General features: G+C 46.1%; 421 protein-coding genes, 4 tRNA genes, 3 pseudogenes and 1 riboswitch (2 of these 429 running past the window's edge). Of the genes and pseudogenes, 194 read left to right on the top strand and 234 right to left on the bottom strand.

Annotated features, from left to right (window positions below):
* Window positions 1-512, top strand: partial view of a galactokinase gene (gene galK, locus QU605_RS02305; RefSeq protein WP_289723642.1) — the 3' end only. Its footprint begins 613 nt before the window's first position; only the last 512 of its 1,125 coding nucleotides appear in the window; its start codon lies beyond the left edge, outside the window; it ends in the stop codon at window positions 510-512.
* Here the strand turns inward: galK and QU605_RS02300 are convergent.
* The 9 genes from QU605_RS02300 to QU605_RS02270 form a co-directional block, all read right to left on the bottom strand.
* Window positions 446-3,505, bottom strand: coding sequence for a DNA polymerase III subunit alpha (locus tag QU605_RS02300; RefSeq protein ID WP_289723641.1), 3,060 nt, complete (start codon window positions 3,503-3,505; stop codon window positions 446-448). The two genes, galK and QU605_RS02300, sit on opposite strands and share 67 nt — an antisense overlap.
* Before the next feature lie 281 nt (window positions 3,506-3,786).
* Complete coding sequence (dinB, locus tag QU605_RS02295) at window positions 3,787-5,001, bottom strand: DNA polymerase IV (RefSeq protein WP_289723640.1); 1,215 nt, start codon at window positions 4,999-5,001, stop codon at window positions 3,787-3,789.
* Window positions 5,002-5,125: 124 nt separating this feature from the next.
* Window positions 5,126-5,296, bottom strand: coding sequence for a DUF6747 family protein (locus tag QU605_RS15435; RefSeq protein WP_353655870.1), 171 nt, complete (start codon window positions 5,294-5,296; stop codon window positions 5,126-5,128).
* A 229-nt stretch (window positions 5,297-5,525) separates the two neighbouring features.
* Window positions 5,526-6,146: a class I SAM-dependent methyltransferase gene (locus tag QU605_RS02290; RefSeq protein ID WP_289723639.1), complete on the bottom strand. Its 621-nt coding sequence runs from the start codon at window positions 6,144-6,146 to the stop codon at window positions 5,526-5,528.
* 24 nt (window positions 6,147-6,170) lie between these two features.
* Window positions 6,171-6,704, bottom strand: a complete 534-nt coding sequence (locus QU605_RS02285) for a YybH family protein (RefSeq protein ID WP_289723638.1) — start codon at window positions 6,702-6,704, stop codon at window positions 6,171-6,173.
* A gap of 276 nt (window positions 6,705-6,980) precedes the next feature.
* Entirely contained in the window at window positions 6,981-7,151 is a 171-nt protein-coding gene (locus QU605_RS15430; RefSeq protein ID WP_353655869.1) for a DUF6747 family protein, read from the bottom strand.
* Window positions 7,152-7,367: 216 nt separating this feature from the next.
* The gene (locus QU605_RS02280; RefSeq protein ID WP_289723637.1) at window positions 7,368-7,991 is read right to left on the bottom strand and encodes a hypothetical protein; all 624 of its coding nucleotides are present in this window, start codon (window positions 7,989-7,991) and stop codon (window positions 7,368-7,370) included.
* Window positions 7,992-8,138: 147 nt separating this feature from the next.
* A complete protein-coding gene (locus tag QU605_RS02275; protein WP_289723636.1) occupies window positions 8,139-9,935 on the bottom strand; it encodes a ribonucleoside-diphosphate reductase subunit alpha in 1,797 nt (598 codons plus the stop codon).
* 2 nt (window positions 9,936-9,937) lie between these two features.
* Window positions 9,938-11,212, bottom strand: a complete 1,275-nt coding sequence (locus QU605_RS02270; protein ID WP_289723635.1) for a ribonucleotide-diphosphate reductase subunit beta — start codon at window positions 11,210-11,212, stop codon at window positions 9,938-9,940.
* Between the two features lie 652 nt (window positions 11,213-11,864).
* Here QU605_RS02270 and QU605_RS02265 point away from each other — a divergent pair.
* The gene (locus QU605_RS02265) at window positions 11,865-12,080 is read left to right on the top strand and encodes a hypothetical protein (RefSeq protein WP_289723634.1); all 216 of its coding nucleotides are present in this window, start codon (window positions 11,865-11,867) and stop codon (window positions 12,078-12,080) included.
* A gap of 224 nt (window positions 12,081-12,304) precedes the next feature.
* Here QU605_RS02265 and QU605_RS02260 read toward each other — a convergent pair whose 3' ends face one another.
* On the bottom strand, window positions 12,305-12,595 hold the full coding sequence (locus tag QU605_RS02260; RefSeq protein ID WP_289723633.1) for a hypothetical protein: 291 nt from the start codon (window positions 12,593-12,595) through the stop codon (window positions 12,305-12,307).
* Window positions 12,596-12,907: 312 nt separating this feature from the next.
* Here QU605_RS02260 and QU605_RS02255 point away from each other — a divergent pair, with 312 nt between their 5' ends.
* On the top strand, window positions 12,908-13,831 hold the full coding sequence (locus QU605_RS02255) for a transporter (protein WP_289723632.1): 924 nt from the start codon (window positions 12,908-12,910) through the stop codon (window positions 13,829-13,831).
* A gap of 60 nt (window positions 13,832-13,891) precedes the next feature.
* Here QU605_RS02255 and QU605_RS02250 read toward each other — a convergent pair whose 3' ends face one another.
* Window positions 13,892-15,733, bottom strand: a complete 1,842-nt coding sequence (locus tag QU605_RS02250; protein ID WP_289723631.1) for a TPR end-of-group domain-containing protein — start codon at window positions 15,731-15,733, stop codon at window positions 13,892-13,894.
* 192 nt (window positions 15,734-15,925) lie between these two features.
* On the opposite strand from QU605_RS02250, the gene QU605_RS02245 reads away from it, so the two are divergent.
* Window positions 15,926-16,657: a DUF6090 family protein gene (locus QU605_RS02245; RefSeq protein WP_289723630.1), complete on the top strand. Its 732-nt coding sequence runs from the start codon at window positions 15,926-15,928 to the stop codon at window positions 16,655-16,657.
* Window positions 16,654-17,406, top strand: coding sequence for a DUF6090 family protein (locus tag QU605_RS02240; protein ID WP_289723629.1), 753 nt, complete (start codon window positions 16,654-16,656; stop codon window positions 17,404-17,406). The genes QU605_RS02245 and QU605_RS02240 overlap by 4 nt, the downstream gene beginning before the upstream one ends.
* Window positions 17,407-17,455: 49 nt before the next feature.
* Here the strand turns inward: QU605_RS02240 and QU605_RS02235 are convergent, their stop codons facing one another.
* From QU605_RS02235 to QU605_RS02220, 4 genes are all read right to left on the bottom strand, one after another.
* A complete protein-coding gene (locus tag QU605_RS02235) occupies window positions 17,456-17,875 on the bottom strand; it encodes a hypothetical protein (protein ID WP_289723628.1) in 420 nt (139 codons plus the stop codon).
* Window positions 17,872-18,255, bottom strand: coding sequence for a hypothetical protein (locus QU605_RS02230; RefSeq protein ID WP_289723627.1), 384 nt, complete (start codon window positions 18,253-18,255; stop codon window positions 17,872-17,874). Before QU605_RS02230 ends, QU605_RS02235 begins: the two co-directional genes overlap by 4 nt.
* Before the next feature lie 288 nt (window positions 18,256-18,543).
* A complete protein-coding gene (locus tag QU605_RS02225) occupies window positions 18,544-20,244 on the bottom strand; it encodes a sodium:solute symporter family protein (protein WP_289723887.1) in 1,701 nt (566 codons plus the stop codon).
* A gap of 16 nt (window positions 20,245-20,260) precedes the next feature.
* A complete protein-coding gene (locus tag QU605_RS02220) occupies window positions 20,261-20,512 on the bottom strand; it encodes a DUF4212 domain-containing protein (RefSeq protein WP_289723626.1) in 252 nt (83 codons plus the stop codon).
* A gap of 224 nt (window positions 20,513-20,736) precedes the next feature.
* Between QU605_RS02220 and QU605_RS02215 the strand changes: the two genes are divergently transcribed.
* The 7 genes from QU605_RS02215 to QU605_RS02190 all read left to right on the top strand — a co-directional run bounded on the left by QU605_RS02215 (window position 20,737) and on the right by QU605_RS02190 (window position 25,383).
* The gene (locus tag QU605_RS02215) at window positions 20,737-21,471 is read left to right on the top strand and encodes a DUF6090 family protein (RefSeq protein ID WP_289723625.1); all 735 of its coding nucleotides are present in this window, start codon (window positions 20,737-20,739) and stop codon (window positions 21,469-21,471) included.
* On the top strand, window positions 21,472-22,179 hold the full coding sequence (locus QU605_RS02210) for a DUF6090 family protein (protein WP_289723624.1): 708 nt from the start codon (window positions 21,472-21,474) through the stop codon (window positions 22,177-22,179).
* A gap of 1 nt (window position 22,180) precedes the next feature.
* Window positions 22,181-23,185 (top strand): DUF6090 family protein, encoded by a 1,005-nt coding sequence (locus tag QU605_RS02205; protein WP_289723623.1) that lies wholly within the window; start codon window positions 22,181-22,183, stop codon window positions 23,183-23,185.
* 21 nt (window positions 23,186-23,206) lie between these two features.
* Window positions 23,207-23,920: a DUF6090 family protein gene (locus QU605_RS02200; protein ID WP_289723622.1), complete on the top strand. Its 714-nt coding sequence runs from the start codon at window positions 23,207-23,209 to the stop codon at window positions 23,918-23,920.
* Complete coding sequence (locus tag QU605_RS15425; protein ID WP_353655872.1) at window positions 23,902-24,243, top strand: thermonuclease family protein; 342 nt, start codon at window positions 23,902-23,904, stop codon at window positions 24,241-24,243. The genes QU605_RS02200 and QU605_RS15425 overlap by 19 nt, the downstream gene beginning before the upstream one ends.
* Window positions 24,244-24,613: 370 nt before the next feature.
* A complete protein-coding gene (locus tag QU605_RS02195; RefSeq protein WP_289723621.1) occupies window positions 24,614-25,009 on the top strand; it encodes a hypothetical protein in 396 nt (131 codons plus the stop codon).
* Between the two features lie 23 nt (window positions 25,010-25,032).
* Window positions 25,033-25,383 carry a hypothetical protein gene (locus QU605_RS02190; RefSeq protein WP_289723620.1) on the top strand — a complete coding sequence of 117 codons (351 nt, stop codon included), beginning with the start codon at window positions 25,033-25,035 and terminating at the stop codon, window positions 25,381-25,383.
* A 263-nt stretch (window positions 25,384-25,646) separates the two neighbouring features.
* Here the strand turns inward: QU605_RS02190 and QU605_RS02185 are convergent, their stop codons facing one another.
* Window positions 25,647-25,820, bottom strand: coding sequence for a hypothetical protein (locus QU605_RS02185; protein WP_289723619.1), 174 nt, complete (start codon window positions 25,818-25,820; stop codon window positions 25,647-25,649).
* 468 nt (window positions 25,821-26,288) lie between these two features.
* Here QU605_RS02185 and QU605_RS02180 point away from each other — a divergent pair, with 468 nt between their 5' ends.
* From QU605_RS02180 to QU605_RS02155, 6 genes are all read left to right on the top strand, one after another.
* A complete protein-coding gene (locus tag QU605_RS02180; RefSeq protein WP_289723618.1) occupies window positions 26,289-27,335 on the top strand; it encodes a site-specific integrase in 1,047 nt (348 codons plus the stop codon).
* A gap of 5 nt (window positions 27,336-27,340) precedes the next feature.
* Complete coding sequence (locus tag QU605_RS02175) at window positions 27,341-28,075, top strand: hypothetical protein (RefSeq protein ID WP_289723617.1); 735 nt, start codon at window positions 27,341-27,343, stop codon at window positions 28,073-28,075.
* 159 nt (window positions 28,076-28,234) lie between these two features.
* Window positions 28,235-28,468, top strand: a complete 234-nt coding sequence (locus QU605_RS02170) for a helix-turn-helix transcriptional regulator (RefSeq protein ID WP_289723616.1) — start codon at window positions 28,235-28,237, stop codon at window positions 28,466-28,468.
* A gap of 75 nt (window positions 28,469-28,543) precedes the next feature.
* A complete protein-coding gene (locus tag QU605_RS02165) occupies window positions 28,544-29,815 on the top strand; it encodes a DUF3987 domain-containing protein (RefSeq protein WP_289723615.1) in 1,272 nt (423 codons plus the stop codon).
* Between the two features lie 194 nt (window positions 29,816-30,009).
* On the top strand, window positions 30,010-31,068 hold the full coding sequence (locus QU605_RS02160; RefSeq protein ID WP_289723614.1) for a DUF6371 domain-containing protein: 1,059 nt from the start codon (window positions 30,010-30,012) through the stop codon (window positions 31,066-31,068).
* A gap of 249 nt (window positions 31,069-31,317) precedes the next feature.
* Window positions 31,318-32,142 (top strand): DUF6090 family protein, encoded by an 825-nt coding sequence (locus QU605_RS02155; protein ID WP_289723613.1) that lies wholly within the window; start codon window positions 31,318-31,320, stop codon window positions 32,140-32,142.
* A 424-nt stretch (window positions 32,143-32,566) separates the two neighbouring features.
* Here the strand turns inward: QU605_RS02155 and QU605_RS02150 are convergent, their stop codons facing one another.
* Together QU605_RS02150 and QU605_RS02145 are read right to left on the bottom strand one after the other, a co-directional pair.
* A complete protein-coding gene (locus QU605_RS02150) occupies window positions 32,567-33,271 on the bottom strand; it encodes a hypothetical protein (protein ID WP_289723612.1) in 705 nt (234 codons plus the stop codon).
* Between the two features lie 15 nt (window positions 33,272-33,286).
* Window positions 33,287-34,249: a helix-turn-helix transcriptional regulator gene (locus QU605_RS02145; protein WP_289723611.1), complete on the bottom strand. Its 963-nt coding sequence runs from the start codon at window positions 34,247-34,249 to the stop codon at window positions 33,287-33,289.
* 71 nt (window positions 34,250-34,320) lie between these two features.
* Here QU605_RS02145 and QU605_RS02140 point away from each other — a divergent pair, with 71 nt between their 5' ends.
* The 10 genes from QU605_RS02140 to QU605_RS02095 all read left to right on the top strand — a co-directional run bounded on the left by QU605_RS02140 (window position 34,321) and on the right by QU605_RS02095 (window position 40,177).
* Window positions 34,321-34,779 carry an HAD family hydrolase gene (locus QU605_RS02140; RefSeq protein ID WP_289723610.1) on the top strand — a complete coding sequence of 153 codons (459 nt, stop codon included), beginning with the start codon at window positions 34,321-34,323 and terminating at the stop codon, window positions 34,777-34,779.
* 71 nt (window positions 34,780-34,850) lie between these two features.
* On the top strand, window positions 34,851-35,306 hold the full coding sequence (locus QU605_RS02135; RefSeq protein WP_289723609.1) for a 5' nucleotidase, NT5C type: 456 nt from the start codon (window positions 34,851-34,853) through the stop codon (window positions 35,304-35,306).
* A 71-nt stretch (window positions 35,307-35,377) separates the two neighbouring features.
* Window positions 35,378-35,572 (top strand): hypothetical protein, encoded by a 195-nt coding sequence (locus QU605_RS02130; protein WP_289723608.1) that lies wholly within the window; start codon window positions 35,378-35,380, stop codon window positions 35,570-35,572.
* A 10-nt stretch (window positions 35,573-35,582) separates the two neighbouring features.
* The gene (locus QU605_RS02125) at window positions 35,583-36,062 is read left to right on the top strand and encodes a hypothetical protein (RefSeq protein ID WP_289723607.1); all 480 of its coding nucleotides are present in this window, start codon (window positions 35,583-35,585) and stop codon (window positions 36,060-36,062) included.
* A 61-nt stretch (window positions 36,063-36,123) separates the two neighbouring features.
* Window positions 36,124-36,663, top strand: a complete 540-nt coding sequence (locus QU605_RS02120; protein ID WP_289723606.1) for a hypothetical protein — start codon at window positions 36,124-36,126, stop codon at window positions 36,661-36,663.
* A gap of 47 nt (window positions 36,664-36,710) precedes the next feature.
* Window positions 36,711-37,217: a hypothetical protein gene (locus QU605_RS02115; RefSeq protein ID WP_289723605.1), complete on the top strand. Its 507-nt coding sequence runs from the start codon at window positions 36,711-36,713 to the stop codon at window positions 37,215-37,217.
* Window positions 37,218-37,330: 113 nt separating this feature from the next.
* Window positions 37,331-38,017 (top strand): hypothetical protein, encoded by a 687-nt coding sequence (locus tag QU605_RS02110; protein WP_289723604.1) that lies wholly within the window; start codon window positions 37,331-37,333, stop codon window positions 38,015-38,017.
* A gap of 4 nt (window positions 38,018-38,021) precedes the next feature.
* Window positions 38,022-38,618 carry an NADAR family protein gene (locus QU605_RS02105; RefSeq protein ID WP_289723603.1) on the top strand — a complete coding sequence of 199 codons (597 nt, stop codon included), beginning with the start codon at window positions 38,022-38,024 and terminating at the stop codon, window positions 38,616-38,618.
* Between the two features lie 28 nt (window positions 38,619-38,646).
* Entirely contained in the window at window positions 38,647-39,435 is a 789-nt protein-coding gene (locus QU605_RS02100; RefSeq protein WP_289723602.1) for a hypothetical protein, read from the top strand.
* Between the two features lies 1 nt (window position 39,436).
* Window positions 39,437-40,177 carry a PD-(D/E)XK nuclease family protein gene (locus tag QU605_RS02095; protein ID WP_289723601.1) on the top strand — a complete coding sequence of 247 codons (741 nt, stop codon included), beginning with the start codon at window positions 39,437-39,439 and terminating at the stop codon, window positions 40,175-40,177.
* 18 nt (window positions 40,178-40,195) lie between these two features.
* Here QU605_RS02095 and QU605_RS02090 read toward each other — a convergent pair whose 3' ends face one another.
* From QU605_RS02090 to QU605_RS02035, 12 genes are all read right to left on the bottom strand, one after another.
* Complete coding sequence (locus tag QU605_RS02090) at window positions 40,196-43,543, bottom strand: TM0106 family RecB-like putative nuclease (protein ID WP_289723600.1); 3,348 nt, start codon at window positions 43,541-43,543, stop codon at window positions 40,196-40,198.
* Between the two features lie 92 nt (window positions 43,544-43,635).
* Window positions 43,636-44,289, bottom strand: coding sequence for a GIY-YIG nuclease family protein (locus QU605_RS02085; RefSeq protein WP_289723599.1), 654 nt, complete (start codon window positions 44,287-44,289; stop codon window positions 43,636-43,638).
* A gap of 569 nt (window positions 44,290-44,858) precedes the next feature.
* Window positions 44,859-45,050, bottom strand: coding sequence for a hypothetical protein (locus tag QU605_RS02080; protein ID WP_289723598.1), 192 nt, complete (start codon window positions 45,048-45,050; stop codon window positions 44,859-44,861).
* A gap of 287 nt (window positions 45,051-45,337) precedes the next feature.
* On the bottom strand, window positions 45,338-45,568 hold the full coding sequence (locus QU605_RS02075; RefSeq protein ID WP_289723597.1) for a hypothetical protein: 231 nt from the start codon (window positions 45,566-45,568) through the stop codon (window positions 45,338-45,340).
* Between the two features lie 21 nt (window positions 45,569-45,589).
* Window positions 45,590-46,057, bottom strand: a complete 468-nt coding sequence (locus QU605_RS02070; RefSeq protein WP_289723596.1) for a hypothetical protein — start codon at window positions 46,055-46,057, stop codon at window positions 45,590-45,592.
* A gap of 41 nt (window positions 46,058-46,098) precedes the next feature.
* Window positions 46,099-46,749 carry an HNH endonuclease gene (locus QU605_RS02065; RefSeq protein ID WP_289723595.1) on the bottom strand — a complete coding sequence of 217 codons (651 nt, stop codon included), beginning with the start codon at window positions 46,747-46,749 and terminating at the stop codon, window positions 46,099-46,101.
* Window positions 46,750-46,794: 45 nt separating this feature from the next.
* A complete protein-coding gene (locus tag QU605_RS02060) occupies window positions 46,795-47,466 on the bottom strand; it encodes a hypothetical protein (RefSeq protein WP_289723594.1) in 672 nt (223 codons plus the stop codon).
* Window positions 47,467-47,596: 130 nt separating this feature from the next.
* Window positions 47,597-47,860, bottom strand: a complete 264-nt coding sequence (locus tag QU605_RS02055; RefSeq protein ID WP_289723593.1) for a hypothetical protein — start codon at window positions 47,858-47,860, stop codon at window positions 47,597-47,599.
* A gap of 50 nt (window positions 47,861-47,910) precedes the next feature.
* Window positions 47,911-48,003: riboswitch (SAM-I-IV-variant riboswitch) on the bottom strand.
* A gap of 259 nt (window positions 48,004-48,262) precedes the next feature.
* A complete protein-coding gene (locus QU605_RS02050) occupies window positions 48,263-50,320 on the bottom strand; it encodes a hypothetical protein (RefSeq protein WP_289723592.1) in 2,058 nt (685 codons plus the stop codon).
* Window positions 50,321-50,329: 9 nt separating this feature from the next.
* Window positions 50,330-51,406: a 3'-5' exonuclease gene (locus QU605_RS02045; protein ID WP_289723591.1), complete on the bottom strand. Its 1,077-nt coding sequence runs from the start codon at window positions 51,404-51,406 to the stop codon at window positions 50,330-50,332.
* 157 nt (window positions 51,407-51,563) lie between these two features.
* A complete protein-coding gene (locus QU605_RS02040) occupies window positions 51,564-52,766 on the bottom strand; it encodes a coiled-coil domain-containing protein (protein ID WP_289723590.1) in 1,203 nt (400 codons plus the stop codon).
* 58 nt (window positions 52,767-52,824) lie between these two features.
* On the bottom strand, window positions 52,825-53,562 hold the full coding sequence (locus tag QU605_RS02035) for a hypothetical protein (protein ID WP_289723589.1): 738 nt from the start codon (window positions 53,560-53,562) through the stop codon (window positions 52,825-52,827).
* 181 nt (window positions 53,563-53,743) lie between these two features.
* Between QU605_RS02035 and dcm the strand changes: the two genes are divergently transcribed.
* On the top strand, window positions 53,744-55,060 hold the full coding sequence (gene dcm, locus QU605_RS02030) for a DNA (cytosine-5-)-methyltransferase (RefSeq protein ID WP_289723588.1): 1,317 nt from the start codon (window positions 53,744-53,746) through the stop codon (window positions 55,058-55,060).
* Here the strand turns inward: dcm and QU605_RS02025 are convergent.
* Window positions 55,037-55,471, bottom strand: a complete 435-nt coding sequence (locus tag QU605_RS02025) for a very short patch repair endonuclease (RefSeq protein WP_289723587.1) — start codon at window positions 55,469-55,471, stop codon at window positions 55,037-55,039. The two genes, dcm and QU605_RS02025, sit on opposite strands and share 24 nt — an antisense overlap.
* Window positions 55,472-55,552: 81 nt before the next feature.
* Between QU605_RS02025 and QU605_RS02020 the strand changes: the two genes are divergently transcribed.
* Window positions 55,553-56,725, top strand: a complete 1,173-nt coding sequence (locus QU605_RS02020; RefSeq protein ID WP_289723586.1) for a type II restriction endonuclease — start codon at window positions 55,553-55,555, stop codon at window positions 56,723-56,725.
* A 122-nt stretch (window positions 56,726-56,847) separates the two neighbouring features.
* On the opposite strand, the gene QU605_RS02015 is transcribed toward QU605_RS02020, so the two are convergent.
* Genes QU605_RS02015 through QU605_RS02000 form a run of 4 tightly spaced genes read right to left on the bottom strand, consistent with a single transcriptional unit; the run spans window position 56,848 to window position 60,709 of the window.
* The gene (locus QU605_RS02015) at window positions 56,848-57,663 is read right to left on the bottom strand and encodes a DUF6339 family protein (protein WP_289723585.1); all 816 of its coding nucleotides are present in this window, start codon (window positions 57,661-57,663) and stop codon (window positions 56,848-56,850) included.
* Window positions 57,664-57,668: 5 nt separating this feature from the next.
* Window positions 57,669-58,535, bottom strand: a complete 867-nt coding sequence (locus QU605_RS02010; protein WP_289723584.1) for a hypothetical protein — start codon at window positions 58,533-58,535, stop codon at window positions 57,669-57,671.
* Complete coding sequence (locus tag QU605_RS02005) at window positions 58,532-60,475, bottom strand: hypothetical protein (protein ID WP_289723583.1); 1,944 nt, start codon at window positions 60,473-60,475, stop codon at window positions 58,532-58,534. Before QU605_RS02005 ends, QU605_RS02010 begins: the two co-directional genes overlap by 4 nt.
* 9 nt (window positions 60,476-60,484) lie before the next feature.
* On the bottom strand, window positions 60,485-60,709 hold the full coding sequence (locus tag QU605_RS02000; RefSeq protein ID WP_289723582.1) for a hypothetical protein: 225 nt from the start codon (window positions 60,707-60,709) through the stop codon (window positions 60,485-60,487).
* 290 nt (window positions 60,710-60,999) lie between these two features.
* On the opposite strand from QU605_RS02000, the gene QU605_RS01995 reads away from it, so the two are divergent.
* From QU605_RS01995 to QU605_RS01965, 7 genes are all read left to right on the top strand, one after another.
* A complete protein-coding gene (locus tag QU605_RS01995; protein ID WP_289723581.1) occupies window positions 61,000-61,470 on the top strand; it encodes a hypothetical protein in 471 nt (156 codons plus the stop codon).
* Between the two features lie 9 nt (window positions 61,471-61,479).
* Complete coding sequence (locus QU605_RS01990) at window positions 61,480-62,493, top strand: HNH endonuclease (protein ID WP_289723580.1); 1,014 nt, start codon at window positions 61,480-61,482, stop codon at window positions 62,491-62,493.
* Window positions 62,490-62,855 (top strand): HIT family protein, encoded by a 366-nt coding sequence (locus QU605_RS01985; protein WP_289723579.1) that lies wholly within the window; start codon window positions 62,490-62,492, stop codon window positions 62,853-62,855. The genes QU605_RS01990 and QU605_RS01985 overlap by 4 nt, the downstream gene beginning before the upstream one ends.
* A gap of 99 nt (window positions 62,856-62,954) precedes the next feature.
* The gene (locus tag QU605_RS01980; protein ID WP_289723578.1) at window positions 62,955-63,296 is read left to right on the top strand and encodes a nucleotide pyrophosphohydrolase; all 342 of its coding nucleotides are present in this window, start codon (window positions 62,955-62,957) and stop codon (window positions 63,294-63,296) included.
* On the top strand, window positions 63,293-64,981 hold the full coding sequence (locus QU605_RS01975) for a DUF2075 domain-containing protein (RefSeq protein WP_289723577.1): 1,689 nt from the start codon (window positions 63,293-63,295) through the stop codon (window positions 64,979-64,981). The genes QU605_RS01980 and QU605_RS01975 overlap by 4 nt, the downstream gene beginning before the upstream one ends.
* Before the next feature lie 172 nt (window positions 64,982-65,153).
* A complete protein-coding gene (locus QU605_RS01970) occupies window positions 65,154-65,804 on the top strand; it encodes a hypothetical protein (protein WP_289723576.1) in 651 nt (216 codons plus the stop codon).
* Window positions 65,805-65,846: 42 nt separating this feature from the next.
* Complete coding sequence (locus tag QU605_RS01965; protein ID WP_289723575.1) at window positions 65,847-66,161, top strand: hypothetical protein; 315 nt, start codon at window positions 65,847-65,849, stop codon at window positions 66,159-66,161.
* A gap of 108 nt (window positions 66,162-66,269) precedes the next feature.
* On the opposite strand, the gene QU605_RS01960 is transcribed toward QU605_RS01965, so the two are convergent.
* Window positions 66,270-66,353, bottom strand: a tRNA-Leu gene (locus QU605_RS01960).
* Window positions 66,354-66,498: 145 nt separating this feature from the next.
* On the opposite strand from QU605_RS01960, the gene QU605_RS01955 reads away from it, so the two are divergent.
* The 3 genes from QU605_RS01955 (at window position 66,499) to pth (ending at window position 68,812) form a co-directional block, all read left to right on the top strand.
* Window positions 66,499-67,440, top strand: a complete 942-nt coding sequence (locus QU605_RS01955; protein ID WP_289723574.1) for a ribose-phosphate pyrophosphokinase — start codon at window positions 66,499-66,501, stop codon at window positions 67,438-67,440.
* A 20-nt stretch (window positions 67,441-67,460) separates the two neighbouring features.
* A complete protein-coding gene (locus QU605_RS01950) occupies window positions 67,461-68,102 on the top strand; it encodes a 50S ribosomal protein L25/general stress protein Ctc (protein ID WP_289723573.1) in 642 nt (213 codons plus the stop codon).
* Window positions 68,103-68,245: 143 nt separating this feature from the next.
* On the top strand, window positions 68,246-68,812 hold the full coding sequence (pth, locus tag QU605_RS01945) for an aminoacyl-tRNA hydrolase (protein ID WP_289723572.1): 567 nt from the start codon (window positions 68,246-68,248) through the stop codon (window positions 68,810-68,812).
* On the opposite strand, the gene QU605_RS01940 is transcribed toward pth, so the two are convergent.
* Window positions 68,813-69,499 carry a hypothetical protein gene (locus QU605_RS01940; RefSeq protein ID WP_289723571.1) on the bottom strand — a complete coding sequence of 229 codons (687 nt, stop codon included), beginning with the start codon at window positions 69,497-69,499 and terminating at the stop codon, window positions 68,813-68,815. It abuts the gene before it with no gap.
* Window positions 69,496-73,281, bottom strand: a complete 3,786-nt coding sequence (locus QU605_RS01935; RefSeq protein ID WP_289723570.1) for a zinc-dependent metalloprotease — start codon at window positions 73,279-73,281, stop codon at window positions 69,496-69,498. Before QU605_RS01935 ends, QU605_RS01940 begins: the two co-directional genes overlap by 4 nt.
* A gap of 48 nt (window positions 73,282-73,329) precedes the next feature.
* Here QU605_RS01935 and QU605_RS01930 point away from each other — a divergent pair, with 48 nt between their 5' ends.
* The 12 genes from QU605_RS01930 to QU605_RS01875 all read left to right on the top strand — a co-directional run bounded on the left by QU605_RS01930 (window position 73,330) and on the right by QU605_RS01875 (window position 84,898).
* The gene (locus QU605_RS01930) at window positions 73,330-74,259 is read left to right on the top strand and encodes a bifunctional riboflavin kinase/FAD synthetase (RefSeq protein ID WP_289723569.1); all 930 of its coding nucleotides are present in this window, start codon (window positions 73,330-73,332) and stop codon (window positions 74,257-74,259) included.
* Window positions 74,256-75,575: an HTTM domain-containing protein gene (locus tag QU605_RS01925; protein ID WP_289723568.1), complete on the top strand. Its 1,320-nt coding sequence runs from the start codon at window positions 74,256-74,258 to the stop codon at window positions 75,573-75,575. The genes QU605_RS01930 and QU605_RS01925 overlap by 4 nt, the downstream gene beginning before the upstream one ends.
* A gap of 86 nt (window positions 75,576-75,661) precedes the next feature.
* Complete coding sequence (gene serS / locus QU605_RS01920) at window positions 75,662-76,933, top strand: serine--tRNA ligase (RefSeq protein WP_289723567.1); 1,272 nt, start codon at window positions 75,662-75,664, stop codon at window positions 76,931-76,933.
* 100 nt (window positions 76,934-77,033) lie between these two features.
* Window positions 77,034-78,821 (top strand): tetratricopeptide repeat protein, encoded by a 1,788-nt coding sequence (locus QU605_RS01915; protein ID WP_353655868.1) that lies wholly within the window; start codon window positions 77,034-77,036, stop codon window positions 78,819-78,821.
* Between the two features lie 18 nt (window positions 78,822-78,839).
* Window positions 78,840-79,154: a DUF4286 family protein gene (locus QU605_RS01910; RefSeq protein WP_289723566.1), complete on the top strand. Its 315-nt coding sequence runs from the start codon at window positions 78,840-78,842 to the stop codon at window positions 79,152-79,154.
* A complete protein-coding gene (gene rsmA / locus QU605_RS01905; RefSeq protein ID WP_289723565.1) occupies window positions 79,151-80,011 on the top strand; it encodes a 16S rRNA (adenine(1518)-N(6)/adenine(1519)-N(6))-dimethyltransferase RsmA in 861 nt (286 codons plus the stop codon). Before QU605_RS01910 ends, rsmA begins: the two co-directional genes overlap by 4 nt.
* On the top strand, window positions 79,998-81,350 hold the full coding sequence (mgtE, locus tag QU605_RS01900; protein WP_289723564.1) for a magnesium transporter: 1,353 nt from the start codon (window positions 79,998-80,000) through the stop codon (window positions 81,348-81,350). Before rsmA ends, mgtE begins: the two co-directional genes overlap by 14 nt.
* Before the next feature lie 41 nt (window positions 81,351-81,391).
* A complete protein-coding gene (locus QU605_RS01895; RefSeq protein ID WP_289723563.1) occupies window positions 81,392-82,345 on the top strand; it encodes a 2-hydroxyacid dehydrogenase in 954 nt (317 codons plus the stop codon).
* A 27-nt stretch (window positions 82,346-82,372) separates the two neighbouring features.
* Window positions 82,373-82,828, top strand: a complete 456-nt coding sequence (locus QU605_RS01890) for a DUF1801 domain-containing protein (RefSeq protein ID WP_289723562.1) — start codon at window positions 82,373-82,375, stop codon at window positions 82,826-82,828.
* Window positions 82,806-83,786: a phospholipase A gene (locus tag QU605_RS01885; RefSeq protein WP_289723561.1), complete on the top strand. Its 981-nt coding sequence runs from the start codon at window positions 82,806-82,808 to the stop codon at window positions 83,784-83,786. Before QU605_RS01890 ends, QU605_RS01885 begins: the two co-directional genes overlap by 23 nt.
* Before the next feature lie 50 nt (window positions 83,787-83,836).
* Window positions 83,837-84,220: a VOC family protein gene (locus tag QU605_RS01880; protein ID WP_289723560.1), complete on the top strand. Its 384-nt coding sequence runs from the start codon at window positions 83,837-83,839 to the stop codon at window positions 84,218-84,220.
* A gap of 54 nt (window positions 84,221-84,274) precedes the next feature.
* A complete protein-coding gene (locus QU605_RS01875; RefSeq protein ID WP_353655867.1) occupies window positions 84,275-84,898 on the top strand; it encodes a TM2 domain-containing protein in 624 nt (207 codons plus the stop codon).
* A 20-nt stretch (window positions 84,899-84,918) separates the two neighbouring features.
* On the opposite strand, the gene QU605_RS01870 is transcribed toward QU605_RS01875, so the two are convergent.
* The 3 genes from QU605_RS01870 to QU605_RS01860 are packed head-to-tail and all read right to left on the bottom strand — an operon-like array spanning window position 84,919 to window position 88,509.
* Window positions 84,919-86,730 (bottom strand): GNAT family N-acyltransferase, encoded by a 1,812-nt coding sequence (locus QU605_RS01870; protein WP_289723559.1) that lies wholly within the window; start codon window positions 86,728-86,730, stop codon window positions 84,919-84,921.
* A gap of 47 nt (window positions 86,731-86,777) precedes the next feature.
* The gene (locus QU605_RS01865) at window positions 86,778-88,031 is read right to left on the bottom strand and encodes an aspartate kinase (protein WP_289723558.1); all 1,254 of its coding nucleotides are present in this window, start codon (window positions 88,029-88,031) and stop codon (window positions 86,778-86,780) included.
* Window positions 88,018-88,509 (bottom strand): GNAT family N-acetyltransferase, encoded by a 492-nt coding sequence (locus QU605_RS01860; protein ID WP_289723557.1) that lies wholly within the window; start codon window positions 88,507-88,509, stop codon window positions 88,018-88,020. The genes QU605_RS01865 and QU605_RS01860 overlap by 14 nt, the downstream gene beginning before the upstream one ends.
* Before the next feature lie 112 nt (window positions 88,510-88,621).
* Here QU605_RS01860 and fbp point away from each other — a divergent pair, with 112 nt between their 5' ends.
* Window positions 88,622-89,629: a class 1 fructose-bisphosphatase gene (gene fbp / locus QU605_RS01855; RefSeq protein ID WP_289723556.1), complete on the top strand. Its 1,008-nt coding sequence runs from the start codon at window positions 88,622-88,624 to the stop codon at window positions 89,627-89,629.
* Here fbp and QU605_RS01850 read toward each other — a convergent pair whose 3' ends face one another.
* On the bottom strand, window positions 89,630-90,052 hold the full coding sequence (locus QU605_RS01850) for a tellurite resistance TerB family protein (protein ID WP_289723555.1): 423 nt from the start codon (window positions 90,050-90,052) through the stop codon (window positions 89,630-89,632). It lies immediately after the preceding gene.
* A 128-nt stretch (window positions 90,053-90,180) separates the two neighbouring features.
* On the opposite strand from QU605_RS01850, the gene QU605_RS01845 reads away from it, so the two are divergent.
* The 6 genes from QU605_RS01845 (at window position 90,181) to QU605_RS01820 (ending at window position 101,489) form a co-directional block, all read left to right on the top strand.
* Complete coding sequence (locus QU605_RS01845) at window positions 90,181-91,188, top strand: ligase-associated DNA damage response exonuclease (RefSeq protein WP_289723554.1); 1,008 nt, start codon at window positions 90,181-90,183, stop codon at window positions 91,186-91,188.
* Between the two features lie 10 nt (window positions 91,189-91,198).
* Window positions 91,199-92,812 (top strand): ATP-dependent DNA ligase, encoded by a 1,614-nt coding sequence (locus tag QU605_RS01840; RefSeq protein ID WP_289723553.1) that lies wholly within the window; start codon window positions 91,199-91,201, stop codon window positions 92,810-92,812.
* A gap of 2 nt (window positions 92,813-92,814) precedes the next feature.
* A complete protein-coding gene (locus QU605_RS01835; RefSeq protein ID WP_289723552.1) occupies window positions 92,815-95,289 on the top strand; it encodes a ligase-associated DNA damage response DEXH box helicase in 2,475 nt (824 codons plus the stop codon).
* A 50-nt stretch (window positions 95,290-95,339) separates the two neighbouring features.
* Window positions 95,340-95,996, top strand: coding sequence for a ligase-associated DNA damage response endonuclease PdeM (gene pdeM / locus QU605_RS01830; RefSeq protein WP_289723551.1), 657 nt, complete (start codon window positions 95,340-95,342; stop codon window positions 95,994-95,996).
* A gap of 91 nt (window positions 95,997-96,087) precedes the next feature.
* Entirely contained in the window at window positions 96,088-99,456 is a 3,369-nt protein-coding gene (gene mfd / locus QU605_RS01825; protein WP_289723550.1) for a transcription-repair coupling factor, read from the top strand.
* 116 nt (window positions 99,457-99,572) lie between these two features.
* On the top strand, window positions 99,573-101,489 hold the full coding sequence (locus QU605_RS01820; protein ID WP_434967909.1) for a CocE/NonD family hydrolase: 1,917 nt from the start codon (window positions 99,573-99,575) through the stop codon (window positions 101,487-101,489).
* Between the two features lie 35 nt (window positions 101,490-101,524).
* On the opposite strand, the gene QU605_RS01815 is transcribed toward QU605_RS01820, so the two are convergent.
* Both QU605_RS01815 and QU605_RS01810 read right to left on the bottom strand, forming a co-directional pair.
* Window positions 101,525-102,184, bottom strand: a complete 660-nt coding sequence (locus QU605_RS01815; protein WP_289723549.1) for an aspartate kinase — start codon at window positions 102,182-102,184, stop codon at window positions 101,525-101,527.
* A gap of 44 nt (window positions 102,185-102,228) precedes the next feature.
* Window positions 102,229-102,609, bottom strand: a complete 381-nt coding sequence (locus QU605_RS01810) for a YraN family protein (RefSeq protein ID WP_289723548.1) — start codon at window positions 102,607-102,609, stop codon at window positions 102,229-102,231.
* A 19-nt stretch (window positions 102,610-102,628) separates the two neighbouring features.
* Here QU605_RS01810 and QU605_RS01805 point away from each other — a divergent pair, with 19 nt between their 5' ends.
* From QU605_RS01805 to QU605_RS01785, 5 genes are all read left to right on the top strand, one after another.
* Window positions 102,629-104,311, top strand: coding sequence for a DUF1800 domain-containing protein (locus QU605_RS01805; RefSeq protein ID WP_353655866.1), 1,683 nt, complete (start codon window positions 102,629-102,631; stop codon window positions 104,309-104,311).
* 10 nt (window positions 104,312-104,321) lie between these two features.
* A complete protein-coding gene (locus tag QU605_RS01800; protein WP_289723547.1) occupies window positions 104,322-106,025 on the top strand; it encodes a DUF1501 domain-containing protein in 1,704 nt (567 codons plus the stop codon).
* 145 nt (window positions 106,026-106,170) lie between these two features.
* Window positions 106,171-108,249: a methionine--tRNA ligase gene (gene metG, locus QU605_RS01795; RefSeq protein ID WP_289723546.1), complete on the top strand. Its 2,079-nt coding sequence runs from the start codon at window positions 106,171-106,173 to the stop codon at window positions 108,247-108,249.
* A gap of 161 nt (window positions 108,250-108,410) precedes the next feature.
* Complete coding sequence (locus QU605_RS01790; protein WP_289723545.1) at window positions 108,411-109,313, top strand: histone deacetylase family protein; 903 nt, start codon at window positions 108,411-108,413, stop codon at window positions 109,311-109,313.
* A gap of 159 nt (window positions 109,314-109,472) precedes the next feature.
* Window positions 109,473-109,991 carry a ferritin gene (locus tag QU605_RS01785; protein ID WP_289723544.1) on the top strand — a complete coding sequence of 173 codons (519 nt, stop codon included), beginning with the start codon at window positions 109,473-109,475 and terminating at the stop codon, window positions 109,989-109,991.
* Window positions 109,992-110,286: 295 nt separating this feature from the next.
* Here the strand turns inward: QU605_RS01785 and QU605_RS01780 are convergent, their stop codons facing one another.
* Together QU605_RS01780 and QU605_RS01775 are read right to left on the bottom strand one after the other, a co-directional pair.
* Entirely contained in the window at window positions 110,287-110,754 is a 468-nt protein-coding gene (locus tag QU605_RS01780) for a hypothetical protein (RefSeq protein ID WP_289723543.1), read from the bottom strand.
* Between the two features lie 115 nt (window positions 110,755-110,869).
* Window positions 110,870-111,202: a single-stranded DNA-binding protein gene (locus tag QU605_RS01775; RefSeq protein WP_289723542.1), complete on the bottom strand. Its 333-nt coding sequence runs from the start codon at window positions 111,200-111,202 to the stop codon at window positions 110,870-110,872.
* A 121-nt stretch (window positions 111,203-111,323) separates the two neighbouring features.
* Between QU605_RS01775 and QU605_RS01770 the strand changes: the two genes are divergently transcribed.
* From QU605_RS01770 to QU605_RS01760, 3 genes are read left to right on the top strand one after another with little or no spacing between them, the layout of a single operon-like run.
* Window positions 111,324-112,874: a M20/M25/M40 family metallo-hydrolase gene (locus QU605_RS01770; RefSeq protein ID WP_289723541.1), complete on the top strand. Its 1,551-nt coding sequence runs from the start codon at window positions 111,324-111,326 to the stop codon at window positions 112,872-112,874.
* Window positions 112,875-112,919: 45 nt separating this feature from the next.
* The gene (locus QU605_RS01765) at window positions 112,920-114,209 is read left to right on the top strand and encodes a serine hydrolase domain-containing protein (protein WP_289723540.1); all 1,290 of its coding nucleotides are present in this window, start codon (window positions 112,920-112,922) and stop codon (window positions 114,207-114,209) included.
* 36 nt (window positions 114,210-114,245) lie between these two features.
* Window positions 114,246-117,389 (top strand): VPS10 domain-containing protein, encoded by a 3,144-nt coding sequence (locus QU605_RS01760; RefSeq protein WP_289723539.1) that lies wholly within the window; start codon window positions 114,246-114,248, stop codon window positions 117,387-117,389.
* A 92-nt stretch (window positions 117,390-117,481) separates the two neighbouring features.
* Here the strand turns inward: QU605_RS01760 and QU605_RS01755 are convergent, their stop codons facing one another.
* Complete coding sequence (locus tag QU605_RS01755; RefSeq protein WP_289723538.1) at window positions 117,482-117,952, bottom strand: CBS domain-containing protein; 471 nt, start codon at window positions 117,950-117,952, stop codon at window positions 117,482-117,484.
* A 121-nt stretch (window positions 117,953-118,073) separates the two neighbouring features.
* Here QU605_RS01755 and QU605_RS01750 point away from each other — a divergent pair, with 121 nt between their 5' ends.
* From QU605_RS01750 to QU605_RS01740, 3 genes are all read left to right on the top strand, one after another.
* Window positions 118,074-120,359 (top strand): M20/M25/M40 family metallo-hydrolase, encoded by a 2,286-nt coding sequence (locus QU605_RS01750; protein WP_289723537.1) that lies wholly within the window; start codon window positions 118,074-118,076, stop codon window positions 120,357-120,359.
* On the top strand, window positions 120,352-121,206 hold the full coding sequence (locus QU605_RS01745; RefSeq protein WP_289723536.1) for an NAD(P)-binding domain-containing protein: 855 nt from the start codon (window positions 120,352-120,354) through the stop codon (window positions 121,204-121,206). The genes QU605_RS01750 and QU605_RS01745 overlap by 8 nt, the downstream gene beginning before the upstream one ends.
* A gap of 94 nt (window positions 121,207-121,300) precedes the next feature.
* Window positions 121,301-121,987, top strand: a complete 687-nt coding sequence (locus QU605_RS01740) for a tetratricopeptide repeat protein (protein ID WP_289723535.1) — start codon at window positions 121,301-121,303, stop codon at window positions 121,985-121,987.
* 37 nt (window positions 121,988-122,024) lie between these two features.
* Here the strand turns inward: QU605_RS01740 and treF are convergent, their stop codons facing one another.
* From treF to QU605_RS01725, 3 genes are read right to left on the bottom strand one after another with little or no spacing between them, the layout of a single operon-like run.
* Window positions 122,025-123,611 (bottom strand): alpha,alpha-trehalase TreF, encoded by a 1,587-nt coding sequence (gene treF, locus QU605_RS01735; protein WP_289723534.1) that lies wholly within the window; start codon window positions 123,609-123,611, stop codon window positions 122,025-122,027.
* A 13-nt stretch (window positions 123,612-123,624) separates the two neighbouring features.
* On the bottom strand, window positions 123,625-124,128 hold the full coding sequence (locus QU605_RS01730; RefSeq protein WP_289723533.1) for a nuclear transport factor 2 family protein: 504 nt from the start codon (window positions 124,126-124,128) through the stop codon (window positions 123,625-123,627).
* Complete coding sequence (locus QU605_RS01725) at window positions 124,121-124,615, bottom strand: hypothetical protein (RefSeq protein ID WP_289723532.1); 495 nt, start codon at window positions 124,613-124,615, stop codon at window positions 124,121-124,123. Before QU605_RS01725 ends, QU605_RS01730 begins: the two co-directional genes overlap by 8 nt.
* Window positions 124,616-124,680: 65 nt before the next feature.
* Here QU605_RS01725 and QU605_RS01720 point away from each other — a divergent pair, with 65 nt between their 5' ends.
* Complete coding sequence (locus tag QU605_RS01720; RefSeq protein ID WP_289723531.1) at window positions 124,681-125,628, top strand: NAD-dependent epimerase/dehydratase family protein; 948 nt, start codon at window positions 124,681-124,683, stop codon at window positions 125,626-125,628.
* A 216-nt stretch (window positions 125,629-125,844) separates the two neighbouring features.
* On the opposite strand, the gene QU605_RS01715 is transcribed toward QU605_RS01720, so the two are convergent.
* Genes QU605_RS01715 through QU605_RS01700 form a run of 4 tightly spaced genes read right to left on the bottom strand, consistent with a single transcriptional unit; the run spans window position 125,845 to window position 129,527 of the window.
* Window positions 125,845-126,147 (bottom strand): hypothetical protein, encoded by a 303-nt coding sequence (locus QU605_RS01715; protein WP_289723530.1) that lies wholly within the window; start codon window positions 126,145-126,147, stop codon window positions 125,845-125,847.
* 2 nt (window positions 126,148-126,149) lie between these two features.
* The gene (locus QU605_RS01710) at window positions 126,150-127,124 is read right to left on the bottom strand and encodes a deoxyhypusine synthase family protein (protein ID WP_289723529.1); all 975 of its coding nucleotides are present in this window, start codon (window positions 127,122-127,124) and stop codon (window positions 126,150-126,152) included.
* Window positions 127,114-128,061, bottom strand: a complete 948-nt coding sequence (gene speB, locus QU605_RS01705) for an agmatinase (RefSeq protein ID WP_289723528.1) — start codon at window positions 128,059-128,061, stop codon at window positions 127,114-127,116. Before speB ends, QU605_RS01710 begins: the two co-directional genes overlap by 11 nt.
* Window positions 128,058-129,527, bottom strand: coding sequence for a type III PLP-dependent enzyme domain-containing protein (locus tag QU605_RS01700; protein ID WP_289723527.1), 1,470 nt, complete (start codon window positions 129,525-129,527; stop codon window positions 128,058-128,060). Before QU605_RS01700 ends, speB begins: the two co-directional genes overlap by 4 nt.
* A 441-nt stretch (window positions 129,528-129,968) precedes the next feature.
* Between QU605_RS01700 and QU605_RS01695 the strand changes: the two genes are divergently transcribed.
* The gene (locus QU605_RS01695; RefSeq protein ID WP_289723526.1) at window positions 129,969-130,673 is read left to right on the top strand and encodes a hypothetical protein; all 705 of its coding nucleotides are present in this window, start codon (window positions 129,969-129,971) and stop codon (window positions 130,671-130,673) included.
* A 21-nt stretch (window positions 130,674-130,694) separates the two neighbouring features.
* On the opposite strand, the gene moaC is transcribed toward QU605_RS01695, so the two are convergent.
* Window positions 130,695-131,123: a cyclic pyranopterin monophosphate synthase MoaC gene (gene moaC / locus QU605_RS01690; RefSeq protein ID WP_289723525.1), complete on the bottom strand. Its 429-nt coding sequence runs from the start codon at window positions 131,121-131,123 to the stop codon at window positions 130,695-130,697.
* A gap of 2 nt (window positions 131,124-131,125) precedes the next feature.
* Window positions 131,126-131,569, bottom strand: coding sequence for a molybdenum cofactor biosynthesis protein MoaE (locus QU605_RS01685; protein WP_289723524.1), 444 nt, complete (start codon window positions 131,567-131,569; stop codon window positions 131,126-131,128).
* Between the two features lie 69 nt (window positions 131,570-131,638).
* Between QU605_RS01685 and QU605_RS01680 the strand changes: the two genes are divergently transcribed.
* Both QU605_RS01680 and QU605_RS01675 read left to right on the top strand, forming a co-directional pair.
* Window positions 131,639-131,710: transfer RNA gene (locus QU605_RS01680), tRNA-Arg, on the top strand.
* Window positions 131,711-131,857: 147 nt separating this feature from the next.
* Window positions 131,858-131,929: transfer RNA gene (locus QU605_RS01675), tRNA-Arg, on the top strand.
* A gap of 64 nt (window positions 131,930-131,993) precedes the next feature.
* Here QU605_RS01675 and QU605_RS01670 read toward each other — a convergent pair.
* The 6 genes from QU605_RS01670 to hypA all read right to left on the bottom strand — a co-directional run bounded on the left by QU605_RS01670 (window position 131,994) and on the right by hypA (window position 136,665).
* Window positions 131,994-132,557 carry a RidA family protein gene (locus QU605_RS01670; protein WP_289723523.1) on the bottom strand — a complete coding sequence of 188 codons (564 nt, stop codon included), beginning with the start codon at window positions 132,555-132,557 and terminating at the stop codon, window positions 131,994-131,996.
* A 118-nt stretch (window positions 132,558-132,675) separates the two neighbouring features.
* Window positions 132,676-134,427 carry a tetratricopeptide repeat protein gene (locus QU605_RS01665; RefSeq protein WP_289723522.1) on the bottom strand — a complete coding sequence of 584 codons (1,752 nt, stop codon included), beginning with the start codon at window positions 134,425-134,427 and terminating at the stop codon, window positions 132,676-132,678.
* Window positions 134,424-135,104 carry a GNAT family protein gene (locus tag QU605_RS01660; RefSeq protein WP_289723521.1) on the bottom strand — a complete coding sequence of 227 codons (681 nt, stop codon included), beginning with the start codon at window positions 135,102-135,104 and terminating at the stop codon, window positions 134,424-134,426. Before QU605_RS01660 ends, QU605_RS01665 begins: the two co-directional genes overlap by 4 nt.
* An 11-nt stretch (window positions 135,105-135,115) precedes the next feature.
* Complete coding sequence (locus tag QU605_RS01655) at window positions 135,116-135,379, bottom strand: HypC/HybG/HupF family hydrogenase formation chaperone (RefSeq protein WP_289723520.1); 264 nt, start codon at window positions 135,377-135,379, stop codon at window positions 135,116-135,118.
* 4 nt (window positions 135,380-135,383) lie between these two features.
* Complete coding sequence (gene hypB, locus QU605_RS01650) at window positions 135,384-136,301, bottom strand: hydrogenase nickel incorporation protein HypB (protein WP_289723519.1); 918 nt, start codon at window positions 136,299-136,301, stop codon at window positions 135,384-135,386.
* A 22-nt stretch (window positions 136,302-136,323) separates the two neighbouring features.
* Window positions 136,324-136,665 (bottom strand): hydrogenase maturation nickel metallochaperone HypA, encoded by a 342-nt coding sequence (gene hypA / locus QU605_RS01645; RefSeq protein WP_289723518.1) that lies wholly within the window; start codon window positions 136,663-136,665, stop codon window positions 136,324-136,326.
* Between the two features lie 147 nt (window positions 136,666-136,812).
* Between hypA and QU605_RS01640 the strand changes: the two genes are divergently transcribed.
* Genes QU605_RS01640 through hypE form a run of 7 tightly spaced genes read left to right on the top strand, consistent with a single transcriptional unit; the run spans window position 136,813 to window position 145,414 of the window.
* Entirely contained in the window at window positions 136,813-137,937 is a 1,125-nt protein-coding gene (locus tag QU605_RS01640) for a hydrogenase small subunit (protein ID WP_289723517.1), read from the top strand.
* Between the two features lie 21 nt (window positions 137,938-137,958).
* On the top strand, window positions 137,959-139,692 hold the full coding sequence (locus tag QU605_RS01635; RefSeq protein ID WP_289723516.1) for a nickel-dependent hydrogenase large subunit: 1,734 nt from the start codon (window positions 137,959-137,961) through the stop codon (window positions 139,690-139,692).
* 12 nt (window positions 139,693-139,704) lie between these two features.
* Window positions 139,705-140,469, top strand: coding sequence for a Ni/Fe-hydrogenase, b-type cytochrome subunit (cybH, locus tag QU605_RS01630; RefSeq protein WP_289723515.1), 765 nt, complete (start codon window positions 139,705-139,707; stop codon window positions 140,467-140,469).
* Window positions 140,470-140,494: 25 nt separating this feature from the next.
* A complete protein-coding gene (locus tag QU605_RS01625) occupies window positions 140,495-141,046 on the top strand; it encodes a hydrogenase maturation protease (RefSeq protein WP_289723514.1) in 552 nt (183 codons plus the stop codon).
* Window positions 141,030-143,294 (top strand): carbamoyltransferase HypF, encoded by a 2,265-nt coding sequence (gene hypF, locus QU605_RS01620; protein WP_289723513.1) that lies wholly within the window; start codon window positions 141,030-141,032, stop codon window positions 143,292-143,294. The genes QU605_RS01625 and hypF overlap by 17 nt, the downstream gene beginning before the upstream one ends.
* Window positions 143,291-144,376, top strand: coding sequence for a hydrogenase formation protein HypD (gene hypD, locus QU605_RS01615; protein WP_289723512.1), 1,086 nt, complete (start codon window positions 143,291-143,293; stop codon window positions 144,374-144,376). Before hypF ends, hypD begins: the two co-directional genes overlap by 4 nt.
* Window positions 144,377-144,388: 12 nt before the next feature.
* Window positions 144,389-145,414, top strand: a complete 1,026-nt coding sequence (hypE, locus tag QU605_RS01610) for a hydrogenase expression/formation protein HypE (protein ID WP_289723511.1) — start codon at window positions 144,389-144,391, stop codon at window positions 145,412-145,414.
* Here hypE and QU605_RS01605 read toward each other — a convergent pair.
* The 5 genes from QU605_RS01605 to QU605_RS01585 all read right to left on the bottom strand — a co-directional run bounded on the left by QU605_RS01605 (window position 145,411) and on the right by QU605_RS01585 (window position 151,264).
* Window positions 145,411-146,109 carry an urease accessory protein UreH domain-containing protein gene (locus QU605_RS01605; protein WP_289723510.1) on the bottom strand — a complete coding sequence of 233 codons (699 nt, stop codon included), beginning with the start codon at window positions 146,107-146,109 and terminating at the stop codon, window positions 145,411-145,413. The two genes, hypE and QU605_RS01605, sit on opposite strands and share 4 nt — an antisense overlap.
* A 206-nt stretch (window positions 146,110-146,315) precedes the next feature.
* Window positions 146,316-146,519, bottom strand: coding sequence for a helix-turn-helix transcriptional regulator (locus QU605_RS01600; RefSeq protein WP_289723509.1), 204 nt, complete (start codon window positions 146,517-146,519; stop codon window positions 146,316-146,318).
* Between the two features lie 19 nt (window positions 146,520-146,538).
* Complete coding sequence (locus tag QU605_RS01595) at window positions 146,539-146,937, bottom strand: hypothetical protein (RefSeq protein WP_289723508.1); 399 nt, start codon at window positions 146,935-146,937, stop codon at window positions 146,539-146,541.
* 414 nt (window positions 146,938-147,351) lie between these two features.
* Window positions 147,352-148,002 carry a hypothetical protein gene (locus QU605_RS01590; RefSeq protein ID WP_289723507.1) on the bottom strand — a complete coding sequence of 217 codons (651 nt, stop codon included), beginning with the start codon at window positions 148,000-148,002 and terminating at the stop codon, window positions 147,352-147,354.
* A gap of 130 nt (window positions 148,003-148,132) precedes the next feature.
* Window positions 148,133-151,264 (bottom strand): WD40/YVTN/BNR-like repeat-containing protein, encoded by a 3,132-nt coding sequence (locus QU605_RS01585; RefSeq protein WP_289723506.1) that lies wholly within the window; start codon window positions 151,262-151,264, stop codon window positions 148,133-148,135.
* Window positions 151,265-151,394: 130 nt separating this feature from the next.
* On the opposite strand from QU605_RS01585, the gene QU605_RS01580 reads away from it, so the two are divergent.
* A complete protein-coding gene (locus QU605_RS01580) occupies window positions 151,395-152,939 on the top strand; it encodes a serine hydrolase (protein WP_289723505.1) in 1,545 nt (514 codons plus the stop codon).
* A 10-nt stretch (window positions 152,940-152,949) separates the two neighbouring features.
* Entirely contained in the window at window positions 152,950-153,858 is a 909-nt protein-coding gene (locus QU605_RS01575) for a DUF4350 domain-containing protein (protein ID WP_289723504.1), read from the top strand.
* 57 nt (window positions 153,859-153,915) lie between these two features.
* On the opposite strand, the gene QU605_RS01570 is transcribed toward QU605_RS01575, so the two are convergent.
* Window positions 153,916-154,866, bottom strand: coding sequence for a 3-keto-disaccharide hydrolase (locus QU605_RS01570; protein ID WP_289723503.1), 951 nt, complete (start codon window positions 154,864-154,866; stop codon window positions 153,916-153,918).
* Between the two features lie 114 nt (window positions 154,867-154,980).
* Between QU605_RS01570 and QU605_RS01565 the strand changes: the two genes are divergently transcribed.
* The gene (locus tag QU605_RS01565; RefSeq protein WP_289723502.1) at window positions 154,981-155,481 is read left to right on the top strand and encodes a GNAT family N-acetyltransferase; all 501 of its coding nucleotides are present in this window, start codon (window positions 154,981-154,983) and stop codon (window positions 155,479-155,481) included.
* A 7-nt stretch (window positions 155,482-155,488) separates the two neighbouring features.
* On the opposite strand, the gene QU605_RS01560 is transcribed toward QU605_RS01565, so the two are convergent.
* On the bottom strand, window positions 155,489-156,124 hold the full coding sequence (locus QU605_RS01560; RefSeq protein ID WP_289723501.1) for a hypothetical protein: 636 nt from the start codon (window positions 156,122-156,124) through the stop codon (window positions 155,489-155,491).
* Between the two features lie 145 nt (window positions 156,125-156,269).
* Here QU605_RS01560 and QU605_RS01555 point away from each other — a divergent pair, with 145 nt between their 5' ends.
* Window positions 156,270-157,334, top strand: a complete 1,065-nt coding sequence (locus tag QU605_RS01555) for a hypothetical protein (RefSeq protein WP_289723500.1) — start codon at window positions 156,270-156,272, stop codon at window positions 157,332-157,334.
* Between the two features lie 32 nt (window positions 157,335-157,366).
* Here QU605_RS01555 and QU605_RS01550 read toward each other — a convergent pair whose 3' ends face one another.
* On the bottom strand, window positions 157,367-159,043 hold the full coding sequence (locus tag QU605_RS01550) for an alkaline phosphatase family protein (RefSeq protein WP_289723499.1): 1,677 nt from the start codon (window positions 159,041-159,043) through the stop codon (window positions 157,367-157,369).
* Between the two features lie 169 nt (window positions 159,044-159,212).
* Here QU605_RS01550 and QU605_RS01545 point away from each other — a divergent pair, with 169 nt between their 5' ends.
* Together QU605_RS01545 and QU605_RS01540 are read left to right on the top strand one after the other, a co-directional pair.
* A complete protein-coding gene (locus QU605_RS01545; protein ID WP_289723498.1) occupies window positions 159,213-159,395 on the top strand; it encodes a hypothetical protein in 183 nt (60 codons plus the stop codon).
* Between the two features lie 39 nt (window positions 159,396-159,434).
* Complete coding sequence (locus tag QU605_RS01540; protein WP_289723497.1) at window positions 159,435-160,124, top strand: DUF6090 family protein; 690 nt, start codon at window positions 159,435-159,437, stop codon at window positions 160,122-160,124.
* 9 nt (window positions 160,125-160,133) lie between these two features.
* Here QU605_RS01540 and QU605_RS01535 read toward each other — a convergent pair whose 3' ends face one another.
* The gene (locus tag QU605_RS01535; protein WP_289723496.1) at window positions 160,134-161,738 is read right to left on the bottom strand and encodes an amidohydrolase; all 1,605 of its coding nucleotides are present in this window, start codon (window positions 161,736-161,738) and stop codon (window positions 160,134-160,136) included.
* A 189-nt stretch (window positions 161,739-161,927) separates the two neighbouring features.
* Here QU605_RS01535 and QU605_RS01530 point away from each other — a divergent pair, with 189 nt between their 5' ends.
* The 12 genes from QU605_RS01530 to QU605_RS01475 all read left to right on the top strand — a co-directional run bounded on the left by QU605_RS01530 (window position 161,928) and on the right by QU605_RS01475 (window position 179,297).
* A complete protein-coding gene (locus QU605_RS01530) occupies window positions 161,928-162,329 on the top strand; it encodes a hypothetical protein (protein WP_289723495.1) in 402 nt (133 codons plus the stop codon).
* A 73-nt stretch (window positions 162,330-162,402) separates the two neighbouring features.
* Window positions 162,403-166,734, top strand: coding sequence for a CusA/CzcA family heavy metal efflux RND transporter (locus QU605_RS01525; protein WP_289723494.1), 4,332 nt, complete (start codon window positions 162,403-162,405; stop codon window positions 166,732-166,734).
* Between the two features lie 9 nt (window positions 166,735-166,743).
* Complete coding sequence (locus tag QU605_RS01520) at window positions 166,744-167,910, top strand: efflux RND transporter periplasmic adaptor subunit (protein WP_289723493.1); 1,167 nt, start codon at window positions 166,744-166,746, stop codon at window positions 167,908-167,910.
* Window positions 167,911-168,005: 95 nt separating this feature from the next.
* Window positions 168,006-168,857 carry a peptidyl-prolyl cis-trans isomerase gene (locus tag QU605_RS01515; protein WP_289723492.1) on the top strand — a complete coding sequence of 284 codons (852 nt, stop codon included), beginning with the start codon at window positions 168,006-168,008 and terminating at the stop codon, window positions 168,855-168,857.
* Window positions 168,850-170,994 carry a hypothetical protein gene (locus QU605_RS01510; protein WP_289723491.1) on the top strand — a complete coding sequence of 715 codons (2,145 nt, stop codon included), beginning with the start codon at window positions 168,850-168,852 and terminating at the stop codon, window positions 170,992-170,994. The genes QU605_RS01515 and QU605_RS01510 overlap by 8 nt, the downstream gene beginning before the upstream one ends.
* The gene (locus tag QU605_RS01505) at window positions 170,928-171,665 is read left to right on the top strand and encodes an ABC transporter ATP-binding protein (RefSeq protein WP_289723490.1); all 738 of its coding nucleotides are present in this window, start codon (window positions 170,928-170,930) and stop codon (window positions 171,663-171,665) included. Before QU605_RS01510 ends, QU605_RS01505 begins: the two co-directional genes overlap by 67 nt.
* Window positions 171,662-172,840, top strand: a complete 1,179-nt coding sequence (locus QU605_RS01500) for an ABC transporter permease family protein (protein ID WP_289723489.1) — start codon at window positions 171,662-171,664, stop codon at window positions 172,838-172,840. The genes QU605_RS01505 and QU605_RS01500 overlap by 4 nt, the downstream gene beginning before the upstream one ends.
* A 1-nt stretch (window position 172,841) precedes the next feature.
* Window positions 172,842-173,771, top strand: coding sequence for a metal ABC transporter solute-binding protein, Zn/Mn family (locus QU605_RS01495; RefSeq protein WP_289723488.1), 930 nt, complete (start codon window positions 172,842-172,844; stop codon window positions 173,769-173,771).
* A gap of 158 nt (window positions 173,772-173,929) precedes the next feature.
* Window positions 173,930-175,882 (top strand): DUF3604 domain-containing protein, encoded by a 1,953-nt coding sequence (locus tag QU605_RS01490; protein ID WP_289723487.1) that lies wholly within the window; start codon window positions 173,930-173,932, stop codon window positions 175,880-175,882.
* Between the two features lie 147 nt (window positions 175,883-176,029).
* Window positions 176,030-177,802, top strand: coding sequence for a DUF3604 domain-containing protein (locus QU605_RS01485; RefSeq protein WP_289723486.1), 1,773 nt, complete (start codon window positions 176,030-176,032; stop codon window positions 177,800-177,802).
* A 16-nt stretch (window positions 177,803-177,818) separates the two neighbouring features.
* A complete protein-coding gene (locus QU605_RS01480; protein ID WP_289723485.1) occupies window positions 177,819-178,817 on the top strand; it encodes a transporter in 999 nt (332 codons plus the stop codon).
* 102 nt (window positions 178,818-178,919) lie between these two features.
* Window positions 178,920-179,297 carry a hypothetical protein gene (locus QU605_RS01475; protein ID WP_289723484.1) on the top strand — a complete coding sequence of 126 codons (378 nt, stop codon included), beginning with the start codon at window positions 178,920-178,922 and terminating at the stop codon, window positions 179,295-179,297.
* A gap of 299 nt (window positions 179,298-179,596) precedes the next feature.
* Here QU605_RS01475 and QU605_RS01470 read toward each other — a convergent pair whose 3' ends face one another.
* Window positions 179,597-180,766 carry an alpha/beta hydrolase gene (locus tag QU605_RS01470; protein WP_289723483.1) on the bottom strand — a complete coding sequence of 390 codons (1,170 nt, stop codon included), beginning with the start codon at window positions 180,764-180,766 and terminating at the stop codon, window positions 179,597-179,599.
* A 34-nt stretch (window positions 180,767-180,800) separates the two neighbouring features.
* A complete protein-coding gene (locus tag QU605_RS01465) occupies window positions 180,801-183,119 on the bottom strand; it encodes a glycoside hydrolase family 3 protein (RefSeq protein ID WP_289723482.1) in 2,319 nt (772 codons plus the stop codon).
* A 113-nt stretch (window positions 183,120-183,232) separates the two neighbouring features.
* Between QU605_RS01465 and QU605_RS01460 the strand changes: the two genes are divergently transcribed.
* Window positions 183,233-183,814, top strand: coding sequence for a Crp/Fnr family transcriptional regulator (locus tag QU605_RS01460; RefSeq protein WP_289723481.1), 582 nt, complete (start codon window positions 183,233-183,235; stop codon window positions 183,812-183,814).
* Window positions 183,815-183,828: 14 nt separating this feature from the next.
* Here the strand turns inward: QU605_RS01460 and QU605_RS01455 are convergent, their stop codons facing one another.
* From QU605_RS01455 to QU605_RS01440, 4 genes are all read right to left on the bottom strand, one after another.
* Entirely contained in the window at window positions 183,829-186,207 is a 2,379-nt protein-coding gene (locus QU605_RS01455) for a penicillin acylase family protein (protein WP_289723480.1), read from the bottom strand.
* 165 nt (window positions 186,208-186,372) lie between these two features.
* Window positions 186,373-187,137: a hypothetical protein gene (locus tag QU605_RS01450; RefSeq protein WP_289723479.1), complete on the bottom strand. Its 765-nt coding sequence runs from the start codon at window positions 187,135-187,137 to the stop codon at window positions 186,373-186,375.
* A 23-nt stretch (window positions 187,138-187,160) separates the two neighbouring features.
* Window positions 187,161-188,000: an MBL fold metallo-hydrolase gene (locus QU605_RS01445; RefSeq protein ID WP_289723478.1), complete on the bottom strand. Its 840-nt coding sequence runs from the start codon at window positions 187,998-188,000 to the stop codon at window positions 187,161-187,163.
* Window positions 187,997-188,395 carry a PAS domain-containing protein gene (locus QU605_RS01440; protein WP_289723477.1) on the bottom strand — a complete coding sequence of 133 codons (399 nt, stop codon included), beginning with the start codon at window positions 188,393-188,395 and terminating at the stop codon, window positions 187,997-187,999. The genes QU605_RS01445 and QU605_RS01440 overlap by 4 nt, the downstream gene beginning before the upstream one ends.
* A 330-nt stretch (window positions 188,396-188,725) precedes the next feature.
* On the opposite strand from QU605_RS01440, the gene QU605_RS01435 reads away from it, so the two are divergent.
* From QU605_RS01435 to QU605_RS01425, 3 genes are all read left to right on the top strand, one after another.
* Window positions 188,726-188,908 (top strand): CDGSH iron-sulfur domain-containing protein, encoded by a 183-nt coding sequence (locus QU605_RS01435; protein WP_289723476.1) that lies wholly within the window; start codon window positions 188,726-188,728, stop codon window positions 188,906-188,908.
* A 242-nt stretch (window positions 188,909-189,150) separates the two neighbouring features.
* Complete coding sequence (locus QU605_RS01430; protein WP_289723475.1) at window positions 189,151-189,354, top strand: hypothetical protein; 204 nt, start codon at window positions 189,151-189,153, stop codon at window positions 189,352-189,354.
* Window positions 189,355-189,487: 133 nt separating this feature from the next.
* Entirely contained in the window at window positions 189,488-189,847 is a 360-nt protein-coding gene (locus tag QU605_RS01425) for a hypothetical protein (protein WP_289723474.1), read from the top strand.
* Between the two features lie 213 nt (window positions 189,848-190,060).
* Here QU605_RS01425 and QU605_RS01420 read toward each other — a convergent pair whose 3' ends face one another.
* The 8 genes from QU605_RS01420 to QU605_RS01385 form a co-directional block, all read right to left on the bottom strand.
* Window positions 190,061-190,516, bottom strand: a complete 456-nt coding sequence (locus QU605_RS01420; RefSeq protein WP_289723473.1) for a hypothetical protein — start codon at window positions 190,514-190,516, stop codon at window positions 190,061-190,063.
* A 111-nt stretch (window positions 190,517-190,627) separates the two neighbouring features.
* Complete coding sequence (locus tag QU605_RS01415; protein WP_289723472.1) at window positions 190,628-192,388, bottom strand: efflux RND transporter periplasmic adaptor subunit; 1,761 nt, start codon at window positions 192,386-192,388, stop codon at window positions 190,628-190,630.
* A 19-nt stretch (window positions 192,389-192,407) separates the two neighbouring features.
* Window positions 192,408-193,142: a hypothetical protein gene (locus tag QU605_RS01410; RefSeq protein WP_289723471.1), complete on the bottom strand. Its 735-nt coding sequence runs from the start codon at window positions 193,140-193,142 to the stop codon at window positions 192,408-192,410.
* Window positions 193,143-193,148: 6 nt separating this feature from the next.
* Window positions 193,149-195,650: a heavy metal translocating P-type ATPase gene (locus QU605_RS01405; RefSeq protein WP_289723470.1), complete on the bottom strand. Its 2,502-nt coding sequence runs from the start codon at window positions 195,648-195,650 to the stop codon at window positions 193,149-193,151.
* 70 nt (window positions 195,651-195,720) lie between these two features.
* The gene (locus QU605_RS01400; RefSeq protein ID WP_289723469.1) at window positions 195,721-196,935 is read right to left on the bottom strand and encodes a TolC family protein; all 1,215 of its coding nucleotides are present in this window, start codon (window positions 196,933-196,935) and stop codon (window positions 195,721-195,723) included.
* Window positions 196,932-200,699 carry an efflux RND transporter permease subunit gene (locus QU605_RS01395; RefSeq protein WP_289723468.1) on the bottom strand — a complete coding sequence of 1,256 codons (3,768 nt, stop codon included), beginning with the start codon at window positions 200,697-200,699 and terminating at the stop codon, window positions 196,932-196,934. The genes QU605_RS01400 and QU605_RS01395 overlap by 4 nt, the downstream gene beginning before the upstream one ends.
* A 107-nt stretch (window positions 200,700-200,806) precedes the next feature.
* Window positions 200,807-201,229 (bottom strand): HYC_CC_PP family protein, encoded by a 423-nt coding sequence (locus QU605_RS01390; RefSeq protein ID WP_289723467.1) that lies wholly within the window; start codon window positions 201,227-201,229, stop codon window positions 200,807-200,809.
* 268 nt (window positions 201,230-201,497) lie between these two features.
* Window positions 201,498-204,755: a WD40/YVTN/BNR-like repeat-containing protein gene (locus QU605_RS01385; RefSeq protein ID WP_289723466.1), complete on the bottom strand. Its 3,258-nt coding sequence runs from the start codon at window positions 204,753-204,755 to the stop codon at window positions 201,498-201,500.
* Between the two features lie 183 nt (window positions 204,756-204,938).
* Between QU605_RS01385 and QU605_RS01380 the strand changes: the two genes are divergently transcribed.
* The 3 genes from QU605_RS01380 to arsB all read left to right on the top strand — a co-directional run bounded on the left by QU605_RS01380 (window position 204,939) and on the right by arsB (window position 207,022).
* The gene (locus tag QU605_RS01380; RefSeq protein ID WP_289723465.1) at window positions 204,939-205,271 is read left to right on the top strand and encodes an ArsR/SmtB family transcription factor; all 333 of its coding nucleotides are present in this window, start codon (window positions 204,939-204,941) and stop codon (window positions 205,269-205,271) included.
* Between the two features lie 81 nt (window positions 205,272-205,352).
* Window positions 205,353-205,982 (top strand): arsenate-mycothiol transferase ArsC, encoded by a 630-nt coding sequence (locus QU605_RS01375; RefSeq protein ID WP_434967908.1) that lies wholly within the window; start codon window positions 205,353-205,355, stop codon window positions 205,980-205,982.
* A gap of 2 nt (window positions 205,983-205,984) precedes the next feature.
* Window positions 205,985-207,022, top strand: coding sequence for an ACR3 family arsenite efflux transporter (arsB, locus tag QU605_RS01370; protein WP_289723463.1), 1,038 nt, complete (start codon window positions 205,985-205,987; stop codon window positions 207,020-207,022).
* A 70-nt stretch (window positions 207,023-207,092) separates the two neighbouring features.
* Here arsB and QU605_RS01365 read toward each other — a convergent pair whose 3' ends face one another.
* The 7 genes from QU605_RS01365 to QU605_RS01340 all read right to left on the bottom strand — a co-directional run bounded on the left by QU605_RS01365 (window position 207,093) and on the right by QU605_RS01340 (window position 214,142).
* Window positions 207,093-208,088 (bottom strand): acyloxyacyl hydrolase, encoded by a 996-nt coding sequence (locus QU605_RS01365; protein ID WP_289723462.1) that lies wholly within the window; start codon window positions 208,086-208,088, stop codon window positions 207,093-207,095.
* Window positions 208,089-208,335: 247 nt separating this feature from the next.
* Entirely contained in the window at window positions 208,336-208,698 is a 363-nt protein-coding gene (gene trxA, locus QU605_RS01360; protein ID WP_289723461.1) for a thioredoxin, read from the bottom strand.
* A 90-nt stretch (window positions 208,699-208,788) separates the two neighbouring features.
* Window positions 208,789-210,309, bottom strand: a complete 1,521-nt coding sequence (locus QU605_RS01355; RefSeq protein WP_289723460.1) for an MltF family protein — start codon at window positions 210,307-210,309, stop codon at window positions 208,789-208,791.
* Between the two features lie 118 nt (window positions 210,310-210,427).
* The gene (locus QU605_RS15420; protein WP_353655871.1) at window positions 210,428-210,664 is read right to left on the bottom strand and encodes a DUF3604 domain-containing protein; all 237 of its coding nucleotides are present in this window, start codon (window positions 210,662-210,664) and stop codon (window positions 210,428-210,430) included.
* Window positions 210,665-211,035: 371 nt separating this feature from the next.
* Window positions 211,036-211,986, bottom strand: coding sequence for a DUF2268 domain-containing putative Zn-dependent protease (locus tag QU605_RS01350; protein ID WP_289723459.1), 951 nt, complete (start codon window positions 211,984-211,986; stop codon window positions 211,036-211,038).
* Window positions 211,987-212,242: 256 nt separating this feature from the next.
* Window positions 212,243-212,638 (bottom strand): VOC family protein, encoded by a 396-nt coding sequence (locus QU605_RS01345; protein WP_289723458.1) that lies wholly within the window; start codon window positions 212,636-212,638, stop codon window positions 212,243-212,245.
* 106 nt (window positions 212,639-212,744) lie between these two features.
* Entirely contained in the window at window positions 212,745-214,142 is a 1,398-nt protein-coding gene (locus QU605_RS01340; RefSeq protein ID WP_289723457.1) for a DUF4932 domain-containing protein, read from the bottom strand.
* A gap of 226 nt (window positions 214,143-214,368) precedes the next feature.
* Between QU605_RS01340 and QU605_RS01335 the strand changes: the two genes are divergently transcribed.
* On the top strand, window positions 214,369-215,526 hold the full coding sequence (locus QU605_RS01335; RefSeq protein ID WP_289723456.1) for a porin: 1,158 nt from the start codon (window positions 214,369-214,371) through the stop codon (window positions 215,524-215,526).
* An 84-nt stretch (window positions 215,527-215,610) separates the two neighbouring features.
* Here the strand turns inward: QU605_RS01335 and QU605_RS01330 are convergent, their stop codons facing one another.
* Entirely contained in the window at window positions 215,611-216,078 is a 468-nt protein-coding gene (locus tag QU605_RS01330; protein WP_289723455.1) for a cupin domain-containing protein, read from the bottom strand.
* 188 nt (window positions 216,079-216,266) lie between these two features.
* Between QU605_RS01330 and QU605_RS01325 the strand changes: the two genes are divergently transcribed.
* Complete coding sequence (locus tag QU605_RS01325) at window positions 216,267-217,835, top strand: L-serine ammonia-lyase, iron-sulfur-dependent, subunit alpha (protein WP_289723454.1); 1,569 nt, start codon at window positions 216,267-216,269, stop codon at window positions 217,833-217,835.
* 326 nt (window positions 217,836-218,161) lie between these two features.
* A complete protein-coding gene (locus QU605_RS01320; RefSeq protein ID WP_289723453.1) occupies window positions 218,162-219,385 on the top strand; it encodes a site-specific integrase in 1,224 nt (407 codons plus the stop codon).
* A gap of 160 nt (window positions 219,386-219,545) precedes the next feature.
* Here the strand turns inward: QU605_RS01320 and QU605_RS01315 are convergent, their stop codons facing one another.
* The 5 genes from QU605_RS01315 to rseP form a co-directional block, all read right to left on the bottom strand.
* Window positions 219,546-220,400 (bottom strand): CPBP family intramembrane glutamic endopeptidase, encoded by an 855-nt coding sequence (locus QU605_RS01315; RefSeq protein WP_289723452.1) that lies wholly within the window; start codon window positions 220,398-220,400, stop codon window positions 219,546-219,548.
* A gap of 147 nt (window positions 220,401-220,547) precedes the next feature.
* Window positions 220,548-222,035 carry an amidohydrolase family protein gene (locus QU605_RS01310; RefSeq protein WP_289723451.1) on the bottom strand — a complete coding sequence of 496 codons (1,488 nt, stop codon included), beginning with the start codon at window positions 222,033-222,035 and terminating at the stop codon, window positions 220,548-220,550.
* 65 nt (window positions 222,036-222,100) lie between these two features.
* Window positions 222,101-223,225, bottom strand: coding sequence for a site-specific tyrosine recombinase/integron integrase (gene xerA, locus QU605_RS01305; RefSeq protein WP_289723450.1), 1,125 nt, complete (start codon window positions 223,223-223,225; stop codon window positions 222,101-222,103).
* A 485-nt stretch (window positions 223,226-223,710) separates the two neighbouring features.
* A tRNA-Asn gene (locus tag QU605_RS01300) sits at window positions 223,711-223,784 on the bottom strand.
* A 68-nt stretch (window positions 223,785-223,852) separates the two neighbouring features.
* Window positions 223,853-225,196: an RIP metalloprotease RseP gene (gene rseP, locus QU605_RS01295; protein ID WP_289723449.1), complete on the bottom strand. Its 1,344-nt coding sequence runs from the start codon at window positions 225,194-225,196 to the stop codon at window positions 223,853-223,855.
* 168 nt (window positions 225,197-225,364) lie between these two features.
* Between rseP and QU605_RS01290 the strand changes: the two genes are divergently transcribed.
* The 3 genes from QU605_RS01290 to feoB all read left to right on the top strand — a co-directional run bounded on the left by QU605_RS01290 (window position 225,365) and on the right by feoB (window position 228,592).
* The gene (locus tag QU605_RS01290; protein ID WP_289723448.1) at window positions 225,365-226,036 is read left to right on the top strand and encodes an SCO family protein; all 672 of its coding nucleotides are present in this window, start codon (window positions 225,365-225,367) and stop codon (window positions 226,034-226,036) included.
* Window positions 226,037-226,125: 89 nt separating this feature from the next.
* Window positions 226,126-226,365 (top strand): FeoA family protein, encoded by a 240-nt coding sequence (locus QU605_RS01285; protein WP_289723447.1) that lies wholly within the window; start codon window positions 226,126-226,128, stop codon window positions 226,363-226,365.
* Window positions 226,358-228,592 carry a ferrous iron transport protein B gene (feoB, locus tag QU605_RS01280; protein ID WP_289723446.1) on the top strand — a complete coding sequence of 745 codons (2,235 nt, stop codon included), beginning with the start codon at window positions 226,358-226,360 and terminating at the stop codon, window positions 228,590-228,592. Before QU605_RS01285 ends, feoB begins: the two co-directional genes overlap by 8 nt.
* Window positions 228,593-228,763: 171 nt before the next feature.
* Here the strand turns inward: feoB and QU605_RS01275 are convergent, their stop codons facing one another.
* Window positions 228,764-229,156: a DUF423 domain-containing protein gene (locus tag QU605_RS01275; protein WP_289723445.1), complete on the bottom strand. Its 393-nt coding sequence runs from the start codon at window positions 229,154-229,156 to the stop codon at window positions 228,764-228,766.
* Between the two features lie 103 nt (window positions 229,157-229,259).
* On the opposite strand from QU605_RS01275, the gene QU605_RS01270 reads away from it, so the two are divergent.
* Window positions 229,260-229,667: a TonB-dependent receptor plug domain-containing protein gene (locus QU605_RS01270; protein ID WP_289723444.1), complete on the top strand. Its 408-nt coding sequence runs from the start codon at window positions 229,260-229,262 to the stop codon at window positions 229,665-229,667.
* A gap of 38 nt (window positions 229,668-229,705) precedes the next feature.
* On the opposite strand, the gene QU605_RS01265 is transcribed toward QU605_RS01270, so the two are convergent.
* Complete coding sequence (locus QU605_RS01265) at window positions 229,706-230,071, bottom strand: nuclear transport factor 2 family protein (RefSeq protein WP_289723443.1); 366 nt, start codon at window positions 230,069-230,071, stop codon at window positions 229,706-229,708.
* 154 nt (window positions 230,072-230,225) lie between these two features.
* Between QU605_RS01265 and QU605_RS01260 the strand changes: the two genes are divergently transcribed.
* A complete protein-coding gene (locus QU605_RS01260) occupies window positions 230,226-233,498 on the top strand; it encodes a S41 family peptidase (RefSeq protein ID WP_289723442.1) in 3,273 nt (1,090 codons plus the stop codon).
* A gap of 8 nt (window positions 233,499-233,506) precedes the next feature.
* Here QU605_RS01260 and QU605_RS01255 read toward each other — a convergent pair whose 3' ends face one another.
* From QU605_RS01255 to QU605_RS01245, 3 genes are all read right to left on the bottom strand, one after another.
* Entirely contained in the window at window positions 233,507-233,923 is a 417-nt protein-coding gene (locus QU605_RS01255) for a DUF2141 domain-containing protein (protein ID WP_289723441.1), read from the bottom strand.
* A 72-nt stretch (window positions 233,924-233,995) separates the two neighbouring features.
* Entirely contained in the window at window positions 233,996-234,433 is a 438-nt protein-coding gene (locus QU605_RS01250) for a hypothetical protein (protein WP_289723440.1), read from the bottom strand.
* The gene (locus QU605_RS01245; RefSeq protein WP_289723439.1) at window positions 234,433-236,478 is read right to left on the bottom strand and encodes a S9 family peptidase; all 2,046 of its coding nucleotides are present in this window, start codon (window positions 236,476-236,478) and stop codon (window positions 234,433-234,435) included. The genes QU605_RS01250 and QU605_RS01245 overlap by 1 nt, the downstream gene beginning before the upstream one ends.
* Before the next feature lie 189 nt (window positions 236,479-236,667).
* Between QU605_RS01245 and QU605_RS01240 the strand changes: the two genes are divergently transcribed.
* Window positions 236,668-237,195 carry a DinB family protein gene (locus QU605_RS01240; protein WP_289723438.1) on the top strand — a complete coding sequence of 176 codons (528 nt, stop codon included), beginning with the start codon at window positions 236,668-236,670 and terminating at the stop codon, window positions 237,193-237,195.
* A gap of 38 nt (window positions 237,196-237,233) precedes the next feature.
* On the opposite strand, the gene QU605_RS01235 is transcribed toward QU605_RS01240, so the two are convergent.
* Window positions 237,234-238,049: a ZIP family metal transporter gene (locus tag QU605_RS01235; protein ID WP_289723437.1), complete on the bottom strand. Its 816-nt coding sequence runs from the start codon at window positions 238,047-238,049 to the stop codon at window positions 237,234-237,236.
* Complete coding sequence (locus QU605_RS01230; RefSeq protein WP_289723436.1) at window positions 238,049-238,708, bottom strand: metal-dependent transcriptional regulator; 660 nt, start codon at window positions 238,706-238,708, stop codon at window positions 238,049-238,051. Before QU605_RS01230 ends, QU605_RS01235 begins: the two co-directional genes overlap by 1 nt.
* 86 nt (window positions 238,709-238,794) lie before the next feature.
* Between QU605_RS01230 and QU605_RS01225 the strand changes: the two genes are divergently transcribed.
* The 3 genes from QU605_RS01225 (at window position 238,795) to QU605_RS01215 (ending at window position 243,053) form a co-directional block, all read left to right on the top strand.
* Window positions 238,795-241,164, top strand: a complete 2,370-nt coding sequence (locus QU605_RS01225; protein ID WP_289723435.1) for a TonB-dependent receptor — start codon at window positions 238,795-238,797, stop codon at window positions 241,162-241,164.
* Between the two features lie 85 nt (window positions 241,165-241,249).
* Entirely contained in the window at window positions 241,250-241,729 is a 480-nt protein-coding gene (locus QU605_RS01220; protein ID WP_289723434.1) for a thioredoxin family protein, read from the top strand.
* A gap of 172 nt (window positions 241,730-241,901) precedes the next feature.
* Complete coding sequence (locus tag QU605_RS01215) at window positions 241,902-243,053, top strand: lycopene cyclase family protein (protein WP_289723433.1); 1,152 nt, start codon at window positions 241,902-241,904, stop codon at window positions 243,051-243,053.
* Here QU605_RS01215 and QU605_RS01210 read toward each other — a convergent pair.
* Window positions 243,037-244,014 carry a polyprenyl synthetase family protein gene (locus QU605_RS01210; protein WP_289723432.1) on the bottom strand — a complete coding sequence of 326 codons (978 nt, stop codon included), beginning with the start codon at window positions 244,012-244,014 and terminating at the stop codon, window positions 243,037-243,039. The genes QU605_RS01215 and QU605_RS01210 overlap by 17 nt on opposite strands.
* A 139-nt stretch (window positions 244,015-244,153) precedes the next feature.
* On the opposite strand from QU605_RS01210, the gene QU605_RS01205 reads away from it, so the two are divergent.
* The 8 genes from QU605_RS01205 to QU605_RS01170 all read left to right on the top strand — a co-directional run bounded on the left by QU605_RS01205 (window position 244,154) and on the right by QU605_RS01170 (window position 255,052).
* Window positions 244,154-244,759, top strand: a complete 606-nt coding sequence (locus tag QU605_RS01205) for a TetR/AcrR family transcriptional regulator (RefSeq protein WP_289723431.1) — start codon at window positions 244,154-244,156, stop codon at window positions 244,757-244,759.
* Complete coding sequence (locus tag QU605_RS01200; RefSeq protein WP_289723430.1) at window positions 244,760-246,115, top strand: TolC family protein; 1,356 nt, start codon at window positions 244,760-244,762, stop codon at window positions 246,113-246,115. It begins immediately after the preceding gene.
* Window positions 246,116-246,151: 36 nt separating this feature from the next.
* Window positions 246,152-247,327, top strand: a complete 1,176-nt coding sequence (locus QU605_RS01195; RefSeq protein ID WP_289723429.1) for an efflux RND transporter periplasmic adaptor subunit — start codon at window positions 246,152-246,154, stop codon at window positions 247,325-247,327.
* Window positions 247,324-250,830 (top strand): efflux RND transporter permease subunit, encoded by a 3,507-nt coding sequence (locus QU605_RS01190; RefSeq protein ID WP_289723428.1) that lies wholly within the window; start codon window positions 247,324-247,326, stop codon window positions 250,828-250,830. Before QU605_RS01195 ends, QU605_RS01190 begins: the two co-directional genes overlap by 4 nt.
* A gap of 100 nt (window positions 250,831-250,930) precedes the next feature.
* Entirely contained in the window at window positions 250,931-252,679 is a 1,749-nt protein-coding gene (gene aspS, locus QU605_RS01185; RefSeq protein ID WP_289723427.1) for an aspartate--tRNA ligase, read from the top strand.
* 57 nt (window positions 252,680-252,736) lie between these two features.
* Complete coding sequence (locus QU605_RS01180; RefSeq protein ID WP_434967907.1) at window positions 252,737-254,527, top strand: chloride channel protein; 1,791 nt, start codon at window positions 252,737-252,739, stop codon at window positions 254,525-254,527.
* Between the two features lie 26 nt (window positions 254,528-254,553).
* Entirely contained in the window at window positions 254,554-254,781 is a 228-nt protein-coding gene (locus QU605_RS01175; protein ID WP_289723425.1) for a hypothetical protein, read from the top strand.
* Between the two features lie 76 nt (window positions 254,782-254,857).
* On the top strand, window positions 254,858-255,052 hold the full coding sequence (locus QU605_RS01170) for a cold-shock protein (RefSeq protein ID WP_289723424.1): 195 nt from the start codon (window positions 254,858-254,860) through the stop codon (window positions 255,050-255,052).
* A gap of 76 nt (window positions 255,053-255,128) precedes the next feature.
* On the opposite strand, the gene QU605_RS01165 is transcribed toward QU605_RS01170, so the two are convergent.
* A complete protein-coding gene (locus QU605_RS01165) occupies window positions 255,129-255,578 on the bottom strand; it encodes a nucleoside deaminase (RefSeq protein ID WP_289723882.1) in 450 nt (149 codons plus the stop codon).
* 77 nt (window positions 255,579-255,655) lie between these two features.
* On the opposite strand from QU605_RS01165, the gene QU605_RS01160 reads away from it, so the two are divergent.
* Complete coding sequence (locus QU605_RS01160; RefSeq protein WP_289723423.1) at window positions 255,656-257,419, top strand: 1-deoxy-D-xylulose-5-phosphate synthase; 1,764 nt, start codon at window positions 255,656-255,658, stop codon at window positions 257,417-257,419.
* Window position 257,420: 1 nt separating this feature from the next.
* On the top strand, window positions 257,421-258,530 hold the full coding sequence (locus QU605_RS01155) for a DUF3078 domain-containing protein (protein WP_289723422.1): 1,110 nt from the start codon (window positions 257,421-257,423) through the stop codon (window positions 258,528-258,530).
* On the opposite strand, the gene dgt is transcribed toward QU605_RS01155, so the two are convergent.
* Window positions 258,518-259,879, bottom strand: coding sequence for a dGTP triphosphohydrolase (gene dgt / locus QU605_RS01150; protein ID WP_289723881.1), 1,362 nt, complete (start codon window positions 259,877-259,879; stop codon window positions 258,518-258,520). The genes QU605_RS01155 and dgt overlap by 13 nt on opposite strands.
* Window positions 259,880-260,068: 189 nt before the next feature.
* Between dgt and QU605_RS01145 the strand changes: the two genes are divergently transcribed.
* Window positions 260,069-262,891: a TonB-dependent receptor gene (locus QU605_RS01145; protein WP_289723421.1), complete on the top strand. Its 2,823-nt coding sequence runs from the start codon at window positions 260,069-260,071 to the stop codon at window positions 262,889-262,891.
* Window positions 262,892-262,911: 20 nt separating this feature from the next.
* Entirely contained in the window at window positions 262,912-264,111 is a 1,200-nt protein-coding gene (locus QU605_RS01140) for a beta-helix domain-containing protein (RefSeq protein ID WP_289723420.1), read from the top strand.
* Window positions 264,112-264,173: 62 nt separating this feature from the next.
* On the opposite strand, the gene QU605_RS01135 is transcribed toward QU605_RS01140, so the two are convergent.
* A complete protein-coding gene (locus QU605_RS01135) occupies window positions 264,174-264,530 on the bottom strand; it encodes a toxin-antitoxin system YwqK family antitoxin (protein ID WP_289723419.1) in 357 nt (118 codons plus the stop codon).
* A 391-nt stretch (window positions 264,531-264,921) separates the two neighbouring features.
* On the opposite strand from QU605_RS01135, the gene QU605_RS01130 reads away from it, so the two are divergent.
* Together QU605_RS01130 and QU605_RS01125 are read left to right on the top strand one after the other, a co-directional pair.
* The gene (locus tag QU605_RS01130; protein WP_289723418.1) at window positions 264,922-266,133 is read left to right on the top strand and encodes a porin; all 1,212 of its coding nucleotides are present in this window, start codon (window positions 264,922-264,924) and stop codon (window positions 266,131-266,133) included.
* A gap of 68 nt (window positions 266,134-266,201) precedes the next feature.
* Complete coding sequence (locus tag QU605_RS01125; protein WP_289723417.1) at window positions 266,202-268,508, top strand: inorganic phosphate transporter; 2,307 nt, start codon at window positions 266,202-266,204, stop codon at window positions 268,506-268,508.
* Window positions 268,509-268,526: 18 nt separating this feature from the next.
* Here the strand turns inward: QU605_RS01125 and QU605_RS01120 are convergent, their stop codons facing one another.
* Window positions 268,527-270,308, bottom strand: a complete 1,782-nt coding sequence (locus tag QU605_RS01120; protein ID WP_289723416.1) for a Na/Pi cotransporter family protein — start codon at window positions 270,306-270,308, stop codon at window positions 268,527-268,529.
* Window positions 270,309-270,411: 103 nt separating this feature from the next.
* Between QU605_RS01120 and QU605_RS01115 the strand changes: the two genes are divergently transcribed.
* Both QU605_RS01115 and QU605_RS01110 read left to right on the top strand, forming a co-directional pair.
* Window positions 270,412-271,134 (top strand): DUF6503 family protein, encoded by a 723-nt coding sequence (locus QU605_RS01115; protein WP_289723415.1) that lies wholly within the window; start codon window positions 270,412-270,414, stop codon window positions 271,132-271,134.
* A gap of 245 nt (window positions 271,135-271,379) precedes the next feature.
* Window positions 271,380-271,790, top strand: a complete 411-nt coding sequence (locus tag QU605_RS01110; RefSeq protein ID WP_289723414.1) for a hypothetical protein — start codon at window positions 271,380-271,382, stop codon at window positions 271,788-271,790.
* 20 nt (window positions 271,791-271,810) lie between these two features.
* On the opposite strand, the gene QU605_RS01105 is transcribed toward QU605_RS01110, so the two are convergent.
* From QU605_RS01105 to QU605_RS01060, 10 genes are all read right to left on the bottom strand, one after another.
* Window positions 271,811-274,606: an alpha/beta hydrolase family protein gene (locus QU605_RS01105; protein ID WP_289723413.1), complete on the bottom strand. Its 2,796-nt coding sequence runs from the start codon at window positions 274,604-274,606 to the stop codon at window positions 271,811-271,813.
* Window positions 274,607-274,685: 79 nt separating this feature from the next.
* Entirely contained in the window at window positions 274,686-275,270 is a 585-nt protein-coding gene (nadD, locus tag QU605_RS01100) for a nicotinate (nicotinamide) nucleotide adenylyltransferase (protein WP_289723412.1), read from the bottom strand.
* A 16-nt stretch (window positions 275,271-275,286) separates the two neighbouring features.
* Entirely contained in the window at window positions 275,287-275,895 is a 609-nt protein-coding gene (gene gmk, locus QU605_RS01095) for a guanylate kinase (RefSeq protein WP_289723411.1), read from the bottom strand.
* On the bottom strand, window positions 275,892-276,749 hold the full coding sequence (locus tag QU605_RS01090; RefSeq protein ID WP_289723410.1) for a YicC/YloC family endoribonuclease: 858 nt from the start codon (window positions 276,747-276,749) through the stop codon (window positions 275,892-275,894). Before QU605_RS01090 ends, gmk begins: the two co-directional genes overlap by 4 nt.
* A 129-nt stretch (window positions 276,750-276,878) precedes the next feature.
* On the bottom strand, window positions 276,879-277,619 hold the full coding sequence (locus tag QU605_RS01085; protein WP_289723409.1) for a hypothetical protein: 741 nt from the start codon (window positions 277,617-277,619) through the stop codon (window positions 276,879-276,881).
* A 26-nt stretch (window positions 277,620-277,645) separates the two neighbouring features.
* Window positions 277,646-278,377 carry a hypothetical protein gene (locus QU605_RS01080; protein WP_289723408.1) on the bottom strand — a complete coding sequence of 244 codons (732 nt, stop codon included), beginning with the start codon at window positions 278,375-278,377 and terminating at the stop codon, window positions 277,646-277,648.
* 22 nt (window positions 278,378-278,399) lie between these two features.
* On the bottom strand, window positions 278,400-279,254 hold the full coding sequence (locus QU605_RS01075) for a DUF4412 domain-containing protein (protein ID WP_289723407.1): 855 nt from the start codon (window positions 279,252-279,254) through the stop codon (window positions 278,400-278,402).
* A 314-nt stretch (window positions 279,255-279,568) separates the two neighbouring features.
* Window positions 279,569-280,366, bottom strand: coding sequence for a 3-keto-disaccharide hydrolase (locus QU605_RS01070; RefSeq protein WP_289723406.1), 798 nt, complete (start codon window positions 280,364-280,366; stop codon window positions 279,569-279,571).
* A gap of 4 nt (window positions 280,367-280,370) precedes the next feature.
* Window positions 280,371-281,120: a 3-keto-disaccharide hydrolase gene (locus QU605_RS01065; RefSeq protein WP_289723405.1), complete on the bottom strand. Its 750-nt coding sequence runs from the start codon at window positions 281,118-281,120 to the stop codon at window positions 280,371-280,373.
* A complete protein-coding gene (locus tag QU605_RS01060) occupies window positions 281,117-282,181 on the bottom strand; it encodes a sugar phosphate isomerase/epimerase family protein (protein ID WP_289723404.1) in 1,065 nt (354 codons plus the stop codon). Before QU605_RS01060 ends, QU605_RS01065 begins: the two co-directional genes overlap by 4 nt.
* 132 nt (window positions 282,182-282,313) lie before the next feature.
* Here QU605_RS01060 and QU605_RS01055 point away from each other — a divergent pair, with 132 nt between their 5' ends.
* Window positions 282,314-284,029 (top strand): GMC oxidoreductase, encoded by a 1,716-nt coding sequence (locus QU605_RS01055; RefSeq protein WP_289723403.1) that lies wholly within the window; start codon window positions 282,314-282,316, stop codon window positions 284,027-284,029.
* Between the two features lie 14 nt (window positions 284,030-284,043).
* A complete protein-coding gene (locus QU605_RS01050) occupies window positions 284,044-284,511 on the top strand; it encodes an ASCH domain-containing protein (RefSeq protein ID WP_289723402.1) in 468 nt (155 codons plus the stop codon).
* Between the two features lie 50 nt (window positions 284,512-284,561).
* Here QU605_RS01050 and QU605_RS01045 read toward each other — a convergent pair whose 3' ends face one another.
* The 4 genes from QU605_RS01045 to QU605_RS01030 are packed head-to-tail and all read right to left on the bottom strand — an operon-like array spanning window position 284,562 to window position 288,416.
* Window positions 284,562-285,698, bottom strand: coding sequence for a Gfo/Idh/MocA family protein (locus tag QU605_RS01045; RefSeq protein ID WP_289723401.1), 1,137 nt, complete (start codon window positions 285,696-285,698; stop codon window positions 284,562-284,564).
* Window positions 285,699-285,715: 17 nt separating this feature from the next.
* Entirely contained in the window at window positions 285,716-286,945 is a 1,230-nt protein-coding gene (locus QU605_RS01040; protein ID WP_289723400.1) for a nucleoside permease, read from the bottom strand.
* Between the two features lie 12 nt (window positions 286,946-286,957).
* Window positions 286,958-287,401 (bottom strand): DinB family protein, encoded by a 444-nt coding sequence (locus tag QU605_RS01035; RefSeq protein ID WP_289723399.1) that lies wholly within the window; start codon window positions 287,399-287,401, stop codon window positions 286,958-286,960.
* A 13-nt stretch (window positions 287,402-287,414) separates the two neighbouring features.
* Complete coding sequence (locus QU605_RS01030) at window positions 287,415-288,416, bottom strand: sugar phosphate isomerase/epimerase family protein (RefSeq protein WP_289723398.1); 1,002 nt, start codon at window positions 288,414-288,416, stop codon at window positions 287,415-287,417.
* A 201-nt stretch (window positions 288,417-288,617) separates the two neighbouring features.
* Here QU605_RS01030 and QU605_RS01025 point away from each other — a divergent pair, with 201 nt between their 5' ends.
* The 3 genes from QU605_RS01025 to QU605_RS01015 are packed head-to-tail and all read left to right on the top strand — an operon-like array spanning window position 288,618 to window position 291,908.
* On the top strand, window positions 288,618-290,336 hold the full coding sequence (locus QU605_RS01025; protein ID WP_289723397.1) for a GMC oxidoreductase: 1,719 nt from the start codon (window positions 288,618-288,620) through the stop codon (window positions 290,334-290,336).
* The gene (locus QU605_RS01020; RefSeq protein ID WP_289723396.1) at window positions 290,336-290,986 is read left to right on the top strand and encodes a gluconate 2-dehydrogenase subunit 3 family protein; all 651 of its coding nucleotides are present in this window, start codon (window positions 290,336-290,338) and stop codon (window positions 290,984-290,986) included. The genes QU605_RS01025 and QU605_RS01020 overlap by 1 nt, the downstream gene beginning before the upstream one ends.
* A gap of 13 nt (window positions 290,987-290,999) precedes the next feature.
* Window positions 291,000-291,908: a hydroxypyruvate isomerase family protein gene (locus QU605_RS01015; RefSeq protein WP_289723395.1), complete on the top strand. Its 909-nt coding sequence runs from the start codon at window positions 291,000-291,002 to the stop codon at window positions 291,906-291,908.
* Between the two features lie 377 nt (window positions 291,909-292,285).
* On the opposite strand, the gene QU605_RS01010 is transcribed toward QU605_RS01015, so the two are convergent.
* Both QU605_RS01010 and QU605_RS01005 read right to left on the bottom strand, forming a co-directional pair.
* A complete protein-coding gene (locus tag QU605_RS01010; RefSeq protein ID WP_289723394.1) occupies window positions 292,286-292,855 on the bottom strand; it encodes a hypothetical protein in 570 nt (189 codons plus the stop codon).
* Between the two features lie 2 nt (window positions 292,856-292,857).
* Window positions 292,858-293,061 (bottom strand): hypothetical protein, encoded by a 204-nt coding sequence (locus QU605_RS01005; protein WP_289723393.1) that lies wholly within the window; start codon window positions 293,059-293,061, stop codon window positions 292,858-292,860.
* Between the two features lie 341 nt (window positions 293,062-293,402).
* On the opposite strand from QU605_RS01005, the gene QU605_RS01000 reads away from it, so the two are divergent.
* Window positions 293,403-294,131 carry a LytR/AlgR family response regulator transcription factor gene (locus QU605_RS01000; protein WP_289723392.1) on the top strand — a complete coding sequence of 243 codons (729 nt, stop codon included), beginning with the start codon at window positions 293,403-293,405 and terminating at the stop codon, window positions 294,129-294,131.
* 13 nt (window positions 294,132-294,144) lie between these two features.
* Window positions 294,145-296,076: a tetratricopeptide repeat-containing sensor histidine kinase gene (locus QU605_RS00995; protein ID WP_289723391.1), complete on the top strand. Its 1,932-nt coding sequence runs from the start codon at window positions 294,145-294,147 to the stop codon at window positions 296,074-296,076.
* Here the strand turns inward: QU605_RS00995 and QU605_RS00990 are convergent.
* Complete coding sequence (locus QU605_RS00990; RefSeq protein ID WP_289723390.1) at window positions 296,056-296,634, bottom strand: DUF3109 family protein; 579 nt, start codon at window positions 296,632-296,634, stop codon at window positions 296,056-296,058. The genes QU605_RS00995 and QU605_RS00990 overlap by 21 nt on opposite strands.
* A gap of 320 nt (window positions 296,635-296,954) precedes the next feature.
* Between QU605_RS00990 and QU605_RS00985 the strand changes: the two genes are divergently transcribed.
* The gene (locus QU605_RS00985; protein ID WP_289723389.1) at window positions 296,955-297,161 is read left to right on the top strand and encodes a hypothetical protein; all 207 of its coding nucleotides are present in this window, start codon (window positions 296,955-296,957) and stop codon (window positions 297,159-297,161) included.
* An 18-nt stretch (window positions 297,162-297,179) separates the two neighbouring features.
* On the opposite strand, the gene QU605_RS00980 is transcribed toward QU605_RS00985, so the two are convergent.
* The 4 genes from QU605_RS00980 to QU605_RS00965 form a co-directional block, all read right to left on the bottom strand.
* Window positions 297,180-298,775 carry a S41 family peptidase gene (locus QU605_RS00980; protein WP_434967906.1) on the bottom strand — a complete coding sequence of 532 codons (1,596 nt, stop codon included), beginning with the start codon at window positions 298,773-298,775 and terminating at the stop codon, window positions 297,180-297,182.
* 1 nt (window position 298,776) lies between these two features.
* Window positions 298,777-299,229, bottom strand: coding sequence for a deoxycytidylate deaminase (locus QU605_RS00975; RefSeq protein ID WP_289723388.1), 453 nt, complete (start codon window positions 299,227-299,229; stop codon window positions 298,777-298,779).
* A gap of 115 nt (window positions 299,230-299,344) precedes the next feature.
* Window positions 299,345-299,920, bottom strand: coding sequence for a HupE/UreJ family protein (locus QU605_RS00970; RefSeq protein ID WP_289723387.1), 576 nt, complete (start codon window positions 299,918-299,920; stop codon window positions 299,345-299,347).
* A gap of 25 nt (window positions 299,921-299,945) precedes the next feature.
* Complete coding sequence (locus tag QU605_RS00965; protein WP_289723386.1) at window positions 299,946-300,671, bottom strand: TerB family tellurite resistance protein; 726 nt, start codon at window positions 300,669-300,671, stop codon at window positions 299,946-299,948.
* Window positions 300,672-300,794: 123 nt separating this feature from the next.
* Between QU605_RS00965 and QU605_RS00960 the strand changes: the two genes are divergently transcribed.
* From QU605_RS00960 to QU605_RS00945, 4 genes are all read left to right on the top strand, one after another.
* On the top strand, window positions 300,795-301,205 hold the full coding sequence (locus tag QU605_RS00960) for a BrxA/BrxB family bacilliredoxin (RefSeq protein WP_289723385.1): 411 nt from the start codon (window positions 300,795-300,797) through the stop codon (window positions 301,203-301,205).
* Window positions 301,206-301,274: 69 nt separating this feature from the next.
* The gene (locus QU605_RS00955) at window positions 301,275-302,012 is read left to right on the top strand and encodes a lysophospholipid acyltransferase family protein (RefSeq protein WP_289723384.1); all 738 of its coding nucleotides are present in this window, start codon (window positions 301,275-301,277) and stop codon (window positions 302,010-302,012) included.
* Window positions 302,009-302,668: an HD domain-containing protein gene (locus tag QU605_RS00950; RefSeq protein ID WP_289723383.1), complete on the top strand. Its 660-nt coding sequence runs from the start codon at window positions 302,009-302,011 to the stop codon at window positions 302,666-302,668. Before QU605_RS00955 ends, QU605_RS00950 begins: the two co-directional genes overlap by 4 nt.
* A gap of 54 nt (window positions 302,669-302,722) precedes the next feature.
* Window positions 302,723-304,147 carry a Gfo/Idh/MocA family protein gene (locus QU605_RS00945; RefSeq protein WP_289723382.1) on the top strand — a complete coding sequence of 475 codons (1,425 nt, stop codon included), beginning with the start codon at window positions 302,723-302,725 and terminating at the stop codon, window positions 304,145-304,147.
* Between the two features lie 14 nt (window positions 304,148-304,161).
* Here the strand turns inward: QU605_RS00945 and QU605_RS00940 are convergent, their stop codons facing one another.
* The 6 genes from QU605_RS00940 to brnQ all read right to left on the bottom strand — a co-directional run bounded on the left by QU605_RS00940 (window position 304,162) and on the right by brnQ (window position 311,184).
* Window positions 304,162-305,250: a PA0069 family radical SAM protein gene (locus QU605_RS00940; protein WP_289723381.1), complete on the bottom strand. Its 1,089-nt coding sequence runs from the start codon at window positions 305,248-305,250 to the stop codon at window positions 304,162-304,164.
* A gap of 81 nt (window positions 305,251-305,331) precedes the next feature.
* Window positions 305,332-306,885 (bottom strand): hypothetical protein, encoded by a 1,554-nt coding sequence (locus QU605_RS00935; RefSeq protein WP_289723380.1) that lies wholly within the window; start codon window positions 306,883-306,885, stop codon window positions 305,332-305,334.
* Between the two features lie 16 nt (window positions 306,886-306,901).
* The gene (locus tag QU605_RS00930; protein ID WP_289723379.1) at window positions 306,902-307,684 is read right to left on the bottom strand and encodes an enoyl-CoA hydratase/isomerase family protein; all 783 of its coding nucleotides are present in this window, start codon (window positions 307,682-307,684) and stop codon (window positions 306,902-306,904) included.
* Window positions 307,681-309,111: a sensor histidine kinase gene (locus QU605_RS00925; RefSeq protein WP_289723879.1), complete on the bottom strand. Its 1,431-nt coding sequence runs from the start codon at window positions 309,109-309,111 to the stop codon at window positions 307,681-307,683. The genes QU605_RS00930 and QU605_RS00925 overlap by 4 nt, the downstream gene beginning before the upstream one ends.
* Before the next feature lie 151 nt (window positions 309,112-309,262).
* Window positions 309,263-309,802 carry a CopD family protein gene (locus QU605_RS00920; RefSeq protein WP_289723378.1) on the bottom strand — a complete coding sequence of 180 codons (540 nt, stop codon included), beginning with the start codon at window positions 309,800-309,802 and terminating at the stop codon, window positions 309,263-309,265.
* A 95-nt stretch (window positions 309,803-309,897) separates the two neighbouring features.
* A complete protein-coding gene (gene brnQ, locus QU605_RS00915; RefSeq protein WP_289723377.1) occupies window positions 309,898-311,184 on the bottom strand; it encodes a branched-chain amino acid transport system II carrier protein in 1,287 nt (428 codons plus the stop codon).
* Window positions 311,185-311,422: 238 nt separating this feature from the next.
* Here brnQ and QU605_RS00910 point away from each other — a divergent pair, with 238 nt between their 5' ends.
* Window positions 311,423-311,644 (top strand): DUF1660 family phage protein, encoded by a 222-nt coding sequence (locus tag QU605_RS00910; RefSeq protein ID WP_289723376.1) that lies wholly within the window; start codon window positions 311,423-311,425, stop codon window positions 311,642-311,644.
* On the opposite strand, the gene thiL is transcribed toward QU605_RS00910, so the two are convergent.
* Window positions 311,632-312,699, bottom strand: coding sequence for a thiamine-phosphate kinase (gene thiL / locus QU605_RS00905; protein ID WP_289723375.1), 1,068 nt, complete (start codon window positions 312,697-312,699; stop codon window positions 311,632-311,634). The two genes, QU605_RS00910 and thiL, sit on opposite strands and share 13 nt — an antisense overlap.
* Window positions 312,700-312,903: 204 nt before the next feature.
* Between thiL and QU605_RS00900 the strand changes: the two genes are divergently transcribed.
* From QU605_RS00900 to QU605_RS00850, 11 genes are all read left to right on the top strand, one after another.
* The gene (locus QU605_RS00900) at window positions 312,904-313,233 is read left to right on the top strand and encodes a HesB/IscA family protein (protein WP_289723374.1); all 330 of its coding nucleotides are present in this window, start codon (window positions 312,904-312,906) and stop codon (window positions 313,231-313,233) included.
* Between the two features lie 64 nt (window positions 313,234-313,297).
* Window positions 313,298-314,743: a Fe-S cluster assembly protein SufB gene (sufB, locus tag QU605_RS00895; protein ID WP_289723373.1), complete on the top strand. Its 1,446-nt coding sequence runs from the start codon at window positions 313,298-313,300 to the stop codon at window positions 314,741-314,743.
* Between the two features lie 10 nt (window positions 314,744-314,753).
* A complete protein-coding gene (locus QU605_RS00890) occupies window positions 314,754-315,638 on the top strand; it encodes an N-acyl homoserine lactonase family protein (RefSeq protein WP_289723372.1) in 885 nt (294 codons plus the stop codon).
* A 5-nt stretch (window positions 315,639-315,643) separates the two neighbouring features.
* Window positions 315,644-316,396 carry a Fe-S cluster assembly ATPase SufC gene (sufC, locus tag QU605_RS00885; RefSeq protein ID WP_289723371.1) on the top strand — a complete coding sequence of 251 codons (753 nt, stop codon included), beginning with the start codon at window positions 315,644-315,646 and terminating at the stop codon, window positions 316,394-316,396.
* A gap of 37 nt (window positions 316,397-316,433) precedes the next feature.
* Window positions 316,434-317,750 carry a Fe-S cluster assembly protein SufD gene (sufD, locus tag QU605_RS00880; RefSeq protein WP_289723370.1) on the top strand — a complete coding sequence of 439 codons (1,317 nt, stop codon included), beginning with the start codon at window positions 316,434-316,436 and terminating at the stop codon, window positions 317,748-317,750.
* Between the two features lie 130 nt (window positions 317,751-317,880).
* Window positions 317,881-319,095: an aminotransferase class V-fold PLP-dependent enzyme gene (locus tag QU605_RS00875; protein ID WP_289723369.1), complete on the top strand. Its 1,215-nt coding sequence runs from the start codon at window positions 317,881-317,883 to the stop codon at window positions 319,093-319,095.
* 78 nt (window positions 319,096-319,173) lie between these two features.
* On the top strand, window positions 319,174-319,599 hold the full coding sequence (locus QU605_RS00870) for a SufE family protein (protein ID WP_289723368.1): 426 nt from the start codon (window positions 319,174-319,176) through the stop codon (window positions 319,597-319,599).
* Window positions 319,600-319,627: 28 nt separating this feature from the next.
* On the top strand, window positions 319,628-319,957 hold the full coding sequence (locus tag QU605_RS00865) for an iron-sulfur cluster assembly protein (protein WP_289723367.1): 330 nt from the start codon (window positions 319,628-319,630) through the stop codon (window positions 319,955-319,957).
* Window positions 319,958-319,968: 11 nt separating this feature from the next.
* A complete protein-coding gene (locus QU605_RS00860) occupies window positions 319,969-320,475 on the top strand; it encodes a DUF2480 family protein (protein WP_289723366.1) in 507 nt (168 codons plus the stop codon).
* Window positions 320,476-320,535: 60 nt separating this feature from the next.
* The gene (locus QU605_RS00855) at window positions 320,536-321,462 is read left to right on the top strand and encodes a DUF3078 domain-containing protein (RefSeq protein WP_289723365.1); all 927 of its coding nucleotides are present in this window, start codon (window positions 320,536-320,538) and stop codon (window positions 321,460-321,462) included.
* A 356-nt stretch (window positions 321,463-321,818) separates the two neighbouring features.
* Window positions 321,819-322,202 carry a hypothetical protein gene (locus tag QU605_RS00850; RefSeq protein WP_289723364.1) on the top strand — a complete coding sequence of 128 codons (384 nt, stop codon included), beginning with the start codon at window positions 321,819-321,821 and terminating at the stop codon, window positions 322,200-322,202.
* Window positions 322,203-322,250: 48 nt separating this feature from the next.
* Here the strand turns inward: QU605_RS00850 and hflX are convergent, their stop codons facing one another.
* The gene (gene hflX, locus QU605_RS00845) at window positions 322,251-323,477 is read right to left on the bottom strand and encodes a GTPase HflX (protein ID WP_289723363.1); all 1,227 of its coding nucleotides are present in this window, start codon (window positions 323,475-323,477) and stop codon (window positions 322,251-322,253) included.
* Between the two features lie 83 nt (window positions 323,478-323,560).
* Between hflX and QU605_RS00840 the strand changes: the two genes are divergently transcribed.
* Entirely contained in the window at window positions 323,561-324,523 is a 963-nt protein-coding gene (locus QU605_RS00840; RefSeq protein WP_289723362.1) for an endonuclease/exonuclease/phosphatase family protein, read from the top strand.
* 344 nt (window positions 324,524-324,867) lie between these two features.
* Here the strand turns inward: QU605_RS00840 and QU605_RS00835 are convergent, their stop codons facing one another.
* The 22 genes and pseudogenes from QU605_RS00835 to hemA form a co-directional block, all read right to left on the bottom strand.
* The gene (locus QU605_RS00835) at window positions 324,868-326,763 is read right to left on the bottom strand and encodes an alkyl sulfatase dimerization domain-containing protein (RefSeq protein WP_289723361.1); all 1,896 of its coding nucleotides are present in this window, start codon (window positions 326,761-326,763) and stop codon (window positions 324,868-324,870) included.
* A 164-nt stretch (window positions 326,764-326,927) separates the two neighbouring features.
* Window positions 326,928-327,176, bottom strand: a pseudogene (locus QU605_RS00830) (3'-5' exonuclease); the annotation flags it as partial.
* 142 nt (window positions 327,177-327,318) lie between these two features.
* Window positions 327,319-327,972 carry a DUF805 domain-containing protein gene (locus tag QU605_RS00825; RefSeq protein ID WP_289723360.1) on the bottom strand — a complete coding sequence of 218 codons (654 nt, stop codon included), beginning with the start codon at window positions 327,970-327,972 and terminating at the stop codon, window positions 327,319-327,321.
* Window positions 327,973-328,410: 438 nt separating this feature from the next.
* Complete coding sequence (locus tag QU605_RS00820; RefSeq protein ID WP_289723359.1) at window positions 328,411-329,484, bottom strand: hypothetical protein; 1,074 nt, start codon at window positions 329,482-329,484, stop codon at window positions 328,411-328,413.
* Window positions 329,485-329,555: 71 nt separating this feature from the next.
* A pseudogene (locus QU605_RS00815) lies at window positions 329,556-329,801 on the bottom strand (ribonuclease H-like domain-containing protein); the annotation flags it as partial.
* A gap of 130 nt (window positions 329,802-329,931) precedes the next feature.
* Window positions 329,932-330,615 (bottom strand): DUF4386 domain-containing protein, encoded by a 684-nt coding sequence (locus QU605_RS00810; protein WP_289723358.1) that lies wholly within the window; start codon window positions 330,613-330,615, stop codon window positions 329,932-329,934.
* A 51-nt stretch (window positions 330,616-330,666) separates the two neighbouring features.
* Entirely contained in the window at window positions 330,667-331,113 is a 447-nt protein-coding gene (locus tag QU605_RS00805) for a DUF6326 family protein (RefSeq protein ID WP_289723357.1), read from the bottom strand.
* A gap of 387 nt (window positions 331,114-331,500) precedes the next feature.
* Window positions 331,501-332,601 (bottom strand): S41 family peptidase, encoded by a 1,101-nt coding sequence (locus QU605_RS00800; protein ID WP_289723356.1) that lies wholly within the window; start codon window positions 332,599-332,601, stop codon window positions 331,501-331,503.
* Window positions 332,602-332,955: 354 nt separating this feature from the next.
* Window positions 332,956-333,192 (bottom strand): annotated as a pseudogene (locus QU605_RS00795) (3'-5' exonuclease); the annotation flags it as partial.
* Window positions 333,193-333,309: 117 nt separating this feature from the next.
* The gene (locus QU605_RS00790; RefSeq protein ID WP_289723355.1) at window positions 333,310-333,885 is read right to left on the bottom strand and encodes a nuclear transport factor 2 family protein; all 576 of its coding nucleotides are present in this window, start codon (window positions 333,883-333,885) and stop codon (window positions 333,310-333,312) included.
* 93 nt (window positions 333,886-333,978) lie between these two features.
* Window positions 333,979-334,920 (bottom strand): helix-turn-helix domain-containing protein, encoded by a 942-nt coding sequence (locus tag QU605_RS00785; protein WP_289723354.1) that lies wholly within the window; start codon window positions 334,918-334,920, stop codon window positions 333,979-333,981.
* An 81-nt stretch (window positions 334,921-335,001) separates the two neighbouring features.
* Window positions 335,002-335,715, bottom strand: coding sequence for a 3'-5' exonuclease (locus QU605_RS00780; RefSeq protein ID WP_289723353.1), 714 nt, complete (start codon window positions 335,713-335,715; stop codon window positions 335,002-335,004).
* A 250-nt stretch (window positions 335,716-335,965) separates the two neighbouring features.
* On the bottom strand, window positions 335,966-336,439 hold the full coding sequence (locus tag QU605_RS00775) for a methylated-DNA--[protein]-cysteine S-methyltransferase (protein WP_289723352.1): 474 nt from the start codon (window positions 336,437-336,439) through the stop codon (window positions 335,966-335,968).
* A gap of 6 nt (window positions 336,440-336,445) precedes the next feature.
* A complete protein-coding gene (locus tag QU605_RS00770) occupies window positions 336,446-337,546 on the bottom strand; it encodes a CNNM domain-containing protein (protein ID WP_289723351.1) in 1,101 nt (366 codons plus the stop codon).
* Between the two features lie 198 nt (window positions 337,547-337,744).
* Window positions 337,745-338,737 carry a porphobilinogen synthase gene (gene hemB / locus QU605_RS00765; RefSeq protein ID WP_289723350.1) on the bottom strand — a complete coding sequence of 331 codons (993 nt, stop codon included), beginning with the start codon at window positions 338,735-338,737 and terminating at the stop codon, window positions 337,745-337,747.
* 12 nt (window positions 338,738-338,749) lie between these two features.
* Window positions 338,750-339,553 (bottom strand): PhzF family phenazine biosynthesis protein, encoded by an 804-nt coding sequence (locus QU605_RS00760; protein ID WP_289723349.1) that lies wholly within the window; start codon window positions 339,551-339,553, stop codon window positions 338,750-338,752.
* A 70-nt stretch (window positions 339,554-339,623) separates the two neighbouring features.
* A complete protein-coding gene (hemF, locus tag QU605_RS00755; protein WP_289723348.1) occupies window positions 339,624-340,532 on the bottom strand; it encodes an oxygen-dependent coproporphyrinogen oxidase in 909 nt (302 codons plus the stop codon).
* 13 nt (window positions 340,533-340,545) lie between these two features.
* Window positions 340,546-341,550: a DUF4421 family protein gene (locus QU605_RS00750; RefSeq protein ID WP_289723347.1), complete on the bottom strand. Its 1,005-nt coding sequence runs from the start codon at window positions 341,548-341,550 to the stop codon at window positions 340,546-340,548.
* An 81-nt stretch (window positions 341,551-341,631) separates the two neighbouring features.
* Window positions 341,632-342,666 carry a uroporphyrinogen decarboxylase gene (gene hemE, locus QU605_RS00745; protein WP_289723346.1) on the bottom strand — a complete coding sequence of 345 codons (1,035 nt, stop codon included), beginning with the start codon at window positions 342,664-342,666 and terminating at the stop codon, window positions 341,632-341,634.
* 6 nt (window positions 342,667-342,672) lie between these two features.
* Window positions 342,673-343,341 (bottom strand): uroporphyrinogen-III synthase, encoded by a 669-nt coding sequence (locus tag QU605_RS00740; RefSeq protein ID WP_289723345.1) that lies wholly within the window; start codon window positions 343,339-343,341, stop codon window positions 342,673-342,675.
* Window positions 343,338-344,252 (bottom strand): hydroxymethylbilane synthase, encoded by a 915-nt coding sequence (gene hemC / locus QU605_RS00735; RefSeq protein WP_289723344.1) that lies wholly within the window; start codon window positions 344,250-344,252, stop codon window positions 343,338-343,340. Before hemC ends, QU605_RS00740 begins: the two co-directional genes overlap by 4 nt.
* Window positions 344,249-345,505: a glutamyl-tRNA reductase gene (hemA, locus tag QU605_RS00730; RefSeq protein ID WP_289723343.1), complete on the bottom strand. Its 1,257-nt coding sequence runs from the start codon at window positions 345,503-345,505 to the stop codon at window positions 344,249-344,251. Before hemA ends, hemC begins: the two co-directional genes overlap by 4 nt.
* A 186-nt stretch (window positions 345,506-345,691) precedes the next feature.
* On the opposite strand from hemA, the gene QU605_RS00725 reads away from it, so the two are divergent.
* Window positions 345,692-346,594: a helix-turn-helix transcriptional regulator gene (locus tag QU605_RS00725; RefSeq protein WP_289723342.1), complete on the top strand. Its 903-nt coding sequence runs from the start codon at window positions 345,692-345,694 to the stop codon at window positions 346,592-346,594.
* A 42-nt stretch (window positions 346,595-346,636) separates the two neighbouring features.
* On the top strand, window positions 346,637-347,401 hold the full coding sequence (locus tag QU605_RS00720; RefSeq protein WP_289723341.1) for a ThuA domain-containing protein: 765 nt from the start codon (window positions 346,637-346,639) through the stop codon (window positions 347,399-347,401).
* A 3-nt stretch (window positions 347,402-347,404) separates the two neighbouring features.
* Here QU605_RS00720 and QU605_RS00715 read toward each other — a convergent pair whose 3' ends face one another.
* Genes QU605_RS00715 through QU605_RS00705 form a run of 3 tightly spaced genes read right to left on the bottom strand, consistent with a single transcriptional unit; the run spans window position 347,405 to window position 350,183 of the window.
* On the bottom strand, window positions 347,405-348,181 hold the full coding sequence (locus QU605_RS00715; RefSeq protein WP_289723340.1) for a sulfite exporter TauE/SafE family protein: 777 nt from the start codon (window positions 348,179-348,181) through the stop codon (window positions 347,405-347,407).
* 21 nt (window positions 348,182-348,202) lie between these two features.
* Window positions 348,203-349,093 (bottom strand): N-acetylmuramoyl-L-alanine amidase-like domain-containing protein, encoded by an 891-nt coding sequence (locus tag QU605_RS00710; RefSeq protein ID WP_289723339.1) that lies wholly within the window; start codon window positions 349,091-349,093, stop codon window positions 348,203-348,205.
* A gap of 16 nt (window positions 349,094-349,109) precedes the next feature.
* A complete protein-coding gene (locus QU605_RS00705) occupies window positions 349,110-350,183 on the bottom strand; it encodes a mechanosensitive ion channel family protein (protein WP_289723338.1) in 1,074 nt (357 codons plus the stop codon).
* 186 nt (window positions 350,184-350,369) lie between these two features.
* Here QU605_RS00705 and hemH point away from each other — a divergent pair, with 186 nt between their 5' ends.
* From hemH to QU605_RS00690, 3 genes are all read left to right on the top strand, one after another.
* Window positions 350,370-351,401 (top strand): ferrochelatase, encoded by a 1,032-nt coding sequence (gene hemH, locus QU605_RS00700; RefSeq protein ID WP_289723337.1) that lies wholly within the window; start codon window positions 350,370-350,372, stop codon window positions 351,399-351,401.
* Window positions 351,402-351,568: 167 nt separating this feature from the next.
* A complete protein-coding gene (gene ggt, locus QU605_RS00695; protein WP_289723336.1) occupies window positions 351,569-353,260 on the top strand; it encodes a gamma-glutamyltransferase in 1,692 nt (563 codons plus the stop codon).
* An 84-nt stretch (window positions 353,261-353,344) separates the two neighbouring features.
* On the top strand, window positions 353,345-354,730 hold the full coding sequence (locus QU605_RS00690) for an MATE family efflux transporter (RefSeq protein WP_289723335.1): 1,386 nt from the start codon (window positions 353,345-353,347) through the stop codon (window positions 354,728-354,730).
* A 51-nt stretch (window positions 354,731-354,781) separates the two neighbouring features.
* On the opposite strand, the gene QU605_RS00685 is transcribed toward QU605_RS00690, so the two are convergent.
* The 4 genes from QU605_RS00685 to QU605_RS00670 form a co-directional block, all read right to left on the bottom strand.
* A complete protein-coding gene (locus QU605_RS00685; protein WP_289723334.1) occupies window positions 354,782-355,855 on the bottom strand; it encodes a DmpA family aminopeptidase in 1,074 nt (357 codons plus the stop codon).
* Window positions 355,856-356,031: 176 nt separating this feature from the next.
* Window positions 356,032-356,391, bottom strand: a complete 360-nt coding sequence (locus QU605_RS00680; protein WP_289723333.1) for a hypothetical protein — start codon at window positions 356,389-356,391, stop codon at window positions 356,032-356,034.
* 29 nt (window positions 356,392-356,420) lie between these two features.
* Window positions 356,421-356,891 (bottom strand): RidA family protein, encoded by a 471-nt coding sequence (locus QU605_RS00675; protein ID WP_289723332.1) that lies wholly within the window; start codon window positions 356,889-356,891, stop codon window positions 356,421-356,423.
* 223 nt (window positions 356,892-357,114) lie between these two features.
* Entirely contained in the window at window positions 357,115-358,068 is a 954-nt protein-coding gene (locus tag QU605_RS00670) for an Ig-like domain-containing protein (RefSeq protein WP_289723331.1), read from the bottom strand.
* 269 nt (window positions 358,069-358,337) lie between these two features.
* On the opposite strand from QU605_RS00670, the gene QU605_RS00665 reads away from it, so the two are divergent.
* Window positions 358,338-361,472: a WD40/YVTN/BNR-like repeat-containing protein gene (locus QU605_RS00665; RefSeq protein WP_289723330.1), complete on the top strand. Its 3,135-nt coding sequence runs from the start codon at window positions 358,338-358,340 to the stop codon at window positions 361,470-361,472.
* Window positions 361,473-361,575: 103 nt separating this feature from the next.
* Here the strand turns inward: QU605_RS00665 and QU605_RS00660 are convergent, their stop codons facing one another.
* Window positions 361,576-362,868, bottom strand: a complete 1,293-nt coding sequence (locus QU605_RS00660) for an aminopeptidase P family protein (protein ID WP_289723329.1) — start codon at window positions 362,866-362,868, stop codon at window positions 361,576-361,578.
* A gap of 97 nt (window positions 362,869-362,965) precedes the next feature.
* Window positions 362,966-363,244, bottom strand: coding sequence for a hypothetical protein (locus tag QU605_RS00655; protein ID WP_289723328.1), 279 nt, complete (start codon window positions 363,242-363,244; stop codon window positions 362,966-362,968).
* A gap of 104 nt (window positions 363,245-363,348) precedes the next feature.
* On the opposite strand from QU605_RS00655, the gene QU605_RS00650 reads away from it, so the two are divergent.
* The 6 genes from QU605_RS00650 to QU605_RS00625 all read left to right on the top strand — a co-directional run bounded on the left by QU605_RS00650 (window position 363,349) and on the right by QU605_RS00625 (window position 371,458).
* Window positions 363,349-366,204: a VPS10 domain-containing protein gene (locus tag QU605_RS00650; RefSeq protein ID WP_289723327.1), complete on the top strand. Its 2,856-nt coding sequence runs from the start codon at window positions 363,349-363,351 to the stop codon at window positions 366,202-366,204.
* 37 nt (window positions 366,205-366,241) lie between these two features.
* The gene (locus QU605_RS00645) at window positions 366,242-366,655 is read left to right on the top strand and encodes a DUF2721 domain-containing protein (RefSeq protein ID WP_289723326.1); all 414 of its coding nucleotides are present in this window, start codon (window positions 366,242-366,244) and stop codon (window positions 366,653-366,655) included.
* 104 nt (window positions 366,656-366,759) lie between these two features.
* Window positions 366,760-367,428: a succinate dehydrogenase cytochrome b subunit gene (locus QU605_RS00640; RefSeq protein WP_289723325.1), complete on the top strand. Its 669-nt coding sequence runs from the start codon at window positions 366,760-366,762 to the stop codon at window positions 367,426-367,428.
* Window positions 367,429-367,430: 2 nt separating this feature from the next.
* The gene (locus QU605_RS00635) at window positions 367,431-369,434 is read left to right on the top strand and encodes a fumarate reductase/succinate dehydrogenase flavoprotein subunit (protein WP_289723324.1); all 2,004 of its coding nucleotides are present in this window, start codon (window positions 367,431-367,433) and stop codon (window positions 369,432-369,434) included.
* A gap of 54 nt (window positions 369,435-369,488) precedes the next feature.
* Window positions 369,489-370,235 (top strand): succinate dehydrogenase/fumarate reductase iron-sulfur subunit, encoded by a 747-nt coding sequence (locus QU605_RS00630; RefSeq protein WP_289723323.1) that lies wholly within the window; start codon window positions 369,489-369,491, stop codon window positions 370,233-370,235.
* 77 nt (window positions 370,236-370,312) lie between these two features.
* Window positions 370,313-371,458 carry a methionine aminotransferase gene (locus QU605_RS00625; protein ID WP_289723322.1) on the top strand — a complete coding sequence of 382 codons (1,146 nt, stop codon included), beginning with the start codon at window positions 370,313-370,315 and terminating at the stop codon, window positions 371,456-371,458.
* Here the strand turns inward: QU605_RS00625 and QU605_RS00620 are convergent.
* From QU605_RS00620 to trhO, 8 genes are all read right to left on the bottom strand, one after another.
* Complete coding sequence (locus QU605_RS00620; protein WP_289723321.1) at window positions 371,455-372,612, bottom strand: serine hydrolase domain-containing protein; 1,158 nt, start codon at window positions 372,610-372,612, stop codon at window positions 371,455-371,457. The two genes, QU605_RS00625 and QU605_RS00620, sit on opposite strands and share 4 nt — an antisense overlap.
* Window positions 372,613-372,628: 16 nt before the next feature.
* On the bottom strand, window positions 372,629-373,168 hold the full coding sequence (locus tag QU605_RS00615) for a GNAT family N-acetyltransferase (RefSeq protein ID WP_289723320.1): 540 nt from the start codon (window positions 373,166-373,168) through the stop codon (window positions 372,629-372,631).
* Between the two features lie 353 nt (window positions 373,169-373,521).
* Window positions 373,522-374,175 carry a CoA transferase subunit B gene (locus tag QU605_RS00610; protein WP_289723319.1) on the bottom strand — a complete coding sequence of 218 codons (654 nt, stop codon included), beginning with the start codon at window positions 374,173-374,175 and terminating at the stop codon, window positions 373,522-373,524.
* Between the two features lie 2 nt (window positions 374,176-374,177).
* The gene (locus tag QU605_RS00605; RefSeq protein ID WP_289723318.1) at window positions 374,178-374,876 is read right to left on the bottom strand and encodes a CoA transferase subunit A; all 699 of its coding nucleotides are present in this window, start codon (window positions 374,874-374,876) and stop codon (window positions 374,178-374,180) included.
* A 47-nt stretch (window positions 374,877-374,923) separates the two neighbouring features.
* On the bottom strand, window positions 374,924-377,263 hold the full coding sequence (locus tag QU605_RS00600; protein WP_289723317.1) for a penicillin-binding protein 1A: 2,340 nt from the start codon (window positions 377,261-377,263) through the stop codon (window positions 374,924-374,926).
* A 3-nt stretch (window positions 377,264-377,266) separates the two neighbouring features.
* The gene (locus tag QU605_RS00595; protein WP_289723316.1) at window positions 377,267-377,749 is read right to left on the bottom strand and encodes a gliding motility lipoprotein GldH; all 483 of its coding nucleotides are present in this window, start codon (window positions 377,747-377,749) and stop codon (window positions 377,267-377,269) included.
* Window positions 377,742-378,902: a PSP1 domain-containing protein gene (locus QU605_RS00590; protein ID WP_289723315.1), complete on the bottom strand. Its 1,161-nt coding sequence runs from the start codon at window positions 378,900-378,902 to the stop codon at window positions 377,742-377,744. The genes QU605_RS00595 and QU605_RS00590 overlap by 8 nt, the downstream gene beginning before the upstream one ends.
* Before the next feature lie 240 nt (window positions 378,903-379,142).
* Window positions 379,143-380,201: an oxygen-dependent tRNA uridine(34) hydroxylase TrhO gene (gene trhO, locus QU605_RS00585; RefSeq protein WP_289723314.1), complete on the bottom strand. Its 1,059-nt coding sequence runs from the start codon at window positions 380,199-380,201 to the stop codon at window positions 379,143-379,145.
* Window positions 380,202-380,493: 292 nt separating this feature from the next.
* Between trhO and recA the strand changes: the two genes are divergently transcribed.
* From recA to QU605_RS00565, 4 genes are all read left to right on the top strand, one after another.
* Window positions 380,494-381,501: a recombinase RecA gene (gene recA, locus QU605_RS00580; RefSeq protein ID WP_289723313.1), complete on the top strand. Its 1,008-nt coding sequence runs from the start codon at window positions 380,494-380,496 to the stop codon at window positions 381,499-381,501.
* An 81-nt stretch (window positions 381,502-381,582) separates the two neighbouring features.
* Window positions 381,583-382,008 (top strand): hypothetical protein, encoded by a 426-nt coding sequence (locus QU605_RS00575; protein WP_289723312.1) that lies wholly within the window; start codon window positions 381,583-381,585, stop codon window positions 382,006-382,008.
* A 34-nt stretch (window positions 382,009-382,042) separates the two neighbouring features.
* Entirely contained in the window at window positions 382,043-382,573 is a 531-nt protein-coding gene (locus tag QU605_RS00570; protein WP_289723311.1) for an RNA polymerase sigma factor, read from the top strand.
* Between the two features lie 10 nt (window positions 382,574-382,583).
* Window positions 382,584-384,056 carry a porin family protein gene (locus QU605_RS00565; protein WP_289723310.1) on the top strand — a complete coding sequence of 491 codons (1,473 nt, stop codon included), beginning with the start codon at window positions 382,584-382,586 and terminating at the stop codon, window positions 384,054-384,056.
* Between the two features lie 62 nt (window positions 384,057-384,118).
* On the opposite strand, the gene QU605_RS00560 is transcribed toward QU605_RS00565, so the two are convergent.
* Complete coding sequence (locus tag QU605_RS00560) at window positions 384,119-384,880, bottom strand: lysophospholipid acyltransferase family protein (RefSeq protein ID WP_289723309.1); 762 nt, start codon at window positions 384,878-384,880, stop codon at window positions 384,119-384,121.
* Window positions 384,881-384,954: 74 nt separating this feature from the next.
* Here QU605_RS00560 and trpS point away from each other — a divergent pair, with 74 nt between their 5' ends.
* A complete protein-coding gene (gene trpS / locus QU605_RS00555) occupies window positions 384,955-385,923 on the top strand; it encodes a tryptophan--tRNA ligase (RefSeq protein ID WP_289723308.1) in 969 nt (322 codons plus the stop codon).
* Window positions 385,924-386,067: 144 nt separating this feature from the next.
* On the opposite strand, the gene dprA is transcribed toward trpS, so the two are convergent.
* Window positions 386,068-387,198: a DNA-processing protein DprA gene (dprA, locus tag QU605_RS00550; RefSeq protein ID WP_289723307.1), complete on the bottom strand. Its 1,131-nt coding sequence runs from the start codon at window positions 387,196-387,198 to the stop codon at window positions 386,068-386,070.
* A 96-nt stretch (window positions 387,199-387,294) separates the two neighbouring features.
* Here dprA and QU605_RS00545 point away from each other — a divergent pair, with 96 nt between their 5' ends.
* Window positions 387,295-388,239 (top strand): HU domain-containing protein, encoded by a 945-nt coding sequence (locus tag QU605_RS00545; RefSeq protein WP_289723306.1) that lies wholly within the window; start codon window positions 387,295-387,297, stop codon window positions 388,237-388,239.
* A gap of 60 nt (window positions 388,240-388,299) precedes the next feature.
* Window positions 388,300-388,815: an acyl-CoA thioesterase gene (locus QU605_RS00540; RefSeq protein WP_289723305.1), complete on the top strand. Its 516-nt coding sequence runs from the start codon at window positions 388,300-388,302 to the stop codon at window positions 388,813-388,815.
* A gap of 10 nt (window positions 388,816-388,825) precedes the next feature.
* Here the strand turns inward: QU605_RS00540 and QU605_RS00535 are convergent, their stop codons facing one another.
* From QU605_RS00535 to QU605_RS00450, 18 genes are all read right to left on the bottom strand, one after another.
* Window positions 388,826-390,055, bottom strand: a complete 1,230-nt coding sequence (locus QU605_RS00535) for a murein hydrolase activator EnvC family protein (protein ID WP_434967913.1) — start codon at window positions 390,053-390,055, stop codon at window positions 388,826-388,828.
* A gap of 2 nt (window positions 390,056-390,057) precedes the next feature.
* Window positions 390,058-390,831, bottom strand: a complete 774-nt coding sequence (gene lolB1, locus QU605_RS00530; protein WP_289723303.1) for a lipoprotein insertase outer membrane protein LolB1 — start codon at window positions 390,829-390,831, stop codon at window positions 390,058-390,060.
* On the bottom strand, window positions 390,828-391,718 hold the full coding sequence (locus tag QU605_RS00525) for a tetratricopeptide repeat protein (protein ID WP_289723302.1): 891 nt from the start codon (window positions 391,716-391,718) through the stop codon (window positions 390,828-390,830). The genes lolB1 and QU605_RS00525 overlap by 4 nt, the downstream gene beginning before the upstream one ends.
* Window positions 391,719-391,761: 43 nt before the next feature.
* Window positions 391,762-392,196 carry a dUTP diphosphatase gene (gene dut, locus QU605_RS00520; protein WP_289723301.1) on the bottom strand — a complete coding sequence of 145 codons (435 nt, stop codon included), beginning with the start codon at window positions 392,194-392,196 and terminating at the stop codon, window positions 391,762-391,764.
* Window positions 392,193-393,653, bottom strand: coding sequence for a lipopolysaccharide biosynthesis protein (locus tag QU605_RS00515; protein WP_289723300.1), 1,461 nt, complete (start codon window positions 393,651-393,653; stop codon window positions 392,193-392,195). Before QU605_RS00515 ends, dut begins: the two co-directional genes overlap by 4 nt.
* A gap of 55 nt (window positions 393,654-393,708) precedes the next feature.
* Window positions 393,709-394,227: a hypothetical protein gene (locus tag QU605_RS00510; RefSeq protein ID WP_289723299.1), complete on the bottom strand. Its 519-nt coding sequence runs from the start codon at window positions 394,225-394,227 to the stop codon at window positions 393,709-393,711.
* Window positions 394,228-394,384: 157 nt separating this feature from the next.
* Window positions 394,385-395,248 carry an ATP synthase F1 subunit gamma gene (gene atpG / locus QU605_RS00505; protein ID WP_289723298.1) on the bottom strand — a complete coding sequence of 288 codons (864 nt, stop codon included), beginning with the start codon at window positions 395,246-395,248 and terminating at the stop codon, window positions 394,385-394,387.
* Between the two features lie 18 nt (window positions 395,249-395,266).
* The gene (gene atpA, locus QU605_RS00500; RefSeq protein WP_289723297.1) at window positions 395,267-396,847 is read right to left on the bottom strand and encodes a F0F1 ATP synthase subunit alpha; all 1,581 of its coding nucleotides are present in this window, start codon (window positions 396,845-396,847) and stop codon (window positions 395,267-395,269) included.
* A gap of 51 nt (window positions 396,848-396,898) precedes the next feature.
* Window positions 396,899-397,435: an ATP synthase F1 subunit delta gene (atpH, locus tag QU605_RS00495; RefSeq protein ID WP_289723296.1), complete on the bottom strand. Its 537-nt coding sequence runs from the start codon at window positions 397,433-397,435 to the stop codon at window positions 396,899-396,901.
* Window positions 397,436-397,439: 4 nt separating this feature from the next.
* Entirely contained in the window at window positions 397,440-397,940 is a 501-nt protein-coding gene (locus QU605_RS00490; RefSeq protein WP_289723295.1) for a F0F1 ATP synthase subunit B, read from the bottom strand.
* An 80-nt stretch (window positions 397,941-398,020) separates the two neighbouring features.
* Window positions 398,021-398,212 carry an ATP synthase F0 subunit C gene (gene atpE / locus QU605_RS00485; protein ID WP_092981331.1) on the bottom strand — a complete coding sequence of 64 codons (192 nt, stop codon included), beginning with the start codon at window positions 398,210-398,212 and terminating at the stop codon, window positions 398,021-398,023.
* A 40-nt stretch (window positions 398,213-398,252) separates the two neighbouring features.
* On the bottom strand, window positions 398,253-399,389 hold the full coding sequence (gene atpB / locus QU605_RS00480) for a F0F1 ATP synthase subunit A (RefSeq protein ID WP_289723294.1): 1,137 nt from the start codon (window positions 399,387-399,389) through the stop codon (window positions 398,253-398,255).
* A 102-nt stretch (window positions 399,390-399,491) separates the two neighbouring features.
* Window positions 399,492-399,899: a DUF6168 family protein gene (locus QU605_RS00475; protein WP_289723293.1), complete on the bottom strand. Its 408-nt coding sequence runs from the start codon at window positions 399,897-399,899 to the stop codon at window positions 399,492-399,494.
* Complete coding sequence (locus QU605_RS00470; RefSeq protein WP_289723292.1) at window positions 399,896-400,165, bottom strand: AtpZ/AtpI family protein; 270 nt, start codon at window positions 400,163-400,165, stop codon at window positions 399,896-399,898. The genes QU605_RS00475 and QU605_RS00470 overlap by 4 nt, the downstream gene beginning before the upstream one ends.
* Complete coding sequence (locus QU605_RS00465; protein WP_289723291.1) at window positions 400,113-400,568, bottom strand: bactofilin family protein; 456 nt, start codon at window positions 400,566-400,568, stop codon at window positions 400,113-400,115. The genes QU605_RS00470 and QU605_RS00465 overlap by 53 nt, the downstream gene beginning before the upstream one ends.
* Window positions 400,569-400,574: 6 nt before the next feature.
* Window positions 400,575-403,127, bottom strand: coding sequence for a type IX secretion system periplasmic lipoprotein PorW/SprE (gene porW / locus QU605_RS00460; RefSeq protein ID WP_289723290.1), 2,553 nt, complete (start codon window positions 403,125-403,127; stop codon window positions 400,575-400,577).
* A 157-nt stretch (window positions 403,128-403,284) separates the two neighbouring features.
* Window positions 403,285-403,980: an ABC transporter ATP-binding protein gene (locus tag QU605_RS00455; protein ID WP_289723289.1), complete on the bottom strand. Its 696-nt coding sequence runs from the start codon at window positions 403,978-403,980 to the stop codon at window positions 403,285-403,287.
* A 13-nt stretch (window positions 403,981-403,993) separates the two neighbouring features.
* The gene (locus tag QU605_RS00450; protein ID WP_289723288.1) at window positions 403,994-405,463 is read right to left on the bottom strand and encodes a DUF5687 family protein; all 1,470 of its coding nucleotides are present in this window, start codon (window positions 405,461-405,463) and stop codon (window positions 403,994-403,996) included.
* Window positions 405,464-405,589: 126 nt separating this feature from the next.
* Between QU605_RS00450 and QU605_RS00445 the strand changes: the two genes are divergently transcribed.
* On the top strand, window positions 405,590-406,639 hold the full coding sequence (locus tag QU605_RS00445) for a ferredoxin--NADP reductase (protein WP_289723287.1): 1,050 nt from the start codon (window positions 405,590-405,592) through the stop codon (window positions 406,637-406,639).
* On the opposite strand, the gene QU605_RS00440 is transcribed toward QU605_RS00445, so the two are convergent.
* On the bottom strand, window positions 406,624-407,409 hold the full coding sequence (locus tag QU605_RS00440) for a patatin-like phospholipase family protein (protein WP_289723286.1): 786 nt from the start codon (window positions 407,407-407,409) through the stop codon (window positions 406,624-406,626). The two genes, QU605_RS00445 and QU605_RS00440, sit on opposite strands and share 16 nt — an antisense overlap.
* A gap of 223 nt (window positions 407,410-407,632) precedes the next feature.
* On the opposite strand from QU605_RS00440, the gene QU605_RS00435 reads away from it, so the two are divergent.
* From QU605_RS00435 to QU605_RS00420, 4 genes are all read left to right on the top strand, one after another.
* Window positions 407,633-408,307, top strand: a complete 675-nt coding sequence (locus QU605_RS00435; protein ID WP_289723285.1) for a TIGR04282 family arsenosugar biosynthesis glycosyltransferase — start codon at window positions 407,633-407,635, stop codon at window positions 408,305-408,307.
* A 109-nt stretch (window positions 408,308-408,416) separates the two neighbouring features.
* Window positions 408,417-408,752: an arsenosugar biosynthesis-associated peroxidase-like protein gene (locus QU605_RS00430; RefSeq protein WP_289723284.1), complete on the top strand. Its 336-nt coding sequence runs from the start codon at window positions 408,417-408,419 to the stop codon at window positions 408,750-408,752.
* 41 nt (window positions 408,753-408,793) lie between these two features.
* The gene (arsS, locus tag QU605_RS00425) at window positions 408,794-409,849 is read left to right on the top strand and encodes an arsenosugar biosynthesis radical SAM (seleno)protein ArsS (RefSeq protein ID WP_289723283.1); all 1,056 of its coding nucleotides are present in this window, start codon (window positions 408,794-408,796) and stop codon (window positions 409,847-409,849) included.
* 223 nt (window positions 409,850-410,072) lie between these two features.
* Window positions 410,073-410,687 (top strand): TetR/AcrR family transcriptional regulator, encoded by a 615-nt coding sequence (locus QU605_RS00420; protein WP_289723282.1) that lies wholly within the window; start codon window positions 410,073-410,075, stop codon window positions 410,685-410,687.
* Here the strand turns inward: QU605_RS00420 and QU605_RS00415 are convergent.
* Genes QU605_RS00415 through QU605_RS00405 form a run of 3 tightly spaced genes read right to left on the bottom strand, consistent with a single transcriptional unit; the run spans window position 410,677 to window position 413,294 of the window.
* A complete protein-coding gene (locus tag QU605_RS00415; protein WP_289723281.1) occupies window positions 410,677-411,738 on the bottom strand; it encodes a glycosyltransferase family 9 protein in 1,062 nt (353 codons plus the stop codon). The genes QU605_RS00420 and QU605_RS00415 overlap by 11 nt on opposite strands.
* The gene (locus QU605_RS00410; RefSeq protein ID WP_289723280.1) at window positions 411,725-412,327 is read right to left on the bottom strand and encodes a DUF4254 domain-containing protein; all 603 of its coding nucleotides are present in this window, start codon (window positions 412,325-412,327) and stop codon (window positions 411,725-411,727) included. Before QU605_RS00410 ends, QU605_RS00415 begins: the two co-directional genes overlap by 14 nt.
* Window positions 412,328-412,355: 28 nt before the next feature.
* Window positions 412,356-413,294, bottom strand: a complete 939-nt coding sequence (locus QU605_RS00405; protein WP_289723279.1) for a DUF6427 family protein — start codon at window positions 413,292-413,294, stop codon at window positions 412,356-412,358.
* A gap of 39 nt (window positions 413,295-413,333) precedes the next feature.
* Here QU605_RS00405 and QU605_RS00400 point away from each other — a divergent pair, with 39 nt between their 5' ends.
* Window positions 413,334-413,555, top strand: coding sequence for a DUF6341 family protein (locus QU605_RS00400; RefSeq protein WP_289723278.1), 222 nt, complete (start codon window positions 413,334-413,336; stop codon window positions 413,553-413,555).
* Between the two features lie 25 nt (window positions 413,556-413,580).
* Here QU605_RS00400 and purD read toward each other — a convergent pair whose 3' ends face one another.
* The 21 genes from purD to QU605_RS00295 all read right to left on the bottom strand — a co-directional run bounded on the left by purD (window position 413,581) and on the right by QU605_RS00295 (window position 437,636).
* Window positions 413,581-414,855, bottom strand: a complete 1,275-nt coding sequence (purD, locus tag QU605_RS00395; protein ID WP_289723277.1) for a phosphoribosylamine--glycine ligase — start codon at window positions 414,853-414,855, stop codon at window positions 413,581-413,583.
* 65 nt (window positions 414,856-414,920) lie between these two features.
* Window positions 414,921-415,907, bottom strand: coding sequence for a UDP-glucuronic acid decarboxylase family protein (locus tag QU605_RS00390; protein WP_289723276.1), 987 nt, complete (start codon window positions 415,905-415,907; stop codon window positions 414,921-414,923).
* A 3-nt stretch (window positions 415,908-415,910) separates the two neighbouring features.
* Entirely contained in the window at window positions 415,911-417,239 is a 1,329-nt protein-coding gene (locus QU605_RS00385) for a UDP-glucose dehydrogenase family protein (RefSeq protein ID WP_289723275.1), read from the bottom strand.
* A gap of 102 nt (window positions 417,240-417,341) precedes the next feature.
* On the bottom strand, window positions 417,342-418,694 hold the full coding sequence (locus QU605_RS00380; protein ID WP_289723274.1) for an exopolysaccharide biosynthesis polyprenyl glycosylphosphotransferase: 1,353 nt from the start codon (window positions 418,692-418,694) through the stop codon (window positions 417,342-417,344).
* Between the two features lie 12 nt (window positions 418,695-418,706).
* Window positions 418,707-419,444: a WecB/TagA/CpsF family glycosyltransferase gene (locus QU605_RS00375; protein ID WP_289723273.1), complete on the bottom strand. Its 738-nt coding sequence runs from the start codon at window positions 419,442-419,444 to the stop codon at window positions 418,707-418,709.
* On the bottom strand, window positions 419,441-420,424 hold the full coding sequence (locus tag QU605_RS00370) for a polysaccharide deacetylase family protein (protein WP_289723272.1): 984 nt from the start codon (window positions 420,422-420,424) through the stop codon (window positions 419,441-419,443). The genes QU605_RS00375 and QU605_RS00370 overlap by 4 nt, the downstream gene beginning before the upstream one ends.
* Window positions 420,402-421,595, bottom strand: a complete 1,194-nt coding sequence (locus QU605_RS00365; RefSeq protein WP_289723271.1) for an O-antigen ligase family protein — start codon at window positions 421,593-421,595, stop codon at window positions 420,402-420,404. The genes QU605_RS00370 and QU605_RS00365 overlap by 23 nt, the downstream gene beginning before the upstream one ends.
* Window positions 421,596-421,600: 5 nt before the next feature.
* Window positions 421,601-422,449: a sulfotransferase gene (locus QU605_RS00360; protein ID WP_289723270.1), complete on the bottom strand. Its 849-nt coding sequence runs from the start codon at window positions 422,447-422,449 to the stop codon at window positions 421,601-421,603.
* A gap of 77 nt (window positions 422,450-422,526) precedes the next feature.
* Window positions 422,527-423,048: an acyltransferase gene (locus QU605_RS00355; protein ID WP_289723269.1), complete on the bottom strand. Its 522-nt coding sequence runs from the start codon at window positions 423,046-423,048 to the stop codon at window positions 422,527-422,529.
* Complete coding sequence (locus QU605_RS00350; RefSeq protein ID WP_289723268.1) at window positions 423,045-424,082, bottom strand: glycosyltransferase family 4 protein; 1,038 nt, start codon at window positions 424,080-424,082, stop codon at window positions 423,045-423,047. The genes QU605_RS00355 and QU605_RS00350 overlap by 4 nt, the downstream gene beginning before the upstream one ends.
* Before the next feature lie 24 nt (window positions 424,083-424,106).
* Window positions 424,107-425,378: an O-antigen ligase family protein gene (locus QU605_RS00345; protein WP_289723267.1), complete on the bottom strand. Its 1,272-nt coding sequence runs from the start codon at window positions 425,376-425,378 to the stop codon at window positions 424,107-424,109.
* A 10-nt stretch (window positions 425,379-425,388) separates the two neighbouring features.
* Entirely contained in the window at window positions 425,389-426,384 is a 996-nt protein-coding gene (locus QU605_RS00340; RefSeq protein ID WP_353655865.1) for a polysaccharide pyruvyl transferase family protein, read from the bottom strand.
* Window positions 426,381-427,703 (bottom strand): lipopolysaccharide biosynthesis protein, encoded by a 1,323-nt coding sequence (locus QU605_RS00335; RefSeq protein WP_289723266.1) that lies wholly within the window; start codon window positions 427,701-427,703, stop codon window positions 426,381-426,383. The genes QU605_RS00340 and QU605_RS00335 overlap by 4 nt, the downstream gene beginning before the upstream one ends.
* Window positions 427,704-427,769: 66 nt before the next feature.
* Window positions 427,770-428,915: a non-hydrolyzing UDP-N-acetylglucosamine 2-epimerase gene (gene wecB, locus QU605_RS00330; protein ID WP_289723265.1), complete on the bottom strand. Its 1,146-nt coding sequence runs from the start codon at window positions 428,913-428,915 to the stop codon at window positions 427,770-427,772.
* A 13-nt stretch (window positions 428,916-428,928) separates the two neighbouring features.
* A complete protein-coding gene (rfbD, locus tag QU605_RS00325) occupies window positions 428,929-429,726 on the bottom strand; it encodes a dTDP-4-dehydrorhamnose reductase (RefSeq protein WP_289723264.1) in 798 nt (265 codons plus the stop codon).
* Between the two features lie 22 nt (window positions 429,727-429,748).
* Window positions 429,749-431,902 (bottom strand): bi-domain-containing oxidoreductase, encoded by a 2,154-nt coding sequence (locus QU605_RS00320; RefSeq protein WP_289723263.1) that lies wholly within the window; start codon window positions 431,900-431,902, stop codon window positions 429,749-429,751.
* Entirely contained in the window at window positions 431,899-432,444 is a 546-nt protein-coding gene (gene rfbC, locus QU605_RS00315; RefSeq protein WP_289723262.1) for a dTDP-4-dehydrorhamnose 3,5-epimerase, read from the bottom strand. Before rfbC ends, QU605_RS00320 begins: the two co-directional genes overlap by 4 nt.
* Window positions 432,445-432,473: 29 nt before the next feature.
* The gene (locus QU605_RS00310; RefSeq protein ID WP_289723261.1) at window positions 432,474-433,490 is read right to left on the bottom strand and encodes a hypothetical protein; all 1,017 of its coding nucleotides are present in this window, start codon (window positions 433,488-433,490) and stop codon (window positions 432,474-432,476) included.
* A gap of 2 nt (window positions 433,491-433,492) precedes the next feature.
* Complete coding sequence (locus QU605_RS00305; protein ID WP_289723260.1) at window positions 433,493-435,163, bottom strand: DUF6909 family protein; 1,671 nt, start codon at window positions 435,161-435,163, stop codon at window positions 433,493-433,495.
* A gap of 104 nt (window positions 435,164-435,267) precedes the next feature.
* Entirely contained in the window at window positions 435,268-436,764 is a 1,497-nt protein-coding gene (locus QU605_RS00300) for a GH3 auxin-responsive promoter family protein (RefSeq protein WP_289723877.1), read from the bottom strand.
* Window positions 436,765-436,769: 5 nt separating this feature from the next.
* On the bottom strand, window positions 436,770-437,636 hold the full coding sequence (locus tag QU605_RS00295) for a M23 family metallopeptidase (RefSeq protein ID WP_289723259.1): 867 nt from the start codon (window positions 437,634-437,636) through the stop codon (window positions 436,770-436,772).
* Window positions 437,637-437,815: 179 nt separating this feature from the next.
* Here QU605_RS00295 and QU605_RS00290 point away from each other — a divergent pair, with 179 nt between their 5' ends.
* The 3 genes from QU605_RS00290 to QU605_RS00280 all read left to right on the top strand — a co-directional run bounded on the left by QU605_RS00290 (window position 437,816) and on the right by QU605_RS00280 (window position 441,060).
* Window positions 437,816-437,998: a Sec-independent protein translocase subunit TatA/TatB gene (locus QU605_RS00290; protein WP_289723258.1), complete on the top strand. Its 183-nt coding sequence runs from the start codon at window positions 437,816-437,818 to the stop codon at window positions 437,996-437,998.
* Window positions 437,999-438,237: 239 nt separating this feature from the next.
* Window positions 438,238-440,730 (top strand): OmpA family protein, encoded by a 2,493-nt coding sequence (locus QU605_RS00285; protein WP_289723257.1) that lies wholly within the window; start codon window positions 438,238-438,240, stop codon window positions 440,728-440,730.
* Between the two features lie 159 nt (window positions 440,731-440,889).
* Window positions 440,890-441,060, top strand: coding sequence for a DUF6747 family protein (locus tag QU605_RS00280; RefSeq protein WP_289723256.1), 171 nt, complete (start codon window positions 440,890-440,892; stop codon window positions 441,058-441,060).
* Between the two features lie 66 nt (window positions 441,061-441,126).
* Here QU605_RS00280 and QU605_RS00275 read toward each other — a convergent pair whose 3' ends face one another.
* The 3 genes from QU605_RS00275 to QU605_RS00265 all read right to left on the bottom strand — a co-directional run bounded on the left by QU605_RS00275 (window position 441,127) and on the right by QU605_RS00265 (window position 444,990).
* Window positions 441,127-442,107: a DUF4837 family protein gene (locus QU605_RS00275; protein WP_289723255.1), complete on the bottom strand. Its 981-nt coding sequence runs from the start codon at window positions 442,105-442,107 to the stop codon at window positions 441,127-441,129.
* A gap of 11 nt (window positions 442,108-442,118) precedes the next feature.
* Window positions 442,119-443,693: a LysM peptidoglycan-binding domain-containing protein gene (locus tag QU605_RS00270; RefSeq protein WP_289723254.1), complete on the bottom strand. Its 1,575-nt coding sequence runs from the start codon at window positions 443,691-443,693 to the stop codon at window positions 442,119-442,121.
* Between the two features lie 106 nt (window positions 443,694-443,799).
* Window positions 443,800-444,990, bottom strand: a complete 1,191-nt coding sequence (locus tag QU605_RS00265; protein ID WP_289723253.1) for a phosphoglycerate kinase — start codon at window positions 444,988-444,990, stop codon at window positions 443,800-443,802.
* Between the two features lie 106 nt (window positions 444,991-445,096).
* On the opposite strand from QU605_RS00265, the gene QU605_RS00260 reads away from it, so the two are divergent.
* Both QU605_RS00260 and QU605_RS00255 read left to right on the top strand, forming a co-directional pair.
* A complete protein-coding gene (locus QU605_RS00260; protein WP_289723252.1) occupies window positions 445,097-446,263 on the top strand; it encodes a DNA polymerase III subunit in 1,167 nt (388 codons plus the stop codon).
* Window positions 446,260-446,655 (top strand): DoxX family protein, encoded by a 396-nt coding sequence (locus tag QU605_RS00255; protein WP_289723251.1) that lies wholly within the window; start codon window positions 446,260-446,262, stop codon window positions 446,653-446,655. The genes QU605_RS00260 and QU605_RS00255 overlap by 4 nt, the downstream gene beginning before the upstream one ends.
* A gap of 50 nt (window positions 446,656-446,705) precedes the next feature.
* Here QU605_RS00255 and QU605_RS00250 read toward each other — a convergent pair whose 3' ends face one another.
* Entirely contained in the window at window positions 446,706-447,215 is a 510-nt protein-coding gene (locus QU605_RS00250) for an OmpH/Skp family outer membrane protein (RefSeq protein ID WP_289723250.1), read from the bottom strand.
* Between the two features lie 17 nt (window positions 447,216-447,232).
* Here QU605_RS00250 and QU605_RS00245 point away from each other — a divergent pair, with 17 nt between their 5' ends.
* Window positions 447,233-447,451, top strand: a complete 219-nt coding sequence (locus QU605_RS00245) for a hypothetical protein (RefSeq protein WP_289723249.1) — start codon at window positions 447,233-447,235, stop codon at window positions 447,449-447,451.
* On the opposite strand, the gene QU605_RS00240 is transcribed toward QU605_RS00245, so the two are convergent.
* The 4 genes from QU605_RS00240 to QU605_RS00225 form a co-directional block, all read right to left on the bottom strand.
* Window positions 447,448-448,293, bottom strand: a complete 846-nt coding sequence (locus QU605_RS00240; protein ID WP_289723248.1) for a class I SAM-dependent methyltransferase — start codon at window positions 448,291-448,293, stop codon at window positions 447,448-447,450. The genes QU605_RS00245 and QU605_RS00240 overlap by 4 nt on opposite strands.
* A gap of 94 nt (window positions 448,294-448,387) precedes the next feature.
* Window positions 448,388-450,256, bottom strand: a complete 1,869-nt coding sequence (mnmG, locus tag QU605_RS00235) for a tRNA uridine-5-carboxymethylaminomethyl(34) synthesis enzyme MnmG (protein WP_289723247.1) — start codon at window positions 450,254-450,256, stop codon at window positions 448,388-448,390.
* A complete protein-coding gene (gene ybeY / locus QU605_RS00230; RefSeq protein WP_289723246.1) occupies window positions 450,249-450,686 on the bottom strand; it encodes an rRNA maturation RNase YbeY in 438 nt (145 codons plus the stop codon). Before ybeY ends, mnmG begins: the two co-directional genes overlap by 8 nt.
* Complete coding sequence (locus QU605_RS00225; RefSeq protein ID WP_289723245.1) at window positions 450,637-454,140, bottom strand: hypothetical protein; 3,504 nt, start codon at window positions 454,138-454,140, stop codon at window positions 450,637-450,639. The genes ybeY and QU605_RS00225 overlap by 50 nt, the downstream gene beginning before the upstream one ends.
* A gap of 70 nt (window positions 454,141-454,210) precedes the next feature.
* Here QU605_RS00225 and QU605_RS00220 point away from each other — a divergent pair, with 70 nt between their 5' ends.
* The 3 genes from QU605_RS00220 to QU605_RS00210 all read left to right on the top strand — a co-directional run bounded on the left by QU605_RS00220 (window position 454,211) and on the right by QU605_RS00210 (window position 457,838).
* Complete coding sequence (locus QU605_RS00220) at window positions 454,211-455,254, top strand: alkane 1-monooxygenase (RefSeq protein ID WP_289723244.1); 1,044 nt, start codon at window positions 454,211-454,213, stop codon at window positions 455,252-455,254.
* Window positions 455,255-455,308: 54 nt separating this feature from the next.
* Window positions 455,309-456,826, top strand: a complete 1,518-nt coding sequence (gene gltX / locus QU605_RS00215) for a glutamate--tRNA ligase (RefSeq protein WP_289723243.1) — start codon at window positions 455,309-455,311, stop codon at window positions 456,824-456,826.
* An 82-nt stretch (window positions 456,827-456,908) separates the two neighbouring features.
* Window positions 456,909-457,838, top strand: a complete 930-nt coding sequence (locus QU605_RS00210) for an SPFH domain-containing protein (RefSeq protein ID WP_289723242.1) — start codon at window positions 456,909-456,911, stop codon at window positions 457,836-457,838.
* 252 nt (window positions 457,839-458,090) lie between these two features.
* Here QU605_RS00210 and QU605_RS00205 read toward each other — a convergent pair whose 3' ends face one another.
* The 3 genes from QU605_RS00205 to QU605_RS00195 all read right to left on the bottom strand — a co-directional run bounded on the left by QU605_RS00205 (window position 458,091) and on the right by QU605_RS00195 (window position 460,746).
* On the bottom strand, window positions 458,091-458,441 hold the full coding sequence (locus QU605_RS00205; protein ID WP_289723241.1) for a hypothetical protein: 351 nt from the start codon (window positions 458,439-458,441) through the stop codon (window positions 458,091-458,093).
* A 2-nt stretch (window positions 458,442-458,443) separates the two neighbouring features.
* A complete protein-coding gene (locus QU605_RS00200) occupies window positions 458,444-458,773 on the bottom strand; it encodes a YtxH domain-containing protein (RefSeq protein ID WP_289723240.1) in 330 nt (109 codons plus the stop codon).
* 287 nt (window positions 458,774-459,060) lie between these two features.
* Window positions 459,061-460,746: a glutamine--tRNA ligase/YqeY domain fusion protein gene (locus QU605_RS00195; protein WP_289723239.1), complete on the bottom strand. Its 1,686-nt coding sequence runs from the start codon at window positions 460,744-460,746 to the stop codon at window positions 459,061-459,063.
* A 272-nt stretch (window positions 460,747-461,018) separates the two neighbouring features.
* Between QU605_RS00195 and QU605_RS00190 the strand changes: the two genes are divergently transcribed.
* A protein-coding gene (locus QU605_RS00190; protein ID WP_289723238.1) for an immunoglobulin domain-containing protein crosses the window boundary here: on the top strand, window positions 461,019-461,373 show its start. The gene runs 1,898 nt beyond the window's last position; 355 of the gene's 2,253 nt are visible here — the first part of the coding sequence; its start codon is at window positions 461,019-461,021; its stop codon lies off the right edge, out of view.

Here is a 461,373-nt window from a genome sequence, read left to right as displayed (position 1 = left end):
CCCTGGCAGATAGTGCATATAACGAGCGCCGCGCCGAATGCCTTAAAGGAGTGGCTCATTTACAAAAAACGTATCCGAAGATTGAATCTCTCAGGGATGCATCCCTGGAACATCTGGAATGCCTCCGGCATACGGTGTCGGATACTGTATCCCAACGGTGTCGTTTTGTTATTGAAGAAAATGCGAGGGTCCTGAAGGCGGCGGAAGCCCTGGAGCATTCCGACATGGAAACCCTGGGCGCATTGTTATCCGATTCCCACAAGGGGTTGCGGGACGACTATCAGGTGAGTTGCCGGGAGGTAGATTTTCTGGTGGATACCGCCCTATCCTTTCCAGAGGTTCTGGGAGCGCGGATTATGGGTGGGGGTTTTGGAGGCTGCAGCCTTAACCTGGTCCGTACGGATGCGGTTGAAAGGGTCAGTGAGCAGCTGTGTATGGCCTATCGTCAATCCTTTGGGAGGGAGGCGGAACCCCTGGAGGTCCGGATCTCAGACGGGGTGCGTTTGCTCTGATGACGCTGCCCGAGCAGACGCGTGCTGGTTTTGATTTCGGCATACCGCGGATCGGAAATGTATTCCTGTTTTTCCATCTTCACCACTTCGAGACTCAGAAACCCAAACTCGCTGACTACCTTCCCGAAGAGCCGGTAAATACCTTTCCCCCGAAAAGGATATTTGGCAGCGACCGGAGGAAAATGCACGGTGTCAAAGACCGCTCCCTGCTGGTCGATAAAGGTGGCGAAATACATCTTCTTCCCGCTATGCGTGCTGGTATTTTTTACCGTTACCAAATAACCGTACATATCGATTATCCTTCCGAGAAAACCAGGCAGATCCCGACTGCCATGGGAATTCACTGCCTTATCGGCCAGGAGCTCAAAGGGGCTGCAAAGACAAAAACCCAGTAACTCAAGCTCGGTAAAGGCATCTTCAAGGGAAGTGGCGTGCAGGCGAGGTAGTTCATAACGGGAATGCTGAGGCGGGAAAAGCCTTGGGTGCTCCCGGATCGTTCCTTTGGAAAGGATCATATGGGCCCGCCAGAGTAACTGGTGCTTTTCACTCCCCGTGCTTCGGAAGGCATCTATCCGGATCAGAATACTCAGCTGTTCAATGGAGATGGGCACCCGATCCAGGAAATCTTCCAGGCTGGTAAAGCTCCCCCCTGCCATGCGGGCAGCGATCAGCCTCTCGATAACCCGGGACTCCAGATCCTTCAAAAACATCAGTCCGAGGTAAATCTCCACCCCTTCGATACGGGTTAGCCCCACAGAGCGGTTAATACAGGGCGCATGAATAGTTGCCCCCAGCATCCGGGCCTCGTGAATGTAGTGTTCTGCCCGATAAAACCCGCCCCCGTTATTGAGGACTGCAACCATATATTCCAACGGATGATACGCCCTGAGAAACAGGCTCTGATAGCTCTCTACTGCATAGGAAGCCGAATGCCCCTTGGCAAAGGCATATCCCGCAAAACTGGCCACTTGTTGCCATATTTCTGAAATCAGGGACTCGGCATATCCCTTTTTGCGGCAGTTGGCGATAAATGTCGCTTTGACGCGTTCAAATTCCTCCCGGGAGCGGAACTTCCCGCTCATCCCCCTGCGAAGCACATCGGCTTCCCCAAGGCTGAGCCCGGCAAAATAATGGGCGACTTTTATGACATCCTCCTGATACACCATCACCCCGTAGGTATCCGGCATAATCTCCAGCAGTACCGGGTGGGCCTGCCTGATCCGCTCCGGATTTCGGTGGCGCATGATGTACTCCCGCATCATCCCGCTTTTAGCTACTCCCGGGCGTATGATGGAACTGGCCGCTACAAGGCCCAGATAATTGTCTACCTCCAGCTTGCGCAAAAGCATCCGCATGGCCGGGGATTCCACATAAAAACACCCCATACACTGAGCGGATTTAATCATTTGATTGATCCGGGAATCCCGTTTGATGGTGGGAATGTCGTGGATATCAATCCGCTGGAAGGCATCGGGTTGGTTCTCGCGGATAATTTCCAGCGCTTCTTCAATTTTGGCAAGCCCGCGCTGACCCAGGATATCAAATTTGTACAACCCCACATCCTCGGCAATCACCATGTCGAACTGAGTAGTCGGAAACCCCTTGGGAGGCAAATGGGTAGCCGAAAAATAATGGATGGGCTTCTCGCTGATCAGAATCCCGCCGGCATGGATGCTCAGGTAGTTTGGCATCCCCCTGATGAGTTCGCCGTAGCGGAGCACCAGACGGGCTACCTCATCGAGGCGGGAATCCGGATACTGTCCCTGGCACAATAAATCGATCTCCGCCTTGGGAAGCCCGAAAACCTTTCCCAACTCCCGGATGATCCCGCGTTGGCGGAAGGTAACATAGGTTCCCAGGAGTGTGACGTGTTTAAAGCGTTCAAAAATATACCGGGTAATGGCCTCCCGGTCCTTCCAGGAAAAATCGATATCAAAATCTGGTGGGTTGGCCCGGAACAGGTTGATAAACCGCTCAAAATACAGGTCGAGCTCAATGGGATCCACATCGGTAATGCGAAGCAGATAGGCCACAATACTGTTTGCACCACTGCCGCGCCCCACATAGAAAAAACCCCTGCGACGGGCCTCACTGACAATATCCCAGTTGATCAGAAAATAGGAAACAAACCCTTTTTTAATGATCAGGTCCAGCTCCTTTTCAAGGCGGGCGCGTACCTCCGGCCCCGGATTTTTATACCGGTACGGCATCCCCTCCTGGCACAACCGCTCCAACAGACGGATATCTGAAGTTTCACTCCCCGTATAGGTCTGGAGGTTCTGAGGCCGGCGCTGGCTGGAAAAATCAAATCGAATCTCGCAGGCCTGCATCAGCCGTTCTGTATTTTCGAGAATAAAGGAAAAATCGGAGAATGCAGCTGCAAGGTTCTCCAGGGGGTACATACAATCTTCAGGGGAGGCCTGTTCGGTTTCCGGGAGCTTGCTCAGCAACACATTGTTGTCTATTGCCCTGAGCAGCCGATGAGCGTTGAAGTCGCGTTTGTTTCGGAACGTTACCGGCTGCAAAACCACCAGTTTTTCACGGTATTCTATAAGACGGCTGAAAGGGAGGCGGCGTAAGTCCCGAAGGGAAATCCCTATAAATTCATGGGGGGCAAAAGTCTTGATCTCTTCCAGCAAGACCTTTTCAAAAGGATAGATCACATAAGCGTTTGAAAAGGCCGGAGCCCGTTCCGGAAAGGGGCGTTTCCCGTGAAGGTGGTGGGAGAGAAACCGGTTTAATTCCAGATAGCCCTCATTGTTTCGGGCAATAGCCACAAAACAGCAGGAGGTTCCGTTTCTGAAATCGATCCCCAACAGGGGGTGTATATTAAACTCCGAAGCCCGGCGTACAAAATTCAACCCCGCCGAAGTATTGTTGATATCGGTCAGGGCCAGGCGGGTAATCCCGTTTTCCCGGGCCATACTGAGCAGGGCTTCCTCGGAATACGTCCCGTAGCGAAGACTGTAATAGGTATGACAGTTGAGGTACATCTGACTGGGTTTATACTGAGTTTTAACCGATTTTAACTGAGGTAACTACCTGTGTTATTCTTTGCTTTTCCTTACCTGCGCGATTGTATTGCTGCGCGAGTACCTGAAAATAAATCCCTCCCGCCGCAGCAACCGATCATCTGCCAAATTCCGTTTATCCGTGCATTGTGGGCTGTGCTTAAATAAGCATTCCGCAGACGGGAAACCCGGCTCCAAACTACTCCTGCAACCTCAGCTCAAATCTCAAAACACACTGAAAAAACAACCGCTTAACGTTGCTCCTACTGCTTGCGGTGCGCCAGCACAACAGGGGGGTCCCCGTTAAATGGGTTATGCATACGACCAATGGTGCGGGCCCCCAGGCCAGAGGCCCGGATCACACTCTTATCGCCGTAACGCTCACGCATCCGGTCCATCGCAGCATAGAGGTTCAGGATTTCCTCCTGATCGTCAAAAAGGTCAATTTGGTAATTGCCCGGCACCAGGTGGGTGAAGCGCACCCCGATAAGCCGAACCAGCAAACGCCGGCCGTACAATTTTTTAAAAAGGCCCTGCACCATAGGAATTAGCTTGTGGTCTGCACTCGTATAGGGGATGCGCACCTGCTTGGAATAGGTATTGAAATCTGAATATCGGATTCTGACAGCGACACATCCGGTGAGTTTTCCACCGCGCCTAAGCTGGAAAGAAAGGTTTTCCGTCATGGCGGTAAGGATTCCCCGAAGTCGGTGTACATCGATGGTATCCCGGTCAAAAGTGCGTTCGGTGGAAATAGATTTACGTTCGCAAAAAGGGACTACCGGCCGGTTGTCAATGCCATTGGCCCGCTTCCAGATTACGGTCCCGTTGGCTCCGAGTACGCGCTGCATAACATCCATGGGCATCTGCTGTATGGTACTGACCTGCCTCAGGCCGAGATTGCGCAGGGTCTGATAGGTCTTATCCCCCACCATGGGGATTTTCTTGATGGAAAGGGGGGCTAGAAATGGTTTTTCATATCCGGAGTCGACCAGGAGTTGATTATTTGGTTTGGCCTCCCCCGTAGCTACCTTGGAAACCACCTTATTTACCGAAAGGCCAAAAGAAATCGGCAGGCCGGTATCCCGGATAATCCGCTGGCGGAGTTCGGTAGCATAGCGGTAACAGCCAAAAAACCGGTCCATCCCTGAAAGATCTGCATAGAATTCATCGATGCTCGCCTTTTCAAACAAAGGGGTTTGCTCCTTGATAATGGAAGTCACCTCATCTGAATGTGAGCTGTAGGTTCCGGCATTTCCGCGAATCACGACAGCTTCCGGACAGAGTTCCCTGGCCATACGCATGGGCATCCCTGAATGGATGCCATATCCCCTGGCTTCATAACTGCAGGCTGCGACTACCCCCCGGTCACTGAGCCCACCCACCAAAATAGGTCGGTTTTTCAGTCGACTGTCCAGTTTTCGCTCCACAGAGACGAAAAACGTGTCGAGGTCCAGATGAAGAATGGTCTTTTGCATCTCAGGTTTAAAAAAACAAGGGATGCTAATTTATGGATTATTTCCTTTTTTTTGGATTTATTCCTTATTCTGTTTTGTTAAAATTTGACCTTGTGAAGGCAGGCCCCTGAAAAGGAGGGTATTGCTACACAAACGCAAAACCAGTCAGCATTCTGAAAAAGAACGCATACAAAACGATAAGTATGAGGGTAAAACTAAACCAGGCAAACAGCTTCAAAGAATGTCTGATCAGGTAATTCCCCAAATTCCGGAAAGCCTCCGAATAAATTTCTCTAAGTATGTATATTGTTTTCATAACATCTGCTTTAATATACAGATGTGCAGAAGGCATGCCAGGGCTGGGAATCGCCCTTTATTTTGGATCAAATTCAGGTAATATCAGTTGAATGACAGCATATTAGACCGGATTCCGCACAAAAAGCATGTCCGCTTACCGGCAGCTGTATTATCCCGAAACCATACCGGCACTTATGCCACTTTCAAAATTGCTTATCGAAAAGGGAGCTCAGCCTGAGTAAGGTTAATCAGGACCTGGCAAAGGCGCAAAAGGTGAAATCCTGTACCGACCCCGAAGGTGTGCTGTGCCCCACATTCAAACACCGCAACGGTTTAAAGAAAGGACTCATTTGATGCTGCAATTCAGCAATGGAATACCGTTGCACTTCCAGTCCACTGCATTTTAAAGGGCCTTGATCCGAGAAGGTCCCGACAACCAGATGCCCTTCGTCCTGAATTCCGGATACCGCATTCCGGATATAGGCAGTCCGCTGTTCGGGCTCTGTGAGAAAATGAAAAACTGCCCGGTCGTGCCACAAGGCATATGGGCGTTCCGGGATAAACGAGGTGGCATCAGCCTCAATCCAGTGAATCCTCTGAGCCCGTTCCCCCAAACGCTTTTTAGCGCGATCTATGGCCGCGCCCGAAATATCGAGCACGGTAATATCCGTATACCCAAGATCCAGTAAATGATCTGCAAGCAGACTATCACCTCCCCCCACATCGATCACAGGGGCCTCCCTTGAAATTTGCAAAATGGAAAATAGTTCCAGTGAAACCTCGGGTACCGGCTGGTACCAACTAACTGTCTCCAGCGGCTTGGTGTTGTAAATCTCCTCCCAGTGCCGCTTGCGCTCCTGCTTATTCATATACACATTGGTATGGCCGTGGATTTAAGGCAATTCGCTTTCGGCAGTTTCCTGTTCAGGAGCCTGGACAACCACGTAATCGTACTGTATTTTCCAGCCCTCAGGGTACTTTTTCCAGAACACCAGGTAATCCCCCACCAACTGCATGGAAGGTATCGGGCTTTGCGAATTCGCTTCAAAAGTTTGGACTCCCCTGCCCCGCTCTACGGCGTGGTCACCCAAAAATTGAAAATCGAGAATTTCCAGTTCCAGATTCCAGTCCCCGAGCTCCGCAGCATCCTTTTGGGCCTGAACCCAGGCATCTCGTCCTATTATGGGGGGTTGGCCAGAAATCAATTGTACGACATCTTCAGCAAAGTAATTACCAGCTTCCTTGAACTTTCCCTGTCGCGTAAGTAGGGGGACCAATTTATTAGCCTCTTCAATGGCTGCAAGGGCTTCTTTTTCTGCCCGTTGCATTTCTATGGCTTTCTTTTCAGCTTCAAAGTTCGCCTGTTCTTCATTTTTACATCCGAGTAATAGCATAGCCACCAGGGCAATTCCAATTATATTTTTCATATCAGCATTTGTTGGACGATCATCGCATGGTTTTGCGAAGACCTGTTGTTTCCTTCTCCCAATGTATGTAAATCCCGGAAACCAACCAAGTCAATCTGTTCCAGAACAGGTCTTTGGATGACCCTTCGAGAATGACAGCTTTTGCATTTGGCGTCCTGTGGTATGGTGAGAGAGCGTATTGGAAATAAAAAAAGGGATAACCAAAAAGGCCATCCCTGCAGATTTACTGTTGCACTTTATGTTAGGTTTTGAAGTGAATCTTCACTCCTTTATCCATTATTGAAAAGGAAACCCAGTGTATACACGGTATATAAATGCGTACAAGACGATCAGGAACATGATAAAACTGAATATGGCAAAGACTTTGAAATAGCGCTTTACAATATAGTTGCTTATGTTCCGGAACGCATTGATGTAAATTTCTTTTATAAGCGATAACGTATTCATGATTTTTGATTTGGATTCACCCCAAAACTATGGCGAACCCCAAAATCACACCTGGGAAGTCGATGAGTAACCTGGATTACAGGCCAGTTGACCAGGACCGTGCATTTCGTCGATGAAGTCCTTCAAAACATAGGGGTGTAGGAGTTTCCTTTCAATCGGTAAACGGGTAGTTCCCCCGCCCAACAACCCCAAGACATCCTTATTTTGACCCGGATATCAATAAGGTCCATTCAAAATCCCGTTGAGAAAAGCCGGGTATCCCATGGAAATCTCTTCTGTAAATCCTTCTGGCATTACCCATTTTCGCAAAAGAGGCTCCGGGAGGCTCAAAGGCTGCCTCCTGGGCCACTCAAAGCCCAAAGTAAACCACTGCCTTCCCTCCAGGCCAAGTTGTGTATATTCCACCTGTACCGACTCCGCGCGTGGCGAACCTGGGGGTTCATAGTGTATTTCGCCATCCGTTACTCCCGCCATAGTTACCCATCGCTTTTTGGCTACGGATATCCATGAGGCTTCGGAATGTTCTGGTAAATGAGGGAACATCCTTTCCTGCCCCAGTTCAAATCCGAGCTTTTCCCAGCATTCTATATTCCCGTGTATTCCAGAAATCGCCCCTGTTTCTGAACCTTTGCTTCGGAATTTGATCTCCAATCGCCCCTGGCGTAATTTTATTCCCAAATCTTCCCTGCCGGGCAGGAGCAGGTAAGTATCCGTTCTGGATTCCACAGCGTATTGCTCAGGTTGCAGTCCCTGGAATATGGCCTTTAAACCTGGGCGATCCTCCTCAAAAAACCATCGGATTTCGAGGGTTTGTACATTTGGGATTCCTGTTCTGTACATTTGATTCTGACGTGTGGTTGAATTTGTATGAATGTACTGATAACGTAAGATAATAACCCCTGATCAAACTCTTTAGCTGCATCAGGCACTTAAAAAGAAAAAACCGGACCTCAACAGATCCGGTTTTTTTTCAAAACACTTAAAACATTAAGCTTCGCAACTCACGCAGTCTTTCTTCTGCCGAAATTTCTGTGCGGCATTCATACTGTGTTGATAGTACAGCGATTTCAGACCGAGTTTCCATGCAGACACATGAATTTTATTGATCTCTTTGACCGGAGTATCGGGGTGTACAAGAATATTGACCGACTGTCCCTGGTCGATATGGTTCTGACGGTTGGCAGCCTGATAAATAATAGCCAGCTGATCGATTTCGGCATAGGTACGGAATACATCTTTTTCCTCCTGAGTCAGAAAATCGAGATGTTGAACAGATCCGTCCTGATCTCGGATACTTCTCCAGACTTCAGTCGTATTCCTTCCCTTTTCCTCCAGCAGATCCATCAGGAATGGATTCTTAATCGTCGTTTTGATCTTTGCAATGTCCTTGACATAGATGTTGGACCAGATCGGCTCAATTCCCTGGGATACCTGTCCAAGGATAAACGCAGACGAAGTGGTCGGGGCTATCGCATTGAGCGTAGCATTCCTTCTTCCGTATCCTTTAAGTACCGCCGGTTCTCCAAGAAGTTCTGCCAGGTCTTTTGAGGCCTTGTACGAACGCTCTTTAATGGTACGGAAAACTTCACTGTTCAGGTCATATGCCTCCTGGCTGTCAAAAGAAAATCTTTTGGACTGCAACAGAGAGTGCCATCCCAGAGCTCCAAGGCCCAATGCCCGGTTCTCTTTGGAAAAGTTATACGCCCGCTCCATAAACAGGAAGGTCTGGCGATCTTCCAGATCTTCTGAATCCCTGTAGCTCTCAAGCTTCTCAATGAACTCGCTCAAAACAGCATCCAGGAAGCACACCATAGTCTCAACAGCATCTGTATTCTTCCATTTGTCGTAATACAGCAGGTTTATGGATGAAAGGACACATACGAAAGACCATTTTTCGTTGGAAGGAAGCATGATCTCTGTACACAGGTTACTGGCGTAAATCTCATGATTTTTTTCCTGGTAGACTTCCGGGGCTCCATTATTGGCATGATCCCGGAAAAAGATATATGGGTATCCCATTTCACCCCGACGTTGGAGGACTTTCGCCCAGATCGAACGCTTATCGGTATCCCCGTCAATCATTTCCTGCATCCACTCATCACCCACGGTTACCCCGTGTGTCAGTTGCTGAATGCTGTTTCCTTCAGTCCCGATTTCCAAAAATTCGTGAATGTCCGGGTGCTCTATTGGCAAATATGGCGAGAAACGACCCCTGCGAACAGAACCCTGGCTTACCACATCCACCATTTTGTCAAAAAGCTGCATGATATGCACAGCTCCTGAAGCGTATCCGTTGTTTTTTACGGGTGCCCCGCGATGGCGGATCTTTCCAAAATATCCGGAAGTCCCCCCTCCGAGTTTGGACATCATCCCCACCTCGGACTGGGTGTACAGGATGTTACCCATATCGTCATCAATGTGCGATCCAAAACAACTGATAGGAAGGCCGCGGCGTTTTCCAAAATTAGACCAGACCGGTGAGGCCAGGGAAAAATACCCCTCACCCATGTACTTGTAAAATTTATCCGAAAAACCGGGGATCTGTAAAATTTCCTCAGCCCGGTCTGCAATCTCCCGAATACGCGTTTCTGCCGATACACCTTCCGGCAAGTACCCGGAGGCCAGAAATTGACGGCTGTGATCTGTCAGCCAATTAAAAGCAGGTTCCTCGGAATTCCGAACCTCCTGCAGGGATTCCTTTCGAGCGTGGATTAATTCTTCAACCACGGGGGTTTTCGTTTTCTTTAAGTCTTCAGATACGTTGGATTGAGTGTTCTCGCTCATAGTTAAAATAAGTCTTCGCTGGTTATACTTTGTGTTCTCTTGCTATAGTTGATGGATCGCTTCACGAAGAAATCTCCGTGCTTGGTACCTATGATTTCATCGTCGAACCACTCAGTTTCCTGTAGTAGATTCTCGTCGACTTCGAATACCTTATCAATACCGATACTCTCCAGGGATTGGTTGAAACGGTTTTTGATAAACTCTTCGATGACGGCTTTTGGGAGGAATTCGAGCTCACCGGCCTCGAAAATCCATTCGACCACCTTGCTCTCTGCCTCGTAGGCATCTTCGCAAACTTCCCGGATCATCTGCTTGTAGTCATCGCTGAACCATTCCGGATTCTCATCCTGGAAGATCTTGATCAGATCAATGCCAAAATCGCCGTGAATCTGCTCTTCCTTGGATGTGGCCTCAACGGCATTTGAAATCCCTTTAAGCATGTTCCGGTGCTTGTTAAAAGCCATGATGATCAGGAACTGGGAAAAGAGCGACACGTGTTCTATAAACAGGGAGAAGAGGAGGATAGATTCCGCGTAATCCTGTTTTTCTTCGCTCTTTGCATTTTTAAGGGCCGTCTCAAGATAGTGGACCCGCTTCATGATTACCGGCTTTTTCTTCAGCGTATTGAATTCGTGGTTTAGCCCAAGGATTTCGAGCAGGTGGGAATACGCATCGTGGTGCCTGACTTCACTCTCGGCAAAAGTTGCCCCCACAGCCCCGATTTCCGGTTTTGGCATGCGGTGGTAGATATCGCCCCAAAAGGTCTTTACGGCAACCTCAATCTGAGAAATGGCCAGTAAGGTGTTTTTGATAGCACTGCGTTCCACATCGCTGAGCCGGGTTTTGAAATCCTGGATATCGCTGGTGAAATTAAATTCGGTGTGAATCCAGTACGAGTGGCGAATGGCGTCGACGTATTGGTACAAATGCGGGTATTCATACGGCTTGAGATTGATGCGTTTCTCAAAAACGTCTGACTTGCGTTTGCGCGTTTGTTCATTTCTGTAGATAATGTAAGCCTTAGCCACATCGTGGAACGTACTACCCATCAGTTTGTCCTCCACAATGTCCTGAACCTGTTCAACCGTCGGAGTGTAGTCAGGATCTTCTTCCTTCCTCAACAACAGGCTCTCATACACTTGCATGGAAATGATTTCGGCATCTTTTCGGGAACCATTCCCGACTGCCTCCATCGCCTTTTCGATGGCGTTCGTGATTTTTTCAAGCACGAATGGGCTTGTACTGTAATCGCGTTTGATAACTTGGGTAATCTGCATCGTTTAAGCTTTAATAAATTGATTTTCAGTTACTTATACAAAATGTGCTTTCTAAAAAACAGCGCAAAAAAATTTCCGATCTACATGTGAATGCAATTAGGAAATCTAAATGAAAGATGGGATGTGCTAATCTTCAGTGTAAAGTTCAAATTTTGTTCAGTAAAAATTGCAACCCTTCCTAAGAACTATTCAACAGTTTTATTAACGATTCAAATTCTACTTTAAATGCAGGGCGAAAACCACTGATAACAAGTGGTTACAGGTTGATAAAATCTTAAATTATCGGGCTTTGAAATGGAGTTTCTTAACAATAATCTGACATAAACCTTTCAATTTCGTCATCGAGACGTGTCCAAAAATGTCAATTTCATAACGATCTCCTTAAAAAACTAAGGGCGATCTCCCCAGGACGATCAATTCGGTGGTAAGACAGGCGTTAGTTATGACCGAAATCCCTGAAATAAAAGGTTATTCGAAACATTTACACCGCAATTTCTACTTTCCAAAAGCAGTATTATTCAGGAATCAAATTTTAAAATTTCTTTAAAGTCAGGACTCAGAATGTTAAACTGTTGCTAAGAACTGAAACATCCGCCAAAGTTGGTCGTCTATTAAAGTGACATCAATCATCAATCAAAAAACAATCTGAATCATGTTTAACAAGGTAAGTCACATCTTGTTCCCGGCAATCAAAATTTATGGATTGAGCGCCAATCTCCACGAGGCTCTTTTCAGTTTGATTACCACCATGGAAATCAATGCGGTTGCGCTGACCTACACAATTGCTGTTGAAGGGCTTTTCATTTTCCTGAAGACTTCCAATTTCGACGTCCCTGAGTGGATGGAGGCAATGGAAGAACTTTTTTAAAGGGTCTTCCCGGAGTTATGACACTGAAATTGAAGCTACTTCACAGCCCGGTTCGGGCTCAGGTTTCCTGCAGGCGGCCTGCCAGGCGATTGACACGCAGGTATTTTTACGCTGCGAACAGGCCTATCCATGGTAAAATCTTCAATGGTCTCGCTTTGAACCTTTCGGGAATTAACGCAAATTCCGAACGTCTGTAAACACCATTTACAGTTATGTAGAGTGGATTAACTTCCCGCCTTTTGTCGATTGAGGCGTTCCATTTCTTTTCTGAATCGAAGGATCATAAAACTATCCAATTCCTGCCCGATACTGTCGCGCATGGTCTGCCAGTTTGTTCCGTCCATCTCAGAGGTATGGGAGCGAATTCTCTCGAACCTTTCCAGATTGGCTCGATTTGCCTGCCACGCCGCTTCTGTACTCTCGCGATGTTTCAGATCCTGCAGATATATTCCAATGCCAAAACCGGCTATAACCAGGATCAGAATACCAATAAATTGCTTTTTAGTACTAATCAAAACCAAGATTTCTTATTGCTCAATAAACCTTAATATCAAATGAAAGGTAATTACAAATTAGTGAATTACCACACGGGCTGTAAGAAATTACGACGAAGTGAGGTAAAATAAAGACATACGTTCAACCCAAACAGCCCTATAAACCATCCCACAGCTTTGAACATGGTCCGAATCCAGAAAAAGATGTACCTTGAATTAAGAATAGCATAAGAAATAATGGCTTTAAAGATTTTGATACCTGTGAAACAGTAACCGGATCAATAGCCAACCCAATACAATTTTTGTATGACCCATTGCTTACCGCTTTGCCAAATGAAATTGGAAATTGCAAAGCCCTTCCTCTTACTTACCATCGTATTTCTAATGTATCAAAATGCCTGTTCCCAGGATTTGGAACCCAGGCGCTGGACCCCGATCCCCCTGGGCACTCATGTACTGGGGGCTGGGTATTCCTACAGCTCGGGAGATGTGTTCTTTGATCCGCTATTAGAAATTGAAGATGTTAAAGTCAGGGCCCATTCTGTGGTCGCCAAATTTGTACAGCCCATTAAAATTGCCAACAAATTGGGAACTGTCAGCCTACTGGTCCCTTTTAGCACCGCAGATTGGACTGGTTTATTAAGCGGGGATCCCGCCGCAGTAAGCCGAACGGGATTTGCAGACCCGAGAATCAGAGCTTCGCTGATCTTAACGGGGCCTCCAGCAGGTAACGCCGCTGAAATACAAAAATTCCGACTTGAAAATACGGTGTATACCAGTTTTGGCGTATCTCTGGCGGTATCGGTCCCGATAGGGGAATACTTTGAAGATAAATTGATAAACCTCGGCGGTAATCGATTTGTATTCAGACCCCAGGCCGGAATGATACATACCTGGGGCGAATGGTCATTTGAATTAACAGGTTCTGTTTTTATGTACACACGGAACCCTGATTTTTTTAATAATTCAGAGCGCAGGCAGCGGCCTACATATACACTTCAGTCCCATTTGGTAAAACAATTTAAAAAGGGTGCCTGGCTGTCGCTTAGTGCGGGATATGGTTTCGGGGGCGAATCCATTATCAATGGACAAGCTGCCGGGGATTTCCGATCCAATTTATTGGTTTCTGCCTCCTATAGTTTCTTAATCGCAAAAAGGCAGGGCCTGAAGCTGACCTACGTACACACAGAAGCCCTCGAAAACATAGGTGCAGATACCGACAACTTCATACTGGCCTGGTTTATCAGCTTGAATTAAGCGTGCGGCCAAAAATGAATTTCCGGACCTTTTTTGTGTTTTGATCAGGGAATCGGATAGTTACTGAATCGTTCTTGACACATCCTCTGGGAAGACTTCAGGCGGAACAGGAAATCCAACATTTTTGTAAATCTCCAGATACCTGGGATCCTTTCTTATGGGGGCAAAAAGCGGCTCTGTCCTCAACCAGATCATTTCAACATCATAGCGTTCGAAAGACCGTTGGAGCCACGTTATGGAATTTTCGTATTCCCCTGTGTGAGCATAATATTTAGCCAAATTCCAGGCCGGTGATCCGGAATTCTGATTACGATATTGTTCAAGCAGGCTATCAAGAATTTCCTTTTCAGCATTTGTATCTCCACTTACATTATAATTGACTGCCATCAGAAACAAGATGGTAGGGGAATTGTCATTATAAATAAACCTAATGCGCTTTAATGCTTCCTGCGATTTGCTGTAGTCACCTAAATAATAATATGTAATGGCAGCCTCTCTTAGAAAAGTATAGTTGTCATTAAATAGATCAAAATTTTGATCCAATACCCTGGTAGATTCATTTAACCTGCCTAGAAAAAATAACGCGTTAGCCAAATATGCCTGGCAGACACCACAAGCCGGATAGCGATCCGCCCGAAGTTCAGCGGTTTGCAAGGCTTCTTCAAACCTGCCCGTATTGAACTCATAGAGGGTTTTCATCAGATAGCTATTGTCATCAAAGCCTTCCAGGTATTCTTTTTCCATTAAATCGAAATCCCATTCAAAGAAGTAGGAATTCGTCCGCATTCTTTGTTTTGCCCATCTGAGATCGCCCTCATCTTTAGACATTTCCAAGACTTTTTCAACATATTTTTTAGAAGATCTCCAGGAATACCTTTGCTCATTAACCCCATTGAAAACCCCGCCGTACATATAACTATTAGAAAGGGACTTGTAAGCCTGAATGAACGTCGAATCCAGTTCAATAGCCTTGCTGAAAAACTCAATAGAACGGGCAATACCTTGTTGAGATCCTTTTCTTTCCTGATACAAACCTTTCAAATAATATTCATAGGCCTCTGTGCTTTCTGTTGGTAATTGTTTTTCAAAGAGTACGGTATCCACGCCCACTTCCTTATCCATTTTTTCGACAACTCTTCGAGTAACCTCGTTTTGGAGTGTGAATATTTCCTCGGTATCCCAGTTGGTCGTAAAAACTTCTTTCCAGTAATATTCATTGGTTTGGCAATCAAGCAATTGAACCTTCACGCGTATTTTGTCGCCAGACAATTGTATGCTCCCATCCAATATGAACCTAACATCCAGAGAATCCGAAATCTGTTTAAGGTCAAGATCCGAATATTTATATTTTAGCGTCTGACGAAAAGCGATCACTTTATCCAGCTCTTCTATATCCTCGAGATTGGTGGTGATTTCATCTGCAATCCCGTCACTGACGTATTCCAAACTGGAATCCCCGCTCCAATTTTTAAATGGCAATACTGCTACAGATCTCTCGATAGAATCCTCCTTTGCAACTAACGTTAGAATTTCAGAATTTCCCCTTTCCGATATAGTGAATTGATCGTAAATCATTATGAGCACTGCAATTGAAAGCAGCGAAATAATCGCTGCATTTAACCTGCGGGTCTTTTTGCGTCTTTCCGTTAAGGGATTTTGGACCCTTTCAGTTTTTCTGATCCCCTCAGGAGTGACATCGTAGATCCAGGCAAAAATGAGGATAGCCGGAAAACCGACGATTAAAATAATGAGGATGACCTTTTGAATGAAAGGGGGAATTTCAAAAATGGGCAAAAGGTCAGCGGTTATCTGGGCAATAATCCATGCCGCTGCGATATAGGCAATGGCGGTCTTAAAGACTTTTCGCCTTTTTAACTCTTCAAAGTAGTTCTTGAAGTCCATATCCTATTGAATTGGCGGTCGGATTCAAATGATAAATAATAACCTATCAATGTAATGAAGACCTGAGAAACTTAAAATGATAAATATCAATGACCTAGGTAATGACAAATATTCCTGACATTTGAGGAAATCTCCCGGCCTAGTGATCAAAATCAATAATTTCTGTAACTTGATAAGTATAGCAGTAAACCCATGCTCCGTTTTTTTCGCCAAATTCGTCAAAGACTCCTGAATGACCACAAATTCAGTAAGTATATACTGTATGCCGTTGGGGAGATTTTACTGGTGGTGATTGGTATTTTGATTGCGCTGCAGGTAAATAATTGGAACGAACATCGGAAGCTAACCGAACAGAAATATTCCATGCTTGCGGAATTGAAATCCGATCTGGAAGAAACATTAAGTGACCTTCAAATTGGCAAATCCCTGAATGAAAGCACTATAGAGAATTATCGGATTATTCTTGCCGCCATAGACAATAACGAACCCCATTCGGATAAAATTGACAGGGCGAGCTTTTTCATCAACGCTTTTCATGTGCCCCGATTCAGGCGAACCACCTACGAAAGCCTCAAAAGCAATACCGAAATCTTATCCAATGACTCCCTGAAAAAAACAATTTCTGATCTGTATGACCGAAGATTCACATATTTGACTGAGGATCATCTGAAAATAGAATGGGCCATCTTTAATCAGCAAACACTGCTTTATGGAAATAAATACCTCAGGTATAAAGACAGTGATGTTCCCATGGTTTATCCGGTTGATTTAGAAAAAATGAAATCTGATACGGGTTTTATCAACTATCTCTACGGATTGATAGGTTTACGCAAATACGGCATAGGGATTTATATTAGTACCATAAACGGGATAGAAGAAGTGATCACAGCTATAGAAAAAGAGATGAAAAACCTCGAAAAATGATTCGCTTCTTCCGCCAAATACGTCAAAGTCTTCTGAGTGATCACAAGTTCAGCAAGTATGTATTGTATGCCGTTGGGGAGATATTGTTAGTGGTGATTGGCATATTGATAGCGCTCTGGGTGAACGACTGGAATGAAGGGCGCAAAGACCAGGATAAAAGAACCGCTTTGCTCGCCTCGCTTTCGGTTGAATTCAATGCAAATTTGAAGCAATTGGATAGCGTGATGTACTACAATAGCCGCGTCATCGAAGCCGCGAATAAAATTGTTACCCTAAGGCCCGACCAGGCAATTCCCCCAGTGTACGATACCCTCCGCGAATGGGTCGCGAATACCACCTGGCTCTGGACCTATAACCCCCAAAACGGGGCACTTAGGTCTGGGATTTCCTCCGGAGATGTGCATCTTATTAAAAACGATTCCCTAATCAACTTGTTATTCAGTTGGGAGGATGTGGTTGCCGACGCAGGTGAAAATGAAAAAAGGCATATAGAAGTTCAGCTCAGGGCCGGCTCCATTGTTAATCCTTATGTCAGGAGCCTCAGTTCCTCTGGACTTAGCTATTATGATCTCCCCGAAAGCGATTTTCCTTCCGATTTCCATGGCCTGATGCTGGATCCATTGTTTGAGGATTACATCGCAGAAGTATACATCCATACTTTTGATGCACAAGATGAACTCAAGCTGGTTCGGCAACAAAATGTCAAAATCATTCAGATCCTTGAACGAGAACTTAACCGCTTCAAATGAAGCCCTTCTTTCGCCAAATCCGACAAAGACTCCTGACTCATTTGAGAAGTCATTCCGGAGTGTTCTCAATTTGGGATAAGGTGGTTACTTCATATTGATCCCCCAATTCATAGCGGCGAAGACTGATGATGAAATAGGGTTTTATGTAATATTTGGTTTCAGGCTTTAGTCCAATAACCATGAAATCGTAGGTAAGGGACGATCTGCCATAATCAATTCCGTCCCCGAGGTTCGGGTCCGGCTCTGTGGAGAGCACGATCCCGGTGCCAAACCCTACATTCAGTCGTTCACAGGGTGGTGGTGTAACCACTCCATAGGCATTGAATGAGGTAGAAGTTACTTCTGACACTTCCAAAACAGAAAATTTTGAAGCTTCATCACCGCAATCATCCTCATTGGTACATGAAATACCTGAGCCCAATATAAAGATAAGGAGTGCCGAAACTTGAAGGGTTCTATGAAATTTCATCGATCAACATAAAGCATTAGGTTCGCGTACGTTTTACCCGGATTCAGCCGGTTGCATTCAGGAGTACAGTCGTTCATAATGCCTATCCTTCCTTCACCCCATACCTGAATACTGTAATACCTGTCTTCAGAGGAGGTGTCCTGGATTGAAAAAGTGCCCTCTGAACCTACTGCGGAAGTCCTCCTTACGATGAGTTCACATCCCAAAATCTCACATTTCCTATGACCATATAAAATGACAGTCAGGTCATCAAAGGACTGATTATCGCCTGTTAAAAAAACCACACCTTCAAAGATGGTGGTCTGGGCTTCGTCTTCCTTGGAACATCCTGAAAATATAAAGGACAGGAGTGCTATAATTATTATTGAGATTTGCTTCATGGCTTAAATGATCTGCGACCAAAAGTATAGCTTCCAACCTCATGGACTGTCCGGAATTATCATCCGAGCAATATACAGGACAAATGTTGAAACAAGTAGCTTCCCAAGACTTGATCAGCCCCTCATTTCAAAAGGCATGCTTCGGATGAAAAACGTCTGGCTAAGTGCAAGAACCGCTACAGGCAGGAAGGGTGGTTTGAACAACCTTTTTCGAAGGCAGCACTGATTGGGAAATACAACTATACCGGAATTCCGTGTACATGCACCAGGCTTTGTCCAAATCCTCCATTAATGAGGACTGGCCGGACCGCTTCCTTGAGGGATTCGTATGTTTTCAACAATTTCCTGTACTTCCCCTGGGGGTGCAGGAGTGAGTTTCGAGATAATAATTGAAACCACAAAATTGACAAGCATTGCCACGCTGCCAAAACCTTCGGGTGAAATCCCGAACCACCATTGGTCCTTACCGGGCAGAACCTCATCAAACCAGCCCAGTCTGTATTTTATCATATACAGCATCATTAAGGTAATCCCCACGACCATGCCGGCAATGGCTCCCTCTTTATTCATCCTTTTATAAAAGATGCCCAAAATGATCGCGGGAAAGAAGGAGGCTGCCGCCAACCCAAAGGCCAGGGCTACGGTTGCAGCGACAAATCCGGGAGGGTTGATGCCAAAGTAACCAGCCACGCAAACCGCCACTATTGCCGAAATCCGGGCGGCGATCAATTCGCCATTCTCTGATATGTTCGGATTGATTATTTTCTTGATCAAATCGTGAGAAATGGAGGAAGAAATAACCAACAAAAGTCCGGCAGCTGTTGATAATGCAGCGGCCAGAGCACCGGCGGCTACCAAAGCGACAATCCAGTCTGGCAGGCGGGCAATTTCCGGATTTGCCAGAACCATTATATCGTTATCCACAACCAATTCATTTTTTGATACATCGGCCACATAATTGATTATCCCGTCCTCATTTTTATCGTCAAAGACAATTAACCCTGTGGTTTCCCATTTTTTGAACCATTCCGGAACCGAGCTATAAGGTTGCCTGGAAACGGTTTCAATCATATTTGTTCTCGCAAAAACAGCCACGGCAGGAGCCGTAGAATATAGGATAACGATCAGAAGCAAGGCGATTCCTGCAGATTTCCGGGCGTCCTTCACTCGCTTAACCGTGAAGAACCGAACGATCACATGGGGCAGTCCGGCCGTACCCACCATGAGCGCCAAGGTGATTGCAAAGACATCTGTCACCGATTTTGACCCTTCAGTATACTCGGCAAAACCCAGATCTGTACTCAAACCATCCAATTTATCCAACAAATACGCGCCGGACCCATCGGCCATTTGGCTTCCAAATCCAAGTTGCGGAATGGGGTTGCCCGTCATCTGAATCGAGATAAAAATAGCAGGCACCATAAATGCGAAAATGAGCACACAATACTGGGCCACCTGGGTATAGGTAATCCCCTTCATACCTCCCAAAACGGCATAGAACAAGACAATGAGCATTCCTATGATGACGCCTGTGTTAATGTCAACTTCTAAAAAACGGGAAAAAACAAGGCCAACGCCGCGCATTTGCCCGGCTACATAGGTAAAAGAAACCAGCAAAGCGCACAGTACACCTACAATACGAGCGATGTCCGAATAATAGCGCTCACCAATAAAGTCAGGCACCGTAAATTTGCCAAATTTGCGCAGGTAGGGCGCTAAAAGCAGTGCCAGGAGCACATAACCGCCCGTCCATCCCATTAAATACACCGCCCCATCATATCCTGCAAAAGAAATAATACCTGCCATCGAAATAAAGGATGCGGCACTCATCCAATCAGCTGCCGTAGCCATTCCATTGGCCAATGGGGATACCCCGGATCCTGCCACGTAAAACTCTTTGGTAGAGCCTGCTCTCGACCAAATAGCGATACTTATATACAAGGCAAAAGTTACTCCCACCAGAATGTACGTCCAATTCTGAACCCCAATCCCTTCGACCATCAGGCTATGAATCATACCCATATTTTTTGTCGAGTTTGTTCATCAGGCGTACATAGATAAATATCAAAATCACAAAGACATACATAGAGCCTTGCTGGGCAAACCAAAAGCCCAGTTTAAACCCCCCAATTTTTATGTCGTCCAGAACATCTTTAAACAAGATACCCGCACCAAAGGAAACCCCAAACCATATGGTTAACAGGATGAAGAGATACCTGAGGTTTTCTTTCCAATATGCCTTTGCCTTTTTAGCCATTAAATAAATTCTATAATTTAAGTCCAAGCTTTAATGCTAAGACCTATTCCCGAATCTCTGATAGGCGCTTGGGTGTTCTTTTTTTCTCAGCTCAAAAGATAGTAAAATCAACTTAGTCCAATCATTTTCATGTAACTTTAAAGGACTGGATCCAATGATATATGAAAAGACAGGATGGATGATACCCAGAGTTCGGTTCCACGCTACTTAAATGAACTACACTAATGCTCCGCTTCTTCCGCCAAATACGTCAAAGACTTATTACAGATAACAAATTCAGCAAATACCTGCTGTATGCTGTTGGGGAGATTTTACTTGTGGTGATTGGGATACTGATTGCTTTTCAGGTTGACAACTGGAACGAGCAAAGGAAGATTCGTCTGGAGGGAATTTCCCTTCTGGAGGACCTTAAATCTGATTTGGAATTTTCCCGTACAGAACTAGAATATACCATAAATACAAATCAGCAATATCTTGATGGTTATCGTCGCATTCATTATTATCTGGAAAATGACCTTGCCTATAATACAGAACTGGATTCGGCTTTCGGCAACTTAGATGTGTGGAGTATACCCCTGTTTTCCACAACAACCTATGAGACCCTCAAAACAAAAGGAATAGATATTATCGCAAACGACAGTCTTAAACAACAGATCATCGAAGTCCATAATTTTAATATACAATCACTTTTGGACGATACAGGCCTTTGGGAATGGTCTTTTAGCCAGAATACCACCCAAAGAATCATGGTTGGTAATGTTCGGAGGAGTATTGACTCTGATATCGCAAGGCCAAATGATTTTGAACGCCTTCGAACAAATGAGGAATTTATGAATTTCCTCAGCATCCTGATTAATATCAGAGAAGACCATATTGACTATGCAAAGATGACCCATTCCGCTATTAAAGACCTTATAGATCATATTGAAGAAGAACTCCAAACTAACAAACTCGAATAAATGCTCCGCTTCTTCCGCCAAATACGACATCGCCTCCTTACTGACAATAAGTTCAGTAAATACCTGCTTTATGCAGTTGGGGAGATTTTGTTGGTGGTGATTGGGATCCTGATTGCCTTGCAGATCAATACCTGGAATGACAACCGTATGCAGGAAAAAGAGGCGAAGACCTTTTATCAGAATATCATTCAGCAACTGCTCGAAGACCGTCAGAATATCGAAGGACAAATCGCCTACAATAACAAGAACAAGTCGCAGTTCCACTATGCCATAACACTAATCGGGGAAAATAACCGAAGTGGCCGGGACAGCCTCTGTATAATAACCGAAAAGCTCGTAGATTACTCTGATTTTGACCGAAAGGGCAACATTTATGAAACTATGGTAAACAGTGGGGATGTTAAGCTGCTGAAGAACGAGGAGATCAAAAAACGTCTTCGCAGGTTGGAAGAAACCTATCTGTACGTCAACCGGATGGAAACGATCCATTACGATGCCATTATGCAGATGATCCCGGAAATATCCAGTGTCGTTAATATTTCATCCAAAGAAATAATCGACGAGAACAGGTTGTACAACCCTAGGCTTCAAAATCAGTTTGCATTATCACTACGGGTAATCAATGAGAAAGAGCAGGTGTACCTCCGTGCTCTTGATGAAATACATGACCTGGTTTCAATGATCGGGGAAGAACTAGAACACTATTGACATGATCCGCTTCTTCCGCCAAATACGCCAAAGACTAATTACTGATAACAAGTTCAGTAAGTACCTGCTCTATGCCATTGGGGAGATCCTGTTGGTGGTAATTGGGATTTTGATTGCTTTGCAGGTGGATAATTGGAATGAAGAAAGAAAAAATGATGAAAAAATCACGACTATTCTATCAGACATCATGGACGAGCTAATCTTAGACATCAATAGTAGTACTGACCTGATGAAATATTATGCCTTAAGGGATTCTACTATTTTTTTAGTGCTAACTAATCAATTAACAATGGATGATTATGAGGCAAATAAAATCCCTCATTTATACAATGCTTCTAGAACTCTCACAAGCTTCACTCCAAGAAAGGATACTTATCTTGTATTGAACCAGAATTTAGATATTGTTCCTGACAGTTATAAGGATTTACTAGGGGAACTAAGTGAATTGTATAATAGGTATTATAGGATCGTCGAAGATCAGAACCAAGTATTACAGGACTTATTAGCGGAGACCACCCGTATAAGAAGTCAATATTATGCTTGGCATTCCAGTAATAGTCCAGATAGCCAAAAAAGTCGCATTGAATTTATGCTCAATGATTTTAGGTACAAAAATGAAGTTATGGATTATCGGGATATCGCAATATATAATCAGTTAAATTGGACTATCCGATATAGGCAAAAAGCGATAGAGTGCTTCAAAAATATAGCTAAAGCACTCGATAATTCAGGCTACGACGATAGCTTTGTGTTCAACCAAGAAGTTTCAAAAATTCTAATTGGTGACTGGAAGGTAGTTGGGGAGCCTGAAACCATTATATCTTTTTTTGATGATGATAAACGACTTTATTATAAGGATAATATTAACTCTGGCAGACACGAAGTCTTTTGGCTACCCCCCTACAAAATATTGAGTGACGATCTTCTCTATGGTAGTATAATAAAAGATGGTAATAAACACTTCTTAATGTTCAATAGTTTTGATTTGCAGAAAGTGGATGAGTAACATTGAACAACTAACCAACCTATGCTCCGCTTCTTCCGCCAAATACGACAACGACTTCTCACTGACAATAAGTTCAGCAAATACCTGCTGTATGCGGTTGGGGAGATCTTGCTGGTGGTGATTGGAATTTTGATTGCGTTGCAGGTCGACAGGTGGAATGAACTTAGAAAAGATCGTGAACTTGAAAGCAACCTTTTAATCGGACTAAGAGATGACCTTTCAAATGATATTGAACAAATTCAGGGCAGGGTAAATGAGTCACATCTCGACTTACTGCGGACTATTGGTCGATTCGATTCTGTGACTCAATTAGAAGATCTAGACTTACACTATATGGATTCTTTGTTTTATAGTCGCTGTATTCGGCCCAGGAATACTTTTTTTCCACAAAATGGTACCTACCAATCAATCATTAACAACGGTAATTCAAACATCATTCGAAACAATGAATTGTTAAAGGGGATACAGATAATCTATGACCGACTGTATGTAGCTCTAATATCACATGGAGATCGATTGGATATGTTCAATGATCAATTCCGCTATAACATGGTAAAGTCACGGGCCTTAGATTCTATGAATAGAATTCTATTCTTTAAGCAGCCATCAACATTAAATGAATTAAGACATTGGCTAGAGAGGAATGTACACTACAACCGCAATGTTAACGATGATTCCAGATATATTGCGAATATCATTGAAGAGATAGATAGAGAATTAGGGACGATCAACTAGCCAGCATTGATTGTCCTCAGCGTAAACAGCCTTTCTCAGCCGTAGCCACCAAGTTTATATCCGATGCCATATTCAGCCGTCAGGTAAGTGTTGTAGTGGATTCTAAGGACAGATATGGCCGTTCTATTGGTTGGGTGTACTATGATGATAAATGCCTTAACGAAGAGCTTCTAAAGGCTGGATTAGCATGGCATTTCAGAAGGTATTCAAAGGATGAGAAATTACAAGCTCTGGAAGATGAAGCTAGAGCAAATAAGGTTGGTCTTTGGCAGGATAGTAAGCCTATTCCTCCTTGGGACTGGAGACGGGGTGTTCGAGAATGACCTCCTCATTATTATCACATACTTTAGGAAAAGGCCTTAAAAAGACAACCCCGACACCTCAACGGGGGAAGTCTATGAAAACAATCAAATACTTCAAAGGAATGGCTGAAGACTGCAATTTCATTTCATAAATATCCAACAGCTTCATCCATACTGTATCTGTTGAACGGAGTTATCGGTTTTATGTCTATTGTAATACATTTTCACACAAAATGGTGTTATCCCCTGTAATCCGAAAAAGCCTTCGTTTAAACGTATATAATTATGTTACAGGACGTTAAATGATGTTAAACATGATTTTTGTCACATTTCCTAATTACTGGTAATAATATTTTTGTCGCTGATAAATTTTGAATTTAAAAAGTCGCTGATGAATAATGTATATAGATTTTTTGCAATAGGATTAATTTCCATATTAACGATTTTTACTCTTTCTTCCTGTTCTAAAGAGGAAATGGAGGTTGATGAACCAATAGTGAGCGATAGTTACTATGTTAAATATACCATATCTGGTAGTGGCATCTATGGCCGTTTTAGTAATTGGTCAGCCACCACCCCAGATGGCGGCTATTATAATAGTGGTTATCAAACAAGAAGTTGGAATGAAACATTCGGGCCTGTGGATAAGGGGTTCAATTGTTCAGTAGGGATAGGCTATTATCAAGGTGGGACCCCCACGATTAAAATTTATGTTTCAAAGAATAATGAACCCTTTGCCTTAAAAGCAAACGTTACTGGTGCATCAGCATCGTATGAGATAAACTAAGCCCTATTATAGATCTAAATAAGATGTTTAAACTTAGGAAATCATTAGAAATACTACTGCTGGTATTGATGGCTACGTTTTCTAACGAAATATTGGCTCAGGACCAAGAATATGAATATGCTGTTGTTTATGCCGAGGAAAGAGATTTTGCGAATGGCTACAGAGTGACAGTGGACTTAGGAGAAACACCTGAACAAATAAAACTTGGAGAGGAGTATTCTGAAATTTTAGACAAAAAGAAATCACTTGCAGCTGTTATCAATTTCATGGCGCATCATAGATTTGATTTTGTCCAGGCGGTAACTACAAGTTCGTCTTATCAAGGTACCGGAAGTACTGATGGCCCTGTATTCTTCTTTAGAAGGAAATTGTAGACATTTCCTTCATTAACATTCTTGTAAACAATAATAAATCGCCTTCTACATGGGCTACTATTGCTTTAATAGGTGTTCCAGTTCTTGCATTAGCAATTTTAGATGGTTTCGTTAGAAACAATGTGGGTGATGGGGGCTTTGGTCTTAATTCTTAAGTCTGATAAAATCAAAATCCGTATGGTATTTTAATCGCCCTGGATGATATTAAATATCGGTTGGATGTCCTGCTCCACCTGGATCTCCTTATTCTCTTTGGGTTTACCCTATCGGTAATTAAAGTATAAGCGCACTGCCCAAGGCTTACCGTCCTCCAAACCTTCCTTTAGCGCTTCAAAGGCTGTCGGCTCAAGTGGGGTTAGCTTTTCAATAAGTTCCTGCTCCTCTGCTTTGGGCTTTCTTCCAGCACCTTTTCTATGTCCTCCGTGTCTTGTACTCATTTGAAATAAATTGATTAATCTATTCTAAAAACAATAAAACCTTAGGAGTGTTTAAAATGGATTTTAGCCGATTATTTATTTCATATCATATGGTCTAATTGATTATACTCTTAGGTACTGAAAATAGGGGGATAAACGTAAAATGGCTTGATACCTCCTTAGAAAAGCACTCTGGCCGAATCTACCATTCTGGGTTCAGAATTTTAGGAGGGAATTATCAAGGTCGTGGTCACTCAGCGGTCACTCACTAAAATAAAAACCCCTAACAATTAGCATGTTAAGGGCTTTATAGTGTACCTCGGGTGGGAACACAACTATGATAAAATAAGAAAACAAAAGAAAGTTAACAGTTTGTTTTTTAGTTATTTAACTGTTTTATGATTCTTATTCTATCTTATATTTTCCTATTTTAGTACAAAGTTTTTGTACTATGCTTGTACTGGAATTCAATCCTAATTTATCACATAAATGGCCGTATATCTGAAGGAGCGAAAGCTTGCCAATGGCAGAAAGAGATATTTTTTGCACATAGTGAATAATGGAGAGCATTCGTATGAATGGTTATTCACAGTGGATCAAAATGATGACAAGATTCAAAAGAGAAGGTTAGCCCAAACCATCAAGGCACAAAGGGAACTGGAAATTGAATCTCAGGGGACTAATTTTAGGCCCAAACACAGAAAGAAGATCTTTTTGTACAAGTACTTGGACAAATATTTGGAAGAATACAAAAAGGCTGACAAAAGAATAATTGCCGGGACTATTAATAAATTCAAAGAATTCATTGGAAACCGCAATCAGAAACTAAGTGGGTTAACAGAAAGGCAAATGGAAGGCTATAAACACTTCCTTCTTCACGATGCAGGTTTGTCGGGAGAAACACCGTACAACTACTGGAATAGGATTAAGAAAATACTAAGAAGGGCTTCTCGGGAACACTATCTGGATGATTCTATCTTCAGAAATATTCGGTGGGAAAAGAAAAAGAGTAATGACACTTTAACGAAAGAAATTCTAACCGAATCAGAAATTGAGACCCTTAAGAATACGCCTTGTGGAAACGAGATTGTAAAAAGGGCTTTTCTTTTCTCATGCTACACTGGACTCGGTTATGCTGAAATCAAAAATCTTTCCTGGGAAAAAATAAAAAATGGAAGGCTCCGCTTATTCAGGGAGAAATCAGAGAAAGCCATAAATATTAAGTTGTCACCTTCTGCACTCGAATTGGCTGGAAAACCATCACAGGGACTGGTTTTTGATTTAAGACGTAATGGTAAGTTTTTAAGTGAAACGGCAATCAAAAAAAACCTCATCAGCTGGATGAAAAAGGCTGAAATCGATAAAAACATTACCTTTTATTGTGCGAGGCATACCTTCGCCATTCGATTGCTTAATAATGGCGCAAACCTTAAGACTGTGGCAGATGCATTAGGCCATAGTAATACTCGCCTAACAGTCAAGTATTTGAATTACACCGACAAGCAAAAAGATAGCATTACTGCAAATCTCAATTAATAACTATGAGCATACTTGGGGAAGCTTATCTTGATCTGAGCAATTTAGTAGACAACTACTTCAACGATCTTGATCGATTTAGTGTATCACAACCGAATAAAACGGAGCGCGATTATTTAATCCTTCTAAGAAGCAGGTATGAAATGCAATTGGATTTTCTACAAATGATCAAACCTAACCCCTTTGTAATCCATCAAGATTTCAATTTCAGCCTTCTCTTATTAAGAATACAGATGAAATATTATGAACATAAAAACGTATTTCCAAAAAATCAACGAGATGATATATTGAATATTTGTTTTGGGGATTTAAAGAATCCAAATTTTAATGACATAGAATATAATGAGCTTATCTCAAAGACAAAGGATATAATTGAATCTATCGAGGAGAAATTAGCCAGAACAACATTGAATGCAGGTGGCTACGATAAATACTTGTTGGACAAATACATTTGGGAAGACAAGCAGAAAAAATTTATTGACCTAGATCGAAAGTTTCGTGATCGTTGGAACAGAGATAATAAAAGTAAGAAGTATCTGATCCATTACCTTCATCACCTTATAAACAACGGCTTTTTTCAAGAAAAAATTAATGGTAGTAAAGCAAAAGCATTTCAGTATAAACAATTCCTTAGCCTCCTCTACTTCAATAATAAAACGGCATTAAGTGATGCCTACAAGAAGTATTTCAAAAACATTACAAAAACAAACAACGAGGTGAGCTCCTTTTTGGGTCTTTAACACCCCTTTTCATACACTCATTTTAGTGTATGTTTCTGATTATCTTTCTGTTGTAATCCCCCGATTTCTTTCCTCTTCTCTTTCTTTCTTATTTCGTCCTAACCTTTCTTATCCGGAATGTGAATCTAATCCGGATCCGAAAACAAAATTGAAAACAGGATGGAAAAAGAAATTTTAACGGTAGATGAAGCAGCTTCATTTACCGGATTTAGTAAAAGTCATATTTACAAACTAGTCCATTATAGAAGGATCGACCATTACAAGCCTAATGGAAAGAATATCTTCTTCCGAAAAGAGGACTTGGAAGCTTACCTACTCCAAGGCAAAAGAGAGGCCAAATCCAAAGAGGAAATACAATCTATTGCGGCTAACTGGTCCTTCGAAAATGAATAAAGAATCAATCAGAAATATCTGACAAAGATTTTGATAATGGGGTTGTCTGAACTAAGCAAATCAATAGATAAGGAAATGAGTGGAATTATATCTGGATTTCCAACAAATATTTTTCCTGATGAAATACAAGCATTAATTGAAAATGCCAGTAAAACGGTTGGCTTTAACCCTGACTTTTTGAGTGCAGGAATCTTATCCGTGGTTGCTACTGCCACTGGCAATACCCTATCAATCTTTAATGGCAGTTATTATGCGAAACCAATTCTATGGCTATCAATTATCGGAAGACCTGGCACAGGTAAAAGTCATCCATTACAATTTGCTAAAAAACCAATTGAAAAAATGGATAGCAAGTCATTTCGAGAATACCAAGCCGAACTTAAGGAATATGAAAAGCAAGAAAAGGACAAAAGCAAAAGGAAACCTTATTATTCAAAATTTATCCTCAAGGACTTTACACCTGAAAAGCTGGCGGAGGCTTTACAATACAATGATAAGGGTATCCTGATTTTTCAGGATGAGCTTATGCGATGGATCAATTCCTTCGATAGATACAAAAAAGGTGGTGATCAACAAATGTATTTAGATATGTTTAATGGTTCTGAACTAACCGTAGACCGTGTAACTAAAGAGCCTATTCGAATAGAAGAGACTAATGTTAATATTCTAGGCGGTATGCAACCTGAAATACTTAAGTCTTTTGTTGGAAATAACAGAAGGGTTGATGGCTTTTTGGACAGGTTTCTATTTGTATATCCGGATAATCTCAAGCCCATCTTATTTACAGGAAATGATATCGCATCCGAGCATGTGGAGAACTATTTTAGGCTTATTGACAATATAATGACATTTACAAAGAGTGTTGTCCATGTAAATTCTGAGACTATTAAAGTCTTTACAGACTGGCAACATACCAAGGCCAAGGAAGCTTTTAATGATCACATTGAGAGAGCCATCCAGTCCAAGCTTGAAACATATTTATGGAGACTTGCTTTAATAATAGAAGTAATGAGCTGTGCTAATGAATGCAAAGACCCCGAAATTCTTAGTCAAAACAGCCTTGAAAAGGCTATACAGTTGGTTGAATATTTTAGACATAATACTTTGAAAGTCCATGATCGTATTATGACCCTAAATCCTCTTGAAGGTCTTACAAGGAAACAATTAGACATATATGAAAAACTTCCTCAAAACTTTAAGAGGTCGGACGTCCTAGAGCTTTTTGAGTCAAATGGTTTTTCAATAAGCTCAGCTGATAGGTTTCTGAAGAAGGATGAATTATTCTTCAATCGAAATACAAAGCTTGAGCTTAATCAGGGCGAATATCAAAAAAAGATAAAGACCTAACGCAAGAGTGATAATTATGACAAAAAGAAATCAAAGCGTTAAGAGACAATATTTTATGAGCTCATTTTTTTTCATGAGGAATGTAACATTTGTCAATTTTTTCATGAGTTATAATCGTTTAATTTTCTTCAAGACCGTTGGACTATTGGGTGTTTGTCAGGATTGTCAGGATTACAAACATTAAAACTCAAAAAATGTATCCCGAACTAAAATTCGATCGAAATAGAAAGAGAGTTAAGTTTTGTCCTTGTGGTAAGCATAATCGAGATGGAAAGTTTTCACCTTATTTTGGATATGATAACAAAGGATATTGCTTTTCATGTGGAGAAACTTTCTTGCCTAACCAAAACACCTCCTATTCTAAACCCAAAGAAATAGTATTTGCAAAACCTAGACATATTGATTATCACGACCGTGAATTAATATCCAAGTATGGCCGAAACTTTAAGAAGAATAACTTCATTCAATTCTTAAAAACTGTCTTTTCTGTAGACCAGGTAAGCAATCTAATACAGATGTACTGCTTGGGTACAATTGACAAGTGGGATGGGGCCAACATTTTTTGGCAAATAGATAATTATAATCATGTGAGGCATGGTAAAGTCATGCTTTATGATCACGTATCTGGAAAACGTAAAAAGACCAATGAAGGAAGAGCATATATCACCAGTATTCGTAGCCTTTTAGAGTTGCATGATTTTAACCTTGAACAATGTTTGTTTGGCCTTCATTTAGTTAATGAAACCAAAGCCGATAGAATTGCTTTAGTAGAAGGAGAGAAAACAGCTTGTATAATGAGCGTATTCAAACCTGATTATTTATGGCTGGCAACCGGGAGTAAACAGGGTTTTAAATATAAAATGCTTAAATCCATCAAAGACTGGGATATTGTCGCATTCCCTGACAAGGGTGAGTATCATGTCTGGGTTGATATAGCATCAGAGCTCAATTCTAAAGGATTTAATATTAAAGTGAGTAAATGGTTGGAGGATCAACACTACTACCCAAAAGGAACTGATTTGGCAGATGTTTATTTAGATGAGGTAATAAAAACTGATAAATCTAGACCAACTGTATCTTTCAAAGAAGTTGAAAAAAATAACGAGGAGAGCATAAAACTTATACCTACAAAAACAGAAAGTGACGTGTGGAAATTGGCTGCTAAAAACCCTAATATCTTGAATTTAATTTCAGCATTTGATCTCACAGACCCTAACGGAAGAGAAATTAGAGAATCTTTAGAAGATGTTTGAAAAATATATATTTAGAATATACCCTTCCAAAAGTGTAGCAACTCCAAAATTGGCCCAAAGTTTTTTCTGACTTACCCTTTACGGAATCCGAAATTAAAGGAACAAAAAAAAGAGGGTTCCTTAAATTTTCGACCAAGGTGAATGCTTTCATAGCGACCTCTCATCTTGCATTGAAACAACGGCTTAGGTGATAAATATCATAATATTTGAATTGGCACTATCTTACCTTGAAAGGTCAATTCAATAGTTATGTTCCACTTCATGCATAAAATTCGTCAAGGTCTTTTGACTGAAAATAGATTCACCAAATACCTTTTATATGCCATTGTGGAGATTCTCATTGTAATCATAGGTATTCTGATTGCCATTGAATTGGATAACTGGAATGAAGCTCGACAATCAAGAATTGACGAAATTGAAGTCTACAAAGAAATAAGGCAGGATTTACAATTATCCTTAAAGGAATTGGAGTTGGGGATGAACAGTCACCTAGTTGGTATGATGGTAACCATTGATCTTATAGATTACCTAAAAAGCGGAAAATCTGAACATCCAATAAGTTCAACTAGAATACAGTTCTACCCTAAGATCGATAAGGATCATCAATTCTTTCCGGGAGTTTCGGGTTTTGAAGCCCTAAATTCTGTTGGTTTAAAAACACTGACCAATGACAAATTAAGGCGCGATATTACAAATCTTTACCAATTGGATTTTAGGAAAATAGTAGCAATGGGCAGAGATAATAGTTCTGCGAGGAGTTTTGAGTTCCTTACACCGCTTATTCAACAATATATTGACCTTTCAGATTCTGCAATTAATATAACCCCCCCAGTTATTAATGAATTGGATTTCCCTCCGGATAGTATCATGATACATGAGATAAAATTGGTCAAGTTGGATGAAATGCGACGAGATCGAGAGTTGCTTCTCGGTTTACAGAATGCAGTTGAGTTCAGGCAATTAAAAGCCGGAAGCTACCTGGTGATTATTGAAAAGGTTAGGACCTTAATTGAAGCTATTGATATTGAAGTGGATAAATTGGAGGATCAGAAGTCTTTTGGTCATTCTTCATAACTCTAAATTGTTCAAATTGTCTGGAGTGCACCCGTAAATTTATTAGCCTGTACCATCGAATTTCATTAAATCTTGTTGCATTATTCGCAGCGTATTACGGATTTTAACACAAATAGTGTAATCTCAAACAACTGCTAATTCCAAGGAGTTTGATTATCAATCAGTTATGTTTTTATTTGACATAATAAAGATTATGTTTCAACGATTTCAATTAGAAAATCCTGGCCCTGCGTCCATAGTTTTTCTATTGTTATTCAATTGCTTTATGATAATTCCAGGTTGGTTTTTCATAGAATCAAAAAATTTCTAAAAACCATCTTTTTCAAGAGCAACCGGCCCTACCCCTGGTTAAAAGCATTAGCAATAATTACTGATTTCATTAAAAGTAACCCAAAAGAGAAGCCATAATTCTTCATTAGTATTACTAATTATCCAATTTTTTTCTCTCATAGATTGCCACATCACGTCTGGAATCATATTTAAGCATATAAGCATATTCCTCCCAACCAGGCTCAAAATAGTCGGAGACAATGAATTCCGGAATGCCAGATTTATTTTGAAGTACAACCCAGGCCAATGGTCCGTCTCCTTCCCTAAAGTCAGTCCAGTTGAACCCAAATCCTGTCCCGGGTTGAATGATAGCCAGGGCTTTAGGGTGTTTGTTGTTTGTCCAATATAGTGCCTGAGATGTAGCCACCCCCTCTCCACCAATATAAATTATACTAAATTGCTTTGCGCCATGGTCCTCATCATATTCAGGCAATCTTTCATATACTGCCCAATGAGCAAACGGGTCTTTGATAACAGATTTATGCCGGTAATAATCACTCATATCAAATCCCGGGGGAAGTTCCATTTGCCATCCCGATGGAATGAGCTCAGACATCCTTAAATCCCGACTGGCCAAAAGCTCATATCCTTTGAAACCCTTATTTAATTCCTCCAATAAGGCCGCCTTACCAGTTGCATAATCACAATAAATGAAACTATTTATCTTCTTTGAAAAATGTTTGACAACACCTCCATCAAAAGCCGAAGCTGGATAGTATAGAGAGCCATCTAACAATTCAGCAATGGGAACAGGCTGATTTAAGATTCCTTGTTTGGTTAGTCTTGCGATATTATTCATAATCTCGATTTTACCTTAATCCATTTTAGTATATGTATGCTTGCCAGATATGTGTGTAATCAGATTATGGAATTTATCATTGACGTATTTCTTTAATTTTCCAGGGTTCTCAATAGTTACATCTCCGAGTTGTGACATTATGAACTTTACCAGATCATAATTTGGCACCAAATAGTATTTTACTAAAGTAAAGCCCATTGCTTCTTTAGTATCCAGTTTCTTCAGATGGATTACATCGTCCTCTATAATTTCCTGAGAGGAATGCATGGGTTTTGACTTGAGATAATTAAGATAGAAATCTGAAACCCTGAGTTGGATAATTTCTGGTTGTATGTCTCCTTTCTTAAAATATCCGGGCAATGGCATAGCTGCCCCAAGGCGACTTTTAAAAAATGAAATTTCCTTTTCTAAATCGGGAAGCAAATTCCAGTCATATTTATCAAGTTGCTTAAGATCTCTAATACGATCTATACCATAGGTTCTGTATTTTTTTCGATGGATGTCATAACCGTGCAGGTGCCATTTTCCCTGATATTCCTTTAGTATAACTGGACAGACTTCCTTTTTTGATGGATCAGATGTATAGGGATGATGCTCGAACTCAATTGTTCTGCAATTATTAATACTCTCGAGAAGTAATGGAACCCATTGAATTCCTCTTTGGACAGGGGCACTAGCCACAATTTCAGAATTGGCTAATTCTGGCGTTTCCGAGATCCGAAGGTGATTCTCTATTTTTTCCAGGATCTCATTTTCATAATCATCTATGATTCGATAGATGCGCTTTCTATTGTCAAAACCACGCATGACTTCATAACCTAGCCTTTCCATGAATTCCACATTCCTGTCAACTGTTTTTTCATCTATTCCAGAATCATTACGGTCCTGCCAGAGCTCTACAAGTTCCTGCTTTGTGTGCGCTTTTAAGGCCAGGCGATTTTTCAGGAATAAAAGAAGCTCAACATTCGGGTTTCTCATAAAAAGGAGTTAGTCGTTTTGTTGTCCAAGGTGCAGTCTAGATTTGTACCTGTATTCTACAACGAAAAACCATGAAGAAGATTGTTTATGTAAGCATTGATAGAATTATTGCTGAGATAGAGCATAAATTGATGTTACAGGTTTGTGAGTGTCTGCAAATGCAACCTACCAAAAACGATATAAGTGTATATGATATAGTACCACCTGTCAGTGGAGGACTGGAGGCGGTCCACTCCTTACTAAAGATACCTCAGTTTGATGTGTATTTTATTTCGACGCCATACTGGCCAGATGATGTTGCCTGGGGCGATCGAAAATTTTGGGCAGAAAGGTTGTTCGATAAACAGGATATTGAAAAAAGGTTGATCCTTTGTCACGAAAAGCAATTGCTTATTGGCGATTACCTGATCGATGATAGCTGGATGAATGGATCCATTAAATTTATGGGACAGTGGATTGCAATCGGAGTGGATTCCAAATTTCCTACATGGGATGAGGTGTTGCTACATTTAATCAAAGATCAAGTTTAAGAAATTTCATTTTATTAGACACTTGTTGTCTAACCTGGCGATTATGTTTGCAACGCACAAAAACGAATAATATGGCTAAAATTATTTACATCGATTTGGATGGAGTTATTGCTGATTTTGAAAAAGGTAAGGAGAGTCACCCACTATCAGGACAGACCCCATTTATAGGAAGGCCTGATAGGCTTCCGGGGCTCTATGAAAATCTTCCTCCCATTGATGGGGCTATTGAAGCTGTGAATACATTATTAGATACGGATCACTTTGATGTGTATTTTCTTTCTACCGCCCCCTGGGACAACCCAGAGGCATGGATGCACAAGAGATTATGGATAGACAAGCATTTTGAAACCAAAAAGATTCGAAAACGTTTGATTCTATCCCATCATAAACAGTTGCTCATTGGAGATTATCTAATTGATGATCGAAGATTTAACGGGGCTCAAGAGTTTACGGGTGAGTGGATTCATTTCGGGAGTGATAAGTACTCCGGATGGGAGGCTGTGATCGAATACTTAATAAATGAATGATATCAAACTATGATTATGCGCTTATGTACTGCCTTATCATATGATTGGAACAAAATTTAAAACAGGTTATTATGGAAATTATGCTTGGGATTGTTCTTTATATAAGTCTTGGAATGTTATGGCTGAAAGTAATATTTCGGTTAGATGATATTTTAGAGGTAGAAGAGGCTGAGTGGTGTCTCACCACAAAAATTACCACAGTTGTACTCTGGCCCATTCTCGTGGTGACTTTTGTCAAGGGATTTATTGAAAACCACTATCTATAAAAAAGAGTGTATGGAAATCACTGGGAAAATGTTTCTGGAATATAAATCTACAACGGAGGGACCTTTAGATAAAGTTGTAGACCTCCCACAAGGAGTATTCGTTGATGAGGATTATGGAGAAGAATATATTCAGTACCAAGTCTTTACTAAGCAGCGGTATGAAGTGACTATAAAACTGAAAAATACCCAGAAAGGCTTAGTTGTTTCATTCGATTTTTTCTATCCCAATTTTCCGGTGCAAGATGGTATTTCATATTACATCAACGGCCCGTTTGATGGAGAAGAGTTAGTTGTGCAATCTGGTAATGATATCTATTCTATGAATACTCGAAATCTACTCTTGAATAAAAATGAATTGATTCTTAAAGGAGGGTTTATTGTTTTTGAATGGGCTAAGAATATCTTTCATGAATGGAGATTTCTGATGGTATTTGAAGATGAAGCATTACATGAACATTTCAGCAATGAAAATGTGGAATGGGTGATTTAATGTTATTTAATCCCTCAACGTTTAATAAGAAACTTGACAAAGTAATTAAAGACTAAATACGATGCCATTAGAACAAACCTTAGAAAATTTTTATCCCGGACAAATTATCTCACCCAATAGTTTGGATGAAATTCCTGAAAACAATTACATGGTATACATTCTTGTGTTGGATGATACTCCGATCGTTTTAGGACTTGGAAAGCGAAACAGAGCAAGAATAATTTTTGATAACTCGAATAATACCACGCTACATAATTTTAAATCAATGCTTGTTAGGCTTTATCATCTTTACGGTGGTGGACCTTTTAGTAGATATATAATTGTTTTTGACAATAGAAATGAAGCAGCACAGGCAGAGAACCATTTACATTATCTGGTTGGAGGGAACAACATAAACCTCCCTCAAGATATTATGGATCATTTATTTCAGGGGCTACCTGAAGAAGCAACATCTAAATTGTTGTTGAAACTTGCATTAGCGTCCAGTTACAGCGGTCTATCAGATTTATATAAGTGGAGACAGAAAAGCCTCATAAATGATTTCGATTGGAACGAAATTTCTAACAGATTGCCTCTTGACTTACTTAATTGGAATGTGTAGAACAACCAAAACAGTAGGCTTTCCTGTACCATCCAAATACATTTGTAATGCAATTCCCATTCACCTTTTTTCTTACTGAAATCTCTAAGCCTAAAGATCTGAGAAAGGGCTTCACTCGAAAACGAAAAAACCCCTTTTCCATCTCTGATGCCCGCATCAATGATTTATATGATAAGTACTTTTCTACGCTATCTCCCAATAATGAATCACTCCGTTTTGAAGTAGAAAGTACAGACTTTGAGCAAATAGTATACCTCCTACGGGTACACTTTCAACTCTGGATTGAAATTGATGGTTACCAAATAACCATCTACCAGGATTTCCCGGAACGGTTCAGGATCATCAAAGACGTCGATACAGAAAACCATCCCCATACGCCTATATCGATCCCAAAAGGGACCATTATGGAACTTTCAGAAAACGCGTATGGTGTGGTAAATTACAGCAATGGGATTCCCCTGACAGGGAAGATCTTAACAGAAGCTGAAGGTGTTACAATCGCCCAAAATCCCTTTCTGCAGATCAACTATCCTTTTATTGAAGGCCTGCATTAACCACTAAGCCCTTACTCTTAAACTTTAGAATAGCCTTTCTCTGAAATCGAATTTCAGGTGGACATTTAATGTCTAACCTCGCCCGTAGGTTTGCAAGACTAAAATCCACTTATATGAGAAATAGTTTAGAGTTTAATAAGTATGAGTATCAAGATTCTATTCATGAATTGGTGATTAAGAAGATGAGGGGGATTGATGAGAATGGGAATTTGTTTGATAGGTATTTGAAGTCTAATTATATCGATGGTGTATTAAAAGAAGGAAAAAAATATAGTGATTATTTGATTCTTCGTTCTACCGGGATTTTTATGGTTGATGGGGGAGCAGTTGAGGAGATATTTAATATGGATATTCCATATTGGGAGAAGAAGGTGAGAACGTTGATTCATGGGTATAAAGAATTGTGCTTAGGTGTTTTAGGAGGTATTGCTATGCGAAGTATTTTTTGGGATTTGTGTGTGGCCAATTTTATTCGAAGGGAATTTGATTTAAATAGAAGTGTGGTAGAAGGTACTGTTGGATATGATAAGTTTTTGGAATATGTGGAATCCACAGAAGATTGGGATCAGTATAAAGAGTATGATATTCTTCCGAATGGGTATGAAGAAACGGTAGTGGGTGCCATACATCTCCTGAGAATTCAGAAAAGTCAATCCTGGATGGCGGTAGTTATAGCCAGTAGTTTGAAGATGCTCATTCAAAATATTCTGGAGGAAACTCGTTATTATAAAGAGGATGCTTCCTGGATATTTGATTATAAGAAGTTTAAAGAAGAATTAAAGGATGAAGATTATTGGTAATTGTATGGAGTATAATTTAAATGAAGTAGTCTGGTTTCAAAAAACAGACACAGAGTATGGAGGATTGTCCAATATGAAGGGAAAGATCTTCCCTATGAATGTCAATGGGCACCTGTTTCACACCTCGGAGGCCTTGTATCAAGCCTGCCGCTTCCCAGATTATCCGGAGATTCAGAGAGAGATCATGGGCCATCCGAGTCCTATGACGGCAAAGATGAAATCTAAAAAGTATCGGAACACCCATACCCGTAATGATTTTGAAGAAGTCAAAGAAGATATCATGTGGTGGTGTTTACGGGTTAAGATGGCCCACCATCCCGTTGCAATGGGGGCCCTTTTAAGAAGGTCGGGAAGCAAGCCTATTGTGGAGGTTAGTCACAAGGATCGATTTTGGGGTACCGTGAGATCTAAGGAGAATGAAAATCTGGTTGTGGGAGATAATGTACTAGGTAAATTACTAATAAGATTAAGAGCTTATTATTTCCAAAACCAGGGATCTTCAAAATTGCTCAGGGTGCCTCCCCTTGAAATATCAAATTTTAAATTGCTGGGGCAACCTATTGAAGAGGTAGATTGTTTTAGAGGGCTGCGTAGAGAGTAAAACCGGTTCAATAATAAAAAAAGAAAACATGATATATACATTAAATGACCCTATGATTTCCTCTCTTAAAAGAGGTGAATTTGCAATACCTGATTTGAATTGGGATACTGAATTGCCCTTGATTGTTGGAGGCGATGGTTCTGTTCAGGCTATGGCGACTAATATGGAAGCAAATGGTTATGCCATTCTCATTGATGAAGTAAGACAAAATGTTGGTTATCAGTTTGGGCCGAATGAGGTAATCCGGTTGATTCAAGAAGAAATACAAAACAATGATGTTGAATCATTGACAGATGATCAGTTGGAAAAAATCTTTCATTTGATTCAGCTGTGGGGTGGAAAAAGTGCCCGACAGTTTTACTTTCAAAACACAATTTTAAATGTGGATGCATACAGGGACTTTATACGTTCCATCATCATTGATTCTGAAGAAAATGATCCAGAGGAAACATTGGATTGTATTATGAACAGTCTTGAAACGCTCATTTCAGCCACGGATCAATTTAATATTTCATTCGCCACAAAACATGTGAACCTATGGCAGTATTATGGAGGCTCTCACATGGTTCTGCCCATCTATGACAATATAATGGCCTTAAATGTGATGGGTAGATTCTCAATAAATAAAAAGGATCGAAAACTAGTTCCACTTACTACCAACAGGTTCAAAGATTTAAGGCATTATTGGACAAATATGAAGCTGGCAGCAGATGAATTAGGTATAGATATATCCACATTAGAACGTAATTTATTTAACTTTTTCAGATCTGGAACCCCCGAAAGTTGGCCAAGATTTGTAAACATCAAATTTGACTGATATGAGTTTGAAACCTTACCAAGGAAAATATATCATTGGAAACGAAAGACCCTATAAAATTAGTAGATCTAAGATTGAGAATTTTATAAAGTGTCCAAGATGTTTCTATCTGGATCGGCGTTTGAAGATTGGGCAACCTTCAGGGCCACCTTTCACCATAAATTCAGCAGTGGACAATTTGCTGAAAAACGAATTTGATCGCTATAGGGCTATACAAGAACCTCATCCTTATATGATTCGGCTTGGCCTGAACGCAGTTCCTTTTCAGCACGAAAAATTAGATGACTGGCGTGAGAACTTTAAAGGTGTTAGTTATATTGATATGAATCATAACTTTCACTTGCACGGAGCCGTGGATGATATTTGGCAGGATACCAAGACGGGTGAATTAATTGTAGTAGAATACAAGGCAACTAGTAAAAGTGCTGAGATCACGCTTGATGCGGATTGGCAGTTCAGCTACAAAAGGCAAATTGAAATTTATCAATTTTTGCTCCGCCAAAATGGATTTGAGGTTTCAAATACTAGCTATTTTGTTTATTGTAATGGGATAAGGGATAAATCTGCCTTTGATGAATGCATGGAATTTCAAGTCTCCCTGATTCCCTATGTTGGGGATGATTCCTGGTTACAGGATGCCCTGAGTAATATTTATGACACGTTGAACCAAGATAAAATTCCAGGGTATACAGAAGAATGTGCATATTGTGAATATCAGCGGAAACTGGATACCCTCATATAAAAATCATTTATTCTATCTCTATAGAATATGTGCCATCTCCCGAAATCTGCAATAGGCATTTGCCAACTTCATTTCTCTTGGACTCTTACAATCAGCTTCAAATATTTTAGGGCTAGCTACCATTATGAAAAGTACTTTGGCGCGGGAAATCGCAACATTTAAACGATTTGGGCTATATAGAAATTCCATGCCTCGAGGAGCCTCTAATGGGCTTGAACTTGCAACTGAATAAATTACTATAGGAGCTTCTTGCCCTTGAAATTTATCCACCGTTCCAATTTCGACATTAGGAATCTCTTTTTTTAGAAGATTTACTTGAGCATTGTATGGACTGATAATCTTCAGGTCTTCTTTGGAAATTGTTTTTTCATTTTCCTCTACAGAAACATAACCTATGGATCCGCTACACAATTGATTTACTAATTCTGTGATAAGCCTTACCTCTTCAGAAGATGAGGATGAGTTTCCTTCGTGATCTACCTCCAAAAGACTCAATCCAACCTTATATTTTAGATTACCTGATAAGCTTTGTTCTCCTAAATGAGGTTCAGTAATTAAGCGGTTTTGATAAAAGAGCTCAGAAACGATATCATTTATTGCCGGGTGCATCCGCCAGGTGGTTTCTAAAAATATTCCTTGATCCATTTGGATAGTTTGATTTCCATCGAGAATATGCTCCAAGGCGCTTACTTGAGTACCTGCTGGATGAACTCCTTGTTGAGGTTGCTGCAACTGATTAGGGTCTCCTAAAAGAATCATATTAGAAGCACATTGCGATAAAGCAATTGTATCGATTAAAGCTAACTGCCCTGCCTCATCAACAACCATATAATCAACACTTTCATAGAACTCTTCACGAGCCCACATAAAGCTAGTGCCGGCAATGATCTGATAATCATTTAAATTTTCCGAAATATCATTATTGTTATCGGACACTGCCCAAGGTACCGTATCGTCTGACCCTCCCTTTTGAATAATATTCAATTGAATATCCTCTGATATTGCCAGTTCATTTGTCTTAGCCACAAGATTGGTTATTACCTTGTGGCTCATTGCGGTTACACCTATTTTCTTCCCTTTTTTTACTAACTCCAGGATCAAATGACTTCCCGTATAGCTTTTCCCCGAACCAGGCGGCCCTTGAATGGCAAGATAATCCCCATTTAGGCCTTTGATTATTTCTATGGCGAAGTCAATGTTATTTTGATTTGATTCTTGAACATGAATATGGGGAGCATTTCTTAGAAGTAAATTACGCCCCAATAAATATTGATGATCCTTGGAATCAATAGAATTCTCCGCGACCCATTGAGCTAAGCGAATAATACTTTCCTCTTTCTCTGTGGGATTTATCCTTTGTAATTGAATTAAACCAGAAGGATGATCCAGCTGCTGAAATTTTGGACCCTTCTTTATTTCCAATATTCCATTATCCTTATCCACGGAGTGTATGGTTCCTACGCTTTCACCATCTGTATTTTTAATGGCTTCCTCCTTTATGTCAACTTCTTGCGGAGGGAAAGTGTATACATCAACCCGGCTACGTTTCTCCTGATAACTCTTCCCCGAATAACTCAGAAAGCTTATTGCCTTTCTTTCATCCAGCAGTTCCTCTGGATCGAGCTCAATAAGTCGAAAATATTCCCACCATAATGCTTTTTCCTCCCGTCTATACCAATCTAAAAAATGCGCTAGGATATATCTTCCTTGCTCAACCGCAGATCGATCCTGTTCAGAAATTGGCATGTTTTGCATTAGGTTAATGAAAAGGGGCTCAATCCGTTCCTGGTGTTCGGTGATTTTGTCACTAGCAATTCCTTCTGCGAGCTCAGGCCGGGTAATTTCTAGCCCTTGTTCAATTAGTTCATTTCTTAAGCTCTCCAACCACTTTTGTAATTCAATTAGAGCATGGCAATCATCTTTGTTGTACTGCTCTATTATCCACAAATCAAATTCCGATGCTTCTCCTTCTCGTTTTATTTCTAATAAATATTCAAAGCTTGTTTTGGGAATTGATACTTTCCTTAGATCCATTTTACGCTCATACCCAAAAAACTTCTCCAGATCTTTCAAAGAATAACGTTCCACACTTGCAATAAGGGATTGACGTAGAATTCTATACAAATCAACAAATGACTTGGACCTGAGTAACTCATCTACCTCGTTTTCTCGTGAAGCATATTTACCCATGATGCGCTTAAATGCGCTGGGTTCGTAAGGTGCATAGTGGTATATATGCATCTTAGGATGACTTCCTTTTAACTCATGTATCCAATCAATAAACTTCTCAAAATTGGCAAGTTCCTGCTCTTCATTTGTTGCCCAAAGGGAGGTGTAATCTCCTTCGTATATATAACCAATTAAATATTCCAATCCGTTTGGCTCCACCATACGCGCACCTTCTAAATCCAAATAAACATCATGTTCATTAGGTTCAGGAAGATTGTAAAACCCCCTTCCCTCTTCAATTGGCAGAAAATCATGTAAAGGTTTAAACCCTTTTTCACGACTTTCATATTGAATTTTTGCCTGGTTACGAAGTTTATTAAATGTAGCCAGACTACCATTTTCAGGGCTAATCGGCAGAGGATTTGGCATTGAAGCTAATTTGGCTAAAGTATTTAGATTGTTTTTACCTAACTCTACCATTTGGGGTTTCCCCATGCCTGCTACAAATGTTAAATGATCATCGTTCCGGCGCTGAGCATTACATTTCTTCCACCATTTGCATATTTCGCAATGAGATACCGGATCGGGATATGTCTCAGAATCGACCAGCAATGAACCTTCCAAACTTTGCTGAACAAGCCTTATATATGCTGCAAAATCATGATAACGAAAGATTTCTTCCCCATTGGGTTTTATGACTCCCATAAATTCCGGATCAATTCCCTGAATCTCTGACAACCGTTGCGTATAAAGACCTACCTGAAGAATTGTGCTAGCTCTGGTATTTGTTGCTAGTTTAGTATCCCAAACTTGATAAGACCAATCCCCTAGATCACTCGGCTTTTCTACCTTTATTAAGAAATCTGCCCAACCTGACCATTTCTTGGATTTCAATCGAGCCTGATAAATTATATCATAACCATTAGCAATGGCGTCCATTGTTTTCTTCTCAGCATCGATTTCTCCGTACTCAATTTCCATAACACTAAGGCCTTGTGATTTGAGTTGGTTAAGATATTCTTGTTCAAAGGCTATACCTCTGTCAATAAGCCGGGTCAAGCTTGGGTTATTATAAATCTCAGGCGGATCTATATCACCTCTGACTTCTTTTTTATTAAGCTCGGTTAAATGCCTACAACTAATATGATTTGCAAGATCTGAAGGAGAGTATAAAATTTGATTTTCTCGAATTTTCATAGTAGCGGTTAGGTGAAATTTTGTGCTTAAATAAATTAATTTAGAATTCCTTTGAATATGATTCTGCTTTTTGGGGGCTTAATCGTTTTTGTTTAACCTTTAGATAGTTTATGAATTCTTCGAGATTTCATTTGTGCCGTTGGAAATTGATAATTATTACCTTTTCTCTCAACTAAGACATCAACTTTATATTTTCCATTTCCGATTACTTGCCTTAAATTATTCTTGATATAATCGAAGGAACATCGATAGATTTCATCTGTTTTCTGATCTTTTCCATCGTGGTCATAAACCATACTAGCAGAAAATGCTTTTAAGCTAGATTTTGCTTTTATTTCGATTTCTCCAGCTTTTACGCAACTAATTGCATATAGGATTTCCCAATCGGAGAAACCTCCGTATTTTGTTCTATTCAAGGATTCAGATCGAATATGTACTCCTTTGGTATATCCAACTTTGACAAGTTTACCTTCTCTGGTACCGGCTATATAAACAATTCCTGGTTTATCATTACGCTTTTGAAATGCTATGTGAGCCGTGTTGCATTGGGCGCAATGACCTGCTCTTGTTCTTAAAGTATGCCCAGCTTTATTGCAGGGGGATACATTATAGGCTATAATTTTTCCAGTAGCTTTCATCCGCGGTCTATATTCAGACTTTTTCAGACCCTTAGCGTCAAATGTTTGACTGACTTCAATACCCTGCTTTTTTAAAAATTGTAATTGTGATTTTGATAATCCTCTCATCTAACTCTGATTAAATTGACGTTCTAGCTCACTTATAAAACGGGCATTAGTTTTTGATATTTCATTTGATCTGATGTCCTTAGAACATGACTAAGTCTTTTTTAGCTCTGGCAATGGCAGTATAAGTGTAGCGGAGGTAGAGCATATAAAATGAGTGTAATAGGACTATATCCCACAAAGTTGTCAGAGAAATTTATAGGAACTCGGCTGTTTTTTCCCTTGTAAGGGGTTCTACAGGCTCCTTGGGCTGTAGGTTTTCTTTTATATGTTTGTATTCATCCTCTGGACAACCTAATTTTTCAAGGAATAATTCCATTGAACCTGGCAGATCTTCAAATTTTATACTTCTTATCTTACTTTCTTTTTTTTACTTTTTCATCCAACCAAAAAAATGGCCTCAATAAAATCCCCGCAACAATCATAAAAAGAGCATTACATATTGCAATGATTATTCCTCCTAAAATCATCTCTACTATAAACAGACTAATCATCATAACTTAAATTTATTTAACTTGAATTGATTCCTGCTCATCAATGTTCCAGGAAACAAATACACTACATCTTCTTTTTTATTCATCATCAAAATATCCTTTGGCCATATCATACCATTTTTCTTGAATGGGATGATTTAATTCCTCTGATACTTCTATAAGTACTTGGTACAATATTTTCGTATTAAGTTCTGCGGAGAAATCTTCAAATCCGAACCCTGAACATCCATCTAAACTTACTATCACATGAATCTTATCTATTCTATTCATTCCTGGAATAAATTAAAACTCTCCCCAGTGGCTTTTTTATGCTTTCCCAGAGTTGCATAAACTGCTCGGCACCTTTTGTAACCCTCTGTCTCCAAAAAGTATTCCTCAGAATCTGCAGGGGGTCAATACGATATGTATAAAGAGTTTGCAAAAAATTGTGACGTTCTATATACATAATGATTCTGTCCATTATCCCATCTGGGGGCATAGGATAAGAGAGATTAGCTTTAAGGAATATCCTAAAGTCGGCGTAAGTTTCTGCTTCATATATTTTCATTTGTTTGAGTTTAGTTTTTGTTGTCCCAGGAAGCGAATATAGCAACAACACGCAATAGCTCTTTTTCCCTGCATTTATTACAATCATCTACTAGTCTTTGTTCCCTTACCGGGTCATTATCTGCTAATTCTGCTAAAATAACCGTAAGCATTGCTTTTATGGAGCATTGGGTTTCTACAAGTTCAGACAACATTAAAGGTAAAGTAGTCTTTGTACTTTTGAATATCTCGTTTAAATCCACTGGTATAATTTTTTTGATTAACTATTTGCTTAAATTTTGCATTTCAGATTTGCTCAAAAAAGCGTTACAAATTCTCAGATCATTTAAAATCCCGTCTTGGATGTCGTATAACATTCCAAAATTGTAGCCATAAACTATATAATTGTAAGGCTCCTTCGCCCTGGAGTGTTTATATTGAAACTCATAAACGGTCATATCCTTTCCATAAACACAGGCAATACATTTACTGGCTCTGGTTATAATTTCCCCGACAATTATGGTTCCCTCGTAGGGTTTTTGCCAACTACGTAACATCTCCGCATAAGCACTAAGAAATTCTTTTACTTCAACTAGTTTCAGGATATTATAATTGAGTACTACTCTCAGGACTTCACCATAAGACAATGATCTTAATGCTATGTCCATTTCATGCAGAAAGGTTTTGGTGCTTTCCTTAGTGAAATAATCGGAAAGGATATTTTTTTCGGTTTTGACTACTCTGTTTTTCATGTTAATTTGATTTTGGATTTCGGTTTTAAATGAGATGATTATTAGTTCCTGACATATGTCTTGTTGCCTTTGGAATTGATGTAATAAGTGCCCCCCCTGGATCCTGTATATAATGTTCTGCCGGAGGATATCCCGGGGACTTTATAAGAAGGCTGTGTATACACCGGACTATATGTTTCAATGGGTAGCGACGGCAGCGGAGCCGGCCTTATGCTGGGCATCTCTAAAGAAGGGGTCGGAGGAACATACGTATTTGTATTATAAGTACTATAGCCATGAGAAGGCGTATAGTTCGAATTATAATTCGTATTGTCCGGGGTTCTTCTATACGTTGAGGAGCTATAAGAGCTTCTTTCCCTGGCGGTCTTGAGCCGGTGCAGGCGAACCGGTAACAACTGCATGTTGTAAGGGGAATCACTACCTCCCTTCGAAAGGGGTATAATGTGGTCCACTTCATAGTCATCCGGTGCTTTTGAGTACCCGAGCTTTTTCAAAAATGCCTGTTTATTGGCCTGGCTCCTCTTAACCTTAGGCTTTCCGGTAGTTGAATAGTATTGGCCATAGTAGTATTCGGTTTTCCCTACGTGATAAGTAGCCTGACCAAAGCCATTCCAGGTCAAAAAAAACAAAAGGGCAGCTACATTTAATAAGGTCTTTTGATATTTCATGATGTTTGTTTTCGGTATTTTCATCTTAAGTAATATTTAACTGATTAATTAGGGTTGATTCTTTATCGGCTACGCCAAGAGGTTTTCATTAAAAGCACTCAGATTATTATGCGTAAGTCTGTTGTGCTCCTGAATGGTTTGGTCTATATCCCGGCAGATGAGATAAGCTTCCTTTTTCAGGAAATACGCCATGAGCACTTGAATCGTATCAATGCCGTATGTCATCAAGATCTTGTGGTAATTCTGTGCCCGGGTGTGCCTCACAATGCTTTCAAGGGGACCTCCGGCATAAACGGACCTCGGTTCTAAGAACGATCTGAGGTCGGAGCAGATCGCATAGAATGGGCTATTGTAATCCTCTGACAGAAGTCCCGATAATCTATTTTGGTCAATACCCGGGATCAGGTCCGGATATTTATGGGCCATTTCCTGCATACGTAGTAAAAGCTCATTTTCTATGTCATTAAGTTCATCCTGATCCAGGATTGTTGATGTGAGAACAAAAGTGTCGATGTTCATAGCAAAAGGGCTCCATTGCAGGGCTTCTTCCAAACTGCTAATAGGCCCGCAGTGATCGCCCCATTCAGATGTTATAGCGTAGTTGCCTTGGTACAAATAAATCCAGGCACACATGGGGGCCGAATATTGCAGAAAGTCTCCTGTGTATTCAATCTTCAAGACTTCTTCCCCTTCATCAATAAATTGTTGTAATACTATTTTGCTCAGTGAATTAAAATACATGTTCAGTTACTTTTAGGTTCAAAATAAGATCTTGGGTAATGGTACAGAGTATCCGCACAGTTAATACCCACTCTTTTTTTATAAAATGTTTAAAAGGCGTAATCAGGGTTTTTGCTGACCATTTATTTGATTATGGATCCGGAAAAACATTATGCTTTCCGGTTAGACTGATCATATCGTCTTTCAGAAGAACAGGACTTTTTCCAAACCGTTTCAGAAATATTTTACGCAATGCGAGGAGCTTTAAGGCTTGCGCATGTACACCTACAATACCAATCTGGACTTCTCTGTTATATTGAGCCAACAAAGAGTCGTTAGATAGTAATTCAAACTTTTTAAAGTACTCTTTAAAACTCTCAGGGTCGCCTGGACGAGAAATAAACAGATATTTCATAACACATCTTTTTTGAGGTTTGATGCATCATGATCAGAATGTAAATAGTGTAGAGATCATTTGTTTTGACTGACTGTCCACATTCTGAACCACCGTGGCTTTTGTGCTCGGTTGGTACGCCTAAAGCGTTCCTGATGTAATTATGACGCTAGAATACAAACTTTTTGCAGCTCTGTCAAAACAGTTCGTTATGTTGAGATTTTATTTCGATCAAATGAGAAATCAAGTGCAATAAAGAGGATTTAAGATCTTCAAATAATCCTCTTCGGACAATACCGGATATTATCGGGAAAAATTAAAGCAAGTATTTTGTATGACTTAACTGTTCAATTATTGTTGAACTAATTAAATAAGTTATATCTCATTTGTTATAGAAAAAAATTAAGATCTTTTTTTGAACAACTAACTGTCCGTCTTTCTGGATAAGAAGATTTCTAATGTTTTTGTAGCCGCCTCAATTTTTTTGTTTCCAAATCCTTTAAGACGTTCACTGGCCTTGTTACTTTTTTCTTTCAATAGATGATTCTGGAAATTACTTACTATTGTATCGTTATCAACAAAAATTACCGTGTTATCATTACTGGCTTTTTCATAAGATTCCATAATAACATCTAACCAATCTGGATGATCTTGAAACTCTGATTGAATTAAGGATTCAAAACTATTTTCTGATTTTATCTCCTCTTTAGCATCTTTAAAAGAAATTTGACTTTGAGCTTTTTGTTTTTCAGAGCCCGGTGTATCAGAATAATCCCAGTTCACGGTTTTAAGAGGTCTCTCAGAAACATCCTCAGAGTTCAGGTATTTATCTATTTTGACTGATGATAAGGAAGACTGTCCGGAAAGGGATGCTGAAAACTCTGCTAATGTCGTCGGTAAATCAAGATTTGCAGCAATTGGGGCCAGCTGCACTTTTGAAAGATTGGCATATCCGTATAAAATCCCCCAAATCATATATGCATAACGGAAATTGAAAAATTTATTTTTAACCATGTAATCATGGAGTTTCTCAATGTCAGAATGCCTGGAAAGGACAAACGCTAATGCTTGTAGTGATATTTTATCCGTTTCACTTATTTTGAATGGTAAGCCTACGGTTGTAATTCCTTTATACAAATTCTGCAAGTAACGATGGTCATCTTCTCCATGATTCTCAATTGTTTTAACAGTCTTGCCAATTTTCGTCAATATTGACTTTAGATTTTGTGATATTTCATCTGAACTGGAAATTTCCACATATTGGATTAGTTCGCAGAGAATGACATTCAGGTAATCGTTTTCAATTTTGTTTAGATCAGAAAAATTGAATTCCAGACTTTCTTGAAAATCAGAAGCCTTAAAAGGAATTTCGTCATAAACATTCTCTCTTGCGTGCTGATTTTCAATTTCATTAAATTTTTTCTGAATCATCGTTTTATCGGTATTCAGACGTTCTTTTAGCTGGTTTAGTTTATATTGACTTGGTTGATTTAAAAATTCGGTGGCAAAAGAATTTAAAATGTCCAGCAAATCACTAATAGAGAGTACTTCCGGATGCTTGGTCTTTAAAAAATTTTCAACTAGTTGATAAAGGCTGATTCCTCCTTCCTTATAACTATGTTCCTTTATGAATTGGATTTCTACATCATTTAAACTGAAAGATTCACTGATTTCATTCTCTAAACTATTGTTCTCAATGGTGGAAAGAAGTGTTTTAATTTTCTGCTGAAGACCTCTTAGTTCATTTATCTCCCGCTGTATATTTCTCTCGGAATCATGAGGTAATTTATTTATCTTACCATGACTAAATTGAGAGAATTCGTTAATGAGAACTGAAAATGTATTTATGAATTCCCGAAAATAATTTTTACTCTCGATTAATTCTGGAGATGTTTCCCTGATCCATCCGGCCGCATAACCATAAACTAACCCCTTTATTCTATTATTATTTCTCTCTCGTTCTAATTCATCATATGGAAAGGTGCTTATATCTTGGATATTATTAATGATAGATTCGCTCCACTTTATTTTGTCAATTTGAGTTTCTCCAAGAAGATAAATCCTGTTTTGATATTCATTACTGTTCTTTACCTCCAGGCTCCGTTTCGTTCCTGCAATAAGCTTTTTCCTCTCTTCGAGGGTATTGACAACAAAAAAGCATTCAATCCAGTTTATGTAAACCACCTTTGGAATCCTGTATAGTACAAGATCACCAAATTTAAAAACTGAATTCTCTTCTATATATTTCTTTGGAATTCCTATATACAATGGAAATTCTTCACGCTCAGTTCCGTATATTTCAAATTCGGGTATTTTGGAATATGCCAGGAGAGAATTAAGAAAAGGGTTTGCCTCAACCGACTCTGATCTTTTAAATCCAAACCCCCGCTTCTCATAAAAGGCTCTTGGTGATATTGATTCGGAAGCCAGAATGTTGTTAAAATTCAGGCTATTTGTTGGTATAAAGAAGTAAGATTCCATAGCAATAGTTTAAAAGGGTAAATCATCTTCTTCCTCAGGAGTCTGAGAATAACCCATGGGCTCCTCATTTTTTTGAAATAAATTGTCTGGAATCTCTTGAAGAAAAGGGGGCAATAATCCTGAAAAAAGCACAATAAGATCCTGATAGGTTCTTGTCATCGCCACGTACAATGGCTTTTTCTGTTTTAATGTAATATTATCTGAAGAACAATAGGGTATAAACACTGCTTCAAATTGAAGTCCCTTGGCACTGTGATAAGTCATTAGCTTAGGATTATCACTATGAAAATTCAAATTAAACTTTGTATTGTCTGGCCAGGAAATATCATACTTGGATTCAACTCGAAACTGTTTGTTGCTAAAAAACTTATCTGCATATTTAACATGTTTATTATCAGGAAACAAAATACCTACATCCGTATACCCTTCCGAATCAATTATTTCCATTATTTTTTCAAGCTGATCATCCTGAGAATCGGTTTTGATTAATAAAGGCTTGTTTTGTCCCTCTTGGGTACATCTGCTTTCGATGTTATCTCCATCAGTATTTAAATACTGTGCTACGCGTGCAATCTTTTTTTTCAAACGATGGTTTCGCACCAAATTCTCCATAGGTAGTTGAGTGTGAAACGCAACCTGCTCCATTGTCATTAAATTATCTTTAAGTCCCGAATAAATTTGTTGGGCAGAATCACCAAACAAAATGAAAGCCTTATTAGCTGCCCGCTGCATTTCCAGTAATTCATCTTTACTGAAATCCTGAACTTCATCTATAATTATGTAATCTGCTCCGGCCTTGGAAAGATTATGTTTCCATTTATAATAATGAACAACACGACTGTGCTCTAAACCAACCTCATCAACTCCGTCATTAATGAATTGTCTGAGTGCTTTAGTATAGACTATAAAGTAATAACTTCCTATTTCTGTATCCTCTATTTCTCGAGCCTTCCATAAAGCCAGGACAGTCTTTCCGGACCCGGCACATCCTTTGACTACAAAAGAATTATTAATTTTCTTTTGGATTATAGGAATCTGAAAATCATCTAATTCAGATTCATTAATAAACCAAGCTTCCTTTGACATAATGTATATAATTTTAAACCCAAATCCCTGAAGTGTAATATTCTATGTTCTCATACACTAATCAGGTAAAATAGAAATACGTGTCAGAATAATTAAAACATATTAAATGCAAATCCGTTTCTGGTCTCAAATAAAGTACCAATCCATATTTTTCCCTCTAATCAAAATATTCTTTGTTTTCTTCAATCCATTGAGATAAAATATCATTCGCTTTGCTTTCAAAAAAACTCTTGCTGAGTGGTTTGTCGTTTTCGACAATAAATTTTCCCGTCAACTTCAAATTTTTCCTTATTGTTACCGGACTTTGTTTTATATCCCAACCTTTTGAAGAATGTGGTCTTGGACCAAAAATTAGATAATCGTATTTATTCCCTTTAATATGATTCAGCACCGGAATACTTTTAATCTTTTCGTAATTCGTTGCAGCAACGTGGATATTGCTCTTTGGCAGCTGAACATTTAATTTTTCTTCAAACACATTTTGAAATATTTTTCTGATATCGGCACGGGTAAGTGAACTGTGACCAAGAACATATAAATTCAGTTCTTTAATTAGCTCATCCGGGGTCGATTTAGTAGTTGACTCGGGTAAATCAAGGTTTTTGGCATTAATTATCTGAATATTTTTCTGATACTCTCTTTTGGCTTCTGTCAGCTCTTCCCGGGATTTTCTTTCTACTTCTTCAATGCGTTCTTTATAATACTCTTTTTGCTTTTCCAGATCTTCCTGGAGACGCTGGATTGAGTTTTCACTTTCATTTATAACCCTCTCCTTTTCAGAAAGTTTCAGATTCAATTCATTCAGCTCTTCATAATTTAAGTTTTTCTTATTTATCAGGCCGGATATATCCACCGATAAATTCTTGCTTATCGTAGAGAAATGTTTCAACATTTTATTTGATTCTTCCTGTGTTCTGGTCATCAAATTTTCTAATGAAGAAAGTTGCTCTTTAAAATATTCTTTGTCTTTTTCCAGAACATTTCTCTGATTATTCAGTATTTCCCTTATTTCCTCCAAATATCTTTTCTCCGCAGTCAAAAGATCATTAAACCCATTACTTACTTCTTTCGATTCCTTTTCCTGGGGTTCTGGAGGGCTGACTTTTTCAGATTCCTGGAAAATTTTACGAAGCAAATCCTTTGGAGGTTTGATAAGTTTCTTTTCATCAGCAAAAGGAAGTCTGAATAATGTTGTGTAATAATTACCATCTGAGGCGGGATGCTTGGGATTAGTGTAGAATTTAATTGGTTCGAGGTCATTACTTCTAAGACGGTTTACAACCTCTTTCAAAGCCTCCTCTGAAGCATCACTTATGCACAAGTAGGGATAATAACGTTCAATGTCATAATAGAGTTTCATTGAGCTACATATAATATATTAATAGTAATTAATTTGATTTTACTGTATTGTCACTAAATCATTGTTTTGGTAAATATTTACTTATCTTATCTCGTTCCTCATTTGACATCTGTCCAAATGGCTTTCTTCCCTGCACCTGGAACAGAACATGAGTTACTTTATCAGATCCTAAGGAGAAACTACTTCTCAACAAAGGTTTTCGACCATTTAAATCCAATTGTTCCCAAGAATTTAACTCTGGAAATTTGATTTTATTTTCAAAACCGCTGGAAGCTGAGTAAAGAACAATCTCCGGAGCTAATATTTGAATAAGTTTATGCCATGTTCTGACCCCAAAACTTTCCAGTTTACTTCGATTTAACTCGGATAACTTTGACCACGTGGGATCAGTTGCAAAGGGACTACCAATGTCTGTGTGTAATGCAGTATTAACACCATTATAAAAGGAAGCATTAAATGAGTTTAATATTCTTTCAAAACTTGGGTTGAACCATTTTTTGTAAGGGTTTTGCCTGAAATATTCGTTATATGAGTTAATCAGACTCGAAACTGTTCCCCGGTACGAAGGAAAGCGATACCCCGGAGAAGCCACGGAATAACTTGTTGGAATGAATTCTGCTAAAGATGGATTTAATGCAACGGTAACAATTTTTCTTTCAGACTTAAGATATCTCTTGTAATTACCAAACCAAAGAACAGGAACCGAGTTGGTGATTATAAAATCTTCATTTTTTATCCGTGCAAACTCCGAAACTACATCCTTAATTAAGTCTTTTAGAGCAAAACTTGATTCCAATATGATTTAAAATTTTTATTATAAGTCATTTAATATAGGAATTAATTAAAAATTTTAATTCTGAATTACAAATTCATGATGAGTTATATGTTAGTAAAATAATGACAAAAAAATCTACTGAAGTCATATTATTTTTTAACTCTTAATATATTGTCGTGAATAAAAATTGGCCTGCTCTATCATGGATATCCTAAAAATAGCTGAGAAACTCAATGATCATATTCTTAAGGATAAGTATGCTGATGGTGCTGCTGCTTTCACCCACTATACAAATGATTTGAATGATAAAGCTCAAATTATCTACCGCGAAAACTCATATGAATTTGTTCGCGATGTTGCAGAAGAAATTGGGTACAAGGAGGAGTTAGACACCGATCATATAAAACTTATTATAGATGAATATCTGAAAAACCATAAATTTCAACCTTCTTTTCCCTCTCGGCAAAATTCAGATTTCACCTTTATAGACCTGTTTGCAGGAATAGGAGGTTTTCGTCTTGCCATGCAAAAACATGGCGGTAAGTCTGTTTTTTCATCAGAATGGGACCGATATTCAAAGAAGACATATCTGGCCAATTATGGAGAACTTCCTTTCGGAGATATTACTAAAATTGATGAGGAGTCAATCCCTGATCATGAAATCCTGCTAGCCGGTTTTCCCTGTCAACCTTTCAGTTTAGCAGGAGTATCTAAAAAAAATAGTTTGGGCCGTAACCACGGATTCCTGGATGAAACTCAGGGCACTTTGTTTTTTGATATTGCAAGAATTATTAAGGAAAAGAGGCCTAAAGCATTTATTCTTGAAAATGTAAAAAACCTGAGGTCTCATGATAAAGGCAGAACATTTGCCGTTATATTGGAAACGCTCGATAAACTTAATTATCAGGTTTCAGCGGATATTCTTGATGCCAAATACTATGTGCCTCAGCACAGGGAAAGAATATTCATTGTTGGCTTTGACAGGAATACGGTCAGCGCGGATGTGAAATTTTCATTCCCGGAACAGGATAGTGATCCGGTCCAGCTCATTGATTCGGATGTCTTGTCACCAGTGGTGGATAAAAAATATACCCTGTCTGATAAACTATGGGGTTACCTGAAGGCATATGCCGAGAAGCATCGGAAGAAAGGAAACGGTTTTGGATTTGGCATGGCAGATCCATATGGGGTTACTAGGACGCTTAGTGCACGCTATCATAAAGACGGATCAGAGATTCTTGTTTCTCAGGGCAACAAAAAGAACCCAAGAAGACTTACCCCGGAAGAGTGCAGAAGGCTTATGGGTTTTCCTGAAAACTTTAAAATAAAAGGTACGGGTGTGTCTGACACCCAGCTGTATCGTCAGTTTGGTAATTCAGTAGCTGTTCCTGTGGTAGAAGCTGTGGCCGGTCGGGTTATAGAACACATGAAGAATAATCTTATTACATCAGAAAATATGCGTGAGACTGAGGTGAACGAGCCAATTGTAGAAGATTCAGAACACAGATTTACGGCCTGATCTTTTCAACTCACTTATTAATTGATTCAGGCGTTCCTCGCGAAAACCAGGTTTAAGTTCACATTCCCAGACGGTAATGACACTCCAGCCCTGATCACTTAGGGCTTTTTTATTTTTTATATCCCTCTCCTTATTTGACCGTAATTTTACCTCCCACCATTCTTTTCTTGTATCGGGTAGTTTAAAATATTTGCAGTCCTGATGTGCATGCCAGAAGCAACCGTGAACGAATAACACGGTCTTATATTTTTTAAAAACAAGATCAGGGTTTCCCGGAAGTTCTTTTTTATGAAGACGATAGCGAAAACCATGGCCATGAAGAAATTTCCGAACGATCATTTCGGGCTTTGAGTCCTTTGAGCCGATTTTGCTCATGTTATATGAACGTGTTAACTTATCGTGAACATCCATAGTGTAAATATTAGTAAATCCAATCAACATACAAGATTAATTATGTAGATTTTAGGAGTAAATCAACATTGCATAAAATTCATGGAAATACTCACCCGAGCTATAAATTCTGTACAAAAATCAAAACTGGCATTCAGTAAGTTCATTACAGCAAATGATGTTGGGGATACAGGCAGCCATCAATATGGATTTCATATACATAAGGGTGCATGGAATCTTTTATTTGATAAACCAGGAGAGAAAGGGAGCAATAAAGATCGATTTGTGACCATAAATTGGCAGAATGAATTTGAGACTGACAGCAGGTTTATTTACTATGGAGTAAAGACACGGAATGAATACAGGATAACGAGATTTGGCAAGGGATTTCCTTTTCTTGGGCCAGATAATGTTGGAGATTTGCTGATTCTATCTAAGATTGAAGAAGACTATTATGAGGCCTTTGTTCTCTCATCAGATGAGGAAATTGAAAATTTTTTTGAGGCTTTTAATATTTCTTCTAATGAGACCAATGCGATTATTCCAAAACAAGGAGTATTTACGGATTTGTTTGGACTCGAGAATTGCTTCATAGATTATATAAGAAATTTAAATGTTGATTTTCCTAATACCTTCGAACTGGCAGATGCCGCCAGAAATTGCTATGTAAATACTTTTGGGTTAAATGGAGATAAGATTAAGAATAATCCGGACAGAATTGTTATTAACTGGCTTGAAGCCGAATATGATCTTTTCAAACTAATAGAAAACGATAGATATTCTCATCTTATTAAGAAGCCATTTTCATCTGTTGAAGAGCTTGTAATTATTGCTAATTCAATCCTGAACAGACGAAAGAGCCGCGCCGGTAAATCCCTTGAACATCACTTAGAGAAAATATTTAAGGTCTCCAATCTGGAATTCGAAACCCAGGTAATTACTGAAAACAATGAGAAGCCGGATTTTATATTTCCCGGAGGAGATGCCTACCAGAATATAAATTTTAATACCTCTAAACTTAAGATGCTTGCATGCAAGACCACATGCAAGGACAGGTGGCGTCAGGTTCTTAATGAAGCCGACAGAATTCCGGTCAAACATTTATTTACCCTGCAACAGGGCATATCCGAAAATCAGCTTGATCAAATGAAAAAATACGGTGTGAAATTGGTTGTCCCTAAGGAATATAAAAAAAGCTTTCCAGTCAAACACCGACCTGATTTACTAACCTTATCTGATTTCATAAACGAAATCCGAGGTGTTCAATCTGTTTAATTGGTTCACTACAAACGTCTATTATTTGAATTTTTTGACAGAAATAAGAATGTTTATACATGACCTATAACCTAATATTAAAACAGGAAAATAGGGAGGTCCAAAGAGTAAAAATTTGTAGTTTAACCTTCAGAGACAAGGACATCTTTTTCATTATACGAATTCAGAAGACTTTCTATATTCTTTTTAATTTCTTCTTTGGGAATCATTGAAAGTAAGGAAACTCCTCCCAGGTTATTTAAATCTCTCAAAAGCACCTGTATTGTTTTACTGGTATTATATCCAAACGAATCACGGTTTTCAGCATAGGTTTCAAGTATTGCGAACCGAACATTTTCATACGTTCCCATGGTACGCTCCAAAATGGAAGTTATAAAATCTTGTGATTCGCACATGGCCTTTGTATGCATCCATTTCCTGTCCGGATCCGATTCAGCTTTCTGAACAGTAAGGTGGGCGATCCACCACAAACGTGCAACACCATTTCTTGCTCTGATAGCCTGGGAATTTCCACGATAAAAAAACCGGTCATTAATTTTTCCAAAACTTATAGTCGTATCTTTCATCCATCGGTCCACCACATATTTATGGCAAAACTCATGTGTCATACGCGTCCAGAGACGTTCATCATTTGCCTCAAATGGTGTGAGGCCTTCAAAGGCAGTGTAGATTATTCTGGCATTTTCAAAATCATAAGAACCCTTCCCGTCAGTCTTGAGATTCAAGCGTAATCCGTCACTTTCAAATCCCTCCCGAATAAATAAGTCATCATCAAGTGAATATTCACCAGACTTTATCTTTTCCAATCCAAGTCTGTTTATAAGTGATTCAAAATTTCTGGGATGCTTATGATAATCCTCTTTAACATTGTCATACTCATCTTTTAGCCTGCGGAACAATTGATCACAGGATTCTTGTGAAAGTTTTTTGATTTTCATAAATATTAACTTAACTCTTTAAAGAAGGCCTTAAGTATAGGCAACTGATAATCTGATGTTTTTTCCCCTATTAGATTTTTTAGATAAAGCTGCGCACATTCAAATGCACTATAATTCCTGTTGGCAAAATCAGGGAATTCCTGATTTAAGAAATCCGCCCAGTTATAACTATCTATCAATTCTTCAAACCTGTCATCCTCTGAAGCTGATTTCATTACCTGGAAAGCCTGAGTAAGGGCCGGCAGAATGATAAGATTAAGAAATGTGAGTTTCTTGTTTACGGACAACGTTTTTATTATATCCAGGTTTCCTTCAGAGTAAGGATAGTATACAGTTATTTTCTGGTCCTCTGTATCAAAATACATCGGAAGATCCGGTTCATTCCTACGTGCAAATTCGAAAAGACCTGAAGCTCCCTGTATGTATGAATCCTTAAGTGTAATCCGCTGTGAACCCGCGAATCCCAAGATATTTCCTTTCTTGACCTTGAATATACCATGGTTCTCTCCAAGGAAATAATCAGGATTAAAAGACTGATCTGTATATTCATTAATATCCGTAAGGGCGACCAGAAAAACTTCAATATTTAAAGCATTTGCAAAATTACTAACCGGAAGTATTATGTGCTTTCTGTCATATTCTGTATGACTGTAAAGTGTTGAAGGACAAACAATTTTATAAACCGTAGTTACCATTCCATTATCATACAACTTTGCGATGTAATCATTTGTAATGGTAACGCTTTCTTCAACAAGATGCAGCTCATCTTCTGAAATATATACTTTTGGCTGAACTTCAAAGAGTCCTTCTGTAAAATCCTCAGGTAGTCCCAGGGCAGGGTAGGGTAAGGAAAAATTTTTATCAGTTATCATTCGAAATCAATTATATTAAGTGCACTTCTGGTATTTTCTTCCATAACTATATCATAAACAAGAGGCTTGTCATCAGTAGCCATTAGTCCTTTAATGCGGTATGATTTAACCTCATTTTTCTTGTTAAAAATCGGTTCAATATCATGATTACCCTTTTGTGAGTTAACAGAAATCAGTTTAGAGCTCATGGGGGTATCCTTTTTACCTGAGTCACCGTGCTGACCAATCAGCATATCAAATGAATCCAGATTTTCACCCGAATGGACGACCAATTTATAATGATTACGCCCAGCAGAACTATGGTCTACAAACGACCTGACCTTTACTATTTGCCTTAGTCTTCTATTGGTTTTATCAGTTGAGCTGCCTGCTCCTCCTCCTTCACTTCTTTTTTTGCGTTTACCTGAGCGGGATCCCTCACCTCCTTCACCTGTTCCGACGCCACGGCCTTCACCAGTTCCCTGGTCAACGTCTTCAAGGTTGTTTATCTGGGAGTTGCGCGTGGAAGAATTGAAGTTAATCTCAATATCCAATTTCGGAACATGTTTTCTGAAACTCTCCTTTTCAGTTTCTTTTTGTTCTCCGCTGCCACTTCCGGTTTTTATTCCGAAAAGACTTCCAAATAACTCATCAATAAAATCAACATTAGTTACTTCCTGTGTATACTTGGATTTAAGTTCCCGTATAATCCTAAGTCTGAATTCCCTTAAATCCTGAATAACCTTTTTCCCATCCGATACAGTGACATTCCTGACCTCTTTTTTTGCAATCAAATCAGGTAGAAACTGATCATGCTTATGTGGTTCCATGGCCCCAAGTATCTCATTACCTCTTTCATTATTACAATACATAACTCCTGCCACACTTACCGGCAAACCTCCCCGAACAGGTATTGTCTGAATTTTCATTCCATCTCTTAGAAAAACTATTCTGTTCGGTAAATTATCGTCACCATTAGCTTCCATTAAATAGTACTCGACCTCTCCGATTTTATGAATTTCTTCGGTTTCATGTATCTGTGCCAATCTGTGAGCACGAATAAAGTGAATTGGATTTTCATCAGAGGTATCATCTTTAAACAGCTCTTCTACTTCCCTTTCAAAATTTTCGAAAGAAAGTTTATAATCATTTAAATGAACCTCAAGTAAGTCCTTTTCAAATAGTAGCCAGTAGTTTGTCAGGAATGCCCTTTTTACGTTATCAACCCAGTCATCACCTGTCTCAGCTGCCAAAACAAACTGACTCAGCCCCGGTTCATCTCTGCGAAACACCTCAGGTATTTCATCATAGTTGTCAACCAGGGATACGTTATCACCTGATTTTCTTCCATAATATATTCTGTTCTGACGCTTAACACCTGTTTCATCTTTATAATGCCCCAGCTTACTAATTCCTTTAAACTTAAACTCATTCCTAGTATTCAGAGAACTGTAAATGACTGTCTGTATAGCAGAATATCCGAATACAGAATTCTTACCTATGCCATGATTTCCAAGTGAATCTGATCCGGATTTCTTTGAAACATTTTCATCATTGACACAAGCTTTGAACGTACCTTCAGTGTCATCTCCCTCTAATCCGGATGTATTAAAGTCTTCAAAAGCAAAAACACTTAGAGTTTTTCCTTTAAGATGTTTTTTAGCCGTTTTGAAAAAATTTTTGAACTGATCTCCCTTACTGTTCCAATAAGCCTCCATCATGTTCAGCTTTTGTTCAAAATCATGGAAGTTTGGAAAATCAGATTTATCCATTTCGAATGACCGTACTCTGATACGTAATTTGGCTTTTCTGTCTGGCCTCGCATCCAGTGAATTTTGCGTTAATTCCTTTACTAGAGAATCATGAACATCACCTGAAAAAGTGAGTATTGCAGCTGTTCTGGGACCTTCATCAGAATTAACATCTAATTCCTTATAAGAGTAAAATTCCGGTTGTGCCATAAGATTGGTTTAAAATTTAAATTCTGAATTGTTTTTCATCAGACCCTTTTCAAAAGATTTCTTCAGAAGTTCAAGCCGTGATTTAATAGCCCCATACATTTTATCCACATCCTCTTCACTATACATATAATTATATGTATTAGAGCATTTTTCTAGACTATCGAGAGCTTTCAGTACTTTATTTACTCTGGGGCCTGCAACTCTCACGAAACGATCTCTGTTCTCCTTTGACATTTCTTTTATTTACATATAGCATGCAATATAGAAAATAAATGCTTATTATACACATATTTATGCTTATATGTTCAAATAAATCGATTAAATGAGTTCAGCCTAGAATATATCTACGAAATATGTTTTAAAATATGACTGTTTTTACAAAGTAATATTCCGATTTCTAGGTTTGCTTTATCGTTCCTTTGGCAAATTTTAAGTAGATTAATCATAAATAATGATAATTAATTCAGCTGTTCAAGCGTAATCTTGATTTTTAATATTTACTTTTTCTTTAATTAATAAAACCTTTGGCAAGAAGTCACTCTTATACAATTACAATTGAAAATAATTATTCAGAAAAAGAAGGGATAAAATTTCTTCTGGAATCTGACCAAAACTTCATTAATCCTGATAAGGAAAGTCGAAAATTAATAATGAATCTACTGAATATCGACAAAAAATATTCAAGGGCCTTTGATCTTGTTCTGATACCAGGACATACTAATCTTGAAAAGATTATTCAGTTAGATGATCCAGCCGACGTGATCTTAGTTGAGCTCAAAACAACGAAAAAGAGGTTGGTAAATAATCCCAGAGGTTTCTTTTTTGGTGCAACGGAAAATGAATTCAATCTTGCACGAAAATTAAAATCCCAATATTTATTTTGTTTTGTTTCTCTGCACTCTGAATCCAGAAGCTACAAACTTCTGTCACTTGAAGAACTGAATAATATTATCAAGACTAAGAGAATTCAATATCAAATAAATCTAAAAAACTGATTTTAAATTGTGACCCGGAGCGGATTAACTTCACTTGATGTTTGGAAAGCAATTATACTTTATGGGCTAAACAATGCTACTTATAAAATGGGCTTGGCCCAGACCCTACTTCAATTAACAAGTCAGGATAAAACGGAAGTGAGCTGGATAGAACTTAGCCAGACCTTTTTTGAAAACTATCTAGAAAGAATTAACAATTCCAATTTGCCTCAGCAGGCTAACCCTTCCAGAAGGACAGTTATGGAAAGAATCGTCAATTCATACAATTTAGGCGAAATAAACAGATATCAGGCGATTGAAAGAGTAGGTCAAGAGGCTTTTAATGATGTTATACCAAGATTTCACAATATCTGGCGACATGCTAATCTTTTGAACGAGAAATTTTATCATTTCGATTTCGGAAAGAAGTTATACTTAAGAGATGAAATCCATCTGATTAATGAAAGGGAGCAAAAGGTTCTTATGGATGAGGTGGAAACAAGATGGAGTCTTCTTGAGGGAGCCTTCAAACTCAGCCATGAGAATTGGGATCTGGCTAACGATATCAGAGAGATCTATCTTTCACAGGGATCTTCCAAAAGAATCAATCTGACAGACAATATACCTTTTCTTTCAGCATATCAGGGTAATTGTTGTTTCTACTGTGGAGAAGAAATTAAAGATAGTGATATTCATGTCGATCATGTTTTACCCCGTCAATTTATTCAGCATGATGAGGTGTGGAATCTTGTTCTGAGTCATAGTCTTTGTAACCTAAATAAAGATGATGCACTGGTAGGTCCACATTACGTTGCAAAACTTATTATGAGAAATGAAAATATCATGGGAAGTAATCATCCATGGAAGTATAAGATTTCTGGAGCACTTGGTTCAAACAAGAAAGCAAGGAATAAATCTTTGAAAAATCATTATGAAAATGCCAAAATAGTTCTAAATCATCGTTATTGGGAGTCCAGCCCTTCATATAATAGAGAGAATGATTTATTCTTTAAAAGACTAATAACCAATCTCAATAATCCATGAGTGTATTCTCTTCTCTAAATAATAGGACAAAAGTATTTACAGGTAATCATTTCTTCATAATAAGGGACGGATTCCCTGTTTCACCAGGACATTTATTGATTATAAGTAATCGGGAAGTTCAGGATTACTTTGAATTAAAAGAGGATGAAAAACTCGAACTGATAAAAATGATTGACCGATGTAAAACATTAATTGAGTCCGAATTTAATCCTGATGGATATAACTTGGGAATGAATTGTGGCAAGGCGGCCGGTCAGACGGTAATGCATTTTCATTTTCATGTGATTCCGAGGTATAACGGAGATATGGATAATCCAAGAGGAGGAATAAGGCATTGTGTTGACGGAAAGGGATATTATTAACTAATACGAGTATAAGTTTTACAACAGCTCCAATAGATTTACAATTTCAGATATGTTATACGCATTCATTTCATACCTTTAATTTTATAGATTCGAGAAATGAAAAAGTATCACCTGGTCATAGAAACTTTGAAGAAATTCCGTGATGATCGGGATTGGAAAAAATTTCATGACACCAAAAATTTGGCTTCGGCCATTTCCATAGAGGCGGCTGAATTAAACGAACTTTTTCTTTGGAAAACTATTGGCGAGTGCGAAGAAGAAACAGATCTTGAAAAACTAAAGGAAGAACTGGCAGATGTTCTGGCCTTTTCATTTTTACTTGCCGACAAACACAATCTGGATCCATTTCAAATAGTCCTCGATAAGATTAAACTTAATGCCCAAAAGTATCCCGTAGAAAAAGCAAAAGGCACGGCAAAAAAGTATACAGATCTATGATTAATGATTTCAGTAGTTCCATTGAAATCTATTCTTATAAATTCTCGCAAAAAGGATCAAAGGAATTTTTCCTGAATCCTTTTATGGCTAATTCCTGGCCCGTTGTTTACATCATAAAGAATGACGCTAGCCGTGAGGCATATATAGGGGAGTCTACGAACGCCATTAACAGGATGAAGAACCATTTATCCAACAATGATCGAAAGCGCTTAAATGAAGTGGTTGTAATTGGTTGTGATAAGTTTAATAAATCAGCTGTCCTGGATATTGAGTCATTACTTATTGGCTACATGGATGCGGATAAGAACTATACCCTACAGAACGGAAATGCAGGTATGGTTGATCATAATTATTATCAAAAGTCTATTTATCGGAATTTATTCAAAGAGGTTTGGGAAATGCTTCGTTATAAGAAGTTTGCCAAAAATCCTATAGATCGTCTTGACAACTCTGATTTCTTTAAATATAGCCCATATAAAAGCTTAACAGTAGACCAGCATAATTCACTGCTGGAAATACTGAACCAAATCAACGCCAAAGAAAGGAACACCATTTTTATAGAAGGCAGTGCAGGAACTGGTAAAACGGTACTAGCGGTGTACTTAATGAAGTTAATAACTACAGATATCCAAGATCATAATATTGACGATTCCGATGAAATATACTCAGAACAACTAAGCCGAGTAATAGAGTTTAAAAAGAAATATCCCCAACCAAAGGCAGCATTAGTCGTTCCAATGACCTCTTTAAGAAATACCCTTAAAAAAGTATTTAGAGGGGTAAAAGGGCTTGCTGCAAATATGGTCATCGGTCCTACAGAAGTTTCCCGAAATGAATATGATATTCTTCTTGTAGATGAAGCACACCGTTTGAGGCAAAGGATTGGACTTACAAGCTATGGCAGCTTTGATCAGGCAAATAAATTGCTTGGCTTTGATAAGTACCAGGGGACAGAGTTGGATTGGATATTAAAACAGTCCAAAAACCAGATATTCTTTTACGATGAAGATCAATCTATAAAGCCAACTGACATAGATAAGGAACGGTTTCAAAACTTAAAAACCAGGCACGACCAAAACATCACTCTGGTTTCTCAGCTCAGAGTAAAAGGAGGAACTGATTATATCAATTTCGTGGATGATCTTTTACATTGTCGATTAGAAGATGGAGATGGACCATTTGAAAGTGAGCACTACGAATTGAAGATATACTCTTCATTAAAGGAAATGCATAAAAATCTTCTAGAAAAGGAAAAGCAATATGGTCTTTGCAGAATGTTAGCAGGATATTCTTGGCCATGGGAATCAAAGAATAATGAGAGTGCTTATGACATTGAGATCGATGGAATGAAATTTAAATGGAATACTACCAACAACGATTGGATCAATTCCGAAAATGCGATAAACGAAATTGGCTGTATCCACACTTCGCAAGGTTATGATCTAAATTACTGCGGCATCATTTTCGGGAATGAAATAAAATATAATCCTGAGACCAATGAAATTGAAATTGATGCTTCAGAGTATTATGACAAAAAAGGGAAACAAGGAATAAAGAGCCCTGAGGTCTTGAAGGAGTATATCATCAATATTTATAAGACCATGATGTTGAGGGGTATCAAAGGAACCTATATTTATGTTTATGATGAAAACTTAAGAGAATCTTTTAGTCAAATTATAGATTAAACAGACAAGCTCCTCGAATTATAATTAGAGTGGTTGCAAATATCCTCTAGTCGAAACATTTAATTGTCTTTTGGAATAATTTCTCTCCTAGTTTGGGGCCATTTAAGTCATCAATATAAATCTCTCTATACTCCATTAAATGTTCTTTCATTCTTACCTTAAATTCATCGTTTTGAAAAAAAAGATGATAAATACGGAAGTTTTCCAAGTAACACAGTATCAGATTTCAAGAGCTTTGAAATTCTGGGACCTACTGATTAAATATTTAATGCTCTCAGGATTTAAAGTAGGTCATAAACAGTACTATGGAACTGTAGCTATCAAAGAGGGTATTGAATTACCAGTAAGGGTAAGGGAGAAATGTCGTAGAGTTCGCATAAATGACAATAAATGGGGATTTTCAGAGCTTGTACCTACAGGTACATTAATTTTTAAATTAGATACTTTACGTTCAAAAGAGTGGGAAGACACAAAAAACAAACCTCTGGAACAGAAGATACCCATCATTGTAAAATACCTGGAAAAAAAAGTTCAGGAAGAGATAAAATTAAAAGCTGAAATTAAAAGGAGGAATCAGGTATATGAGGCAACAAAGAAGGCTCAGGAAGAATTACAACTCAGAAAACAGGTTGAAGAAAAACGATTAAAAGATTTAATTTCAGAATGTGAAAATTGGAATAAGGCTAATCAGCTAAGAAATTACATAAATGCTGTCAGAATTAGCGACTTTAAAAAACGATTTAATTCACCTTTAGAAAAGAGAAACTGGTTGGAGTGGGTCAATAAAAAAGTTGATGAAATTGATCCTCTGATGGGCGGTTAAGTATTATTTATAATCTGATTCTAACATTAAAAAGAAAAACGCATGAAGAGAAACCTGTATACTAAAGATGAAATTACTTTGTGCACCTATATAGCGCGACTCGGAAGAAATGAATTTGATGAACATGATATTCACAAACTGAAAAAAAGATCTGTTGCATCAATAAAAATGAAAATTCAGAATATAGCTTCAATGCTCGACGAAGAAGGCTACCCAACTGATAATAATGTGTCCAAATTAACAGGAAAACCCCCTGGAGAAAAAGGAAGAAGAACAAATTGGGATATTGTGCGGAATCTCACTGTTTTGAATAAGCAAGAATTCCTGAGTCTTTGCCAAAGAATTATCAATATTTGAGATAGTCCCCTGTTCCTTATCCATTACAAGTAAAATTTTTTTTGTACTATTCTTGTACTATATAAAACATAAAACCCTCCTTAACAAATAGTTAGGAGGGTTTTTAAGTACCTCGGGTGGGAATCGAACCCACACGATATTGCTATCACTGGATTTTGAATCCAGCGCGTCTACCAATTCCGCCACCGAGGCATAATGGGTTTGCAAAACTAAAAAATAATTTCATTCACAGACCCAAAATCCCCCCGAATATGCTTTAGCAACTCAAATAATTGTCTAAATTTGCACCTCCTTTGAAATGAGGGAGTTCGCGAACGATTAACATCACTTAAAGGCAATGTCCTACACGGTACCGGAACCAAAAATATTCGCCTGCACGCAAAGCAGGGCCCTGGGAGAAGCCATCGCTAAATCCTATGGTGCGGAATTGGGTAAAGTTATCATCTCCCGTTACAGCGACGGAGAGTTCCAGCCTTCCTATGAAGAATCCATTCGAGGAGCCCGAATTTTTGTCATAGGCTCTACGCATCCCGGCCCGGAAAACCTCATGGAAATGCTCTTGATGCTGGATGCTGCAAAAAGGGCTTCAGCCCGTCATATTACTGCCGTTATGCCTTACTTCGGATGGGCGCGACAGGATCGAAAAGACAAACCCAGAGTTCCAATCGCGAGTAAGTTGGTCGCAAAAATGCTGGAAGCAGCCGGGGCAACGCGAATTATAACCATGGACCTGCATGCAGACCAGATTCAGGGCTTCTTTGAAAAACCGGTTGACCACCTGTATGGTTCAACCCTCTTTTTACCCTATGTGGAGCAACTAAAATTAGACAACCTGACTATTGCCTCCCCAGACATGGGAGGTTCAAAGCGGGCATACGCTTACTCCAAGGCATTAAGAAGCGATGTCGTCATTTGTTACAAACAACGCTCAAAAGCCAATCAGATTTCACATATGGAATTGATTGGGGAGGTAGAAGGTAAAAACGTCGTTTTGGTAGATGATATGGTCGATACCGCAGGAACCCTTACCCGGGCAGCTGACCTGATGATAGAGCGCGGGGCACTAAGCGTTCGGGCCATTACGACCCATGGACTGCTTTCTGGAAACGCCATCGAAAAAATCGAAAATTCAAAGCTGGAACAGCTCATTATCACGGATTCCATTCCGGTAGATACGACCAGTGAAAAAATAAAAGTATTGAGTTGTGCGGATTTATTCGCAGACGTGATGCACCGGGTGCATCACAACACCTCAATATCTTCAAAGTTTATACTTTAGAATTTTAATTAAACATCATAATGAAATCAATTACAATCAAAGGATCAGAAAGAGAAAGCGTGGGCAAGAAATCGACCAAAGCCTTACGTAATGCTGGAAAGGTTCCTTGCGTGATATACGGAGGGGAAGCACCATTGCACTTTTCAGCAGATGAATTGTCGTTCAAAGATTTGGTGTACACTCCAAGCGCCCATACGGTGATTGTCAAGATGGAAGACGGCACCAAAGTACGGGCCGTTATGCAGGATATCCAGTTTCATCCGGTAACGGATCGAATCCTGCATGTGGATTTCTATCAGTTGTTCGACGATAAACCAGTTACTATGGAGATACCTGTTCGCCTGCTTGGGAATTCCCCCGGGGTGCGAAACGGTGGACGTTTGTTATTCCGCAAAAGAAAATTGGTTATCCGTGCCCTGCCTGATAATCTGCCTGACTTTTTCAACGTGGATATTTCAAAACTGAAAATCGGAGATAACATTTCCGTTGAATCCCTGAAGAATGATGATTTTGCCATCCTCCACCCGGATGGTACGGTCGTTGTGCAGGTTAAATCAGCTCGTACAGCCATTGTGGTTGATGAAGACGAAGACGAAGAAGGTGCAGAAGAAGGTGCAGAAGAAACTGCAGCTGAGGCCCCTGCCGAAGAATCTAACGAATAGTTCGTTTAAGCTTAACTATGAAAGCACTCTTACCTGTCCTGGTGAGGGTGCTTTTTGTATTTTAGTCAAAATCGTGAATAGTGTATACCTGGTTGAGAAAATGGGTTTTCCAAAAGCAGCCTGAACCCGAAGCGATTGATCCCATGAAGAAATATCTGATTGCCGGCCTTGGTAATATCGGTAGTGAATACGTCGGTACGCGACATAATATCGGATTTCAAATCCTGGATCACCTTGCGCAGGATGCCTCTGTTGATTTTGAACCCGATCGGCTGGGGGAAGTCGCGCGGATCAAGAAGAAAGGGCGCATCCTGATTTGCCTGAAACCGTCCACCTATATGAACCGCAGCGGAAAGGCGGTTCGCTACTGGATGGAGAAGGAAAAGATTCCACGGGAAAATCTACTCGTTGTTACGGATGACCTAAACCTGCCCTTCGGAACACTGAGACTCAAAACCAAAGGCAGTGACGGAGGCCACAACGGATTAAAGGATATTCAAACTGTGCTGGGCCATACCTCTTATTGCCGATTCCGTTTCGGTATTGGTTCGGATTTTGACCGGGGCAGACAGGTGGATTATGTGCTGGGAACCTGGAGTGATACTGAACTCGAGACTATGCCTGAGCGGCTGAAACGGAGTACAGAACTCATTCATTCCTTTGTCTTCGCCGGTACAGCCATTACCATGAACACCTTTAACGGCACCTGACTACAACACCCGGAAAGAATTCAGGCTGGAAAGTGAACTATTGCCCTGAGCGTCCAGGGTCAGGATTTGCCAGTAATATACCTGTCCGCTGATTACCGGTACGAGGAGGGATTCCGAATCCGGGCCCAGTGTAGCCACGGAAGACAGCGCCTCGGCATCCGTCCCCAGAAATACCTCACAGGACTCCTGGTCATTTTCGGGATCCGCGAGTTCCCATCCCAGGAGTACATTTCCATTCTGATCGGAAAACAGGGAGCTCCCTTCTTCCGGCTGAAGTATTCTGGCAGGGAAAGGTGGATAGGAGATCGAAGCTCCTGCATTGTAAAACTGCCAAAGGCTACTGGCCGTTTCTTCCCCGCTGGACTGATTGATCGCCCTTACCTGCCAGGAATAGGGTGCGCCTTTCTCCAGGACGAGGTTTGTACTCAGTGATGACGTTACCCGCCGCTGACTCGTAGCAGAACCCAGAAGGGTGACCTGAATCTCGTACCGGCTGGCATTGGTGGCCGCTTCCCAGGTAAAGGTGACCTCACTTCGATCTCCCGACTGGGGTACTCCTGTTACACAAAGCGAATTATTTTCAGGAAAGACCAGCTTCACCGCCCCGGGGGTAGTATTTGAAGATCCGTCTTTACTGCAGGCAACCAAAACGATCAACCCGAATAGGATGAGCAGGCACTTTTTCATTTCCTGAATACTTTACGTGAAAAAATCAAACCCCCTTGCTGTATTTCAAAAAGGTACAGGCCTGTAGGCAGGCCTCCCAGATTCAAACGCACCTTGCCCGATTCCGGAGGTAATTGCAGGTTTCGAACCAATATTCCCGAGGCATTGAAAACTTGAATACGCACAGGAGTATCGGCCTGAGGTACACGAATCTCCACCTGGTCCGTAAAAGGGTTGGGGGCAATCAATGGACCCGTCGTTCGAAAATACGTCTCTTCAAATGCGCCTTTACACGCCGGAACACCTTCCACAACTAAACGGTTTAAACCCGTTTTCAGGCTGAGGGTCAGCAAGGGGCCTTTAACCTCCTGTCGCTCCCCATTCAACGTAACCACAAAAAATTCCGACCCTTCAAGGAGTAAGGAAACAGAGGATAAATCTGGCGCCGGATTTGAGAACACACTAATCGGATCCGGGCTGTCGATACGGACTTGAAAACACTGCGATTCATAGGTATTGGAGCCATCCGTACCTTTTAGGCAGACCTCATAAGATCCTGCTGCCAGATTTCCGAGTTCATAATTCCTGACAAAGCTGTCGCTGATATCTGTTCCGCTACCCTTAACAGTCACACTGTAATCAAAGTCTGAAAGGGCTTCAACACCGATCCGCCCATCTGAGGATCCGATACACTCCTCGCTGAATAGTGTAATGTTGAATTGTGAATCAGGGAAGCGAAAGACCTCACACCCGTTCGCATCCACTTCTGCCCCTTCAGGGGTTCCAAGGCAAAGATCATCCCCATCGTCATAAACCCCATCGCCGTCGGCATCTGGTCGCAAGGCGCCTTCCACACATAATTCCAGGGAGAAACCGTTTAAACTTCCCCCATCCGCCGGGGCCGTATCTTCAATAGTGAGCACCCACTCCCCAAAACTGGACTCCCCTGAAAAGGCGCCGAAAGAACCAAGAGGCCGGACAATACCGGATATGGCCGGGTTGTTACCGCAAATAAACGGTGGGGCTTCAGAGTCAAAAATGGCTGAGATATCATTTGCTTCACCGCATGAATTGGATAGAATGTTTACGGTAGTGCCGGAGGGAGAGGTTAGATTGATCACTAAATCCGACACAAAGGAATGTTCAATATCCAGGGTGACGCGTACGCCAAGGACAGGTCGGTCATCGGCTATCGCAATGACAGACGAAATTGTTGGTGTACCCACAGAACTTATCGTTATCGGCAGGTTGGGTGCATCGGCGATTCTGCACTCAGAGGTTATCGTAGTGAAACTAAAAGGGGCTGAAAATGTCCCTTCTCCACATTCGGTAACCGAACGTATCCGCCAGAAGTATTGCGTATTGTCCTCCAGCAGCCCGGGCTGATACCTGTTGCGGTATACCCGTATGGCTGCGATAGGATCGCTAAACGAAGGCTCGGTAGCCAGTTCGAGATCATAGGCGGAAATCAGAGGATCCTGTTCCCATTGCAAAACGGGTTGCAGGTTAACATCCAAAGCAGCGTCCTCCGGGAAACTGAGTACCGGCTCGCCAATTACGGGATCCGAAATACGCAAGGTCAGGGGAACGCTGATTGAAGTTTCCCCCTCCACACCCCGTACTTCAAAGGGGTAGATCCCGGGGGGTGCCAAATCGGTATCCGTAATCGAAAGCTGTATTAAAGTCCCATCCGCCTGGGCCGTGTCCATAGACAGGGCAGCTGTAACCTCAGTTGGAAGGCCACTAACCTCCAGTGCTACAGGGTCACTGAAACCTCCGAAAGTTTGGTATGCAAAGTCAAAAACTGCCTCCCCACCCTGGCAAATTTCCTGCTGAAGCCCATCGAAATAAAGTAAAAATGGCTGCTCATTCAATTCAAAATCACTGCTGTTGACCGCAAAGAAAATATTGTCTGATGCCCGCACCATAAACCTTCCAAGTGGGGTGAAAATTCTGGGGATCTGTACTTTGGCAGATCCCAGATTAGGCAATTGTTCTGCAATTTTAATGGGAAAACTAAGACCCCCGTCTGCGGAAAGGTAGATATCGACCAATTGTGAATTGATTGGGCCTCCATCCGTTTGGGCGACATCCCAGTTTACCGACTGCACACTACCCATGGAATAAGATTGAGGTGTGCCCTGGGAAAGCACGCGAAAAGGCCCTGCCTCTTCTTCCACAACCACCTTTACAAGGTCTGAATTTAACTGGCCACCGCCGGCTGCATTATCGCGGACAGTCAGGGCAAAATTGAATTCACGCTCAACGGTTGCCACGGTTTCCCATGCCGATCCGGTCTCCGGATTTGTCTGCGTGAGGTCCCCTGTAATGACCCTGCTGAGTCTTGGGAAATACCGAAGGGAATCCACAGTGGGCCTGAGGGATCTGAAATTGGATCCGGCTGCATTTTCAGGTCCAAAATTCGTGTTGCTGACCACTCCGTCATCTATTTGTTCCCAGGCATAGGTGAGGATATCCCCGGCATCCGGATCTGTGGCCGTACCCGCCAGCACAAATGCCGTACCCAAAGGAATATGGTAATCAGGAAGGGGGGTGATCTCCGGAGGGGTATTGGTCAAAGGCGTTGTTGTTGCACATGTTGCAGATACCACATACTGACTGATCTGCAGCACGCTGTAGTAGTGAAAATAATCATCGCCTGAAGGTTGTACGTCGTTTTGCTGCGTGATTCCGGCATACCCCATAATTGTCGTCCCGCTCCCGGGTTCTGCCTGTACTCCGGTTCCCTCACTCTGGAAAGACCAGGTATGATTCGCGCCAAACTGATGCCCCATCTCGTGGGCGACAAAATCGAGATCAAACCGATCCCCTTCAGGATTGGGCGTAGACGCAAATGCACTTCCCTTTCTTGTATCGTTGCAGACCGACCCTATAAATCCTGCATTTCCGTTTTCTGCCCCCTGATGAAAGAGATGTCCGATATCGTAGCCCTCGGGGCCAATGCGCTCTGTAAGTACGGCCTGTACTTCCGCACTAAAATTTCCTCCAAACGGATCGGTATTAGGGTCTGTATAGATGACCTGATCCGTATCTGGAATCAGTTCGAGTCCAATGGCCAGATCGCGCTCAAATACTTCGTTGACGCGGGTAACGGTGGCGTTGATTGCCGCAAGGGCATCCGCAACTGTTCCTCCATGGTATTCTGCGTATTCTCCTGTAGTCGCCACGGCGAGCCGATAAGTCCTCAACAACTGGTCATCTACAAGTTTAGCTGCACTGGCTTCCGGCAAGCTCTTTGAGGTTTTTGAATCTGTTTTGCATTTCCATCCATCGAGAGCCGGCTCGAGCTCTTCCCTTGAAAATAAAAGGTAGGTATCCCGTCTGCCGGGATCGGGTTCTAAATACAGGGTGCTGGAGGTTTTCGTATTTACAATCATCCCCTGCAAGCCTTTATGAGAAAGGCTAAAGCGGATATGCATAGGTTGCCCATCCAGGGCATAACCGATATACGAGCGAATACCGGGGTATCGTTCCTGCAGGGCTTCAGCCATAACAGATCGCTCAGAAACTTTGAATTTTAAAGGCTTACCATTGGTTGTTGGAAATGTGAGTACGACGGATGTCTGGTTGGGGGACTGCAATTTCTGCAACTCCTCCCGGAGTATGGACTCCCGTAGTGAGTACGCCCGACCCGCCTCATTTTTTATGCCTTGTCCGGACAATGTAGCCCGGTCTGGACTCATTTGGCGTTGCTCCCAGTAAACACCGGCCTCCTGTGCGAGGGACGTAATGCAGAAAAAAAATAAGGGAATTGAAAGAACAAGACGTAACTTTGTCTTCATCAACCGGCATTTGACCACCAAAAATACGCTTTTTTATTATTTTTACTTGTGTTAACCTATCAAGGTCTTACCCGTTACGACAATCCAAACCCAAGCGTGGTTACCATTGGAACCTTTGATGGGGTGCATATTGGTCATCGGAAAATTCTTGAAAAAGTCATCACTGACGGTCGGTTAATGGGCCTACAGTCGGTTCTCCTTACATTTTTTCCGCATCCCAGGATGGTGTTGCAAAAGGACAGCGACATAAAATTACTCAACACCATCGAAGAAAAGTCCGCGATCCTTAGAGATCTGGGGTTGGATGTCCTTGTGGTCCATCCGTTTACCATGGATTTTTCACGAATGACTGCAACGGATTTTGTGCGCAGGATTCTCGTGGAAAAACTAAAGGTTAAAAAAGTAATTATCGGTTATGACCATCGCTTCGGGAGAAACCGGAATGCCAGTATCCATGATCTCAGGAGCTTTGGAAACCTTTTCGAATTTGAAGTCGATGAAATACCGGCCCAGGAAATCGATGCGGTCTCGGTGAGTTCCACTAAAATCCGAAGAGCCCTGGAAGACGGGGATCTGGATACGGCAAAGGCCTATTTGGGATATCCCTATATGTTAACTGGTACGGTTCAAAAAGGGAAAGGCCTCGGTCGTGATCTCGGATTTCCAACGGCAAATCTGAACATTAGCGCCCCTTATAAATTAATCCCATCCTCAGGAGTATATGTGATTAGGTCCCTGATTGGGGGTAATACGCACTACGGGATGATGAATATTGGCACAAACCCCACGGTAGATGGTAGTCAACAGCATATCGAAGTACATCTGTTCGACTTCGATAAGGACCTGTATGGACAAAGCCTGCAAGTCGACCTGCTGCATCGCATACGGGATGAGGTGAAATTTGATTCCCTGGAAGCGCTTAAATTTCAATTAGGGCAGGATCGAAAACAGGCACTCGCCCTAATCCAGGCATCATGATTTCCAGATTGCTCTTTTCCCGAATGGACAATAGTCCACTCATCATTTTCAGGATTTTTTTCGGGATCCTCATCAGCCTCGAGAGTTTTGGAGCGATCCTGACCGGGTGGGTGGACCGAACCCTGGTCGAGCCTGATTTTACATTTACCTTTATCGGCTTTGAGTGGCTTCAACCCCTGCCAGGTCATGGCATGTACTTTTATTACATCCTCATGGGGTTAACAGGTGTTATGGTGACTGTGGGATACCGGTATCGCTTCAGTATTATCGCTTTTACCCTCTTATGGACGGGAACCTACCTGATGCAGAAAACCTCCTACAACAATCACTACTATCTTCTGGTTCTGCTCTCCCTACTGATGTGTTTCTTCCCCGCTCACCGCTCCCACAGCTTGGATTGCAGAAGAGACCCGGACCTCTGCTCGGACCAGATGTATACGGGGGTCAAGTGGGTTATCATCTTCCAGCTTTTCATCGTCTATACCTACGCAGCAATCGCCAAACTTTACGCAGACTGGTTTGATTTCACCATTATTGCCCAACTCATGGAATCCCGTAAGGACTTTTTTATCATCGGCCCCGTGTTGCAATATCCTTTGATCCATAAGGTCATTGGCGTATTCGGGATCCTTTTTGATTTTCTCGTGATTCCACTTTTGCTTTTTAAGCCTACGCGGAAATTTGCGTTTTTCGCGTCGATCTTTTTCCATCTTTTCAATTCGATCATTTTCCACATTGGAATTTTTCCATACCTCTCGCTGGCCTTCTGTGTCTTCTTCTTTGAACCCGAAACCATCAGGCGGATCTTTTTTAAACATAAGGCTGTTCCGGTACTCTTGCCTTATGCCCCTCCCCCCTATGCCCCATGGATTAAAGGGGTTATGGGAGTATATTTCACATTCCAGCTTTTACTTCCCATTAGGCACCATGTGATTCCCGGGGATGTCCTCTGGACGGAGGAAGGGCACCGCATGAGCTGGAGGATGATGCTGAGATCCCGAAGCGGAAACATGCAATTCCGGGTAGTGGACAAAGCCACGGGAGCTGGGGAACTAATCCGGCTCAACCAATGGCTGACTCCAAAGCAAAAGAGGAAAGTCCAGTCGCATCCCGACTTCGCCTGGCAGTTTGCCCAGCGACTCAAAAAGCACTATGCAGCCCAAGGAGCGGAGATAGGCGTATATGTAGTGGGCAACGTCAGGGTTAACCGACGGGACCCCGCCCCCTTTATCGACCCGAAAACGGACCTGGCAGCTGAGCCCTGGGATCACTTCCGCCACCATACCTGGATTTTACCCTCACCCTACACCAAATAGGACCTCTAAGGCCTCCTGACCAGCAGGCATTTCTGCTTTATCAATTGTTAGATTGTTCCTACCTTTACCCCGTTTAATTCACTACTATGCTTCCACTATATACCCTGAGGGATAATGCCGATACCATTGCCGCAGCCATGGATAAACGCGGTTTGGATGCCCGACCCATCCTGTCTAAGATCCTCAATCTGGATCAGGAACGCCGGAATTTGCAGACCCACCTGGACCAGACCCTGGCAGAAGCCAATTCAGCCTCCAGGGAAATCGGACAGCTTTATAAAAGCGGTAAAGCCGAGGAAGCCAATGCGCTCAAAGAAACTTCATCCCGTTTAAAGGTTCAGTCCAAGGAACTGCAGGAAGCGTTATCGGCAGCCGCGGACGCTTTACAAGAATCCCTTTACCTGTTGCCTAACATTCCTCACGACCTCGTTCCCGCAGGACAGGATGAGTCTGACAATGAAGTGATCCACCAATGGGGCGATATCCCCGGTCTTGAAGCCAACGCCCTTCCACACTGGGAACTCGCGCGGAAATTCGATTTGATCGATTTTGAACTCGGCGTTAAGATTACAGGAGCGGGTTTTCCCGTTTACAAAGGAAAAGGCGCCCGGTTACAACGCGCCCTGATTTCCTATTTTCTGGACTATAACACCAAAGCCGGATACCAGGAATTACAGGTTCCCCATTTGGTAAATGAGGCTTCCGGATACGGCACGGGCCAACTCCCGGACAAAGAGGGTCAAATGTACCAGGTGACCGAAGACAATCTGTACCTGATCCCGACGGCAGAGGTACCCGTGACCAATATTTTCAGGGATGTAATCCTGGACAAGGCTGACCTTCCCATCCGGTATACAGCCTACACCCCTTGTTTTAGAAGGGAAGCGGGAAGTTACGGAGCCCATGTTCGCGGCCTGAACCGCCTTCACCAGTTCGACAAAGTGGAAATTGTTCGGGTGGAAGATCCTGCGAATTCCTACGATGCCCTGGACGGTATGGTAACCCACGTTAAGGGGCTTTTAGAGTCCCTCAACCTTCCGTATCGCATACTGCGGTTGTGCGGTGGGGACCTGGGTTTCACCTCCGCCCTGACCTATGATTTTGAGGTGTATTCCGCCGCCCAGGAACGGTGGCTGGAGGTTAGTTCCGTTTCTAATTTTGAGGCTTTTCAGGCCAATCGTCTCAAGCTGCGTTACCGGGAAGGAAATGATAAACCACAGTTGGCACATACCCTAAATGGGAGTGCCCTGGCCCTGCCGCGTATCCTAGCAGGGCTTTTGGAAAACTATCAGGAAGGCGGAGGGATCAGGATTCCAGAGGTGCTCGTGCCCTATACAGGCTTCGACAAGATTTCCTGAACCGGAAGGCAAAGGTCCAACCGCTGACCCCTGATTTGCTTTAGACTTCCTTAACGTCCGAAAGGGATACAAGTTTGTATCTTTGAAGAAACACCCTGCTTTGAAAATCCTCTTTCCGATACTTATTTTTCTTTTTTTCGGCATCCCCCTAATGGGGCAACAGGATTTTCTTGCCCAGCAATACTACAACGATGGGGATTTTGACAAGGCGGTGGTCTTCTATGAAAAGTTGGTGGAAAGCAACCCCCGTCGACTCGATTTTGCGGATCAGTTGGTCCGATGTTATCAGCAGCTGGAACAATACGACAAGGCCATCGCGTTTTTGGAAGGTCGGATCAGGTCGGGGACTGCCCATCCCACCGTTTATATCGACATGGGGTACACTTACGACCTCATGGGTATTCCCGATAAGCGGGAGGAAGCCTACCAAAAAGCCAAAGATCTCCTGGAGTCCAATCCGGACTACGGCTATGTCCTGGGGTTTAAATTCCAGCAATACACCCTGCTGGACAATGCACTTTGGGCCTATAAACGCTCGATGGAGTTGAATCCGGAGCTCGATTACAACACCCAGATCGCCCGGATTTACGGAGAACAGGGAGAGGTAGGCAAGATGTATGAGGCATACATGGATTTGCTCTCCGAACGGGAAGCCATTAAGCCCAATGTTCTAAGAGTGCTTCAGAGCTTTGTAACTTCTGATCCACAGAATGAAAACAACCTTTTACTCCGGAAAACACTGCTTACCCGCGCCCAGAAAGATCCAAATCCCCTTTGGAATGAGTTGCTCAGCTGGCTATTTATCGAACAGGGGCAATTGAGCAGTGCTTTGGGTCAGGAAAAGGCTATTTACAGACGGAGCGAAGGAGGAAATCTGGATCGCATCATCAGTTTGGGAAGGCTGGCTGAAGATCGTTCTGATCTCGAAGCCGCCCGGGATGCCTTTGAGTTTATTGAAAGTGAAAGTGGTGATCCGCTCACACAATTGAATGCCAAGCTCCACCTTATCGATATAAGCCTTTTGGAGGATGACTCTCCAAATCTGGACCGGACCCGGAGAGCATACGAGTCACTCCTGGAACAGTACGGATACGATGCCGCTTCCATTCAGCTGCAAATCAGTTATGCGAACTTCCTCGCTTTTCGGATGGATCAGGCCGATGAGGCCATTGAAATCCTGAAAAAAAGCCTGGAACAACCCTTATCGGAATACACAGAAGGGTACGTAAAATTAAACCTTGGGGATATCCTTGTCTATACCCGGCGTTTCAACGAAGCGCTGATCTTGTTTACACAGGTCCAGAAGGGCCTCAAAAACGATGTCATGGCGCAACAGGCCCGATTTAAAGTCGCCCAGACAAGTTTTTATAAAGGAGACTTTGATTGGGCTCTAACCCAGTTAAAGGTGCTTCGGAACTCTACCTCCCAACTCATCGCCAATGATGCCATGCAGCTAAGCCTGATTATTTCAGATAATTCCATCGAAGATTCCACCCAAACCGCGCTTCGAAAATACGCGCGGGCAGACCTGCTTTCCTATCAGAAAAAACAACCGGAGGCCCTGGAAGTACTCGAAGAACTATTGATATCCCATAAAGGTGAGCGCATTGAAGATGAAGCCCTGCTGATGCAGGGAAAACTCCTTGAAGAGACCAACGACTTCTCAGGAGCGCGCCTGAGTTACCTCAAAATAACAGAATTTTTCGGTACGGACATCCTCGCTGATGATGCCCATTTTGCCCTGGCCGAACTCTATCGAATCAAACTCGATGAACCGGAGAAGGCTATGGAACATTACAGGGAGATCATTTTCCGTTTCCAGGACAGTTACTATTTCCCCCAGGCGCGGAAGGAATTCAGAATCCTCAGGGGGGATCCGGTCAACTAACATTTTAAGCCCAGACAAATGTATATCTATAATGTGACCATCAATGTAGATCCTTCCATTCACGCGGCATGGCTCGAATGGATGAAGCAGGACCATATTCCAGGCATGCTGGATACCGGTAAATTTACCGAAGCCCGAATCTGCCGGGTTCTCGTAGAAGAAGAAACCGGAGGGGTTACCTATGCGGTCCAATACCGGGCAGATACCCGGGAGAAACTCGACGCCTACTACCAGGAAGATGCGGCCAGGATGCGGCAGGATGGATTTGATCGGTTTGGAGAGGCCTTTGTCGCTTTTCGTACCGAACTTGAAATTATCAGCGAACACGAATGAAGCATAGACAGAACCCACAGAGGCAGGGCAAAGGCCATAAGGGCGGCCATCAGCGCTCTGAGGTTCGGCCGAAAAAGCATCTCGGCCAGCATTTCCTTAAAGATGTCTCAATTGCCGAGCGTATTGCTGCTACCCTTCAACTCACAGAGACCACAAATGTTCTTGAAATCGGACCCGGTACGGGCGTACTGACCGATTTCCTCCTGAAAAGGGACATACACTTGATTGCCGTGGAACTGGACCGGGAATCCGTGGCCTACCTGGAGACACGGTACATTCCCGAACTCCCGTCAGATGTCAGGAGTCGGTTTCTTGAAGTGGTCGAAGCCGATTTCCTTAAAATGCCACTGGCATCGCTTTTCCAGGGAGCGCCCTTTGTCATAACCGGAAATTTTCCCTACAACATCTCAACGCAGATCGTATTCCGCCTTTTGGAATACCGGGACCGGATTCCCGAATTCAGCGGTATGTTTCAAAAAGAAGTGGCTGAGCGCATTTGTTCAGGTCCGGGCAGCAAAGTCTACGGTATCCTCTCTGTTCTCGTCCAGGCGTTTTACGAAGCTGAATACCTCTTTTCCGTGCCCCCTGAAGTTTTTGATCCGCCCCCGGCGGTTTCCTCCGGGGTCCTTTACCTAAAGCGCCGGGAGGACTGGCGTCTCCCCTGCAGTGAAAAAGCCTTCTTCCACGTGGTCAAATCCGCCTTTAACCAAAGACGCAAGACCCTGCGCAATAGCCTGAAAAGCCTGAATCTCTCAGAGAATCTAAAAGAAGATGCTATCTTTGACAGACGCCCGGAACAATTAAGCGTCCCGGAGTTTATCACCCTGTCAAAGCGAATCTCGGATGACGCCATTTAAGCTTACCGAAGAGCTACTCACGACCATTGAGCAGCATATTGAGAACCAGGACAATACTGCCCTGCATACCATGATGGCTGATTATCACTATGCAGATATTGCTGAGGTGATCAATGAGTTAGACGAGGATCAGGCTACGTATCTCATCAAATTGCTTGAGAGCGAACAAACCTCGGATGTGCTTACCGAACTGGATGAAGATGTACGGGAAGCCATTCTTGGAAACCTCTCTTCCAAGGAAATTGCTGTTGAATTGGAGGAACTGGATACGGATGATGCAGCCGATATCGTGGGGGAATTGCCCAAAGATATTGTGCAGGAAGTCATCTCTGAGATCTCCGACAGGAAACACGCACGCGACATTGTCGATTTGCTTCGGTATGACGAGAATTCTGCCGGAGGCCTTATGGCCAAGGAGCTGGTGAAGGTCAATGAGAACTGGAATGTGCTGAATTGCGTCAAAGAGATGCGCCAGCAGGCCGAAAGTGTAACCCGGGTACACTCCATTTATGTGGTGGACGATGAAGGAATCCTCAAAGGGCGCCTGTCCCTGAAAGATTTGCTGACCGCATCGATGACAGCCCATATCCGCGACGTTTATATCCCCAAAGTGGATTCTGTAAACGTGAATGAAAAGCCGGAAGAAGTCGCTAAAATAATGTCCAAATACGACCTCGAGGCCATTCCGGTAGTGGATGAGATCGGTCGGTTGGTGGGTCGGATCACCATTGACGATATTGTGGATGTGATCCGGGAAGAAGCCGAAAAGGACTATCAACTTGCGGCCGGTATCTCACAGGATGTGGAAGCGGACGACAGTATCTGGGATCTGACCCGTGCCCGTTTGCCCTGGTTGTTTCTGGGCTTGATCGGGGGTGTAGGTGCTGCCGGCATCATGGGTGGATTTGAATCGATGATCAGCAAACACGCCATCCTTTTTTTCTTTACGCCGCTTATCGCGGCCATGGCGGGGAATGTCGGAGTCCAGTCGAGCGCCATTATCGTTCAGGGACTGGCTAATGACGATCTCAAAGGAAGTATTTCGGACAGACTGATTAAAGAACTCCTGCTGGCAACCCTGAACGGGCTGATCCTCGCAGCGGTGCTTTTGCTGTTTACCTGGGCGTGGAAAGGCGACTTTCCAACCGCCCTGGCCATATCAATTTCGCTTATTGCAGTGATTATTGTTGCCGGAATCATCGGCACCTTTATCCCGCTTTTTTTGCATAAGAGGGGTATAGATCCTGCCATCGCCACGGGCCCTTTCATCACGACCAGTAATGATATTTTTGGAATCCTGATTTATTTCTGGATTGCGAAGTCGGTCCTTGGCATCTGATATTACAAAATGTTCAATTCAATACCCGCATATCTAAAAACATGAAGGTACTCCACCTGGACGAAAACCACCCGTTGCTCATAGCGGAATTCGAAAAACTTGGGTTTGAAAACCACCTGGATTATTCGGGTTCCCGAGATGAGATTCTCACTAAAATCGAAGGGTTTGATGGTCTTGTGCTGCGCAGCCGCCTGCCCATTGACTCCGAATTGCTCGATCGTGCCACCAATCTCAAATTCATTGGCCGCGTGGGAGCCGGACTAGAGAATATCGATGTTGATTACGCCCGTGAAAAAGGAATTTTCCTGGCTGCCGCCCCTGAGGGAAACAGGGATGCCGTCGGAGAACACACCCTGGGAATGCTGCTTGCCCTTTTCAACAAACTCGCAACCGCAGACAGGGAAGTGCGAAAGGGAATCTGGAGACGGGAAGCCAACAGAGGCCTTGAAGTCGGTGGGAAAACCATAGGTATTGTGGGCTACGGAAATATGGGTAAAGCGTTTGCCCGGCGCCTGAGAGGATTTGGGGCGGAAGTAATCTGTTATGATATTTTGGGCGGCGTTGGAAATGAGGATGCCCGGCAGGTCGGCATCCTTGAATTCCGTAAAAAGGCCGATGTGGTGAGTCTTCATGTTCCTCAAACGCCGGAGACTAAAGGCATGGTAAATTCAGAATTTATCGACGCCTTCCATAAGCCTTTCTGGCTCCTCAATACCGCACGCGGTACTTGTGTGGTTACGGATCACCTTGTAGACGCCCTGAAAAATGGAAAGATACTCGGGGCAGGGCTCGATGTGCTGGAATACGAAAAGACCTCCTTTGAATCCCTGTTTAAAGATTCCGAAATGCCATCGGCTTTCCAATACCTTTTAGAGGCTCCGAATGTCCTGCTCAGCCCCCATGTGGCAGGGTGGACCATTGAAAGCAAAGAAAAACTGGCCCAAACGATTATTGATAAGATTAAATCACATTTTCCGTATCTTACTGAAAAATAGTCCAGCAATAGTCCGGACATCTTTTTCATGAAGTACGAAGCCGATTCTCCGGAAGCCTATATCGACCTTTTGCCTGAAGACCGACAGGAGCCCATAAGGCGCCTGCGCAAGTGCATTCTCAGCAATCTGCCGGAAGGCTTCGAAGAAACCATGAGTTATGGTATGATCGGATACGTTGTGCCGCATTCAAAGTATCCCGCGGGGTATCACTGCAATCCGGAACTCCCCCTTCCTTTTTTGAATATTGCTTCACAAAAGAATTTCATCGCATTCTATCACAGCGGGATTTACGCAGATCCGGAACTCAAGGCATGGTTTGTCGAGGCCTACAGGGAACGGGTACCCACAAAACTGGATATGGGCAAAAGTTGTATCCGATTTAAGAAGCCCGAGCACATTCCCTATGAATTGCTCGGAGCCCTCTGCAGAAAAATTAGTGTGTCGGATTGGATTCAGCTCTATGAAGAAAAAATCAGCAGATAACGCTATTTTAAATCCTAAAGACCAAGTTTCAGAAACCTTTATTCCTTTTTCTTTCTTCTGGGTGTTTACGTGGTTTGCTCTCGCCTTTTTTATGGTGACCCCAATCTGCGGTCAGTCAAAAAGTCATCCGATTTTCGACGGGGACACCCTGTTTCATAACCTTTCGCAGCGATGGGAACTCGATTCCGAAAACTACAGGGGTAACTTCAGATTCACACCCTATAAACCTACCTATATCCTGCTGGGTCGCTGGACCTCAGATGTCAATAAAATGCCGACGAGCCTGAATCCGGAATATTCCGTTGAAACTCCAATTGCACTGAATTCAACTGAACTGAAATTTCAGATCAGTTTTAAAACGAAAATAGTACGAGGGCTGTTTTTCAACAATCTCGACATTTGGGCTGCCTATACCCAAAAATCGCACTGGCAGGTATACAACGCAGATCTCTCCCGCCCTTTTCGGGAAACAAACTATGAACCTGAACTCATCTTAAACTATGGCATGAACATCCCCTTCCTTGGTTTTGACATCCGAATGGCCGGGTTGGCCCTGACGCATCAATCCAATGGCCGGTCCCTCCCGCTTTCCAGAAGTTGGAACCGGATTGTCTTTCACCTTGGTATGGAACGGGAATACTGGCAAATTTACCTCAAACCATGGATTCGGTTGAATGATACGGATGACGAAAATCCGAAAATCACCGATTACTACGGAAGAATGGAGGCGATCGTTTCCCATCAGTTTGGCAAAAATCTAATTACCATGGAGGCAACACATTCCCTCAGAACCGGAGCAAATAACAGGGGAAGTATTCGGTTGGGGTGGTCTTTTCCAATCGATGGCTACCTTAGGGGGCGTCTGGAAGTATTCGAAGGCTATGGCGAAACCCTCATCGATTACAACCACCGGCAATTCACCATTGGCCTGGGGGTTTCTATTGTTGAATGGCGATAGGGGAGTCGGCAAGTGAAATGCAATTATGAACTGATATAAAATCGAAACAGATGAAAAACAGGGTTACAGGGCTCGGCGGGTTCTTTTTTAAGACCGCTGATCCAAAAAAAACAAAAGAGTGGTATCGAAAACATCTGGGTATCCCGGCAGGTGACTACGGCTGGTCTTTCTTATGGCAGGATGCAGACGGAAACCCCGGACGGACGGAGTGGAGTCCGATGAAAGAGGACACGCCCTATTTCAAACCAAGTGAGAAGCAATTTATGATGAACTTCAGAGTGGCCGACCTGGAGGGTCTTTTAGCGGTACTCAAAGAAGAAGGAGTCGAAATCATCGGGGAAATGGAGACCTATTCCTATGGGAAATTCGGCTGGATTATGGATCCCGAAGGAAACAAAATAGAACTCTGGGAGCCCAGAGAGGAGGGCTTTTAAATACAGCTTAATTTTTCTAACTTGTAGGGGATACGCAACTAAGGAAAAACTACTATGGCTGAAGACAAAAATAATTTGGGCGACAAGGCAGAGGACGCCTTTGACAAAGCCTCGGAAAAAGCAGGTGAATTTGCCGATGAAACCGGCAAGGAGGCCGCTAAACTGAGTAAAGAAGCAAAAGAAAAAGCCCGTAAAATTGCCGAAAAAGCCAAGGAAAAGGCCAAAGAGTTTGCCGAGGAGACTGAGGAACTGAGGGAAGAAGCGAAAGAGAAAGCCAAGGAATTCGGCGAAAAAGCAAAAGAGAAAGCAAAAGAATTCAGGGAGGAAACCAAAGAAACTGCAGGTGATTTCAAAGAAGAAGCCAAAAAAACGGCTGAAGAATTCAACGAAGGTCTTAAATCTGTCACCGAGGGGGAAAACAAGAAAATACTGGCAGGTGTTTTAGCCATTGTTCTGGGGTGGGCAGGTATCCATAAATTTATCCTCGGCTATCAGAAAGAAGGAGTTATCATGCTGGTCATTTCTATAATAGGGATGGTTCTCAGTTGTGTTGGAATCGGTGTTTTTCTGATTTGGGCTACCTGTCTGGTAGGCCTGGTAGAAGGCATTATCTATCTCACAAAATCTGACGAGGATTTTTACAATACCTATCAGGTAGGCAGAAAACCCTGGTTTTAAGTTTGGCAAACCAGGGGTGGTCAGGAGCTTGAATTTCCCTCATTCAGTTTCCGCTCCAATTCAGACTGAAACTCTTCCATCACAGGTTTTACAGTGCTTTCAGGAAGGTCGGATATCTTTATGTACATCAGGCCATCGACTGCATTGTTAAAGAGGGGGTCTACGTTAAAAGCCACAACCCGGGCATTTTGCTTGATGTACTTTTTGATGAGCACCGGAAGTCGGAGAGACCCGGGCTCGACTTCATCGATAAGCTTATCAAATTTATTCAGGTCAGCTTTTGTTTCATCAAAAACAAACTCTTTGTCGGCATCGTTGAGTTTTACCTTGAATTCTTTTTTAGGCCGGATATATTGTGCTACATAGGGATCCCAGTAATGCGACTTCATAAACTCAATCATAAGAGATTTCGAAAAATTCGAAAACTGGTTGCTGATACTCACCCCCCCAATCAGGTATTCGTGTTCAGGAAACCTAAGGGTGGTATGCACAATCCCTTTCCATAGCAGGAATAAGGGCATGGGGCGTTGCTGGTATTCCGAAACGATATACGCACGGCCCATTTCGATAGAACGCTGCATCATCGGATACAATTCCGGCTCCAGGCGAAAGAGCTCCTGAAGGTAAAACCCGTCGATACCGTATTTTCGGAATATTTCCGATCCCATCCCCATACGGTAAGCCCCCACGATCTGCTTGTCGGTGTCATCCCAAAGGAACAGATGGTGATAATACTCGTCGTATCGGTCCAGATCCACCGATTTGTTGGTGCCCTCGCCTATGGCGCGAAAGGTCACCTCCCGCTGCCTTCCAATTTCCTGAAGGATAAAGGGCATGTCCTTTTTCTGGGCCAGGAAAACCTCATAGTTCTTACTCTGCAACAAACGGCATTCCTTTTCCCTAAGCTTTTCGATCTCTCCTTCTATAACCTCAGTTCGCACAGCAGAAGCGATTTTGCGTGGCGCCTTTGGAATCTTTATTGTTGAGGGCAATTGGTCTATGAGCCGTTCCTTCTCGTAAGCGTTGGCCAAAATATAGGTTTTTCGCCTTAAGAGTTCGGCAAAATCCTCCAGGGTTTCCTGTTCCTGTTGTACTTCAGGGGATATAGGTTGTCCGATTCTGACCTTAATGCTCCTGTTGTGCTGGGTAGCCAGTTCTGACGGCAATTTTGCCGTCCTGAAGAGTTCATTGAAACGGGAAAGGTGATAGAATAATCGGCTGTTTCGGGCGTGAAAATAGATCGGAACTACGGGCACACCTGCCTTTCGGATAAGCTTTACAGCAGCTTCTTCCCAGGGTTTGTCCACGATGAGCTTGCCATCTCTGTAAGTGGAAACCTCTCCGGCAGGGAATATTCCAAGCGGATGCCCATTAGCCAGGTGTTCCATCGCCTTTTTGAAACCCATGACAGAGCTCTTTACGTCCTTATGGTTTTCAAAGGGATTCACCGGGAGGATGAACGGGCTCAAAGGCTCAATGCGCTGTAAGAGGAAATTAGCAATGATCTTGTAGTCGTCCCTTTTGGAGAGGAGGAGTTTTAAAAGCAGGATCCCGTCAATCCCGCCTAAGGGATGGTTGCTTATGGTGATAAAGGCTCCCTCCTTTGGAAGGCGCTTAAAATCCTCCTCAGGAATCTCAAAATCAATCTCGTAATACTCCAGAATCGCATCGAGAAACTCAGGCCCGGGAAGATGCTTATATTTTGAATAGACCCTGTTGATGCTACTCATCCGGGTAAGCTTCATAAGAGTCCACCCCATTGCGGTCCCCAAGGGACCATAACGATCCAGCTGAACAGCACGCGCCACTTCTTTAGCAGTAACCAGGCTCATACACTATGGGATTGAATCGTTAAAGATAAAAAAAGAACCTCCCGGAATCAGGATTTTATCACATATTGTACAGTTTCCTTACCTCGCTGTTCCAGCAATACATCACCCCCGTTTAAAATGGACTCGATCGCCCGGGTGTCAAAATGCCTTATGGTATAAAGGGATACTCCTTCCTGGTGTTTTACGCGGTATTTCCCCTTGAGGTGTTGAAGCAATTCAGGGAGCCGGCCAAACCTGTTGTCAAAACACACCGAAAAGCTAATGGCCGAATTTTGGATCAGGTCTACCTTCATTTTATAATCGTGGAGGAGTTTAAAGATCTCACTGATATTATCCTCAACTATGAATGAAAAATCAAGGGATGAGAGCTTCATCAACACCTGGTCCTTTTTAAGGATAAAGCATGGCGTCCTGGGTTCTATTGCCATTCCCTTACCGACCTGGGTTCCCGGATCTGATGGCTTTATAAAGGATTTCACATGCAATGGGATTTCCTTGCGCTGCAAAGGCTGAAGCGTTTTGGGGTGTATGACCGTTGCCCCGTAAAAAGCGAGTTCTATGGCCTCCCGGTACGAAATGCGGTTTAGCAATCGGGTTTCCTTAAAATAGCGGGGGTCCGCATTTAAAACCCCGGGGACATCCTTCCAGATCGTCACGGATTCCGCATTGAGGCAATAAGCAATTATTGCAGCCGTGTAATCGGATCCCTCCCGGCCGAGGGTCGTGGTGAAATTATTCTCATCACTGCCCAGGAAACCCTGAGTTACATACAGTTCCCTGGATCCGGCCAGTCCTGATATGGCCTCCTGCGTTTTTTTCCAGTCTACACTGACATCGCGGTAATTGGCATCCGTCTTTATATAGCGGCGGATATCCAGAAGGGAATTCGCGATCCCTTCCTGGTTCAGGTATTCACTGATAATCAGGGTGGAAAGCAATTCTCCATACCCCACTACCTGATCGTAGACAAAGGCGTATTTCGGCGACTTATTCCAGGCGAGAAAGCCCCGGACTTCATTAAAAAGCGCTTTGAGCTTAAGATAGACGGGGTGGCTTTCTGAAGGAAACAATTCCCGAAGAATCTCAAGGTGGAATGCCTCTACGGACTCAAGTGCAGCGGTAACGGCATCCTTCTCATCAAAATATGCGTCCACAACAGCTTCCATGGCATTGGTCATTTTACCCATGGCCGAGACGACTAGGAATGTTTTGTCTGTTCCGGTCGCCTGAAGTACCCGGGCCAGGTTCCGGACACCTTCAGCATCCTTTACGGAGGCCCCGCCAAATTTATAAATCCGCATATTGTTCTAAATAAGTATCAATCCCCCGGGTATCGAGTTGTACCAGGTTCCAATCCGTGAGTATCCTTCCGCCTCTAGCTTTGTAGAAGTCGATGGCAGGATCATTCCAGTCGAGTACTTCCCAACTGGCACGTCTGGCTCCATTGTCCCGAGCGTATCGAATCACCTCTGTGAGTAATGCACCACCCAGTCCCCGGCCGCGGGCCGATTCTGTGACGATCAGATCCTCAAGGTGAATGACCAAGCCCTTCCAGGTTGAATATCTTGGATAACACAGGGCCATGGCCAGTATCTTTCCCTGGTCCTCCCCTACAAAACATTGAAATCGGGGTGTTGGCCCGAAACCATCCCGTTCCAGGTCTGCTTTACTGATCTCAACGGCATGGGGTTCCCTTTCAAAGACAGCCAGTTCCCGGATCAATTCCAAAACAGCCCCCATATCTTCCGGCCGGGCCGGTCGTATTGTAAATTCATTCATAGCTTGCAAATAAAACAATAAGTCCTAAATCTGTCCGTTCTGACGGTAACGAAAACGTTCTAGTTTCACAAATTAAGCGATATTTGTGGTGATTAAAACCCATCCTTAGCCAATGCAGCAAAAGAAAAAAACCCTCGGTGAGTTTATTATCGAGAATCAGAGCGAATTTAAATTTTCCTCCGGAGAACTTTCAAAACTCATCAACGCCATTCGTCTGGCTGCAAAAGTAGTCAACCACGAGGTAAACAAGGCGGGGTTAATCGACATTCTCGGCGCTGCCGGCGACACCAATATTCAGGGTGAAAATCAACAAAAACTGGATGTACTGGCCAATGAACGTTTTATACAAACGCTAAAAAACCGGGAAATAGTCTGTGGGATTGCCTCTGAGGAAGAAGATGATTTTATCGCTATCAACAGTCTGGACAATCAGCATCAGAACAAATATGTTGTCCTGATAGATCCGCTTGATGGTTCATCCAATATCGATGTGAATGTATCGGTTGGGACTATTTTCTCAATTTACAGAAGGGTCACACCCATTGGCAGTCCGGTAACCCTTGAGGACTTTCTGCAACCGGGAATCAATCAGGTAGCGGCCGGGTATATCGTATATGGAACCTCCACGATGCTGGTCTATACAACAGGTCACGGTGTTAACGGGTTTACGCTGAATCCGGCCATCGGCACCTTTTACTTATCGAATCCGGACATGCAGTTTCCGGAGTCCGGGAACATTTATTCGGTGAATGAAGGGAATTACATCCATTTCCCCCAGGGTGTAAAAGACTATATTAAATACTGCCAGATGGAAGAAGGGGATCGGCCCTACACCTCAAGGTATATCGGGTCGCTGGTTTCCGATTTCCACCGGAACATGATCAAAGGAGGGATTTATATGTATCCTAAAAGCAGTGTCAATTCTGAGGGGAAACTCCGTTTGCTCTACGAGTGCAACCCCATGGCTTTTCTGGCCGAGCAGGCAAATGGAAAGGCCTCTGATGGTTTTGGCAGGATTATGGAGATCCAGCCTACAGAACTTCATCAGCGGGTACCCTTTTTCTGCGGGAGTCGTTTAATGGTAGAGAAGGCGGAGGAATTTATGGCAGCCGGACAATAACTACTTTTCCATCAGGTACAGATAATCTTCAAAAGGGATCCGACCCCTGAAAATATTCGTGGATTTTTCCACAAGTTCACTGACTTTATTCGACGGGAATCCCAACCCTATGGCATAACGCTCAACCATTCCTATCTGATCCCCTTCGATATCGTTATCCGCGAAAATAATCGTGAAGAAATCGTGAAGGCGTTTCAGGCGCTCTTCCATATCCAAAGGGCTTTCGATCGGGTACTTATTCTCTTTCTTCATCACCTCCTTGTACTCCGCATCAGTAATGCTTAATTTGTCCGCAAACCGATCAAGAATAGCCTTTTCTTCCGGGTTAATCTCTCCGTCTACAGCTGCAAGGGAAGCCATTGCCGCAAAGTGTGCAAGGTTTCTTCGGCTCTCACTATTTTTATATAGGTCTATAATTGGCATAGGAATATTTTAAAACAAATATACCTTTTTTCGGTACCTAAACCAGAGGCAAACACATCTATTGTAGCATCTTCTGATCTTCGCTCCAGCACCCCGATATAGTGAATAATACGTAACTTCGGGCTGCTATGAGGAAACCGTTATTAGAATTCACGGATCGGGGAATCTACTGTGCCGCAGCGGATGTTTATCTGGATCCCTGGAAACCGGTCAAAAAAGCCCTGATCTCGCATGGCCACTCAGACCACAGCCGTCCGGGCCATGGGCAGTATATCACCCATAAACGGAATATCCCAATAATCACCCATCGCCTTGGAGCCCTGAACGCAAAGGGTGTCGAATGGGATGAACCCATACACATAAGAGGGGTCCGGTTTAGCTTTCATCCTTCCGGACACATCGTAGGTGCCTCCCAGATTCGGGTGGAATACCAGGGAGAGGTCTGGGTTTTTTCAGGAGACTATAAAACTGAAGACGACGGGCTTTCGACGCCTTTTGAACCCATACGGTGCCATACGTTTATCACCGAGTGCACCTTCGGGCTTCCTGCATTCTCCTGGGAGCCTCAGGCTGCTGTAATGGAAAGTATAAACACCTGGTGGAACGAGGTCCGGTCCGCAGGAAGGACGGCTGTCCTTTTTGCGTATTCCCTGGGTAAGGCACAACGCCTGCTTGCACACCTGGATCAAAGCATTGGCACTGTTTTTACCCATGGGGCCATCGAAAACATGACCGGGGTTGTCCGGCAGATCAAAACCCTGCCCCCAACCCGCCTTATCACAAGGAAGACAACCAAAAAAGACCTTCAGGGGAATTTGGTGCTTGCACCCCCTAGTGCGCATGGAAGTACATGGCTGCGAAAAATGACGCCTTATGAAACAGCTTCTGCCAGCGGATGGATGGCCTTTAGGGGTGCCCGCAGGCGCCGGGCAGTTGACCGGGGTTTTGTATTGAGCGATCATTGCGACTGGTCCGGGCTGCTTAAAAGCATCCGGGCAACAGGGGCGGAACGCGTAATTTGCACCCATGGATATACAGAGATTTTTGCGCGTTATCTCAGGGAAAAAGGGTTTGATGCCAGAACCGAAGCTACCCAATACGAGGGGGAAGTAGCAGAATTAGCAAAGTCCGAATAAAAGATCGAGTATGGAGGCTTTTGCAAATCTTGTCAGACAACTCGATACCAATACCCGAACCAATGCGAAAGTCGCCGCCCTGGCCGAGTATTTCCGCACGGCTCCGGATTCAGATAAGGTCTGGACGATTGCCATTCTCTCACACCGCAGACCGCCACGCCCTGTCAATACGAGCCTGCTCCGGGATTGGGCTGCAGAGCTGGCCGGGATTCCCGACTGGCTTTTTGAGGAGAGTTATCATATTGTGGGGGACCTTGCCGAAACCATAGCCCTGATCGTTCCTTCGGAAACTGCCACCCATAACCCTCCCCTTTCAATCAGCGCCTGTCTGGGTCATTTTCCTGCCTTAAAGCAGTATTCAGAAGCCGAAAAGAAAGCCTATGTCTTGCAGCACTGGCCGGGGATGACATACTATCAGCGATTTGTATTTACCAAACTCTTCACCGGAGGTTTCCGAATCGGGATCAGCCAGAAGTTGATGACCAGATCCCTTTCACAGGCTACTGGGATCGACGAGGAATTACTGGCATATCGCCTGATGGGGAACTGGGATCCGGCCCGCATCTCCTTTAAACAGCTGGTACTCGAACCTCAACAGGAAGAACAGCACTCCAAACCTTTTCCCTTTTACCTGGCGTACCCGCTGGAAGATAAACCGGAAAGTCTGGGATCGCCCTCAGATTGGATTATGGAGCATAAATGGGATGGAATACGGGCACAGCTCATCGTCAGAAATAAAATGCTTTTCCTGTGGAGTCGTGGCGAAGAATTGGTGACCGAACAGTACCCTGAACTTCAGGTTTTGACCGAAGCACTTCCGGATGGCAGTGTCCTGGATGGCGAGCTTCTGCCCTATCCCAACGGTACCGTGGGTAGTTTTAAGGACCTACAGAAACGCCTGGGACGCAAAAAGGTAAGCCCCCGCCTCATGAAGGATATTCCGGTAATCCTAAGGGCGTATGATTTGCTTGAATGGCAGGGCCAGGACATCCGAAGCAAGCCGTTTGACTACCGAAGGGAAAAGTTGAAACTGCTTTTGGATCAGCTTCGCGCAACCGGTAAAGACTACCCCCTGGACGAGTCCGAGGTGTTGACCCTATCCACGTGGGATGATGCAAGACAGGAACGGGAGCGATCGCGGGAAAAGCACTCAGAGGGCCTTATGCTGAAACGCAGGGATGCCGCGTATCGGACAGGTCGCAAAAAGGGGGACTGGTGGAAATGGAAAATGGACCCCTACACCATAGACGCGGTACTCACCTACGCCATGCGGGGCCATGGACGCCGGAGTAATCTCTTCACCGATTATACCTTTGCCCTCTGGGACGAAAATGAAAAGGGGGAACAGGAACTGGTCACCTTTGCCAAGGCGTATTCCGGGCTCACCGATGCAGAACTGAGACAAGTGGACGCCTGGATTAAAAAAAACACACTGGACCGGTTTGGTCCGGTGCGCTCGGTGACCCCCCACCATGTCTTTGAAATCGCCTTTGAGGGTATTGCCCATTCCAAGCGTCATAAAAGCGGGGTGGCAACCCGGTTTCCACGTATCCTGCGCTGGCGAAAAGACAAATCTCCAGAGGAGGCCAATTCCCTTTCCGATCTTAAACAGTTGATACCCTGAGTATGGCGGAGCGGAGCAAAAACGACATTTGGATTTCAAAGGCTACCGATTGGTTCGGGAATCAGGGATGGACTCCCTTTGCCTTCCAACGTCAGACCTGGAGTGCTTTTCTGAACAATAAAAACGGGTTGTTAAACGCTCCGACAGGCAGTGGAAAAACCTATGCACTCTGGTTTCCAATTTTACTGGAGTACCTTCGGAAGGAGGAGGAGCGCCCGGGCTCGAGTTCCTCCGGGCTCAAAGCCGTATGGATTACGCCCCTTCGCGCCCTGTCCGAGGAAATCCGGCAATCTGCAGAGCGCATTATTTCCGATTTGGGAATTCCCTTTACAGTAGGGATCCGGACAGGAGATACCTCCCAGGCAGAACGGGCCCGCCAACGGAAAAAAATGCCGGATCTATTGATTACCACCCCCGAAAGCCTGCAACTCTTATTGGCCTCAAAAGGATATGCCAGGATCTTCGGGAAGTGCTTTGCGGTTGTGGTCGATGAGTGGCATGAACTCCTGGGAAGCAAAAGGGGGGTTCAAATGGAACTGGCACTGTCCCGCCTGAAAGGCGTTTCTCCGGGAATGAAAATCTGGGGGATTTCAGCCACGATTGGAAATCTGGAACAGGCAAGAGAAGTATTGCTCGGACCCGGATCCGAGGCACTGGAAAATTCCATCCTTATCAGGGCGAATTTAAATAAGCGGATTACAGTCCGAAGCATTCTGCCCGAGACTATGGATACGTTTCCCTGGAGGGGCCATCTGGGATTGCATTTACTGGACTCCGTAATGGAAGTGCTCAGGTCCAGCCAGACGACACTGATCTTTACCAACACCCGGAGTCAATGCGAAATTTGGTTCCAGAAGCTGCTTGAACGCTACCCTGAACTGGCCGGGGAAATTGCCATGCATCACGGCAGCATAAATAAAGATACCCGTCTGTGGGTGGAACAGGCCATTCGAAACAACCGCCTGAAGGCAGTGGTTTGTACTTCCAGCCTGGACCTCGGCGTAGACTTTGCGCCTGTGGAAAGGGTCATTCAGATTGGCGGGCCGAAAGGAGTAGCCCGTTTTTTACAACGTGCCGGCCGCAGCGGGCACAGGCCCGGAGAAGAAAGCCTGATTTACTTCCTCCCAACCCACGCCATTGAACTTATTGAGGCTTCCGCCTTAAAGAAAACCGTCAAAGGAGAGGGGATTGAAGACCGCATCCCTTACCTGAACAGTTTCGACGTCCTGGTTCAATACCTCACTACCCTTGCCGTTTCAGATGGCTTTTTCCCCGAACAGATTTTTATGGAAGTACAGGGGACCTTCTGCTATCAGGCCATGACCAGGGACCAGTGGGAATGGCTTTTGAAATTTCTGGTACTGGGCAGTCAAAGCCTCAACACATACGATGAATACAAAAAAGTGGAAGTGCTGGAGGACGGTCGTTTTAAAGTCACCAACCGGGGTGTCGCCATGAGGCACCGCTTCCAGATCGGAACTATCGTAGGGGATGCGGACCTTACGGTCAGGTATCAGAAAGGGGGTTATATCGGTACGGTTGAAGAGTGGTTTGCATCACAGTTGCAGAGTGGAGATGTCTTTACCTTTGCAGGCCGAAACCTGGAGTTCCTTCGGATTCGGGAAATGCAGGTTCTGGTTCGCAAATCCAATAAAAAAACATCCCGTGTCCCCAGTTGGATGGGAGGACGACTTACACTTTCTGCCCAGATGTCAGAATTGCTGAGGCAGGAACTTTATTCAGCCTCCCTTCCGGCCAGTGATCAGAGCGAAGAAATCCGGAGCTTAAAACAACTTTTTGACCGGCAGCGTCAGGAAAGCATCGTCCCGGGACCTGAAGACTTTTTGATTGAAACCTTTAAGACATCAGATGGCTATCACCATATTTTCTATCCGTTTGAAGGGCGCTTTGTTCATGAAGCCCTGGCGAGTTTGCTCAGTTACCGCATCTCCCTGCTTTCCCCGATCACCTTTTCACTTGCCTATAACGACTATGGCTTTGAACTCCTTTCGGACCGCGAACTGGATATGCAAATGGTTCTGGACAATGACCTTTTTTCACCTGAATACCTTATGGACGACCTGCAAAAGAGCCTGAATTCTACTGAGATGGCCCGTCGTAAATTCAGGGACATCGCCGTGATCAGCGGACTTGTATTTTCCGGATATCCGAAAAAGGGCATAAAGCTCAAACACCTTCAAAGCAGCTCTCAGTTATTGTTTGAGGTATTCAGGGACTACGAGCCTGACAATCTTCTGTTTCAACAAGCCTTCCGGGAAACCTTTGAACATCAGTTGGAAGAAGGGCGTCTTCGGTTGGCCCTGGAACGCATACAGTCCCAGAAGCACATATGGAAATCCTGTACAAAGCCCACCCCATTTTCATTTCCGATCATTACAGACAGGCTGAGGGAAAAGCTCTCCAGTGAAAAACTGGCAGATCGAATCCGGCGAATGACCCAGAAACTCTCACGCTGATGGCAATGAAAATCTTTTGATCACAAATCGGATTTGGTACCTTTGAACCCATGACCCAAACTGTTGACTTCGGGGGAGAAACGTTGCACCTGCATCCTTGGGGCGCCTTGTACAGGGAAGCAGCGGATCAACTTCTCGTCAGCGATCTTCATCTTGGAAAAATCAGCCATTTCCGCAAACACGGGGCGGCAGTTCCCCTTAAAGCAACAGCCAGGAATTTCGAACGCCTCGATGACCTGCTCGATGAGTTTCAGCCCGAATCCATCGCCTTTTTAGGAGACCTTTTTCATTCCTACAGAAACCGGGAATGGGATGATTTTGCGGCCTGGGTCAAGACTTGCGGCACCAGGCTGATTCTGATTGAGGGCAACCACGACATACTCGGGCCACTCCCTTTCGAGAAATTAGGGATACAGGTTTGCGCTACCCTCCAATCCGGGCCCTTTACCTATACACATCATCCGCTCCAGGATTTTGAAGGGTATAATATCGCAGGACACATCCATCCTGCCGTCCGTCTCACAGGAGAAGGAAGACAATCACTTCGGGTACCGTGCTTCCATTTCAGAAATCGGCAATTGATCCTTCCGGCTTTCGGGGCCTTCACCGGCAGTCACCTGATGAAGATCCGGTCAGGAGATCGCATTTATGCCCTGGCAGGGGATGCCATTTTCCCTCTTGAAGCAGCTTCTTTAAAGAATTCATAACACAATACGGGGGGGTTATATCCTGCGAATTGCGGTCTATCTTTTGTCCGAGCCAGATTTGCCTCGTATTTTTGCACAAAATTTACCATCCTTGAGCCTGGAGTATATCCGTGAGCGTTTTAAAAAAGATCCTGCCTTTGATAAATTGCAGGAATCCCTTGCCCCGTCCCAGGCCAGAATCAGCCTTGAGGGCATTACGGGCTCTGCGCTTTCATTTCTGATCTCAGAACATTTCAAGGCATGTGAAATGCCTTTTTTGCTGGTGCTCAATGACAAGGAGGAAGCCGCATATTACCTCAACGACCTCGAAGGGCTTTTAGATCGTGAAACCGTACTCTTCTATCCCGGGAGTTATCGCCGTCCGTATGATATCGAAGCGACAGATAATGCCAATGTCCTTTTGAGGGCAGAAGTCCTGAGCCGTATCAATTCCCGCAGAAAACCTGCCCTGATTGTAACCTACCCCGATGCCCTTTTTGAAAAGGTGGTCACCCGAAAGGAACTCGAGAAAAATACACTGAAGATTTCAACCGGAGACGCATTGTCTTTGGATTTCCTGAATGAAACCCTTTTTGAATACCACTTTAAAAGGGTGGATTTTGTGACAGAACCCGGGGAGTTTTCGGTTCGGGGTGGGATTTTAGATGTTTTTTCGTTTTCCCATGATGAGCCGTATCGTTTGGAATTTTTTGGAGATGAAATTGAAAGCATCCGCAGTTTTGACGTCGAGACACAATTATCTACCGAACGCGTAAAGAAAATTTCGGTCATCCCGAATGTGACCGACAAATTAATTCATGAATCCAGGGTGAGTTTCCTGGAATACATCTCCGGGAATACCGTTGTCATTTTAAAGAATCCGGCCCTGTGTCATGGCCGCCTGGATCAGCTTTTTAAGAAGGCGGAAGCTGCCTTTGAAAAGTTGCCCGGAGTATTGGAACACGCCAGCCCGGAGGCGCTTTTTCTGGATGGGGAAAACTTCCGAAACACCGTAGGGAAATTTCGTGAAATCAGCCTGGAGGGCACTGAGACGAACACTCAGGATGGCGTCGTAACAATCGATATCCCGACACGTCCGCAACCTGCATTTAACAAACATTTCGACCTGCTGCTGGCCGCACTCCAGGAAAACAGGGAGAGCGGGATGCGCAACTTTATCTTTTGTGCCAGTGAGCAACAGGCCCGCCGCTTCCACGATATTTTTGATGAAATCGGCCAGGATTTACCCTATACCACCCTTGTTCATCCCCTCTATCAGGGCTTTGAGTCCGAGACCTTGGGAATTTGCTGCTATACCGACCACCAAATCTTTGAACGCTATCATCGCTTCCACCTTCGAAATGGATACGCTAAAAAACAGTCCATTACGCTAAAAGAACTCAACAAACTGGAGGTCGGAGATTACGTCACGCATATCGATCACGGGATCGGGACCTTTGGGGGGCTGCAAAAAATCGAAGTGGAGGGCAAACAACAAGAGGCCATTAAACTGATTTACGGTGACCGCGATATCCTCTATGTCAGCATTCACTCCCTCCATAAAATCGCAAAATACAATGGAAAGGACGGCGCGAAACCCAAGATTTACAAACTCGGTTCGGCGGCATGGAAAAAACTGAAACAGAAGACAAAAAGCAGGGTTAAGAAAATTGCTTTTGACCTGATTCAGGTTTATGCCAAACGCCGTCTGAAAAAGGGTTTTCAGTACGGTCCCGACAGTTACCTCCAGCACGAACTCGAGGCTTCATTTCTGTATGAAGACACCCCGGACCAGAGTACGGCCACCGAGGCGATCAAAAAAGATATGGAAAGTGCCCAGCCTATGGATCGCCTCGTTTGCGGGGATGTGGGCTTTGGAAAAACAGAGGTGGCCATCCGTGCAGCTTTCAAGGCTGTGGACAATGGCAAACAGGTAGCCATTCTCGTTCCAACGACTATTCTGGCCTTCCAGCACTACCGCACCCTTAGCGAACGCCTGAAGGAGATGCCGGTCAGCGTCGATTACCTCAACCGGTTCCGCTCGGCCAAAGAGCGAAAGCAGGTCCTCGAGGGACTTTCAAGCGGGTCCCTGGATATTGTGATCGGCACCCACCAACTCGTCAGTAAATCCGTATCCATTAAAGATCTCGGTTTGCTTATTGTGGATGAAGAACAAAAGTTCGGAGTTGGGGTCAAAGACAAACTCAAAGCCCTCAAAGAAAATGTAGATGTACTGACCCTTACGGCCACACCCATCCCAAGAACACTGCAATTCAGTCTGATGGCAGCTCGCGATTTATCTGTGATTAACACGCCACCCCCCAATCGCTATCCCATTGAGAGTCGGGTAATACGGCTTCATGAGCCCACAATCCGCGACGCGATTTCATATGAACTGCAAAGGGGCGGCCAGGTGTTTTTCGTTCATAACCGAATCGAAAATATCAAGGAGGTGGCCGGAATGTTGCAGCGCCTGGTTCCGGATGCAAAAATTGGCATTGGACACGGGCAGATGGAAGGGCGGAAACTCGAAGCCCTCATGCTCAATTTTATGAACGGGGGATTTGACGTCCTGGTGGCAACCACCATTATCGAAAGCGGGCTGGATGTGACAAATGCCAATACCATTCTCATCAATAATGCAAATAATTTTGGCCTGAGCGATCTTCACCAAATGCGGGGACGCGTTGGCCGAAGCAACAAAAAAGCGTTTTGTTACTTCATTACTCCCCCATACGAAGTGATGACGCCTGAAGCGCGAAAGCGGATTGAAGCTCTGGAGCAGTTTACAGAGTTGGGAAGCGGGTTTAACATTGCGATGAAAGATCTGGAAATTCGCGGCGCTGGTGATCTACTGGGAGGTGAGCAAAGTGGTTTTATAAACGAAATCGGATTCGAAACCTATCAGAAAATCCTGGCGGAAGCCGTCGATGAATTAAAGGAGGAAGAATTCAAAGAGCTCTACCAGGATGAGAACAAAGCGCGCGGGCCCTATGTAAAAGAGGTACAGGTCGATACGGACTTTGAATTGCTGTTCCCGGATGACTTTGTCAATTCGGTTTCGGAACGTTTAAGCCTCTACACCGAATTAAATGAGGTTACAGGTCCCGAGGCCCTGGAGGCATTCCGGACCCGCTTGCAGGATCGGTTTGGACACCTTCCCGAGCAGGCTTCAGATTTACTGGATTCGGTTCGTCTAAAGTGGATGGCAGCCGAATTGGGGATCGAGAAACTGGTGCTGAAAAAAGGAAGCTTAATCGGGTATTTTATCGCAGATCAGCAGTCGGAGTTTTATCAGACCGAACGCTTTGGTAAAATCCTTGGATACATTCAGCAGCATCCCGGGAAAGGCCGCTTAAAAGAAAAGCAAACCCGGAAAGGACTCCGGCTACTCCTTTCGGCCACCGGTATTCACTCAATTGAGGAGGCTCTAAATATCATGGAACCCCTTTCTTCAGAAACTGCAGTACCCACGGCCTGAAGCATACGAATCCTTTCCTCATACAAATTGGCGCTACTTCGGGATCCCTATAAGCCTGACCCCTCCTGACAATTGAGGCGAATTACCTATCTTTATTTTCTTTGAAACCAAAAATAATGATGCGACTTTTCTACCTATTACTCGCCCTTGGATTTTTGACCTCCGGCGGGTATGCCCAACAAGTGGATTCCCTTTACATGGTGCAGAATTTTGACCTGAATGAATACCGCATCCCAATGCGGGACGGGGTCGAATTGTTTACTGTGGTCTACACCCCGAAAGAAACAGATGAAGATGTACCCATTTTAATGAACCGAACCTGTTACAACGCATCGAATTATACAGATTATAAGGTCAGTAGATACCCCTCCTCCTATCTGGTGCGCGACGGCTACATCCTCGTCTACCAGGATGTCCGTGGCAGGTACATGAGCGATGGGACTTTTGATAATATGCGGCCGAATATTCCCGGGAATGACCCTGAGAATAAAACGGATATCGATGAGAGTTCAGACACCTGGGACACCATAGAATGGCTGATAAATAACATCCCCAACAACAATGGCAAAGTGGGCATGTACGGGATTTCATATCCTGGATTTTATACAGCGGCTGCCCTTCCGGATGCGCATCCCGCGCTTAAGGCTTCCTCGCCCCAGGCCCCCATATCCGATTTTTTCTTCGATGACTTTCACCATCAGGGCGCCTATCTTCAGAGTTATACTGCCGCCTTTGCGGTCTTTGGATATCAGAAAGAAGAGCGGACCAGAAAACCCTGGTATATGGATAAAATCAAGCGGTTTTATGATAACCCTGCCGCGGACGGTTACGACTTCCACCTGAGTCTTGGGCCCCTGAAAAACATTACGGAAGCCTATCATTCGGACAATTTTTTCTGGAATCAGATTATCGCACATCCCAACTATGACGCATTCTGGCAGGAGCGTAACATCCTGCCGCATCTTAAAGGAATTGACCATGCAGTACTTACTGTGGGAGGGTGGTTCGACGCAGAGGACCTCTACGGGCCGTTAAACATCTACAAACGGATCGAATCTGAAAATCCAAAAGCTCAAAATACAATCGTTATGGGGCCCTGGGACCATGGAGGATGGGCCAGGGAACGCGGAAAAACCACGCATAACCACATTTATTTCGGCGATAGTATTTCAACCCATTATCAGAAAGAGGTAGAGCGACGTTTCTTTAATCATCACCTCAAAGGCACAGATGAAACACCCCTGCCGGAAGCCTATATGTTTGACACCGGCACCAAGGAATGGAAGAGCTTTGAACAATGGCCTCCGGAGTCCATCCCTCCTGTATCCCTTTATTTCGGAGCGAACGGGACCCTTGCCCTGAATAAGCCTCAGGATGAAAAAGCGGTTTTTGAGTACATAAGTGACCCGGCCAAGCCCGTTCCGTACACCTCACAGACTGAGGGCCTCACTTTTACACCCAGGCGTTTTATGAGTGACGATCAGCGGCAGGCTTCCCGCAGGCCGGACGTACTGACCTTTGTCACTCCCCCGCTTGCAGATCCTGAAACCATTGCAGGGGAAATCATGGCAAGACTAAAAGTTTCCATGACCGGTACTGATGCAGATTTTATCGTAAAGCTCATAGATGTCTATCCACAGGATCATCCTAAATATGACCACAACCCGGATAATATTGTCATGGGGGGGTATCAGCAGTTGGTCCGTTCTGAAGTTTTCCGAGGGCGTTTCCGCAACAGTTTTGAAACCCCGGAACCCTTTGTGCCAGGAGAGGTGAGCGATGTGAATTTCCGTCTTCAGGACGTTTTACACACCTTTAAAAAAGGCCATCGGATCATGATTCAGATTCACAGCACCTGGTTTCCTTATATCGACAGGAATCCTCAGAAATATGTGGACAACATCTACGAAGCAGACGCATCGGATTTTATTAAATCGACGATTCGAGTCTATGGGAATTCGGTGATCGAGGCAGGGGGTAAGGTAGGAGATACTCCTGCCATTATGGAACTCGAAGGATACATCAAAGGATAAGGCCTTTTCCCGGACCTTTCTTATTTCCGCTCAAATTACAGGGATTTAAGGTTCTTGATGACAGAAAAAGCCTGCTCTACCTGATCTTCATCTATTAGGATTGTAAACTCGTTTGTTGTTGAAATCACTTCGTACAGTACAATACCTTCCCAGGCGAGTCTTTGGAAAATAAAGTAATAAATTCCGGGGACCGAAACATTTTCGGGAGGTAGTTTTACGGTAATCGAAGACAGATTCTCGACTTTCTGAGTCAACCTTTCCTCCCTGAAATACTCCTCAACAACCCCCCCAAGACGCTTACTGAGTACAATGTTCAATTCATCCACACCCCGGGAAGACGTGTAAAAAACATCCTGGTGGGAATCGATGGCCTCCAGCAATCGCATTTGGTTCTGCAATATGGTATCCGAAACCCGAAAGGTGTAATCGGTCAGGGAAGAGCGGACTGTGATCTCCCCAATGGCCTTCATAACTTTGAGCACCCGGTAGGTCGCCCGAAATTCTAACTGATCCGAAAGTCGGGTAAGCGCCATTACAACGGCGCCGTTACGCACCTCCCTTTTAAGCTGTGCTTCGATCTCCGGTTGAATTTGACGCGACAACGCGGTTAGATTGATAATTCCCTGAGCGAGTGCGAATTGCAGAAAGGGTTTACGCTGGACGTATTCTGCCACAAAACCGGCAATTGTTTTCATGTCTTTTCCTTCAAATGTAACAAATAGTTACAGATACAACAATTTTAGAAATAATAGAACGCATTCTCCAGGTGTTTCAGGCGAAAACCCCCTTGCACGCCCCAGATTTGAATGATATCGAACCTGACTTCCACATCCAGGCCCCGTTGACGTACAAAATGATCGGCCGCTTTGACCAGTCGCTTTATTTTTAAGGGGGAAACTGTATGGGAAAGAGGTTCGTAAAACCCATGGGTACGGGTCTTCACTTCGACCACTGCCAGAATTCCGCCTTTAAGGGCAAGGATGTCGATTTCCGCCTTTCGAAAACGAAAATTCCTGAAGCAGATCTGATATCCCTGCGCTGTGAGAAAGGCCGCAGCAGCCTCTTCGCCAGCCATACCCTGCCTGTAGTGCGCGGCCCGCTCATTTTCTTTCATTTTCATATAAACAGACTGCTTAACTATGAAAAAAGTGCAGTTCAACGAAAAAAACTGTTATTCACCGCAAAAACATAGCGATGCACATAACTTTGCCGCGCCTTTTATCGAAAAACCCACTGTTGGAATACTATCGTCATATGGGTGGCGTTTAAAAGAAGCCCCTAACACTAAGAACCTGCTTAAGCCTGCTATGTCGATGGAGTATTTCGTGAATTGTAATACGGCTCCGCTGGCTCCTTACTCCGCTCCCCTGGATCGGTTGAGGGTTCAGCACCTCTACAGAAGAGCCGGTTTCGGAGCCTCAGTCCAAACTGTCGAGCAGGCCTCGGGACAAACCGCTGATCAGCTTGTTGATTCCCTTATTGACCGGGCCCTGAACCTTCCTCCCATACCAGCCCCTGATTGGGCGACCTGGAACCGGGATAATTATCCTTCGGACGGTGATCTGGCGCGGGGTGTAATTCGTACACAGATAGATGTCCTCGGACTGGATTACACCCGAGGCCTGATGACCAATAATTTAAGGGATCGCCTGAGTTTTTTCTGGTCCAACCATTTCGTCACCGAAATCGATGTTTACGAGAGTCCGGCATTCTTATATGAATACGTCAATTGCCTGCAGCGGAATGCATTGGGTAATTTTAAGACATTTGTAAGTGAGATAGGACTCACAAATGCCATGCTCTACTATCTCGATGGGGCGTTTAACAACGGGCGCAATCCGAATGAGAACTACGCAAGGGAGTTATACGAACTCTTTACCCTTGGTGAAGGAAACGGGTATACTGAAGAAGACGTAATCGAAACTGCAAAAGCCCTTTCCGGATATACGGAGCGGGGGGAAGTCCGCTGGACTCCGGTAACCTTTGATGTAACTGCTTTTGATGCTGGTCCCAAAACCATTCTCGGACAAACCGGGAACTGGGGGTATGCCGATGTAATCGACATCCTGTTTCAGGAGCGCCCTCAAGAAATCGCGCGGTTTATTTGCCAAAAGCTCTATGAGTTTTTCGTGCACCCGGACTCCAATGATTCAGCTGGAAATGCACAGACCATTATTGCCGGAATGGCCGGAACCTTTATATCGAACAATTTTGAACTAGCCCCTGTATTGTCCGAGCTCTTCAAGAGTCAGCATTTTTTCGATGACAATGCCGTTGGGGTGATCATCAAAAGCCCCTTTGATCTCTATTTAAACTTCATCAATGAATCCGGTTTTACGTGCACAGATTCAAATCTGTCCTTTGCCCGTGAATCTTCAAGGTTGCTGGGGCAGGAGCTCTTTGACCCGATAGACGTGGCGGGATGGCAGCGTAACCGAAGCTGGATCAATACAAATTTTATGATCGGACGCTGGCTGACCAGTGAAGTCCTGATCCAGGGTTTCTTTCAGGAGAATCCGGAACAATTTCGCGCCCTGGCCATGCAGGCAGTGGGAGCGGCCAATAGTAATACAAGTAACCCCGAAACCGTGGTACGGGCCCTGGTGGACAAATTTTTGCCCAAGGGCCTGCTTACCCCTCAGGAATTTGAGAACGCCATGTCTGTATTTAAGATAGAGGATGTCCCTGAGAATTACTACGGTCCGGATTACGTCGATGGCGGCCTGAGTCTGTGGATGCTGGCCGTAAGCATGGAAGCCCCACAACAAGTATTTCTGCTCATGATGCATCTGAGCCGTCAACCTGAATTCCAGTTAAAATAAACCTACTGCTATGTGCAATCCTCATAATCCCATCCCGCCGAAAGAACGTGCAAATCACGATCAGGAGCATACCTTCTGGAGTCGACGTTCTTTCCTGCAGGCCCTGGGAATTGCCGGATCGGGGTCTTTGATGCTGGGAGGGAATATCCTCTCAGCCTCATCCCCTTCACCATTGACTTCAGCCATTGCCAATGCCGAAGGAGATGGGATCCTGATTCTCATCCGACTCTCGGGCGGGAATGATGGTCTGAGCACGGTTATACCTATTGAGCAATACGACAGTTATGCCAATGCACGTCCCAATATTTATATTCCGGAAAGTAAAATTATCAAGCTGACCGATGAATTCGGAATTCCCTCCTATATGCAGGCCCTTGAGAGCCTTTGGGGTGAAGGGCAGTTTAAGGCAGTTCACGGCGTTGGATATGAAAACCAGAGCCTCTCCCACTTTACCGGTTCGGATATCTACGCCAATACAGATCTGACAACAACGGGTTTTAATGGGTTGAATACAGGATGGATGGGCCGCTATTTTGAAAACATCTATCCGGAATACCTCATTAACCCTCCGGCTTCACCTGCAGCGGTACAGATCGGCAACTTCGGGAACCTCGTTTTTGAAGGGGAGGAAACCAACTATGCCTTTGTGACTTCCAATATTGATCAATTGGAAGAAATTGCCGAATCCGGGGTACAATATAGTATGGACCCACAGCTCTTCGGAGATTGTATGTACAGCGATCAAATTCGCTTCCTCAGAGGGGTCGCCAATACGACTTACGAATACTCCGGGGTCATCCACGATGCATATGAGCGCGGGCAGAACGAAGTGGAATACCAGGATAATAATTTTGCACGTCAACTGGCCCTGCTGGCCAGGCTGATCAAAGGGAACCTCGGAACCAAAGTCTATATGATTTCCATGGGTGGTTTCGATACCCACGGGAACCAACCCCTGGCACACGAACGCCTGATGACCAACCTTTCAATCGCGATCAATAATTTTTACGAAGACCTGACCTTTACCCAGCAAGATGACAAGGTCCTGAGTATGACCTTTTCAGAATTCGGCAGGCGAATTTTTGAGAATGGCTCCAACGGGACAGATCACGGGAAAGCAGCTCCTACACTCTTTTTTGGCTCCGGTCTTCAGGGAAGTGCCTTTGTAGGCGAACATCCTTCTCTTGATAGTCCCAATAATCGCGGAAATCTGGAATACACCATGGACTTTCGCGACCTTTACGCCACGGTACTGGCAGAGTGGCTGTGCGTTCCCATCCCGCTTGTGGAACAGCATTTACTCGATCACCCGTATACCCCGGTCAATCTAGGGTTCAATTGCAGTGGCGTGGAGTTCCCGGACATCGCTTATGACGATCAACCGCATACACCCCCCACCTCAGGATCGGATCCCGACCCTTTACCAACGCTCCCGGATGGAGATCCCGCAGACGGAATTGTTCACATGCCATTTTACCCTACGGAGTCCAATCCGCACATTCACCTTGAAATGCCCTTTTCAGCCCATGTGGATGTTACCTTATTTAACATCCTGGGACAGAAGGTCGCCACGCTATACAACGAAATGCTCATGGGAGGCAGCCTGGATATTAATGTACGCGATCGGGTTCCAAGGCATTTGGCAACCGGTAAATACATTTACAGAATCAGTGTCAGGGACCAGAAAATGGCCAAGTCACTAATGGTATCCTAAGGCCGTTATTCTTATAGTTAATGCCCTCGGACACTGGGCGCCCCTGATATTTATATCTGTCCGGTGTCCCGAGGGCTTTTCTTTTCCTGCCAGCTTGTACCCCCCTTTTAAATTTGGTTATTTTTGTGGTCAATAGCATATGCCCATGACCAACCGAGAAGGTTCCTTTAAACGAACAACTGTTACCGCCGCCCTTCCTTATACCAATGGCCCGATCCACATCGGCCACCTTGCAGGGGTATACGTCCCTGCTGATATATATTGTCGGTTCCTTCGCTTAACCGACCGTGAAGTCCTCTTTGTCTGTGGAAGTGACGAACACGGGGCAGCCATTCCCATGAAGGCCAAAAAGGAAGGGGTCTCCCCGAAAGAATTGATCGACAAGTACCATAACATGATCAAAACTTCTTTCGAGACGTTCGGAATCACATTTGACAACTATTCCCGCACCTCCTCGGAAATCCATCATAAAACCGCATCGGAGTATTTCAAACGCCTTTACGACCAGGGTGATTTTCTCGAGGAATCCCGGGATCAACTCTACGATGCGGAGGCTGAACAATTCCTGGCAGACCGCTTTGTTACGGGTACCTGCCCGAAATGCGGGTATGAAGAAGCCTATGGAGACCAATGTGAAAATTGTGGTTCTTCCCTGAATGCAACAGATTTAATCAATCCTAAATCCGTCATTACCGGCGCCTCTCCGGTACTCAAAGAAACCCGGCACTGGTACCTGCCCCTGGACCAGTACGAAGGGTTTTTGACCGACTGGATCCTCAAAGGGCATAAAAAAGACTGGAAACCGAATGTCTATGGGCAATGCAAGTCCTGGATCGATGATGGGTTAAAGCCTCGTGCGGTTACCCGCGATCTGGATTGGGGTATTCCCGTACCCGTTCCGGGAGGGGAAGGCAAGGTCCTCTATGTGTGGTTTGACGCCCCAATCGGATATATTTCTGCTACGCGCGAATGGGCCGAAAGGGAAGGAAAGGACTGGGAACCCTACTGGAAGGATTCACAAACCCGACTGCTTCATTTTATTGGCAAGGATAATATTGTATTCCATTGCATCATCTTCCCAAGTATGCTCAAGGCACATGGGGAGTATATTTTACCAGACAATGTTCCCGCAAATGAATTCTTAAATCTGGAAGGAAGAAAACTGTCCACTTCCCGCAATTGGGCGGTTTGGCTGCATGAATACCTGTTGGATTTTCCCGATATGCAGGATGTCCTCAGATATGTGCTCACTGCCAATGCCCCTGAAACCAAAGACAATGATTTTACATGGAAGGACTTTCAGGCCCGGAACAACAATGAACTGGTCGCTATTTTTGGGAATTTTGTAAATCGGGTTGTCGTTCTAACCCATAAATATTTTAAGGGTGTTGTACCTGCAGGAGATAACCTTAACGAAACAGATAAGAGCGTACTGAAGGAACTTTCCGCTTTTCCGAATCGCATCTCAGATAGCGTGGAGCGGTTTCGTTTTCGCGAGGGCCTTCAGGAACTGATGAGCCTCGCACGCCTGGGCAACAAATACCTTGCGGATGAAGAGCCCTGGAAAAAGATTAAACAAGACCCGCAGCGGGTGGAAGCCATCCTCAATACTGCCATGCAAATAGCCGCTGCCCTGGCGGTTTTGTCTGAACCCTTCCTCCCCTTTACAGGTGAAAAGTTAAGGCGTATCCTGAATTTTTCGCGCCTGGAAAATGCACCTTCCTGGACAAGCCTTGGGAAAAATACCGAACTCTTGCCTGTAGGCCATATTATTGAACCCGCCGAACTCCTGTTCCGGAAAATCGAAGACGCCGAAGTACAGCAGCAACTCGACAAACTATTGCAGACCAAAAAAGAAAATGAAATGACGGATTCACCCATACTTCCTCAAAAAGACACCATTGATTACGAGACGTTTTCAAAACTCGACCTCAGGGTTGGGACAATTCTCTCTGCAGAAAAAATGCCAAAGACCAAAAAACTCATCGTAATGCAAGTGGATACGGGTCTGGATACCCGGACTATTATCTCCGGTATTGCCGAACACTACGAACCTGAATCCCTAATCGGCAAAAAGGTTACGGTCCTTGTAAATCTGGCACCGAGACCCCTTAGGGGGGTGGAAAGTCAGGGGATGCTGCTCCTGGCAGAAAATCCTGATGGGAAACTCACTTTTGTCACCCCTGAAGATGAGGCGTCCGCCAATGGATCGCCGATTACCTGAGAGCATGGCCGTGGTTAAGAGTTCAATGGATAGCGACCTTTGCTTACCTGAACAAGTCTGTCCTGATCAAGGGAGAAGAACTGGGCGTTATAGCCTTCGCGATCGGCAGTTTTTATGTGATCCCCCCAGAAAATAATTCAAACCCCCAGTAAAGAAAGGCCTTGCTGAAAGTAGCATATCATCCCATTTACAAACATCCATTGCCGGATGGCCATCGTTTTCCGATGCACAAATACGATCTGCTGCCACAGCAATTACTCCATGAAGGCACCTGTACCCCGGATAATTTTTTTGAACCCGGCATGCCTTCCCAGGCAGACATTCTAAGGGCTCATGATCCCGGGTATGTCAGGGCGCTCAGGGAGGGAGAACTTACGGCCCGTCAGATGCGCAAAGTCGGTTTCCCCTGGAGTCCGGAGCTGGTCCAAAGAGAACTCAGGATTGCCCAGGGGACCATTGAAGGTTGCCATTTCGCACTCCAATACGGAGTATCCATGAATATCGCAGGAGGTACCCACCACGCCTATTCCGACCGGGGAGAGGCCTTCTGTATGCTCAACGATCAGGCCATTGGGGCCCACTACCTGCTGGCTAACAATCTTGCAAACCGTATATTAATTCTCGACCTGGATGTGCACCAGGGAAACGGAACTGCTGAAATCTTTTCCAATGTTGAACAGGTCTTCACCTTTTCCATGCATGGCAAGGCAAATTACCCCTTCAAAAAAGAAGTTTCGGATCTGGATATCGCTCTGGACCGCGGGACACCGGACAGGGTCTATCTCGAAAAACTAAGTGCCTCCCTCAGCTTTCTGCTGGATACCGTAAATCCTGATTTCATTTTCTATCTCAGTGGCGTGGATATTCTGGAGACGGACAAATTGGGAACGCTTGGCCTCAGTCTCGAAGGATGCCGCCGGAGGGATGAAATGGTATTTCGCTGGAGTCATAGGCACCAAATACCTGTTCAATGCAGTATGGGAGGAGGGTATTCCCCTCAACTGAGAACCATTGTCAGTGCGCACGCAGCCACTTATCAAATGGCGAATCAAATCTATTTTTGAATGCGGAACAGTCTTCCTGGACCGTCGAAATACGCTATTTTCCACGGAGGCCAAAATCCCAGGCAGGAAATCTTTTTGTTCCAATAAATCCTCCCAGTTTTTTACACCATCATAAGTTCAGCTCAGCAGCTTTTTGTAATTTTATAAAAAATCATATCCATGTTAAATAAGCGTTTAGAGAAGGCATTGAATGCCCAGATACGAATAGAAGCTGAATCCTCTCAGGTATATCTTTCAATGGCCTCCTGGGCTGAAATAAAAGGGCTTGAGGGTATTGCCCAATTTATGTACAAACATTCCGATGAGGAGCGGATGCATATGCTCAAACTCGTTAAGTTCGTTAATGAGCGTGGCGGACATGCCATTGTCTCCGATCTCAATGCCCCAAAAAATGACTTTGGGGATTTCCAGTCCATGTTCAAGGAATTGCTCGAGCACGAAATATTCGTGTCACAGAGCATCAACGATTTAGTCCATATTTCACTCGAGGAAAAAGACTACGCAACACATAATTTCTTGCAATGGTATGTGGCGGAACAAATTGAAGAAGAGGCACTTGCCCGGACAATTCTCGATAAAATAAACCTGATTGGCAACGACAAAGGCGGGCTTTACCTCTTTGATCGGGACGTACAGCAAATAGCCGTTGAAAGCGCAGCGGGAGAGCCTGGAGCCTGATGTGTTAAATTTTATTTAGATTAAATATAAATTAATAGATTTGTAGGAGTAATTGTGCTCCTATGGGGAAAAAGAAGGGGAAATCCGGGGAAAAGCAACTGAAGCTAAAAGAGAAGCGTCTTAAAGAACTTTCAAAGACCTTTTGTACCCCCAAAGGGTGTAAATCCAAATGCTGTAAGAAATTTAAGAAATGTGAGAGCAAGCGCTGCAAGAAATGCCCGTGCAACGACCTGCTTGCAGAACTGCAGCAACAACTGAGCTTTCATCAAGTGGCCTGATAGCCCGATTTCCTTTGTTAATCCGGCTTGTTCTGAGTCGGCAAATAAGAAACCTGCCACCCCCTACCCCGTTTCACCTCGCTAAAGGTCATATACGGGTGCGAATCATCAGCATCAAATTGCAGATATAACGATGCCTGACGCAAGTAGTAATCCCCATGCCCACAGGCTCCCTTACAGACCTCTGTATGTTTCAGGTAGGCTATTTTTTTAGCCTTTCTGTAGGCCTGGTATTGCCTCAGGTTCGTTTGGCTGAGCTCCTGCTCGAATCTCCTCTGGTCGTTCCAGAAATCAATCTCGTCAGTCTGATGCGAAAAGCGAAGTTGGTGCTCATATTCTGCATCCCGGCTGGCCTGTTCCATATAGAACCATTCCATTTCCGTATACTCAGCCCAATTTGTTACGGGGCTGCGCTCCTGAGCCCAGGCAGGGAAAAAGGCCGTGCTCAACACCAGAAATGGCAATATGATTAATTTTGGGTTCACAGGGAGTAGTTCTGATTATATGACGATTTCGTTCTCAAGAAGTTACAACCCCATATCCCTAATTCATAAAAAAAGGGCCTAAAAGCCCTTTTTATCGATCAAAGCCCGACTGTGGCTACTTGCCGAGCATCAATAATTCGCTGCAACGCACTTCTGTCGTGTATTTACGCTCGCCTTCGGCAGTGTCATATGACCTGTGAACGAGCTTTCCCTCTACTGCGACTTCTTTGCCCTTAACCAAATAACTCTCTACGATATCAGCCGTTTTTCCCCAGGCGACAACCTGATGCCATTGGGTATCTGTGACCTTTTCTCCTTTGCCATTCCTGTAGGTTTCATTTGTCGCTACTGAAAATCGGGCCATCTTACTCCCGCTCTCCAACACCTGTACTTCCGGATCCTGACCGAGATTCCCAATCAACAGGACTTTGTTTCTCAATGCATTCATAAAAATTGTGATTTTAAGGTTGCTTCAAAGGTCTGGCCCTATCCTGCGATTCCACAGCAGGGAATGAATATCCATATTGCCTGTTTGTGTATCTTTAGGGGCATTAACCAACCCGAAACCGATGAAAAACTACCTCCTGGTCCTTACCTTGTTTATGTTCCTCGTTCAGGGGATCCACGCCCAGAACACAGAGGCAATTGTCCAACAAATTCAAAACGAAGCCACTGAGAATTCACAGCTGGAAAACCTGGCGCATGAACTCATGGACGTGGTAGGGCCCCGGCTTGTAGGGACACCGCAAATGAAAAAAGCCCATGATTGGGCGGTTAAAACCTTTTCTCAGTGGGGCATTCAGGCCGAGAATCAACAATGGGGAACATGGAGAGGCTGGGAACGAGGCATCTGCCATATAGACCTGGTAGCCCCACGTGTTGTGACTTTGCATGGAAGGCAGTTGGCCTGGAGCCCCTCGACCTCATCCAAAGGGATTACCGCAGGTGTAGTGATTCTCCCAACAGTGGCGGATTCTCTGGCTTTTGTACGCTGGCTTCCGCAGGTGAAAGGAAAATGGGTTTGCGTGTCCATGCCTCAGATGACCGGGCGTCCGGATTACAATTGGGAGGAATTTGCCACAGAAACCTCCTTCGAGAACATGAAGCAGCAACGCGAAGCACAGGAAAAAAATTGGAATCAGAATATAAGGAACACCGGATATACATCCAGGAATATCAATGAGGCACTGGAAGCCGCCGGGGCAGCCGGAATTATCCAATCCAGATGGTCCAAAGCCTTTGGGGCTAACAAAATTTTCAGTGCAAGCACGGAGAAAATCCCGGTTCTTGATCTTTCCCTTGAGGATTACGGCATGCTTTACCGTCTGGCCGCAAATGGCGATCAACCGGAAGTCCGGGCAGTGGCGGAGTCCAAAGAGTTAGGTCGGGTCCCCACTTTTAACACCATTGCGACCATAAAAGGAACCGAATTGCCGGAGGAATATATCGTGCTCTCCGCACATTTTGATTCCTGGGACGGGGGTACCGGTGCTACGGATAATGGTACCGGAACATTAACCATGATGGAGGCAGCCCGTATCCTTAAAAAGGTCTACCCAAACCCCCGCCGAACAATAATCATAGGTCTTTGGGGCAGTGAAGAACAGGGCCTCAACGGATCCAGGGCATATGTGGAAGACCATCCTGAGGTTGTGGAAAATCTTCAGGCCCTTTTTAATCAGGATAATGGCACTGGTCGTGTCGTGCGGATTTCAGGACAGGGATTCCTGCATGCTTACGATTATTTGGGGCGTTGGCTTTCTGCGGTTCCCGAAGACATTACACAGCATATCGAAACAACCTTCCCCGGGAATCCGGGCAGGGGAGGCTCAGATTACGCCTCTTTTGTCGCAAAGGGTGCTCCCGCTTTCTCCCTCTCATCCCTAAGCTGGAGTTACTGGAATTACACCTGGCATACCAATCTGGATACCTACGATAAAATCGTCTTCGACGATGTCCGCAACAATGCAATTCTTACGGCTGTCTTGACCTATATGGCTGCCGAGGATCCGGAACACACCTCCAGGGAAAAGGCAGTGCTTTCCATAGATCCCAGGACTGGAGAGCAACGCGAATGGCCGACCCCAAGGGAGCCCAACAGGGAAGGTGGAAAAAATTAATCGCGGAATAATCAAACCTCCAGAAACCGCTTTACAACATACTGTATGAAATCATTGACATTTATACTTGCAGGGGTACTTTTGCTATCCTCCTGCCGGGAAGGGGCAAAAACGCCGGAAGTTGTGGCGTCTGCCTCAATTGAAGTTGAAAATGAAGGTCTGGCTGCAGATCGGCTGGCACGCATTGACCGGATGTTGGAGGGCGCTATCAAAGACGGGGAAATCCCGGGAGGGGTAGCCCTTATTGCCCGAAATGGAAAAGTCGTTTACCTTAAAGCCTTTGGGGAATCCAATGCTGAAACAGGAGAGGCATTCGAGGAAGATGATATCTTCAGGATCGCATCTCAAACCAAAGCCGTTACAAGTACGGCAGTGATGATGCTCTGGGAAGAAGGCCATTTTCGCCTGGATGACCCCATCTCCAAGTACATACCGGAATTCAAAAGTACGGGCGTGCTCGACACCTTTAATGAGCGTGATAGCAGTTTTACGACCAAACCGGCCACTAGCCCGATTACCATTCGCCGCCTGCTGAACCATACATCCGGGATTGGATATGGCATGATTGATGGAGATCCCAGAATGCGTAAAATATTTGCCAAAGCAGGTGTTGTGGACGCCTTCACGGCTGAAGCAGTCACTCTGGAGGAAAATATTTCCAAAATTGCAGGCACACCACTGCATCACGAACCCGGGAAAGGCTGGACCTATAGCGAAGGGCTCGATGTCCTGGGAAGGTTCGTCGAAATTGTATCGGGAATGCCGTTTGATCAGTTCCTTAAGACCCGGATTTTTGATCCGCTCGGGATGGAAGACACCTGGTTCTACCTCCCCGAGGAGAAGGCTGCAAGGCTTGTACCTGTGCAACACAAAGAAAATGGGCAATGGAAAAGGTTCCAGACCGATGTTTTTGACATCGATTATCCCATTAAAGGTGCTAAAAGCTTTTTCTCTGGAGGAGCAGGGCTTTCGAGCACTGCAAAAGACTACTTTATCTTCCTTCAAATGATGCTCAACAAAGGGGAATACAACGGGACAAGGCTCCTTAGCCGGACAACGGTGGAAACCATGATGGCCAATCAGATCGGGGAACTCTGGAAGGGCGGCTCCAAAGATTTCAATCTCGCCTTTGCCGTAGTCAACCCAAGTGGGGTCGCTTTTGGTGGTGAAGGGGGTCCGGGTACTTTTGACTGGGGAGGATACTTCAACACTCAGTACTTTGCGGATCCGGGAGAACAACTTGTAGGCATCCTGATGAAACAGACCCAGGGGAGCTCTGGAGATCAAACTGGGTGGAAATTCAGGCAGATGGTTTTTGCATCTATAGCTGACTAAATATAAACACGCATATTAAATTCAAGTACCAATCAAATGAAAAAATACCTTTTTAGCTCGTTGATGATCCTGTTGGTCTTCGGTTCTGTTTATTCTCAACGCAGAAAGCAGAAGGCACCACAGCCCGTTCTTTCCGATACCCTCTATAACGGGGTAAAATGGCGAAACATTGGTCCTTTTCGCGGCGGAAGATCCGTAGCAGTATCCGGAGTAGTCGACCAGCCCGGAACTTATTATATGGGCAGTACCGGCGGCGGAATCTGGAAAACCTCAGATGACGGTATGCATTGGACAAATGTTTCCGATGGCTTCTTCAAAACAGGGACGGTGGGCGCCATTGCGGTTTCACAGAGCAATTCAAATGTGGTTTTGGTTGGTATGGGCGAACATGCAGCCCGGGGGGTAATGACCTCCATGGGCGATGGACTCTACCTCTCCAGGGATGCGGGAAAGACCTGGAAGCATATTGGCCTCGATGACAGCAGGCATATTTCGGATGTGATTATCCACCCTACGGATGAAAACCGCTTTTATGTTTCCGTACAGGGGGCCCAGTACGGTCCATCTGAAACCCGGGGGATCTATCGCACGATGGACGGCGGACAAACCTGGGAAAAAACCCTTTTTGTTAACGCTACCACGGGAGCTTCTTCCCTTTCGATGGATCCGAACAACCCTTTGGTCCTCTATGCCGCCATGTGGGACCACCAAAGGTATCCATGGACCATGAAATCCGGCGGACCGGGTTCTGGTCTTTACAAATCCTCGGACGGCGGAAGCACATGGGAGCAGCTTAAAGAGGGTTTGCCGGAAGTCCTGGGCAAATCCGGGATTTCGGCTTCGGGAGCCCGGGAAGGACTTGCGTTTGCGGTTTTGGAAGCAGAAGGGGATAAGGCTGGGGTTTACCGGTCTGATGACGGCGGCAAAAAATGGCGACAGGTAAACAAAGACCGCATTAACATTACCCGGTCCTGGTACTATATGGAGATCTTCGCAGATCCGCAGAATGCCGAAATCGTCTATGTGCTCAATGCACCCGTAACCCGGTCGATTGACGGAGGTAAGACCTTTCAGCGCCTTTCCACGCCCCATGGCGACAACCACGATCTATGGATACATCCAAAAGACAATCAACGGATGATCAATGCAAACGATGGAGGCGCAAACGTTTCGAATAACGGGGGGAAAAGCTGGAGTACGCAGCAAAACCAGCCCACTGCTCAATTCTACAGAGTCATTACAGACAATCAATTCCCATATTATGTCTATGGGGGGCAGCAGGATAATTCTGCCATAGCCATTCGCAGCCGTACCAATGACGGGGGTGTAGACTGGAAAGACTGGTTCTCCGTTGCGGGGTGCGAAAGTGCCTACCTCGCCTTCGATCCGGATAACCCCGAAATTATCTTTGGGGGCTGCTACCAGGGTATTATTGAAAAATGGGTAAAAGCCACCCAGGAGGGTAAACCCATTAAGGAATATCCGGAACTCTCCCTTGGAAATGCCCCTGAGGACTTTAAATACCGCTACAACTGGAACGCCCCTATAATTGCAGATCCCCACGATCCCTCTGTTATTTATCACGCCGGGAACGTGGTCTTCCGGTCGGAAGATGCGGGGCAATCCTGGAGTGTTATCAGTCCGGATCTAACCCGGAATGATCCTGAAAAACAAGGCCCGGGAGGGATTCCCTTTACCAATGAGGCTGCAGGGGGTGAAAACTACAATACCCTGATGTACCTGGTCGCCTCCCCTCATGAAAAAGGCGTATTATGGGCCGGAAGTGACGACGGTCTAATCCATTTGACCCGCAATGGAGGGGAATCCTGGGAAAATGTAACCCCAGCGGGAATGAAAGAAGGAATTGTCAACAGTATTGAGGTTTCTCCTCACGATCCCGGTACCGCCTATGCAACCTTAATGAGGTATAAGTTTATGGATCTGAACTCCTATGTCTACAGGACCAGGAACTATGGGGAGAGTTGGGAACTCATCGTCAATGGCCTCAACGATCCGCATGGTTTTGTGCGGGTTGTTCGGGAGGATCCCAATCGGGAAGGCCTTCTTTATGCCGGAACTGAAACGGGATTATATGTCTCCCTGGATTCGGGTGGATTTTGGCAACCTTTCCAGCTTAACCTCCCCGTTGTGCCGATCAACGATCTCACCTTTCGCCACAATGACCTGGTGGCCGCTACAGCAGGGCGTTCGTTCTGGATTCTCGACGATCTCTCTTTCCTGCAACAATCAAAAGCAACTGATGCCGCCCTATTTTTAGCAAAACCACGTGACACTTATCTCTTTACCGGAGGTCATTCTGAGAATCCATCACCGGGTCTGGGACAAAATCCGAAATCCGGTGTCATCCTGGATTATTACCTTGCCGCTGTTTCTGATTCCGCAACGGTAACCCTGGAAATTCTCAATGAGGGACAGGTCATTCGGTCGTATACCAATCAGCCTGTCAAGGATTTTAAGTCCTGGCCCGGAGGCCCTCCTAAACCGCAAATACTTCCTGCAAAACCAGGGTACAACAGATTTGTATGGGATTTTCGAAGGGAAACGCTTCCCGCTGTGGAGAATGTTTTTGTGATGGGGGATTACAGAGGGTCTCAGGTTGCTCCCGGATCTTATACCGCCAGGTTAACCCAGGATGGCATGACTACGGAAAACACCTTCCGGATTCTTCCTCATCCAAAAGTAAAGGCAACTCCGGCTGCTTATGCGGCTCAGCAGGAAGCCCTCCTTAAGATTGACGCTGCGATCCGGGACATGCACGGAGCTGTAGGTCAGTTGCGGAGCGTTAAATCTCAACTCGAATCGCATCAAACCCTTTTGAAGGATAATGCGAAGGCTGAAGAATTACTCAAAAAGGGCGCTGCCCTGCAGGAGGACATTTCAACCTGGGAAGAAAACCTGATACAGCCCAAGCAAAAAACGTTTCAGGACGTCATCAACTTCAACAACCAACTCAATGCAGAACTGATGGAACTCCGGTCGTATATCGATGTTGCAGAACCTGAAATGACCCAGGGCGCCAAAGAACGCCTTGCGGATCTTCTCGGGGAGTGGGGCCAGTTCTCAAGGGAACGGGATCAGATTGTAAATACCGGGATGTCAGAATACAACACCCTGTATCGACAACTGGAACTACCTGCCCTGATCATGGGGGAGAATTAAACCTCAGGTACCTGACAAAAAGCGGCCCGGAATCACTGATTGATTCCGGGCCGCTTTCTTATATCCTTCTGACTGCGCGCCAGGGTATGATTCTATTTCCAGTTATGTGAACTGAGTTTGAGTGCCGCAATTACGATATCTTTCCGACTGATCTGGCCTACAAGCAAGCCGTCCTGCAATACCGGAAGGCGCCTTCGATTGTTCTTGTGAAAAACACCTGCTGCATCAAATATCGACATATCGTGAGGTATGGTCTCCACATCCTTGGTCATGAATTTCTCTACATTCTTGTCCATGATGGGCTGATTGAAATACCTGCTCTCAGAGATTTGCTTCATACAATCCGCCTCTGAGATAATCCCTGCCAGAAAACCGTTGTCATCCAATACCGGACCACCTGAGATGCTGTGTTTTGCAAAAGCTTCCATAACCTCGAGAATAGATTGTTCCGGATGGAAGGTTATAAGTTTCTTAGACATATAATCCGAAACCAGAATAGGGGCATCGTACTCTTTTTTTGATCCCTCCTTGGCCCTGCGACCTTGAAAGCTTTTTATTCCCATGACTTTAGGTTATTAGAATGGTTCTAATTAAATATACCAAATTATGCCAGATTTCCTAAAAATATGTGCAGAAATACCCCTTACTTGCGGAAATTCTTACATTTAAGATTAAAGTCGTCCAATGAAACCTACAACTGCCGTCCTTACCTTTTTACTTCTTCTGGGCTTGAGCTACTGGTCCTTTGAAGGTAGTATGCCTTCCACCAGACCTGATATGGATTTGCCGGAAACGGCCTTCTCCACGGACCGTGCCATGGAACACGTTACAGAACTTTCCAAAGAACCTCATGCTGTGGGATTTCCAGCCCATGCAAAAGTCCGGCGATACCTCCTGTCACAACTGAAATCCCTGGGGCTCACACCCGAGTTGCAGAGCGGATATATCGCAGGCGATAAGGGTTCGGTAAGCCTTTCGCAAAATATCCTGGCCAGAATTCCGGGAACCGGAAAAGGCAAAGCCCTTTTACTGCTTTCCCATTACGACAGCCAGCCGCATTCTTCATTCGGGGCAAGTGATGCAGGCAGTGGGGTGGCTACAATTCTCGAGGGAATCCGCGCCTTTCGGACTACCGGTAAGACACCGGCAAACGATATTATTATTCTTTTTACGGATTCCGAAGAAATCGGCCTGAACGGAGCAGAATTATTTGTCAATGCCCATCCCTGGGTTAAGGATGTCGGTCTAGTGCTCAATTTTGAAGCCCGGGGTAGTGGCGGGCCTTCGTATATGCTGATTGAAACCAACCGGGGAAATGCCAAAATGATCGAAGGGTTTCAGCAGGCAAATCCTGAGTTTCCGGTTGCCAATTCGCTTGCATACAGTGTTTACAAAATGCTCCCAAACGACACCGATCTTACCGTTTTTCGGGAAGATGGAGATATTGAGGGCTTTAATTTCGCCTTTATTGATGATCATTTTGACTATCACACGGCCATGGATATCCAACCCCGACTGGATCCGAAAACCCTGGCGCATCAAGGGTCCTATCTCATGCCATTGCTCGAGTACTTTAGTGACGCCGATCTGGATCAGATGAAAAGCCTGAATGAGGAAGTCTATTTCAATGTTCCCATTTTCAAGCTTATTTCATACCCATTTGAATGGATTTGGCCCATGACGGCTGTTGCTTTTTTAATGTTCCTTCTCATTCTGGCCTATGGCCTCAAAAAAAAGCGTCTCGGATTCAAAGGCATGGTAACCGGCCTGCTCCCATTGCTAATCACCTTGCTGATTAACGGGGGAATCGGATATTACTTCTGGCCGTTGCTCAAAAGCATCTATCCCCAATATTCAGATATACTCCACGGTTTTACCTACAATGGATACTTCTATATTGCAGCGCTGGCATCCCTGGCACTGGCGATTTGTTTCTGGGTGTATTCGCGCTTCCGGGAAATTCCCTTACGCGAGTTGCTCGCCGCCCCGGTTTTAGCATGGCTCATACTTTGTGCCTTACTATGCCAGTACCTCCCGGGAGCAGCCTTCTTTATTATCCCTGTCTACGGGATCTTACTGGCATGGATGATCCTGATTTCGCAAGAGAGGCCAAATCCGTATCTCCTTGTGGTGCTTTGTATCCCTGCGCTCTGGATTTTCAGTCCGTTCGTGAAGATGTTTCCCGTCGGACTGGGGTTAAAAATGAGTGTTGCCACCAGCCTGCTGATGACCCTTATCTTTTACCTCATCCTTCCCGTTTGCGGAAAATATGCCAAAAAGAGTCAATTTGCCCTGGCAGCTCTGATCGTCTTTGCAGGCCTGTTTATGGGAGCGCATCTCAACAGTGGGTTTTCAGAAGACCGGCCGAAACCCACCAGTTTGTTGTACGTCAAAAACCTCGATAGGGATAATGCCTACTGGGCAACCTATGAAAATTCCCCCTCTGAGTGGACAAAAGCCTATCTGGGGGATCAGCCCGTAACCCCTGACCCAAACGAACTAAAAACCCTCAGCAGCAAATACAGTACAGGGTTTACCTATACAAAGGCCGCACCTGATAAACCCATCCCGGCACCTGAAATTACTGTTGACCAGGATACCCTGATAGATGGCAACCGGCATCTGGGTCTGACCATATCACCGGGGCGTGATGTCAATCGGCTGGAAGTATTTACCAATGAGATACCCGTGTTGGAAGCTTCTGTAAATGGCGCAGCCCTCTCGGAATACTACCTCAAAAACCGAAGTAGAAGTCGCTTGTTTACGCATTACATCAGTAATAACTCACCTTCGGTACTTAAACTCGTGATCCCCGCAGGTTCCCCTTTGGAATTGACCCTATACGAAGCCTCAAACAATCTATTGAACAGTCCCGGTTTCAGTATTCCGCCTCGTCCGGCTGATCAGATTCCAATGCCTTTTGTCCTCAACGATGCCATAGTACTGATAAAAACACTCCGGTTTGAGTAAACAAATTGGCGTCCTTGGATGTGGATGGCTGGGAACTCCCCTGGCTTTACGGCTAATCCAAAAAGGATTTCAGGTCAGGGGAAGCACAACCCGCACGGAAAAAGTAACCGCACTGAAAAAAAGCGGGATCGAGGCAAGTAAAATCCGGTTGGGGGAGTCAGAGATTGAAGGCGAAATCAAAAGCTTTCTCAAGGGGCTGGACTGCCTCATATTGAACATCCCACCCGGGCTCCGTGCTAATTGTCAGGGCGATTTTGTCGCAATCATCCAGCTGTTGGAAGCGCACCTTCTTGAGGCCGGGATTCCCCATCTGATTTTTGTGAGCAGCACTTCAGTTTATGGGAACACTTCGGGTGAGGTCTGCGAGACCAACCTCCCGCTTCCGGAGTCGGAAACCGGTAAACAACTGGTTGCGATTGAAAACCTGCTCCTTGCCAATACCTTAAGGAAAACCCAGATCGTGAGGCCCGGAGGGCTTTTAGGATCGGACCGTCACCCCGTTTTCACCCTAAGCGGGAGATCATTTCATTCGGGCGGCAATGACAGGGTAAACCTCATCCGCCTGGAGGATTTGCTCAACATTCTGGGCCTGCTGATCTCGACAGGTTCGGAATCGGGCACATACAATGCAGTGTACCCGGACCACCCTACAAAAAGGGATTTTTACACCCGGGAGGCTTCCTATTTTGGCATTGCTCCCCCCTCCTATTCCGGATTACCTGGACCTCCAAAAGGGAAAAAAGTCCTTTGCCCGGCGCTGCAAGCCCTCGGATATCGCTTCTCACAATCTATCTGGACCGCAGCATTGCATTCCGGATCCGGGGATCCGCAAAAGAGCACGGAATGACCTAAATTCAACGCTTGGCTTGAGGTCAGGGCATTCAAAGCCCTTATCCTAAAAAAATAATGTAGTTTTGCGCTCTGGAAATAATCGAATAGTCATGAAAAAAATTGTTCTTGTTATCTGTATCGCACTTGTTATTCCTATGGGAATACAGGCTCAGGAAGATCTTAAGAAACATTACCAGGCATTTTACAAGCAGAATCTCGAGCAGGGGGATGTACAGGGTGTCATCAATGCACTGACCCATCTCAATATTCTTGATCCTTCCCAGGAACGTCGGGATACCCTGGCCCTGGTATACAGCAACAACAACCAGCACATGCAGGCCCTGAACCTGACGGGGATTGAAGTAAATCCCCAGGATTCAGATCTCGCCTTGCAGGTAAAGGCCATTTCCCTAAAAGCCCTTAATCAGCCAAAACGCGCCGCAGAACATTTTAAGCTGATGTTTGAAAGGGGTCCAAATCCGTATGTAGCCTATGAATTAGCAGATCTCATGATACAGGCCGGAGACAGTCAGGGATCGCTTTCGAAAATCGAGTATGGCATTGCGAATGCTACCGATGAGATGAAATACGCATTTTACGAACGTCAGCAGCCCTACGAAGTCCCTTTAAAAGCTGCATTTGTACACCTAAAAGGACTCGCACAGTACAATATTGACAAGAATAACATCGATGAGGCAATCGCCAGTTTTGACGAGGCCCTGAAAATGGCCCCTAATTTTAACCTTGCCAGCCTGAGCAAACAAGCTTTGGAATCAAGGAAGGTCACAGAAGAATAAGCGGCTCTCTTCTTTCACAGGTTACCGTGAATGACTTTTATTTCTCTATTTCGGCTAACAAGTCGCGAAAGCCCAGGGCTACTCCATTGGTCCATCCGAATCCATCCTGTGTTGGATATTCACCCCCACCAGACAAAAGTGTGGTATCCTCAACATTGTACTTTTCCATCATTTTGCCGGTTTCCCGGTAAACCCTTTCATTCAGGGCGAGCCAGCGTTGCATGATCTCCCCGGCCTGCTCGGTATACCCATATTTTAGAAGCCCCTGAACAGCCATCCATTGGAGGGGTGCCCACCCGTTTGGAGCATCCCACTGCTGTCCTGTTAAACGAAGGGTGGTCACCAGGCCTCCGGGCTTGAGAAAATCCACTGCCAGCCGTTCCGCGATCTTAGCGGCCTGTGCCTTGCTGGCTATACCAAAGTAAAGTGGATAGACCCCCGCAAGGGTAAGCTCCCCACAACGACTATTGCTGACAAAATTGAAGTCCTTGTAAAAATTGGTCTCTTTATCCCACATGGTTTTATTGATAACCGATTTACGGCGTTGTGCCCGGGCACTATACGCAGCAGCAGCCTGCTTATCGCCTCTTTTCCGGGAACCTTCCGCCAGTTGAAGTTCCATGGAATAAAGCAGAGCGTTTAAATCCACAGGTAGTAAATGCGCCGTTTCGGTAGAGGCGAATTCGCCCTCCCGGGCGTACCAGCGACTGCTAAAATCCCAACCGGAGGCTGCCGCCGCCCTCAAATGCATGTAGAGGTCACTTTTCGCTTCAGCCTGAAAATTATTAGCCAGCTTTACGTCTTCCCCATAAGACTCAGGTCTCGGAGTTCGGGCGCTATCCCAATACCTGTTTAAAAACATGTTCTCACCAATTCGGACAACGCTGTTGGCAGCTGAACCCACTTTCAGGGAATCTTCTCCCTTCATCCAGTACTCGTATTCCTTTTCGATCTGTTCAAAATACGTATCGGTCAGGGCGGGATCCTTTTGGCTCAGCAGTGTAACCATTTGCGAGAAAAAGGGAGGTTGAGATCGGGTGAGGTAATAATCCCTTGTACCGTTTGGGATAAATCCAATCGAATCGATCAGATGTGCAAAATTAGCCAGCATGTCCCTGGCGATTCCCATTTGGTTATCAGATACCAGCCCAATCATGGTAAAGTAGCTGTCCCAGTAGTAGATTTCTTTAAAACGCCCCCCGGGAACTATATAGGGATAAGGCAGGGGAACACGGGAAGAATTTGGATTTATGGTATCCGGACCACGGCCAAGTACATCCCACATGGCACTAATATGGGAATACATATCCCTGCTCATATCGGTTTTAAAAGAAACTGCAGTTTGAGAGGGTTCTTTAAAATGGGCATCTACAAATTCCTGAAGGTCGAATCCCGGTCGTTCGCGTTCAGTCAGATAGTGATTCGCCAATGTCTTGAAATCGGTGTCTCTTTCAAGATCCACAAAAGTCTTGGAGTCCTCAAACAGGTGGGCAAGCTGAACGTCCTTAAAGAGTTGTGTTTCGTAAAAAGTATCTGCCGTATCGGTTATTTCAGGCCTTGTCCCGCACTGTACTAAAGCCATTGAGGTCAGGAATAACCAAAGGATTACCACTCTTATTTTCATAGATCAATGGGGATTAATTCGTACGCCGTGTTAAAAGCGATTTTTTCAAAGTACTATCCTTATCCTTTTTGAGCGAGATCGCTCCCTCAACTTCTTCATTGGGTATGGTCATGGAAAGTACGTAATGCGCTATTTTCCATTTACCCCCTTCTTTTACAAGGACTCCTGAGCCTCTGCAAAGTTGCATCCACGTATCAAGCAGCTCGTCAAACCAGGCTGCTTCACCTGTTTCACTGAAATATATATGGCGTTCGACGGGTGTGAAAGCCCAGGCCTTGCCCTGATCAAAATAGGGTTTGGAAAACGCCATAAACTCCTGCTTATCCCAGTGTTCCGTCGCATCTGTACCCACGAAGACCGAAGAGGTACTCATGCACCCGAAATACGTGTCAAAATCTGCCGAGGCGGCAGCCTGATGCCATGTATTAAGCAAGTTCTCAATAGCCATTTTATCGCTCTGTTGAGCGCAGACACTCGTTATAAGAAATAGACCCAGAAGGGTTAAAAGTTTAGTCATCTTCAAATAAGTCAGGGGTAAGGTTATTCCTTACGATTACATTGAACTGCTGTCGCATGGCATTATAGGCATCCATAAGTTCGGAAACGGGTTCCTGATAATCCTGCCGATAGTAATTTGCCGCCTCTAATTTCCCGAGACAGGTCCGCAATACTTTCTGCCGGCTTCTTACCGATGGCTTTTCGAAGGGAAGCGGGAAGGCGTTTTTCTCGAGCTGCTCGCAAATCTGATTCAATTCTTCAAGCAACAATTCGAGCTGCTCCTGATTGCGAACATCGCGCAATGCGGACAATCGATCCTCTAGGGACATATATTGCGGCCAGGCATCGAGGACTTCCCTTGCACGTGGATCCAATTGAACCAGATCGGGCAAAGTCTTGATTTCCGCCTCAAGAACTGTGGATGAATCTTCCGGTCCGGATTGTTCTGGAGACCTGCAGCTCCCCAGAATGAGCAAACACAGTCCAAAAAAAACGAATTTGGTCATAAGGCTAATGTACAAATTTTAAGAACAGTTATATTTACCTACACTTATAACAACACTTCGTTTTTATGTCGAAAAAAATTCTGATTCTGGGGGCTTGCGGGCAAATAGGCACCGAGTTAACAGTTGCGCTTCGCGCCCGCTATGGTTCGGAATCTGTAATTGCAAGTGATATCAGGGAGGGAACTGCTGAACTTATGGAGTCCGGGCCTTTTGTAAAGCTGGATGTGATGGATAGGGAATCCCTTCAAAATTTTTTAAAAGAAACCCCGATTTCCGAGGTCTATCTCATGGCAGCTATGCTTAGTGCTAATGCGGAAAAATCTCCAGCCAGGGCATGGGAACTGAACATGAATTCGCTCTTACACCTGCTCGAACTCGGGAGGGAAAATTTGTATTCCAAGATTTTCTGGCCTTCAAGTATTGCCGTTTTCGGGCCGAGTACGCCTAAAAAAAACACCCCGCAGGCTACTGTAATGGAACCCACAACCGTCTATGGTATCAGCAAGCAGGCGGGAGAAGGGTGGGCTTCCTATTACTACCGAAAATTCGGGGTGGATGTGCGGAGTATACGGTATCCGGGTTTGATAAGCTGGAAAACCAAACCGGGAGGCGGTACTACCGATTACGCCGTGGAAATCTTTCACGAGGCCCTCGAAAAGGGAAGCTACAATTGCTTTCTGGAGGCCGATACCGCTCTGCCTATGATGTATATGTCCGATGCCATTGAAGCGACGCTGAAACTTATGGATGCCCCGGCTACTGCCTTAAGCGTCCGGACTTCTTATAATTTGGGCGGGATTAGTTTTACCCCTGCTGAATTGGCCAATAGTATCAGGACCTACATCCCTGACTTTGAAATCAGTTATGAGCCTGACTTCCGCCAGGAGATCGCCGATTCCTGGCCGGAGAGTGTCGATGATTCTAAGGCCCGTGAAGATTGGGGATGGGAACCTCGTTATGATCTTGACAGGACCGCCCGGGAAATGCTTCTAAACCTGAAGGAAAACTCCTAAGGTTGTATAAATACCCGAAGTCGCAATCCTGGTTTCAGCCGGAACGACCTCTTTTCCTGAGGCACTCACAATACGTTCTGCAATCGGGAAGTCGACTTTAACCCTTTACCTCGCGCCTTGAATTCCAAAGGAAAGCTTCGTTGCCAGGGCAAGGGCGTTTTTCATGACTTCTGTGGCTTCACAAACCCATGCGGAGCCAATTCTATCGAATTCTGGTTATTCCTCATCCTCTTTTGGAATGTCGATATCCGGAATTGCTTCCGGGTCATCTTCGCTGAAGTCACTGTAATCATCCTCGTTATAATTCGCCATGGTATGTTCGAGCTTGGCGCTGATCTTAACGAGGTATTTGGTGTCCTGGGTAACAACCTCGACAGCTTCCACTCTTTCCCCATGCGCATTCCGAAAGGTAATGATGTGGTCATCATCATAACCATCAGGGTATTCATCCACAAGAAGTTTAAGTACCTCTGGGGTAAGTTTTTTGAAATCTACGATAACACGTTTGAGACCGTCCATATTCACATCTTCAAAAGATAAGCAAAAATCAGAGGAGCAACAATAGTTGCATCGCTTTCTATGATAAATTTAGGGGTATCTATCCCGAGTTTCCCCCACGTAATCTTTTCATTGGGAACAGCCCCCGAGTAGGAACCATAACTGGTTGTGCTATCACTGATTTGACAGAAATAACTCCAGAAAGGGGTATCTTCCTGTTCCAGATCCTGGTAGAGCATGGGCACTACGCAGATAGGGAAATCCCCCGCAATCCCCCCGCCAATTTGAAAAAACCCAATGCCGTTTTTTGAATTTGCCATATACCATTCTGCGAGATAGGTCATGTATTCGATGCCCGAACGCATGGTTTGGGGCGATAGTTCCCCTTTAATGACATAAGAGGCAAAGATATTTCCCAGGGTACTGTCTTCCCACCCCGGGCATACAAGGGGTAGGTTTTTTTCTGCCGCGGCATACATCCAGGAGTCTTTGAGGTCGATCTCATAATACGGTTCCAAAACACCTGAAAGCAGTAACTTGTAGAGAAATTCGTGCGGGAAATAACGCTCACCAGCCTGGTCTGCTTCTTTCCAAATTTCAAAAATATGTTTCTGAAGCCGTCGAAAAGCCTCCTCCTCCGGAATACAAGTATCCGTAACCCGGTTTAATCCATTTTCGAGTAACTGCCACTCTTGTTCCGGACTCAATTCTCTGTAGTTCGGCAATCGCTTATAGTGCGAATGTGCCACCAGGTTCATGACATCCTCTTCCAGATTTGCCCCGGTACATGAAATGATATGCACTTTGTCCTGACGGATCATTTCTGAAAAAATCTTTCCCAATTCGGCTGTGCTCATGGCCCCTGCCATACTTACAAGCATACGGGATCCCTTGTTCAACTGAAGCTCGTAACCCCTCGCTGCATCGAGAAGGGCAGCCGCATTGAAATGTTTAAAATATCGGGTTATAAATTCGGATACGGGAGCTTCAGTAGGCATCGTCTTCAAATTTTGAAGTGAAGTTTCTGTTTTGGTCTTCGAAGTCGTCCAGGGATTCATCATCAAAATCCAGTTTTGATTCCTGTTCCCGATATTTATAGCTCAACATTTTGTAGAAAAGTTTGGCCGCAAGGAAGTCCGGGGACTTGTCGGCTGGGTTCGGGCAGAGTTCTACCATGTCAAACCCTACGACGTTCTTCTCATTAAAAACCTTGCTAAGAAACTCCAGCGTTTCGTACCACAGAAGTCCTCCGGGTTCAGGGGTTCCTGTTGAGGGCATAATTGAAGGATCAAGCGCATCGAGGTCGAATGTGATGTAAACCTGATCGGTTAAAAGATCCACCACCTTATCCATCCAGAATTCATCCAAAGCCAATTCATGGGCAAAAAATGTCTTTTCGGGATCCATGTAGGTTTTCTCTATGGCATCCATACTTCGGATACCTACCTGAATCAGGTTGGTGGATTGAGAGGCCTCGTGCATGGCACAAGCATGGTTATAAGCACTACCCATATAGGTTTTTCTCAAATCAGCATGCGCATCGATGTGGAGGACGGTCAGGTTATCATAACACTCGTTAAAGGCGCGAATCGCCCCAATGGAGACCGAGTGTTCACCTCCTAAAAGGGTCACAAAGTGATTCCGTTTAATATAGTCCTTTACCGTCTTGTGAACCCGATTGACGAGAACTTCAGGGTCCTCCTCCCCAGAAATGGCTTCCACGAGGTGTATCCCCTGTTTGTATACTTCCGTGTCGGTTTCAATATCGTAAAGTTCCATGTTTTCAGCGGCTTCTAAAAAGGCCTCCGGACCTTTATCTGAACCTTTACCCCAGGTAGATGTACCGTCAAAAGGAACGGGTATCAGTACTACCTGAGCAGTTTCTAACTGACCAAACTCCACAGGGATTCCCGCGAAAGTTGCTTTACTTCTCATTTTAGTATGGGTTTGTTTGAGTGAATCGATTCTTCAGCACTATAAACTGCGTGTTCCGCGGTGTCATTATCAGCTGCGTATCCGAGGATTTCAAGGTTTTCCGCTGCACTTTGCTGGTCTCTGAAAAGGGATACGTGAAACCGCCCGTCCGCGTCTTTATCAATAAGCAAGTGCTTGGGATACGGGATCAGGCAGTGTTGAAGGCCTCCATAGCCCCCTATGGTTTCCTGATACGCACCCGTATTGAAAAAGGCAATATAAAGAGGTTGTGCAGGATTGAATTTCGGCAGGTAGATGGCATTCAAATCCTGTTGGCTGTTGTAATAATCATCGCTATCGCAGGTAAGCCCCCCTAATAGCACCCGTTCGTAGGTATCGTTCCACCTGTTGACAGGTAGCATGATGAAGCGTCGGTTGATAGCCCAGGAATCAGGCAGCGTGGTGATAAAAGAAGAGTCGATCATGTTCCATTTCTCACGATCGTTCTGTTGTTTCTGATACAGAACCTGATAAATGGCTCCTCCGCTCTCTCCAACAGTGAAACTCCCGAATTCTGTAAAAATATTTGGGACATCAACCTCAGCTTCCTCACATGCCAGGTTGATCTGATTGATTATTTCATCTACCATATACTGGTAATCGTACTCAAAAGAGAGGGAATTCTTTGTTGGAAATCCCCCACCGATATTCAAGCTGTCCAGGCTGGGACAATGCTTTTTTAAACGGACATATACCTTCAGGCACTTAAGCAGTTCATTCCAGTAATAGGCTGTATCCCGGATTCCGGTATTGATGAAAAAGTGAAGCATTTTCAACTCCACATTTGGATTGTCGTTGAGGTGTTTATCGTAAAAAGGGACGATGTCTTTATAACCAATACCTAAACGAGAGGTATAAAATTCAAATTTGGGCTCCTCCTCCGAAGCAATTCGAATTCCAACCTGAAACCGATCCTTAACACGGCTGGTCAATAAACCGATCTCTTCATAATTGTCGAGGATGGGAATGCAATTCCGCTGTCCGCCATTAATCAGGTTTGCGATATTCTCAATATAGGCATCCCTCTTAAATCCATTGCAAATAACGTAGGTGTCCGCATCTATCAAGCCATCGCGCTTGAGCCGCTCCACAATCTTAATATCGAAGGCCGATGAGGTTTCAATATGGATGTCATTCTTAAGAGCTTCTTCCAACACGTATCGAAAATGCGAGCTCTTCGTACAATAGCAATAATAGTATTTTCCTTTATACCCATATTTCTCAATAGCTGAGTCAAACCATTTTTTGGCCCGGCCAATATTTTCGGAGATCTTCGGTAAATAGGTGAATTTCAACGGACTTCCATATTGCGCAACCAGATCGCTCAGGTTGAGTCCGTGGAACAAGAGGTTTGAATTTTCCAGGGAGAACTCCTCTGTAGGAAATTCAAAGGTCTGTTCAATCAGGTCCTTGAATTTGACGTTCATTCTTCCAGTTTTAATTTGCGCAAAGTGGGATCAATGAAACTTCTTACCTCAGGAGTCAGAGGTTCTAGAATCACAGATAAAAAAGCGGATAGTTGTCCAAAGTAGTTCCTGAATCGGAATTCCTTTAGATGTAAGTGACCAGGAGTTAGCTCTAAATTTTGGTCGCCATTTTCAAAGGCCGCTACGGGACATGACTCCTTTAGTCCCCGTAACCCAAACATAAAAACACCTTTCATTATGCTCAGCCATAAACCAGGACAAAACTGGTTTACAAATGCAAATGAAATCATTTTTAGCTAGAATAAAAGAGATTTCAGAAAAATATTGATTTAGCCTAAAGCATTATATTTCATAGAATTAACCTCTCTTTTAAAGAAAAAATGATGGAAGGGCAGAATTCTGTACTTTAGCAATACTTCAAAACGCTTAATTTTCGAACAGATGAAAAAAATTTACACTGCTTTATTGCTGGCATTGCCCTTATTGATGTTCGGCCAGATTGCCCCGGGTGTTTACAAGGCTACTGAAATCCTCGAAAACGGGAAGCGCAATTACCTGCTATTGATTACGGAATCCTATTTGGTACATTCCGTATACGATTCTAACCCTGCAAAATTTGGGTCTACCCTCGGTGGGTTTTATACCGTAGAAGAAGACAGCCTTAAGGCAGCCCTTGAGTTCAATTCCGAATTTGAAAAGAACGGAGCACGGGAATTTCGGGCGACTTTCGGCTTTCAGAGTGGCCAGTTGATTCTTAACGAGGATGCCTCACGACCCTACATCAGACAGCCAGAGGTAAATCAACCCCTGGACGGACTATGGCTATTCGCCACCAGGGGCCCGGATACTGGTCAGGAACGAAGGGGAGACAACGTACCCAGAAAGACACTCAAATTTTTGACTAACGGACACTTCCAATGGATTGCCTACAATGTTAAGACAATGGATTTCAGAGGTACCGGAGGGGGTAAATACGCGGCGCTTGATGGGGTGTATACCGAGGTTATTGAATTCTTTTCAAGGGATGATTCCCGCGTAGGCGCTGAACTCAGCTTTGAATTTGAACGAAAAGGTGACGATTGGCACCACAAAGGCAAAAACAGCAAAGGCGAACCGATGTACGAGATCTGGTCGGTTCGCAAATAAACCTGTTGAATTGGGTTAGCTTTATCGTCTGTTGATATCTGATTTGCCTCCGCTTTTCTCAAGCAATCTGATGGATTGTATTTCGATACCCTTGTCCAGGGGTTTTAGCATGTCGTACATATTCAGTGCCACGACACTGGCCCCATGCATGGCTTCAACCTCTACCCCTGTCTTGTAATTTGTCTTCACGGTAACCGTAATTACAATCTCCAGATCGTTAATCTCATAAGATATACTGGTGGCCTCAATGGGGATGGGATGGCAATCGGGAAGAAGGTCGGGTGTTTTTTTTACACCGAGTAAACCGGCAGCTTTACTCATCTCAAAAACATCGCCCTTGGGAACGCGACCCTGCTCAATGGCCTCCAGGGTTTCCTTTTTCGAGAGCACAATCCTGGCCTGAGCTATTGCAGTCCTCAGCGTTACAGCTTTGTGGGTAATATCGACCATATTCAGCGGTTTATTTTCCAGGAATATTCGTCATTCCCAAAACACTCTTTACCAAAGACCGGCAACTTCTTTTTGATCTCTTCCACTACCTGATGAAGGGCCTCAAACACCTCCTTGCGGTGTGGGGATGAAACGAACACAAAAAGGCAGATTTCGCCAACGGGCACCTTACCCAAACTATGGTAGATATGCATGCAACTCAATTCAAATTTTTCAAAGGCCGCCTCGCGTATTTCAATGATTTTCTCTACGGCCATCGCTTCATAAGCGGTGTACTCAATAGCCTCCACAGTTTTGCCTTCAATCTCATCGGCCCGTACCTGACCCAGAAATATATCATGGGCACCAATATGGGTCTTACTTTGGTGTTTTGCTATTGCGTTAGCAATAAACTCAGGGCTAATCGGGCCCGGTACAAACAGGTTTATTTTTTTCTTAGTTTTCATTCTGCAATCCTTTCTTAACGAAGATACCAAAGATTTTAAAAAGTATTTTTAAATTCGCAGACCTTTGCGGGCCCTGTAGTTCAATGGATAGAATAGAAGTTTCCTAAACTTTAGATCCAAGTTCGATTCTTGGCGGGGCTACGAATAAATACAAAAACACCCGGGCAATTGCCCGGGTGTTCAATTTTCGACAAATCTAAAGCGCATGCGAGCCTGAACCCACCCAATCACATAATGTGAATGTCAAGGCGATAATTCTAACAAACCTTTCTATCTTTGCAGCCCTTTGGCTCCGTAGTACAATGGATAGTATGTGGGTTTCCGGTACCCAAGATCTAGGTTCGATTCCTGGCGGGGCTACGAATAAATACAAAAACACCCGCGCTGTGCGCGGGTGTTTTATTTTTTAATGGACTATGTTATACTAGTCATAAACCTCCACAATCATCTCCACTTCCACAGCAATTCCCCTGGGCAGGGAACCCATTCCCACAGCTGCCCGGGCGTGTTTCCCCCGCTCGCCGAAGACTTCAACCATAAGGTCAGAAAATCCATTTACGACCTCAGGCTGATTCCCGAAATCAGGGGTTGCATTTACCATTCCCAACACTTTAACCAGCCGCTTTACTTTGTTCAGGTTCCCGAGTTCAGCCTTCAAAACGGCCAACTGGTTGATACCTGCGATACGTGCGGCCTCGTACCCCTGCTCCACGGTCAGGTCTGCCCCTACTTTCCCGGTGATGTACGTACCATCGGTTTTTTTGGGTCCTTTTCCCGCAAGAAAAATGAGATTCCCAACGCGTACTGCATTGACGTAATTGGCTACCGGGTTCGAAGCTTTGGGAAGTTCGATTCCGATATCCTTGAGTTTGGCTTCCGGATTGTATGAAGCTTCAGGCGTATCCTGGGCCCATAACGGTGAGCTCCCCATGGAAATCAGTACCGTGAATAGCGCTATTCCAAGGAGGGGGGTTAATCGAGTATTCATAAGATTTTGATTTTATTGCTCTTAAAGATACAAAGCTCCGTTACAAATCAAACTGTAAAACAGCGTTTCCCCATGCTTTTTTGCCTCACCATTATTCCAATCGAATAAGAAGCTGTTTTCAGGAATGAGGCTTGAGGATCCCGGCAATTTTCAATTCCTCAAGAATATGATCTTCAAGCAGGTTACAAGCTTCCAGTTTTTTGATATCCTCCTGAATTACTCCGCGCAGATCAGCATTTGATTCATTCTTCTCACCCGCTAAACTCTCGTACTTTTCTATCGCCAATCGGACCTTCCCATCCAATAAATCACAATGAGCCTCATTACAGCGTAAAGCAGGGAGTTCCATATCCTCCGCCCTGGCCCGGACAAGTAGTTTTCGCGCCATTTCCGTCCCTCCTATACAAAGCTCAAGCCACGCCATATTGTTCAGAGCCAGCACAAAAGGTTTTCGAAGCGCCCTGTTTTGGGGAAAAGTTTGCTGAAAGTCCTCCAGGGTTTTCAATATCTTCTCCTGATACCCAGCCTTTTCATTCAGGTCCAGTGTACTGTCGATCTCCTGATCCCACAGGCGAATTTTTTCCATCGTATCGAGGGTTTGAATCCCTTCGGCATCGACTCCATTGAAGTATGTTTGAAAGAACTTGAAATCGTTCTTCATATTGACAACCGAAGGGGTCTCCGGGAGCACTTTTAGCGCCACTTTTAAATCTGCCAGCAATTCCAATCCCCTTTCGCGATACTGGAGGTCTTTGTCAACCTCCAGCTTGCGCTGAAACAGCTCAAGGAGGTTTAAAGCGGTTACACAATAATCTGCTCCGAAGGCTTCAGGCTCCTCGTCAATTAACCGTTTCCGCAACTCAAGTGCTCTTATCAAATCTGAAGAGGCGTGTTTCCACTGTTCGGTTTCCAGGGCATAAATTCCCGAGTTGTGGTATGCCGTAGCCAGGTAATGCAAGTACTTGCCAGGACTTTGTTCAGACAAATTTTCGTAGAGGGATTTGGCTTTCTGACCCATGAGCAAAGCTTCAGAAGGCTTGTTCATCTTGTCTGAATATACGATTCCAAGGCTGGCATAGGTAGCGGCTAAATAGGGTAAAAAAACATCGGGCTTCTCCTGGCTGAGCCATTGATATTCTTCAAGAACATTTTTATAATGCCCCAGTGCCTTTTCATATTCCTCGAGCTGGATATTGGAGACTGCGAGGTTGTTCAGACAGGCAGCCACCAATGGGCGGTATTTCGACGGATTTGCAGTCACCCCCTCAAGATAGAGATCCAGGGCTTTCCTGTAATTTGTTTGGGCATCGTATGCATTGAATTCATCCATGTAAATTGCCCCGAGTTGATAATGTGCCAGGGCCACCATATCCGTACCCAATACGTCAGCGTTCTCCCGATGCAACTCCAGGGCTGCCTTGTAGTCCTTTTTAGAAAACCAGTATTTCTTTTTCAGATAATACGCCTCCCCTCTTGCCATGTAGGAATGGGCAAGATGGGTGTAAAAATGTCCGTTAACTCCTGCGCGAATTTTGTAAATCTCAATCGACTGGTCGAAATACTCGATGGCCCCATCGGGATTTTGTGGCAGGGCCAGCCTGCCGAGATTATTCAGGGCAAGGGCTCGTTGTTCCTGGATATCCGGTTCCGGAGCGTTGGCCATTTCAAGAAGTTGCAAGAATCCGGAAGTCGCCTCTCCTCGCGCCCCGGTTAACTCCTTTATTCTCGCAATGGTATTTCGAAGTTGCAGCTCCACAACCTCGCTGGTCGCAGTTTCCAGAGCAACTTCAAAATACGGGAGTGCCTCTTCAGGCCTGTTGGATTGCAATAGCCCTTCTGCCCGCCGTAGGGTATCATCAAAGTTGCTCATAAACAGTCCATTTTTTCCGACTTATTATAGCGCTCGCCGGCCTGCCTGCAGAAATCGACATAGGCCAAACGTGAGATTTCATGGTATTCCAGGGAATCATCCCTGGAGGTTTCCTTCTGCATATCGATTAGTTTAATTCCCTTCTCCCGTAATTTCGGGACAGCTTGCGATATGGCAAAAGCTGCCGCTCCGGGAACCTCGCCCAGGGCGTACTCCCCAAAACAGAGATGGCCCAGACAAACACCGAAAAAACCTCCAACCAGTGTTCTGTTCAGCCATACCTCCTGGGCATGGATGAGTTCCTTTTCGGACAATTCCATGAAAATACGAAACATGCGTTCCGACAACCAGGAAGGTCCCATGGCATCTTTGTCATTATAACGCTTCTGACAAAGTCGGAGCAAAGCCTCAAAATTCGTGTTTACCGTAGTTGAAAACATTGTATTCCCCTCCTTGACCCATTCCGGGGCTTGATCCGTTTCAAGGACAAGTCGCGGATCGGGAGACCACCATCTGATATGCTTCATGGGGTGATGCCAGTAAAAGACGCCGCTTTGATAACCGCTCAGTAACTGGGCTGCATTCATATCCCCTCCTACCGCTAGAAGCCCGTCCAGATCTGCAAAATGAGCAGGGGGAAAACCGGTTTCACCTTTTTTAAGTTCAAAATAGGGCATCGGAAGTTGAGTTATGTTGAGGAATCCCCGGGGTCCAGCTCATCGAGCTCCCCCAGCTGTCGCAATACCTCGAAGGTTTTCACCGCCTCTTCTTCATTGACCACCGCAATTGCAGCCCCTACATGCACCATAACATAATCCCCTGTTTCAGCCTGTGGAACCAGGGTGAGGTTTACTTCTTTTACCACCCCGTCAAAAGAAACTTTCCCCAAACGGAAGGTTTCATCAAGGGTCTGTGTGATTTCAATAAGTTTTCCGGGGATTGAAAGACACATCTGTTTACGATTTTTTCGGCTTTACCTGGGTTCTGAGCCAGTCGTACCAGGCATTCATTCCTTCGCCTGTCGTAGCCGAGACTTCAAAAAACTTCAGGTTTGGATTTACCTGTAGGGCGTAGTCTTTGACTTTCCCCACATCGAATGTGAGGTAGGGAAGCAGGTCAATTTTGTTGATAATGCATATGTCTGAGGTATGGAACATGTCCGGATATTTCAGGGGTTTGTCCTCCCCTTCCGTTGTGCTTATAATCACAACCCTTTTCTTTTCGCCCAGGTCAAACATTGAGGGACATACAAGATTGCCGACGTTTTCGATCATCAACACCCCATCTGGCTTCATCTGGAGCTGTTTTACAGCCTCGAAAACCATATCACTTTCCAGGTGACATCCTTTTCCCGTATTGATCTGGATTACCGGAACATCCAGGGCAGCTATACGGTTTGCATCATTGACCGTTTGCTGATCTCCTTCAATTACGTAGAAATCCAGCGACTCCTTCATCTCTTTCAAAGTGCGTTCCAGCAAAGACGTTTTGCCGGATCCCGGGGAACTGACCAGGTTGAGCGGAAGAATATTCAAGGCTTCGAAATAGCCTCGGTTACGGGCAGCCATTACCTGGTTGTGATGTAAAACATCCTGCTCTACTTCCAGAATTTTCTTGTTTGGAGCCAGGGTAATCCCTGCCTGATCGTGGTGATGGCCATGGTCGTGAGAATGATCGTGGTCATGGTGATGGTGATGCCCGTGATCGTGAGAATGATCATGGTCATGAGAATGATCGTGGTCATGGTGATGGTGATGGCCGTGATCGTGAGAATGATCATGATCATGAGAATGTGTATGTCCATGATTTGTCATACCGGGCGTGAGGATTCTGACGCCTCCTTCTTCACTGCCGCATCCGCAAGTTCCGCACATAATTAATACTTCTAAGGTTCTATTAAACTACTTCAAGGGCTTTTACCCTTAATTCCTTTCCTTTCAGAATAGCTTTTAAGTTACTCCTGCAATTGGGGCAGGAATCGTAATATTTAGCAACTTCAAAAAGTGTATCGCAATCCATACAGCGCGCCTGGCCCCGAATCACATCAACCTGTCTTTCTGCACGTTCGAGCACTGTATCCCTTACAGCTACCGGCCAAACAAAGTCAAGGGCCCCAAATTCTATGCCCGCCAGGGTACCGATCTCGAGTTCTATACGCTCCACCTTTGTGGCCCCGGCCTTCCTGGTCTCGGACTCAGCGATCTTAACGATCCCCATCGCAATGGATAACTCGTGCATTGTTCGGGCAGAATTACAGATTTCTATCAATATTAGTTGAAATAAAAATCACAAAGCCTGACAAAAATCATGTTATTTCTCTTTTAGGTGTCATATGTTTAAGGTACGACTACCTACACTTTTTAATTCTAATTAACTGGCAATCAGATGGCTTTTGAAAGAAACACTCAGGAAACCTATTATGACAGCATCATAAAACAGGGGTATAGCCGAAGGGACTTCATGAAATTCGCGACCTATATCGCCGCGTACATGGGGCTTGAAACAACAATGATTGGCCAGGTGGCCAAGTCTTTAGAAACGACATTCCGAATTCCCGTCATCTGGGAACATTTCCAGGAATGTACTTGTTGCAGCGAATCCTTTATCCGTTCCGACCACCCGATTGTTTCGGATATCATTCTGGATAAAATCTCGCTGGATTATACACTCACCCTTATGGCGGCCTCCGGGCATCAGGCGGAAGCGGCAAAACACGCCACCATGGAAAAACACAAAGGGGAATACATCCTTTGTGTGGAAGGTTCCGTGCCCCTTGGGGATGATGGGAATTACTGTTGTATCGCAGGTCGATCTGCTAAGGACATTCTGATAGAAGCCGCTGAAGGAGCCAAGGCGATTATCGCCTGGGGTAGTTGTGCCTGTAATGGATGCGTTCAGGCCGCCTACCCGAATCCGACAAAAGCGACCCCCATACACAAGATTATTAAAGACAAGCCAATTATCAAGGTTCCGGGGTGCCCGCCTATCGGTGAGGTCATGGCCGGGATTATCGTCCACCTGATCACCTTTGATCGCTTACCCGAACTCGATAATATCGGACGTCCCAAGGCCTTTTATGCCAAGCGGGTCCACGATTCCTGCTACAGGCGGCCGTATTACGATGCGGGTCTGTTTGCCGAATCCTTTGACGACCAGAATGCCAAAGAAGGGTACTGCCTTTATAAAGTAGGATGCCGGGGACCCATGACGTATAATTCCTGTGGTACCATCCGCTGGAATAACGGGGTGAGTTTCCCGATACAGTCCGGACATGGTTGTATTGGATGCAGTGAAGAGGATTTCTGGGACAATGGCCCCTTTTACGAACGCCTTACAGGGCTGGCCGGCTTTGGCATAGAAAGTTCTGCAGATACCATTGGCAAAGTGGCTGCAGGAGTACTGGCCGGTGGTCTGGCTGCACACGCCATTGCCGCAAATGTCACCAAGCGAAAAGAGCTTTCAGATCGCATCAGGCGTGGCAAGGCAAATGAGAAAAAATTTGAATCATAGATTTCCCATAAATCCACAATCATGGCAAATAGAATAGTTGTAGACCCCATCACCCGTATCGAAGGACATTTGCGAATCGAGGTTGAGGTGAAAGACGGTAAAATAACAGACGCCTACAGTTCGAGTCCAATGGTTCGCGGCCTGGAGACCATCGTCAAAGGGAGAGATCCGAGAGATGTCTGGGCTTTTGTGCAAAGAGCCTGTGGGGTTTGTACCACGGTTCACGCCCTGGCGTCGGTCCGGTCCGTAGAAGACGCCCTGGGAATTAATATTCCGCCAAACGCGGAGATGGTTCGCAATATTATGGAGGGCACCCTCTACATGCACGACCATGTAGTGCACTTCTATCACCTGCACGCCCTGGACTGGGTTGACGTGGTCAATGCCCTGAAAGCAGACCCCGCAGCTACCTCCACGCTGGCACAGAGTATATCGAGCTGGCCAAAAAGTTCTCCCGGGTATTTCTCCGACATTAAAAAGCGCATCACACGATTTGTCGAAAGTGGTCAGTTGGGAATCTTCGCCAATGGGTATTGGGGACACCCCCAGATGAAACTGCCTCCTGAAGTTAACCTGCTTGCTGTTGCACATTATCTGGAAGCGCTTGAATGGCAAAAGGAAATTGTAAAAGTGCATACGATCTTCGGCGGTAAGAACCCACACCCCAACTACCTTGTCGGGGGTATGGCTTGTGCGATCAATGAAGATAGTCCCGGAGGTCTGAATGCAGAACGCCTGGCCTATGTAGGGCGCCTGATTAAAGAAGGTCAGGAATTTGTGGAACAGGTCTATCTCCCGGATTTAATGGCTATCGCTTCTTTTTATAAGGATTGGGGGAGCATCGGAAGAGGCTTCGGAAACTATATGGCCTATGGAGATTTTCCGACGAACGGCTATGCGGATGTTTCAAACTTTAAATTCCCTCCGGGAATCATCCTGGACCGGGACCTTTCCAAAGTACACGAAGTGGACCATCGCAATGACGACATCGAAGAGTTTGTAAACAATTCGTGGTACGATCCCTATGCCGAAGGCGCAGAAACAGGAAGACATCCCTGGGATGGGGAAACCAATATCAACTACAGCGGTCCGAAACCGCCCTATGAATCCCTGGACGTCAGCCAGAAGTACAGTTTTATTAAGACACCCCGATGGAAAGGAAAGCCTATGGAAGTCGGACCCCTGGCCAGGCTTCTTGTGGGCTATGCCCGTGGAAACAGTGAGATTCAGGAATTGGTAAATGGGGCACTGAAACAATTGGATGTGCCTGTAGACGCCCTATTCTCAACCCTGGGCCGGACAGCAGCCAGAGGCTTGGAAACCCGTTTGGTAGCCCAGTGGACTCAGGATTTCTATGCGACCCTGCTCAACAATATTAAAAACGGCGATTCCAGGATGGCCAATACCGAATTGTGGGAGCCCACTTCATGGCCGGCTTCCGCCAAAGGGGTTGGGTTCTCTGAAGCGCCCAGAGGTGCCCTTGCGCACTGGATTCGAATAGAAGATGGAAAAACGGCGAATTACCAGTTGGTGGTTCCCTCTACCTGGAACGCTTCTCCCCGAGACCCCAAAGGTCAGCGTTCCGCATATGAATCCACCTTACTGGATACTCCGGTCGCCGATCCGGAACTCCCATTGGAAATCATTCGGACCATTCACTCTTTTGACCCCTGTATCGCCTGTGCCGTGCATTTGTACGACGAACATGGAAAACACCTTTCCCAGGTGCAAAATATATCGAGCTGTGACATTTAAAAACTGAATCCCATGCGATCCAAGAATTATAAACGCGTCTATGTCTGGGAACTTCCGGTGAGGATTTTCCACTGGATCAATGTGCTTTGCATAACTGTCCTGGCAACCACAGGGTTTATTATTGCAGATCCTCCTGCCATACTTTCGGGAGCAGAGGCGAGTGAGTCTTATTGGTTTGGGACCGTGCGTTTTATTCACTTTGCCACAGCCTATATCTTCTTTTTTAATATGCTCCTGCGTATTTACTGGGCTTTTGTCGGGAATCGCTTTGCCAACTGGAAAGCCTTTTTGCCTTTCAGCAGAAAGATGCGCAAGAATATCCTGCACGTCCTGAAAATAGATATCCTCCTGATGCACGATAAAACAAACGATGTCCGTAATATCAGTGTGGGTCATAACTCCGTGGCCGCCCTCTCCTATGTGGCCTTATTTATCGTGGCCGTTGTTCAGGTAATTACAGGTTTCGGCCTGTACGCCGATAATTCCGGGTGGTGGTTGCCAGACTTATTCAGTTGGGTAGTGCCTCTTTTCGGTGGGGATTTTATGGTTCGTACCATACACCATGTGGCCACCTGGTTCTTTATTTTATTCACTTTGATACACGTGTACCTCGTCTTTTATCACGACTGGCTGGAAGGCCGGGGGGAAGTATCCTCAATGTTCGGAGGCTATAAATTTGTGCAGGAGGATCGTCTGACCACGGAAGATATTGAAGACCTGAATGAAAACTCAGAGGAAATGGAAAGCACCCCGGCAGAAACGAGCCCATCCTCCTGAACCTAAACTAAGCGTTGAATTCCTTATGAAAAATACATCAGAAACCCCCCAAGGTATCAGCAGTGACAGTTTTTACTTTGAGAAAGACAAATCAGGAAGCATCCTGGTCCTCGGGGTAGGCAATTATCTCATGGGGGATGAAAGTATTGGGGTGCGCCTTATTGAATCACTTTCTCAGCGCCCCATCCCTGAATACCTCGATCTCCTCGACGGAGGAACGGGGGGGTTCCTGTTACTCGATCGCTTTCAGGCCTATGGCACAGTCATTTTTGTAGATGCCACCATGGATGGAAAACCGGCGGGAACTGTTAGTTTGCTTCGACCAAAATTTGCTTCTGACTTCCCAAAAGCACTAAGTGTTCATGATGTAGGCCTTAAAGACATGATCGAAGCCGTTTATCTCATGGACCATCAACCTGATTTGTATCTCATTACAATCTCTATAGACCATATAAATCCGATGAGTGTTGCGGTTTCCCCTGAGGTCCTGAATGCACTTCCGGAAGCCATTGACAAAACCCTGAGCCTGGCACAAACGCTTCATAAACAAGCGATTTCAGTTGGAGACCACCTTTAGAATACGAATCCAGGGGCGGGTACAGGGGGTCGGATTCCGACCCTTTGTATATCGTGAAGCCATTACCCTTGGGCTGGTCGGCAGGGTATCCAACAATGAAGCAGGTGTGGAAGTAGTGGTTTCAGGAGACCGGAAAAAACTCGAAACTTTTTACCGAAGAATTACCCTGCATGCCCCACCCATATCCCGTGTCGTTAACTGTAGTTTTGATGAAATTCCTTTTGAAGCCGCAGCCGACTTTAGCATTGATGCTTCGTCAAAAAACAGGCAGCTCAACCTACAACTCACCCCGGATTTTGCGCTGTGCCCGGACTGCTTTCAGGACCTCATAAACCCAGAAAACAGGCGGTTTGGATATCCCTTTATCAGCTGTACGAACTGCGGTCCGAGATGGGCGCTGACCAGAACTTTTCCCTTTGAACGGGAGCATACCAGCATGCAGTTTTTCCCGATGTGTACTCAGTGTACGGAAGAATATTCGAATCCCACCGACCGCCGCTTTCATTCTCAGACCAACAGTTGCCACACCTGTGGCATTTCCTATTGGATTGCAGACGCCCAGGGCCTTGAAATTCCTCTGACAGATGAATCTGTATTTCAACAACTCGCCAGGCTTCTATCTGTGGGGAAGATCATTGCCCTGAAAAACACCTCCGGATACCTTTTGTGCTGCGATGCGACTTCGGCTGGAAGCATTAAAGCATTAAGGGCCAAAAAGCAACGGCCAAAGAAACCTTTCGCGGTCCTGTACCCTTCTCTGGAACATTTGGAGGATGCCCTCCCTATTGGTGATGCGGAACGACAGGCACTTCAGTCCCCCGAACGCCCAATTGTCCTGCTCCCCACAACCCACTACCACGGAAATGCCCGCCTGTCTGAAATTGCACCCGGACTAAACCAATTGGGTGTGATGTTGCCCTATACCGGTATCCTCTCCCTCTTGTCCCGGGCCTTTCGCAAACCCCTGATCGCGACCAGCGGCAATATTCACGGAGCACCCATCTGTTTTACCGAATCGGACGCGCGGAAAAAACTAGCCGGGACCGCAGATTATTTTTTCGAACACAACCTTGAAATCATTCATCCACAGGACGACTCTGTTATGCGATTCGCCTCAGGAGGAACGATCCCCATTCTCCTGAGAAGGGCAAGGGGACTCGCACCCAACTTCAGCAAGCCTGTCCAAAGTGATCGAGCCACCGGTTTAATGGCCCTGGGAGCGCAACTTAAAAGCAGTATTGGGTTTATTCCGAATGATTTTATCTACATCAGCGAATACCTGGGGAACCTCGAAAATTATGATGTTTATGAGCGATTTACTAAAATGGTTTCCGGGTTCATCAGCCTTTTTGACAAACAACCCACTGCCCTGCTTACCGATTCCCATCCGGATTATCTCAGCACACAGTACGGGAAGGATTTGTCGGCAGAACTGGGGATCCCCTGCCACCAAATCCAACACCATAAAGCCCATTTTTCAGCTGTTTTGGGTGAAAATGACCTTTTCTCCTCCCCCGAGCCCATACTGGGTGTCGTTTGGGATGGAACAGGATATGGTGAAGACGGACAGATTTGGGGCGGAGAGTTTTTCAGGTATGCCAAAGGGAGCATCAGCCGTGTTGGGCAACTTGAATATTTTGACTGGCTTGCTGGTGATGCCATGTCCAGAAACCCACAACTCTCCCTGTTTTCATTACTCGATGGAGATGAGGGCTCCATAAAGGATAGATTTAGCCCACAGGCGTGGAAACTCTATACCCAAATAAAGCCTGCGAACACCCTGAAAACCTCCTCAATGGGAAGGTTATTTGACGGAGTATCCGCACTGCTCGGTATTTGTGACCTGAATACCTTTGAAGGGGAAGCAGCCATGTTGCTGGAGGCAGCCTCATCCGGCTATGATATGGAGAGGGCTAATTCCCTTGTTTCACTGGACGCCCAGGGGAATATCCCCGTCAGAAAACTGATCCGGGAAATAAAATCCCAACTGGAGATAAGCGGGGACACCTGTCAGGTTGCCGGGGATTTTATTTTCACGCTGGCAAAGCTTATCTTAGAGAAGGCAGAACTGGAGTCTGTTGCCAAAATCGCTTTTAGTGGCGGGGTTTTTCAAAATGCCCTTCTGGTGCATCTGATCCGGCATCTGAACCCCGGCACTTTTGAACTCTATTTCCATCGTGAACTAAGCCCTAATGATGAAAATATCCCCTTTGGGCAACTGATGTACCACTTACACTGTCATTCATGAAATATCTAACGGAATACCGGAATCTCGAGGCCACCCAGAAGGTATTGGAGCAAATACAGAAAGCGGTCACACGACCCTGGAACATCATGGAAATTTGCGGAGGCCAAACACATAGCCTTGTACGTAACGGATTGCTCGATTTACTACCTGAAGGGATTCAGATGATTCACGGTCCGGGTTGTCCGGTCTGCGTTACGCCCATGGAATTAATAGACCTGGCAGTGACCCTTATGGAAAGGGGGGTTATTTTATGTTCCTTTGGCGATATGGTGCGCGTGCCCGGAAGCGGTTTGAGCCTGCAGGAAGCCAAATCCAAAGGGGGGGACCTGAGAATCCTTTATTCTCCCCTCGAAGCTGTCCGGATTGCGCGTGAAAATCCGGAGCGGGAAGTCGTATTCTTTGCCGTTGGATTTGAAACTACGGCCCCTGCAAATGCGCTCTCCGTGCTTCAGGCTGAAAAAGAGGGCCTTTCCAACTATTCCATTCTGGTGTCCCATGTACTGGTTCCACCAGCCATGGAGGGAATTCTCGGTGATCCTTTTTGTGCCATCGACGGCTTTCTGGGCGCAGGTCATGTCTGTGCCATTATGGGCTATTCGCAGTACCACCCGATAGCTGCGAAATACAAGATTCCGATTGTAATCACCGGTTTTGAACCCCTGGATCTTGCGGAGGGCATTTACAAAGCCGTGCTCCAGCTCGAAAAAGGAGAATATCGTGTTGAAAACCAATATAAGCGGGCCGTAACCGAAGCTGGAAACCTGGCGGCTCAAAAAGTGATTCATCAGGTGTTTGAAATCGGGGACCGTCAATGGAGGGGAATCGGCTCCATTCCCAATAGCGGCTATGTTCTTCGACCCCAATACCGGGGTTATGACGCGGCGGAAAGATTCCAACTGGAAGAAAAAGGGGATACGGAAAATGGGGAATGTATGGCAGGGGCTATACTGACCGGACAAAAGAAACCACATGAGTGTCCTCATTTTGGAAAAAAATGTACTCCCCGCAACCCCCTCGGAGCCCCTATGGTTTCTTCAGAGGGCGCCTGTGCCGCGTATTATCATTTTGCAAGCACCACCTAAATCCCATAAAAAATGAGTCCCAAACCTAACCTACCCGATTCCATTCAACTAGCCCACGGCAGTGGCGGATTGATGACGCGGGAGTTACTTGACGAAATTGTTTTTACCACCTTTAAGAATCCCTATCTCGAGCAAAAACACGACGGGGCAATCGTTCCGCTTACGGGTCCGGTTGTTATTTCTACAGACAGTTTTGTAGTATCTCCCATATTTTTCCGGGGTGGTGATATAGGTGAACTGGCGGTCAATGGAACGGTGAATGATGTTGCCATGTGCGGGGGCATTCCCAGGTATTTAAGCCTGGGCTTTATCATCGAAGAAGGCCTGTTGACAACCGACTTTCTTAAAATTGTTGAATCCATCAAACGCGCTGCCGATGCTGCGGGCGTTCAGGTCGTTACGGGCGACACCAAGGTCGTCGAAAGCGGCAAAGGAGATAAAATCTTTATCAATACTACCGGTATTGGAAGTCCCCATCCGAACGGACAAATCGCCATGGAGCGCATTGCGGAAGGGGATCAGATCCTGGTAAGTGGTCCTATAGCTGCCCATGGAATGGCCATCCTCTCTGAGCGGGAAGGCCTGGAGTTTGAATCGGAGATCCAAAGCGACACAACCAATCTGAACCATCTGGTAGATGATCTGCTAAAAGCCTTCGGGGGTGCGATCCATCTGTTTCGGGATCCAACAAGAGGTGGCGTATCCGGGGTTTGTTCTGAAATTGCGCAGGATAGCGGGCGGGGCGTACTTTTGAGGGAGACCGATTTTCCAATTCACCATCAGGTCGCAGCAGCCTGCGAAATCCTGGGCCTGGATCCTTTGTACGTAGCCAATGAAGGTATTCTCTGCGCTGTAGTTGATGGAGCGGTTGCCCCTGAGGTACTCGCCTTTATGCAGGCGCATCCCAAAGGTTCAGGATCGGCATGCATCGGGAGTATCGTACCCGATCATCCAGGTAAAGTGGTCATGGAGAGCAGTATTGGCGGGAAGCGTATCGTCACGCCCCTGATCGGCGAGCAGTTACCGCGCATTTGTTAATTGCTAAACATCCAGTAGACTCCGATGACGATGGCAAAAAGTCCCCCGGCCACGCGGATTCCCCTGAAAAAAAGGGGATTATGCCAGTTCGTGGCCAATTCCGATACCCTGCCAAGAACCAGCGTAAATACGGTCATTGCCAGTACTGTCCCTGTTCCAAAGCCAATGATATATACAACGGCTTCGTCCTGGGAATCAAAACTGAGGACCGGCAGAAATAATAGAAAGTGAGCTATCCCCGCAAGCCCGTGTAAAAATCCGATGGAAAAGGCGGCTGCCTGATGATTCTTTGGCTCCTGTTTATGCACGTGCGAATGCGTATCTGTACTGCTATGGCTGTGCGGGTGTTTATGCAGGTAGGGGGATTCCCCGTCGTGTATATGCGTATGGGAATGGATTCCCCCTTTTATAAAAACCGAGTAGAGTGCCCAGATTCCAATAAGTACAAGGACAAGGCCTACCAGTTGTTCGCTATAGGCCGAGATCGCTTCTACGGGAATTGCTTCCCTGAACAAGAGGAATAAAAGTCCGATGACCACCATTCCTGTAAGATGTGCCAAACCCCAAATCAGGCCAATTTTCCATGCCTTTTTTTTTCGGGCTATGGCAAAAGGTGTGACCGCTGCCAGGTGGTCCGGTCCGGAAATCACATGGAGCATTGAAGCCAACAAACCCGATGTAAATGCGAAAATCATTCTGAAGTACTACATACCTTACCTCTAATGTAGTCGAATAAAATGAGAATTCCGTCTTCAAAAAACGGATTGAAAAAGAAAACAGAGCGTTTCAATTTTCAATCCGCTATTCCTATTTAAGTTTTGGATCCCAGCCCTTCGGGGACGTCAAATATTCAAGTGCTTACCGCGATCAAATGAGGCTGTTCCGGAGGTGTATTTCAGGATCAGGCATCACTTTCTTCGAACTGAAAAACTTCTTCAATGGTTCGCTCAAAGAGACCCGCGATCCGGAATGCCGTTGGCAAACTGGGGTCGAACTTTTCCTTTTCAATCGCGTTGATCGTCTGTCGGGAGACCCCAATGGCATCCGCTAAATCTTCCTGTGTCCATTTCTTTTCCGCGCGCAGGACCCGTATTCTATTTTTCATGTTACGGCTTTAAGAGGGGTTACAAATACCTTTTACGGTTGAAGACCAATGCGACCATATAGAATAACCCCATAAATACTACCAGGAAACTTATTTCCGCATCCCAAGGGATTAGATTGGTTGAATCCATGATGCTATAGGCAATCCCCACAATCAGGGTAAACCCCAGGGTTAATGCCATGGCTTCGAGCTGCACCTTTTTTTCGAGTTCATCGCAGTCCTCGAGAAACTGACGGTTCGCCAGTACCATCCCGATCCCAATCCCCAGGTTCAATACGATAGACAAAGCTGTCAGTAGGGAATTCCCTTCCCAAAGGAAAAGGCTGCCGAAGGTGGCTAAGGCCGTTGAAAGAGTCCAGGCCAGGGTCCAGACGGCAAGCCTGCTGATATTTTTCTTTTTTGCTGATTTTGTATTCATAACGAAGGTTTTCATTGTAAACTACTTTTGTCTTTTTGTAAAGTTTATTTGACAAATATAGAAATTATTTTTTAAATGTCAAGTAAGCTTTACAAAAAAATGGAATATGTCCTTTCTGTACTACCTGAACAAACCCTGCGCTCGTTCTTCCGGAGCTGGCAAGGGTTATGCACCCATTGCTTTATATCTTAATGCAGAGTTCGTTTTCGGGGCAATTCCGGCAGAGAGGTTACACCGGTCCTCGGGAAACCGCCTTAGCAGAGGACAGGCTATCGACCTTTTCTCCCAATGTTCGGACCGAAAGGTATCGATCTGAAATGCTATCACAACTCCATAAACAGTGCGTTCTCCCCGGGTATCCCAAGCCTTGGGGTTGGGGTTGTCCGGCTTTAAGTAATCCGGTAATGCCCGGGCTTATCCTTCGAAGAATTCTTCAGGGGTCAATCCACCGTATTTCTGATGGTATAAATCGGCCAGTCGCCGCATGAGGTAATCCACGAGGTCATCTTCCTTAACACCCCGATTGTACTTTTCATATACGGGTTCAAACTCTTCCTTCAGGAAAAAGTCAAGATCGTCGGACCCATATCTGTTGAAGGCATTCCATGACCTCAGTCCATTTAGCATCTCCCGATGGGCGAGAAATCGTTTCTGAGAGGTTTCGAATTCCTTTTGAAGGCGGATATTGTTTTGTTCTTCGATAGATCGGGATTCCCTGTAGAGTTCCTGATAACTTCTGGCTACTTCTTTATCGGCTTCCATGGCCTCTGAAATGAGCCGGAAATACGCACGACTTACAAGAACAGGATAGCGCTGTACAAAGTCAGGGGATGCTTCTGTGGTTTCCCTTGGATCGAATTCCGGGACTGCAAAGTAGGTGGGATTTTCAGCCGGGGCCCTGGGCGGTTCATTCAAAGCGGTCTCCCAGCGCTCTGAATCCACGACTTCTTCCCAGGCATGTGTATAGCTTTCCGTACCCGGCTGCACCGATGAACATGCACCGAATAACAACCCTAGCACTGCCATAAAGCCGTACAATCTGCCTTTGTAAAAAATCATTTTCATATAGTGTTCACCCCGAAATAACAGTATTCTCCCGTGGCCCCAAAAACCTTGAGCCTAAGTGCCTTAATTCCTCGTTAAAACACCAAATGCATCCCTCCGGACACTTATCACACCCCGGTAACGGAGGCAGCTATTTATCCAGATAAAGGGGCCCTATCCCCAATTCGTAAAATTCCCGGTTCAGGCCTTCGATGTCCTCGCTCATGAGCAATTCGGCCTCCCGTTTGAGGCCGACCCACTCTTTGTCGAGCCTGTCGAGGGTGGCCTTAGTCCCAGTATTGATCCTTGGAATCCCACTATCCCCGTGATTAAGAGCTGTGAGGTACTCGGCTGTAAACCCGTTGACGTAGTTCTCCACGTCATCATATGCCTTTGAAAGGCGCTGTACCATCTTCGCATCCCACGCCTTCACCTTCACCAGGGTCCGCTTAGCCTCTTCTGTGACTTCCGTATAGGGCGTTGTTTCCATATGCGAAATCATCTGGTTCATACGCCCCTGCAAGGCAAACATCGTGTTTGTCATTTCGGTCATCTCCCGATACCTGGCTTCCGCCTGCTTCATCGTAACCTCGTAGTCCGTCCAGGTCTCCTGAGTAGTGGGTATATGCGGGTTTGGCAATATCGAAGCTTTTGTTTCAGTCTGAAAATCCCCGTGTTTTAAAGTCAGGGTATAAGTGCCCGGCATGGCTCTTCGACCCCTGAAACTACCTTCGATATACGCCTCAGGTATGCCTGGCAACCCGGAGTGCCTAAGGTCCCAAACAAAACGGTTCAGCCCTTCCTTGCGCGGAAGCAGTGGAGCTTTTGAGGGCGCTCCTTCATAGGAGCGGTACTTCGAACCGGGAACCGTCGTAAAACTCCGAACCAATGCTCCGTCAGCATCCCGGATCTCCAGGCGTACTTCAAGTGAATCGGCTAACTCCGGGAGGGCGTAATAAACAACCATTCCACTGGCCGGATTCACCCCCTCAAAGGAATTTGTGCCTTTGGGAACAGAAGAATTCATACTGCTGTACCAATTGGGGTAAATCACATCCTCAGGCTTGTAGATCTTGGTTTCTCCAGGATTGCCATCGTACTGCCGCAGAAGTGGCAGGTCGTCGAAGATCCAAAAAGACCGGCCCTGGGTGGCAATAATGATATCGTCGTGGGCCAGCTTTAAATCGGTGATCGGGACCACAGGAAGGTTGGATTTCAAAGACTCCCAGCGCTTACCGCCATTAAATGAAATATAAAGGCCGGTTTCCGTTCCACATACCAAAAGATCCTTTCGCTTTGGGTCTTCCCGTACTACACGTGTGAAAGCTCCGTAGGGAATCCCCTCGCTGATTTTTTGCCAGGAGCTGCCGTAGTTCGTGCTCTTGTAAAGTGAAGGTGCAAAGTCATTGAATTTGTAACGGGTCGTGGCGATATAGACCGTACCGGGATCATGAGGCGATACCTCTATGGCATTGATCAGGGATTCAGGCAGGCCTTTCGGCGTGACATTCTCCCAGTTTGCCCCATTATCGCGGGTGATGTGCAGCAGGCCATCATCACTTCCCGTATAAAATACCCCTGCCTCATGTGGTGATTCGATGATATAACTAAGGGTTCCGTAATTTTCTGCTCCGACCGCCTCGTTTGTGTAGGGTCCTCCGCCATTGCCCTGCTTATCATCCTGATCGCGGGTGAGGTCCGGGGACATTTCTTCCCAGGAATTCCCTTCATCTCTCGTTCGCAGTACTTTTTGCGCGGCATGGTAATATGTATTTGGCTCATGTACCGACTTTATGATGGGTGCATTCCAGTTGAAGAGGTATTTCATCTCTCTTGCCGGGAGCCCGAGGTACAAATTAGGCTCGATCATCACCTTTGTCCCTGTTTTTGCCTTAACGTTTAACAGGTTTACGGTCCCCAGGTAGCTCCCCCCCATTACTTTTTCCGGGTTATCCGGATCAAAGGCAAGAAAAGCGCTTTCCCCTCCAGCAGAGGGCTCCCAGTGCTCCCGTCCAATTCCGGAAGTCCCCATTCCGATACTGGAAATTTTCACTGAAGTATTGTCCTGCTGACCCCCATAAAGGTTGTAGGGAAATTGATTGTCCACGGCAACCCTGTAAAACTGGGCTGTAGGCATATTGTCGACCCTCGACCAGGATTTACCCTTGTCAAAAGTGATTTCCGCTCCTCCATCATCCGATATGACCATATTGTCTGAATCGTCAGGGTTAATCCAGAGATCGTGATAGTCCCCGTGATGGGTGGGAATTTCCTCCCAGGACTTCCCTCCATCGATGGACCGGTAGGTTGAAGCACTCATCACATAAATGGTGTGCTCGTTATTCGGATCAGGGGCAATTTCAATATAATACCACGCCCGCTGGATCAGCCGGTGATCTCCGCTAACACGACTCCAGTTATCTCCGGCATTCGAGGAAACAAAGAGGCCGCCCTTCTCCTTATGTGTGTCGCTTTCAACAAGGGCGTAAACACGATCCGGGTTTGCCCTGGATACGGCTACAGCCATCTTTCCTTTCTCTTCAGGCAGGCCCTTGTGAATCTGGAACCAGGTTTCTCCCCCATCCGTGGACTTGTACATCCCGCTTCCCGGACCCCCGCTGATTACTTTCCAGGGTTTGCGGATATGCTCCCACATGGCCGCATAGAGGACCATGGGATTGTGCATGTCGATGGAGAGATCACTGCACCCGGTGAGATCGTTGACAAAAAGTACATTCTTCCAGGTGTTTCCGCCATCTGTGGACTTATAAATACCACGCTCCTGTGTGGGTCCGTGAAGGGCGCCCTGGGCGGCGACCCAAATGATATCCGGATTGTCCGGGTGAATGACAATACGCGAGATATGCCGGGTATTCTCCAGTCCCATATGCCGCCATGTTTTACCCGCATCTGTGGATTTGTAGACCCCATCTCCATAGGATGTGGTCACCCCTCTTGGGGCATGTTCGCCCATACCTACATAGACTGTATTCGGATGACTTTCCGATACAGATACCACGCCGACAGAACCCGTTTTAAAATACCCGTCCGAAATATTATGCCAATGTTGTCCGGCATCCGTGGTTTTCCATAAGCCACCACCTGTAGTGCCCATGTAATAGGTCAAGGGATCACCTACAACACCTGAAGAACCGGTAGATCGGCCTCCGCGAAAGGGGCCAATATTTCGAAATTTAGCAGGTTCCATAAAAGTGCTCAGGTCCTGAGCAGTGCTATAAAACACGGTGCAAAACGAAAGGATGAGGAGTAAAAATCTGTTCATTGGGTTGGTTTTAATGTCTGTCTTCTAAATGTAAGTTTTTGTAAACAGATAGAAAATTCCTAAACGGGAAATCTGCATTGTCATGTGCCTTTTTGTACCTTAATCCACATGAGTCCCTTAAACGGGCTTTTTGAAGTTCAAATTCTATAACCAACCGAGCGCACTTATGATACGTCGTTTTATCCCTTTCGTAGTCCTTACAATTTCGCTTCTGGCCTTCCCCAGAGCAGCTGCCCAGACAAAAACCGCTGTACTTAATGACATGATTTTAAAAGGAATTGACGACTGGCATATCCCGGGCATGACGGCCATTGTCGTCAAGGAGGGCGAAGTGGTTTTCAGCGAAGTTTACGGGGTGACTAATATTGAAACCAAGACCCCCGTCAATGGCGAAACCCTCTTTAATATGGGCTCAACTACAAAGGCGATTGTAGCCATGGCCCTAGGCATCCTTGTGGACCAGGGTAAACTGAATTGGGATGACAGGGTTAGAATGCACTTGCCGGAATTTCAACTATCAGACCCCTGTATTACGGAAGAGGCCCGTGTAAAAGACCTTTTGACACATAACCTGGGGATTGAAGGGGCGGACTTGCTTTGGTTTCTCGACAGTGTTTCGACGGCTCAAACGCTCAGGCGGTTCGCCATGGCAGAAAAAGTGTACCCGATTCGGGGAGGCTTCCAATACAACAATCTGATGTACGTCGCTGCCGGGGAGGTCATCAGAGCTGTTTCGGGAATGCAGTGGTCCGAATTTGTCGAACTCCATATTTTTAAACCCCTTGAGATGCATCGGACGGTCGCCAGGGCAGCGGATATTTTCGATGCAGGAAACTATGTCACGCCATATTTTTATGACCCCGAAGATGGATATACTGAGGTCGCACATAATCTTTCCGATCAAATAGGGGCGGCGGGGATGATCTGGACGAGCGCGGATGATATAGAACACTATTTACAGATGCTTATCGGCAAGGGGGTATACAAAGGAAAAACCCTCTTAAAACCCGAAACTTTCCAGTATCTGTTTAAGCCTCATGCCTTAATCCCGGAACAGGACTTCTACCCTACGCGTATATTGACAAACCCAGCGTGGACCACATATGGTTTAGGGTGGTTCCAGCACGATTACAGAGGAGAAAAACTAGACTTTCACACGGGGAGTATTGGAGGGCTCGTGGCAATAGCAGGGATCCTTCACGAGAAAAACACAGCGGTTTATTTCATGGCAAACCGCGACCACGCTGAGCTCCGACATGCTTTTATGTACAAAGCCCTGGATCTTTGGGCGTTCGATGACCGACAACGCGATTGGAACGGTGAAATTTTCGAATTGTATGAAGGGATACGCAAGGATAATTTGAAGCGGGAGCAGACCCAGGTTAAAAACAGGGTTGAAAACACCAGGACCAGCAAACCCCTCACGGAGTACCCGGGAGCGTATTCCCACCCTATGCTGGGAACTGCCGTTGTTCAAAATACGGCTAATGGACTCCAGGTGCGCTTTAACGATTTCAAGACCTACGAGCTGGAGCACTGGCACTACGACACCTTCCGCGCTTCTAACAAGGATGATTTCAGGAGTCAGCCCGTATTCACCTTTATCATGGGTGCTTCAGGCGCACTCACGGGCATGGAAGCCTTTGGGGAAACCTTTAAAAAAACGACGCCTTAACCCCTGCATCATGGCTTTCAGATGGCTTATTGTATTGCTATTTTCCGCACTAACCCTTCAGGGGCAACAACTTGCCGACACCCTGTATACACCCTCCCTGCCTCGACCGCTTTACGAAGCGGGAAAAGGTCCTTTGATATTGATTGATGAAGGGCATCATAATTTCCACACCCGCCAGGGGCGTTATACCGCTTTTGCCGGACTCCTTGAAAGGGACGGATACCGGGTGGAGAGCGCTTTAGGGTACTTTCAGGAGCAAACCCTGGACGAGGCCCGGATTTTGGTTATTTCCAATGCCTTGCACAAAAGCAATGTTTCGGATTGGTTTCTGCCCAATCCTTCTGCATTTACACCGGAAGAAATCGAATATCTAAACCGCTGGGTCAAAGGCGGGGGACGCTTATTTTTAATCGCCGATCACATGCCACTGGCAGGGGCGGCTTCTGATCTGGCAGCGTCCTTCGGATTCGAGTTCACCAATGGATTTGTATTTGAAAGTAATGGCAAGGTCCCTTCGGTATTCTCCCTGGATCAACAGACCCTTCAGCCCAGCAGTATAACAAAGGGCCGGACCCCAATGGAATCTGTCACTGAGGTGGCTACATTTACAGGACAGGCCTTTAAGATTCCCGAAAATGCACAATCCGTGCTCACCTTTTCTGAAAACTTTACAAACCTGCTCCCGGACACGGCCTGGGTCTTTACGGACAAAACGCCGCGGATACCTGCACAAGGTTGGCATCAGGGAGCCTTTATGGCATACGGACAGGGGAAACTTGTCGTCTTTGGAGAGGCAGCCATGTTCTCGGCTCAACTCGCCGGACCTGAAAAAAGGAAAATGGGAATGAATCACCCCAGGGCAACACAGAATTACCAACTCTTACTGAATATCATTCATTGGCTGGACGATCAGCTCTGACCCGTAAAATTCGGTAGCTTCCCTTTCTGAAAGCGTTTATAAAATTCGAGAGTCGGATTATTCCGAAGGTATCGAAATCGTAATATTCCGGTATTCAACGGGACCGTGATCCCCCTGCAACAGGATGGGACCGGGCTCTGCTTCACGACTATTCAGCGCCCCACCGGTAATACCCGGGATAATTTGGTTGTGGATGATGGTTTTACCATTGGCAACTACGGTAACGCGACGTCCAACCAGCGTGATGTCATACGACTGCCACTCCCCGGCCTTTTTGGCGACATTTTCATTTGGACTTAAAAAACCATAAACGCCTCCCAGATAAATGGAGGCTGGTTCTTTGCCATAGCTGTCTTCCACCTGCACTTCATATCTCCCCCGGAGATATACACCGGAATTGGACTTTTCGGGATATTTAAACTCAATATGCAGTTTAAAATCCTTAAAGGTGTCTGTGGTCATCAGATTTACCCCTGAGGCAGGACTGGTCAGGATACCGTCTTTCACAAACCACTGATTTTCTTTGTCGGTTTGTTGGGCTGTCCAACCCTCAAGGCTTCCTTTTGCTAAAAGGGATCTGGGTGCGGACCAGTTTTCGGGAGACGGGTAGAGTAAAGCAGGTGCCCGATTGCCCCTGAACTTTCGGGCGTTTCCCATATGATCCAGGATCGTTCCCGCTATGGAATTCCCGGTCACGGTTCCGGTAAGATGCATATCGTGATTCCCAGACCATTGGGGTGGGATGCTGAAACTAATCATTCCTTCCCTGTCATATACTTCAGAAATAGGACGGGCGCTGCCACCGGATGCTACAAAATATCCTACCAGGGCTTTTGTTCCTGAGAGTTTTACCTCCAGCCAGGAAGGCAACCATATTTCTCCGTATTGCACTTCAAGATTCCATCGACCAATAGCCGGGGAGTCAGCCGGATCCTGAGCATTCAGATCAGGAAAACATAAAAGTGAAAAAGTAAGCGCCAAAAGGCCCGTGTAGAAATTTCGGTACATTGTATGTGTTTTGTTAGGGCTTAAAAATACTAAATTTCCAGTGCATTAGGGACCTGTCATGGGCACCAATCCGCTAATGCGATTCGTGCTTATGGTAACTTTTAGGTATTCAGAATGAACGAAAAAATCACTTTTACTCCCGCAAGTACCCGGGATGACATTCAGGGGATCACCCGATTGGCCGAAATTATCTGGCGGGAACACTACATTCCCATTATCGGCAAACCGCAAGTGGATTATATGCTCGAGCACTTTCAATCCGGGAAAGCAATTCAGGAACAACTCGAGAGGGGTGTTTTTTACTTTAGCATACGTGTTGGAGCACAAAGTGCAGGTTATCTGGCGTTTGAAAAAAGGGAGCAAACACTGTTTTTAAGCAAAATATACCTTTTGGATTCATTTCGGGGAAAGGGAATTGGAAAACGCGCCATGGCTTTTGTTGAAGAAAAGGCACATGCTTTGAATTGTCATAGCATCACGCTAACCGTAAACAAATATAACGATCGGTCTATCAATGCGTATTCCACAATGGGCTTTAAAATTACAGGAGGGGAAATTACCGATATCGGAGGTGGCTTCGCAATGGATGATTATCGCATGGAAAAAGAACTCTAAATTAAGCCTATCGGTTTATTTTAAAATTTTCAAGCTTGATGTCATCCACACCTACATTGTCAAAAGGATATTCAATCTGATCCTGTATGTTGTAAAGGGAGATAAGTATAAATTCGGTTGCGACCACGATAAAATAAACAACCCAGTCATTATTTGTCGCTCCTATATTGTAGACAATTGTAGGGGCGTATATAAAAGGGAATACATAAATAAACACCAGACAGTAGGCCTTTAGGGCGATGGGTGTCCTGTGGATATTGATGGCGTGGACATTTTCAAATCCCTCAACCAAATCATTCATATACCTGAAGATTCGATCCCTTATCCGGCCGGGGATATCATCCCTTAAATGTATAACGAATTCCTGCAATTCATCCATAGCAGCATCTACAGCTGCTGTTTCATCCGTACTTTTCCGAAGATGCCTTACGGTCTCCTCACTGATATGCTCAAGGATGTCTTCCAGCTTCTTTCGATCCTTTTCTGTAAGGGAGAAACTCAACTGCAGGTAAAAGAAAATTGTCTTAAGCGCTGCCCGGTACTGACTGAGGTGCTGCAGGGCTTTTTCTCGTCTTCGAAAGGCGCCCCGGATATTGAATACAAGCGGGAAAACAATGGCGATACTCAGCAGGGTCAGATCCACATTGTAGCCAAGATTAAAATGGATCGACAGGTAGGTAACCAGAACCGATATGAATAAAACGGCGAACGTTTTGCCGTTTATTACAGAAGTATAGAGTCTAATAGGCTTATTTTTAGTAATTTAATGCAAACTAAAAACCAAGATAGTGAAAAATCAAATCTTAGCGCTCATTGTACTCCAGTTTTTCATTTTCTCAGACCTGGCCACAGGGCAGGAAATGGCCCAAAAAAGCCCGGATAACGAGACTACCGTTCTCTTTCAGGATGAAACTCCGCTGTCAGTCGTTCTCAGATATTCCGATAAGGAAATGAGACGTGATACGGATGACAGCACATATCTGAAAACCCAGCTCGCCTATCAAAATTCCTCGGGGCAATGGGACTCCCTTGAAATTCGGCTCAGGGCCCGTGGTAACTGGAGGCGAAAAAACTGCTTTCTGACCCCTGTAAAAATGCGCATCCAAAAATCGGAAATGAAGGGCACCGAATTCGAAGGCAACAAAGAATTAAAACTGGTCCTGCCATGCAGAAACTCCGATCAGGGTCACGACTATGTCCTTAAAGAATACATGGCCTATAAACTCTTTGAGGTCATAAGCCCGTATCACTTCAAAACCCGTAGGTTACAAATAGCCTATTCAGACCTCAAAGGAAAAAAAGACAAGACCTATGATCTTGAAGGGTTTGTAATTGAAGATATCAGCGAAGTGGCTGAGCGGTGTAAAGCCAAACGCCTGAAGAGAACGGTGCACCCGTTGCAACAGGATGACCGCACCTCCATCGAAAATGATTTTTTCCAATTCATGATCGGAAATACTGATTATTCATCAGCCTATCAGCACAATGAAAAACTGATTTTTGTCGAGGGAATGAATGCCATTCCCGTACCCTATGATTTCGACATGTCGGGCCTTGTGGATGCAAATTATGCTGTTGTTTCACAGGTCCAGGGAGAAACATTGAACATCACGGATGTCAGAACCCGCCTCTACAGGGGTTTTAAACGCAATCCCGCCCTTTACGAAGAGGTTCGGCAAGAATACCTCAGTAAAAAACCAGAATTTATGAAGGTGGTCGACGACCTGGAACCCAGCTTTAAAAGCGAGAAAGATTTTGAGGATGCCAAATCCTATATCCTTGAGTTCTTTGATATCCTCCAGGACAAATCAAAATTTAACAGCAGAATCCTGAACAAGGCGCGGACCAAATAGATTGATTGTGTTCTGGAGTAATCCCGCTCAGATTAACGCAGTACCTCACTTAAAGAAGCACCCGTCATCCCACCAGCCTCCCTGAGGTTCATGATCCGAAGCAAGGTAGGGGCGATATCTACGGGATGCACTTTACGCGAGGAAGTTCCCTTAGGAATTCCTTTCCCATACCAAAGGAGGGGAACGTGCGTATCGTAGTCATAGCCCGAGCCATGTCCGGCTCCCCGCACCTTGGTAACCGGGGTTCGGTAATCCGATGTGGGCATTACGCCATAATCATAAACAAGTATAACGTCTCCGGAGCGATCCGGATAATATCCCTTTTTAACCATTTCAATCTGTCCTGTAGTATCGCCCGATGTATTGAGGTCATCAGGTGTAAGGGCAAAGCGAACCCCGGGTTGTTCCTTCATAAAATCGGCAACGCTTTGTCTTATCTCCTCAAGGGATTGCCCCTTTTCCTTAATTAAGTCGTGATCCAGATAAATCTGATTGTTTCCGAAATAGGAAATCCATTTAAAAGCACCGTATTGCTGATTCAGCGAAAAGGACAACGCCTGATTGAACTGGGGAATTACTGCGAGGTCAGCCGGTTGATTATTCGCCCTCAGGTAAGACACCACAGGTTGAACCCCGTGATCAGAGGTCAGAAAAACAACATAATTATCTTCCCCTACTTCTTTGTCCAGGGTTTCCAACAACTCCGCTATATCTCTATCCAGCCTGAGATAAATATCCTGGACTTCCACTGACTGAGGGCCAAATGTATGCCCCGCCACATCCGGCGTAGAGAAACTCACACATAGCATATCGACGTCCTCATCCTTTCCCAATTCTTCCGATTTCAAGGCTTCAACGGCAAATTCCGTGGTAATTGTGTTGCCATAGGGGGTAACCCACAACACCTGATAATAACGCGGATCTCCTTCATAAAGCGCACGCATGCCCTTGAGATCATAAGGAAAGGTGGGGGTTTCCTTACCTCTCAGAATACGCTCATGTGGGTTGTCGTCCGGGGCGCTTGCAGTATACTCTTTTAACGGAAGAAGTGTTTTCCAGGTTCTGTTGAGATACTTATTGGCCTTGTCTTTATTGTTGAAACTGATAACCCAGGATGGCAATTCATCCATATAATAAGAACTGCTTACAAAATGTCCAGGGCTGGTTTCCCAGTCCTGCCAATAGGCGGCGTTGGCCTTCTTACCCCCGGGAAGTATAGCACCCCTGTCCTTTAAGGATACACTGATCACCTTGGACCTGGAATCCGATTGCTCCCGAAGAAGATCAGAAATTGTACTTGTTTCCAGTCGGGCGGGCGAGTATCCGGAATAATTCTCCACTACGGATCCCACAATCCGCACGGTAGTGTCGCCTACATTACTCACCAGCCCCTTAGAATTTCTTTCATACCAGGTGTTCTCTATAATACCGTGCACACTTGGTGTGGCCCCGGTATAAATCGAGGCATGACCGGCCGCAGTTACTGTTGGCACATAGTTATAATGCGTATTCTCAAAACTGTAGCCATCCCTCATAAGTCGTTTAAACCCGCCGTCCCCAAAATTCGCCTCGTATTTCTCAAGGAAATCAAAACGCATCTGATCAACGATAACTCCTACCACAAGTTTCGGTGGCTCGCAAGTCTTTTCTTGTGCAAAACCAAGGAAAGAGCAGAGCAACATTGCCGTCCAATTCCATTTTAAAATCATTGATCTGTGGTATTTAAGTCGGGTTACAAAAATTATTATAGCAGGTCTTAAAATACGATTTGTTTTATTTCGGGCCGCATTTTATGGGCATTTTTGGCATTCATGCCAAATGATATATATCATAAACCCTGCCAATCCCTTTTATTACCTTGAAGGATAATCCCAAAAAATGAGCACTGAACATTCAACAGACAAGGCTTCCTGGGCCATTGGTGGCTGCACACTTATAGGGCTGGGTGTTGGCCTTGTTTTTTTAAAAACATCCATTCTATGGTTTGTCGCCTCTCTGCTCATAGGAATCGGGGTTGGCCTGCTGATCATTGGGGTGCTTTCAGCAATAAAAAAGCCATAATAATGTCCCCGTTCGCCTATGCTGTCAATACTCAAAAAATTGAGAAGGTCCTCCGTCTCAAGCGGAAGAGTCAATGGATATTTACTCTATGCATTGGGCGAGATTATACTCATTGTGATTGGTATCCTGATTGCCCTTCAGATTGACCGATGGAACGACCAGAACCTGCAACGCTCCGAAGCCATCGCAGTTTACGAGTCCATAAGCCAGCAAATAATGGAGGATCGCAATAAGTTGGGCGAAGCGAAGACTAAAAACCTCATGTTCTCGAAGGCGTATGAGCGTGCCAATGAGATAATTGAGTTGCGGGATATTTCGAAAGCCGACTCCCTGGCACTCTATTCAGTATTGCTCTCTCAATATTCCGATTTTTATCGGGACGCTCCTATTTACAACACCCTGGCGGTAAGCGGTCAATTAAAACTCCTTAAAAACAAGGAGATTACCCGCGATTTACAAATGTTAGACCTGACCTATAACACGGTAAATAAGTCAGAATCTATCCATTGGGACATTATTATCAATGAACTTTCTCCCGAACTCAGATCGGTAGTCAATTACAACACCATGAAGCCCGTGAAAATCGATCGGCTTTACGGCGTTGAGCTCCAGAATATTTTTATAGAGAGTATCTACCTGACCAAGATCAAAGATGCATTATACGGTCAGGCCATTGCGGAAATAGATTCAATCCTGTCCGGAATTAAGCGGGAACTCAAACCAATATAGATCAAAATCCTATTCCTCTTTGAGTGTAGGATAGGTCACCCCCAACTGTTCCAGATAGGAATCATACTTGGTTTCATCGTAATAAAGGGGCTCTAGCTTTGGACGGAACTCGCTCATTATGGCCGTATTGAGTTCTATTGGCGGTGGATCGTCAGCACTGATCATCGGACGGTATACCGTTTCCTTTTTCTGGACATTCTCAAAATAGTCCCTGGCCTGAGAGAGCAATTCAGGTTGGGTGAGAAAATCCATGACGGTCATCGCCACGACCTTAGCCCCAGCTGTTGCACCTTTATGCGCTATAGGCGTCGCCATTGCTATGGCGTTGGACCAGTGATGTCCCTGAAGCCCGGGCACATTGGATGGAAACCGAAGTGTAACGGTAGGCACGGTCCAGGAAACATCCCCAATATCATCCGAACCCCCGCTTACGGGTCGTTCTACAGGTTTTCTCAGTTCGGAGAGTTCCGTGGAAAGGCCCGTAGTGTCCTTGGAATTTACCGCTTTCTGTACTGCCCTGGCCAATTCCTGATCCGCCTCCGACCATTCCGGAAGTCCAACCTGCTGTATATTGCTGTACATGGTTTCTGCAATCACTTTATTAAAATGCCTGGGCCATGCAGCCCCGACCACACGAGAAGTCATTTCGGTATCTGTCATCATGGCTGCGCCCTCCGCAATATTATTTGCGTCCTCGTACATCTCCATAATTCCCTCATAGGTCACATCTCTGAGATAAAACCAAATAGAAGCTTTTGAGGGGACGACATTTGGCTGATCGCCTGCATCGGTAAATATGGAATGTGACCGCTTTAACGGATGCAGGTGTTCTCTTTTGTAGTTCCACCCGATATTCATCAATTCTGCAGCGTCCAAAGCGGACCTTCCGCGCCAGGGCGCTCCTGCCGAATGAGCCGCCTCACCCTCAAAACTGTATTCCACAGAAATCAGTCCGGTACCCGTGGCCTGTCCCCAGGAAACCGCCAAATTACTACTGACATGGGTGAAAATACACATGTCTACCCCTTCAAAAAGTCCGTCCCTTACAAACCATGCCTTAGAACCCAGGAGCTCCTCGGCAATGCCCGGCCAAACCACAAGGGTTCCTCCAATATTATTTTCCTCCATCAATTCCTGCACAGAAAGGGCAGCGGTAATGTTGAGAGGCACTCCTGAATTATGTCCTTCTCCATGTCCTGGAGCTCCTTCAATAATCGGTTTGTGATAGGCAACCCCGGGATACTGCGAAGCTTTTGGGATGCAGTCCACATCGCTGCCAAGGGCGATCACCGGACCTTCACCGTTAGACCATTTGGCAAACCAGGCCGTCGGAATACCCGAAACACCATAGGTGATTTCAAAACCTGCCTTTTCGAGAATACCTGTCAGGTATTTGGAAGTTTCCACCTCGTGAAAACCGAGTTCTGCAAAACTAAACACCTTGTCCACCATTACCTGTGTTTGTTTGTGGCGCTGGTCAACAGATTGGGCTACTGCCTCCTTTTGTTTGCGGATGGCTGACTTTGAGAATCCTTTCTGAGCATAGGCCTCAGGGCAAAAGACCAGTATAAACAACAGAAGCGAAACGACAATTCGGAATTTGGTTGGAATCATAGGAGTTGGTTTAGAGGTTTAATTTACAAATTAATCCGATGTACCAAAGAATTCTACTCCCTGTATAACCTATTGGATGTGACAAAGATCATGTATGCCTCAAAGGGGAATCCTTATTTTTAGGCTACTTTAAAATATCACAGGCTTCGGATCCTGCCAGATATCAGAAGAAATAGTATCTTTAAATCGATGTCGCAAATAATTTCCATGCTGCTATCAACCCTGCTGCTTTTGCAGAGTGCACATCTTTCCGTCAAAGATCTGGCACAGCTGGATGACCTTCTGGAACACGCAGCCTATCATCAACAGACTTTCGGCGACTCCTTCCTGACCTTTCTGGACAAACACTACGGCAGTCAGAAAGCAGATCACGAGAAAAACCACCAGGAAGAACAGCACGATCATGAAAAACTGCCCTTTCAACAGGTCCCCCATCAGGTCCTGAGCCAGACGCACTTTTTTATCAGTCAGCATTTTAGCTGGGACACGCCACTGGAGCGTAAAGAATCCCAATCACATAAGTACCACTACTTGCTTCAAACCTCCGGAGTCTTCTCTGCAGGGGTTTTTCAGCCACCCCGCCTTTCCTGATTGCATTCGGTTTTTTCATTACCCGGGTACCATACAATGCCCGTGCAACGCATGTTTCTTTATCTGAACAGCTATGCTTTCATCTATCATACATTTTAGTCTTCGCAATAAATTTGCCGTACTGTTGCTGACCTTTGTCATCGCGGCCGGAGGGCTGTTTTCCCTGTGGAATATCCCCATCGGCGCCGTTCCGGATATCACCAACAACCAGGTTCAGGTCATTACAACTTCCAGGAACCTCTCCACCCAGGATATGGAGCGTTTTATCACCTATCCGGTGGAACTCGAAATGGCGAACCTTCCGGGAGTTCAGGAAATCCGTTCTGTCTCCAAATTCGGGTTGTCCGTAGTAACCATTGTCTTCGAAGACGATATGGGCACCTACCTGCCCAGACAACTGATCGCAGAAAAAATCCAGGTAGCCAGGGAGAAAATTCCCGAAGGTTTTGGAACACCTCAAATGGGTCCTATCAGCACAGGTCTCGGTGAAATCTACCAGTACACTCTGGACGTAAAGCCCGGGTTTAAAGACCGGTACGACGCCATGGATTTACGGACGATCCAGGATTGGATTGTTAAACGCCAACTCGCTGGCATCCCCGGGGTCGTGGAGGTAAACACATGGGGCGGCCATCTGAAACAGTATGAAATAGCCATCAGATCATCCCAGCTAAGGGCTATGGATATTACGGCCGGGGAACTAATTGAAGCCCTTGAAAAAGGGAATAGCGTGGCTGGGGGAGGGTATATAGAAAAAGTAAATCAGGCGTATTTTATCCGTGGGGAAGGCCTTATCGGCACCCTTGAGGATATTGAGAACACCGTAGTAAAAACCGTGGATGGCACTCCGGTTTTTGTGCGGGATGTTGGTGTGGTGGGCTATGGTAGTGCGACGCGTTTTGGGGCAATCACAGGAAATGGGGAAGGCGAGAAAGTGCTGGGGCAGGTAATGATGCTCAAAGGCGCCGATTCCAAAGAAGTTATCAATGCCGTTAAAGAGCGGGTAGCAGTGATTTCGAAGTCATTGCCCGAAGGGGTATACATCAATGCTTTCCTGGAACGCAGTGAACTCATCAGCCGAACTACCTTTACCATTACCGAGAACCTGGTCCTGGGATGTCTGATCGTGATTTTTGTGGTGGTCCTGCTGCTGGGTAATTTCCGTTCAGGGATGGTTGTGGCCTCGGTAATCCCACTAAGCCTGCTTTTTGCCCTTAGTATGATGTACCTGACCGGGGTGGATGCTAACCTGATGAGTCTCGGGGCGATCGACTTTGGAATCATTATCGACGGGGCTGTTATTATCGTGGAATTTATCGCGTTTCAGATCAATACAAAAAAGTCAGAGCTCTTATCGCTCAAGGATAAAGAACGACGGGACCTGAAGGACAAGATCACCCTGGAAGGCGCATCGAAATTGATGAATTCTGCCGTCTTCGGACAACTTATTATTCTGATTGTGTTTATCCCGATCCTTTCTCTGAGCGGGGTGGAAGGAAAAATGTTCCGGCCGATGGCGATGACCTTTAGTTTTGCACTGGTTGGAGCCATGATTCTTTGTTTTACCTATGTCCCTGTCATGTCCTCCTGGTTCATTAAACCTGTAAAAAACCCGGAGAAGAATATCTCCCTTCGGCTTATTGGTAAGCTCAACGAATTTTATGTTCCCGTAATCCGGTGGGCTCTGGCACATAAAGGCCCTGTCCTCGGCATGGCAGCTGTACTGCTGGTATCGGCTGGTTTTATTTTCGCGCGGATGGGAGGAGAATTCATTCCAACCCTCGATGAGGGGGATTTTGTTATCCAACCCGTCCTGAAAACGGGGACGAGCCTGAGCAAGACCATTGAAACCACTACGCAAATCGAAAATATACTGATTGCAGAATTCCCGGAAGTGGATCAGGTGGTCACCCGTATTGGGGCTGCTGAAGTCCCGACCGATCCCATGAGTATGGAGGAAAGCGATGTCATCATCACCCTGAAACCAAAAAAAGAATGGGTCTCAGCAGACTCAAAAGATGAACTGGCGGGTAAATTCAAAGAAGCCCTGGAGGTAATTCCCGGGATGGAAGTGGAATTTACACAGCCCATCGAAATGCGATTCAATGAGCTGATTACCGGGGTAAGGGCTGATATAGCCGTAAAAATATTCGGGGAAGACCTGAGCGTACTGGCCCGAAAAGGGGAGGAAATCAGAAAATTGGCCGAGCAGGTACCCGGTGCCGCCGATATTACTGTCGAAAAAGTAGAAGGGCTCCCACAAATGCGAGTCGTTTATAACCGGTCCAAGATCTCCCGCTATGGTTTGCACATCTCCGAAGTAAACGAACTGATTTCGATGGCCTTTGGCGGGCAGATAGTTGGGAATGTCTTCGAAGGTGAAAAAAGGTTCGATATGGTGGTCCGCCTGAATCCCGAGAATCGAAGGGATCTTACAGATCTTCAGAACCTGTTTATAGACCTGCCCGGAGGTGGAAAACTTCCGCTTAGTGAGGTGGCGGAGGTCAGTTATCAGCAGGGCGCAGCAAAAATTTCAAGGGATGACACCCGTAGGCGTATTGTAGTGGGGATCAATGTTCGGGATCGGGACCTTCAATCGGTTGTGGATGAATTGCGAAGCCTGGTGGAAGCCCAGATTCAGTTACCGCCAGGGTATACAATTACCTATGGTGGGCAGTTCGAAAACCTTCAAACAGCCAAATCGCGTCTGGCCATAGCGGTTCCCATCTCACTAATCCTAATATTTGTCCTGTTGTATTTCGCATTCAAATCCTTACGGGACACCCTGATAATCTTTTCAGCCATTCCCCTTTCAGCCGTAGGAGGCGTACTCTTGTTGTGGTTGCGCGACATGCCCTTTAGCATTTCGGCAGGCGTTGGGTTTATCGCCCTGTTCGGAATTGCAGTCCTCAATGGAATTGTGCTTATCGAACACTTTAAAGAACTAAAAACAGCTTCTTTTGAAAACCTGGAAGCCCTTATTACCCAGGGAGCACAAGATCGAATGCGGGCCGTGCTCCTAACGGCCTCCGCGGCAGCTCTTGGATTTCTACCTATGGCGGTTTCAACCAGTTCAGGGGCCGAAGTTCAGAGGCCTCTGGCGACTGTTGTTATTGGCGGCCTGATTACTTCTACCCTGCTTACACTGGTCGTCCTTCCCGTACTATACGCCCTGTTCAGCAAGGTAAAAAACACCGCTTTGCCCAACGGACCGTCTGCCAAAACGCTTGGAATTGCTGTACTTCTGTTAATGCTGGGCCTTCCCATTCAGGCACAGGAAAAACAGCTTGGCCTGAAAGAACTCCTTGAACTTGCAGGAAGTAACAATCCCGGGATTCGCGCAGCGGAGAAACAAATGGAAGCCGCAGATGCCCGAAGGGGTACCGCCCTGGATTTCGGCAAAACGGAATTCTTTTACAACCGGGATGAAGCCAACAGGATTGAAAACCTCGCACTGAATGTCTTTGGGGTCAAACAGGAGTTTGATTTCCCCACGGTGTACGGTGCGCGACGGCAAGTCCAGAACTACCTGGCAGCGGGCGAAAAAAATGGGATGGAAATCCGGAAAAAGGAGGTTTTTCTTGAAGTGAGCAGTACCTACAATCGCTATTTGATCGCTGTGAAAACTTCTGACATCTACCGCCGGCTGGATAGTTTGTACAACGAATTTGAACGTGCGGCCTCCCGGCGCTTTGAGCTCGGGGCAACGAATTACCTGGAAAAGATCACTGCAACATCAAAATCACGTGAGATACGCATTCAACTGGAAGAAGTCCTCACCCAGGCCGGTGTCCTGGAAAATCAAATTCAGAATTTAGTACAGGCGGAAGGCCAATTATCCCTGGCGACTCCCCCGCCTTTAAGGATGATGCTCGAGGTACCTGTCGTGGATTCCCTGCCTGAGATCACCCGATACGAAAATCAGCAGCTCGCCCTTGAGAAACAATTTCGCCTTGAGCAACAGCAACTGTTACCGGCGTTTTACCTCCAATACTTACAGGGAGATAATGGAAGGACGGAGGATTGGTTCAGGGGGTATTCCATCGGCCTTAAAATCCCACTCCTGTTCAACGGCCAGTCCTCCCGCATCCGAACCGCAAGGCTTACTGCAGATGCCTTTAATGAGGAGCAGCGGGAATACGAACTACGGGTTCAAACAAAACTCGAAAGACTGCGTGATGAGCTCGAACAACAGGAAAAGGCGTTGCGATATTATGAAGAAGAAGGACTCGACCTCTCCGAGGCGATTATACGCACAGCCGAAAGCAGCTATCGAAATGGTGAAATCGACTTCTTTCAATATATACTGAGTCTGGAAAATGGCTATGAAATAAGCCTGGAGTATTTAAAACAACTGGAACTGTATAACGAGATTGTTTTGCAAATCAATTATTTAACCTTTTAATCTATCTCAATGAAACCGAAATATTCTTCTTTCATTATAGGGCTGGTCCTGGTGTTTGTGTTCTCCTGTAAAGAACAGAATGGGAAGGCTGAGGTTGAAGCAGGCACGAAAGCATCTCCTGGAATTGTAACCCTGAGCAAAGAGCAGTTTGAGGCCAATAATATGGCTGTAGGCAGGGTTTCCGAAATGAGATTCCCCGAAGTTATACAGGTTAGCGGCACCATTGACGTCCCTCCGGAAAATCGGGCAGTGATTAGCGCCGTTTATGGCGGTTTTGTAAAAAAAACGAGCCTGTTGATCGGTGATCAGGTTCGGAAAGGCGACGTGGTTGCGGTATTGGAGAATCCGGAATTTCTAACCTTGCAACAGGACTACCTGATGGTCCGGGAACAATTGCCCTATCTTAAATCTGAATTTGAGAGACAGCAAACCCTGTTCGAGGAACAGATCAGTTCAGAAAAATTATTCCTTCAGGCCCAGAGTACCTATCGCAGTACCCTTGCCCGGAAAAGCGGACTGGAAAAACAACTCGCCCTGCTCGGACTCAACCCGGAAAGAATCACACCTGCTGAACTGCGTTCTGAAGTTGGGGTTACTGCTCCCATCAGTGGAAAAGTAACTCAGGTGAATATCAGTACAGGCAGCTACGCTTCCAGGGCCTCAGAAATGCTCGAAATCGTAAATCCGGAACATCTGCATCTGGAACTCAGTGTATTTGAACAGGATATTGGGAAGGTCCAAAAGGGGCAACCCATTCGTTTTCGAATTCCCGAAGTTTCCAATACGGAATACGAAGGCACCGTTTACCTGGTTGGTAGCAGTATTGATAAAAACCGTACAGTAAAAGTTCATGGACATCTCAAAGATGAAAGCGATACCTCTCTGATGGTAGGCATGTTTGTACAGGCTGATATCTGGGTTACACCCGGTACGGTTACTGAAAACGAGACCCTTAAGTATATGGCCCTGCCCGCTGAAGCCATTGGATCCGGTACTTCCGGCTCCTTTGTTCTGGTTCAGGAAGCATCATCCGAAACGATCTACAGCTTTCGGAAGGAGGCTGTGAAAACAGGGCCGACAACAGGGGGATTTACAGCCATAACAGATCCTGGCAACCTTAAGGATACAGACCTGGTCCTGATTAAAGGCACCTTCCTTATCCCGGATATGGAATAACTATTTTGAAAGGGCATACAGCCGGTTTCAGTCAGGTTCACCAGCGATCCGTACTGTTTTAAATATTCGCTACTTTAGCAAAAAAGCAATATCATATGGCGGACCGGACTAGGAATCCAGTCGTGCAGATCGCCTTGCTTGGTCTGCTCATTTTTCTCGCATTGTTCATTATTTACGGCCCCCGGGAGCCTTCAGAATCGGATCGGGTTATCGTGGTGGACGAATCGGACGTCGCTCAGTTAATTGCCGGATGGCAACGCACATGGAACCGCCTTCCCACCCGGGAAGAACTGCAGGGTATTTTGCAAAATCATGTTAAGGACGAAGTCCTATATCAGGAAGCACTGAATGAAGGGCTCGACCGGAACAGTGCAGTGGTAAAGCGGGCCTTGATTTCCCAGATGGACCTGATGGCAGAAGGTCAGGGAGAAAAGCGGAATATTGGGGACGCCGACATTGAGGCATATTATAATTTGCGGTCAGACCAGTATGTCAGTCCTGCGGAAATCAGTTTTAAGCAGGTTTATTTTTCAGAAGAAGCAGAACGGGAGATGCTGGAAAATCTGTGTGCCAACTGGAATAGTAATATGGTTGATTTTGAAACGGCGAGGGCCGCCGGGAAAGCAACCATGCTTGCTCCACAGGTTCTTGAATTGAGGTCCGACCTGATAGACCGTGAATTTGGAGAAGGGTTTGCCTCCCGCCTTCTGGAACTGGAATCCGGGCGCTGGCACGGCCCTGTCCCCTCGACCTTTGGATGGCATCTGGTTTATCTCGACACCCTTATCCCCTCAAGAAGGCTCGCCTTAAGCGAAGTTCGTGATGATATCCTGCAGCAATTGGAATACGAGGATAAGGAGGCTGCTAAAGAACAATTCTACACCGAACTCATGCAACAGTACGACATTACGTACAAGGGTATGGCGAAAGAACTGGTGAATGAATAACAGCTGTATCCAAAGACTCAAAAAAGGAGTCTTCCTGCTTCTTATGCTCACTGGCTTTACCGCATCAGCGGATATCGTGTATCCGGCACGGTTACAACTTGTGGAGACAGAGCCGGGAGTCTTTGAAGTGCTCTATGTATTGCCTGTGATCCAGGGTAAAATCGTAAAGGCACAAGCGATTTTTCCGGGATTCTGCGCACCTGTCACAGAACCTGAAATCTCAGTAGACGCCTATCAAAAAAAGACGCGCTGGAAAATACAATGTGGGGGAAATTCCCTCGCCGGGCAGCAAATTGGAATAGAAGGATTGCTGGGCAGCCAGATAGACATTATCCTTGAAGTAACCACCCTGGACGGAAGGATCTACAAGAGCACCCTCAGCCCTGCACGGGCCTTCTACACGATACCCGAAGCTCCCGGGTTAAAGAGTTTTCTGAGGATCGGAACCCTCAGCGCAACAAGGTATACGCTTATCACATGGGGATTATTTCTAATGGTCCTCGCCTATTTTTTATCGCGTGAAGGCGGTCGCTCAGCAGTACCCTTGCTTGCCTTGAGCACGGGGCTGAGCCTGGGATATTTCCTGAGTTGGAATGAATGGCTGCTGGCACCTGCATGGGCTGGGACAGTCATTTCACTTCTGGTAACGGCTGCACTGGCCTCTGAATCTGTTACCAAAAATCAGCCCCCGTCCGGAAAAATTCTCCATCCTGTCCTTTTAAGTCTTGGAGCTGTGGTTGCCGGCGCCGGGTTCGGCAATGAAAAACTCCTTTCGGGTTATACACAAGGGGAAGAGATAATCCTTTTGTGTTTTGCTTTTCTCGGGTTTCTGGGAGGCGCCTGGTTACTGGTGCGTATTGCCAGCCAACTCTTTCGCGTCCTGGATTTACAGGTAGCGGATTTCAGAATTCCTGCCGCCAAACTATTGACAGCAGTTGCCTTCGGAATCCTGGCTTGGGAACTCAGTCTTTTCTGGAATGTTCCCTCCATGTTGCCTTCCATACCCTTTAGCCTGCTTTCCCTTGTTTTGGTTTTGGCGATTTGGAGCTATCACTCCCAAAGCATCGTTCCTGCAGTGCTTGTTCTGCCGGGTCTCATATTGGGTTATGCGGCGGGAATCTACGGTTATTTACTCCCGTATTCCTGGGCTTTCCTCTTGGGCCTGCAAAGCTTCCTCCTCATTCTCATCGTATTCAGAAAATCAATTTCCCCCGTTTTGGCAAGAGGAGTACTTCTGGCAATTGGAATCGCCGGGGGTAATTATTTGCAGTTCTTCGCCTCGGATTCCTTGTCCTATCCCATTGCGCGTTCAGTCTTTTTTATGCTCTTGCTCGCCGTTTTTACGCTTGTACTGAGTTTGTTTTTGGAGCGGATACAAAATCCTGCTGTAAAACGTCAAGTTCTTAAAACCTCAGCCATAGCCGTTTTGGTTACTTGCCTCCTGCTCAGCTTTGTATTCCTGCAGCAGACGTACGAATATTCGATTTCCCCACTGCTTTCATCGGGATTCCTTCCCATTCCCATTGCTTCTGTTTTCGCATTGATTCTGGCGTTCTTATTCTGGCCAAGACGTCGAAAAATCCTGGATCAAATGCAGGTTAAGCACAAGGCTCCCATTTTTTCGGTAATTCTGCTTTTCCTTTCAATCTATTTATTGCCCCTCCAAATCAAAATAGTAAACCCATGGTATACCGCAGACCAAATAAAGCCAGAGGTCGTGCATGATATCCTTGAGAACAAGCTCCTCAATACCTATACTGCCTTTAACATAGCGGATGAAGAAATTCTGTTTGAAAGGTTAAACGAAAATCTTGAAGCAGGCTTGCTCGATCATATTTACCTGGACAGCCGGCGCCGTTTAAATATGGGGCTTCGGGAGGGATCAAAAGTTACCGTTAAGGAGGTAACCCTCGGGGATTTGGGAGCTCCCCTTTCTGAGGGCAACCCGGATAATGGCTTGAGGTATCCCGCTACCTGGACCGTCACCGCTCAGGTAAAACACCTGAAGCACATCCATTACAGGAAGAACAAATACACTGGCACAATTGCATTAAAATCCATTGACAAGGCATGGAAAATTTCGGAAATAACACTGATCTCGGAGGACCGGCAGGTCATCGCCTCGAGCAGGCTGTAATTCGCTGCCAGGACCTCGAGTTCTCTTACGAACCGGGGGGGTTCAGCCTGTCGGTCCCCCAACTGGAAATTTCACGCGGGAAGAAGGTTGCGCTTACCGGCCCGAGCGGATGTGGTAAAACCACCCTAATTCACCTGTTTGCAGGAATCCTTAAATCCGGGAGCGGCATCCTTGAAGTAGATGGGCTGGAACTGGCCAATTACAGCGATCGCGATTTAAAAGACTTTAGAATCCTCAGGCTTGGCCTGATTTTTCAACAATTCGAATTGTTGCAATACCTGAATTGCTTTCAAAACATTTTGCTGCCGTTTCGCTTGAATCCGGTCTTAGAACTGGAGGAGTCTCATCGAAACAGTGCCCTGGAGCTCTTGGAGAAAGTAGGGTTAAAGGATAAGGTCAAAAGATACCCCAAGGCACTCTCCCAGGGAGAGCGACAGCGCGTTGCCGTATGCAGGGCCCTGATTACGAAACCCTCCCTGTTGCTTTGTGACGAGCCTACGGCGAATCTGGATCCGGACAACAGGGATCGAATCCTCAAAATTCTATTTGATTACTGCGATAAGGAAAAATCCTCTATGATCGTGGTAACCCACGACCACGAAATCCTGGATCGTTTTGACCAGATCCTGGATATACGGGAAATTCTACCAAAAACCACTCCGGTTCCATGAAACAGATTTTCTTTCTTGCCTGGAGCTACATAAAATACTATTGGGTTAAATCCCTTTTTCTTCTTTTGGCGATTAGTCTGGTCATATTTATCCCTCTGGCACTGGACCTTCTGGCAGAACAAGGGTCTGAAAAACTAAGGGAACGGGCGGTTGCCACCCCTCTTGTCCTGGGAACCCGTGGAAGTGCCACGGAACTCTGCCTTAGCAGCCTCTATTTTAAAGCGTCCAAACTCGAAGGCATTGCATTCAGCCAGATGAAAGCCCTGCAACAGGATGGGTTGGCGCGCACCATCCCGCTCCAATTGGAATACAAAGTAAAGGATCAACCCATAGTGGGGACAACCCAGGAGTATTTTGCATTCAGGGAATTGCGATTTGCAGAAGGAAGGCCTATGGCCCTGCTTGGCGAATGTGTCCTGGGTGCTAAAGCCGCCCGGGTCCTGAATGTGAAAGTTGGCGGGTACGTGATCTCCTCTCCGGCAGGAGCCTTTGATGTTGCCGGTAGTTTTCCATTAAAAATGAGCGTAGTGGGCATTCTGGACCCCACCCAGACACCTGATGACGATGCGGTATTCACCGACGTGAAAACGACCTGGGTGATTTCAGGAAAGGCGCATGGGCACCAGGATCTGGATGTACAAACTGCCGATAGTCTGTTACTTACCCGATCTTCGAAGGGCGTCGTTGCGAGCCCGGCCGTACTCTCTTACACCGAAATCACCCCAGAAAACATCGGATCATTCCATTTTCATGGCAACCCGGATGCGTATCAGATCAGTGCCGTCATTGCAATTCCAGAGGACAAAAAATCGGAGTTAATGCTCAGGGGGCGCTACCAGCAGGGCGACAGAGACGTACAACTCGTCGTACCTGAACAAGTAATCGATGAATTGGTGGGTACGGTGGTGACCATTCGAAACCTGCTGGTGATCGCGGCATTTTCTATTGGGATGGCCACCCTTTTGATTACCACCCTGGTATTTCTGTTATCGATACAGCTCAGGAGACGGGAATTGACCACGATGAACTATATAGGCGCAGCGCGCGGGGTCATTCGAGGAATCTTATTGACTGAAATAATCCTCGTTATTGGAATAAGTCTTCTCCTGGCACTTTTTTACACTTTGATCTTGCATCAGTTAGGAATACCTTTATTGGAAAATTATCTGGATTGAAATGAAAAAACCTCTATTTGTACTTTTCTCCATGCTTATTGGGCTGGCCTGTAAGAACGACGTAAAACCGGGTTCTGATGATGGCACGCCTGCAAAAACATCCAGAAAAACAGTGGTCTATGTCTCCAACTATCCTCTGTACTATTTTGCACAGCGCATCGGGGGTAGTGCGTTGGATTTGCGTTTTCCCGCCGGGAATGCTGAAAACCCTTCAGACTGGATGCCTTCTGCCGAAGAGGTAAGTGCAATGCAGGATGCAGATCTTATCCTGCTCAATGGAGCCACCTATGAAGGCTGGCTTATGAATGTGAGCTTACCCGACTCCCTGATGATCGATACCTCTGTTGACTTTACTTCCCGGCTGCTGCCCAGCGGAGCAACCTTTACCCACAGTCACGGGGCGGATGGCGAACACAGCCATGAAGGTGTTGCCAGCAAAACCTGGCTGGACCTGGAACTGGCTGCCAAACAAGCGGAAGCAACCAGCCGGTCCCTTATGCGCAAATCCCCTGGCCAGGTGGAATTGTTTAAAGCCAATGCCGAAACCCTGGTTGGGGAGCTCCTCGAGCTCGACCGGGAATATAAGGCCCTGTCGGAGAAGGGATCGTTTCCCAAACCTGCATTTTCCAAACCCATTTTTCAATACCTGGCGCATGGCTACGGCCTGGAAGGTCCATCCCTCGGATGGGAGTCAGACACCGCTCTGGACCACGACAAGCTGCACGAGATTGGTCACCTCCGAAAAGATCCGGGCATTCAGGTACTCATCTGGGCAGACCGGCCGCAGGAAGCTACGGTGAATAAATTAAAAGAGAGTGGGATTCAATCCGTCATCCTTAACCCATTAGATACGCAGCCCGAAAGCGGTGATTTTTTGACGGGCATGTTATCGAATCTTCAGGCCTTAAAATCAGTTATACCTCAAGGTTAAATAGCCGAAAAAGCAGGCGAAACCTGCTTAATAAGGGTGCATTTTAGGAATCTTTACAAATACTCCGGCTTCTAACCCACATCAGGGGCTGGGGTTTTATATCTTACCTCTCCAACCGTGTCTACACTTGAAGCTTCTAATTCAAAAATGCTCTTTTCATGCTGATCAGATTCTGTAACCGTCTCCAAAAACACGGGGCCGGTATTCCATTTCGATATGCTACCACACTTTTTGCCCTGCTCCTGTCCATCTCCTGTCAGGAAACTGCTAAAACCAGGGATGACGCTATGGAAGCAGCTGATTCAGTGGCAGAAACCGCAGAAATAGAGGTAACGCGTTATCCATTGAAAAAAGTATTCTGGGGAGATACGCACCACCATACGGCAATTTCAGGAGACGCCTTTGGGGGAGGCACCCGAATGACACCCGAAGACTCGTATAGAATGGCCATTGGTGAAGCCGTAAAAACGAATTCAGGCCAGGAATTTAAGATGCGTCGCCCCCTGGATTTTCTTTGTATCACCGATCACGCTGAGGGCTTTGGGGTCTTTATAGAGATAGACCGGGGAAATGAAATCCTTATGCAGGATTCCATTGCACGCAGATGGAATCAAATGTTAAAAGGTGGTAAAGAAGAAGCTATGCAGCTTGCCGTGGAAATACCTTCTGCACTCGCAAATAATAGGCTCCCGGAACCGGTTACAAACCCTGAAACAGCCATACCCCTGATGCAGGCGAGTTGGAAAGACCACACAGCTACGGCCGAAAAATACAATAAGCCCGGGGAATTTACAGCATTTATTGCCTGGGAATGGACATCGGTACCCACGGGCAACAACCTGCACCGAAATGTGATCTTAAGGGATGATAAAACAAGGGCTGACCAGATTATTCCCTTTTCGGCCTTGCAGAGTGAGGATGCGGAGAAACTATGGGAGTTTATGGAATCATATGAGGCCAAAACCGGTGGTAAGGCCCTTGCGATTCCACATAATGGAAACATCTCCGGCGGCCTGATGTTTGCTCCCCTTACGATATCCGGAGAGCCCCTCAACAGAGAATACGCTGAAGCGCGCTCCCGATGGGAACCCTTGTTTGAGGTAATGCAGATCAAAGGAGCCAGTGAAACCCATCCCTCCCTCTCTACAGAGGACGAGTTCGCCGATTTTGGGATACAAGGGTGGGATAATGGAAATCTGACTCTTGATATTCTTCAGACCCCGGAACAGCGAAAATATCAATATGCGAGACAGGCTTACCTCAATGGGCTTGAGTACGAAGAGCGTTTTGGCGCAAATCCCTATAAGTTTGGTTTGGTAGGTGCCTCAGACACGCATACCGGTGTTCCGCATCACGATGAAGACATGTTCTGGGGCAAACATGCCACCAATGAGCCAATGCCTGAACGGGCCATGGAAGTGGTTAAAAAACTCAATGGGGTTAGCCGCTATGGATACGGATATACCTCCGCCGGCTATACAGCTGTTTACGCAGAAGCGAATACCCGTGCAGATCTCTGGGACGGGATGAAACGCAAAGAAGCCTACGGCACCTCCGGTACCCGGATAGAATTAAGGGTTTTTGGAGGATTTGATTTTGTAACAGAGGATTTGGGCACAATCCTGGAATCCGGATATGGCAAAGGGGTTCCCATGGGAGGGGATTTAAAAGATGCTGTGGCAGGAAAAAGGATTGCTTTTATGATCCATGCCAAAAAAGATCCGAACTGGGCCAATCTCGATCGAATTCAGGTCGTAAAAGGCTGGTTGGAAAATGGCAAAAAAATGGAAAAGGTCTACGATGTCGCCTGGAGTGGGGACCGTAAACCTGACGCCAAAGGTAAAATCGCTTCCGTAGGCAATACGGTCGACCTGACAGATGGTAGTTTTACCAATACCATAGGGGAACCAGAGCTCAGCGTTTTATGGTATGACCCGGATTTTGATCCTGAACTGGCGGCATTCTACTACGTTCGCGTCCTGGAAATTCCCTCTCCTACCTGGATTCTCTACGACAAGGTAAAATACGGTATCTCGGATGTAGCTGACGATGCGCCACTGGTTCAACAGGAACGCGCATGGAGCTCACCTATATGGTATTCACCAAGGTAAATTCAGAAACATCTCATAAACGTAAACACAAATCAGAAAGTAACACAACCCATGAAACACATCTGCTATTTCGCATTGCCTTTGATTTTGGCTCTTGTACTTTTTTCATGCAAAAGTGATTCCGAAAAAAAACCAGAAGCTTCCGAAATGACTACGGAATCAGCTTCTGAAGGTAGTGGTAACGTCCAGGTTAACCCTCTTAAAGAAGCCTATTTCGGAGAAACCCACCTGCATACATCAGCCTCTATGGACGCCTATATAGGTGGAAACCGGGTTTCAACTGAAGAAGCCTATCGCTTTGCGCGTGGAGAGGAAGTTATGATTAACGGCAGTCCGATGAAGCTAAAACGCCCCCTTGATTTCGCGGCAATTTCGGACCACGCGGAATACCTTGGGGAGACTTACACGCTTATGAACCCCGGGACTCCCGGGTATGATGACCCTATAGCAACGCAGATGCGGGAGGTGGATAACCTTGAAGACGGCCTGGCTCTGTTTGTAAAATATGTGGTCACGCCAAACCGGACCGGATCAAAACCCCACCCGGATTTCTGGCAGGGAGTCGAATCTGTGAAATCCCAATGGCGTAAAAACTTCGAAGCAACCGAAAAATTCAACGACCCAGGAAAGTTTACGACCATCCACGCCTATGAGTGGTCCTCGGCCCCAAAGGCGGGAAACTTGCATCGGAATGTCCTTTTCAGGGATACCGTAGTGCCGGAAGTCCCTTTCAGCGCAGTGGAAGGCCGGGATCCCCAGCAGCTCTGGGAATGGATGAAAGAACAAAAAGCAAAAGGCAGCAAATTATTTGCCATCCCCCACAATTCCAATGGCAGTAAAGGGCTGATGTTCCCGGATAAAGACCTTTCCGGCAACCCGGTGGACGCCGATTACATCCGAACGCGCAACGAAATGGAACCCCTCATTGAGATGATGCAGATCAAAGGGAATTCCGAAGTTTATCCAAAATTCTGGCCGAATGATGAATTTGCAAATTTTGAAACTGCAGAGTCCATTCAGAACTATAGCGACCGGACCTTTGAGGAACGGAACTTTGTGCGGTACGGCCTCAAACGGGGATTAAAGTATCAGGAAGATTTTACCATGAACCCCTTCAAATACGGATTCGCAGGCGGAACAGATAACCATAATGGAGCTCCTTCCAATGTGGAAGAAGACAACTACAGTGTTGGAAGCCATGGGCTTGCGGACCAAACGGCTGAAGCAAGGGTTAACAATGCCATAGATGGTTGGGCAACTGCCTACGATATCAACCCGGGAGCGCTTACCGGCGTGTGGGCCGATTCCAATACCCGTGGGGCTATCTGGGATGCCATGAAAAACAAGGAGACCTTTACCACGAGCGGACCCCGCATCAAAGTTCGGATGTTTGCAGGGTACGGCCTTGCGGACCGTTATGATTCCTACCAGGGCATGGTGGAAGCAGGACTGGCCAATGCCACCCCTATGGGTGGAGACTTACCGGTGAGTTCAGGAGATGCACCTAAAATAATGGTGTGGGCCCAAAAAGATCCGATCGGGCCCAATCTGGACCGGATCCAGATTATAAAGGGCTGGGTTGAAAACGGAAAAATGATGGAAAAGATATATAATGTGGCCCTTTCAGATAACCGGAGCGTACAGGCAGATGGTTCCGTGGAACCCCTCGATGCCCCCGTAAACATGGAAACCGGAGCCTTTACAACGGATAAGGGCGCACCCGAGCTCACCGCTGTCTGGGAAGACCCGGATTTTAATCCCGCCCAGCAGGCCTTCTATTACACTCGGGTGATTCAACTGCCCACGGCCCGCTGGACCCTTTGGGATGAGATCCGGGAAGGCGTAACTTTTCCGGAGTCCGTCGCAAGGACCCTCCAGGAACGGGCATGGGGATCCCCGGTATGGTATACTCCAAATTAACATCAATGTAGTGCTTATGAGGACCCGAATCAAGGAATTCACTCTTCTCTTACTTGCATGCTATGCCGCACAGGTTTCAGCCCAGGCCGAACCCCCCACGACCTGGTTGATGCCGCCCAAGGACCTCTGGGCATTCAGTTACCAGTACCTCGATCTGGAATCGAACATAACCCCTTCCTCGGACGTCGTATTGGCAAATGGTGTTATTGAAGCCTATGTGAATGCCATCCCGATCGTCCGCAGTTTTGCCATTGGGAATAATATTGCCCAGGTCTTCGTCGTTCCGACATTCGGGAATCTCACGGCTTCTGTGAATATTAGCGACATCCCCGGATTCGGAGACCTTGAGATCGAACCGAATGAGTTCGAGATCATCGATAAAACAGGCATGATGGATTCCCAGGTGAATTTTCGGATGGGACTGCACAACGCACCTGCACTGAATATCATAGAGTTCAGCCAATGGGAACGAAAGTTCCAGGTGTACGGATTTCTCGGGGTTACGGTCCCCACAGGAGAATACACTTCCGGGCGGCGGATCAACCTGGGGGCGAACCGCTGGGCTTTTCGCATCGGGGCCCCTATGGTAGTGCCCCTTAATCAGAATAAGAAAAAACCTGCCGACCTGGAAATACATCCGAATCTCACCTTTTTCACAAACAACAATGACCCATTTGTCGGTGAGACCAAAACGCAAAAAGCTTTATTTAAACTAAATGCCACAGTTACAAAAAGCTTTACCCCAAAATTCTATGCCGCCCTCGGTGCAGGTTATCAGTACGGAGGTATAACCAAAATTGACGACCTCCCCAAGGGACTGCGCATCGAACAATTTGGCGCTGGGGTGACAGGGGGCTATACTATTGCCTCGATCATTAAGGTTCAGGCTTCATTGGCCCAGATCTTTTTTAATAAACGCAACGGATTAATGGCCCGGTTTCAAACCACGGTCATCCTGCCATCCAAATCCGATCGAGAACGTATCAAACAAGCCTCAAGTGCATCAGTCAACTGAGCCTTAACAGAACCTGGATCCCAGGCGCTGACATTTAATACTTTGATCAAAAATGTTCAGTACTTTAAAAAAGAAATCATCTCTAACTAAATTTTAAACCCTATGAAATCACTGAAAATCCTTTCAATTCTCGTTTTTCTTTTAGCGTTCCAACCTGGCTTTGCACAGCTCGGGAGCATAATCCCGAAACCTGATCTGCTTAAAGCCCTGGATGATACCGCGGACCTCGGTTTCTCGAAAGATAAAAATGACAAACTCATCGAGCAGAATGAATCCTTTGTGAACGATTTGTTCGGGATTGTCGACAGCGATAAATCTGAAGATGAAAAGAAGAGTGCCCTGCAACTGCTCAAAAAAGACAACGACTCCAAACTGGAGAACCTCCTCGGGATCGACGGCGCCAATAAGTACCACAAAAAAATGAAGAAGACCCTCCGGCCGTATAAGCGCAAGATGAAGCTTTTGAAGTTTGCCCTGTAGGTGAACCCCATCGGTCGAAACCGGAAAATGCAAAAACAGCGGCCGAAAACGACACAAACCCGCTGGCTTTTATCACCAAATTGCAGTTTCAACCCAACTATACCTTCCTGGTCGGGGTGGTGACTAGCTGTCACTGATCAGCCGGATCAGCCAGCCGACAAAAACCGTCGGGCTGCCTTTTATCAAAAGTGCGGATCCCTCAAAAATCTATACGATTTACCGTCTGGAAGTACCTGTGGTGAGCCGGACCCTGGGGGCGCCAATCCCCTGAACGCTTCAGGGCTCAGCGATATCGTCCCCTAGCGAAAAAGCAGTTGTGAAAAAATCGAGAGGTACTCGCGCCAAAGGTGCCATACGTGCCCGCCTTCGGTTTCGTGGTACTCATAGGGCATTTTCATCCCATTCAGGCGCTTGCGGTAGGCAGTTACTTCATCATATAAAAAGTCATCTTTTCCGATGCCAATCCAATAGAGCTCATAGACATTATCCCTTTGTGCCTTCAGGGTTTCGTCCATGTTCCGGAAAGCGGGGTCCTCTTCATTGTTCCGCGGCATAATGGCCGGGGAAAACAACCCGATATAATCGAAAGTCTCCGGGTAATAACGCGAGATATGCAGGCTGTGGAAGCCCCCCATTGAAAGGCCTGCGATGGCGCGGTGTTCCTTGCCGGCCTTCGCCCTGTAATTGGATTGGACAAAATCGATGATGTCGCCAAAAGAAGTGATGTAATCCCCCTGCATCATCCCCGGGCGCATGAACGCCGGTTGTACCAAAGGCCCGGTGGCATGGCCTGGTGCCGCCTCATCACCGGGATTGCCATTGGGCATCACCACGATCATCGGCTGCGCCTTACCGGATGCGATCAGGTTATCCAGGATCTGGGTAGCTCGGCCAAGGTCTGACCATGCCTCCTCATCCCCCCCTGCCCCGTGCAACAGGTATAGCACTGGGTACTCCTGCCCGGAAACTTCATATCCGGGAGGTGTATAAATAGTCATACGTCGCTTCATGCCCAGGCCTGGGGAGTCGTACCAGCGCTTGTGAACGGTGCCATGGGACACCGGTTGCACACTGTAAAGGCCGCCCGGATCGCCGGGTACAATAAATAGGTTGAATACCGAGGCCACGTCACGGATCGTATGGGCATTGGCCGGGTCGAGTGTCCGTACCCCATCCACGAGGAAATGGTACCAGTAGATTTCAGAAGGCAGAGGCCCGGTGGTATAGGTCCACACCCCTTCAGCCCCTCTTTCCATGGCTGCGGCAGCCCTGTCGGACCCATCCTGGGGCATCCAGTCCCCGGTTAATTTAGCCTCCCGGATTTCAGGGGCATTCAGCCGGAAGGTTACCCGCCCGTCCTTCCCCACCTCGGGGGAAACCAGGTCCTGGGTGGACAGGCTTTCCTGGGCAGGGGCCTGAAAAATTCCACTGACTATCATCAGCATACTGAAATAGAAATACTTTTTCATCCGTATGATTCTTTGGGTATTATTTGCGTTGTCTTTAATTCCTCCCGTATTTGGCTACCCTTTCATCCTGGATAACACCATCCCAGTTCAGGCCAAAGGCAAAATCGTAGACATTCCCTTCCGCATCCACATAGGGAATCATGTCGTGAGGGACATCCTCCAATTGTTTTTCCACTGTGGCCATGTTCTCAGGCATTTGCATCGGGAGCAGGCCCGAGGGCTCCGAGGTCCCCGACACCATTTCCATAAGGGCTTCCACCTGCACCCCAAAATCTGTGAGGATCGCATCCACTGAGGGTTCAATATCGGAAAACACCATAGGATTGGTTACCGTAACAACCAGGATCACAGGCTTGTCTCCCATGGCCTTCCGGGTTTGGAAAAGGGTTTCAAGGTCGGGAAAGCTGTTGGACCTGCTTGTTTTACCCAGATAGGAACGGTCAGTGATCTCAGGGTCGATAACAGGGTCCCCGGCGGCAATACTTTTCTGCCGGGCATCGGTGGCGGTATAATCCCTCAACTGGAGGCTGATGGGTACATAACCATTACCCCCTGCTTCCCGGTCTTCGCGGCTATACCCATTGCTTAAAGGGCTTTTGATAAAGACCATGGCAAAGTCTGCCTCGTCCGGATCGAGAGTCGTGTTGTAAAACTTCTCCACCATGGACCGATCCACCGGGTCTTCCTGGTGTTCAGGGGTTGGCTGTCCAAAGAAATTGACCCCGGCCGGGACCGTTCTTTTAGGAATATACACCTTCTTTCCCTTTGCGATGGGGAGGACACCCATCCTGTTCTTAAGCATTACGATAGACTTCAATTGTGCCTGGTAACCTGCCTCCATAAATTCTGGTTTCCCGATTTCCTTAACGGAGACCTCGGGTTCCAGGTAGGGATTCTCAAACAACCCCACCTGAAAAATGTTTTTTAGCAGCCGTAACGCAGACCTTTCGATACGCGCACGCATCTCCTGCTCCCCGTACTTCTCAGCCAGCATCCCGAAGGCCTCCAGGACCGGACCTTTCTCATTGTTCCCCCCGAACTGGTCCACGCCGGCCTCCAGCGCTTTAAAATGCCTTTCGGTCACACTAAGGGCCTCCACTCCCCAGGGCTTTCCACCAAAGACTTCAGGACGGGGTCCTTCATCCCGCGTAATGAGCCAGTCTGTGCAAACAACACCATCGTATCCGTACTGTTCCCTGAGCAAATCCGAAATGATGTATTTACTGAAGCCATTCCCTACATTCTCACTATAAACGGTGTCCTGCCCATAGGAGATCGTGTAATAAGGCATCACGGCAGAGGCGGTAGCTGTTTTGCCTTTCAGGTTAAAAGCACCCTCCACAAAAGGTTTTAAATGCTCCTGAAAATTTCCCCCCGGGTACACGGCAAACTTCCCGTAGGCAAAATGACCATCCCTTCCGCCTTCCTCAGGACCCCCACTGGGCCAATGCTTTACCATGGCGTTTACACTTTCGGCACCCCAGCCACCATCTTCGCCGGTTCCCTGAAATCCATCGACATAGGCCTGTGCCATCTCCGTTGCCAACATCGGATCTCCTCCAAAAGTCCCATAAAACCGATTCCATCTGGGCTCTGTAGCCAGGTCAATCTGAGGGGAAAGGGCTGTAGTGATCCCCAGGGCCCTGTATTCTCGTGAAGCGATGGCCCCGAACTGCCGGGTTATGGCGGGGTCAAAGGTGGCCGACAACCCAATTTGCTCGGGCCATTGCGATATGGTACCGCCCGAACCGGCGTTGTATTCAGCATCCTTACGGGCCCCGTTCCTGGGATCCGAACTATTGTTGGCCGGGATCCCGAATCCGATGGATTCGGCAAGGGCTTGCACATTGTTGTTCCAGCGGGCAGCAACTCCGGGGTTTTCAACGGAGGTAATCAGCACGTGTCGCAGGTGGTCCTCAGTAAGAAATTGCTGCTGCTGGTCCGTCAGGGCGAAAGGAACTGTATCCGCTTCCTGAAAGGGCTTCCCATTGTAGGTTCCGGCTCTGTAGCCTTCGGAATCTGCCGGAATAGCCTGGTGCCGGCTGTAAAGCATCAGTCCTGCTATTTCCTCCAGTGTAAGCCTGGATGCCAGGTCCTGGGCCCGCGCACCTGCAGGTTGTCGCCAGTCCTCGTACACCTCCAGCTCCCCGTTCTTATTGAGGTCCTTAAAAGGTAGTCCATTGCGTTCCAAAATTGTGACCCCGGAGCTTGCCGAATACCCCAGGGTAGGGCCGTCAGCAACTTCCAGGAACCGCATGGTATCCCCATGGGTTCTTTCGGTCCATTGTTTATTTGGTGTGCAGGAAATAATAAACAGGGGAAAAAGCAGAAAACAGTTTCTGAACTTGTGCATGGTCTGGAAAATTTTAAGAGCTAAAAATATGACCCATAGGAATTAAAAACATTGATCTGGATCAGAAAACACCAATTTGGAGGAATACAATATCTTTACCTTTAAAACTCCCTGTGAACACTGCTGAATACACTTTGGCCAAAAAATTCCTAGGTTCCGACATACCTATAAACGAGGATGAACTTCAGGCATTCGCCGATCTTATAGAACGAAGAAGTCTCCGAAAAAAGGAACACCTCTTGCAACAGGGGGAAATCAGCAGGCACTTTATCCTGGTAGAATCGGGAATGCTAAGGCAATACTATTATAAAAACGGGAAAGAAGTAACCGAACATTTTGCAGTAGAAGGAAAGCCAATCTGGTGTATTGAAAGCCTTTTCCGGGAAGCCCCCACCGAACTCATGGTAGAGGTCCTGGAGGATGGAATTTTCGGACTGGTCCCCTATGGCTCCTTTAAAAATCTGGCACAAAAATACCCGGGGTTATTCCAAATTCTGATCCGAATGTTAGAGGGTTCGCTGGTCCAGTCACAGCAAAAAGCAGATTCCTGGAAATTTGAATCCGCCCGAGACCGCTATGAGCGGTTCCTAAGGGAGTATCCGGAGGCATCCAAAAGAGCTTCCATCAACCATATTGCTTCCTATTTATTGCTGAGTCCTGAGACCCTAAGCCGCGTACGTGCCGGAAAACTGTAGGGAAATATGCCAGATTATCTGGGTTTCAGCATCAATTCCGAATCCGCATACTTCAGGATTGAATCCCTGGAATAATATAATGGAAAATATCCGTCTTCTCCCCACATTCTATAGAGGTTGTCGTAATACGGGCTGTCGGGATTCCCGGATTGTCCCGGGCTGTTTATCCCAAGGGCTTTATCCCATTCTCCAACAGGAACAATGATTCGAAAAGTAGCGCCGCTGGACTGGTTGTAATTATTCCCAGTAGACCCGGGAGTATATCCATTGCCGCCCCTGGGAAGGGACGGGAGGTCCAGTTCAGAACGGAGGGAATCTGACACAGACGCACTCAATGCATGTTTTAATTCGATATGCTTAAGGTCGTATTGCCCATATTGCCACCCATCCATTTGTGGTCCCAGCCGATCCGCCAGGAATGCCACGGCCTCCTCGAAGGCCTGCCTCAGGAATTCATCCCGCTTTGCCCGGGTCCCGAAGTGCTCCCCCGGGTTATCGATCCACTCCAGAATACGTTCCAGTTGCAGGCCCTGAATAAATGTTTTTGCCTCATCCGGAACGAATTCGCGATGGGCCTTTTCCTTAATCGCATTTTCCCAGGACACATAGATGGCAGCCGGAACTGAATTTGCTGTGAGTCTAAAATCCCACCCTTCAAAATAAGTCATGGCCTCCTTCTCACGCCCCTCCAGTCCAAGATTTTCCAGATAGGGAACAAGTCTTCGGGCAGGCAGGGATAAATAATCTGTCTGTAAATCCTTCATAGCATTCATGGTCAATTTTTCACCGCCGTCAAGGATTTCGTCGATGCGCTGCCCCCGAAAGGAATCGGCCCAGGTATATCCGATAGCCTCCCACCGCGTATAAGACTCCGGGGTGACATTCTCATTGGCAGTAGCGATAAATCCGGATGGGGGGTTAAAGGCATTGGGTTTTTCCACAATGGGCAAATACCCTTCCCATTCAAAACGCCCATCCCCCGGAACGGGAACCATCCCCGAAAAATTGGTCCGTACCGGAGCAATTCCAACTGCCTGCCACCCAATATTCCCGTCAGCATCTGCCCAAATCATATTCTCTCCCGGGATATGGCTGTAATTACACGCTTCGCGGAATTCCTCCCAACTTTTTGCCTGGTCCATCCTTAAGGAAGCCAGGTACGGAGACCCTCCTGGTTCCAGCCAGGCACAGCGGACGGCATATGCCAGATTGCGCTCTAAATCCTCATAAACAATCGGGCCATGCCTGCTGTATTTCATTTGAGCTGTGTAATTCTCTTGACCCTTTACAGGGATTTCCTCCTGTATCACCTCCATATCGAGCCAATTGCCTTTATAGCGGTATTGATTCGGGTTTTCAGGGTTTGTTTCATAGACATAGAGATCTTCTCCATCTGTCCGGAATACGGTAAGTCCCCATGCCCCGTATCCGTTATGGCCTATGGATACCCCGGGGATTTCCGGTTCCCCACCGCCAATAACATCCCAGCCCGGGGCGGACAGGTGGATCATGTATCGAAGGGAAGGCACCGTGATCGTGCGGTGCGGGTCGTTAGCCATCAGGGGTTTACCATTGGTCATAAGTTCTCCCCGCACCACCCAGTTATTGCTACCCAGGGAAAGACTGTCCGGCTTTTTGTGCCCCTGCTCAAGTAAAGCCATGGCGGTTTGAGAACTCCTGTAGGCCTCTACAACATCGGATGCCTGATAGGATACCGGTTTGCGATAGGCATTGTAGAGCTCCAGAATGTTTTCCGAAAGAGTTGTGGAATCAATACGGCCGTGCAGAGACAAATCGGGGGATTTAGGATGGAACCACATCAGGGATTTTACCTTTTCCGCTCCAAGGTTGGCAACAGCCCGACCCACAGACAATTCCTCATTAATATTTCCAAGAAGACCCTGATGGCGTGAGATAACGACTTCAGGAGTCCATTTCTGCGGGAGAATTCCAAGTGCTTTGAACTCCACTGGCAGCGAATCTGGAGAATTCAGTACTTCTTCAATATAGGCATTCACCCCATCTGTATAGGCATTAATTATTTCAGATCCGTCTTCGTGGTAGTAATTAAATTCCTCCTCCAGATCCCCCCTGTACTTGAACAGTCGGGTCCCAATGTCCCTTTTTAATTCGCGCTCGCCCAGGATTTCGGCAACCGTCCCGGTGGCCTGCCTTCTCCATATCTCAAACTGGAATAGCCGGTCTTTTGCCGCCAGGTAGCCCTGGGTAAAAAACAAGTCGTGCTGGTTCTCGGCGTAGATGTGGTTGATCCCGTAAGGGTCGCGTATAACTTCTACCGGTTGCGATATCCCGGGAATCAACAAAGCGTCTCCTGTCGACCTTCCACAGGAGATTAATAATAAAACGGAAAGTACAATTAAAGCTGATTTCATTATGGGTTGGTTTCTCAAAATTATACAGATTGCAGACGCGTATTCGGCAGAGGGGTTATCAAGATTCGGGGTTGGCGAATCCGCTGAACTACATTTAATTAAACTTCAGGACGCGTTAAACCTAAAAAGACGGGGTTGATAGTGTCCCGTAAAAACAATCTCCTTTCAGAACCGAAATACCAGGCCGAGCAAGGGGCCATTGGTAGCAGCATCATATGAAAAGGCGTTAATCCCATCAATTTCGTTATCATACCTTGTATAGAGGTACTTGTATTGCAGCATCACCGTGAACAAGTCTGAAAACTGATATCCCACTCCCGGTTGAAGATTGTACGCAATGTCTGATCCAAGTCCAAATCCGCCAATATCCCCTCTGAATCCGGCAGTAAAGCGTTCGGTAACATTGAAGTAAATACGTCCGCCGAATACGGGGTCCACCCAGTCCTGATCCCTGCTTATCCTGGTTATATCAAGGCCCTGTAAATTCAGGTTCAAACCGAGGTTCCAGTATCGGATGCCGCCATAAAAATCGACCCAGCCCCATCTCTTTTTAAATTTTCTGCTCCCAAATACCTCAAATATGGTCTGTTTAAACGTGATGTCACCGCTTACCTCGCTTTCGGCTTTAAAATCTTCTCCCAATTTTAAGTACGAAATGTCTACCAACAATCCCCAGTCTCCCTTATATACTTCTCCATGGAGCATAAAAGCAAACTGCAGCTTCTCCAGGATATCTTTGAAGTTTAAATCCACCTGGCTGGAGGCCGAATTACCAAGGGCCGCATCCCCATTGACGCTGGCCATAAACAAATATGGGGCCACGACAAATTCCCAGTCGTTCTGCTGGGCAGCATTGGGCATCTGGCTGAATCCTTTACCACAACAAAGAAGTAAAAGGCATCCGAAAAACCCGCGAATTGATATTTTCATAGCTCTGGATTTCAAAATATTGATTATCCTCCAACCTCGATTTCCTGTCCCTGTATGGCCAATTCAATGGGAAACGTATATTCCGAAGACCGATTAAACTCCTGAAACATCCGGGTTCTTTCTGTATCGGAGTGGGCGGGGTCATGGTGGAACATAACGAGGTGTTTGGCATTTACCCGAGAACAAAATTCAGCCGCCATCTCCAACGAACTGTGCCCCCATCCCACTTTGCTCCCATACTCTTTTATACTGTACTGAGAATCATGAATAAGAAGATCGGCATTCAATGCCAATCCAAATCCGGAAACCCATTCATCCTCAGGGTATAAATGATCTTTCCCGATAACGGGTTCATGATCCGGGAGATAAGCCAAAATTTTGGACCCATATTGTACCCGAAAGCCCAAAGTCGGGCCCGGATGGCTTATAAATTCAGTTGAAATCTGAAATTTCCCAAAGGTAAAAGAGGTTTCGGAAAGTTCATGAATTATAAGTTTAGATGGGATATCCCTAAGCGGGATCGGAAAGAGAGGAGGCGAAAGAAATCGATTTAAACGGGTCTGTAAAGGCTCGCAACTGCCTCCGGGACCCCAGATATGCACTTCTTTATTGGGGTTAAACAGGGGTTTACAAAACGCCAGGCCCTGAACGTGATCCATGTGAAGGTGTGTGAGGAAAATATCGATTCGCTCACCCGTATACCCATCTTCAAAGTCAACCCCGAGTATTCCGGTTCCCGCATCCAAGATCATTCGATCGTTACCGGCAATAATCTCGATGCAGGGTGTATTTCCTCCAAACTTCTGATTCTCAACTGAAGATGTCGGATAGGCCCCCCGGGTACCGTGTAATTTGACCCTCATAAGTGTAATTCATTGTCCCAAAATATGGCCATAGCTCCTGAAAACACCTCTGATCGGCCGATAATAGGGATGGATGTAACTGAGATACGTGTAGACTTATTCTCAAGACTATTGATCCAAAAGGTCCTGTGGGCAGGTAATTCTGTCTTAATGGTTTGTACCAGTGGCAAGCCCTCAGGGGGTATTGGATTTCCTTCTTCATCATGTGGATTAAATGAAGTCCCCCAATCTCCCACGGACATTTGACCGGTATCTTCAAATTTTTTGCCCAGCACCTGTTCAGCGGGCGTATTGTAGAACAGGAGATTCCCCTTTGGATCCACAATGAAAACAGGTACGGAAAGGCAATCTGCTAATTGCCTGCTGAGGATTAATTCTATGGCGTGACCAGACATCTAGACTTATGGATTAGTTGCTAGGTTATTAAAGATATTAAAATTAACGACAGGAACCCCGAAATACGCACAGGAATCCCCTAATCATTAAGGGTAAATACGTTGTTTTTTGTCATAATCATACATTGAATCTCCTGATAGGCAAGGCGCTGCAATTATATATCAGGCAGGATATAATCCGTTCCCAAGAAAGTGTTTAAGGCTGCATCTTCTGTGCATCAGGCCTGGATACCTCTCGCGATACTATTTTTTTTGCGGAAAGCGGCCAAGACGTGAGCTCTTGCATTTGAGGTATGCGAGAATAATTGTAGCTTTCTGAAAAATTTAAGAATGGAAGAAAAAAAACCTACAATTCAAATCTCCAAAACCGGAAAAGTTACTGTTTTAAACGCTCAGGATATCGTCCTTCTCGATGCAGATGGCAATGCCATTCCAAAGCGAAACCGTTTTTCCCTTTGTAATTGCGGAAAGACAGCAGACGCCCCATTCTGCGACGGTTCCCACAATAATTGATCTCCTAAAGACCTACCCGCTATTGAAAGGCAGGTGATCAGGTGTTCTGCCTTTTGGATTGGGATCAGGAGGGACCTCAAGTGGTATTGTCTTTGGGCGTGTTATCCTTAGACAGTGGGTTTTCCTTTTGATTGGAGATGAATCTGTGTTTATGAAGTCTCACAGGCGCGTTCTTACTTCCGTTGTTACTATGCGGTTGCGTTAAAGTCGTGCCGGCTTAAACCCTTCATGAACAATGGTTTATGCTTGATGGCGCCCTCATTTTCGACACCCGCATTAGCAGTGCAAACCGACTCCGGCAGATCTTCCTAAGCAGACCTCCAGAACTCATCGAATACCTCCTGGAAAATACAGAGCCCGGGCTCTGTGAAGAGCCGTATTTTTTAACCCGGCGGACTTGTGGGGACTGTACGACCCCGGGTTCGCATATCGCGCCTGAATTTTAGGAAGAATAAATTGTAAATTTTGAAGCGTTCCCTGTCTTTATAGTGCTATTTTAACAGAATATGGGCTACAATTATCAGATGTCCGAAAATAATTTATAACTTATGAGCCAGCTAAATTTTAAACACAAATACTATGAAGTTTATAGACCATGAAATTGACCTTTACTGGATCCATATTCAGTCCGGAGGCACCAGTTCTAACAAGAAAATCTATCCACAGGCGCTGATACGATGTTACAATGGGGATGATCTCGTAATGCAGGCCAATTTCTTTAAGGATGGGACAAAATTTCCTGAAAACCACTACGACAAGCGAAACAAACTGGTCTATCTCCGTTATCCACTTTCGATGTATCCCAATATCCTGGATCTGCTTCGAAATGAAAAGCCTATTTACATCAGATACTCCATTGAATTGAAACAAGGCTTCATCCGAACTGGGAAAGAACCCGTTGGAGAAGGAGATTACGATGCCGATTTCGTTAACAACTAAATCAGCGTTTATCTCAATATAGCACACTGCCTCATTGCTTTATTCAGTCAATAAGAGCGCGTTGCCGTGTTAAGACATTACAGATGGAAACAATAAAAGGGAAGCCTGGGCTTCCCTTTATTTATTTAGGTGGTTTTGATTTCCTATTGCTGCGAGCCGCCCGGGTTCATTCCCTTTTTTAACAAGGTTAGGGATTATCGGCCACCTGTGTTTCTAGGTAGTAGCCCGTACTTTTCGGGAAGACACCCCCAGGCCCATTCTGGAAGCGGGTGTTGAAGGGGTAGCCTTAGAGGGTAACTCCATTCCAGAGAGCCACATATCGAGTACTTTTAAGGAATCCGGGGCAATAATCCGGGTATCGATTTTCATTTCAGAGGTCTCCGTCTTAAGGATGTAGTCTCCTTCGAATCTTTCAATATCCCTAACCTCATCCAAATTGATGGTTTTACTCAAAAGCCTGTTTTTAGAAATCGAGCGGCCCTGGAGGGTGAGATACTGGTTGTGGCGTTCAAAAAAATAGGAAGCAACATACAAACCGGATAGCATGAGCCATCCGACCCCGACCCACCGGCTGTCATTGGAAGCAAGCCATGCAATAGCGAAAAGGAAGCATATGATGCTATGAATATGGTTGGTTCTGAGTCTTTTCTTGGAGTAGTATATCTTCATATATGCTTTTGGGCCATCCTAAAATAATGAATCTTTTTAAACCTCAGAAATTAATCCGTCCTTCTTACGGTCATTTCAGGGGACAAACACTGAACCTCCTTTCCCGGGGGTCTACTGAATGGTGTTGATCACGCTACCGCATGCGAGCATGGCATCGCCGTAATACGGATTTCGAACTTCTTTTTCCGCACTAAGCCAAATCGCCCCTTTGTTATTATTAGCCATGGGGCAGGTCTGCACGAATAAGGTTTGAGAACTGCTGCCTGTAACCTGAAGGATGGGTATGAGCGATTCATTGAGTTCCACGAAAAATGCCCGCTGGGATTCCAGCGAATCCGAATTGCCGATAGCCTTTAATTGCTTCAGCGTATTAGAGAGATGGAATTTTTCTGTTTCGCCCATGCCCGTCCTCTGGATTAAATCCAACCGCTCGGCCATCGCAAGAGCCTCGTCTTTGCATTTGCCGGCATCTCCCTTTACAAGGGCATCCTTCATTTCCAGATAAAGGGGTATAATCTCTATAAAGTCCCTTTGCAAATCTTTGGAAAACGACATCTCCTGTTTATCGCTAGGAAAATCCAGCTCATTTCCGGAATTCGGACCGGAATCGCCCTCAGGTTTGGTCTCCGCAGGTCCTGCCTGGTCGTTCATCATGGACTTTTTGCCCTTTAATTGTGCCGTTGCATCAACGGTAAAAGCTCCCTGGGTGACTATTTCAGCTCCAGACTCCAATCCGGAAAGCACGATATACCCTCCCTTGATGGCATCTCCTACCTCAATTTCGCGCATCTCAAATACCGGAGTACTCGAATCTGTTTTTACATAGACCACGGAACGTTCCCCTGTCCAGAGCACAGCACTCTCAGGGATAACTATGCGATCTTCCTTCAAAGCCCTGTTTAGCTTCAGATTGCCCGTCACAAACATTCCGGGTTTGAGTTTACCATCGGGATTCTTTAAGTCAGCCCTGATCTCAACAGTCCGGGTGGATGCGTTTAAAACCGGATTGATAAACGATATTTGGCCCTGTAAAGGTGTATTTGGATAGGCTTTGGAAATAATCTCAATACGCTGACCCTCTTTAATCAGTGGAACCTGGTTTTCATACCCATCAAAAACCGCCCATACCGTTTTCAGATTTGCAATTCTGAACAGGGGCGTTCCTTTGTCGACATAATCCCCTGCTTTTACCATTATTTCGGAAACCGTACCGGATACCGTTGCATAAATGGGAAAGTATTCCTGCACCTTTCCGGATTTTTCAATTTCTGAGATCTGCTTATCCGAGAGTTTCCAGAGTTTGAGTTTGTTTCGAACGGCGGAATACAATTCTGGCTGAGTGGTCTTTAAACCTGCAGCCGTAATCAGTTCCTGCTGGGCAGAAACCAGCTCAGGAGCGTAAAGGGTTGCCAGCTTTTGTCCGTTTCTCACCTCTTCACCTTCAAAATTCACAAAAAGGGCTTCTATTCGGCCTTTGAAGTAGGATGCCTGCGTCCCCTCGGCTTTTGCATTTGCTTCGATAGTCCCCGAAAGTTTCAAAGAATTGTCAGTGGACCCGTTACTCCCTACAACGGTCGTCTGTATATCAGCCAACGCCAGGGCATTTTTCGTCATACGAAACTGGCCGGGACTTAGTTCGTTGTCCACTGTTTCGGAAGGAATCAGGTCCATGCCACAAATGGGGCAATCCCCGGGTTCGGGTTGCAGGATCTGAGGGTGCATTGAGCATGTCCAAAGCTCCCCGGATTGTGCCTCCAGATTATGGTCATGCGCTCCGCCCGCAGAACTATCGGATGTATCCGCAAAAAACAAATATCCGGCAAAAAGTCCGCAGACAGCGGCAAGTACGATGTAAAGACTCGTTTTTTTCATCTGTATTGCATATAAAATTTTAAAATTTACTGTGTTCCTCCTGCCCTGATTTACGGGACTTACCCATGCTCCGAATTGAAGGAGAACTTATAAACCAAAGGGTAAAACCACTTAAAACAGTGATCAGTCCCAGAACTGAAAACGCCCTCAATACCATGGTGTTGAAATCATCGCGTCCCTGGTAATCCATTGTATGGGTCATCCATAAAAAGTCGAACCACCTCCAACTCCGATGACGAACCGTTTGAAAAGTCCCGTTTTCGATAGCTATATATACTTTGATTGCCTCTTGGGAAGCATATGTGATTTCATAAGCCGGCAAGGGTTTACCCCTATATTCGGAATGTGGCCCTGCTTTCTCTATTCGCTTAACTCCCGCCACTTCCAATTCGGATCGCATATAGTGCTCTGCCACTTTTAACGCTTCTTGTTCCGTAACACCGTCTTTACGCTCTCCCGTCCTGGCATGGAATAGATCGGCTTCATTGATCCAATAATAAGGTACCCCTCCTATATCGATAAGCTGAAGAGAGGTAATGGCATCGTTTGTTTGCAGATCTTCAGTTCCCAACAATCCTGTAAAAGGAGTAAGAGATACCGATTCCTTTATAAAATGGTCTCCATGGATCTCATCAATATCGGTCCAGCTAAAATACAGACCACTAAGGGTCCATATCAGGAATTGAATTCCTAAGAATAGTCCCAGATAGCGATGTGCTTTTCGGATTTTTTGGGCTGTTTTTCTTTTGACCATATCTTTTTAATCGATATTAATATTCCTTAGCCTGAGGGCATTTACGATCACGGAGACCGAACTAAAACTCATCGCAACTGCAGCGATCATCGGGGAGAGTACAATTCCAAAAAACGGGAAAAGGACCCCTGCAGCAACGGGTACGCCCAGTGTATTGTATATCAGGGCAAAGAACAGGTTCTGTTTGATGTTTTTCATCACGGCTTCACTGAGGTTACGGGCCTTCACAATACCGTGTAAATCTCCCTTGACCAATGTAATGGATGCACTCTCAATAGCGACATCCGTACCGGTTCCCATGGCGATACCCACATCGCTTTTCGCCAATGCAGGAGCATCGTTGATCCCGTCACCAGCCATAGCAACTATGCACCCTTCCCGTTGAAGTCTTTCGACTTCCCAGAGCTTATCTTCCGGGAGCATTCCTGCCTTGAAACCCTTAATGTTGAGTTCTGTTGCGACTGCCTGCGCGGTTTGTGGATTGTCCCCGGTGAGCATAAATACTTCGATCCCCTTTTCCTGAAGGGTTTTCAGGGCTCTTTTACTGGTCTCTTTGATACTATCACTCAGAACTATAAAACCAACCCCTTTTTGGCCTATCGATAGATAGGATACGGTTTTTCCTGCTTCCTGAAATCCCAAAGCCTTCTTTTTCAGCTCATCCGAAACAATGCTACCAGCGTAGGCCATCATTTTTTCGTTACCCAGAGAGACGGTTTTCCCGTCAATGATTCCTTCTACACCCATACCCGCTAGGGCATTAAAGCCTTCAGTATTTAAAAGTGTTGCTTTTTGGCGCTGCCCATAAGTCAAGGTTGCGGCAGCAAGCGGGTGCTCACTAAATTGATTCAGGGATACGATATAGCTGAGTAAATCCCTGTCGGAAAGATCGGCCTCTGCGCTTACTACTTTTTCCACGGATGGTTTCCCTTCCGTAAGGGTACCCGTCTTGTCGACGATCAGGGTGCTGACCTGGTTCATTTTTTCCAGGGCCCCGGCATTTCGGATCAGGACGCCGTTCTGGGCCCCCTTACCCACCCCTACCATGACGGACATTGGGGTAGCCAGGCCTAAGGCACAGGGACAGGCGATAATCAATACGGCTATGGCATTGACTAAGGCGTATACATAGGTGGGTTCCGGGCCCCAAACAGCCCAAATGGCAAATGTGATCAGGGCAATAAGGACAACGGCCGGTACGAAGTACGCCGAAACAGTATCCGCCAGTTTCTGGATCGGAGCTTTACTGCGACTGGCCTCGTTTACCATCCGGATGATCTGCGAGAGCAGGGTATCGGATCCGATCTTTTCAGCCTTCATCATAAAAGACTGGTTCCCGTTTAGGGTCCCCGCCGAAACCGTATCGCCGGCAGACTTTATAACAGGGATTGGTTCTCCGGTAATCATGGCTTCATCCACAGAAGTAGTTCCTTCTATAACCCTGCCATCTACCGGGATTTTATCCCCGGGTTTTACCCGCAGGAGGTCTCCAACCTGAATTTGGTCAATACTGATTTCCTCAGTTTCCCCATCGCGTACCCGGATCGCCCTATTGGGAGTCAGTTTCAACAACTCTTTAACAGCTGAATTTGTTTTGCTGTGGGCCCGGGCCTCCAGTACCTGCCCCAACAGGACAAGGGTCAGGATGACGGTGGCTGCCTCAAAATAGACATGAACATTGCCGGTTTCAGTTCTGAACTGCGACGGAAAAAAATCGGGGAAAAACATTCCAAAAACACTGAAAATCCAGGCAACCCCGGCCCCGATTCCAATTAAGGTAAACATGTTCAGATTCCTGGTCTTTATAGAACGGTAGGCCCGCTGAAAAAACATCCAGGCCGCATAGAAAACCACAGGAACGGAAAGGACAAGCTGCACCCAATTCCACGACTCCTGATCCATTAGCCGGTAAAGCGGATTATCCGACAGCATCTCAGACATGGCTATTACAAAAACAGGCAGGGTAAAGGCAAGGGCGATCCAGAATTTCCTGAGTAGTATACCATAGGTTTTTTCCTCTGATGTAGGTTCCGGTTGCAGGGAAACCAGTGCCATTCCGCATACCGGGCAGCTCCCTGCTTCCTTCTCAATTACTTCCGGATGCATGGGACAGGTCCAATGTTCTGTGGTCGGACTGAAGGACCTTTGTTCTTCAACGAGATCCATCCCACAGACCGGACAGTCCCCGGGGTTGTCATAGGTTTTGTCTCCTTCGCAATGCATCGGACAGTAAAACGTCCCTGTCCCCTTTCCTCCCGCTTGGACTGCCTCTGGCCTATGGACACCCATAGGAGTACCCTGAAGGTGAATGCTATATCGGCCCCCATCCTCACCCAGGGCTTTCTGGAATATCTTCAGGGGGATATCGGATTGCATTTCTATGGTTGTTTCCCCATTTTCCAGATCTACGGATACGGAAGACACGCCTTCCACCTCTGAAAGCGTATCCGCAACATGGTTCCGACACCCGTTGCAGGTCATTCCCTGAATCTGAAAGGTTCGTTTCATTTATTCCAATTCAACTGTGCTAAACTAAATTCATTTCGCGACTTTACGCTAATCTGATACCCTTAATCTTTTAATTCGCCAGGTAATTGACGATCGCCATTTGAGCATAATAATTTTTGACCGCCTCAATCTTATTGATCTGGAACTTCAATTGCAATTCCTGAATATCCAGGACATCGTTAAAATCAATGGTTCCCGTCTCGTAATTCCGGATCAGGATTTCCTCTGCATCCATTGCGCGCTGGAGATTTTTCAGCTGGGTTTCACTCCTTATGCGGGCGGCTTCACTGCTGTTAATCGCCGTATTTAAAGCCGTTTCCAAAATGTTCCTGCGATTCGTTTTTTGAGCATTGATCTCCTGTTGCCGTAATTCGTTCTGCAAGGAACGCGACTTGTATTTGGAATTGAATATGGGGATGGAAAGGGTGACCATTGGCATCAGGACATCCTTTCCATTATCACTGAAATCGATATCGTTCCGCTCCGCCACGGGAATATAATCCAGTCCAAATCCAAGGTTGGGTTGGTTCTCCTTCTGGTTCAAGGCTTCTGATTGTGTTACAGATTCATAAAGTCCATCGTATTTTTCAAGTTCCGGATGTACATCGAGACGCGTTTCCTCAAGCCGGAAATCAGCGTCGATTTCCAAAGTATCCACCAGGGTAACTTCCATGTCAGGATCCCGGTTCAGGAGTTGATTGAACTGCCCTGTTTCTGAACTAAACTCACGCTGGAGAATATCCCTTTGTTCCTGTAATTCATTTTGACGGATCTGAAGCCTGAGTACATCAACCGCAGAAGCATTGCCCACTTCCACGGAGGTCAGGGCCAGGCGTTCATACGTTTTCAGCAACTGAATATTCTGGTCCAGTACCTTCTGTTTTTCTTTCAGGGCGTAGAGGGCGTAATACGACTGGGATACGGCCAGCCTGAGCTTTCGTTTTACAATTGCGATATCGAGATAATCCAACTCGGCCAGGGAGCTCGCATAGTTCTCCCTTGCAGTAACAGTCCCGAACCACGGCAACATCTGACGGATGGTAAACCGAGCCTTCTGGGTACCCGTACGCGTTTCGGGCTCGCTCACAAAAATGCCGGCCCCCAGCTCCATATTGGGCAAGGTATTTGCCTGCTCCACAGCTTCTTTTGAAATGTTATACCTTATTTCAAAGGCCTGTATTTCAGGATTATTTGCCTCACTTTCGGCTATATAGGTCTGCAGGGTTTGTCCGTTCACCAATCCTGTTGCAAACAGGGCTGCCAGGGTGTATATCAATTTCTTCATCCGTTCGCTTTTTTGAGTTGCCACTCGTTTTTCCAACTGTACAATACCGGTACTACCAGTAGGGTGATCAGGGCTATGAACATCCCTCCAAAGGATGGGATGGCCATAGGAATCATGATGTCACTACCCCGCCCTGTAGAGGTCAATACAGGTAGAAGCGCCAGCAAGGTCGTCGCTGTGGTCATCAGGCAGGGGCGGATCCGCTTTTCTCCAGCCTCAACGACCGAGGCTCGAATCGACTCCAGGGTTTTAGGTTTGTTCCGTTCAAAAGTCTGCTTCAGATAAGTCGCCATAATCACGCCGTCGTCAGTGGCGATTCCAAAGAGGGCGATAAACCCAACCCATACCGCCACACTTAAATTGATGGTATGTATTTGAAAGAGGTCCCTCAGGTTTTCTCCAAAAAAGTCAAAGTTTAAAAACCACTCCTGTCCGTAGAACCAGATCATCAGAAAGCCACCCCCAAAGGCAACAGCAATACCCGTAAACACCATTAAGGAGGTCGCTGCCGAACGAAACTGAAAATATAGGATCAGGAAGATGATCAGCAATGCCAGAGGGACCACGACCGAGAGTGTTTTTTCTGCCCGGATCTGGTTTTCATACGTCCCTGTGAATTTGTAACTGATTCCCTGAGGAACGATCAGTTCCCCTGAGTTTATTTTTTGCTCAATGAGGTCTTGTGCACTTTCCACAACATTCACTTCAGCGAAGTCTTCCTGTTTGTCAAATAACACATACCCTACCAGGAAAGTATCTTCACTCTTAATCGCCTGCGGGCCTTTTTCATAACGAATGGTAACCAGTTCCTTAAGGGGAATCGGGCTGCCTCCGGCAACGGGGACATAGATATTTTCAATGTCTGCGGGATTTTCCCGGAGTTCACGGGGGTATCGAACCCGAACCCCATAACGCTCTCTTCCCTCTAAGGTCTGGGTAAGAGTCATACCACCAATGGCCACTTCGAGAACCTGTTGCACGTCTTCTATTTTAATACCATACCGGGCCAGAGCATCCCTGTCGATATCGATAAGCAAATAGGGTTTACCTACAATCCGGTCGGCGAAAACAGCTTCCGGCTTCACACCGTTAACTTCTTTCAGAATCGATTCCAGCTCCACGCCAAAAGCCTCAATGTCCTCTAAGTTCTGGCCCTTAACCTTTATTCCCATCGGGGCGCGCATCCCGGTTTGCAACATTACCAACCGCGTTTCGATAGGCTGCAATTTTGGTGCGGAAGTTACACCCGGTAAACGGGTTGCGTTGACGATCTCTTTCCATATGTCATCAGGGGATTCAATCCCGGGCCGCCATAAGCGAAAGTAGGCCCCGGAAGCATCCTCTATGAGGTCCTCATAGGAAACCTGGGCAAAGGCCTCGAGATCGTAATCCCGATTCGTCCGGGCTGCGTTTTCAGATACTGTATTTGGATTCAGCAACCTTTCGCCGCTCTTCAGTACAAACAGTCCATCCGCATCGATTTGAAAGCGTCGGCGCTCCCCTTCTGCATTCCGCATGTATTCGGTTTTGTACTGAATCATATTCTCGTACATGGAAAGGGGGGCGGGGTCCAGGGCGGATTCTGTCCTGCCGGCCTTCCCTACCACTGTTTCAATTTCAGGAATGCTGGCCACGGCCATGTCGAGTTGTTGGAGGACGCGCTTGTTCTCAGCAACCCCTGAGTGGGGAAGCGATGTGGGCATCAGCAGAAACGACCCTTCGTTGAGGGCAGGCATAAACTCTTTCCCGGAGTTGCGCATAATGACAAATCCTAAAATGACGATGGCCAAGGGAATGCATAAAAAGGCCACCTTATTGCGCAACGCCCATCTCAGGATTTGGCTGTAGTACTTTCTGAAAGTCCAGAAAACAGCAAGCAGGCCAAAGCATATCAGCCCAACAAAAATCAGGTTTATTGCGATACTGCGATCAAAGCCCAGAGGCCTCCAGTAGGTAGCCAGTAGAAAAACGATAGCTACCACTGAAATGACCATATTACAAAGAGCTGCCTGTTTTTCAGAGAGTGAAAATCCCTTGAACAGGCGTCCTGCCAATTCTGCATTTTTTAAGGGCTTGACAATACCGAATGCCATTAAAACCAGGCCGAGCCAATATCCATACCCAAGGGCTACGAGACCAGTTACAATAAGGAGTATACTCAGTACATATCCCAAAACACTCTTACTCTGTTTTTTCCGAAAGAGAAAAGCGGCGAAGGGAGGAATCAGGAACAGGGCGACGATAATAGATGCCGTAAGCGCAAAGGTTTTGGTAAAGGCCAGGGGGCGGAACAGTTTGCCTTCAGATCCAATCATTGTAAAGACCGGAATAAAACTGATAATGGTCGTCATCACCGCAGTAACAATGGCCCCCGAAACTTCCGAGGCGGCGTTATAAACAACTGTGTTTACAGGGAGTTTGTCCTTGTTCTCCTCGAGATGGCGAATGATGTTCTCCGAGAGTATGACTCCCACATCAACCATGGTACCAATGGCAATAGCAATTCCTGAAAGCGCCACGATATTTGCGTCCACCCCAAAGACCTTCATCGCGATAAATACCATTAACACGGCCACCGGAAGCAGTCCGGATATCAGGATAGATGCCCGTATATTAAACACCATTATTACGATAACAAGGATGGTAATCAGTATTTCCAGGGTCAGTGCTTCGTTTAGGGTGCCCAGGGTTTCCTGAATGAGTTCTGTCCGGTCGTAAAAAGGAACTACAGTGAGTTTAGACATACGGCCATCGGCCAGTTGCCGGGTAGGCAGTCCGGCGCTGAGTTCTTGAATCTTTTCTTTGACATTCTCAATAACCTCAAGTGGATTGGCCCCATATCTGGCGACTACAACACCCCCAACTACTTCTGCACCTTCTTTGTCGAGGATGCCCCTCCGGGCAGCCGGGCCCAAAGTGACATTCGCAATGTCCCCTATGCGCAACGATGTAAACTTATCTGAAGTAACCACCGCGTTCTTGATGTCATCCAGGGACTCGATATAGCCAAGACCCCTTACCAGATACTCGGCCTTGTTGATTTCAAGGGTTTGGGCCCCGATATCCCGATTGCTCTGTTTTACTGCATCAACCACCTCTTGAAGCTCAATGCCGTATTGCCTGAGGAGTTCAGGGTCTACATCGATCTGATATTCCTGTACATACCCCCCAATTGAGGCTACTTCGGAAACCCCTGCTGCCGCAGAGAGGGCATACTTCACATAGTAATCCTGAAGACTCCGCAGTTCCTGCAGATCCCAGCCCCCGGTGACATTTCCATCCTCATCCCGGCCTTCCAGGGTATACCAGAAAATCTGACCTAATCCCGTAGCATCCGGACCTAAGGCAGGCCTGACCCCTTCTGGCAGGAGATTGCCGGGCAGTGAATTCAATTTCTCCAGGATACGGCTTCGGCTCCAGTAAAATTCTACGTCCTCCTCGAAGATGATATAGATGCTGGAAAAACCAAACATTGAGGAACTTCGAACCGTCTTCACGCCAGGCACGCCAAGTAATGATGTTGTAAGGGGGTAAGTAATCTGATCTTCTATGTCCTGGGGGGAGCGACCGGGCCAGTTCGTAAAAACGATTTGCTGATTCTCCCCTAAGTCGGGAATCGCATCCACAGCAACGGGATTCCTGGGCAGAAAACCCGTATCCCAATTAAAGGGCGCATTTACCGTACCCCAGCCCACAAAGAGCAGGAGTAACAAGACAGCCACTAGTTTATTCTCGATAAGAAATTTTATGCCTTTATTCAGCATGGGAAATGATGATTAAACCATTAGAAAGTGTGTAAACAAACTACCCAACGAATAGGATAGCCCCTAACGGCACAGGCCATCAGGATTGTAATTCCATGGTTTAAAAATCAAATAAGGAAGGTCTGATCCAGGATCTGAACGTCCCGTATCAGCGGTGGTGGGGAATAATCTTTGAAGAATATTGCATTCTCTGCAGTGCCTTCGTACAGGCCAACGTATGAGATGGCCAACGAGGTAACAAACACCTGTTGATCAAAAGAAAGCTGGTCAAAAGAAAGTTTGAGATCCTGTTGTCCTTCAACCACAAATTCCACATCGGAGCAGCAGTCTGTCTTCATTGCCATCATCTCGCACGAGCTCGAAGATGCTTCGGATTCGGCCTTCATCATGCAGGTATCCCCGCTTTCAAAAAGGCTAAAATCCACGAGGTGGTCTCCACAAAAGTGCATCCCCACCGAAAATGATAAGGTGGAAAACAGCACCAAAAGTGCCATACAGAGGGATGCTATTTTACGTACTACTTCTTTCATTTATAGTACAAAGCTATGAAATCTTGAGGTTTATGGCGTCTATTGAACAAAATTTCAACATGAATTCGCGCATCTTTCAATCCGAAAGGACGCCCCATAACCAATAACTTTCTGGTATTAAACCGTGAAATAAGCCATTTTATTGTACTGGCCGATGCACACAGGATCAAGCCAATACCGGTGTTCCTATTTGCAAATCCACCAAAATGTAGTGCAATCTAAAAGCGAGCCACGCCTTTCGCAAATCATGGCCCGCCCTGATCTTATTTTAGTTTCCCTTTATATAAGGTGCTCCGGCCTGTTCAAGTTTACGGGCAAGTGCCGGTACCATCTGGTCTGATATCCGGGTCATCTCCGGTTTCAATTCACCCAACATTTCCCGTGCTATGGCCAGACTTTTTCTGTGTAAAGGTGTCGGGCCATAGGTCGTAGCCAAGCCGCGACTGGCTACCCCCAAATGGGATTGGGCTGAAGGCGGGTTGCGTTCCCCGATCTCATTTCGGGCCGGACTCCCTTCGGCTTTGATTTCAAGCGTGCGCAGGGCTTTCTCCAACTCCTGTACATCTGAGGCCAGGCCCGCAGGGGATCCCGTCACCAGTGGAAGTGCTTTCTGGAATCCTTTCAACGCGGTTTCCGCCTGATCGTATTGATCACTGAGCATCTCAAAATCGCGCTGTAATCCTGTGAGTTCCTGCCTGTATTCATTATAACTCGCATAGTCCATGCCTTTCAGTGTCCCTTCTTGTACGGGCTTCACTTCAAATTGAACTTCATTGCCCATTGGGGTAACTGTACCCTCCTTTTCAAGTGCAAGGGATGCGGTATACATCCCCGGGACACCCAGGGGTCCGCGATTCCACCAGCCACCGCCACCGCCGGATCGATCTGGATCTATGGCGCGGGTACTGGCATGGCGCAGGTCCCAGGCCAAGCGATGGGTTCCCTTTTCCGCTTTTTGCTGCAGATGCCGGATGACATTGCCCTGGGCATCCTTAATGGTAATCCATACCCGGGCCGGTTGTTCGCTATTCTCCTGGTCCAAAGCGTCATAGCCCGGAAACGGAATATCCATTCCTTTCTCATTGGCTTCTTTTTCCGCTTTTTTACGTGCCTGTTTGGCCGTGGTGAACTCATCTTTGAGGTAATAGGTGAAAACCGCCCCAAAATCCGGGTTGTCGGCGATATAGTAATCCGCCCCAGTATTTCCCAGGTTACTTCGCGGAACATACCATTTAGCTGTTCGCGGAGCGAATAACATTCCCTGAGAGTCGAGGGCTTCGGGTGTCATATTTCGAAGGGCACTGTAATCGTCCAACACAAAGAAGCCACGGCCAAAAGAGGCAGCTACTAAATCGTTCTCCCGTTTTTGGATCACCAGGTCCCTGAATCCCATATTCGGGGTGCCCGGTAATTTTTGCCAGTTTGCTCCTCCATCCAGAGAAGTATACACCCCAAACTCAGTAGCCAGGAAGAAAAGGTTTGGATCTACGTGGTCCTGAACGATTCGCCAGAGTAGTGTGCGCTCAGGCAGGTTTGAGGACATGGACCTCCAGGTTTTGCCCTTATCGGTACTCTTGAAAAGGTACGGGTTAAAATCCCCTTCCTTGTGATTGTCCAGCACAACATAAACGGTATTGGCGTCGTGTAAATCCGCTTTGATATCGTTTACAAAACTGCGCTCCGGAAGTCCCAATCGCGTGACCGGGATGCGATCCCAATCGTCACCTCCGTTAGCACTAACGGCGATAAAGCCGTCGTCAGTACCCGCGTAAAGCACTCCCTCCTGAACGGGGGATTCACTCAGGGAAGTAATCGTATTGTAGTTGGACATGGCCCCGACATCCCAGGCATTATCCCAGGATTGCTGCCGGCCCATAATCGGTAATGACAGACGCTCTTCATTTCGTGTCAGGTCCCCTGAAATGGGTTGCCAGTCGTCACCCCGGCTTTCAGATTTCCATACGCGGTAGGAGGCAAAATAAAGCCGTGCGGGATCGTGTGGGGATACTAAAATAGGGGCATCCCAATTGAACCTTTCGTGAGGTTCACCTTTGCGCGCCTGAGGTTGTATAAAAACCTGCTCCCCGGTCGCCAGGTCCACACGATGCAGGCCGCCCTGCTGGGTTTCGGCGTAGATGATATTGTCGTACTCGGGGTCTGTGGCAGATTGGTGTCCGTCCGCGAAGAGGGTTTTATACCAGTGTTTATTGCTGATGCCTTCACGCTCATCCGTAGCGGAAGGTCCCCCGGCCGACCCGTTATCCTGTGTACCCCCGAAAATATGGTAAAAAGGTTCTGCATTGTTCACGGCAACCTTGTAAAACTGGGTCAGGGGAAGGTTCTTGTGATATTTCCAGGTTTCTGCCAGGTCAAAACTCTCATAGATACCCGCATCTGTGCCCAACATCAGGTAATCCGGGTCGTCCTTTTTAAAAACCAGGGCGTGGTTGTCGGAGTGTTTATCCTCTTCTTTGAGTTGCACAAAGGTTTTGCCCCCATCGTCAGAGGTGAGTACACGGACATTCATCAGATACAAGCGATCAAACTTATGCGGGCTCGCGTACAATTCCTGGTAGTAATGCGGGCCGGTAGCGCCGGACACTGTATTGGACATCTTTTTCCAGGAGGCCCCCCGGTCTTCAGAGCGAAATACGCCTCCCGTAGTGCGGTCCAGTTCAATGGCGGCGTAGATCACGTCCGGCTGCTGGGGTGAAATGGCGATACCGATCTTCCCCATATTCGATTTAGGAAGACCTGTAGAGAGTTTTGTCCAGGTTTCCCCTCCGTCAGTAGAACGGTGAATCCCCGATCCGGGACCTCCTCCCATGAGTGCTGCCACAGTCCGGTGGCGATCCCAGGTCGCTGCATAAAGCACCTGTGGATCCCTGGGGTCCATAATCAGGTCCGTAGCCCCAGTCCACTCGTCGTTACCGAGCACCCGGTTCCAGGTGAGTCCACCGTCCGTTGTTTTGTAAACCCCGCGTTCCCCTCCTTTGTTCCAAAGGGGTCCCTGAGCCGCTACCCAAACCACGTCGCTGTTATCCGGATGAACCAGGATGCGCGCAATGTGCTGGGTGTTTTTCAGCCCAAGATTCTCCCAGGTTTTACCGCCATCCGGCGACCGGTAAACCCCATCGCCATATGCCACGTGTCGTCCGCCGACATCTTCCCCGGATCCGACCCAAATGGTCGCGGGATTGCTGGGGTCTATCGTGACACAACCTGTGGAATAGGATTTCTGTGTGTCGAACAAGGGGGTCCAGGTGGTTCCTGAATTCACGGTTTTCCAAACGCCTCCCGATCCTACGGCAACATACCAGACATTGTCATTCTCGGGGTGTACAGCGATATCCGCGATGCGACCAGAAAGAAAAGCAGGCCCGATGTTCCGGAATTTAAAAGCCTGAAGGGGAAGTCCTGCCTTGGTTTGCTCGGGATTATCCTTTTTTTTGCGCTGTGCATTTAAAGGAGTTCCGAGAAATGTAAACAGAAGACTGAGGAGTAAAAGGGGGAGAATTTTTTTCATGATTGGATTTGATATTTTCAATTCCATAAAAATAGCAAAATAAATAGTCCTGCCAGAGTTACTTCAGAACCTTATTGCTATAAATCCTCCACCTGGCCGGATTCTGGCTTTTAAAATATTGCTTTGATCAGGCTTTAGTTTTCTAATTTAATCGTATTATTGCGATATACCAATAAAGTTGTAATGGGCTTAACTAAAAGTGAAATATTTACCGAAGGGCAAAATCGGATTGCTACAATTGCAAAAGCCCTCGGGCATCCGGCACGAGTAGCCATTGTTCAACATCTGTTTAAAGCGGAGTCCTGTATCTGCGGAGAGCTGGTAAGCGAGATCGGGTTAGCACAGCCGACCATTTCCCAACATTTAAAAGAATTGAAGCAAGTTGGTCTGATTAAAGGCAATATCGAAGGCACCAGTGTGTGCTACTGTATTGACGTCCATGCCTGGGAATCGATCAAAGAGGTCCTCATTGGGTTTCTGGATCAGGACGTTGCCCCCGGGGATTTGTGTTGCTAAAGGCAGTGCGCATCCCAACCCTTTTAATGCCTTGCTGGCTAAAGTCTGAAAGAAATTTCAAATTCTACAACCTATAAACCGATGAAGATGCCATTGAAGACGTTTCCTGAAATTAAGGAGGTCATACAGGGTCTTAAACCTGAAAATCTTAGCATTGAACGCAAGGCCTTATTGCAGCCCCTGATCGGGTTTATCCGCCATAAGATAGAAGACTCCAAACACATCCGCTTGAATTTTATCTGCACCCACAATTCCCGCAGAAGTCACTTGTCCCAGGTATGGGCCCAAACAATGGCCGCATATTGCGATATTGAGAATGTCTTTTGTTACTCAGGGGGTACAGAGGCTACGGCACTTTTCCCTATGGTGGCGGAAACACTCAGCGCTAAAGGGTTTCAGATCGAAACACTCTCAAAGGATACCAATCCTGTGTACAGCATCAAATTCGGGGCTGACGCCCATCCGGTAATCGGGTTTTCTAAGCGGTTTGATGACCATTTCAATCCGCAATCAGAATTCGCAGCGGTGATGACGTGTACCCAGGCAGATGAAGGTTGTCCTTTTATTCCCGGAGCTGAAATTCGCATCTCATTACCCTATGAAGACCCCAAAACCTCTGACAATACGCCGCTACAACAAGAAATGTATCGTGAACGAAGTCTGCAAATTGCAACCGAACTATTTTATGTTTTCTCCAAAATCAAGGCTTAACCATGACTGAAAAGAAACTCAGTTTCCTGGATCGAAACCTAACCCTCTGGATCTTTATTGCTATGGCTCTAGGGGTTGGTATTGGATATTTCCTGCCCACTTTTCCTGAGATCATTAATTCTTTTAGTGTGGGAACCACCAACATTCCTATCGCCATCGGCCTGATTCTGATGATGTACCCCCCATTGGCCAAGGCAAACTACGCCCTTTTGCCGAAGGTCTTTCGCAACACAAAGGTTTTGACCATATCCCTGATCTTAAACTGGATCATCGGACCCGTATTGATGTTTATTCTGGCTATTGTTTTTTTACAGGACTATCCAGAGTATATGGTTGGCCTTATCCTGATCGGCCTGGCCCGTTGCATTGCAATGGTCTTGGTATGGAATGACCTCGCTGAGGGAAGCAGCGAATACGGCGCAGGCCTGGTTGCTTTAAACAGCATTTTTCAGGTCTTTGCCTATAGTTTCTACGCCTGGATCTTTATAACGATACTTCCCCCTTATTTTGGGTTTGAGGGAGCTATCGTCGACATTTCCATAGGCACCATTGCCGAAAGTGTCGCCATCTATCTGGGGATTCCCTTTTTAATGGGCATTTTAAGCCGTCTGATCCTGGTCAGGATCAAAGGAGCGCAGTGGTATACCGAAAAATTCATCCCGGCAATTTCCCCCATAACCCTGGTTGCACTCCTCTTTACCATCGTAGTCATGTTTTCCCTCAAGGGAGAGCTTATTGTAACAATTCCCCGGGATGTTCTGATCATTGCAATCCCCTTATTGATCTACTTCATACTTATGTTCCTGATCGGTTTTTTCCTGAGCAGGGCAATCGGTGCGGACTACGATAAAACGGCGTCGGTTGCCTTTACGGCAGCTGGGAACAACTTTGAGTTGGCTATTGCTGTCGCTATTGCAGTTTTCGGATTAAATTCGGGCCAGGCGTTTGCCGGGGTTATCGGACCCCTGGTGGAAGTTCCTGCGCTGATACTTTTGGTCCGTGTCTCTTTCTGGCTGCGGAAGAAATACTTTCTCCAATGATATCCGGATAGCTTTGAACCTTCCCGTTTGACCTCGCTTTCCACATTCCTTATAAATCCCACTTTCGCGCTCAAAGCGAAATACCCATCCTGAAATCGAGGAAGTTGGCTACATGCCCATGTGCTTTTAAGTTAATGCCCGCGCTAAAGGTCTTGTCAAATCTATACACCAGTCCATACCGCTGATACACCTGCGGATGCTCGGGATTGGGGTTGCTGAGATAGACCCCGAACTGTTGACTGAACAGGAACTTCCCCAATAAGAACTCATGTCCGGCAGCTAGTCCGGCCTTTACCGAATTAGGCTTTTTACCCATAGTCTCCAGCACATAGCCCGTTCCGTTGTCATACATAAACTCACCTCCGAGCGTATAGGCATTGACCCTTGCAAATTGCCTGCTCCACTTGACCTCCAACCCGGGGGAAAACAGGAACAGATTCTCCCGCGGCTCCTCATAGGCGACAAAAAGTGTAAAATCCCATCTTTTTTGGGGCGGACCCAGGGCCCTCCAGTCGATATTCGCCCTTTCCCTGAACTCAAATTCATTTAAATAATAGGCCATTCCAATTCCCAAAGAAGGCCAGTTAATCCCCTTATTGGGTTGCCTGATGCCCCCGTTAGAAATGTGGTTGTACATCAGACTGGCATTCAATAACCATCGGGATTTAATCCTGAAATGCACGCTTCCCCCCAATTGCAGGGGAAATCCCAGGTAGGTACTATAGCTTAAATTATTGGGGTTTTGAATGGAGTCATAAGGACTGTTTTGATAGGACAACCCAAAGCCCGCCCGAATGGAATAATTTATGCGTCCTTTCGTATTAAATACAGGTTCGATGTAAAAAAGCCCCGTCAGCCCCTGTCCAAGTACTTCTTTGTTATCATACCCCCAGTAGGTGAGTGCAACGCCCAGTTTAGGGTAACACAGACAGCTTTCCCAGGCTTGCTGTGATATTTTATGCCACGCCAGATCCAATTCAATTCCGGTCGGATACGAATCTTCAATGGGTCTCAGATCCCTGCTGTGAATCAGTACGGATCCTTTGTGAATCTTGAGTCCCAGCATCTTCACTGCTTTCAGCGAATCATTGGAATTCTGAGCAAATGACCAAGTTGCTGAAAAGAGAAATACGACACAAAAAACATGGAATAATATCCAAGAGGGCCTCATCCGAAAATATATTGATAATCGAAATATACAGGATTTCCTTCTTCCTGAACAGGCTTTCTGAAACCAGGTTAGAATTGGATTAGGCTCCCGTTAAACTCCAAGAGAATCTGAAGGCTTCCTGGAAATGTATTTGTGGATCGCGCTAGGAAACGGATGTCATCAATTCCTTTTGGATGACCTCTTCAAGAACGTGCTTGGGCAGTGCCCCGGCCTGCATCATCGGTTGCTTATCCATAGGGATAAACAAAATACTGGGGATACTGCGGATCTGAAAGACTGCTGCCAGTTCCTGCTCTACCTGTGTATCCACCTTATAGATAATAATATCCGGGTTTTCATCGCTCAATTGCTCCAGAATAGGTGCAACCATCTTGCACGGCCCGCACCAATCTGCATAAAAGTCAATGATGGCAGGTTTGTCCCCTTTATATTTCCACTCTTTTTCAGTGGTGTAATCAAAGATTTCTTCTTTGAATTTTTGAGCATTAAGTTTTACAGTAGGCATGCTATTTCATTTTTAAAGTACAAAGGTATTCAGAGAAATCCACAGATCATGTAACCCATGTTACCCAGCAAACAGCTTTTAATATATCCCTCAGGATTTCCTTGCGTCATACGTTTTGCCCGTTTTCTGGCCATACCTCTGCAGGGAGCGGAATGAGATGTAGTACTTGTAAATGTTACTAACATACTGCCCGGTTTCCCTTCCGATCTCCTTTGCTGCAATTAGCTCCACCTGCCCGAACCATTCATTTGGATTAAGGCCCTGTTGAGCAGCTTTTTTGCGAATTTGATTCATTCTTCCCGGGCCCATGTTGTATGCCGCCAGGCTCAACAACATGGCATTAAACGGATCGATTTCCGGACTGTCAAAATACCGGCTTCTTATAAAGTCCAGGTATTTGGCGGCAGCGTGAATGTTGTTATCCAAATCGTAGACATTGTCAATACCTACATTGGGGTCAGCGGCAGTACTGGGTTTGATCTGCATAATCCCAACAGCCCCTGCCGGGCTTCTCTTTGAGTTATCAAGCTGGGATTCCTGATATCCCTGGGCAGCGAGCAAAAGCCAGTCCCAATTGAATTTCGCTCCGTATTTTATGAACAAAGCCCTTATTTCCGCGAAACGCTCCACCGTTTCCGGTGCATTGGCCTTTTTGAGATAATTGGTATTCTCAAGAAATTTCTTTAAAAGTATATTGCCCGTAAGGGAGCCTTGCCGGTGCTGCTTTATAAATACATCTACAGCCGTTTTTAGATTGGGACTCCCACTGCGCATCGCCCATCCGATTTTTCCTTCGGTTTTTATGGCCAGATCCTCATGTACCCTGATATCAGGAAGTATTTGACTCCAAAGCCTGGTTGCAAAATTATTCGATATCGTGATCGGAATCATCCCGGCATTGACCATCTCCAGGATATCGTCATCTTCCAGATGTTCATCAACAGGCACCACATGGATCGCAGGTTTCCCGGCCTTGCTAAGGGAGTCGTTGAAAACCTTCAGATGTTCATAGTAACTGCTGGATCGCCTGATGTAAACCGTATCCCCCAGGATATCTTCAAAATTGGTAATGGGCCCCGCCGCAGGGCCCGAAACGACCAGTTCACGCCAGTTGTCCACGGAGGGGATTGAAAAATCGAATTCCGTTTTACGGCTCTCTGTAATAACCAGGTTTGCCGCAGCGAGATCCCCATACCCTTCGTTCAGGGAAGGCAGGATACGGTCACGGGTCATGGGAATAAAAATCACCCGGACATAACCAGGAGTCCCTGGTCTCTTGCCAAGTTGTTCGTTGAGGTTTTTTTCAAATAACGTGAGGGCTTCATATATAATACCTCCCCTTTTGGTGCCATTGATAAAGTAACTGCTGCGATTATAGGGTACAAGGGCGCGAATTTGGCCCCGCTCGATCATTCCGTCCAGGTCACCAATCCATTGTTCACTGAGCCCCAATATTTCATCAGTCTCATTAAATTCAGGGTCCTCCAGAGCTTCTATTACCTCTGTTGCCGGAGCGTTCTCCTGTTTCGGTTTATCCTTGCAGGAAGCCAAGCTCAAAAGGATAACAGCGAAAAGAGTGAGGTACTTAAGGTTATGATCCGCTTTACACATAATGCTGTTTTTTCAAATGTAACTCTTTCTGAATCAGAATGTATCGTCTGCTGGGTTGGCGTCCGATCAATGAGTGCCGGATAACTTTATATTCTCAGATATTGGATTCAACTACCTCCTATCGGGGGTTGTACCAGACTGGGGAGGTATAGGCCCGTTCTTGTATGCTGGCCGGTACATCTTCCGGTCTTTTGACACCAAACACCTTGGCATCGATGGTGGTCCAGCGGGGGGTCGGAATTTCGAGCACCCTTATGTAATAGAATGCAGGTTCCTCCGGGCTGAATTCAGGGTCCGACCAGAAGGCCTGTAAAAAGGGGCTTCCGATGGAGTTGTCATAAGAAGCTTCCTGAATTTTTTAATCTTCTCCTTGGAGTCCTCATGGGTTTACCTTTTTAAAATAAACCCTTAAAATACGTCTTCAAAAATCTTTGCCAAATGACCAAAATCATGGCAATCAACTTAGTAAGGCGATGACCTGCATGTTTATTCAGCCCGAATTGAACTTTGCCGGATTTTTCCAAAGGATTCTTAAATGCAACAATAAGCGAGGGAGTTTCGAATTCGGTACTTTGACAGGATATGAGGCATTAGTGGGTTTACCTCTGTTGCTGAATTAAAATTTCAATCCGAACAAAGGACTCTGGAATCGGAACCCGCATCGAAATCAATTGCGGGCAGTCAGTACGTTAAAGGTGGCCGGGTCTCTGCAGTAATTTGCAGGGGCTAGGGGTTGTCAAAATAACCACTTGATGTCACGAAAACCGCAGCATCATCCATGCGAAGTATGTCCTGAAGGGCCGCAGCTTTATCAGTTGCCATGTCATAGTACGCTTTATTGATCTTGTATCCCATGGCGTATCCGAGAAGATTGGGATGCTTGCTTTTGTCTGTGTTCACCCCAAGCCAGTAATCCCTGTTTTGTCCTTCCTTCTCGAGATCTTTTAAAAACTCGTTTTTCAGCTGCTTTTCATCTTCTTCGATAAATTCCAGAGCCTCCGTTTGGGTAATGTCCCCAAGGACCAGGGAAGTGACAAATTCGGCCCCTCCCTCCCTTAAACACATCCCAAGTAAGTTGTCCGGCTTGGCATAGAGTGCCGCATACTTGGGAAGACCCATGGCCATAGCCTCCTGGAAATGGGCCAATTCATGAACCATTAACTTCTTGAGTTTCGGCAAATTATCGGCCGGGCGGGTAACGGTAATGAGTTGTCCTACCCCGGAAGCCTGCCCTATCCCTCTGTTAGCCCCGACCAGGAGGTATGTCGGCGGGTACATGGCGTTGGGCAAAACAGTGCTGAAGTCCTTCATGAGGTCCTTATAGACTTGCTCTATCGCGGAAATTTTATCCAGGAAGGCGGGGAGCAGGGCATAGCGCTCCGGGTTCGCCAGCATGGCATCCCTCATGAGTTCCGGAGTGAGCTTATGCCGGCGTATGTATTCTTTGAGGCCTTCAGAACCGCGATCGAAATACAAGGTTTGCAAAACCTGCAGGGTATCCGGGTTTGTTGCCAGTTCGGCGTAAGCCTCCATAAAATGTTCCAGATCCGAATAAATGAGATTTGCCTCAGCAGGTGTCCTTGGATAATTAGGTTGGGCTGAGACCTTCAGGCAAAGGAACAGGCACAGACCCCACAGGATCGGTGTGGTGTTCTTGAGTAAATTCAGTGTGTTCATCTTAAATGGTTGGGCTGGTTTTCAAAAATTAAGACGAGCTGCGGGTGGATTTGTTACAATTCATATGAAGTCCCATTAGTATCCAAACGCATCCCTGCCTACCCCTGGTAAATACCGGTTAACATCCAAACTCATGGAATGATTCACAACATCCTGACGCACCAGAGATCTGCAGGTAAAGGCAATGTGAGATCAGGCCTGTCTTCACCAGGAATTCTAGATAAGCATTCCGTCGAATAATTGCCAAAAAGCAGTTCTACAATTCCTCCACAAGTTGAATATTATTACCACACGTATCATTAAAAACGGCAACTTTTACCGTGCCCATTTCAGTCGGTTTTACACTAAAAGATACACCGAGCTTTGTGAGGCGTTCGTATTCGGAAGCCACGTCCTGAACATCGAATTGTGTCCAGGGAATCCCAGCTTTCATTAAGGCATCCTGATATACCCTGGAAGGTTCAAAATGGTTGGGCGCTGGCTCCAATAGTATTTCTGGCCCGTCCTGCCACTCTTCTGAGACCAGGGTCAGCCATCGATTCCCCCCACCCAGGGGAATGTCCTTCTTTTTCAGGAAACCTAACTTCTCAGTATAAAACTTTAAGGCATTTTCCTGGTCAAGGACCGGAATGCTAATCAAGGTTACTTTCATTTTCTTCGGTTTTTTTTATTAATCCAAATGATATAGTCTGCGCGCAGGGTGAGACTAAATTGTCTGCCACTGAACTTGCAGATGCAGTATAAGATGCGATGACTTACTATTGTTCCGCCCTCTTGAAATAAAGGGTTACCGGTTTCAGCAATATCTGATTTCCTGACCGTATGGGTTTCAGAATGTTTCCGTAATTAAGTGTCAAATTGAATTCCTGAAATTCCGTGTTCAAAAAAAACTGTGCAGTTGTCCCATTGTCCTTCCAGTTCAATTTCGATTCCGTAATGTCAATTTCGATCAATGCTCCATTCCCTTGTACTACCCCATCCTTTGTTTCGGTCAGATACGCCTGGAAAGTTTTTATATTTTCATCCATTGGCTGGGTAAACTCAATCTGGACTGCATTGTCTGCCAGGGATATCGATTGTGTTTTATCTCCGTTTTTTACAGCAGGCTGAACAACTTTACCCTCTTGTTCTTTACACCATTTTAGAAGGGGCAAATAAATATCCTCAATTTTTCCGGATTTATTTTTTTGCATCAGTTCCACCACCTTTTTTGCGAAGAATTCGGAGGCTATAAAACCTCTTTGGACATTTACGTAGTGATAAGGTAGCGTTACCGCATCGGCATATTCGGGAAATTCTTCTTTGACAAAAGCGTCATAGACCGCCCACGTAATATATTCGTTAAAAGAATCTATGCCCATATAGCCCGATTCTTTATCCCAAATTGTTTTGTTATAATATTTTTCGATCTGCTTTTCAAACGTGTCGGAAATCGGGTTCAGGTAGCCGTGGTCCATTTCGGTGAACAGGGAATGGTTTGCAATGATTCGGGTTGTCATATCCACATTTTTGTCCCCTAAAATCAACTCCTTGCTGATGTTCGGGAAATCGGCTGTTGTCAGGCTGTCGATATCTCTGTGGCAGTTCTGACCCCCGACCAAAGGCGAAATCACGATTTTGTATTTCACCTGGTCTTCGAAAGTTTTTCCGGCAATTTTTTCAAGGTAAGCTTTGGACCTGTTGACGAAATAGTATTCTTTATAATTGGCGATAATCTGGTCGTAGAAACCCCTATTGTCTCTATAAAATTTTCTGAAGTTCGATTCTTCAACGAAATCGTTAACCAGGTGGATATTTTTGTCGAATTCGGGATAACTGAAGGATTGGAACTCGAAATCTCGTTTCAACTGGTTTTCGTCGTCGAAGGAAAAGGCATAGGCATCCGTTCTGAATCCGAGAAATTTTTCCCATTTTTTTCGCGAATAGTTTACGCTGTCCAGGAGTGGGTGGTCCTTAACGGGTTCAAAATATTCCATAACCCGGTCGTAATAAGGTGGAATTTTTTGTACATCCCATCTGTCCGTTTGTCCATATTGCGTCAGCGCCAAAACGATATTGGAAAGTTCATAACTCTCAGGCAGTTCAATCGTGACATTTTTCTGTCCCTTGAGGCCGAACGTCAAAAGCAATGCAAGTGTGATGATAAGGTATTTCATAATGCTTAAACCCGTATTCTTTAAACTTTTGATTTTGGTCGGCGGGCTCTATTTGATCCATATGGCCAGCCTGAAGTACGCATTTAAAGTTAGTGTTTCTTTAAAGAATCCCATGGTCCTTGAATGCTTTGTAGAAATATAAATATGCACCTCAACGAGGCACATTTGGTAAGATCTCAATTAAAAATTTTACTACCTTTTGGAAATGCCAAGTACAATTCCCTACATGTTTAGAAATCTCAGTAAGGTCTTTTTTACTGTGCTATTGTCCGTGCCTTTTTGCTGTATTGGCCAGACCGGGGATCGGGAGCCCAATTTTTCGGACTCCACAAGAATCCAGATTGCACCTTACGGGAGCTTTCGAGGCCATATAGCCGTCCTGAGGGAACAGGCTGAAATTCAGGAGAATGCCTCGCGTATAGGGTTTGAATTTTCGGTTTACAAGAGCAATATTCGCTATTTTACGGGAGTAGAACTGGCTATTAACCTCTTTAGGAGTGCCCAACTTTTCAATGCGGATGCCAATACCAATAGTGGATTCATCAAGTTTGATGAGACCCAGAACCTACAGGTTTTTTCGACCCGCTTAGGGTATCTGGGTGCTGATTTCGGGGAATACGGGATCCTGAGGATTGGCAAACAATGGAGTGTCTATTACGACATCACAGGATATACCGACAGGTTCAATGTGTTCGGGGGACAAGGTAGTGCAACCTACGTGGCAAGCTCCGACGGAGGAGAAACAGGTACCGGCAGGGCAAACCAGGCGCTGACTTACCGCAATAAAATCGGACCCTTACACCTCGGAGGCCAATTACAAATGCGTTCCATATCCAATGGCTTCCTTTTCGACGGGTTCGCGTTGAGTGCCCAATTAGACATCCTGCAAGGGCTAAAGGCGGGGGCGGCCTACAACAAAAGCTATTTTGATGATTTTCTAATTGAAAACACCCTTGGATTCGGAAACCAACCGGAATACCTCGCCTTAGGAGTCTCCTACAACTCCGACCACCTTCTTCTCGGAGCTGTCTACGCAAATCATACGAATGGGGACCTGACCCGATCGGTTGTGGAGGAAGAATTGGTGGCGGTGGTCTTTGATGCAAAGGGCTTTGAACTATTCGGTAAATTCATCCAGCCAAAATATTCCATTCTAGCAGGGTTCAACGGCTACTTCCCGGATGTTGAAGGCCTCCCAATAAGCGACGATTCCAAGCGTCTATTTTACATGATCGGGGCGGAGTACAAACCTTCCCGCTTTGCTTATTTATATTCTGAGTACCGCTTTGGAACAGGCGTCAACTCCTTTGGGGTTACTGCCCCGGATGTATTCACGCTGGGGATCCGTCTGGACCTTCAGCGCTCATGGGAAAAGATCCTCTAAAGTATTTTGTGGTGTTGCCATTGTGTTTATTAAACAATGGAATCCCCTGGATACTTAAACAAAAAAGAGAAAGGAAAACTCCTTTTATTGCTTCAATTTTTGAGCCACACCATCGTAGTACTCCCGGGTGAGTTTCTCTGTCCACATAGTAGGCTCACTCCCGTATACCGCGATATAGGAAACCTCAGACCCGGCAGATGAAGTATGCCAGTGCTCAACATCTTTTTCACACTTTATAACATCTCCCTTCCTGAGGATGATGGGTTCCTTGCCCCTTTCCTGATAGTAGCCCTCTCCTTCAAGGATGATGACTACCTGGGGTGTGGCGTGTTTATGCCAATCCAGGGTTGAATTTGCACTAAAAGTGGCCTGGGTGATGTTGTAGTTAAAATCCCCTCCCGCTTCGACCAGGAAATTCAACCAGGCTTCCCCAATATGGTGAGTATTGGGCGCCTTCATGCCTTCGGACAATGTAGATTTTACAGAATAGCCGGAATTCTGGGCATAAATAGACAGAGGCAGTAATACGAATAATAACGCTAAGTGTTTCATTTATTCAGGTTTATTCATTCTTGCTCGAACATCGATAATGACTTCAGTAGTATTTATTGTAATCAAATATAGCCCTTTATTCAAGGCTACTCAGCCCTTCTGCACTTTATGAATTTGATAATAACAATAGGAAATGATGCTGACGTATTTTTCGTATTTTCAATGGATTCAAATCCAAAGCCCAATCCATGACGTATCCCAGTATTTTTAATGATGTGGTCGGGCCGGTAATGCGGGGGCCGTCCAGCTCACACTGTGCGGCTTCACTCAGGATCGGCAGGATTTGCCATGACCTGATGGACGGGAAGATCTCGGAGATCGAAATTGATTTTGATACCCACGGGTCCCTGGCAACCACCCATAAAGACCAGGGGTCCGATATGGGGCTTTTTGGCGGGTTCCTGGGCTGGGAGGCCCATGATGAGCGCCTGGTGGACTCAGAAAGGCATCTCAAGGCAGCCCGGATTGCAGTCAGGATCAACATTATCGATTTCCAGGCCGAGCATCCCAACACCTATAGGATTACCCTGAAAAACCCCTGGGAAACGCACCAGGTGGTTGCCCTTTCCACGGGGGGCGGTATGATCGAGGTGATCGAAATTGATAAAACGGAGGTTTCCCTGGCCGGCGACAGCTTCGTAACATTGATTTACACAGGGGATCCCGACAGCGTCTCCCAATACCTGAAGCGGTCGACAAATGTGAATGGCATTCAAACGCATAACGGGGCATCCTGTTTTGTGCTGGTGACCACCCTGGTTCCCATGGATGATTCCCTCTTACAGGAACTGAGCCAGTTGGAAGGTGTCAAATCCATCAAACAGCTCAATCCGGTTTTGCCCATCCTCGCTGCGAAAGATATCCGGGTGCCCTTTATCACCACCGCAGAAATGCTGGCCTACAACAAGGGAAAAAACCTGTCCCTTTGGCAACTGGCTGCCCGATATGAGAGCATACGGGGGAACATCTCCGAGGAAGCGGTCTTCTCCAAAATGGACGAAATTCGGATTATTATGAGGGATGCGGTCGAAACCGGCCTCAAAGGCACCGAGTTCGAAGACCGGATTCTGGGTCCCCAATCTGTGAAGTTCAAGGCCATGATGGAAGACAAGAAGCTGGTGGACGGGGAAGTGCTCAACAGGATCATTATGCACGTTTCAGCTATTATGGAAGTCAAAAGCTCCATGGGCGTGATTGTAGCGGCCCCTACAGCGGGGTCCTGCGGGGCGATGCCCGGGGCTATTTTGGGCGTGGCCGATGCCCTTGGCCTTTCGGAGGAAGAAACGGTAAAAGCCTTACTGATCGCCGGCCTGATCGGGGTGTTTATCAGTGCCCATGCCACCTTTGCAGCCGAATTGGGGGGCTGTCAGGCCGAGTGCGGAGCCGGGGCAACCATGGCGGCTGCCTCCCTGGTTTATCTGGGCGGAGGCACTTTGCCACAGAGCCTATCAGCGGCTTCCATGGCGCTGCAAAGTTCACTGGGGCTCATCTGTGACCCGATCGGGAACCGGGTAGAGGCACCTTGCCTGAACCGCAATGTGATGGCTGCCTCCAATGCACTTTCATGTGCCAATATGGCCCTGGCGGATTACGACCACCTGATCCCCCTAGACGAGGTGATCGAAACTATGTACGAAGTGGGCAAAAGCATCCCAAACACCCTAAGGTGCACCAATCTGGGCGGGCTTTCCATTACCAAAACAGCCAAAGAAATCGAGCAGCGACTAGGGCAAAAACAATTCTTCAAAAGCTGTTAACGTTCAATGGCAGTATGATCTATAGAAGCCCTCTTCATCCCTTACCCTAACTGGTATTTCGACAGATTACATTCCTCTTGGGCTCGAGCCTTGTTTCAAATAAAAAAGCCATCTAAACTAGATGGCTTTTGAAGCTCCCCCTCTTGGGCTCGAACCAAGGACCCTCTGATTAACAGCCTCGGCCAGGGAGGTATTGATAATTACAAAATCCTTCATATAATTCTCATTTTCTGATATTTACATAATATTTGTCATCAATTGAATCCAAATGATATCACCAAATTGTTTGCAAATTGTTTGCAATTTTTTTCACTACCTTCTGGTTTGTGAAGACATTTTTAAGCCTTTTACAAGATACGAGAAGGAAGAAAAAAGACGGGTCCTATCCCATAGTTTTTCGCCTCACCCACCATCGAAAAACCACTTCGATCACCACGGGATTTTCAGTACATCCTGCCTATTGGGATGTTCGAAAATCAGAGATCAAAACCTCCTGGCCTGGTTCTCGCCACGTGAGCCGGATAAACAATTTATTGCTCAAGGAGAAAACACGAATGGTGGATGTTTTAAACAAGCTATTCGACCGGGGAGTGTTGGATTATATGTCTATCAATCAGGTGCGCGAACGGATCTCTCGTAAAAAGAATTTTGACTCCTTCCTGGCATTTGGCGATGAGAAAGTTGAGGAGCTCAATGCCTCGCAACGATTCGGTACTGCCCGGTCCTATGCAGGACTTATTGGGATACTTCGTGTATTTAGCAAGGGAAGGGACATTCGATTTAACGAGATCAATTACGATTTCCTCAGGAAGTTCGAGCAATTCCATCTTTCCAAGGAAGGCAATACACTAAACGGGGTGGCCTCCTATATGCGTGTATTGAAAGCCATCTACAACAGAGGCATCAAGGAAGGGTATATTGAAAGAGAGGCCTATCCATTTTTTCATTACAAGATCCGAATGACTCCAACTGCCAAGAGGGCATTGGATGCCGAAAGTCTTAGCAAGATCATGGCACTCAAAGTAGAAGTGGGAACAAAACTCTTCCATTACAGGAATTATTTTTTGATCTCCTATATGCTCTATGGAATGTCCTTTGTAGATATGTGCTTCCTGAAAATAGAGAATATTGTAGAAGGTCGTATTCTGGTGAGGCGTAAAAAGACCTCGAAACACTACAACATAAAGATTACGGACGCTTTGTGGGAGTTGCTCGAATACTATGTAGACGGAAAATCTGAGAGAGAATTCATCCTGCCCGTAATTAATCGGGCTTCCCTGAAAGATCAGTACAAGGATATCGACTGGGAGCGCCACCGCTACAACAGAGGTTTGAAAGAAATAGCCGCACTGTGTGGGATACGGCATAGACTGACCACCTATGTCTCACGGCACAGCTTTGCGACCCATGCCATGCTTCAAAACATCCCCCTGCAGGCTATTTCAGCGATGCTGGGTCATAGCAAACTGAATACGACACAAATCTATCTTAAATCACTTCCAACGGACGTTCTGGATGCATATAATGAAAAGCTGGTGGATGCAATTTAGACTAGCGCAGTAGTTTTCAACGTGTTCGTGTATGGTTAGTTGCGTTGGCTAGCAACTAAATTAGTAAAAGAAAACGAACCAGAGGAAATTCCGAAGGAATTTCCAAGTAGGCGAGAACCTAGCAATTAAATATACACGTTGTTAGGCGCTGTGTTTTTATTTACATTTTTTCTTTAATTGCTTTTTTCCAAAAGTAAATTCCAAAAACACAAGTAACAATTGTAAACATAATTCCATTTTCTCCAAGCCAATGTTCTGTTCCTTCAATTTTTGTTGTTAAAGGAGGCATTATTTTTTGTATATAAACATTACTTACTGCGTGGAAAATTACTGCTGGCCAGAGACTTTTAGATTTAAAAGTATAGTATGTCATAGTAAACGACATAAAAATACAAGTAGTCAAAAAGGCTAAAAATTCCAATATTGCATTATTACTATAGTAAACGAACAACGGCCAATGCCAAGCTGCCCAAATAATTCCACTAAAAACAGAAACACTTGTAAAAGAAAGCACTTTTCTTAATTCATAAATAAAAAAACCTCTCCATCCAATTTCTTCTCCTAAAGTGGTTGCGGCTGATCTAATAACTTCAACAGTTCCTAACAAGAGTATGGCTATTACTACAATAGGTATGGTGTCTAAAGTTCCTATTCCCATTAATTGAAGTTCTTTAGCCCATTCAGTAATAACATCTGCATTTGCTAAATTTCCAAATCCAAAAATCCAGATGAGTATATAGGTAATTATACCAGCTAAAGCTGGAATAAAATAAGACAATCGAATGTATTTCCAATCTCCCCAATTCCAATTTAGAGATGAAATCTTACGACCTTTTATTTTTAAGGTAATAAATGCAGCAATTGCAGGACACCACATTATAGCTCCAACATATATTCGTGATGGATATAAATTAACTATGGCATAATGAAAAGGTGAAGTAAGAAGAATAACGATTGCAAGAAATAGAAAGATTGTTTTCCAAGTTTCTTTTCGTTCCGATAAATTTTCTGGCATAAGGTTTTAATAATGGTTTGTTTATGGAAGACGAAGAGATTATGGTTTTGTTACATTGCGCCTAACGGTCTCGTATATGAGCCATCCCGTCCCGACAGCTGTCGGGAGCTATCGGAATAATGGCTTATATACATTGTTACCTGCTGGCTAATTTTCATTCTTAATATAGTTTTCTACCGATAGTAGTAAGGAATCTAAATCCTTTCGGCTAAAGTACCTGCCATTGGTAAATACCGCTTCAATTTCCTGTGTATTCTTTATATCCTCAAGTGGATTTTTATTCAGTAAAACCAGATCTGCAATTTTACCTTTTTCAATGCTACCTATTGTATCTGTAGTATTCTGATACTTTGCCGGGTTTATGGTTGCGGATTGCAGCGCTTGCAAAGGAGTCAAGCCAGCATTTTGAAGGCTTAAGATCTCGTCATGCAGGCTGAATCCACAGACAAGCCCGACTTCACCCACGTCAGACCCGGCCAGAATGCCTACCCCGGCTCTTTGCATTTCAAACACCAATCGTTTTCGCATTTCTTCTACCTCCGGGATAAAAGGACTGCGAAATTCTCGCATGACCGGCTCATATTCATCTTTAAAAAAATCGTATTCTTCCTTGGGCATATACTTCATTCTAGGGTCTAGTTTCCAGTCTTCTGCCCCATCGAAATAGATTTCCAAATGCTGTAAAGTGGGTACAAACCAGGTATTGTTTCTTATGAATTTCTCATAGAGTTCATGACATTTTTGTGAGTTAAATGATTTTACCAACTCGTACATCAATTCATTCACGTTTTTTGCGTTCCAATAGCCCAATTCACCCTGCTGATTGGTGAATAAATGGATTACTCTGGCCCTAACTTCTTCATGTTCAATGTCCGAACACTCCATAAACAAAGGAATTTCGGTGTGTTCAATACTTTTCTGTCCGGCATCGGAGGCTATGGAGGGACTAATAGTAAGGGGTACATGGCCGGCAAATTCGAGGTCCAGTCTTTTCGCTTCATCGGTAAGGCCGAAATAGGCCTCAGATGTCAACACATCGTATATCTTGATAAAATCGACATCACGGTCTTTAAGCAATCTGGCCAGTTGTCTTCCATGCTCCTCGGTCTTGGGTTTAAGCACCGTAGATTCACCCTTTAAAGTTCCATTAATATAGTCACTTGCTAAAATGGTTTTGGGACCCAGTAACTTTCCTTCTTTGATTTCCTTCTGCAATATTCTGTACTGAGCAATAGTCATATCCGGATCTCCACACGGCGGATTAAGGCAATCTGCGGCCATTATCCTAATACCGGTAATGCCATTGGCAATAAAAAGAGGATAACCGGCATTCCTGATATCAGACTCATTGAATAAATGAGCATGCATGTCCCAGAGACCTGGGATAAGGTACTTTCCGCTTCCATCGACTAATTTGCCAATACCAGATAAGCTAATACTATCTGTTTGAATGATGGTTTTGATTTTATTCCCACTAATGATTACAGTCCTATTTTCATGTAGTTCACCAGTTTTTACATCGACTATGTTTACTTTCTGAATGGCGAAGTCATTCTGGCCAATTCTAACTTGATTTGATTGGCAACTCATTAAAAGTGCAATAGTGAAAACAGACAGAATGGCTAGGTGCTTCATTGGATATTTTGCTTGCAGGTAACGTATGTGTATAGTGCATTATGCACTATATATCCTTTATAGGCCTAAGATAGCAAATCGTCAATACCTTTGAAGGAATGCTCAGCTACATGTGTATAAATCTCAGTGGTCTTACTTGAATTATGTCCCAATAGCACCTGGATTTTCCGAAGATCTACCCCTTTGTCCAGCAAATGAGTGGCAAAACTATGCCGTAGCATATGCGGAGTTACGTGTTTACGAATTCCCGCCCTTACCCCTGCCCTGCTCACAACCTTTAAAACACTGCTAGCCGAATATGGACCTCCATTTGGGCCTTCAAACAGGTAATGATCCGGGTTATAGCGGTGGAGGTATTCCATCAGTTCAGGGATCAGTGTTTCACTGAGAATAGAATACCTATCCTTGTTGCCCTTCCCCTTATGAATCCGTACCATCTTGCGGTTAAAATCAAGGTCTGCAGGCATTAATGCCAACAATTCAGCCCGCCTTAATCCTGAAGAATACAGTAGGCCAAGTATACAGCGATGCTTGAGATTGCCAACCTGGGCAAGGAGGCTGTGAACATCGGCTACCGACAGAATTTCGGGCAGCTTCTTCCTTTTCCGGGGTCGTTCGATACTGTAAAAGCGATTGGGCATACCCAGAACCACCTCATAATAAAACTTAATGCTATTTACTGCTTGGTTGATGTAAGAGGTAGATCTGTTCGAGCGGGAGAGGTGAAGTAAATAATCCCGTATGTCATTCTCATCGATTTGAGCCAGCGATATTCCTTCGAAAAAGCGCATGAACTTCTCGAAACAGGCTATATAGATCCTGGCTGTGTTTTTGGAGTATTGCTTTAGTTCCAGTTTATCCAAATAATTCTGTGGGCATATACTCGGACGACTCACAGGCGTAGGATGCTCGGTTTGTTTGAACTTTTCTGAATTGTTTTTGGTTGGGAGAGGCCGGGAACCAAAGAAGTAATTCCCATTTACCCAGGCGATGCCTTTGAAAGTTTTAAAAATCAAAGCAATGTTATCTCGACTGTTGGGAATGAAATACATGCCGAATTCATCCGACCACCCCACCTCGGGCAATCGTTCCACAAGGGCAACAAGTACACGGTCCGCTCTGAATTGAAGCCCTATGGAACGTTTATCCCCAACTAAAATATGTTTTAGTGTAATGCTCTTTTCTAACATGGATGGATATATCCATAAAATTTAATCGCTTGCACTGCAATAACTCTGCAACAGAAATGTGGATTTGTCCACCCTCGAATATCAAAATATAGCGTTGTAGGAGCGTAAGCGGATAAAGCAAGAGGGTAACCGGCTACCGCCGGTTACTAAATCATAATCCGCTTATTTTCTGTTTGTTACAATGTAATATGCAATCCTGAGAACCTCGTTTTTATGACAAAAGCGCCTTAACGTGCTGATTATCAGCAAATAATTATGATAAAAAATGGATTTTTCTCTAAATGATTGCCTTCGCAAGCAGGCAAGTTTTGGTAAGATTTGGGTTAAAAAAGTGCTCTTGAATTGACTCGGGGAATGATACGGCAAAGCCTTGGAGAACAAGAAAAAAGGGGTGAAACTGTTAAAATTTGGGGTGTTTGCAAAATGTTTGCAAATGAAAAAAGCTTCAGAAGTCTGAGACTCGCTGAAGCTTTATGTTTACTGGGCTCCCCCTCTTGGGCTCGAACCAAGGACCCTCTGATTAACAGTCAGATGCTCTAACCAACTGAGCTAAGGAGGAATGTCTCCATTTGGAGGACGCAAATATAAATGTTTCTAAACAACTGCCCAACAAAAAAAACGGGATAATTAATTCGTAAAGGCCTTGTAAATATCATTTCCGTTGGCAAAGACTACCAGGGCTAGTAGAATGAAAAACCCAGCCATTTGGGCATACTCCATAAATTTATCACTCGGCTTTCGTCCTGAGACCATCTCATAGAGCAAAAACATCACGTGGCCCCCGTCCAGTGCCGGGATCGGCAGGAGATTTAAAACCGCCAGCATTATGGATAAAAACGCGGTTATACTCCAAAACTGCTGCCAGCTCCAGGTGTCCGGGAAAATATCGAAAATGGCCTTAAAACCACCCACACCTTTGTATGCCCCGGTACTCGGGGTAAAGATTTTCTTCAGTTGCAGCCAATAGCCGCCGAGCTGGTTGCTGAACTTTTTAGCCCCAACGGAAAAACTCTCCAAAAATCCGTATTTCTTCTGTACGATCTGGAAATAGCCCATTTCCTCGAACTGCTTATAGGTACCCCCGGGTTGTATCCCCAGTTTTCCATCTTCGCTTACATTCAGGGTCAGATCCACCGGCTGGCCATCCCGCATCACTACGGCCGGAACTTCCAGCCCTTTGTTTTCCTTAAGCGCAACAATGGCCTCGTCGTAATAGGAAATTTCCGTTTGGTTGAGGCGTTTGAGTATATCCCCTTTTTCCAATCCGGCCTGGGCATTGTGAGAGGAATCCGGTACATTCCCTACCAGAAAGGGTACACGCAGTTCAAAAAAACTAAGGTCGTCTCCTGTGCTGAGCTTGCCTAGAAAATCTACGGGCAGTTCAATGGTGATCGGTTGCCCATCCCGTTCAACGGTAAAACGCTCGGCTGTGATCATATTGCGGCGAAGGTCCGAGTAATTCTCGTAGGCAACCCCGTCAATCGAAACGAGTTTATCCCCTGTCTTAACGCCGAGTTCTGTAAAAACCGGGTTGGTCACCCAGTACCCATCCTTAATGCTTTCTGTAGAAATATCGGCATCGCCGTAGTAAAAGGAGGCGAAAATATAGATGAGCAGAGCTACAATAAAGTTAACCGTCACCCCTCCCAACATGATAATCAAACGCTGCCAGGCCGGCTTTGAGCGAAACTCCCAAGGTTTTGGAGGTTCGTTCATCGCCTCGGTATCCATGCTCTCATCGATCATTCCGGAGATTTTGACATATCCCCCCAGAGGCAGCCAACCGATACCATAAACCGTATCCCCGATCTTCTTTTTAAAAAGGGAAAACTTTACATCAAAAAAGAGGTAGAATTTCTCGACCCTTGTTTTAAAGGCTTTTGCAGGAAGGAAATGCCCCAGCTCGTGCAGCACAATCAACAGAGAAAGGCTGAGCAGGAACATTGATGCTTGGATAACAATGGCAGACATAAAACGCTTGAATCGATTAAAAACGAACAAAATTACGCTTTTGAGGGCGCTTTTAAAAAGAAAATAGACACCCGTTGTCTTCTTTAAGAAAGATTTAGCAGCAGTACCTGTCTTCGCAGTTGATAGAGACAGCAGCGCAATGTACCTTTGTGCAAACATCAGGCACGTATGCGGGCTTTCTTCGCCAGGTTTAAAATTTTTGGTTTGGTAATGCTTGGGATTTCTGCGGTGATCATTGTGCTTTTCTACAATGCCCTGCAGCCCAAAGAGGTATTGCCTGTCTATCAACCTGCAGATTTTAACCCGGAACTCGTTGCCCCTGAGCTTTCCCACGTTAAGAAATACCACACCATAGCCGATTTCTCACTTGTCAATCAGAACGGGGACACCGTTACCCAAAAAGATTACGAAGGAAAAATTTACATAGCCGATTTCTTTTTTACCACTTGCCTGACCATCTGCCCGATCATGACGGATAACATGGAGTACCTGCAGCAGCAGATCGCAGACGATCCGGAAGTGCAGCTGCTCTCACATTCCGTTACACCCGAAATAGATTCAGTTGCCCGGCTGAAAGAATACGCAATTGAAAAAGGGGTTATCGATTCCAAATGGAACCTGGTCACCGGCGATAAAAAGCAGATTTATGAACTGGCCCGAAAATCGTACCTCGCTGTTAAAACAGATGGGGACGGCGGCCCCTTTGACATGATTCATACCGAAAATTTTATCCTGGTGGATAAGGACAAACGCATTCGCGGGACATACGATGGCACCAAAAAGGCGGAAATGGAACGGCTTCTTGAGGATCTTAAGATCCTGAAAAACAGCAATCAATAGTAATTGTGACTGGCTTTTTGACTTTAAAAGCCTGCAAATTCGCAAATTCATGTATTTTTGTCCTTAATTAAAATCAATCTAAATAAGCTTTGGTTTTCACAGTAGCACATCTCAAAAGGGGCGAAAAAGGAATTATCAAGGAATTCCGGCAAGATGTGCTGCCAATCAAACTACTCGAATTGGGGTGTTTGCCGGGTAACCAGGTGGAACTTATTCAGATTGCCCCCCTGAAAGATCCGATCTACATTAATGTCAATGGTTCGCATATAGCCATACGTCGCTCGGTGGCCCTGCAGATTGAACTCGAACCCATCGCAGGCCATGAGTAAGGACATCAAAGTAGCCCTCATTGGAAACCCCAATACTGGAAAAACATCCGTATTCAACACCCTGACCGGCCTGAAGCAAAAGGTGGGAAACTATCCGGGAATTACGGTGGAGAAAAAGATAGGGCTCTGCAAACTCTCCCGTGGCGTTAAAGCACATATCCTGGATCTCCCGGGAACCTACAGCCTGAATACGACCTCACTCGATGAAAGTGTAGCCGTTGAATTACTGCTAAATAAAAACGCCCCTGATTTTCCTGATGTAGCCGTTGTGGTCAGCGATGTGGAAAACCTGAAGCGGAACCTTCTGCTGTTTACCCAGATTAAGGACCTTAAAATTCCTTCAATCCTGGCAATCAATATGGCCGACAGGATGGATTATAAGGGCATCAGCCTGGATATCCCGAAAATGGAGAAGCTGCTCAATACCAAAATAGCCCTTTTGAGTACCCGCAAGAATACCGGGATCGAAGAATTAAAAACCCTAATTGAAAAATATAAGGAGCTCCCAAAATCGGAGAATCTCGACATCTCGGTAATCGACCCATCTTATTTTAAACGGCTGAAAAATGCCTTTCCGGGCGAGGACCTTTACAAGTTATGGGTGGTGATTACCCAGGACGTCAATTTTACCCCCCTTGATAAAAAGGATATTCAGTCCCAATCTCCTTTTGAGATCAAGTCTGGTGCCGAATTGAAAAGACTCCAGCATAAAGAAACCATCCTGAGATATCAGTATATCAACGGGATCCTCAAGGAAACCTATAGCGTGGATCGGCAGGCAGCCAAGGGCTGGCGGGCCGGCCTCGACAAAATCCTTACCCATAAAATATTCGGATATCTGATCTTCTTTGTTATTCTGCTTACGATATTTCAGGCCATTTATGACTGGAGCAGCGTTCCGATGGATTTTATTGACGAGCAATTTGCCGCGGCCAGTGAATGGGTCAAAAACACCTTGCCTCCTGGTGTTTTTACGAATCTCATCGCCGAAGGGGTAGTTGCAGGTATTGGGGGTATTGTCATTTTCATCCCCCAAATTGCCTTTTTATTCTTTTTTATTGCCATCCTGGAAGAATCGGGATACATGAGCCGGGTGGTCTTCCTGATGGACCGGCTGATGCGGCCTTTCGGGCTGAGCGGGAAAAGTGTGGTTCCACTAATCTCGGGAACTGCCTGCGCCATTCCGGCCGTAATGGCAACCCGAAACATCGAAAACTGGAAAGAACGCCTGATTACCATTCTGGTAGTTCCCTTTACAACCTGTTCCGCCCGGCTGCCGGTATATCTGATCATCATTGCCCTGGTGATTCCCGAGGGTCGCTTAATGGGGCTGAGTTATCAGGCCTTAACCCTTATGTCGCTGTACTTGCTGGGGTTTGCCGCCTCGATCCTCGCGGCAAAAGTGCTTCACCAGATCCTCAAAGTCAGGAGCCGGAGTTTCTTTATGGTAGAAATGCCCAATTACAAATGGCCGCTTTGGAAAAATGTCTTTTACACCGTTGTGGAGAAGACAAAGAGTTTTGTGTACGGGGCGGGTAAAATCATCCTGGCCATTTCGATCGTATTATGGTTTCTGGGTTCCAACGGGTTTTCCGATGAATTTAAGAATGCAGAGCAAATCGTTACCGAAAGGGTGGCACAGGAAGGGCTTTCCCCGAATAGTCAGGCTTTCGTTTCAAACAAATTGGAGGAGTTCACAGCAACGATGCCTATGAATATTACCGCGGATGGCAGCCTCACACCAAGTGCAGCCGTTCAGGATTCCCTTTCCATACTCCAGGCCGATCTCAGGACCCGGGTCATCAATCAGGAAATTGCCAGTTACCGCCTGGAACATTCCTTTATTGGGAAAATGGGAAAATTTATTGAGCCCGTCGTACGCCCGCTCGGATATGACTGGAAAATAGGAATTGCGGTCCTTACTTCCTTTGCAGCACGAGAAGTTTTTGTGGGAACGCTGGCCACGATTTACAGCGTAGGCAATGACGAGGAAGAAACCATAAAAAATAGGATGTCAGCAGAAGTTAAAGCCGATGGACAGCCACTTTTTAACCTGGCCTCCGGGGTGTCGTTAATGCTTTTCTACGCCTTCGCAATGCAGTGTATGAGTACACTGGCTATTGTTAAACGTGAAACGAATAGCTGGAAATGGCCCTTGCTTCAGTTGGGCTTTATGACCATCATTGCGTATCTTACTGCTTTAACCGCTTACCAATTACTCTCGTAATGTCCTGGAATTGGCAATACTTTTTCATGTATCTGACCCTGGCGGTCTCCGTAGGCTATTTATGCTACAAATTCATTTGGCCACAGGTGCGAAAAACCAAAAAGGCAGGTCCTTCCAAAAGCTGTGGCGGCTCGGATTGCGGATGTCACTAAGGCCGCATCAGTTTCCTGTTCAAAAGAAATTGGCAATAAAATGGTAGCCAAGCAAGGCCCAACCTGCAAGCAGCAACAAACCTCCCAATGGCGTTATAGGGCCCAGAAACCGCCATTTTTTTCCAAACGCCTCACTGAGTACAAGTCCGTATATGCTAAAGGAGAACAAAAGTATGCCAATCAAAAAGGCCTTCACAATATAGCTCTCTAAGTCCGAAGTGAATGAGAGGTTGAAACTCAGCACAAGCAATAAGACCGCGTGTAGCAGCTGATAGCGCACCCCGGTATCAAAGGCCTGCAATTGAGATTCGCTTAATTTCCCTTTCAAATAATGCGCGCCAAAAGCGCCGAATAAAACCCCTAGAAACCCCAGCAGGGATCCCATTACCTGGGTTAGTAAAATATTTTCCATCAGAATTGGTGCATTGGAGGTTCACTTAAAATCTGCCCATAAATATAACTGATCCTATTGTTGCCTCCCTTGGTCATTATGAATACCTTGTAAAAAAATTTCGATGATGAAAAAAGTGCTTATCCTGCTCCTTTCAGGTTCTTTCCTGCTTTCCTGTGGAAATTCCAAGAAGGTCGCCTCTGGCGATGATGTCGATATCGAAAAAACACTGGATGACGCGAATGCAGCTGTACTTCCACTGGTGACCCGAATACAGAAACTACCCGGGGTAACCCTCAGAGGTGGTGTCCCGGTATTTATCAAAAACTCCAATACGACTTCCGGACGTCCGCCATACCCGCTTTATGTGGTCGATGGACTGATTGTTGGGAATTCCTTCAGATCTGTGGAGAATATCGTTCAGCCTGTGGATGTAGCCGATATCAAAGCGCTTACAGGCTCTAACGCCTCGGTTTACGGCACCAGGGGAGCCAACGGGGTTATCGAAATAACCACGAAAAAAGGGAATTAAGCCCACGTGTTTGAATCCATAAAGAAATCATTTTTGGATTACTCCCGGTCGTAAAAAAACTGTTCCCAAACGATCTTTCCATCTGCTACCCGATAAACCGCAAGCTCTGAAGACTTAGAACGCTGCTGGGAGGGTTTATGTGTGGTATCCATTTCAAAGCGAACTGTAAACCAATTATCCGCAACAATCGGATCGGATACCTCAACGTGGTGTACGTCAAAAGTTTCTGCCCACCAGTCCCCTTTCTTTTTAAGGCCTTCCATGCCTTCTATATGCCCCATTTCGGAGTCATCCCCTGTTTCTATACTGACAATCGCCGGGCTGTATAGCTCCATATAGGCTTTTTCCCATTCTCCTTTGCGACAGCAATCCACCAGGGTGCTCGCTATTTGATCTGTGTTCATTATACTCGGTTTTTAGGTTTGCAATAAGATACAAGAAATTCAAGTACATCCCAAAGTGCTCACTGAGTAAAGATCCATGGGAATATTTGATGCTGATTCTTGAAACCCGCCCCTATTTTAACTACTTTTCATCTCGATCCAATTTACACCTCCTATGAAATTAAGTATCACATTCCTGATCCTTTTCTGCTGTTTTTCACTTTGTGCCCAACAGACGCGTTTGCTGCGCCAGCCAACACTTTCAAAATCCGAAATCGTATTTGTTTATGCTAATGACCTTTGGAAAACGAATATTTCAGGAGGCAGAGCGGTGCGCCTCACATCCAATGAGGGTTATGAATCCAATCCCCATTTTAGTCCGGATGGGTCAATGGTAGCTTTTACGGGTCAATATGATGGGAATACAGATGTTTTCGTAGTTCCCGCCACGGGTGGAGAACCCAAACGATTGACCTGGCATCCCGGGGCCGATATCGTTCAGGGTTGGACACCTGATGGAAAGGTTTTGTTTCGCTCTCAAAGGAAGGCACACCCCACCCAAATGAGCAAGTTATATCTCATAGGACTCGAAGGGGGGCTGCCACAGCCCACTCCTCTCCCCAGGGCGGCCTACGGAGCATTCTCCCCTGACGGCACACATATCGCTTATACTCCGATTACCTCCTGGGATCCGGAATGGCGAAATTATCGGGGAGGCCAGGCCATGCCCATATGGATTGTCGATATGAAGACCATGGAACTGGAACGGACCCCGCAGAAGGATAAAGAACGCCATTTGGATCCTGTCTGGTACGGCGGGAAGGTTTACTATATCTCAGAACGGGACTACGCCGCCAACATCTGGTCTTATGACCCCACATCGAAAACGGAGACGCAACACACCTTCCACAAAAAGTTCGATGTAAAAAGCCTCGATGACGGGCCATCGGGCATCGTATATGAACAGGGCGGTTACCTGCATATTCTGAATCCGGAAACGGGTAGTACGCAACAGGTCAGCATCACCGTGGAAGGAGATATGAATTTTGCGCGTCCCAGGTGGGAAACGGTAGATGGTAGTGACCTGCAGAATCCACGCCTGAGCCCTAACGGAAAACGCGCCTTGTTCGAACATCGGGGAGAGGTATTCAGTATACCGGTAGACAAAGGCAGCTGGAGGAATCTGACAAAATCCTCAGGCATTGCAGATCGTGCTCCGGTCTGGTCACCTGGAGGTTCAAGCGTCGCCTGGTTCCGGGATGCCAAGGGAGAATATGAACTGGTGGTTGCCGACCAGAAAGGCGGTATTGAGCGAAGCTATGCCCTCCCGGACCCTACATTTTATTTCCGGCCGACCTGGTCTCCGGATGAAAAGTATATCGCCTATACCGACACCCACTACAACATATGGGTGATCGACCTGGCTGATGGTAAAACCCTAAAGATCGCCACGGATGGGTATGCACATCCGAATCGGGCAATGAATCCGGTCTGGTCGCCCGATAGCAAATGGATCGCCTATGCCAAACAGCTCGACAGTCATTTCAAGGCCATCTTTGCTTATAATATTACGAGCGGGAATACGGTGCAGCTCACCGATGGTATGGCAGATGCACTTAGTCCTTCCTGGGATGCCGGAGGGGAATACCTTTACTTTCTTGCCAGTACAGATTATGCCCTCCAATCCGGATGGCTGGACATGAGTTCCCTGAACATCCCTTTTTCCAGAAGCCTATACGCCATTGTTCTGTCCGGGAAAGGTTCGGCTCCGAATCTCCCAAAAAGCGATGAAGCAGAGATCGCTTCCTCAGATGAAGACACCGAATCGAAAACTGCCAAAGCAGGGGAATCCGGGGATGGTGAAAAAAAGATTACCGTCACCCTGGATCCGGAGGGAATTCAAAGCCGAATCGTCGGTCTTCCCCTGCCGGCCCGGAATTACACAGCCCTGGTGGCAGGTCCGGAAAACAGCATTTTTATAAGCGAGAACATTCCTAACAATACGGGTTTGACCCTTCATAAATACGATGTTGAAAAATTGGAGGCCAACGCATTTGCAGAAGGCGTCCAAAGCTTTGTGGTTTCGGACTCCAGAGATAACATCCTGTTCCGACAAAACTCCGACTGGAAAGTCGGACAGACAAAGAATAAGGACGCCACCGATGCCAAACCCCTTAAAGTTTCCATACAACTTCAAATAAGGCCAACCGAAGAGTACCGTCAGATTTTCCGGGAGGGCTGGCGTTATATGCGTGATTTCCTTTATGTTGACAATGTACACGGCGCTCCCTGGGATGCCGTTTATCAGTGGTATTCCCCATGGGTGGAACACGTACGCCACAGGACAGACCTCAATTACCTGGTCGATATACTGAGTGGGGAAGTCGCCATAGGACATTCCTATGTGTCCGGAGGTGACCAACCGGATGTAGACCGGGTCCCTGTAGGCTTACTGGGATGTGATTTTAAAGTTGATCAGGAACGGTATCGCCTGGATCGCATCTATTCTGGCGAACAATGGAATCCGGACCTGTATGCACCCCTCGCCCTCCCCGGTCTCAATGTTTCTGAAGGGGACTATATTATCGCTGTAGATGGAACGGAGCTTACTGCCGGGATGAACCCGTACGCTTTGCTGGAACAAACTGCAGGACGGGAAATCTACCTGACCGTCAGTGCCTCAGCGGACGGGAAATCCCCAAGGGAAATCGTGGTCAAACCGGTCACCAGTGAATACGGGCTTCGAACGTTCGATTGGGTAGAGGGAAATCGGCGTAAGGTAGACAGTATCTCCGGAGGACAGCTCGCCTATGTGTATGTTCCCAATACCTCCTCGCAAGGCTTTGAGTATTTCAATCGGTACTATTTCTCCCAACAGGACAAGAAAGGGGTGATCATCGATGAACGCAATAATGGAGGGGGGTTTGCTGCAGATTATATGATCGACATTATGGACCGGGAGCTCTTTGGATACTTTAACAGCAAAACCGAGAGCAACCGACCCTGGACAACCCCAATGGCGGGAATTTGGGGGCCGAAAGTAATGTTGATCAATGAACGGGCGGGCTCCGGAGGGGACTTGCTTCCCTATATGTTTCATGCGAAAGAACTCGGACCCCTGATCGGCACGCGGACCTGGGGAGGTCTGGTCGGGACATGGGACACCCCACCTTTTATCGATGGCGGCAGAATGGTCGCCCCCAGAGGCGGTTTCTTTGATGTAGATGGAAAATGGGCTGTCGAAGGAGAAGGCGTCGCGCCGGATATTGAAGTCATACAGGAACCCGCCGCAGTGATCAAAGGCCATGATCCTCAATTGGAGCGCGGAATTTCAGAGGCGTTAAGACTTTTGGAAACCCAACGTTTTGAAATGTCAAAGGAACCCGCAGCCCCTATGCGTTGGAAAAGACCCGTGGGTTTTGACCCGAACGATCCTGAGAAGGATTAAGCCGGCGGTTATTCGAGGGTTATTTCTATAAGGGTATCCTCCCTGAACCTAACGAGGCACTCCTTGAATCCGGGTGGGCCAAATGTCTTTAATCTGGCATTTGAAAACCCCAGGGGTTCTTTGGGAATCCCAATAAAATTGGTGTCCAGTTCATCGTTTCCATTTTCGTCGTGAAAAATGGCCAGGGCATAGTCACCATAGGGCAGATCCGCTATTATCAGATGCGTTGTGCCCTCCAAGGCAGGAGCCTCCTCTGTACGATAGACGTGTTCGAACTTTAAAAACGTCTTTTCTTCCTTGTAAAGTGCAACCAGGATATCCCCATCTGATGAAGACACATCATGAACCCGCACTTCAAGGGTAGCGGTCTGGGCTGAGAGAAAAAAGGGCAGGCTCAGGATAGCCCAAAAAAGTTGTGATCTCATAATGGAATATGCAGACTCAAAGCTAAGGATTCTTGTGTTGCGTTTTCCCAACAACTTCCCAAAAATAGACCCTTATTCATCAATGGGTTCCGTTCCATTTGTTTTGCGAAGCAGGAGTTCATACATCGCCCGCGTTTCAAGAGAATCTGGGAAATTCAAATACAAACTCAGGGAATCCCGATAGCTGATTTTGAGTTTGGGCTGCCTGAGGTCATCGACAAAAACCAAAATCGGACGCTCCGGATAAAGAGAATCCTTAAAGCGTCCTTTCTCTCTGGCCCAGAACGAAAACCCATGATCCCGCTCCATCTGGGGAATTTGATCTTTCCACGACATGCTGTCGATTTCGCTGAAACCAATTTCTTCATAATAAAACCCTGAAAGCAATTGCACCCGGTCCTCCTTAATGCGTTTCCAGTTTCGCGCATGGGCCGCAAATGCGAGCACACTTAGGATCACAGAAAAGATAATCAACAGGTTGAGCAGCCAGTGGCGTTTTGGTCGGGACATTAGTCGTTCGCTGGGGTTCGGTATTTGTCCATCCAGGCAAGGGTATGGGCGACTTTGCTTATCAGGTTGCTGGGGCGGTTTGCAATCCCATGGCTGGCTTCCGGAATTTCGACCAGTACGGTCTCTATCTTTCGCAATTTAAGGGCGTGATAGAGTTGTTTTGCCTCGCTCGGTGGTGTCCTGAGGTCATTCATCCCTACCATTACCATCGTTGGGGTTTTGACATTGCCTACCAGGGAAAGGGGTGAAAATTTCCAATACCCCTCAAAGTTTTCCCAGGGCTGGCCCGGGTACCTGCTATTGGCATAGCCAAAGTAATTGTCCGCGACAAGGGTCTTACTGATCCAGTTCATAACGGGTTTGGCGACCACAGCAGCCTCAAAACGATCATTCTTCCCGATAATCCAGGCGGTCATAATGCCCCCTGCACTTCCCCCGGTGACAAACAACTGATCTTCATGGGCAATGCCCTTGGCTATACAGGCATCCACACCATCCATGACATCCTGGTAGTCATCTCCCGGGTAATTATTATAGAGCAGGTTTGCAAATTCCTCTCCATAACTGGTACTTCCCCTTGGGTTGGGGTAAAAAACAATATAGCCGGCTGCCGCATATAACTGGATCTCAGCCGTAAACCGATCTCCGTAATTCGATATCGGGCCGCCGTGGTTTTCAACTAAAAAAGGATATTTTTTATTCGCATCGTAATCAGGCGGGTAGACGATCCACCCCTGAATTTCTCTTCCATCGAAGGTGGAAGTATACCATAGCTCCTCTACCTTGCCGAGTTTACGCTGGTCGAGCAATCCCCTGTTGAGTTGGGTGATCCGCTTTGCTGCTTTATCCTTGAGTCCAAGTACAGCAATGTCGGCCGGGAACTCCGGTCGGGTAAAGGTGTACGCCAGTGTACCGTCCGTGCTGACGCTAAAACTACCGCCCCCATACGGTCTGCCAATGGAGGTGCCTCCCAGATTGTCTGCGCGCTTTTGCACTTCTCCGGAGAGGGCAATATATCCGATCTTGGAATTTCCCTTGTCGTCATAGGTAAAATAGACCCCCTTGCTTTTCGAATCCCAGATCACATTGCTCACATTGCGGTCCAGGGATTGCGTCAGGCTGCGCTTGCCGGAGCCATCTGAATTCATGATCCTGAGTTCGGAAGTCTGATGCGCCTGCACGCGGTCTGTATACCCGGTGTAGGCAATATATTTACCGTCCGGAGATGACACGCCTCCCCGATCCGGCCCCTGACTGTCTGTAAGGGCCACAATTCCTCCGGTTTCCAGGTCCAGGCTATAGATTTCACTGTTTCGAAAATCGTATTCCCATGCTTCTGAACGGTTCCCGCTAAAATAGATTTTAGTTCCATCCGGAGACCAGGAAATCGGGCCCCTGTGGTTGTAATCCTCTGAGGTAACCTGACGTGCAGCTCCACCCTCAGAAGGAATCAGAAAAATATGGGTAAACCCGGGAGGAATATAGCCCCGTCCGTCGGCCTCATGGTAAAGCCGATCCGTAATTCTCGGCGCCCCGGCCCATTTTGCATTCTTGGGCTTGGCCGGAAGTTTTGCGATCACCGGGGGTTTTTGGGGAACATTCATGGTGAAGGCAAGCTGTGTCCCGTCCGGAGACCAACTCAGGGATCCCGGACCCGCTGGAAGCTGTGTCAGACGGGCAAATTTTCCGGACTCCAACCAGTAGATATAAATTTCAGATCCCTCGTCAGTTGCGCTCACAAATGCCAGGCGATCTCCATCCGGGGACCACGTGGGCCTGCTTTCCGAGACTTCTCTAGAGGTCATTTTCTGATGGCCTGTGCCATCTGTGCGAATCATCCAGAGGTTTCCCACAGCACGATCTTTCAGGATATCAAAACCCATACGGCGGTACACAATCCAATCGCCTTGCGGCCTAATCTGAGGATCGGAAGCGTATTGCAAATCGAAGACATCTAGGTATTCAAAGGCCTTATCCTGTGCCTTGCCCTGAAAACTGAGAAGAAGCATCAGGAGGGTAAGGAATACTGAGTATAAAGGTTTCATACTGTTTTGTGTTTTGAGCATTAAAGATACGCAAACCGCAAAGTAATTCAGGAATGGGAAGTATGGCTGAATTTTTAGCAGAAAGGCCTCTTTGTGGATTGGCACCTGTTAAAAAGAAGGGACTGAGTTATTTGTTGTATTTTTAAAAGTCCCCCAATGTATTTCGTTACCTAACTAAAAACAACACCGATGAAAAAAATCAAAATCTTAATCGTATTGTCCGCTTTATGCTTTGGCATGCAGGGCTATTCCCAGGATGACCTGGCCCAGAAAAGTATTGATGGAATGTTACAGATGGCACAGGGACAGATTGCTGCCCTTGCAAATGCTTTTGACGATGCCCAGTTAGACTGGAGACCTGCCCCGGGGATACGCTCTACAGGCGAAACCATCCTGCATGTGGCATCTGCAAATTATTACCTGGCCATGAAACTGGGTTTCCCACCTCCGGAAGGCGTAGATATCATGACCATGGAGTCCATAACAGGTCGAGAAAACATCATGAAAGCTTATAATGCTTCAACTGTATTTATTCGGGAAAAAATGAAGGAAATAGATTCCGGGAGCCTCGGCGAAGAGGTGGATCTGGGATTTGCCAAAATGAACCGGCTTTCTGCCTTGTTGGTCGTATTGGAACACACCGGGGAACACAAAGGACAATTAATTGCATATGCCCGTTCCAACGGAGTTACACCACCCTGGAGTCAGTCGCAGTAGCATGCCTGAGATTGTGTCTCAGACTTCTTTAAGGGGTATTACCCAAGGCCTACGTCCAGGGCCATCATGATGATAAACCCCCCGATAAAACCCATGGTGGCGATATCGGTATACTTGTCTTGCTGGGTTTCCGGAATCACCTCCTCCACTACCACAAATATCATGGCCCCGGCGGCAAATGAGAGTGCATAGGGCAGGATAGGCTGAAACGTCAGGACTGCCCAGGCTCCCAATACCCCTGCAATGGGTTCCACAAGTGCAGATGCCTGGCCGTACATAAAGCTCTTTCTGCGACTGAGACCAAAGCGCCTCAGGGGCATGGCTACCGCAAAGCCTTCCGGAAAATTCTGCAGACCGATACCCAGGGCAAGGGCAACCGCCGCGCCAATGGACGCGCCTTCAAAACCAGCCGCCACTCCACCAAAAAGCACCCCCACAGCCAAACCTTCCGGTATGTTGTGAAGGGTTATTGCCAGAGTGAGCAGCGTGGTCCTTCTCCAGGGTGTCGATATCCCCTCACTTTCCTTAAAGTTGATATGAAGGTGGGGCAGTACTTTGTCAAGGCCAAAAATAAATAGGGCCCCGAGAAGGAATCCAACGGCCGCCGGAATGACCTTTTGGAATCCCTCGCCCGGGGTCATTTCAATTCCCGGTGCAAGCAGGCTCCAAAAACTCGCAGCAACCATAACACCCCCGGTAAACCCGAGCATCCCATCGAGCACGGCCCTGTTCATGGTCTTAAAGAAAAAGACGAGTCCTGCGCCGGCAGCAGTCAGACCCCAGGTAAAGAGCGTGGCGTATAATGCAGCCCGAATCGGGCTTATCGTTTCAAAGTAATCAATAACAGTCTGCATTATTCCGGTTTTGGTTTAACATAGAGATTGGCGGCTATCTGATGTGAAATCTGCAGCTTTCGGTCCCCAATTTTAATATGCATAGAGCGATCAAAACTCTCAAGTTCCAGAATTTCGATGGGTTTTCCCAGTTCAATTTGATGTTTATCGAGGAATTTAAGGAATTGGGAAGAAGAGTCCTTTACGCCTACACATATCCCGGAACTCCCCGGCAGCATGGCACTCAGTAGTTTTTTCTCCCGTGTTTTAAACCGTCCGTTTTTATCGGGAATGGGGTCGCCATGGGGATCGAAGTCCGGAAAATTCAAAAGGGCATCGAGCCGGTCCACGAGCATTTCACTCTCAATATGTTCAAGCTGCTCGGCGATGTCGTGAACCTCATCCCAGGCAAAGCCGAGTTTATCAACCAGGAAGACTTCCCAAAGCCGGTGTTTGCGAATCACCCTCAACGCCTGGGCCGTACCCTTTTCCGTTAGTCGAACCCCCTGGTATTTCTTATAGTGCAAGAGTTCCTTCTCCGAGAGCCGCTTGATCATGTCGGTAACCGACGATGGTTTGGTGTCCATTTTTTCTGCAAGGGCCGAGGTAGCGATCGAATGCTGCCCGCCCTGACTCAGATGGTAGATGCCTTTGATATAATTTTCCTCTGAATTCGTCATGATTTCCATCAATACTTCAAAATTACATTTTTATTTACAAAAACATATTTTTAGATTTGTCTAAATTTTTATTTACTCTCATAAAAATGTTGCTGCTCAGACCTGTATTCATTCTCTTCGCGATTTGTGCATGTGTGGTCCAGGGACTTTCACAAGAGACTGGCACCCCGGTTTCAGGTCGTGTTACATCTAAAGGCATAGGCGTCCCGTTTGCCTCGGTCTTTTTGGGCAATGGGGTAAAAGGCGTCCTGACCGATGAAGAAGGTTTATATCAAATGCGCGTGCCTGACGGGAGTTGGCCAGTCACAGTGCGTTCCCAGGGATTCCGAACCCTTGCCAAAGAGATTCTGGTTCAAGGCCAATCGTCAATCAGACTGGACTTTGAGCTTATTGAGGATGCCCTGGGCCTTGACGAGGTTGTAATCAGTGCCACGCGTAACCGGGTGGAACGCAAGAGCACTCCGGTTGTGGTCTCTACCCTCAAACCCAGACTCCTGAATGCCACCCAGTCGATCTCTGTCGCCGATGGGCTGAGTTACGCCCCAGGAGTACGGGTAGAAACAAATTGCCAGAACTGCGGTTTTACCCAGGTGCGGCTCAACGGACTTGATGGGAGTTATACCCAAATCCTTTTAAACAGTCGGCCGGTGTTTTCTTCCCTCCTCGGGGTCTATGGTCTGGAGCAGATCCCGAGTAACAGTATCGAGAGGGTTGAAGTGGTCCGAAGCGGAGGTTCTGCGCTTTTCGGCTCCAACGCCATCGCGGGTACAGTGAATATCATCACAAAAGATCCCATCCTCAACACCTGGGAGATTGGGAGTACCCTGGCGCTGATCAATGGCCAGCAGCCGGACCGTATCCTTACCTTCAATTCGTCAAACGTGGCGGATGACCTGAAAAGCGGCTTCACGCTTTTCGGGAATTATCGCAACAGGGATCCCTACGACGCAAATAATGACGGATTCACTGAGGTTGTAAAACTTCGCAACACCACCATCGGCGCCAAAGCCTTTCTCAGGCCGTCGGATCGAAGTCGCATCTCATTGAACATCAATGTGATTCAGGAATACCGCCGGGGAGGAGACCGGCTTGACCTCGCCCCTCAGTTCACGGATATTACCGAGGAACTGGATCACGATACTTTTATCGCTGGTGCCGACTATGAAGTAAGCAGCAAGGATAATTCAGCGCTCTTCCAGTTATATACATCAGCTTCCTACACCGGGCGCGACAGCTATTACGGGGGCCTGGGCGGATCGCGCACCCCACAGGACAGCGCCCTTGCCAATAATGCTTTCGGAAACACCAAGGACCTGGCATGGGTCAGCGGAGTACAACACACCAAAACCCTGGGCAATTCGGATGTATTGACTCTCGGCGCAGAATTCATCCATACCGAAACCGAGGACCAGATCCCCGGCTATAACCGCCTGATCGACCAAAGTGTTAATTCCCTCGGGGGTTATGCCCAATACGAATGGAAACCCAACGATCGGTTTATCGGCCTGCTCGGAGCCCGGCTGGACCATGTAAATGTGGATGGGGACTATACGGTGGGGACCATAGCGCGGGAGGTCGACCTGAACCAGACCGCATTTTCACCCAGATTAACGATTTCCTACCAATTGCTTAAAAACCTCAGGCTACGCGGCGGATACGCCAGGGGGTTCCGCGCCCCCCAGGCCTTCAACGAAGACCTTCACATTTCGAGCGTTGGGGGGGAGCCTCAATTCGTCATTCTCTCCGATGACCTGGAGACCGAATACTCCAACGCCTTTACGGCTTCTCTGAACTACACCCGTACCAAGGGGCTGCTCCAAATGGATTTCCTCCTGGAGGGATTCTACACTGCGCTTGAAGGCCCTTTTACCCTTGTGAGCACCGGGGCTGTCCTGCCTAACGGGTCCATCCTTGAAGAGGTTCGCAACGGAGCCCCCGCCCGGGTTTACGGAACAAATTTTGAGTTGGGAATCTCACCGGATCCCCAGTGGCAGTTTCAGCTTGGGGGTACCCTGCAAGACACAAAATACGATGAACCCCAGCTCCTTTTTGAAACCGATGGATCCCCTGGTGAAACCGATATTTTTATTACTGAATTTGTAAGGGTTCCAAAACTCTATGGGTATCTGAACGGTTCATGGATTCCGGGAGAAGCTTTTAACCTCGATGTTACCGGGACCTATACCGGACCCATGACGGTTCCGAGGGTGGTCAGCGAAACCGGGTTTCTTCAGCTAAATGAAGTACAATCCTTCTTTGACCTAAACCTGAAACTGGAATCCCATGTTGATTTCACGGAAAACTTTATGGTTACCTTTTTTGCCGGAGTACGAAACCTCTTCAATAGCTATCAGAACGATTTTGATACGGGTCCCAAAAGAGATTCCGATTACATCTATGGTCCTGCAGCCCCGAGGACATACTTCTTTGGCCTGAAGTTTGGGAAGATGCATTGAGGCCCTAAAAAGATGCCGTATGAAAATTGGTTTATTTTTGGCCAGGCTGTTTAAGCCTGTCTTATTTTAGGATTTAATACTGGAAATGTTGCGTCAGAACCTGCTCATTCTTATTTTGATTTCCTCCCTGTTTGCTTGTACTGCAGTTCAGGCTCAGAAACAGGGCGTGCACTGGTTAACCTTTGCCCAACTTGAAGATTCCCTGGCCGTAAAACCCAAAAAAGTCTTTATAGATTTCTACGCCGACTGGTGTGCCTACTGTAAAAAAATGGACGAAGCCGCCTTCCGTGACAGGGAGGTGGTTACTTCCCTGAACAACTACTACTACGCGGTCCGTATGAATGCGGAATCGCGGGACACCATAATTTTTGGAGGGGTTCACTACGTGAATAGGGAGTATGGGAAGAAACGCAACCCGGTTCACGAAATCCCAAAATTGCTGGCCTCGAGGGAAGGGATTCCGTTTACACTTCCGGCCCTTGTCGTCCTGGATGCATCGTTTCGGGTCCAAAACCGGTATTTTGAATACCTTTCACCTGAGGAAATGCGCAAAATCCTTCACTAATTTCCCAGACAAAGAAATCGCTTTTTGATGCAACCTGCTGCTGCCAAGGCAGTTCTCCATTTACCGTGTTATTCAACACGCAGACACCCTCCCGAGGGGTGCAATGCATCCGGTACCGTCCTGCCACCTACTCACTTTGAATTTGTACATTTATCCCGGAGCTAAAGATTCAATGACCGAATACGACTATATCATTATTGGCGGAGGTGCTTCTGGTCTGCTTTTGGCGGATGCCCTGGGTTCAGACCCTTATTTCAGGGAAAAACGCATCGCAATCTTTGAAAAGGAACCCCAAAAAGGCAATGACAGAACATGGTGTTTCTGGGAACCGGAGGCCGGGCGTTTTGACGCCCTGCTGCATAGAAAATGGAGCGTACTTCGTTTTCGGGGACCTGAGTATGACCGAAGCATCCCGATGCAGCACTACACCTATAAAATGCTCAGGGGTTCGGATTTTTACAGGGAATACCACAGCAGAATAGCCCGTTATCCGAATGTCGAGGTCCGTTTTGAAACAGTCACCTCCTTGAAAGATACCGGGCAGGTGGCCCGACTTTCCACTGAGAAAGGCGATTATTGTGCGCCCAGGGTATTCAGCAGCGTTTCCTTTTTACCATCAGAGCATCTGATGCAACCCTATCCACTGCTTCAGCAGCATTTCCTCGGATGGTTTATCCGTACCAAAGAGGCCATCTTCGATCCGGATGCCGCCACCTTTATGGATTTCTCAATTCCTCAGAAGGGCAACACCCGCTTTATGTATATCCTTCCTTTCAGCCCAACCGAAGCCCTGGTGGAATACACCCTGTTTTCGGAAACCCTTTTGGCGAAAGATGAATACGAAGAGGCCCTCAAATCCTATATACATTCCGACCTGGGCTGTGAGGAGTACGAAATCCTGGAGACCGAGCAGGGCAGTATTCCTATGACGGTGAATAAATTCAACAAAGCGGATAGTGCGCATATAACGCATATTGGAATTGCAGGGGGGTGGGCCAAACCCAGTACGGGCTACACCTTCTGGAATACGAGCCAGAAAGTCCCCAAACTCGTTGACGCCCTCAAAAAAGACAAGTCGCTGAAAATGTCCCAAAATTCGAAATTCTGGTATTATGACCGACTCCTTCTGGATGTGTTGACCCGGGAAAATGCCGAGGGAAGCAAGGTGTTTTTATCGCTTTTCCGAAATCTCAACCCGGAGATAATCCTGAAATTTCTCAACGAGGAAACGAATCTGGCGGAAGATTTCCGGATTATCAATAACTCCCCCAAGGCTATGTTTATCCGTGCTTTTTTAAAAGCCTTGCTCAGAAGTTCCTATTGAGCAGCCACTCACCAAATTCTTTGAGGATGGATATCCGATCTTCGGGCAGTTTCAGGGATTCCAATTGTTGAAATGCCTCATTGGTATACATTCGGATCATATCGCGGGCGGCATCTGCGGAGCCACTGGATTTAAAAATCTGGGTCACGCGCTGCACCTTTGCCTGTGGATCCCTCGTTTTAATCGAATAAAGGTCCCTGAGTTCACGGGCCTCCTCATCAGAGGCCAGTTCGAGGGCCTTGAGGTATAAGAACGTCTTTTTATTTTCAATGATATCACCCCCAACCTGCTTGCCAAAAGTCTCCGGATCCCCATAGACATCGAGGTAGTCGTCCTGCAACTGAAAGGCAAGACCCAATTGTATCCCAAACATATACATAGCCTCCTGATCGGCTGGAGAAGCACCTCCAACCAAAGCGCCCATTCTAAGGGCACAACCCAGGAGAACCGCGGTTTTGAATTCAATCATTTTGAGGTACTGGTCAATCCCAACCTGATCAAGTGTTTCGTAATCCATGTCAAACCGCTGCCCTTCACAAACCTCCAGTGCCGTTTTGGAAAAGAAGTTCATCATGGGCTTAAATTCCTCCGGCGGATAGGCTTCAAGTTGGCGATAGGCCTCGATCAGCATGGCATCACCTGAGAGGATGGCCGTATTGGTGTCCCATTTTTCATGTACGGTCATTTTTCCCCTTCTTAAAGGGGCTGCATCCATAATATCGTCGTGGATTAGGGTAAAGTTGTGGAAAATCTCAACGGCGGTGGCAGCGGGAAGCGCTTCCTCAACCCCAGCACCATAGAGATCGGCACTGAGCAGCACAAGTACAGGACGGATACGCTTCCCTCCAATATCGAGTATGTACTGTATGGGACTGTATAGGTCCTTTGGCGTTTCCGGTAAATCGACTTGTGAAAGATGGGCCAGAAAAGTCTGCCTGTAAGCGGTGATAGAGTCAGTCATGGTTCAAAATTATGACAAACAGGGGTCTTCTGACAGGAAAAGCGCATTAAAAATTACCCCTCCCTTTCGAAAATGTTAAATTATTGTAAAACTATGGAAACTTTTGTGGTATCTAAAGTTTCCATAGTACATTAGCCCGGTGAAAGATAAAATACGCGATACCGCTACGGAACTCTTCCTGAATCTAGGATTCAAGAGTGTTACCATGGATGATCTTGCGGAAGAAATGGGTATTTCCAAAAAAACGATCTACTCCCATTTCAAGAACAAAACCCAGTTGGTACGGGAATGTACACTCGGATTATTTCATAAAATTTCCAGTGGCATCAATTGCATTTGCCAGGAAGACAAAAATCCCATTGAGGAGCTTTATGAGATTAAGCGGTTTGCTTTGCTCAATCTGAAAAATGAGAAGTCCTCACCCCAATATCAGCTTAAAAAATATTACCCCCAGATCTACACAACGCTTCATCAAAAACAATTTGAGGTCTACAAGGATTGTGTGCGCACCAACATTCTAAAGGGTATCGAGCGGGGTTTCTACCGTGAAAACCTGGATGTGGATTTTGTGACCAGGATTTATTTTGCAGGAATGACGAGCCTGAAAGACGAAACGCTTTTTCCACAACAACATTTCCCTATGAAAAAGCGGATGAATGATTATCTGGAATATCACCTCAGGGGTATTGCAACTCCCGAAGGAAGAAACATACTGAAAACCATAATAAACTCAAACCAGGATTAAATGCGACATCACCTTTTATTCCTACTGGCTTTTTTGACTTATTTCACCGCCCTGGCTCAGGACGCGCCCACCCAATTTACACTGGAGGAGGCCATCCAATACGCCCTGGTAAATAATTACAGTGCTATCAATGCCAGCAGGGACATGGACGACGCGGAGAAGCAAAAGTGGGAGACCATTGCCACGGGGCTGCCTCAAATCGATGGAAGCGTAAGCTACCAGGACCAGATCAAACAACCCATATCACTTATCCCGGGAGACTTTCTTCCCGGAGGGGAACCGGGGACTTTTGTACCCATTATATTCGGACCTCCGAGGAGCACCACGGCTACGGCAACCCTGAGACAGCAGATCTTCGATGGCTCCTATATCGTAGGCCTTCAGGCTACAAAAGCCTTTTTGAGTTACAGTAAAAACAACAAGGAGAAAACAGATCAGGAAGTGCGGAAATCTGTGGTGGAATCCTTTGGCAATGTTCTTCTTGCCCAGGAGAGTACGGCTATCCTAAACCGGAACATTGCAGCGGTTGAGAAGAACCTTTATGAAACAGAAAAGCTGTACGAAAACGGCCTGGGGGAAGAAGAGAATGTGGAACAACTTCAGATCACCCTGGCAACCCTAAAGAATGCCCTCAACAGCAACGAGCGCCTGGAGACCATTACCCTTCAAATGCTCAACGTAGTGATGGGACTGCCCCTGGATCATCCTACCAAACTCACCCAAAGCCTTGATGAACTGGTGTATCAGGAAACACAGCCCGACCTTATCAACCAGGAATTCAACCTTGAAAACAACACGGACTACAAACTGGTGCTCAACCTCAATGAACAGCGCTATTTTGAATGGAAATTAGCGCGAAGCCGGGCATTGCCTACCCTGAATGCTTTTATCAATTATGGATATACGGGGTTCGGAGATCCGATAACAGTTGTCGGGACAGATGCGCAGGACTTCACTTCCTCCATCCTCGGGTTTGACCTGAACATACCGATTTTCAGTTCCCTTAAGAGAAGTGCTTCCACCCAACGTGCAAAAATTGCACTCGAGCAGGCAAAGACCCAACTTGAAGAGACCGAGCAAATGCTGAAACTGCAGCACGACAGGGCGAAAAGCGATTACATTTTATCGATTGAGTCTTACAAAACGAGCAAGGAGAACCTCTCCCTGGCCGAACGCATCGAAAAGAAAAATGAAATAAAGTACTCCGAGGGGATCGCTTCGAGTTTCGACCTGCGCCAGGCTCAGTCTCAGTTGTACACCGCTCAGGGGGAATACCTCAACGCCATGATCGATGTGATCAACAAGAAAACAGCTCTTGAGAATATTCTGAACCCCTATGGAACACCAGAACAATAAATACTAAAAGCTCCTTATAACTACAATCACTCAGCCATGAATAAATCAATATTCCTTCCTCTTCTCGCCCTGATATTTGCAGCATGTGGCGGTGGGTCCACTACCTCAGTAGACGACGTGCTGGCGGGTGGAACCCTGGAAGAAATCAAAGCAAAACAGCAGACGCTCAATGAACAACAACGCGAAATCGCCTCTTCACTAAGGCGATTGGATTCTGCAATCCAATCCAAGGAAACCCTGAGAAATGTACCCCTTGTGAGTACCCTTGAATTGAAGAAAACAGCCTTTGAGCACTATCTGGATTTGCAGGGAAATGTCCAAACCAAACAAAATGTACTCCTTTATCCGGAAATGGCAGGTACGCTTGTTAAGGTCTACGTTAAAGAAGGGCAGCCCGTTCGAAAGGGTCAGATCCTTGCCAAAATAGACGATGGGGGAATGTCTTCCGGTCTGGAACAGCTTCGTACCCAGGCTTCGCTCGCCCAAACCACCTACGAGCGCCAAAAACGCTTATGGGAGCAGAATATCGGGTCGGAAATCCAATACCTCCAGACCAAGACGAATTATGAAGCAACGGTACAGTCGGTGCGGCAGGCCGAAGCCCAATTGGCCAAATCCACCATTACTGCGCCCTTTAGCGGAATTGTAGACGATGTCCTGGTGGATGAAGGAAGTACGGTCAACCCAGCGGGCGGAACGCCCATTATCCGCCTTGTAAACCTCTCCGACATGTATGTTGAAGTTGACGTTCCTGAGAGTTACCTCAGGGAAGTGACAGAAGGCAAACGCGTTGAATTGTATATCCCGGTCCTGGGGGACAGCATGATTTCAAAGGTGCGCCAGACCGGTAATTTCATCAACCCGGCCAACCGTACCTTTAAAGTTGAAATTTCTGTGCCTAACAACAATGGGCAAATCAAACCTAACCTTACCGTTCGGGTTAAGATAAACGACTACTCCAACACAGAAGCCGTTTTGGTGCCTCCCGGGGTAATTTCCGAAAATTCCGCTGGACAGCAATACGTCTATGTGGCTTCGGAAATCGGGGAAGACAAACTTGCTAAAGCTGAAAAAAGAGTGATTACCACAGGGCTATCCCAAAATAATCGCGTTGAAGTACTCAGTGGTATCGAGGCCGGAGAGTTCATCATACTCGAGGGTGCCCGGCGGGTTCGGGAAGGGCAGAAAATTGAAATAATCGAGCAGATATGAGCAGACTAAAAAAGAATGCAGACAAGGAATTCGCCCTATCATCCTGGGCGATAGACAATCCTTCGGTGGTCTATGTCATGATCGCAATCTTTTTCCTGATGGGAGTGTCGGCTTATTTTGCCATGCCGCGGGAAGATTTTCCCGAAGTCGAGGAAACTAAGATTTACGTGAGCACCCCCTACCCGGGGAACACCGCTGAAGATGTGGAGCGGCTCCTTACCGACCCGCTTGAAGACAGGCTAAAGAACCTGAGCAACGTCGTTGAAATTACCTCGACCTCCCAGGAGGATTATTCCATGATTGTTGTGGAATTCGACGAGGACATCACTGTGGAAAACGCCAAGCAAAGGGTGAAGGATGAAGTCGATGGGGAAAAAGCCGGGGAGGACTGGCCGATCTTCAATGGGGCAAAGGTGGAGCCCAATGTGTTCGACCTTAATCTATCCGAGTCATTCCCCATAATGAATGTCAATATAACCGGGGATTACCCTGTAGACAAACTGAAGGAATATGCGGAGTTCCTGGAAGATGACATCGAAGATCTTCCTGAAATAAAGGGTGTCGATATCCGGGGGGCACAGGACAAAGAGGTGGAAGTAGCCGTTGATATTTACAAGATGATGGCTGCCAAAGTCAGTTTTCAGGATATTCTGGGCGCGATTGCCAATGGAAATATGACCATGTCTGCCGGGAATTTAAAGACTTCCGGCCAAAGGCGTACCATTCGCGTCGTGGGTGAAATCAATACCCCCCAGGACCTGGAGAACTTTGTGGTAAAGTCCGAAAATGGATCTGCAATTTATCTCAAGGATGTCGCTACAGTGCGTTTTCACGAAGAGGACAAAACGACCTATGCCCGGGAGCGGGGAGAAAGCGTAGTGATGCTGGACGTCAAAAAGCGCTCCGGGAAAAACGCGATCTCGGCCGGGGAAAAAATTCGTGAGATCGTTGCGGAAGCCCAGCAGACCTACCTCCCTGCTGACATCAGTGTTTCCTTTGCCAATGACTCCTCCAGCAAAACGCTCAACCAGGTGGACGACCTGGTAAACAATATTATTTTCGGGATTATCCTGGTGGTAACCGTCCTGATGTTTTTCCTGGGGTTCCGGAATGCACTCTTTGTGGGTTTTGCCATTCCGATGTCCATGTTTATGTCCTTTATGATCCTCTCCGCCATGGGATACACCCTGAATACCATGATCCTTTTTGGACTCATTATGGGTCTGGGGATGCTTGTGGATAACGGTGTGGTGGTCGTTGAGAATGTCTACCGCTTAATGGAAGAGGAAGGCATGCCAAGGATACAGGCGGCTAAAAAAGGTATCGGAGAAATTGCAATACCTATCATTATCTCCACCGTTACAACAGTTGCGGCCTTTGTTCCTCTGGGCATGTGGCCCGGTATTATGGGCGAGTTTATGATCTTTTTCCCCATTACACTTTCAGTGGTTCTGGGCTCATCACTATTTGTGGCCATATTTATGAACTCCATGCTGGTTTCCCAGTTTATGGAAATTGGCGAAAAAGAACTCAGCCGCAAACAACTCATTCGCCTGACCATTTTACTTGTCGGAATGGGTACGTTCATGTTTGTTGTCGGGGGTGCGGTCAGAGGCCTGGGAACCGTCCTTTTCGTAACGGCGGTATTGTTTTGGCTCTACAAATACGTCATTAAAAAGTCAGCGAATCGCTTCCAGCAAAGAACGCTGAAGAAGATGGAGAATTTGTACGAAAAACAATTAAAACAGGCACTAAGGGGCAAAAATGTGTACTGGTATTTCGGGGCCATGGTCATCTTATTGCTGGCGGCTTTTATGAGTTTTGGGGCTTCGTTGGGCAGTGGTCGGACCAAGGTCGAATTCTTCCCGGACAATACCCCGAACCAGATCATTGTGTACATCGAATATCCCCAGGGTACGTCCATTGAAAAAACAAATGAAATCACCAAAGCCATTGAGAGCAGGGTGTACAATATTGTCGACAGGGACACTTTTATGAAGGGTGATAAAAACCTGCTCGTAGAGTCCTCCGTTTCCCAGGTAGGAAAGGGTGCAGAAAACCCATTCACCGAAGGGGGCTCTGCAGCCGAAATGCCCCACCGGGGCAAGATGACCCTTTCCATGAGGGAATTCAAATATCGGGAAGGCAAAAACAGTGAACAGCTTCGCAAAGAGATTCAGGAAGGTCTGAGAGGGATTTATCCCGGAGTGACCATCAGTGTTGAAAAGGATGCCGTAGGTCCGCCTGCGGGTTATCCGATCAACATTGAACTGGAAGGACAGAATTACGATACGCTGATCAATGTAGCGGAGCGTATGCGCAGCTTTATCAACAGCAAGAGCATCGCCGGAATCGAGGAGCTCAAAATCGATGTCAACAAGAGTAAACCCGCCATGGAAGTTGTTGTGGACCGGGAAAAGGCAGGCGAATTAGGGGTCTCTGTAGGGCAGGTAGGGCAACAACTCAGGCAATCCCTTTTCGGAGATAAAGCCGGGATTTATAAAAAAGATGGGGAGGACTACGATATAAACGTTCGTTTTAATGAAGACCTCCGCTATAACACGAGTGCTTTATTTAACCAGAAGATGATCTTCAGGGATCCGGCCAATGGCCAGATCAAGGAAGTTCCGGTTTCTGCAGTGGCCAGCCAGCGCAACACCTCATCCTTTAGTGCTATTAAACACCGGGATGCCAAAAGAGTGGTTACCGTGTATTCCGCCCTCCAGCCAGGGTTTACCGATGCCGGCGCCATAGTTTCGGATATTCAGGATGTCATGCCCGAATTCGAAGGTATTCCGGCGGGGGTTAAAGTGGACTATACCGGCCAGATTGAAGAGCAAAATAAGCAGATGGAATTCCTGATGGGGGCCTTCTTTTCAGGTCTTGGACTGATTATGCTTATCCTGATTTTCCAGTTTGGGGGTATCTCTAAACCGGCTATTATCATGATCGCAATATTCCTGAGCTTTATTGGCGTATTCGGCGGATTGATGCTTACAGGATGGCCCTTTGTCATCATGATGACCATGATGGGAATCATTGCCCTTGCAGGGATTGTAGTAAACAATGGAGTGGTCCTCCTGGATTACACCCAAATCCTGATCGACCGGAAAAAAGTGGCACTTGGCCTGGAAGACAAGGACTTGCTTACCCTTGATGAGGTGTCTGAAGCAATTGTCCGCGGGGGGAAAGCACGTCTGCGGCCCGTTTTGCTGACTGCCATCACCACAGTTTTGGGTCTGATCCCGCTGGCTATTGGGTTAAACATCAATTTCTTTTCGCTCTTTTCATCCTTTGATTCCCAGCTTTACATCGGTGGGGATAATGTGATTTTCTGGGGGCCTCTGGCCTGGACCGTTATTTTCGGGCTTATTGTGGCAACCTTCCTTACATTGATTATCGTACCGGTACTCTTCAATATCACCTACCGCATCAAGATAGCTATAGGCGGGAAAAAATCAAGGACAGAGCGATCCGAACAGACGCTGAGCAAAGCCGCTTAAACTTCAGAATCAAAAAGCGCTGATCTTAAGGGGAAGAATCCGACAAATGTTGGGCACTTCCCCCTTTGCATTGTACCTTTGCCGCCATAATCAAAGGACTATGTACCGTACTCATACCTGTGGTGAATTAACCGAAACCCAAATTGGGCAAAACGTACAACTGGCCGGATGGGTCCAGAAAGTGCGGGATAAAGGATTTGTCATCTGGATCGACCTGCGCGACCGTTACGGCATTACACAGCTGGTTTTCGACCAGGACCGAACCTCGGAATCCCTGCTCGAAAAAGCCCGGGAGGCAGGCCGGGAATTTGTACTTCAGGTACGTGGAGAGGTTATCGAACGCGCCTCAAAAAACCCGAAAATGCCCACGGGAAATATCGAAGTCCTCGTTTCGGAATTTACAGTATTAAACGCCTCCCATACCCCTCCTTTTACCATTGAAGATGCTACGGATGGCGGAGAAGAACTCCGTATGAAATACCGGTACCTGGACATTCGCCGTACCCCGGTTAAAAACAACCTCATCTTCCGTTCCAGGGTAACCATGGAGGTCAGAAATTATCTGGCAGGAAAAGGGTTTATTGAAGTAGAAACCCCCTACCTGATTAAATCCACTCCCGAGGGTGCCCGGGATTTTGTCGTCCCCAGCAGGATGAACGAAGGCGAATTTTACGCCCTGCCTCAGTCTCCTCAAACCTTTAAACAGCTCCTTATGGTTGGGGGCATGGACAAGTATTTTCAAATCGTGAAATGCTTCCGGGATGAGGATCTACGGGCAGATCGTCAACCCGAATTCACCCAGATAGACTGTGAAATGGCGTTTGTGGAACAGGAGGATATCCTCGATACCTTTGGAGGGCTTACCCTCCATCTGCTGGAGGAGATTCACGGGATTCGCCTCGAAGAAATACCGAGAATGACATATGACGAGGCGGTGAAGCGCTATGGCAGCGACAAGCCGGATATTCGCTTTGGTATGGAATTCGGGGAGTTAAATGCAGTGGCCCAACAAGGATCATTCAAAATATTCAATGAGGCCGAACTTGTCGTTGGGCTTGCAGTTCCGGGCGGGAATAGCTACAGCAGAAAACAAATTGATGCCCTTACCGACTGGGTCCGACGCCCACAGGTAGGTGCCAGCGGGATGGTCTATGTCCGCTGCAATGAAGATGGCACTTTTAAATCCTCAGTGGATAAGTTTTATACGGCCGAGGACCTCAGCAAATGGGCTGAAATTACCGGGGCTGAAAAAGGGGACCTCATCCTCGTACTGTCCGGTGAAACGCATGCGGTTAGAACGCAGTTGAGTATGTTGCGCATGGAGCTCGCCCAACAATTAGGGCTTCGAAAACCCGGCGAATTTGCCCCTTTATGGGTGCTGGATTTCCCCTTGCTTGAAAAGGATGAGGAAACCGGGAGATTTCACGCCATGCACCACCCTTTTACCGCTCCAAAACCCGGACAGATGGAGCTTCTGGATACAGATCCGGCTGCCGTTAGGGCAAACGCCTATGATCTGGTTCTGAATGGAAATGAAATTGGAGGTGGTTCCATACGGATTCACGACCGTACAACACAAGAAATTATGTTCAGGCATCTGGGTTTCAGCCCGGAAGAGGCAAGAAAACAATTCGGGTTTCTCATGGATGCTTTCCAGTACGGAGCGCCTCCCCATGGGGGCATCGCCTTTGGTCTGGACCGGCTGGTAGCCATTCTCGGCGGGCAGGAATCCATCCGGGATTTTATCGCATTCCCAAAGAACAATAGCGGCAGGGATGTCATGATTGATGCGCCGGCTTCAATCGCTTCAGACCAGCTGGATGAACTCCACCTGCAGCTTAAGAAATAAGTCCGGGCTTGCTGTAGGTTCCCTTTAGGCAAAAAAATCAATCGTATCTTCGAAGGTATGAGCCATGGTCCGTATTATCGCCGTCTCTTAGCCAGGTTTCACAAATGGCGTTACCGGCATATTTCGCACAGAACATTCACACAACTGATGAGCGTTCTGGTCGGATTTCTGGCTGGACTGGCCTCGGTCACGCTTAAAAACACCACCTACTTTATCGAATCATCCCTGAACCGGGGAGTGCTTTTTCTCAGTTCTGAAGTATACTTCGTTCTGCCCGTTCTGGGCCTTACCCTGGTCTATCTCTACGTGAAATTCGTACACAGGGAGAAACTGGAACACGCCATTTCTTCCATCCTCTTCGCCCTATCGCGTCAGAAAGGGGTAATCTCGGCCAAAAAGATCATAACCCCTTTGGTCACAGCCCCATTGACTGTAGGCTTCGGGGGGTCTGTCGGTCTGCTTGGGCCGGCGGTCGCAACAGGAGCGGCATTGAGCTCCAACGTCTCCCGCCTGATGCACATCAATTCAAAGGACAGGTCCCTGCTAATCGCCTGTGCCTCGGCTGGCGCCATAGCTTCGATCTTCCAGGCCCCCATTGCCGCGATCATTTTTGCCGTTGAAGTTTTTAGCCTGGACCTGACAATGCTTTCCATGTTACCGCTCCTGCTCGCTTCAATTTCCGGAGTGCTGACCTCTTACTTCTTTCTCGGGGATGAAACCCTGTTTAATTTTGCGGTGGAAGAAGCATTTATGGTAGAAGACACCGTCTATTATATCCTGCTCGGGATGGGGACAGCGGTCGCCTCGGTATACTTCACTAAGATGTACTTCCGAATTATCGATTTTTTTAAGCGTTTTAAGAGCCCCAAATACAAATTACTGGTGGGCGGACTCGGTATTGGGGTAATGCTCTACTTCATTCCTCCGCTATACGGGGAGGGTTTTGGATTTATCAACAGCCTGCTCGAAGGGGATCACCTCAAGGCTCTTGGTACAACCCCCTTTGATGCGTACACCGACCAAATCTGGGTGGTAATCGGCCTGCTTTTTGGCATTACCATATTTAAGGCGATCGCCATGACCACAACTTTTGCAGCCGGGGGAGCCGGGGGTATTTTTATCCCAACCATGGTCATGGGAAGTGCACTGGGCAATGTGGTTGCCAAGGTCCTCAACAATTCAGGGCTCGGGATTACCGTAAGCGAAGCCAACTTTACCCTTGTCGGCATGGCCGGCCTGATTGCCGGGGTACTTCACGCCCCCCTGACGGCCATCTTCCTCATTGCAGAAATTACTGGAGGTTACGACCTCTTCGTCCCGTTGATGATCTCCGCCGCCATGTCCTATCTGATTGCCAAAAACACCCTGGACCACAGTATTTACACGCGTCAACTCGCTGCCATTGGCGCCCTGATTTCACATGACAAAGACCAAACGGTTTTAAGTATGATGGAGCTCGATGACGTAATTGAAACCGACTTCAGGGCCGTGCACCAGGAGATGACCCTAGGTGAAATGCTTCACCAATCCGTGGCCAAATCCACGCGAAACATCTTCCCGGTCACAGATAAGGACGGGAAGCTCAAAGGAATTGTACTGTTGGACGACGTACGGGAATTTATGTTCGATATGAGTATGTACGATAAAATAGCCGTGGATTCTTTTATGCAGGCTGCGCCTGAGTTGATTTTCTACGGGACGGATACCATGCAGGAAGTAATGCGCAAATTCCACGAAAGCGGGGCCTGGAATCTCCCGGTCATCAAGGAAGGACGGTATCTCGGTTTTGTTTCCAAATCCAAACTGCTCACGGCTTACCGCAGAAAGTTGATTAACTTTGCTCCCTGATAATGCGGCAAAAAATAAGATACCTCATGTTACTCATCGTCCTGGCGTCCCTGGGGAGCATTATCTATGGCTTTACCCTCCTTGAGGAGGCTCCTGTAACTGGAAATAAGTGCATTGGGTTCGGGGTTGTCGGCATCTTTCTTCTCGCCATGCCCATCTTCCTGATTTTCGAGAGTCGGGGTAAAAAAATGAAGGATTACATGCTAACGGATGAAAACATCCGCAAAATGAAAGACCCGAAAAAAGAAAGCTAGCAACCTATTTTTCCAAAGGGATTTATACAAAAATCTGTAACTTCGCAGTTAGTTATTAATATTTATTTTTTTTACAATGACTGGTACAGTTAAATTTTTCAACGAATCCAAAGGTTACGGATTCATCACAAACGATGATACCGGAAGGGATATCTTCGTTCATGCCACAGCCCTTGATGGATTGCAACTCAATCAGGGAGACAAAGTAGAATATCAAGAAACAGAAGGCCGTAAAGGTATCGTCGCCTCAGACGTTCACGTTATCGGATAAGCTTATTTTATTTTGAATCGTTCAAAGCACTGTACCCTCTGGGTACGGTGCTTTTTTTTAAACCTGGAAACCGAATCTAATTAAGATTGCGTTTTTCGATAAAAAAGCGCTTTAACAGACTGGACGCCTCGTGTTCCAAAATACCTCCAACCACTTCCGATTTCGGGTGCAACTTTCCACCCAGGGCGGAAAAGCCCCGCTGCGGATCGTAGGCCCCAAAGACGATTTTCGAAATCTGACTCCAGTACAAGGCTCCGGCACACATTTGACAGGGCTCAAGGGTGATATAAAGGGTGCAATTATGCAGGTATTTCCCTCCGAGGAAATTTGCAGCCGCAGTGATCGCCTGCATCTCGGCATGGGCTGTAACGTCACCCAGTTGTTCGGTAAGGTTATGCGCCCTGGCAATAATCCGACCGCTAATAGTGATGACCGCGCCCACAGGAACCTCTCCTTTTTCAAAAGCGGTCTCCGCCTCCTGAAGGGCCTTTTTCATAAAATAGGTGTCGTCCAGACTGAATTCCATAGAGTGTAAAAATACAATTTCTCTCAAATGCCTGCAGGCCTCAACAAATGGAATTTCCATTACCTTTACCGCCGCTTATGAAGTTGCTATCTGAAATAAATAGCCCTGAAGATCTCAGGAAATTATCCGAGAACCAGCTCCCGGATCTGGCCAGGGAATTACGCCGGTTTATTATCGATGTAGTTTCGGTAAAAGAAGGCCATTTGGGTGCTTCCCTCGGGGTAATTGAGCTCACAATTGCACTTCACTACGTATTTAATACCCCTGAAGACCGGCTTATTTGGGATGTAGGCCATCAGGCCTACGGGCATAAAATACTCACCGGGAGACGGGATCAATTTGACAGTATCCGCCAAAAGGAGGGCTTGAGCGGTTTCCCGAAAAGGGATGAAAGCATTTTCGACGCATTCGGAACGGGTCATGCCTCCACTTCTATTTCGGCCCTTTTGGGGATGGCGTTAGCCGCTCGTTTGAGCGGAGCCCCAAACCGGGAACACATTGCGGTCATCGGAGATGCCTCCATCGCAGGGGGAATGGCTTTTGAAGCCCTTAACCACGCGGGGGTAGCTGAGGCAAACCTTCTGGTCATCCTGAACGACAATGCAATCGGAATCGATCCAAGCGTGGGTGCGCTGAAGACCTTTTTGAATCGGAAAAAACAGGGGATGCCTGGGGAAGGTAATCTCTTTGAGTCGCTGAACCTCAACTATTCGGGACCTGTGGACGGACACGACCTGCCTGCCGTTCTCCAGGAACTCAAAAGGCTTAAGGGAAAGCCAGGACCCCGGCTCTTACACCTGATCACCACCAAAGGGAAAGGCCTCCGCCAAGCTGAAGAAAACCAGGTTACCTACCATGCCCCGGGAAGGTTCGACAAGACAACCGGCGAACTTATCCGAGGGGAAAAGGACAAAGAAATCGGACCAAAATACCAGGATATCTTCGGCCATACGCTTGTCGCCCTGGCTGCACAGAACCCAAAGATCGTGGGAATTACCCCTGCAATGCCAACGGGCAGTTCGATGAAATTCATGATGGATGCCTTTCCCGATCGCGCCTTTGACGTGGGCATAGCTGAGCAACATGCCGTTACCCTGGCTGCGGGCATGGCATGTGAAGGACTCATCCCCTATTGCGCGATTTATTCTACGTTTCTACAAAGGGGCTATGATCAGGTCATCCACGATGTTGCCCTTCAAAACCTCCCTGTAATCTTTTGCCTGGACCGGGCAGGACTGGTCGGAAAAGATGGGGCAACACACCATGGTGTTTTTGATATCGCATACCTCAGGTGCATCCCTAACATAACCGTGATGGCACCGATGAACGGTGTTGAATTGCGCAATATGCTATACACCGCCCAGCGCGAAGCAAGGGGACCCATGGCTATCCGGTATCCGAGAGGATACAGTGATCATCCGGATTGGGAGCACCCTTTTGAAACCATACCTCTTGGGAAGGCGCGCAAGCTCAAATCCGGAAATCGGATTGCGATATTGAGTTTTGGCACCCTTGGGCAAGAGGTAACCCGTGCGCTTGACAGGGTGGATACTCCCGAGGCGTTCGGACATTTTGATTTCCGGTTTGCCAAACCTTTGGACACCGATATGTTGAAGGAAATAGCCTCTAGGTATGAAAGAATCGTAACCCTGGAAGATGGGTGTTTATCCGGAGGGTTTGGAAGCGCCGTCCTGGAATACATAAGTGACAAAGGGTATGCTATCCCCGTTTCGCGTTTAGGGATCGCGGAAGATTTCATTTCCCATGGAAGTCCCCAAGAATTATATCGGGAACAGGGTCTGGATACCGAAGGATTAATTCGCAGTTTAAACGGTTTTTAGCATGTGGAAAGTGACTGATTACCTGCCTGTTTGGGTCATACTTGTAATGCTTTGGAATCCCTTTTCTGCACTTGGACAGGAAACCCTTCCGGATCAAGCCCGGGATACCAGCCAAATAGACACCATTGTCATTCGGGCAGAACAAACCCCAATTGTTATTATTCCAAGAGGGGTCTCCCTGACGAACCCGAGGATTTCATTCAATCAATCCAAGCCCCTGACCAAGCGTCAAAAAAAATTCCGTGTCCCGTCTTTTTGGGAAATAATCAATGAGTTTGACCTGCAATTGAGCGAAGTAGCCTTTGTAAATTGGAATGCAGGGGGGGATAATGCCGTTTCAGCCCTGGGAAAATTCCTTTTTGAACGGAATTACAAATTCCGATACTTTCAATGGGATAACAGCCTGGAGATGCGTTTTGGATGGAACGCCCAGGAAGGCAGGCAATGGCGCAAAACCGATGATGCCATCCGGCTGAGTAGTACGCTCGGATACCGAAACGACACAATCAGTAACTGGTACTACTCTGCCAAGGCAAATTTCAACACTCAGTTTGCAAACGGGTATAAATATCCGGATCGCTCATCACCTATCTCGCGTTTTATGGCCCCGGGTTATTTATTCATGGGAGGGGGAGTCTCTTATATTATGGAGGAGAAAGTATTCAATTTATACCTGTCGCCCCTTACTTTTAAGAGCACTTTTGTGCTGGATGAAGACCTTGCTAATCAAGGGGCTTTTGGAGTGCAGCCAGCGGTTCTGGACGCTGCCGGAAACGTTATTGTCCCGGGTGAAAAGCTCTATGAGGAACTGGGCATTCTGATCACCCATAAATGGGAGTTCCTTTTGGCCAAAAACATTACCTACAACCACAATCTGGCACTATACACTGATTACATCAACAATTTTGGAAACATCGATATTGACTGGCAGGTAACCCTGAAATTCAAGGTAAATGAGTTTATAAGCGCAACACTGCTCGCCCATGTCATTTATGACGATGACATTCTTTTTGACCGTGTAGTAGGAGATGACGGGACCGTTTTAGACCCGGGGGTACCCCGTATCCAGCTTCGGCAGCAACTCGGGATTGGGGTAACCTACAGATTCTGATCCTGAAGCTGTTTTCCGGTTATTTTATTGTGTATGTGTACGGCTCCCCGGTCCGAAAGGGAAGCCACAAATGAGCATGCCTGAAGGAGGGCCGCGTATACAGAGGTGGCTTCGGGCTGACCTTTTTCGATTGGAAGCATGCTGAGGATGAGCTTGTCATAAGAAGACACCTTCCCGTTGAGTTTGCCCACCATTGCCTTTGTGCTCACATCCAGAATGTCCGAAAGGATTTTGTAGCCTGCGACTTCCTTTTCCACCACTTCGGGCGCCTGATAAATCCGGTCAACGCTTAAATTAATGATGTCCTCGATCTGCGCCTTATACCGGCTTTTATCCAGGAGGGCTACATTGAATTCCCCTTTGAGAATCGCCTCTTCCTCCTCCATAAAAATCCGTACTGCGTCCTGAACAAGCGTGCCTATGGCGATTGCGCGCAAATACCCGATTCGGTCGGGCATATGGGGAATGCCCCTGTACTTCTCAGTGTTTATGCGGTCCTTTACAAGTTTTATAAGGTATTCCAGGGCGTATTCTTCGGGGATGAGGCCCAGGTTAATGCCATCTTCAAAGTCAATAATGGTGTAACAGATATCATCGGCCGCCTCCACCAGATACGTCAGCGGGTGCCGGCAAAATCCGATACCTCCTTTGAGGTCCATCGATTTAAGCCCGAGTTCTTCTGCAATTTCACAAAAGGTGGATACCTCACTCTGAAAGACCCCAAATTTTTTGGTAGCAATAGGTCCTCCTTTTTGATGTGGCAAGGATTCCTTTGGATACTTGGTAAAGGCACCCAGGGTAGCATAACTGAGTCGTAAGCCGCCGGGGATTCCCTGACGGTTGGCCGACAGCAGCCGAAATCCGTGAGCGTTTCCTTCAAAACGCAGCAGATCCGCATATTCTTTGGCGGTAAGCGAATCTTTAAACTCCCGACCCGGCCCGATATCAAAAAAACTTCCAATCGCCTGTTCCCCGCTATGTCCAAAGGGTGGGTTTCCTATGTCGTGAGACAGGGCGGCAGCGGCAACAATCGCCCCAAAATCGTTAAACCGATACCCGTGTATCTGGGCAAGCTGCGGGTGCTTCTCCAGGATCTGGGCCCCGGCAAGGCGTCCAAGGCTGCGCCCTACTACGGAGACCTCGAGGCTATGGGTAAGGCGGGTATGGACAAAATCGGTTTTGGAAAGTGGAATTACCTGGGTTTTATCCTGAAGGCTCCTGAAGTAGGGAGAAAAAATAATCCGGTCGTAGTCTACTTCAAACCCCAGGCGGGTCTCGTCCTGTTCGTTTCTCAGTCTTTTATGTGTATCTCCCTCACGCCTGAGCGAAAGGAGCTTTTCCCATTGCATCATACCCTTTTCGATAAGCCCACAATATACCCATTTTTCGGAGTCTCCCCCAAGGTCTTTTGTAATCTGGTAACACAGTCTTAACCTGATAACCTTGCCCTAACATTATCACAAACTGGATTTAATTTGAGGTTAACAGGTCCTTCACAAGTGTATGCGTTCTTTGCACCCGAATATGAAAATTGAATAATGAGATTAGCTCTATTCGTTTTATTTGTTTTTGCATCACTCTTCGGTTACTCCCAGGACACTGGATCGGTTGGCGGGAAACTCATCGACAAGGAGATGAACGATGACCCAATGCCTTTTGCGAATGTTCTGATCAAGGGCACTACAAAGGGTACCACTTCAGATTTCGACGGACTCTACGAAATCGGGGGACTCGAACCCGGTACGTATACTGTCGTATTCAGTTTTCTAGGATATCAAACGGTTGAACTGGATGTTACCATTGAAGCCGGAAAAGTAAGTGAACTCAATGTCCCAATGTACGCCACAGAGGGGGTTTCATTGGATGAAGTTGTCATTACAACTTCAGCAGCCAAGGATTCAGAGGTTGCATTGTTGCTCGACCAAAAAAAGGCGACCGTTATTCAGGAGGCAATAAGCGCGGAAGCCCTGGAACTGAAAGGGATAAACGATGCAGCCACAGCCGTTTCGCAGATTTCGGGAATCTCAAAACAACAAGGCTCCAATAACGTCTACGTCCGCGGGCTGGGAGATCGTTACCAAAATACCACCATGAACGGGCTTTCCCTGCCATCGAATGATGTAAACAAAAAGAATATCGACCTGAATTTATTCAATTCCGGAATCATGGACAATGTTGCCGTGAGCAAGGCGTACTCTTCTTCCTTTTATTCTGATTTTGCAGCCGGAAATGTAAACATTGACTCTAAGGAGTATACGGGCGATGGGTACGTAAAAATCACCCTTGGCAGTGGTTTGAATACAAATGCCTCAGGCCTGGACTTCGTTCGTTCTGAAGGTCCGAGCGCCTATGGTTTTTACAACCGGTACGACAGCAATCCCTTTAATGTTGTCCTGGCCCATGGTGTTGACCCCCAGAGTGCCTGGGATCCCATAAACCTCAACGGATCATTCGAGGCTGGAAATTCCTGGAATATCGGGGAGGAATCCCGGTTGAGCTACTTTATTTCAGGAGCCTTTAACAGCAATTATACGTTCCTCGAGGGACCCGCCGCCGACTTTACAAATGTTCTTAAGGTCAATTTTCCGGCAGTAAACGAATACGCCTATAATACCAATACGACTGCATTAGGGAATCTGACCTACCGGATCAATCCGCAAAACAAGGTAAGCTTTACCAGCCTGTTTATTAACAGCGCATCAGATCGGGTAGGGTATTTTGGGATAAACGGGGAAGGAACCAACAGGGACGCTATCATCACTACGGACGAAGGATTCTATGTCATGAATGTCCAGTTCAATCAGGACATGATTTTTGTAAATCAGCTGAACGGGACCCACAGCTTTGACGACAAGTTGACCTTTGACTGGGGAGTTGGTTTCAACAATGTATATTCGGATGAGCCGGATCGAAAGCGAATCACCCTGGAGAACTACCAGTTATCCCTGGACGATGACCCGAATACCAATCCAGTTTTCTACACCAATATTCCTTTTGACAATCAGCGATTCTTTCAGAGTATTGAAGACGTTGAGCTAAATAGCTTTATGACCCTTGGGTATAAGGCATCTGAAACCCTATCCCTGGATTTCGGTTACAACGGGCGTACGAAAGAGCGTCGATTTAACAGTATTCGTTATGGATACCGTATCGTAGATCGGGACAGCACCCCGATTACCGATGTCAATAATTTCAATGACATCTTCAATGTTCGTAACATAAATATCCCAAGTGGATCCGGTCTTTGGGATCTTATTGTCCTGAACCCGATCTCAAATGAAGTTGGCAATGTCAACAGACCCGGGCTTCCCGAAAATGTCTATCAGGGGAACCTGGATATACACGCAGGGTATATCAATGCCCAGTGGACCCCTACTGAAAAATGGCTGGTTGTCCCCGGAATTCGCATGGAATCCTATTCCCAAAGCGTAGTATACGATGTGATCAATATCCGTCCGGATGACCCTGGATTCCGGGATGTCTATGAGAATATTTTTGTCCCCTCCCTCAATGTCCGTTATGCGCTCAACGAAGACACAAATCTGAGGTTCGGCTTTAGTAAAACAGCCTCCTTTCCGGAATTCAAGGAAGCGGCCCCTTTTGTTTACGAGTCGGTGACCCAGCGCGTAGGAGGTAACCCGGATCTTCTCGGAGGATTGGACGGCAATGGTGCCACTTATTCCGATGTTTACAATTACGACTTAAAGTACGAGTGGTTTATGGACAGGGGTGAAATCTTGTCTCTTGCCGCTTTTGCCAAAACGATTAAGAACCCCGTGAACCGGGTTGTAGCTGCCGACGCCACAGGAACCCAAAGGTATTTCAGGACTGGGGATCAGGCTAATATTCTGGGTGTTGAACTGGAGGCAAGGAAAAACCTCCTCTTGGATTCTAACGACAACCCAATACTTTCCTTTGGCCTGAACGCCTCATATGCCTACACCAATCAGGATCTGAGAGATGTCCCTGCCGGAGACCAGAACACATTCGGAACCTCCTTTGACCGCGATTCGGATCAGTTGGAAGGAGCTTCCCCCTTTATTATCAATACGGATTTAAATTACAGTCCTGATTTTGAAAATTGGCAACCTAAGGCCACACTGGCTTTCTCCTATTTTTCGGATCGGATATTTTCCCTTGGGGCGGGGAGCCTGGGAAATATTGTCGAACAGGCCGTACCCACCCTGAACTTTATACTCCGCAATGAAATCGGTGAACATTTTGAAGTCAATTTTAGTGCCAAAAACCTATTAAATCCAGATGTTTCTCTGGTGCGTGAGAATACCGGAATCGGCGATGTGGTTATTCGCCAATACAATTTAGGGGTAAACCTTGGGCTTACCTTCGCTTACAAATTCTAATTCAATAAAACTTTAAAAAAATGAAGAAGACATTATTAACATTGGGAATTGCAGCCGGCTTGCTGGCTTCTTGTGAGAGTAAGGATACTCCGGATATTGTCATAAACGACAACAGTACGGTTAACAATACCGTAATTAATGGTCCAGGCTCCGGAAATCCGGGTGAGGATGTTGTTGGCCTCAGTGGGGTTTATACTGAGGATCTCACGCTGGACGCGGATACCGAATACCTCGTAACAGGACCTGTCCTGATGGCCAATGGTACAACATTGACAATCCCTGCCGGTAAAACCATAAGGGCTCAACCGGTTGGAGTCAATGCTTATATCGCCATTCAACAGGGCGCGCGGATAAATGCCGTTGGTTCTTCGAATGCCCCCATTGTATTCACATCAAACGCAAGTACGCCAGGGGCCGGAGACTGGGGCGGGTTAGTCATTTGCGGATTGGCCCCAATCAACTCAACAGCCGATGGATCTGATGATACAGCTACCTCCGAAGTTGGGAACCTTTCCTATGGCGGAAATGTCCCCTCTGATAATTCAGGTATCCTTCAGTACGTGCGCATCGAATATGCCGGGGGTGCCATTGATGGGAATGCCGAGCTGAACGGGTTGTCACTCTACGCCGTTGGAAATGGAACCACCATTGATCACCTGCAAGTTTTTGAAGGGTCTGATGATGGGGTTGAATTCTTTGGAGGAACCGTCAATGTGAGCCAGGTGGCCATTGTGAACTCAGAGGATGACTCAATTGACTGGACCGAGGGTTATATCGGAACCCTTAACGACGTCTATGTCCAGCACGGAACCAACCACGATAAAGCTTTTGAGTGCGATGGGTACAATGTTGATTTCAGCAATGAGGGCGGCTATTTCTCTGCTCCAAACATCAACAACGTCACTGTTATCGCCAACGACCCCAGCGAGGCTATACGCCTAAGGGCAGGGACTCAGGGACTTTTCACTAATGTTGTGGTCATCAACTTTGAGGAGGCCTTTGACCTTGACGGGGACACAGGGAATAACCCAACCGGGCAGGGCGTATTGGATGGAGACCTTCGGGTCACAGATGTAACCTTTACCAATGTTACTACAAAATTGAAAAACGATACCGGATATACTTTTGACGAATCAGATTTTATATTCGGAGATGGTAATGGTACCGGGACTGATGTGTCTTCCTGGGGTGCAGGATGGACCGTGGGGATAAATCAATAGAATGGGAGAACATAAAAAAAAGCCGCATTTGAAATGCGGCTTTTTTTTATTCCCTTAATTAATTATTTATTGTTCAAGGCCAGTTTCTCCCCATCCTGCCACTCTCGGACAGCTGCGATGGTGTTAGCGTTATAATCAACTTCCCTTAAGATCTCATTATTCCAGAAAAACCATTTCCCGTCTTTTTTACCGAAGTTATACGAGCCCATGGCTACCTTATTACCCGATTCATCAAAACTTTCCCATTTCCCATGCAGAAGACCGTTTAAATCATATGTCCCTGTTTGGCTTATGGTTCCATTGTCGTGAAAGTAGACTACCTCGATAAGATTTTTATCTTCTAACAAACTAACCTCCCTTTCCTGTTGTGCATAAAACATGAAAGGAGAAAGCAGAAAAATTATAATAAGAGTCCTCATAGTTCAAACTTAATAGGTTAAATATACTTTATTTTTAACCTTAATTCAACTTTTGCTTAACCTTTTCTTTACATTAGAACGTAAGTATTTGATTATTAGTATTTAAGATTTGTTTATGTGTATTGAAGGAGCGATTTTTTTCCTGAAACTTTATGATTACTTAATATTCGGTTTACCATTATATCACCTTAGTACCCGAGTTTTGAGGGTGTTTAAACACACCATGTATTTCATATAAGATCTAGTTTTTGTCGACTTTAATTGTATGAATACGTTAAACTGCCTTGGCCAAGGCAGTTTTTTTATGTCCTGTAGCGACTTATGATAATCCTTTCGTAACATTTTATTAACACTATTTTCGCTCCTTTGCATCAGACAAAAACTAATCTTAATGAAGTCATTATTTCGATTGGCGCTTCTGCTGATCCTGTTTTCTTCCAGCAGTTTAGCTCAGGAAGGGAACGCACCCGTCTTTGGAAAAGGACTCTTCAATCTCGTAGGAAAGGATAGCAGTTGGGCCATGAAAATTGGGCTTCGTATGCAGTTCCTGGCTTCTACTTCATGGCTGGAACTGGAAAACGATGATGCCTTCTTATTAGAACCCCAAAGCAATTTCCTGATCCGAAGGTCGCGACTTAAATTCGACGGCTTTGCTTTTACACCTAAACTGGAATACAAAATAGAGTTAGGGCTCTCCAACAGGGATATGTCCGGCACATCGGTATTCACAGGAAATACACCGCGGTTTTTAATGGATGCGGTGGTGAAATGGAATTTTTATGAAAATTTTGTTTTGTGGGCCGGACAGACCAAATTACCCGGTAACGTCGAGCGTGTCGTTTCTTCAGGTAACCTGCAACTGGTCGATCGCTCCCTTTTAAATGCACAGTTTAATATTGATCGCGATATTGGTTTTCAACTTCGGCACCATATTGATCTGACGGATACCTTTGTCATAAGGGAAATATTTGCTTTTTCCCAGGGTGAGGGCCGGAACGTCACCACCGGAAACCTCGGAGGACATCAATATACCGGACGGATAGAGCTTCTCCCCTTTGGCCTTTTCGCAAAAAAAGGAGACTATTTTGAAAGTGATCTCGAAAGGGAAAAACATCCCAAATTAATGCTTGCAACATCCTACGATTACAATGACAATGCGGTGAGGAACCGCAGTAATTTGGGTATATACATGATTACCGATGACGGCTTTCACGAAACCCCGATTCAAACGCTTTTTGTGGATGCCATGTTTAAATACCGTGGGTTTTCTTTAATGGCTGAATACGCCTCCCGTACGGCAGATGATCCGATTGCATTAAATTCTGACGGCACTCCGACGGGTATCGTGGTGCAAGTAGGGAATTCCGTAAACTTTCAGTCGGGGTATCTTTTCAAAAACAATTGGGAAGTGGCAGGGAGGTACACGTATGTAAACCTGGATGAGAGCATTACGGGAAAAGGTCCTCAAAGTCAGTATACACTTGGATTTTCTAAGTATTTTGTAGGGCATAAGTTAAAAGTACAGACCGATGTGAATTACCTGGATCTGGATGACGACACGGGAACCGTATTGTGGCGGCTTCAATTCGATCTGCACTTTTAAAAAATAACTTTTAGGTAACACCCGGCTCGGGTTTTGAAGAGATCTTTGTACATTGTATTTTCAATCTTATGGACAATATTTATCTACTGATGATTATCGCTTTGGCCGTACTGGCCATAGCAGACCTTGTAGTAGGCGTAAGCAATGATGCCGTAAATTTCCTCAATTCGGCAGTAGGCTCTAAAGCCATTTCTTTCCGCACGATCATGATCGTGGCCAGCCTTGGGATTGCCTTTGGTGCGATCTTCTCAAGCGGAATGATGGAAGTGGCTCGAAAAGGTATCTTCAATCCCGGGGAATTCTATTTTGACGAAATCATGTTCATCTTCATGGCCGTCATGATCACGGACATACTGCTGCTCGATTTCTTCAATACCCTTGGCATGCCCACTTCTACGACGGTTTCCATAGTCTTTGAATTACTGGGGGCTGCTGTTGCCATGTCTTTTATCAAAATCGCGGCCGAGGGCGGTGCATTTGGCGATGTGGTGAACTACATCAACACAGCTAAGGCCACGGAAATCATCCTGGGTATTCTTTTGTCTGTGGTAGTTGCATTTACAATCGGTGCCGTGGTTCAATGGGTGTCGCGATTGCTACTCTCATATGACTTTGAGAAAAAAGCAAAATGGGTTGCCGCCTGTTTCGGAGGAATTGCCCTTTCTGCCATTACCTATTTCATTTTTATGAAGGGGATAAAAGGTACGCCCTTTGCCGGCGAAACCTATGAGATCATTGGCGGTATGAAGATCTCGGAATTCCTTGAAGCCCAGGTAGTATCAATTATCGGGATAAGTGTGGTTTTCTGGTCTATCCTCTCCTACTTACTGACCGCGCTTTTTAAAGTAAACATCTATAAACTGATTATTGCCGTCGGTACATTTGCATTGGCTCTTGCATTTGCCGGTAACGATTTGGTCAACTTTATCGGAGTGCCGATCGCCGCCTACCAGTCCTATGAAGCCTGGAGTGCATCGGGTATCGCAGCAAGTGAATTCAGCATGTCGGTCCTGACTGAAAAGGTGCCAACACCAACGCTCCTGCTTTTCATTTCTGGAATTGTGATGGTCATTACCCTCTGGCTTTCGAAAAAAGCGCGTTATGTGGCTGACACGGAAATCAACCTGGCGCGTGAAGGGGAAGCCAAAGAGCGTTTCGAACCCAATATCCTCTCCAGAAATCTTGTTCGGTTTACCATAATGATGGGGACCTATACACGTACGGTCCTGCCTGAAGCCGTACAGAAAAAAATCAGTAGCCGCTTCGAAAAACCGGTTATCAAACTGAACCAGGGGAAAGTTCACGAATTACCCGCTTTTGATATGGTGCGGGCTGCGGTCAATCTTATGGTGGCAGGAATCCTAATCTCCATTGCGACTTCCTATAAATTACCCCTTTCCACAACCTATGTCACCTTTATGGTGGCCATGGGAACTTCTCTTGCTGACAAGGCTTGGGGAAGTGAAAGCGCGGTTTACCGGGTTGCCGGGGTCCTCAATGTTATCGGAGGCTGGTTCATGACGGCTCTTATCGCCTTTATCGCTTCGGGGACCATATTAACAATAATTAGTTTCGGTAAGGCGACCGCAATTGGAATTCTTTTGTTCGTCGCTATTCTTTTAATAGCCCGTAACTATATTTCCCATAGAAAGAAAAGCCAGGAGCTACGGGCCGAAGATGGTCTCAGACGTACCGAAAGCAGCCATATAATTGGGGTCATTTCAGAAAGTGCGAGCAATATTTCCAAAGTAGTCAAACGAAGCAATAAGATCTTTTCAAATTCTATAAACGGGCTCTCTAAAATGAATTTGGAACAGCTCAATAAGAATAAGAAACAGGGCGCTAAGCTCAGCGCTGAAATTGATGACCTGAGAGATAGTATATTCTATTTTATCAAAAACCTGGATGAGGCAAGCCTGGGTGCGAGTAATTTCTATATCAACATTCTCGGATACCTCCAGGATATGGCTCAATCCCTTGAGTATATTGGCAAGGTCAGCCATAACCATGTAAATAACAATCACAAAAAGCTGAAATACAACCAGATCAAAGAGCTGAATGAAATCGATACGCTCCTGGAAGAAGTTTTAAACAGCACACGAGAGGTTTTTGATAATGAAGATTTTGATAAACTCAGCGCAATCATCGATCGAAAACAGGAACTTTTTGGATTGCTATCCCAAAAAATAGAAAAGCAGGTGGCCCGTACGCGGACAGAGGAATCAAGCCCAAAGAACACTACCCTGTATTTTTCTTTGCTGTTAGAGACTAAAGATTTTGTAACTGCGACGATGAATCTTCTGGAGCAGTACCAGGAGGCTTATGAAGGGACAGATAATCAGAATCCGTTGCCCAATTCGCCCATTAGTTCTTAACGCTCTAATTCAGTAACATTACAAAGGAAGTGCACTTGAATATGGTTCTTGCATGCCAGTTCCTGTCAAGGCTGTATCCTCCTGATCCCCGTAGAGAATTACCGCTACCTCCACGAGATTTTCAATAATACTGTTGAGGTTATCGTGATCATTGACCAGTGAGGACGCCATTTCCGGGGTGATTTTATTTTTCCGAATTAACTTATCGATTCCGAGATTGCCTTCCCGTCTGCTTTCGAGAGCCTGCTCGGACAACTTAGCGAGTTTCCGCTGGTATTCATTTCTATCGGCATCTTCCCGGTAACCCTGTATAACTCTGAACACCTTGACCATCTTCTTTCTGAAGCCGTCGTATTCGTTCAGCATCACCTGATGAGGCTCCCGGAGATAGTGATTCACATTACGGCTGAGCTCGTTGGAATCCCTGATTATTTCAACTATTTTGCGATTTGCATTTTTCAGTTCCGAAATCCGCTGGTGCTGGGACTCACTTAATTCCAAATCACTCTGGGCATGCACAGCGAAGGCTATGATTTCGCTGTAGATGCGCTTTACCTTAATCAAATAAAGCTCCCGGACATCGACCTGCAGATCTTCCCTGGACTTGTGTACCACTTTCTTTGGCTTTCTTTCCGAAAGGATATCCTTTCGGTGAAGGCTAAGGGCATGGGCGACAATTTCAAAAACGGCATGTTCAAAAAGATACCGGGTTTCCCGCTCCAGTGCAACAAGGGCGGTCTCCGGATAATTCAGAGCCTCATTGCTCAGGAACTTAGGTTCCTCCATCGGCCTTTCCGGTTGCACTTTTTCCGGAACGATCAAGCTTACCAACTTCGCCATGGGGTTGATGAACCAGATCATTACAAACGTATTCGCCACGTTGAAAAAGGTGTGGAAAAGGGCGATGCCAACCGGAACAGCAGCCTGATCCGTGTAGGGAGAACCGGAACCCAAACGCTCTGTAACCCAGGCGACGCCCTGGAGGAACGGATAGAATACCGCAAGCATCCATAGGACCCCTAAAACATTGAACAGCAAATGAGCAAGGGCTGTCTGTTTTGCCCTGAAATTGCCTACCATAGCGGCGATATTCGCCGTAATGGTTGTCCCGATATTTTCCCCCAGGACCATTGCAGCCGCTGCTTCAAAGGGAATCCAGCCTTTTGCGGCCATTAGCAGCGTCAACGCCATAGTTGCACTGGAGGACTGAATCAGGACCGTCAATACGGTCCCAACCAAAAGAAAAAGCAGGACTGATCCTATTCCGTGCTGGGTATACCGCTGTAAAAAAGAGAGGACCTCAGGGGTTTTCTCAATATCCGGCATGTTTTCCTTTAGGAATTCAAGTCCGATAAACAGTAATCCAAACCCCACGATAAAGCTACCCCAATACTCCCAGTTCTTATTCTTAAAGAAGGTGAGTCCTACCCCAAGCCCTACAAGGGGAAGGGCGATACTGCTCATGCTAACCTTAAACCCGAGCAAGGTGATCAGCCAGGCCGTTATGGTTGTCCCAATATTGGCTCCCATAATCACACTCAAAGATTCGGTTAATGTCAACAGGGAAGCATTGGCAAAACTCACCACCATGAGTGTCGTGGCAGAAGATGATTGAATTACAGAGGTGATCAGAAAACCGGTAAGGACCCCGAAAAAACGGTTCGAGGTCAGGCCTGCCAAGATGGACCGCATTCGGTCTCCAGCGAGTTTAGTCAGGGCGTCACTCATGGCTTTCATACCAAAGAGGAAAAGGCCAAGGGCCCCAACCAACTGTAAGATATCTGTGAATCCGTATGTCATTCCTTCAGCGGCAAACAGGCTTTTTGTTTATATTATGTCAATTTAACGTTAGAGTAATGTAAATTTATTAAACTCGTGGAAAATAATCCGAGAAATAAATCCCATGCGAAACCTCCTGATCCTGTCCTGCTTCCTCTTTTGCTTTTTTATTGGCAAAAGCCAGGATTTAACTGCTGAAGACCTTTTGACCAAAAGTATTGCCTACCACGATCCCGATGGGGTTTGGGGATCCATGAATGGCGTTTTCACGGTTCGTATGGATACCCCGGACCGACCCGCCCGCATAAGCGAGATCACTATCAACCAGGAATCAGGTCTGTTTCGGCTGTACGTAGAACAGAATGGAGCTACAAAAACCTATGAAGTTTCAGGATCAAAATGTACACTGTTGCTGAACGGAAAGGAGACTTTTTCGGATGCTGAGGCTGAAGAACAAGGCCTGAATTGTGAACGGGCTCGTATGTATCGTGATTATTATTCGTACCTCTACGGACTCCCCATGAAATTAAGGGATAAAGGCACAAAACTCGATCCTGCTGTACAAAAGAAGACCTTTAAGGGCAAAGCGTATCTGGTTTTAAAAGTCACCTACGATGAAGCCGTGGGTAAGGATATTTGGTATTTCTATTTTGACCCTGTTACCTACGCGATGGAAGTCTATCAATTTTTCCACGATGAATCCAAAAATGACGGAGAATATATTCTGCTAAAAGAAATACAAAATGTCTCCGGGATCAAAATGCCCAAAGTTAGGGCATGGTACTACAATAAGGATGACAAGTATCTCGGGACAGATACCCTGATGAATTCCGAAAAAACGGAATAGTCTTATAGCCTGCTTTTTTAGGTAGCATCTTTAAAGATGACAGAGAATACTTCATCCTTGAAGGGGGTTTCCTATTAAATATAAAATCACTTGCTGGGTTGAGAGGTTGGAATGTAAACCTCGAAGGCCGACCCCCCAGAACTGACATCTCACAGGATTTATCGTGCATTTCATCGATTATCCCCCATAAAACATACAACTACAAAGGTTTTTAAAGTAGCTTTAATTAAACTGCATTAGGGCAAATGTCTTCAGAATTCCTAGAAAAAACCTATCTGACAACGCATGAACTGGCGATAGGAACCTTCAACTTTTATGAGCACGTAATTGTAGGGCAGATTCGGGAAGGAATGCAAATCTCAATAGACAATGTCCTCCCCTTGCTCGCCCTGAGTTGGGAAGCTTACCAAAACACCTCAATGGTCTATATTTCGGACCGTAAGTACTCCTATTCTCTGGATCCTACCATGTACTATGAAGTCAAAAAACTGATTCCCTATATGAAGGGTTATGCCTGGGTCGTCCATAACGATTTTAACCGGCAGGTGGCTGAAATCGAGGCGCGATTTCTTCAATGCCCCAATGCGATCCACTCATCCATGTCCGATGCCTTAAAATGGTCCCTGAAAATACTTGAGGATAGCTCCGCGGTATAAATTATACCGTTTTAAACGCTCTAGCGATCTCCATCCGTTTCCAGAAGTTCATACCCCTGATTGATCCCCTTTTCCATGGCGGGAACTCCGCGATCCATCCAGGCGGGAATCGGGTCTCCTTTTAAATAGTGATCAAAGAATTGTGCCATCCGGATGTTAAAGTCCTTTCGGTTCTGCATTTTTAAAGGCCAGTGGGGCTCCCCGTTATAGTTCAGAAACCATGAAGGTTTTCCGAGCCTTCGCAGACTTACAAAAAACTCGATTCCCTGATACCAGGGTACATGACCATCAGCATCGTTGTGCATAATCAGCAAGGGAGTATTGATTTTATCGATGTTGAAAATAGGTGAATTCTCCAGGTAGCGCATAGGGTATTCCCAGGGAGTACCTCCTATCCGGCTCTGCGTATGTTCATACTGAAATTGCCGGCTAAGGCCCGTCCACCAGCGGATGCCACCATAGGCGCTGATCATATTAGGCACAGGCGCACCGGCTTCCGCAGCTTTGAATAAATCCGTTTTGGTTACCAGATACGCGATCTGATAGCCTCCCCAGCTATGGCCCTGTACCCCTATATTTTCACTGTCTACAAACCCTTTTTCTATAAGGGCCGTCACCCCGGGAATAACACAATTGTAGGCACTCTCCCCCGGATACCCAATCCGATAATGCACATCCGGGTTAAAAATCAGATACCCACGGCTGGCGTAAAAGGAATAATTGATTGTGGAACGACCCGGAGAAGGAGCCCTGTGACGGTGTAAGCCGTCTGAGCTTCTCTCATAAAAATTGACAATCATGGGATACTTCTTTGAAGGATCAAAGCCCTCTGGCTTTACGAGCATTCCGTCCAATTGCTGTCCGTCCAGTGAAGTCCATGATACCTGCTCAATGGTACCCCAGCGATATGCATCCTGCTGTGGATTCGCCTTACTGATCTGTACCGGATTTTTAAAATCTGCGCCGCCGACCCACAGGTCCGGGAACACTTCAAAGGATTCTTTGGTAAACATATAGGTGTCCGCTCCTTCTGCTTTAACCGGATAACCGAACCGAAAGGGGCCCTTGAAGAGTTGTTCTGCCGAATTGCGTTTTGGATCGAAGCTCGCATACCCACTGCTTTTATCCCTTTCATCAAAGGTGGTCAGTATCCAAGACTCCCTGGAGTCTATAAAGCGCTGTTCAGGATCCTGCCAAACGTATCGGTATACCGTTTTGTTTTCCCTCCCCTTGGTGAGTCGCTGCGCTGCACCCGTATCTGGATCGAACTTCCACAGATCGTATCTGTCGTAAAGGATCAGGGCCTTATCTTTTTCGGTCCATCCTGCGAATCCATAATCCCTCGGAAGGCTTGGACTGTCGTGAAGCTCATTGTAAAAAACCTTGCCGCGGGTCAGGTCCAGGCGTTTGTCTGTCCCGATATTATACGTAAACCAGGTACTGTCTGTACGCTGATACCCAAAAATATAATCGCCCCCGGGACTTAAATCTACGCGTCCTGAAATGCCTTGTAGCACCTCTTTCCGGGCGCCGCTGGCCACATTTACCACAGCGTAATCCCTGGTAGTTCTTCCCGTCCATTGACGCTCCAGATCATAGGGGGTACTCGTACTGACCAGGGCATAAGGTGCATTCCCTTCATCCCCCAGTTCAATGTCGGGATATGCCTCAGTGGCCAATGGATAAACCTTTCGGGACGGTAAATTAATAGCAGCGGTATAACTCGAAATTGTATCGTTTTTCAGCTGCAATTCCTGAACCGTGTAAAGGCGGGGTTCATCATAGGTCCAAACTTCCACATTCACAATTTCTTCCTCGAGCAGGGAGGTATCCCTTATAATCCCCGGCCTGGCCAGGCCAAAATACATTTTGGAATCGTCTTCTGAGAAGTGAACTTTGGCATATTTAGAAGGCAGTAAGCCCGAAGTTTCCATTCCGGGTCCGGCAATTACTTCCGCAGCTTCGAGCCCATCATTCCAATAATACAAACGGGTTGGGCGGACCTGTACTTTGGTCGTATCTTCATCGGTCACAAAACCGAAGTGTTTTCCGGAATCCGAAAACCCCATTTGTTTGTACTCCGCCTTTTTGGAGGAGTGCAGCAATCTGAGTCGTTCCTTTTCGAGATCCAAAACATAAATACCCGTATCCGATGAATCATTCTCACCCGTAGTAGTAAATGCGAGGCGTTTTGCTTCCCTGGCAAGCACATAATCGGTGACGAACTTAAACGTATCATGACGCCCGGTCTCCAACTCCCAAACCACAAGGTGGTATCCGTTTTTCGCACTGGGTTTTTTCTTTTTCTTCTTTGATTTCCCGGAGTTGGTACTGTCTTTATCTTTCTTTTTGACCTCCTTTTCAGGGGCTACCTGAAAGACTACGTACTCCGACCATTTCTCAGGGACTTTGAAAGAGCGTACCCCTGGTAGTTTTGTCAGGGCACCTTTTTTGAGATCGTAGATCCCAAGGCTGTCCTTGGGGAGGTCATCCTTCTTTACTTTTCGCCTTTTCAGAGCCGCAACACTGTCCTTCCAGGCACGAATGGCAAATACCGCAAACTTTGAATCGTGAGTAAACGCTCCATCGCCAGCCCTGTCATACTCAAAAACCGGGTTTCCGTCAGACTTTTTGATCTTTAGGTACTGGTCCTTCTCCCCTTCTTCCAGACTGTACATGACAAAGGAGCCATCTGTGGAGATTTGCTCGTTTTCGATACTGTTCCAAATCTCAAAGTCAGCGTGATCGAGAATTTTCTTCTGGCCTGACAGCATGCCACAAAACATGAGAAAAACGGGGATAATTTTGGAGTTCATTAGCTCGGTTTATGAATTTGTCAAATATACTACTTCTGTACACTTGAGCCAGACTGGGAAAAGGACTGGGATCGGGAATTTACCGGTAGAAGTTCATCTCGTCCATATACCTCCAGACCGACTCTGGAAGCAATGGCCTGATGTTCTTTCCGGCCTTGTGTTCCCTGCGGATAAACGTCGAAGAAATCTCCATCACCGGGGCGGCAACCCTGTGGATTTTCGGATGATCTTTTAAGGCCTCAGCGATTTTTTGGCCCGAAATCCTGGGATAGACATAAAGCTGGTAGTACTCCAGAATGGCTTCGTAATTTTTCCATTTATGAAACCCATTCAGATTATCCTCTCCCATAATTAATGCAAACTGACGGGAATCCCCATAACGCTCCTGCAAATGGGTCAGCGTGTCGATGGTATAGTTTGGCTGGGGCAACTTAAACTCAATATCGCAGGGTTCGAGTTTCGGATATTCCTGGGTGGCTTCGAGAACCATTTGATAGCGATGATGGTCGCCGAGGAGCGTCTGTTTTGCCTTGAACGGACTTTTAGGGGTGACCACAAACCAAACGTGGTCGAGATCTGAGAACTCCGCCATATGGTTGGCGATAATCAGATGACCTATATGAATCGGGTTAAAGGTTCCAAAAAATAAGCCGGTCTTTTTCATTATGAATCCACCCTGTTTATTCTGCCGGGGTCTTTCCGGTATCTTCCTGGGCGTTTTTTATGAAATCTGCCACGAGTTCATAGGACTCCTTCAGGGCGGTCTCCAGGTCGTGATTGTAGATGATTTCATCAAACTGGGGTGCCGTCGCCAATTCTATGGAGGCTTTGGCGATACGCATGTTGATCTTATCATCACTTTCGGTGCTCCGTTTTTTCAAACGGATCTTAAGCTCGTCCACACTCGGTGGCTTGACAAAAACAGCCAGAGTGCGCTCCGGAAATTTACGCTTAATACGCAGTCCGCCTGCCACATCTATGTCGAAGATCACGTTTTTTCCTTCAGCCCACAGGCGTTCTATTTCTGTTTTCAGGGTTCCGTAGAAATTGTCTCGGTAGACTTCCTCCCACTCCAGAAAATCTCCATTTTTGATGTGATTCTTGAACTCGGTAATACTGATAAAGTAATAGTGTTCCCCATGTTTCTCTTTAGGCCTCCGCGGTCTTGAAGTCGCCGAGACCGAAAACGCCAGGTTGAGTTCGGGAATCGAGAGCAAGTGCCGAACGATAGTTGTTTTCCCACTTCCGGAAGGAGCTGAAAACACGATAAGTTTACCTCCCCTGTTCACAGCACATTCAACATTTGTTCCTTGATCTTTTCGAGCTCATCTTTCATTTGAACTACCAGTCGCTGCATGGTTGCGTCATTGGCTTTTGAGCCTATGGTATTGATCTCCCGGCCGATTTCCTGGGAGATAAACCCCAGCTTTTTTCCATTGGAAGCCTCGGAGTTCATGGTGTTAAGGAAGTATTCCAAATGCTTGTTCAGCCGGACCTTCTCCTCTGTAATATCGTATTTCTCCAGGTAGTAAATAAGTTCCTGTTCAAAACGGTTCGGATCTGCGGCCTCCTGTAGATCGGCCACTGCTTTTTCCAGTCGCTCCCGAACAGCACTCAAACGCTCCGTATCCCGGGCTACGACCTCTTTAAGCAATTCCTGAAGGTTTTCTATCCTCTGGTTAAAGTCCGCTTCAAGGGTTAACCCTTCCTCCGACCTGAAAACGATAAGGGCTTCCAGGGCCTTTGACACAGCCTCTTGAATTTGGGCAAATTCCTTCGGGTCCAGTTCCTCGCGTTCTGTCTTCAAAGTATCGGGAAGACGCAGTGCCATTTCGAGCAACCTGAGCTCTTCACCCTGACTAATCTCACCTAACTGCGCCATATAGTCTCGTACCACACTCTGATTGATCCGGGTAGACGCCTCTTCCCCATTAGATTCTACATAAAGTGAAAAGTCGATCTTTCCCCGGTTAAGGGCCTGAGCTATCGTGTTCCTTAACTCCAGTTCTTTTTCGCGGTACACCTGTGGCACTCTGGCGTTGATGTCGAGACTTTTACTGTTCAGGGATTTTACTTCTACCGTAATCTTTTTTCCGGGCAGCTGAAGCACATGCTTCCCGAAACCGGTCATGGATTGGATCATACCTTTTGGGGCTATTTTGCCAAAGGTAGTAAAATTTGAAAAGGGGGAATGCGTTGAATCCACGGGGCCTGCAAGGCTTTAAATCTTACAAGTGACGGGCAATTCTCCTGCCCGATGGCGTTTCTCAAATCAACGCTCGTGGGGCAAAAAGACGTATTTCATATCCCTAGGGAGTTCATCCAGGACCGTATAGCGTTCTCTCGAAGGGTAGGTCTTACCGTCCCTGTCCTCAAAAACGGCTTCGATTTCATACTTTATGATATTCCATCCCGCCCGGAACTCGAGATCGTACTCCTGCGTATTGCTATACATTTCCTCCTGATTTATGGCATAGGATTCAAAAGTACAGCTGCCTTTAATAGAAGCCGGCTTCGCTACGTAATACCAGTCGACAAAATATCCGGTCTTAAACTCATTACTCATTATATTTTTTATGGACTTCGCAAATTCATCGGAACTGGCTGCGATAAGATAGCCGAACAATCGCTCCTGTTCCATGTCCCCCAGGGCGAACATCCCGAGGGTAGACAAGGCGCTAACCGGCTGATCGGTATCGGTGAATTCCATATTTTCAGAGCTGCACCCAAAGGCCCGGTCCAGCTTTATAAGTGAGGTTGAAAAATCAGAAGAAGATTCCTTTTTGGAGGCTTCAAGTTGCTTTTTTACAACGGAAAGGTAATCCGCATTCAGGGGAATAGCGAAGGTGCCGTCCGATGCAACAGAACCCAAAATCACAGGTGCTCTTAGCCCCCCAATCACATCTCCATTACCGTTACTCCAATCTGCGATCTGGCCGCTGATGGCCTCCTGGGCAAACATTATCCCCCCGGAAAAGATAAGGGCGATAAGTAAAATAATACGGTTTTTCAAATGAAAATAAATTAGGCTTTTGATAATTATTCCGGAACGAAAACAAATTCTACCCCGGGAGGCATTTCGGAAATTGTGCTGTAGTGATCCTTTTCAATATATGTCTTTCCATCCTTATCGGCAAATACTTTCTGCACCTCATACTTGACCAGATTCCAGCCTTTTTTGAAGTCGAGATCATATTCTGCCGTGCGTTCGTACATCTCACCGCTCAAGGTGCCGGAGTTTACAATACACGTTCCTTTAACGCTCCCGGCTTCATCCACATAATACCAGTCTAATGAATACCCTTCCTTAAAAATATACGATCCGAGCTTCCTGAAGGCGGTTACAAATTCCAAGGAAGAGGCTGGCATCATATCGCCGTATCTCTTTTGTTTTTCCATACTGCCAAGTATAAAAAACCCCATAGTGGACAGGGAAGTAAAGTGCTGGTCTCCATTGACTACTTCCACGGTACCCCCATTACACGTATAAGCCTTTTCAAGGGTCATCATAGAAGACTTCCACTTGTTGGATTCATCTGCATTTTCAGCTTCCATCTGTTGTTTTACCTCACTGAGGAAGTCAGGTTTTAGTATGATTTCCAAGGCGCCTTTGTCATCTATAGTGCCTACAATAGTGGGTGTAATCATTCCGGTAAAAACGCTACCAGACCCGTTGTCCCAGTTGGGGATGCTTCCTGTGATTGCCTCCTGGGCAACCAGGATCCCGCCGGAGATGATGAAGGCGGCCACCAAAAAAATTACTCTTTTCATAATGATGTCGTTTTAATTTGGATTACCGGCCTCCTAAACTCTGATAATCCGCTTTTGAAATCGTTCTGGGTGCCCGCTCAAGACGGGTACAAACCATTTTTGCATCCAGTTCATTTTTGGTTTTGTCCTCGATTACCATCTCCATAATCATACCAGATTTGTTCCCGTCACGTATCCACTCCATGTCAAAACTGTCTGGAAAGTGCTCGTTCTTTTTATACATGTCGCCAAAACCTACCTCTGATTCAAAGGTTGTGTATACCGTAGTTTTGTATTGTGCATCCTCCATTTCAAACCCCTTGCAGTCATACCCCATAATGGTCTTCCCGGGAATTTCTTTAATCTCATAGCCCTCCTGGGGTGAAAATTCCTCGCCTTCCAAGGATTCAGCAGGGATTTTAGATGCTGTCATAAACTGCATTTCCTGATTATTCATAAACATCAGGGTCATCATCTTCTCGGCATCGAAGACCATTAGGATTGCTGTTTCGTCCTGCTCGATATTCATACCCCAATAAGGAGCTCCTTCTTTGAGCAAGTACTCCATTGGAAAAGGCTCTTCCACTTTATCTGTGGTGATGGTGAGCTCATAAACCCATTCAAAGTCATAGGTGTCCGCAATATCATTGGGATCCACAGGATCCCCTCCTATAGGAAATCCAGCGCTTTCCCCAACCCCACCTTCGAGTAATTCATCAAAGGCCTTGTCCATAAGTTTATCCGCCTCGCCTGCAGCCTTCGCCGCAATTTTCTCCGTTACGGCTTGTTCCACCCGGTTCTCTACTTTCTGCTTTAGTTTTTTAAGGAATTGTGCCTGCATACTGCTGCCCACAAACAAGAGCGCCATTAGGAGGCCTACTTTTCTGGTCGTTTTCATTTCGGTAGTGTTTTAAAAATAGCAGCCTTAGAGAGGGGAACTCTGGAGTCAATGGCTGGTTAGAAACTCATCGCTAGATCTTAAGGAAAATACAAAATAAAAAAGGCAAGTATTGAATGGATTGTAGGGAGAAGCCAGATTGGTGTGTATGTAGCAGGGTATGCTGTATAACCCGTAAACACTACCCATGAGAAACATTTTATTTCGGGAGCAAACAAACTGAATCTCAATAACCTACAGTTTTATAAATCCCGTAAAATCGGTCATTGCGAAGTCGAAAAATCTGCTGAAAAAAGCCGTCTCGGAGCTGATACTCAAAGCTCGCGCACCCAGATGTTCCGATAACTGACCCGGCTGTTATCCCCATGGTCCTGAAGCCGGATCGGCCCTTTTCCATGAGGTGGGTTTTTCGGCCATCCAATGTAAGGGGTGGTCCCTTTAATCTCGATATGGTCCTGTACCAACACACCATTATGCATAACAGTGATCGTTCCAGATACAATCTTATTACCTGCCTGGTCGAACTCGGGAGGATGGTAAATAATATCATAAGTATTCCACGCTCCACTGGGCACAGAAGCCATGGCCAATGGAATGTGTTGCTTATAAAAAGACGCTACCTGTCCATTTACATAAGTATCATTGTCATTATTGTCCAGAACCTGCACTTCGTACATGTTGTTGAGGAAAACCCCGCTGTTTCCACGGCTCTGGCCGGAACCTTCTATTTCTGCAGGAGACCTCCATTCAATATGGAGCTGAATTGCTCCAAAATTCTGTTTCGTCTGAATATCGCCTGTTTTATCATTGACAGTCATACTGCCGTCCTCATTCAAATGCCAGACAACTTCGGTGCTGTCGCGGGTCATTACCCAGTTTTCAAAGCCCGTGCCGTCAAAGAGCACAATGGCGTCGGCTGGGGCGCCATCCTGACTGTACGGGGCAACTACCGGCGGTACAGGCTGGTAGACTTCGGTTTCTTCAGGGGTTGTCGGTTCCACGCCCTGATACTCCGGATACGTAATTCCCTGAGGGGTTGCCGGAGGCGGTGCTTCCTGACCACAGCCCATCAGCAGGATCCCGATCGAAAGAAGGTAGAAGTTCCTTTTCATGTTCCTATAAAGATTTGATCCTTATGTTGCGATAGGCCACGACATCACCGTGATCCTGCAAACCGATTTTTCCGGTTTGGAATTTTCCAAATCCCTCCCATCCCTTAAATTTTGATTTTTCAACCATGGCATCCCAGGCATCGTTCCCCAGGGGAAAACTCAGGATTTCCTCCCCATTGAGCACAACCTTCCCTTTATTGGTGGTGTAATTTACTGTAATTTCACATTGATTCCACTCCCCGGGGGGATTCGTGACGTCCGTTGCCGGCGCCACCATATCATAAAGTGCCCCGGCCTGATGGGTGTCCCCGTTGGAAGCGTCCGGATGGCCCCCATTGTCCAACACCTGGATTTCAGGTCCGGTCTCGTAGGGTTGTCCGTATTTCGGATCTTCCATAATTCCCCAGAAGATCCCGGAATTCCCTCCTTCAGAGATCCTCCATTCGAGGGAGAGCACAAAATTTGTGTAGTCTTTTCGACTGACCAGGTTATAACTTTCTCCTTCAGGTCCGTTCTCGGGGGGGTAAAAAACCATGGCCCCGTCTTCAATTTTCCAGGTAGCCGGCACATCCTCTGACCTGTATCCTTTCCAGGAATCCATAGAGGTGCCATCAAACAGGATTTCCCATTCTTCGGCAGCGGGTGATGTCGTTTGTTTGTCTTGCTCCATCTCAGGATTGTCCTTGGACGGCTTCTCCTTGCATGCCGAAATTATTAGTAAAAGCATGCAGGTAATAATAGTGGCTGTTCTCATAAATCAGGGTTTTGTCCGAGTATTTTCCGGAGCATTTCTTTATCGACGGCTCCCCCGGCGAAGTCGTCAAACGTTTTTTCGGTTGCTTCGATAATATGGTCCTGTATAAACCGAGCTCCTTCGCGGGCTCCCTGCTCCGGGGACTTAATACAGCACTCCCATTCCATGACGGCCCAAACATCGCAACCATACTGGGTGAGCTTGGAAAAAATGGTTTTAAAATCGATTTGTCCATCCCCCAGGGACCTGTAGCGTCCGGCCCGATCTCCCCAGTCGTTATAGCCTCCAAAGGCGCCTTTTTTGCCCGTAGGGTTAAATTCAGAGTCTTTAACATGAAAGGATCTGATAAATTCGTGGTAGTAATCGATATATTCAATATAGTCGAGTTGTTGCAGGACAAAATGACTTGGGTCGTAGAGGATATTAACCCTTGGATGATTCCCTGTGGCCGCCAAAAAACGCTCAAAGGTATCCCCGTCATGAAGATCTTCCCCCGGATGTATCTCGTAGCATACATCCACACCCTCTGCGTCAAAATGGTCCAGAATGGGCTTCCAGCGCCTGGCCAGTTCTTCAAACCCCATCTCCACAAGACCGGGAGGTCGCTGTGGCCAGGGATGCCAGGTATGCCAAAGTAAAGCCCCTGAGAACGTGGCGTGTGCCTTTAACCCGAGGCGTCGGCTCGCAGTGGCCGCCTTTTTAACAACATCTACGGCCCACTCGGTTCGGGCCTTTGGATTATTCTTGACCGCATCCGGGGCGAAATTATCAAACATCAGGTCATAGGCGGGATGTACCGCCACGAGTTGCCCTTGTAAATGAGTTGACAGCTCTGTAATTTCAAGGCCATAGGAATTGATTTTTCCTTTGAGTTCATCGCAGTAGGTCTGGCTTTCAGCTGCCTTATCCAAATCGATAAGAAAAGACTCCCATGTCGGGATTTGAATCCCCTTATACCCAAGGTCAGCAGCCCATTTACACATCCCGTCCAGGGAGTTAAAGGGCGCTTTACTATCTACAAATTGTGCCAGGAACACAGCCGGGCCTTTAATCGTTTTCATAAATACCACAAAATTTGTTAGCTGTTTTTGCCCATCAGGTTTTGCTATAATATCCTATATTTAACAGATGCTTCGGCTAAAAGAAACGCGCTGTCGGGGCTGGTTATAAATATAGAAAATACAAAAGAATTCATGCCTTCTCATATCGACAACTCTTCAGAATCTTTTGACGCCATTGTAATCGGAACTGGAATCACAGGTGGCTGGGCAGCCAAAGAGCTCTGCGAAAAAGGCTTGAAAACCCTCGTCCTTGAACGCGGTCCGATGGTAAAACACATTACGGATTATCCTACGATGAATCTCGATACCTGGGACCTGCCCAATGGGAATCAATTCTCCAGAGAAGATCGGAAAAACTATGAGAAACAATTGAGAGTGGGTTGGGCGCCCAATCCGGCCATTGCCCATTTCTTTGTAAATGACCGGGAACACCCCTATCAGGAAACCAAAAGATTTGATTGGATACGGGGCTATCAGGTAGGGGGACGCTCCCTGACCTGGGGGCGGCAGAGTTACCGGTGGAGCGACCTCGATTTTGAAGCCAACCTCAAAGAAGGGATTGGCGTGGACTGGCCGGTCAGATATAAGGATATTGCGCCCTGGTATGATAAGGTTGAATCCTATATAGGTGTCAGTGGAGAGGCCCTGGGGCTTGACCACCTCCCGGATGGGAAATTTCAACCCCCAATGGAGCTTACCTGTCCTGAAAAAGAACTCAGGGAAACCCTGTCTGAAAAATTCGAAGACGGCCGCGTGCTGACCATCGGAAGGGCAGCCCACATCACGGATAAAACAAATGTTCCCGAAGGGCGGAATCCCTGCCAGTTCCGCGACCGGTGCTGGAGGGGATGTCCGTTTGGGGGCTATTTCAGCAGCAATTCTTCTACCCTTCCTGCGGCGGAGCGAACCGGAAATATGACCCTCCGCCCCCATTCAATTGTCCATGAAATCATATACGATGACGGGTCTGGACGGGCCGCAGGTGTTCGGATCGTAGATGCCGAAACGCAGGAGGCCTATACCTTCAATGCCAGCGTCATCTTTCTTTGTGCCTCCGCTATGGCGTCTGTTGGGATTTTATTGCAGTCGAAATCTGAAAGGTTTCCAGAGGGGATCGGGAACAATCACGACCAGTTGGGGCGCTATATTATGGACCACCATTACCAGTTGGGGGCAAATGCGAAAGTCCCAGGCCATCTGAACACCTATTATAAGGGACGGAGGCCCAATGGTTTTTATATCCCGCGTTTTGTCAACCTTAAGGGGCAGCAGAAAAGGGATTACCTGCGTGGCTTCGGGTATCAGGGGGGAGCCTCAAGGGGTGACTGGTCTGAGGCAGTCGCTGAACTGGGATATGGCGCAGACCTTAAATCAAAGGTGCTCACCCCGGGTAATTGGCAAATAGGGGCCACAGGATTTGGTGAAATGCTGCCCTATTGGGAAAACCGCGTTACCCTGAGCGCAACTGAAAGAGACCAATGGGGGCTGCCCCAACTGGATTTCGATGTTGCCTTTAAGGAAAACGAATACAAAATGCGGGAAGATATCCTCAGGGAAATAGCAGCGATGTTCGAGGCTGCCGGTTTTAAGGAGGTTCAAACCTACGAACGGGAAACGGGTCCGGGATTGGGAATCCACGAAATGGGTGGGGCCCGTATGGGACATGATGCCCGTACATCCGTAGTGAACAAACACAACCAGGTACACGAAGTTCCCAATATTTACGTTACTGATGGGGCCTTTATGACCTCCTCATCCTGCGTCAATCCTTCTCTTACGTATATGGCCTTTACGGCAAGAGCTGCAGATCACGCGGCGCAACAGTTTAAAAAAGGAGCATTCAACTAATCGAATCAACGCTTATGAGTCATTCGTCTGTATCTGAATTATGGGAAGCATTTATCGCAGACCATCCCGAATACCAATCTCAGCCCCATCCGCCCGCCGATCATTTCGGAGACTCGGAAGAGATTGCTGCATCCTGTATTGAACTGGTGCTTTCAGGGAAGAAAAGGGTTACCTCACATTCCTTGCTCGGACTGCAATTTCGGAAAGAGCGCCTGCCTAAAATTGGAGACCTCAACATCATAACAGATTGGGAAGGTAAGGCCTATGGAATCACTCGAACCCTTAAGGTCCGCTTAAAACCCTTTTTCAGCATTTCCGCAGAGCACGCCCGCCTTGAAGGGGAGGGTGACGGATCACTGGAATATTGGAAAACATCACATTGGGACTACTACACCAGGGAGCTGGAAGCTTTCGGGAAGACCCCTGTGGAGAGTATGATCATCGTTTGCGAAGAATTTGAACTTATCTACAAACTGCCCTAAAAGCAAACCCGGGGTTAGCCCTGAAAAATTTGTATCTTCCTTTTTAATACTCAATCGAGCGTAACCCAGGTATTCCCGGATTTATGAGAGGCTACTGTGGCCTCAATAAAATTCAGGCCCCGCACCCCATCGGTCATCGTAGGGAACTCCCCGGCATCGAATGCTTCACCCCTTATGGCTCTGGCGACACCCCGGTAAATATTGCCCATGGCATCAAAAATCCCTTCAGGGTGTCCTGCAGGTAATTTAGTCCCGTCCAGAGATAAGTCAGAATTGTAGGCATGGCCCGGTTTATATACCTGCAAAGGTTCCGCATCGCTGAGCTTGTAGAGGAAATTCGGGCGTTCCTGCTCCCAGACCAGACCGCCTTTTTCACCGTAGATCCGGATGGCCAGACCATTCTCTTCACCCGTAGCGACCTGACTTGCACGAATGACTCCTTTTACGTGTTCATCCATGCGGATAAGCACCGTGCCGTCCACATCCATAAGGTTATCTGTATAGAGGTAATTAAAATCGCAAAGGAGGGATTTAATCTGCAGGCCTGTAGTGTATTCGATCATGTTGAAGGCGTGTACTCCAATGTCTCCCATGCAGGAGCTGATTCCCGCTTTAGCCGGATCGAGCCTCCAAACCGAAGCGCGCTTTTCAGCATCGTGAATGATCGGGTTTATCCATCCCTGATAATAGCGTGCGTCTACCTTGTGAATTTTACCCAGTGCGCCGGATTTGATCAGTTCACGCATTTGACGCACCATAGGATACCCCGTATAGGTATGGGTTACGGCAAAGACGCTTCCCGCCTTTTTATGGGTGTCCCTGAGGATTTTAGCTTCCTCATAAGTCGTGGTCATGGGTTTTTCACAAATCACATGGAATCCGTTCTCCAATAGTTTTTTAGCCATTGGAAAGTGAAGGAAGTTCGGGGTCTGAACCGAGCATACCTGTATGCGCTCTGACTCCGGCAGCTTCATTTCCTCGGCTATCAGGGTATCGAAATCCGGATAAATCCGGTCTAAGGGAATGTCGATTTCCTTTGCAAAATCCAAACTCTCCTGAAGATCCGGGCTAAACACAGCACCTGTAATTTCATAGCTGTCATACATATGGGCCGCTACCCGGTGAAGGACTCCGATGAGCGAGTCCCCGCCACCCCCAAGAATCCCAAGCCGTATTTTTTTTGGCATAATTCTAAACTTTGATGTTATTCCTTGTATTCGATTACCTCATTCTTAAAGAACAGCGCGAAAAGGACTGATACCCCCAATGCGAATATGGCAGGGAAGGTCCAGATACTGTTCCAGTCGTGGCTGTTCTCTGAAATAAGGTTCATGTCGTAAATCTTACCGGCCACCCAAAACCCGATGAGCATGCCCAAACCATAGGTTGCCAGCGTAATGAGTCCCTGAGCCGCGCTCTTGTATTTTTCTCCGGCCTTGGAATCTGTGTAAATCTGACCGGACACAAAAAAGAAATCGTAACAAATTCCGTGAAGCGCAATCCCCAGAATTAGCATAAATGCCAGATCCCCTGCATTGCCATACGCAAAAAGCGCATAGCGAATTGTCCAGGCCAGCATCCCGGCCATGATGGTTTTTTTAAATCCGAATCGCTTGAAAAAGAAGGGCAGCAGAAGCATAAACAACACTTCCGAGGCCTGTCCGATTGTCATTTTTCCAGTTGGGTTATCCACCCCAATTTCGGCCAGAAACGGATTCGCATTCTGGTAGTAAAATGCGAGCGGGATACAAATTAAGATGGAGGAGATAAAAAAGATCAGGAAATTGCGGTCCTTCAGGAGTTTCAGGGCATCCAACCCAAGGATTTCGGAAATACCCACTTTCTCCCCCCGGTCCGCGGTGGGAGGGGTTTTGGGTAGAAAAAAGCTAAACAATCCCAGTGCTGCAGAGGCGATGGCCACCATTAAAAAAGTGTTTTTTAACATCCCTTCTGCCCTCGCCCCGGGGGAGTCCCATAAAAAGACGTAGCTGATGATCAGCCCGGCCACAATCCAACCGATTGTTCCAAAGACGCGTACCAGGGAAAACTCCTTGGCCGGATCCTTCATTTGATTAAAGGAAATGGAATTCACAAGGGCCAGGGTAGGCATATAAATGATCATATAGCCCAGCACATAAGGGTAGAATCCGGCAAAATCAACCGAAGTGTACATCTGATACATTAAGACTGCTCCAAGAAGATGCAATACGCCCAGGATCCGTTCGGCATTAAAATAACGATCCGCCACAAGCCCTATGATAAATGGAGCGATTATGGCTCCCCAGGATTGTGTGGAAAATGCCATGGCAATTTCACCCCCGTCCGCTTTCAGGTTATCCCCGAGAAATGTGCCCAGGGTAACAAACCAGCCTCCCCAAATAAAGAATTCGAGAAACATCATCAGGGATAATTGAAATTTGACGGTCGGTTTCATGGAGTAGTTGGTTTATCGTTTATAGTATATGTAATCCTGTATGGGGGGGTCGATACCCTGAGCCCGGAAATCTGTCAGGATCTGTCCCCGGTGATGTGTGGAATGGTTGATGATATGAAAAAGGATATCCTGCAGGCTACTCGAGAAATGAGAACCTTCGGAATCCTCATATTTGATGCGCCGCTCCCACAGTTCTGTATTGCTGATGATTTCAAAAGAGTTGCGCTGGTTGTCGTAATGGATTTCCTCCCATGCATCCATTTCATGGTTTTGCCAGACGCCAAATTCAGACGCCCGCTCCAGAATCCGCGCATTCCAGATATGATGGGCATTGAGGATGTGGTTGAAAAGCTTCCCGCTCCTCGCGGGAACTTCTTCCAGGGCAGAACAAGCCGTAATCAGTTGTTTGTTGGAGAAATAATTATAGTCGAAAATCTGGTGGAAGAATGTCTTCATTGCGCTCTGTGGCTTAGGAGACCTGCTTCCCAGCTTTTATCAGAAGATCGCGTGTAGCGGCTATCCCCGCTTCCTCGCTGAGGTCATCGCCCTCATACTCCACTCCGATAAACCCGGTGTATCCTGCGTCTTTCACAATTTGAAGCATCTTTACATAATCGATTACGGCCTCATTCCCCGATGCATCAAAAACATTTGATTTTGCACTCACCGCTTTAGCATAAGGCATGAGTTCGGTCACTCCCTTATATCGGTCATAGGATTCCTCGCACTTATCGTCCCCGTCGGGCATTTGAACACTGTGGATACAAAAATTACCAAAGTCGGGAAGGGTTCCGCAATTTTCCATGCCCACCTCTTCCATGACTTTTGCCAGTAAGCCGGCATTCGAGGATAGGCCCCCATGGTTTTCGACCAGCACATTGATTCCCTTACCACTAGCATAGGTAGCCAGTCTGCGCAGGCCATCGACTGAATTTGGAACCCATTGTTCCGGATCACTGCTCCCGGAGAGGTTAACCCGGATGGAATGGCATCCCATTGCCTGAGCCGCATCCACCCATTTATAATGATTCTCCACTGCTGCGATTCGCTCCCCTTCATCGCTGAGGGCAAGGTCTCCCTGATCATCAATCATGATCAACAGGTTTTGAAGGCCGTATTTTCGGGCTTCCTCATTAGACTTGTCGATAAAAGCCTGCATGGCCTCGGGGGAAAAGGAGGCAGGTTTCAATTCGTCATCATATAACTGGCTCACATACTCAAGCCCACTGAAGCCCCAGGATTTTGCCTTTGCAGCAAATTCATAGGGGTCAAGGCCTTCCTCTTGTATCATTCGGTGGATGGACCATTGGGCCAGAGAGAACTTGAAGAAGGGTTCGGCTTTAACTTCAGGAGCTGCCGTATCGGCATCCATGTTTTCCTCTTTTGCTTTCTCTTTGCAGGCCATCATGCCCAATATGCCCAGGGCAATCCCGGCCTGACCACTCTTGTAAATAAAATTTCTGCGTTTCATATAAAGGGGGTATCGCTATTTCGGTTTTATAGGAAAACCCTGAAGTCTCGCCGTTCAGAGAATTCATATCGCCTCCGGTTCGGAAGCTGAAAATCCCTGTTTAAAGGGCGTTTGAATCCGAGTCATCCCGGTTTTAACAGATTTTAAATGTAGAAAATTAATTTAATATTTAATACTTTTAGAAACCAAACAAATCCTTTAATGAGTAAGTTCTTTTACAATCAGGAAGCCGAATCATATGATGCCATTGTGGTGGGCACCGGAATCAGCGGTGGCTGGGCAGCCAAAGAATTATGTGAGCAAGGTCTTAAAACACTGGTCCTTGAGCGGGGCCGAATGGTCAACCATATAGAAGATTATCCCACTGCCAACATGGACGACTGGGATTTTCCAAACAACGGACAACTATCGCGAGAAGAGAAAGCCAAACAGCTCAAACAGGCCCGTACCGGCTATACGGTACGAGCACAGCATAATTTTTGGTTCGTAGACGACCTTGTGCATCCGTATAACGAAACCAAACGCTTCGACTGGATGCGCGGCTACCATGTAGGTGGGCGCTCCATCATGTGGGGACGTCACAGTTACCGGTGGAGCGACATGGATTTTGAAGCCAATAAAAAGGATCGCATTGCCGTAGACTGGCCGGTCCGATACAGGGATATCGCACCCTGGTATGACAAGGTCGAAGCCTATATCGGTGTTACAGGGGAAAACCTGGGACTTCCACAACTCCCTGACGGGGTCTTCGAACCGATGATGGAACTCAACTGCGTAGAACAGCATGTGCGTGAAAAGGTCTCCGAGCATTTTGACGGCAGGGTGATTACCGCCGGCCGGGTTGCACATATTAATAGCGACAAACAATTCGAGGGGAAGAACCGCATGCGCTGCCAGTATCGCAACCGCTGTATACGCGGATGTCCTTTCGGGGCCTATTTCAGCAGTAATTCCTCCACACTTCCGGCTGCAGAAGCTACCGGAAATATGACCCTGAGACCCGATTCTATTGTACACGAAGTGATGTACGACCCCGACACCAAGAAGGCGACGGGCGTCAAGGTCATCGACAGGGTTACCAAAGAGACGTATGAATTCAAGGCGAAGGTAATTTTCCTCTGCGCTTCCTCAATTGCCTCTACCTCCATATTGATGCAATCCAAATCGGATCGTTTTCCGAACGGGATGGGCAACGATTCAGACCAACTCGGACGCAATATCATGGACCACCACCTGGGGGTTGGTGCCGGGGGCAGGTTTGAAGGCTTTGAAGACAAATACTATAAAGGCCGAAAACCCAACGGGATCTATGTCCCGAGGTTCCGTAATCTGGGCGGTAGTTCAAATACCGACAAGTTTATCCGCGGCTATGGATATCAGGGAGGTGCGAGCAGAGGAAATTGGGAAAATACAATCAAAGAACTTTCTCATGGAAAAGGACTCAAAGAGGAGATCCTTAAACCCGGGGGTTGGAATTTTGGGATGGGTGGCTTCGGAGAAGTCCTGCCTTATGAGGATAACCGCATGACCATGGATTATGACAACCTCGATCAATGGGGACTTCCAACAGTTACATTTGATGCCGAATTCAAAGACAACGAATGGAAGATGCGTGAAGACATGAAGGAACAGGCGGTGGATATGCTTGAAAAGGCAGGATTGAAGGACGTACAGCCATTCGACGATCCGGGAGCCCTCGGCCTGGGAATTCACGAAATGGGAACTGCACGTATGGGCAGAGACCCCAAAACATCTGTCCTCAATGGATACAATCAGATTCATGCCGTTAAGAATGTCTATGTGACCGACGGTGCTTTTATGACCTCGGCGGCCTGTGTGAATCCCTCGCTTACCTATATGGCATTTACAGCCAGAGCTGCACAACACGCAGTACAAGAACTTAAAAAAGGAAATATCTGATGGACAGAAGAATCGCATTAAAGAATATGGGGCTGGCCCTGGGATACACCGTAGCCACCCCTACCCTGATCAGCCTGATGCAAAGTTGTAAGCAGGATACCGCTCCGGAATGGATTCCGGAATTTTTCACCCCGGAAGAAGGGGCTGTTATCCGGCAGGTAGCTGACCTGATTCTTCCGAAAACCGATACCCCCTCGGCTTCAGAAGTGGGTGTACACAAATTTCTGGATCGTTATATGAATGAGGTTTCGGAGCCGGAAGAACAGCAAATGTTCCGGATGCACCTCGGAAACTTTATCAAAAAAGCGACGGAAAAAGCCGGAAAGCAGATGGGGGAATCTTTAAGTCCTGAAGAACTTGAGCCCGTTCTGGCAGAGGCCCTGAAAAAACGGGATAAGGCAGAAGAAGATCTCATAGGTGAAACCCTCCAAACCTATAATGAAGCTATTGCTCAAGGAAAGACTGCAACATTGGATGAAGACGCCTCCGCATTTGCCTTCGCCACCCAGTTCAGGGGGGCGGTAATCTGGTCTTACAAGACTTCAGAATACGTAGGGGAAGAAGTGCTCGCCTATTTGCCCGTACCCGGAGAGTACATCGGATGCGGGGATCTTGACGAACTTACAGGAGGTAAGGCCTGGTCCATTTAACAGAAGAGGTTTTTTGAAACGTCGCACCTTCATCCGCAATTCAAGTCTTGCTGCAGTTGCCTCTGCGACAATACCCGGAATTTATGGGAAGGACTCTGGGATGCCTCCCAACCCTTTCCGTTTGAATTTTGCACCCCACCTGGGAATGTTTCAGGCACATGCCGGGAAAGATCCTATGGATCAGCTCCGCTTTATGGCCGAACAGGGATTTAGGGCTTTCGAAGACAACGAAATGAAAAATCGCCCCGTATCCCTGCAGGAAAAGATGGGGCGATTCCTGTCCGATAACAAGATGCAAATGGGTGTTTTTGTTGCCCATACCATCTCTTGGTCCAAACCGCACCTGGCCTCGGGGAACCCGGAAATCAGAAAGGTTTTTTTAGATGAAATAAGCGCATCGGTCGAAGTTGCCAAACGCATCGGCGCCACCTGGATGACAGTGGTCCCCGGGCATGTGGATATGCAGCAATCCATGGCTTACCAAACTGCGCATGTTACGGACTCCTTGCGCCGAGCCGCTGAAATCCTGGAGCCGCACAACCTGATTATGGTGCTGGAGCCCCTTAATTTCAGAGATCATCCCGGGCAATTTCTCTCAGAATCCCCTCAGGCCTATGAAATCTGCAGGGCTGTAAACTCACCTTCCTGCAAAATCCTTTTCGATATCTATCACCAGCAAATTCAGGAAGGCAACCTGATCCCTAACATCGAAGCGTGCTGGGATGAAATCGCATATTTTCAAATTGGTGACAATCCCGGCCGCAAGGAACCGGGAACTGGAGAAATTAACTACAGTAACGTCTTTAAGTTTATCGAAACCAAAGGCTATTCCGGGATTTTGGGCATGGAACACGGGAATTCGAAAAGCGGCAAGGAAGGCGAACAGGCGATTATTGAAGCCTACCGGGCGGTAGACCCTTAAAATTATTCCTGTTAGGGATATCATCTTAGCTCAGAAAAAGGGACACCTGTCCGTAAAAAGCAAACTGCTGTCATTTCTGTATCCCGTAAACGTGCAAAACAAAAGAATTCCTGTTCCAAAAAAGGGAGCGTCTATACCTGATCTGACTGGTTTTGTGGATTTATAAAGTCAAACAGTACGGCCCCAAGACGCTTAAATCTATCATTGATACCGGCAAATGAATCAGGTAGTTCCCCCGAAACCTAAATTCAATCTGAGTAAACTCACAAAAGGAGTCTACCAGTTCCGATGTCAACTGCGCCCTATAAAGTTGCTATGTTAATAACAAGCTTCAGGAACCGTACTTCAATTGTTTGACTTCAAATTGTACACTAAGCCTATTTCCCAATACCTGGTGGGAGTTGCTGTGCTTTAAAATCTCCTATTACTCTAATTGATCCTCCACTTCCATCGTCTAAAACCATATCGATTTTACCCAGGATTTCGGTTGGAGCAGAAGTCAAAATAGAGATCGATCCGGAATCACTAAAATACAGGGCGGACGTATTACCTCCCATATCGGCATATCCGAATACGGTTTCAGAATTATTCATTATCCCCCGATGCTCCCTATCCACGGAATACGTCCCAGCCTCTATCCTTTCTTCCGTACCTGGAAGGGGAATCATAAAACCAAATCCCGGGCCTTCTGCGATCAGCGGGTTGACAAAATGGAGTTTAAATATCCGTGTTTCCACGGGATTGTTCTGTTGTTCTGAATACTCAAAATATACCGGGCCGCGCAACATATTACTTTTGTGGTCCACCAGGGTTTCAATCATATAATTCCCTGAGGCCAGATCAACATTCTTCCGAAAGGTCTGCGGATCGATATAGGAAATGGTAATCACCAGGATGAAGACCAAAAGAAGTGGCAATGCAAGCCTTAACCACCTGGTATTATTCATTTTCATGGATTCTGAGGTTGACTCCCATAGGCATCGGCAAGATCGACGGCAGTACCTTCTTCAGGCACTTCCGGGCTTTGCATATCGTCCTTAATATAGTTGGAAGCGGTTTGATCTTGCAGGTCATCTACCACAGGAGATTCTGTCAGTAAAGCCAAAGAGATGGCCACAACAAGGGCTAAAAAGAAAAATAAACATCTTTTCATAATCTTTTCAATTACTGCAATGTCCTGTTTTCAGTAAAACCATAACCAATCTAGGTGAATTGTTCCTATCGATTTGGGGTTTATGTATGGACCGCTTTAAAATTTGTATAAACCGCAATTTGAAATCAAAAAGAAAGTTCTATTTCCCGATAAATATGGGTCCATCCGGAGTTAGCCTTCAACTCCTTGAATTTCATTTGTTTAATTGTATGATTATTCTTCATTCAAGTGCGGTATTGACATCCCAAGTTCGATAGCTGTCCCCATTTTTGGATCTCTGCAAGAGAACAGCGGACAGTTCCGTGCATTTTTTATAAATTTCAGGAATAATACCTTGGGCCATGATTAAAGCTGTAATCGTTGACGACGAAGAAAAAGCCATTCAAAGCCTTGCCTGGGAATTAAGCCACTTTCCAAACGAGATCACCGTTGTGGCTACCTTTAACGATGCTTCAAAAGCACTTGATTACCTGCATTTAAACTCCCCGGACTGCCTTTTTCTGGATATTGAAATGCCCGCCATGGATGGGTTCCAGTTCATTCAAAAACTCCAGAATAAGGATCTGGCCATCATTATTACAACGGCTTACAATCAGTATGCCATAAAGGCCCTGAAAAACGAGGCTATAGACTATTTGCTTAAACCGATTGATGCCGATGACCTCAGGGAAACCATTGCTAAAATTCATCGGTACAAATCAAAAAACATTTCTGTTGACCGTTTGGAAAGACTCCTAACCGGGAAGCATGCACACAGTAAAAAGATTACGGTAAATACGGATGGGAAATTATTGTTCCTGGACAATGAGGACGTCTTGTATGCGGAATCAGACGGGAATTACAGCACACTTTTCCTCTCCGATGGACGAAAGATTGTATTGACCAAAAAACTTAAGGAAATAGACGAACTTTTACCCCCGGATACGTTTTTCAGGATCCACAATTCCTATATCATAAATCTGGAAAAAGTAAAGGAGTATCTGAAAACGGATGGATATGTGGTTTTGGTGTCCAATCATAAAATCCCCGTTTCCAGAAAGAAGAAATCCGATTTCTTGGATTTGATTTAAGCTGTCAACAAAAATGCTGCGTTTACCTCATCGTATCTGTTTCCTGATTTTTGGCCTCTCACTACTTGTTGGGAGCGCCCAGGATGTGCCTGACGATTTCCTCCGTGTTGTAGATAGTGTACTTACCGAAAAGCCGAAAACTTACAAAGGATTTGATGGTTTTCTCAGGCCGTACAGAAGGGATTCAGTTCTGATGACCTATTTCATTGAAAAAAGTGAAAAGGCCCTTTTTTACGATGGTTTAAGTTATAGCTATAACCAACTCGGAACTTTATATCGAAACATCTCGCAATACGGGAGGGCTATCGAATTCCATGAAAAAGCGCTGAATGCCGCCAGAGAATCCGGCAATATTGAACTTCGTATCTACAGTCTGAATATGCTCGGGGTTGTTTATCGACGCCTGGATGCCATCAAGACAGCTCTGGACTACAACCAGGAAGCCCTGCGACTGGCTGAGAGTATTGAAAATCCATCGACGGGCATACAGCGAAGCAAGAATGTATCCCTGAACAGTATTGGCAATATCTATCAGGCCCTGGAACAATATGACATTGCCCTGGAACATTACCGCCAATCATTTCGTCTCGAAGAGGCTCTGGGAAACAAGCTCGGAATGGCCATCAACCTGCAGAACAGCGGGGAATGCCTGGAGGCCCAGGGCAAGCTGGAAGAGGCGCTGCAAAGCTTCCAGAGGTCATTGCTCTTCAATACCGAAATCGACTCAGAACGCGGTAAGGCTATTTGCGGAAATAGTATTTCGCGCATTTACATAATACAGGAGCGGTATGAAGATGCCATAGAACTCCTGAATGCCAACATGCCGATGGCACTTCAAACAAAGGATCAGCATATTATCGCCCCGGCATACAACAATCTGGGATGGGCCCATCTTAAGATGGGAAACTGGAACCTGGCGGAAACCAATCTTCGAAAAGGCCTGGATATCGCTCGGGAAAATCAATTGTTAAGAGGGGTTTGCGAGAGCTATGAAAGGCTTTCGGAACTCGAATCCGAACGTGGAAATTTTAAAACCGCACTGGAATACTTCAGGGAATCGGACAAATATCGAAGGCAGGTCACGAACGATGTCAACATAAAATATGTAAATGACGTCATTTTCAGATATGAATCTGAGAAGCAGAAAGAAGTAGCTCAGAGACTCCGGCAGGAAAACGAAATCGTAAACCTCAAACTCCGGCGCAACCGCAATACGCTTTTGGTAGGGGCCCTTTTACTCGTATTGCTTTCCCTGATACTCTACACCATTTTTCGGCAGAATAAGCTCAATAACGAAAAGAAGGTCCTCGCATTGGAGCAGAGCAGGTTGCGGAGTCAAATGAACCCGCATTTTTTGTTTAATTCCCTGAATTCCATCAAACATTTTATCATCAATAACGAGCAAAAGAATGCGATCCGATACCTGAATAAATTCTCCAAGCTGGTGCGGAAAATCCTTGATGCCTCCTCCGAAAAAGACATCAGCCTTCAGGAAGAGCTCGAAACAGTGGACCTCTATATGAAAATCGAGAATACGCGATTCAACGATGAAATCGATTTTAAAATAGAGGTGGCTCCGGATATCAACCCAGCGGCCATAAAAACACCCTCTCTCGTGCTTCAACCCTTCCTGGAAAATGCGCTCTGGCACGGGTTGTCATCAAAAAAAGGGGAAAAAATAATTCGCCTTAAAGTCACCCGGAGCAGTCCTGATTATATCGAAATTACGATACGGGATAACGGGATCGGAAGGGAAGCGTCTGAGAAATTGAACCTGCAGAAAACCTTAGAGCGAAAGTCCGTCGGAATACCGATAACCCGGGAACGGCTTATAAATTTCTCAAGGGTCTATCAGAATTCATTTGATTTGTCCATAACGGATGTGATCGGTGCAGATGGCAAGGTGGCAGGCACAGAGGTCGTCCTAAGAATCCCTACCGTTTAGATGCTGATCGGCTACCTCCTCCAGCTCCTCATACCAGGCAGCACCAAACTTCCGAATCAGGGCTTCCCGAACAAATTTATAGATGGGAACTTCCAGACTTGCGCCTAAGCCGCAGGCAGGGTCGCAAATATGCCATTGATGATAATTTACGGCAGTTACCTGAGTGTATTCCCGAACCCGGACAGGGTATAAATGGCAGGAAACCGGTTTTTTCCAGGTAGTCTCCCCCGCTTTATGCGCTTTTTCAAGCCCGCATTGGGCCACTCCTTTCTCGAATACGGCGTAAGCACATTCCCTGTTGTTCACAAGGGGCGTTTCCCACTCCCCGTCGGATCCTTTAACATAAGTCCCCTGCTTTTCAATAGCCCGGATTCCCTCCGGCCTGAGATAAGGTCTTACTTTCGGATAGATCTCTTCCAGCATATCTAGTTCCTCCGATTGGAGCGGAGCCCCGGAGGTTCCCTCAACACAACACGCACCTTTGCAGGACTTGAGGTCACACACAAATGCGGTTTCAAGAATTTCTTCTGAAATAAGGGTCTTTCCAATTTGAAACATGATTTATTCAGGTAAGTTGGCTCAAAGATATCGAATCCGGACTAATGCCCGCAGACACCTAACAAAGTGCTTTTACCATCGCCCCGTGTACTGTACCTTTGCATACGGAGTTTATCAAATGGCATTTCGTTTTACAACATCTTTCCTGAGTGTTATCTTTGGTGCATCCCGATTTAAACGCAAAATCCTGCCTCCCTGCATAATGGATTCCGGGAGCCGGGTTCATGAAAGGAAGGAATAAAGGGAATACTACTGGTTTGCTGAAGAAACGATTGCACCCGTAGTTTAAAACGGCTCTTTTGAGCCCACAACTGATTAAAATGAATAGAATACTGCTTGTTGTACTACTTCTGCTCGCCTTTGCACTTATTGGTTACAATACCACAGTGCTGGATTTTGAGCGTCCTTTTGAAGGGGAAAGTTTTATCGCAATTATCTGCATTATCGCTTCCCTTTGTGCCATCGTCTTACTGCTGATCTTTAACACAGCCAGAAAAATTCAAAAGAGGATAGACGAGGAATCCTGAGTAGGGGGTCGGGTATGGTTACTCCTCTTCTGCCCCGGGCTGATCCATTTCGAGGATACGCTGGAGCATGGGATCGGCCTGCCCGAGAATCTCCGCTTTTAAATCCGGAGAGAATAACTGTTCTGCCAGAGCGGCTTTTAGGTATCGCTTTATCAGATCCTGGTGCCGGTAATAATCCAGCCTGAAATTATACCTGTCCATAAAATCAATAAAGCGCTCGAAAAGAATGTCATCGGCCCTGTACGCAGTGCGGAAATCGTCCTCTGTATAATCCGCGTAGCGCGCCCGATCTTCTTCAAGGTGTTCAAATCCGAATGAGGAGAAAAAGCCCCGGGCGTCCATGGCTGCAAGTGCCTCTTCTTCATTGCTCCCGATAGGAACGAAAACATCTGGGATAATACCACCCCCCCCGTAGACTACCTTGCCTTTAGGCGTGGTAAATTTAAGGGAATCCGCTACCCTGATACTATCGGCAGACTCCAATTCACCATTGCGGTAGCGCTGCATGTACTGGTGGTAATAGTCCTGAGTTCCATTTTGGTATTCCCGCTGGATAGAACGGCCCGTTGGGGTATAGTATCTCGACACGGTTAGCCGGACCGCAGACCCGTCTCCAAGGGCCATTTCCCTCTGTACGAGGCCTTTCCCAAAGGAACGTCTGCCGACAATGGTTCCCACGTCGTTGTCCTGCAATGCCCCTGCAATTATTTCCGAGGCAGAAGCGGATCGTTCATTGATGAGCACATAGACAGGTTTTTCCTCAAACCCGCCTTTCGATGTGGCAAAAGTTTTCTCGATTTGCCCCTTTTTGTTCTTTGTAAAAAGGATCAGCTGGCCTTTTGGAAGAAAGACGTCAGCAATATCTTCAGCCACATTCAGATACCCGCCCGGATTATCCCTCAGATCGAGTACCAGTTTCTCGGCCCCATCATCCTTCAGGTCCCGGAGGGCCTCCCGAAACTCGTCAAAAGTCGATTCGGCAAACCTGTTCATCCGGATATACCCCATGTCAGGCTTTAACATATAATAGGCATCAATACTTCGTATGGGCACATGATCCCGCTGCAAGCGCATTTTAAAAATGCGGTCCTCTGATTTCCGGTATACCGTGAGTACGACTTCGCTTCCCTCCTGGCCTTTGAGGCGGGATACAATTTCGTCATTGGCAAGCCTTAAGTCATAAAGGGTGTCCTGATCTGCCATCAGAATTTTATCTCCGGGGCGCAAACCGCGTCGCTGACTTGGACCTCCTTTAATGGTTCGGGTAACGGTTATGGTATCCCGGAACATATAAAAATTGATGCCAATGCCCACAAAATCGCCTTTCATGTTCTCTGAGACGCGCTCCATTTCATCCTTGGGAATGTATACAGAGTGGGGATCCAGTTTATCGAGGATATTATTGACTGTAACATCCACAATACTATCCGTATCCACTTCATCTACGTACTCATAGTCGATATAATCGATTAGCCTGTTGAGTTTATCCTTTTTGGAATTCGTGGTAAAGAGCTTTTCGGGGTTATCGTCAAAGTGGAGCTTGCCGCCGACAAATATGCCGAGGGCAAGGGCAAATGCCACAACTGTGGGTCCGATAAAATAGCTCTTCTTCACCTTAATTTTCTTCTATTTCCACACCCTCTTCAATTACCGGCAAATGACTCAAAACCACTCCGGCCCTTTTAAGGAACTCCAATCCTGAACCGTCCTTATATGCATACTGATACACGACCCTGTTTATGCCGGACTGGTGGATGAGTTTACTGCATTCCCGGCAGGGGGAAAGGGTGATATACAAAGTTGCTCCCACGCACGATTGGGTCGAGGCTGCCAATTTTGAAATGGCATTGGCTTCGGCGTGAAGCACATACCATTTAGTGTACCCTTCTTCATCCTCGCAAAAATTTTCAAACCCGGTCGGTGTTCCATTGTACCCGTCTGAGATGATCATTCGGTCTTTTACGACGATGGCACCAACCTGTTTGCGTTTGCAATAGGATAGCTTACCCCACTCGTGAGCCATTCTCAAATAAGCCCGGTCGTATTTTTCCTGTTTCTTACTCTTCACACTGAATTGCTAACGTGTCCTAAGGCGCTATTGTTGCGGTAATCCACTAAGATACCCGCTTTAAAAAAGCCTGACAACCTTTACAGGGTTAATTTTAAGTGAAAAAACACCCGTTTCAGAGAAAAATTAACTTGAGGGAGATAAGGGCTATTAAAATACTGAGGCCCCATACATAGTACTTCCGGGGAACTTTTATCCAATTGAGGGCAATAAAAGTCAGGGTCAGCACTGCGAGGAGTACCAGGATTTGAGCCCCTTCAATTCCAGCGGCAAAACCGAGAAGTGGCCCTGTTTTTTCATCCTCCCCCGCCATCAGCATCCTGAAGTAATTCGAAAATCCCAGCCCGTGTATCAGGCCAAAAAAGCCTGTGGTGACCAAGTCTATCTGAAAGGCTTTCCTGGAGGCATCTGCCTTATCGGATATATTCAGGTTGAAAAGGGCGGTGACCAGTATGGTTACGGGAATCAACAATTCCACCAGATCCGAATTTACTTCGACAATTCCATAAGCAGCCAGCGCCAGTGAAATACAATGGGTAGTGGTAAAGAGGGTCGCCAGCCAGAAGACTTTTTTCCACTGTACAAAGGTAAAGGGCAGGGCAAGGGCGGTCAGAAAGAGTACGTGATCGTAACCGTTCGGATCCAAAACATGGGTGAATCCCAATTCAGTATAAAACCAAAAATCATTCATTCTCTACAAATTTAATACCCGCGGCCTACAGTCCCCTTTCCTTTTGTATCCTTTCATAAGCCAGTTGTACCCTTTTGAACTTCTCTTCAGCCCCTTTTCGGATGGCTTCATCCTGGGTATTTACCCGATCCGGGTGGTACTTTTTAGCCATCTCCCTATAGGCCTTTTTGACCTCCTGATCGGTGGCCGTGCGTTCAATTTCGAGTATGGTATAGGCAGTATCAGCAGATTCTACGAACATCGCTTTGATGCTTTCAAAATCCCTTTTCCCAAGCCTGAGGTATCCTGCAATTTCCCTTAATTTATCGTATTCCGCCGGGCTGACCCTTCCATCCGCCCCGGCAATGCCGAACAGGAAATGAACCAGCTGTAAGCGAACTTCATAGCGCGTCCGCTGATTCAGCGTAGTGCAAATCCGCTGAGCCGATATCTCGCGTTTCTTAACGACTTCATTAAAGGTTCTAAAAATGGCATTTGCCTTTTCCTTCCCATAGGTGCTGAGAAAATACTGCCGGACATAGTCGAGCTCTCTCTGGCTCACGCTGCCATCCGCCTTAATCACAATTGAACAAAGTGAAATCAGGTGAAGCTCAAAATCCTGGGGGGAAACCTGAGAACGGTTCAAATCCCGGAAGACGCTTCCTCCTTTATCACTCATCGCGTCGACCAGGCTTCCCATAAAAAACCCGAGCAGGGCTCCCGGAAGCCGGAAAAGGAAGTACCCGAGTATGGCCGCAACCCATTTGATCATTTTAACAATTTTGGGCAAAGATAGAAGATTCAATATGAAATCGATACCCTTCCATACCCATTGGAAAACCTTGAAAATTCGTATGTTTTTGTACCTTTGTAAATCACTAAAATTAAAAACGCTATGTACCCAGCAGAGTTAGTTAAACCCATGCGCGATGATCTGGCCTCCGCCGGATTTGAAGAGCTATATACGGCAGAAGCCGTAGAAAACGCTATAAAGAACGAGGGAACTACCCTTGTCGTTGTGAATTCGGTTTGTGGATGTGCCGCTGCCAATGCTAGACCGGCAGCAAAAATGAGCCTTCAGAATGAAAAAACCCCTGAGCGGCTCGTAACCGTTTTTGCAGGAGTAGACCGCGAGGCCGTTGACGCTGCGCGTAACCTGATGGTTCCCTTTCCACCTTCTTCACCAAGTATGGCTCTTTTCAGGGATGGGGAACTCGTTCATATGATCGAAAGGCACCATATCGAAGGCCGTCCGGCGGAAATGATTGCCGAAAATCTTGTTCAGGCTTTTGATGAATTCTGCTAGATCGTAATCTATTTTAGAATTCTATAGTACAAACCGCTTGTTATCAGGCGGTTTTTTATTTTTGAAGGCATGGAACGAATCATTTCCTATCCTATTTCGGCCCTTTACATGGTGATCTTTGGCCTCACCCTGGTCATCTTTCATCCGATTCAATGGATCTGTTTTAATGTATTTGGATACCAGGCGCACAAACAAAGTGTCAGCGTCTTAAACCTCTGTCTGATGCGTTGTACCCACATTCTGGGTACCCGCTATAAATTCTACAACACAGAACTCCTCCCCGCTACAGGACCGACCATCGTGGTTGCGAATCATCAGAGCATGTACGACATCCCACCCATTATATGGAAGCTCAGGAGATTGCACCCCAAGTTTGTGAGCAAAAAAGAATTGGGAAGAGGTCTCCCGAGTGTCTCCTATAACCTCAGACACGGGGGTTCCGTACTTATTGATCGCAAGGATCGAAAACAGTCCCTGGGAGCCATCAAGGAACTTGGCGATTATATCGAAAGGACCGGTCGTTGTGCCGTTATCTTTCCGGAGGGCACCCGGAGCAGGGATGGAAACCCGAAGGCATTTCGAATGGTCGGCCTGAAAATGCTAACAAGGAGTGCTCCTTCCGCTCAAATTATCCCTGTCAGCATCAATAATTCGTGGAAAATACTTCGGTTTGGCAAGTTTCCATACGGCCTTGGTGCACGGCTTGAATTCACAATACACCCTCCTGTCCCGGCAGCGGGATGCACAGATAAAACACTGGAAGAAATTGAAGCCACCATTGGCTCAGCCATAAAAGTCAGCAAATGAACGATGCCGAAATTGTCGAAGAAACAATTACTTACGTCCGGGAAGCATTAAAGGACTCCGAAGGGGGACACGATTGGTTTCACATTCAGCGGGTATTTCGAAATACGCTTCTGATCGCAAAAGATGAGGAGGTAGACGTCCTGGTGGTAAGTCTGGCTGCACTGCTGCACGATATAGCCGATCCTAAATTCCACGATGGGAATGAGGAAATCGGACCGGAAAAAGCTTCCACTTTTCTGGAAAAGCTCAAAATTCCTGAAGGACAGAGGGATCACGTAATTAAAATAATCCGCCACATGTCCTTTAAAAACACCCTTGACAGCCCCAAAAATCCTTTCGATTCCAAGGAGCTCCATGTGGTTCGGGACGCAGACAGACTGGATGCCATGGGGGCCATTGGTATCGCAAGGGCTTTTAATTTTGGAGGATTCGCTGGTCGTAAACTCTATGATCCTGAGATCGCCCCCAATCCCAAAATGGACAAGGCTGCCTACAAAAAGAACACAGGCCCTACCATAAATCACTTTTACGAAAAACTCTTGTTGCTCAAAGACCTAATGCATACCAAAACGGGGAAAAGACTGGCCGAAAGGCGCCACCAGTTCATGTTGGATTTCCTGGAGGAGTTCTATAATGAATGGAATGGAAAAGCTTGAAATCAACCGCTTTTTGTATCTTTTTGACCTAAACTATTTTTAATCCTATCATAAATGCGCAGAAGAACCTTTCTCAAGAATGCAGCTGCAAGTTCAGCGGCTTTTAGTATTGTCCCCAGTTATGTGCTCGGCAAAGGACATGTTCCACCCAGCGATACCCTGTATGTTGCCGCCTTTGGTGTTGGCGGAAGGGGCAGCGGGGTCATGCAGGGACTGGATGCAACTGGAAAGGTAAAATACGTTGCCCTTTGCGATGTTGACGATCGACGCGCTTCGGGAAGTTATGAGAAATATCCGGAGGCAGCAATATACAGGGATTTCAGAAAGGTATATGACAAGCACCTCAAGGAGATCGATGCCATTATGGTCGCCACCCCGGATCACACCCATGCGACTATTGCCCTCCCTTTTATGAGGGCTAAAAAACACGCATATGTTGAAAAACCCCTTACCCATAATATCCGGGAAGCACGGCTCATGACCAAAACCGCCCAGGAGATGGGGATCGTGACACAGATGGGGAATCAGGGCGCCTCGAGTGATGATAGCCGAATCGCCAGGGAATGGGTTGAAGCCGGGGTCATCGGCTCAATAGAACGTGTGGATTGCTGGACGAATCGTCCGGTCTGGCCCCAGGGCATTCCGATCCCCAAAGACATACATTCCATTCCCGAAGGCCTGGACTGGGATTTATGGCTCGGCCCGGCAGCAATGCGCGACTACAACGACGCATACCTTCCTTTTAAATGGAGGGGATGGTGGGATTTCGGAACAGGAGCCATGGGAGATATGGGATGTCATATTATGGAAACCCCTTTTAGTGTCCTGGATCTGGGATACCCTACAGAAGCTGAAGCGAGCTGCACAACGAATTGGGTCGGGGATTTTGTGGAAGCGGATTACAGCGCCTCCTGCCCCTCCTCTTCCATTGTCCGGTTAAAATTCGACACCGAAAAACATGGAGAAGTGCGCCTTAATTGGTACGACGGAGGTATCCTGCCGGACCTGCCTGATGAATTAAAAGATGGGGAACGGATAGGAGGTACGGGTGGCGGAAGTATTTTCTACGGTTCAAAGGGAATTATGGTTTGTGATGTATATTCCAGAAACGCCCGCCTCCTGCCCTCGGAAATGATGGATTTGTTAAACCCTCCTAAACCGGTATATCCAAGGATTGCAGGGGATGTGGAAGGTCATCAGAAGAATTGGGTAGACGCCTGCATGAATGGGGGAACTACCTCCTCTGATTTCAGTCGATCCGGACCCCTGACGGAATCCGTACTCATGGGGAATTTAGCGATTCGCGCTTTCCAGAATAAAACCCTGAAACCCGGAAAAAACATAGGGGATTGGGATCCCTTTGACTACCCGGGAAGAAGAAAAATCCAGTGGGATGGCCCCAATATGCGCGTGACGAATTTTGACAAGGCGAATGAGTGGGTCAACGGGAGTTACAGAAGCGGCTGGGAACTAACCTGAAGCGCTTGCAGCCCCTAAAAGAGCGGTAACTGCCCGGTCTTGTACTGCTGATGTAAAGCCGTATTTAATTCGGGAAATTCACGATGCTTAAAATAACGTCTCCGGGCAATTCCCGCCATATGGTGCAATTGTTCAGCAACGGCTCCTTCCCCTTTTTGCCGTATACCAAATCTACTGTCATTGACAGAGCCGCCATGGCAGGATTTAATCAGTGAAAGCACTTTTTCTGCCTTATCCGGAAGTGCTTTCTGGATCCAGGATGTGAAGATATCTCCTATGGCGCCATTGAGTCGAACCACCGTTAAGCCGAATGATCGCGCGCCTACCCCAGCCACAGCCTCTGCCAATGCCATAATCTCATGGCTGTTGATTCCGGGTATAATGGGGGCGAGCATCGCATTGACCGGGATTCCCGCCTCAGACAGCAACCTAATCGTTTTTAACCGCTGGGGTGTTGTGGTTGTTCTTGGCTCAAGCAGGCTTCGGGTCTCTTTATTAAGCGAGGTCACAGAGACATGAACACCTATTAGGCGGTCTTTGTGCAGTGCCTTTAATAAATCCAGGTCCCTCAATATCATGGCGTTCTTTGTAATAATCCCAACAGGGTGTCTGTACTTTAAAAACACCTCCAGGCATGCGCGCGTAATCTCGAAGTGTTTCTCGGCGGGTTGGTAACAGTCCGTATTGCCCGAGAGCACAATGGGCGTAGCTTTCCACTTGGGCTTCCTTAAAAATGCATCCAATAGTTTTGGGGCCTCTTCCTTCACCAGGATCTTTGACTCAAAATCAATCCCCGGGCCGTATCCCCAATATTCATGGGTGTTCCGGGCGTAGCAATAGACACATCCGTGTTCACAACCCTGGTAAGGGTTCATGCTGTAACCGATTCCGATATCGGGGCTTTGCACCTGATTGACAATGGTTTTCGGAAAAATTTTCTGATAGGTCGTCTTTACCTTTTGGGGTTCCCCTTCCCTGAAAAGGTGTTCCAAATATTCAGGTGATTCTTCGTGCCTAAGTTTTTCAAAACGGTTGTTCCGCTTTTCCTGGGCACCCCGGCCTCTGTTGAGGGCATTTGAGTTCTGAATAGAAATATCGGACATTGTCCAAATATATGGATTTATTCCAATTTAAAAAATGTTGATTTAAGGTCTGAGATATGTCCCCTTAAAGCGGGTTTTGCCCTATCGCACTTTTATGGACACCAATTGTTTTCGCGATCCCTGCTTGGCATAGAATAGCAGTTTATCGCTGTCCGAGTCAACAAAGGGCATGGAAACCATAAAAGGCAGGCGTGCCTCATCGGAATCGATGATTTTCTCATAACTGAGGGAACCTTCCGAATCGAGGCGGATCACAAAAACATTTCGGCTGCGGCTATATCCCTGTTTAAAAATAAGCCTTTCCTTACCGATAAGCTGGGGTTCTTCGGTGGCGAGGCAAAGAAAGAAATACGTTTGACCGTCTTTGGAATACGAACTGTATGAGGTATACGCCCCATCACCCTGGGTGACTTCGGTTTTGTTGATGTTCCTCGCCCAAATCAGATTCCCTTCAGAATCCAGTTTTGCGCTGATTATATCGTTGTGGTGAAAGCGTTGAATTCGCACCCGGCCGCCGCTGGCATTTGCCTGCATACTCTCGGTCATAAAGAATTCCTCAGCGTTAAATAGCAGTGAGCCATCCTCAGTGAACTGGGCACCTTTAAAAACGAGGTTTTTAACGACCTTGTCGGACTCCTGCCCGAATTTATCAATCATAAATTGTTCAGAGAATGGATTGTATTTTCGTTTGAGGACCGTCAGTTTCTCCGGATCCAGGACCAAATACTGTAAGCCATTGTAGCGGTTGTCCTTTCGATCTGCATAAAACCCTGCACAAATAAGCTTGTTTCCATTCCAAAGGGGTTTGACTCCTTCTGAATATTTTCCCGGGACATCATCAAACACCTGCGTCTTTATACCCCCGTTGTGGAGCCTTAAAAGTTCGTATTGAAACTTTCGCTCCTCTGCCTTAAACCGGCGCTTTCTGAAATAGGCCTTTCCCACCAGATATACGGACGACAGATCCGGAGAAACAGCAAGTTCTTCAAAAGCGTAATTCTTCTCCTCGCTTTCCGATGAGAAATCCTTGTCCATGATCTGCTCGAGCTTATTATTGTAAACGAGTATCCGATGACTGAGTTCCTTGTTCTGGGATTGGAGGATACTTATGGCAAAAACACGGGAGTCAGGATCAGAGAGAACCGTTGTCGAAAAACCGGATTTGAAACTGCGGTTGTAATAGTTCTTCTCTATAGGCTGGTCTACATAATCTGCCTTAAGGGAAAGCAGATTCCGGACGGTAAAATTGTAGTTGCCCACCGGGCTCTGGTGCACGGTATATTGATAGGTTTGCTTTTCGGAATCATATTCCAAAAACAAAAGGTATATCTGATCATTTGCCACTAAACCATGTACAAAGTCTCCATCTTTATACTTATAGTTATATTCTTCTAAGAGCTTGAGTTCAGAATCATACCTTTCGATCAAATAGCCCTTTGGGCGCACTAAGAGGCCCGAATAATATCCTCGCACCAGGATCTTATCTGAGGAAACCGTTTCTGAAAAAGTAAGGAGGTTGGAGTATTTATACCGATCTTTATATTTATCGCCGAACTCGTAATCCAATGGCATTTCCTGCCCATTGCATACCCATAAGGTAAGGATGCCGGCAAGCAGGCAAAGATTTCGTAACATGGATGCTCAATTTAGGTCAAGCGCCCGGAAAATCTGGAGATCGTTTTTCCAGGAAAGCCCTGGTCCCCTCCTTAAAATCTTCAGTGCCAAAACAGTCGCCAAAGGCAGTTATTTCAGCCTGAAATCCGGGTTGGCTACTACTAAAACCAGCATTTACAGCTTTTATTGCATAGGAAATTGCCACCGGTGAATTTTTGAGAATCTGTTTTCCAAGCGTACGGCAAAATTCCATAAGATCCTCCTGAGGGGTGACGTGGTTCACCAGACCGTATTCCAGTGCCTTATCCGCCTTAATCATTCCTCCGGAGAGAATCATTTCCATCGCTCTTCCCCTGCCGATGAGCATAGGAAGGCGCTGGGTGCCTCCATAACCCGGAATGACTCCAAGCGAAACTTCCGGCAACCCCATTTTGGCATTTGCGCTGGCAACCCTGAAATGGCATGCCATAGCGAGTTCGAGTCCGCCTCCAAGGGCAAAGCCATTTATGGCAGCTATAACAGGGGTATTCAACTGTTCGATGCGATCAAAAAGCTGCCGCTGTCCCTCAGCGGCAAGTGCCCGGCCCTCCTCTGTGGAATAAGCGGCAAATTCAGCAATATCAGCCCCGGCTACAAAAGCTTTGGAGCCGGAACCCGTCAGAATGATAACCCGCACCTCCCGGTCATCCTCAAGGGTTGCAAGGGCACTGCCCAGTTCGGAGATGGTTTCCCGGTTCAGGGCGTTGAGTTTCTCTGGACGGTCCACGGAAATAACGGCTATTCCCGCTTCAACTTGAACGGCTACGGAATTAAAATTCATGCGACTACGGATTTATGTTTTGAAATTTGAGGTATCCGGACGGTAAAAACCGTCCCCTTTCCTGTTGTTGAGGTAAACTCAATACTGCCTTTGTACGTCTCGACGATTGTCTTAACCATGCCCAGGCCAAGGCCCATACCACTGCTCTTGGTTGTAAATTTCGGTTCAAATATTTTATCCCTGAACTCCTCTTCTATCCCCTTCCCGTTATCAGCCACAGAAATTTTGGCCATGTCATCCTCTGCGGAAACGACGACCAGGATTTTCGGATTTTCTACGTCGGGTAGCGCCTGAATCGCATTTTTAACCAGGTTTGTAATGACTCTGATCAGTTGGGTGCGATCCATTTTCACCACGAGATTATCCGCCTCGGATATAAAATGAATAAAAGGTTCATTAAAAATATCAAGGGCGAGTTTCACCACTTTTGAAACATTCAGTGTTTCGTTTTGCTGGGCGGGCATTTCTGCAAAATTCGAAAAGGCGGAGGCAATACTGCTCAGCGTATCGATTTGCTGGATCAGGGTTTTTGAAAACTCCTTCATTTTCTGACCAATCTCCGGATCAGCCGGATCGAATTTCCGCTCAAAACTCTGGACACTCAGGCGCATGGGGGTCAGTGGGTTTTTGATCTCATGGGCCACTTGTTTCGCCATTTCCCTCCAGGCCTGTTCGCGTTCGCTCCGGGCCAGCATAGCGGCGCTATGGGAAAGTTCGTCAATCATTGCATTATAGGCATCCACGAGTTGGGAAATTTCAAGGCTTGGGTCTTCGATCAGGATTTTTTCATTCGTCCGGGCCAGGCGCGTCTGATTCAACTTTTCGGAAACCGTTTGCAGGGACCGGGTAATGTATTTGGAAATAAAATAAGCAAGGGCTATCGCCAGCAGCAACATAAAGAGGTAAACAATCCCCAAACGCATGAGGAATTCTCGCAGTTCTTTATCGTAAAAGGAATTCTCTTCAAAATAAGGAAGATGTAAAATTCCAATGGGCTTAAAATGGCTGTCTGTGATATACGAATAAGAGGCCTGGTAGTTAAAGCCGGCAGCCACATTGGCTTCTATAAAATGTTTGTCCACGCTATTGCGAAGGGAATCCAGGATATGGGTTTCCAGCCGGACGGAAACGGAGTCATTGTCGAATTGGGGACGGGAACTCTTAATCAGGCGCCCCTGCAGGTCGTACAGGTTAAAGTTCGTGCCTTCAATAATGGCAATCCTGTAAATTTCATCCTTAAAAATAAGGGATAAATACTCTGAAGCAATCGGGTAAGTTGTCCGTTGAAGGGCAAAGGTAATGGCCTGTTTAATCTGGACTTCTTTCCGCCCCAATCGGTCTTCATGGTATTCTCTGGATTGCTCCTGGAACTGATAGACCGTTACCCCGGCAATTAAGACCGAGGCGATCAGCACCAATAAGATCATAGAGACAAAGATCCGGGACCGCAATGATACCTTCGAGAACAAGCTTATAGGTTTAAGGCTAAAGATAGCAATAATCGCACCAAAATTTTCTGTGTCTTCTATTGGCGAAACGAAAACTAAAGGCTGTCTTCTTTGGTCGAAATCCTGCCCGTTAACGGCCCCTGACTTTTTTATACAGCCGTATTCCCAGCATCAGGAGGACTGCGAGCACAACAAGGCCTCCCAAACCATAGAGCCATTGAAAACTGCTTTTCAGAATCGCGAGAAAGACCACGGCAAACAGGATAAGGGTTGCGCCCTCATTCCAAATACGCATGTATTGTGAAGTATAGGTAAACGTTTCCCGCTGGAACTTCAGGAACATTTGATGTGTTTTTAAATGGTAAATAAAAAGCAAGGCAATAAATCCGAGTTTGACATGCATCCAGGGTTGGGAAAGCCAGGAGGGCATGGCGACCAATAAACCCAGGGCAAACAAGGTACACAGGATGGCAGAAGGCCAGGTAATAATATACCAAAGTCTTTTTTCCATGATCCGGAACTGGCTGGAAAGCACTTCACGGGCGGCGTCGGGTTTGTCCCTGGCTTCAATATGATAAATAAACAGACGAGGCATATAAAAAAGCCCGGCAAACCAGGTAACCACAAAAATTAAATGCAGGGATTTTATGTAATTATAATACTCGGCCATTGGCGGGATTTGCCGTAAACATACATCAAGTGGCTGAAAGAATAAAATTCTCTTAGGAACAGAAATCTTCAGGAATAATCCCCGTAGAATTCCACCTAATCGCTCACTTTCCGGAAAATCCGGAACAAAAAGAATACCCCGATGGCCGGAATGACCCACCCCAGCTGATAGCTTTGTAATGGCCACCACCCCTGAAGAAATTCACTTATTTGTGGCATCCCTATGCTGCTCATAAAATCCGGAATCGAAAAGAAAAGTGTGGTAAAGACCACGGTTCTGAAGACCGTTGGCGGGGTCCATTTTCCTGGCATTATATTAAGAAGGATCAATACAATGGTCAGTGGGTAAATGAACATAAGGGCAGGAAAGGCAATTGCAATAATGTAGTCTACGGGGAATTGTCCCATCAGTACCCCCAGGAAACAACCGATAAATGCCGTAATCCTGTAGGCGAGGTTGGAATCCCCGAATCTCGACTTCATAAAATCAGCCGTCCCGGTCACAATCCCCACCGCGGTTGTAAAACAGGCGAGGGCAATCAACACACTTAAGAAAATATTGCCATTGTAGCCCAGTGCCCTCGAGCTCATTTGTTGCAACACCTCAGTTCGGCTTAAACTTTCATCCAGTTCAGCTCCCAACATGGCACCGGAAAGGATCAGGCCGGCGTACAGTACAAGGAGGCCCGTACCTGCCAACCATCCAGCGCGGGATATATAAAGAAACCGCTCTTTAACCTCCAAATCCGGCATTTCATTTCTTAGGGATATGAGGATCACGCCCCCAACGACTACGGCCCCAATCGCATCAAAAGTCTGATAGCCCTCCAGAATACCCGCCGAAAAGGGGTTTTCAAGTAGTGTTTCACCGGGTACTCCTCCTCCAAACAAGGTAATGCTTCCGATCAGGACAAGCAGGACAAGGAGGATGGTCGGTGTAAGCCATTTACCGATAAGGGGTACAATCCGCGACCGGTTAAGGACCAGAATAAACACCAAACCAAAATAGATCAGGCTGGTTCCCAGAGCTGAGATATCGAAAAAGGGGGCGACGCCCATTTCGTGAGTTACTGAAGCTGTCCTGGGGGCCGGCAGTGAAATGGAAATTGCGTAGACCAGATAGCAGAAAACCAGGCTAAATCTGGGAGAAACCTTTCGGGCAAAATCGAACATGTCGCCCTGAAGGCGGGCATGGGCCAGTATTCCCAGCATGGGGATACCCACCGCGGAAATGCTGAATCCGATCCCTGTCTGCCACCAGGAAATGCCCGAGCGCATTCCCAATTGAGGTGGAAGGATGAGATTTCCGGCACCGAAAAACAATGAGAACAAGGCCAGTGCCAGAATCCATTCAGATTTTCGTTTGATTTTTGATCTTGCCAATACTGCCGCTTTTAACGATTTGGATCCTCAGACCCAATTTAGGTTTTCCGGACAACTCTACTGCTTTTTGTCGAAAAAAAGAAGAAATTATCGGAACTATCCAATAAAACGGATGGACCGTTCGTTGGAGAATAGTCTGAACAACTAATTGAATCTAAAGTATACGAATAAACGAGGTGATTATAAGGCAATATCGAATTCCCAATCGAGCCGACAATATCCCACAAAACCTACTGCCATGAAAAAACTCTTTTGTTCCCTATTTGGACACCATTACAGCGTTTCAAAAAAAGTGACTTCCCATATCAAAGAATATTCTTGCGTGCATTGTGGCAAACAGGTAACTACTGACGCAAGTGGTAATTTGTCTCTTCTGACGCCCGAGATGAAAGAAATCAACGAAACACTGGAGAATATCTACCAAAAAAGGCATGGACAAGGATCGCATCAGTTAGCGTGATCATGACCTTTCCCAAAGGCATTCCATCCCTGTGCAGTCAGTGGAATGGAGTTCCCCCCTCTTGTAATCAGGTTTGCCCCAGAGCCTTTTTCAGTCATATGCCCGATAACCGTTAAATCAGGATTTCCCTTTATTTTCGAATAATCATCCTGGGAAATCGTAAATAACAATTCGTAATCTTCCCCTCCACTCAGAGCAGCCAGCGTGCTGTCTACCTTAAATTCCTCACAGGTACTTATCACCATCGGATCCAAAGGGATTTTATCCTCAAACAAATTACACCCAACCCCACTGGAAGTGCAGAGGTGAAGGATTTCAGAAGAAAGGCCGTCACTGATGTCGATCATCGAAGTAGGCTGCACCTGAAGTGATTCCAAAAGGGCAATGATATCTTTGCGCGCTTCGGGTTTGAGTTGTCGCTCCACGATATAGTGATACGGTTCCAAATCCGGCTGATGATTTGGGTTGACCTTAAAGACCTCCTGTTCCCTCCTGAGCACCTGAAGTCCCATATAAGCGCCTCCCAGGTCTCCACTGACAACGAGCAGGTCGTTGGCCTCTGCCCCGCTTCGGTAGGCTATTTGTTTTTCAGAATCCGTCTGCCCAATGGCAGTGACGGAAAGGATCATCCCCTTGGTGGAAGAGGTGGTGTCGCCTCCAACTACATCTATTCCATATTGTTTTGCCGCCAGGCCAATCCCCAGATAAAGTTCTTCAAGAGCTTCCAGAGGAAATCGGTTGGACACCGCCATGGAAACCGTTACCTGAGTTGGGATCAGGTTCATGGCGCAGACATCACTGAGGTTTACAACCACGGCTTTGTAACCCAGATGTTTCAATGGGGTGAAACCCAGGTCGAAATGAACGCCCTCCACCAGCATGTCAGTGGTGATCGCCATAAAATGGGACCCCAGAGAAATAATAGCAGCGTCGTCCCCAATTCCCTTGCGAGTAGAGGGTTGCAAAATGGGCAAAGCCTCGGTAAGATGTGCGATTAATTCGAACTCCCCGAGTTCTTCGAGCTGTGTCCGCTTCGAATCCTTATTGTCAAACATGCCGCAAAAATACTATCCCTGTTTGTGAAACCTCCTATTTCGGATAAAAAAACCAGATAAAACCCTCTCAGACCGCCGATTAGGGGCCAAAAATCCCCATAGGTTTTTCAAATACATCCATACGTTATAATAATGTTAGGAATGCTGTTAAAATGGGACTTACTTGCTATATTTGCTTTCTATTTAGATTAATTTCAAATAACCATGATAAAGGTTTCGGATACCGCCAGGCAAAAAGTCCTGACCCTTATGCAGGAAGAAGGTTTCGACGGCACTGTGGATTATGTGCGCGTCGGAGTTAAAAGTGGCGGGTGCAGTGGATTGTCATATGAACTCGGGTTCGATCGGGAAATCGGTGAAACCGATAAGATTTTTGAAGATAATGCGGTTCGCATTATTGTGGACAAAAAGAGTTTCCTCTATCTCGTCGGAACAACCCTGGAGTATTCCGGAGGGTTGAACGGCAAGGGGTTTGTCTTTAATAATCCGAATGCTGAACGCACCTGCGGGTGCGGGGAGAGTTTTTCCCTTTAAGCGGCGTCAGGAACAACTTAGATCAAAGGCGTCTCAAGCAGGCGTTTAATGTAATTGTGAGCACATGGCCTATACAGAAGAAGAATTAAAGAAGGAACTCGAAACCAAGGAATACGAATACGGGTTCTACACCGATATTGAATCGGATACTTTTCCCAAGGGTTTGAACGAGGAAATTGTGATCGCCATTTCCAAAAAGAAAGAAGAGCCCGAATGGATGACTGCGTGGAGGCTGGAATCTTTTCGAATCTGGAAAGAGATGGTAGAGCCGGAATGGGCAAACGTCCATTATGTCAAGCCGGATTTCCAGGCCATTTCCTATTATTCTGCTCCGAATAAAAAGCCAAAATACAATAGCCTTGATGAAGTGGATCCGGAATTGCTCGATACCTTCAGCAGGCTGGGTATTTCGCTGGATGAACAAAAGAAATTGGCCGGGGTAGCGGTCGACGTGGTGATGGATTCGGTTTCCGTGGCTACCACATTTAAGAAAACACTTGCCGAAAAGGGGATAATCTTCTGTTCCATTTCCGAAGCTATTAAAGAGCACCCGGAACTCGTTAAGAAGTACATCGGTTCGGTAGTACCCCAGAAAGACAACTTCTACGCAGCTTTAAATTCAGCGGTCTTCTCGGACGGTTCTTTCTGTTATATTCCCAAAGGTGTGCGTTGTCCGATGGAACTCTCTACTTATTTCCGGATCAACCAGGCAGGAACCGGACAATTCGAAAGAACCCTGGTCATCGCCGATAAAGGCAGTTATGTGAGTTACCTCGAAGGTTGCACAGCTCCTTCAAGAGATGAAAACCAACTGCACGCCGCAGTTGTGGAACTCATTGCCCTTGACGACGCGGAAATTAAATATTCAACGGTACAGAACTGGTTCCCGGGCGACAAAGAGGGCCGGGGCGGTGTATATAACTTCGTTACAAAACGGGGTCTTTGCGAAACCAATGCCAAGATTTCATGGACCCAGGTCGAAACGGGTTCCGCCATCACCTGGAAGTACCCTTCCTGTATCCTCAAGGGGGATAATTCCATAGGGGAATTTTATTCTATTGCCGTAACAAACAACCACCAACAGGCCGATACCGGAACCAAAATGATCCACCTGGGTAAGAATACGCGGAGTACTATTATTTCCAAGGGGATTTCCGCGGGTAAATCTCAGAACAGCTACAGAGGCCTGGTGCAGATAAATTCAAGAGCTGAAAATGCGAGGAATTTTTCACAGTGCGATTCGCTCTTAATGGGCAATGAATGTGGGGCACATACCTTTCCTTACATCGAAGCTAAAAACCAGACGGCACAGGTTGAACACGAAGCCACTACGAGCAAAATCGGGGAGGATCAGATCTTTTACTGCAATCAGAGAGGGATCGATACCGAAAAAGCGATCGCCCTGATCGTAAATGGCTTTAGTAAGGAAGTCTTGAATAAGCTGCCGATGGAATTTGCGGTAGAAGCCCAGAAACTATTAGAAATCAGTCTGGAAGGATCTGTAGGATAAAGTCTCTTCTATGAAAATACTCACTTATATCGCACTTTGGACTGTATTGCTTACGGCTTTGTTTACGGCTTGCAAGGGAACTGCTGAAGACAAAAAGGAGATCGCCCAGGCAGTGGATGAAAAACCCGAAATCCGCCTCTACACTTTCGATGGGGGCACCGTACAGGTAAACAAGCTGGAATTGTTTTCCCAGGATTCGGTGTATCGGGGAAAGTCAAAGGAATTCGCCAATGCTTTTTACGTGATTCAGCACCCCAAAGGCAACCTGATGTGGGATGCAGGTTTACCGGAGGCACTTGTTCCCATGCAGGAACCCTTTACCTCCCCCGACGGCAACTTTACGGTTTCCCGGTCAGATTCGGTTCAAAACCAGCTTGCCAAGGCGGGAATGACAATGGAAGACATCGACTACATCGCCCTGTCGCATACCCACTTTGACCACAGTGGGCACGCCGCACGCATGGAACATTCCCTCTGGCTGGTTCAAAAAGCAGAATACGATTTTATTACGAGTCCGGAAATCCAAAAATCCTATCCGAATGAATACAATGCCGTTAAAGATATCGGGGATCTCAAAAAAATCGAAGGGGACCACGATGTTTTTGGCGACGGCTCGGTGGTTATAAAATTAATGCCAGGCCATACTCCGGGGCATTCGGTACTTTATCTGGATTTAAAAGAACACGGGCCAATATTGCTTACCGGGGACCTGTATCACCTGTATGCCAACCGTAAAAACAAACGCGTCCCGATATTCAATTACGACGTGAAGCAAACATTGGAGAGCATGGATCGCTTCGAAAGGTTTGCAGAAGAAACAGGAGCTGAAGTATATCTCCAACATCAAAAAGAGGATTTTGACAAAATGCCAAAGGCACCAAATTTTTTAAACTAACTGCTATGTTAACAATAAAGAACCTGCACGCTGGTGTGGACAACAAGAAAATTCTAAAGGGGATCAATCTGGAGGTAAACCCCGGAGAAATCCACGCAATTATGGGCCCAAATGGTTCCGGGAAAAGTACGCTTGCCTCGGTTATAGCAGGTAAAGAGGATTTCGAGGTAACTCGCGGGAAAATCATATTCGAAGGAGAGGACCTGGATGAAGTTGCTCCTGAAGAACGCGCTCATAAAGGCATCTTCCTTTCATTCCAATATCCGGTTGAGATCCCCGGCGTCTCGGTGACCAATTTTGTGAAGACAGCCATAAATGAAACCCGGAAAGCCAGGGGACAGGAGGACATGCCGGCCAACGAGATGCTCAAACTCCTGAAAGAGAAAGCTGAAATGCTGGAAATCGATCGCAAATTCCTTTCGCGATCCCTGAATGAAGGATTTTCAGGAGGCGAGAAAAAACGGAATGAAATCTTTCAGATGGCCATGCTGGAGCCCCGCCTTGCTGTGCTGGATGAAACAGATTCAGGCCTGGATATCGATGCCTTGAGAATCGTTGCAAACGGGGTGAATAAACTGCGAAGCAAAGACAATGCTGTGATCGTAATCACCCATTACCAGCGCTTGCTGGATTATATCGTACCGGATTTCGTACATGTGATACACGATGGTAAAATCGTTAAGTCGGGCACAAAAGATCTCGCCCTGGAACTTGAAGAAAAAGGTTACGACTGGATCAAACAGGAAGCAGTACTCTAATTCACACGGCAACTGGTGCCCATTAAATGAAGGATCAATGGAATTAAAGGATAAACTCATCGCCTCTTTTATGGCTTTTGAAAATGAGGTGGACCTCACGCATCCGGTACACGAAATACGTTCTGAGGCGCTTAGGAATTTTGAGGCAAAAGGCTTCCCGGGAAGGAAGTCCGAGGCCTGGAAATACACCTCTCTTGAACGCCTGCAGAAGATAGATTTCAGCCTGTTTCCCAGGCAGGATAATGCCCTGGAGTACCGGGATGTCAAAAAGTACTTCCTGCATGAAATAGACACCTATAAAATCGTGTTTATCGATGGGGTTTACAGTTCATACCTTTCTGAGACCACGCATGATGGAGTGGATATTTGCCTGATGAGCGCAGCCCTCACCAAGCCTATGTATAAACCCATCATCGATGTCTACTTCAATAAAGTTGCCTCCAGGGAAGATTCACTGGTGTCCTTAAATACAGCTTTCGCCAGAGAGGGTGCATTTATCTATGTCCCCAAGAACAAAGTGCCTCGCAAACCCGTCGAGATCCTTCATTTCTCAACAGGTAGTGAAACAGCTCAAATGCTTCAGCCGAGAAATTTGATCGTGACTGAAGAGAACGCGGAACTGCAGGTCATTGAAAGGCACCAAAGTCTGACCGACAACGAGGTCCTGACAAATTCCGTCACTGAAATCTATGCAGGTAAAGATGCCATTGTGGATTACTACAAGGTCCAGAATGACAGGGAAACTGCAAGCCTGATCGACAACACCTACATCGACCAGAAAGGGAAAAGTCATGTGAGTGTCCACACCTTCTCCTTTGGCGGTAAACTCACCCGAAACAACCTGAATTTCTATCAGGATGGAGAGCATATTGATTCTACCCTGAAAGGCGTAACCCTGTTGGGAGAGAAACAACACGTGGACCATCACACCCTTGTCCACCATCAGCAGCCAAATTGCGAAAGCCATCAGGATTATAAAGGAATCTACGGTCAACGTTCAACAGGGGTGTTCAACGGAAAAATCATCGTTGATAAAATCGCACAGAAAACAAATGCCTTCCAGCAGAATAACAATTTACTGATCAGCGATAAAGCCACGGTGAACACAAAACCGCAACTCGAAATCTTCGCGGATGATGTGCGTTGTTCACATGGATGTACCATTGGCCAGCTCGACAAGGAAGCGCTTTTTTACCTCCGTGCGCGGGGGATCCCTGAGAAAGAAGCTTCGGCTCTGATGATGTATGCCTTTGCCAACAATGTTCTGGAAAGCGTGCGCATTCAAGAGCTCAAACAGCGAATCAATAAATTGATCGCCCAAAAACTAGGTGTTAATCTCGGATTTGAACTTTGAGGACATCGCTTAAAAAGGGAATCCCGATAGTTTTATCCGGGGACCGAATGAGACCCTTCGAATTGTCCTCGCACCGGTTTGTTAAAAGTATCGTTACAGGATCCCTTTATTTCCGAACTTAATGCATCCCATGCTGAACGTTGCTGAAATACGAAAAGATTTTCCCATTTTAGGACGTCAGGTTCACGGACAGCCCCTGGTTTACCTGGACAATGCAGCCACTTCCCAGACGCCCCAGCAGGTGATCGATGTGATCGTAGATTACTACTCACGTTACAATGCCAATATCCACAGGGGCGTGCACAGTCTTTCACAGGAAGCTACAGATGCTTACGAAAAAGCGCGGATCACCATTCAAAAACATTTCAACATCCAGCACAGCCACGAGGTCATCATGACCTCCGGGACTACGCACGGAATCAACATGGTCGCCTCCGGATTCACCTCCTTCCTGAACCCGGGAGATGAAATTTGGGTCTCCGCTATGGAGCACCACTCCAATATTGTGCCCTGGCAAATGTTGTGTGAACGCACGGGGGCAGAGCTGCGGGTGATTCCAATGAATACCACAGGGGAGCTGGTACTGCAGCCCTTTTATGAAGAATTGTCCGAGCGGACACAATTGGTTTTCTGCAACCATATCTCAAATGCGCTGGGCACCATAAACCCTATTGAAGAAATTATTGAAGCTGCCCACGAAGTAGGCGCCGCAGTCCTTATTGACGGGGCACAGGCAGCACCCCATATTAAGGCAGACCTGCAGGCCCTTGATGTCGATTTTTACACCATATCAGCTCACAAAATATGCGGTCCGACAGGGGTTGGGGCCCTCTACGGAAAGACGGAATGGCTCGAAAAACTGCCGCCTTACCAGGGTGGAGGAGAGATGATTGCCGAGGTGAGCTTTGAAAAGACGACTTACGCCGGGCTGCCGCATAAATTTGAAGCAGGGACACCTAATATTTGCGGAGGGATTGCCTTTGGGGCTGCACTGGACTACCTCAACGCCATAGGCATGGATCGAATCGCGGCTTACGAAACGGAACTGCTGCAATACGCGACTTCAGAATTATTGAAGATCAATGGTCTGAGGATATACGGCGAAGGCACAAATAAGACTTCCGTGATCTCATTTAATCTTGAGGGCATTCATCCATACGACGTGGGAACCCTTCTCGATCAGATGGGAATTGCAGTACGCACAGGACATCATTGCGCACAGCCCATTATGGATTTTTATCAAATCCCAGGGACTGTTCGCGCGAGTTTTGCCTTCTACAATACCCTATCGGAGGTAGATAGACTGGTAGAAGGGGTTAAAAAAGCCGCCCAGATGCTTTCATGAATGCATTTCAGGAGGGAAGAAATCTGTACCCCTTGAAAATAGGCCTATCATGTCGTAATTTTGACAAAAATTATAAAGATGCAGATCGAAGCGATTCAGGAAGAAATTGTCGATGAATTTTCCATGTTTGACGATTGGATGCAGCGGTACGAATACATGATTGAACTCGGAAAATCCCTGCCCAAAATCTCGGATGAATTCAAGACAGACGACCACCTGATCAAAGGCTGTCAGAGCAAGGTTTGGGTTCATGCAGACATGGAGGATGGGAAAGTCGTTTTTACTGCCGACAGTGATGCCATAATCACAAAAGGCATCATCGGTATCCTGATCCGCGCTTTCAGCAACCAGAAACCTGCAGATATTCTCAGTGCTAAAACAGATTTTATTGACGAGATCGGACTTAAAGAGCATCTTTCCCCCACACGTGCAAACGGGCTTGTCAGCATGATCAAACAACTGAAGCTCTACGCTTTGGCTTACCAGGCTAAAATAGAATCCTGAGTAAACCTAAACCTTTAAAAAAGAATCCATGGAATCAGAAACCACAATAGACACTCAGGAACTCGGCGAAAAAATCGTAAGGGTACTCAAGACCATTTACGACCCGGAAATCCCTGTGGATATTTATGAGTTGGGATTGATCTACGATGTCTTTGTAAATGAGGACCTCGAAGTTCGGATCCTTATGACGCTAACCTCTCCGAACTGCCCGGTGGCTGAAACGCTTCCTGTAGAAGTTGAGGAAAAAGTCAAATCCCTGGATCTGGTTAAGGATGCCGAGGTGGAAATCACCTTTGACCCGCCCTGGACACAGGAATTGATGAGCGAAGAAGCCAAACTGGAACTCGGCATGCTCTGATAACTTCAGGTATGGAAAAAGAAATCGTCAACCGCGTAGCGAAAAGTAAATTAACCACCCTGGACCTGGAAACCTTCTATCCCAGGGGGCCCCGTTTTGAGATTGATTTGAGCCAGTGGCTGGATGAAGGCCTCATCTTAAGGGAAACCCCATTCCGGAATGCACTGAAAGAACATCAATGGGAATCCTATAAAGACGGGTATGTGGCAGTTCACTGCAGTACTGACGCCATTGTTCCTGTTTGGGCCTATATGTTGGCCGGTAATTACCTCAAGGGCATCGCCCGGGAAACGGTCGTCGGATCCCTTGAAGTTCTGGAAACCATTCTTTTTCGGGAAGCTCTTAGCACAATTGATCTCGAATCCCTCAAAGACCGCCCGGTAATCATCAAAGGGTGTAGCAATGTTCCGGTACCTGCCTCGGCCTATGTCTGGGCAATCCAGCGAATCCAGGAAGTTGCAAAATCCGTAATGTTCGGCGAGGCGTGTTCCTCTGTTCCTTTATTTAAAAGAACCTGAAGCAAAAATCTAATTCACTAGTTTCCCTATCTTTGAGACCGTTATGAAAAACTTTAAAAGATGAAAAAACTCGTATTCGTATTTACTTTTCTTATAGCCGGAGTATCCTCATACGGCCAGACGCTGGAAGAACTCAAAGAAGCTAAAAAAATAAAAGAAGATTCCGTCAGTGCCATTGAGGGGCGAATCGGAGATTTGGAATCTCAGATCAATGCATTTCCAGGATGGAAATTCGGCGCATTCGGAACGATCGGTGCGAGTATTTCTGAATTTAATAATTGGTATGCGCAACAGAATCCGAACAACTCCGCAGGGCGAATTGGTATCACAATAAACCCGTATGCCAAATTGGATCGGGATAAGTACTTCTGGTATACCAATGCTCAGATAAACCTGGGTTGGGTCAAATTCGACGACAAAGATGACCCGGACGATCAGAACGGGTACAGGCAATCTAATGACGTATTTAATATCACCTCACTTTTCGGGTATAACCTGACAAATAAAATAGCGGCTTCAACCTTAATGGAGTACCGCTCAACGATACTGAGTAATTTCAACGACCCCGGCTATCTCGATTTAGGGGTGGGTATCACCTGGAAGCCGATAGATGGCCTGATCATTGTCGCACACCCTGCCAACTACAACTTCGTGTTCAGCAACGACAATGCTATTTTCGAATCTTCTTTCGGTGCAAAGTTGCTGGCGAATTACAGTAAATCCATCGGGAAATTTAATTGGAAATCCCAGTTCTCAGCCTTTGCCAGTTATAAAGACAGCAACCTCTCCAACTGGACCTGGACGAATAATTTCGCCTACAAGGTATGGAGAGACATTGGCCTCGGGTTTGAATTCGGACTTCGCGACAATAAACAGGAAGCCCTTAATTATGAAATCAATACCCTGGGAAATACAGGAGCTACTTTTGACAACATCGACAACAAGCTTCAGACCTATTGGCTTTTCGGCCTGACGTATGATTTCTAGTTTTAGACGTATTCAGGCGGAGTATTATTGCTTTTAGGGATTCGCCAAGCACATGCACAACAGTTCTAAAAACAGAATGTTTCTAGGAGTGTTCATGACACTCCTTTTTGCATGCCCAGTTTTTGGCCAAAGCCAGATGGAAACGGATTCCATCCGTTGGAACAATTGGAATTTTCGTGTAAGCCCGTATATCTGGGCTATCGGCTTTAAAGGAGAGCTCGTCCGACCGCCACAACCTACTAATATTCCGGAACCTCATCCTCGAAAGCGAAGCGATTACACCCCTGGAGATACTGCTTCAGGATAATGTCGTCAAACTAACGTATTTCGGCGGGGATCTCGAAGCGGGGTACAGGGTGTTTAAAAATCCCAAGCTTGAGATTGACGCCCTGGCGGGTTTGAAATTCTTCTACTTTGGCGTGGATCTGGTATCGACTGTCGGCGGCTCCAGGGATGTCGAAGGGGCAAGAGATCGGGGCTGGATTGATCCCGTACTGGGTGCAAATATCAGGTATAATCCTTCGAAGAAATTCGGTTTTGTAGGGTATGCAGATTTCGGAATACCCGTATTCGGGACGGATGGATCTTTTCAGTTTATCGGGGCGGCACAGTACCACTTCACCAAGACCTTTTACACCTCCCTTGGGTACAGAACTTATTCCCTGGAAATTCCTGAAGAGGATGCTATTTTTAATGGTAATTTAAGAGGGTTTATTCTGCACATCGGTTTCCAATTCTAAGAATGGAAACGCAATAATTATATAACTCCCGAACTCCTAATAGGTGTCCTATGGCTCCTCCTGCGTATATTCGTCGAGGTGCTCCGGATATAAGAAATTGTTGTAAGGAAACCTGCTGATGTGGATTTTTCGAACTTCCCGGTAAACTGTTTTCCGGAATTCATCCAGGTTTTCCCTGTTCAGGGCCGAAATAAAAACCGCATTCCCCCCCATTCTGTGCATCCAGGTCTTTCGCCATTCTCCCATCGAATAATGCCTGCTCGTCCGGGGGGTTATCAGATCGTCCTCATCCAATGTTTCCGGCTTATACAGATCGATCTTATTGAAAACCATGACGGTCTGCTTATCCGCACATTTTATCTCGGAGAGGATCTGATTTACAGACGCAATATGGTCCTCAAAACTCGGATGAGAGATGTCTACGACGTGCAATAACAAATCCGCCTCCCGAACTTCATCGAGTGTACTCTTAAAACTCTCAACCAGTTGAGTTGGGAGCTTTCGGATAAATCCAACGGTATCACTCAGTAAGAAGGGCAAGTTTCCAAGCACTACTTTTCGTACCGTGGTGTCCAGGGTTGCAAAAAGTTTGTTCTCCGCAAAGACCTCACTTTTGCTGATCACGTTCATCAGCGTGGATTTCCCAACATTGGTATAGCCTACTAGGGCTACCCGGACCAGAGATCCACGGTTGCCTCTTTGGGTTTCCATCTGTTTATCAATACGGGTGAGTTTCTTCTTCAGAAGAGAAATCCGATCACGTACAATCCTGCGGTCAGTTTCTATTTCCGTTTCTCCAGGCCCCCGCATTCCGATACCCCCGCGCTGGCGTTCAAGGTGTGTCCACAAACCCGTTAGTCTTGGGAGCAGGTATTCATATTGGGCCAGCTCCACCTGGGTCCGTGCGTAGCTCGTGCTCGCGCGCTGCGCAAAAATATCCAGGATCAGCCCGGTGCGGTCCAGAATCTTCCTGCGTAGCTGTTTTTCGATATTCCGTTGTTGTACCGCACTAAGTTCATCGTCAAAGATTACGGCTCCCACATCGTTTTCCCTGACGAATTCTTCGATTTCTGCTATCTTCCCACTACCTACAAAAGTTTTTGGATTGGGGGTGTCCACACGCTGTATAAAGCGTCCTACAACTTCCCCTCCGGCGGTATAGGTTAAGAACTCGAGTTCATCCAGGTATTCCCTGAGTTTCTCTTCAGGTTGTTCCCTGTTGAGAATCCCAACAAGTACAGTACGTTCGTAAGAAATTGTCTCTTTGTCCAGCATAGAACCTCGATCTTTTACAAAGCTACGGAATCAGGATCAAGTCTTTTGTATTTTTGAATAATCCCCCTCTTAAATTTTATGCAATGAGTGACGACAGGGAAAACAACCTTTTGGTTGGCTTTTATAATCTGGAGAATTTATTTGACCCGGAAAACCAGCCGAATGTCCTCGATGACGATTTCACGCCCAATGGACATAAACATTGGACCCCGAAACGGTATGAAAAAAAATTACGGCATATTGGTAAAACCATTTCGCGTCTGGGGAGTCTGAGCAGAGTCGAGTATCCCGTCCTGATGGGGCTTGCCGAATTAGAAAACGATAAGGTGCTGGATGACCTGCTGGAAATGGAATCCATGAAGAAAAATGGCATGGACTTTATCCACCACGATTCTCCGGATGAACGCGGTATCGACAATGCACTACTCTACCACCGGGATTTTTTTGAGCCTGAGCACTGCCAGCCCATACCAGTTATAATCTACAATGATGATGGAGGTCGGGATTACACCCGCGATATCACTTACGTGCGTGGTAACCTGAATGGGGAACGTTTACACATATTCGTAAATCACTGGCCATCCCGCAGAGATGGCGCAGAGCGGACCGATTCTAAGCGAATAGCGGCAGCCACAACAATTCTATCCTTTATGGAATCCCTGGAAATGGAAGAAGAAAACCCAAATTATGTGATCATGGGGGATTTTAACGATGGTCCGGATTCCAGGAGCATCCGACACCTGATGAGTCAGAAACCGCTGTATAATCCCATGGAAACCCTGCAAAGCCCAGATAGGGGAAGTGCAAACTACAGGGGGGAGTGGTCTGTATTTGATCAGATCATACTCTCACGTTCCTTTCTGAAGACCTCTCCGGGAACCCATACCTTCGATCAGGCAGATATTTTTGACGAACATTTCCTCCAGGAATGGAAACGACCCTATAAAGGCAAACCCTTCAGAACCTTTGTGGGGAAGAAATACCTGGGGGGCTATTCAGATCACTTCCCTGTATACGTCCTTCTCCGTTATTACGACCTGCCGTAGATCTTTATATACTGTTTAGTATGTTTTAATTGTCTCTTAAAAGGGACTTCTCCCCTATACTTCAAAAAGACCTGGGCCTTATTGAAGCCGGCTAGCGCATAGCACCTGGCAATCCCTTCAAAATCCCTTGCTTCATAATATACCGATCGGACTTAGTCGTCGTCCAGATCTTGTTAAGGTGCAGGAATGCCCGGAATATAGGCCAGCATCATCAGAGAGGCATAATGCTTAAAATCGCCGAATTTCCATAAAATGGAGCAAAATGATGTATTGCTCTAATCTGAGATAAGGGTCAGCTCAAAGAAGCCCTTATTTTATGTCTTATCAAGACAGGCCCGTGTGATTTATCTTGAAGACAGGTTTATTTCAGATTTTGAAAAATCAAAGAAACCGGCAAATACATCCAACTGGTCAATGTCGCCCTCGGCAGTGCCGTTACCATTATTAATCGCATCTTTCACACGTCCCTTACCCAGGACGAAATCGTATACCACATTGCTCGGGATATTAACTACCAGATCGGCATCATCAGGAACGTACTCATAAAAGGCAGCTATGCCATTTCGTACATGAAAGCCATACTTTTCATTCCGGTCTGTAATATTAAATCCTATTTTAAAGTCGGCATCTGTTGCCTTGGAGGCGTTAATTTTTACCCGAAGGTTTTCCAGAATGGTTCCGATCCCGAATTGTTGAATAATGACAGGGTTTGCAAAATCAAACGCGCCTGATTTGTCAAGTGTTTCATCGAGTTCTTTTGCCCCTGAAAGGGCAAAATTCCTGTAATAAATATTCGACTGATCATAGCCCCATTCTTGCATCGCCTTAGCTTTCACTTTTCGCGCGTCCGAATCTTCCGGGTTAGAACGTATTAAGTGAGTAGTAATTTCCATCGCCCATCCATAGTCCCCGGCATCAATTGCCTGATTGGCAATTTTAAGGACATTGTCGCGTCCCCCCATGGCCGAAACGTAGAGTGCTGCCTTTCGCTTAAAGGAAGGGGTTGCGAGTTCGGTGGCATCGCCAGAATACCAGCCTAAATAACCATTATAAACATTTCTGACAACGTGTTCCACACTACCGTAAAACTCCTGCAACCAGGGGTCTTTTTTTAGGTTTTCAGGCAACTTTACCAGTTCTACCAATTCCTCCGGGGTTGCCCCCTGATTCATGTAATAAATAGATTGATCGTGGGTAAACTGAATGGCATCTCTGTAGTTTTGGATTCGTTCCACGATAAAGCCATTTCCAACCCATGATCTCATATGAGAATGACTGTAACTGTCACTCATCTTTGCATAGTCTAATAGGTTATCTACTCCTTTATACCACTTGACCAGGTCCCGGTATTTCGTTCCCCTCAAAGTGTAAAGATTCGGATATGATTCTCCCTGAATCGTTTCAGAACCGTGCACATGCTTTAGATCCGGAAAATAAACATCTATTTCGTCTTCTGCATCACCATAGGCCTCAAACAAAACCATTTTCACGCCAGAAACTTCTGCTTCCAGTTTTCCGGTAACAATATCTGTTGGACGGTAAAAGGAAATTTTACCCCCGGCGAAGGTAGGACCCAAACCAGCATGTACGAGCCCCTTTTCATTCTGGCCCAAATAGGTTGCCCCACCGTAAGCTGTGCGCTCTGTAAGAATAGCGCCAACCACACTGGCATCATTGGCCAGGTACTCCATGAACTGATGATGGGCGAATATTTTTACTTCACCTTTGTTGACCTGCTCTTGTGTAACTCCCATTCCCGCAGAACCAAATGAGTGATCAGGATGCCTGTGCGTATAAACCACAGCCTTAACAGGTAGTTGGATATTTGTTTCTTTCCTAAAATCACCTAGTATTCGCCCCGAAGCCTCGTCACTTTCTCCTGGGTCCACAACAATCAATCCATCATCACCCACTACAATCAACGTAGATGTCAACTGCCAGCCAGCCATTAAAAAGGCTTTATCCTTTACAGGTTCATAAATGGTTTTGGGCATTTGCTTGCCAAAAGACGTCATTCTGTCGTTTATGAATTCACTGTCTTCAGTTATGGCATAATTGTCAAACCTGGCGCGAATGGGAGCCAGATTTTTTAATATTTCTTCATCTGCATAGGGTTCAACCTCCATTTGGACATTGTGATCAATTACTTCCGGATCCAGCAAGTCACTGTCAAAAGATTGATTCTCATTACATCCCAAAATGGTAATAAAAGCAAACAGGCAAACCAATTTTTTCATCATTTATGTTTTTTTTAAAAATTACCGATAACAAACCAAAATAGTAATAAATAGGATCTTATGAAAGCACTAATCCCGACTCGCGACTCCAATCATTTATATTCAAGGGTCCTGCTGTTTAAAATAAACAAAGCCTATCCTCCCTGAATTGCAGGCTATCGGGTATTTCATACCTGAACCTGAACGATTTGGTCTTCAGTCAATAATGGCTCATTTCGCAGCCTTAAAAACACCTGTGCCACGGTGACCACATCCCTTTCGCAGTAATGGACGATACGTTCCAGATCATTTTCTTCATAAAATACCTCCCTGACCATGCTCCCGTCAATATCTTCTTTTGGGGAGGGTATTCCCAGCACGTAAGCCATGAGTTTTAAAGAGGTGTAGTGCTTAAAATCACCTAATTTCCAGAGATCGGTTTTTTAATATCTGAACTAGCAATTATTTCCATGGGAGTCAATGACCGTGTAAAAGCAAATCAATAGAGTCAAATGATTCGTACATAGAAAAAGCATGAGGTCCCTTCACCATGAAAGAAATCTCATAAATAAGAATTCATCATCTCCGTTTTTTACTTCCAAAAACTGCCCCCAATGCCATTCCTGCGATTGCTCCAATCGGTATTCCAATAATTCCAAATAAAATAGCCCCTATAGATTCTCCTCCTGTATACCCTTGGGAAAGGCCAATACTAAATCCAATAATTCCGCCGGCCAGGCCGCCTAATAATAAACCGCCAGAGGCGAATGCGCATCCATAGCCTTTATTCCTGCCCAGCTCCTGAGGATTGATATTTTGCTGTTCTGTGCGGGATGTCTGATCTGACACAGCAGTCTTGGGATATGAGCTTTGGTTTTCGGGTTGATTCGGTTCAATGCCCCTGATGTCTCCGGACCCGGGTCCATACATATTAGGACCCGCATTTCCTTCCTGAAGACACAAAATTAAAACGATTATAAACCCGATGAAGGGTATTAAAGCAAGAAATACTAACGCCCCTTGCTTCCCGGTATCATGCACTCTTCTGGTCATAATCGCCAAGGTGGGGATGAGTATAAACAGACTATATATATAAAAGAAAAATTCTCCAATAAGACTTAACGCAACAGGAATAATTAAGAGTCCAAATAGTGCGAACATCCAAAATTCTATTCGACTCGATCTGCCTTGGAAAACTGCATAGTTTTTAATTGCTTCTAAAAAATACTTCATAAAGGGCTAAAGTGGTATTTGGTAGTTGATGTGTTTTTCATTCCTGGCAACTCTTATAATTGCCAACAATGAGATTTAGCTAGTACCTACGGAACTTTTATATAACCTAAAAACTACAGCAAATATTGTAAGCACATTACATGCACAAACCACGAACCTAGTTAGCCAGAGTAATTCCCTACTATTCTTTATGAAAAATACATTACGAGCTTGCGGGAGGATTAATCTTAAATCTAAAAGATTTAGTCTTCAGTCAATAACACATCCTGGGGATGGAATACCCAGAATATACGCTAGTAACTTCAGGAAGGTGTAGTATTTAAAGTCTCCGAATTCCCAGAAGTATAATTTTTAAACACTAACTACGAAGCGTATCCTTTCTATACTGCTCTTGATTTAGCAACAGTCAAAATAAACGGTCGTTTTAGTGCCGTTTATTTATTGTTGTGAGTTTTTTAATTCTTCCAGATAGTGATGGATGTTTTGTTCTTCTCTAAAAATCGAATTTTTATAGTCTACATTATATTTTTCAAGAATCATGGAAATGTTATAACCCATTGGATAATAATATCTATTGTTAAAGATGTCCGATAGGTTTTTGTCTTTTGAAACCTCATACCCTTTAAACATATTGGTGATACCTTCCTTATCTTCTTGCGTCAAGAAAGCTGCTTCAGGAACATTTTTAGATAGATATCTTTTAACTAATGATTCAAAATATCTTGCTTGTCCTTCAATTGTGATTTCGTAATCTTCAGCAATACGAATGTCAACATCGTATTCCCTTTTTATTCTTTCAATCCTCTGATTACGAAGTGAATTATATTTATTGAGATTTTGAATTAAGTCAGCTTCATCAATCCAAATTTCCTTCAACAGCTCATTTTCTTGTTTAACGCTTTCTTTATACCACTCAAGATCTTGGTGATAAGAACCAAGGAAATTATCAGGCCCTCCAGGCATATGTTTCGACACTGTTTCGGCATATTCAAACATTTCTGGGATTGACCATTCATATGAATGAAATAGCTCGTGAATAACCATAATTGACCAATCTTGAATATCAACAAGGTCGTCTTGAAGGAATTTTTTGGTCAATTCAAAACTCTGGAAATATAAAACGGGTTGCATGTAGGCAAAGGAAGTACTGTCACTAGTCATACCATTATTAAACTTCAGGCTGGTTGTATCTGTATACGTTTCCGATAGTTTGATGACCGGTACTTTATTGAAAGATAGCTCTTGTGGTCGATCGGTAATTTTACGAATATGTTCGTTGGGGTTAAGTACGAAGGCATTTTCTTTACTGTAATATACTACCGGTGCATAAAAATCATTTTCTGCGAAGTCAGGCCAATGCTCCTGTGCTACTTCATTTTTGATGTTTATTAAATAGCTTAAATGTCTGAAATAGCTTTGGTCCATTAAGGATTTATCCTCCTCTATATTTTTTTTAGTGTCTGCACAAGACAGTGTAACGAGTAGGATGGTTGTAAATAGAATTTTCTTCATAATGTATAGTTGTGAACCTTCAAATAAACATAATTATATCTCTTTAAGTTAAGGGAAGTATTTAAATGTTTCTAAACATAAACGATCTGGTCTTCCGTCAAGAGCTCCTCATTCCGAAGCCTTAAAAACACCTGTGCCACGGTGACCACATCCCTTTCGCAGTATTTGGTAATCCGTTCCAGATCATTTTCTTCATAATATACCTCCCTGACCATGCTCCCGTCAATGTCCTCCTTGGGAGAAGGTACCCCCAATACGTAGGCCAGTAACTTCAGGGAGGTGTAATGCTTGTAATCACCAAACCGCCAGATGTCTAATTTTTAATAACTAAAAAAACAAAAATTTCAATGAAGGTGAATACTGGTGTGCATTAAATCGGATGAATTATAGACTCCAATAAAGTAAGATCAGATGTATTGTTCTTATGGCTGTTTTTGGTTTTATTACTCATTTTTTATTCTCTGGTCGTATTCCGAAAATCAATAAATAGCCTATCATCCAGAACTCACCTATTGTAGCAGGTATAGTTAGGATGCCTACCCATGAACCTGAAACACCTGCGTACCTTATGGCTGTACTAATCAAATAACCAAAACCTCCTATTATCAAAGTTCTGCCTAACCAGACAGGCATTCTTTTTGAGCTAGTAATGATGTAGCCCATAGGGATAAGCCAAAGACCAAAGAATAGGCCTCCTATATTCCAGGAGTTGGAGATCAAATTATTAAGTAAGTCAATTAATACAACTTTATCTTCCATCACTCCGGAAGACAGGCCAATTTTAATGGCAGCACCCATAGATATGGCACTAACCATAATTACAACGGCATTCACAGTTCCCCAAATTCCAGTTGCCAGGGCGGCCCACTCATTGATGTTGCGGAATAATCTGTAAAACCAGATGGCGGCTAGTGCTTGAGAGAGAATGATTGCAAATTCTAGCAGCAGGCGAAGGCGTGCAAGGGATTCTCCTTCTACCAAATTGTTAAGTGTTTGCTGGGGGTCCGCAGTATAAACCTGTTTATGAAATACCATAAATCCTAAAATGCCTGAAATGGCCAACATTAGGTACCAGATTCCAGCAGTTCTTGCTGTAGCAACTAACGGACTTTGTTTATCATTTGCAATCATAGTAATAGGTATTCGTTCTTTTGCGGATTAGATATAAATGTTATCTGTTGATCATGCAGATTCACCCCTCGGCCATTTCCATGCCTGTGAAATGATCAGGGCGAATATCAGAAGTTCTACCAGGTTGAATAAAATATAGAATGTATGCCACTCATAACCGATATTAGAAACGATAATCAGAATTGAAATACTCGCATATAGGAATGCAGTTACAAGGTTTAACCATTTATTGATTTGCGCTGTTAAAAAGACGGATAGAAATATCATCAGGGCCGGAACAATCAAAATCAGAGAGAATATCACCAATAGCCCCGGCGATGTTGGTCCCATTGGTGTTTGCATCTCTATCATTCGCTCCAGTTTACCTGGGGTCATTAGCTGAAAATAGTCGGCATAGATGTACAGGAACATCAATGAAGCCCAAAGAAAGGCTAGTTTGATTTTTATGTTGATTCTGTAATCCGTCAATGATTTAGGCCTGGAGCTTTTTGTACTCAATCTTGTTTGACTTTATAGTTGGTTTTAAGTTATGACGTTTAACGGGGAGCAATGTTACAGACTTGCTCGATTCATTTAGACCTCAGATCTCTTTTTATATTGTAGTAATTGATGATTTATTTGTGAAGAACAATTCACGGTCTGGTGGAATACTTCTAAATATAGACTATTTCGGCTTCCGTCCACAATTCCTCATTCCGCAGCCTTAAAATGATCTGGGCCACGGTAATCACATCCTGTTCGCAGTATTGAATAATGCGATCCAGGCCTTTTTTTCATAAACAAATTGCAGGGCGGCAAATTCTATCTGAATAAGATTGCCTTGTCAGGGTAGATAACAAGAATGTAGCTGTCCTAAACCTAATTATGTTTTACTCGCTTAAAAACTTAATTTTTTGACATATTTTTTAGATCGTCTTTAGCTTTTGTTACGGCATCTTCCAGATTCACTCCGTTTGTTAAAGATATCGCGAGATCCTTTGCCACCCGAGGATCTATTTCTATATCGGGACTCACTCCCTGGCCTTCGATTCTGCCTATTCGAAAAGAATAGTAATCGGCAATAGGAATTGATAGTTGCATATCCATTGGCAGATCATACATCTTTTGGGAAAGTACTTCCCCGCCAGTGGTTTCTCCTATAAGCGATACATTCTCTATATTGGCCAAGCCATCGGATGTTAACTCGGCCGCACTAAAGGCGTTATCACTGATCAAAACATACACCTGCCCATCGAAACGTGGAGCCATCGGCTGGATTTGGAGCCGGGTAAGCGGATTCTCTTGTGCGTCATTCCAGAAAGTTTGAATCGACCATCCCTGCCATGGTGTGAGGCCCAGGGTATTCTCCTTAATTGGAGGGTTTGAGTTACTGTTCCACCATTTCTGTGAAACAAATACGCCTATTTCCAGTGGATCCGAGATCAGATGGGCTATAAGTGGGATCCCGGCAAAAGTTCCCCCATCGTTATTTCTCAGGTCTACAATGAGATATTCAATGTCCCTCTTGTCAATCTCTTTATAGGCGTCTTCCACCCTTTCTTTCGTATCCACACCCATCATCGTATTTACCGTCAAAATGGCCGTATTCTCCATCCATTCCAACGACACGCTTTGATCGCCCACTCTCAGGGTATCAATGAATTTTGCTATTTCCTGAGCTGGCTGTTTCATGTTATCCAGACGCACATGCGAGAAAGGACCATTTTGCCATAACAAATTATACTCCCTAATAAACTCTTCTTTAGTTTGAGCAGTTTCTGCAAGGTTTTTCACCTCTTTTTCTAATTGCAGGTATTTATCTGTGGTTAACTCTTTGGGGTTATAATGAAAAGTGTTCATTAATACAGAAATACTATCTGCTACTTCTATTAAGTCTGCGTTTAGTGGCTTAAGTGGTTTTTCGGGAGATTTGTCCTTACAGGCATTAACTGCTGCAAAAATGAAAACTACAAGGAGTAGTTTAATCTTAGTGTAATTGGCACTCATAATCTTATATTTTTATTTTATCCAGCATTTGTTTGACATTGGCGTGATAACAATCTAATTTAAAAATGGCTTGACATATTCTTATGGCTTCGATCTTATTTTCATTCACAAGAAACCTATCGGCAAGGCTATCCCAAAACAAACAAAGCTTAAGCTAAAAGGTTTCTCATTTAAGGTTTATAGAGTCCTTTAGTTCTAATGCTGACGATATAACGATTGAGGAGGGTTGAAACGGGTATTGGATATTCATGCCCTGCCTATGATAAAAGACAAGGAGTTGTATGAAGTGTTACACTGTATTCCCTTTACTCTCTACAGGGTGGACGATGGGCAGCACCGGCTGGCTTAAAGCCTCTAAACATGAATGATTTGGTCTTCAGTCAATAATGGCTCATTTCGCAGCCTTAAAATGATCTGGGCCACGGTGACCACATCCCTTTCGCAGTAATGGACGATGCGTTCCAGGTTCTTCTCTTCATAGTAAACATCTCTTACCATGCTCCCGTCAATATCTTCTTTTGGGGAGGGTATTCCCAGCACGTAAGCCATGAGTTTTAGCGAGGTGTAGTGCTTAAAATCGTCGAATTTCCAGTGGTATAATTTCTAAAATATAAACAATCGACAGATTTATTTGTGGAGGTATGTTTGCATCTATCGGCTCAGGTTTGCACCTAAAACACTATTGGCATAGTTACATTTCTGTGTTTCCTATTGTTGCATCATTTTTCTAAATTTTCTTCTTAATCTGAAGGCATAAATTGAGGGCACTAGAGCAATCAACAAACCTATCAACAGGCCTTTTAAAACATACTTCATGGTTTGATTTGTATCAATGTCATGCCTGTGGTTCCAAAATTCCACGATTTTGCCGTTCTCAAACCGCAGGACATTGATGATCGGGATAGGTTTTGACCCGATAAATATTTTTCCTGTGAGGGTTTTGGGTTCATAACTGGCAATCCAGCGGGTAGCCACTAAATCTCCCTCTGCGATTTGAAAGTCAAACTTGGGTTTAAGATCCCCATTGGCCCAGAAAAAATCGGCGATATTCTTTTGTTCGACAGCGGGCTCTGTGACACCCTTTCGGTCCCCTATATCGTGAACTGTGTAAGTGTCAGCGACATATTTAATGTACTTATCGGTATTATTGCTGAACCAAAGGTCCTTGTAAAAATTCCCGGCAATTTCTTTGTTGATCTCAGTTTGCCCGGCCAGCGGATCCTGACTAATTGCTACGGCATTAATAGATAGACAAGAAAAAAGGATGAAGACTTTTTTATACATGATCTTTGAATTTTAAATTAACCCAAAGATGCCTCAGGTAAAGGTTATCTGGCTAATGAAAAAAGTCGAATTCCCAGTGCAAAAAGCCGGATTTCAAAAAGAAGAAGGCAGCCTCCCAAAAAACCGCTTAAACGCTGCGGTAAAATTTGAAGGATGAGAATAACCAAGTTTATAACTCAATTCAGTTACCGAATTTTTATTTTTCATTAGCTCTTCCCGGGCATACTCCATTCTAATCCGCTTTCGATATTGCAGAGGAGCCAGTCCAAAGACCAATTTGAATGATTCCTTAAACTTGGTTATACCCATATGCGCTTGCTTTGATAATTCTTCCAAAGAGGGAGTATTATCGTCAAGAGGATTCCTCAACAATGAAGAAACCTCCATAATGCGCTGGAGATCTTCAGGATGAAGTTTATCAATGCCACGTGGTCTTTGATGCTTAGATATTTTATCGAAAAAATGATCCAGGAAATTCAGGAGGTGGGCATGACAGGAAAGCTTATTATTCATGGTATTCAGAATATGAACTAGTGCTGTGCTCAATACATCATCTATATCTTCATAGGCTATATGCCGGTTTATATCAATTGATTTCCTTGTATCAGCCAAATATGATATTATAAACTCTTTATTAAATCGGATCGAAAGTACTTCTGTCTCAATTCCAGGAGGAATTAACGTATTCATTTCTAAGCCTGGTCCACAGAATAAAATACCGATGGGCAGGTTTCGCTGAAAGGATATAGTGTCATCACCAACTTTTTTTTGCTGGCTAAATTTGGAAAGATTAATATGTATCAACAACCAGTCAGAATCTATCGGATTGGTTGTGTGCATTTCTATAGGCTCTTTAAATTGAGTTGATCCGAAATGATACAGTTCTAAACAACCCGGGAACTCGATATAAATGCATTTGGCATTATTGGTGCCAATATCAGGATCAATTATGAATCCATTCTTAAGTTCTTGACCCCCCATCTTGTCTTTGAACTGACGATTAACATTATCGGATATAGAAATGTCGATTTTCATGGGTTAATAGAATTCCATAATTGAATGTAGTTAATAACCATATCTGTCATGAATAATAACTCAAGGGGAAGACGAAAATTCCTAAACATTGACGATTTGATCTTCCCTCAACAACCCCTCATTCCGCAATCTCAGGAAAACCTGCGCCACCGTAACTACATCCCTTTCGCAATACTCTACGATGCGCTCCAGGTCCTTCTCTTCATAGTACACATCTCTGACCATGCTGCCATCGATGTCTTCTTTGGGAGAAGGCACTCCCAATACATGGGCCAGTAATTTCAGGGAGGTGTAATGTTTGAAATCCCCAAACCGCCACAATTCCATGGTGTCGAGATGCGGGATCTCCCAAGGTTTTTTCCCAAACATAGACAGCTTCTGAGGCAATTCAATGCCGAGAATGATCATGCGGCGCGCCAAATACGGAAAATCAAATTCCTTTCCATTGTGCGCACACAAAAGATGTTGCCTGCCCCCGAAATGAGATTCCAATAATGCACTGAACTCCACGAGCAGTGTTTTTTCTTCACCCGTAAAACTGCGAACCCTGAAAGTTCGCCCGTCCTGGGTATGCAGAAAGAAGCCTACAGAGATGCATACTATTTTTCCGAATTCCGCCCAGATACCTGCCCTTTCATAGAACGCTTCCGGAGTGTATTCCTCCTTGCGCTGATATTGCGTCTTTAGTGCCCAAAGTTCCTGAGCCTCTTCGGGAAGCATCCCAAAATCAGATGCCAGGGGGACCGTTTCTATATCTAAAAAAAGAATATCGCCTAAAGGAATCCTCGAGATCATAGGTGTCGGATAAAGGGTTGAAGGTATCTTCTAAAACTGAATTTATACTTCGTTTAAAGGTGCGCTTTCCTGCCAAAATGGCCGTATCAGGTCAAAATTGGGGTTTCCGACCCCCTGGTCGGTATTTCAAACCCATTTTGGATTTCTGAGAGAAGAATCTCAGATATAGCGGAAGCTTTTTGCGCTAATCTGCTATATTATCCCAACAGGACACCTGATAAATCAGAAAACAAACTCCTCAGTTTGTTATTCAACTAAATAAAACAGTCTGCCTGGAAGGACTCTCATGGTTCAAAAGCCATTTTTTCCGATAAAGACCTCCGGCATAACCGGTTAGTGAGCCATCAGTTCCAATGACCCTATGGCAGGGAATCAGGATCCAAACAGGGTTTTTGGCATTGGCTCCAGCCACAGCCCGAACCGATTTAGGATCGCCCAATCGTTTTGCCAGTTCCAGATAGGAAATTCTCTGTCCAAAAGGAATTTCCAAAAGGGCAGCCCAAACTTTGCGCTGAAATGGGGTACCCTCCGGATGTAGTGGGATATCAAAGGTTTCACGAGATCCCTCAAAATACTCCCGAAGCTGCCTGCAGGCTGGTTCGAGGGCAGCTGGAACCACATGATTTGCGATCGCATCATCAGTAACACTTATTTCAGTGATTCCTTTGTGATCCCCAATGATACGGGCAGTCCCTAAAGGTGTGGGTATTGTAGCCTCGAGCATCAGCTTCTATTCAATTATCCCGGATCGCTTCGCGCGCTCTTCCCATTTACGCCTGGCCAGCAGTTGCAGGTCCTCCACATTATCACTCTCATCCATGATTTCGAGCCCGAGTAAGGTCTCTATCACATCTTCCATGGTCACGAGTCCGCTAACCGTACCGTATTCGTCTACTGCCAGGGCGATATGTTCGCGTTTGCGGATAAAAATTTCAAAAAGTTGGGGAATGGGCGTCTCCCGGTCCGTAACCAGCAAGTTCCTTTTGAGGTCCGAAAGGGGTTTGTGCCCGTTTTGTTCGATGATCGCTTCGAGCACGTTGTCCTTCAGGACAAAACCCGTGATAATATCTTCCCGCTCGCCATAGACAGGGATCCTGGAGAACCGGAGCCTGGGGTTCTCTTTGAAAAATGCCTCGATGGTCTGTTTTTCAGGAGCTATTTTCATCACGGTCCGCGGGGTCATCACATCTTTGACCAATACTTCTTCGAATTGCAGCAGGTTTTTAATCACCTTGGACTCAGATTCCTCAAAAACTCCCTCTTCATGGGCAATTTCGGCCATAGCAGAGAAGTCTTCCCTGCTCAGTACACTCCCATGGTGGCTTTTACCGATCAATCGGGTAAAGAGTTGCAGCAGCCACATCAACCCGGTAATCTTAAGCAGCCATACCATCCATTTGAGGACGACGGCCGAAAAATGGGCGAGCTGCTTCCAGTACGTTGCCCCGATGGTCTTTGGAATGATTTCGGAAGCAATCAGGATTAGCATTGTCATTGCAGTGGAGACAATCCCCACCATCAGGTCCTCAGTGACCTTTACTCCAAGGATCGTGCGTTCGGCCTGCCCATATAGTTCGGCATAGGCGACCTTAGCCTGCACACCAACGAGAATGGCACCGACGGTATGCGCAATGGTATTTAGGGTAAGAATGGCAATCAGTGGCTGGTCCACGTCCTTTTTGAGATCCTCAAGGGTTTTCGCATACTGCTTACCTTCCTTTTTTTTGATGTTGATAAACGTAGGGGTGATACTCAACAGAACAGCCTCCAGGATGGAGCACAAAAAGGAGAAAAAGACAGAAACAAATGCGTAGAGCAGCAGTAATCCCATAGTGGTTTCTTATACCTCCGAAGATACAATTAATACACTAATTCCAGGACATTCACCCTGTTGGGTTGTCATCAAAGAAATCCGAATAATTCCTCTTTCCTGCTGTACCCAGCTGGTAGCGCGGATCTGGATCCCTCAAGCCTCGTTTTATATACCGTTTAGTATTTTTAAAACTGTGGTTTCTGAACTACATAGGCTTTAACCTCTCAGAAGCCCGGCCACTTCCTTTGCGAAGTACGATGCGATAAGGTCTGCACCGGCTCTTTTTATAGCAGTCAACTGTTCCAGCATTACACTGTCGTGATCCAGCCATCCGCGGTCTGCGGCTGCTTTCAACATGGCGTATTCTCCCGACACCTGATATACGGCGATCGGAACATCAAACGCTTCGCGCAAATCCCTGACAATATCCAGATAGCACAATCCCGGCTTGACCATAACAATATCAGCGCCTTCTTCAATATCGGCAGCTGTTTCCAAAAAGGCTTCACGACGATTCCCGGGATCCATCTGATACGATTTCTTATCCGTCGGAGCATCTTCGCTACTGGATGGGGCCGAATCCAGGGCGTCGCGGAACGGTCCGTAAAAAGCACTGGCGTATTTTGCGCTATAACTCATTATCCCGGTGTTTTCAAAACCCTCAGAGTCAAGGGCTTGCCGGATTCCAAGAATACGGCCATCCATCATATCACTGGGGGCTACCATATCCGCCCCTGCCTGAGCATGTGAAACACTCATGGCGCAGAGCACCTCCACAGTCGCATCGTTCAGAATCTGCCCCCTATGAGCGATCCCGTCATGTCCGTAACTGGAGAAGGGGTCCAAAGCGACATCTGTCATAACCAGCATCTGGGGACAGGCATCCTTTACCGTTTGGATCGCCCGCTGCATCAACCCTTCCGGATTCAGGGCCTCTTTGCCTGTATTATCCTTAAGCGCATCGGGGACTTTTACAAAAAGTAATACTGCTTTTAACCCCAAATCCCATAATTCTGTGGCTTCTTTGCGCAAATTATCAAGGCTTAATCTGAAATATCCCGGCATGGAGGGGATCTCCTCTTTGATTCCCTTACCCTCAACCACAAAAAGTGGTGTTAAAAAATCGTCGGGGGTTAGGCTGGTTTCCCTTACCAAAGCGCGGATGGCAGGGTTCTGTCGCAATCTTCGGTTCCTTCTAAGTAGATCCATGGCTTTTGTTAGTTAAAAATTAGTGAGTGGCAGGTACAGTTCTGCCTTCATATAGGTTACAGCGCGGCCCCCGATACGAACACGATCTCCCAGGTACTCACATTGCAGCTCACCTCCCCTAGGTGAGCGTTGCTGGGCTATCATTTTGGTTTTCGATAACCGGTTGTGCCAGTAAGGAATCAGCAGGGTATGGGCGGAGCCTGTTACAGGGTCCTCAGGAACCCCGCACCCGGGTGCGAAAAAACGCGAAACAAAATCCACACCATCCCCCGGGGCTGAGGCGATGATCCCCCTGCAATCGATCCGCTGTAACAGGGAATAGTCCGGGTTCAGGGCCTCGACATCCCCCTGTTTAGCATAAATAAGCAGGTAGTCCGTCTGCCCCCGGTAGCAGGCTTGCGGATGGGCCCCCATGGCCCCGGCCAGTCCTTCCGGAAGGACTACGGCCTCAGGAGGGTCCAAGGGAAAATTCAGGACCAGTTGGTCCTTCTCCCGGCTGACATGTAGCAAACCGCGTTCACGGCTCAAAAACTGGATTCTGTCCTCATTGACTTTTCCGGTTTCAAAGAGGACGTGGGCCGTTGCCAGGGTAGCGTGACCGCAAAGGGCCACTTCATTCTCAGGGGTAAACCACCGGATTTCATACCCGGCATCCACCGGTAAGGCAAATGCGGTTTCCGAAAGATTGTTTTCAGAGGCGATGGCCTGCATCAGATCCTCGGGCAACCAGGCATCGAGAATACAAACAGCTGCCGGATTTCCGGCAAACAATTCGGAGGCGAACGCATCCACCTGATACATTATTTGTTTTTTCATCTCTTATGCATCTAATTTCGTTAAAATGGCTTGCTTTTGCAGCGCCATAGAAAGCATAGGTGTTCGATCCCTATACCCATTCCCTGGGTGCCCTCAGGACCTCGACAAGCCCCGCTTCAGCACTCCCTTCAGCAGGGTGGTGGTCATAACGCCATTGCACGAACGGGGGCAGACTCATCAGGATGCTCTCAATACGCCCGTTGGTCTTCAACCCGAACAGCGTCCCTTTATCGTGTACCAGGTTGAATTCCACATAGCGCCCCCTGCGTATTTCCTGCCATTCCCTTTGATCTTCTGTGTACGAAAGGCCTTTCCGCCGCTGTACAATGGGAAGGTACGCCTGCAGGAAGGAATCCCCAACTCCAGTGACAAATGCCTCCCATTGTTCAATGGTCCGTTCAGGGCCTGCCTTTAAATAATCAAAAAACAAGCCCCCGATACCCCTCGCCTCTTCCCTGTGATGGTTCCAGAAATATGCATCACATTTCTGCTTGTATGCCGGGTAAAAAGAGGGGTGATGGGCATCACAGGCATCCTTGCACACCTTGTGAAAGTGGATGGCATCTTCCTCGAACAGGTAATAAGGGGTAAGGTCCTGCCCGCCACCGAACCACTGGTCAACAATCTGTCCGCCCTTGTCATACATCTCAAAATACCTCCAGTTGGCATGGACCGTGGGCACCATCGGGTTATTCGGGTGCAACACCAAACTCAGGCCACAGGCAAAAAAATCAACGTTTCCTACCTTGAAGTACTGTTGCATGCTCTCTGGCAATGGTCCGTGAACAGCGGAGATGTTTACTCCGCCTTTTTCGAAGACGCTTCCATTTTCGATGACGCGTGTCCGACCTCCACCCCCTTCAGGGCGCTGCCACAAGTCCTCACGGAACCGGGCTACTCCGTCCTCGGCCTCCAACGCGCCTGTTATCTGATCCTGTAAATCCTGTATATACTTGTAAAAACGTTCTTTAACCTCCATATTGGTCATGGTATTAATTAGAGGGGCCCCAGCCATACTTCCGATTGACCCGCTCTGCTTTTTCGATCCATTTTTTGGGTGCATCAAAACGATATCCCACAAAGAAACGCGCAAAATATACGCGGTCAAAAACCTGTATCTCGTTACCGGCCCCGTGTTCCATAAAACTATATGTCCCATTGATCCCAGCAAAAAACCGCTGGTCATTATACCCGATGGAGGCCTGAAAAACCGTTTCCAGCAACAGGTAAGCATCCGTTTCCCCATCCTGGTTGAGTATGTTGATCCCAAGGCCTGTATTATTGCCTGCCGAGAGCAAAAAGCGACTGCCCAGAACCCAGGTATAGAAATACCCGGGGGCAAGGCCAAGGTCATAGGAATTCATGGTGTTTTTCGTTCCGTCCCCTTCAAATCGATAGCGGGTGTACGAAAAAATGCCCCTGGGGATAAAACTTCCTGCACTCCGCGACTGCCATTCGTTGGGCGATTGTAGCGCCCGAAGGGAAAAATCCGGATTGAAGACATAGCCCAGCACGTTCTGGAATTTGGAGGTGGAGACCCCGGGAAAATAGATCTCCTCCTCTCCCAGGGAAGTATTAAAACCGCGCTGATCCAGGAAACTGAATTCATACGCCCATCTCCCAGGATATAGCTTGATCTGCAGGTTGAATTGCCGGGCTTTTTCAGCATCCTTATCGTTGAGGAAATTGGGGGTGAATCCAAAGCCAATTTCCAAGATGCGAAACTGGGCCACAAAAGCAAGGTGGGCACTGTACACCGGGTCGAGCCGGAGTCGGGTACCTTCATCAACACCGGGTAGTGGAAACCGGTCTTCACTGTAGTTTCGTATGAGAAAACTATTCCCAATGTAGGTCAGCTGGGTACGTGTAGTCAGTTTATCAGGATACCTGATCACTGCCGGGAGTGTATCCTTCGGCAAGGCTTTCTCCCCCGCTAGCTGGCCCTGCAAGGAGGTGAGCCCTAACAAACACACATAAATAAGCGCCCTTAACTGCATTCTTTTTTTACAACTATTGGGGTTCCAGAACCTGGCACAAGTCGGCATTTTGCCGATCTTCTTACCAGTGCCTGCCGGGACTTACTGGGAATACCCTTTCACAGCCTCGATAAAGGCGCCAGCATGTGCAACCGGAATATTTGGGAGAATCCCATGACCCAGATTGACAATATAGCGATCTTTCCCAAAGGCCCGGATCATTTCATGGACCATTTTCCGTATGGTATCAGGCGGGGACAACAGGCGGGACGGATCAAAATTTCCCTGCAACGTAATTTTACCCCCACTTAATTTCCGTGCCACTTCCGGGGCACATGTCCAGTCTACACCCAGGGCTGAAGCCCCACTTTTCGCCATGGTATCCAAGGCAAACCAACATCCTTTTCCAAATACGATGACCGGGGCCTCGGGTTTTAAAGCGGTAACAATTTGCTGCAGGTACTTCCAGGAGAACTCGGTATAGTCCTCTGGAGATAGCATGCCTCCCCAGGAATCAAATAGCTGTACCGCGTGGACTCCGGCGGCTACCTTTGCCCTGAGGTAAGCGATGGTGGTATCGGTTATTTTCTGCAGCAGGACGTGCGCTGCCTCAGGGTCGGTAAAGCAGAAGGCCTTTGCCTGATCGAAATTCTTGCTGCCCTGCCCCTGCACACAATAACAGAAAATAGTCCAGGGAGATCCGGCAAACCCGATCAAAGGCACTTCCCCGACCAATTTTTCATTTGTCATTTCAATAGCATCCATCACATACTTGAGGGAATCCTCCACATTGGGCACAAATACCTTTTCAACATCTGACCCCTTGCGGATTGGGTCTTCAAGCCATGGCCCCACCCCGGGTTTCATCTCAAAAGGAATCCCCATGGCCTGTGGGACCACGAGAATATCCGAAAACAGGATTGCTGCATCCATCCCGAATCTGCGGATGGGCTGAACGGTTATTTCCGAAGCGAGTTCAGGAGTCTGACACCTTGTAAAGAAATCGTACTTTTCTCGGATCTTTATGAACTCGGGAAGGTATCTGCCTGCCTGGCGCATCATCCAAACCGGGGGCCGTGTTACGGTCTCACCTTTGAGCGCCCTTAAGAAAAGATCATTTTTTAAAACTTCCGGCATGGTATTTTAATGATTTAAAAGGTTTGTTTCAGCAACAACCTCCGCTATCAAACCTTCGATAGTAGGGGTTTTAGCTATTATAATCCGATTGGTATGTTTCCGAAGTGCCTCAGCCGTGGTCTCTCCGATACAGTAGCCCATGGCACCTTGAATGTTGTTATTTCTGGTAAAACTCTCCACACCGCTCGGGCTAAAAAAGAGGACCGCCTCAAATTCGCGGTTGAACGCCTTTTGGTTTAGGATTGTCTTGTAGTTGATGGCTTCCTTCCATTGAACCCCCAGGCGATCCAGGGCATCTGGAATCCGATCCAGTCTTCTGTCGCCGCAGTAATAAATAAAGGAGTCCTTTGCATACCCTTTCTGAATCAATCTGGCCAGGTATTCCGCTGTCGGGGCTTCTTCGAGAACAGTACAGCCTCGCTCCCTGAGCATCCCCACGGCACGACTTCCTACGCAGAGGCATCGGATTCCCGAAAAATCTTCCTTCGGGAAGCTGCGTAAAAATGCCTTTACCGCATTTTTACTTGTGAATATAAGTGTCTGATCCCCGGGTTCTATGGGCGTCTGCTGCATCTCTATGGAAATTGCATCGTATTGGACCACCATCCAGCCGGCAGATTCCAATTGCTCAACCTGCTCCTTTGATAGCACTTTGGTGGACAACAAGTGTCTCATCCGGAATGCGTATTGCGGATAGCCTCCGTGATCTGCCGTCCTCCTGACCCGAGAATTTCCAGTGCACATTGCGATCCAAACCCTTCGATTTGCGCCAAATCCACTTCCTTTTCCAGGATTACCTTTTCTCTGCCATCCAGAGAAAAGACACCGCCTCTGAAATTGACCTTTCCTCCCTCCGGGGTGGCCAGAGCCCCTATTGGAGCCGTACATCCTCCCTCCAGGGTCCTGAGAAATTCGCGCTCCACCGAGGTGCAGAGTGCGCTTGTGCTGTGATTCAATTCCCGGGAGGCCTCAAGGGCGTGGGCATCTCCTTTCCGCGCCACAACCAACATGGCTCCCTGGGCAGGGGCTGGAAGCATCCAGTCCAGTGTTGCATGCGCATTGGGCAGGAGTCCGATGCGCTGAAGCCCTGCTGCGGCAAAAATGGCCGCATTCCAGGGATTTTCGTTCAATTTACGCAGGCGGGAATTCACATTTCCTCTCAGGTCCACAATTTGGTGTTGGGGATACCTGTTGAGCCATTGTGCCTTTCGCCTGAGACTTCCGGTAGCCACTACACCTTCTGCCTGTAGAAAGTCGAGTCCTTTATGAACAACGATGTCCATTGGATTCGCGCGCTCAGGGACAGCAGCCTGTACAATCCCATCGGGCAGGGCTGTAGGCACATCCTTCATAGAATGCACGACCAGGTCTACTTCTGACTTTAAAAGTGCGATGTCCAGCGTTTTGGTAAAAATGCCGGTGATACCAAGTTCGTAAAGTGGCTTATCGAGCACCAGGTCACCCGTGGATTTGACCGGTACTAATTCAGCCCGATGTCCGGCTCGTGTCAAAAAATCGAGGACCGTCTGAGCTTGCCAGAGTGCCAGTTCGCTATCACGCGTACCTATTCGGAGCACTTTGCTCATGTATTTTCGATTTCTAGCTGAAAGACTTTCCGGATCAGTTCAAGGCTTTCATCCGTGTCAATTTCCGAATCCTTTAAGTGGTTGGCAAACTGCCGTGTGATTTTATGGATAATCCGATCGGAAACGGCCTCCGCCTGACCCTTATTGAAATCAACGATTTTCCGGGATTGAAAATCGAGCTCTTCTTCCTTGAGGTGTTCCAATTTTTGTTTTAACGCCCTGATTACCGGAGCGTATCTGCGGCTTTCCAACCACTGGTTGAAATCCGCATGCACTTCCTTTAGAATGGCTTCAGCTGTTGGAATGTGCTTTTTACGGGTTTCCAAAGTACTGTCGGTAATCTGGGAAAACTGGTCCATATGCACAAGGGTCGTTTCCGGGCATTGGGCAACTTCCGGACTGACGTTAATCGGCACCGACAAATCGAGTACCCAGCGCTCACGGCCCTCCGGTATCAATTCCGGGGTAATGGTAGGAGCATTGGCACCTGTGGCCACAATAATAATATCAGCGACCTCTATAGCCTCCGACAAGTCATCAATTGGATGGACTTTCAGGTTGAATTTTCCGCCCACAGCTTCGGCTTTCTCCCAGGTACGGTTAATAAGGGTGATATTCGGGTTATGGGTATGCTTAATAAGGTTCTCACAGGTATTTCTGCCGATCTTCCCGGTTCCGAAAAGGAGAATACTGCGACTCTTGATTTCGGGAACCCTGGCCAAAAGGTATTGCACCGCAGCAAATGCCACCGATGTTGCCCCAGAGCTAATACCCGTTTCATTCTTGATCCGCTTACTCGCCTGTATCACTGAATTGCAGAGCCGCTCTAAAAATGGATTTCCCAAGCCGTGTTTTCGGGAAACTTTAAAAGCACTTTTAAGTTGGCTGATGATTTCGAAGTCCCCTAGGATCTGACTCTCGAGGCCAGCACCGACTCTGAAAAGATGGGAAATAGCATCTTGGTTTTCATAGACATATCCCACTTCCTCAAATTCCTTTTCCGTACCCTCACTGTGATGACAAAGAAGACGGATCAAATGCTGAGGTGTAGATGCAAAACCATAAAGCTCTGTTCGGTTACACGTACTGGTAACCAGCATCCCGTCGATCCCCTCTTCACTGGCTTGTTGCAGAAGCGCTTCCACAGCAGAGGTGTCCAAAGAAAATTTTCCCCTTAGAAACGCATCCGCTTTTTGGAAGTTCAGCCCTACTGCAATAAAGCGGTGGTGCCTTGAAATATGATACTTCTTCATAATTCTGAGGCAAAAATATAAGGAATAGTTCGACAAAAATAACGCTATAAGGTCATAAAATACCGTTACGGGATTAAAGTAGGCCCATTCTGGGGTTATACAGTCAAAATCCATATTTTTGTCGAATCAATGGCCTTTTGCGGTACAACAGTTTAGAAAGATTCTAAATAATAATTGAATTTTAGCATGTCTGAAGATCAAAAAAATGTCGCCAGCGGTTCGTTCGATGAATTACAGATTTCACCGGATTTTGTGCTGCTAAAAGCCATCAATGAAGAGGCTTTTCCCGCTCGTCTTCAGCGGGAGGTAGATCAGCGGTTTATCCAATTCCATTTCAATCTGAAAGGGCATGCCCAGTTCGTGTATCACAAAGGACATTACGTGCTGGAATTGCCTGAAAACCAATCTCTTTTGTTGTATAACCCCGAGACAGAACTCCCTTTGCATACTGTTCTCAGTCCGGGCAGCTCCATGATTTCGATTCTGATGAGCATTCGAAAATTCCACGCCTTATTTACTTCGGAAGCGGATTATATTCCTTTTTTGAGCAGCGAAAACAGGGACAAAAAATACTACAAACAAAATCCCGTATCCCCATCTCAGGCCATCATACTCAGTCAGCTGTGGAATGAACAAATACACCCATCGGTAAAAGGGCTTTACTGCAAAGGGAAAATTTATGAGTTGCTATCCCTTTATTTTAACCGCAACACTGAAACCTCAGCCGAACAGTGCCCCTTCCTGATGGATGAAGAAAATGTGCAGCGCATACGCCAGGCAAAAGAAATTGTTATTGAGCGAATGGCTGAGCCGCCCGGCCTGAAAGAGTTGGCGGCAGAAATCGGGTTAAGCCTTAAAAAACTCAAAGAAGGTTTCAAACAAATCTATGGGGATTCTGTGTATAGCTTTTTGTTTGATTATAAGATGGAGGTCGCCCGTAAAATGCTTGAAAGCGGGAAATTCAATGTAAACGAGGTGGGTTTGAAAGTCGGGTATAGCACGGCAAGTCACTTTATCGCTGCCTTCAAAAAGAAATATCATACGACCCCCAAGCAATATTTGTTATCCATGGCACAGGAGCGGACGTAAAACTGATTTTTGGTGTAAATTGTAACCCAAAATTTTGGCATTATGATCGCATCCCTGAGACCTGTAACCTCTTTTTTACTCCTTTTACTTTGCTCTGCCGTGTTTCCTGCAATGAGTCTGGCACAACAGCCAGAAGGAACTGCATCCGCCTCCAAACCGGAGGTACTGGTCTATACAAACACCAATGGTTTTCGGCATACTTCCATTGAATTCGGCCTGGCGACCCTGGGCAGGCTCGCGGAACAGGAAGGGGTGCTCATGGATCACACTGAGGATTCCCTTCAATTCAATTCAAAAAACCTCTCAAAATACCAATTGGTCGTTTTTCTCAGTACCACAGGAGATGTGCTTGCAGCAGAACAGGAAAAGGCTTTCCGGTCTTTTGTTGAAGGTGGTGGAGCCTTTATGGGCATACACGCTGCAACTGACACAGAATACGATTGGCCCTGGTACGGCGCATTGGTCGGAGCCTATTTTGAAAGTCACCCGGACCAGCAGGAGGCCGTTTTAAATGTCGAAGACCGAACACATCCCGCTACTGCACATATGCCGAAAACCTGGAAACACCATGACGAATGGTATAACTTCAAAAATATCAACCCCGACCTCCACGTACTGATCCGACTCGACGAGGCGAGCTATGAAGGGGGTAAGAACGGGGTAAATCACCCCATCGCATGGTATCATGAAAACGCCGGGGGCAGGGTTTTCTACACAGGCATGGGACACACGGAGGCTACCTTTAAAAACCCTTTATTCATAGAACATTTGCGTGGGGGGCTTCGCTATTGCCTGGGCATGGACTAAGGGTTATTTCCACAAACTGCCCAGGGCCGAATATATCAGCATAAGTCCGGAAAGCAGCATAAACAACAGAAGTAAGATCCGGAACCCCCCTATTGAGATTCGGCTAAGGATCTTCTTGCCGATAATATTACCGAAGATCGCCCCGACACCCAGGGCAATCCCGTAGCCCCAATACGATCCTTCGAGTAACCCAAAGAAGGTGTATCCGCTGAGCTGTCCAAGCCCCATAAAAAAGGAATTTGCCGTCTTGGTTCCTATGAGTTCTTCCTTTTCAAGTCCTGCATTCATATAAAATGGATTGAGGACAGGACCCATGGCCCCTACCAAAGTGCCCAGAAAAGAAATAACAAAGCCAAGGGGGGCAAAACCCACAATGGGCATAGTAAAAGAGCGGGCTCGTTTGCCGAACTTATATTGAAACAAGGTGCTTACCAGAAACCCGCCGATTATTAGCTGTAAAAATGCGATTTTCAGCGTCCCGAACATCCAGGCACCTGCCCAGGCTCCCAGAAGGGCCGGAAGCACATAATATCCGCAAATTCGCCAGTTTATGTGTTTCCAATACAAAACCAGGCGCGAAGGTCTGCCAATGAGGTTTCCCAGGTTCAGTACCGGAGCCGTGTGCTGGGTACCGATTAGGATATTGACCAATGGCAATAAAATAAGGGCTCCCCCTCCCCCGGCAAGGGTGGAAAAAACAAATCCGATAATCCCCAGGGCGAACAACATCGCCAGGATACCCGGATCTGTTTCTGAAATCATGGTCTGGAACCATTCCATTAGCGGCAATTTACTTCATAACTACTCTTGAAAATCCAGGGGGCGAATGACTATGATACCCGTATTTCCCTTAATGCCCTTCAGGTAATCAGACAAGGGAACTTTGGACACTTCAACAGCTCCTCTTGTGGAGGCATGTAAAAGATGGATCCGTCCATCGGCCTTTCTCAATGCCAGTCCGGTATGTGTGACATCCAGGCCCTCAACCGAAGTGGCAAGGGCGATAATATCTCCATCGCGAATCTGATCTTCAACTTTGGACACGGACTCCGCCGGCAAAACAAAAAAATCTTCTGCACTCAGCTCTGCTTCGTGCTCCCGGATACGCTCCAGGTTTTTTTCTGATGCCAGGGCGGGGTACAACTCCGGGTGGGATCCCATAAAGTTGATTTTCTTCTGTACCGGGAGTCCTCCAAGGCCCTCAGTAATATCCAGGACGAGGCCCTTTTCTGAATTGTTCCGAATCCAATCCGTAAAGTAATGCAGGCGGGAAGGATAGCCCATGAGAATGCCATCCCGGTATCTCAGTTGCTCGAGGTGCTTCAGATAGGTGTCCCAATCTTTTTGTCCATTGCGTGCCATCCCGCCAATGGCCAGGGCATTCTCCACAAAAGTCGTACAGTCCAGCCCCCTCAGGTTCACAATGAGCCTTTCTTGATTTTCGATCTCCAGGGTGCCGGCCTCATATGGCGTATTCAACAATAGTTTTCCTGTAGCCGCGACAGCCTGCCCAATTTCTATCGATTCTTCAGGAGGAAGTTCGTATATGATCTGTTTGAAAATATCCTGGTCTTCAGGTTCAAAAGAAATTTTGTCCGTTTGGGACCACCCTATCCCATGGGCTAAAAAACCAATTAGAAGTAACCGGAGCGTCAAGAGTGTTTGTTGCTTGCCCATAAACCAAAATCTCATCCGTCTAAGTTGAAAATTATTCCCCGGCTTTTAGGTCCTCGCCCATATTTTTGAGCATAAGGCGTGTGTGCGAAATGCTCTCCGGATAGTTCTTCTGAAGAAACGCAATGAGTTTTTCCCGCACCAAAACGCGTAGTTCCCATGCCTTCCCGGAGTTATCAGCACTGACCGTAGCCCGCACCTCAACGTAATTTGCACGGGAATCCGTGACCTGAATATTGGCCACTTCCCCGTTCCATTGTTCGGATTCGGTTACAATCCGTTGCAACTCGTCGCGCAGGGCCTGAAATGGAACATTGTAATCCGTGTAGAGAAAAACAGTCCCCAATAAATCTGTCGTCGACCGAGTCCAATTCTCAAAGGGCTTCTCAATGAAATAGGTTGTAGGCAAAACCAGACAACGCTTATCCCAGATCCGAATGATCACATAGGTAAGCGTGATTTCTTCGACGCGGCCCCACTCCCCCTCAATGATTACCACGTCATCGATCCGGATCGGCTGGGACAGGGCGATCTGCACCCCGGCTATCACGGTAGCTATCAATTTCTGGGCGGAAAACCCGATAATGATCCCCGCCACACCGGCTGAGGCAAAAATACTTACTCCGATCTCTCGAATGCTTTCAAAACTCATCAGGGCAGCTCCCATCCCAAGGAGTACAAGCAAGAAAATAACAATTCGCTCCAGGATGGTGAATTGCGTATAGACTTTTCGCGCTTTGAGGTTGTCTGCCTCATCCTTGTCATACTTGGCAATCAGGATGTATTTAACCACATTGAGCAGCTTGATTAGGGCCCAGGTAAATCCAAAAATGAAAATCAGATTGCTGCTTTTCCGAAATGTAGCAGCGTAATCTTCAAGTCCGACAAGGGTTCTTAACGCAGGTAATCGAATCAAGAGCGAAAAAAGGATGAGAATAAGCGGCCAGGCTACTTTGCGTACCGTTCCTGCCGGCAGTAAGTACCTGGGGTTTTTGCCATAACGCCTCAGCAGGGATGCCACCCCCACATAGACTCCGATAAGGACCAAAAGCGTAAGGCTTACATAAAAAAGCGCGCGGATATCTGAGTTTTGAATCAACTGATCCATTCCCTTGTTTTACGGATGAAGTTAAGCAAATAATTATGCATTTTAAGAAATGCAGCAAAGGCTTAAGTATTAGTATTTCTTATTGCTCTATAGCCGAAAGACCTTCCGCTTCAATGGGATTGTTCCCTTTGAAACCGTATTTTTGTAAGGCTTCAAACAACCCAACACTAAAAGAACTTCGCTTTCATGAAAGGTGTATTACTGGTAAACCTGGGATCTCCCGACAGCCCTACCCCTAAAGATGTCAAACCCTATCTGGATGAATTTTTGATGGACGGACGGGTAATCGATGCCCCCAAGTGGTTAAGGACCATTTTGGTTAGAGGTATTATCCTGCAGACACGACCGAAGAAGTCCGCAGCGGCTTATCAAAAAATATGGTGGGATTCCGGCTCGCCCCTGATCGTAATTTCGGAACGGTTCCTCAAAAAGGTTCGTTCCCAAACCGAATTACCGGTGGCCCTTGGTATGAGATATGGCTCGGGTTCTATCGAGGAAGGTCTTGAACAGCTCAGGGCTCAGGGTGTGGATGAAGTCCTTCTTGTGCCCCTGTATCCGCATTACGCAATGAGCTCTTATGAGACAGTGGTGGTAGATGCCCTGGAGGTACAGGCACAAAAATTCCCCGATATGCAAATCACTACCCTGCCTGCATTTTACAGGAATCCAGGGTATGTTAAGGTTCTTTCCGATTCCATTAAGGACCATTTAAAGGATTTTGAATACGACCATATTCTCTTTTCCTATCACGGGATCCCGGAGCGGCATATCCGTAAATCCGACCCTACGCGTTTTCACTGTAAAATCGACGGGAAGTGTTGTTCTACGAATTCTGTCGCACACCATACGTGTTACCGACATCAGTGCTACGATACCACGGCGTTGATAACGGAGGCCCTCGGACTTCCCGAAGACAAGGTCAGCTCTTCCTTCCAAAGCCGCCTGGCCGGAGATCCGTGGCTAAAACCTTATACAGATTATGAATTCAAGCGGCTAGCAGAAGAAGGCAAAACAAGACTTGCCGTAATTACCCCGGCCTTTGTCAGTGATTGTCTGGAAACCCTGGAGGAAATCGCCATGGAAGGAAAAGAGGATTTTCTGGAAGCAGGGGGTACAGCATACATGCATATACCTTGTCTGAACGATCGGGACGATTGGGTTGCCCTTATGGGGCAATGGATTGATCAATGGGAGAAAACCGGTTCCCTTCCGGTCTGATGTGATCAATCTCGCTGCGTTGATTTGTTTTTGCAGGGGGTAGAATTATCTTGATTAACGGGAGGGTGGGGCCTTTGCTCCAAATTCATTTGAATGGCTCAAACTGAAAACCCGATGCGTTTCAAGCCAAAAACTTTTGTTTAACGATTAATCAATACCAAAACAGCATGAAATCTCATCTTACGCTATTGCTCTTTTTAGCTGGCATCATTTCGGTCTCAGCACAGGATCGAATCTCAGGAGCCCTGTTTGCCACACGCTCAGAAGTACTCGCCCAGAAGGGAATGGTGGCCACCAGCCATCCACTGGCCACTCAGATTGGCCTTGATATCCTGAAGAAAGGAGGCACTGCTATAGATGCGGCAATTGCTGCCAATGCAGCACTCGGGCTAATGGAGCCCACCGGGAGTGGTATCGGAGGGGATCTCTTCGCCATTGTCTGGGATGCAAATTCAAAAAAACTACACGGGCTCAATGCGAGTGGCAGATCTCCCAAAAACCTTAGGCTGAAGGACCTGAAGGCGAAAGGCCTGGATAAAATTCCATCTTTTGGCCCTTTGCCTGTCAGTGTTCCCGGTGCTGTGGATGGTTGGTTCGAATTGCATTCAAAATTCGGAAAACTACCTATGAAGGAGCTCCTGGCCCCCTCTATTCGATATGCGGAGGAAGGCTTCCCCCTCACGCAATTGGTCGCCTGGTATATGAACCGCACCATCCCTTTTTTCCAGAATCGCGAGTTCCCCAATATCAAAGAAACCTATATAGATCAAAATGGAGGGAAGCTTCCACAGGAAGGAAGCATCTACAAAAATCCTTTTCTCGCCAATACCTATCGCAAGATTGCAGAAGGCGGACGGGAGGCATTTTACAAGGGCGAGGTTGCCAAAACAATTGCATCCTTTATTCAAGAGCAGGGAGGATATCTCTCCGTCTCCGATCTGAACTCACATGTTTCTCAATGGGTAACTCCCTTATCCGTGAATTACAGGGGCTACGATGTTTGGGAATTACCTCCGAATGGTCAGGGGATAGCCGCATTGCAGATGCTGCAAATCTTGGAAGGATATGATTTTTCAGAAATTGAATTCGGGAGTCCCGAACACCTCCACCTGTTTACCGAAGCAAAGAAACTGGCCTTTGAGGACCGCGCAAAATACTATGCAGATCCCGATTTTGTGAACATTCCTGCAGAAACACTCCTCTCGGATGCCTATGCAGCAAAAAGAAGGGCTGCCATTGGTGAAAAGGCAGGGATCTATAACGCGGGTGAAATCAGCGCAGGTGAAACCATTTATATGACCGTTGCCGACCAGTACGGCAATATGATTTCGCTGATTCAAAGCAACTACCGTGGCATGGGATCGGGCATGGTTCCGCCAGGCCTTGGGTTTATGCTTCAGGACAGGGGGGAACTTTTCAGTCTCAAGGAAGGCCAGGCCAATACCTATGCGCCGGGGAAACGACCTTTTCACACCATCATTCCGGCATTTATTACCAAAGATGGAAATCCCTGGGTAAGTTTCGGTGTGATGGGTGGGGATTTTCAACCACAGGGACACACTCAAATTGTAATGAACCTGATCGATTTTGGCATGAACCTTCAGGAGGCCGGGGATGCGCCCCGGTGGGATCATACGGGCGGCTCCTCACCAACTGGCCAGGGCCCGGGTCTTGGCGCTGTGAGAATTGAGTCTGGGATTCCGTACCAAACCGTACGCGGCCTGATGGACCGGGGACATGAAGTTCGCTATGCGCGAGGTGTTTACGGGGGCTATCAGGCCATTTTATGGGACCCGGTTCAAAAAGTATATCACGGAGCTTCAGAAAGCAGAAAAGACGGACAAGCCGCCGGATATTAAATTTCCCCTCAGTAATTACATGATTTCAGGTCAGCTGTTCTAACATATTCATTCGCATAAATGTCTTTAATTCCCACTTAGTCCATGCCAGGCGTATCTTCAGAAGCCCTGGGTTCAAAACCCATTGGGAAACTGCTTATTCAACAAGCCGTACCAGCATCCATAGGGATCCTGGTTATGAGTTTGAATATTTTGGTGGACACCATTTTTGTAGGGAATTGGATCGGCCCCATTGCCATTGCCGCGATAAACGTCGTACTTCCGGTCTCCTTTTTTATCGCCGCTCTCGGGATGGCCATTGGCATTGGCGGCAGCAGCATTATTTCCAGGGCCCTCGGTGCAACACAAAAGGATAAAGCCCTAAAAACCTTTGGGAATCAGATCACCCTGACCCTGCTGGTTACCTGTTCCATGGTCGGGCTAGGGCTTTTATTTGTCGATTCGCTTATACCTGCTTTTGGAGGTAAAGGAGGAATTTTTGAACCTGCCAAAATATACTATACAATCGTGCTTTACGGGGTGCCGTTTCTCGCACTCTGCATGATGGGCAATACCGTAATCCGCGCTGAGGGCAAGCCTCGATTTGCAATGATCGCAATGATCATCCCTTCCGTGGGCAACCTGGTCATGGATTATTTGTTCATCTATGTTTTCGATTGGGGGATGGAAGGTGCGGCATGGGCCACAACCGGGGGATATCTACTCTGCTTTGGCTACATCTTTTGGTTTTTCCTGTCCCCTAATTCCGAACTTAAAATCAACTGGCATCACTTCGGTCTTAACCGTTATCTGCTTAAGGAAATAGGAGGGCTGGGCTTTGTAACCCTCTCCCGGCAGGCTGTAACCTCGGTGACTTACCTTCTGATGAACAATATTCTATTTGAATTGGGTGGAGAAGCTATGGTCGCAGTTTATGCCATAATAGGACGGATGCTGATGTTTGCGCTCTTTCCCGTATTCGGGGTTACCCAGGGATTCCTGCCGATAGCTGGTTATAACTATGGGGCACATAAATATGATAGGGTAAAGGAATCCATCTATACCGCAATAAAATACGCCGCCCTGGTCGCAACAATCGTCTTTGTTATTCTTATGGTTTTCCCTGGAGAAATTGCCGGGCTCTTCCTGAGTGATAATCCGGACCTTGGACCTGAGGCCCTGGCGACCAATGCCTTTGTTTTAGAGCACACTCCTTCGGCAATGCGCTGGGTCTTTGCGGCAACGCCGATCATCGCCTTGCAGTTGATAGGTGCCGCCTACTTTCAGGCGATTGGGAAAGCCATCCCCGCGCTAATTCTAACCCTTACACGACAGGGTTTCTTTTTTATTCCCCTGATCCTAATCCTTCCGGGCTATTTTGGGGAACTGGGCGTGTGGATCAGTTTTACGATCGCAGATGTTCTTGCAACGGTGGTCACCGGTTACTACCTGAAAAGAGAAATACATCGGGAGCTGAAGATGTCTTTATGAGGTCTAGAGGCCTTTATCTGGAGACAATAGTATGCCCGTCTCAATATCAGATCACTCTTTTACGGATTCCAGAATTTTCTGTTTTGGTAGGGCATCAATTTGATGTCCATTGAATCCTTTCATGGAATCAGCTGCAAACATAGCATTCCAAATCGCCTCCTCTGTAGCCTCAATAGCCGCTAGGAAAAAAGGGGACAGATAATCGTTGTGAATGCTGGTTTTCGATAGTAGAACATTCTCAGCCTCATAAGGTACTTTATTCGCTTCAGCCGTGGAAACGGCTATGACATAATCCCCGCTGCCATTTGAAGCAATACCCCCCGTTCGGGCCAGGCCCAGCATACACCGCTTGGCGAGGCGTTTTAAATTTCGGGTGTCGAGCGGTGCATCTGTAACAAGTACGATCATGCAGGATCCGTCCGTATCTTCCTTATAGCTTCCCGGGATCCGATCCAGCATCCGGGCAAGATTTTTCCCGTTTAACGTCAGAATACCACCAAAATTCGCTTGCACAAGAACCCCAATTGTATAGCCTCCTGCCTTTTCAGGGACCCTGCGCGAGGCCGTTCCGATCCCTCCCTTATAGCCGAAGGCCACCGTGCCCGTTCCCGCCCCAACATTACCCTCGGATACGGGGCCTGAGTTGGCGCCGGAAATCGCTTCGAACACATGCTCTTTCCGCACATGCCGGCCCCTTATATCATTGAGGCGACCGTCATTGGTCTCCCCGACAACCGGATTCACAGAGCGAACCTCTTCATTCCCCGGCTGTTCAAGCGTATAGCTTATAAGCGCATCCATGGCAACAGGAACACTGAGCGTGTTGGTGAGAATAATAGGGGTTTCGAGATTCCCGAGTTCTTCTACCTGACTAAATCCGGCGAGTTTGCCAAAACCGTTTCCAATATGGATCGCCGCTGGCACTTTGTCCTGAAAGAGGTTTCCGGTATGCGGAAGGATGGCCGTAACGCCCGTGCGCACGGAATCGCCGAGGATAAGGGTGGTATGGCCCACCTGAACTCCCGGCACATCTGTAATCGCGTTCATTTTTCCGGTAGGCAAAACCCCCAGTTCAATTCCGGCTTCCCGGATTCTTTTTTGCTGACTATGTATTGGTAAGGTCATAAATAACCCAATTAAAATAAGCCCTGAGATCCTTTTCATCCCTATGGAATTTGTATGAGAAAGATAGTCATTCCCAACGGGTTTTCTATGAGGTCGCCCGCATTCGGAAGGGAATCTGAAATGGCGTTGCAGGGTTATCGGCTAACTTGGAACCGGGTGGGGTGGGGCAGGCCCCTTTAAAAATTTTTCATCCAAAACAACCTTACAAAAAGCAGGACCAAAATAAATAACCATCCAATGGGATAGGCGAGTATCAGGATTCCCCAACTTTTTAAAAGGGCTGTTTCCAAATCCACTCCGCTAAAGTAATACCGGATCCATAATACGGCAGCCCCGATAAAAATAAGCAGGGCAGCGATGAGGTAATAGGTATGCTGGGGGTCCTTGTATCTATAGGTTACTGAGGCGATCAGAAAACTTCCAAAAACTACCGAAAGCGCACCCCTTAAAGGCTCTAATACTCCGAGTAAAACAAGAAGGAGTCCGGTGTAAAACCCAATTTTTAACCAGGTTCCAGGGGTCATTTCCGTTGCCATATTCCTACATTTTTTTTATCGTTACGGGATCACCGAACAGGAACGACAGCCACCGCTTCAATTTCAATAAGCCATTCGGGTAGCGCAAGTGCTTCAACCCCGACCAAGGTACTTGCAGGCATGTCTGAGTCTCCAAGAAGCTCTTTTCGAACACCTCTGAAAATATCCAGAGACTCCGGTCCGTAGTCTACGATATAAGTGTTCATTTTGACAACGTCTTTCATGTTGGCTCCTGCTTCCAGCAGAACAGCCTCCAATTGTGAAAGCGCATCCCGCATCTGGGCTTCCAGATCCGCTCCCTCCCCAATCTGTCCGGAAATATAGATGGTTTTCTGAGTGCTTGTGGTTATTGAAACAGCCTCCGAATACCCGTTGTGGGTATCTATATACACTTTTTCAAAAGTCTTCCGGGCTTCCGGGTTTTCAATCGGTTTGGGTGCTTCCTGTTGACAAGCAACAGCAAAAAAGAGCGCCAGGATACTGAGATAGAAGTTTTTCATCGGGTTTGAGGTTAGGGTCGTATTCCAATCCCGAAAAGATACAATTTTCCGGGTATTGGAGACCCTATCACCATAAGGAATGCCTGAAGACCTGAACAAGGGCGCATGTTAGTTGATTTCACTCTGTTCAATGTCTATGGGGTCGCAGTTTGTATGCGATAACATTAAGTGTCTACCAGCACTCCAAAAAAATGGGTTAAGCCTATAAGGCCAGATGGTAATACTAATTGCCGTTTACGCGATAGGTGATCCGGCGGTTGGTAATCAGGGATGTCGGAATTACGATGGAAACGTTGGCGGTATCACATAATTTGCTGGAATCCGTAAATTCCATACTACAAACAGAAGGCAGGCCGGAACCCGCATTATCCATGAATCTTCCAATCATCAATCCAGACGCCAGTGCCGTATTCAAAGGTGAATAGGCCGGAGCCAGATTAAAGGTAGTTGTGGAGCCATTGGCCGTGTAAATAATATCTCCGGTTAATTCATCGTATTCAATGGTATAGGGATTGTTTCCGGAAAGAAACCCCCCGAGGTTTTGAGTGTAGGTAGCGGGCAGGCCCGTATTACCATCGATTACCTGGACCTGAACACCCAGGTTGTTACCGCTGATATGCCAAATTCGAAAATTACCGGCAGTTACGATGTCTGCCGTGCTTTCCTGATCTCTGTACTCAAATGAAATAATAAAGCTTGTGAAATCGAAGATGTTACCGGTATTTGGAACAACTACATCAATTCCTGTACTCCCCCCTGCCCCTGAACCGATTCGAATCCCACAGGCAGTTTGAACCGCCAGGGCGTTTACTGAAGTGGCATTGGGGCCAACAGTCGCCAGGCCTAAATTCGAGGTGTCAAAGTCAAAACGTGAAACTACAGTGTTCGGAGTGCCATCATCACAGACCTGATAGGAGAAATTATCCGTCCCGCCGAAGCCAGGGTTTGGCGTGTAACTAAAACTGCCATCTGAATTTAAGGTGACGCTCCCTGAGGCAGGTCCGGATACTGGCGTGGGATTGACGGTAAGTCCTGCCGGGGCATCCGGATCCGTATCATTATTGAGAAGGCCGGGCCCTGAGGCAATATTCAAAACCGTGTTTAACCCTGTTGAATAGGCGTCATCGGCTGCAACCGGAGGACTGTTTTGCCCGTAGCCCTCCTGAATTCCAATCAAGAGTAATATCGCAAAACAGAGCCCTATGCAAGCTCTCGTCCTATGTACTATCCCAAATCTCATTAGGTTAAAAATAGGGGCCCTTTTTCCGGGATGTAAATTTTTGTTGTAAATACCCGGTTTATAGCAGTCAAGTAGCCTTTTAAAGCTTTTTTTGCCTCCCCCAATTTGCATTCAGACGTAAATGCAAATGACCTCTCCAAGGTTTGCTCAGAAAATTCTCAAAGATTTAGTACTTTCAAACACTGACTAATTCGAATCCTAATAAAATGAAAAAAATCATTCTCAGAGCGGGAATTCTTCTGCTCATCCTGGGTCTTTTGCCCCTAACCGCGGAAGGCCAGAAAAGAAAGAAAACAAAAAACGCGAACACTTATCCCGAAGCGCTGTACTCCTCCATGGAATACCGCCTGGTGGGTCCTTTCAGAGGTGGCCGGTCTGCGGCCGTTACCGGGGTGCCCGGCAAACCCAACCTTTTTTACTTTGGGGGCGCAGGCGGCGGTGTATGGCGCACGATTGATGGCGGCCGGGCTTGGGAGAATATCTCAGACGGGTATTTCGGAGGGAGTATCGGAGCGCTTGAAGTTGCTCAGAGCGACCCCAATGTCCTCTATGTAGGCGGGGGTGAAAAGACCGTTCGGGGTAACGTCTCCTCCGGCTATGGCGTTTGGAAAAGTGTGGATGCGGGTAAAACATGGGAACAGGCCGGACTAGAGAAAACCCGCCATATCCCGAGATTGAAGGTTCACCCGGACAATCACGATATCGTATATGCGGCCGTACTCGGAAACATTTATAAACCTACTGAAGACCGGGGTATTTATAAAAGTACGGATGGTGGAAAAAGCTGGCGAAAGGTCCTGTATGTAAACGACCAGGCAGGGGCTGTCGACCTCACCCTCGACCCTACGAATCCCCGTATCCTGTATGCGAGTACCTGGAGGGTGCAGCGTACCCCTTATAGCCTGAGTAGCGGAGGGGAGGGTTCCGCGCTATGGAAATCAACCGACAGCGGCGAAACCTGGAAAGAAATCTCCACCAACGATGGATTTCCTGAAGGGACTCTTGGAATCATTGGGGTAACGGTATCCCCTGTGAATTCTCAGCGGGTTTGGGCTATTGTTGAAAACAAGGACAAAGGCGGCCTATACAGGTCGGAAGACGGTGGGAAAACCTGGTCACAGGTCAATAGCGAGCGGAAACTTCGTCAACGGGCGTGGTACTATACCCGAATTTATGCGGACACTCACGATGAGGATGTTGTTTACGTACTCAATGTACGATACCACAAATCTACCGACGGAGGGAAGACTTTCAATACCTTCAATGCGCCCCACGGGGACCATCATGATTTATGGATCGCCCCGGAAGATCCGAACCGGATGATCATTGGAGACGATGGCGGGGCCCAGGTGTCCTACGACGGGGGAACTACCTGGAGCACCTATTACAATCAGCCAACTGCTCAATTCTACAGGGTAACTACGGACAATGCCCATCCTTATCGGATTTATGTTGCCCAGCAGGACAATTCTACAATCCGTATCCGCCACAGGTCCGATGGCAGGAGTATCAGTGATGAGGATTGGGAAGAAACAGCCGGAGGCGAAAGCGCCCATATTGCAGTGGATCCTGAAAATAACGACATTGTATATGGAGGCAGTTATGGGGGTTTTCTTACGCGGGTAAATCACGAAACCGGGACCGTACGTGCCATCAATGTATGGCCTGATAACCCTATGGGGTATGGAGCAGAAGGGATGAAGTATCGTTTCCAATGGAATTTTCCGATCATTTTCAGCCGGCATAACCCTAAAAAGCTCTACACCTTTTCAAACCATGTACACATGAGCACCAATGAAGGTCAGAGTTGGGAATTGTTGTCCCCCGACCTCACGCGAAACGATCCGGATAAATTGGTATCAAGCGGAGGCCCGATTACCCAGGATAATACAGGTGTGGAATACTACTGTACCATATTTGCCGCTAATGAAAGCCCGCTTAAGGAAGGACTGATGTGGGTTGGCAGCGATGACGGCTTGATTCATTTGACCCGGGACGGAGGTCAGAATTGGGAAAATGTTACGCCTTCAGGAATGCCTGAATGGAACATGATAAACAGCATTGAACCTTCGGCCTTTGATGAAGGCACTTGTTATGTAGCAGCCACGCGCTATAAACTTGGAGATTTTAAGCCCTATCTCTATAAAACTACAGATTATGGGAAAACCTGGACGCAAATTACCGATGGCATAGACGAGGAGCATTTTACCCGCGTAGTTCGGGAAGATCCCAAACGCAAAGGCTTGTTATATGCGGGGACGGAAACCGGAATGTACATCTCTTTTGACGATGGAGCCTCCTGGAACCCCTTTCAACTCAATTTGCCCATTGTTCCAATAACAGACCTCACAATTAAAGATGACAATCTGATCGTCGCTACACAGGGGCGGAGCCTCTGGATTCTGGATGATCTCACCGTGCTTCATCAACTGGAAGAGGCCAGTAAAAATGCCTCAGCCATCCTGTATAAACCCAAGGATTCGTACCGGACTAAAGGAGGTGCGGCCCGTACCCCATCCCTGACTTCTGGCCAGAACCCACCCAATGGTGTGGTGACCCATTTCTTTATGAAGGATTTTTCTGAAAAGGACAGCGTTTCAATCACGTATACCACCATGGCTGGCGATACCCTGGCGAACTACAGCACCTATTCCAAGGAAAAGGATAAAAAGCTAAAGGTTGAAAAGGGCGGCAATACCCATGTTTGGGATACCCGGGGTAAAGGGGCCGAAAGGTTGGACGGTATGATTTTATGGTGGGCAAACCTCAGCGGGGCTAAAGCGGTTCCCGGGTCTTACAAAGTCCATTTAAACACCTCAGGGGAGACCCTTACGCAGGAGTTCAAAATAATCCCGGATCCCAGGGCGGAAGTTAGTGTGGCGGATATGCAGCAGCAGTACGAATTTATCACCGAAGTCAACGGCACGGTCGACAGGGCGCATCAATCCATTAAGAAAATTCGCAATGTCAACGCCCAGCTCGATGCATTTATCAAGCAGTATAAGGGGAATGATGCCACAGCGGACCTGGTTGAGCGGGCGGAAAAAATGCAGGAAGGATTTGGGGAGATCGAGAAGGCCCTATACCAGACTCAAAACCGGAGTGGACAGGATCCACTGAACTTCCCAATACGACTCACCAATAAACTGGCGCACTTGAACAGCCTGGTAAGTCTGGATGACTTCCCGCCAACTGCTCAGGACATTGCTGTAAAGACTGAGCTCAGTGCGGAAATCAACAAACAACTCAACGCCTTTGATCGTATGGTAGATGAGGAGATTTCATCTTTCAATAAAGCGTTCAATGACCTTGAGCTGAATTATCTGTTTATTGAGGAATAGATTTTTCGGTGTTTCAATACAAAGCCCGGCCTAAATAGCCGGGCTTTTTTTGTTTGACCAGAGGGCCGAAATCTTTCCGATGCAGATCTGCGCTTTCATGTCCTCAGGCATTCATCAGGCTTTCGATTTCATCCGCCTCAATCGGGATTTCAGACATAAGGTTTACCGGAGCCCCGGATTCCTGTATGACAACATCATCTTCCAGTCGGACTCCAAACCCTTCTTCGGGGATATAGATACCCGGCTCAACCGTAAAGACCATGTCCGGTTTCATCGGGGTTTTTAATTCCCCGTAATCATGTGTGTCCAGACCGATGTGATGACTGGTCCCGTGCATAAAATACTTTTTGTATGCCGGCCATTCCGGATTTTCATTTTGTACATCCGCTTTGTCGAGAAGCCCGAGACCAAGCAACTCAGAAGTCATAATTTTACCCACTTCTTTGTGATACGCTGCCCAGATGGTGCCTGGTATCAGCATCTTTGTAGCCTCCTTCTTAACCTGTAGGACGGCCTGATATACTTCCCGCTGACGTTTTGTAAATCGTCCATTTACCGGGATGGTTCGCGTCATGTCGCTGGAATAGTTTGCATATTCCGCCCCCACATCCATCAGGATCAGATCTCCATCCTGGCACTGTTTATTGTTTTCAATATAGTGCAGGACGTTGGCGTTATTACCGGAAGCGATTATGGGCGTGTACGCGAATCCCTTGGAGCGGTTTCGTATAAATTCGTGCAGGTACTCCGCTTCAATCTCATACTCCCATACGCCGGGTTTGACAAAGCTCAGCACTCTTCGAAATCCCTTTTCCGTAATCCCGCAGGCTATTTTCATCAACTCGATTTCGGTTGATTCCTTTACCCCTCTGATTTTCTGAAGGATAGGATTGCTTTTGGCTACCTTATGGGCAGGGAACTTCGTTTTACAGGCCTTGATAAACCGGTCTTCCCGAGTCTCGGTTTCGACAGCCTGACGATAGTGCTCATTGGTGTTGAAGTATATCGTTTCGGCCTCGGTCATCAAATCAAAAAACACCTTGTCAAAGTCCTTCAGCCAATATACGGTCCGAATGCCGGAAACTTCGAAGGCCCTTTGTTTTGTAAGCTTCTCGCCTTCCCATACGGCAATGTGCTCATTGGTTTCCCGAAGAAAAAGCACTTCCCTTCGAGCCGGGTCCAGGGAGTCCGGGAAAAGGAGAAGTATACTCTCTTCCTGATCGACACCACTGAGATAGAAAATATCCCGATGCTGTTCAAACGGCATGGTGCTGTCTGCACTAACGGGATAAACGTCATTCGAATTAAAAACAGACAGGCTTTTCGGGCGCATGGCCTTCATGAACTTCTGCCGGTTACGCACAAACAAACTGGAATCTATTGGATGGTATTTCATATATCAAAACCCTTTAGGTCAAAGGTACATATCCGGCACTGAACAAAAAAGAGGCCCAATTAGGCCCCTTTAAATCTTACTGCCTGGGCAGTGCATCCTATTTAACGAAAGCTTTCTTCAGCGCTCCGAAAATTGCCATAATCACAGCTCCCCCGATAGCACCACCACCTATGCTTCCAAGAATTCCGGAGATTCCGCTTGCTCCGCCGTCCATCCCCAAAAAGCCGAGGACCCAGCCGCCGATTCCCCCTCCTAGGATCCCGGCAATCGAATTCCCGACAGTTCCAAGAGACAAATTTTTAAACAGCTTTCCTGCCACATTCCCGCCAACTGCACCTGAAATCAATTGAATAATCAAGGGTAAGGAGTCTTCCATAATCGTTAGTTTTGTTGGTTAATCCTTCCTAAATTACAAAAAAAATCAAGCCACAGCAGAAGAGGTTTGGATTTACAAGTCATTGAATTACAAGCATAACCACTATGAAACTACCTAAAGCCTTCCTTTCCTTTGTCGGAATATGTGCCTTTTTACCGCTGACAGCACAGACTCCCGCAACAACTCCTTCACAAATTCAGGAAGCACTGGAATTGCAGGAAAAAATGAAAAGCACATCCCTGGTTAAGAACCTGAGGCTTGAAAATATTGGACCTTCCATAATGAGTGGAAGGGTCGTTGACCTGGATGTAAATCCTGAGAAGCCCACGGAATTTTTTGTAGCCTATGCCTCAGGGGGGCTTTGGTATACGGAGAATAATGGAACCTCTTTTGTGCCTGTCCTCGATAAGACTCCAACCCAAAACCTGGGTGACATTGCCGTGCATTGGCCCAGTGGTACTATTTATGCTGGCACAGGTGAAAACAATGCCTCCCGCTCATCGTATGCGGGCATGGGAATGTTCAGGTCTTCGGACAAGGGTAAAACCTGGTCTTATGCCGGACTTCCGGATTCCCATCATATCGGACGTATTGTGATTGATCCGCGGAATCCGGATCATGTCGTGGTGGCGGTGCTTGGACACTTGTATTCCCCGAATGAGGAAAGGGGGATTTTCAAGACCACCGATGGAGGGAAAACATGGAGCAGAACCTTATATATCAATGAGTACACGGGCATGATCGACCTGGTGGCCGCACCGGATAACCCTGAAGTTCTGTTTGCCGCTTCCTGGGAACGCGATCGGAAAGCATGGAATTTCAAGGGCAGTGGGCCGGGCTCCGGGATATACAAAAGTTCCGATGGAGGAGATACCTGGGCCCTGATGACGCAGTCCGGGGCGGGATTCCCTACTGGAGAGGGCGTCGGAAGAATTGGCCTGGCAGCGTTTGATTCCAATACCGTTTATGCGATCCTGGACAATCAATACAGGCGTCCGGATACCTCCGATAAAAAGAACCCTTCCGAACTCCAGAAAGAAGATCTGAGAAACATTTCTGTTGCGGATTTCACAGCGCTGGACAATGCCAGATTGAATGCATTTTTGAAGTCAAATGGTTTCCCGGAAGAATACCGGGCAGATACCGTCAAAGAAATGGTCCGCAATGGCAGCATTCGCCCGGACGACCTGATCAGCTATTTTGAAGATGCCAATTCCGTCCTTTTTGATACTCCGGTGATCGGGGCCGAGGTATATAAAAGTACAGATGGAGGCCGGGCCTGGAACAAAACGCATAAAGGTTTTATTGAGGACCTCTATTACAGCTATGGCTATTTTTTCGGCCAGATTCGCGTCGCCCCATATGACCCGGACCAGATTTATATTGTTGGCGTCCCGATTCTGCGCTCAGATAATGGCGGGGCGTCTTTTACCTCTATTAACGGGGCTAACGTTCATGCCGACCACCACGCGCTTTGGGTAAACCCGGACCTCAAAGGGCACCTGGTAAACGGAAATGATGGGGGTGTAAACATCTCCTATGACTTCGGCGGAAACTGGATAAAAAACAACACCCCGACCGTTGGGCAGTTCTACGCTATAAATATAGACCATCAAAAACCTTATAACGTTTATGGCGGACTTCAGGACAATGGCGTGTGGAAAGGCCCGCATAACGCTGAGGAATCCATGCGCTGGCATCAGTCCGGCAAGTATCCCTGGGAGTCGATCATGGGGGGTGATGGCATGCAAATCCAGATCGATTCCAGAAATCCGGATATTGTCTATACCGGTTTCCAGTTCGGGAATTACTTTCGTCTCGACCTTTCCTCCGGATCCCGAACCAGGATACAACCAAAACATACACTTGGAGAATCGCCCTATCGCTTTAACTGGCAGACTCCGATTCTATTATCCCCGCATAACCAGGACATTCTGTATCTGGGCAGCAACAAACTCCACAGATCCATGAATCAGGGCTCGGACTGGCAGACAATTTCAGGGGATTTGTCCGCTGGAGGAACACGGGGGAATGTATCCTATGGAACCCTTACAACTATCTCGGAATCCCCATTGCGCTTTGGGCTCTTGTATACCGGAAGTGATGATGGTTTCCTTCAGGTAAGTCCTGACGGGGGAATCACCTGGAACCGTATTTCCGATAAATTGCCACAGAAACTCTGGGTGAGCCGTGTAGCGGCCTCAGCGCATTCAGAAGGACGCGTATACGCCGCACTGAATGGCTACAGATGGGACGATTTTACCCCCTATCTTTTTGTAAGTGAGGATTACGGGAAGTCCTGGAAGTCGATCGCCTCGGGTATTCCCGCTTCCCCGGTCAACGCGATAGTCGAGGATCCAGTAAATGAAAACCTGTTGTTTGTCGGAACAGACAACGGGCTTTATGTCTCCATGAACAGGGGGCAAATATGGAACGCCATGCAAAATGGAATGCCCCATGTGGCCGTTCACGATCTGGTCATCCAACCTGAATCAAAAGATCTGTTGGTAGGCACCCATGGGCGCAGTATCTATAAGGCCAGTATCGCCCCCCTGCAAACACTCAAAACAGATGACCTCAGCGATGCATTGATCGTTTTTGAACTTCCGAAACTCAAGCATTCCGGTAGATGGGGGAATTCCTATTCCAGCTGGAGACCCCCCAGCAGCCCAGGTCTTGACATTGTATTCTACAGTCAGAAAGGCGGAAAAACAGCCGCGAGCATACAGACTGCAGATGGGATTGTGCTGAGCGAAACGGAGCTTATGGCCGATCCCGGAATCAATGTCATTTCCTACGATGTCGCCTTCTCGGAGAAAGGAAAGAAGAACTATCTTTCCAAGTACAAGGCAAAGCTTATAGAGGCCGGAGATGGTAAAACCTATTTGCCCAAAGGCGCTTATAAAGTCATTCTTACAAATCAGCAAAAGGAGGTGTCCGAAGCCTTTACAATTGAATAGGGTCCTGCCTTCCTGAATTCACATTAATCCTTTAACAATGGAGCTTACCTTAAGTATTCCCGCCCTGCTATTTCCTGCCATATCGCTCAGTATGCTGGCGTATAACGCAAGGTATCTCGCGATTGCGGCCCTGATACGCGAACTTTACCGTCAATACCGCGCAAACGCCTCCGACAACCTTGGGAAACAGGTCAGGCAACTCCAGAGACGCCTGGAAATCATAAAGCAAATGCAAGCCGCCGCCATCCTGAGTTTTTTATTCAGCGCACTCTGTATGCTCCTTATTTACCTGCAGTGGGGTTTTTGGGCGAATCTGTTTTTCGGCCTCAGTTTGTTTTGCTTGATCATATCACTGGTTCTGAGTTTTATAGAAGTTCAATTATCTACCAGGGCTTTGGGAATTCAACTCACGGATATTGGCGGGGCGAATACAAAAAACCCGGTCCGGTGAGCCCCCTTATTTAGAACCTTTTTAATCCAGGGAGAAAGGTGGGCAAAGTTTGTTATTACAAAGCCTGTGAAGTATTTTTGTAACTGCTGTAAAACCAACTATTCATGAGCGGACTCGCTAAAACTTCGGTAGCCAGAAAAGTAGTTATGGCGCTTTCAGGGCTATTTCTCGTGCTGTTTCTGATTTTGCACGTTACCATCAACCTCACTTCGGTAATCAGCCCGGACACCTTTAACACCATGTCGCATTTTATGGGCTACAATCCCGTGGTGCAGTTCCTGATGCAACCCATTTTAATTGCAGGCGTAATCGTTCACTTTGTAATGGGTATTGTTCTCGAGATTCAGAACAGGAAGGCCCGTGCAGTTCGATACGTAAAATTCGCCGGTGGGGCCAGTGCACCCTGGGTTTCCCGGAACATGATTATCACCGGACTTGTCGTCCTCGCTTTTCTGGGGCTTCATTTTTACGATTTCTGGCTGCATGAAATGAACTATAAATTTGTTCAGGCCAATCCGGAGGACCCAACGCGATACTACGCCGAAACCGTTGAAAAATTCGCGCCCATCTGGAGAACTGTAATCTATGTGATTTCCTTTGTTTTGCTTTCCCTCCACTTGTGGCATGGGTTTGCATCATCCTTTCAAAGCATGGGAATCAACAACAAATACAGTTCTGGCATACGAAGTTTTACCCGCCTGTATGCAATTGTAGTACCGCTGATATTCATCTTTATCGCGCTGTATCATCATCTTAACCCGATAACGCATTAATTATGGGAATACTTGATTCAAAGGTCCCTTCCGGGCCCCTGGCTGAAAAATGGACAAAACACAAGAACGACATCAACCTGGTGAACCCGGCAAATAAGCGGAACATCGATGTGATCATTGTGGGAACGGGTCTTGCAGGAGCTTCAGCCGCTGCAACCATGGCGGAGTTGGGATATAACGTCAAAACATTCTGTTATCAGGACTCACCACGACGGGCGCACAGTATTGCTGCCCAGGGTGGAATTAACGCCGCTAAGAACTATCAGGGGGATGGTGATAGTCCATACCGCCTTTTTTATGATACCATCAAAGGTGGGGATTACCGCTCACGTGAGGCCAATGTATACCGCCTTGCGGAAGAATCGGTAAACATCATCGATCAGTGTGTGGCTCAGGGCGTTCCCTTTGCCAGGGAATACGGGGGCTTGCTGGACAACCGCTCTTTTGGGGGTGTTCTGGTTTCACGCACCTTTTACGCCAAAGGTCAGACCGGGCAACAACTCCTCCTCGGGGCTTATGCGGCCATGAACCGACAAATCAACCGGGGCAAAATCAAATCCTATACCCGGCATGAAATGCTGGATGTAGTCCTTGTGGACGGAAAGGCAAGGGGGATTATCGCACGGGATTTGGTCAGCGGTGAAATCGAAAGACACTCGGCCCACGCAGTTGTGATTGCATCCGGGGGATATGGCAACGTGTTCTATCTCTCCACCAATGCCATGGGAAGCAATGTGACCGCCGCATGGCGGGTACATAAGAGGGGGGCCTTTTTTGCAAATCCGTGTTTTACACAAATCCACCCCACCTGCATTCCCGTTTCAGGAGACCATCAGTCCAAACTCACGCTGATGTCTGAATCCCTTCGGAATGACGGGCGTATCTGGGTGCCTGCCAAGGCAGAGGATGCCCAGGCAATACGGGAGGGGAAACTCAAGCCGACAAAAATTGCAGAAGAAGACCGGGATTACTTCCTTGAAAGAAGATATCCAGCCTTTGGGAACCTTGTCCCAAGGGACGTAGCGTCCCGGGCAGCCAAAGAGCGATGTGATGCCGGCTTTGGGGTCAATAAAACAGGAGAGGCGGTCTATCTGGATTTCGCCGCTGCTATCCAGAGATACGGTTCGGAAAAAGCATTGACATCCGGGATTAAGAATCCGGATTCCGAGACCATTACAAAATTGGGCGAGGAGGTAATTGCGGCAAAATACGGAAACCTCTTCCAGATGTACGAAAAGATTGTAGACCAGAATCCGTACAAAACTCCCATGATGATCTACCCTGCGGTTCACTACACCATGGGTGGGGTTTGGGTAGATTACAACCTCCAAACCACCATCCCAGGCTTGTATTGTGCTGGAGAAGCGAATTTTAGCGATCACGGGGCCAACCGGCTTGGTGCCTCTGCACTGATGCAAGGTCTGGCCGATGGCTATTTCGTGCTTCCCTATACCATTGGGGACTACCTCTCGGACGATATCCGGACCGGTCCTATTTCCACGGATCACGAAGCTTTTGAGCAGGCGGAGACTGAGATCAGGGAACACCTTCAGCGTCTTCTAAACGCTAAAGGAAAGCACCCGGTGGATTACTACCACAAAAAACTGGGGAAGATAATGTGGAATAAGTGTGGTATGTCCCGAAATGCAAAAGAGCTCAAAGAAGCTATTGAAGAAATCGCTGCGCTTCGGAAAGACTTCTACGAAAACGTGAAGATCCCTGGAGGCCTCAATGAGATGAATCCGGAACTTGAAAAAGCGGGACGGGTAGCTGATTTTCTCGAACTCGGTGAGTTATTTGCAAAAGATGCACTGCAGCGCAACGAATCCTGCGGGGGTCATTTCAGGGAGGAATACCAGACACCTGAAGGGGAAGCGCTACGGGACGACAAGAATTTCAAATACGTCTCAGCCTGGGAATACAAGGGGGAACCTAAAGATGCCGTATTGCACAAGGAAGAACTTGTATTTGAAAACGTAGAACTCAAGACGAGAAGCTACAAATAGGTTGTTATTACAAGCCCTTTTCACGGGGTAAATGCTATTGAAAAAATAAAAGCTATGAAACTACTCTTGAAAATATGGCGCCAAAAGGACGGCAGCTCAAAAGGGAAATTGGTGGATTACCCCATCGATGGTATCGAAGGAGATATGTCATTTCTTGAAATGCTCGATGTCCTGAATCAGGAGCTGATTGAAAAAGGGGATGAACCCGTCGTTTTTGACCATGACTGCCGTGAAGGAATTTGCGGTTCCTGTTCCCTGATGATCAACGGCGAGCCTCATGGCCCGGACCGCCTTATTACGACCTGTCAGTTGCATATGCGGCGCTTTAATGACGGGGATACGATCGTTATTGAACCCTTTCGGGCAACTGCCTTTCCGATTATCCGGGATTTGATGGTAGATCGCACAGCTTTTGACCGCATTCAACAGGCGGGAGGTTATATATCGGTAAATACCTCTGGGAATACGGTTGACGCCAATGCCATCCCCATTGAGAAAGCAAAAGCAGATGAGTCTTTTGAAGCAGCGAGCTGCATTGGATGCGGTGCCTGTGTGGCAGCGTGTAAGAATGCAAGTGCTATGCTCTTTACCTCTGCTAAGGTCTCTCAATTCGCACTCCTGCCTCAGGGGAAAGTTGAAGCCACGGACCGGGTCCAGAATATGGTACGCCAAATGGATTTAGAAGGCTTCGGGAATTGCACAAACACCGGGGCTTGTGAAGTTGAATGTCCAAAAGGGATCTCTTTGGAAAACATTGCCAGAATGAACCGGGAATATCTCATGGCAACCGCCAAAGGATAATGCTTTAACCAATGTATTTGGAATCCCGGCCGCAAATGCGAACCGGGATTTTTTAATTTTAAGAAACAGCAACTGCGATGAGTCTGAACCTGAAATCCAAACTCCCTAATCTCGAGCAATCGATCTTCAGTAAAATGAGCCAGATGGCCGTTGCACACAAGGCCATTAACCTCTCCCAGGGATTTCCGGATTTCGAGGCAGATCCGGAATTGATCTCCCTGATGCAGCAGTCCCTCTATGGCAATTACAACCAGTATGCGCCCATGGGTGGAATCTATTCTCTCAGGGAAGCTATTGCGGCCAAAACGGAACGCTGCTATGGACAGACCTATCACCCGGAAAATGAAATCACACTGACCGCCGGGGCTACGCAGGCCATTTATACCGCCATTGCGAGCACCATTTATCCGGGGGATGAAGTTATCATCTTCAAACCTGCTTATGACTGCTACGAGCCCAGTGTTATTGCCCAGGGGGGAATTCCGGTCCTGCTTCAACTGAATTCAGATTTCCATATCGACTGGGAGGCATTCCGTAAAGCGCTGAATTCAAAAACCCGAATGGTGATCCTGAATACACCCCATAATCCGAGCGGGACCATCCTGAAAGACGCGGACCTCCTAACCCTTGAGGCCTTGCTGAAGCCCACCGATACATTGGTCTTGAGTGATGAAGTTTATGAACACCTGGTCTTCGACAACGGGCTCCATCAAAGTGTTTCTAAATACCCTGGCCTGAAAGAGCGCTCCTTTATCTGTGCCTCCTTTGGGAAAACATTCCATATTACAGGGTGGAAAATGGGCTATTGTATGGCTCCGGAAGCCCTGATGAAGGAGTTCCGAAAGATTCACGAATTTGTGGTATTCTCTGTTAACCACCCAGCCCAGCGGGCAATTGCAGAATACATGAAGGATTCCTCCAGATATGAGGCCCTCCGCGCGCTATTCCAGGAAAAAAGGGATCTATTCCTGGGGGGTATCCAGGGATCCAGATTTGCGTTTACCCCTGCCGAAGGCACCTATTTTCAATTGCTGGATTATTCTGAAATAAGTCCCCAAAGCGATCTGGATTTTGCAGAATGGCTGCTGCGCGATAAGGGCGTTGCTGCGATTCCTATCTCGGTCTTCAACCTGAACCGCCAGGACAACCATCAACTTCGGTTCTGTTTCGCAAAAAAATCTGAAACCCTCAAACGGGCCTGTGATATCCTATGCCGTCTTTAAGGGAGCGCCTTAAACACTTGCGTTACAAACGCCTCAATTTCAGAAGGCTCCAGCCAGCGCAACACCATAACCAGGTCTTGCTCAGGGGCGATTACAATAAAATTACCCCCGAAACCAGCTGCGTAATAAATGCTATCCGGCAACTCCTTCCAATGACGGTCCCCCGGTTGGTTTAACCACCACATATACCCGTAATTAGGGTTTGGTTTGGAAGGCGTGGTCGCGGCATCTATCCATCCCTCGCTGAGTATTCTATCCCCGTCCCAGACACCTCTTCCGAGGAACAACAGGCCAAATCTCGCCATATCTTCTGCGCTGATAAAAATACCTCCCCCGGAATGTCCTCCTCCGGTAACCGACTGCATTTTATAGCCATCGATAACGGTCCATGCGTGGTCATATCCATACCACCGCCAGGTAGAAGACGCCCCTATCGGATCCATCAACTCGTTTTTTAGGACCTCAGGCAATGGTTGTCTCCATAAGTGGGTCAGGGAATACGACAAAACGTTTACCCGGACATCGTTGTATTCCATTACCGTTCCCGGTTCCCGAAGGGGGCGGTTTTTCCAGTCGTCTACCCCACCTTCCCTGGGAGGTCGGTCCGCCCAGTCCTTTAAGCCCCATAAACTTCCCGACCAGTCAGAATTTTGTTGCAGCAAATGGGACCATTTAACTTTGGCATTATGGGCTCCGTCAAACGTGCCATCCCAGATATAAGAAGCGACTAAGTCAGATTCAGAGCGCAACAAACCCCGGTCTTTCGCCAGGCCGGCAGTTGTTGAAAGAAAGCTCTTAGTGACACTAAAGGTCATATCCACACGCTGAATATCCCCCCAGGACGCTACGAGATATCCATTCTTCAGAATCATTCCCGCGGGTCCTCCCCTCCGTTTAACCGGTCCGAGGATTTCGTGATAAGGCTCCCGTTCAAACCCCTTTAAAATGGCTTGTCTTAAATCTGTTGCCCCGCTGTACTCATGTGTTTGAGCATAGGTGACTGCGCGGTCCAATTCCTCCGTGTTCATCCCTAAGTCAACGGGATCCTTTTGCATCCAATCCGCGCCTCGGGGCGGGAAATAGCGGTCGCTTTGGGCGCTTGCAGTAAAAAGTGAAAATGTAAGAAGGGCTAAAAGAAATACGTTCTTAGACATAGTGTCAGGGATTAATTTATGGTTCATTCGGCTGTGGTGTTAATTCCAGGCGCATCATCCAATCCATTTGACGGTCCGATCCCACGTAGTATGGATGCTTCCCAAATGTAACAAATCCATGTTGTTTGTAGAATCGGATGGCATTGAGATTTTCTTCCCATACCCCCAGCCAAAGGTAGGTCTTCCCCTCATCGCGGGCTACCTTTTGAAAACGTCTGAGCATCCAGGATCCCAGACCTGATCCCCTGAAGTCCTTTCGGACGTAGATCCGCTCGATTTCCATCCCTTCTTCATCCCGGATCTCGGTTTGCGCCTGGCCTGTATTTATTTTTGAATACCCGGCGATCTCATCCTCAAAATTAAGAAAGAAAAAACGACTCCCGGGAGTGTTGATTTCAAGACTGAGTTGCTTCTCGTCAAAGGCACTATCCAGATATCGCTGAAAGTCGTCCGGGTTGTTAGCACTGGCGAAAGCATCTGTAAATGTTTCTATGCCGATTTCTTTCAACAGCTCCAAATGGCTGATGTCAACAGGTATGAGCCGAGGCGATTGCATTAGGGGAAAGGTATAAATAGCCTTTGAAATCTCATGGCACTTCGGCAAAAAAAAGTCCCCTGCTGATTGGCAGGGGACTTTTCTTATACTTTAAACCGCGCTAAAGCATAAATAACTTTTTGGTCAGTAGGAGAATTCCGCTTACGAAATCGTTTCGGTAAACCTGAATCTCTTCCTGCTCAGAGACTTGATTCATTTGGGGGTCCATAGCACTTCGGTTAAATTAAAAATTGGAGTTGTTTCTGAATTTCACAACTGAAAATACGTCCCTAGAACGAGGTATTTCCACAAATGTTGTGAACTGTCGGTAAATTGTAGTAAAACGTCGATTTTATGAAAGAAATCGACGGGAATTAAATCGGCATTTCCGGCACCTCATCGGGTATGACAAGTCTTCCTTCCGTAGCTTCCCGAATCTGATCTACACTTACTCCTGGAGCGCGTTCCAGAAGCAGAAATCCGTCTTTGGTAACTTCCATTACCGCCAGGTTGGTTACAATTTTACGAACACATTGCACTCCGGTAAGCGGCAAAGTGCAAGATTTAAGCAGTTTGGATTTGCCGGCCTTGTTGGTGTGCATCATAGCGACAATGATATTGTCCGCAGAAGCGACCAGGTCCATGGCACCCCCCATTCCCTTGACCATCTTTCCGGGGATTTTCCAGTTTGCGATATCTCCGTTGTCTGCGACTTCCATGGCTCCGAGAATCGTCAGGTCTACATGTTGTCCACGGATCATGGCAAAACTGAGGGCGGAATCAAAGAAAGAAGCTCCCGGGAGGGTTGTAATCGTTTGTTTTCCCGCGTTGATAATATCGGCGTCTTCCTCTCCTTCGAATGGGAAAGGTCCCATCCCCAAAACCCCATTTTCACTCTGGAATTCCACCTGTATGTCGTCCCTCACAAAATTGGCAACCAGCGTAGGGATTCCTATCCCCAGATTAACGTAATACCCGTCCCTGACTTCCCTTGCGATACGCTTTGCTATACCATTCTTATCCAGCATCTCTATTTGGTTCGTACGGTTCGTTGTTCGATGCGCTTTTCATAATTCGATCCCTGGAATATTCGTTTCACAAAAATCCCTGGCACATGAATCTGGTTTGGAGGCAATTCACCTGCCGGAACCAATTCCTCCACTTCAGCCACTGTGATTCTGGCGGCCCCACACATGCATGGATTAAAATTCCGGGCAGTACCCCTGAAGATCAGATTTCCGGCCTCATCACCTTTCCAGGCTTTTACAAAGGCGAAATCCGCCTCATATGCCCTTTCCATGACATACATTTTCCCATGAAACTCCCGGGTTTCCTTTCCTTCTGCCACCTCGGTGCCATAACCAGCGGGTGTGAAAAACGCCGGGATCCCCGCCTGGGCGGCACGGCATTTCTCTGCTAAAGTCCCCTGAGGAGTGAGTTCAACCTCGAGTTCCCCACTGAGCATTTGTCTTTCGAATTCATCATTCTCACCAACGTAGGAAGAAATCATCTTCCGGATTTGGCGTTTTTGCAGTAAAAGACCCAGGCCAAAATCATCTACACCGGCATTGTTACTGATACAGGTAAGGCCTTTGACGTTTCGTCTGACGAGTTCAGCTATGGCATTTTCGGGGATTCCACAAAGACCAAATCCGCCAAGCATCAGCGTCATCTCATCCTCAATTCCATCCAGGGCCTCCCGGACATTTGCAACAGTCTTAAGAATCATCGTGGCAATTGTTTTGAATCCGATCAATAGATATTCTGAAAGTTAAATCAGAAATCCAATTCCTCCAAATCGTCTTCCAGTTCCTGATTTTCTTCTTCCTCTTCTAAAGGTTTATTACAGTCAATGCGTATGGATAAATCCTCCGGTTCCTCAAAATCCGCCAGGGAGATTTCAAGTTCAGGCATGGCGTAATTTTGCTTCATATAAAGGCCCCATATAGGCAGGGCCATTGTAGCCCCCTGCCCATAATCAATTCTGCTAAAATGGGTGGCGCGTTCCTCTCCGCCAACCCATACCCCTGTGACCAGGTTTGGAACCATCCCAATGAACCATCCGTCACTCTGGTTTTGGGTCGTCCCCGTTTTTCCGGCGATCGGGTTGCTAAATTCATAGGGGTATCCCGTGACAACTTCCTTATAGACGTGATTCTCCTTTGCAACGGTGTGTCTGAGACGAGTCCCTGAACCTCCTTCGGTTACTCCTTTCAATAAGTCCACCATGGCGTATGCCACATCCCGACTCAGCACATCCTTGGTCTCCGGGGTGTATTCATAAAGAACGGTGCCATTTCTATCTTCAATACGCGTGACCATTACGGGTTTTACATATACCCCCTGGTTGGCAAAGGCCCCAAAAGCCCCTACCATTTCATATACACTGAATTCCGGTGTCCCCAGCGCTATTGAGGGGACTTCCGGGATTTCCCGGGTGAGGCCAAGGTTTTTCACGATACTCACCACGGGCCTTGGCCCGACCTCATCGATAAGCTGGGCGGTTACCGTATTGACTGAATTTGCCAGTGCCCGTTTCAGGGTGTAACTCTGTCCGGAATACTTGCCATTTGCGTTTTTAGGGCACCAGGGTTCAGGATTTCCGTACTTGTTGGCCTCAATACAGTATTGGGTGTCGGGAAGGGCATCACAGGGGGATTTGCGCAACTGATCGATCGCTGCGGCATAGACAAACGGTTTGAATGTAGACCCTGCCTGCCGTGAACCCTGTATTACATTGTCATATTGAAAATGGCGATAGTTAATACCGCCTACCCAGGCCTTCACGTGCCCCGTCTGAGGTTCCATGGACATCATGGCCGCCCTTAAGAAGGTCTTGTAATACCGTATGGAATCCAAAGGCGTCATCACAGTGTCCTTTTCTCTTGTAGGGGCATTCCAGTCAAAAACTGTCATTTCCGTCTGCTTGTTGAAGGAATCCCGGATTTCCTCCTCGGATTTCCCCTGCCTGGACATCGCTCTCCAGCGCTCGGAAGACTTCATTGCCCGATTGATAATCGACCGGATTTCATCTGAAGTCAGCTCCAGAAATGGCGTTGTCGGGTTACGGTCAGGGGTGTTCTGATGAAAGAATTCTGCTTGAAGCCGCTTCATGTGATCCTGCACGGCTGCTTCGGCATTTGCCTGCATCCTCGAATCGATCGTCGTATACACCTTCAGCCCGTCCAGGTAAATATTCCAGGTATCCCGCTCACCTTCCATGGCGGGTTTCGGATTTTCTGAAATCCAATTCTTAAGCCATCGCTGCAGGTACATCCTGAAATACGTCGCCAACCCTTCCCGGTGGTTTTCCGGGTTAAAGTTGATGTCCATTTTTTGAGCGATCAGCGAATCGCGCTCGGATTCCGTGATATAATTATATTTCTCCATCTGAGCCAAAACAGTATTCCGGCGTTCCAGTGTAAGTTCTTCTCTTCGGATCGGATTGTAGAGGGAGGAGTTCTTCAACATCCCCACCAACAGGGCCGATTCTTCGATTTTCAGATCCCTTGGTTCTTTACCAAAGTAGATCCGGGAGGCAGACCGGATACCATCTGCATTGTATCCAAAATCGTAGATGTTCAAATACATCGAAATGATTTCCTCCTTTGTGTAATTGCGCTCGAGGCGGGTAGCGATAACCCACTCTTTTACTTTCTGCAATACGGCTTCCACGACGTTCTTTGAGCGGACGCCTACAAATAATTGACGCGCTAACTGCTGAGAAATAGTGCTGGCTCCACCTCGTTGTCCGAGAAACATAACGGCCCGCAACGTCCCCCGGGCATCGACACCGGAATGGTCGTAATAACGGACGTCCTCGGTGGCGATCAGTGCCTGCACCAGATTTTCGGGCAACTCGGAATAAGGCACATCGGTCCGGTTATCTTCCAAAAAGAATTTACCGAGGGTTTTCCCATCCGAGGAAATGATTTCGGTGGCGAGGTTGGTCTGGGGGTTCTCAAGCCTTTCAAACGTAGGCATTTCCCCAAAGACCCCCCAGGAGGCCAAAAGGAAGATCAGGGCAATTGAAAGGACTCCTCCCAAAAAAAGAATCCAGAATGCCTTAATAAAGGGCTTGAAAGGGTTTGATTTCGTTTTTTTCTTCTTTGCCATTGTCTAAGGGTTCTTCTCGATCTGCAAGCCAATATCCAGGACTCCTGGTAAGACATCCAGTCCCTCCGCACTGCCATTTTTCCTCATGGCGTGGGAAACAGTAACAGTATATACGCCAGTATCCGGAAAAACGATGTTTTCTCTATACCAAAACTTGTTTTCCTTCACACTTCCGAAACCTGTGCCCAGCCAGTTCCCCATGGCATCGGCCATCTGATATTCCAGCGTATCCCGCTCCGATGTGCCGTCCGGGGCAGTGATTTGCGCAATGACAAAAAGGTTGTTGTAGGGATATTGCTGATCATTGCGAAGGGTGATAAACATGTCGTAAGTCTGGAGCGTATCCATTTCACTAAAGGTAAATTCCATTGTCCGATCCTTTGCCCATTGACCATTTTCAGTGGATATAAACGTGGAATAGGCAAGGTGATCCGTACAGGAAAAACAGAGTGCAAGGGCACAAAAAATGTACAGGGATCTAAGCATTTTTAGAGGTTCTTTTACGATTATTCCCTTTGTTTCGGCGCTTATTGCTCCTTCGTTTCGACTTTGGCCTGTCAAAACGCGTGAGACTATCCTGCCCTACAGGGTTCTCAAAGGTAATTTCCTTGTCGGAAAAGTTCTCCGAGGCATATTGCTCCAGACTCTGGGCCTTTTTCTTCTCCCGATTCAATTCGAGAATCGTATTGACCTGCTCCCTGCTCAGGGAGTGCCAGTTGGAGGGATCATCCTTATATGAGAACCAAAGTATCCCTTTGAAAATATCCGTCTTCTGGCAAAATGCCACTCCTTTTTCAGTTTGTAATTTGGTGTCGGATGAAGGGAAGCCCTTCAGGGCATCGAGGTAGGTATCCAGTTCGTAATTCAGGCAGCACTTCAGTTTACCGCACTGCCCTGCCAGTTTCTGGGGGTTTAGGGATAATTGTTGATATCGGGCTGCCGCGGTACTCACAGACCTGAAATCTGTCAACCAGGTGGAACAGCAGAGTTCCCGTCCACAGGAGCCAATGCCCCCAAGGCGCTGTGCCTCCTGTCTCAGGCCAATTTGCCGCATATCGATACGGATGCCAAATGCCTTGGCCATGTCTTTGATTAATTGACGAAAGTCTATCCGCTCGTCCGCGGTATAGTAAAATGTGGCTTTTGAACCATCCCCCTGAAATTCAACGTCGGAAATCTTCATTTGAAGGCCCAGGATAATGGCCATTTCGCGGGAGCGCTTTTTGATCTCTTCCTCTTTCCCTCTCACCTTAACCCATTTATCGATATCGCGTTGTGTCGCTTTTCGATAAATTTTCGGAAGCATCTCGTCCTGTCCCGCTTTTTTTTTCCGCATTTGAACCTTTACCAGTTCTCCGGTTAGCGTGACAATACCAATATCGTGGCCTGATTTTGCCTGAGTGGCAACCACATCCCCAATTGAAAGCGAAAGTCCCTCTGCATTCCTGTAGAATTCCTTTCTGCTGTTTTTAAACCGAACTTCCACTACATCAAACGCCTGCTGCCCAGCTGGCAGCGACATGTTGGAAAGCCAGTCAAAAACCGTAAGTTTATTACAGCCATCCGTGCCGCAGGTCCCATTGTTCCTACATCCGCGCGGCTGTCCACCCTTTCCGGTTGAACAACTGCTACACCCCATATTTTTTATCTCAATTCCACTGGTTCAAGTAAAAAACACAGTAGAAACAGGTTCATAAATCGTTTACTCGTGTAAAGATAGGATAATTTTAAGGGGAAATGAAAACTCCCATGAATCCGAAACCATAGATTTCGGACTGAGGGTGTTGCCCGAAATACATGGGTTCTGTGCCGCTACCCGCAAAGAAGACGGGTGAAATCCCAGAGAAAAACAGCCGGAGAATTCTGGGCTCACCCCCCATCAATCCACAACTACATGGACATCGGGAGATTTTTTATACTTGAGCACTTCAGACCTTCCTTTTTTAAAGATGAGATTGCTCTGGGCTTTGCCCTTTCGCAGTTTTTTCTGTTCTTCAACCGGCAGGGCTATCACATCCATACAGGCTTCAGAGCAACAGGAATTCATTTTAGCTGCGCACTTCTCACACTGTATAAACAAGAGATGGCAGCCTTCGTTCGCGCAATTGGTATGGGAGTCACAGGGATCCCCGCACTGATGGCAGTTGGATATAATGTCTTCTGAAATCCGTTCAGCCCGGCGGTGGTCAAAAACGAAATTTTTTCCCTTAAACTTGTTGTCGAGTTGTTTTTCCCGAACCTGACGGGTGTATTCAATGATGCCGCCTTCTAGCTGATAAACCTGTTTAAAACCCTTGTGCCTGTAATAGGCACTGGCTTTTTCACAGCGAATCCCCCCCGTACAGTACATAACCAGCTTTTTATCCTCTTTGGCATCCTTCAGCTGGTCCTCGATGATGTCCAGTGAATCCCTGAAGGTATCCACATCCGGGGTAATCGCATTCTCAAAGTGGCCTATTTCACTCTCGTAATGATTCCGCATATCGACCACAATGGCATCCGGGTCTTCCACCAGCGCATTGAATTGTTCAGCGCCTACGTGTATCCCTTTATCGGTAACATCAAAACTCCCATCCTCCAGCCCGTCGGCCACGATCTTGTGACGCACTTTGATCTTTAGTTTCAGAAAGGATTTATTGTCCTGCTCAATGGCGATATTCAGGCGCACATTCTCCAGAAAGCTAATGCTGTCCAAATGTTGCTTGAATCTTTCGAAGTCTTCCGCGGGAACAGAAAGCTGGGCATTAATTCCTTCTTTGGCTACGTAAATGCGACCTAAGACGTCAAGGGCGTTCCAATGAATGAATAAATAATCCCTGAAGAGGGTTGGGTTTCCGATATGTGCATATTTGTAGAAAGAGATCGTCAGCCGTTCCTTCCCGGCGGCTTCAATAAGCGCTTCCCTTTCTTCAGCACTTAGCGTATTGTACAGTTGCATGCTATACCTACGTTTTAAGTTAAAAGAAATTGATCGAGGCAAAAATAGGAAATCCGTTGGAAATCAGGGGTAAAAAAAGAGCCCTGATCGTATTTCAGGGCTCTGCCGGGACCGCAAATGCATTCTTTTTCATAGCAATTCACCGCAGGGAATTTGCGGTTTCCGGATGTATATTGCGGGCTGTTCCGGGCACTTATTCAAAAAGATACGCAAACCCCTAAAAGGTTGCTTTAGCCATTGTGATAATGCCAAAAGAAATGGTAATTTAGCCATCCACTTAAGAAAAAAACCTATGAGCAGCGATAAAGAAGCGAAGTTGAAAGCCCTTAAATTAACTCTCGATAAACTGGATAAAACCTATGGAAAAGGTGCGGTTATGAAGATGGGAGATGGTGTAATAGAGGATGTTGAGGTTATTTCCTCCGGTTCGCTGGGCCTCGATCTCGCACTCGGGGTAGGAGGTTATCCCAGAGGGAGGGTTGTCGAAATATACGGCCCTGAATCCTCAGGTAAAACAACGCTTACCTTACACGCTATTGCAGAAGCTCAGAAAGCAGGGGGTATTGCCGCTTTTATCGATGCTGAACACGCCTTTGACAGGTTCTATGCTGAAAAACTCGGGGTTGATATTGACAACCTGATCATCTCCCAGCCCGATCATGGGGAGCAGGCCCTTGAGATTGCGGATAACCTGATACGTTCCGGTGCCATTGATATCGTTATCATCGATTCCGTCGCCGCACTTACCCCAAAAAGCGAAATCGAAGGGGAAATGGGAGATTCCAAAGTGGGATTACACGCCCGCCTTATGTCCCAGGCGCTGCGAAAACTAACAGGATCCATAAGCAAGACCCATAGTACGGTTATTTTTATCAACCAGTTGCGGGAAAAAATCGGGGTTATGTTCGGTAACCCTGAAACGACCACGGGCGGTAATGCCCTGAAGTTTTACTCTTCTGTCCGGTTGGATATTCGCCGTTCCACCCAAATTAAAAATACAGATGGGGTGGTTCTTGGAAATAAGACCCGGGTTAAAGTGGTCAAGAATAAGGTTGCGCCTCCTTTTAAGATGGCTGAATTCGACATCATGTACGGAGAGGGGATTTCCAAAGTAGGGGAAATTCTGGATCTGGGTGTCGGATATGAGATCATCAAAAAAAGTGGCTCCTGGTTCAGCTATGGAGATACCAAGTTAGGACAGGGCAGGGACGCGGTTAAAACCCTTCTCAATGACAATCCTGAACTGATGGATGAGCTCGAAGGAAAAATCAAGGATGCAATCAGTGCCGTCCAGGACTGAGTTGCATCACAGACATTCCTACAGGTCTTAAGCAACCTTTAGCACAGCTCCTCATCTACTCAGTGGAGTTTAAGGGATTTTATGCCAATGAAAGCGCTTCGGAACAGACTGCTTTTTCTGCTATCCCTGGTCCTGTTTAACGGCTGTGATATCAGCAGTGACGAGGTTAGTTATCGTTTTGTAAGCCTTGTTACAGTCGCCGTGGAAATGCCTGAAACATTCAGGCTGAACGAGACCTATGAGATAGCGGTTACGGTACTCGAACCAAACGGGTGTACCGAATTTGAGGGATTTGACATTCTGCCCGAGGAGACTACGGTACGGCGCGTTGTGGCCATCGGTACAGAGCAGGACGACATGCCCTGCACGGAAGCCCTGAAAGAGGTGGAAACCAGTTTCGAATTCGTTTGTCTTTACGAGGAAACCTATGTTTTTAGGTTCTGGACAGGGAAAAACGAGGCCGGACTGGATGAGTTCATGGAAATCGAAGTTCCAGTCGTCCCATGATTTTCAGAATCCCGCATAAAATTTGTCCTCCATTTTGACAGAACAGGAACTTATTAAAAAGTGTGTAAAGGGAAACAGGGCCGCTCAGGAGGCACTGTACCAGAAGCACGCTCCTGTGCTCTATGGAATTTGCCTAAAATACTCCAGGAACAGAACGGAAGCAGAGGACAACCTGCACGATAGTTTTATGACGATTTACGAAAAGATCCATCAATATAAATCAAAAGGATCCTTCGAAGGTTGGTTAAAACGAATCACCGTGAACACCGTTCTGCAGAAATACCGGAAAAAGGAACCTTTGAAGTTGCTTTCAGATGTTCCCGATCAGTCTGAAGAACTCGAGGGAATCGAAGACTCGGATATTTCATTGGCGCTCTTGCTGAAATACATTCAGGAATTGCCCCAAAAGTACAGGCTTACATTTAACATGTACGTTCTGGACGGGTATAGCCACAAGGAGATCAGCGAGGCACTTGGTACTTCGGAAGGTACTTCCAAGTCGAATTTATCACGTGCACGGATGATCCTGCAGGAAAAGATTTTAAAAAAAAAACAGATAGCCTAACATCCAAATAATGGACGATAGAGAATTGGAAAAACTGTTCCAGGAGCAACTGGAGGATTACCGGGAAAACCCGGATCCCAGGGTTTGGAATCGCATCCACTCTTCCCTGGACAAGAAAAAACCCACTCGGGTTATCCCGCTTTGGTGGCGTTGGGGTGCTGCGGCGGCAGTACTGGCAGGAATGCTCTTTGTAATAAACCCATGGGAAGATTCCGAAAGCCGGATACCTGCTGTCACGGGTACTGAGGTTAATCAAGATGCCAGAAGTCCGGAAAAAGGGGATACCCCTGATTTGAACACACCCCCTATTACCCCGGTTCCATCCGAGGTAGTGGCCGGTAAGGATCCCGAAGATGTGCAGCCCGGGAAAGCCGAGGGAAAGCCTGGAAACCTTCCTGGAAAAAAGTCGACACGGCCTGAAATGATTTCCACAAAGGAAAATACGCCACAGGTCAAGACTTTGCTCGCCTCTGAGTCCCAAATGCAAAAATCCCCCGGTGAGGAGGAGGGAAAAGCCTCGAATTCCCTTCAATTTAACGGACAGGCGGATCTGGCAACTGCTGTGAAAAAACCCGGGAATCCGGAATTGGACAGCAAAGGGACCCTGCCGGAAAATGATGCTTTGCCTTTATTGGATTCAGACCAAAAGAATGAAAGGGAGGCTGAAGCTCTGGCATCAAAGGAAGATGGGAAAAAATCCATTTTTGAAGCCATAGAAGATGAGGATGCTGTCGCAGAACAGGCAGATAAAGGTGGCAAATGGATGGTAGGGCCCAGCCTTGCCCCCGTCTATTTCGATTCATTTGGAAACGGGTCTCCGATATCGCCCAATTTTGTGAACAATTCCAAATCGGGCTCCGTAAATATGAGTTACGGACTTCAGGTAGCCTATAAAGTATCCCCGAAGATTAGTATTCGTTCGGGAATTCACAGGGTTGACTACGGATACAACACCAATGAAGTAGGTTTTACCTCTTCTCCCTCGGCCCGTCCGAGTTCCCTTATCCGAAGTATTAGTTACTCTGAAAACTCCAAAAGCCTTGTGGTTCACAGCACGGCCGGCGGGGCCCGGGAGCCCCAGCAGCCGACAGCTGTCGACATATCGGCACCCAGCCCGGCCCGACAAGGGCAGATGGTTCAGGAATTCGGATATCTCGAAGTTCCCGTTGAAATGCAGTATACCTTAATCGATAAAAAATGGGGGCTTAATCTGATCGGAGGCATGAGTTCGCTTTTTCTGATGGACAATTCCGTTAGCCTCGAGTCCTCCGGGACTATAACCGAAGTTGGGGAGTCCAATAACATGAATTCGCTGAATTTCAGCACCAACCTCGGGTTTGGTTTATTCTATCGGCTAAATCCGCGACTGGAACTCAACCTTCTACCGATGTTTAAATACCAACTCAACACTTTTTCTCAGACAGAAGGAAGTTTCAGACCCTATTCCGTGGGTGTATACAGCGGTCTTAGTTTCCGATTCTGAGTCTAGTGACCATGCCAGGCACGATGTTTATATATACCTTTTAGTATATTAAATGGCTGGCACTAGGTTCCGTGACACGGTACATTCGGTCCTTCGACCAGGCTTTCCAAAATAACCTCCCTTACAGCATTACTCAAGACTGGGGTGTCTGACGTATTTGAGTTTTTTGTGTTAAAAAACGGATGAACCCGTGTTCTCAAAAGCCCTGGGGATCCGCTGTAAAACCGGAAAGGGAATCGGGTTTTATTGTCGTAAAACGTTATAGGGACTATCGGGATTTTGTGGGCTATCGCCATTTTGAACGCTCCGTCCTTGAATGCGTCCAGGACTACTGACTCATCCGGCACACCTCCCTCCGGGAAAATACAAATACTCAGTCCTTCATCAAGACGCCTTTGGGCACGCCTGTAGACGGCCGAACGGCTGCGACTATCCTCCCGATCCACCATAATACAAACCCGTTTATAAAAAAATCCAAAAACAGGAATATTAACCAGCTCTTTTTTTCCCACAAACACAAAAGGATTCCGACTAACCCTGAGCATTAACATGATATCCAGCATACTGGTATGGTTCGCTACGAGCATATAGCTTTCTGAGCGCTTCATGCGTTCACAATACGTTATTTTCGGAGGACACCCCATCCCATAAAGAATGACCGGGGCCCATAGATTCCGGGCAAGCCAGAAAAACTGAGGGTACGTCTTCTCAGATAAGGTGGAAGCGATGAGCAAAGGGGAAAATATAATGATTGGTATGGTAACCAGAATATAAAACCAGACTCTATACAGGGCCCGCCCTGCTTTTTTCAGAAAAGCCAGCATAGGGTCAAATGTAAGAATTTTGGGAGGGTTCTTGTAATTGCGTTACTTTTGTTTTTCTATTCAAATTTCAACCCATGCCACGGATTTTAACTGGGATTCAAAGTACCGGAACTCCCCATTTGGGAAATATTTTAGGAGCCATCATCCCCGCCATCAACATGGCGTCCAAACCCGAAAATGACTCCTTCCTCTTTATTGCAGACATGCACTCCCTTACACAAATCAAAGATGGGAAACTCCTGAGTGAAAACACCTATGCTACAGCCGCCACATGGCTTGCGTTTGGTCTTGACCCCGATAAAACGGTGTTCTATCGCCAAAGCGATGTGCCCCAGGTGACCGAGCTCTCATGGTATTTAAGTTGTTTCTTTCCGTATCAACGCCTGACCCTTGCCCATTCCTTTAAGGATAAGGCAGACAGGCTGGAAGATGTCAATGCAGGCCTTTTTACCTACCCTATGCTCATGGCTGCCGACATTCTGCTGTATGACGCCGATTTTGTTCCGGTGGGCAAAGATCAATTGCAACATCTGGAAATGACCCGGGATGTCGCCTCCAGGTTTCATGCTCAGATGGGGGAAACCTTTGTGATCCCGGAAGCCAGAGTACAGGATGAAACCATGTATATCCCCGGTACCGACGGAGAGAAAATGAGTAAAAGCAAGGGGAACCTCATCGATATTTTTCTGTCAGACAAGGCGCTGAGAAAGCAAATTATGGGTATTATAACAGACAGTACGCCCCTTGAAGATCCCAAAGATCCGGATACCGATACCGTTTTTGCCCTATATCAAATTCTGGCCGGGAAACAAGCCATAGCAGAAATGCGCTCCAATTACGCGGGTGGAAACTATGGTTACGGGCATGCGAAACAGGCGCTTTACGAATGCCTCCTGGAAAATTTTGGAGAAGCCCGGGAACGTTTTCATTATTATATGTCACATCGGGAAGAAATTGATGAAGCCCTGTTTATTGGTGCGGAAAAAGCCCAGAAAGTAGCTGATTCTGTCCTTGAAAGGGTTCGTGGAAAACTCGGGTATTGAAATTTGGCTGTTCCGACCGGGGAGTCGGTTTTACTTTGGAAGGCGAAAAAGTGAACGGGGCGCAATCCGGATAAACGGTCACTTGATTCGACCGAACACCTTTTTTGAGCCTCCCACACCTCAAATCCCTCGAAAACCGACCCGCTAGTTGGTAAATTTAGGTGTCAATTCAAACTTTTTGCCGGGAAGCGGGCGAATAATGTCTTTCATTTCCATCCCTAATAACACCACAACGGCCTCCCGGACTGTGAGTTCACAGGATATCGCAATATCATCCAGGATTTGAACTCCATTTTCACAAAGAAATTTCCAAATTCGAGCCTCCTCCGAATTCAGTTCAGGGGCGGACGCCTCTATTTTTTTCTGGGTTTTTTGTCCTGGTGTGTACCCTGATGAAACCCAGTTGAGTGTCCCTGCTAACTGTTGGACGGATTGCAGCAGGTGTGCCTTCTGTTGATCTATCAGTAAATTGCATCCGGCACTGTAGGCATCCGAAATTCTGCCAGGGACTGCAAAGACTTCCCTGTTATAGTCAAACGCCAGGTCGGCTGTAATCAGGCTTCCACCTTTCAGGCCCGACTCCACTACCACCGTAGCCGGGCTTAAACCTGCGATGATCCGATTCCTCCTTACAAAATTCATGGGCTGGGGAGTCGTCCCCAACCAAAACTCTGAGAGCAGGGCTCCTTCCTTCAGGATCTCAGAGATGTATTTAACGTGTGCTCCGGGATACACCATATCCAGACCGTGCCCCATGCAGGAAACTGTCCTGAAGCCCATTTTAATAGCCATCCTTTGTATACAGATATCCACTCCATAGGCGAGGCCACTAATAATCAACGGGTTAAAGGGTTTAATTTCTTCCAGAAGATGTTCGCAAAACCTCCGTCCATACGAAGTCATCTTCCGGGTTCCGACAACACTTAACGCGATGTTACCGGAAAACTCTAGTGGCCCTTTCTGAAACAATACCAGGGGGGCGTCCGCACATTCTTTGAGAAGTGTGGGGTAGGCCCTGCCAGACAACGGCAGGCATTGAATGCCCCTGGACTCCGCCTTTAAATACTCCTGCTCCGCTTCCTCCCTGTATTTGGAATTCAATAGGTTACCGGCCATTTTTGGTCCGACTCCGTGGATGTGAACCAACTGCTTCTGAGATTGGCTGAAAATTTTCTGTACATCTCCGAAATGCGCTGCCAATTTACGGCCGAGAACAGGGCCTATCCCCTGGACTCTTTGTAACCTGATCCACGCAAGTACTTCATTTTCTGTCATTTAAAAGGTGTGTTGTCAACAGGCGAATGGCCCCGTGTTAATAAAAGGAAGCCCTTCCTGTTGTCCAGACTGTTAAATTTTGCCATCTTTGTTTTAATGCAATTAGAAAATTACATCTCATCCCTGCTATATCGGTACCAATGTGTGGTAGTTCCGGGTTTCGGGGCATTTTTGTGCCAAATTAAATCTGCATCCCTGCAAGTTGAAAGCAATACATTCCTCCCTCCTTACAAGGAATTGTCTTTTAATTCACAGTTGCAAACCAGCGATGGACTTTTGGTGTCCCATATAGCTCAGGCAGAAGGGAAGTCTTATGAGGAAACACTGGAAAATGTACTCTCGGCCGCTAAGGATTGGAGTGAAACCCTGAAGACTGAAAAACAACTGGATTTCCCTGATCTGGGCTCCTTCAGGATGAATCAGGAAGGGCGAATTTCCTTCGAACCGACCACAAGGGTCAACTATTTAATGTCTTCATTCGGGCTAAGTCCCGTAATCGCAAATGGTGTTACGCGTGAAGTTCTCAAAGAAGAAGTACGTCAGATAGAGACAAATATTCCCTTTACAATTACGCCAGAGGCGCGTAAAGTAAAGGGGTTGAGGCCATTGTACAAATATGCAGCGGTCGTTTTGCTGGCTGTTTCAACCACCCTGAGCGGATATTCCCTCTATCAGGAAAAAATTGATTCTACGGCAATCGCATACGAAAAGGCTCAGAAAGAGGTCTCCAAAAGCATTCAGGAAGCCACTTTTTTCAGCACGCGTCCGGTGGAACTGCCATCAATAAATCTCAATGTGCATTCCAAAATTGAGCGCTCCCATCACATTATCGCCGGGGCCTACAGGATCAGGGAAAATGCAGACAAACGGATTTCCCAACTGCTTTCCCGCGGATACGATGCCCGATATCTAGGCCAAAATCGGTATGGCTTATATCAGGTTACTTATGCCAGTTTTGCGGATCCTAACCAGGCCCTAGAATTCCTGAAAAAGGTCAGGAGCGAAGATTCTGCAGATGCGTGGCTCCTCTCGATGGATTAGTTCGTGCAAAACCCGGGATAATTTCTAAAGGGAAGACGTATCTTTGCCGAAAATTTCCCAATGGAAGCGAAACGTCCCAGTGAGTCCCGGACCACAATGACCGATACGGTTTTGCCTAGTGAAACCAACCCCCTGAACAACCTTTTTGGTGGAGAACTGCTGGCCCGCATGGACCGGGCAGCGAGCATTACGGCCCGAAGACACAGTCGCCGGATAGCCGTTACTGCTTCCGTAAACCATGTGGCTTTTAACCGCTCCATTCCACTTGGAAGTGTCGTCACGGTTGAAGCGAGCATATCCAGGGCCTTCCGAACCTCAATGGAAATAGTTATTGATGTGTGGACCGAGGACCGCTTCAGCGGAGAACGCACGAAGGCTAATGAGGCTATCTATACTTTTGTAGCCGTGGATGACATCGGAATCCCTACAGAAGTTCCTCCTGTACTTCCCGAAACCGAACTGGAGCAATTACGTTTTGAGGCTGCACTGAGGCGCAAGCAACTCAGTCTGGTATTGGCGGGAAAAATGAATCCGCACGATGCCACGGAATTAAAGGCTTTATTTCAGGAGGACTAAGAACCTTTTATCACAATCGGTATATCCACTCTTCCGGATTCAGGCGGTTCGCATCGCGATAGAGATAGAATTTTAGTTGCGTCAAACCGCTGGACTTACTGGTATATATTTTACCAAGGGCGTCCTTTACCTTGACTTTATCGCCCTTTTTCACATAGAGCTCAGCCAGGTTGTAATATGTGCTGATAAAGTTCCCGTGTTTGAGTTGTACCCCTTTATTGCCCCCGGGTACCGCGAGTACCGCAATAACTTCACCTTCAAAGACGGCCCGTGCATCCGATCCTTCGTCAGCTGCGATAATTACTCCATTACTCTGGTGCTTAATTCCCGGATATACCGCATCCGCATAGACCCCGTATCCCTGTTTTTTGACTCCTTTTTCGACCGGCCAGATCAACCGGCCTTTATTGGCTGAAAAATTATTGGCAATGAGCGTAGCCTCAGGGGTTAGTGCAAATTTACCGGGACTTGTTGTGGTTTTTCCGCTCTCCCGGTTCGAGGCGGCTATGGCAGATCGGATCATATTTTCGATCTGTCGTTCAATAGCCCGGGCTTCCTTCCGTTTTTTATCTATCTCTGCCGCATACGCACTTTCGTTGCGGCGAATTGTCTTCAAAAGCGCCTGTTGGGATTCCACTTCATTGGTCAGTTCATTCTTCACGCGCCGGTTTTGGGCTATCAAAAGTTCCTTTTCCTTGCGCTGCCGGGTTAAATCATTGTTTAAAGTGCTGAGTTCTTCAGTTTTTACAAGGATCTCTTCCCCTTGTTTCTTTCGAAACTGCGTATACTGCTTCATGTATTGCAATCGCTTGAAGGCCTGAAAAAAACTGGTGGATGACATCAAAAACAATAACCGGTTCTGTTGTGAACGGTTTTCATAGGATTTACGGATCATCTGGGCGTAATCTTCCTTTAGGGCCTGCAGATCTGATCTCAATTTGCTGATTTGGCGGATATTCGTATTAATCTGCCTGTTGAGTAAATTGGACTGCTGATTGGTGATCCGGATAAGTTGTTGTTGCCTGTTGATCTTTTGATTCAGCGCGTCCATCTGATCGAGGACGCTCCCCCTCTGTTCCTTTTGGACCAAAAGCAACCTGTTGATCTCCCGTATCTCATTCTCCAGGCGCTCCTTACGTGCCTCCAGCGCCTTCTGTTCTCCGGTCTGGGCATACCCTGACAGGCCATAAATCAAGAGGCCAATAAAAAGGACGCGGGTTAAGATATTGATGCCTTCAATTCTCACTTTAGAGCCACCGGATTAAAACCTTTCGGTATTTTATAGGGAAAACGCAATTCCCTGTCCAATTCTACCTGTTTATAGTCGATTCCTATCGTAATCTTTTGATCTGCCTCGACGGCGTCAATTTGAACATAGTCGGGTAAAACCTGACCCTGTATCTCCTGATAACTCGTGTAACGCACCTCCATCAGCCGACGCTGTGCGGGTTGCGCCAGCTCCTGGGACGCTATTCGGAAGTACTGGGGCTCTATCTTCAACAGGAATTTGTACAACTCAAGAGCTGCTTTGGGCTGCAATTCGTAAGCCTTTGGTGAATACCGCAGCTCGTAATTTTGTCCTGACAGCTCCATCATGGACTGCCCTATTAAAAGGTTCTGTAATTTTTCAAAATCCACCTCAGACCCTAATATCTGATTGAGATAGGTGTAATCTCCATCAAAATATTCATTGTTCAGTTTGTTATAAAAGGAAACACGTCCTGGAGTAATCAAAACCTTTATTACGCCCAGTGGGGCGCTGAGCCAAATCACCTCGTCTTTTTTCATCCTCAGGGAAACCGTCACACTTTGAGAATCCTCACCGTCCGAGTAATCGATTCCCAGTCTTCCGCTCAAGGTCCTGAACTTTACCTCTGCGGCCTCGTGATTCCGAATAACATTTTTAACCGAAAGGCGTTCATCTACATCTGCACCGCCGACAAGCCGCGAAGAGCCACAGGCACTCAGGATAAGCAGTGTGCTCGAAACAATCGGTATAATCCATTTCTTTCTCACAATCCGGCTTTTAATTTATCCGAATACTTCTTTGCCTTTTCGGTATCGCCCAGCATAATGTAAGCCTCTGACATGGCGCTGTATATCTGTTGTCCGACTTCTGATGGTTCCAGAAGATAGCTCTCTCCTTCCTTAAGGACAGATACGGCTTGCTTTGCGCGATCCTGTCGCAACAAAGATAATCCCTTGCAGTAGTAGAACCGAGGTTGCAGGGGAAAACGCTCTATGGCACTGCTGCTTTCTTCTTCTAAAGCTTTCCAGTCTGAGGCCTTTAGTAGAACGTCCAGTCGGGATTCAAAAGCGGCAATGGAACGGCTATCTTCTGAAGGCCCTGAAGCTTCAGGCTTGTTTTCGACTGTGGCAGGAGCGCGTATGGCTTCCAACCGATTTACTTCCTGCAACAATTGCTTTGCATCCTCCTGACCGGCCAGGGGCGTCAACTGCTCCCTCGCTTTTTGATAGCGTCCTTCCGCAAGATACCATCGGGCCAGGTTCAATTTGAATTCGGGGGCGCCAAATGGCAAATCAGCCCTGTAATCGTCCACATTCTTAGACTGATGTTTAAGGGTTTGCATAAAGGAGTCTACATACCAGTATTCTGAAGGGTCCGCCCGAACAGCATCCAGGGCAAATGGCTCTGCCCTGTTATACGCCCTGGCCAGAATAAGAATTCTGGCGAGTTCGTAATCCACCACCGGATCATCTGGCCTGTACTTCTTAGCATCCAGCATCAGGGCTTCGGCCCGGTCGTAGTTCTCAATACCTTTTTGTTTCAGGGATTCAAAAAAAGCTTCCTGAAATTCATCTGTATAAGGTTCAGTGAATAAGTCTGCACTGCCTTCCTCCTGCCCGATGACCAAACCCGGTCCCAGTAGTAGCAAAAACATCCACAATATCCCCTGACATCTCATCCTCGAATTTCGCTTTCCGTTAATCGACCCCTGTACTTCCAAAGCCCCCGCTTCCGCGTTCTGTGTCCGTGAGGACCTCCACCGCTTCCCACTCAGCCTGTTCAAAGCGGCTAATTACCATTTGAGCAATTCGCTCTCCATGCGCAATGGTCACGGGCTCATTGGATACATTCACAAGAATTACGCCAATCTCTCCCCGGTAATCTGCATCTATGGTTCCCGGGCTGTTGAGCACTGTAATCCCCATTTTCGCGGCGAGACCACTTCTGGGTCTTACCTGAGCTTCATAACCCACAGGCAGTTCCATATACAACCCTGTTCCGATTACCGCCCGCTCAAGAGGCCCCAGGCGTACCGGCGCCTCGAGTTGCGCCCTGAGGTCCATTCCGGCTGAGGCTCCGGTCTGATAGGAGGGAAGCTCATTTGACGACTTGTTTATGATTCTCACTTTCATTTTCCGCGTATTAATTTGGTCAAAACCTCTTTTTCAAGTCTGTATAATATCCCCAAAAATACTAAAAGTAAAAGCAGGCCAGAGAAGAGATTCCTGTTAAATACATAGAAAGAAAGCCCGGAAAAGAGAATTGAAATAGCCATGTAGAAGAAGATCTTCCGGAGATTGTACGGTATTGGATAATATTTTCTTCCCAGGTAAAAAGACAGGATCACCATACTCCCGTAAGCCGCCAGGGTTGCCCAGGCAGATGCGTAATAACTGTATTTGGGAATAAAGAAAAAGTTGATGGCAATGGTAATGACCGCCCCTACTATGGAAATTATGGCCCCGAAGCGCGTCCTGTCGGTCACTTTGTACCAAACGGACAGGTTGTGGTAGATCCCCAGGAAAAAACTGGCTAGCAAAATAATAGGCACGATGGCCATCGCCTCCCAATAGGCTTCATCGCGGACAAATAATACCTTAAGGACATCCGCAAAAACGACCACCCCCAAAAGGATGACACTTCCCAGGACAACGAAGTAATTCGTGATCTGGGCATATGCTTTTCTCGGGTTTTCCGAATTGGAATGACTGAAGAAAAAAGGCTCAATTCCAAGTCGAAAGGCAGTGGCAAAAAGCGTCATAAACATGGCAAGGCGATAACAGGCGGCGTATTTACCCATCTCAGTTTTTGCGATGTCTTCTGGCAGAAGCTCCGTCAGCAGATATTTATCGAAGACCTCGTTGATGGTAAAGGCGATCCCGGCTATCATTACGGGAATGCCGTATTTGAGCATCCGTTTAAATAATGCCTTGTCAAACTCAAAGCGCATCTTAACGTAATTCCCACTCAGAATGAGTAATGTGATCCCGCTGGCGATCACATTTGAAATCAGGATGTAATTAACCTCAAAATCCGGCCGGTACAGGGCCTTCCAGACCCCCCCGCTTTCGCTGGCTGCCAGTTTTGGCAGTAAGAGCAGAAAAAACAGGTTAAAACCCATGTTTACGCAAATATTAGCGATTTTAACTATGGCGTAAACTGCCGGTCGCTCCATTGCTCTGAGCCGGGCAAAGGGAATTATCACAAGGGCATCCAGACATAAGATGGCAATGAAATACCCCATGTACCTCGGATCGATATTCAGAAGGTCCGAAAGGGTGTCCTTAAACAACAGAAAGCTGCACAGAAATAGCAGTGTAGAAGCAGCTATGGAGATCAGGGCAGTGGTATGCACCCGTTCCTTGTCGGGTTCTCTGCTGTAAAAACGAAAAAAAGCAGTCTCCATGCCGTAGGCGAGAAGGACATTGAAGATCGCAAACCATACAAATACAAGTGAAACCTCACCATAGAGTCCGGGAGGCATGACCGAAGAATACAGTGGAAGCAATAGGAAAGAGAGCATTCTGGGCAGCACCGTGGCAAGGCCATAAATGAACGTCTGCTTGAATAGTTTCCTGAAAAGCTTCAACTAGGCGTGGGTTAGATCTTAATCTAAATTAGGCATTTAGGGAGAGCCGGCAAAGTCAGTTCTTTGTCCGCTCCGGGTAATTCCGTCCTGTTTTTTCCACCACCCCGCTGATCTTATAGTAGTGCTTTTTTTCTGAAGACTTTACAAAATAAGACATTACGGCTTCATCCGGACCCAGTTCAAATGGGAAATCTCTCCCCTCGGGCAGTGGCTTTGGAGGTTGATTCCCAACCTCTCGCAAAGAATCGGCATGCATAATAAGGTCTGAATTTGCAAAACTTGGGGTCAAATACGTTCCGGTAATCAGGAATCCGGTTTCCGTTTCCTCACGGTTTAATTTTAGAATCCTCCCCCTGAAATAAAGAGAGTCCACATCGATTGAAGAAGGGTCGGCCGGGTTCCAGCGGGCTTGAAACCGCATTCCGGTCCCACTTTCCTCACGTCCTCCGGCCCAATACGATACCGTAGGGCGTTCTATCGAAAACGGGGGGTCTGATTCCAGTTTTTTTTGGGAGCTACAACTCATTAATCCTATCGCAGTGAATAAGATGGTAAAACAGACGGATATTCTCATAAATAACGATACTGAAGGATTGTAAAGATACCTTTCCAATTTTGATGCCAAAAATGGAAATTGCACTTTCGGTTTCCTCGGGGGGGTATGCAATCACCTTTGGGCAAATAAAAAACCCCGGCAAGACGCCAGGGTTTTTATCTTATTCCAGGACACATTAATTGTTAAGCGCCTCAGCGCCTCCAACGATCTCCAGGATTTCATTTGTAATAGCCGCCTGACGGGCCTTGTTGTAGGTAAGTGTCAGTTGGTCTTTTAAATCTCCTGCGTTATCCGTCGCTTTGTGCATTGCCGTCATACGGGCTCCGTGTTCGCCGGCATACGAATCCCTGATCGCCTTAAACAATTGCGTTTTCAGGGATTTTGGAATGAGTTGTTCTACAATTTCGGCTTCGGAGGGTTCATAAATATAATCGGCAGATCCCTGTTGTTCAGATTCAACCTCTGCCTGAATCGGCAGGAATTGCTCTGTAATTACAATCTGTGTGGCTGCATTTTTAAACCTGTTGTAAACCAGTAGAATACGATCGTAGCGCCCCTCAGTAAAATGCGCCATCAGGTCCTCTGCAATCGGAGCAACCTCTTCAAAAGTGAGGTTGTCGTATACCTTGTTGTGGTTAGACACAACGGTATGCCGCTTGCTTAAAAGATCATCTGCCTTTTTTCCAATAGTTACAAAGTCTACTTGCTTATTGCCGTATTCCCCCTGAACCAGCGAAACACTTTGTTTGACGATATTCGAGTTAAAGGCTCCACAAAGTCCCCGGTTAGAGCTTATGGAAACAATGAGTACTTTATCAACCTTTCGAACATCCGCGTAGTTGCTCGCAGTATCTGCGTCCAGATTCGCACTCAGGTTCTGAAGAAGTTCTGTCAGTTTATCTGAATACGGGCGCATAGCTGTAATGGCATCCTGTGCTTTCTTCAGCTTTGCAGCAGATACCATTTTCATGGCACTGGTAATCTGCATAGTCGAAGAGACCGATGCGATGCGATTTCGTATTTCCTTTAAATTTGGCATAGTTCCCTTTGTGGTTTCTTAGGCCTTGTATTTCGCCGCAAGATCCTTACACACTGCTGTGAGCGTATCGGTGATTTCATCTGTGAGCTTACCTTGCTTCAACAAATCGAGAACATCCCGATGTTTGGCATTCATAAACTCGATAAAATCACGCTCGAATTCCTTGATCTTTTCTACAGGCACATCGCGCAAAAGGTTCTTGGAGCCCGCATAAATAATAGCGACCTGGTCTTCAACCGTAAATGGGTCATTTTGCGCTTGTTTGAGGATCTCGACATTGCGGCGTCCCTTCTCGATAACATTCAGTGTGGCTGCATCCAGATCCGATCCGAATTTTGCAAAAGCTTCCAGTTCCCTGAACTGAGCCTGATCCAGCTTAAGTGTACCTGCTACTTTTTTCATGGACTTAATCTGGGCCGATCCTCCAACACGGGATACAGAGATGCCCACGTTAATAGCCGGCCGCACCCCCTGGTTAAAGAGATCCTGCTCCAGGAAAATCTGACCATCCGTAATGGAAATTACGTTGGTTGGAATATAGGCAGAAACGTCACCCGCCTGAGTCTCAATAATCGGAAGGGCCGTTAGGGACCCGCCTCCTTTTATTTTCCCTTTGAGGCTGTCCGGGAGATCATTCATTTTTTCTGCGATGCTTTGGTCATCAATCACCTTGGCAGCCCGCTCGAGCAGACGAGAGTGGAGGTAGAAAACATCTCCAGGATACGCTTCACGTCCCGGTGGGCGTCTTAGCAGCAGGGAAACCTCACGGTATGCCACAGCCTGCTTTGAAAGGTCATCATAGATAATTAAGGCAGGACGTCCGGTATCCCGGAAGTACTCCCCGATTGCCGCACCTGCAAAAGGCGCATATACCTGCATCGGGGCAGGGTCAGAGGCATTGGCGGCAACAATAGTAGTGTAGGCCAGGGCACCTTTATCCTCAAGCGTTTTTGCGATTCCCGCAACTGTTGAGGCTTTTTGTCCAATAGCTACATATATACAATAAACAGGTTCCCCTGCATCGTAAAATTCTTTCTGATTGATAATCGTATCAATACAAACTGTGGTTTTACCAGTCTGACGGTCTCCGATTACAAGTTCACGCTGACCCCTTCCGATAGGGATCATTGCATCAATCGCCTTTACCCCTGTCTGAAGGGGTTCATTTACGGGCTGACGGAAAATTACTCCGGGGGCTTTGCGCTCCAGGGGCATTTCGAAGAGCTCTCCGGTGATCTCGCCTTTGCCGTCAATCGGGGTTCCAAGACTGTCTACCACACGGCCGACGATGCCTTCTCCTACCTGAATGGAAGCAATTCGCTGCGTTCTTTTAACAGTTGCGCCCTCACCAATTTGACGGGATGGCCCCAGGAGGACAACCCCAACATTATCTTCTTCAAGGTTCAGAACGATTCCTTCCAGACCTCCTTCAAAGGCTACAAGTTCTCCATATTGGGCGTTGGAAAGGCCATAAACCCTGGCGATCCCATCTCCCACCTGCAGAACGGTACCCACCTCATCGAGGGTTGCCGTTGCTTCAAATCCTGATAACTCCTTCTTTAAGATTGCTGATACCTCAGCGGCTTTGATTCCTGCCATTTTAAATAGGTATAAATAGCGAATCACCATAAGGTGACCCGGTTAATAATTTTATGTGCTTAAAAGTTTTCGTTCTAATTTCTCAAGTTTCCCGGATACGCTGGCGTTATACTCCAGGTCACCTACCTTAAGAATAAATCCGCCGATCAGATCGGCATCAATTTCGTTCTCAAGGGTCACTTCCTTTCCGCTGATCTCCTCGAGTTTTTTCAAAATCTTTGCCTCCAAATCCTTATTCAGGGGGACTGCGGTAACGACCGTGGCAATTTCCTGCCCCTGCATCTGATCATAAAGGGTGATATACTGCTGAGCAACCTCTTTCAGAATGCCAATTCGCTTGTTGGATGCCAACAGGTTGAAAAGCTCAGAAGTCAACGGTTGCGAATTCTTAAACAGGGCCTTCAGCGCGCTGTTCTTGTCACTGCCGGTAAGGACCGGACTCCTCAGCACGTCTGTTAAGCTCTCATTTTGCTCGATGGTATCCAACACAAGCCGCATGTCCTTTTCCACCGCAGAGACGTTATTCTGCTCTATGGCGAGGTCCATGAGTGCCTTAGCGTACCGATATGCAGCCCGATGTTCACTCATCTTGTTATCGCAGTTTGATTTCTTCTACAAGTTGGTCCACCAGCTTCAATTGCTTATCCTTGTTCTGGAGCTGATCCTGCAGCACCTTTTCGGCAATCTCCACAGAAAGCGTGGCCACCTGGTTTTTGATATCCGCAATTGCAGCCTTCTTTTCACCTTCGATACTCAGTTGGGCCTGCTTGATAATTTTATCTCCTTCTTCCTGTGCCTGGGCTTTCGCATCAGCCACCATCTTTTCCTTGATCTCCCGAGCTTCCTTGATCATGGCTTCGCGCTCTGCGCGCGCCTCCTGTAACAGGCGTTCGTTATCTGCTGAGACATTTTGCATTTCTTTCTTTGCGTTTTCCGCAGCAGCAAGAGCATCCTTTATACCCTCCTCACGCTCAGAAACCGCACGTAATATGGGTTTCCAGGCAAATTTGCGGAGTAATAAAAGAAGCAGGACAAACAGGATAATCTGCCAAAAGAACAGCCCTATTGAAAATTCGTTAATTAATTTTTCCATGGTTTCCCGATGTTTTATGTTTTTCCATAAACCCTGGCAATCCATGCCAACCGCATGAATTGCCCGGGTATTCTAATGGCTTAGCCTGCAAAAATAGCAGCGAAACCGATTCCTTCGATAAGGGCAGCCGCGATCAACATCGCAGTCTGAATCTTACCATAGGCTTCAGGCTGGCGCGCAATGGCTTCCATTGCACGACCTCCAATCATTCCGATTCCGATACCGGCACCGATAACGGCAAGGCCTGCACCTATTACACTTGGAATTTCCATAAAACAAGTATTAAAAAATTAAACAATACAACTCAAAACACTAAAGGTGCTCTAAAACAGGCTCTTCATGATCGTGATCATGATCGTGCTCCTCAGCGGCAAAACCAAAGTAAAGCGCTGACAACATGGTGAATATATAAGCCTGCAAGAGCGCAACTAAAACTTCTATAAGCGATATGGCAAAGCTAAGGCCAAAGGACAACGGCCCTCCCACCCAACTTTTAAATATAAATATCAACCCGATCAGACTCATTAGCACAACATGTCCTGCAGTCATGTTTGCATACAGACGGATAAGAAGTGCAAACGGTTTGATAAAAATCCCCAGAACCTCAATCGGAACCAAAATAATATAAATGATCATTTTCCCATACCATGGCATCCCATCTCCGAGAGGATCAAAAATATGTTTCCAGTAATCTTTTGTCCCGGTAAAATTGGTCATTAAAAACACGATAAGGGCCAGGGCGGTGGTAACTGCAATATTACCGGTAACATTAACGCCCAGTGGAGTGAGCCCGAACATATTCAAAAACCAGATGAAGAAAAATACCGTCAATAAGAAAGGCATGTATCTCCCGTATTTTTTCTCCCCTATGTTTGGGATGGCAATATCGTCGCGTATATAAAGTACGATGGGCTCGAAAAATTTCGCCACTCCTGTCGGGACCCCGCCGCTTTTTTTATACTTCCTTGCCATGCTGGAAAAAATCCATAACAACAGAAGTCCTGTCACCATCATCATTACAACATTCTTGGTGATGGAAAGGTCAAGTGGCTTTGTATTGGTAGGATGGTCTTCGGCATCGTAAAGAATGGTTCCCTCCGCGTCCGTTTTGTAAATCTTACTGTGATAGAGCGCATAAAAATTGCCATCGACCTCGGCCACAGTTTCTCCGTGGTGGAGTTTTGAAGAAGAAAAAACTTTCAGGCCATTGTCCCAGAGGATCACAGGCAAAGGGAAGCCCCAATACACCATATTCCCCTGATCGTCAGTGTAGGATGCTAAAGAGAAGTCGTGTGAGTCCTGAAGGTGATGTTCAATGTATTCTTTGATTTCTGCCTTTGTGCCTTCGGGCCCCTTGGGTTCCCCGGAGGCCTCTTTGGCGAACAAAACCGGCCCTGAACAAAAGATAAAAACAACGACCAGGAAATTATTCACAAAGGTACTTCGCATAGCACTCGAATCTAAGGGTCTCTAAAAATCGGTGCAAATGTAAGGTATTCCTTGAAAAAGAAAAAAGCATTTACGCTTTATTTTATGCCCTCAGAAGCCCTGCTACCCGGGGTTTTCCTTTTCCAGATTTTTCAGAAGAACAGCGGCAAAATAGGTCTCCACGATAAGAGCGAGGAAGTAAGGCACAAAGAAGCTGGCGAACTCTCCCTGATCAATGGCCCCATCTGATTTGAATTCAGGATAGAAAAAAAGAAAGAACAGGAGGAACTTCAAAAAACTCCCGGCGATAAAAAGAAAGCCCAACTGTGTTTTCATCCGGTTGCGAAGACTATAAATAAGCACAACGATCCCGAAAGCCAAAACCAAATTGATCAGATAACTCCAGATCAGCATGTCCCCGTACGGGCTCAGTTCGCCGGCATTGCGTAATTGGGTATGAATGCCAAAAGAGATTGCCAGAACCAGAATCAAGAATAAAAGACAATTCCTCAGAAACCGGGTATTATTCATGGCGAATTAAGTCGTTTCAACTGCTTTAGAACCACCCAAAGCGAGATACCCACCCCGAGTATTGTACAAATTGCAGTAAAAAGCCTTTTTTCAGTTTGGTAGTGTTCGTCAAGCCAGATCCCTCCCTGTGCCGCTAAATAAATGATCACCCCCATTTCAATGGCAATTCCCGAGAGTTCTGCCGCGTGTCTGAGCGGTGATTTTTCTTTTTTTTCAGGGGGCTTTGGCACCTTGTGTTTCTTGTTTTGGGGCGGTTGTTGAAGCATCCTTAAAACCAGAAGGCCTTGAGGTGTTTCCGTTAAGGCCGTTCTTGCCTTTCATGCTACAGGATGCGTTGAAGGTGGCTCCGGGTTCAACGGACAATTTTGCGACAGTTACGGTACCTTCGATAACCGCTGTGCTTTTGAGGGAAAGCAAATCAGAAACCTGCAACTCTCCATTGAAATTTCCTTCAATATCGGCGTTGACGCATTCTACCTTACCGTGTATGTAGCCCCCTTTACCAATCACCACCTTGCCGGAAGTCTTCACATTTCCATCAAGTTTTCCGTCGATTCGAAAATCTGCTTCGGAAATGATGTCTCCTTTAATTCTGGTGTTTTTCTCAATACGATTGGGCTGCCCTCCTGATTCATTCATAGTTCTAGGTTTTTTGTTTTCAGCAAACATGGTTAATTACGATTTTGGGGTTTGTAAGTGATTGTGGTAATCGGCCAGGTTTTTGTGGACTTGTACCACTTTGTAATTGTCAGATAAAATTACAAAATTCTCGTTGGTGATTCTGTAATCCTTGTTGTTTTTAAGAAGTTCCGCGTAACCTATGGCGTAGGTTTCTGAAGGAAACCCATGGACCACGATGAATTCGGTATCCAGATTGTATATATCCCTGGACACGGTATAGGTATAACCGAGATCCTTCATCGATTCCTCGAGGCGTTTTTTGAGCTCGAGGGCCTCTTCGTGCTGGATTCGGCTAAAGGGAAATACCACCTTCCAATTCGAGGTGCCTTTTACGGTTGAGGCGTCGAAAAAATCCGTGCTTTCAAGTTTGGGTATCTGTTCTTCGACCAAAACCTGAGCTTTTTTCCCTTCAGGAGTGTTCGGGTAATTCAGGGCGATGTAGTTTAAGGCCTCCCGAAACTGCTGAAAACCTTGCAACCTTCCAATGGCATTGGCCTTCAGTAGCTCGAGCTTCGGAACTATTGGTTCTCCCGTAAACTGGTCTATGGCTTCCTCCGTGCCGGTGATCACCTCGAGATATTCCTGTGCCTTAAAGGCCTTAAAAAGAGCTGCATATCGCACCTCCTGGGTATTCTCGAGGTTGGCAAGAGAAACATTGGGGTTCGTTAGGATGGCTGCATACCGGGAATCCGGATGGTTCTCCACGATATCATGCATCATCGATTCCTGAAGCGGGCTTCCAACTTCCTGATAGATCTTGTATAGATTGTATTTCGATGGTAAAATCAGTCGCTCTTCCGGCTCGGAATTGAGTACTGCCTCCAGGCGGGCCGCGGCCAGCATGGGTTCCTTGAATTTTTCTTTGTAAATAAGGCCCAGCTGGTAATTGGCGAAGTTGCGTTCCTTTTGCAAACTATCGATCACCGCGGGATCCTCAGGAATGCGATCCGTATAATAGGCCAGGGAATACTTTTCGGAGTTCAGGGGCTCATCTTCTCTCCCTTCCGCCAGGGCATCCGCCTGATCTGTTTCTTCTGTGAGAATCCTCGACTTCGTACTCCAACGCCAATTATCCTCCAATTCCCGATTTCCCCACTGCATCCGGAATTCGTTTTTGCCATAGCCCAGACTGGTGATATTATAGAAGTAGAATTTGCCCTGATTCTCCTGCCCGCCTTCGCTCTTACTGAAAGCCTGAAAACCTGTCTGCGCCTTTTCCTGTTTTTTAAGGGCCTCTATCTCTTCTACAACTTTCAGGGAATCGATATAGGACTGGAAATAGATCTCGCGCTCGACAGATGACATGGCTGTGAGCGCCAGCACACTGTCGGCGTTTTGAACAACTGCCTCATATGCGATCACATCGTCCAGGTTTTCCCTTTTCTTAAAAACACTCCTGTACGTGCGGCTGTTCTCCGGGGTGTTCAGTAAAACACTGTCGTAGTATGCCCCTGCAGTTTTAAAACTATTTTCGTCGAAGTAATACTCGGCCAGATCCGTATAGTTTAAAGAATTGAGAAAGGGCTCATTCTCAGAGGCCCTGAGGGACCTGTTGTAATTATCCATAGCAGCTCCCTCTGCCCCGATTTTTTCGTAGTACTCCCCCAGAACGCGGTAAATCTTATCGAGATACGGCCTGTTCTCCCTGTTTTCTGCCAGATCTGTAAGGTACTCCCGAACTTCTTCGCTGTTCGTCTCATCGACCTCGAGATTCCTGACTTTCTGAAGCTGGGCGTTTACCAGGTAAACCCTTGGTATTCTCCTGTTCAGTTCAATGACCCTATCGAAAGCCATATCCGCACTATCGCGAAAGTCGAGGCGGTTAAAAAGTTGTCCCAAAATATAGTAATACCGTCCTTTTTCCTCAGGCTTCTTGGTATATGCAGCAGCTATTTTCATTTGTTGGGCAGCCGTATCCAAAGCTTTGAGGTTGATGTAAGCCTGTGCCGTAATTGCACGGGCATCTGCGTATTCCTGATCCGACAAAACATCGTATTTGAAAAGTGTCTTAAGATTTTTAAGCGCAAGCTCGTCATACCCGAGTCTCAGGTGTGTTTTCTCACGCCATATCCTCGCTTCACCCAACTTGTCGCTTCTTTCGTATTTTCGGAGCACATAGTTAAAGGCCTCCAGGGCGGGTATAAAGCGCTCATCGAAATAACGGGCCTTCCCTAGGAGCAAAAAGGCCTCATCTATTTGGGGATTGCGCTCTGTCCCACTGATCTCCATACTGTGTTTTTGTATGGCTTTGGTCGCCTTCTCTTCGGCCACTAAAAAGTTGGGGTTATTATCTTCTGAATCCAGACGGATTTCACCTGAAACCTGCATTCGTTCAACGGGGAGGATTTCCCAGTAATTATCGCGATATGTGCTGTTGAGACTTTCCCGCCCTTCTTCAAAAGACAGGCCCCCGTTATAGAGTACATTGTACCGGGTGTTCAGCGCGTGCCAGTTGCGGTTTACAAAGGCGTCTTTCTTAGTACTGCAGGCGCCTGTGAACAGGGCTATTCCTCCAATGGCGAGCAGAAAAAAATGTCGAAGCTTCAAAATTCCCGGATTCGTGTATGTAATCTTAACTACAAAACCGTTGTTTTAGTATGCCGGGGACCCCCAAATCGGGACTTTTGAAAAGAAATGCAAAGTCTTAATTCCACGCCCCTCTTCCCGAAACCAAAAGCGCTTTAAAATTTTTGCCTTTTCGGGCTTATCCGGCAAAGAAATCTTCCAATTCCTTCAGAGTCTCCGGTGAAGTCTGAATATCCCTTACTACGGCACCCTTATCCAATACGACAATCCGCTCACAAACCTCAGTAACATGGACGAGGTCATGACTGGAAATCAAGGCCGTAATTTCCCGGTTTTGGGTGAGCTCCTTTATGATGCCCTTGAGTCTGATCTGGGTGGTCGGATCCAGGTTTGCGAAGGGCTCATCCAGAATGATCACTTCCGGGTTCCCGATAAAGGTCGCGGTAATGCCCACTTTTTTCTGATTCCCTTTCGAGAGGTCCCGCAGGTATTTTTTCTGGTTGAGGATTTCACCGTGGAAAAAGTCCTCGAAACTATGCATCAAGGCGTCTACTTCTGCCCTTGACTGCCCGCGTAATTCTCCGATAAAATAGAAATACTCTTCCGGAGTAAGATAGCCGATCAAAAAGCTCTCATCGATAAACGCTGCTGTAAAAGGCTTCCAGGCCTCACTTTGCTGGACGAGGACCCCGTTGTTATCTATACCTCCTGTAGTGGGCTGAATCAAATCCAGCAAGAGGCTGAAAAATGTGGTTTTCCCGGCGCCATTATTCCCGACAAGGCCAAAACTCTCGCCTTTTGGAATGATGAGCTCAGGTAAATCCAGCACAGTCTGGGATCCATATTTTTTAGTAAGTTCTTTAGCTTGAATCATGGTAAAACAATTATTATGCGGCCTTTTCGCGATAGGCGGAAAGGGTTTTGTACTTCTCCTTTTTGTAGACTTTTTCGATTTGTTTAAAGGCCAAATCCTTAAAGGCAAAGCCAATAACTCCAGCCAGGGCCACCATAAGGTAACCGGCTGTTTGATTCCAAATGCGATCCCCTATCCAGAAAATCAACAGGGGAAGAATCAATTTCGGGATGGTCAGTAAAAGGGTTTTTCCGTTGAACGCCTGCTTATCTCCGAAGGCTTTCTTATTGGTTGTAAGGTCGATTGGAGTCTTAACATAGGCCCCTCCCCATAAGACCAGATAAGAGTTTACCCCTATGTTGTAGATTGCCCCGACCAATATGGCCAAATAGGTCTTCCAGCCGAAATAAAGATAAAAGACGGCCAAAAATGTGCTGATCAACGTGGCGATAATGATGAGGTACCATTTGGAACTCAGATACTCTTTATACCTGATGTTCTGACTCATCATCAACGGGTAATAGGAGCTGTCCCAGCTCGGGACATACTGCCCGAAAGTGAACAGGAAGCCCCCGGAAGTAAAAATCCCCGCAAACACATAGGCAATTGGAAATTTCTCATACGGACCGGTAAAGAAAATCAGTCCGTAGAACAAAAACAACAAACTGACGATCACCGTGGTCCTGGAGCGCTTATTACGCCGGATTAGCTTGATGTCATTTTTGAGGAATGTGCCTAAATTCCCAAACCGGTTTAACCAGACATAATCCTCAGTTTTTCCTTCTTGTTTCTTAAGTGCAAGGCCCGCATCGAGATACATATGCCTTCTGAAATATCGGAAAGAAGCCCATATAACCATAGCCAGAAGCATCCAGGAGATCAGAGCGGTCCAGGACAAATCGTAAAAAGCATCAAAAATCGGTGCTGTATAAGTGGTAACATCAAACCAGCCGTAATATTGAGAAATACCGAGAACGGCAAGTACGACCAGCAAAGGATAGAATACGCGATCCTGGTTATTTATAAGAATATTCAGAAAGTTATTGGTTAGGAACAGGGCCATAATCCCGAGGTGCCAGCTGATTACCTGTAAGGGCGTGTAATCCTTGGTAAGCAGGATTATCGAGAAGGGGATAAAGAAAAAAGCATGCGACCAGTTAAAAAACGACAGGACCGTCTTGCCCAGGGAATACGACACTACCGAATTCTTTTTTATGGGCAGGTACAACAAGGGACGGATATTGGTGACGGGCATTTTCTGGAGCATGTACCGCATGTAGAGATCCATGACCAGGTAGTAAATCAAAAATCGGTTTACCACTCGCAAGGGGTCGCCCAACCCTGCATTTTCAATAATGAAGTAAGCTCCTATCCCTAGTGATAGAAAAACCACTATGAAATAAATCACAACAAAAACCATCAGGATCTTGAATGCCAGATTGGTGGCAAACGAGGAGGACCTGAAAAACGATTTCCACTGAAGTTTGAAAAAGTGTTTGAACATGTGTGAATAATTATGCGCTAGCCATTAGTATGAAAGGCCCTGTTTTTGTTACAAACCCGTTAAAAGTATTGAAACCAAAGGTTTTCTTCGACTTGCTTTGCTTAATTTTGCAAAAAATTTTCTTAGATGGTTCAGTTTTATCCTCTTAAAGTTTCCGAAATCACCCCATTGACACCAAATTCGGTTGACATCAGCTTCCAAATACCCGAAGCCCTCAGAGAAACTTTTGAATTTGAGTCCGGCCAGTACATTACGGTTAAGCTCCCAGTTGGGGATTCCGAGATCCGAAGGGCTTATTCCATTTCATCGAAACCCGGGGGAAACACCATCACCATTGGGGTTAAAAAAGTTCCAGGAGGAACGTTTTCCGTATATGCCAATGACACGCTTAAAGAAGGTGATGTCCTGGAGGTAATGCCGCCGCAGGGACGGTTTGTATTTGAGTCCGCAGGGCCTGCACGCCATATTATGGCTTTCGCCGCCGGGAGTGGCATCACCCCGATTATGAGTATTATTCAGACTGCCCTGGAGTCAAATTCCGAAAACCATGTGGTGTTGGTTTATGGGAATCAAAGTAAGGGGGAGGCGATGTATTATGATGCGCTTCAAGCCCTTAGCAATCAATATAACGATCGGTTTAAAGTTTATTACACCTTTAGCAGAGCACAGGAAGAAGACTGCATGTTTGGCCGTATTGAAAAGAGTACTGTAAACTTTATTGCACGGAATAAGCACAAGTCCCTGAATGTTGAAAACTACTATCTGTGCGGCCCCTTTGAGATGATTGAAGCGGTAACTAACGCACTGACTGAAAATGGGGTTCCCAAGGATCAGATACACCATGAGCTTTTTACGGAGCCGGAAGGGGAATCTCAGAGCAGCCCGGAGGCTGATGGGATGACTCACCTGGAGGTGACACTGGACGATACGGTGCACAGCGTGGAAATGGATCGAAGCAGCATTGTGCTCGACGCGCTGATCAAAGCTAAACTCGATGCCCCTTACAGCTGTCAGGGAGGCGTTTGCAGCACTTGTATTGCCCGGGTAACCGAGGGAAAGGCTACTATGGTAAAAAACCAGATACTGACCGACAGCGAACTCGAGGAGGGTCTGATCCTTACCTGCCAGGCACACGCTGAAACGGCAATCTTAAAAATCGATTACGACGACGTCTGATATTCCTCATTTTCGAGGATTCTCATGGCGTGCTCATACCCAATGGTATAGGCATTAGTAATCCCCTTTTTATCCAGAACGCCAATTTTTTCCAGTTCAACAGGTTCAAAAACCAGGTCACATTGGCGGATTTTCCCTCTGTTGATCGCGTAAATCATCAAAGCTGTCGTTCGATTGGCAAGCTGTAAAGATGTGCGCAAGTTTTTGTTTGTCAACTCCTTTACAACGGATACGTTCGAACCGATGAGATACCGGGCCTTCCCAACCAGGGGTTCCAGGGGGAAATTATTCATAATGCCTCCGTCGGCGTAGAGGGTTGAATTTATTTCAACCGGGCTGAAAATAGGCGGAAGGGCGGCGGAAGCCAGCAGGGGCGGGATCAACTCGCCTTTGTTAAAAATCACTTCCCCTCCCTTAAGCAAGTCAGTCGCTACCACAAAAAGAGGCCTGTGTAACGATTCAAAGCTGTTTTCCGGCCAAAATTCCCTGAAAATGGCATGATAGCGCTCTGTATTGAGGAGGCCGGGCTTATTAATGCTGAAAAAATTATACTTGAATAGCGGGGTTTCACTGAAAAAGGAAAGCATTTCCTGGGTGTCCTTGCCCGAGGCATAAAGGGCTCCTACCAGAGCGCCTACACTCGTGCCAGCCACCCACTTTGGCATGATCCCATGCTCTTTAAGGGCCCTGAGCACACCGATGTGCGCCATGCCCCGTACTCCTCCTCCAGAAAGTACAATACCGGATTCCTCCGTATTTTGAATCTGCATACGTCCCATACAAGGTTTCAAAGATAAAGCAGCAGAGAAAAAGGACGCTATGTTTGTTTTACACAAATGTCATGCTTTCTGACCCCCGTAGCCTCTGTCGTCCGGTCTCTAAGAGTCCCTAAATGGGAAATTTCTGTTAAATTCCCTCAATAAGGGATGTGTCATTTTGTAAGGCGCGATTTTGCTTGTAATTTGATCATCTGAACTTTCTATTTTAACAAATTTGTCCATCCAATCCACAGCCATCCTGATTTTTGCCAGAAGTGCGCGCCTTGACGCAGCGTATAAAGGCCTTTATGGAAGTGAGCGCTTCCTTGATGAGCTGACCCGACAAACCCTTCTCAAGGCCCGCCGCACTGGCCTGCCTTGTTTTCATTTTGATGAGAATTCTCAGACCGGAAACACCTTTGGAGAACGCCTGGGAAATGCGATGAAGACCCTTTATGAAAAGGGGGCGGAACACCTTATCGTAATTGGGAATGACAGCCCGGACCTTTGCACAAAAACACTTCTTGATGCCGCCCATAAACTGTCCGAAGGGAATACCGTCCTCGGCCCATCGCCAGATGGAGGCACCTACCTTATTGGAATAAGCAGGCTCCAATTCAGATTAAAGGCCTTTGTTAAACTGCCCTGGCAGCAAAGCGACCTCTTGGAGAAGTTGATCCAATGGAATATCTCTTCCGGGGGCAAACCCGTAATTCTCGATTCCAAACTAGACCTGGATACTCTGACAGATTGCAGGAACTGGGTGGGCCTGCCGGGCATACTATACAATCGGCTTCAACGGCTACTCATTGGTTTCGCCGCTCTGGCATCAATTATCAGGTCTGTTGCGGACACCCGTGTTTTCAGCATTGGCTACGCAACCCCCTTTAATAAGGGGTCCCCTTTCTAACAATCGCTTTTTTTTCGGAAGAAAAGGGTCCTGTTTGGTCCCTGCCCCATTGAGGTAACTCAAAGGGAATTCGCATTCAATTCATATTCTATATTAATTCATATATCCAATGGCATCAGATTATTACAACCCTGCCGACTTGCGAAAGTTTGGCAAAATAACAGAGTGGAGTAAAGAGCTTGGTGAAGCGTTTTTTGATTATTACGGCAAAGTCTTTGAGGAAGGGGCCCTGAGTGCCCGTGAAAAATCTCTGATTGCCCTGGCCGTATCCCATGTTGTGAAGTGTCCTTACTGCATCGATGCTTATACCAAAGATGGTCTTGAGCGGGGCATCACCAAAGAAGAAATGATGGAAGCCGTCCACGCTGGTGCAGCTATTGAAAGCGGGGCCACGCTCGTCCACGGGGTGCAAATGATGAATAAATACAACAAGCTTTCAATGTAAGCCGCAAGCTTGCAGGAATCCTAATATTATACCCTTTTAAGATGGCTACAAAATCCTTAAAGGCCAGGGAAAAAGAACTGGCAAACACCAATAAACAGTTAGAAATCTTAAGCGGACCCCTGTTTGAGTCAGGAGAACTCCCCTTTTTCAGGGATCGTTTAGAATCTTCTGGTTTTGAGGCGCTACGCCCGGGCACGCTGGAAATTCTTCAAATCAATCTGGGATATATGTGCAATCAGGTATGTGAGCACTGTCATGTTGATGCAGGACCGGATCGTAAAGAAATAATGACCCGGGAAACGATGCGGCAATGCCTTGAGGTCATCCGAACAACCGGAGCCCACACCCTCGACCTTACCGGAGGAGCCCCGGAGATGAACCCGGATTTTCGATGGTTTGTGGAACAAGCCTCAGAAGCCGGTATCCAGGATTTTATCGTCCGCTCGAATCTTACCATTATCCGGGCCAATAAGAAATACCATGATTTACCCGAATTCTTTGCAAAACACGGGGTACATGTCGTTTCTTCCTTACCCCATTATACTCGTGGGAAAACGGATAAACAACGGGGGGACGGGGTTTTTGACAAATCCATAAAAGCGCTTCAGGAATTAAACCGTGTCGGATATGGTACAGAGGGGAGCCCCTTAAAACTCGATTTGGTATACAACCCCTCAGGAGCCTTCCTGCCCGGGGACCAGAATGCGCTTGAACAGGATTTTAAAAACGCCCTTAAGGAAGACTTTGGGATCGCGTTTCATAATTTATTTACCATTACAAACCTGCCCATCGCCAGATTCCTGGATTATCTGATCGCTTCAGAAAATTATGAAGATTATATGACGGCTCTGGTAGATGCTTACAACCCCGAAGCTGTAAAAAACGTGATGTGTACCAATACGATTTCTGTCAGCTGGGATGGTTGGCTCTACGACTGCGATTTCAATCAAATGCTGGGATTAAAAGTCGCCAATAAGGTGCAGCACATTGCAGATTTTCAGGAAAACATACTCAACAATCGCGAAATAGTGATCTCGCAACATTGTTACGGATGTACTGCCGGGGCAGGGAGCAGCTGTCAGGGTGTGGTAACCTGATTTTCCCCCAAAAAGACACTATTTAAGGGAAATCCAGGCCGGCACCCTGCAGTTCACCGACCGACCGACAGGTCTGTCTCCCCCTACAAATTGGGATTACTCCATCACTATTGTGCATTTCATCGGTATTTTTGGTATTTCATCGTCAAATTTACCGCTTGGTCGACGGTTGGGGGTTATCGTAAAGAGACCGGAGAGTCTGTTTTACCTAAAACCCGAATTCATGGAAAAGAACCTGAAAAGTAGAGCTACCATCAATAGAATGCAGCAAAAAGGCCTTGAGTTGTTTTATCAAAAAGGCTATTACACTACCAGCCTTGACGATATTCTAAAAGCTTTACAACTGTCGAAGGGCGCCTTCTACTACCACTTCCAGTCAAAGGAGGATTTTATGGTTAGTATCGTTCAGCATTTGCTTTTCAGGAAGGTCTACAGTATGCTTATTGAGCCCATCGAGGGGAAAGAAGATCCCTTTCGCAATATTGAAACGTGTTTGGAAAATGCCCTTGAAATTGCAGAACACAACCCTATGGATTTTGGTTTTGTGCTCGGCAACTTCATGAATGAGTTTAATGGGAAGAATGAAAATGTTTCACGCTATCTCAACGACATATGCAAGGCATGGGAAGTCAGCCTGGTTACTGCCCTGCAAAAGGGGAAATCCGACGGTTATCTCGAACGTCATCACGACAGTGAGGGAATAGCCACATTTGTAATATCCTCGTATTTCGGCGTTCGATCCCTGATGGTTGGCGGAAACCCCAGAATGCTGCGGTACCAGTACATGCAACAGCTCAGGTGTTACTTTAAGAGCATGGCTCTAAAATCTACTTTTTAGGCCTTCCCAGCTTTAGAATTTCCGAAATCCGCTTAAAAACGCGCGTAGGCGGAATGGAATCCATCACTTCATCATAGCCCTTAGGTTGTTTATTCCCATAGACCGATGTGGGAATCGCAGGAAATTTTTCCCTGTCGGCAAGCATAGAATTTTCCGCTGGCTGCCCAAAAGGTGAAAAACCGGCATATGGGTGGGTCACTCCCCAAAGGGTAATTACGGGAAGTCCATACATGGCTGCGAGATGCCCATTCCCACTATCCATTGACACCATCAGCCTAAGGTTCGAAATAAGTGCGAGTTCGTCGGATAAGGATGCCTTTCCTGCAACAGAAACGCAATGAGAATACTCCTTTTCCCATGTGCTTAAAATGTTCGACTCCCGCTTTCCTCCTCCAAAGAGGTAAACTCTAACCTGAGGCAGACCCCCTAATAAGGCCAGAAGGTCTTTTACTTGTTCCTCCGGATAACACTTCCCCTGATGGGCGGCAAAAGGAGCAAAACCAATATTAATGGACTCCTTTTCGAGTCTGTAATCTTCGAAGGATTCTGGCCAGGCCTCGCGTTTAAGAATATCTTCCGGCCCGGGATCGGCTTTAAAACCAAGGCTTCTGAAAACATCGGCATAACGGTCATGCGTGCTCCTGAGCGGAACAAAAACTTTATGATCCCATGCGGTAAGCTGCCGTTTTTCCTTTCTCCCTTTATCCAGTCGAACAAAAGGAATTCCGGATCCAGCGAAGAGGATTTTGAGAATACGGGTCCTCAATACTGAATGTAAGTCTGCAATACTATTGAAGGGTTTCTGTTTTAGCTCCGCCCGTAAACGCCGCAAACCTGTCAGGCCCTTATGGGTGCCATTCGCATCAAATGAATGTACTTCAAGGTTGGGCACCCGCTGAAGTATGGGCTTGAAATGTGATTTTGTGACGAATAGAAAGCTCACCCCGGGATTGGAACGGGCTACAGAAAGCAATACGGGAACAGTCATCGCCACGTCCCCCAATGCCGAAAGGCGAAATACCAGAATACGCCTGCTGCTACTTCCTCCCACGCAATACGGGGTTTAACTCCTCATCGTTGTACATTTTCATCTGTTTGTAGACCTTCATGTACTTCTTTCCGTTTGCTATGTCTTCCAGCAACTGGTCAATGGCTATCGACAGGTCCTTGCGTTGCTCGAGGAGTATTTTGAGTTTATGCTGACAGGCCACCTGATGATCCTCGCTGGCATCACTTCTTTCGGCTTCTTCCCGCATGTGGTAAATCTTAAGGGCGAGAATTGATAACCGGTCCAGTGCCCAGGCCGGGCTCTCTGTATTGATTTGTGCACCTTCTGAAATGGAGACCGTTTTGTACTTGTCCAGGAAATAGCTGTCGATGTACTCCACAAGATCGGTTCGCTCCTGATTGCTGGCATCGATTTTTCGCTTTAGGACAAGGGCTTCCTTCGGGTCGATACCGGGGTCGCGGATCAGGTCTTCAAAGTGCCACTGAACGGTATCGATCCAGTTTTTCTTATACAACAAATGAGCGACATCATTAACGGGATACGGATTTTCAAATGGTTGATCTACGCGATCCTGAATATGATACTTGTCGATGCTTTCTTCGAAAATTCCAAGGGCGAAATTGCTGAACATATTGTGGACTTTAAAACAAATATACCGCTTATTTCCCTACCCATTCAAGGAAGAAAATAAGGATGGAAAAGACTGTTGCACTATACAGGATGATCTCCTTTAGGAACACTCTGCGGATAGATTCCACGTACCGTGCAACGAATACGGCGGAGGCGAAGAATGCAAAGGATATCGTGCTTATCAATCGCTCCCCGGTCAAAAAAGCAACCAGGACTGTCAGAATCCAAACAACAACCAGGAGCCTGAGTTGGATAAGCCGGCCCTGTCCGGACTTTCCCTGTTTTACAAAGGCAATAATTCCGGCTACAGTTACCAGGATCAAAAACCCCGCAATCTTAATCAATGAAAAAGCAGGTAAATTTTTAATGCCAAAATATTCCATTGAAAATGAAAAATGGTCGAAGAGAAATTCAGAATCTCCGAGAAGGTAAAACAGGGACCAGGAGATCAATCCTACCGTAATCCCGGCAGCAATAGGGATTAGCCAGAAATTAACTTTTTTGGGTGTATAGTAATAAATATATATCCAAACCAGTAGAATAAATATAAGCGTCCAGTTTACAAAAAGGCTGGATGCAAAGATCCATAGGGCTCCATCAAATATTTTCTCTTTTAAATTTTTCATCGACTTCATGCTGATAAGCCTGCGCTGAGCCAGCAAAAGGAAAAAAGCAGCAATGATAACCATAGGATCCCTAAGGGCATCCTGAAAGAGAATGACGAATTGTGCGTACAAAAGCATGGCATAGGAATCCGCAGCTGTAAGCTGGTTCCTCTGAACGATAAAGTTGACCAGAAACAGGGACAGCAAAAGACAGGACAAACTCCCGATCATCCAGAAAAAGCCAAACGAAGAGACGTTCGTATCCTTCCATTGAAGTTGGGCCAGGGAGAAAAAGACAAAAACTACTGATAAAACCAGGATGTAATTTACAGGCCTTGTTTTACCGAAAAGACTTGAAATCATCGATGGTTTTCGTAAATTCGCAAGGTAAATATAGCCAGAATGAAAGCTTTTTTTGAGGGGATAGAAAATTTATTTGTTAACGGGCTCTTTGCTCCGTTTGATTTTTTCAGAGAAATGCAGAATTGGTGGACCGCCAATTCCGTGAACTGGATCTTCGCGATCATTGGATTTATTGCGCTGATTTATTGGCTCAGACAGATCAGAATATTTGATGCGCAAGGGGAAGAAGACCACACCGTCACTGCCCATTCCTATCTCTGATTTTCAGTCTTTAGCCCGATGGGGTTTAAAGATCAAATCCTAAATCTTTGCGATAATAGGCTTGCTCAAATGTAATTTGAGACGCCTGCCCATACGCCTTTCGGAGCGCTTCTTTAAAGTCCGTTCCAAGGGCTGTAACTGCCAGGACCCTCCCTCCATTGGTCACGGTTGTGCCGTCTGAAGACCTGGCAGTTCCAGCGTGAAAAACCGTTGCGCCTTTTATTGTATCCAGGCCATGAATCGGATAACCCTTCGAATAGGATTCCGGATATCCTCCGGAAACCAACATAACCGTAACCGCTGCCTCGGGAAGCACCTCAAGATTCATGTTGCCCAGCGTTCCTTTTGCAGTAGCGGATAGGAGTTCTGCCAAATCTGTTTTGATCCGCGGGATTACAACTTCCGTCTCAGGGTCGCCCATCCGAACATTATATTCGATCACAAAGGGATCGTCTCCCACTTTGATCAAGCCTATAAAAATAAATCCTGTATACGGGATACCTTCCGATTTCAGACCCTCTACAGTCGGTTTTATTATTCGGGATTCAACCTTATCCATAAATGTTTTGTCCGCAAATGCGACAGGGGATATAGCTCCCATCCCGCCAGTATTCAGGCCTGTATCCCCCTCTCCAATACGCTTGTAATCTTTTGCGGTAGGAAGTATTTTATACGTGCTCCCATCAGTAAGCACAAAACAGCTCAACTCAATACCTGAAAGGAATTCTTCAATGACAACACGGTTTCCCGCTTCCCCAAACTTTCCTCCGACAAGCATTTCTTTTAATGCAGATTTTGCGGCTTCAATATCACTGAGGATCAGAACGCCCTTCCCCCCGGCAAGACCATCTGCTTTTAATACATAAGGAGGGGTGAGTTCTTCCAAAAAGCGATAAGCCTCATGTAGATCATTCGGACCAAAACTCCGGTAGGCAGCTGTGGGTATTTCATATCGCTCCATAAATTTCTTGGCAAATTCCTTGCTGCCCTCAAGCTGGGCGCCCGCTTTGGAGGGTCCGATTAATGGAACCTGAGACAAGGAATCACTACTCTTAAAATAATCCTGAATGCCCATTACCAAAGGAACTTCAGGACCCACAAGAACCAGGTCTATCTCTTTCGAAAGCACGGCTTCACCAATCGCCTCAAAATCCGTAACCGAAAGATCGAGGTTGTGGACAAAATCAGCTGTACCTGCATTTCCCGGTGCGACATAGAGCATATTGACACGGTCGCTTTGGTGTAACTTCCAGGCGAGGGCATGTTCACGTCCTCCAGACCCCAGTACCAGAATATTCATAGGATGGATTTTCGACAAAAATAAGTCATGACATACATAAACCTGTAGAACCCTGAGGTTTATTTTCAGTAGGTGTTCCGTTTACTGAAATCACGGTGCTCGCGCTTTTCGAGCTCCTCCCTGGAGAGGGATTTGAAGTATTCATAGGTCATCTTCATGCCTTCCTCCCTATCCACGGTTGGTTTCCAGTCCAATATCTCCCTCGCTTTAGAGATATCCGGCCTTCTTTGCAGGGGATCGTCCTGAGGCAAGGGTTTAAAGACAATTTTCTGGTCTGTACCCGTAAGTTTGATCACTTCCTCCGCAAATTCCAGGATTGAAATTTCTCCGGGGTTCCCAATATTAACGGGCAGGTTATAGTCTGAAAACAAAAGCCTGTAAATCCCCTCTATCTGATCATCAACATAGCAAAAGGAACGCGTCTGTTTTCCGTCGCCGAACACGGTAAGGTTTTCCCCGCGTAAAGCCTGACCCATAAAAGCAGGTATTACCCGTCCATCATTAAGGCGCATTCTCGGGCCATAGGTGTTGAAAATACGGGCAATCCGCGTATCCAGGCCGTGAAAACGATGATACGCCATGGTAATGGACTCCTGAAACCGCTTGGCCTCATCGTAGACGCCTCTGGGGCTAATCGTATTGACGTTTCCATAATAGTCCTCAGACTGCGGGTGTACCAAAGGGTCTCCGTATACCTCTGAGGTGCTTGCGATGAGAATCCGGGCTTGCTTCTCTTTGGCGAGACCCAGCAAATTATGGGTTCCGAGTGCTCCGACCTTCAGGGTTTGAATGGGTATTTTCAGGTAATCGATGGGGCTGGCCGGGGAGGCGAAATGAAGGATGTAATCCAGGGGCCCCGGGACATGCACAAATTTGGTGACATCGTGATGGTAGAACTCGAATTGTTCTAATTGAAAAAGGTGTTCAATGTTCTTAAGGTCCCCGGTGATCAGGTTGTCCATTGCGATAACCTGATGTCCTTCCTCAATAAAGCGATCGCAAAGATGCGATCCTAAAAACCCGGCGGCTCCGGTGATTAAAATCCGTTTCAAAACCTATGTATTAGTAGCGTGATTTCCCTCTTGACCCCTTCCGATAGAGTAATAACCGAATCCTTCTGAGCGTATTTCATCCGTATCATAAAGGTTTCTGCCATCAAAAATTACCGCATCCTGAAGTAATTCCTTCATTTTTGTAAAATCGGGGTTTCTGAAAACACCCCATTCCGTGCAGATTACCAAAGCATCGGCATTTTCAAGGGGTTGGTACATCCCATCTGCAAAGGCAATCCGATCGCCCATTTTGCGCTGGACATTCTCCATGGCTTCAGGGTCGAAGGCCGTAATTTCCGCACCCAGCGCCAGTAATTCTTCAATAATATAAAGGGCCGGAGCTTCCCTGATATCATCGGTTTCAGGCTTAAAGGCCAGACCCCAGACACCGATTTTTTTTCCTTTTAGGTCTCCTTGAAAATGCGCGAGGATCTTTGGGATCAAAATGGTCTTCTGTCTTTGATTGACATCGATGACAGACTGTAGAATCTTAAATTCATAGCCCGAATCCCTACCGGATTTATGAAGTGCCTTCACGTCTTTTGGAAAACAGGATCCTCCATATCCAATCCCGGGAAAGAGAAATCGTTTCCCAATTCGGGAATCTGTCCCTATCCCAATGCGGACCTTGTCTACATCGGCGCCCACTTTCTCACAAAAATTCGCGATCTCATTCATAAAAGTAATCTTTGTTGCAAGGAACGCATTGGCAGCGTACTTTGTGAGTTCGGCCGATTTTTCATCCATGACGATCACCGGGTTTCCGCTTCTTACAAAAGGTTTGTAGAGCTTTCCCATAAGTTCGGTTGCCCGATCAGAGCTGGATCCGATAATGATGCGTTCAGGCTTGAGAAAATCGTCTACCGCATACCCTTCCCTGAGAAATTCCGGATTGGATACGACGTCGAAATCATGTGAAGCGTGCTTCCCAATGGCCTCTTTAACTTTCTCGGAAGTACCCACAGGTACAGTGCTCTTATCGACAATTACGCGGTACCCTTTCAATAATTTTCCAATCTCCTCAGAAACCCCGAGAACATATTTTAAATCCGCAGACCCGTCTTCTTCCTCTGGGGTAGGCAAGGCGAGAAATACAATAACCCCGTGGTCCAGGCCTTCCTTAAGGGACGTTGTAAAGGTAAGCCGGCCGGCCTCGATATTCCGTTCAAAGAGCACATCGAGATGCGGTTCGTAAATAGGGACTTCTCCCGAGCGCATCCGCTTGACTTTTTCTTCGTCTATATCCACGCAGACCACTTCATTACCCGTTTCTGCCAAACAGGTACCCGTAACCAGGCCGACATATCCGGTACCGATAACCGATATTTTCATTTTTTTAATGTATTTCGGGGTTCAGCGCTTCAATATTACGCAGAACCCCATTGTTCTCCTATTATTACAACAAAACATTGCAGGTCAACCGCACTGTATTTCTCAATACGCCTTGTCATCCCCTTTAAAAACATTCAGAACGGTTTGAATAATTATTTTTATGTCGAGAAGGAAAGACCAGTTCTCGATATAAAATACATCGAATTTAGTCCGATTCTGAATGTCGCTCTCCCGTTCAATTTCGCCCCTGTATCCGCGTACCTGAGCAAGTCCTGTTATTCCGGGTTTAACAAAGTGGCGCACCATATACTTGTCAATTTTTTGGGCGAATTCATTTGTGTGTTTTATCATGTGGGGCCGGGGGCCAACTACCGACATATCTCCAAAAAGCACATTGTAGAACTGGGGCAGTTCATCGATGCTCGTTTTTCGGATAAAATTACCAATGGTAGTCACCCGCATGTCATTCTTTTTGGCCTGGAACTGATCGGCATTCTGATTCATCGCCATGGATCGGAATTTATAGCAATAAAATTCCCGGTTATCCAGGCCGGATCTTTTCTGGACAAAAAAGATTGGGCCCTTTGAATCCAGCCAAATTATAAGGCCCAACAAGGGGGTTAGCCAAATAAGTAACCCCAAAATGACGAGCAAACTAAATCCGATGTCAAAGGCGCGCTTGATAAACGCATTGATTGGATTGTGCAGTGGAATATCCCTTAAAGAAAGGATTGGAAGGTAATCGTAGTACTCTAATTTGAGCTTTTTAGAATAGATGTTCTTGTTGTCCGGGAGAAACTTGAGGGTCTTGAGGTTATTATCGGAAAAGTTGATAAAGGCAATTATTTCCTTGTTTTTTAGCTCAGAAATAGAGCAGTAGATTTCATCAATCTGGTTTGCCAGGATGTAATCAAAACAGGATTGAATATTAAACTCATTATTCGAGGGACAAAACTGTTTTTTGAATTCGTACCCAAATTCTGTCCGCTCCTTGAATACAGCAATCAATTGATCTGCCTTGCGATTCTGCCCGATAACCACAACAGTCCGCAAACTACTCTTCACCCGTTCCCGGTAACTCATCAACAGGTAGTAGTTCAGGAATTTAACTATGGAAACGGTAATGAATACCAGAACTGCATACTGGGCCAGAGCCAGCCTGCTCATGTTCGGTTGTTTGAAGAACCCTATAAAAGCATATAGGATAAGGAAGTAGAAAAAGAATTGCCTTACAATACGCTTTAATATATGAGTGACTTTGGAGTACCTGTAAACTACATAAAACTCGGTTTTAAAGGCAATAAACATCCATGCAAGACTGATGTAACTATGAAAAATAATTGCCTCCTCCAGATTGATGGGAAGGAAATAAGCCGTAAGGTTGATTATCAAAAGATCGATGACAAGTGCCATCGGGGTAATCAAATCCGAAATTTTACCTTGTGAAAATAACATCCCAATTCCTTATCATTGGCTCATTCGCTCTTTCAATACCAGCCAAATAAATTTAGTGTTTCCAATTAAATAGCGCTTCCACATTCGCCCGGGTTCCTGAAGGAACCGGTAGAACCATTCCAGACCGCTTTTCTGCATCCATATTGGGGCCCGCCTGACTTTACCGGATATTACGTCAAAACTTCCCCCTACTCCCATTATAAAATTTACCTTCTTAAGTAAATCCCTGTAACGGTATAGAAAATTCTCCTTTACAGGCGAACTGATCGCCACAAATAGTGCGTTTGCGCCGCTGTCTGCGATTTCTGTAGCGATTTGCATCTCATCTTCTTTCTTAAAATAGCCATTTCTGTATCCTGCAATAATTCCTTCCCCAAAACGCTCTTTGTAGTGATCCACGACCATGGACACAACTTCCTCGCTGGCTCCGAAAAAGTATATTTTATATCCTCTTTCCGCTGCTCTCCGGACCAGATTCTTCATAATATCAATCCCGGCGACCCGCTCTTTCAAAGGCTTGCCCAAAATCCGGGATGCCCAGACAACAGCCTGTCCATCTGCATTTATCAAGTCGCTGTTGTTTACACTTTCCCTTAGTTGTGCATCCGTCTGCATAGCCACTATCTTTCCCGCGTTGACCACCACATGATGAAGCTGGCGGTTTTCCGCAATAGCTGAATCTACAGCATCGAGGGTCTGCTCCATGGTGTAGTTGTCGATATTGGTGTTCAAAATATGAATCCTGTTCATTGGAAGGTTGAGTACTGATGTGTCTCCGCTGTTTTTTCAAGAAACCTCTGAAATTTTTTCAGGGAATATGATGAAAAAGCTTTAGGGTGTCCAAGAATTACAAAATTCCCTTGATTTGAGGTGTGTTTCACATAACGCTTAAGGGCTTTCTCCAGAAAACTGCTCTTATATCCATCCATAGAAACTACATCAATCGAAGTTCTGGTAAGTTTTTCAAAATATCCCTTGGACAACCTGATTGGCTGGCCATCCCCATAAGATTTATGGTCCGCTCCTCCAAAGAATTTTCTCCCTGCCAACTTCCAATAAAAAGAAGGAGGGACCTTGCATGCGCTAATTGGAATTTCCTTAAACTTTCCTTCGGTATCCGGATGGATTAAATCTTCTGAAAACCGATATTCTGTGGTGTAGGCCGGTACCGCACGAAAGTCAAATTGTTGATGGTCTGAAGTGTAAAATCCGCCAGGGAAAACACTGCTGTCCACAAAAATTTCCTGATTTTCCAAAGCTTTTCCAATAGGCGGAAAGGGTTGGGCACTCCAACCTCCCGCTCTATAGGCCACAGGAGCCCTCCCCGTAATCTCTTTCAGGACATCAGTATGGCTTTGCACAATATCCATTACGGATGAAGAACTAAAGGCCGAAAGCTTATACCTTTCGGTATTTATTTGCCATTGGCTGCCATCAAAAAAGGAATCCTCCCAATGTGGATGAACATGAAGCTCCACTCCATGACCTGACCTGGTCAACTGAATTAATTGCTCTTTAATTATCTCAAAGTCACGCTCGAGAATATCATATTCTTTTTTCTGACGCTTCAGGGCAAGCAGATAGCCCGAATCTACAAAGCAGGTAAATTTTATGTCAAAAGGCGCTACGATCTCCGACAACCTCCGGGTCGGATCGATCATACATTTCTCAGGGGTGCCGGTTTTGGATCCGAAAAACAGTTCGTAATCAAGGGTTATGTATATCTTCATCTACCTGATTGCTAGAAGTTACGGAACAAAGAAAAAGCGTCCCCAGGATAGCAAAATATTCAATTCCTTTTATCCTGACCATCATGGATTCTGTGAGGTTAGCCATAATAAAAGCAAAAAAGACAAAGCTAAACAATAAGTCCTTGCGAACTACGGCGAGGAAGAAAAGGTATGCCAGGGAAACCCCATAAACAAATCCTCCGATCACCCCCTGTGTGCTGAGGAATTCCAGAAATTGATTGTGGGCATTGTATTCTTCTGATGCCGCTATTTCAAAACCGTGCTTTATATAGCCTTCTTTCCTTAAAGGCCCAACCATTTGATAACCAACTCCGGTAACAGGATTTGCTTTAAAAATATCATAAGAGACTTCCCAGTGCTCTACCCTCCGGTCATTAAACGCTTTTCCTGCAGAAAAAAGCCTCGTTGTCAAATAATCACTTCCATAGTAAAATACCAAAAGACCCCCGAAAACTATCCCGAACAAAACACCGGCAATTTGCCATTTATTCTTTCGGACCCGTTGAAAAAGGATAAATATCAAAAGCAGGACCAGGATAACCAGGGCAGCCCTGCTTGCAAGCTGGAAGAGCGACACTATTAAAAAAGGAAGTACGATGCTTTTAAACGTATATGAGACGGTTTCCTCCTGGGCAAGAAAACAAATTGAAGTAAGGATAAAAAGCGATAAATACGTTGGATGCGTATCTGCTATTTCAGTGAACTGGTGCCCCAGATGCCGCCATCTGAAAAAATATGAAGCTGGCTCGTTCGATACCACCATGTCATAAATTACATTTGAATAACAGATCACAAGGGTAGTTATACACCCCCATACAAGGGATAAGAAAATATCCTTTTGATGCCTCCTAAATGTTTCCGGATCCGGAAGCATAACCAGTGGCAGGAGCAGGAAGGACCAGTATTTTTCTAAATATGAAAACCCTTCAAAAGAAAACTCCCTAAAGGCTCCAAATAGCGCTAAAAAAAAGAACCCTATTATTGGGAGGCCTCGCAGGAATAAGGCATTCCCCTTTTTATATCTTCTGTTGAGTAGATTGTCGAGAAATCCCACCAAAACGAATGCCCCCAGCAAGACATTGTTAACCTTCATGTACATTGGCAGGGTGAAAATCACCAAATACAAAAGCCACAACTTTAGAGCGTTCATCGCTTTCATACCTTGTATCCGTTTATAATCATCAATGGCCAAACACCAATATAATAAGCTATTTGTTTCCACCTGGGAAGCCGGGTGCGCCACTGTTCTTCAGGATTAATCCTGATTTGACGTTCTGACTTCATGCGATTTCCCCCAATAATGTGCGGCATACTGAATTCAGCCGGTAGCGTATCCCCAGCTGTATCCGATTCATTCAAATGATTCAATATTTTCTCAACCACATTTTCAGGATTTCTTACGAAATCCTCATACCTAACCTTGAGAACATTGGCAAAAAGCCTGCTGACGACTTCGCCGAAAGCATTTATCAGACCGTAATAGACCAGGGTGGCTAAGGGTCCTTTCGGAGTCTGAACGTTTTTTCCAAAGGATTCCACAACTCCTCTTACATCTCTGACAACATAAATTCCTTTGATATTTAATTCCCCGTTTCTGTTTAGAAGCAGGAATCGACTGATATATTTTGAAGAATCGAGCAGCCATTTCTTTTTTGTGGCTTTACTGCAAGCCCTAAGAATTTCTGTTTGGAGTTTGTCGTATCTTTTTTTTGATTTCTGACCCAAAAGATAACCGGGTATTCTGCTATGGGCTTCGGCCTTATTGAGCTCATCCTTATAATCTTGGGTCTTCAGAAGATCTGGACTCATGTCTTTTATAGCAAGGCTCCAAAATTCACACTTATCCAATGATCTGCCGCATGAACAGCGTTTGTTTTCTCCTAAATATTCCGGGAACTGATGCATTTCTCCAAGGGTATGAATGTTCTTGTGAGCATGTAATACAGCAGAAAGCAGGGTTGTCCCGCTTCTTCCAGCTCCTAAAAGATAAATCATTTCAACCATTAAAATTCCCGTTTTGAAAGTCCTTACATTATCCCCGGTCGGATTCTCAAACAATCGAATGCATATTGCTTGAAGGCCTAATCTGCTGCAGGTTCCTTTCTGTACTTCAATACTTTAGCAGGAACTCCCCCGGCTACTGCATATTCAGGAATGTCCCCCGTTACAACGGCTCCTGCTGCCAGAACGGCGTGATTGCCAATACGACATCCCGCTGTAATTACCACGTTGGCACCTATCCAGACATCATTCCCAATATAGGTATGGAAATAATCCTTGCCCTGCTCTTGAATGGGTATATCCAGACGATCAAATTTGTGATTTCGGGAATAAATTTTCACATCAGGGCCCATAATAACGTTAGAACCAATACTAACGTTGGATTGTACCATGCAGCGCGTGCCCAGTTCAGAATAATCTCCCATCGAGGAATTAGGAGCTATTTCAGCCCCGCTTTTTACACGGGGCCTTTTCCCGCAGGATCGTAAATATGAACGTACCAGAAAACTTCGAACCCTGGGAAAGAACAAAGCATAAGGACGATAATCTTCAGGGGTGTGCCTGAATAAAATGAGGTAGACGGCATATAAAATTCGCTTCATTTGGCTAATTTTCTATAGGCATTGAGGAGTTGCGAACAAACATTCTGTAAAGAGAGTTCCCGAAAAGATTTCAGTGCTCCTTTTGACAATTTGCTGTATTCGGAGTCGGAAAGATCTTTTAGAGCCCCTAATTTCTCTGCAACAGCTGCCACATCGCCCAGTGGGGTTGTATATCCATTAACACCTGGGTTTACCTGTTCTAAAAACTGAGGTATGTCAGATGTCAGGACCGGGATGCCACAATACATTGCTTCAATAGTAGCCGTTGGAAAGCCTTCATTTCTGGACATTAGAACAAAGAAACGGGCCTGGTTTAGCAATCTGCTTATTTCAGGCTGGGTTAGATTCTGTTTTATTGATATGGGATAGGACTTCGCCAAATCCTGAAGCTCTTCAATATATTCTCCCGAACCACAAAAACAGAACGTAACATCATCCCTGTCCAATTGTCGAATTGCCTGAATCAAGAGATCAATACCTTTTCGGTGTATAAAGGATCCTATCCATACAAAATCGTAACATTTTTCTACATTTTCTTCGGGTCTGAATATTCTGTCATCCACACCTACCGGAAGGACCATGCCTGTTTCAAGATGTAATTTAGCCTGAACCATTGAGGCGAGAGTTTTCCCTACGGGTATTGCGAAATCGACTGATTCCGCGAGTTTCTTTAAATGCTTTTTGTTCTTTTCAGTAACCGCCACCGTAATGTCCTTTCCGTGAAAGGTGACCACAGCCGTGGCGTTGGGATGAATCTTCTTATAAATCCAAACCAAATAGATCAGGGGGTAAAAAAAATGCAGATGAATAAGATCGTACTTTCTGAAGATAAAGGGGATAAAAAGAAAGAATGCCCGTATGTATTTTAGAATTGTACCCAACTTTCCCGTGAACCTCCTGGGCATATAGAAAATATCAACCTGCTCATCCTTCCGCATTTGGTTTCCAATCTCTTCGAATTGGTTTTTTACAAAGATACCTGCATAGGGTTTTTCTTTGCTTGGATACATGTTGGATAAAAGAAGTATCCTCATTGACTGATGGGTTTAGGTATTTCTCTATAGCAATCCCTGTGGAGAAGTTATGGTTTTTTTATTCTGAGAAACACTAAATATTACAAATACGGGGATGCTGATTAAAATATAAATGTTATTGGTCAGGGTAGGATTCGTTACAGAATAGAAAAAAAAGGCGACAAAAAGTGCCTTGGTCATCGTTTGCTGCCGGGCAGGGAACAAAGTCTTCAAGTACCTGTACAGATAATAAAACATCAGCCCATAAAGGACAATTCCAATAATCCCGTACTCTCCCAGAACAGATGCAACGCTACTGTCATATATGCCTCTTTTTTCAATGAAGAAGAGCCTGTCGGCAACTCCAAAATCTTCATATACTTTGCTCCCATCTGATAATAGAGAGCCAAATGAAGCGGCCCCTGTACCTATTGGAAAATAAAAATAAGAAATCTGGACTGCCATATTGATCATAATACCACGAATGTAATAGCTGTCCAGAGAAAAACTTCCCTGAAGGTTTATCAGTGTAATTTCCAGGATGTCTGAGAACAACAATAGCATCACCACTGAAAATGCAATCAAGAATAGAAATGACATGAAAATTTTGACATTTTTAAGGATGAATTCCCAATAAAATGCCGCGAAAAAAATAAACACCCCGATAATTGCCGTCCTGGAATCTGTAAGAGCTATGACAAAAAGGCTGCCAACGACCAATCCCCATTGTTTTGCTGAGATGAATGAACCAGATGTCCTGGCTTTACTCAACAGCGTCCCTATATACAATGCCATCAGAAAAGCCAAATGATTTGGATTCAGGAAACCCCCGTAACGCAAAGCCACAGAGGGGCGATTGTACACGGGCATATCAAAAAGGAGGTTAAAATTGCTGCCAAAAATAACATTGAGAACCAGCCCTATGATTGCCAGCAGCAGGACATTCCTGAAAAACCGTTCAATTACCTCAATACGATCCCTGAAAACCATTAAAAAAGTAAGGGTTAGCAGAAAAAATTTCAGGTTTACCAGACTTTGGATAAGAATATCAATCCAATCCCTGTTCAATCCAAAACTAAGGCTAATTACAACCGAATAGATAAAGAAACCTGCTACTAAAAGAAAGATTACATGAATCTTTTTTGAGAGCAGCATTATTAAGGAAATCAGAATTACGCCAATAACTAAAATGACCTCATCTATATAGCCTATTGCGCTTGTTTTGAGGATGCCAGAAATCGGTTTATTAAAAATGCTGAGGTACCCCATGAAAATCAGAAGGCTGCTTAAATAATTATTATACCTCAGCTTGAGCATTACGCGTGTTTTAAATAAACATATTACATCGCTCTACAAGTGATTCACGGATTTTTAGGTGGGTTTCTGGATTCTTGGGAGGCCTGTCCAGATCAATCTCATTTATTCTGTAGAAATTAATTCCCTTTAAGTGTGGAGCAGTATCATCGAACTCTTCATCCACAAGCACGTTCATATGGTTGATGACACCATCCAATCGCCTGAACTCCTGAAGGTTTGATAGTTTGCCTCCAAAAGCAAAAAGCACCGGTGTCCCCAGGGCCAAACACGGTAATGCAATATGGATTCGCGAGGTTATGACAAGTTTTGCCCCGGCCAATTTTCGGAGTATGTTCTCTGCATGGGCGAACCTCTGAGACTCTGAAGTTTTTGCGTCGTAATAACACGTTAAATGCTCAATCTGGTGCGTATTGTCCTCGGCACCCAAGGTGTTTAAATACTCCTGGACCGGAGAACTTTTCTTGAATTTCCCTGTTAGGACGTCTTTGACAAAAAGTAACTTATTGCGTTTTGCACGAAGCACTGCGTCGTCCTTAAACAGCACATCTACCAGAAGAATTTTGTCGCTTTTCTCTGGAGGATTTGCAAATAGCCGGCCATCGTAATTCAAAGTTGTTGTAAGGCATCCGCTGTAAAATGCATCAATCCCGACCTCTTTCATTCGTTTCATGCTGTCATAGTCTCGGCAACCTATCGGTTGGTGAGCTATGAAATACGAAACAATTGCCTTGTTATTGAGCATTTGCTCCGCAACTGTCTTATTCAAATGGAAGGATACGAAAAGGGGCACGATGCTATTAGAAGGCGGCCAATTTTTAGGACGATGTGTAAACCAGCCATTCATAATTATTTTCAAGGGGTCTCCCTTGTACAAATTGAGCTCGTCCCTTTCTATGAGCACATCCACCTGAGGAAGAAATTGCCGTGCAGCAATGCTTTGTATGTAATCTCCGATATTAATTTTATTAAATCGGGAAGTTTTGTAAGTAAACAGACCGTATTTCATATGTAGTAAGAAAGTATGATTGCAAAAACAAATAATAATAACAAGAAAGGAATGTAAATGCTTAAATGCAATTTCAACCTTGCTTTTGTGTCCAGATAACGATACAAGAATACTGTTCCAAACCCTATCGCCATGGATGTTGAGGTGCCAATTAAACCAAAGTTTTTAGTGAGCACTATTGAACAAATAATGGCAATAAATGCCCCAATCAGGGTGGAGATGAAAATCTTCCTTGTCGTCTGCCATTTCAGATAGAATGCCCCAAAATATGCCGAAATACTGGACAAAACTGCCGCCAGGATTAAGAAGGGAACATATTTCCAAACGATGAAATAGGTTTCCTCTACTACCAGGTGCAAAAGGGGTTTCATCACAATCGTCAGAACGATAGCCAGCGTCAGCAATGTAAGGGTAAGACGATTGAATATTTTTGAATTATAGAGGCTTTCCTCCTGATCACTGGCGATCAATTGGTCTTGCCAGGCCAAATTAAATACGCGGTTCAACAAGTAAATCACAGAAGATATTTTATAGGCGACAGCATAGATTCCGTTGAACTCTAAACCGAGTATGGCAATGATGATATAAGTGTTGGCTGAACCCACGAGCCACCAGCTCAGGGTGTTGGGTATCAAAGGGGTAGAATAGTTCAATATCGGCTTAAGTTCAACAACCTGAGGCATTTGCTTAAAATCGAGATACCTTCTCATCCCCGACGAGAAAATCAAATATGTAAAAGAAAGGAGGTTTGCGACAATAAAAGCGATAAAAACACCCTTCAAACCTAATTTCAGAACGATCAGGGTAAGCGCCAGAATAAGGATAAATACAAGACTGTATAGAATATCTCCTGCTACGTATTGAACGTTCTTTTTCAACCCGCGGACGATTTGCTTTGTGGATTGGTTAATCCCGAAAAAAAATGCCATCAAGAATATAAGTCCCCCAAATCGGAGCGGGAAAATCCATGAAATCGCAGCTACCAGGATCGCCAATATTACCAGAGAGCTCATGGTAATAAAATTAAACCCTCCGGCGATAATTCCTTTTTTCCTGACTTCATCATCCAGGGGAAGGATGACGCGGTAGATGCCATCGGCATATTGGAGGGTTGCTAAAGGAATCACAAGAAATATGGTGTTAACGACAACGTCATAAAAACCTAAATCCTCCTTTAACAAATAGAAAGTGAGAATTGGATAAATGGCGAAGTTTATGGCCCGTGAACCCAGGCTTCCAAAGGAATAAAGCAAAATATTCTTTGAAAGTGGGTTTGCACTACCGTACTTCTTCAGGTTATCAATTCCTCTTTTAAACATCAGAATGCGCGATGATCCAATTCAGCAGTGGGAAGGCCGATATAACCCAGCCCCATCATGACAACCTCAGGTGATTTCATCCGCGTGGTCTTTTAAGATATGTCCTAGGATCCGTTCACATGCTTTTCCGTCTCCATATGGGTTATGGCGGTGACCCATAGATTCGTATAGCGTATCGTCCTCTAGTAATTTAGTTGTTTCTGTCACAATCAAATCGGCATCCGTTCCCACCAATAGTACCGTCCCGGCCTTTACGGCCTCGGGTCTTTCAGTGGTTTCGCGCATTACCAGTACAGGTTTGCCCAGGCTTGGAGCTTCTTCCTGCACCCCGCCGCTATCAGTTAGGACTATATGGCTTCTGGACATAAGCCAAATAAAGGCTGGATAGGCCAAGGGGGGGATCAAATGGATGTTTTCGATGCCTCCCAGGAGTTCATAGACCGGCCCTTTGACTTTTGGGTTTAAATGGACCGGGTATACGATTTGAAGGTCCGGGTACTTTTCTGCCAATCCGCGGAGAGCCTTGCAAATCGAAATAAAACCCTCTCCGTGATTTTCCCTTCTATGGCCGGTTACCAGAAGTATTCGCCTGTCCAGATCCAAACGTTCTTTAAGGGCTTCGATCTCATCATCGGTGAATCCCTCCGAATTGACTTTTAACTGACTGAACTGCAGGGCATCTATCACTGTGTTTCCGGTAATCACAATGCTTTCGGCAGGCTTGTTCTCACGAAGGAGATTGTCGCAGGAGGTTTGCGTCGGTGCACAATGGATATCAGCAATAACACCTGCTACACTCCTGTTGATTTCCTCCGGGAATGGCGCGTGCTTATTAAAGGTCCTCAGGCCTGCTTCTACATGGCAGATTTTTGCCCCGGAATAGAAAGCCGCAATGGAAGAAGCCATGGTCGTTGTTGTATCCCCATGAACATAAACATAATCCGGTTGAAAATCGGAAAGGACAGGCTCCAGCTCTGTTATTATGGCTGCGGTCAGGCCGTGCAATGTCTGATTGGGTTTCATCAGGTCCAGGTCATAATCAGGGCTGATGTCAAAAAAATCCAGGACCTGGTCCAACATTTCCCTGTGCTGAGCGGTTACGCACACCCGGGTTTTGAAAATATCGGGGTTTTTCCTGAATTCGTGGACAAGGGGTGCCATTTTAATAGCTTCCGGACGGGTCCCAAAAATGATCAGATTTTTTATGGCCATATGCTGCTGTTGGCTAGTGAAGCAGTATGCTGTTTGTCGGTCTGACCGCAAAAGTACGATAATTCTCAGCCTTCTGAAGCTTCTCATAAGGCGCTAATCCTTCTTGCTCCAGAATCCAACCCGCAAACTCAAACCAGGTCATGGGAGTGGCATCAGTGAAGTGGGAAATCCCGTAAGACGTGCTTCCGGAAGTGATCAGTTCCAGGATATGACGGGAAAGATTTGTGGCATCCGTCGGGCATCCCCTTTGAGAATCAATGATGTTCAGATTTTCGCTCTTTCGGGCCTTATCGCGAACCGTCAGGTAAAAGTTTGGCCCATATTTCCGGGAATAGAGCCAGGATGTCCGAATGATAAAGTACCTCTGTAGGACGTCTGTTATCTCTTGCTCGCCCTGGAGTTTTGTTCTTCCATATTCGTTAATCGGATTCGGAACGTCTGAAGGAGTATATCCTCCGGGTTTCAGTCCGTCGAAAACGTAGTCTGTGGATATATGGATCAGGGTCGTATCGGATTTCTTACAGGCGTCCACCAGATGCTGAACACCCTTAACATTTACAGCATATGCCCCTTCGGGGTTTTTTTCTGCCAGATCTACCTGCGTAAAGGCCGCACAATTGATGCAATAGTCCGGATTATATTTGAAAAACGATTCTTCCACGACATCTTTACGGGTAATATCAAGCTCTGTCCGGTTCAGGAATTCAAATTCCAATTCCGGGAAATCACCCTCGAGGTCCCTTAGGCTCTTCCCCAATTGTCCGCTGGCCCCCGTTACCAGTACTCGCTTTTTATGACTGCCTGTTGTCATTAATCCGTTCTCTGTCCTGCCACTAGTCGATTATTCTTTGAGGAAGCCCGGTGGCCAGACTGTCCTGGATTTTAAATGTCGTAAGGGTTGTATCATAGATCGATTCAAACGGGATGGGCGAAACATCTCCGGTCTCGAGTGCCTTTAGAAATGCTGCTACCTCCTGTCTGTGGCCCTTGCCCGATAATTTCAATTTAATCTTTCGGTTGTTCCTGTGAAGTGACCCGCTTCTAAAGTCGTTGATAACAGCAGTAACACCTCCACCATAAATCTCGATATGTTCTTTCGGGATCGATTTATCTCCATTTGCCAGATAGATGAGATTCCCAACAGACCCGTTCTCGTACTTCAGAATAACTGATATATTATCATCTGACTGCATTTCTGCATTACTTGTATCGATACTGGATGCATAGACCTGAACCGGTCGTGAATTCGTGAAAAACTGGATCAAATCCACAAAATGGCACATCTCGCCTATGATCCTTCCTCCTCCTACTTCTTTGATTTGCGTCCAATGCTCCTTCGGAATAAATCCCGCGTTTACCCTGATATTTACAACCAACGGCTCATTTAGCCCCTCAAATTCCTTTCGGATCTCCGTGGCAAGCGTCGAGAATCGCCTGTTAAACCCAACCATGAGGATAGCGTCGGAATGCTGATACGCCTCGCGGACTAAATCGAGTTCCTCTGTATTCATTGCGAGGGGCTTTTCCACAAAAACATGCTTGTTCCGATGAAGTCCTTCAATGGCATACTTTGCATGACTACTATGTGGTGTGGCTATGAATACCGTATTGATCCTTTCTGCATCCAGCACATCGGCAGCGCTTGTAGAGGCAAATGAGAATCCGAATTTGTCCGCTGCGTTTTTAGCTGTTATGCCCTTTGTAGTCACAACTGTGTCCAGATTATACTTTTTGGCATCAATATTCGGTATAAGATAGCTCTGGGCAAAACTGCCCGCTCCGATAAAACCGATAGAGGACTTCCCTGCCACTGCATTGGTGCTGTTAATCGAAATCCTTGATGCTTTTTCACCATCAAGCCCAGGGTATTTTAACAAGATTCCAATATGGGGTTCTTTGGTATTTCCAAGTACAATATCATAGGCCTTCAAAGCCTCAGAAATATCAAATACATGAGTGACAAGTGGATCGAGGTTCAGCGCCTTTTTTGCAAGCAGTCCCAGAAAGGCCTCCATATTCCGCTGTTCAGTCCATCTCACATAGGCATAAGGATAATCCATCCCCCGCTCCTCGTAATTGACATCATAACGCCCGGGGCCATAGGAACAGGACATTTTAAGATCCAATTCCTTTCGGTAGAAGTGAGGATCACGAGGTACGTTCATCTTTACCGCCCCTACCATTACTACTTTACCTTTTTTGGCCGCTATTTCTGCCGCCAGTTCAATAGGGTCATTAGTAGGTGCTGCTGCAGTAATGATAACACTGTCAAATCCGTGTCCGTTCGTAAAGTTCGAAATGGCTGCCATTAGGTTTGGGGCATTCCGGACAGCTGCTTCGGAGGCGCCCAGTTGCTTTGCTAGCGTCACCAAATTATCTGAGAGATCAATCCCAAAAACATTGCATCCATTTGCCTTCAGCAACTGGGAAGTTAATTGTCCGAGAAGTCCCAGGCCAATTACGCATATGTTTTCACCCAATCTCGGGTTGGCCTGCCTTACTCCCTGCAATGCAATGGCTCCCAGAGTTGTAAACGCAGCCGCTTCAAAGGGTACCTCATCCGGAATTTTAGCCACAAGGTTCTGAGGGATGGCAACCACTTCTGCATGTGAGGCATAGTCTGCGCCGGCACATGCAACGCGGTCTCCTGGTTTAAAGGCTCCATTGGTGTCATTAGAAGCCAGAACTATTCCGGCGGTACTATATCCGAGCGGCTTTAAGGCATCCAGCTTGGTCCTGACTTTTTCGTAGGTCGCCCTGAGCCCTTCCTTCTTGACATTCTGAAGTACCTGGGCCACAAGATCGGGACGCTGCCTCGCCTTACCTACCAGGTTGGCCTTGGCCACCTTGACAGTGCTTCGTTCCGTGCCGGCGCTAATTAGCGAGAACTCATTGGCGACGAGCACCATACCCTCCGAAATAGATGGAGGTGGCACCTCGTCGAGATATAGTTTCCCCGTCTTGAAGTTCTGAATAACTTGTTTCATAAAATTTCTTCATTAAATCGCGGCAGGGCGAGATCTTTTTCGGACAGAATCATCTTCTCTTCCTCGATCTGCCAGTCTATCTTAAGATCCGGGTCATTGTAAATGATCCCTCTTTCGGATTCAGGATTGTAGAAGGCATCGCATTTATAAGAAAATATGGTGTTGTCCTCCAGGGCCAGGAAACCGTGTGCCAGCCCTTTTGGTATAAAAATGGTTTTTCGGTTACGGGCAGAAAGCTCAGTGGAAAAATATTCTCCAAAAGTCGGGCTGTCCTTGCGGATATCGACGACAACATCGAGGACGCGTCCCGAAATTACCCTGGCGAGCTTGGCTTGCGCATGGGCTCCTGTTTGATAATGCAGTCCTCTCAGGACGAACTTCTTTGAGATCGATTGATTGTCCTGAACAAAATGTAACGGCTCCCCTAAAATAGCCAGAAATTCACGATGGTTATAAGTCTCCATAAACTCCCCCCTGTTGTCCCTGTACGACTCCGGGACAAACAAAAAGCAGCCTGCTATTGGAGCTTTGTGGATTTTCAAACCTTTTGATGAATTTAAATGCAACTCCCCTAAAGTAGTTCTTTTGATTTTCGATTTAAAAAACGAATAAATGACCCTGCCAAAAAGAGCCCCAGGAGCAGTAAGGGGAAGAAAACGATGTTCTTCTTAAATAAGGGTTTGTCAATTTTATGCGGTTTCCCAAAATTCAAAATATTTACCGGTCTGTCATTCATTTCCAATTCCATCCTTCTGATATCGGAATCTGCCAGAAGTTCGGTTTTTAATTCCAACAAGGCTGCCGCATTCATGCCTGTCAGATTCTCCATCACAATTTGTCCCTCTGATCCCGAATTGGTCTTATTGAGTTTGTCAGTGAACGCTTGTAGAAGTAGGTCAATTTGATTGATCAGGCTGTCATTAGACATCAGGCTCATCTTGTTGTTTTGTCGTTGGACTTCAACGAGGTTGTCGTAATAAGGATTGGAATTTATATACTCTAAAGTCTTTTTTGCAAATTTCTCACCTGCTACAGGATCTTTAAAATAAAATGTAATTCGTTGGTCAATCATCGCCTCATTGCGCAATTCAGATTCCAGCATCTCATTAACCGCCTCTGAGTTCTGAAATTCCATAAGGGCAGAAATAATATCATTTTCTGTATCAAGCAATCCCCTGCCTTCCGAAATCAAGGGGGTTATCTCGATTTCAAGGCCAGGTAAATCCTCAGCTTTAAAGCCAAGATTGCCAAAAAACAAACTGTCTTTCCCTTTAATGTCGGATTGGATTTCGGTCAACACGTCATATAAATAGGTTCGTGTGTCAAACGAAAAATTAATATCATCCTTGCTGGGTCTGACTAAAACATCGAGTTTGTGTTTTTCATCGACCAGCTGGTTTATCGTGAATCCTGCTATGGCGCCAATAACAGTCAATCCAACAAACCAGACAAAATTCCGCTTGACGTATTGATAAAAGGTCAATATCCCAATAAACATGGAATGGAACACTTTGTAGATCAGGTTAAAAAAATGACCTAAATCAATTTCATCGGGTGCGGCTTTATCTGCTGGGTCTGGTGTAGCCATGGTTATTTTGAATTAAAAATTTGTAGTAAGATTTTATCTGTTATCAGGTAGGTTGGTTTAACTCCCGTTTTTCCAAGGCCCCCTGAAGCCAGGGTATGGCCCGATTTTAAAGGGTTATCAGACGCGTAATAGGCATATCTGATCTTTACGTCCTGACGAATACTCTTTCTGATCTGCGATGCAGACTGAATTGCTTTTTGATAATGAACTCCTTCCATCTCCAGGCCTATTACATTCCAGGTGGATTCGTGGAAAAAGGACAGAATGTCGCGGTTTTGTAGCGAAGTGCCGAGAACCGTAACCATAGTCCCTTCATAAACCGAAAGACCATTTCCTTCAAAATCCGCTTTCGAGAGCTCATTTTTAAACGGGTAATTATCGGCTGTTCCTTCAAAAATATGCGCAGAGGGAATCATCAGGTCTCCCTTTTCACCAACCAGTATCCCGGCTTTCCCCATTACCGATATCGACCGGACATCCAGGAATTGCGGCATGTCATTTGCCTTGTAAGGTTTTAGCAGCTCGTCAATACATTCATAAGCCTGTTCTCCAAAAGCGTAATCCATTACCAGAATTACGGGCTTCTCAGATACTGGAACCTCCGGGATTTCATAGCAACAGGCATCCTTTGTCAAGCGGGCCAAATCAAAAATCTGAACATCGATATTGGCACCTGAGGTGTCGTCGATCAAGAACATTCCGTTCTTGCGGGCCATGGCCAGGATTTTGTCCTGTAATTTCCCGTTATCCTCGCTGCTAAGGGCCTCAAAAATATCGAGGTTACCTGCTTTTGGGAACTCCCTTTTCAAAGCCTTTGCGGCAAACAGCGTGTTCAGTACACTGTGCATGTTGGAACTGATTATGTGCAAAGGACGTTCCATGAGCCCATGCTTATCCAGGGCAGCCTTGATCGCATTGGCCCAGCGTTCCCCATGGATATGATGGCCGAGACCTTCCCGTAGCAAGGCGCTGAAAGTGATGGTACGCTTATTCCCTGTGGTTTCCTCATCGATAGCCTGTTTGCCGAGCCAATAGATGATTTTAAGGAATCGTTCGGGGTCTTTTTTAGTCGCGAACTTGTCGTAAACCGATTTGATCTCCACAAAGGAGCGACCCAGTATATTAGCCGTATGGGTAATGGCAATTTCTCTTTCGGATAAGGTCAGTTTGTCCTTTTTATAGGCGGCTTCGAGTTTCTCCCAGTCTCGTATTGTATTTCCGGAGTCCCCAATGAGTACCCTTTCGCCTATTTTGCCTGATTCAATAAAGAGGAAGGTTAAATGGGTGAGGATGTCGTAAATATCCGAGCGCCCGCGGGTTATTTCAATGTTCATCTGTTCCCTGTCAATCCGGTAACAGTTTCTGCGGCGCTTTGGTGGAACTATGGGCTCAAAATGGGAATCCCTATAGCCCTCATCTGCGGTGAGGTTGATGTATTTGCACTGTTCAATACCCTCTGGCAGTCGTTCCAGGACATAAATCAGTCCGTCCAGTTCTGCCTTGCTTTCCGCAATTGTTCCGTAGATTTCAGGTCGAAGTTGTAACAGCGCATTGCGCAATGTTTCCCCGGAAACACCCATCGGTTTGTAGAAGCCCCTGTTAAAGAGGTGGCGCATGGTAATGTACATGCGCTCAATAGCATTTGTCGATTCCTGGGCTCTGGTTGCTTCCATGAAAACAGATGTACCGCAAAAATACGTTTTAATTTGAGTTTAGCGAATGTCGGCTTCCTTTGTACCTCCCGAACTCAGGGGTCTGAAGCGCAAGAGCGAAGGTTTTATAGGACGTAGGCCTGAAGTGCATCCGCCAAACTTCGATCGTTGGCCAGGCGTTTGATCTTATTTTGCCCGCCCAATTTGCCTACAGACTTCATGTGTTGCTGAAAACCCCCTTTGCGGATTTGGGTAAGCCGAAGGGGTTGCAATATCTTCCCATCAATCAAATCGAAGTAGTAACTATTTTGAGTCTGAAGGCTCTGGTCCAGCACAGATTTAAAACGCGAAAGGTCTTCCGGTAACTTTTCGAACTCCACCAGCCATTCATGATAGGGCAACTGCCCTTCTTCCGGTTGTATCTGTGGTGCAACCGTAAACTCATTTACCCTGGCCCCGGTTTGCGCGATCGCTTCTTCCATGGCATACTCCACTTCCTTGGCAATAACGTGCTCCCCAAAAGCAGAGATAAAATGCTTTATGCGCCCTGTTACAATCACCCGATACGGATTCAAAGAAGTAAACTGAACGGTATCTCCAAGGTTATATGCCCAAAGCCCCGCATTTGTGGAGATTATCATGGCGTAATTGACGCCAAATTCCACCTCTCCTATCGTGAAGCGTCTGGGAGAATCGTCATAAAATGTATCGGCTTTTATAAACTCATAGAAAATCCCAGCCTGGAGAAGCAACAGAAGTCCCCGATCCTTAAACTGATCCTGATAGGCAAAAAATCCCTCGCTGGCCGGAAATAATTCGATACTATCGACCTTTCGGCCAATCAAATCCTCGAATTTACTGCGATAAGGCTCGTAATTCACCCCTCCATAAATAAACAGCTGCAGATTCGGGAATGTTATACCTACTGGTTTATTATTTCTTGCGCATATCCGCTCAAAGTACATCTGTACCCAGGACGGGATTCCCGCGATGACGGTCATATCCTCCTCAATGGTTTCATCTACAATCCTGTCAACCTTGGTCTCCCAGTCTTCAATACAGTTGGTTTCCCAGGAAGGCAGCCTGTTCTTCTGAAGGTATTTTGGCACGTAGTGCGCTGAAATCCCTGATAAACGACCTGTTTTTATTCCGTTTTTCTCATCCAGAACCGGGCTTCCCTGCAAAAAAATCATTTTCCCATCGACAAAACTGACATTGCCCGTTTTATAGATGTAATTCAGGATTGCATTGCGGGAGGCCCTCACTTGTTCTTTTATCGAAGCCTTGGTTATAGGGATATATTTCGCGCCGGAGGTCGTTCCTGAAGTTTTTGCAAAATAGAGGGGCTTGCCCGGCCAAAGCACATCGTTTTCACCCTGTAGAATTTTCTCTATATAGGGTTTGAGCACCTCGTAATCCCGGACAGGTACACGGGAGGCAAAATCCGAATAGTCTTTTATCTGACCAAAGTCGTGGTCTGAACCAAACCGGGTATCCCGCGCCTTTGCGATGAGTTTATTGAATGTGCGCTGCTGCGCTTCCACCGGGTTTCTCGCCCAGGAAGCCGTTTTTTGATGCACCCTCCACGCGAACAATTTGGCTCCAAGTGCCTTTAATGAAATCATCTTTAATTGAAATCAATGTAATTCTCAGGATCCACGGGGTTCCCATCCTTCCAGAGTTCAAAGTGTAAATGGGGTCCGGTTGTAAGCTCTCCGGTATTTCCTACGGTGGCGATAACTTCTCCAGCCCTTACAATGCTGCCCTGCTCTTTGGTGAGCGATCCATTGTGCTTATATACAGAGATCAGGTCCTGATCGTGCTTTAAAATCACTACATATCCGGTGGCTGCAGTCCATTCCGAAAAAATCACCCGCCCAGAGGCAACCGCCTTAACAGGAGTGTCCTTGACGGCTACAATATCAATGGCAAAGTGCTTATAATCCGGATCATAGTCCTGTGAAATTGTCCCCGAAAGAGGCGTGAACAATAAAATACTCCCATCGAAGGTGGGCTGTTCAAAGAGGTTGTACCGATCTTCCAGGGCCACTTCTGCCCTCAGGATACTGTCCTCCCGTATCGGACTTAAATCAATTTGGGAAGGTTCGAGTTTAATACTTTCATAAACGGAGTCCGGATTGATCTGGGACGTTTCAATATCTCCGCTCAGCACCTGGCGTATGTTTTCAATATACCTATTAGTATAATTCAATACAGCTACCAGGGAGTCGGTCTTATAGGTGAGATCCGTGGCCTGTCGTTTCAATGCAGTTGAGGAATATCCAGGAATATATTCCCGCAGGGGAGTAAACGCGATGAGCAAGGTCGTAAATCCGATGAGTCCAATAATCATAAGGGTTCCCGTGACAAAAACATTCAGCCGGCTCAGTTTAAAGGAGATCTTTTCCTCAAACGTACTTTCATTCAGGATTACAAGCCTGTATTTATGCAGGAGCTTCCGCTTAAGCTCCTTTCTTTTCTTTTTTTGCTCCATGAGTACCCTCCACAATTCCTTGATTCCGACCTCTGTTCAAGTCAATCTGAATCGGTCCGAATTATACAAACCCTTAGAATGGCTTTGCTTTTATTGATTGTCTAAAATACACCTTATACCACAATTAAAAGATTTCTATACTGATTTTTACTACCTTTACAGTCCTAAAAACTGGTGGCATGAACGCACTCGGAATATTTTTGGCTATAGGCCCCTGGCAGATCGCAGTTATTGTAGTAATCGTCCTCCTGCTTTTCGGAGGAAAGAAAATACCTGAATTAATGCGCGGTTTGGGCAGTGGTATTAAGGAGTTCAAAGACGCTTCAAGAGAAGACGATAAATTGGAAGAGAAACAAGATTAGTTCTTTTTCTTTCTTAAAACACAGAGCATCCATTGGATGCTCTCTTTGTTTCCGCAAACTTCACCCCGTTCCTTAAAGGTAGCCGCCTCAAAGCCTGAAGCTTGGCTTTCTGCTCGGACAGACCCACTATAAACCCGTATTAATACTGCATTTACAGGCTTTTACAACAAAAAATTAATCGCTTCACAGCATTGCCTTACTTTAGAATTGTATAAAGTGGATTCTTAAATTCCCACGCTGTGAACAATACTTTCTCTTTTAATTTCCAGACACTCGTTTTTTCGTGTCTATTTCTGATTTCAACCTCCTTTACACAGGATATCCTTGCCCAGGAGACGGATTTTAATGCAGCCGCCACAGCGGAGTTGGAAGTGGATCCCATAGTTGCCAAATCGGATAGCGAACCTGAAGACAAAAGAATTGAAGCGTGGAAAGAAGAGGCTGCCGGCCTCGGCATTCCTGTGTCCAGCTATTCTGATTTAAAGGGGATTCAAAAAGGGTTCTACCCTGTTCTCGCCACTTTGGCAACATCTAAAGGATCCTCAAAACTCATTCGTCGCCTCAGGCGCAACGGTATCAATCCCATTTCCTTTTTCCATCCTGAAAATGAAAATTTATATATCTGTTCGGGGAGATATGAGGCGGGCGATGATGCGATTTCAGCGGCAAAGCAGATTGCGTTGGAAGGACGGCATCGCATTGTGAGTATCCTGAGTGTGGAGGATGACGCTTATACCCCTGATGAACCTGGCACATTTGCAGCGGAAACATCTTATGAAACGAACGGTATAAATTTATCTGCTGCCCCGGTGAAGGCATCGGCCGAAAAAGCACCCAATGCAATTATCAAAAGGGCAAATCAATACTTTGACCGCATGTGGTACGCCGATGCTGCACAAATGTACGAGGAGGGGCTCGAGCGCAACCCGGAGATTAAAAGCCCTGAAATCATTCAACGGGTAGCGGATGCGCATTACTTCAATTCCGATATGGAGCGCGCAAATTTTTGGTACGAGCAATTATATCAGGTGGAGGACGAAGACCTTTCTGCAGAATATCTTTTTAAGTATTCCCAGGCCCTGAGAGGGGCCGGAAAGTACGGACGGGCCCGTCGAATACTCAAGTTATACGACAAGAAGCTCGAAGATTCTCCCATTGGACGTTACAGAAGGGACGAATTGCTCGAAAGGCAGGCGACCTTAGATAATATCCTGGACTCCGAGGATTTATTTGCCGTAAAAAACCTGAAGGTAAATTCGGAGTATTCAGAATTTGCGCCGGCGTTTTATGAAGAGGACAAAGTTGTTTACGCCTCTTCCATGGACTCTGCCTTTTTCGCGACACGCCGTTACAAATGGAATGATCAACCCTACCTGGATCTGTATGTGGCTAAGATGAATGAGGAGTCCGAAGAACTGAACGCGCCCATCAAATTCTCCAAGAGCATAAACACAAAATACCACGAGGCCGCTGTTGCCTTTTCACCGGATCACAATACGATGTATTTTACCCGAAACAATTTTGGGAAAAAGCTCAGAAGGGATAATCAGGGGGTTAATCACCTGAAACTTTATCGATCTCAAAAAATTAATGGCGAGTGGACACCCGCAGAGGAATTGCCCTTTAATGGAGAAGATTTTTCGACCGGACATCCCGCTGTCAGCCCAGATGGAAAACAACTCTTCTTTGTTTCGGATCGTCCTGGAAGCATGGGGGAAACCGATATTTTTGCGGTTGACATCAACGAGGACGGCAGCTTCTCAATTCCTCGTAACCTGGGAACAAACATCAATACGGAACAGAAAGAAATGTTCCCGTTTTTTACCGGCAGTAAATTGTACTTCTCTTCTGACGGACATACCGGAATTGGTGGTTTAGATGTCTTTCAGGCAGCATTTGATGAAGAAGAGGGCTTTCTGGAGGTTAAAAACATGGGGAAACCCATCAATAGCTCAAAAGATGATTTCTCCTTCATTGTAAGTGAAGAAACCCAAAAAGGCTACTTCGCTTCCAATCGGGACGGAGGCAAGGGAGACGACGATCTCTATTCTTTTGAACGCCTATTCCCAGAGGAGGTAAACGAAAATGCTATAGCCGGGGTCATTACGGATAAGATTACAGGAGAAACGCTTCCAGATGCAATGGTGGAACTATTGGATGAGAATAATATACTCTTGAAAGAGGTCATTTCAGATATGGACGGAAGTTTCGTCTTTGAAGACCTCGAAAGCAACACCAAATATCACCTGCGCATCCGAAAAGATACGTATGCGGAGAAAGATCAGTTCCTTCAAACCTATGAAAACGAACTGGTCACTGCGGATGTGCCCCTGAGCAAGCTGGAAGAACTCGTTACCATTGAAGCCGGAGTGAAGAAGCTCAAAACAGAAATGATCTATTTTGACTTCGATAAAAGCACCATCCGGGATGATGCCGCTCTGGAACTGGACAAACTTGTTGCTGTGATGCAGGAACACCCGGGTATGGTTATTAAAATTGAGTCCCACACAGATTCCTGGGGGCCTAAGGAGTACAACTTAAAACTCTCTGACCGCAGGGCCAAGTCTACCCGGGACTACCTGATCAGTCAGGGAATCGATGCTGAGCGCATAGAAAGCGCCATAGGGTACGGAGAGTCCCAACTGCTCAATGAATGTGATGGCAGTGTGCGATGTGGCAGGGACAAACATCACCGTAACCGGAGGTCTGAGTTCATTATCGTAGACATGTAGGAATTTTAGTGCAAAAATGGGGGCTGTATATCAAAATGGTCCTGGTGTCCGAGGTTACTTTCGTATTTCATTCTGTTTTTTTCGTGTTTCATCTGAAATTTTCAGTATTGGGCCGTTGTCTTAACATCTTTGTTGGAGAAACACCCCAAAAGAACACTTATGGAAAAATTAATACTCGTAAAAGAAATCTACATTGAAGCCTTTAGAAATTGGACAAGTTTGATCCTGACAAAGTATTTTAAAGCCTTTTCATGGTTCTGTTTTGGCCTTTGGCTGGTTACCATGTATGCATTTATCTTCAGGGTCTCTACAGGATTTGCATTTAATTGAGGCCCTTAGAATCAAAGAACAAAAAAAGCCCCGTAAAGGAGCTTTTTTTTTGCGGTAAAATGAGGTTTACTGAAAGGTAATTGTCTTCATAATTGCCTCAAGTTCAAACATGTAATCCCTTTTATTTGTTGCCGGGGCAAAAGTGAACCCTTCCACCACCAACTTTCTGTTTCGCGCTTTATCGTTGATAATATAGGTTAAAAACGGACCGGCCATTGGGTAGTTTACCACCTCCCATATGCCCCGGACCTCAACAGCTTTCATCCCGCCGACCTCTGCTGGAAAAACATAAGGCGCAAAGGCCTTTTCTGTACCCATATACGTGGTTTTACCCGGCACATCAGGGCCTGGAATAAATTTCTTCCCAATAGAATCCCGCATATGCAGAATGTCCTGAACAAATGTAGAATCCGATTCGAAGCTGTCCCCGGGCATTTCATAGACAATGATATTCATGCTCCCCTTTTGGATTTCACGGTCGATCCAGACAAAGCCTTCTTCTTCTTTGCCCACTTTGTACAGGGAGGGCAGTCGAAGGGAAACTCCAAACTTCTCAGACAACACGGTTTCTTTGCTCAGGGATCTTAAAAACCGATTTTGAGACTCCTTAAGCTCCATTCCCTTAAAGGCAGTGATTATTTGTGGAGAGGCCGATTCGATAGAAGAAATAAGCTCTGCCTCGCTTTTTCCTTTAATCACCGCCACTTTCTGGGGGGTGGCATAAAGGTCATCCTGTATCTGGGCTCCACTAACCGTATCGAGGTCAACAAAAAGTACGGCCCTTCTGTGACGGGTCGTTCCGTTAAAAACACTTCCAGGCATGTGCTCCAGATTCAGCAAAGGCTCATCCCAGGTAAGACCCAGAACAGGTGCAGCGAAATGCTCCCGAACCTTGTCTCCCACCGGACCTTCCCAGAGATCATTGTCCATGACCACCGCCAGGGTATTTATGGCTCCCAAAGAGGCTGGTTTATAATTTTTCTTTGGTTTGTTCTGGCATCCCAGTAGCAAAAAAAGGGAGCAAACGGATAAAAGTAGTATTCTCATAGGATTTCTGATTAGGGAGAACAACTGCATAACTTCAGTCGGGTTCCGGGTTTTAAATCATTACCGCGAATACCGTTCCATTCTCTTAGATTATCAACAGAAATTCCCTGATATTTTCTTGAAATCGTCCAAAGCGAATCCCCGCTTTCAACCACATGCACCTTTGTGTTCGGGTCCGCGGATCCACTACCATTGCTTTTTGGCGGGGCTGCCGGTTTACTGGTCACGGGCTTTCTTGGATATATCGTAAGTCGCTGGCCGATCCTTAGATTGTTTGACTTTAAACCGTTCCATCGTTTAATCTGACTAACCCCTACACCATAACGCTCTGCTATTTTGCCGAGATAATCCCCGCTTCGAACGCGATACCGTATCCGATCATCGGCTTCAACATAATTGGGAAGCGGTTTATCCCGCTCCGCTAGCTCCTTTTTTACCTTCTCATACAAGGCCGCCTCATTGGCAACAAATGGTCCAATGGAAGAGCCTGGTAATCGCAAGGTGTATTCCTTTCCGGAAATCCTGGGTATAATGCCCAGTTTATAAGAAGGGTTGAGTATTTGGAGTTCCTCTTTGGGCACTCCGGTAATCTCTGCGATCTGGTCAAAAGTTATAGTCTCCTTTACCAAGACGGTATCGGTTTCAAAACTATGACGTATCGGTTCAGAAGGTTTAATCCCGTGAGCCTCCGCGTATTCGAACACATACATGGTCGCCAGGAAGGCCGGAACATAGCCCGCGGTTTCACGTGGCAGGAAGCCGCGAATACTCCAGTAATTCTGATACCCTCCAGATCTTCGTATCGCTTTGTTTACATTGCCCGGTCCTGAATTGTAGGCGGCAAGCGCAAGATCCCAGTCGCCAAAGATGTCGTATAATTTGGACAGGTATCTGCTCGCGGCATCAGTGGCCATAACCGGATCGCTCCGCTCATCTACATAACTGCTCACATCCAATCCGTATAACCTGCCTGTACTGTACATAAACTGCCAAAGCCCGGTAGCTCCTACTCTAGATTTAGCAGTCGGATTCAGCGCGGACTCCACTATGGCCAGGTATTTCAATTCCAGGGGCAGGTTGTATTTATCCAGGGTTTCCTCAAACAGGGGAAAATAGTACCGGCTGGCGGAAAGCATCCGCTCCATCAACTGGCGCCTGTGGGTAAGGAAGTGTTTAATAACCCGCTCCAAAGAAGGGTTATAGCTTATGTTGAAAGGTGTTTTCTCATCGAGTAATCGCAACCTTTCCTTTATCAAATCTGTGCTGATGGAGTCTGTGCCGACCTCCATGGTATCCGAACTTACACGGTGAACTTCAGTGTACATCTCCGGAAAACTCTGGCTCGCCAATCGAAGTTCCCGCAACCAGAGACTGTCAAACTTTGCGGCCTCCGGATGGTCCCGCAACTGAGAAGTCAGGGAATCTTCTGCTTTTACCAAAGTAACCTCCTGAAGGTCCTTAATAGGATTTTCCTTTAATTGGGGAAGCACACTATCCTTCGGGGTTTCTGTAACTGCAGGCTGCTCTTGCTGGGCCACCGCCAGGTGTGCCCAAACAAGCGTTACCCCAATTATTATTTTCTTCATTAGACGCGAATGCATTGATCTGAACATGGACAACCGAAATTCGTTTTTTTTTAATTAAGAACGAAATTTTCGGTCTTAAAGTGCCCTTAATCCCTTCTGTTTTAGGCTATTCCAAAATTGCAGCAATTCCGGGAAGTGTCTTGCCTTCAAGGCTTTCGAGCATAGCGCCTCCTCCAGTGGAAACGTAACTCACCTCATCCTGGAAACCAAACTGTTTTACAGCTGCCACGGAATCGCCTCCCCCTACAAGAGAAAAGGCCCCATTCTTCGTAGCCTGGCAAACGGCTTTGCCAATTTCTATGGTTCCGGCAGCAAACGATTGCATTTCAAAAACCCCTACGGGTCCGTTCCATAAAATCGTTTTTGAATTCAGGATCACTTCTTTGAACTCCCTAAGGGTCTCCGGTCCTGCGTCGAGGCCTTGCCAACCCTTTTCAATGGCGTTGGCAGGCATAATCCGGGTTTGTGCCTCGTTGCTGAAATCATCGGCTGCAACAACATCCACGGGCAGGTGTACTGAGACTCCGAGGGCTTCGGCCTTCTGCAATATGGATAGGGCGAGGTCTGTTTTATCTGGTTCGCAAATGGAGTCTCCTACTGTTCCACCCTGGGCCAGTACAAAGGTATAAGTCATCCCGCCGCCAATGATCAGGTGATCAATTTTTTCGAGAATATTCTCGATAATCGTGATCTTACTGGAGACCTTGGCGCCACCTAATATGGCAGTTACCGGCTTCTGCCCTGTTTTCATCACCGTGTCTATCGCCTTGATCTCACCTGCAAGCAGGTAACCAAAACATTTTGCATCCGGAAAAAACTGTGCGATTACGGTTGTAGAAGCGTGGGCCCTGTGCGCGGTCCCAAACGCATCATTGACATAGATGTCTCCCCACTGCGCCAATTGTTTGGCAAAATCCGGATCTCCAGCCTCTTCCTCCTTGTGAAACCGGAGGTTTTCCAATAACAGGACCTCCCCGCTTCTGAGTTCACCTACTGCCTGTTCTGCAGACTCGCCGATACAGTCAGGAGCGAATTTAACTTCTACTCCTAAAACTTCCGAAACAGCCCTGACGATATGAGAAAGTGAAAGGTCCGGATTGCTACTTCCCTTTGGCCTCCCCAGATGGCTCATTAAGACAGCGCTCCCTCCATCTTCAAGTATCTTAATAATGGTTGGCTTAGCGGCTTCTATGCGGTTTGTGTCAGCCACATTGAAGTCGGCGTCCAGAGGAACATTAAAGTCAACCCGGATTAATGCTTTTTTGTCGCGGAAATTAAAATCGTCTATTGTGATCATGCTATCGCTAATGTTGAGGTGTCAAAAATAGTCATATTTGATGTTCCGGTCCTGTTCAGGCTCCCCTTTTTAATTTGTCTTCCATCAAAAACCTATCTTTGAAATTATGAAGTTTTCTCAAGTCCTGGGACTGAATCACCTCAAGCACCAACTCACTTCGAGTGCAGATGCGGGCCGGGTGCCGCATGCGCAGTTATTTGTAGGGCCCGAGGGTTCCGGGACACTGCCCATGGCTCTGGCATACGCACAATACCTGTTGTGTAAGAACGTCGGGGGAGAAAACGCCGGAGGAGATCAAAGCTGTAATATAAAATGCGATCATCTGAACCACCCGGATTTGCATTTTGCGTTCCCGGTCGCCACTTCAGGCAGTGTTTCCAGCCACCCGGTGAGCAACCACTACATACAAGAATGGCGGACCTTCCTTTCGGAACAGCCCTATGGGAATCTTTTCGATTGGTACCGCGCTATCGGTATTGAAAAAAAACAAGGGCAAATCGGGGTTGATGAAGCCCATGAGATTGTTCGGAAACTGAGCCTGAAATCATACGAAGGTGGCTATAAGGTGATGATCATCTGGATGGCAGATCGGATGAATAATTCGGCATCCAACAAACTGCTTAAACTCATTGAAGAGCCGCCCCAAAAAACAGTTTTGCTCATGATTGCCGAGGACGAGGGGCTTCTTCTAAAAACGTTGAAGAGCCGCTGCCAGACCATTCAGTTCCCTCCACTACCCGAAGCCGTAATAACTGAAGGGCTCATCAAGCAGGGGGCGTCAAGGGAGGAAGCGCATCAGGTGGCTCAGGAAGCAAATGGCAATTTTAACAAGGCTTTGGACCTTATGCTGCAAGACTCAGAAGACCTGATTTTTGAAAAATGGTTTGCCTTGTGGGCGCGCACTGCATTTAAAGCTAAGGGCAATAAAGCCGCCATACACGAACTCATCTTGTGGAGTGAGGAAATAGCCCGGACCGGCAGGGAAACACAAAAGAAATTTCTTTCCTATTGCCTTTCTGTTATCCGGCAGGCAATGCTATTGAACTACAATGCCCGCTCCCTGGTTTATATAAGGATGCACGATTCTGACTTCGACCTTGAGCGCTTTTCGACCTTTATTCATGAAAACAATGTCAGAGATATGGTGCGCGAGTTTGAAAATGCGCGTTATCACATCCTGCGTAACGGAAACGCCAAGATAATTTTTACGGATCTATCGATTAAGCTAACCCGATTACTGCACACGAAACGAACTCAAAAATCGAATTCATGACAATGTTTGCCGAACACCCCGCCGAAGTGCTTTTACTGGTTTTTCTAATTATCACCTTTTTTCAGAGTGGACTGGACAAAGTTCTGGACTGGAAAGGCAATCTTTCATGGCTTACCGGACATTTTGCTGAAACACCTTTCAAATCAATTGTCCCGGCATTATTCATTATCTTAACCCTTACAGAATTGGCTGCCGGGGTCCTCTCAGGTTTGGGATTAATTCAGTTGCTCCGGGACGGAGGGAAAGAACTTGCCTTCCTTGGAGCGGTATTGTCCTGTGTTGCTTTTTTGATGCTCCTTTTCGGACAGCGTATGGCAAAGGACTACGATGGAGCCCGAACCATTGCGATTTATTTTATCCCCGCCATTTTTCTGGTATTCCTCTTACAATAAAAAAGCCCGGACTGATACCAGTGCCGGGCCAAAATTTGATCTAATAGGGCTTATTCCTGTGAGTGCTCATCATTGAGTTGTTTCAGGATTTGCTCCGTAATGTCGGACGCCTTGTCACCGTAAAGAACACTTCCTCCTTCTCCACCGGTAAAAATAAACCTATAGCCGTTTGCAGCACCGTACTTTTCAATCGTTTCCCTTACCTCAGCAATAACGCTGTCCATTTTAATCTGGCCCATCCTCTGGATTTGTTGTTCTTCCTGCTGTAATTGCTGTCCCATCATTTGCCCTTTCTGCTGTAAAATTCCAAAAGCTTCCTGGGCTTTGTCCTCAGACATTTGTTGCGTAGTACTCTGGAGTTCCTGTGCCTCGAGCTGGAAAGCCTGTGAAATACTGTCCCGCTTTCTGGTAAAAGCTTCCGATTTCATTTGATAGCTGGCCTCAACCTCTTGTTTCCTTTTATAACCATCCATGAGTTTTACATTATCGACGTAAGCTATTTTGTCTTGCTGACAACTTACTAAAAGCATGAAGGCTAGAAACCCAATCCAATTTTTCATATTAGGGTGATTTTGATTTGGAGGCAAAAGTAGAAAAGCTTTTTGGCTTGTCGGCTGGATTCGGAATAATATTTGAACGCCTCAAAACTACAGCATCTAATATTTCGATAGATATTCTTTGTTCTATAGTTTTTGTCTATTTCAATTGGCTTTATACGGCGGGCTTACAAGCTTTTTATTCCCGCTTCCGCTGGGATGTGTCAAATGAGCGTCTTGAGCTTGTTAAAGGGCTTTAAAAAGCCCCTGGCCTCCTCTTAAGTATATACACATGAGATGAGAACTCCCTGCTGAAGAATCCGTAGATGTTAGAGATCATTCCCATGGCAGCTCCGGCTACGGGAGCTAACTTGCTTCCCTTATAGGTTTCGGAAAGCCATGAAATGTAAAAGGCATCGAGCCAAAGAGGTTTTACGGATTTCACTTCAAATCCATGTCGCTCAAAAATGGTTTTAATGGATGCTTTGGAAAAGTGCCAGACATGACGGGGAACATCATAGGCCGCCCAATGAGACTTGTAATGTTTTGAATCCAGGGATTTGAAATTCGGAACCGCCAGAATTAAATATCCTTCAGGTTTAAGCGTCTTCGCTATAGCTGTAATCTCTTCCTCCAGGTCGGGCAGGTGTTCAAGGACGTGCCACATAGTAATGGCATCGTATACCGCTTCCTGTTGAACAGAAATGCTGCGGTACACAGCAATGCCTTTCTCGTGTGCGCGCTCCCTTGCCAATTCGTTCGGCTCAACACCGTAGGCCTCCCAACCTCGATCCTGCGCATATTTTACAAAGCTTCCTGTTCCGGCCCCAATGTCCATGAGCGCCCCCGGGCCTTCACAATACCGAGCAACCAACTTTAGTTTACGACGCAGGTTAATGCGCTTTGCGCGTTGATAAATGCCCGACATCAGTCCGTCTGAAGTATCCGAGTGGGAAATGTAGTCCGCACTTTCGTAATACTTGTCAAGGTGGGCAGGTAATGGCTCTGTCTTGTAGCATCGGTTTTCGTCATTCCAGACCAGATGAAATTCTTCCCCGGACACAAGATGATCTACCAATTTCATTGCTTCAATATCAGACATACACAGAAAGCTTGATACAGGAAGTGTCCATTGGTTAAAAATAGAACGCGCTGGCGCACCTCATTACCTTTATATTTGAATGTTCCACGTGGAACTATCTGCCCAGAAACACCAACAATACACTGATATCACTTGGGGAAACCCCGCTGATCCGCGATGCCTGCGATATCGTAGCCGGCCTGATTTCTGAAAGCTTTTGCCTTGCTTCCATCGACAAGGAAGATAATGGCATATAGTCAAAATCCTTAGGAATACGGATGTTTTCGAGGCGTTGCAGTTTGTCCGCATTTGCCTTTTCCTTTTCAATATAACCCGCGTATTTAACCTGAATCTCTGCTTGTTCCAGCGCCTCGGGTATAAGCTTCTGCTCCTTGATGTAAGTGGAGACGCTATTAAGCATGGCCATATGGTGCATCCTAACCTTAGGTCTGGAAAAGATCTTTACCAGTTTATCACCCTGGGTTACTTTCTTGGAATCCAGGGATTCCAGAATGGGGTTTACCTCTTCAGGGACAAAGCTGGTTTTCTTAAAAAACCCAACCAACTCTTTATATTGATCTTCCTTTACTCTGACTCTTTCCAGCCGTTCTTCGCCTGCAAGACCCAGCTTAAAGGACCGCTCAGTTAGCCTGAGATCGGCATTGTCCTGTCTAAGCAGCGTTCTGTATTCCGCCCGCGAGGTAAACATCCGATACGGTTCCTCGGTTCCCTTTGTTATGAGATCATCAATCAGCACCCCGATATACGCCTCGTCTCTCCTTAAAACAAACGGCTCTTCTTCACTGACCTTAAGATGGGCATTAATTCCAGCCATTATACCTTGGGCCCCCGCCTCTTCATAACCGGTAGTGCCATTAATCTGGCCCGCGAAAAAAAGGTTTTTCACCAATTTCGTCTCAAGCGTATGTGTCAGTTGTGTGGGTGGAAAGTAATCGTATTCAATGGCGTATCCCGGTCGAAAAAACTTTACGTTCTCAAAACCCTCCACAGACCTTAGCGCCTTAAACTGAATGTCCTCGGGAAGGGAGGTTGAAAACCCATTCACGTAAACCTCAACGGTGTTCCACCCCTCAGGTTCAACAAAAATCTGATGCCGTTCCCTTTCCTTAAAGCGATCTATCTTATCTTCGATTGAAGGACAATATCGGGGACCTATACTTTGTATTCTTCCATTAAACATAGGGGACCGGCTGAACCCGTCTCTCAGGAGATCATGCACCTCTGGATTCGTATAAGTCATGTGACACTCCCGTTGGGTACTGAGCGTGGGCGTATCTAAAAAGGAGAACTTTCCAGGGCTCTCATCCCCGGGCTGCGGTATCATTTTTTGGTAGTTCAGACTCCTTCCGTCTACCCTGGGTGGAGTGCCTGTTTTCATCCTGCCTGTGTCGAAGCCCAGAGAAACAAGTTGTTCCGTTATCCCTGTAGACGCCCGTTCACCTGCCCTACCGCCGCCAAAATTCTTCAACCCGATATGGATCAGGCCATTAAGGAACGTTCCGTTGGTTAAGACTACGCTTTTCCCTCTTATTTCAAGGCCCAGAGATGTCTTGACCCCTGTAATCCGCTCCTTCTCCATGGTAATCCCCACAGCCATTTCCTGATAAAAATCCAGATTGGGTATGCGTTCCAGCGCACTTCTCCATTCTTCAGCAAAACGCATTCTGTCATTCTGTGCCCTAGGACTCCACATAGCCGGCCCCTTGCTTAGATTGAGCATTTTAAACTGTATCGCCGACCGGTCTGTAACGATTCCACTGTATCCCCCAAGCGCATCAATTTCCCTTACAATCTGACCTTTAGCTATTCCACCCATTGCAGGGTTACAGGACATTTGCCCTATAGTCTGCAAATTCATGGTAATCAGCAGTGTCCTTGATCCCATATTTGCCGCAGCTGCAGCAGCTTCGCAGCCCGCATGCCCTCCTCCGACAACAATAACATCATACATCTCCTTAAACATCGTCCAAATGTTTCACGTGGAACATCTCTATAGCCTCTGATTCCAAACTGCGCATTCTCACAATATCAGATTCAGTTTTATCATTATGTCCCATAAGATGGAACAGGCCATGCGCTATTACTCTTCTAACTTCGTCCTCGAGAGTAGCCTTAGCCTGTTCCGCATTTTCCCTTACGCGATCTATAGAAATAAACAGGTCTCCGGAGAGCCCGGGTATTTCTTCGTATTCAAACGTGATGATGTCAGTGAAATAATCGTGATCCAAATACAATTTATTCAATTTCAACAACTCCTGATCCGAAGTAAAGATCACATTCAACACACCAGCCTCAGCACCCTGTTTGGTAAGGACATTAATAATCCAATCGGTATGCCGTTGTTCATTCTTTAGTTTGAATGTCGTTTGGTAATGGTACGCTATCTCGCCCAATGAAATATTGTTTAACCCTGTTACGGTATTTGCGCCGCAAAGGTAATGCTTCTCTGTTTAAATATTCCGTCTCCTTTTCTGACTGTTTAAAAACTTCAGGTGCTGTAATCACAGGGCTGCTAAAGTCCTTGGTGGTCCTGTTACTTTCGCGACGCTCGTCTTCGCCCTGCTTGAGTGTTGCATTTTCGAGTCGCATTAACTGCTGGCGTATCCTGTTCAAACGTTCGGCCGTTTTCTGGGTTATGCCATTAGTAAGAATCTCATTTTCAAACTGTTCCATTTCCCTTGCGATCTGTTCTCCCAGTTTCCTGTCCGAATCGTTGATCATATTCTCCAGCTGTTGCTCAAGCTGTTTGCGAATTTCCTGTTGCGTCTTATATATTTCGTAATACTCCGCTAACTCCGCTTCTCCCAGGCCTTCTGACTGACCTTTGCCGTCCTTGTCCCCCTGGCCCTTTCCGCTATTACCGCCATTTTCAGATCCCTCTTTGCCCTCTCCATCTTTGGTCCCTTTTCCGGACCCCTTTGCCTCACCTTTTTCTCCCTGCTCACCCTTATCACCACCTTCCTTACCATCCGCTCCTTGTTCTCCTGCTTTGCCCTGCCCCTCTTGTTCGCCCTGCCCGCTTTTGGAACCCTCCTGTTCTCCGCCTTCCTGCATTTGTTGCCTTAACTGTTCCTGACTTTGTATGATGTCCGGAAGCTGAATGTCAGATCCCTGCCCTTTACCTTTACCCGGCATCAGGGACTCCTGCATGTTATCCAGCATTTCAGCCAAGAAAGCGGAAAGTTCATTGGCCGCCGTAAAAACATACTGTTGATAAGAGGCGCCCCTGAACCAGTTGTTCTCGGCAAATGATTCCAGTCCTTTATCTATATTGTAATAGACTTCTGTGATTTGTGTATTCACTATTTCAGATATTTCCGCTCTTCGGAGTGACAGCGCAAACAGGCTGTCGTCCACATGCTCAAAAAGCTGTCTTAACTGCTGTTGTTTCTTAATATCCCCGGAACGTCCAATCTGGTCCTGTTCTCCTTTCTGAATGCGGTTGAAAAGCGTTTCCTGTTCAACTGAAAAGACAACAAGGTTATCCAGTATTTGACGTAACATTTCAGCGTCTTCGGTAATTGTTTCCCCTCCTCCAGCCGCAGCACCCTGATTCAACGCCTCGCTCAATTCCTTAAGTTTTTTACCCGCTTCCTTTTGTTTCTTTTCAGGACCCTCGCTTTCCTTGGCCTCTTGCGGAGTGTCCCCTGATTCCGTGTCTTCTTCGCTCAGCGATTCCAGTGCCTCCTCTTGATTTTTGGTCACCGACTGCTCCTTACGGTCATCTCGCTCCCAGGGCAATGGCTTTTTTAGTTGCTGATTATCCTTCTGTAGTTCCTCCAATTCTTTCTTAAGGGTCTCAAACTCTGAATTTAATTCGCGCTGCCGTTCCTTTCGTCTTTCCCGGCCTTCCCCGGAATCCGCTTCGGCCTTTTGCTCCTCCGACAATTTGGAGAGCTTCCTGCTCAATTGCCTGCTCTTTTCCTGAACGTAATATCTCTTGGTAAGCTCCAGCAGTTGTTCCATGCTGCGTTGGCTGCCTTGCTGTCCTTTTGAAAGCTCTTCCATGCGCTCTTCCAACTCTTCTTTATCGAGTTTCTCGAGTATCTCCTTCATTTCTTCCATCAAGGCGGCGTTCTTTTTCGCCTTTTCCTCCTCGCGTTCAAGGCGTTCCTTCAGCAGCTCATTTTCAGGGGTTTCTTCATTTTCTATGCTTTCAGAAAGTTCCCTGCTGAACTTTTCCATCAAACGTTCCTGCCGGTCCTGTTTATCAAAAAATTCCTTTAAGCGCTCCGTATCATCAAAACTAAGTGCTTCTTTTTCCTTCTGGTTTTGCAGCAATTCCTTAAATTCTTTCTGAAGATCCTCGCGCTGCTTAGCTGATTTGTCCATCCCTTTGAGGAGTTCATTCTGACGTTCCAAAACCCGGGAATCCAATTCATCTGAGCTGAGTTTTGTCAATCGGAATTCGCGACTCTTTCTGCTTTTGCCACCGCGGTTCCCGTCATTATCTGTGATTTCAAAGTAGACAACATATTCTTCCTCACTGAGGAGTTCCAACCCGCTGGGAAATGTGTAATAAAATGTATGGAATGTTGTTTCCGGTATGGGGATTTCTACCATTTCGCGATCCGTCTGTAAACCTGAAGGGTATGCAAACATCTTTAACCCGGATAGGCCGTGATCATCTGAAACAACGCCTTCAAAATAGGCGATATTGGCATTTAACGAGTCTTGCTCCATTTTCATCTCAATCTCCGGGGATTCATCCCTTATCACGTCTATCTGGTAATTGAGTTTATCGAATTCCGGAATGTCCTGATTGGCTGCGCTGATACTATATGGAGTCGTTTGAAAAGGCTTCCTGGCAAACTCCGCTTTTTTTGAGGAAGTGGGCAGTTTCAGTAACGTATCCCGATCGGCATATACGACACTGTCTGCATGGATGGTATTCAATTCCCATCGGATCTCCGTTCCCTCTGGCACGGTAGCGTTTCCGCTCCCCTGAATACGTTTTGGGGGAACCCCGAGGTAATCCGGATACGTAAGGACCATTTCAAAGCCATCGATCGCAGGTACCCGTATAACATCCAAGGTATAGGTTCTTGAAGATACCCCCGCAGCCTCGAGGTAGAAATTCATCCTCTGTAAAGGGGGCTGAAAAGTGTGTTGGAAATATTCCCCTTGTCGCTCCATGATAATAGGGGATCCCTCAAGCACCAGGCGAACCTGGTCGGGCTGCACTTCTCCCGGGGTACGCAACTTCAAAATAAACGGCTGGTCCTCCCGTACCCGTAAGTCTGCAGTGAGTAGTTCAAAAGAGAATGGAGCCGGGGGCTCATAAGCCAGGTCGTAATTTACCACCCTCTTATATGAATTTATAAACTCAAGGCCATTTCCGCTAAGCCAAATAAGTCCAATTATGGCAAGCGGCAGTAAAGCATACTTTGAATACTTGTATGCCTCTTTCATCTGAACTGCAAGTTGAAAAGGAACAGGGGACAGATCCTTCGAGCGCTGTTCAATACTCGCCAGTAGAAGTTCAGACCGATCGGTATTGTCTGCAAGCTCCAACAAGTTATAAAGTTTGTCGCTCACCTCGGGAAAATGCATTCCAATAAGGCGGGATCCCTCTTTATGGGTAAGACCACGCCTGAGCCTTAACAAGTGTGCCACAGGCAGCAGGATATAGCTTACAAACAAGAACCCCAGAAGGACTATGCCCGCCACTAGCAGTACGCTCCGAAATCTCGAATCTAACCACAGCAGATACTCCAGGCCTCCGATAAACAGAAACGACAACCCTCCTAAAAAAAGAAATAGGAAAAGCCCCTTCACAAGCCTGCGCTTATAGTATCGCGAAGTAAAAGCTTCGAGTTTATCCAGTATGCGTTGGTAACTCTCCAAATTTTTTATCTTTAATACCAAGATACCCCATTGCCTTGAATTCAGGTCCTTAAAACATGTTAAAGCTAAAATGAATTCGCTAAAATACCTTGCTGCCTATACAATTCCCATCTCCGCTTTTATCGGAGTAAACATGGAAGGGTACTGGAGTTTCCTGACTCCACTTTACGCTTTTGTGGCTATTCCCCTCTTAGAGATACTCCTTGCTCAGGATGCCGGGAACCTGACGGAAAGCGCCCGCGCATCAAAACGCCTCAATCCCATATACGATCTGATGCTATTTGTGAACATCCCCATTGTCTTTGTGCTTATCTGGCTTGTTGGAACCAAAATTTCCACAGGTAGTTACGACTTCTATGAATATGTCGGTTTTGCTTTTTCCCTTGGGATTGTTCTTGGCACCAATGGGATTAACGTTGCCCACGAACTGGGTCACCGACAAGGCTCCGTACAGCGCTTTCTGGGAAAGCTGCTCCTGCTTCCAAGTTTTTACATGCATTTTTATATAGAGCACAACTTCGGCCACCATGTACATGCCGCAACCCCTGAAGATCCTGCAACCGCGAGGTACAACCAATCGGTATATCATTTTTGGGTGACAAGCGTTTTTCGCCAGTACATCAATGCCTGGCGGATTCAGCGCAACCTGTTGAAAAAAGAAAGCGCAACCTTTTTCTCTTTCAAAAACGACATGTTTTGGTACGCCATAATTCAGCTCGCCTATATTGGCCTTTTGTATGTGGTTTTTGGAGGGTTCGCCACGGCTTTCTTAATGCTCTGCGGGATCATTGGATTTCTGTTGCTGGAAACCGTTAACTATATCGAGCACTACGGCCTATTGCGTTTAAAAAGGTCATCCGGGCGTTATGAGCGGGTACAGGAAATCCATTCCTGGAACAGCAATCATGTGATCGGACGTATCGTGTTGTACGAATTGACCCGTCACAGTGATCATCATTTCAAGTCCTCAAAAAAGTATCAATTGCTCGACTATCACAACAGCTCTCCGGATATGCCGTATGGATACCCCACCTCCATGGTACTTTCCCTCATACCTCCCCTTTGGTTCCGAATTATGAACCCCAGGATTCCAAAGGAAATGAAACCCGCCTAAGTCCCTGTTGTCAATTATAACCTGGTGTCTATCTTTGCGCCTCATTCAATTGCTATGAAAAACAAGGTACGTGTCAGATTTGCGCCCAGCCCGACCGGGCCACTTCACATCGGTGGTGTCCGGACCGCCCTTTACAATTACTTGTTCGCCAAAAAACACGGAGGAGATTTTATTCTCAGAATAGAAGACACCGATCAAAACCGGTATGTTGAAGGTGCTGAAAACTATATTGCAGACTCCCTTAGCTGGCTCGGCATCCCTCCGGACGAGGCCCCTCAGATCGGTGGAGATCACGGCCCCTACCGGCAGAGTGAGCGAGTGGATTTTTATAAAACGCATATCGATCAGCTCCTTTCCTCGGGTTGGGCGTATTACGCATTTGATAGCGAGGCAGAACTGGCTTCCCTTCGCAGCGAATGCGAAGCGGCAGGAGAGACCTTTATCTACAATTGGCGCAACAGGGATGGTTTGAACAACTCCCTGACACTGTCCGAAAGTGAGACTAGCCGCCGGATAGCCGCCAATGACCCCTATGTGATCCGTTTCAGATGGCCCTTAGATACTTTTGTCCGATTTGATGACCTGATCAGGGGCAGTATCCAAATCGACGGAAACACATTAGATGACAAGGTGTTATTCAAAAGCGACGGCATGCCCACGTATCACCTGGCTAACATTGTCGATGACCATCTAATGGGCATCACCCATGTTATTCGCGGAGAAGAATGGCTGCCCTCCTTGGCGCTTCATTGCCAGCTGTATAAAGCCTTCGGGTGGGAAGCCCCTGAATTTGCCCACCTCCCCTTAATCATGAAGCCTGCAGGCAAAGGTAAACTCAGCAAACGGGATGGCGAAAAACTCGGGTTTCCTGTATTCCCCTTGCAATGGAAAGAAAGTAAAGGCTATAGGGAATCCGGGTATTTTCCTGAGGCTGTGCTGAATTTTCTGGCCCTTTTGGGATGGAACCCCGGCACAGATCAGGAGCTTTTTCAACTGCAGGAATTAGTAGATGCATTTGAACTGGATCGGGTTCAAAAATCAGGAGCCCGATTCGATCCCGAGAAGAATATATGGTTTAATCATCAACATTTGCAACTAAAGCCAGTCAGCGAACTCGTTGCGCTCTTTCGTCCTGTCCTTTCCGAAAAAGGGCTGGACGCATCCCAGTATTCCGAAGCGCACTTAGAGTCCGTGATTTCGCTTATAAAGGAACGCGCCTCTTTTGTGCGGGAATTCTGGGATCTCGGGGCCTATTTCTTTGTAGCCCCTAAAGAGTTCGAAGCAAAAGCCGTCCGGAAACAATGGAAATCGGGGACTCCCGATATTATGAGAGCACTATACGATGTCCTTAAGTCAACAGATCCATTTGGCGCTGAGCATTCTGAAAAAAATATAAAGGCCTGGATTGCCGAAAACTCCCTCGGTTTTGGAATGGTCATGCCTCCACTCCGGCTGGCCCTTGTCGGAGCACTCAAAGGCCCCCAGATTTTTGACATTATGGAACTCATCGGCAAGGACGAGACCCTGGCGAGAATTGAATTTGCCATCGATCACCTTGAGGCCGGGGTCTGAACTGTAACAAATCCCCTTTGGGAACGACTAACTATTGGTTCGGTCTTCGTATCTTACTTAGGTAACATTTCAACATAGTATAATGGGAAATATTTTCTTCTTGATTCCAGCTATTGCCCTGGGGGTTTTGGTGATGTTTGGTACATTCTTTGTCGTTAAACAACAAACCGCCGTAGTCCTTGAGCGATTCGGACGCTTTCAAAGTATTCGCCATTCCGGACTTCAATTAAAAATTCCGTTGGTCGATCGTGTTGCGGGCAGGCTCAGCCTGAAAATTCAGCAGCTGGATGTAATCGTAGAGACAAAAACCCTGGATGATGTTTTTGTCAAGCTTAAAATTTCAGTTCAGTATGTCGTTATTCGGGAAAAGGTTTATGAGGCATTCTACAAACTCGAATATCCGCATGAGCAGATAACCTCATACGTATTCGATGTTGTGCGGGCGGAAGTGCCAAAAATGAAACTGGACGACGTTTTTGTAAAAAAGGATGATATCGCTATTGCCGTTAAGGCAGAACTACAGGATGCCATGCTTGACTACGGCTATGATATAATCAAGACACTGGTTACCGATATTGATCCGGATGCCCAGGTTAAGGCTGCCATGAATCGGATCAATGCTGCAGAACGCGAAAAAATAGCCGCTCAATTCGAAGGTGATGCGGCCCGGATATTAATGGTTGAAAAAGCCAAAGCTGAAGCGGAAAGTAAACGCCTGCAAGGACAGGGTATCGCGGATCAGCGAAGGGAAATTGCCCGTGGACTTGAGGAATCTGTGGAAGTCCTGAATAAGGTCGGTATAAATTCCCAGGAAGCTTCGGCTCTAATTGTGGTAACGCAACACTATGATACGCTTCAATCCATTGGGGAAGAAACCAATACCAATCTTATCCTGCTTCCCAACTCTCCCCAGGCAGCCAGTGATATGCTGAACAATATGGTGGCTTCCTTTACTGCCAGCAATCAGATTGGCGAAGCCATGAAGCATCAAAAGCCAAAGAATAAGGATTAGCCCTGCTGGACTTTTTGTCCTCCGTAAATGGGTTTTATCGGCGCAGACGGCGCAGAATAAATCCGAAGAGCCAGGTAAATAAGAACTTCTTAAGGACCCCTGACGTTAGTAAAGTGAGGACTTCGGGTGGCTGAAATTGCTCTTTTATGCTTGCGAAATCACCCTTCACCCGCTCTTTGGCTATTTGTCTTCTGAGGTCAAGGATTTTAATGTCCTTGTCCACTTCCTCAAATGAATTGTATCTCCTACCCATTAGTGATCCTCAAAATAAAACTTAGAAAAATTCTTCAAAACCCTGGAATCGAGCTTCTTTCTAAAGGCATATCCAAGTATCCCCAACGCGATATAGAAACTGCCTACGATTAGAAACCCATAGGTATAATTCTCGAGGTGGGACCCGATGACAATAGACGCTGCAAATGATAAAAAAAGGAGGGCGAGCAATCCGATGGTCCCCAGAAAAAGAACCACGGTTAAGGCAATAACTGCCCGCATCAGAAACTTAAAAGTCCTGAGTTTGTAATACTCAACCGAACTATCAATAAACTCTTTTGCAGCCTCCTGGGAATCGCTCAGGTCGCTTTTTAGTTCTTCAAAAGCCATTCCTATTTTTGGAGTTGCGCATTTTTCTTGCGGAGTTCCTCGAGTTTGGCTTCAAGGCTTGCGATGATATCATCTGCCTGATAGCTCATTTTCGAAATGGTATCCTCGAGTTTTTTCTCAAAATCTGCTTTTTGCTTTTTGGCCGATAAGCTGATTTCTTCTCTGGCTCGGGAAACGTCCCCAATTAATTCATCAGAGGCCTCACGAGCTTTCTTTTTAATTCGTTTGCGCGTCTTGCCTCCCTCATCGGGCGCATAAAGGATTCCGGCACCTGCTCCGATTGCGGCGCCCACTAGTAGCGCTAATAATACAGATCCACTGTCACTTGCCATAATTTTCAATTTTAAAATTTGTACTCTCTTTGCCCTTTTGATAAAAGGGACTATAAGATACTGATTTTTTAAGGAGGACCCCAGTAAACTCGATGGAATTATCAGTGGAATGCTATAAAATGTATTCTGCTCTCGTCTCTACTGTCCTTATTGCCTTACTGCATGCTACGAAGCAGACGCAACTGCAGGCCCGGAAGATTAGTCCATGAAGATGACCTAAACACCACATGCATAGGGGTCCAGCTAAATATACCAATATGTATTTTATTCTGTTTTGCCGACAGCGTTCAGGCCTTGTCCTCAAGCTTGGACCAGGTATCCCTTAGGGTAACCGTGCGATTGAAAACCAGATGGTTTGGCTTGCTCTCGCGATCGACACAAAAATACCCGAGTCGCTGAAACTGATATCGCGAACCGGGTTCGGCCCCTGCCAACCCGGGCTCTAATTTACCCGTCACAACTTTGAGGGAATCCGGATTGATGAACTCCGTAAAGTTTCGTCCCTGATGCTGGTCTGGCGTAGCATCGGAGAAAAGTCGGTCATAAAGCCGCACTTCTGCGTCTATGGCGTGTCCGCTTGACACCCAGTGTAAAGTGCCTTTAACCTTTCGAAGGCTTTCAGGGGTTCCACTGCCACTTTTGCTTTTTGGGTCATACGTGCAAAGAATCTCAATAATGTTTCCGTCCGGGTCCTTCCGGACCTCCTCGGCCTTAATAATGTAAGCATTCTTCAACCGAACCTCTCCCCCCAGCTTCAATCTGAAAAATTTACGGTTTGCCGACTCCCTGAAATCATCTCTTTCAATGAACAATTCCCGTGAAAATGGGATTTCCCGGAACCCGGCTTCTGGGTCTTCTGGATTATTTTCGGCCTGCAACCATTCTTCTTTTCCCTCCTCATAATTCGTGATGGTCAACTTAACCGGATCCAGAACGGCCATTACCCTTGGGGCCATTTTGTTGAGGTCCTCGCGCATATGGAAATCCAGCAGCGCCACATCCACCACGTTCTCACGTTTGGCAATCCCAATGGTGTCCGCAAAATTTCTTAGGGCGGCCGGGGTACATCCCTTTCTCCTTAATCCTGATATGGTCGGCATTCGCGGATCGTCCCATCCTTGGACAAACCCCTGTTCTACAAGTTGCAAAAGCTTCCGTTTACTCACAACCGTATGGCTCAAATTACGCCTCGCGAATTCCCGCTGTTTCGGACGGATGTTTTCAGGTGTGACCACCTGGTCGAGAAACCAGTCGTACAACTCGCGGTGCGGGGCGAACTCAAGGGTACATAAGCTATGCGAAACCTGTTCGATATAATCGCTTTCCCCATGTGTCCAATCGTATAAAGGGTAAATACACCAATCGGTATTTGTCCGGTGGTGTGCCCGGTGCAGAATTCGGTACATTACGGGGTCCCTAAGCAGCATGTTTGGGGACGCCATATCGATTTTAGCCCTTAAAACATGGGATCCTTCAGGAAAATCCCCGTCCTTCATTTTTTTAAAGAGTTCCAGGTTTTCCCCTACGGTTCGGTCCCGGTAAGGGCTGTTTACTCCGGCTTCCGTGGGTGTGCCTTTCTGTTTGGCAATCTCCTCTGACGGCTGACTGTCTACATAAGCCTTACCCTCCTTAATAAGTTTTACGGCCCAATCATAGAGTTTCTGAAAGTAATCAGACGCAAAACACTCCTGGTCCCACGTAAATCCGAGCCATGTTACGTCCTCCTTTATGGCGTCTACGAATTCCTGTTCCTCTTTTATGGGGTTCGTATCGTCAAACCTCAAATTAACCGGGGCCTCATACCGAATGCCGAGTCCAAAATTCAAACATATCGAACTCGCGTGCCCAATATGTAAATAACCATTGGGCTCCGGTGGGAATCTGAATCGCAACTGCGATTTTGGAAAGCCCTGTAATAGATCTTCTTCGACTATGTGTTCTATAAAATTCAGGGGTTTCTCCTTCTCAGTCATATCTCCATAATTAAGTCCGTAAAGGTAGAAAATTGCCCTTCAACGATAAAGTAATTCCTTTTATCCATACAAATCTCCCGGTTTCACAACAGAAACCATCACCTGTACAACAATAAATTCTTTACGGAGAGCCGTTAAACCATATTTGTTATACAAACTGCGGGAATAAAGTCTGCCAAGTAAAACGTCTGGGTTCAAGGACACTACCGATCCGACTTTCTCCAGCTTGTAGGGCAAATTAAGTCAATAAAACACAACCAAACACCAGTCTTATGCGTAGAAATCTACTTCTAGCCACGGCCCTACTGTGTGGTATGCTGGGAATCCAGTCCGGATTTTCCCAGGTGTTAAATGCCCCTCAAGCTGCCCCCAATCAAACTCCGCCCGCCGGAACAACAACATGGACCGCTGCATGCGCCTCCCCCTCCTTCAATGATTATTGGGTTGAATTTACATGGAGCCCGCCCCTGGTGAATTCCGACAATGAATTTATTCTCGAGCTTTCAGATGCTTCAGGAGATTTTAGTGCCCCCGTGGAACTTGCGCGTGATGGCACCAAAAACACAAATTTTGACTTCTATTTCCAATTTGCGGTGCCCCCCAACACAAGGGGTGAAGGGTATCGAA

The sequence above is a fragment of the Robiginitalea aurantiaca genome (assembly GCF_030380815.1).
GTDB classification, from domain to species: Bacteria; Bacteroidota; Bacteroidia; order Flavobacteriales; family Flavobacteriaceae; genus Robiginitalea; species Robiginitalea aurantiaca.
This window is presented reverse-complemented; position numbering and strand designations above follow the sequence as displayed.

Coding starts and splice junctions, on each gene's coding strand:
- purD (WP_289723277.1), bottom strand. CDS start 414,855: ATGAATATTCTGGTACTGGGGTCTGGAGGACGTGAACATGCCCTCGCC.
- hypA (WP_289723518.1), bottom strand. CDS start 136,665: ATGCACGAGTTATCCATTGCGATGGGGATCGTTAAGATCGCTGAGTCC.
- hemH (WP_289723337.1), top strand. CDS start 350,370: ATGAAAGGTGTATTACTGGTAAACCTGGGATCTCCCGACAGCCCTACC.
- QU605_RS01345 (WP_289723458.1), bottom strand. CDS start 212,638: ATGAAAGTAACCTTGATTAGCATTCCGGTCCTTGACCAGGAAAATGCC.
- QU605_RS00775 (WP_289723352.1), bottom strand. CDS start 336,439: ATGCTCGAGGCTACAATACCCACACCTTTAGGGACTGCCCGTATCATT.
- QU605_RS02015 (WP_289723585.1), bottom strand. CDS start 57,663: ATGAAAATCAAAAAACTTTCACAAGAATCCTGTGATCAATTGTTCCGC.
- QU605_RS00350 (WP_289723268.1), bottom strand. CDS start 424,082: ATGAGGATACTTCTTTTATCCAACATGTATCCAAGCAAAGAAAAACCC.
- QU605_RS00295 (WP_289723259.1), bottom strand. CDS start 437,636: ATGGAGCAAAAAAAGAAAAGAAAGGAGCTTAAGCGGAAGCTCCTGCAT.
- QU605_RS01135 (WP_289723419.1), bottom strand. CDS start 264,530: ATGAGGACTCTTATTATAATTTTTCTGCTTTCTCCTTTCATGTTTTAT.
- QU605_RS02300 (WP_289723641.1), bottom strand. CDS start 3,505: ATGTACCTCAACTGTCATACCTATTACAGTCTTCGCTACGGGACGTAT.
- QU605_RS00995 (WP_289723391.1), top strand. CDS start 294,145: ATGCTGCGTTTACCTCATCGTATCTGTTTCCTGATTTTTGGCCTCTCA.
- mgtE (WP_289723564.1), top strand. CDS start 79,998: ATGACGCCATTTAAGCTTACCGAAGAGCTACTCACGACCATTGAGCAG.
- QU605_RS02085 (WP_289723599.1), bottom strand. CDS start 44,289: ATGAGAGGATTATCAAAATCACAATTACAATTTTTAAAAAAGCAGGGT.
- QU605_RS01725 (WP_289723532.1), bottom strand. CDS start 124,615: ATGACCAAATTCGTTTTTTTTGGACTGTGTTTGCTCATTCTGGGGAGC.
- QU605_RS01045 (WP_289723401.1), bottom strand. CDS start 285,698: ATGCCAAAAAAAATACGGCTTGGGATTCTTGGGGGTGGCGGGGACTCG.
- QU605_RS00840 (WP_289723362.1), top strand. CDS start 323,561: ATGAGTGACGACAGGGAAAACAACCTTTTGGTTGGCTTTTATAATCTG.
- QU605_RS00400 (WP_289723278.1), top strand. CDS start 413,334: ATGAAAGCTTTTTTTGAGGGGATAGAAAATTTATTTGTTAACGGGCTC.
- QU605_RS00575 (WP_289723312.1), top strand. CDS start 381,583: ATGCCAATGAAAGCGCTTCGGAACAGACTGCTTTTTCTGCTATCCCTG.
- QU605_RS00970 (WP_289723387.1), bottom strand. CDS start 299,920: ATGAATGATTTTTGGTTTTATACTGAATTGGGATTCACCCATGTTTTG.
- QU605_RS00925 (WP_289723879.1), bottom strand. CDS start 309,111: ATGATCTTATTGGTGCTGATCGCCTCGGTCTTAATTGCCGGGGTAACG.
- QU605_RS01665 (WP_289723522.1), bottom strand. CDS start 134,427: ATGAGCAACTTTGATGATACCCTACGGCGGGCAGAAGGGCTATTGCAA.
- aspS (WP_289723427.1), top strand. CDS start 250,931: ATGTACCGTACTCATACCTGTGGTGAATTAACCGAAACCCAAATTGGG.
- QU605_RS01335 (WP_289723456.1), top strand. CDS start 214,369: ATGTTTAGAAATCTCAGTAAGGTCTTTTTTACTGTGCTATTGTCCGTG.
- QU605_RS00195 (WP_289723239.1), bottom strand. CDS start 460,746: ATGACTGAGAAGGAGAAACCCCTGAATTTTATAGAACACATAGTCGAA.
- QU605_RS00590 (WP_289723315.1), bottom strand. CDS start 378,902: ATGGGGTGTAGCAGTTGTTCAACCGGAAAGGGTGGACAGCCGCGCGGA.
- QU605_RS02165 (WP_289723615.1), top strand. CDS start 28,544: ATGAGTGGAATTATATCTGGATTTCCAACAAATATTTTTCCTGATGAA.
- QU605_RS01885 (WP_289723561.1), top strand. CDS start 82,806: ATGAAGAAAAAATCAGCAGATAACGCTATTTTAAATCCTAAAGACCAA.
- QU605_RS00280 (WP_289723256.1), top strand. CDS start 440,890: ATGGAAAAATTAATACTCGTAAAAGAAATCTACATTGAAGCCTTTAGA.
- QU605_RS02055 (WP_289723593.1), bottom strand. CDS start 47,860: ATGAAATATCTGTTTATTTCTCGTCCAGGCGACCCTGAGAGTTTTAAA.
- QU605_RS01770 (WP_289723541.1), top strand. CDS start 111,324: ATGAAAAACTACCTCCTGGTCCTTACCTTGTTTATGTTCCTCGTTCAG.
- dgt (WP_289723881.1), bottom strand. CDS start 259,879: ATGCAATGGGAAAAGCTCCTTTCGCTCAGGCGTGAGGGAGATACACAT.
- cybH (WP_289723515.1), top strand. CDS start 139,705: ATGCGATCCAAGAATTATAAACGCGTCTATGTCTGGGAACTTCCGGTG.
- QU605_RS00345 (WP_289723267.1), bottom strand. CDS start 425,378: ATGCTCAAGCTGAGGTATAATAATTATTTAAGCAGCCTTCTGATTTTC.
- QU605_RS01385 (WP_289723466.1), bottom strand. CDS start 204,755: ATGAAAAAAATTCTCCCCCTTTTACTCCTCAGTCTTCTGTTTACATTT.
- QU605_RS00860 (WP_289723366.1), top strand. CDS start 319,969: ATGGAAAAAGAAATCGTCAACCGCGTAGCGAAAAGTAAATTAACCACC.
- QU605_RS15430 (WP_353655869.1), bottom strand. CDS start 7,151: ATGAATACGTTATCGCTTATAAAAGAAATTTACATCAATGCGTTCCGG.
- QU605_RS00620 (WP_289723321.1), bottom strand. CDS start 372,612: ATGTCTAAGAACGTATTTCTTTTAGCCCTTCTTACATTTTCACTTTTT.
- QU605_RS01655 (WP_289723520.1), bottom strand. CDS start 135,379: ATGTGTCTTTCAATCCCCGGAAAACTTATTGAAATCACACAGACCCTT.
- QU605_RS01050 (WP_289723402.1), top strand. CDS start 284,044: ATGAGTCATTCGTCTGTATCTGAATTATGGGAAGCATTTATCGCAGAC.
- QU605_RS00940 (WP_289723381.1), bottom strand. CDS start 305,250: ATGTCCGATATTTCTATTCAGAACTCAAATGCCCTCAACAGAGGCCGG.
- QU605_RS02065 (WP_289723595.1), bottom strand. CDS start 46,749: ATGAAAATACCGAAAACAAACATCATGAAATATCAAAAGACCTTATTA.
- QU605_RS01570 (WP_289723503.1), bottom strand. CDS start 154,866: ATGTACCGAAATTTCTACACGGGCCTTTTGGCGCTTACTTTTTCACTT.
- QU605_RS01510 (WP_289723491.1), top strand. CDS start 168,850: ATGAATAACAGCTGTATCCAAAGACTCAAAAAAGGAGTCTTCCTGCTT.
- QU605_RS00955 (WP_289723384.1), top strand. CDS start 301,275: ATGGAACGAATCATTTCCTATCCTATTTCGGCCCTTTACATGGTGATC.
- trhO (WP_289723314.1), bottom strand. CDS start 380,201: ATGCAACTGTACAATACGCTAAGTGCTGAAGAAAGGGAAGCGCTTATT.
- QU605_RS01395 (WP_289723468.1), bottom strand. CDS start 200,699: ATGCTGAATAAAGGCATAAAATTTCTTATCGAGAATAAACTAGTGGCT.
- QU605_RS02215 (WP_289723625.1), top strand. CDS start 20,737: ATGCTCCGCTTCTTCCGCCAAATACGTCAAAGACTTATTACAGATAAC.
- QU605_RS01430 (WP_289723475.1), top strand. CDS start 189,151: ATGCTTGATGGCGCCCTCATTTTCGACACCCGCATTAGCAGTGCAAAC.
- QU605_RS02110 (WP_289723604.1), top strand. CDS start 37,331: ATGAGAAATAGTTTAGAGTTTAATAAGTATGAGTATCAAGATTCTATT.
- QU605_RS02135 (WP_289723609.1), top strand. CDS start 34,851: ATGGCTAAAATTATTTACATCGATTTGGATGGAGTTATTGCTGATTTT.
- hemB (WP_289723350.1), bottom strand. CDS start 338,737: ATGGATCTACTTAGAAGGAACCGAAGATTGCGACAGAACCCTGCCATC.
- speB (WP_289723528.1), bottom strand. CDS start 128,061: ATGAGAAGTAAAGCAACTTTCGCGGGAATCCCTGTGGAGTTTGGTCAG.
- QU605_RS01835 (WP_289723552.1), top strand. CDS start 92,815: ATGGCGGAGCGGAGCAAAAACGACATTTGGATTTCAAAGGCTACCGAT.
- QU605_RS01230 (WP_289723436.1), bottom strand. CDS start 238,708: ATGACGAATTCAGAGGAAAATTATATCAAAGGCATCTACCATCTGAGT.
- QU605_RS02060 (WP_289723594.1), bottom strand. CDS start 47,466: ATGTATTTTAATTCACTGAGCAAAATAGTATTACAACAATTTATTGAT.
- QU605_RS01490 (WP_289723487.1), top strand. CDS start 173,930: ATGCTGATCAGATTCTGTAACCGTCTCCAAAAACACGGGGCCGGTATT.
- QU605_RS01890 (WP_289723562.1), top strand. CDS start 82,373: ATGAAGTACGAAGCCGATTCTCCGGAAGCCTATATCGACCTTTTGCCT.
- QU605_RS01110 (WP_289723414.1), top strand. CDS start 271,380: ATGTCTTCAGAATTCCTAGAAAAAACCTATCTGACAACGCATGAACTG.
- QU605_RS02100 (WP_289723602.1), top strand. CDS start 38,647: ATGATATATACATTAAATGACCCTATGATTTCCTCTCTTAAAAGAGGT.
- QU605_RS01155 (WP_289723422.1), top strand. CDS start 257,421: ATGTGGAAAGTGACTGATTACCTGCCTGTTTGGGTCATACTTGTAATG.
- QU605_RS02020 (WP_289723586.1), top strand. CDS start 55,553: ATGGAAATACTCACCCGAGCTATAAATTCTGTACAAAAATCAAAACTG.
- QU605_RS00825 (WP_289723360.1), bottom strand. CDS start 327,972: ATGAAGTATTTTTTAGAAGCAATTAAAAACTATGCAGTTTTCCAAGGC.
- QU605_RS02105 (WP_289723603.1), top strand. CDS start 38,022: ATGGAGTATAATTTAAATGAAGTAGTCTGGTTTCAAAAAACAGACACA.
- QU605_RS01765 (WP_289723540.1), top strand. CDS start 112,920: ATGAAATCATTGACATTTATACTTGCAGGGGTACTTTTGCTATCCTCC.
- QU605_RS02280 (WP_289723637.1), bottom strand. CDS start 7,991: ATGTACAGAACAGGAATCCCAAATGTACAAACCCTCGAAATCCGATGG.
- QU605_RS00710 (WP_289723339.1), bottom strand. CDS start 349,093: ATGAGATTTTGGTTTATGGGCAAGCAACAAACACTCTTGACGCTCCGG.
- QU605_RS02140 (WP_289723610.1), top strand. CDS start 34,321: ATGAAGAAGATTGTTTATGTAAGCATTGATAGAATTATTGCTGAGATA.
- QU605_RS01870 (WP_289723559.1), bottom strand. CDS start 86,730: ATGAGCCTGGTTACTGCTAAAGAAGTGGCGCGTGCTGTTCAGCTGGAT.
- sufD (WP_289723370.1), top strand. CDS start 316,434: ATGGAATTAAAGGATAAACTCATCGCCTCTTTTATGGCTTTTGAAAAT.
- QU605_RS01670 (WP_289723523.1), bottom strand. CDS start 132,557: ATGAATACTCGATTAACCCCCCTCCTTGGAATAGCGCTATTCACGGTA.
- QU605_RS00640 (WP_289723325.1), top strand. CDS start 366,760: ATGAGCGGACTCGCTAAAACTTCGGTAGCCAGAAAAGTAGTTATGGCG.
- pth (WP_289723572.1), top strand. CDS start 68,246: ATGAAGAAATATCTGATTGCCGGCCTTGGTAATATCGGTAGTGAATAC.
- QU605_RS00565 (WP_289723310.1), top strand. CDS start 382,584: ATGGACGATAGAGAATTGGAAAAACTGTTCCAGGAGCAACTGGAGGAT.
- QU605_RS00855 (WP_289723365.1), top strand. CDS start 320,536: ATGAAAAAACTCGTATTCGTATTTACTTTTCTTATAGCCGGAGTATCC.
- QU605_RS01215 (WP_289723433.1), top strand. CDS start 241,902: ATGACCGAATACGACTATATCATTATTGGCGGAGGTGCTTCTGGTCTG.
- QU605_RS01600 (WP_289723509.1), bottom strand. CDS start 146,519: ATGAAAAATAGAATACGGGTCCTGCGCGCGGAAAAGAAATGGACACAG.
- QU605_RS01450 (WP_289723479.1), bottom strand. CDS start 187,137: ATGAAAATATCAATTCGCGGGTTTTTCGGATGCCTTTTACTTCTTTGT.
- QU605_RS01390 (WP_289723467.1), bottom strand. CDS start 201,229: ATGAAAGAAGTAGTACGTAAAATAGCATCCCTCTGTATGGCACTTTTG.
- QU605_RS01250 (WP_289723440.1), bottom strand. CDS start 234,433: ATGTCCCGACCAAAACGCCACTGGCTGCTCAACCTGTTGATTATCTTT.
- QU605_RS02025 (WP_289723587.1), bottom strand. CDS start 55,471: ATGGATGTTCACGATAAGTTAACACGTTCATATAACATGAGCAAAATC.
- QU605_RS15435 (WP_353655870.1), bottom strand. CDS start 5,296: ATGAAAACAATATACATACTTAGAGAAATTTATTCGGAGGCTTTCCGG.
- QU605_RS00210 (WP_289723242.1), top strand. CDS start 456,909: ATGGGAAATATTTTCTTCTTGATTCCAGCTATTGCCCTGGGGGTTTTG.
- QU605_RS01400 (WP_289723469.1), bottom strand. CDS start 196,935: ATGAAGAAATTGATATACACCCTGGCAGCCCTGTTTGCAACAGGATTG.
- QU605_RS01415 (WP_289723472.1), bottom strand. CDS start 192,388: ATGAAAAAAACGAGTCTTTACATCGTACTTGCCGCTGTCTGCGGACTT.
- hypD (WP_289723512.1), top strand. CDS start 143,291: ATGAAATATCTAACGGAATACCGGAATCTCGAGGCCACCCAGAAGGTA.
- QU605_RS02160 (WP_289723614.1), top strand. CDS start 30,010: ATGTATCCCGAACTAAAATTCGATCGAAATAGAAAGAGAGTTAAGTTT.
- QU605_RS01695 (WP_289723526.1), top strand. CDS start 129,969: ATGAAAAAAATTTACACTGCTTTATTGCTGGCATTGCCCTTATTGATG.
- QU605_RS00685 (WP_289723334.1), bottom strand. CDS start 355,855: ATGACCTTACCAATACATAGTCAGCAAAAAAGAATCCGGGAAGCCGGA.
- QU605_RS02235 (WP_289723628.1), bottom strand. CDS start 17,875: ATGAAATTTCATAGAACCCTTCAAGTTTCGGCACTCCTTATCTTTATA.
- QU605_RS01350 (WP_289723459.1), bottom strand. CDS start 211,986: ATGAACACACTGAATTTACTCAAGAACACCACACCGATCCTGTGGGGT.
- QU605_RS00405 (WP_289723279.1), bottom strand. CDS start 413,294: ATGATTTCAAGTCTTTTCGGTAAAACAAGGCCTGTAAATTACATCCTG.
- QU605_RS00835 (WP_289723361.1), bottom strand. CDS start 326,763: ATGATGAAAAAATTGGTTTGCCTGTTTGCTTTTATTACCATTTTGGGA.
- QU605_RS00265 (WP_289723253.1), bottom strand. CDS start 444,990: ATGATCACAATAGACGATTTTAATTTCCGCGACAAAAAAGCATTAATC.
- QU605_RS01090 (WP_289723410.1), bottom strand. CDS start 276,749: ATGATCCAATCCATGACCGGTTTCGGGAAGCATGTGCTTCAGCTGCCC.
- dprA (WP_289723307.1), bottom strand. CDS start 387,198: ATGACAGAAAATGAAGTACTTGCGTGGATCAGGTTACAAAGAGTCCAG.
- QU605_RS00990 (WP_289723390.1), bottom strand. CDS start 296,634: ATGTTTCAAATTGGAAAGACCCTTATTTCAGAAGAAATTCTTGAAACC.
- QU605_RS00255 (WP_289723251.1), top strand. CDS start 446,260: ATGACAATGTTTGCCGAACACCCCGCCGAAGTGCTTTTACTGGTTTTT.
- QU605_RS00450 (WP_289723288.1), bottom strand. CDS start 405,463: ATGTTCAAACACTTTTTCAAACTTCAGTGGAAATCGTTTTTCAGGTCC.
- dut (WP_289723301.1), bottom strand. CDS start 392,196: ATGAAAGTGAGAATCATAAACAAGTCGTCAAATGAGCTTCCCTCCTAT.
- QU605_RS00965 (WP_289723386.1), bottom strand. CDS start 300,671: ATGATCAAATGGGTTGCGGCCATACTCGGGTACTTCCTTTTCCGGCTT.
- QU605_RS01330 (WP_289723455.1), bottom strand. CDS start 216,078: ATGAAACACTTAGCGTTATTATTCGTATTACTGCCTCTGTCTATTTAT.
- QU605_RS00875 (WP_289723369.1), top strand. CDS start 317,881: ATGCTGAACGTTGCTGAAATACGAAAAGATTTTCCCATTTTAGGACGT.
- hflX (WP_289723363.1), bottom strand. CDS start 323,477: ATGCTGGACAAAGAGACAATTTCTTACGAACGTACTGTACTTGTTGGG.
- QU605_RS00705 (WP_289723338.1), bottom strand. CDS start 350,183: ATGGATCAGTTGATTCAAAACTCAGATATCCGCGCGCTTTTTTATGTA.
- recA (WP_289723313.1), top strand. CDS start 380,494: ATGAGCAGCGATAAAGAAGCGAAGTTGAAAGCCCTTAAATTAACTCTC.
- QU605_RS02230 (WP_289723627.1), bottom strand. CDS start 18,255: ATGAAGCAAATCTCAATAATAATTATAGCACTCCTGTCCTTTATATTT.
- QU605_RS02050 (WP_289723592.1), bottom strand. CDS start 50,320: ATGGAATCTTACTTCTTTATACCAACAAATAGCCTGAATTTTAACAAC.
- QU605_RS00740 (WP_289723345.1), bottom strand. CDS start 343,341: ATGAGACACTTGTTGTCCACCAAAGTGCTATCAAAGGAGCAGGTTGAG.
- QU605_RS00630 (WP_289723323.1), top strand. CDS start 369,489: ATGAAACTACTCTTGAAAATATGGCGCCAAAAGGACGGCAGCTCAAAA.
- QU605_RS01840 (WP_289723553.1), top strand. CDS start 91,199: ATGGAGGCTTTTGCAAATCTTGTCAGACAACTCGATACCAATACCCGA.
- hemA (WP_289723343.1), bottom strand. CDS start 345,505: ATGAAGAAGTATCATATTTCAAGGCACCACCGCTTTATTGCAGTAGGG.
- sufB (WP_289723373.1), top strand. CDS start 313,298: ATGGCCTATACAGAAGAAGAATTAAAGAAGGAACTCGAAACCAAGGAA.
- QU605_RS00790 (WP_289723355.1), bottom strand. CDS start 333,885: ATGTATAAAAAAGTCTTCATCCTTTTTTCTTGTCTATCTATTAATGCC.
- QU605_RS00930 (WP_289723379.1), bottom strand. CDS start 307,684: ATGAATTTTAATTCCGTAGCCGTTCAAGTTGAAGCGGGAATAGCCGTT.
- QU605_RS00655 (WP_289723328.1), bottom strand. CDS start 363,244: ATGGAAGACTCCTTACCCTTGATTATTCAATTGATTTCAGGTGCAGTT.
- QU605_RS00920 (WP_289723378.1), bottom strand. CDS start 309,802: ATGGCCGAGTATTATAATTACATAAAATCCCTGCATTTAATTTTTGTG.
- QU605_RS01290 (WP_289723448.1), top strand. CDS start 225,365: ATGCGGGCTTTCTTCGCCAGGTTTAAAATTTTTGGTTTGGTAATGCTT.
- QU605_RS02265 (WP_289723634.1), top strand. CDS start 11,865: ATGTTTAACAAGGTAAGTCACATCTTGTTCCCGGCAATCAAAATTTAT.
- QU605_RS00625 (WP_289723322.1), top strand. CDS start 370,313: ATGAGTCTGAACCTGAAATCCAAACTCCCTAATCTCGAGCAATCGATC.
- QU605_RS01785 (WP_289723544.1), top strand. CDS start 109,473: ATGTTAAATAAGCGTTTAGAGAAGGCATTGAATGCCCAGATACGAATA.
- QU605_RS01070 (WP_289723406.1), bottom strand. CDS start 280,366: ATGAAAAGGAACTTCTACCTTCTTTCGATCGGGATCCTGCTGATGGGC.
- QU605_RS00465 (WP_289723291.1), bottom strand. CDS start 400,568: ATGTTTGCTGAAAACAAAAAACCTAGAACTATGAATGAATCAGGAGGG.
- QU605_RS01595 (WP_289723508.1), bottom strand. CDS start 146,937: ATGAATACAAAATCAGCAAAAAAGAAAAATATCAGCAGGCTTGCCGTC.
- QU605_RS01755 (WP_289723538.1), bottom strand. CDS start 117,952: ATGGGAATAAAAAGCTTTCAAGGTCGCAGGGCCAAGGAGGGATCAAAA.
- QU605_RS02190 (WP_289723620.1), top strand. CDS start 25,033: ATGTTTAAACTTAGGAAATCATTAGAAATACTACTGCTGGTATTGATG.
- QU605_RS01860 (WP_289723557.1), bottom strand. CDS start 88,509: ATGAATGAATTTACAATACGACCGGCCCGGCCGGAAGATATGGGGGCT.
- QU605_RS02130 (WP_289723608.1), top strand. CDS start 35,378: ATGGAAATTATGCTTGGGATTGTTCTTTATATAAGTCTTGGAATGTTA.
- QU605_RS02040 (WP_289723590.1), bottom strand. CDS start 52,766: ATGAAACTCTATTATGACATTGAACGTTATTATCCCTACTTGTGCATA.
- QU605_RS01075 (WP_289723407.1), bottom strand. CDS start 279,254: ATGAAAACGACCAGAAAAGTAGGCCTCCTAATGGCGCTCTTGTTTGTG.
- QU605_RS00635 (WP_289723324.1), top strand. CDS start 367,431: ATGGGAATACTTGATTCAAAGGTCCCTTCCGGGCCCCTGGCTGAAAAA.
- QU605_RS01270 (WP_289723444.1), top strand. CDS start 229,260: ATGATGAAAAAAGTGCTTATCCTGCTCCTTTCAGGTTCTTTCCTGCTT.
- QU605_RS00820 (WP_289723359.1), bottom strand. CDS start 329,484: ATGAAGAAAATTCTATTTACAACCATCCTACTCGTTACACTGTCTTGT.
- QU605_RS00560 (WP_289723309.1), bottom strand. CDS start 384,880: ATGCTGGCTTTTCTGAAAAAAGCAGGGCGGGCCCTGTATAGAGTCTGG.
- QU605_RS00320 (WP_289723263.1), bottom strand. CDS start 431,902: ATGAAACAAGTTATTCAGAACTTCAAGACGGGGAAACTATATCTCGAC.
- QU605_RS00780 (WP_289723353.1), bottom strand. CDS start 335,715: ATGATCTCGAGGATTCCTTTAGGCGATATTCTTTTTTTAGATATAGAA.
- QU605_RS01565 (WP_289723502.1), top strand. CDS start 154,981: ATGAACGAAAAAATCACTTTTACTCCCGCAAGTACCCGGGATGACATT.
- QU605_RS01985 (WP_289723579.1), top strand. CDS start 62,490: ATGAGTGTATTCTCTTCTCTAAATAATAGGACAAAAGTATTTACAGGT.
- QU605_RS02090 (WP_289723600.1), bottom strand. CDS start 43,543: ATGAAAATTCGAGAAAATCAAATTTTATACTCTCCTTCAGATCTTGCA.
- arsS (WP_289723283.1), top strand. CDS start 408,794: ATGGCTACAAAATCCTTAAAGGCCAGGGAAAAAGAACTGGCAAACACC.
- xerA (WP_289723450.1), bottom strand. CDS start 223,225: ATGTTAGAAAAGAGCATTACACTAAAACATATTTTAGTTGGGGATAAA.
- QU605_RS02210 (WP_289723624.1), top strand. CDS start 21,472: ATGCTCCGCTTCTTCCGCCAAATACGACATCGCCTCCTTACTGACAAT.
- QU605_RS00660 (WP_289723329.1), bottom strand. CDS start 362,868: ATGAAATACCATCCAATAGATTCCAGTTTGTTTGTGCGTAACCGGCAG.
- QU605_RS01245 (WP_289723439.1), bottom strand. CDS start 236,478: ATGAAACCTTTATACTCAGTATTCCTTACCCTCCTGATGCTTCTTCTC.
- QU605_RS00645 (WP_289723326.1), top strand. CDS start 366,242: ATGGAGCTTACCTTAAGTATTCCCGCCCTGCTATTTCCTGCCATATCG.
- serS (WP_289723567.1), top strand. CDS start 75,662: ATGCTTCCACTATATACCCTGAGGGATAATGCCGATACCATTGCCGCA.
- QU605_RS00595 (WP_289723316.1), bottom strand. CDS start 377,749: ATGCTTAGATCCCTGTACATTTTTTGTGCCCTTGCACTCTGTTTTTCC.
- QU605_RS00455 (WP_289723289.1), bottom strand. CDS start 403,980: ATGATTCAAGCTAAAGAACTTACTAAAAAATATGGATCCCAGACTGTG.
- arsB (WP_289723463.1), top strand. CDS start 205,985: ATGACTGAAAAGAAACTCAGTTTCCTGGATCGAAACCTAACCCTCTGG.
- QU605_RS01935 (WP_289723570.1), bottom strand. CDS start 73,281: ATGAAGACAAAGTTACGTCTTGTTCTTTCAATTCCCTTATTTTTTTTC.
- QU605_RS00290 (WP_289723258.1), top strand. CDS start 437,816: ATGAACGCACTCGGAATATTTTTGGCTATAGGCCCCTGGCAGATCGCA.
- QU605_RS02180 (WP_289723618.1), top strand. CDS start 26,289: ATGGCCGTATATCTGAAGGAGCGAAAGCTTGCCAATGGCAGAAAGAGA.
- QU605_RS01165 (WP_289723882.1), bottom strand. CDS start 255,578: ATGGAATTCAGTCTGGACGACACCTATTTTATGAAAAAGGCCCTTCAG.
- dcm (WP_289723588.1), top strand. CDS start 53,744: ATGGATATCCTAAAAATAGCTGAGAAACTCAATGATCATATTCTTAAG.
- QU605_RS01040 (WP_289723400.1), bottom strand. CDS start 286,945: ATGAAACCGACCGTCAAATTTCAATTATCCCTGATGATGTTTCTCGAA.
- QU605_RS01375 (WP_434967908.1), top strand. CDS start 205,353: ATGAAGATGCCATTGAAGACGTTTCCTGAAATTAAGGAGGTCATACAG.
- QU605_RS00525 (WP_289723302.1), bottom strand. CDS start 391,718: ATGTTTTTGCTACTACTGGGACCGGGTTTGGTCATCGGGCAGGAGGAA.
- QU605_RS00810 (WP_289723358.1), bottom strand. CDS start 330,615: ATGATTGCAAATGATAAACAAAGTCCGTTAGTTGCTACAGCAAGAACT.
- QU605_RS01800 (WP_289723547.1), top strand. CDS start 104,322: ATGTGCAATCCTCATAATCCCATCCCGCCGAAAGAACGTGCAAATCAC.
- QU605_RS01240 (WP_289723438.1), top strand. CDS start 236,668: ATGAAAAAAATCAAAATCTTAATCGTATTGTCCGCTTTATGCTTTGGC.
- QU605_RS01720 (WP_289723531.1), top strand. CDS start 124,681: ATGTCGAAAAAAATTCTGATTCTGGGGGCTTGCGGGCAAATAGGCACC.
- QU605_RS01590 (WP_289723507.1), bottom strand. CDS start 148,002: ATGAAAATGATTTTTTACAAAGGCAGATTGTACGGCTTTATGGCAGTG.
- QU605_RS01425 (WP_289723474.1), top strand. CDS start 189,488: ATGAAGTTTATAGACCATGAAATTGACCTTTACTGGATCCATATTCAG.
- QU605_RS01475 (WP_289723484.1), top strand. CDS start 178,920: ATGAAATCACTGAAAATCCTTTCAATTCTCGTTTTTCTTTTAGCGTTC.
- QU605_RS01310 (WP_289723451.1), bottom strand. CDS start 222,035: ATGAAGCACCTAGCCATTCTGTCTGTTTTCACTATTGCACTTTTAATG.
- QU605_RS02285 (WP_289723638.1), bottom strand. CDS start 6,704: ATGAAAAATATAATTGGAATTGCCCTGGTGGCTATGCTATTACTCGGA.
- QU605_RS00750 (WP_289723347.1), bottom strand. CDS start 341,550: ATGCAGTTAAGGGCGCTTATTTATGTGTGTTTGTTAGGGCTCACCTCC.
- QU605_RS02255 (WP_289723632.1), top strand. CDS start 12,908: ATGAAATTGGAAATTGCAAAGCCCTTCCTCTTACTTACCATCGTATTT.
- QU605_RS00365 (WP_289723271.1), bottom strand. CDS start 421,595: ATGAACGCTCTAAAGTTGTGGCTTTTGTATTTGGTGATTTTCACCCTG.
- QU605_RS00950 (WP_289723383.1), top strand. CDS start 302,009: ATGAACGATGCCGAAATTGTCGAAGAAACAATTACTTACGTCCGGGAA.
- QU605_RS00665 (WP_289723330.1), top strand. CDS start 358,338: ATGAAAAAAATCATTCTCAGAGCGGGAATTCTTCTGCTCATCCTGGGT.
- QU605_RS01140 (WP_289723420.1), top strand. CDS start 262,912: ATGAAGAAGACATTATTAACATTGGGAATTGCAGCCGGCTTGCTGGCT.
- QU605_RS01020 (WP_289723396.1), top strand. CDS start 290,336: ATGGACAGAAGAATCGCATTAAAGAATATGGGGCTGGCCCTGGGATAC.
- QU605_RS00540 (WP_289723305.1), top strand. CDS start 388,300: ATGGAAGCGAAACGTCCCAGTGAGTCCCGGACCACAATGACCGATACG.
- QU605_RS01495 (WP_289723488.1), top strand. CDS start 172,842: ATGAAAAAACCTCTATTTGTACTTTTCTCCATGCTTATTGGGCTGGCC.
- QU605_RS01265 (WP_289723443.1), bottom strand. CDS start 230,071: ATGAACACAGATCAAATAGCGAGCACCCTGGTGGATTGCTGTCGCAAA.
- QU605_RS00935 (WP_289723380.1), bottom strand. CDS start 306,885: ATGTTACGAAATCTTTGCCTGCTTGCCGGCATCCTTACCTTATGGGTA.
- QU605_RS01380 (WP_289723465.1), top strand. CDS start 204,939: ATGGGCTTAACTAAAAGTGAAATATTTACCGAAGGGCAAAATCGGATT.
- QU605_RS02240 (WP_289723629.1), top strand. CDS start 16,654: ATGATTCGCTTCTTCCGCCAAATACGTCAAAGTCTTCTGAGTGATCAC.
- QU605_RS01955 (WP_289723574.1), top strand. CDS start 66,499: ATGTCCTACACGGTACCGGAACCAAAAATATTCGCCTGCACGCAAAGC.
- QU605_RS01255 (WP_289723441.1), bottom strand. CDS start 233,923: ATGAGATCACAACTTTTTTGGGCTATCCTGAGCCTGCCCTTTTTTCTC.
- rseP (WP_289723449.1), bottom strand. CDS start 225,196: ATGTCTGCCATTGTTATCCAAGCATCAATGTTCCTGCTCAGCCTTTCT.
- QU605_RS00715 (WP_289723340.1), bottom strand. CDS start 348,181: ATGGAATGGTTCCAGACCATGATTTCAGAAACAGATCCGGGTATCCTG.
- pdeM (WP_289723551.1), top strand. CDS start 95,340: ATGACCCAAACTGTTGACTTCGGGGGAGAAACGTTGCACCTGCATCCT.
- QU605_RS01545 (WP_289723498.1), top strand. CDS start 159,213: ATGAGCACTGAACATTCAACAGACAAGGCTTCCTGGGCCATTGGTGGC.
- atpE (WP_092981331.1), bottom strand. CDS start 398,212: ATGGAAATTCCAAGTGTAATAGGTGCAGGCCTTGCCGTTATCGGTGCC.
- QU605_RS01145 (WP_289723421.1), top strand. CDS start 260,069: ATGAGATTAGCTCTATTCGTTTTATTTGTTTTTGCATCACTCTTCGGT.
- sufC (WP_289723371.1), top strand. CDS start 315,644: ATGTTAACAATAAAGAACCTGCACGCTGGTGTGGACAACAAGAAAATT.
- QU605_RS00510 (WP_289723299.1), bottom strand. CDS start 394,227: ATGAGAATATCCGTCTGTTTTACCATCTTATTCACTGCGATAGGATTA.
- hypE (WP_289723511.1), top strand. CDS start 144,389: ATGAGTCCCAAACCTAACCTACCCGATTCCATTCAACTAGCCCACGGC.
- QU605_RS01440 (WP_289723477.1), bottom strand. CDS start 188,395: ATGTCTGGTCACGCCATAGAATTAATCCTCAGCAGGCAATTAGCAGAT.
- gltX (WP_289723243.1), top strand. CDS start 455,309: ATGAAAAACAAGGTACGTGTCAGATTTGCGCCCAGCCCGACCGGGCCA.
- hemC (WP_289723344.1), bottom strand. CDS start 344,252: ATGAGCAAAGTGCTCCGAATAGGTACGCGTGATAGCGAACTGGCACTC.
- QU605_RS00205 (WP_289723241.1), bottom strand. CDS start 458,441: ATGGCTTTTGAAGAACTAAAAAGCGACCTGAGCGATTCCCAGGAGGCT.
- QU605_RS01325 (WP_289723454.1), top strand. CDS start 216,267: ATGACGTATCCCAGTATTTTTAATGATGTGGTCGGGCCGGTAATGCGG.
- QU605_RS00335 (WP_289723266.1), bottom strand. CDS start 427,703: ATGTTTAAAAGAGGAATTGATAACCTGAAGAAGTACGGTAGTGCAAAC.
- QU605_RS01685 (WP_289723524.1), bottom strand. CDS start 131,569: ATGAAAACTAAGAAAAAAATAAACCTGTTTGTACCGGGCCCGATTAGC.
- QU605_RS01550 (WP_289723499.1), bottom strand. CDS start 159,043: ATGATTTTAAAATGGAATTGGACGGCAATGTTGCTCTGCTCTTTCCTT.
- QU605_RS00340 (WP_353655865.1), bottom strand. CDS start 426,384: ATGAAATACGGTCTGTTTACTTACAAAACTTCCCGATTTAATAAAATT.
- QU605_RS01130 (WP_289723418.1), top strand. CDS start 264,922: ATGAAGTCATTATTTCGATTGGCGCTTCTGCTGATCCTGTTTTCTTCC.
- QU605_RS01410 (WP_289723471.1), bottom strand. CDS start 193,142: ATGGTCAAAAGAAAAACAGCCCAAAAAATCCGAAAAGCACATCGCTAT.
- QU605_RS01160 (WP_289723423.1), top strand. CDS start 255,656: ATGAAGTTGCTATCTGAAATAAATAGCCCTGAAGATCTCAGGAAATTA.
- QU605_RS01355 (WP_289723460.1), bottom strand. CDS start 210,309: ATGTGTAAAGCGGATCATAACCTTAAGTACCTCACTCTTTTCGCTGTT.
- treF (WP_289723534.1), bottom strand. CDS start 123,611: ATGAAAATAAGAGTGGTAATCCTTTGGTTATTCCTGACCTCAATGGCT.
- QU605_RS01125 (WP_289723417.1), top strand. CDS start 266,202: ATGGACAATATTTATCTACTGATGATTATCGCTTTGGCCGTACTGGCC.
- hypB (WP_289723519.1), bottom strand. CDS start 136,301: ATGTGCGGAACTTGCGGATGCGGCAGTGAAGAAGGAGGCGTCAGAATC.
- nadD (WP_289723412.1), bottom strand. CDS start 275,270: ATGAAAAAGACCGGCTTATTTTTTGGAACCTTTAACCCGATTCATATA.
- QU605_RS01000 (WP_289723392.1), top strand. CDS start 293,403: ATGATTAAAGCTGTAATCGTTGACGACGAAGAAAAAGCCATTCAAAGC.
- QU605_RS02245 (WP_289723630.1), top strand. CDS start 15,926: ATGCTCCGTTTTTTTCGCCAAATTCGTCAAAGACTCCTGAATGACCAC.
- QU605_RS01515 (WP_289723492.1), top strand. CDS start 168,006: ATGGCGGACCGGACTAGGAATCCAGTCGTGCAGATCGCCTTGCTTGGT.
- QU605_RS01950 (WP_289723573.1), top strand. CDS start 67,461: ATGAAATCAATTACAATCAAAGGATCAGAAAGAGAAAGCGTGGGCAAG.
- QU605_RS02170 (WP_289723616.1), top strand. CDS start 28,235: ATGGAAAAAGAAATTTTAACGGTAGATGAAGCAGCTTCATTTACCGGA.
- QU605_RS02145 (WP_289723611.1), bottom strand. CDS start 34,249: ATGAGAAACCCGAATGTTGAGCTTCTTTTATTCCTGAAAAATCGCCTG.
- QU605_RS01715 (WP_289723530.1), bottom strand. CDS start 126,147: ATGGACGGTCTCAAACGTGTTATCGTAGATTTCAAAAAACTTACCCCA.
- QU605_RS00380 (WP_289723274.1), bottom strand. CDS start 418,694: ATGTTATTTTCACAAGGTAAAATTTCGGATTTGATTACCCCGATGGCA.
- QU605_RS00985 (WP_289723389.1), top strand. CDS start 296,955: ATGAATAGAATACTGCTTGTTGTACTACTTCTGCTCGCCTTTGCACTT.
- mnmG (WP_289723247.1), bottom strand. CDS start 450,256: ATGTTTAAGGAGATGTATGATGTTATTGTTGTCGGAGGAGGGCATGCG.
- trpS (WP_289723308.1), top strand. CDS start 384,955: ATGCCACGGATTTTAACTGGGATTCAAAGTACCGGAACTCCCCATTTG.
- QU605_RS02070 (WP_289723596.1), bottom strand. CDS start 46,057: ATGAAAAACAGAGTAGTCAAAACCGAAAAAAATATCCTTTCCGATTAT.
- QU605_RS00720 (WP_289723341.1), top strand. CDS start 346,637: ATGATCGCATCCCTGAGACCTGTAACCTCTTTTTTACTCCTTTTACTT.
- atpB (WP_289723294.1), bottom strand. CDS start 399,389: ATGCGAAGTACCTTTGTGAATAATTTCCTGGTCGTTGTTTTTATCTTT.
- QU605_RS00680 (WP_289723333.1), bottom strand. CDS start 356,391: ATGGCAACGGAAATGACCCCTGGAACCTGGTTAAAAATTGGGTTTTAC.
- QU605_RS01730 (WP_289723533.1), bottom strand. CDS start 124,128: ATGACTAAACTTTTAACCCTTCTGGGTCTATTTCTTATAACGAGTGTC.
- QU605_RS00355 (WP_289723269.1), bottom strand. CDS start 423,048: ATGAAGCGAATTTTATATGCCGTCTACCTCATTTTATTCAGGCACACC.
- QU605_RS00430 (WP_289723284.1), top strand. CDS start 408,417: ATGGCATCAGATTATTACAACCCTGCCGACTTGCGAAAGTTTGGCAAA.
- QU605_RS02195 (WP_289723621.1), top strand. CDS start 24,614: ATGAATAATGTATATAGATTTTTTGCAATAGGATTAATTTCCATATTA.
- QU605_RS01025 (WP_289723397.1), top strand. CDS start 288,618: ATGAGTAAGTTCTTTTACAATCAGGAAGCCGAATCATATGATGCCATT.
- QU605_RS01505 (WP_289723490.1), top strand. CDS start 170,928: ATGGAAAATTTCGGAAATAACACTGATCTCGGAGGACCGGCAGGTCAT.
- rfbD (WP_289723264.1), bottom strand. CDS start 429,726: ATGACAACAGGCAGTCATAAAAAGCGAGTACTGGTAACGGGGGCCAGC.
- QU605_RS02045 (WP_289723591.1), bottom strand. CDS start 51,406: ATGTCAAAGGAAGCTTGGTTTATTAATGAATCTGAATTAGATGATTTT.
- QU605_RS01080 (WP_289723408.1), bottom strand. CDS start 278,377: ATGAAAAGAGTAATTTTTTTGGTGGCCGCCTTCATCATCTCCGGCGGG.
- QU605_RS00615 (WP_289723320.1), bottom strand. CDS start 373,168: ATGCAATCGCCTCGGCTCATACCTGTTGACATCAGCCATTTGGAGCTG.
- QU605_RS01625 (WP_289723514.1), top strand. CDS start 140,495: ATGAAAAATACATCAGAAACCCCCCAAGGTATCAGCAGTGACAGTTTT.
- QU605_RS01465 (WP_289723482.1), bottom strand. CDS start 183,119: ATGCACAAGTTCAGAAACTGTTTTCTGCTTTTTCCCCTGTTTATTATT.
- QU605_RS00785 (WP_289723354.1), bottom strand. CDS start 334,920: ATGAAAATCGACATTTCTATATCCGATAATGTTAATCGTCAGTTCAAA.
- QU605_RS00900 (WP_289723374.1), top strand. CDS start 312,904: ATGATAAAGGTTTCGGATACCGCCAGGCAAAAAGTCCTGACCCTTATG.
- QU605_RS00650 (WP_289723327.1), top strand. CDS start 363,349: ATGAAACTACCTAAAGCCTTCCTTTCCTTTGTCGGAATATGTGCCTTT.
- QU605_RS01315 (WP_289723452.1), bottom strand. CDS start 220,400: ATGCCAGAAAATTTATCGGAACGAAAAGAAACTTGGAAAACAATCTTT.
- QU605_RS01845 (WP_289723554.1), top strand. CDS start 90,181: ATGAGGAAACCGTTATTAGAATTCACGGATCGGGGAATCTACTGTGCC.
- QU605_RS01175 (WP_289723425.1), top strand. CDS start 254,554: ATGTTACTCATCGTCCTGGCGTCCCTGGGGAGCATTATCTATGGCTTT.
- QU605_RS01775 (WP_289723542.1), bottom strand. CDS start 111,202: ATGAATGCATTGAGAAACAAAGTCCTGTTGATTGGGAATCTCGGTCAG.
- QU605_RS01815 (WP_289723549.1), bottom strand. CDS start 102,184: ATGAAAACAATTGCCGGTTTTGTGGCAGAATACGTCCAGCGTAAACCC.
- QU605_RS02275 (WP_289723636.1), bottom strand. CDS start 9,935: ATGAGCGAGAACACTCAATCCAACGTATCTGAAGACTTAAAGAAAACG.
- QU605_RS01190 (WP_289723428.1), top strand. CDS start 247,324: ATGAGCAGACTAAAAAAGAATGCAGACAAGGAATTCGCCCTATCATCC.
- QU605_RS01640 (WP_289723517.1), top strand. CDS start 136,813: ATGGCTTTTGAAAGAAACACTCAGGAAACCTATTATGACAGCATCATA.
- QU605_RS01535 (WP_289723496.1), bottom strand. CDS start 161,738: ATGATTCCAACCAAATTCCGAATTGTCGTTTCGCTTCTGTTGTTTATA.
- QU605_RS01180 (WP_434967907.1), top strand. CDS start 252,737: ATGAGCCATGGTCCGTATTATCGCCGTCTCTTAGCCAGGTTTCACAAA.
- QU605_RS00220 (WP_289723244.1), top strand. CDS start 454,211: ATGAATTCGCTAAAATACCTTGCTGCCTATACAATTCCCATCTCCGCT.
- QU605_RS00545 (WP_289723306.1), top strand. CDS start 387,295: ATGCAATTAGAAAATTACATCTCATCCCTGCTATATCGGTACCAATGT.
- QU605_RS02175 (WP_289723617.1), top strand. CDS start 27,341: ATGAGCATACTTGGGGAAGCTTATCTTGATCTGAGCAATTTAGTAGAC.
- QU605_RS01275 (WP_289723445.1), bottom strand. CDS start 229,156: ATGGAAAATATTTTACTAACCCAGGTAATGGGATCCCTGCTGGGGTTT.
- QU605_RS00865 (WP_289723367.1), top strand. CDS start 319,628: ATGGAATCAGAAACCACAATAGACACTCAGGAACTCGGCGAAAAAATC.
- QU605_RS01120 (WP_289723416.1), bottom strand. CDS start 270,308: ATGACATACGGATTCACAGATATCTTACAGTTGGTTGGGGCCCTTGGC.
- QU605_RS00475 (WP_289723293.1), bottom strand. CDS start 399,899: ATGAATAATACCCGGTTTCTGAGGAATTGTCTTTTATTCTTGATTCTG.
- QU605_RS01525 (WP_289723494.1), top strand. CDS start 162,403: ATGCTTTCATCTATCATACATTTTAGTCTTCGCAATAAATTTGCCGTA.
- QU605_RS02185 (WP_289723619.1), bottom strand. CDS start 25,820: ATGAGTACAAGACACGGAGGACATAGAAAAGGTGCTGGAAGAAAGCCC.
- QU605_RS00200 (WP_289723240.1), bottom strand. CDS start 458,773: ATGGCAAGTGACAGTGGATCTGTATTATTAGCGCTACTAGTGGGCGCC.
- QU605_RS01850 (WP_289723555.1), bottom strand. CDS start 90,052: ATGCCAATTATAGACCTATATAAAAATAGTGAGAGCCGAAGAAACCTT.
- QU605_RS01455 (WP_289723480.1), bottom strand. CDS start 186,207: ATGAAATCAGCTTTAATTGTACTTTCCGTTTTATTATTAATCTCCTGT.
- QU605_RS00490 (WP_289723295.1), bottom strand. CDS start 397,940: ATGGAAAAATTAATTAACGAATTTTCAATAGGGCTGTTCTTTTGGCAG.
- QU605_RS01660 (WP_289723521.1), bottom strand. CDS start 135,104: ATGCCCTATTTTGAACTTAAAAAAGGTGAAACCGGTTTTCCCCCTGCT.
- QU605_RS01435 (WP_289723476.1), top strand. CDS start 188,726: ATGGAAGAAAAAAAACCTACAATTCAAATCTCCAAAACCGGAAAAGTT.
- QU605_RS01195 (WP_289723429.1), top strand. CDS start 246,152: ATGAATAAATCAATATTCCTTCCTCTTCTCGCCCTGATATTTGCAGCA.
- QU605_RS01365 (WP_289723462.1), bottom strand. CDS start 208,088: ATGCTGGGACTCAAGATTCACAAAGGATCCGTACTGATTCACAGCAGG.
- QU605_RS01865 (WP_289723558.1), bottom strand. CDS start 88,031: ATGCGGATTTATAAATTTGGCGGGGCCTCCGTAAAGGATGCTGAAGGT.
- QU605_RS00410 (WP_289723280.1), bottom strand. CDS start 412,327: ATGTTCAGCAATTTCGCCCTTGGAATTTTCGAAGAAAGCATCGACAAG.
- QU605_RS00890 (WP_289723372.1), top strand. CDS start 314,754: ATGAAAATACTCACTTATATCGCACTTTGGACTGTATTGCTTACGGCT.
- trxA (WP_289723461.1), bottom strand. CDS start 208,698: ATGCCTACTGTAAAACTTAATGCTCAAAAATTCAAAGAAGAAATCTTT.
- QU605_RS02200 (WP_289723622.1), top strand. CDS start 23,207: ATGCTCCGCTTCTTCCGCCAAATACGACAACGACTTCTCACTGACAAT.
- QU605_RS00260 (WP_289723252.1), top strand. CDS start 445,097: ATGAAGTTTTCTCAAGTCCTGGGACTGAATCACCTCAAGCACCAACTC.
- QU605_RS02000 (WP_289723582.1), bottom strand. CDS start 60,709: ATGTCAAAGGAGAACAGAGATCGTTTCGTGAGAGTTGCAGGCCCCAGA.
- QU605_RS00960 (WP_289723385.1), top strand. CDS start 300,795: ATGTACCCAGCAGAGTTAGTTAAACCCATGCGCGATGATCTGGCCTCC.
- QU605_RS01445 (WP_289723478.1), bottom strand. CDS start 188,000: ATGAGGGTCAAATTACACGGTACCCGGGGGGCCTATCCGACATCTTCA.
- QU605_RS01010 (WP_289723394.1), bottom strand. CDS start 292,855: ATGAATAATACCAGGTGGTTAAGGCTTGCATTGCCACTTCTTTTGGTC.
- rsmA (WP_289723565.1), top strand. CDS start 79,151: ATGAAGCATAGACAGAACCCACAGAGGCAGGGCAAAGGCCATAAGGGC.
- hemE (WP_289723346.1), bottom strand. CDS start 342,666: ATGCCGGAAGTTTTAAAAAATGATCTTTTCTTAAGGGCGCTCAAAGGT.
- QU605_RS01965 (WP_289723575.1), top strand. CDS start 65,847: ATGAAGAGAAACCTGTATACTAAAGATGAAATTACTTTGTGCACCTAT.
- QU605_RS01220 (WP_289723434.1), top strand. CDS start 241,250: ATGTTGCGTCAGAACCTGCTCATTCTTATTTTGATTTCCTCCCTGTTT.
- QU605_RS00445 (WP_289723287.1), top strand. CDS start 405,590: ATGGTTCAGTTTTATCCTCTTAAAGTTTCCGAAATCACCCCATTGACA.
- QU605_RS00605 (WP_289723318.1), bottom strand. CDS start 374,876: ATGATTCTTAAGACTGTTGCAAATGTCCGGGAGGCCCTGGATGGAATT.
- QU605_RS01520 (WP_289723493.1), top strand. CDS start 166,744: ATGAAACCGAAATATTCTTCTTTCATTATAGGGCTGGTCCTGGTGTTT.
- QU605_RS01030 (WP_289723398.1), bottom strand. CDS start 288,416: ATGAAACGCAGAAATTTTATTTACAAGAGTGGTCAGGCCGGGATTGCC.
- QU605_RS01940 (WP_289723571.1), bottom strand. CDS start 69,499: ATGAAAAAGTGCCTGCTCATCCTATTCGGGTTGATCGTTTTGGTTGCC.
- QU605_RS01910 (WP_289723566.1), top strand. CDS start 78,840: ATGTATATCTATAATGTGACCATCAATGTAGATCCTTCCATTCACGCG.
- QU605_RS01420 (WP_289723473.1), bottom strand. CDS start 190,516: ATGAAGATATACTACTCCAAGAAAAGACTCAGAACCAACCATATTCAT.
- QU605_RS02155 (WP_289723613.1), top strand. CDS start 31,318: ATGTTCCACTTCATGCATAAAATTCGTCAAGGTCTTTTGACTGAAAAT.
- QU605_RS01480 (WP_289723485.1), top strand. CDS start 177,819: ATGAGGACCCGAATCAAGGAATTCACTCTTCTCTTACTTGCATGCTAT.
- QU605_RS00275 (WP_289723255.1), bottom strand. CDS start 442,107: ATGAGAATACTACTTTTATCCGTTTGCTCCCTTTTTTTGCTACTGGGA.
- QU605_RS00240 (WP_289723248.1), bottom strand. CDS start 448,293: ATGTCTGATATTGAAGCAATGAAATTGGTAGATCATCTTGTGTCCGGG.
- QU605_RS00870 (WP_289723368.1), top strand. CDS start 319,174: ATGCAGATCGAAGCGATTCAGGAAGAAATTGTCGATGAATTTTCCATG.
- QU605_RS01805 (WP_353655866.1), top strand. CDS start 102,629: ATGAAAAAAGTGCAGTTCAACGAAAAAAACTGTTATTCACCGCAAAAA.
- QU605_RS02080 (WP_289723598.1), bottom strand. CDS start 45,050: ATGAATAGAATAGATAAGATTCATGTGATAGTAAGTTTAGATGGATGT.
- QU605_RS01605 (WP_289723510.1), bottom strand. CDS start 146,109: ATGATTTTCGCATTTACATCGGGTTTGTTGGCTTCAATGCTCCATGTG.
- QU605_RS01575 (WP_289723504.1), top strand. CDS start 152,950: ATGGCTTTCAGATGGCTTATTGTATTGCTATTTTCCGCACTAACCCTT.
- ggt (WP_289723336.1), top strand. CDS start 351,569: ATGAAATCTCATCTTACGCTATTGCTCTTTTTAGCTGGCATCATTTCG.
- atpA (WP_289723297.1), bottom strand. CDS start 396,847: ATGGCAGGAATCAAAGCCGCTGAGGTATCAGCAATCTTAAAGAAGGAG.
- QU605_RS01760 (WP_289723539.1), top strand. CDS start 114,246: ATGAAAAAATACCTTTTTAGCTCGTTGATGATCCTGTTGGTCTTCGGT.
- QU605_RS02270 (WP_289723635.1), bottom strand. CDS start 11,212: ATGCAGATTACCCAAGTTATCAAACGCGATTACAGTACAAGCCCATTC.
- QU605_RS00385 (WP_289723275.1), bottom strand. CDS start 417,239: ATGAAAATATCGGTTATCGGTACCGGATATGTCGGCCTGGTTACGGGT.
- QU605_RS02095 (WP_289723601.1), top strand. CDS start 39,437: ATGAGTTTGAAACCTTACCAAGGAAAATATATCATTGGAAACGAAAGA.
- QU605_RS02220 (WP_289723626.1), bottom strand. CDS start 20,512: ATGGCTAAAAAGGCAAAGGCATATTGGAAAGAAAACCTCAGGTATCTC.
- moaC (WP_289723525.1), bottom strand. CDS start 131,123: ATGGTCGATATTACCCACAAAGCTGTAACGCTGAGGACTGCAATAGCT.
- QU605_RS01750 (WP_289723537.1), top strand. CDS start 118,074: ATGAAACCTACAACTGCCGTCCTTACCTTTTTACTTCTTCTGGGCTTG.
- QU605_RS01740 (WP_289723535.1), top strand. CDS start 121,301: ATGAAAAAAATTGTTCTTGTTATCTGTATCGCACTTGTTATTCCTATG.
- QU605_RS02290 (WP_289723639.1), bottom strand. CDS start 6,146: ATGAATAAGCAGGAGCGCAAGCGGCACTGGGAGGAGATTTACAACACC.
- QU605_RS00470 (WP_289723292.1), bottom strand. CDS start 400,165: ATGCTTCAACAACCGCCCCAAAACAAGAAACACAAGGTGCCAAAGCCC.
- QU605_RS01210 (WP_289723432.1), bottom strand. CDS start 244,014: ATGACTGACTCTATCACCGCTTACAGGCAGACTTTTCTGGCCCATCTT.
- QU605_RS01235 (WP_289723437.1), bottom strand. CDS start 238,049: ATGCAGACTGTTATTGATTACTTTGAAACGATAAGCCCGATTCGGGCT.
- QU605_RS01975 (WP_289723577.1), top strand. CDS start 63,293: ATGATTAATGATTTCAGTAGTTCCATTGAAATCTATTCTTATAAATTC.
- QU605_RS00760 (WP_289723349.1), bottom strand. CDS start 339,553: ATGAAAAAACAAATAATGTATCAGGTGGATGCGTTCGCCTCCGAATTG.
- QU605_RS00250 (WP_289723250.1), bottom strand. CDS start 447,215: ATGAAAAATTGGATTGGGTTTCTAGCCTTCATGCTTTTAGTAAGTTGT.
- QU605_RS01405 (WP_289723470.1), bottom strand. CDS start 195,650: ATGAAACGAACCTTTCAGATTCAGGGAATGACCTGCAACGGGTGTCGG.
- hemF (WP_289723348.1), bottom strand. CDS start 340,532: ATGGAGGTTAAAGAACGTTTTTACAAGTATATACAGGATTTACAGGAT.
- wecB (WP_289723265.1), bottom strand. CDS start 428,915: ATGGCCATAAAAAATCTGATCATTTTTGGGACCCGTCCGGAAGCTATT.
- QU605_RS01060 (WP_289723404.1), bottom strand. CDS start 282,181: ATGAAAACGATTAAAGGCCCGGCTGTGTTCCTGGCACAATTTGTAGAT.
- QU605_RS00270 (WP_289723254.1), bottom strand. CDS start 443,693: ATGAAGAAAATAATAATTGGGGTAACGCTTGTTTGGGCACACCTGGCG.
- QU605_RS00370 (WP_289723272.1), bottom strand. CDS start 420,424: ATGAAGATATACATAACCCTTGATTACGAACTGTTTTTCGGATCCAAA.
- thiL (WP_289723375.1), bottom strand. CDS start 312,699: ATGTTTGACAATAAGGATTCGAAGCGGACACAGCTCGAAGAACTCGGG.
- QU605_RS01635 (WP_289723516.1), top strand. CDS start 137,959: ATGGCAAATAGAATAGTTGTAGACCCCATCACCCGTATCGAAGGACAT.
- QU605_RS02120 (WP_289723606.1), top strand. CDS start 36,124: ATGCCATTAGAACAAACCTTAGAAAATTTTTATCCCGGACAAATTATC.
- QU605_RS01820 (WP_434967909.1), top strand. CDS start 99,573: ATGATGCGACTTTTCTACCTATTACTCGCCCTTGGATTTTTGACCTCC.
- QU605_RS01225 (WP_289723435.1), top strand. CDS start 238,795: ATGTTGCTGCTCAGACCTGTATTCATTCTCTTCGCGATTTGTGCATGT.
- QU605_RS00770 (WP_289723351.1), bottom strand. CDS start 337,546: ATGGGATTACTGCTGCTCTACGCATTTGTTTCTGTCTTTTTCTCCTTT.
- QU605_RS01530 (WP_289723495.1), top strand. CDS start 161,928: ATGTCGCAAATAATTTCCATGCTGCTATCAACCCTGCTGCTTTTGCAG.
- fbp (WP_289723556.1), top strand. CDS start 88,622: ATGCAGCAAAAGAAAAAAACCCTCGGTGAGTTTATTATCGAGAATCAG.
- QU605_RS01035 (WP_289723399.1), bottom strand. CDS start 287,401: ATGAAGACATTCTTCCACCAGATTTTCGACTATAATTATTTCTCCAAC.
- QU605_RS01875 (WP_353655867.1), top strand. CDS start 84,275: ATGGCTGAAGACAAAAATAATTTGGGCGACAAGGCAGAGGACGCCTTT.
- QU605_RS01485 (WP_289723486.1), top strand. CDS start 176,030: ATGACTACGGAATCAGCTTCTGAAGGTAGTGGTAACGTCCAGGTTAAC.
- QU605_RS02150 (WP_289723612.1), bottom strand. CDS start 33,271: ATGAATAATATCGCAAGACTAACCAAACAAGGAATCTTAAATCAGCCT.
- QU605_RS00725 (WP_289723342.1), top strand. CDS start 345,692: ATGTCTGAAGATCAAAAAAATGTCGCCAGCGGTTCGTTCGATGAATTA.
- QU605_RS00690 (WP_289723335.1), top strand. CDS start 353,345: ATGCCAGGCGTATCTTCAGAAGCCCTGGGTTCAAAACCCATTGGGAAA.
- QU605_RS00945 (WP_289723382.1), top strand. CDS start 302,723: ATGCGCAGAAGAACCTTTCTCAAGAATGCAGCTGCAAGTTCAGCGGCT.
- QU605_RS02005 (WP_289723583.1), bottom strand. CDS start 60,475: ATGGCACAACCGGAATTTTACTCTTATAAGGAATTAGATGTTAATTCT.
- QU605_RS01200 (WP_289723430.1), top strand. CDS start 244,760: ATGCGACATCACCTTTTATTCCTACTGGCTTTTTTGACTTATTTCACC.
- QU605_RS01710 (WP_289723529.1), bottom strand. CDS start 127,124: ATGCCTACTGAAGCTCCCGTATCCGAATTTATAACCCGATATTTTAAA.
- QU605_RS00375 (WP_289723273.1), bottom strand. CDS start 419,444: ATGAACAGGATTCATATTTTGAACACCAATATCGACAACTACACCATG.
- QU605_RS00800 (WP_289723356.1), bottom strand. CDS start 332,601: ATGAGTGCCAATTACACTAAGATTAAACTACTCCTTGTAGTTTTCATT.
- QU605_RS01170 (WP_289723424.1), top strand. CDS start 254,858: ATGACTGGTACAGTTAAATTTTTCAACGAATCCAAAGGTTACGGATTC.
- QU605_RS01500 (WP_289723489.1), top strand. CDS start 171,662: ATGAAACAGATTTTCTTTCTTGCCTGGAGCTACATAAAATACTATTGG.
- QU605_RS00440 (WP_289723286.1), bottom strand. CDS start 407,409: ATGCAGATTCAAAATACGGAGGAATCCGGTATTGTACTTTCTGGAGGA.
- QU605_RS01700 (WP_289723527.1), bottom strand. CDS start 129,527: ATGAACGTCAAATTCAAGGACCTGATTGAACAGACCTTTGAATTTCCT.
- QU605_RS02115 (WP_289723605.1), top strand. CDS start 36,711: ATGCAATTCCCATTCACCTTTTTTCTTACTGAAATCTCTAAGCCTAAA.
- QU605_RS00610 (WP_289723319.1), bottom strand. CDS start 374,175: ATGCTGGATAAGAATGGTATAGCAAAGCGTATCGCAAGGGAAGTCAGG.
- QU605_RS01585 (WP_289723506.1), bottom strand. CDS start 151,264: ATGAACAGATTTTTACTCCTCATCCTTTCGTTTTGCACCGTGTTTTAT.
- QU605_RS00600 (WP_289723317.1), bottom strand. CDS start 377,263: ATGGCAAAGAAGAAAAAAACGAAATCAAACCCTTTCAAGCCCTTTATT.
- atpH (WP_289723296.1), bottom strand. CDS start 397,435: ATGAGTGAACATCGGGCTGCATATCGGTACGCTAAGGCACTCATGGAC.
- QU605_RS01260 (WP_289723442.1), top strand. CDS start 230,226: ATGAAATTAAGTATCACATTCCTGATCCTTTTCTGCTGTTTTTCACTT.
- QU605_RS01055 (WP_289723403.1), top strand. CDS start 282,314: ATGCCTTCTCATATCGACAACTCTTCAGAATCTTTTGACGCCATTGTA.
- QU605_RS02250 (WP_289723631.1), bottom strand. CDS start 15,733: ATGGACTTCAAGAACTACTTTGAAGAGTTAAAAAGGCGAAAAGTCTTT.
- metG (WP_289723546.1), top strand. CDS start 106,171: ATGACCAACCGAGAAGGTTCCTTTAAACGAACAACTGTTACCGCCGCC.
- QU605_RS00910 (WP_289723376.1), top strand. CDS start 311,423: ATGAAAAAACTCTTTTGTTCCCTATTTGGACACCATTACAGCGTTTCA.
- QU605_RS00310 (WP_289723261.1), bottom strand. CDS start 433,490: ATGGCTACACCAGACCCAGCAGATAAAGCCGCACCCGATGAAATTGAT.
- QU605_RS01880 (WP_289723560.1), top strand. CDS start 83,837: ATGAAAAACAGGGTTACAGGGCTCGGCGGGTTCTTTTTTAAGACCGCT.
- QU605_RS02125 (WP_289723607.1), top strand. CDS start 35,583: ATGGAAATCACTGGGAAAATGTTTCTGGAATATAAATCTACAACGGAG.
- QU605_RS01065 (WP_289723405.1), bottom strand. CDS start 281,120: ATGAGAACAGCCACTATTATTACCTGCATGCTTTTACTAATAATTTCG.
- QU605_RS00675 (WP_289723332.1), bottom strand. CDS start 356,891: ATGAAAAACTTCTATCTCAGTATCCTGGCGCTCTTTTTTGCTGTTGCT.
- QU605_RS01005 (WP_289723393.1), bottom strand. CDS start 293,061: ATGAAAAGATGTTTATTTTTCTTTTTAGCCCTTGTTGTGGCCATCTCT.
- QU605_RS01980 (WP_289723578.1), top strand. CDS start 62,955: ATGAAAAAGTATCACCTGGTCATAGAAACTTTGAAGAAATTCCGTGAT.
- feoB (WP_289723446.1), top strand. CDS start 226,358: ATGAGTAAGGACATCAAAGTAGCCCTCATTGGAAACCCCAATACTGGA.
- QU605_RS02010 (WP_289723584.1), bottom strand. CDS start 58,535: ATGATAACTGATAAAAATTTTTCCTTACCCTACCCTGCCCTGGGACTA.
- QU605_RS01895 (WP_289723563.1), top strand. CDS start 81,392: ATGAAGGTACTCCACCTGGACGAAAACCACCCGTTGCTCATAGCGGAA.
- QU605_RS01925 (WP_289723568.1), top strand. CDS start 74,256: ATGATTTCCAGATTGCTCTTTTCCCGAATGGACAATAGTCCACTCATC.
- QU605_RS01810 (WP_289723548.1), bottom strand. CDS start 102,609: ATGAAAATGAAAGAAAATGAGCGGGCCGCGCACTACAGGCAGGGTATG.
- QU605_RS00420 (WP_289723282.1), top strand. CDS start 410,073: ATGGAAAAGAACCTGAAAAGTAGAGCTACCATCAATAGAATGCAGCAA.
- QU605_RS01115 (WP_289723415.1), top strand. CDS start 270,412: ATGCGAAACCTCCTGATCCTGTCCTGCTTCCTCTTTTGCTTTTTTATT.
- QU605_RS01105 (WP_289723413.1), bottom strand. CDS start 274,606: ATGAACTCCAAAATTATCCCCGTTTTTCTCATGTTTTGTGGCATGCTG.
- QU605_RS01340 (WP_289723457.1), bottom strand. CDS start 214,142: ATGAAATACCTTATCATCACACTTGCATTGCTTTTGACGTTCGGCCTC.
- QU605_RS00360 (WP_289723270.1), bottom strand. CDS start 422,449: ATGGTTGAAATGATTTATCTTTTAGGAGCTGGAAGAAGCGGGACAACC.
- QU605_RS02205 (WP_289723623.1), top strand. CDS start 22,181: ATGATCCGCTTCTTCCGCCAAATACGCCAAAGACTAATTACTGATAAC.
- dinB (WP_289723640.1), bottom strand. CDS start 5,001: ATGCAAAAGACCATTCTTCATCTGGACCTCGACACGTTTTTCGTCTCT.
- QU605_RS00305 (WP_289723260.1), bottom strand. CDS start 435,163: ATGGAAGCAACCAGAGCCCAGGAATCGACAAATGCTATTGAGCGCATG.
- QU605_RS01470 (WP_289723483.1), bottom strand. CDS start 180,766: ATGAAAAAGTATTTCTATTTCAGTATGCTGATGATAGTCAGTGGAATT.
- atpG (WP_289723298.1), bottom strand. CDS start 395,248: ATGCCAAATTTAAAGGAAATACGAAATCGCATCGCATCGGTCTCTTCG.